The following is a 454,781-nucleotide window of genomic DNA, read 5'->3' as shown; positions in this document are numbered from 1 at the left end:
GGTGCACCGGCGTGCCTGGTCGCGGCCTTCCCCGATCTCTGGGTCAACATCTTCACGGACAGCGCGACCGTGCGCGCCACCAGCCACCAATATTTGTCGACAGTGGCGCCGTTCTACGCCTTCATCGGCCTCGCCTCGACGATGTATTTCTCGTCGCAGGGCGCTGCGAAGGTGATCGGCCCGGTGCTGGCGCAGACCGCGCGGCTGATCTACATCTCGGCTGTCGGCTGGTGGCTGTCGACGCATGATGCCACCGCGCAAAGCTTCTTCTGGCTGGCGGCGAGCTCGATGGTCGTGCTCGGCCTGCTCTCGTGCTCCAGCGTGGTGCTGACACGCTGGGGACCGCGCCAAACCAAACCTGCGATCAGGCCGGCTCTGTCGGCCGCCGCGGACTAGCGGTGCCTGTGGCGGCGATGGCCGCCACCACCGCCGACATTGGCGAGCCGCATCAGTTGCGGAATCATCGCCATCATGTCGCCGCCACCGGCGCCGCCGAGCATGCCCATGATATCGCCGCCGCCGATGCCGCCCATTCCGGCCGGCATGGTGCCGCCTCCACCCATCGGCGCGTAGCCGCCGTAATTGGGCGCGCCGAAACCGCCGCCGAGGTTGCCGGCGCCGAGGCCGCCAATGCCACCGCCGCCCATCATGCCAAGACCACCACCGCCATTCTCCATCATGCGGCTCATCATCGGGCCCATGGTCTGCATCATCATGCCGAAGCGGCGCTTGCCCATCTTGGCCTTCATCATCTCGAGCATCGGCGCCATCTGGGTCATTATGTCCTCGCCGCCGGCACCGCCGCCGCCGAAGAACTGCGCCTTTGCCGGCGCGCTCGAAATCGAAAACATCAGCAGCACGGCGGCCGCCTGGCAGATCACCTTGTCCGCACCTCTCATGGCCTGCTCCTCGCGCGCGTGGCGCCGCCGGGAGAGCGGAGCCAACCGGACGCACGGCGCCATCGTTATTGCGGACGAGGGCTGGGCTCTGTGAGAAAGATCACGCAGCTGCGGCCGGAAACGCGCGGTGTATGGCGGCGACGGCGTCCTTGGTCTGTCCCTGCACATAGGGCGCGAGCTCGTTCGGCAGCATGTCGATGATCCAGACCAGGCGGCATCTCGCCTCGCCCTCGGCGATCACCTGCACCGAGGCGCTGTAATGCTTCAGCCGCTCGTTGTTGATCGCGTAGACCAGCCGCCGCCCGGCATCGTCGCAATCGACCAGCACCTCGCGCGCCACCGATCCGTTGGCGAAGGTGACGATGCGCGTGTCGCCGTCGAGCGTGCAGGCCGTGACGAAGCCCGGCGCCAACCGCCGATGCAGCGCGCCGAAATCGCGCACCGCGTCCCAGACGTCGCGCGCTGGGGCGTTGAGGGGAATGTCGTTGTGGATGGAGGCCATGGTTGAGTCCTTTGATGTAGAGAAGCGAGCGATAGCGCCGTCATCTCAGCTGTCATCGCCCGACTCGATCGGGCGATCCAGTATTCCAGAGGCCGCTGTGATTGAATCGAGGAGCTGCGGCGTACTGGATACCCCGGTCAAGCCGGGGCATGACAGTGTGTGTGTGGTGAGGGCTGCCGCGTTCACACACAGACCGCCTCAACATTGTTGCCATCGGGATCGATCAAAAACGACGCGTAGTAAGTCGGGCTGTAATCCTTGCGCGGGCCGGCGCCGCCATTGTCGCGGCCACCGCTCTTCAAGCCCTCGCTGTGGAATGCCTTGACCGCGTCATGATCCCCCGCGCGAAACGCGATGTGCACGCCATCGGCTTTGCGCCCCTTGTTCAAGTGCAGCCACAGCGCCGGCTCGCCCCTCGGCCCGAAGCCGGCATAACCATCGCCACTCGAGCACAGGACATAACCGAGCGGCGCCAGCACCGCGGTGTAGAAGCGCGTGGCGGCGTCGAGGTCGGCAACGCGCAATCCGATATGATCGTACATGGTCGTCTCCATTGCCAAAGCGCGCCGCAATCGGCGCGCGCCGGAGACGAACCTAGTCAGTTGAGGGCAAGCTGCTCTTGGAGAATCTTGCGCTCTCCCTTCGAGGCCTGGCGGAACTTGGTCGGCGAGACGCCGGCGGCGCGGTGAAAGGTGCGGACGAAGTTGGAGAGATCGCCGAAGCCGACGTCATAGGCGATGTCGGTGACTGCGATGTCGTCGTCAGTCAGCAGCCGCGCCGCATGCCGCAGCCGCGAGCGCACCAAATATTGATGCGGAGTGACGCCGAGCACGGCGGAGAACAGCCGCAGGAAGTGGAAGGGGCTGAGGCCTGCTTGCCGCGCCGCCTGTTCGAGGTCGACCTCGGCATGCGAGTTGGCGTCGATCCAGAGCGCGGCTTCCACGGCGCGGCGGCGATCACGCGCCGTCGGTGTCGTCGGCTTGCGCGCCTTGCCCGACACGACATCGACGAAACGACCGGCGAGGATCTGCCCGACCTCGTCGAGACCGAGGTCGCTGTTGCCATCTGCCGCCGTCTGGGCGAGCTCGCCCAGCACCATCAGCTCGGGCAGCGGTGGCGTCGCGCCAACCTGCCAGACGTCGCGCCGGCCGCCGAGCGCGTCGACCAGATCCTCGCTGAGGAAAAAGGACAGGCAGACGTCGCCGGCGACGTGCTCATGTGTGCAGGTGTATTCCTCGCCTGGCGCGCCGACCAGCATCGAGCCCGCCACCAGCTCGAAGAAGCCGGCGCGGCAATGACAGCCAAAGCTGCCGGCGCGGACATAGGCGATGGAATGGCCGGTGCGGCACTCCGCAAACGGGCTGTCGTCCGGTCCCGCGTCGCAGCGAAACTCGGAGACGGTCATCGAGGGGGTGGTCAGCAGCGTTGTTGCATCCATCCCGCCTATCTAGGTGGAGGGTCTCGGTGGGGCAACGGGCAGCAGGACGTCGAACAGCGTCTTGCTGGCGATCGGATGGGTGCCCTCCAGCGACAGCAGCCGCCGCTTGGAGATTACGCCGCCATAGGGCGAGAGCCGGTCGGTGTAATTGCCGGCCTCCAGCACCCGGTGACAGGGTACGATCAGCATGTAGGGATTTTTCGCGATCGCCTGGGCCACCGAATGCGCCGCGCCGGAGGCGCCCAGCGCCTTGGCGATCTCGTGATAGGTGCGCGTCTCCCCGCGCGGGATGGCGCAGGCCGCCTCGTAGACCCGCCGGTTGAAGCCGGGCACCCCGCTCGCGTCCAGGCTGACCTCGGAAAAATCGGCATCGCTGCCCTGCAGCAAGCTCACGATGCCCTCGATCGCGAACTCGGCGTTCGCGGAAGGCCGCTGCTCGCGTGCCTCGGGATGGATCTGGAAAATCCGGCGGCGGGTGTCGATCTCCCGCGCCTCCGGCAACTGCACGGCGACGACCCCGGTGCTGCTCCAGATGATGCCGCAGCGCCCTATGGTCGTGTCGAATATCGCGTAGCCATGCCCCACCATACACACGCCCCCACGCAACGTACGCTCTCCCCAGACCGCGACCATAACACCGCCACAATCCGCCGCACCCAAAATCTTACCGGAAACTTAAGAAGGGGCGGGCGGGCTGCGCCAAAGCGCTTGGCGAGATGCGCCGTCTCGGCTAATCAGAGCGGGCGCAAGCTGCGCATCCGCGGGCGTAGTTCAATGGTAGAACGGCAGCTTCCCAAGCTGCATACGAGGGTTCGATTCCCTTCGCCCGCTCCATCCTTTAGTTCGGCAGGCTCCGCAGAAATTCCACGATCGCCGCGTTCACCTCCGCCGGCCGTTCCTGCTGCGTCCAGTGTCCGCACCCCGGTAGCATCTTGATCTCGCGTAATTGCGGCACCCATTGCTTCATGTTGGCAACGTGCTCGGCGGCGCCAGGGAAGGCCATGACCATGTCGTAGTCGCCGGCGATGAAGAGCGAGGGCACGACCACCTTGACGGCCTCGAAGGCGCCCATCAGCTCCCAGTTGCGATCGATGTTGCGATAGTAGTTGAGCGGTCCGCGAAACCCACTATGGGCAAATTCGGCGCCGTAATAGTCGAGGTCCGCGCTGCTCAGCCACGACGGCAGCGGCACCTGCACCTTCGGCAGCATGCCGTCCTTGCGAGAGACCATGCCGACACCGGCGGTCCGCCCTTGACGCTCGGCATTGGCGCGGATCACCGCCGCGCCTTCGCCGGAACCGCCATAGAGCATCGCGCCGAGCGTTGCGCGCGTATCCCTTTCGAATTCTGCTTCGGCGACACCCGGCTCCTGGAAATACAGTTGATAGAACTGCGCATCCGCCGTCTGTGGCATTACGCTCGTCGGCCGCACCGGACTGCGTGGTCGATAGGGCACGCTAAGAATGGCGGCGGCGCGGAAGCGGTCGGGCCGTAGGCGCGCCGTGTGCCAGGCGATCGTCGCGCCCCAGTCGTGCCCGACGATGACGGCGTCCTTCGCCTCGAAAGCGTCGAGCACGCCGACGAGGTCGCCGACCATGTGGAGGATCGTGTACTGGTCGATGGCTTCGGGTCGGTCGCTCTTGCCGTAGCCGCGCATGTCAGGGGCGACCGCGTGGAAACCGGCTGCCCCCAGCGCCTCGAGTTGGTGACGCCAGGAGTACCAACCTTCCGGAAAGCCGTGGCAGAGCAGCACCATCGGCCCCTTGCCCTGCTCGGCGACGTTGAGGCTGATGCCGTTGGCCTTGATCGTCCGCTGCGTCGGTTCGCCCATGTCGCCGCCTCCCGGTCATCGTCGTTGGGTCTATCCTAGTCGGCCCTATAGGCTCCGCAAAGTTTCTAATATATTGGCCCCTCGCTTCCGGCACGCACGCATCGCCCAGCTTAAGCTTCTCGCGGCCATGATGGGTGCGGTCCTCGTGTCGGCAATGTTCGGATCAGAGACCAGGACATGCAAAGAAAATGGACCAGCAGAAACTCGATCGCGCGATCGGTCGTCGCTTGAAGACGCTTCGGACGCAGGCCGGCATGACGCTGAATGAGCTTGCCGCGCGCTCCGGCGTCAGCCGGGCCATGATCGGGCGGGTGGAGCGGGCGCAGAGCAGTGCGACGGCTGCGCTGCTGGGAAAACTCTGCGCCGCGCTCGACGTGTCGCTCAGCGACGTCGTCGCGCTGGCCGAAAAGCCGCCGGAGCGGCTGGTGCGGCTCGCCGACCAGCCGCACTGGCGCGATCCCGACAGCGGCTATCGCCGCCGTCACGCGTCGCCCACGGACGCGGCGAGCGGCATCGAGATCATCGTCGTCGATTTGCCGGCCGGTGCGCGGGTGCCATACAGCCCTTGGGGCCGCAATGCCTTCACCCAGCAGCTGCTGATGCTGGAGGGCGCGATCGCCGTGCACATCGACGCCAAGGCGGTTCGCCTGCGCGAAGGCGACTGTCTCGACTTCGACGTGATGCGCGCGGTGATCTTCGAGAACGAGACCAGACAGGACGCGCGCTACGTCATCATCACGCGCCGCGGCGCGTCCTACGGCAAGATGTGAGACCGTGACGATGCAGATCCGCACCGGCGACACCTTTGATCCGCGCGTCATCGCGCTGCTCGATCATCACGTCACGGCGGCGCGGGCGCAGACCGCGCCGGGCAGCGCCCATGCGCTCGATCTCTCCGGACTGCGCGCGCCCGACATCGCGTTCTGGACCGGCTGGGACGGCGAGACGCTGGTCGCCGTCGGTGCGCTGAAGACGCTGTCAGCCGAGCACGGCGAGGTGAAGTCGATGCACACGCTCCAGACCACGCGGCGGCGCGGCTTTGGCGGTGAGATGCTCCGCCACATCATCACAGAAGCCCGCGCGCGCGGCATGGCGCGGCTCAGCCTCGAGACCGGCTCGTGGGACTATTTCAAGCCGGCGCTCGCGCTCTACCGGGCGCATGGCTTTGTCCTCTGCGGCCCGTTCGAGGGCTATGTCGAGGATCCCAACAGCCTGTTCCTGACCCTCGACCTGTCGGCCAGCCGATAGCTCAGGAGCGCGTCTCCTCGATCCTGTCGAGCACGCGCTCGGGGGCGATGTCGCGGCTTGCCTCCTCCAGATCCCGTTTCGAGTCGGGCTGGACATCGAGCCGCTCGGCGATCTGCGTAAGGAGGCGGGCAACCTTGGTCAATTCGTGCTCGGCGAGAAGGCTGATCTGGAGATCGAGATCGGCGCGCTTGTCCGCTGCTGCACTCATGCGGTTCTGCGAGATCAGCACGAATGTCGATAGGAAGATCGCCTCGACCGAAGCAATCATCGCCAGCACCACGAAGCTCTCGTCCCAGGCCGGGATTCCCGGCAGCCAATGCAGATTGGCGATGATCCAGAAGCCGAACACGGCGACATGGAGATAGACGAACGCCATGCTGCCGGTGAACGCCGTGATCGCATCGGCAAGCTTTTCCTGACCCTTGGCAGCGCGCTGCTCCCGGCGGCGGCGCTCGACCAGCGCCTGGATGTTGCGCTCGAGCGTCGGGCTCAATCCCTCGCCCGGATCATGGGTGATATCGTTATGCACAGGGCGGCAACGGCGGACGGGAAAGGCTGTTCCTGGGCTGAGCTGCGGGAAAATGGCTGCCGTCTCTCAAAATGAGTTGCGTACCTCAAAACACCTCTGCTAGCCTTCAGCCATGGCCGAGACGCTCACCACGACCGCGCTGACGCTGAAGGACATCGCCCGCCAGGCCGGCGTCAGCCTCGCGACGGTGGACCGCGTCCTGCACAATCGGCCGGGCGTGCGGCCGGATACGGTCCGGCGCGTCAAGGAGGCGATCGAGCGCAATTCATTCCAGCCGCACGTGGCCGCCGCCGAGCTCGCCCGCGGCCGCGCCCGCCGTTTCGCCTTCGTGATGCCGTCGGGGCCGAACCCGTTCATGCAGCAGATCCAGGACTATCTCGGCGAGATGTCGGGCTGGTTGTCGTCCCGCCGCCTCGGCGTCGAGACCGTCGCGACCGACGTGTTCGATCCGTCCATGCTCGCGGCATCCCTGGAAGGGCTCTCGGACGATTACGACGGTGTCGCCGTGGTGGCGCTGGATCATCCCAGGGTCCGCGCCGCGATCGACGATCTCGTCGATGCCGGCGCCAAGGTCGTGACGCTGGTCTCGGACGTGCCGTCGTCGCGCCGGCACCATTATGTCGGCATCGACAACATTGCTGCGGGGCGGACTGCCGGCGCGCTGGTCGGGCGGCTGGTCGGACAAAAGTCCGGCAAGGTCGCGATCGTCGCGGGCTCGCAGGGCCTGCGCGATCATGCCGAGCGCATTTTTGGCTTCAACCAGGTGATGGCGTCGGAATTCCCCGGCCTCAGCGTGCTGCCGGTGCTCGAAGGGCGCGACGAGGACGCGCGTTCGGAGCAGGTGTTGACGCGGCTGTTGAGCCGGCATGCCGACATCGTGGGTCTTTATAATGCCGGCGCCGGTACGCAAGGCGTCGCCAACGCGTTGAATGAAAAGGCGTTGAGCGATGCCAGTCGCGACAAGCAGGTGGTGTTCGTCGGACACGACCTCACCGCGTTGACGCGTCGGCTGCTGCTGCAGGGCGTGATGCATGCCGCTATCTCGCAGAACCCCGGACACGAAGCGCGCGCCGCGGTGCGCGTGCTGCTCGCGCTCGCCCGTGGCGAGCCGATCTTGCGCGAACAGGAGAAGATCAGGATCGACATCGTGATGCGGGACAATCTGCCTTAGCGGCAGGTGGAATTCAAAACGACCCGTTGCGGATAAGGCGACTTTGAGTTCGCGCACCGCAACAGGCGAAAGGGAGGACGGCGTGTATCTCGGAATCGACATCGGCACATCGGGTGTGAAAGCGGTGCTCGTCAGCGAAGCCGGCGCTGTTGTCGCGACGGCGGCGCGCGAGCTTGCGCTGTCGCATCCGGCGCTGCTGTGGTCCGAGCAGGATCCCGATGCCTGGGTCGATGCGGCGGTCGGCGCGGTCGACGATCTTGCCGCCCGCCATCCGCGCGAGGTCGCACGGGTGCGCGGCATCGGGCTATCCGGCCAGATGCATGGCGCGACGCTGCTGGACGAGGACGGAGCGCCGCTGCGTCCCGCGATCCTCTGGAACGACGGCCGCTCGCACGCCGAATGCGTCGCGCTGGAGCGGCGCTGCCCGTCGCTGCACACGATCGCCGGCAATCTGGCCATGCCCGGCTTCACCGCGCCGAAGCTGCTCTGGGTCGCCAGGCACGAGCCGAAAATCTTCGCGCGGGTCGCAAAGGTGCTGCTGCCGAAGGCCTATGTCCGCTATCGCCTGACCGGCGAGATGGTCGAGGACATGTCGGACGCGGCCGGCACGCTGTGGCTCGACGTCGGTCTGCGCCGCTGGTCGCCCCTGCTGCTGCATGCCACCGGGCTCGATCTCCATCACATGCCACGCCTAGTCGAGGGCAGCGACGTCAGCGCGACGCTCGCGCCGGACTGTGCGCAACGCTGGGGCATGGCAAAGGATGTCGTGATCGCTGGCGGCGCCGGCGATAATGCTGCGAGCGCGATCGGGCTCGGCGCCATCGCGCCGGGCGATGCGTTTCTGTCGCTTGGCACATCCGGCGTGGTGTTCCGCGTCACCGATCGGTTTGCACCGGCGCCGGCCGCGGCGGTCCATGCGTTCTGTCACGCGCTGCCCGGCCGCTGGCATCAGATGGGCGTGATGCTGTCGGCGGCGGCTTCGCTGGCCTGGCTCGCGGGCGTGATGGAGACGCCGGCGCCAGCGCTGCTCGCGCCGCTCGGCGAGCGCGTCGATGGACCGAGTCCGGTCAAATTCCTGCCTTATCTCGACGGCGAGCGCACGCCGCACAACGACGCCGCCGCCAGCGGTGCCTTCGTCGGCCTGCGCGGTGCGACCGGGCGCTCCCAGATCGTTCAGGCGGTGCTCGAAGGCGTCGCCTTCGCCGCGCGCGACAATCTGGCGGCACTGAGCGCGGCGGGCGGGCCGCTTCCCGAGGTTGATCTCGTCGGCGGCGGCTCGCGCTCGCCGCTGTGGGCGCAGATCTGCGCCGATGTGCTCGGCATCCCCGTCCACCGCGTCGAGGAGGGCGAGGTCGGAGCGGCGCTCGGCGCCGCCAGGCTCGGACGGCTCGCCGCCACCGGCGAAGACGCGGCTGCGGTTTGCACCCGTCCGCGGCGGCTCGCGAGCTTTACGCCTCGCGCATCGGTCAGCGCGGCCTATGACGAGGCCTATCGCCGCTGGCGCGAACTTTATCCCGCGTTGAAGGAGTGTGCCTGAGTGACTGCGTCAGTGAAATTCTTCGATACAAGTGTACCTGTCGCCTTCGCCGGCGGAGATGCGGGCAACACGCCTGCCTTCCGCTGGTACGACAAGGACCGCCTCATCCATGGCCGCAGGATGGAAGACCATCTGCGCTTTGCGGTCTGCTACTGGCACTCCTTGTGCTGGCCCGGCGGCGATCCCTTTGGCGGCGAGACGTTAATGCGGCCCTGGCACCACGGCACCGATGCAATGGCGCAGGCGCACGCCAAGGCCGACGTCGCCTTCGAGTTGTTTCGCCTGCTCGACGTGCCCTTCTTCACCTTCCACGACGTCGATGCGGCGCCGGAAGGCAACTCGCTTGGCGAATCCGTTGCCAACCTCAATGCCATCGCCGATCTGTTCGAAGCGAAGATGGCCGCAAGCAAGGTGCGCCTGCTCTGGGGCACCGCCAATTTGTTCACGCATCGCCGCTACATGGCGGGCGCGGCCACCAATCCAGACCCGGAGATATTCACCTATGCCGCCGGCCAGGTCCGCGCCGCGCTGGAGGTGACGCACAGGCTCGGCGGCCAGAACTACGTGCTGTGGGGCGGGCGCGAGGGCTACGAGACGCTGCTCAACACCGATCTCAAGCGCGAGCTCGACCAGCTCGGCCGCTTCGTCTCGCTGGTGGTCGAGCACAAGCACAAGATCGGCTTCAAGGGACCGATCCTGATCGAGCCGAAGCCGAAGGAGCCGACCAAGCACCAATATGATTTCGACGTCGCCACCTGCTACGGCTTCCTCGCGCGTTACGACCTGCTGAAGGACGTCAAGCTCAACATCGAGCAGAACCACGCCATCCTCGCCGGCCACTCCTTCCATCACGAGGTCGCGCTGGCGGAGGCGCTGGGTGTGTTCGGCTCGCTCGACATCAACCGCGGCGACGATCTGCTCGGCTGGGACACCGACCAGTTCGCGATGAACGTGCCCGAGCTCGCCCTGGTGTTCCACGAGCTTCTGAACCGCGGCGGCTTCAGCTCCGGCGGGCTCAATTTCGACGCCAAGATCCGCCGCCAGTCGATCGATCCCGACGATCTGATCCATGCCCATGTCGGCTCGATGGATGCCTGCGCGCGGGCGTTGCTCGCCGCTGCGGACATGCTCGACGCCGGCGTGCTCACTGGGCCGCTCGCGAAACGCTACGAGGGATGGGCCGGGCCTGAAGGCCGCGCCATTCTCGGCGGCCAGCGCTCGCTTGCCGAACTTGCCGACCGCGCGCACGGCCCGGGCTTTGACCCGCAGCCGCGCTCGGGCCGGCAGGAATATCTGGAATCCCTCGTCAACCGCTACGTCTGAGGAAGGCCGCTGATGACAAATGCACAAGCGACACCGGTCCTCGAGCTGGCCGGCATCGGCAAGGAGTTCGGCGCGATCCGCGCGCTGCATGATGTCGACATGCAGGTCCTTCCCGGCGAGGTCGTCGGCCTGATGGGCGACAACGGCGCGGGCAAGTCGACGCTGGTCAAGATCATCGCCGGCAATTTCCGCCCCAGCCACGGCGAAATCCGCTTCGCGGGCAGTGCGGTTCATTTCAACCGGCCTATCGATGCCCGCGGCGTCGGCATCGAGGTGGTCTATCAGGACCTTGCGCTCGCCGACAATCTCACCGCAGCGGCCAACGTCTTTCTCGGCCGCGAGCTGAAGCGCAGGATCGGGCCGTTCGCATTGCTCGACCACAAGGCAATGGCGGCGCGTGCGCTGGAGCTGTTCGGCGAGCTGCGTTCGGAGACGCGCCCCGACGATCTCGTCAAGCAGATGTCGGGCGGCCAGCGCCAGGCGGTTGCGATCGCGCGGACGCGGCTCTCCAACGCGAAGCTGGTGATGATGGACGAGCCGACGGCCGCGATCTCGGTCCGCCAGGTCGAACAGGTGCTCGGCCTGATCCACCGGCTGAAGGAGCAGGGCGTTGCCGTGATGCTGATCTCGCATCGCATGCCCGACGTGTTCGCGGTGTGCGATCGCGTCATCGTCATGCGCCGCGGCGAAAAGCGGGCCGACAAGCCCATCCACCAGACCTCCCCCGAGGAAGTCACCGCCCTGATCACCGGCGCGAAGGAGGCGGCGTGATGGCCATGCCCATGGAATCCCCGATCACCTTCTCGAATGTCGGCAAGATCAGATGGTGGCAGCGCGGCATCTTCGCGTCCCAGACCGGCTATGTCCTGCTCGCGCTGGCAGTGCTGCTGGTAGTCATGCATTTCGCCAGCCCGTACTTCTTCACCGAAGGCAACATGCAGAACGTGGCGAAGAATTTCTCCTTCATCGCCATTGCCACCCTCGGCGTCACCTTCGTGATCATCACCGGCGGCATCGATCTGTCGGTCGGCTCGATGATGTGCTTCTCCGCCATGGTCACCTCGATGGTGATGACCGAGCTGTCGGCGCCCGGCTCGCCGGCGGGATCCCTGTTCGTGCACATGGCGGCCGACGGCAAGACCGTGCTCGCCAATGTCCCTGGCCTGATCCTGGTGGTCTCGCTCCTCGCCGGCCTCGGCGTCGCGCTGCTCGCCGGCCTCGTCAACGGCTTCTGTATCGCGGTGCTCGGCCTGTCGCCGTTCGTCACCACCCTCGGCATGCTCTCGATCGTGCGCGGGCTCGGCTATGTCGTCTCCAACGGACGGGGCAGCTTTCCCGGTGGGCCGGATGCCGGTTATTTCTACGCGCTCACCTCCGGCGACGTGCTCGGCGTGCCCGTGCCATTCATTTATCTGATCGTCCTCGCGCTGGCGATGGCCGTGGTGCTGCACCACAGCTCGTTCGGCCGTCACGTGTTCGCGCTCGGCGGTAACGAGAAGGCGGCCGAACTCACCGGCATCCCGGTCGTGCGGGTGAAGATCGAGGTTTATGTGATCTGCGCGCTCGCCGCAGGCCTCCAGGGCATCATCATCTCGGGCTGGCTCGGATCGGCGCCGGCCAACATGGCGACGTCCTACGAGCTCAACGTGATCGCTGCGGCCGTCATCGGCGGTGCCAATCTCGCCGGCGGCATCGGTGGTCCACTCGGCGCCATCGTCGGCTGCGTGCTGCTCGAGGTGATCCGCAACGGCCTCGTGCTCGCCCAGGTCAGCTCCTACTGGCAGCAGACGCTGGTGGGCGTGATCATCATCCTGGCCGTATTGGTCGACCGCATCCGCTCGCGGATGATCTGAAACGACGTCGTTCCGGGACGGCAACGAAAATGCCGCCTGTCCACTTCCCGGACGATCTTGAGAGGACAGGCGCCAAAGAAGGGTGGAGGAGACGATGAGGAAATTTCTACTTGCCGGCATCGCGGTGGCGATGATGGCTACGCCGGCGTTTGCCGCAAACTACCGGTTCGTGATCGTGCCCAAGGCGATGAACAATCCGTTCTTCGACTTCGCGCGCGACGGCTGCCTGAAGCGTGCCAAGGAGCTCGGCAATATCGAGTGCATCTACAAGGGGCCGGTCGAGCACGAGCCGGCGACGCAGGCCCAGATCATCCAGGACTTCGTCACCCAGAAGGTCGACGGCCTCGCCATCTCGGTTGCCGACGTCGCGGCGATGACCAAGTCGATCGACGCGGCGACCGCGGCCGGCATCCCTGTCATCACCTTCGACGCCGATGCGCCCGGCGCCAAGCGCATCGCCTATATCGGCACCAACAACAAGGAGTTCGGCGTCGCCCTCGGCAAGGAGCTCCTGAAGCTGCGGCCCGACGGCGGCAAATACGCCATGGTTTCGGGTGGTCCCGGCGCCAAGAACCTCGCCGAACGCGTTGACGGCGTGCGCGAGGCGCTGAAGGCCTCGAAATGGACCGAGGTCGCGGGCTCTCCAACGTTCTGCAACGACGATCCCGCGCTGGCGGTTCAGCAGATGACTGACATGCGTACCGCGACGCCCGACCTCGCCGCAATCGTTCCCATCGGCGGCTGGCCGATGTTCGCCCCCGAAGGCTTCAAGGCCTTCGCGTCCAGGTACAAGAAGGATATCGATTCCGGCAAGTTCACGCTTGTCGTGGCCGATACGCTGAAGATGCAGCTCGAGCTGTTGCGCGATGGCTACGCCAATGCGCTGGTCGGCCAGCGTCCGTTCGAGATGGGCGAGAAGGCGATGGACACGCTGCTCGCCATCAAGAAGGGCGAGAAGGTGCCGGAGATCGTTTATACCGGCCTCGATCTCGTGACCAAGGACAACGTTGCGCAGATGTTGAAGTAGGAGCGTCGCCAGCCCCACGCTCCTGCGTGCCTCTCCCGCTTGCGATTTTCGCAAGCGGGAGAGATGATTTTGGCTGTTGCGGAAGAGTGTTGAGGCAATGGGAATGAAAAGGTCGCGGCTCGGCTCTCTCGATGTCACCTCACTCGGCCTCGGTTCCGCCCCGCTCGGCGGATTGTTCACCCCCGTCAGCGATGCCGATGCGGAGGCGACGATCGCCCGCGCGTGGTCGCTCGGAGTCCGCTTCTTCGACACCGCGCCGCTCTACGGCTTCGGCCTCGCGGAGCGACGTCTTGGCGCATTCCTGCGGCAACAACCCCGTGACTCCTACGCGATCTCGACCAAGGTCGGCTGGCTGCTGCGTGCGCCGGATGGCGCTGCCGCCGAGGACGAGCATTACAAGGGCACGTCGCGCGAGCGGCCGGTGTTCGACTTCAGTTATGACGGCGTGATGCGGTCGCTTGAGGAAAGCCTGGCGCGGCTTGGGCTCGACCGCGTCGACGTCCTGCTTGTGCATGATCCCGATGATCATTACGACGACGCCGTCGCCGGCGCCTTTCGCGCGCTCCAGCGCCTGCGTGCGGACGATACCGTCAAGGCGATCGGTGCCGGCATGAACCAGTCGGACATGCTGGTCCGGTTCGCAGAGGCCGTTCCGGTCGACTGCTTCCTGCTCGCCGGCCGCTACACGTTGCTCGACCAGGGCGCGCTGGATGCGCTGTTCCCGCTCTGCGCGGCGAAGAATATCGGCATCCTGCTCGGCGGCATCTACAGCAGCGGCATCCTGGCCAATCCGCACACGGGCGCGAAGTTCAACTATCAGGACGCCGATGCGGCACTCGTCGCCCGTGCACTGGCGCTCGACGAGCTCTGCCGCAAGCACGGCACCGAGCTGAAAGCCGCCGCGCTGCAGTTCTGCACGGCCCATCCGGCAGTCACGGTCGCCGTGATGGGCGCGCGCAATGCCGCGGAAATTGCCGACAACATCACAATGTTGGAGATGGCAGTGCCGGCGGCGTTCTGGCAGGAGCTGCGTGGGCGAAAATTCGTCGATGCCCGCGCGCCATTGCCGGGCGGAGCGTAAGGCATGATCGTCGACGCTCACCAGCATTTCTGGGATCCCGCGCGCGCCGACTATCCCTGGATGGACGCGCCCGAGCTCACGCCGATCCGGCGTGCCTTCGGTCCGGCCGATCTCGCGCCGCTCTTGAAAGCCAACGGCATCGACGCGAGCATCCTGGTGCAGTGCCGCTCCGCCCTGGCGGAGACCGAGGAATTCTTGCGGATCGCGGATGCGACGCCCTCGGTGATTGGCGTCGTCGGCTGGGCTGATCTGACCGACGCTGCACTTGGCGAGACGCTGGACCGGCTGCGCGCTTTGCCCGGCGGCGACAAGCTGGTCGGCATCCGCCACCAGGTCCATGACGAGGCCGATCCGGAGTGGTTGTTGCGCGAGGACGTCCAGCGCGGCCTCACGGCCGTGTTCGCGCACGATCTCGCCTACGATTTCCTGGTCCGCATCCGCGAGCTGCCGGCCGCGATCGCAACCGCGCAAGCGTTCCCGCAGGCGCGCTTCGTGCTCGACCACGCAGCCAAGCCGCCGATTGCCGATGGTGGAAGCGACGAATGGTCCAATGGCATCGCGGCACTCGCGGCGTGCGGCAATGTCTGGTGCAAGGTCTCGGGGCTGGCGACGGAAGCGGTTTGGAGCGACTGGAATGCGGAGCTGCTGTTCCCGTTCGTCGCGCACGCCGCGACATGCTTTGGCGAGGATCGCCTGATCTTCGGCTCGGACTGGCCGGTATGTCTGCTCGCGGGGAGCTATGGTGAGATCAAGGGCGCGCTGGAGGCCTGCCTGATGAAGCTCGGGCCTCAGGTGCGGGAGAAGGCGTTCGGCGTGAACGCGAAGGCTGCGTATCGGTTGCCGTTCGGTTGAAGCCGACAGCGCGCGTGTCGCTCAGTGTTCGTCCCCAAACACCCGATCCAGCGCGGCATCGTACGTCCTCTGCACCAGCTCCGGATGCAGCTTCGCCAGCGTCTCCATCATCACGCCGGAATTGATCTCGAGCACGCGCCAGACGCCGTCAACGTGCACGAGGTCGATCGAGGCGAAGGTGATGCCGATGGCCTTGGCGGCGTCGATGGCGAGCTTTGCGCAGGCTGCGCGAAGGTCGCCGTCCTGCATCAGCACGGGCTTTGCCCCTGCATCGAGATTGTGCCGCCAATCCGAGCCACGCTGCTTGCTGTAGACGACGAGTGGCACATCATCGAGCAGGACCACGCGAACTTCGTCCTCGATCACGGCATAGGGCGAGATCACGAGTCCGGCGCTCATCGAAAAGGCTTCGTCAGCGGCATGATCGAGCTCTGTTTCCGTCGTGACCCTGAAGACGGATCGTCCCGACGTCCCCTCGTTCGGCTTCACCACCACGCCTTGCGGATTGTCGCCAAGCAGCGCCAGCATTGCCTCTCGCCAGCCAACGCCGACAACCTTCTCGCCTAACTTGGGGTTGAGGAACAGGCGATGGGGAATGCAGGGCACGCCCTCGAGCGCCAGCACCTCGGCGGCGGCCGATTTGTCGTTGGCCAGTCGGTGCGCGATGGCGCTGTTGAGGCCGATGTCGTAGCCGAACGCGAAGTGGCGCTGCTCGCCCCGGCGCATCGCGAGCAGCCAGCCATCGGCGCGGACATCGAGCGCGATGCCATGGTTCGCGCAATAGCGCTTGATCGCCTGGACGATGATCCGCTCGCTGCTCGCCATGTGTCTCTGTTGTCTCTGTCGCCAGTCGCAGTCGCCAGTTCCAGTCGCTCTTGGCGCCAAAAGCCGGAAGAATCCGGGAAACGGCGCCAACCCGAGAAAATCAGAGCTATTCTTAATGAAATTCTCGCGAGCGGGGCGGAAATTAAGTGCTGTATTCGGGCCCCGGAGGGAAAAGAAATTGCCCTCCGCATACGCCGGACAGCAGATCCACTAATGATGCGATCATTTCCGCCGCAAATGCCGGTTTGACCGGCATCAATTGCATCCGGAACGAGGTTGATTATTGGTCTCAATGGCGTAGATCACACTCGCGAAATCCTCCGCCATGGCAATGGTGTCCGCTCCGCTTTCAGGGGCCGGGCAACGCTTTTGCCCTAAAACCGCAATTATTCGGAATATCGAAAATCATGAGCGCGTTTTACCGAGAGAAGGTTCTTTCCGTCCAGCACTGGACCGACACCCTGTTCAGCTTTCGCGCAACCCGCGATTCCGGCTTCCGCTTCCAGAACGGCCAGTTCGCGATGATCGGCCTCGAGGTTGAGGGCCGCCCGCTGCTCCGCGCCTACAGCATGGCGAGCGCTAATCACGAGGAAGAGCTCGAGTTCTTCTCGATCAAGGTTCAGGACGGCCCGCTGACGTCGCGTCTCCAGAAGATCAAGGAAGGCGACACCATCCTGGTCGGCCGCAAGGCGACCGGCACGCTGATCACCGACAATCTCATTCCCGGCAAGCGGCTGCTGCTGCTCTCGACCGGCACCGGCCTCGCGCCCTTCGCCAGCCTGATCAAGGATCCCGAGGTTTACGACCAGTTCGACAGCATCGTGCTGGTGCACGGCTGCCGCCAGGTCTCCGAGCTCGCCTATGGCGAGAAGCTCGTCGCCGGTCTTCGCGAGGACGAGCTGTTCGGGGAGTTGCTCGCGGACAAGCTCATCTACTACCCGACCGTGACTCGCGAGCCGTTCAAGAACCGCGGCCGCATCACCGACCTCATCAGCTCCGAGCAGATCTTCAACGACATCGGCCAGGGTCCGCTCGACATCGCGACCGACCGCATCATGATGTGCGGCAGCCCGGCGATGCTCGAAGAGCTGAAACTGATGTTCGAAGGCCGCGACTTCGTCGAGGGCTCAGGCAACAAGCCCGGCCATTTCGTGATCGAAAAGGCGTTCGTCGAGCGGTAGGCCCTCTCGGTCTCGTCCTGGCAAAAGCCAGGACGTTTGCCTGAGTAAAGCGCCTTGACCGGTTAATGCCCGTCCCTTCCGAGCTCTGCTGCACCGCAAAAGCCCGCCCATCGGGCTGATTGATTTGTCCCCGCCGAATTCGCTAGCGTGAAACACGGGCCGCGTCATATCCGTATGACAGGCGCGGGCGTATCGTACCGCCTCATGCTGGCGAGAGGATGGGAATCGTGGCCGACGAGAACAAAACGCAGGAATCGCCCAACCCATCGGCCAAACGCCTGCCGCTGGCGGAAGAGGGGATCATGGAAACCCTGCTGCTGCCATTCTCTCCGCGCTTCATCGTCCTGACGATCTGCGCGGTGGTCACTGCGCTGCTGACCGGCATCGGATTTGCCGATGGCAAGATCTTCGACATTCTGCTGATCCCGATCCTGATCTTCGGCGCGCTGACGGCGCTTGGCATCCGCGACCTCATGCAGAAGGGCCACGCCGTTCTGCGCAACTACCCGATCTCGGCCCATATCCGTTTTTTGCTCGAAGAGATACGCCCGGAGATGCGGCAGTATTTCTTCGAGAGCGAGAAGGACGGCATGCCGTTCTCGCGCGACATCCGTGCGGTGGTCTATCAGCGCGCCAAGATGCAGCTCGACAAGCGTCCGTTCGGTACCCAGGAGGACGTCTACCGCCAGGGTTATGAGTGGATGCATCACTCGGTCTCGCCGAAGACGCATGCCGAGGAGAAATTCCGCGTCACTATCGGCGGCCCGGATTGCGCCAAGCCGTATTCGGCTTCGGTATTCAACATTTCCGCCATGAGTTTTGGCGCGCTCAGCCCGAACGCCGTGCGCGCGCTGAATGCCGGCGCCAAGAAGGGCGGCTTCGCGCACGACACCGGCGAGGGCGGCTTCAGCCCCTATCACGCGGAGATGGGCGGCGACATCATCTGGGAGATCGGTTCGGGCTATTTCGGCTGTCGTCATCTCGACGGCGCCTTCGATCCCGAAGCCTTCGCGCGCGTCGCGACCCAGGACCAGATCAAGATGGTCGAGCTCAAGATCAGCCAGGGCGCCAAGCCCGGTCATGGCGGCGTGCTGCCGGCGGCGAAAGTCTCGGAGGAGATTTCCAAGATCCGCGGGGTCGCCATGGGCGAGGATTGCATCTCGCCGGCCTCGCATCGCGCCTTCTCGACCCCTGTCGGCATGATGAAGTTCATCGGCGAGATGCGAAAGCTCTCCGGCGGCAAGCCGACGGGCTTCAAGCTATGCATCGGTCATCCCTGGGAATTCCTGGCGATCTGCAAGGCGATGATCGAGACCGGCATCTATCCCGACTTCATCGTTGTCGACGGCAACGAGGGTGGCACCGGCGCCGCGCCACTGGAGTTCATGGACCATCTGGGCATGCCGATGCGCGAGGGCGTCAGTTTCGTCCACAACGCGCTGATCGGCATCAACGCGCGCGACCGCATCAAGATCGGCGCCTCCGGCAAGATAGCCACCGCGTTCGACATGGCGCGCGCCATGGCGATCGGCGCGGACTACTGCAATTCGGCGCGCGGCTTCATGTTCTCGCTCGGCTGCATCCAGTCGCTGAGCTGCCACACCGACCGCTGCCCGACCGGCGTCGCGACGCAGGACCCGACGCGGGCCCGCGCGCTCTATGTGCCGCTCAAGATCGACCGCGTGCACAATTATCACCTGGCGACGCTGCACTCGCTGACCGAGCTGATCGCCGCGGCCGGTCTCGAACATCCGCAGCAGCTGCGCCCGATCCACTTCTCCCAGCGCACCTCGACGACGGACGTGAAATCCTTCGCGCAGCTTTATCCGTCGCTGCGTCCGGGCGAACTGCTCGAAGGCACCCAAGACCCACGCTTCCGCGACGCCTGGCGGATGGCACGGACGGAGACGTTCCAGCCGGCGCTGTAGGGCGCCGGTCCACTTGCAGGGCCGCGGCCCCGCGCGCAAAAGCATGGCGAGGGGGGTGCGTTTAACCTTTGGTTCAACTTTGGGTGTAGATTGTTCCCATGGACGAGCGGCGCGACAAGGCAAGGCATCGCGTGCTGAAGGCCGGAACGATCGAGTTCGGCGGCGGCGGCGCGATCGACTGCACTATCCGCAACCTGTCAGATACCGGCGCCGCGCTCGACGTCAGCAGTCCCGTCGGCATCCCCGACCATTTCAGCCTGTTCGTCCAGGCCGACGGAACACATCTCGCCTGCACCGTGATCTGGCGCAAGGAAAAGCGGATCGGGGTGAGGTTCGGGTGAGGGCTGGGACCACACGTGGAGAGTTCAGCACCACCTCACGTCGCCGCTCGCTCACCCCGTCTCTACTTCGCTCCGCCGGCTCGCGAGAATCTTGTCGATCCTCCGCCCGTCGAGATCGACCACCTCGATGTGCCAGTCGCCGAAGTCGAAGGCGTCGCCGACATCAGGCAGCACGTTGAACTGTTGCAGCACGAGGCCGGCGACGGTGTTGTAGCGGTGCGGCGGCAGTTCGATGCCGAGCAGCTCGCCGAATTCGTCGACCGGCATCCAGCCTGAGACCAGCAGCGAATCGTCCGCGCGCTTGACGTAGGCTGGTTCCGGCGGGCCTTCCTCGGAATGGAAGGCACCGACAATGGATTCCAGAATGTCAGCCGTCGTCACGATGCCTTCGAAGGCGCCGTATTCGTCGTAGACGAGGCCGACATGCACCGGTGCAGCCTTCAGGATCGCCAGCACGTCGCGGGCATCGGCCGAGGCGGGAATGCCGGGCGCCTCGCGGACCAGCACGCGCAAATCCGGCGTGCGCTCGTTCATGAAGGCCACCAGCAGGTCCTTGGCTTGAAGCACGCCAATCGGCTTGTCGCGGTCGCCGTCGGACACCGGAAAGCGCGAATGCGGACTCTTGGCGATGGTCGCTTGAATGCTTTCCGGCGTATCGTTCAGGTCGATCTCGTTGACCTCCGTGCGCGGCGTCATAATCGCGCCGACCGGCCGGTCGCCGAGCCGCATCACGCCCGCGATCATCTCCTTTTCACCTGACTCGAGCACGCCTGCGTTTTCGGCTTCGCTGACGAGATGATGGATCTCATCTTCTGACACTTTTTCTTCAGACTTGCCGCCATGGCCGAGCAGCGTGAGGATCAGCTTGCCGGAGAGATCGAGCAGGAAGACCAGCGGCAGCGAGACCTTCGCAAGCACGTGCATCGCGGGTGCAACCCTGACCGCGATGCTCTCGGGGTCGCGCAGCGCCACCTGCTTCGGCACCAGCTCGCCGACGATCAGGGTGGCGTAGGTGATGAGCGTGACGACCAGGCCCACTCCGACGATGTCGGCAATTCCTGCGGACAGGCCGAGCTCGAGCAGCCATTGCGTCAGCCGCTGTCCGAGCGTCGCGCCCGAGAACGCGCCGGAGAGCACGCCGACCAGCGTGATCCCGATCTGCACCGTCGAGAGGAATTTGCCGGGATCGGCCGCGAGCGTCAGCGCCCGCTCGGCGCCGCGGACGCCCTTGGCGGCGAGCATCGACAGCCGGGCCGGGCGCGACGAGACCACGGCCAGCTCGGACATGGACAGCAAGCCGTTGATGACGATCAGGACGACGACGATGGCGAGTTCGGCGGAGAGCATTGATGTTCCGAGGTAAGGGAGTGTGGCGCGGATGGCCGCACAGGTCTTGATATAGGTATTCGAGGAAGAAATGCCGATGATTCTGTCCCATCGGGCATCGCGAAGGAACTTCGGCGACCCCGTCCCCGAAGGCACTCCCCAATACCCCGCGGAACTACGGGCATGCCGTTGCTTAACGGGCTCTTAGCGGCCACCAGCTAGGTTCTCGGCATTTGCAGGAATGTATTCGGGGATCAGAATGCGGATCGGGAAGCTCTTTGCGCTGTCGATGCTGACGGTGACGGTGTTTGCAGTCATCCTTGGCGCCGAGGTGCTGATACCCCAGGCGCGCATCTTCACGAACCGCTCCGATGCGATCAAGACGGTCGAGGCCTTCGGTGCGACCCTGATGGTCAGTCAGCACGTTGCCGGCCTTCGTGCTCCCTACATTTCCCCGATCTTCCAGGAGAATTCTGCGACGCAGGTCCAGATCGAAGCCGCCGCAAAGGCGGCGAAAGCGGTCGATGGCGCGTTCGAGGGGGCAAGGCGCGCCATCATGGTGCTGGATGATTCCGGAGCGATGATCGAAAACCTGGACCGTACTGCGCGGCGGCTCAAGGATATCATCACGGCGGCAGATCGCGCGATGAGCGTGCCCCTGGCGACGCGCGACGGCGCTGTAATCAAGGGCTTCCTTCCAGGCGTTGCCGAGGTCATCGGCAATATCGAGCCGATCATGAACCGGCTTGAAGCCAAGGTCATCAATGCCGATTCCACGCTTGCGGCGCTGTTGAGCCTGGCGCGAACGGCGCAGGATCTGCGCGTCTCGGCCGGCAGCCGCGCCGCCACGCTGTCGCCGGCGCTGAGCGCTCGCCGACCGCTCACGGCGGCCGAATTGTCGCTGATGGATCGGATGCAGGGACGTGTCGAGGCCGACCGCGAGCGCATCGAGGCCGGCATCGACCAGCTCGGAAGCCCGCCCCGGATCGCCACCGCGCTGAAGGCGGCGACGGATTCCTATTTCGGGAAAGCAGCCGCTGCCGTGGACAAGGAGATGCCCGCGGCACGTGGCGACGGCAAGTACGGCATCAATGCCGAAGAGCTGGCCAGCATTATCGTCCCCGCCATCCAGATGTTCTACGGCGTCCGCGATGCCGCGCTGGCGGAAGCTGCCGAGCGCGCCTCGGCCGCGCGCGACGGCGCGCTGGCGATGCTCGCGCTCGCGGGCGTGGCGGTGCTGGCGCTGCTGGGGACACTCGGTGGCGTGACGATGATGTTGCGCAGGCGCGTGGTGACGCCGCTCAGCCGGCTCGCGGACGTGATCGCAACTCTTGCCGCCGGGCAGCACGAGGTCGAGATTCCCGTGACCGGCCGCAATGACGAGATCAGCCAGGTGGCGGGCTCGCTCCAGCACTTCAAGGATTCGCTCTCCGCCAAGAAGGCCGCCGATGAGGCCGCCGCGGTGGAAGCCGAGGCGAAGCTCCGGCGCAGCCAGCGCATGGACCAGATCGCACGCGATTTCGAAGCGTTGATCGGCGACGTCATCAACACCGTGTCGTCGGCATCGTCGGAGCTGGAAGTGTCGGCGGGAACGCTGACGAGCACCGCCGATCAATCGGAAAAGGTCACCGCGACCGTTGCGGCCGCCTCCGAGCAGGCCTCCAGCAACGTGCAGACCGTCGCCGCGGCCGCGGAGGAAATGGCGTCCTCGGTCGACGAGATCAGCCGGCAGGTCCAGGACTCCGCGCGGGTGGCCGGCGAAGCGGTGCAGCAGGCTGCGCGGACCAACGACTATGTCGGCGAACTCGCCAAGGCGGCCGGCCGGATCGGCGACGTGGTCGAGCTCATCAGCCAGATCGCGGGCCAGACCAATCTTCTGGCGCTCAATGCAACGATCGAGGCGGCGCGCGCCGGCGAGGCCGGGCGCGGCTTCGCCGTGGTCGCCTCCGAGGTCAAGGCGCTCGCCGAGCAGACCGCCAAGGCCACCGGCGAGATCAGCCAGCAGATCACGGGAATCCAGAGCGCGACGCAGGATTCCGTCGGCGCCATCAAGTCGATCGGCGACACCATCACCCGCATGTCCGAGATCGCATCGGCGATCGCCTCCGCGGTCGAGCAGCAAGGCGCGGCGACGCGGGAGATTTCCCGCAACGTGCAGCAGGCGGCACGCGGCACCCAACAGGTCTCCGCCAGCATCGTCGACGTGCAGCGCGGCGCGAGCCAGACCGGATCGGCCTCCTCCACCGTGCTCGCGTCAGCGAAGTCGCTGTCCGGCGAGAGCGGCCGCCTCAAGGTCGAGGTCGGGAAGTTCCTGGACGCGATCCGGGCTGCGTAAGTCACGTAGCCGGAAGCGCTCAGAACTCGCCGTGTAGCCGCCCGGAAAATACCGACACCGGGCCGCGATCGGCGTTGTAGGCGGGGTTGACGATCAGCTGGTAGTCGGCAGTGAGGGTGAGACTCTTGTTCAGCGCATAGGCGTAATAGGTTTCGAGGATGCGCTCGCGGCGGTAGTTGAGCGCGCCGTCGCCGATGAGAACACCGAGGCCGCCGGCGGCCAGGAAGTCGCGATAGTCCTGCGAGATGGCATTGATGGCGCCGCCGACGCCGATCACGTCATCGGGCCGGCCCCATTTCGTGCCCTTGATCGAAAGACCTCCAGACAGGCTGCGGTGAATGTCGGTGAAGGCCAGCGTCTCGGTCTTGCCGTCGTTCCAGCTCCAACGGCCGAACAGACCGACATCCTCGGTGATCGCCTGCTCGAGGTTGAGCACGTAGCCATACTTCAGACGGCCGCGCCGGGTCTGCGCGATGTCGAGGTTGAGCGCGGGATTGTCCAGCGTCTCGCGGAAGCTGCCCATGTTGGCGCTGTCGAGCCAGCCTATGGTCCTGAGCTTGCCGGGTTGGCCAAGCAGGGAGAAGCGCGTTTCGAGCTCGAGCACGTACTGGCCGCGCTCGCCGACCCTGGTGTCGAAATGATTCGAATTGGACTCGGCGACCATCAGGAAGTAGCCGCCGCGCAACGCCCACTGCTTCTGATTCAGCTCGGCGGTGACGCCGTAGGTGAGGCCGACCTTGTCGGCGGAATAGTCGAAGGCGCCTGGCGCCCACAGCGACCAGTTCATGAAGTCCTTGCGGGTGTCCTTGGCGTAGGCGTTGCCGTCGAACACGTCGATCACCGGGAATTTGCCGGCCTGCACCGTGAGCCTGGATACGTCGACCTTCTGTCCGAGCTGCAACTGGCCGCTCGCGAGCTCTTCCTGCTCGCCGCCAAAGCCGAATGTCTGGCGCACGAACAGGCGCGATGTGTTGTAGTGCGGATAGGGGAAGTTCGACTTCTGCGCCTCGCCGTTGGGGAAACCGGCCGCGCCGACCGTGTCGTTCAATCCAAATCCCTGCAGCAGTTCGGGATTGTAGTAGACCTCGCCGCCGTCCCACAGCTTTGCGTTCAGGAACAGGCTGTTGCTCCAGGTCGCCTTGGCCTGCCTTGATGGCGAGAGCGAATTCGGCCCGGTGTAGAGGGCGGGGAACGACGGGTAGCCTTGCGGCAGATAAGTGCTCTGGCCGTGGATCTCCCAGCGATCCGATTCGGTGTCGATTAGCGAGCCGATCCCCAAGCTCTTGGGATTGTAGCCCGGCATGCCCGGCCAATCGACCTTGCGGTTGAGGCCGAGCCGGATCGTTTGGAAGTCGAGCGACGACGAATTGTATTGGGCACCTGTGGAGAAGGCGACATTGGCGCCGTCGAAGCGGCTATAGAGATATTCGAGCCGTGCGCTCCAATGCGGCGCAAAGCCGTATTCGATGCCGGCACCCGCGATCCAGCCGGGCCGCGTGTTCAGGATTTTCGGGACTGCTTCGCCTGCGGCCGGCGTGTCGAAATAGCGCTCGCCCATCCATGCAAAGCCGCCGGTGGCGTAGACCAGCCAGGGACCGCTGGTGTAGCCGACGCGGCCGCGCAGGCTCGCAGTGTAGTCCCATTGCTGCGTGACGGTGTTGGCTGGTGTCGCCAGGAAGGACACGATCGAGTTGGACGTGATGTAGTTCGGAAACGAGAAATCGCCTTCGACGCCGACCAGCCAGCCGGAATTGAGCCGGTAATTGTAGCCGGCCTGCACGCCGCCGATCATGCCGCTGAAGACGCCGCTGTCGCTAATGCCTGTGCCTTCGTTCAGCGCGAAGCGCGACGAGCCGAGGCTGTAGCCGGCATGCGCACCGATGTAGAGGCCCGTCCAGTCATAGATAGCTTTCAGCGCCGGTGCCTTCAGCGGCAGATCAGCCGCGCGGCTGCTGGCGGGCAAAGTCAAGACGCCCGTGGCAATCGCCGCGGCCGTTCGCAAATACCTGTAACGGTGACCCCTCAACGTCAAAACGCACGCCCCCAAACGCGAATGTGTCCACTCGCCGCACTATCCCTGCCGATTCGCGGCGACCCTGTCATCAGGCTTAGGTGCTCCCGCGATCGGTCGAGATGATCTCGATCCGGCGCGATTTCTTCCCAAGCCCCTGAGCCTCTGGAAACCTTATTGCGATTAATTCGCAGTAGCAACTAGTGCGGATTGTCGCAGGAGATGGTTCGCACCGCGATGTGACGGGACTGCAACAAATTCCAAGGTCCAAAACGGTTGACCCCGCCCGGGGGGACATCCGGGCGGGGTCGGGGGCACGACACGGGGTGGATGAGGCGCCCGTGTCGGACGCGGGATCCACGTGAGATCGGCCTCAGGGACTCAAATCAGAAGCAGGTACGCACGCGGCCGACGTACTGGCCAAAGGCGTTGTACTGGGCGGCCCAGCCGCAGCGGTGATAGCCGTTGTAATAGGGATCGTTGCTGGCGGCGATCGCGGAGCCGACGACGGCAGCAGTGGCGATGCCCAGGCCGACACCGACGCCCCAGCCGAGCGGCTTGGCTTGCGCCTGCGAGGTGGTGGCCACGACGCTGCCGGTCAGGGTGAGCGCGGTGAGGGCAACTGCGAAAATCTTGGTCTTGATCGACATGTGAAACTCCATCCGGGTTGAGGCGGTCCCTTGTGGCCCGCGTACCGAGTTGGACGGAGGCTCCGCGCGTCCGGTTCGAACTCGGCAAAGGCGGAGCTCGAGTCTGGCTCTTTCCTGAATGATTCCAGAAGGATGAGCGCTAGCCGAGCGGGCCTTTTGCGAGCCTGTTCACGTCGAAGTTATCAACTTCGGCAAGCAGCTCGCAAAAATCGCGGGCGCCCTGGTCGATCAGCTGCTCGCCCTTCGCGGCCACGGCCAGCGTCGCGTTGCCGACGGCGCCGCTTGGGTTGAGATCCTGCGCCTGCCAGGCGAACGGTGCGGGTCGCTGCGTCGACAGCCAGCGATATTGCTGCTCCATCGCGATGCTGCTCGCGGGAAAATCCGCGATCGCATCCATACGCACGCGATCAGGATGGCGCGCCAGCATGATCGAGGTCTCGACCGCGCCGCCGTGAATGCCGTGGCGCACTTCGTCGGCCGGGAACAGCTTGTCCGCGCCCGACAGCCGCGACCACGACGTCGTCACCACGAACAGTTTCCGATGCGCGCGAAGATCCTGCGCGACCAGCATCATGGCCGCGCTGTTGCCGCCATGGCTGGTGACGATGACGAGCTTCTTCACTCCGCGGCGCGCGACGTCCTCGCCAATCGCGGTCCATTTTTTCAACGCGATGTCAGTCGGCAGCGTCTGCGTGCCCGGATAGTCGATATGCTCGGTGGAAATCCCGATCGGTTCAACGGGCAGGAAAGTGGCCGGAGCGCGCTCGGGCAGGAGCTCGCGCACGCGCGCGAGATAGGCGTCCGCGATCAGCACGTCGGTCTCGAGCGGCAGATGCGGGCCGTGCTGCTCGGTCGCGGCCAGCGGCAGCACCGCGATCCAGCGCGAAACCTCCGCGAGGCTGGCATCGGCCCAGCGAATCTCGGTCCAATCGCGGGAAGGCGTCATCAAGGTTTCTTTGCCCGAATTTGTCGCGTAATTTAGGTTATCAGGGGACGCGGGCCAGGCCGGCTCGCGTCCCCGAATGTCTTGCGGTTTTATCGCGTTGCTTGGACATCGGCTAGAAGCGATCGACGGAGTCCCATCATGAGCCCCTCTCATCTGCGGCGAGCCTTAACGGCGGGCCTGATGGCCGCTTTCGTCTCGGTCGTCCCGGCCCGCGCCGAAACCCTGGACAAGGTCATGTTCGGCACCAATTGGGTCGCCGAGGCCGAGCATGGCGGCTTTTTCCAGGCCGTCGCCGATGGCACTTACAAGAAATACGGGCTGGACGTCACCATCGTGCCCGGCGGGCCCAACGAGAACAACCGGATGCTGCTGATCGCCGGCAAGATCGATTTCTTCATGGCCGCGAACACGCTGATGTCGTTCGACGCAGTCGCCAACAACGTCCCGGTCGTCACGATCGCCGCGGTCTTCCAGAAGGATCCGCAGGTGATGCTGACGCAGCCTGATGCCAAGGTCGCCAAGATCGAGGACCTCAAGCCGCTGACGCTGTTCGTCTCCAAGGAGGGCATGACCAGCTATTTCCAGTGGCTGAAGTCCGAATACGGCTTCAGCGAGAAGAACGTTCGCCCCTACAATTTCAATCCGCAGCCCTTCATCGCCAATCCCAAGAGCGCGATGCAGGGTTACGTCACCTCGGAGCCCTTCGCGGTCGAGAAGGCCGCGGGCTTCAAGCCCAACGTGTTGCTGCTCGCCGATTACGGCTTCAACACCTATTCGACCCTGATCGAGAGCCGCCGCGACGTCGTCGAGAAGAAGCCCGACCTGGTGCAGCGCTTCGTCGATGCCTCCATGGTCGGCTGGTACAATTACATCTACCGCGACAATTCAGCGGGCAACGCCATGATCAAGAAGCTCAATCCGGAGATGACGGATGAGCTGCTCGCCTATTCCGTCGCCAAGATGAAGGAATACGGCATCGTCGATTCCGGCGATTCGCTGAAGAACGGCATCGGCGCGATGAGCGACGAGCGCTACACCTCCTTCTTCAACAAGATGGTGAAGGCGGGCGTGGTGAAGGCGGACCTCGATTTCCGCAAATCCTATACGCTGCGCTTCGTCAACAAGGGCGTCGGCGCCGAGCTGCGCCCGAGCAAGCCGTAGCGCAGGGCCGATGTCATCAGTCCAAACGTCGGCGGGGGTCGAGACCGGCCTGACGGCTCTGGCTGTCAGCCTGCGCGGCGTGACGAAGGCCTATGACAACGGCCTGATGGCGCTCGGCCCGCTCGATCTTGCGGTGCGCAAGGGCGAGTTCATCTCGCTGCTGGGGCCGTCAGGTTGCGGCAAGTCGACGGCGCTGCGGCTGATCGCCGAACTCAGCGCGCCGTCGTCAGGAATCGTCCGGCTGGCGCGTCGTGAGGGCACACCGCAGCCAGGTCATGTTCACCCAGGTCATGGCATCGGCTTCGTGTTTCAGGAACCGACCCTGATGCCCTGGACCAGCGTGCGCGAGAATGTGCGGTTGCCGCTGAAGCTCTCAGGCGTTCCGAAGGCGGAATCGCGCGCGCGCGCCGATGAGGCGCTCGCAAGCGTCGGGCTTGCCGATTTTGCCGACGCCTTTCCGCGCGAGCTCTCCGGCGGCATGAAGATGCGGGTGTCGCTGGCGCGCGCGCTCGTCACAGACCCTGATATCCTCCTGATGGATGAGCCGTTCGCGGCGCTCGACGAAATCACGCGCTTCCGCCTCAACGACGATTTGCTCGCGCTGTGGCGCAGGCTCGGCAAGACCGTCATCTTCGTCACGCATTCGGTGTTCGAATCCGTCTATCTGTCGCAGCGCGTGGTGGTCATGACCGCGCGGCCGGGCCGCATCCAGGCCGACTTCCGCATCGAGACGGTCGAGCCGCGTGGCGAGGAGTTTCGCACTTCAGTCGCCTATTCCGATTATTGCCGGAAAGTGTCGGCGGCGCTGGCGCCGTCCTATGCAGGGCAGTCGACGCTATGAACGCGCAAGCTTCCGTCACTGCGAAGCCGTCCGGCGCGCAACGCGCGGTGCGCTTCGCGCTACCGGTCATCGTGTTCGCGGCGGGACTGCTCGCCTGGGAGCTCGTGGTCCGGATCAAGGACATCCCGCCTTACGTGCTGCCGGCGCCCTCGGTCATATTCGCGACACTGATCAAGGATTGGGCGGTGCTGTCGCAATCGCTTGCCTCGACGCTGCTGACCACGCTTGAAGGTTTTGTCGCGGCCAGCGTCGGCGGCATCGCGCTGGCGCTGCTGTTCAACCAGTCCAAATGGGTGGAAGCATCGCTATTCCCCTATGCCGTGGTGCTTCAGGTCACGCCGGTCATCGCGATCGCGCCGCTGCTGCTGATCTATCTGGAGCAGCAGACCGCGGTCGTGGTCTGCGCCTTCATCGTCGCCTTCTTCCCGGTGCTGTCCAATACCACGCTCGGGCTCAATTCGGTCGATCGCAACCTCGCGGGCCTGTTCCAGCTCTATGGCGCCTCGCCACAGCAGACCCTGCGCTATCTCAAGCTGCCGGCGGCGCTGCCTTATATTCTCGGCGGCCTGCGCATTGCCGGCGGCCTGTCGCTGATCGGCGCGGTCGTGGCCGAGATCGCGGCGGGAACGGCCGGCGCCGGCTCCGGGCTCGCCTACAGGATCGCGGAATCCGGCTACCGCTTGAACATACCCCGCATGTTCGCAGCGCTGCTGCTGTTGTCGCTGGCCGGGATTGTCATCTATGGGGTGCTGGCGCTAGTTTCCCACCTCGTTTTACGGCGCTGGCACGAGAGCGCGCTTGGAAAGGACAACTGATGACCACCGGTTCGATTTCGTCCGAGAAGATCGACCTTCTGATTTATGGGCCGGTCCGGCCGATCCTCGAGAACGGGTTTTCCGATCATTTCGTCGTGCACAAGGCGGAGACGCGGGGCGATCTCGAGCGGCTGACGCCGGCGATCCGCGAAAAGATCCGCGGCGTGGCGGTGACCTATCACACCGTGCGCGCCGACCGGGATTCGCTGTCGCAATTGCCCAAGATCGAGATGGTGGCGAGCTTCGGCGTCGGCTACGACCACGTCGACGCCAAATACGCCGCCGAGCACAACATCATCGTCACCAACACGCCCGACGTGCTGACCGAGGAGGTCGCCGACGTCGCGATGGGGCTTCTGATCTCCACGGTGCGCGAGTTCATCAAGGCCGATCGTTATGTGCGCTCCGGTCTCTGGCAGACCCAGAACTATCCGCTCAGCGTCGGCTCGCTGCGCGACCGCAAGGTCGGCATCGTCGGCATGGGCCGGATCGGACAGGCGATCGCGCGCCGGCTCGATGCCTCGCTGGTGCCGGTGGTCTATCACACCCGCAACCCGTCCAAGGACGTCTCCTACAAGCACTACCCCGACCTGATCGAGATGGCGAAGGCGGTGGACACGCTGATGGTGATCGTGCCCGGTGGCGCTGCTACCGAAAAGATGATCAATGCCGAGGTGCTGAAGGCGCTCGGCCCGCGCGGGGTGCTGGTCAACGTTGCGCGCGGCTCGGTGATCGACGAACCGGCGCTGGTCCAGGCGCTCAAGTCCGGCACCATCCTCGCCGCCGGCCTCGACGTGTTCGCGGCCGAGCCGAACGTGCCGGACGAGCTCAAGGCCATGCAGAACGTGGTGCTGCTGCCGCATATCGGCTCGGCCTCGGTGGTGACGCGCAACGCGATGGATCAGCTCGTGGTCGACAATCTCAAGTCCTGGTTCTCAGGCAAGGCGCCGTTGACGCCGGTGGCGGAAACGCCGTTTAGGGGGCGCTGATGAGAGGTCTTCGGGTCCTGGCATCTGCGGCATGCGTTGCCGCGATCGGCATCGCGCAGGCGCAGGATACGACGACCCTGAAGAAGGAGATGCCCGGGCAGTGGGAGCTCTCGACCACCGAGCGCAGCAAGACCTGCGTCGTCACGCTCAAGGCCGACGCCGCGGCGCAAGGCTTCAAGCTCGAGCTGGAGCCGGCCTGCAAGGCCGCGCTGCCTTTCACCAAGGACATCGTCGCCTGGAGCGTCAGGGGTCTCGACATCGTCCGCCTGCAGGATTCGAGCGGTGAGGCCGTGATCGACTTCACCGAGGTCGAGGCCGGCATCTTCGAGGGCCTGCGGCAAGGCGAGGGCGTCTATATTCTGCAAGACCTCGCCGCCGCCCGCTCGATGGCGAAGTCGATGGACCAGATGATCGGCGACTGGTCGATCGTGCGCGGCAACGGCCAGCCTGTCTGCGGGCTGACGCTGACCAACACGGAAGCCGGCCCGGACAATTTCCAGGTCTTCCTCAAGCCGAAATGCGATGCAGCCATCGCGCAGTTCAACCCGACGCAATGGCGGCTCGAGCGCGGCCAGATCATCCTGCTGTCGAAGGCCGGCGAGGCCTGGCAGTTCGAGGCCGACGACAACGCGCAATGGCGGCGCGTCCCCGATACCGCCGATCCCCTGATCATGCTGCGGCAGTAGCGCCGCGACACGCACCTCATCCCGAGGGCCCTCCATGGGCGGGCGCCTCGAAGGATGGCCGCAGGCTAGGTCGTCGGCTTGGGCGGCGGCGCTGTGCCTTGGGCCCACTTCTCCATCTTGCCGAGCACGCCCCAGGCTGTGAGCGCCAGCGAGATCGGCATCGCGAACTGGCCGAGGCCCGGCACCGCCGACACGAGCGTCCCGAGCAACCCGGCAAGGCCTCCCGCATTGGGGCTCGCCGTCACCGACGACAGCAGCGCCGTGATCAGCGAGCCGCCGATGCCGAGCGCAGTCTTCTTGCCGTCGAGCATCTTGCCGATGGTATCGCCGAGCGCGCCATTGACCTGGCCGAGGACGGGCTTGCCGTCCCGGTTGAGCAAGGTGCCGAGCAGGTCGACGACCTGCTTCAACTGGTCGACGGGAGCGGGGCTGGTCGGGGTGAGGGTGACTGGTCCTGGCATGGGGGCTGTCTTGTTGACGAGGGAAAAGAGCCGTTCGAACAGGCTGATCGGATCATTGGTGGCGGGCAGCGTGTTGCCCGATGTCGTCGTTGCCGGGATCACGGCGCCGACCGGCGGCCGCAGCAATTGCGCGAGGTCCTCCAGCCGCTTCATGATCCGGGACATATCGCCGGCAGACCCGGTGGGGCTCGACTGCGCCGCGCGGGTGAGGGCGGCGACCGTGGCGCCGTCGAGAAGTCCAGTATCTCTCAGGCCGTTCTGCTGCTGAAACTGCGAGACCGCGGTTCTGGTCTTCGGTCCGCTGATGCCGTCCTGGGCGAGCGGCGGATTGGCGCCGAGCTTGTTGAGCGCCTGCTGCATGAGGACGATCGTCGACGCCGCGTCATCCTCCGGTTCGGCGCGGCTCGCGAATTGCGGGCTGCCGTCGAGGGTGATCGAGGAATCCAGCGACATCATTGCATGCAGGATCACCGCGGTGCCGAGCTGGGAATCGACGTGGTTCGAATCGAACACGTGATCGCGGACGAATTTGCCGGCCCTCGCCTCGGGCGGGCCATACAGCGTCGAACCGCCATAGAGATAGGGCGAATTGCAGCCCTTGGCGTGATAGCCGAAGCCGTTGAACGCTTCGAGTCGGAACAGAATCCGCGCGATCCCCCAGTCGTGAGCGCCGACAAAATTCTCGATTCTGAAGGCGTCCACGGCGCCGTCCACGAACGTGGCAAACGGACCGCGTCCTTTCGGAACGAGCGTCGTCGCGCGATGGAGCGTTTCCCCGTTGCCGAGATAGGTGTCGAAATCGAAATTGGATTCGCGGTAGTGGCAGAGGGCAGCGAAATACCAGGGCACGCCGGTCAACCGCTCGATCTGCTGATAGGTCGCCTTGCCGTTGATGGCTTTGCGCGCGATCGCGTTCGCGTCGGAGAGGCGCGAAGGCCGGATCTCGAGATTGGCCCAATTACGCTCGTATTCGCTTTTCAGACTCTCGAATGAAATCATTTTCCGCTCCCGCAATGAATGAGTTTTCGCAACTGCGCGTCAGTCGAAATGAACCAGGTGCCGTGATCAGGGCGTGAGGCCAGCGTGATCTCCTGCAAGTCTGGCAGGCCGCCGGGGCGCCGCGTGTGAAGTGGGTTACAACCTCGCCGGGAAAATGAGCGGCAGGACCGGGATCAGGGCGGCGGTCCGCGACGGAACCGGCAGGGCCGCTGCCCCGTTAGCGACGCGAGGCAGTCTGGCCAGGGAGTCCAACATGACCACGCGCGTCCTCGCGATCGGCATCGAACCCGGCAACGCGGACTACAGCGCATTCCCGCAGCTCACGCCGGAGCTCGTGCGCAACTATATCGATGCGCAGCTGCTGCGCCTGCGCGATCTCGGTTACGAGGTCACGAGTTGCCTGATCGATCTCGATGCCGCGGCGGAAGCCGCCGTCACGGCAGCGTTGCGCGAGGAGAATTTCGACTGCATCGTGATCGGCGCGGGGCTGCGCGAGCCTCGGGAGCGCCTGCTGCTGTTCGAGAAGGTGCTCAACCTCGTCCACCGCCTGGCGCCCGACGCCGCGATCTGCTTCAACACCACGCCAGCCGACACCGCCGAGGCCGTGCAGCGCTGGGTCGATGCATGAGATGAAGCGGCCGGCCCGTGCTGCGCATGCGCCATGGTCTGAGCCGCCTTCGATCCGAGCCTCCGACGCCATAGCGTGACGCGCCGGGTCCCGAAATGGTGATTTTTCTGGCCCGAATCCGGCTGTGGCGCTATGACTCGTCTGACCACAGGGGAGGGCGAGCATGCTTCGAGGTCTTCGCATTGGAAGTTTCGCTATCGCGGCATGTCTGACAGTTGTGATGGCGATGCCGGCTCATGAGGCGGCAGCGCAGGACGCTATTGGCGGTGCCATCCTCGGCGGCGTCGGTGGAGCGATCGTGGGGGGCGCCATCGGCGGTGGCCGTGGCGCCGCCATCGGCGCCGTCGTCGGTGCCGGCACGGGCGCTGCGATCGCCTCAGAGGGCGAACGCCGCCGCTCCGGCTATTACGCCTATCAGCGCGGCTGCTACGCGCAGCGCCGGGACGGCTCCTATGTCCCGATCGATCCGCGATATTGCTACTAGATCAGCCGCATCCCGCGCAAACTCGCATGCCCGCTCTTGCCGACGATGATGTGGTCGTGCACGGCGATGCCGAGCGGCTTTGCGATGTCGATGATCGCCTTGGTCATCTGGATGTCGGCCTGCGACGGCGAGGGATCGCCTGAGGGGTGGTTGTGCACCAGGATCAGCGCGGTCGCGGACAATTCCAGCGCGCGCTTGATCACCTCGCGCGGATAGACCGGGGTGTGATCGACGGTGCCGGTCTGCTGCACCTCGTCGGCGATCAGCTGGTTGCGCTTGTCGAGGAACAGCAGGCGAAACTGCTCCTTGTCGGCGAATGCCATGCTGGTGCGGCAATAGTCGATCACCTCGTTCCAGGACGACAGCGCGTTGCGGCTGTTGACCCCGCCCTTGGCGACGCGATGCGCCGCCGCCGCGAGCAGCTTGAGCTGGTGGATCGCGGACTCGCCGACACCGTCCACCTCGCGCAGGCGCGCCACCGGCGCGTGCACGACCTCGGCGAACGAGCCAAAAATTTTGATCAGCGACTTCGCCAGCGGCTTGGTGTCACGCCGCGGCAGCGCCGGAAACAGCGCCATCTCCAGCAGCTCGTAGTCGCTGAGCGCGTCCGCACCCGCGCTGTAGAAGCGCTCGCGCAGCCGTTCGCGATGGCCGAGATAGTGCGGCGCTTCTTCGGGCTTGCTCTTGCCGTGGTCGGGCTTGGCGGGCATCGGCCGCCAGCATTGCCGCGGGCAATCGTTTTTGCAACCGTCAATTGCGGCGGCAAATCCGCTTCACGCCAGCCGGCGAATGCGAACGTCAGCCGCCGGGATCACCCGATCTGCTTCTCGCCGTGCCGCTCCGACAGCGTGAAGATCTCGACACCTGTCGCGGTGACGCCGACGGAGTGCTCGAACTGCGCCGATAGCGAGCGGTCGCGGGTCACGGCGGTCCAGCCGTCGGAGAGGATCTTCACATGCGGCTTGCCGAGATTGATCATCGGCTCGATTGTGAAGAACATGCCGGGCTTGAGCTGCACGCCCTCGCCGGGCCGGCCGATATGGATGATGTTCGGCTCGTCGTGGAACATGCGCCCGAGGCCATGGCCGCAGAAATCGCGCACCACGCTCATGGCTTGCGGCTCGACGAAACTCTGGATGGCGTGGCCGATGTCGCCGGTGGTGGCGCCTGGCTTCACCGCGGCGATGCCGCGCATCATGGCCTCATAGGTCACCTCGATCAGCCGCTCCGCCTTGCGTGCGATCGGGCCGACTGCATACATCCGGCTGGAATCACCGTACCAGCCGTCGACGATGAAGGTGACGTCGATGTTGACGATGTCGCCCTCTTTCAGCGGACGGTCGCCGGGCATGCCGTGGCAGACCACGTGGTTGAGCGAGGTGCAGGTTGAATAGCGGTAGCCGCGATACATCAGCGTCGCCGGATAGGCATTGTTGCTGAACGCGAAGTCGCGGACGAACTGGTCGATGCGGTCGGTCGGAACGCCGGGCCCGACGATGTCGGTGAGCTCGTCGAGGCACTTCGCCACCAGCGCTCCCGCCTTGCGCATGCCGGCAAAGGCGCTTGGTCCATGCAGCTTGATCTGCCCGGTCTTGCGGAGCGAGGTATCGGTAGCTTCGACGTAGCTCATGCGGGCGCAATCTTCTGGGGTGGGCTCGATATCGGCGGAAAGGCTTGATTTCGCGCCCAATTTAATGATTGCGCGCCTTCATGCAAGTCAGGCCTGCCCTGCCTTGCGCCTGAAAGCGGGCCTAATTCGGGACTTCCATGATGGTTTCCACCGGCAGGGCGCCGCCGCGGACGCGGATTTCGCGGACCGGGTAGGGAACCCGGATGCCTTCGCGCTTGAAGGCGTCCCACAGCGCCAGCATCACGTCGCTCTTGACGTTGTCCATGCCGTCGGGGTCGGCAATCCAGAAGGTCAGCGAGAACTTCATCCCGGCTTCGGCGAATTCGGTCAGGATGGAATTCGGCGGCTTGCCCTTCTGCGCGCGCGGGTGAGCGGCCGCGGTCTCGGCGGCGAGCTTGCAGACCAGCCGCGGGTCGGCGTCGTAATTGGTGCCGAAGGCGATCTTCACCAGCGTGTTCTTGTCGGTGTAAGTCCAGTTGACGACCTTCTGCGTCACCAGATCCTCGTTCGGCACCAGGAATTCGCGGCCATCGCCGGCGGCGACGGAAATATAGCGCGTCTTCATCGCGCTGATCCGCCCGGTGTTGTCGCCGATGGTGACGAGATCGCCGGGCTTCACCGATTTGTCGGCGAGCAGGATGATCCCCGAGATGAAATTGGCGACGATCTTCTGCAGGCCGATACCGATGCCAACGCCGACCGCGCCGGAGAACACCGCGAGCGCCGAGAGATCGATGCCGACCGTGCCGAGCGCGATCACGATCGCGACCGCAAGCAGGCCGATGCGGATGATCTTGACCAGCAGCACCTGCACCGATGGCGTCAGATCTGTGGTCGAGTTGATCCGGCTCTCGGCGAAATTGCTGGCGATGTTGGTGAGCCAGAGCGCGATGAGCAGCAGCGCACCCGCCTTGATCACGAGCAACGGCGTCAGCCGCAGGCCGCCGAGCACGATGGCGAAAGAGTCGAGCAGGTCGACCGTCGCATCGAGCTGGCCGAGGATCGAGAGCGCCGCGACGAACCAGGCCGTGATCGACACCAGCTTGACGATGAAGGCGTTGCGCAGCACCGAGGTCAAGAGCCGGATCGCGAGCCAGGCCAGCCCCAGCTTGGCGGCGACCATCAGGAGATAGCTGCGGCTCGGCCAGGTCGCGTGGTACATGACCACGCGGGAGACGATCACGAGCAGGGTGAAAACCGCCGTCGAGGCGCTGGAGACCATCACCCGGACGAAGTGCCGGAGCGGCAGCGGCCAGCGCATTGCCAGCGAGGTCATGTCGACGCGGCTGCGAACGGCGGCTTCCGCGGCATAGGCGATGCCGGCCGCGGCCAGAATGAGCCCGAATTGCAGGTAGAACCAGGGCGAGGAGATTTCCGCCCCGACGCTGCGCGCGGTGGTCTGCACGAACTCCATGAAGTCTTTGAGGTCCATGTCTATCGGTCTCGTCGGGGAGCGGGCGGGAGGCGTTGATTCGAGCGCGCCGGACAATCCCACAAAGGGCGCGGCCGGACCACCGATACACCGCCAAGTGAAGTGCGTTAAGGCCGCAAAATGCGGGCAGATTGCCGCGAGCGGGAGAAAATGGGTTGGCGTGGGAGTCCGCCGACGATAAGGATGCAATTCCAGCGATTTCGTACCCGGAAGGTGGATGGCTTCCCTCGACAGTGTCAGCCTCGCCATATTGCTCGGTGCCGTCCTGGTGTTGGCCGGGATCCTGTCAAGCCTGCTTGCGCTGCGCTTCGGCGCGCCCCTTCTGCTCGTCTTCCTCGCGATCGGCATGCTCGCGGGCGATTCCGGTCCCGGACAGCTGCAGTTCGACGACGTCCGAACCACCTATCTGGTCGGCTCGGTCGCGCTCGCCCTGATTCTGTTCGACGGCGGCTTGCGGACCCGCTTTGCCAGCATCCGCACCGTGCTCGCGCCTTCCATGGTGCTCGCGACCGTCGGCGTGCTGCTGACCTCGCTGATCACGGCGCCGTTCGCGAAATATGCGCTCGACCTCAACTGGACGGAGTCGTTGCTGGTCGGCGCCGTGGTGGCCTCGACTGACGCGGCCGCAGTGTTCCTGCTGGTGCATACCCAGGGCCTGCGCCTGCGCCCGCGCGTCGGCGCGACGCTGGAGGTGGAATCCGGCACCAACGATCCCTTCGCGATCTTCCTGACCCTGATGCTGGTCGAGTACATCTCGCTGGGAACAGGCACGGCCGCGCATGTGCTGATGGAGTTCGCCCAGGAGGCCGTGCTGGGCGCCGTCGTCGGGGTGATCGGCGGGCGTCTGGTCGTCATCGCGCTCAATAAGGTCGCGCTGCCGCAGGGCCTCCATGCGCCGTTTGTCACCACCGCCGCGCTCGTCATCTTCGGCGGCTCGCAGATCATGCATGCCTCAGGCTTCCTCGCGGTCTATCTCGCCGGGATCATCATCGGCAACCGCCCGACCCGCGCGCATAATTCGGTGGTGGCCTTCCTGGACGCCGCGACCTGGCTGGCGCAGATCGTGATGTTCGTCCTGCTCGGCCTGCTGGTCTCGCCGAGCCGGCTCGGCGGCAGCGTGCTGCCGGCGGTCGGGATCGCATTCGTCCTGATGCTGCTGGCGCGGCCGATCGCCGTGTTCGTCTGCCTGGCGCCGTTCCGCTTCAACTGGCGCGAAAAGATCTTCATCGCCTGGACCGGCCTGCGCGGCGCGGTCGCGATCTTCCTGGCCTCGATCCCGATGCTGGTCGGGCTGTCGAAAGCCTATCTCTATTTCGACGTCGCCTTCGTCGTCGTCATCATCTCGCTCCTCCTGCAAGGCTGGACCCTGGGGCCGGCCGCGCGCAAGCTGCACGTGGCGCTGCCGCGCGCCGAACGCGGCCCGCGCCGTGTCGAATTGGACTTGCCCGGCCAGCTCGAGCAGCAGCTCGTCGGCTATCCGGTGCGGTCCAAGAGCCTGTATTTTCGCCGCGGCCTGATCCCGTCCTGGTCGAAGCCGACGCTGGTGATCCGCAAGGAGAACATTTTGACGCCGGCGGAAGCCGAGCCGATCGCGCCCGGCGATTACATCTATCTGCTGGCGCCGCCGGAAAAGGCCGAATCGCTTGACCGCTTCTTCGTCGACATGCAGCCGAGCTCAGCGCCGGACCCGCATCTGCTGGGCGACTTCATGGTCTCCGGCGAGCACACGCTCGCCGAACTCGCGGAGATCTACGGCGTGGAGGTCGGCGAGGACGAGCGCGGGCACACGCTCGCTGATTATTTCGACGTCCATCTCGACCGCGCGCCGAAAGAGGGCGCGGAGCTCGTGCTGGATCCGATCGTGCTCGTGGCGCGCTCCATCTCCGGTGGCCGAGTCAACGTCGTCGGCCTGCGCCTGCCGGAAGACGAGGAAACGCCCGCGCCGCTGACGCGCAGGCAGGTCCTGCGGCGCAAGCTGGCGGATCTGTGGAGCTCGGTGGCTGGGGTTTAACGCCACATCCGCGTTGGCGGTCATTGATGAAGCGCACGTCTGCTTCTTCGTCATCCTGGCCTAGTGCGCAATTGCGCACGGGGGCCAGGATCCATACCCACCGTCAGCTGTTTTGCGAAGGCTGGTGGTGACGATCTGGCCCACCCACTCTCCTCCCTGGGGTAATGGGTCCTGGCTTTCGCCGGACGACGGCGGAGAGCGATGGCGACAACGCTGGAACCGCCCCCAAATCGCCGCAACCGCCGAAGATTTGCGCGCCTTCGTGACCGCTGCTCCCGGAACGCTCCGCGATGCCGCTCGTTCTTAGCGGCGTAAACGCATCCGACAGGAGTAATCCATGCGAAAGCTCATCTTGCCGGCCATCGTCGCGATCGGGCTCGGATCGGCCGCGCCCGCGATGGCCTATGACACCGGCGATCAGATCTCGATGCAGGTCGCGCTCGACGTCGCCACCGACATCGGCGTCATGACCGTCTCGCACACCGAGTTCCTCGGCGACGAATGGCAGATCGAAGGCCGTGATCGCGCCGGCCGCTGGATGGAGGTCGATGTGGACGCGCGATCGGGTGAGGTGCGCAACGTCGATCGCGGCTGGTAGTGGCGGGTCTCGGTAGCGGTGTCGGCGAGGATCACTCGGCCGGCACCGCCACCATCCAATGCCGTGCGATCGCCGCTCGCGGTACGATCCATTACCCCGGGGAGTAGTTTTGCGAACACCGGCAGTTACGTTTTCTTCGCTGGTACGCACACCACCTGCCGCTGATAGATCACGCGGTATGGGTCCTGGCTTTCGCCAGGACGACGGCGGAGGGTGGGCCGGCGGCTTGCCTCATCCGTTGCCTGCTCAACGGACCCCTCACGTCAGCACCTTCACCCCGCCGAACGACGTCACGCGGCCCTGCTTCAGCATCACGATCTGCGTCGCGAGCTGGCGCAGCTCGGCGACGTCGTGGCTGACATAGACCATGGGGACGTTGGCCTCATCGCGCAGCCGCACCAGATAGGGCAGGATCTCCAGCTTGCGGCCCTCGTCGAGCGCGCCGAGCGGCTCGTCGAGCAGCAGCAGGCGCGGCCGCGACAGCAGCGCGCGACCGAGCGCGACGCGCTGGCGCTCGCCGCCGGAGAGCTTTCCGGGGCGGCGACCCTGCAGCGCGCCGATGTCGAGCAGCTCGATGACGCGCTTGTGCTGCGCCGGATCGGGCGCGAGGCGGTTCATCCGCCTGCCATAGTCGAGATTTTGCGCGACGTTGAGATGCGGAAACAGCCGCGCATCCTGGAACACATAGCCGATGCGGCGGCGCCAGGTCGGCACATGAATGCCGGCCGCGCTGTCGTCGACCGTCTCGCCGTCGATCACGATGGTGCCGCGGTCGGGCCGCAGCAGCCCCGCGATCATGTTGACCAGCGAGGTCTTGCCGGCGCCCGACGCTCCGAACAGTCCGATGACGCGGCCTTCGCTCGCGAAGGACGCGGACAGCGAGAACTCGCCGAGCTGCTTTTCGATGTCGACGCGCAGCATGGTCAATTCCCGTGCAGGCGCGCGGTGGCGCGGCGGGCGAACCATTCGGCCGCGATCAGCGCGCCGAGCGCCAGCACGATCGAGACGATCACGAGCCGTCCCGCGGCGGCGTCGCCGTCCGGGGTCTGGATCAGCGAATAGATCGCGGACGAAATCGTCTGGGTCTCTCCGGGAATGTTGGAGACGAAGGTGATGGTCGCGCCGAACTCGCCGATCGCCTTGGCAAAGCCAAGCACCATGCCGGCGAGCACGCCGGGCAGCGCCAAGGGCAGCGTCACCGTGAAGAACACTTTGAAAGGAGTGGCGCCGAGGGTCTCGGCGGCCTGCTCGAGCCGGCGGTCGATCGCCTCGATCGACAACCGCATCGGGCGCACCAGCAGCGGAAACGCCATCAGGCCGCAGGCAAGCGCGGCACCGGTCCAGCGGAAGGCGAATACGATGCCGAGATGGTCCGCCAGGAAAGCGCCGACGAGTCCGCGGCGGCCGAAAGTGAGCAGCAGCAGATAACCCGTGACGACCGGCGGCAGCACCAGCGGCAGATGCACCAGCGCATCGAGCACCGACTTGCCCCAGAAATCACGCCGCGCGAGCAGCCATGCCAGCGCAATGCCGAACGGCGTTGCCACCAGCGTCGCGATCACGGCAACCCTGAGCGAGAGCAGGATCGCCGTCCATTCGGCGGGAGAGATGTCGAGCATCAAAATCGCGGAAGCTAGGTGGCAGAGGTTAAGTTGTCGGGCTGATCAGGAACTTGAAACCGTATTTTTCAAGAATGGTCTTGGCGGCGGTCGAGCGCAGGAAGGCGAGATAGTCGCTGGTCTCGCCCTTTGCCGTCGTCGTCGCAGCGACGGGATAGATGATCGCGGGATGCGAATCCGCCGGGAAGGTGCCGACGATCTTCACGCCGGGCTCGACCTTGGCATCGGTGGAATAGACGATGCCCAGGTTGGCCTCGCCGCGCGCGACCAGCGTCAGCGCGGCACGCACGCTCTCGGCCATCGCGAATTTCGGCTCCGCCGCCTGCCAGGCGCCCAGGCTCGTCAGCGCCGCCTTGGCATATTTCCCAACCGGCACGGACTTGACGTCGCCGGTCGCGATCCTGCCGTCGCCGGCGAGTTTTGCGAGGTCGAACCCCTGCCCGATGGGGACGTTGTCGAGGCTGGAATCCTTCGGCGCAATCAGCACGATGCTGTTGCCGAGCAGATTGACCCGGGTCGGCTCGTTGATAGTCTTCTTGGAGATCGCGTAATCCATCCAGTCGGTGTCGGCGGAGACGAATACATCGGCCGGCGCGCCCTGCTCGATCTGCCTGGCGAGCACGGAGCTTGCGGCATAGCTGACGCTGAACTTGACGCCGGTCCTGGCGGTGTAGGCCGCGTCGACCTCATCGAGCGCGTTCTTCATCGAGGCTGCCGCGAACACGGTGATGGTCTTGTCCTCGGCGGCGACAGGCGAAAGGCTCGCGACCAGAACGAACAAGGCCGAAAAAATCACGGAAAGGCGGAACATCGGAAGCGCTCCATGCGCGCGCTCAGGGCACGCAAGGCGGCGCGCGCAAGACGGCGTTGGTTGAATGAGGCTGCGACCGGCGGAAGCGCTGTTCCGGCAAGCCCGACGGACTTACGGTCCGGCAAGCGATCGCTGGGTCATCATAACAGGGTGGCGGAACAGGTCAAAGGCGACGGTTCGCATAGCGCCAACCAGGAATTCGTCATCCTGGCGGAGAGTTTTACGGCTTCGCATTGCCCGCGTGCAGCACGGCCTTGCACGCCGCCGGCATCTGCGCCAGCGTCATCGGCGGTTTCGGCTTCGGCGGCTCCGGCGGGGGTTTGGGGTGCAGCACGCCGTCGCTGAACCAATAGGCGAGATCGGAGGGCTTGCAGCCTTCGTCCTCGGATTGCGACGGCTGGCCCTCGCAGTCGCTCGCGCCCGCCGGGCAGTGCATGCGGATGTGGAAGTGATAGTCGTGGCCCCACCACGGCCGGATCTTCGACAGCCAGGAACGGTCGCCCTTGGCCTCGCGGCACAGCGCCTTCTTGATCGCGGCATTGACGAAGATGCGCTGCACCGCCGGCTCCTGTGCCGCGTCGCGCAGCACCAGCACATGGCCCGGCGTGAACACCTTCGGATCGATGTCGAGCCGGTCCGGGCGCACCATCATCACCGCCGACATGTCCTCGCGCTCCTCGCGCGAGAGCCGATGGTCGGGCATCGGCGTCAGCCAGATGTCGGCATCGAGGCCGATCTGGTGGCTGGCATGGCCGGACAGCGCCGGCCCGCCGCGCGGCTGGGCGATGTCGCCGACCAGGATGCCCGGCCATCCCGCGTCCTTGTGCGCTCTTGCCGCAAGCCGCTTGATCAGCGCGATCATCGCGGGGTGACCATAGCTGCGGTTGCGCGACAGCCGCATCACCTGCCAATTGTCGCCGTTGAGCGGCATCTGCTCGGCGCCGCCGATGCAGCCCTTCACATAGGAGCCGATGACGTGCGCCGGTCCCTTCGACGGCAGCAGCTTGCGCGCGAACAGCTCCTTGGCGCCGATACTGGGATCGTTCGGATTGGCGAGCGGCGGCAGCGGTTTTGGGTTGACGCTGCCCTTGTCCTGGGCCAGCGCGTCGCCGGCGGCCAGGAGCGTCATGACGAGCAGGAGAGGGGCGAGGTGGCGGGGACTCATGTTGACATTCTTATAGCCCAACACCGCGCCAGGGTTAAGAAACAGTCCTTCCGCTGAAATTTCGTTCAAACGTCGCAGTTCCGCGGCGTCGGCCGGCCGTTTTTAACGACGCGATAACCCTCTCATGCACTGACCAAAATTCGTGCGCGGCACGCGTGCTCACTCCCTTCTGCATGCAATCGCGCGCGATCCCGGAAATGATTCAAGGCGGCGCGCAATTTTGCGCCATCTCGTTCTCCGATGACGACAATGCGATGCGCTTGGAGCGCCCATCGGCACGGCCGCGCCTTGCAAACGGGCAATGAGGGCTGTTTTGTCGAGACTGCCAGACCGTGCGTCCCATCGCCATGCCACCCAAGATTACCTTTTTTTCAGACACTTGCCCCAAGAGTTGCGGGGCTGGGTGCGACTGGGACGAGTGAAGTTGAGTTTGGGGTTTCGAAAGCCGAAAAAGCGAATGGGCAGCGTGCTCGGCGGCCTGCACCCGCGCAAGCCGCGCTTTGCGCGCCCCCCTCATCTTCCGTCCGAACGCGACGAAGTTCTGCGCAGCCGTGCCGAGGCTGAGGCCGCGATCGCGGAAGCGCGCAAATCCCATGAGCGCCTGCGCCAGGCCATCGAGATCCTGCCGCAAGGCATCGTGTTTCTCGACGCCGAGGGCCGCTACGTCCTCTGGAACAAGCAATACGCGGAAATCTACAGCAAGACCGCCGATCTGTTCGAGGAAGGCGCGCGCCTCAAGGACACGCTGCGCATCGGCGTCGCCCGGGGCGACTATCCCGAGGCTGCCGGCCACGAGGAAGAATGGATCGCCGAACGGCTGCAAAAGCTCTATCAGCCCGGCACGCGCCACGAGCAGAAGCTGGCGGACGGCCGCGTCATCCTGATCGACGAGCGGCTGACCGAGGACGGCGGCGTCGTCGGCCTGCGCGTCGACATCACCGAGTTGAAGCAGCGCGAGGCCTCGTTTCGCCTGCTGTTCGACGGCAATCCCGTCCCCATGATCGTCTGCGCGCTGGACGATGAGCGCATCCTCGGCGTCAACGATGCCGCGGTCGCCCATTACGGTTACAGCCGCGCCGAGTTCGAGCGGCTGACGATCCGTTCCCTTCAGGCTTTCGACAGTGAGCCGCCCTGGACCGCCGATGCGGCCGGCGAGGAGCAGGCCGGACGCACCTGGAAGCACGTCAGGGCCGACGGCGCCCTGATCGACCTTGCGATCTATTCGCGCGAACTGATCTATGCCGAGCGGCCCGCGGTGCTGCTCGCGCTGATGGACATCACCGAGCGCAAGCGCGCCGAGGCGCGGCTCGCCTTCATGGCCCAGCATGACGGGCTGACCGGCCTGCCAAACCGCAATCTGCTGCGCCAGCAGGTCGACGAGATGCTGCTGCATACGAGGCGCAGCACCGACAAGGTCGCCCTGCTGATGCTGGGGCTCGACAATTTCAAGGCGGTCAACGACACGCTGGGACACGCGGTCGGCGACAAGCTGCTGCGTGGCGTCGCCAAGCGGCTGCGTTCGACCTTGCGCGAGAACGACGCGCTGGCGCGGCTGAACTCGGACGAGTTCGCCATCGTGCAGAGCGGCCTGACGCGTCCCGAGGATGCGGTGCTGCTGGCCAAGCGCCTGCTCGAAGCCATCGCCGATTCCTATCTGCTCGACGGCCATTCCGTGGTGGTCGGTGCCTCCATCGGCATCGCGATGGCGCCGGGCGACGGCGACGATTCCGAAAAGCTGCTCAAGAGCGCCGACATGGCGCTGTCGCGCGCCAAGATGGATGCGCGCGGATCGTTCGCGTTCTTCGAGGCGGCGCTCGATGCGAAAGCGCAGACCCGCCGCAAGATCGAGGTCGAGCTGCGCGACGCCATTCAGAACGACGTGCTGCGGCCGTACTATCAGCCGCTGATCGACCTCCAGAGCGGCCGCATCACCGGCTTCGAGGCGCTGGTGCGCTGGCCGCATGCCGAGCGCGGCATGGTCTCGCCGGCCGAGTTCATTCCGGTGGCGGAAGAAACCGGGCTGATCAATCCGCTCGGCGGCCTGATGCTGCGCCGGGCCTGTCACGATGCCGCGACCTGGCCGGACGACGTCCGCGTCGCCGTCAACCTGTCGCCGCTCCAGTTCCGCAGCGGCAATCTGCTTTCGGTGGTGATGGATGCGCTGAAGCATTCCGGCCTGCCGCCGCGGCGGCTCGAACTCGAGATCACGGAGACGCTGCTGCTGGAGAAAAGCGCCCAGGTGCTGGCGACGCTGCACGCGCTGCGCGCGCTCGGCGTGCGCATCTCAATGGACGATTTCGGCACCGGCTATTCCAGCCTGAGCTATCTGCGCAGCTTCCCGTTCGACAAGATCAAGATCGACCAGTCCTTCGTGCGCGATCTCGGCGCCAATCGCGAGGCACAGGCGATCATTCGCTCGATCGTCAGCCTCGGCAAAGGCCTCGGCGTCACCATCACCGCCGAAGGCGTCGAGACCGAAGCCGAGCTGAGCTGCCTCCGCACTGAGGGCTGCGACGAAGGCCAGGGCTTTCTGTTCAGCAAGGCCCGGCCGAATGCGCAGATCATCAGCCTGCTCGCCGCGCAGCGCGGCATCGACGGCGTAGGCGAGGACGCCGCGCTGGTGGCCTAGGGTTAAGGTGCTGACCTGTTGTCTTGCGTCTCGAGATGCACAAACCCGGAAATTCAGTGGCCGACAAGTGTTACGGCCTCGGCAGGAGCGGTTTCATGGGACCGCACGAATACAAAACGGGATGCCGCGGGGATCTGTGCGTCGGCGCTGCCATCCTGGCCGATGAGGATAAGTCCCGCGCCGCCATTGGCTACATTCAAGATGACGGGGGCGCCCTGCCAGGTTCTGATTGGCTCCATTCCGATGATGAGAAACTCACCGATCGGCTGGTCGAAATATTGAAGCCTCAGTTGTGGTCCGACTTCTGCAGCCGCCAGGCCGAAACCCAATTGTTTGGCGCGCGCGTAGATGTCTGCCAGCAACGCAGTGTCGGTCCGAAAGCCCAGTTCGGCTGCCGACACCGTGAAAAGCTCTACGCTCGTTGTCGTGGCGCTCACGGTAAACGTCGGCCGCGCGAGAATTTCGCCGGCCGAGTTTCCGATGCCACAACCTGCCGCATCCAAAGCGTTACTGAGGGCGAAGAAGTTTGCAAACGTCCCGATCCTGATCGTCTTCCACGCAGGGACATCGACGGCGGATTTGATTGGGATTTGCGGCCCAGACGGCGCTTGCTTTAGCTTCAGGTGATTCCGCAGGACGTCTCGCGCCGAGCATTGAGCCACGGCCTCGCTCGCAAACAGGAAAGTGCATGCGATGCAGAGGATGGCGACAATGAGAATGCCACCATGGTGCCATCCCGGCGAACGCCCCTGAATGGCATGGCAACTGACTTTCCTGCCAGCTGTTCGGCCCATAACGGACCTCTCTTGCGCAAATCCAACGCGCTAAGAAGAATTCGGAATCATCACTTCCATGTGGTCGGCGCGGTTACAGCGGAAAAGCTGTCGTTCCTGTAGCTATGGAAATTAGTCGGAGAAAATTCACGAAGGTTCAGCGACGAAGACGTCGGAGGGCAACTCAATATAGGTCAGCGTGCGTGCACTTTCGTAACTGCTCGACGTCAGCGGTCCCCTGAAAGGATCATCTTACCGACATCCTCGTAATGCGTGTCGCGCGCCTGGATCTGCTGAGCGATGGCGTGCATGTCGCGAAAGCGGCGCTCGAACGGATTGCTGCGGAATACGGCGGTCGCGCCGGCCATGTGATAGGCGGTGTCGACCACTTTGGCCGACTGGTGGATGGTCCAGGTCGCGGCGAGGCGAACCGAGCCCCGATGTGCCGCGCTGAATTCGCCGGTCGTACAGAGATCGCGCCACATCGCACTTGCCGTCGTATAGAGATAGGCGCGCGCGGCCCGCAGGTCGCCCTCGGTGCGACCGATCAGGCCCTGGACCGCCTGGTTGTCGCGCATGGCGCTTGCCGCCAGCGACTGATGCTTGCCGCGCGCCAGCGCGATCGCGGCATCCAGCGTGGCGCGCGCGACGCCGAGCGACACCGCGGCAAAGCCGAGGCTGAACGTCGAGCCGGTGCCGATCCTGTAAAGTGGACCCTGCTCGCGTAGCGCGGACGGCACGTCACGAAACGCGGTGAAGCGCTCGGGGACGAACAGGTCGGCGACCTCGTAGGAATCGGTGCCGGTGCCGGCGAGCCCGATCGCCTGCCAGACGTCGTGCAGCACGCCGCTCGCGACCGGAAACAGGATGGTGCGCACCTCCGCCGAGCCGTCGGCATTTTTCCGCGGCGCGCCGTCGGCTCCGACGATGCGGACATGCGCGCCGAGCCAGCTCGCCTGCCGCGAGCCGGAGGCAAAATCCCAGCGCGCCGTGACGCGATAGCCGCCTTCGACCGCCCGCGCCTCATGCGCGATCGCGCCCCAGGCGAGGATGCCCGGCGCCGTGTTGAAGATCTCCTGCGCGGTGTCGTGGTCGAGCGAGGCCGCGATCATGGCGCAGACCGTGCATTGGCCGAGGCACCAGGCGGTGGAGGCATCCGCTTTCGCGATCTCCTCCAGCATCTGCATGAAGGCTTCCGGCGGCGCTTCGGCGCCACCAAGGCTCTGCGGCAGCAGCGCGCGATAGAGCCCGTTCTCGATCAGCGCGCCGACGACGGGATCGGTCAGTCGCCGCGTCCGCTCGATCTCGTCGGCTTCGCGCGCGATCAGCGGCGCAATAGCCCGTGCCCGCTCGACGAGGCCAAATCCGGAAGTTGCGTTCATGCGCGTTTCCTCGCCCATTCTACCGTGAGCGGTCAATCGCACGATGGTGATCTATTTGGCGAGGGGGATCAAGTTGGTGTGGCGTCAATCCGGCCATCGCCACGTGAAGTGCGGAATCAGAGATGATCGCGCAAGCTCGAAAGGCTCACGCCGGGCCAAGAAACTATTGGGGCTGCTCGGACATTATCGTTTTCCAGAAGAGCATGATACTGTTCCGAAACAGGCAGCGATTTTGGCCTCCAACCGGCAGCGGCAAATGTCCTCGTCTGATGCTCCGATGAAACGCAGTGACGCAGCCCGCAGAGGGCGGAGACAGACGAAGACCCTATTGCTGATTTTAGCCATCGGATTTCTCGTTTTCGGTGCCGCTGCGGGCACGTTGTATTACGCGCTGCGGCCGATAACGCTTCGGATTGCCGTCGGACCGCCGGGAAGCAACGATCACAAGGTGATCGAGGCGATGACCGAGGCCTTTGCCAACGAAAGCAGGACGGTGAGGTTGTCTCCGATCGCGACCGCCGGAGCGGCCGAAGCTCTCGCTCTGCTCGGTGCCGGCAGGGCCGACCTTGCGGTCGGTCGCGGCGATCTGGAAATGCCGGCCGACGCGCAAACAGTCGTCATCTTGCGCAAGAACTTCGTCGTGCTGTGGTCTTCTTCGGGACCGGCGGGCAAGGGCTCCAAGCGAAAGCCGACGCCGAAAATCAAGGAGATTGCCGATCTCGCGGGGCACAAGGTGGGGGTGATCGGCGCGACCCCGGCGAACGCCGCGTTGCTGAGAGTCATCCTGAGCGCCGCCGGTGTGGAGCCGGACAAGGTCACGGTCACTCAATTCGGCACTGGCCAGCTCGAGGAGCTGGCGCGTGACCCGAGTCTCGACGCCTTCATGGCTGTCGGTCCGCTCGACAGCAAGATAACTGCCGATGCCGTCGCCGCGACCGCCCGGGCGCGTGGCGAGCCGAAATTTCTCGCGATCGACGCATCGGAAGCCATCGCCTTGAAGCACCCGCGTTATGAATCGGAGGAAATTCCGCCAAGCATTTTCAATGCGAATCCAGCCTGGCCGGATGACAAGGTGGAGACCGTCAGTGTCAGCCATTTGATCGTCGCACGGAAAGCCTTGTCCGAAACGACAGTGTCAGCGTTTTACCGCCAGCAATTTGCCCTCCGGCAGGCGATTGCCAGACAGGTGCCTGGCGCTGCGCAAATCACCAAGCCGGACACCGAGAAGGAAGCCGAGCTTCCGGTACATCGGGGAGCGGCGGCCGTGATCGACGGGACCGAGCGGACCTTCCTCGACAGATATGGCGACTATTTCTGGTTTGCGCTCCTGCTTCTCTCCGGCATTGGCTCGGCCGGCGCCTGGCTGCGTCAATATCTGAATCGGGATGAACGCGACGAGAACACTGGCCATCGCAACAGAATTCTGGCGCTGGTTTCCAAGGTGCGCACTGCGGAGTTCGACCACGAACTGCTGGCCATGCAGCAGGAGGTCGACGCCATCATCGTCGAAACACTTGGCTGCTACGACGACGGCGCCATCGAGGAGGAGGAACTGGCAGCCTTCGGCCTGGTGCTCGAACTGTTCGATCATGCCCTCAGCGAGCGGCGCGCAGTGTTGCAAACCCCTCCTTCGAACGTGCTCGCCGCCCGGCGGTAGCGATACCGGTTTTGGTATCCGGGAGTTGCGTTCATGCGCGTTTCGTCGCCCATTCTTGGTGTGAGCGGTAAGGAGGCAATCGTGGTCTATCTGCGGGAAGGATCAAGCTGGTCCTAGCGTCGGTCTCGCCAGCTCGCGCTGACACGGGCGACATCACAGCTCGGGCAAACCCGACGGCGGCCTGCGCGCGTTGGCTGCTTGCTCGAAGGCATACGCCAGACGCAGCAGCTTGTGCTCGCTCCAGGCGCGCCCTGCGAAAGTGACGCCGAGTGGATAGTCGGGCGTGTCTTTGCCGTCGTTTGTCCCCGAGACGAAGCCGCCGGGCACCATGACGCTGGGATAGCCCGCCTTGGCGGCGATTACGGCGCCGTAGGCGCCGGGTAACAGCACCGCGTCGAGCTCGTGCTGGTTCATATAGGCGTCCATGCCGCGCGTCCTGGCGGAGAGCAGGTCCATGACACGTGCAGACTTGTACTCGGGCTCGCTGAGATCGCCCCTGGTCAAGTCAGCGGCGAGGAAGTGGTCCTGTCCGAAACGCAGCGCATTGTCGGCGTTTGCTGCGTTGAAGGCCACGATGTCGGCCATGGTCTTGATGTCAGTGTTGGTCGCCCAATCCCTCAGGTAGAGATTGAGATCGTGCTTCAGCTCGTACAGAAAGACGACCGGCGGCCTTGCGACCGTGCCTTTGTGGGCGCTGAGCGGATTGCGGTTGAGCACAGCCATGGTCGTGCCCGGCCCACCGATCCAGCCAAGTGTGGGCATGCTGGCGCGCACGATGACGGCGCCGAGATCCTCCAGCACCTTGATCACCTCAGCCATCAGCTTGGCCGACTTCGCCGGCAGCTTGCCGTAATAGCAATCGTTCAGCGGGTCAGCGGGGTCGCTCGGCACGCCGATGCGCGCGCCCTTCATCGCGTCGGCGACGAGGCCGGCGGTGTAGTCGGCCGGCCGCCGCTGCTCTTGCGTCGCTGGGTCGAGCGGGTCCTTGGCAGCCAGCACATTCAGCAACATCGCGGCATCGCGCACCGTGCGCGTCATCGGACCGGCGGTGTCCTGGCTGTGCGCAAGCGGCAGGATGCCGGCGCGGCTGATCAGCCCGACGCTCGGTTTCACGGTGAGACGAGGCCGTTCAGGCTGGCGGGGTGCAGCAGCGAGCCCGAGGTTTCGGTACCGATCGAGGCCGCGCACAGTCCGGCCGCCACCGCGACCGCCGAACCCGAGCTTGAGCCCCCTGGGGTCAGAACCGGGATGCCGTGCTCGTCCATCAGCCCTGGTGCGTAGGGGTTCTTCACCTGCCCGCCCAGCGATGAATAGCCCGAGGGCATGTCGATCGCGAGCATGTTGGCGAACTCCGTCAGGTTCGCCTTGCCCAGGATCACCGCGCCGGCGCTCCGCAGCAGCTTGACGATGGTGGCATCATCCCTGGCGCGCGCGCCCTCCAGCGCCAGCGAGCCCGCCGTGGTCGGCTGTTCGTCTCCGGTCGCGATATTGTCCTTGAGTAGGATAGGGACGCCCGCCAGCGGCCGCTGGGCCGACGGCCTCGTGCCGTCGAGCGTGCCGGCGAGCGCATCGGGATTGAGTGCACGGACCGAGTTGAGCTTAGGCCCGTCGCGGTCATAGGCCGCGATGCGCGCGAGATAGAATTCCGCCAGCGCTCTCGCGGTGATCCGTCTGCCGGCCAAGGCATCGATGACGTCGCTCATGGGCGCGTGCGCGAGCATCTGCATGGTCGACGCCGGCGGCTCAGTCAGGCCAGCTCTAGGAAGCTCGGACATTTGCCTTTCCTTGCTCCATTCCATCGCGAGTGCGAGAGGCACTATCGTGGCGGATTTGGCGGGGAGGATCAATGAGGGGCGATGGGTTTCGCAAGCGCCAAGCCCATCTTACGAGCTGCCATCGAGCAATCGCTCCATGACGATCGTGCGTTCGTCACCATGATAGCTGTCGCGCGCCGCCCTGAATCCAAGGCCGGCGTAGAAGGTTTCAGCGGTGATTGAGGAAGAAAGGGTCAGCGAAGGGATGTTGCGCTCGCGTGCGGTACGCTCGATCTCGGCCATCAGCAGCTTGCCGATGCCGCGGGCCTGAACGTGTGGAGCGACGAAGACAGTGCGGACGACGGACCCGTCGAGGCTCGCGGTCCCGACGATGCGGCTGCGGATGGTAGCGACAAAAAGGGTGTGTTGCCCAATGAGCTGCCGCACAGCGTCCGGACTGAAGCCGCGCACGATCCTTTCGATGACCTCGTTCGGATAATCCTTCGCGTTGGCTTCCCGCAGTGCACGCACGATGACCGCGCTGATATGAGCGGCGTCATCTTCAAGTGCGGGACGGATTGTGCATTCCATGGGCCACTCCAGTTCGCGGCGTGAAAAGCACAAAGACCGCTCGCTATTGCAGTCCCAGACCGCTGCAGTACCACGCCATGTCTTCGTGTCTCCAGCCGCGCTTGACGCCTGATTCCTTGCATTCATTGTAGGTCTTGAAGTTAGCTCCGTTTCGGCAGCCTGACGGATAGCTCCCAAAGCCGCCACCCGAGGTGGAACATGCGACCGAACTGGCCGCCGTGGTCGGGGCGACAGTGGCTTTGGGTGCTGCGTTCGCTGATGTGATCGACAAAATCAGCAAGCCCCCTAACGCAAGAACCGACGCTTTCATTGCATTCTCCTGATTGGAACGATGCGTATACTATCTCAGGATGCATTATAGCTGGAGGCGCAACCTGAATGAAAGAGACCCGCGCTGCGGGCGCCCTCTGGTTTTCCATTCAACACCAAACCGGACAGCGTTGGTTCCTCTGAAGGAACGGTCAGGAGCTCAAGGCGTTTGAGGTAGCGAAAGGACACTTGCATGACCGAGTTCGATCCGGCACCGCCGGACAAGAATGCGGAAGATCTCAAGCGTGGCATTCGACGCGACAACGCCAAGGACGACGAGCTGGGCAAGGGCTTGAAGGACAGTTTCCCGGCGTCGGACCCGGTGAGCAGCACCCAGGCGTCCAAGGCAACACCGGACGCATGAAGGAGGGATAGACTATGGGCCTCGCAGCCTATGATATTGTTGGCAGGGACGGTGCCTGGCACGTCGACCACGATGGCGAAATCCGGAACACTTACCAGACCAAGGAAGCCGCTTTCGAGGCGGCTGTGGCCGCGGCATCGCTCGCCATGCGGCAGGGTCATTCCGTCCGGCTAACGGTGCCGGAGAGCGAGAACGCCGTCGGCGCAGAAAATTCGGGCGGATGACCTTCGAGAGCATCCTGGTTCTACACGGCCGCCAGCAAATGGGCGGGCGCAAACGGCTTGCGCAAAAAGGTCGTGTTGGGCGGCAGCGGCGCCATCACCGTCCCGGACATCAGCACGATGTTGAGCCCCGGATGAGCACTGCGAGCGTATTCTGCGAGCTCAAGCCCGGTCATTCTCCCTGCGAGGTTGTGATCGGTGATGAGCGCCCGTAGCTCCGTGCCCGTCGACGCCACGATAAGCTCCGCGGCTTCCGCAGTGGCGCATTCGACGACTTCGAACCCTTCGTCCTTGAGAAGGTCGGACAGAACTTCGCGCTGGAGTGAGTCGTCCTCGACCAGCAGCATGACGAAATTCGACATGCAGTCATTCCCAACTTATCGGATGTTAATGCGCATCCCGGAAGATTGTTCGGTTGTGATGTCTTCGTTCGGCGCTCCTTGCGCCACGGCATGATCAGTCGAACATGTTGCATTCTCCTTGAGGTTTCGACGCAGGCGCCGAAGCGGGGATCGAACAGGAGCGGCAATGGCAATCGTCTTCATCACCGGCAGCACGGACGGTCTAGGCCGCGCAGCTGCCCAGTCTCTGCTCGAACAGGGCCACCAGGTCGTCCTGCACGCACGATCAGCGGAACGTGCGACCGCAATCTCCGAGCTTGAATCGCATTCCGCACGGGTCGTGATCGGCGATCTCAAGAGCGCCGCCCAGACGAGACACGTGGCAGATCAGGTCAACGCAATCGGACGAATGGACGCGGTCATCCACAACGCCGGGGTCTATACCGAGCGCAGCCGCGGCCCGACGCCCGAAGGCCACGCCACCACCCTGGCAATCAACACGCTCGCGCCCTATTTGCTCACCGCCCTGATGAAGCGCCCCGATCGGCTGGTGTATCTCAGCAGCGGACTACATCGCGGCGGAGAGGGATCGTTGAGCGATCTCGACTGGACGAGGCGAACCTGGGATCCGGCCAAGGCGTACGCGGAGAGCAAACTGCACATGGTCGCACTGGCCTTTGCCTTGGCGCGGCGTTGGCCGCAGGTGCTGAGCAACGCCGTCGATCCCGGCTGGGCGCGCACCAAAATGGGCGGTGCCGGCGCGCCGGTCGGCGTGGCCACCGGACAACGGACGCAGACCTGGCTGGCGGCGAGCGATGATCCCGCCGCCCTGGTCAGCGGTCGTTATTGGCATGACCTCCGGCAGCAAGAGCCGGCGCACGAAGCAGTTGATCCCGATTTTCAGGAGCGGCTTCTGGACAGGCTGGGCGAGTTGACGGGAGTGATGCTTCCACCGGCGTAGAAGCAATTCGCCTGAAGCCCACATCTTCCCAAAGCGTCCGGAGGCCGATGCTGCCTCTCATGCGCACGGCATTGCCACGTGCTGCATGATGCCATCATGCCCCTGTTTTGCCCGACGAGTCAAACGAAATTCTGAAAATCAAAAGTTCAATCCGAACAAGCCCCTCGCTACTGTGCATGGGGTTGTTTTCGCTTTTTTTGTTTTCGGTCCCGAAAAGCGCGGACCGGACCTGTCTCGCCGCGCTCGCGGCGGCCTAAAGCCGTCGCCTCAGCTGTCCACCTTCAACGCGGCGATGAAGGCTTCCTGCGGGATGTCGACCTTGCCGAACTGCCGCATCTTCTTCTTGCCTTCCTTCTGCTTCTCCAGAAGTTTGCGCTTACGCGTGATGTCGCCGCCGTAGCACTTTGCGGTGACGTCCTTGCGCAGCGCGCGCACCGTCTCTCGCGCGATCACCTTGCCGCCGATCGCCGCCTGGATCGGGATCTGGAACATGTGCGGCGGGATCAAATCCTTCATCTTCTCAACCATGGCGCGGCCGCGCCCCTCGGCGCGGGTGCGATGCACCAGCATCGAGAGTGCGTCGACCGGCTCGTTGTTGACCAGGATCTGCATCTTGACCAGATCGGCCGGCTTGTAGTCGGTGAGATGATAGTCGAACGAGGCGTAGCCCTTGGAGACCGACTTCAGGCGGTCGTAGAAGTCGAACACGACCTCGTTGAGCGGCAGATCGTATTTCACCATGGCGCGGGAGCCGACATAGGTCAGCTCCTTCTGCGAGCCGCGGCGGTCCTGGCACAGCTTCAGCACGCTGCCGAGATATTCGTCAGGGGTGAGGATCGTGGCCTCGATCCAGGGCTCCTGGATCTCCGCGATCTTGACCACGTCCGGCATGTCCACAGGATTGTGAATCGAGATTTCCTGTCCGTCGGTCAGGCTCATCTTGTAGATCACGCTCGGCGCGGTCGCGATCAGGTTGAGATCGAATTCGCGCGACAGACGCTCCTGGATGATCTCCAGGTGCAACAGCCCGAGGAAGCCGCAGCGGAAGCCGAAGCCGAGTGCGGCCGAGGTCTCCATCTCGTAGGAGAAGCTGGCATCGTTGAGGCGTAGCTTGCCCATCGCCGCGCGCAAGGTCTCGAAGTCGTCGGCGTCGGCGGGGAACAGGCCGCAGAACACCACGGGAATGGCCGGCTTGAAGCCCGCCAGCATCTCGGTGACCGGCTTCTTGTCGTCGGTGATGGTATCGCCGACACGGGTGTCGGCCACTTCCTTGATCGCGGCGGTGATGAAGCCGATCTCGCCGGGGCCGAGCTCGTCGACCTGCGTCATCTTCGGGGTAAAGAAGCCGACGCGCTCGATGTCATAGGCCGCGCCCGTGCCCATCATGCGGACCCGGCTTCCCTTCTTCATGACGCCGTCGACGACGCGGATCAGCACCACCACGCCGAGATAGACGTCGTACCAGCTGTCGACCAGCAACGCCTTCAGCGTCGCCTCGCGGTCGCCCTTCGGCGGCGGCAGGCGGGTGACGATCGCTTCCAGCACGTCGGGCACGCCGAGACCGGTCTTGGCCGAGATCATCACGGACTCGGACGCGTCGATGCCGATGACGTCCTCGATCTGTTGCTTGACCTTCTCCGGCTCTGCGGCGGGAAGATCGACCTTGTTCAGGACCGGAACGATCTCATGCCCCGCATCGAGCGCGTGGTAGACGTTGGCGAGCGTCTGCGCCTCGACGCCCTGGCTGGCGTCGACCACCAGCAGGGAACCCTCGCAGGCCGCCAGCGACCGCGAAACTTCGTAGGCGAAGTCGACATGGCCGGGCGTATCCATCAGGTTGAAGATGTAATCCTTGCCGTCCTTGGCGCGGTAGGCGAGGCGAACCGTCTGCGCCTTGATGGTGATGCCGCGCTCGCGCTCGATGTCCATGGAATCGAGCACCTGCTCCTTGCCCGCCATTTCCCGGTCGGTGAGGCCGCCGGTCATCTGGATCAGGCGGTCGGCCAGCGTCGATTTGCCATGGTCGATATGGGCGACGATGGAGAAATTGCGGATGTTGGAAATGGGGACGGTCGTCATGGGCGCGGGATACCACTCACATCCCCGTGCGGCAACCATATTGCTGTATTTTCAGGGCCTTTGTTCACGCCAAGCTGATTCCACGAAGGCCCGAAACGCGCTACGCAACGCCTGATGTCCAGGCCCATGACGACGACCTCGATCCCGTCTGCCCGAGCGCGCGCGAAGACCCGGGTGAGCTATGCCCGCTTTCGCGCCTGGCTGGTTGCCAGCGCGACCCGCCCCGAGGCGCGCCTCTGGCTGGTGATCCAGCTCGCCATCCTGCATGCGGTGCTCTGGACCTTCATCCTGATCAATCTCAAGGCAGCGCAGGACGTTCACATGGACGTCGCGGAAGCCTGGGGCTGGGGGCAGAAATTCCTCTGGGGCTATGGCAAGCACCCGCCGCTGTCGGGCTGGGTCGCCGGCCTCTGGTTCACAGTGTTCCCGCCGACGGACTGGGCGACCTATGCGCTGGCGATGGCGACCGTCGGCACCGGTATGGTGATCTGCTGGCTCATCGCGCTGCGCGTCGTGGATGCGCGGCGCGCGTTCCTGGTCGTGGTGATGGTCGCGCTCTACCCGATCTTCAATTTCAAGGGTTTCAAGTACAATCCCGACCTGCTCCAGCTCGTCACCTTGCCGCTCCTCGTGCTCGCTTATCTCAATGCGTTCGAGAAGCGGAGCTGGCAGTCCGGAGTGTTGCTCGGCCTTGCCGGCGCGCTGGCGCTGATGACCAAATACTGGGTGCTGACCATGATCGGCGCCATCGGGCTTGCCGCGCTGATCCATCCGGAGCGAATGAGATTCCTGTCGTCGCCGGCACCGTGGGTTGCGATCGCGACGATGGTGGTGGCGATGATCCCGCACATCGTGTGGCTGGCGGACGCGCATTTCGTGCCGCTGACCTATGCCGGCGATACCTACAGCCTCGAGGACAGCGGCCAGGTGCATCAGCTCGTGACCGGCTATGCCCTGCATAATGTCGCGCTGCTGGCATTGCCGGTGGCGCTGGCCGCGCTGGCGATGGCGCTGGTGCCACCTTGGTTCAGGCTGCTCCTGCGTGCGCCCTTGCGCATCGTCACGCGGGACTGGGCGCGCGGCGCGAATTCCAGCGTGAACCTTTCGCAGGCGCGCAACGTCTGGCTCATCCAGATCATCGTCGCGGTCGGCCCCGCGCTCGGCGCGCTGGCCTTCAGCATCTACATGAAGACCGATTGGGGCATCTCGCTGTTCTTCCTGGTGCCCTTGGCGCTGGTCGCGATCCCGGCGTTGCGGGTGCAGAGCGCTGCGCTGTTCAACATTGTCGCGATCTGGCTCGTGCTCAGCGTTGCCACGCTCATTGCCTCGCCCTGGATCGCCGCCCGCGAGATGGCGGCCAATGCCGGCAATACGGCGACTTACGGCGCGCGCTCGGATCTCGCGCGCGAGCTGACGCAGGCCTGGCACGCGCGCTTCGCCTCGCACTGGGCGGTCGTCGCCGGCACCATGGAATCGATCCAGCCGATGGTGTTCTACAGCCCGGATCATCCGGCCGCGTTCACGCCGCTCGAGGCCTGGGGGTCCGGATTGATTTCGCCCGATGACGTCAAGCGATACGGCTTCATCGGCGTGTTCGACCCGGCCGATGGTCGCCTGCCGGCGTTCGAAAAATGGGTGTCCGAAGTTGCGCCGAAGGCCGAGCGCATCGTAATGACGACGCGCCGTTTCACTCACGGCAAAGCCGGTCCGTCGATGAGCTGGAACATCTACATCGCGCCGCCGGGGAATTGATCGAAGCGAATCCGCCTAAATCCCTTCCTCGTTGAATTTGCTTTCAACGAGTTCGGTGATCGCCGCGAGCGCGGCCTCGGCATCATCGCCGGACGCGGCGACCGTGATGGTGGTGCCGGGACCGGCGGCGAGCATCATCAGGCCCATGATCGAGGTGCCGCCGACGGTTTCGCCGCCGCGCGTCACCCAGACCTGCGCGCTGAAACGCTCGACGGCCTGAACGAACTTGGCGGAGGCCCGCGCGTGCAGGCCGCGCTTGTTGATGATCAGGAGGTCCTTGGAGATCGCGCCCGCGGGCACGCCCGTCCCGGCTTGCGGCGCCTCGTCGCTCATTTGCCGGCGAGGACGCGGCTGGCGATGGTGACGTATTTGCGGCCGGCTTCCTGGGCCATCGCGATCGCGTCGGGGAGCGGACGCTCCTCGCGCACCTTGGCGAGCTTCACCAGCATGGGAAGGTTGATGCCCGCGAGCACTTCGACCTTCGGCCGGCTCATGCAGGATATTGCCAAATTGGACGGCGTGCCGCCGAACATGTCGGTGAGGATCGCGACGCCGTCGCCGGAATCGACGCGGTTAACCGCCTCGATAATGTCGCTTCGACAGAGATCGGAATCATCTTCGGCGCCGATCGTGATCGCTTCGATTTGCTTTTGTGGGCCCATGACATGTTCAAGCGCTGCCTTGAATTCGTCGGCAAGGCGCCCGTGGGTCACAAGTACTAGACCAATCATCGGAAAACTCCTCGCGGGCGCTTTTGGTGCACCGCACGAACGCGCCACTTTGACCATCCAGAGCCCCCGCGCAAGAGGGGATGTTGCGTATCTCCCTGAATCTAGACGGATGGATAAGGGGAGCTGCGCCGGTCTATTCGGTCGCGAGTGTGGGGTTCATATGGTTACCATTTCCCTTCAAACAATCGCCTGAAGGGTTAACGGGAGATGAACTCTTGGTAGTGGTCAAGGCCGCGACAACCAGAGGAAGGGGCAAATAGTCGCGGCCGACTGGGATTCGTGGTATTTCGACACCTAAAATGGCTGTTTTCAGGGATTGGGCCGGCGGCAGCCGCTCCGCATCCGCGGCGTCCAGATCGACCACGAGGCCGACGGTCGCATGCTCCACAAAGTCGCAGCGGCGGATTCCCAGCCCCCGGATCTCGATCAGGCCGGCCAGAACCGGGGCGGGGCGGACCTCAATTTCGCGGCCGACTGTCGCCAGATGGACACGGTCATCACCGACCAGAACGGCCGTTTCGAGCACGCCGCTGCGTCCTGCCATGATCAAATCGAAGGCAAGGCGCGACTTGCCGGAGCCCGAGGGCCCGCGGATCAGCACCGCCAGATCTCCAACCTTGACCGCCGAGGCGTGAACGCTGGGGCCACCGTCGCTCATAGCGCCGGCAGCCTCACCACGAAACGCGCGCCGACAACACTGGGCGCGCCGTCCTCGTCCGCCGGGCCGAGGCGGTTCTCCGCCCAGATGCGTCCGCCATGTGCGTCGACGATCTGCTTGGAGATCGACAGGCCAAGGCCGGAGTTCTGGCCAAAGCCCTGATGAGGGCGGTCGGTGTAGAAGCGCTCGAAGATGCGCTCCAGCGCGTCGTCGCGGATTCCGGGGCCGTCGTCGTCGACCACGATCTCGATCTCTCCGCGTACGCGGCGGCAGGTGAGGCGCACCTTGTTGCCGGGCTCGGAGAAGGACTGTGCGTTCGAGAGCAGGTTGGAGACCACTTGTCCTAGCCGCGAATCGTGGCCGGTCACGGCGAAATTGTCGGTCGGGCTGCGGCCCTCGAAACGCATTTCGACCGCGACGTCATGGCCGAGCTTGGTTTCATTGGCGACGGAGACGAGCGTCGTCAGCAGGCGGCGCAGGTCGACCGGAATCGCATCCTGGCGCTGCAGTTCTGCATCGAGACGGCTGGCGTCGGAGATGTCCGAGATCAGCCGGTCGAGCCGCTTGACGTCATGCTCGATCACCTCGAGCAGGCGCGCGCGGCTGTTCTCGTTGCGCGCCAGCGGCAACGTCTCGACCGCGGAGCGCAACGAGGTCAACGGGTTCTTCAATTCGTGCGCGACGTCGGCGGCGAACATCTCGATCGCTTCGATGCGGCTGTAGAGTGCACTGGTCATGTCGCGCAGCGCACCGGAGAGATGGCCGATCTCGTCGCGACGACGGGTGAAGTCGGGAATTTCGACGCGGGTCCTGATCCGGCGGCGGATCAGCTCGGCGCTATCGGCGAGCCGGCGGACCGGACCTGCGATCGTGCTGGCGAGCAGCAGCGACAGCATGATCATGACCGCGGCGGCGACGCCGCCCACTTTGAGGATGGCGAGGCGCTCGGCGGTGACCATCTGGTCGATGTCGTCGCCCTGCGTCGACAGCATCAGCGCGCCATGGATGGCGCGCGAGCGCAGCACGGGGACCGCGACAGAGACGATCACCTCGCCGCGCGCATTGACCCGCACCATCGAGCGCTTCTGGCCCTGGAGCGCGTCGCCGACCTCCGCATAGCCATTGCCGTTCTCGGGGCCGAGCTCGCGATAGAGCGGCAGGTCGCCGCGATTGAGCCAAGTACGGACCGCGACCATGCCGCGTTCGACCATGCCAGGCTTCTCGGCGGACACTGACGGCAGGGGGAAGCGCACCACGGTATCGAGGCTGCGGCTATCGACCAGCAGGCTGCCGTTCGGGTCGTAGATGCGGGCGCGCGTCTTGGTCGGCGAGATCAGCGTGCGCAGCACCGGTGCCACGCGCTCCGGATTGATCGGAAAATCCAGCGGGGAATACTCGTCCGAGCCGCCATAGGTCTCGCCCGGCTTGAGGTCGAGCAACCGGTCGGGGTCGATGGTGATGGCGTTGGTCTGCACCGTCGCGGACGCCGCGATCGCGCCGGCGATGATCTCCGCCTGCACCAGCAGGCTCTGCGCGCGCGCGTCGATCAGGCCGGCGCGGAATTGCGACAGATAGAGGATGCTCGCCACCAGCGCGACCAGGCCGGCGAGGTTGAGCGAGACGATGCGGCGGGTCAGGCTCGAGAAGGACAGCGCGAAGAAGAACTGCCCGGCGCGCTTCAACCAGTTCAGTGGACGCCAGCCCCGCACGGCCAGCTTGTCCTCAGCCAATTGATCCGGAGCGCCGTGGGCGGTGACGTCCTCGGCGTTCTGGTTCTCGTCAGGCTGCGTTCGGTCAAGCAATGCTCACGCCCGCGTTAGGACAGCTCGTGCGAAGGTCCCCGCATCCTAGAGCCATCCCGGTCCCGATGGAATCAGAACCGGCGATGCTCTCGGTCTTTCGTGGAGGCGCGTGCGCCTCAGGCTTCCTTGAAGCGGTAGCCGACGCCGTAGAGCGTCTCGATCATCTCGAACTCGTTGTCGACCACCTTGAACTTCTTGCGCAGCCGCTTGATGTGGCTGTCGATGGTGCGGTCGTCGACATAGACCTGGTCGTCATAGGCGGCGTCCATCAGCGCGTTGCGGCTCTTCACCACGCCGGGCCGGGTCGCGAGCGCCTGCAGGATCAGGAATTCGGTGACGGTCAGCGTCACCGGCTCGTTTTTCCAGGTGCAGGTGTGCCGTTCAGGATCCATGCGCAGCAGGCCGCGGTCGAGCGCCTTGGCGTCGTTCTCCTTCGGCGTGACGGTCGGGTCCTTCGGCGCCGAACGGCGCAGCACCGCCTTGACGCGCTCGACCAGCAGGCGCTGCGAGAACGGTTTGCGGATGAAGTCGTCGGCGCCCATCTTGAGGCCGAACAGCTCGTCGATCTCTTCGTCCTTCGAGGTCAGGAAGATCACCGGCAGGTCGGATTTCTGCCGCAGCCGGCGCAACGTCTCCATGCCGTCCATGCGCGGCATCTTGATGTCGAGGATGGCAAGATCGGGCTGGGTGGTGCGGAAACCGTCGAGCGCTGAGGCGCCGTCGGTATAGGTCATGATGCGATAGCCTTCGGCCTCCAGCGCGATCGAGACGGATGTGAGAATGTTGCGGTCGTCGTCGACCAAAGCGATTGTGGGCATGAGCCTCTGCTTTCTGCTTTCCGTTTGGGTCGTGGCTTGAAAACGGCGAGCAATCCACTGATGCGCCGCATACATGGGTGCCGATGTTGGCATTCGAACCTTGTCACCGAGCAATGCAAGCTAGGCTGAAGTGTGACCGAGTTCCACGAAACACGGCAGATTCGCCGCATCTCGACCCATAACCGGGCCCCGGTTTACCCGAAAAAAGGCCCTCCATGCAACCACCTGACCCGAGAAAGCCGATGCAACCGCCCCCCGACTTCGACTCCGGAAAGCTCGCCAAATCGCTGCTGCGGCGCTCACGGCAGGGGGCCTTGGCGACATTGATGGCCGGCAGCGGCGATCCTTATTGTTCCCTGGTCAATCTGGCGAGCCATCCGGATGGCTCTCCGATCCTGCTGATCTCAGGATTGGCCGTGCACACCAGGAACATCCTGGCCGACAGCCGGGTGTCCTTGATGCTGGACGAGCGGGCGGCGGGCGATCCGCTGGAAGGTGCCCGGATCATGCTGTCCGGCCATGCCGAGCCGGCCGATGCCGACAAGGATCTGCTCCGGCGACGGTATCTCAATGCTCATCCCTCAGCGGGAGCCTTTGTTTCCTTTAAAGATTTCTCTTTCTTTCGGATCCGGCCTACGGGAACCCATCTGGTCGCCGGCTTCGGCCGGATCGTCGACCTCAAGCCGGAGCAATTCCTGACCGACCTCACGGGGGCCGAGGACTTGCTGACGGCGGAGGAGGGCGCGGTGGAGCACATGAATGCCGACCACCGCGAGGCCATGGGCCTCTATGCAACAAAACTGCTCGGTGCTGCCGCGGGCGACTGGCGCTGCACCGGCTGCGACCCGGAGGGCCTCGACATGCAGGACGGCCAGACCGTCTTGCGGCTGGATTTTCCGGATCGGGTGGCTGATGGCACGGCGCTGCGCAAGATGCTGGTTCGCCTCGCCGGCGAAGCGCGCACCAGGATGAACCAGAGCGCAACACATTGAACGCTGCTGCCCATCGCCGCGACCCAAGTTCGTTACCGGTCAGAAGGCGGCGGCGAGAGCGTCATGGCAGAATGGAATAGACGGACGCTGGTTGCAGGTTTGACGCTCGCGATCACCGCATGGCTTGTCACGCCTAGCGTCGCCCAGAAAGGTCTCGCCGCGGAGAGCGCGCGGATCAACACCCTCATGAGCGCCGGCAGATATTCGGAAGCACTGCCTTTGGCGCAAGGTATGGTCGCGAACCTGGAGAAGAGCGACACAGGTCGCGAACTCGCCGCCGCGCTGAACAACCTCGGCCAGGTTCATGCCGGTCAGGGCCACGACGATCTGGCGGAGCCGCTCTACAAGCGCGCCATCATGCTGATGGAAAAGTCGCTCGGTCTCGAAACCCCGTTGATCGGAGCCGAACTGAGCAACCTCGCCGCGCTCTACCAGCGGCAGAGCCGCTACGCCGAGGCTGAGCCGCTGTTCAAGCGCGCGCTCGCCGTTCGCGAGAAGGGATTGTCGCGCGAGCATCCCGATGTCGGCCAGTCACTCAATAATCTCGCCACGCTCTATGTGAAGCAGCAGCACTATGCCGAAGCCGAGCCGCTGTTTCAGCGGGCGCTCGCGATCTACCAGAAGGCTGGCGGCTCCGAGCATCCGGCGGTGGCCACCGTCCTGAACAATCTCGGCCAGGTCTATCGCGATCTCAATCGCGATGCGGACGCGGAAGCGCCGATCAAGCGCTCGCTCGCGATCCGGGAGAAGGTGCTGGGATCGGATCATCCCGACGTCGCCCGCTCGCTGAACAATCTCGCCGGCCTCTACGAGCACCAGCAGCGCTACGGTGACGCCGAGCCGCTCTATCGTCGCGCGCTGGTCATCCGCGAAAATGCACTCGGGCCCGATCATCCCGAGGTCATGACCTCGACCGGCAATCTGGCTTATTTCCTCTACGTGGCCGGGCGCGCCGCGGACTCATTGCCGTTCGCGGAAAGGACTCTTCGGGGCGATCGCGCCCAGTTGCGCATCGTCTTGCCGGTCCTGTTCGCCGCGCGCCAACAAGATCTGCTGTCCGGCGACAAGGCGCTCGACGAGGCCCTCGCCGCGATCCAGCGCGGCACGCAATCCTCCGCCGCATCCGCCGTGAACAAGCTCGCGGTTCGGCTTGCCGCCGGCAGCGACCGGCTCGCCGAGCTGGTGCGCCGGGATCAGGATCTCGCGGCTGAGTCAGAGGCACTCGACAAGGCGATCGTTGCCGCAGTGTCGAAGCAATCCGCGCAGCGCGATCTCGCAACCGAACAGCGCAGCCGCGCGCGGATTGCAATGATTGCCAACGAGCGTGCGGGCTTGCAGAAGACGCTCGCGGTCGAGTTTCCCGACTACGCGTCACTCTCCAATCCGCTGCCGTTGACGGCAAAGGACATCCGGCTGCTGCTGTCGGCCGACGAGGCGATGGTGCTCTATTCCGTCGTCGACAAGCAGAGCTATGTCATCGCGATCACGCGCGAGGGCGTCGACTGGAAGGCCATCCCACTCGGCGCGGATGCGCTGACGCAGAAGGTGACGGCATTCCGCAAGGGACTCGACGTCGGCAAAGCGCGCGACGCCTCCAGCAAATCCGGATTGTTCGATCTGGCGCTCGCCAACGAGCTCCATGTCGCGCTGCTCGGTCCGGTCGAGGCGTTGACAAAGGACAAGCACAGCCTGCTGGTGGTGCCGTCGGCTGCGCTGACCGCATTGCCGTTTCATCTGCTCGTCACGGAGAAGCCGCAGGCTGCGATCCCGGACACGCTCGAAGGCTATCGCGGCGCCGCCTGGCTGCTGCGGCGCCAGGCCGTCTCGGTGCTGCCGTCGGTGGGCAGTCTGAAATCGCTGCGGGCCTTCGCGCGTCGGGATCAAAGCGTGAAGCCGATGACCGGCTTCGGCGATCCCGTGTTCAATCCTGCACTGGAAGGGCCCGCCGAGCGGCGCGCCGCGAACGGCAAGGTCGCCGCGCGCAGCATCGCGACCATCGCCTATAGTGATTTCTGGCGCGGTGCCGGCGTCGATCGCGCGCGGCTTGCGCAGGCGCTGCCGCAACTGCCCGACACCGCCGATGAGTTGAACGCGGTGGCCAGGGATGTCGGGGCTTCCGAGGCCGACATTCATCTCGGCCGCGACGCCAGCGAGACGACGCTCAAGCGTGCAGCGCTTGCTCAATACGGCATCATCTACTTTGCCACCCACGGCCTCGTTGCCGGCGACATCAAGGGACTGGGTGAGCCCTCGCTCGCGCTCTCCATTCCCGATCAGCCCACTGAACTCGACGACGGTCTACTCACCGCGAGTGAAGTCGCTCAGCTCAAGCTCAATGCGGATTGGGTTGTGCTGTCGGCCTGCAACACCATCGCGGGCGACAAGCCCGGCGCCGAGGCCCTGTCGGGACTGGCGCGCTCGTTCTTCTACGCCGGTGCGCGCGCGCTCCTGGTCTCGCATTGGGCCGTGGATTCGGAAGCTGCCACCCGCCTGACCACGATGACTTTCGAGCTGCTCAAAAACGAACCACAAATCGGGCGTGCCGAAGCCTTGCGCCGCGCGATGTTAACCTACGTTGACGACACCTCGTCTCCGCGCAACGCCCATCCTGCGATGTGGGGGCCCTTCGCGCTCATCGGCGAAGGCGCGGTACGATAGGGTGGCCTTGGAATTTTCATCGAGACCGTCTTGGGCATTGTGCGTCGCAATAACCTTGTGGAACGCCGAAACGCGCATTTGGTTGCGCGATCATTGTTGATTTTTTGATGCGACTGCTCAGAGCTGACATGCGCGACGTTTGGCGCGGTCCTTGAATAAACCAAATCCGAAGGGATCAGCTTGGCAACGCCTGCGTTCATCAGTATTAGGTCGTTCCAACCGAGGCCGAACGGCCTGTAATCACGGTGACCGCGGCGGCGCCAAGCATGATCGCGCTGAGTGGGTTCTAGGAGGATTTTTCGTGCAAGAGACGGGCGTGCGCAACGGTGCCTTCGGCGCCGACAAATTCGGCTTAAAGAATCTCAAGCAGGTTCACTGGAACCTCGGTGCGCCGCAACTCTATCAATACGCGCTCTCCGCGGGCGAGGCGGTGCTGTCGGCCGATGGCGCGCTCTGCGCCGACACCGGCGAGTTCACCGGCCGCAGCCCCAAGGACAAATTCACGGTGCGTGACGCCACCACCGACAAGAAGATGTGGTGGGCCGGCAACCAGTCGATCACCGCAGAGCAGTTCGAGACGCTCTACCAGGACTTCCTCAAGCACGCCGAAGGCAAGTCGCTGTTCGCACAGGACCTCTATGGCGGCGCCGATCCGGCTTATCGCATCAAGACCCGCGTCTTCACCGAGCTCGCCTGGCACTCGCTGTTCATCCGCACGCTGCTGATCCGTCCCGAGGCGATCGAGCTCTCGGCGTTCGTGCCCGAGCTCACCATCATCGACATGCCGAGCTTCCGCGCCGATCCGAAGCGCCATGGCTGCAAGTCGGAGAATGTCGTCGCGATCGATTTCGCCCGCAAGATCGTGCTGATCGGCGGGTCTTACTATGCCGGCGAGATGAAGAAGTCGGTCTTCACCACGCTGAACTACTATCTGCCCGAGCGCGGCGTGATGCCGATGCATTGCTCGGCCAATGTCGGCGCCAAGGGCGATGCGGCGATCTTCTTCGGCCTGTCCGGCACCGGCAAGACCACGCTGTCAGCCGATCCGAACCGCACGCTGATCGGCGATGACGAGCACGGCTGGGGCCCGAACGGCGTCTTCAACTTCGAAGGCGGCTGCTACGCCAAGTGCATCAAGCTGTCGCAGGAAGCCGAGCCCGAGATCTATGCCGCCTCGACCCGCTTCGGCGCGGTGCTCGAGAACTGCGTGTTGGACGAAGACACCCGCGTGGTCGATTTCGACGACGGCTCCAAGACCGAGAATACGCGCTCGGCCTATCCGCTCGAGTTCATCCCGAACGCCTCGCGCACCGGCCGCGCACCGCAGCCGAAGAACGTGGTGATGCTCGCCGCCGACGCCTTCGGCGTGCTGCCGCCAATCGCCAAGCTCTCGCCGGCGCAGGCAATGTATCACTTCCTGTCGGGCTACACCGCGAAGGTCGCCGGCACCGAGCGCGGTCTCGGCAATGAGCCGCAGCCGGAATTCTCGACCTGCTTCGGTTCGCCCTTCCTGCCGCTCGACCCCTCCGTCTACGGCAACATGCTGCGCGACCTGATCGCCCAGCACAATGTCGACTGCTGGCTGGTCAACACGGGGTGGACCGGCGGCAAGTACGGCATCGGCTCGCGCATGCCGATCAAGGTGACGCGCGCCCTGCTGACTGCCGCGCTCGACGGCTCGCTTCGCAACGTCGAATTCCGTACCGACAAATATTTCGGCTTCGCGGTCCCGACCGCGCTGCCGGGCGTGCCGAGCGAGATCCTCAACCCGGTCAACACCTGGAAGGACAAGGACGAGTTCGACAAGACCGCCCGCGCCCTGGTCGGCATGTTCCAGAAGAACTTTGCCAAGTTCGAAGCCCAAGTCGACGCCGAGGTCCGCGCCGCAGCACCGGACGTGAAGCTCGCGGCGGAGTAAGCTTGCGTCGTTTGAAATTCGAAAGGGCGGCCGCGAGGCCGCCCTTTTGGTTTTCGAGATGTCTCTCTACCGTCATTGCGAGCGCAGCGAAGCAATCCAGAATCCCTCCGCGGAAACAGTCTGGATTGCTTCGCCGCGCTCGCAATGACGAACTTGCGGAAGCAGCTACGCCTTGAAATACGCGATCTGCGTGCTCGTCGCGAGCAGCCTTCCGTGGGGCGACCACAGCTCGGCGTTCTGGTCGGCGTAGCTCTTGTGCATGATCTTTGAATCTGCGGTCGCCAGCACGCGGGTGATGTCCTCGGCCGCGAGTTCTTCGCTGTCAGTGTGGAAATACGTCGTCAGCGACACCGTGCCGAACGGCACCAGCTCGCGCCGCGCGTGGAAGATGCGGCCGAAGAAGGCGTCCGACATCGACATCAGCGACGGCATGTCCAGCTTGCGCGGCTCGCGATCACTGATCCAGAGCTTTGAGTAAGTGCTGGCGAGTTCGGGCTTGGACGGGCCGATCCGCATCTCGCCCTCGACGAACCGGAATTCATACTGGTTGGCCCAGGACGCCGCGATCTTTGGGAACGGCATCGTCTCTTCGAACGGCTTTGCATCCGGATATTGCGCCACCCTGTGGTCCCAGGACGGCCGGCGTTCGGCGAACACCGCGGTGGCGAGGGTTGCGACCTCGCCGCCGCCTTGCGACAGTTCGACGCTCCAGTGCTGGCTGGAGCGGTTGGCCTTCACCAGTCGCACGTCGAGATCGAACGGCCCCTTGGCGATCGGCGCGCAGTAATTCACGGTGAGCGCCAGCGGATCGCCGGCACGTTCCGGATGCTCGATCAGCGCGCGCAAAATGGTCGCGGCCGTGACGCCGCCGAACGGGCCGACAAAGGCCCAGTAATCGTCGCTGGTGTGTCCCTGCCAGCTCGAGTCACCGGCGGTGACGCGGGTGGCGTCGTCGAAAGGGTGCGGGAGCTTGGCGTGCATTGCTTGATCCGGCGTTCAATGACGGACGTCATATCACGTCCGCCGCCGGCTTGTGCAATTACCTCGTGGGTAACCGATTTCACGCAGCGGAAAATTAGCCGGCGACATCGCGCAGGGTCGGCAGCAGCGGTGTGGTCGGATTGACCGGCACGTTCCAGATCTCCTCGGCATATTCGCGGATGGTGCGGTCGGAGGAGAACCATGCCATGCGCGCGACGTTGAGGATCGAGGCACGCGTCCAGGCCGGCGCCACCTGCCAGCGCGCATCGACGCTACGTTGCGCATCGTAATAGGAATCGAAGTCGGCGCTGACCATGTAATGGTCGAGATAACGCAGCGCGTGCGCGATGGATTCGAAGCGGCCGGGATCGCCGGGCGAGAACTCGCCGGTGCCGATGGCATTGATGGCGCGCTGGAGCTTGAGCGAATTGCGGATCACGTCCGAGGCGTCCAGCCCCTGCTTGCGCCGGATCATCACGTCACCGGCTTCCATGCCGAAGATCGCGATGTTCTCCGCGCCGACATGGTCGCGGATCTCGATGTTAGCGCCGTCGAGCGTGCCGATGGTGAGGGCGCCGTTCAGCGACAGTTTCATGTTGCCGGTGCCGGAGGCTTCCATGCCGGCTGTCGAGATCTGCTCGGAGAGGTCGGCAGCGGGAATGATCACTTCGGCAAGGCTGACATTGTAGTCGGGCAGGAACACGACCTTGAGCTTGCCGCCGATGGCGGGATCGTTGTTGACGACTTCCGCAACATCGTTGATGAGTTTGATGATCAGCTTGGCGTAGCGGTAGCTCGCCGCCGCCTTGCCCGCAAAGATCTTCACCCGCGGCACCCAGTTGCCGTTGGGGTCGTCCTTGATCGACTGGTACAGCGCGACCGTCTCGATGACATTGAGAAGCTGGCGCTTGTATTCGTGGATGCGCTTGATCTGCACGTCGAACAGCGCGTTCGGGTCGACCTTGATGCCGAGCCGCTCGCCGATCAGGCGCGCCAGCGCGGTCTTGTTGTGAAGCTTGACTGCACGGAACTTCTTCTGGAATTCGACGTCGCTGGCGCGGGCCTCGATCAGGCTGAGCTGCGTCGGATCGTCGAGCACGGCATCGCCGCAAGTCTCGCGCAACAGATCGGTCAGCTTCGGATTCGCCAGCATCAGCCAGCGGCGGAAGGTGATGCCGTTGGTCTTGTTGGTGATGCGGCCAGGATAGAGATGGTTGAGGTCGTGGAACACGGTCTCGCGCATCAGGTCCGAATGCATCGCCGAGACGCCGTTGATGCGGTGCGAGCCGACGAAGGCGAGCTGGCCCATGCGCACGCGCCGGCCGCTCCGCTCATCGATCAGCGAGACCGAGGCGCGGAAGTCGATGTCGCCGGGGGCGCGCGCCTCAGCGAGCGCGAGATGCTGCACGTTGATGCGGTAGATGATCTCGAGATGCCGCGGTAACAGCCGTTCGAACAGCTCGACCGGCCAGGTCTCCAGCGCCTCGGGCAGCAGCGTGTGGTTGGTGTAGGACAGCGTGGCGACCGTGATCTTCCAGGCCTCGTCCCAGCGGAAATTGTGGTCGTCGATCAGGATCCGCATCAGCTCGGTGACGGCCAGGCTCGGATGGGTGTCGTTGAGCTGCACCGCGACCTTGCTCGACAGGCTGCGGAGCTGGCCGTCGGAGGCAAGATGCCGCTTGATCAGATCCTGCAGCGAGGCCGAGACGAAGAAATATTCCTGGCGCAGGCGCAGCTCGCGGCCCGCCGGGCTCTCGTCGTTCGGATACAGGAATTTACAGATCGCTTCCGCGCGCGACTGCTCGGCGCTGGCGCTGACATAGTCGCCGGTGTTGAAGGCGTCGAGCTTCAACGGATCGGGCGAGCGCGCCGACCACAGCCGCAGCGCATTGACGTGCTGGCCGCGCCAGCCGACGATCGGCGTGTCATAGGCCATCGCCTGCACGGTCTCGGACGGATGCCAGATCGCGCGATCGCGGCCCTTGTCGTCGACATGCTCGACACCGCCGCCGAAGCGAATGTCATAGATCACCTCGGGCCGCTGCAATTCCCAAGGGTTGCCGAAGCCGAGCCATTCGTCCGGATATTCCTGCTGCCAGCCCTGATTGATGATCTGGCGAAACAGGCCGTAATCATAACGGATGCCGTAGCCGATCGCGGGGATCGACAGTGTCGCCATGCTTTCCATGAAGCAGGCGGCAAGACGGCCCAGACCGCCATTGCCGAGCGCTGCATCCGGCTCGCATTTGCGCAGCTCAGGCAAGGAGACGCCGAGATCGCCGAGCGCGACTTCGAAGATCTTCAGCAGCCCCATATTGTTCAGCGCGTCGCTGAAGAGGCGGCCGATCAGGAATTCGAGCGAGAGATAATAGACGCGCTTGCGCCCTGCATCGTAGCTGTGCTTCTCGGCCGTGAGCCAGCGATGCACGATGCGGTCGCGCAGCGCCAGCGCCGCGGCCTGGTACCAATCGTGTTTGGTCGCCATGCCCGCATCCTTGCCGATGGCAAGGCGCAGCTTCGCCAGGATAGCGCCCTTGATCTCAGCCAGCGCGAGTTCGTCGATGGGCTGGTTGGGGGCGGGAAAATTAGGCTGGAACGATGAATCTTGCAAAGTCGTCACTTCCTGGTCGCGAGAACACTACTGACCCTACGCATCTTGCCTCTGTACCGGAACCATTGCTGGTGCGACCGTGCACTGCGTTGGCGTAAAATTATGCAAGGAACGGGCCGATTTGGGAACCCGGACGCATACGGGGAAACGTGGATTTGGTGCTAGAATGGCGGCCAATTCAGCCATCAGTGTGGAGGAGACGTCCCATGAAAGCTCTGATGAGACCTGTGATGCGACGGCTGATCGAAATCGCCGCGGCCACCTTCCTCGTCGTCTGCATCACGGCGTCCAGCGCCGCCTTCGCCGCCGGCAAGATCGGCCGCAGCGCCGACGGCCTGAGCTGCGCCGTCACGCTTCCGCAAAACGCATCCTCCGCCGCCCGCTGCGCCGCCATCAAGCGCCAATGCGGCGGCAAATTTTACGCAAGCGCGTGCGGGGATAAGTTGATGTCAGCGGCGAATTGAGCAGGGGCTGGTGCAACGAAGAAGGTGTCGTCCTGGCGGAAGCCAGGACCCATTACCCCGCCTGTCAGATGAGGCCTGACCGATCATTCCGGGATTTTCTTCCTCGATCAGCTTGATCTTCCAGTCCCGCTTCCAGAACTTCAGTTGCTTCTCGCGCGCGATAGCTTCCTGGGGAGTCGAGAATGCTTCGACGTGCACAAGGCGGAAGATCTTGTACTTGTGCACGAACTTGGAGCCATGACCCGAGCGGTGCAATTCAAGCCGCGCGCGGATGTCGTTGGTGACGCCGAGATAAATGTCCCGTGATGGCGGCTCGCCAGGATGTAGACGTAGTAGCTGCTTGCGCTCATGGCCTCAGCTCGCAAGGGCAGCGCTGACCGGGGTAATGGGTCCTGGCTTTCGCCAGAACGACGCTCTCAACAAAACACGTTTGCCGTCAGAACAAATTAAGAACACTTTAGCAAGTCTTTGATATATCATTGTGATTCGGCGTGTTGCCGACACCATATCTAGCGTCTGCCAGACTTCGCGAGGACTACATGTCCACCATTGCCTTCGATCAATTTGCCCTCACCAGGATCGCCGATTTCGCGCGCTCGCTGTCGCGGCTGCATCAGGCGGCGCGGCGCCACGCGGTCGACGACGACCAGTTCGACCGCGAGTTCAACGCGGTGTGCCAGTCGATCTGGGGCTACACCATCGACGACGTCAGCGACGATCTGTTTTCGGCGCAGGACCATCTGTTCCTCGACACGCTTGACGAAGCGCATGCGCGCATCTTCGCCGCCGAGCAGGGTTATGATCTCGTCGACGACCAAGGCATGCTCACCGACTGGTGGGGTTTTTGCTGGATGATTTTAGCCGAGAAGCGCGGCCTGCTCACGGCAGACAACCGCGCCGCCGCGCGCGCGGCGATCGAGGAGAAATATCTGGCGGCGCCGAACGTGATCGGCGTGATCATCGGACGGTGACCCATCATCCTCCGTCATTGCGAGGAGCCTCTTGCGACGAAGCAATCCAGAGTGCCTCCACGGAGCCAGACTGGATTGCTTCGCTTCCGCCTTCGCTCTTCGAGCTTCGGCGGACAAGTCGCTCGCAATGACGGCTTGGCTACAGACGAGCCCGAGCTAGTCCAGCCCAGCCCGCTTCGCCGGCTTTTGCGTTTTCGGCACCGTCACGTCGGGGAGCGTCTCGCGCACGATCTCCGCGGCAGGGGCATCCGCCGCCACCGTGTCGGCGCGCACCGGCGCCACCTTCATCTCGCCGAGCCGTGCGCGGACCTGCGCGGTGAGACCGGGATAGGAGGCGACCGGGGTGAAGTCCGCGGCCTGGTCGTTGCCGACGCGGATGCCGGTATAGGCGACGAGACCGTCGCTGGTGGCGATCACGTCGCCGGGCTTTAGCGACGAGTCCAGCGCCAGATCGACCGGAGCAAGGCCGACCGGCTCGCGGCCGTTGCAGGTGCAGTCGGCGCGCAGCGCCTTGCGATAGGCGAACGCGTTCTCGCTATCGGCATAGCGCTCGCCGGTCTGCGACGCCGCGCCGTCGATCGAGGAGCCGAAATAGATCTTGGTGGCGCTTGCAGGACAGAACGCCTGACACATCTGCGCGGGCGAGGTGAGACCGCGCATCAGCGGAAAATATTTGCCGTCGCAGCTGCGCACGCAGAACGCCGGTCCCGAGCCGCCGGCCGCAGCCGAACGTGTCGGCGGCACGTATGGCGGACTTGCGCCGTTCTGCTGGCCGGTGAATGGATCGGCGTAGGAGCTCGGCTGCTGCGGCACCTCACGCTGCGGCCGCTGCTGCTGCTGCATTCCGCCGAAGAAGAAGTCGAACAGGCCTTCGGCCGAAACCGGGGCCGGAGCCGCAACCAGCGGTGCTGCCAATGTGGCGGCTACGAGCATCGCGCGACGCCACCGGCGCGCATGGGACATGACTGTACGCAAACGCTTACTCCACCCGGCGCTACCCAACCGGCCGGGACCATCAGGTCTCAGCACATGATTCACCATAAGGCGGGATGGTAAATGAGCGGTTGAGGGGGGAGGAGCGGCGTCGCCGGACGGGTGGACCTCGTCATGGCCGGGCTTGTCCCGGCCATCCAGGATCTCTGGTGCGGCAAAGACGTGGATGCCCGGTCAAGCCCGGGCACGACGGCGGAAAAAGTCTAGCCGCTCAAGCCTTCAAGAACTCCGACGCCTTGTACAGCGAGCGGAACGGCAGCCCGGCCGCGCCAAAGGTGTCGTCGGCGCCTTCCTCGCGGTCGACCATGGTCAGCACCAGCACCACTTCCGCGCCGGTCTCGCGCACCGCTTCCACGGCCTTCATCGCCGAGCCGCCGGTGGTGGTGACATCCTCGACGATCACGACGCGCTTGCCCTCCAGCGTCTCGCCCCTGGGCAGCCCCTCGATCGCGAGCTTCGCGCCATGCTCCTTCGGCTTCTTGCGCACGAAGAAGGCCGCGATGGGATGGCCCTTGATCCAGGAGATCTGCGCCAGCGCGCCGGCCAGCGGCACCGCGCCCATCTCGAGCCCGCCGATGAAATCGAGCTGGTCGTCCTTCAGCGCCTCATAGGTCAGCTCGGCGAGCAGGGTCGCACCCTCCGGGTCGAGCATGGTCGGCTTGAGGTTGAAGTAGAAGTCGCTCTTGCGGCCCGACGCGAGCGTCACCTCGCCGCGGCCGAAGGAGCGCCGGCGGATGATCTCGAACAGGCGGGCGCGGGAGGCTGATTTAGACACGGCGGGCCCTCGGGAGCATTTTTGGAGGTGGCGGAATTTATCCGCGACGGCCTCGACATTCCAGAGGGGGCTTCCCCCGTCAACAGGGATCGGCCATCCCGGGCGGCCGGTTGTGGGGGTGCAACGTTCTGGGGTAGGTGGATGCCGGATATCTCGGGCAAGAAAACCTGCAAGAAGGCTGGGCAAGGACACGCGACAAATGACCATCGAGCTGCACACCTGGAACACGCCGAACGGCCGCAAGATCTCGGTCGCGCTGGAGGAGATGGGGCTGCCCTACAAGGTGATCCCGGTGAATATCAGCAAGGGCGAACAGATGGCGCCGGAGTTCCTGAAGCTCTCACCCAACAACAAGATCCCCGCGATCGTCGATCCTGATGGCCCGGACGGCAAGCCCGTCAGCATCTTCGAGTCGGGTGCGATCCTGCTGTATCTCGGCGAAAAGACCGGCAAATTTCTGCCGAAATCGCTTTCGGGCCGCATTCCCGTTTATGAATGGTTGATGTGGCAGATGGGCGGTTTCGGGCCGATGCCGGGCCAGGTGCACCATTTCATCGCGCTCGAGAACGAGCAGGACCGCGCCTACGGCCTCAAGCGCTACATGGCCGAGACGCGACGGCTCTACGGCGTCCTCGACCGCCGGCTGGAGTCCCGCGATTTCGTCGCCGGCGAGCTCTCGATCGCCGATTTTGCCCTCCTGGGCTGGGCCTGGCGTCACCCTCGCCACAAGGTTGACCTGGCCGACTTTCCCAACGTCAAGCGCTGGTACGAGGCCCTGATGGCCCGCCCGGCGGTGAAGCGGGGCATGGAGGCGAAGCTGGATTGATCTTTCTCTCCCTCTCCCCGCAAGCGGGGAGAGGGGAAAATCACACCTTCCGCGCTTCCACCGCCATCCGCACCGCAAGCCCGGCCAGCACCGTGCCCATCAGCCAACGCTGGACCAGCATCCAGCTTGGCCGGCTTGCGAGAAACAGCGCGATCGACCCGGCCGCGAGCGCGATCATCGCATTCACGCTGACACTGATCGCGATCTGGATCGCGCCAAGCACCACTGACTGCGCCAGCACGCTGCCGGCGGTGGGATCGATGAACTGCGGCAGCAGCGCGAGGTAAAGCATCGCGATCTTCGGGTTGAGCAGATTGGTGACGAACCCCATCGCGAACAATTTGCGCGGGCTGTCGATCGCAAGCTGCTTCACCTGGAACGGCGAGCGCCCGCCCGGCTTCACTGCCTGCCAGGCCAGCCACAACAGATAACCCGCGCCGGCAAAGCGCAGCGCGTCATAGGCGAAGGGAACGGCGAGCAGCAGCGCCGTGATGCCGAATGCCGCGCACAGCATGTAGAACACGAAGCCGAGCGCCACGCCGCCGAGCGAGACGATGCCCGCCGCAGGCCCTTGCGTGATCGAACGCGAGATCAGGTAGATCATGTTCGGCCCGGGCGTGAGCACGAGGCCGAGGCAGACGAGAGCGAAGCCGAGCAGGGCGGAGGCGTGGGGCATGGCTGAACCGGTGCGGGAGACGGCACGGTTCTAATATGCGTGGCGCAGTGGGGCCATCGCGCAATTGCTCGGAGGACAATTCAGCTTGTGCGTGTGCCTTCGCCGGGGCGGTACCGTCCGATCAATGCGCCTCGTCCCAATTGTTCGCCGCGCGTGCGTCGACATGCAGCGGCACCGAGAGCAGCACGGCCGGGAACGGCGCGTCCTGCATCACGTGCTGCACGACGGGGAGCGTCGCCTCGACCTCCGCATCCGGCACCTCGAAGATCAGTTCGTCATGCACCTGCAGCAGCATCTGCGCAGATAGTTTCTTTCGGACCAAGGCATCCTCCATCCGCGTCATGGCGCGGCGGATGATGTCGGCGGCGGTGCCCTGGAGCCGGGCGTTGATCGCGGCGCGCTCGTTGAAGGCGCGCACCGAGGCGTTCGAAGCCTTGATGTCGGGATAGTACATCTTCCGTCCGAACAGCGTGGTGACGTAGCCGTGGTTCCTGCAGAAGTCGCGGGTCTCGTCCATGTAGGCGCGGATCCCGGGGAAGCGCTCGAAGTATTTCTTGATGTAGGCGGCGGCTTCCTCGCGCGCGATGCCGAGCTGGTTGGCGAGGCCGAACGCCGAAATGCCGTAGATGATGCCGAAATTGATCGCCTTGGCCCGGCGCCGGATTTCGCTCGGCATGCCCTTGATCGGCACGCCGAACATTTCCGATGCCGTCATGGCGTGAATGTCGAGACCGTCGCGAAACGCCTGCTGCAGCACGGGAATGTCGGCGATCTCGGCGAGCAGCCGCAGCTCGATCTGTGAATAGTCGGCGGAGACCAGCTTGTGCCCTGGCGTTGCGATGAAGGCGCGCCGGATCTTGCGCCCGTCCTCAGTGCGCACCGGAATGTTCTGCAAATTCGGCTCGTTCGACGACAGCCGGCCCGTCGTGGTCGCGGCCAGCGCGTAGGTCGTATGGACGCGGTGGGTCTGGGGATTCACGTAGGTCGGCAACGCGTCCGTGTAGGTCGATTTGAGCTTCGAGACCTGGCGCCACTCCAGAATCTTCTTCGGGAGGTCGTGGCCCTGCTCGGCGAGCTCGTCGAGCACCTGAGCGGTGGTCGACCACGCGCCGGTCTTGGTCTTGGTGCCGCCCGACAGTCCCATCTTGCCGAACAGGATGTCGCCGATCTGCTTCGGGCTGCCGACATTGACCGGCTCGCCCGCGATCTGCTGGATCTCGGCTTCGACACGGGCCGCAGTCTGGGCGAAGTCGCCGGAGAGACGCGACAGCACCTGACGATCGATCGAGATGCCGCGCCGCTCCATGCGTGCGAGCACCGCGACCAGCGGGCGTTCCAGCGTCTCGTAGACCGTGGTCATGTGCTCGGCGATGAGGCGCGGCTTCAGCACGCGCCAGACGCGCAAGGTCACGTCGGCGCCTTCCGCCGACAGCGACGCGGCCTTGTCGATCGGCACCTGGTCGAACGTGATCTTGCCCTTGCCGCTGCCGAGCAGCTCGTTGTCTTTGAGCATCGCGTGACCGAACCAGCGCTCGGACAGTTGCTCCAGCGCGTGCGAGCCGCGGCCGGCATCGAGCACGTAGGAGATCAGCTGCGCATCATCGGTGTTGCGCAGTGTGATGCCGTGCTGCGCCAGCATCACCGCGGTGAATTTGACGTCGAAGCCGATCTTGAGAATGCCTGGTGATTCCAGCACCGGCCGCAACGCTTCGATCGCATCAGTGTGCTTGACCTGGTCGGGCGCGAGGCCCGCGTCGAACAGGCCGGCGCCGCCGCCGGACTGCTTGTGCGCCAGCGGCACGTAGCAGGCCTCGTTCGGCGCCAGCGCCAGCGCGATACCGCAGAGGTCGGCCTGCATCGGATCGATCGAGTTTCCCCGGATCTCGACCGCGACATGGCCGGCATCGTGAATGCGCGCGATGAACGCGTTCAATTCCGCGAGCGTCTTGATGGCCTGGTACTTGCTGCGGTCGACCGGAAGCTTGCGCAAAGCCTCTTCCCGCGCGGCGGCGAGCGAAATCGGCGCGCCCTTCGGACTCGCGGCCTTGTCCTCCTTGCGCGCCGAAGGGTTGCGCTGGCCCACCGGAACTTGCGCCGGCGCGCCGGGTCCCGGGGCCGGCACGACGTCCGAAGGCGGCAGCGGCGAGAAGACGCTGGCGCCGCTGGAATAGCCGGGATCTGCATCGACGTTGGCCGGGTCAATCTGCGAGAATTCGGCGACGCGGCGCGTCAGCGTGGAAAACTCCATCGCCTTCAGGAACGCGATCAGCTTGCGCGCATCGGGCTCGTGGACGGCGAGATCATCCAGGGGGACTTCGAGGTCCACCTTGTCGTCGAGCAATACGAGCTGCCGCGAGATGCGCGCCTTCTCAGCGTTCTCGATCAGCGCCTCGCGCCGCTTCGGTTGCTTGATTTCGGTGGCCCGGAACAGCAGTTGCTCGAGATCGCCATATTCGACGATCAGCTGCGCCGCGGTCTTGATGCCGATGCCGGGCACGCCAGGAACGTTATCGGTGGAATCGCCGGCCAGGGCCTGCACTTCCACCACCTTCTCCGGCGGCACGCCAAACTTCTCGATCACCTCGGGGATGCCAATGCGGCGGTCCTTCATGGTGTCGTACATGGTGACGCAGTCGGTGACGAGCTGCATCAGGTCCTTGTCGGAGGACACGATTGTCGCGCTTGCGCCGCGCTCGCAGGCTTGCCGTACATAGGTCGCAATCAAATCGTCGGCCTCGAAGCCCACCTGTTCCAGGCAAGGCAGGTCGAAGGCGCGCACCGCCTCGCGGATCAGCGAAAATTGCGGGATCAGATCGTCCGGGGCCGGCTGCCGGTGTGCCTTGTACTCAGGATAGATCTTGTTGCGGAAGGTGATTTCCGACTTGTCGAAAATGATCGCCAGATGGGTCGGCCGGTTGTCCTCGGGCATCTCGCGCAACAGCTTCCACAGCATGTTGCAGAAGCCGAGCACGGCATTGACCTGCAAGCCGTCGGACTTGCGGTTCATCGGCGGCAGCGCATGGTAGGCGCGGAAGATGTAGCCGGAACCGTCGACCAGGAAGACATGGTCGCCCTTGCCGGCCGCCTTCGCGGCAACGGGCTTGGCAGCAGCTGTCGCAGCAGCGGGCTTGGTTTCGGCGGCCTTGGGCGCGGCAGCCTTGGTGTCAGCTTGGGCGGTGGTCTTTGGGGAGCTCTTGGGCATGGCCGCAATGTATGAATTTTTGCGGGATTTGACAGCCTTGGGAGGTGGATTTTTGGCTTGCGGATGCCGCTATCCCCACTGTCATTTCCCGCATCCCCCGCTGTCATTCCCCGCGACGGCGGGGAATCCAGTACGCTGCGGCTTCTCCGTATACGACTGCTGCCCTCTGGAATACTGGATCCCCGCCTTCGCGGGGATGACAGCAGAGTATCACTCCGCCGCCTGCAACACCGCGCTTGTCTTCTTCGGCGCGATCCAGAACGCATCGGGCCGCTCGAACAGGAAGTTGCCGCCAAGGCGCAGTGCGATCTGCCAGATTGCGAGCGAGCCGATCACGCCGGCGATGGTCACGATCAGCGACACCGCACCGATGTCGGGAATGATGCCCGTGCGCAAGAGCAGCGTCCGTGTCGCCGCCATCGGCAGGAAGAAGGCGAGATAGATCACGATCGAATGCTCGCCGCAGAAGCGGAAGACATTCAGCCATTGCACGCGCGCGAGCAGCGTGCCCATCGTGATGATGGCGCAGGCGCCGGCGAAGCCGAGCACGAGCGATACGATTTTCCATTCGCTGGCGCCGAGCGCAACGAGGCCGGCATTGACCAGCACCCATGTCGCGAGCGCTGTCAGCGCCCATGCGGGATGATTGCGCGCGCGGTCCGACAGCGCGAACACGTAGGGCGCGAACAGATAGCCCGAATAGAAATAGATGAAGCGCGCGCAGAACTCGTCGATCGCGGTCCAGCCGGTCGAAATGCGCGCCGTCTCCAGCGCGGCCGCGACGAGCCATATCGCGGGCTGCGGCATGCGCCGTGTCAGTTTTGTGACGACGAAGAAGATCGGCAGGAGGTAGATGAACCATAGCGTGCCGAACGGCTCGACGAAGGATTCCAGATACAGCAGGCCGGCGTCGCGCCAGCTCGTTTCTGCTGCGAATGCGGGGGCCTTGAAGCCGAACTGGATTGTCACCCAGACGACATAGAAATAGGCGAAATGCACCACTTTGCGGTCGAGATAGCTTCGCCAGTCCCGGTCGATCACCAGTGACAGGAACAGACCCGAAATCAGGAAGAAATCAGGCATCCGGAATGGCTTCGCGAAGGCCACCAAAACATGCATGAAACCGGTCTCGCCGGCGGCAAGCTCGACCCCCAGCACCGAATGCATCATCACGACCATGACGATGCAGATGCCCTTGGCGTAATCGACCCAATCGACGCGCGCAGCAGCCGGGGCCTTGAGTCCCCCAATCGCGGCGATTGTGCCTGATGGTGCCATGGTGTCTCTTTTCGAGGCGTGTTCCGCCAGATCTGTGTGAACGCGGAGCAGTTTGCCGCCTTGCGGCTTACGATTTCTTTACTGGTACAATTGCTGTGCCGTTTTTTGCACGCGGGCTGTTCCCTCACCCCGGGAAAATGCTAAACCGCCGTGGAATTGGGGTTTTGTTAACCAAGCCAAACAGGGTTTTTCATGCGCATTGCTATGATCGGCACGGGCTATGTGGGACTGGTGTCCGGAGCCTGCTTTGCGGATTTCGGCCACGACGTCATCTGCGTCGACAAGGACGAGAAGAAGATCGCGGCCCTTCATCGCGGCGAGATCCCGATCTACGAGCCTGGGCTCGACGAGCTGGTGGCGACCAACGTCAAGGCCAAGCGGCTGGAGTTCACCACCGATTTGTCCAAGCCGGTTGCGGATGCCGATGCTGTCTTCATCGCGGTCGGCACGCCGTCGCGCCGCGGCGACGGCCACGCCGATCTGTCCTATGTCTATGCGGCTGCGAAAGAGATCGCGCAATCGCTGTCCGGCTTCACCGTCGTGGTGACCAAGTCGACCGTTCCGGTCGGCACCGGCGACGAGGTCGAGCGCATCATCGGCGAGACCAATCCCAAAGCCGACGTCGTCGTCGCCTCGAATCCCGAATTCCTGCGCGAGGGCGCGGCGATCCGCGACTTCAAATTCCCCGACCGCATCGTCGTCGGCACCTCCGACGAGCGCGGCCGCAAGGTGATGAGCGATATCTATCGTCCGCTGTCGCTGAACCAGGCGCCGCTGATGTTCACGGAACGCCGCACCGCCGAGATGATCAAATACGCCGCCAACGCCTTCCTCGCGACCAAGATCACCTTCATCAACGAGATCGCGGACCTCTCCGAAAAGGTCGGCGCCAACGTGCAGGAGGTCGCGCGCGGCATTGGCCTGGACAACCGCATCGGCACCAAGTTCCTGCACGCCGGTCCGGGCTTCGGCGGCTCCTGCTTCCCAAAGGACACCAAGGCGCTGATCAAGATCGCGCAGGACTACGACGTGAGCTTGCGCATCGTCGAATCCGTGCTCGCGGTCAACGAGAACCGCAAGCGGGCGATGGCGCGAAAAGTGAGCCAGGCGCTCGGCGGTTCGCTGCGCGGCAAGACCATCGCCGTGCTCGGGCTCACCTTCAAGCCCGACACCGACGACATGCGCGACGCGCCGTCGATCCCGCTGGTGACCGGCCTGATCGACATGGGCGCGAAGGTGAAGGCCTTCGATCCCGTCGGCATGGAGCAGGCGAAGACTGAGCTGCCCAGCATCACTTATTGCGAAGACGCCTATTCCTGCGCGGAAGGCGCCGATGCGATCGTGATCGTCACCGAATGGGTGCAGTTCCGTGCGCTCGACCTCGACCGGCTGAAGGCAACCATGGCACAGCCCGTCATTGTCGACTTGCGCAACATCTACCGCCCCGAGGAGATGGCTGCGGCCGGCTTCGTCTATGAGAGTGTTGGACGGCCGCCGGTGCAGGGCTAGCGATCCGACCTCGCAACGATTCCGTCATGGCCGGGCTTGTCCCGGCCATCCACGTCTGTTTTCTAGTGTGACGACGTGGATGCCCGGCGACTTCCGTGCGAAGACGCGCTTCGCGCTTTTTGCTCGGGCGTGACGAATGGACAGGCCTTGCCCCTCAGTTTCGACACGCCCCTCCCGATCGATGCCGTGCTCGACGACCTCTCGCGCACGCTGGAGGCGCATCATGCCGCCGTGCTGGTGGCCCCTCCTGGCGCCGGCAAGACCACGCGCGTGCCACTGGCGCTGCTCGATGCCCCCTGGGCCAAAGGCAAGAAGATCATCGTGCTGGAGCCGCGGCGCATCGCGGCGCGCGCCAGCGCCGACCGCATGGCCAAATCACTCGGCGAACGCGCCGGCGAGACTGTCGGCTATCGCGTCCGCTTCGGCTCGAAGATCTCGCGCGCGACCCGCATCGAGGTGGTGACGGAGGGCATCTTCACCCGCCAGATTCTCGACGATCCCGAACTGTCGGGCATCGCCGCCGTGCTGTTCGACGAATTCCACGAGCGCTCGCTCGATGCCGACATGGGCCTGGCGCTGGCGCGCGACGCGCAGCTGGGCTTGCGCGAGGATTTGCGCATCCTCGTGATGTCGGCAACGCTCGATGGCGCCCGCGTGGCAAAATTGCTGGGCGAAGCGCCCGTCGTCGAAAGCGAGGGCCGCGCCTTTCCGGTCGAGACGCGCTATCTCGGCCGCAAGGCTGACGCGCCGATCGAGCGGCAGATGGCGGATGCGATCGCCTCGGCGCTGCGGGCCGATGCCGGCTCGGTGCTGGCGTTCCTGCCGGGCGCCGCCGAAATCCGCCGCACCCAGAATTTCCTCGCCGAACGCATACACGATTCCAGCATTGAAATCGTGCCGCTGTTTGGCGCGCTCGACGCCGCCGTGCAGGATCGTGCCATCTCGCCGGCGCCCAAGGGCACGCGCAAGGTGGTGCTGGCGACCTCGATCGCGGAGACCTCGCTCACCATCGAGGGCGTGCGCATCGTGGTCGATTCCGGTCTCGCCCGCGTGCCGCGCTACGAGCCCGACATCGGCTTGACCCGGCTCGAGACCGTGCGCGTCTCCCGCGCGGCGGCGGACCAGCGCCGCGGCCGCGCCGGCCGCACCGAGCCCGGTGTCTGCTACCGGCTCTGGGACGAACCTCAGACAGCCTCGCTAGCGCCCTACACCCAGCCCGAGATCCTCAGCGCCGATCTGTCCTCGCTGGTGCTCGATCTCGCGCAATGGGGCGTCGCCGATCCTGCCGCGCTGTCGTTTCTCGACCCGCCGCCGCAGCCGGCCTGGAAGGAAGCAAAAAGCCTGCTCTCCGAGCTCAACGCGCTCGATGGCGATGGCCGCATCACCGCGGAGGGCAAGAGCCTGCGCGCGCTGGCGCTGCCGCCGCGGCTCGCGCGCATGATCGTGGATTCGCACCGTGCCGGCGAAGGCGAGGCCGCCGCCGAGATCGCGGCCATCATCACCGAGCGCGGGCTCGGCGGCGACAGCGTCGATCTCGAGCACCGGCGCGATCAGTTCCGCCGCGACCGTTCCCCGCGTGCCGCAAGCGCGCGCGACCTCGCCCGGCGCTGGGCTTCGCAGGTGGCGGCGTCAGAGAAGGCGGCGACCGCAGAAGGTGACCTCTCGACCGGCCTGATGCTCGCCTACGCCTTCCCGGATCGCGTCGCGCGCAACCGCGGCAATGGCAGCTTCGTGCTCGCCAACGGCCGGGGTGCTGCGGTGGATCAGACCTCGTCGCTCGCGCGCACGCCTTATATCGCGGTCGGCGAGATGACCGGCACGGCGGCGAGCGGGCGCATTCTGCTCGCGGCGCAAATCTCGCAGGACGAGATCGAGCGGCATTTCGCCGAGCATATCGAATCCGTCGAGGAGATCTCGTTCGATCGCGGCGCGATGGCGCTGCGGGCGCGGCGCAAGCGCGCGCTGCACGCGATCACGCTCTCCGAGGCGACGCTCGCCGTGTCGCCCTCGGGGGACACTGCGCGCATCTTCGCCGACGGGTTGATCGCCGCCGGACTCGACCGGCTGCCCTGGTCGAAGGTAGCCAAACAATGGCGCGATCGCGTGATGTTTTTGCGCAGGGCCGAAGGCGACAGCTGGCCCGATCTCTCGGACGACGGATTGATCGCGCGGCGCGACGATTGGCTGGTGCCGGCGCTCTACGACAAGATCGCGCTGAAGGATATTTCCGCCGGCGATCTCTCCGACGCGTTGATGGCTTTGTTGCCGTGGGAGATGCGCGCGCGGCTCGACCGCGAGGCGCCGACGCATTTCGAGGCCCCGACCGGCAGCGTGCTCGCGATCGACTATGAAGCCGAGCAGGGGCCGACCATCGCGGTGCGGCTGCAGGAATTGTTCGGCCTCAACACCCATCCCTCGATCGCCGCCGGCAAGGTGCCGCTGGTGCTGGAACTGCTGTCGCCGGCGCAGCGCCCGGTGCAGGTGACGCGCGATCTCCCCGGTTTCTGGCGCGGCAGCTACAGTGCCGTGCGGTCCGATTTGCGCGGCCGCTACCCGCGCCATCCCTGGCCGGAAGATCCGGCGAATGCGCTGCCGACCCGGCGGGTCAAGCCGCGCGGGACGTGAGGCGCAAGAAGACCCTCATGGTGGGGAGCGCGGCCCGCCCTTCACGGGCATCCTTCGAGACCCGCTCCTATGGAGCGCTCGTTAATCCAAGCACGGCACCGACCTCTAGCTGCCGCCGGAGTGGGGCTGTTTATCGCGGTAAATGGCGGCTCTGAGTTCGTCAATGAGTTATCATTTATGCGCTGCGGAGGCGCTCCGAACGAGCAAAAGCGTCACAAGCTCTCAGGATGAGGGTCTCACAAAATTGCATTCTGCCCGGAAATCGCTATTTTCCGCGGCCCGGAGGCCCCTTAGATGTCTGTTATCGATCTTGCCGCGAATCCGAGCGATCTGCGTGCGCTCGCCGAACAATCCAACGCCTGGCCGTTCGAGCAGGCGAAGGCCATTGTCGCGCGGCTGAAGAAAAGCCCGAAGGACGAGGTGCTGTTCGAGACCGGCTACGGGCCATCAGGCCTGCCGCATATCGGCACCTTCGGCGAGGTCGCGCGCACCTCGATGGTGCGGCACGCTTTTCATGTGCTGACCGAGAACAAGATCAAGACCCGCCTGCTCGCGTTCTCCGACGACATGGACGGGTTTCGGAAAGTGCCCGACAACGTCCCCAACAAGGAGATGCTGGCCGCGCATCTCGGCAAGCCGCTGACGCGGGTGCCGGATCCGTTCTCCAACGAATACCCGTCGTTCGGGCACCACAACAATGCGCGGCTGCGCGCCTTCCTCGATCATTTCGGCTTCGACTACGAATTCGCGAGCTCGACCGACTATTACACGTCCGGCCGTTTCGACGCGACGCTGCTCAAAATGCTCGCGGCCTACGACAAGGTGATGGCGATCATCCTGCCGACGCTCGGTCCCGACCGCCGCGCGACCTATTCGCCGTTCCTCCCCATCAGCAAGACCACGGGTGTCGTGCTGCAGGTGCCGATGATCCGCCGCGACGTTGCGGCCGGCACGGTGACCTACCTCGATCCCGATACCAACCAGGAAGTCGAGACGCCGGTCACCGGCGGCAACGTCAAGTGCCAATGGAAGGCCGATTGGGCGATGCGCTGGGTCGCGCTCGGCGTCGATTACGAGATGGCCGGCAAGGACCTGATCGACTCGGTCAAACTCTCCGGCGCGATCGCCAGGGCGCTCGGCGCCACGCCGCCGGAGGGCTTCAACTACGAGCTCTTCCTCGATGACAAGGGCCAGAAGATCTCGAAGTCGAAGGGCAATGGGCTGACCATCGACGAATGGCTGCGCTACGCCTCGCCGGAATCGCTGTCGCTGTTCATGTATCGCGAGCCTAAGGCGGCCAAGCGGCTGTATTTCGACGTCATCCCGCGCAATGTCGACGACTACCAGCAGTTCATCGACGGCTTTGCGAAGCAGGACGCCAGGCAGCAGCTCGGCAATCCGGTCTGGCATGTCCACAATGGCCATCCGCCGAAGTTCGACATGCCCGTCACGTTCCAGCTCCTGCTGACGCTGGTGTCGTCGTCGAATGCGGAGAATGCCGAGACACTGTGGGGTTTCATTGGTCGCTACCGACCCGGTGTGAGCCCGCAGACGCATCCCAAGCTCGACGCGATGGTCGGCTATGCCATCAACTATTATCGCGACTTCGTCGCGCCGACGAAGACGTTCCGCGAACCGACCGAGACCGAGCGCGCGGCGCTGCAGGATTTGCGGGATGCATTATCGCAGCTTCCGCAGGACGCCTCGGCCGAGGACATCCAGAACGTCGTCTACGAGATCGGCCGCCGCGAGCCGTTCCTCGACCAGGTCAAGAAGGGCAAGGACGGCCGTCCGGGCGTGACGCTCGACTGGTTCAACATGCTCTACCAGGTGCTGCTCGGCCAGGAAAAGGGCCCGCGCTTCGGCTCCTTTGTCGCGGTGTATGGCGTGCAGAACGCGGTCAACATGATCGACGGCGCGCTGGCGCGGAGTGCGTGAGGGCTACGGAACTGAGTTGTAGGCGCGACCTATCTCCCCGATTCGTCCTGGCGAAAGCCAGGACCCATAGCCACCGCCGGATGTGGTTACGGAGACTCGGAGTGGCCAATTGGTGCCACAACTTCTCCCGGGGTAATGGGTCCTGGCTTTCGCCAGGACGACACCGAGGCCTCACTGGCTTGCCCACACGATCCGCGCGATCCACACCACCTCGCTCGCCGCCATCCTGCGTTCGGCCTGCGTCGCATCGAGCGGCTGCAAATCCAGAGCCTTTGCGGTGCGGCGCTTCAGCGTCGCCACCGTCAGCTCGCCCGCGTTGGTCTTCACCACCACGCGATCGCCTTTGTGGATCGGCGCGCCGGGCGCGACCAGGATGATGTCGCCGTCGCGATAGGCGGGCGCAAGCGCTTCGCCGGACATCTGCAGCGCGAAGCTATGGTTGCCCTCGAAGGCGGGAAGGGCAAATTCGGTCCAGCCCTTGCCGACGGGAAAGCCGGACTCGTCGAAGGCGCCGCTCGCGCCCGCCAGCGCGAAGCCGAGCAGCGGCACCGAACGGCCGCCGCCTGCCTCGTCGCCGACCAGCCTGGCAAAAATGTCGATCGACGAATCTGCCGCCGCCAGCGCTTTCGCGATCGATTCGGTCGAGGGCCAGCGCTCGCGGCCGTCGGAGGTAACGCGCTTGGACTTGTTGAAGGTGGTGGGATCGAGCCCGGCGCGCTTGGCGAGGCCGGACGGCGACAGGCCGGCACGCGCCGCCAGCCGATCCAGCGCGCCCCAGATCTGGTCGTGGGTGAGCATCCTCTGCGCTTTGGCCTGCCTGACCATGGAAGGTCCAGCCCGTCGCAACTCAGGAAAACTATCCTCAAATCAATCGGTTTTCCGTTTTCGGTGCAAGAGGCGGCGTCTAAGTCTTGAGTTCGGCAGGGGTGGCCTTTACGGTCCCGCCCGGGATTTAACGACCCACGAGAGACGAAAATCCCCAGGAGACTCAAAGAGCTGTCTCCCCGGGCAAACAGGGCTGCGTAAGCGGTGGTCAAGATCTACAAAATCTGTCCGGCCTCGGCCTGGCGCGAGGCGGAACGGCAGGGCGTTTATCGCGGCAGCGCGGACGATTCGCGCGACGGATTCATCCATTTCTCGACCGCCGCCCAGGTTCCCGAGACCCTGCAGAAGCATTATGTCGGGCAGCGCGCGCTGTTCCTGGTCGAGGTCGACGGCGATGCGCTCGGCAGCGCGTTGCGCTGGGAGCGCTCGCGCAATGAGGAGCTGTTTCCGCATCTCTATGGCGAGCTCGATCTCGGCGCGGTGATGGCTGTGATGAACCTCAACACGCGCTCCGACGGCGGCCACGATGTTCCGGAGCTTGCCCCGTGATCCGCGCTTTCGACGCTCTCTCGCTGCCGGTGCTGCGTTGGCTCGATCCGGAGGATGCGCATCGCCTCGCGATCCAGGGCCTGCGCTTCCTGCCGCCGGGCAAGCCGCACGCTGACGATCCCAAGCTTGCGGTGCGTGCGTTCGGGCTCAACTTCCCCAATCCGATCGGCATGGCCGCGGGCTTCGACAAGAGCGCCGAAGTGCCGGATGCGCTGCTGCGGCTCGGCTTCGGCTTCGTCGAGATCGGCTCGGTGACGCCGAAGCCGCAAAGCGGCAATCCGCGACCGCGGCTGTTTCGTCTGGAGCGCGACGAGGCCGTGATCAACCGCATGGGCTTCAACAATGACGGCGCGGAGACAGCCCTGCGCCGGCTTGCGGCGCGCGCGCAGCACGGCGGCATCGTCGGCGTCAATGTCGGCGCCAACAAGGATTCGCCCGATCGGGTCAATGATTACGTCAAGCTGATCGAGACCTTTGCGCCGGTCGCGAGCTATTTCACCGTCAACGTCTCCTCGCCGAACACGCCGGGCCTGCGCAATCTGCAGGAAGGCGCGCTGCTCGACGATCTCCTCGCCAGGGTGATCGACGCGCGCCAGCGGGTGCGCGAGAGCGCCGGCGACACGCCGGTGCTGCTCAAGATCGCGCCGGATTTGAGCCTCGCCCAGCTCGACGACGTCGTGCAGGTCGCGCGCTCGCGCCGGGTCGATGGCATGATCGTATCGAACACCACGATCGCGCGGCCGAGTACGCTGCGCGAGGAGATGCGCGCCAAGGAGCAGGGCGGCCTGTCCGGCCGGCCGCTGTTCCGGCTGTCGACGCGGATGGTCGCGGAGACCTATGTGCGCGTCGAGGGCGCATTCCCCCTGATCGGTGTCGGGGGGGTGGACTCGGGCGGCGCCGCGCTGACGAAGATCCGCGCCGGCGCGAGCCTGATCCAGCTCTATTCGTCGCTGGTCTACAAGGGCCTCGGCATCGTCGACGAGATCAAGCGTGACCTCGCCTCGACCCTATTGCGGACGGGGCGGGATTCTCTCTCCGAGATCGTCGGCTCCGACGCCGCCACGCTGACGGCGGAAGACTGGCCGGGGATGTAGGCGGTCTCGTGCCCCGAGCGCAGCGCAGCACGTTAGTGATGCGCTGCTGAACCGGGGCCCACGCTCGCGGCATTCTGGGTCCCGGCTCCGCGCAGCAGCGTTTCACCCTGCAGCGTGTCCGGGACACGAGAGCTACGACCTCGAAAACGTCTTCCTGTACAGCGCCGGATAGCGCGCGGCCTGCAAGCCGCCGCGCGAGACGTAGGAGGCGATCAGCGCGCTCCACAGCCCGGCATTGCCGAACGATTGCAGCGCCCACCATGTGGCGAGGAAGATCGCGAGCGAGGCCAGCATCAGATTGCGCATCTCACGCGCCCAGGTCGCGCCGATATAGATGCCGTCGAAGCCGAAGGCGAACACGCCGGGAATCGGCGCGAGCACGACGAACGGCAGGAATTCCCGCGCGCCGCGACGGACGCTTTCGCTCGCCGTCATGAAATCGATTAAGTTCGGCCCGAATACCGCGAATAGCGCGGACACGACCAGCGCGAAGCCGAGCCCCCATAGCAGCACCAGCCGGGTCGAATCAGCAAATCCCCTGGCGTCGCGTGCGCCGAGCGTACGGCCGCAAAGCTGCTGGGCTGCGTTCGCTAGACCATCGAGAAAGAAGGCGCTGACCAGCAGAAAATTGTTGAGCACGGAATTCGCGGCCAGCGTGACGTCGCCGGCCCGCGCGCCCTTGGCGGTGAAGAACAAGAACACGGCGATCAGCGCCGCGGTACGGATCAGGATGTCGGAATTCACGGCCAGCAGCCGCATCAGCTTGGCCCGGTCGAACAGCTCTGCGTACGGCACCGCGAACCCACCGTCCGCATAGCGGCGGCAGACGATCATGCCGAGGCCGAATCCGGCCGCTTCAGACAGCAGCGCTGCGATCGCAGCACCTGCGATGCCGGTGTCGTAGACCAGCACCAGCAGGATCGTCGCCGCCGCGTTGACGAGATTGATGATGATTTGGAGCGCGAGCGCCGGGTTGGCGCGAGCCTGGCCGACCAGCCAGCCCAGGATAACATAATTGACGAGCGCCAGCGGCGCCGACCAGATCCGGATCACGAAGTAGGTTTTCGCCGCGCGCGTGACGCCTTCGCTGCCGCCCATCAGGTCGAACAGCACGGTGGCCAGCGGCAGTTGCAGCGCGATCAGTGCTACGCCGATCAAGCCGGCGACGATGAAGCCGCGCACCAGGATCGCGGTCAGCTCGCGCGTCTCGCCGGCGCCGAGCGCCTGCGCCGTGAAGGCGAGCGTGCTCATGCGCAGGAAACCGAACAGCCAGAACAGGCAATCGAAGATGACGGACGCGATGGCGACGCCGCCGAGCAGCGCGGCGTCGTCCAGCCGTCCGATCGCGGTGGTCGAGACCACGCCGATCAGTGGCGTGGTGAGGTTGGCGACCATCGCCGGGCCTGCGATGGCGAAGACCTGACGGGAACCGATCTTCAAGTGAACGGGTGCGTGCATGTCAGAACACGAGCACCATGCCGTCTTCGGCGGCGAGATGAGCGATGTCGTCGAGGCGCGACAGCACGTCTTCGCTCATATGGGTGAGCACGAGGCGTTTTGCGCCGATTTCGGGAAGGTGCTGTTCCAAGGTCGTCAGGCTGAGGTGATTCTTGACCACCTTCTCGTACATATAGGCTTCGGCGATGAAAAGGTCGGCGCCATGCGCCAGCGGAATGAGCGTCTCCGTCCATTCGGTATCGGCGCTGTAGGCCAGCGTGCGACCCTCGGCTTCGACGCGATAAGCGAGGAACGGTCCACCGGATTCGCCGTGCACGACGGGATAGGGCGTCACCGTCACCGCGCCGAAGCTTTGGCTCTGCTCGGGCGCGAGCTCGACGACGGACAGCTCGAAGCGCTGTTTCGTCTTCGAGGAGTGCTCGAACAGAGCCTCCTTCACCTCACGCAGCCGCGTCTCGATGCCTTTGGGGCCGGCGATCGTGAGCGGCCGCGTCCGCCGCGAGAATTGTGCGTCGAGCAGGACAAACGGCAGCCCGGCAAAATGGTCGCCGTGGAAATGCGTGATCAGGATGAGATCGATCTCATTGCGGTCGATCTCCAGCCGCTTCAGTGCCGGCAAAGCCGACGCGCCGCAATCGATCAGGAAGTTGGCTTCGCGCCCCGAGACGTGGAAGCAGGTATTGAGCCTGCCGCCGGATCCGAAGGCGTCGCCGCAGCCGACAAAGCGCAATTGCATCGGCCGCCAGCTCCAAATCCTTTACCTGCGTGGCGCGCCGAAAACGCGCATCAGCAGCCAGATCGGAATCACGATGACAGCGCCGAGCAGGAAGTAGCGCCACAGCCAGTTCACGGTATCGAAGCCGAGATCCCACAAACGCTGGAACAGAAGACGAATGCTTAAGATGATATTCCAGGGGTCGAAGCCGATCGCCGCCAGCACGACGCCGACGAGGATCGAGAGCAGCACCAGGCGAAACGCGACCGCCAGCGGCGAGCCGCCGAGAAAGCGGTGCAGGCCGTCACTGCGGCCGGCCGGCAAATCTCTGACGTCGTGGGCCATCTCAAACTCCTCAGGGGATTCGACCTATCATAGGGCAAGGCGGGGACATGGGGAACCTGTGAGGGGGCGTCAATCGGCTTACGGGATTTTAATTCGGGCAAGCACACGCCCGGGGCTTCTTAAGCCTCAACCTCGGCCGCCTCCGCTTTCAGCATCTTTTCCAGCGTTTCCAGCCGGTCGGCCTCCCGCGGCGGCTTGTCCCAGCGCAGCCGGCTGATGCGGGGAAAGCGCATCGCGACGCCGGATTTGTGCCGTGGTGAGCGCTGCAGCCCCTCGAAGGCGACCTCCAGCACCAGCCCCTTGTCTGGCTCGTGCACGACGTGGCGGACGGGGCCGAATTTTTCGGTGGTATTGCGACGCACGAAGCGGTCGATCTGGAGCAGCTCCTCGTCCGTGAAGCCGAAATAGGCTTTTCCGACCGGCACCAGTTCGTCACTGCCCGGCCCTGCGGTCCAAACGCCGAAGGTGTAGTCGGAATAGTAGGACGAGCGCTTGCCGTGGCCGCGCTGCGCATACATCAGCACGGCGTCGATGATGTGCGGATCGCGCTTCCATTTCCACCATTGTCCCTTCGGCCGCCCCGGCAGATAGGGTGCGTCGCGCCGCTTCAGCATCACGCCTTCGACGGCGTCCGCGTCCTCGCCCGCACCAGCGCTGGCGGGATCGGCGCGTGCTGCGGTCAGCGCCTCCCAGCTTGCGAAGGCGACGGTGGGCGACAGATCGATGCGGGGATCGTCGAGCTTACCGATGAAGGTCTCCAGCCGTTCGCGCCGCTCCGCGAAAGGCAGCTCGCGCAAATCGTTCTCGTCGTCGCCGAGCAGATCGTAGGCGCGCAGATGAATCGGAAATTCCTTGATCAGCTTCGGAGACACGACCTTGCGGTTGAGCCGCTGCTGCAGAAAATTGAAACTTTGCACGCGCCCTTCGCGCAGGATCAGAAGCTCGCCGTCGATGGCGCCGGGCAGCCGCAGCGACGGCACGAGGTCCGGAAAGCTCCCGGTGATGTCCTCGCCGGTGCGCGAATAGAGCCGAGCGGTGATGTGGCCGTGCTCGTCGCGGCCGGCCACCGCCTGCACGCGGATGCCGTCCCATTTCCATTCGGCGATGTAGTCGGCGGGATCGAGTGCAGCGAAATCGGTGTCCTCGATCGCATGCGCCAGCATGACAGGACGGAACGGCGCGGGATCGCGATTGACTGGCTTGTCGCCGCGGCCTTCCAGCCAGGCGAACAGGTCGAGATAAGGCGGCGCGAGACCGGGCCAGATCAGCTCGACCTCATGCGGGTCCTTGTCGCCGAGCGCGGCGGCCGCGGTCTTTGCCAGGCGCGCGGAGATGCCGATGCGCAACGCGCCGGTGACGAGCTTCAACAGCGCCCAGCGGCCGGTCTCATCCAATTCGTCGAGCCAGCGCTCGAGCTGCTTCGGCAGCTCGGTCTTGCCGAGGGTGCGCAGGGTGGTGACGACCTCGGTGAGGGTTGGGGGAGGTGGGTTGTTGTGGACACCCACGGCCTTCGGCCACATCAGCGCGATTGTCTCGGAGAGATCGCCTACATAGTCCCAGGATAGGCCGAACAAGACCGGGTCAGTTCGCTGGGCGATAAGATCGCGCAGCAGAGAAGGTTTTGCGTGCTTGAAACTCAGCGCACCGGTCAGCGCGGCCAGCGCGTAGCCGCGATCGGGATCGGCGACCTCGCGAAAATAACTCGTGATCAGCCGCAGCTTGTTGTTGCGGCCGGGTTCGTAGGCGAGGCGGTCGAGAAGTTCGGCGAAGCGGTTCATGCTTCGGCCTCGTCAGCGAGCGGCGTCTCGGTCTCCTCCTCGTCGCCATAGCCGACGAGATCGAGCGGCCGCGACCGCAAACCCTTGCTTTGGCACCAATGCACCAGCGCGTCTTCCTGGCCATGGGTAACCCAGATCTCGCCGGCACCGGTCGCGGCGATCGTGGCGGTGAGGCCGTCCCAATCGGCGTGATCCGAGATCACCAGCGGCAGCTCGATGCCGCGTTGCCGCGCGCGGGCGCGCACCCGCATCCAGCCAGAGGCGAATGCCGTGACGGGATCGGGAAACCGGCGGGTCCAGAGATCGGATGTTGCAGAGGGCGGCGCCAGCGTGATGGTGCCGGCGAGCGCCGCCTTCTTGACGCCCTTCGCCGGCCGCAACTCGCCGAGCTCGATTCCGCGGCTCTGATAGTAATGCGTGATCTTCTCCATCGCGCCATGCAGATAGATCGGCGCGTCGTAACCCGCTTGGCGCAGCAGCGCGATCACGCGCTGCGCCTTGCCAAGCGAATAGGCGCCGACGAGATGCGCGCGCTCCGGAAATAGCGCCACCGACGCCAGCAGCTTCTTGACCTCGTCGGCCGCATCGCCATGGCGAAACACCGGCAGGCCGAACGTTGCCTCGGTGATGAAGACGTCGCAGCGTACGAGCTCGAACGGCGTGCAGGTCGGGTCGGGCGCATCCTTGTAGTCGCCGGAGGCGACGATGCAGGTGTCCTTGCAGGTGACCGCGACCTGCGCCGAACCGAGCACATGGCCGGCCGGGTGAAACTTCGCGCTGACGTCGCCGAGCCGGATCTCCTCGCCATAGTGGATTGCTTGGGTGGAGCCGGCAAAATTCTCGCCATAGCGCAGCCGCATCATGTCCAGCGTTTCCTGCGTCGCCAGCACCGCGCCGTGGCCGGCGCGGGCATGGTCGGAATGGCCGTGGGTGATCACGGCCCGCTCGACCGGCCGGACGGGGTCGATATGGAAGCCGCCCGGCTTACAGCATAGGCCGGCGGCAACTGGCAGCAGGATGTCTTGCGGACGCATGCCTGTTATATAGGTCGCGACCCCGCATCTTCGAGTCATCACCGCTTCGTTCCCTGGTTCCCACAATGCCCCTGCGCTTGTTCCTGACCTCCGGCGATCTCATGGCCGACCGCCGCTTCGAGTTCGCGCGCGACCTCCAGCTCAAGGGCGATCTGGCGGCCGCCGCCGACCTGCTGGAGCAGACCATCGAGATTGCGCCGAATTTCACCTCGGCCTGGTTCACGCTCGGCGAAATCCGCGCGCAACTCGGCGAGCGCGACAAGGCCATTGCGGCCTTTCGCAAATCGCGCGAGTCCGACCCGAGCGATCAGCATGGCGCTCATCTGCATCTGATACGCCTCGGCGATGCGCAATTGTCCGAGATGCCCAAGGCCTATGTGCAGGCCTTGTTCGATCAATACGCCCCGCGCTTCGAGCACGTGCTGATCAACGATCTCGGCTATCGCGCGCCGTCGCTGATCTTCAAGGCGGTGGTGGCTGCCCGCGTCGCCGCGAAGAAGCCCGCCCTGTTCAAGCGCGCCATCGATCTCGGCTGCGGTACGGGGCTCGCGGCCGCCGCCTTCGCCAAACAGGTCGACCAGTTCATCGGCATCGATCTGTCGCCCGGCATGGTCAAGGAGGCGCGAGCCACCGGCCTCTATGCCGAGCTCGAAGTCGCCGACATGATCGAAGGCCTGCGCAGCAGGAGCGAGGCGAGCGCAAACCTCGTCGTCGCTGCCGATGCGTTCGTCTATCTCCCCGATCTCGCACCGGTGCTCGGCGAAGCCAGGCGCGTGCTCGCGCCCGGCGGCGTGCTTGCGTTCACGCTGGAGACCCATGACGGCAGCGGCATCGTTCTCGGCGAAGGCCTGCGCTATGCCCATTCGGCGGAATATGTGCGCGATGCGATGGCGAAGGCCGGCCTCAAGCTCCTCACATTGGAGCAGGCCTCGCCACGCACCGAGAACAACGAACCGGTGGGCGGCCTCGTCGTGGTCGCCGAGAAAACTTGAGTTTAGGCGCTATAAGCGGCGCTTTAAGCGTCATTGCGTCGCAAAGCCGCGACTTCCCACTTGCGAGCCGTGCGGCGATGCCAGCACAATGCGCGCACCAGGGAGAAACAAACAATGACCAGGAATCCATCGCGGCGCGATTTCAGCGCCGCCGCGCTCGCGACCATCGCGGCCTCCACCTTGCCCGCGCCCTATGTCTGGGCCGCGGAGAAGAAATACGATTCCGGCGCCAGCGACACCGAGATCAAGATCGGGCAGACCGTGCCGCATTCCGGCCCCGGCTCGCTCTACGGCGTGCTCGGGCGCGTCGGCGAGGCCTATTTCCAGATGCTGAACGAAAAGGGCGGCATCAACGGACGCAAGGTCAAATTCCTCACCATGGATGATGCCTACAGCGCGCCGAAATGCGTCGAGGCGACGCGGCGCCTGGTCGAGCAGGAGGAGGTGCTCGCGCTCTACGGCTCGCTCGGCACCGCGCCGCAGACCGCCGTGCACAAATACCTCAACTCGAAGGGCGTGCCGCAGTTGCTGCTCAACACCGGCGCGTCGAAGTGGAATAACCCGAAAGAGTTCAAATGGACGATGGCGGGCTTGCCGCTCTATCCGACCGAGGCGCGGATCCTGGCGCGGCACGTCGTCAGCGTGAAGCCGAACGCGAAGGTCGGCATCCTGTACCAGAACGACGATTTCGGCCGCGACTTCCTCGGCCCCTTCAAGAAGGTTCTGGAAGACGCCGGCGGCACCGCCAAGGTGATCATGGAGCAGACCTACGATCTGACCGATCCGACGGTCGATTCCCAGCTCATCAACCTCTCGAAGTCGGGTGCGGACGTCTTCTACAACATCTCCACCGGCAAGGCCTCGTCGCAGTCGATCCGGAAAGTAGCCGAACTCGGCTGGAAGCCGCTGCAGCTGCTGTCGGCCGGCTCGACCGGCCGCTCCATCCTCAATGCCGCGGGCCTCGAGAACGCCGCCGGCATCGTCGCCATCCGCTACAACAAGGAAGTCGGCCTGCCCAAATGGGAGAAGGACCCCGACGTCATGGCGTTCGAGGAGCTGCGCAAGAAGTACACGCCGGCGATCGATCAAGACAACACCATCGCCTTCGCCGGCTACGGCCAGGCCGTCACCATGGGCGAGATCCTGCGCCGCTGCGGCGACGAGCTCACCCGCGCCAACGTGCTGAAGCAGGCTTCCAACCTCAAAGGCTTCCACTCGCCTTATTTCCTCGACGGCGTCACCTACGACTACACGCCTGACGATTACACGCCGATGAAGACGCTCTTCATCTCCACCTTCACCGGCAAGGACTGGGACATCTCCGACAAGCCGATGTCGGAGTAGGGGCTCTCCGCGAATGCGTGGAGCGTTGAATGGGCGGTAGCTTCACGCTCGTCATGCCCGGGACAAGCCCGGCCATGACGCCTGTCGGCGCGTCCTGCCCACCCCCTCGACGAACCCGTCCCCACGGCTTACCTGTGATGCCGTGCCGCCCCGCATCCGCAAAATCCCGGCCGAGCCTGCCGCGCTGTTGCCCGACCGCTTCAAGGCGTGGTTCGCGGCCCGCGGCTGGTCGCCGCGCGCGCATCAATTGGCGCTGCTGGAAAAGGCGCGCGAGGACCGATCCGCATTGCTGATCGCGCCCACCGGCGCCGGCAAGACGCTGGCGGGATTCCTGCCGACGCTGGTGGAGCTGAGCTCCGCGCCCAAAGCTTCGGCGAAATCGGTGATCTCCACCGGCCGCAGTCTGCAACGCACCGGCGGCCTGCACACGCTCTACATCTCGCCGCTCAAGGCGCTCGCGGTCGATATCGCGCGCAACCTCGAGCGTCCCGTCGCCGAGATGGCGCTGCCGATCAAAATCGAGACCCGCACCGGCGACACCCCAACGTCGCGGCGGCAGCGGCAGCGGCGCTATCCGCCGGACATTTTGCTGACGACTCCGGAGCAGCTTGCGCTGCTGCTGTCCTCCGATGATGCGCCGTTTCTGTTTTCCTCCTTGAAGCGCATCGTGCTCGACGAGCTGCATGCGCTGGTGACGTCCAAGCGCGGTGATCTGCTCTCCCTTGGGCTCGCGCGGCTGTGGCGATTGGCGCCGCAGATGCGCGCCATCGGCCTGTCGGCGACCGTGGCCGAGCCTGAATCGCTGGCGCGCTTCCTGGTGCCGCAGCCCGGCGGCAAGGAAGCGGCGGCCGACATCGTCCTTGCCGGCGGCGCCGCACCGCCGCTGGTCGAGATGATGGACACGCGCGAACGCCTGCCCTGGGCCGGCCACAGCGCGCGCCATGCGCTTCCCGAGATCTACGAGCTGATCAAGGCGAACAAGACCACGCTGGTCTTCGTCAATACCCGCAGCCAGGCCGAGATGCTGTTCCAGAACCTCTGGAGCATGAACGACGACAATCTTGCCATCGCGCTGCATCACGGCTCGCTCGACGTCGCCCAGCGCCGCAAGGTCGAGGACGCCATGTCAGCGGGCAGATTGCGCGGCGTGGTCTGTACCTCCTCGCTCGATCTCGGCGTCGACTGGGGCGACGTCGATCTCGTCGTCAATATCGGCGCGCCCAAGGGCTCCTCGCGCCTGATGCAGCGCATCGGCCGCGCCAACCACCGGCTCGACGAAGCCTCGCGCGCGGTGCTGGTGCCCGCGAACCGATTCGAGGTGCTGGAGTGCCGCGTCGCGATCGACGCCATCGCGGAGAATGCGCAGGACACGCCGCCGCTGCGCCTGGGTGCGCTCGATGTGCTGGCCCAGCACGTGCTCGGCTGCGCCTCCGGCGAGCCGTTTTTCTCCGACGAGCTTTACGGTGAGGTGCGCACCGCCGCGCCCTACGCCGATCTCACGCGGCAGGACTTCGACGACGTGGTCGATTTCGTCGCCTCCGGCGGCTACGCGCTGAAGACCTATGAGCGTTTCGCGCGTATCAAGCAGGACAAGGAGGGACGCTGGCGCGTCGCCAATCCCAGGGTGCGGCAGAGCTACCGCATGAATGTCGGCACCATCGTCGAGGACGACATGCTGAAGGTGCGGCTGGTGCGCTCGCGCGGCGGAGGTCAAGGAAAAGCAGGCGGGTCGACCGGCGTGATCGCGCGCGGCGGCAGGCTGCTCGGCGAGATCGAGGAAGCCTTCATCGAGGGTCTCAGCCCGGGCGACACCTTCGTGTTCTCAGGCGAGGTGGTGCGCTACGAAACCCTGGTCGAAGACCAGGTCTATGTCTCGCGCGCCAACGACAAGGACCCGAAAGTGCCGTCCTATATGGGCGGCAAGTTTCCGCTCTCGACCTATCTTGCCGAACGGGTTCGCCGCCTGCTCGATGACGGGCGCGCGTGGGGCGCCTTGCCGGAGCAGGTGCGCGACTGGCTGTCGCTGCAAAAGGACGTCTCGCGCGTTCCGGCGGTGCGCGAGCTGCTGGTCGAGAGTTTTCCCCGCGCCAACAAGCATTACATCGTCTGCTATCCCTTCGAAGGCCGTCTCGCGCATCAGACGCTCGGCATGCTCTTGACGCGCCGGCTGGAGCGCGCCCGCGCCCGGCCGCTCGGTTTCGTCGCCAACGAATATGCGATCGCGGTCTGGGCGCTCGGCGACATGTCCTCCATGATCCGGGACGGCAGGATCGACCTCGACGCGCTGTTCGATCCCGACATGCTCGGCGACGACCTCGAAGCGTGGCTTGCCGAATCCGCGCTGATGAAGCGCACGTTCCGCAATTGCGCGATCATCTCCGGCCTGATTGCGCGGCGGCACACCGGTGAGGAGAAGAGCCGCCGTCAGGTGCTGTTCTCGACCGATCTCGTTTACGACGTCCTGCGCAAGCACCAGGCCGATCACGTGCTGTTGCGCGCCGCCCGCGCCGATGCCGCCACTGGCCTGCTCGATCTGCGCCGCCTCAGCGACATGCTCACCCGCATCCGGGGCCGCATCACGCATCGGGAACTCGACCACGTCTCCCCGCTCGCCGTCCCCGTGATGCTGGAAATCGGCCGCGAGTCAGTCTATGGCGAAGCTGGAGACGAGCTCCTGGCGGAGGCCGCCGACGAGCTCGTCAAAGAAGCGATGGGATAACAGCAGGTTTTGACGTGGGGGCAGGCGCGCTGGTTTCAGGGGATATCGAGGACATGCGCGTTTCGAATGTCAGCATCAGCAGCGTGACCTTCGCGGCCGATCTCTCCGGCGCGCTATTCTGGGAAGAGCAGCGCCTGCTCGTCGTCTCCGACCTGCATCTGGAAAAAGGTTCCAGCTTCGCCATGCGCGGCGTGCTGCTGCCGCCTTACGACACCATCGCGACGCTCAGTCGTCTCGCTGCTGTCATCTCCCGCCATGATCCCCGAATCGTCATCGCGCTCGGCGACAGTTTTCACGATCGCACGGCGCATGGACGGCTGTCGGCGGAGGATCGCGACGCGGTCGCCGCCTTGCAGGCTGGCCGCGACTGGATCTGGATCTCAGGCAATCACGATCCGGCGCTGCCGCGTGATCTCGGCGGCACCGTCGCCGACGAAGTTGCGATCGGTCCGATCACCTTCCGCCACGAGCCGACGGGCGCGAGCGGCGAGATCGCCGGCCATCTGCATCCCAAGGCGCGTGTCTCCGCGCGCGGCCGCTCGATGGAGCGCCGCTGTTTCGCCTGTGACGGCGAGCGTGCCGTGATGCCCGCCTTCGGCGCCTACGCCGGCGGCCTCAGCATCCGCGATGTGGCGTTTGCAAAGATCTTTCCAATGAACGGTTTTGTCGCGCACCTGCTCGGCGACCGCCGCGTCCACGCGATCGCCGCGTCACGGTGCAGCTAAGCCGCTTTCGTCTGCACGTCGTCGCAGAACTCCGCCAGCCGATCTGCCAGCCGCAACGTCGCGGGACTTGCGCCCGGCGCGGCCATCAGCGCCACTTCGGTCCGGTTGATCGGCGCAAAGCCGTCCTTCGCGGTCAGCACGCGGTGGTCGGACTGGATCGCCATCTCCGACAGGATGCTCAAGCCCATGCCGGCCGCAACGGCGGCCTGGATGCCGGCCAGGCTCGATGACGTATAGGACATGTGCCAAATGCGGCCCGCGCTTTCCAGCGCGTGGATAGCGCCGGCGCGGTAGAGGCAACCGAGCGGAAAGCCGATCAACGGCACGGAGGCCACATCGGCGTGGATCGGATGGCTCTTGCTGGTGACCCAGTGCACCTGCTCGGGCCACACCGCAATCGCGCCCTTCGCGCCGGCCTCGCGCTTGAACAGCGCCAGATCGAGTTCGCCGCGATCGAGGTCGCGCGACAGGTTCTTGCTCTGGTCGGCGCGCACATCGAGCCGTAGGCCCGGATGCGAGCGCGAGAAGGCGCCAAGCAGCTTCGCCAGCCGATACGCCGCGAAATCCTCGGGGATGCCGAGCCGGATCGCGCCTTCGCCGTCAGGCTGGCGCAGCACGTCGCGCGCCTCTTCCGCAAGCGACAACAGCCGCCGCGCATAGGACAGCAATCGTTCGCCGGCTTCGGTTGGACGCACGTCCTTCCCGTCACGATGCAGCAGAACCTGGCCGACATCCTCCTCCAGCCGCTTGATCTGCTGGCTGACGGTCGATTGCGTCCGATGGACGCGCTCGCCGGCGCGGGTGAAGCCGCCGGCATCGACCACCGACACGAAGCTGCGCAGGAGCTCCAGATCGAGCATGGCTGCTTCCATTCGAAAATCCACTGGCTGGAAGTTAATCATTTAATTTCCAAATGACAAGCCGGCTCCCTAGATCGAGGGCTCAGGAGAATGCCCCTCATGTCGCTCGCCCCTTCGCTTGCCGTTCCGCGCAGCCGCTTCAACACGCTGCCGCTGGCCATCGGCCTGTTCTGCCTGCTCTGGAGCTACGCCTTCGTCGCCGGCAAGATCGGCGTGACCCATTGCCCGCCGCTGATCCTGCTCGCCGCGCGCTTCTCGCTCGCCGGCATCTTGATCCTCGGTGCCACGCTGGTCCGCGGCGACGACTGGTCGCTGTCCTGGCGCGATGCCGCGATCTTTGCCGTGCTCGGCGTCGCCAACAACGCGCTCTATCTCGGCCTCGGCTACACCGGGCTGCAATCGGTCTCCGCCGGCCTCGGCGGCCTGATCGTGTCGGCCAATCCGGTGTTCACGGCGGGCCTCGCCGCGCTGCTGCTCGGCGAAGGCATGACCTGGCGCAAGGCGAGCGGCCTCCTGCTCGGCATCACCGGCGTGACCTTGATCGTCTGGCACCGCCTGTCGGTCGGCACCGACTCGCTGCACGGCATCGTGTTCACGCTGGCCTCGCTCGCCTCTCTCGTTGCCGGCACCATTTTGTTCAAGCTGCTCGCGCCGAAGGGCTCGCTGTGGGTCGGCAATGGCGTGCAGAATCTTGCTGCCGGCATCGTGCTGACGCCGGTGGCGCTCACCTTCGCCGACGTTCATGCCATCGACTTCACGCCGGGCCTGATCGGCGCCTTCGCCTTCCTCGTGCTCGGCGGCTCGATCCTGGCGTACTGGCTCTGGTTTCATCTCTTGAAAGTGTGTGGCGCGACGGCTGCCAGTGCCTATCATTTCCTGATGCCGCCGCTCGGCATGCTGTTTGCGTATCTCGTGCTCGGCGAGCATGTGGAGGCGCGCGATCTGCTCGGAATCATTCCGGTCGCACTCGGCATCTACCTGGTGACGCGGCCCGCCAAATCCGTCTCGTAAGAGGAGTCCATCATGCCCATTTCCATCACCCTGATCGGCGGTCCCACTGCGCTGATCGAGATCGATGGCTTCCGTTTGCTCACCGATCCGACCTTCGATGACGCGCACACCGCCTATCAGCTGCCGCATGTGAAGCTGGAGAAGACGATCGGCCCTGCGCTCAAGGCCGATGCGATCGGCCCGATCGATGCCGTGCTGCTCAGCCACGACCAGCATTCGGACAATCTCGACAATTCCGGCCGCGACTTTCTCAAACATGTGAAGCGCGTGCTGACCACCGAGGCCGGCGCGCTGCGCCTCGGCGGGCATGTCGAAGGTTTGGCGCCGTGGGGCACGGCGCATCTGAAAGATCGTGACGGCAACTCGCTGACGATTACTGCGACCCCGGCGCGTCACGGGCCGGCCGGCATCGAGCCGCTGTCAGGCGACGTCATCGGCTTCGTGGTGTCGTCGAGCCGGACCGACACCACATCGGTCTACATCAGCGGCGACACCACCTGGTTCGACGGCGTCGCCGAGGTCGCGCGCCGTTTCAAATGCGGCGTGGTGATGCCTTTCGCCGGCGCCGCGCAAACGCGCGGGCCGTTCCATCTGACCATGGACACCAACGACACCATCGAGACCGCGCGCGCCTTCCCCGATGCGATGATCGTGCCGGTTCATACGGAGGGTTGGGCGCATTTCCGCCAGAACAGCGAGGATCTGCGCAAGACCTTCGACGTGCTCGGCTTCGGGACGCGGCTGCGATTGCTCGAGCCCGGCGTGCCGACGGTGGTGCAGGCGCCGTAGCCCCGACTGTCATGCCCCGGCTTGACCGGGCATCCAGTACGCCGCGGCGGTAATTGTGAGAGCGAGTCGCCTAACGCAGGCCTCTGGAATACTGGGTCGCCCGGTCGAGCCGGGCGACGACGAGAGGAGAGAGCGTAGTCTCCTCAATCCTTCCGAAACACGATCGAGGCCATCCATCCCGTCATCAGCGCCATCGCCGCCGTAACCAGCCCGTAGATCAGGCCGTTCTGCCGCGCCGTGGTCGCGACGAACTGCTCGAAGCCGACCTTGACGATCTCGAACGCGGTCTCGGTCTTGCCGATGAACGCGCCGTCGGCAAACAGCTTGATCTCCACCTCATAGGTGCCGATCGGCACCTCCGCCGGCAGTGGAATGCCGGTGCGGAACAGGGTCGGTGTCAGGAACGTCACCGCGCTCGGATCCTCGCGGTAGAGACCGCGCTGGGTGCGCAGGCGGATGAAGGCGGAGCGGAACACGTCGTTCGGCACCACATCGGCATAGTCGCCGCTGACACGCTGGGTCAGCAGCACGTTGTTAAGCCCGATCTGCTGGCGCCGCGCGATCTCGGGCGAGGTGATGACATCGAAGGAGCGGTTGGCAAATAGCGCGAGATAGCTCGGCACCTCCAGGAACTGGCGGTAGTCGGTGTTGATCCAGATCCCGAAGGTGCGCTCCTTGCGCCGCGTCACCATCTCGGCGCGCGGGCCCATCACGGTGACGACGAGATCGTAGCTCTTGCGATCGGCGGGCGTGGAGGCGTCCTTCTCGACCGAGCCGAACAGCACCAGCTCCTCGCCGGAATAATTCGGCGTCACCGTGACGCGATGGTTGGAGACCGACACGATCAGCCGCTCGGCGCGTGCGACGGAGCCGAGCAGCAGAACGAGCAGGACCGCGAGAGCTGTGCGCATCATCCGTTCACCCCCAGCTCGCGGATGGTGAAGAGGTCTTCGGGCCGGATCACCAGCTCGATGGCGAAGCGAACGCCGACCGAGAGGATCAAGAGGCCGAGCAGCAGCCGCAGCTGCTCGCCGCGGATCTTCTGACCGGCGCGTGCGCCGAACTGCGCGCCGGTGACACCGCCGACCATCAGGATCAGCGCCAGCACCGCGTCGACGAGGTGATTGGTCACCGCATGCAGCAGGGTCGCAAACAGCATCGTGACCAGCGTCAGGACCATCGAGGTGCCGATCACCGTCGAGGTCGGCACCCGCAGCAGATAGATCATGATCGGCACCAGGATGAAGCCGCCGCCGATGCCCATGATGGCGCCGATGAAGCCGATCAGGACGCCGATGATCACGACCGGAATGACCGAGAGGTATATCTTGGAACGCTTGAACCGCATCTTCAGCGGCAGGCCATGGATCCAGTTGTGGGTGCGTCGTGGCGGCACCGCGCCGCGCCGGGTCCGCATTAGGGCGCGCAGTCCTTCGGAGAACATCAGGCTGCCGACGGTGGTGAGCAGCACGACGTAGGACAGTGCGATCATCAGATCGAGCTGGCCGAGCGCACGCAGCTGCGTGAAGGTCCACACGCCCAGCGCCGTCCCGGTCACGCCGCCGCATAACAGCACGCTTGCCAGCGCCGGGTCGATCGCGCGTCGCCGCCAATAGGCGAGCGCGCCGGAAAAGGACGAGGCGGCGATGTGGCTCGCGACGGAGGCGACCGCGACCGCCGGCGTGATGCCGATGAAGATCAAAAGCGGCGTCATCAGGAAGCCGCCGCCGATCCCGAACATGCCGGAGACGAAGCCGACCGCCGCGCCCATCGCTAGCACGAGGAAGACATTGACCGGAAGATCGGCGATCGGGAGATAGAGCTGCATCGAGAGACCACGCTTCCCGCGAGACGGATCGATTGCGCGGAATGCTCGCAGGAGGGCAGAACGATTGCCGCGCCCTTCAATAGCGGAATTCGGTGGCCGGCGGGACCAGGAATTTCGGGCGTGGTGAATGGGCTTAGAGAGATCAGATCACGGCTCGCAGCGAACCGAGCATTCCGCCACCTTCTCCGCCGTCATGCCCCGGCTTGACCGGGGCATCCACTACGCCGCAGCTTCTCCGTATCCAACCGACGCCTCTGGAATACTGGGTCGCCCGGTCAAGCCGGGCGACGACAAGAGGAGAAAGCGTACTAAACCGATTAATGCACAGCCGAGGCCGCGCGCTTGGCGGCAACCGGCTTCGGCGCAGGCTTCGCGTTGGCCTGCGGGGCGCTGTCCCAGCCGCCGTTCGGGGCCGCAACATTGACGGCGTCGTCGGGCTGCGGTTCGGCGCTGAAGGTCTGGATCGCGAGCTTGGCGGCGGCGAGCGATTGCGGGTCGAGCCGCTTGGCGACGTCGTCGCGCTTGCCGGCCGCGTCCGCATCGCCCTGGGCGGCGGCGAGCGTGAACCATTTATAGGACTCGGCGAGGTTCTGCTCGACCCCGATGCCGCGGGCATAGAGGATGCCGAGGTTGAACTGGCTGTCGGCGACGCCGCGGTCGGCGGCCTTCCGGAACCACAGTGCCGCGCTCTTGTAATTGGCTCCGCGTCCGCCGCCATCGGCGTCGAGCACCGCGAGATTGTGCATCGCCTTGGCGTTGCCGCGCTCGGCCGCCTGCGTGTAGTAGCGGCGGGCGATGTCGGCGTCCTTCTTCACGCCAAGGCCCTTTTCGTAGAGTGTCCCGAGGCGGAAGGTTGCGGGCACGACGCCGGCCTGCGCCGCACGGTCGTACCATTTGGCGGCTTCGTCGTAATTCGCGGCCACGCCCTTGCCCTCGGCAAAGCGCACGCCGATCTCGTAGGCCGCGGTCGCATCGCCCTTCATCGCGGCGGTGCGCAAGCCGGGGCCACCGATGCCGTCAGGCAGCTTTTCGCTCGGCGGCACCTGGATCATCGCGAGTTTCGCGCGGCTCGTGCCCGACAGCGCGCCGGTGACGTCGCTCGACGCCGCAGGCGGGGTTGGCGCCGCGGTTTGCGGGATTTCGACCGTAGCGGTGCCGCTCGGGCTCGTCACGGACCCCGGCGCGGCATTGTTCTGCGACTGCTTTCCGATCGGCGTCGGCGAGGTCATCGAGGGCGTGACCTGCTCTGGCGCGGCGGGCTTGTTCTCAATGGACGGCAGGGCTCGCGGCGCGGGCTCGCTCGACGTATTCTCCATCGCCTGCGGCGCTGGCGACGAGCTGCTGCCATCGAGCAGGTTCATCGCCATCTTGAAGGTGCCGAGCACGATCACGACCACGCTCGCGCCGACCAGCAGCGAGCGGATCTTCGAGGTGATGGTCGACCCGCCTTCCTGGCCCTTGTCCTTGGCGCGGCCGGCAGACGCCTTGGCGGCCCGGCCGGTTTTCTCGGGTGGCTGCGCGGCGGCGGCTTGCGCTGCGCGGCGCGCGGCAGCGATGAAGCTCGACGACGACACCGGCTCCTTGGGCGCGGCCGGGATTTCGCTGATTGCGCTTTCGGACGCAGCGATGCGCTCGGACGGCGTGGCGACGCGGCCACCCGGCCTTGTGCCCGGCTCGAGCGGATGATCCGGCGGCAGTTCGGGCGCAAGCGCGGCGCGCGTGGGCGCGGTATGCGGCTCCAGGATTTCGCTGATCGCGCGTGGCGGAACCGGCGGTGCCATCGGCATCGGCGGCGGCGCCGCCGGCGCGGCGGCTTGGAATTCGCGCGGCGCGGCGGCGAAGGCGGCGTGCGCCGCCTGCGCGGCGGCTGGATTGGGCAGCTCGGGCTTCGGATCGTATTTCGGGTGCTGCTGTTGCTGCGGCCGCGGCTCGTGCGCCATCGGCGCGGGCGCCATGGGAGCGGCCATCGGCATCGGCATCGGCTGCGCCGCAGGGGCGGGCGGCGCGGTGCGCACATTGCGAAGATCGCCCTCGATCATCGAGAGACGATCGACGACGTGGCCAAGGGCGTTGTGGACGGCCTCCAGCGAATCCTGGGTGGTCCGGTTGGTCTCGGCCTGGCTGAAGCGGATGTCGGAGAGCTCGCGCTTGACGAGATCGACCATGCCGGAATCGGCGGGCGGCGCGGAGTTGCGGCTCTCCGCCAGCGCGGAATAGGTCGCCTGCTGCCGCTCCAGGTGGCGCAGGATGTCGTGCAGCCCGTCCTCGACGCGGCTGAAATTTCCGTTGCGCGGATCGGAGGCGGCCTCGAGCCGCTCCAGCAGATACGAGACCCGCTGTTCAAGATGAGCGAAGGTCGAAGCCGAGTCGTTGCCGACCTGCATGCGATCGAAACGGTCGGACAGGGCGCGGATCGCGCTTTCGAGCTGCTCGCTGCTCTCGGGTGGTTGAGGGCGCTCGCGCGTTTCCAGAGCGGCGGTGAGCGCCGCGATGCGCTGTTCCAGCACCGCAAAACTGTCGCCTTGGCCGGACGCACGGGTGACCTGGTCGACCTTGGACGACAGCAGCTGCACGTCGTCCGAGAGCCGTGCCAGCGCTTCGTTGGAGGCAACGTTGGAGACGATGCCACGCAGCGCCGAGATCGCGCCTTCGAGCTGGCGGACCGTGGAAGGATCGTCATTGGCGCGCAGGATCAGATCGAGCTTGGCGCCGAGATTGCGGATCGCCTCGTCATAGCCGGTGAGCTGCTCGGCCGGCGTCAGCGTGCGGAGCACCTGCTTGATCTCGGACAGCGCGTGCTCGATGCCGGACAGGACCTGACCGTCGGTGCCGTTGGAGCGGGTCTCGTCGATGCGCCGATGCAGCGAGCGGATCTCGTTCTCGATCGATTCGATCGCGCGGCGCGGCATCGCCTCGGTGATGGCGTTGCGGATCTCCGCAAGCTCGCTGCGGAAAGTGTTGATCGCCTGCTCGGTATTGTCAGGGCGCTGCAGCGATTCGATCTGGCTCGTGATCTTGAGCAGATGGCGCTCAAGCGCAGAGAAATCCGGCCCCGGCTGGGGTGGCGGCGGAGCATAGGCAGGCGCGGGCGGCGCCATCGGGGGCGCGTAAGGAGCTGCCGCGGGCGCGATCGGCGGCGCGGCGCGCGGCGGCATCTGCCTGGGCGTAAAGCCGTCGAGCTCGCTCTGCCGTGCGGTGATCTCGGCCACCGCGACGTCGAACGAAGCGGGGCTCAGGGGCGGTGAGTTGCGATAGACCTGTGCGGCCGCGCGCTCGACCGCATCAGCCTGGCGCTGGCGCGTTTCAACGGGGGCCTGTCGCGGTGCCGGAGCCTGCTGCGGCTTTGAGATTTGCGACAGCCTTGCATCGAGCCGCGAGATCGCGTCGTTGAGCTGGCGCGCAACGCCCTGCTCGCGCGAAACGTCTTGTCGCGGAGTATCTTGTCGCGAAGGATCTTGCCGCGGCGCGGGCTTGGAAATCCGCTCGATCTGCTGGGTGATGGCGTCGAGCCGCTGGTGGATGTCGGCAACTTCGCGGCTTTCCTGGCTCGGTACTTGAGTCGGTACCTGGCTCGGGACGTTCTGGGCTTGCGGGCGCTGGTCGTAAAGTCCGCGAAAGTTTGGCGGGGCGGTCTCGCCGAGCGTGGAGTTCAGCCAATCGTTGAGTGACATGCCGGCGCGACGCGCAGCAGCTTCGGCCCGCTCCCGGACGGATGGATCGATGCCGTCAACACTCCACGATACGCGCGAATTCATGACTCTGTCCGGTTCCGACTCCGGCGCCCCATCCGGCGCCTCCAGTCTTCCCTCGCGTGCCGGTTGCAAAGACAATCGGATTTGGCGCGGGTCGTCTGCCTCGAAAACCGACTTTTGTCTGTTACGGTAAATAACGGGTTAAGGAACCCGTTGACGGTGTCTTAAAGTTGGGCGGCGGGGTGCGACACCCACCGCTGTCATGCCCCGCGAAAGCGGGGCATCCAGTACCCGCAGCCTCTCGATTCCAGCCGCGCAGCCTCTGGAATACTGGATCGCCCGCCCCCGTGCGCAATTGCGCACAAGGCGGGCGATGACAGCGGAATAATACGCAACGGCACGTCATGGCGTCTGGCCAGCCCCTCAGCCCTTGCCCTCGCGCTTGCCATCCTCCAGCGGCACCACGGTGCCGCTTGCGCTCATCGCCGACAGGGCCTCGAGCGCCTCTTCGCAGAAATCGGCCACCATCTGCTCGTGCCGGGCGCCGAGCTGAAGCAGCAGCAGGTTACCGAGGTCGAGCACGCCGGACGCCGCCCCTTCCGGGAAGCGCTTCTTCAGGATGCGCTCGTAGTTCTCGTGGCGATCGCGGTGGTGCTCGAGCCGGGCCATCAGGTCGGTGCGCATGGGCTCGAGGCCGATGCTGTCGAGCGCATGCAACCGCACCAGGAGATCGTCCTTGATGGAAGGGGGCGTGCTTGGCCGCGCGGCCCAGTGCCGCAGCGCTGTTCGGCCCTCCGGAGTCAGCGTATAGATCAGTTTATTGGGTTTGCCGGTTTGCACGACCTCGCGGCCCTGGATGTAGCCGCGGTCGCGCAGCTTGGAGAGCTCGCGGTAGATCTGCTGGTGGTCGGCCTTCCAGAAGAAGCCGATCGAGGAATCGAATGTCTTGGCGAGCTCGTAGCCCGTCATCGGACGTTCCGTCAGGCAAGCGAGGATTGCGTCGCCCAAAGCCATGACCCGGTCCTCCTGTTGTCGATCTTAACCAATTGGCTTGACTTTATGCGCATCGGCGCATATGCGTCAATGTGCATATGAGGCGACCCGATAACGAGGGCAAAAACCGCCCCGAAAACCCCAATGGAATCAACCTTCGCGCTACTGTGCATGGGGTTGTTTTCGCGTTTTTTGCCCGAGCCTTTTAGGGAGGCACCTGAATGACCGGCCTCGAGTCCTGGTACGGCTACATGAAGTCGCATGACCGGGCAGCGCTCTGGGACCTGCTCCATCCCGACGCCGTCTTCGAAAGCCCTGTCGTGCACGCGCCGCAGCGCGGCCGCGACATCACCTTCAAATATCTGGCCAGCGCCGAGAAGGTGCTTGGCGGTCCCGGCTTCAGCTATGTCGGTGAATGGAAGAGTGAGAGCGGCGCCGTGCTCGAATTCAAGACCATGATCGACGGCATCGAGATCAACGGCGTCGACATCATCAGCTTCGACGGCGAGGGGCGCATCACGCATTTCAAGGTGATGGTGCGGCCGCTGAAGGCGATCAACATGCTGCATCGCCTGATGGCGGAACAGCTTGCCGCCACTCAATCCTAAGCCAATACCGTCACTTCAAGGCCTGCCGGGAGACCACCATGCCGATCTACAAAGCCCCCGTCGAAGACGTGAACTTCCTGCTCAACGACGTCTTCCAGATCGACCGCTACGACAATCTGACCGGCTTCTCCGACGCGTCGAGCGACGTGCGCGAAGCCATTCTCGGCGAAGCTGCCAAGCTCGCCGAAGAAGTGCTGCAGCCGCTCAATCGCGTGGGCGATCTCGAAGGCTGCAAGCGCGCCGATGACGGTAGCGTCACCACGCCGACGGGATTCAAGGAGGCGTTCAAGCAGGTCGCCGAGGGCGGCTGGCTCGGCCTGTCGGCACCAACCGAGTTCGGCGGCCAGGGTCTGCCGGTGACGCTGAGCCAGGCGGTCAACGAATTCCAGATCTCCGCCAACATGGCGTTCTCGATGTATGGCGGCCTCACCATGGGCGCGACCGCGGCGCTGATCGTCCACGGCACGCCGGAGCAGAAGCAGACCTACGTGCCGAAGATGGTGGCGGGCGAGTGGACCGGCACCATGAACCTGACCGAGCCGCATTGCGGCACCGATCTCGGCATGCTCCGCACCAAGGCGGTGCGGCAGGCCGACGGCAGCTTCAAGATCACGGGCACCAAGATCTTCATCTCGGCCGGCGAGCATGACCTCGCGCCCAACATCATCCACCTCGTGCTTGCCCGCATTGAGGGCGCGCCCGCCGGCATCAAGGGCGTGTCGCTGTTCGTGGTGCCGAAATTCCTGGTCAATGCCGATGGTTCGGTGGGGCAGCGCAACGGCGTGGTCTGCGGCTCGATCGAGCACAAGATGGGCATTCACGGCAATTCCACCTGCGTGATGAACTACGACAACGCCACCGGCTGGCTGATCGGCGAAGAGAACAAGGGCATGCAGGGCATGTTCGTGATGATGAACGAGGCCCGCCTCGGCGTCGCCGTGCAGGGTCTCGCGCAGTCGGAAGTGGCCTATCAGAACGCGGTCGCCTATGCCCGGGATCGCATCCAGGGCCGCTCGCTCACCGGCGCCAAGGCGCCGGACAAGCCGGCCGATCCGATCATCGTCCATCCCGACGTGCGTCGCACGCTGCTGTCGATCCGCGCCTTCAACGAGGCCGCGCGCGCCTTCGTGATGTGGACCGCGCTGAAGAGCGACGTCGCCCATCGCTCCGAGGATCCCAAGGACCGCCAGGCCGCCGACGATCACATGGGCCTGATGACCCCGGTTCTGAAGGGCTTTCTCACCGATTACGGCTTCGCCAACGCGGTGCAGGCGCAGCAGATGTATGGCGGCCACGGCTACATCGCCGAGCAGGGCATGGAGCAGTTCGTGCGCGATGCGCGCATCGCCATGATCTACGAAGGCGCCAACGGCATCCAGGCGCTCGACCTCGTCGGCCGCAAGCTGCCGCGCGACGGCGGCCGCGCCATCATGGCGTTCTTCGGCGAGGTCATGGCCTTCGCCAAGGAGAACGGCGGCGACGAGGCGATGAAGCCCTACATCACTCCGCTCTCGGCCTCGCTCGGCCATCTCCAGCAGGCCACCACCTGGCTGATGCAGAACGCGATGGCCAAGCCCGACAATGCCGGTGCCGCCGCAACCGATTACCTCAATCTCTTCGGCTTCGTCGCGCTCGGCTATATGTGGGCGAAGATGGCGAAGGTGACGCAAGCCAAGATTGCCGAGAGCGGGACGACGCCCTATCTCTCGACCAAGCTCGTTACCGGCCGTTTTTTCATGGAGCGGATGCTGCCGGAGACCGCCGCCAATCTCGCGCGCATCCAGGCCGGCTGCGCCACCATCATGGAACTGCCGGCGGAAGCGTTCTGAAGCCGCTTTCGCTGCGACCGGATCACGACCACAAGATCATCACATCAGGAGGGCGTCATGCCTGAGGCATTCATCTACGACCACGTCCGCACCCCGCGCGGCCGCGGCAAGGCGGACGGCGCGCTGCACGAAGTCACCGCGCTCGCGCTCGCGACCGTGCCGCTCAAGGCGCTCAAGGACCGCAACAACCTGCCCGAAGATTCCGTCGATGACGTCATTCTCGGCGTGGTCGATCCGGTCGGCGAAGCCGGCTCCGACATCGCGCGCTTTGCCGCGCTGAAGGCGGGCTTGGGCGAAGCGGTGCCGGGCGTGCAGATCAGCCGCTTCTGCGCCTCCGGCCTCGATGCCGTGAATTTTGCCGCAGCCCAGGTGATGAGCGGCCAGCACGAGCTCGTGATCGGCGGCGGCGCCGAATCGATGAGCCGCGTCGGCATCGGTGCTTCCGGCGGCGCCTGGCCGATGGACCCGTCGATGGCAGTGCCGGCCTATTTCATGCCGCAGGGTGTCTCGGCCGATCTGATCGCGACCAAATACGGCTTCTCGCGTGACGACGTCGACGCCTATGCGGTGCAGAGCCAGCAGCGTGCGGCGAAGTCCTGGGAAGAAGGCCGCTTTGACAAGTCGGTCGTCCCGGTGAAGGACATCAACGGCCTCACCATCCTCGCCAAGGACGAGCATATGCGTCCTTCGACGACGATGCAGTCGCTGGCGCAGCTGCAGCCGGCGTTCACGATGATGGCGCAGATGGGCGGCTTCGATGGCGTCGCGGTGCAGTCGCATCCGGAAATCGAACGCGTCAATTACGTGCACCACGCCGGCAATTCGTCGGGCATTGTCGATGGTGCCGGCGCCGTTTTGCTCGGCAGCAAGGAAGCCGGCGGCAAGTACGGACTGAAGCCGCGTGCAAGGATCCGCGCATTCGCCAATATCGGCTCGGAGCCCGCGATGATGCTGACCGGCCCGGTTGATGTCACCGAAAAGCTGTTCGCGCGCTCGGGCATGAAGAAGTCGGACATCGACCTGTTCGAGCTCAACGAGGCCTTCGCCTCGGTTGTGCTGCGCTACATCCAGGCCTTCGACATCGACAACGCCAAGATCAACGTCAATGGCGGTGCGATCGCGCTCGGCCATCCGCTCGGCGCGACCGGTGCCATGATCCTCGGGACGGTGCTCGACGAGCTCGAGCGCACCAACAAGGCGACCGCACTGGTGACGCTGTGCATCGGCGGCGGCATGGGCACCGCGACCATCATCGAACGCGTCTAAGGGCAGGGAGCAACCAGCATGGCTTACAAGAACTTCAAGGTTGAGACCGATTCCGACGGCATCGCGCTCGTGACCTGGGACATCCCGGGCCGTTCGATGAACGTGCTCGACGAGACATCGACCAGCGAGCTCGACGCGATCGTCAAGGCGACCACGGCCGACGCCGTGGTGAAGGGGGTCGTCATCACCTCCGCCAAGGAGGCGTTCTGCGCGGGTGCCGATCTTTCCATGCTCGAGGGCATGAATCAGGCCTACGCAAAAGTGTTTGGGGAGCAGGGCGAGACGGCCGCGAACCAGATGCTGTTCGAGCAGAGCCGGCGCTTCTCGCAGGTGCTGCGCTCGATCGAAACCTCCGGCAAGCCGTGGGCGGCGGCGATCAACGGCCTCGCGCTCGGCGGCGGTTTCGAGATTACGCTGTGCTGCCACTATCGCGTGGCGGCGGAGAATCCCAAGACCCGCCTCGGTCTGCCCGAGGTCAAGGTCGGCCTGTTCCCGGGCGCCGGCGGCACGCAGCGCGTGCCGCGCCTGGTGCCGCCGCAGGACGCGATGACGATCCTGCTCAAGGGCGATCCGGTCACGATCGAGAAAGCCAAGGCGCTGAATCTGATCCACGCCATCGTTCCCGCCGCCGACCTCGTCAAGGCGGCAAAGGACTGGATCAAGGGCGGCGGCAAGGCTGTTGCGCCCTGGGACGAGAAGGGCTTCAAGCTGCCGGGCGGTCCGGTGTTCTCCAAGGCCGGCATGATGATGTTCCCGGCCGGCAACGCGATCTATCGCCGCGAGACCTACGACAATTATCCGGCCGCACGCGCGATCATGAGCTGCGTCTACGAGGGCCTGCAGCTGCCGATCGACGCCGCGCTCCGTGTCGAGTCGCGCTACTTCACCTCGGTGCTGCGCTCGAAGGAAGCGGCTGCGATGATCCGCAGCCTGTTCCTGTCGATGCAGGAGCTCAACAAGGGCGCGCGCCGTCCGAAGGATGTGCCGCCGACCAAGGTGAAGAAGATCGCCGTGATCGGCGCCGGCTTCATGGGCGCGAGCGTCGGCTATGTCTCAGCCCGTGCCGGTCTCGACGTCGTCCTGATCGATCGCGACCAGGAGAGCGCCGACAAGGGCAAGGCGCATGCGCAAAAGGTGATCGAGGAGCAGATCAAGAAGGGCCGCGCCAAGCCCGGCGACGCAGAAGCGCTGCTCGCGCGCATCACGGCGACCGCGGACTATTCCGCGCTCAAGGACGTCGATCTCGTCATCGAGGCCGTGTTCGAGGACCGCAAGGTCAAGGCTGATACCTTTGCCAAGGCGCAGGAGCACATGAAGCCGGACGTGATCTTCGCGTCCAACACCTCGACGCTTCCGATCACCTCGCTGGCGGAATCCTTCAAGGACCAAGGCAGGTTCGTCGGCATCCACTTCTTCTCGCCGGTCGAGAAGATGATGCTGGTCGAGATCATCCAGGGCAAGAACACCGGCGATCTCGCGATCGCGACCGCGCTCGACTACGTCCGGCAGATCGGCAAGACGCCGATCGTCGTCAACGACTCCAGAGGCTTCTTCGCCAATCGCTGCGTCGGCCGCTACGTCGCCGAGGGCAACGAGATGTTCCTCGAGGGCGTGCCGCCGGCGATGATCGAGAACTGTGCCAAGATGGCCGGCATGCCGGTCGGCCCGCTCTCGCTGTCGGACGAGGTCGCGCTCGACCTCGGGCTCAAGATCATGAAGGCGACGGAAGCCGACCTCGGCCCCAACGCCATCAATCCCGATCAGAAGAAGCTGATGGTGGAGATGGTCGAGAAGCAGGGCCGTCTGGGCCGCAAGAACAGCAAGGGTTTTTACGATTACCCCGAGAAGGGCAAGGGCCAGAAGAGCCTGTGGCCGGGCTTGTCCGCGCTGCAGCCCAAGCAGCTCGATCCCGATACCCTCGACGTTGAGGAGTTGAAGCAGCGCTTCCTGGTAGTGCAGGCGGTGGAGGCCGCGCGCACCGTTGAGGACCACGTCATCACCGATCCGCGCGAAGCGGATGTCGGCTCGATCCTCGGCTTCGGCTTCGCGCCGTTCACCGGTGGCACGCTGTCCTATATCGACTTCATGGGCCCGAAAAAATTCGTCGAGCTTTGCCACAAGCTGGAAGCGAAATACGGCTCGCGCTTCACCCCGCCGAAGCTCCTTGAGGAGATGGCCGCGAAGGGAGAAACCTTCTACGGCCGCTTCGCTCCGAAGAAGGCGGCGGCGTGATTCTCTGAACCCGTAGCCGGGATAAAAAATGCGAAAGGCCGGATTTTCGATCCGGCCTTTCGCATGTGCGCTCAGGCAGCCTGGATCAGCCCTTCCTTCTTCATCGCTTCCTGCACCTGCGGCCGCGCCGCGACGCGGGTCTTGTACGCGGCAAGGTTCGGCATCGCCGAGAGGTCGAACTTCATCCGGTCGCCCCAGGTCAGCATCGTGAAGAGATAACCGTCGGCCACCGTGAACTGCTTGCCCATGAGGTAGTCGCGGCCGGCGAGCTGGCTGTCGATGTATTTCAGCTTGCCCATGACGCGGTCCTTGAAGAAGGCCTTGGCCTCGTCGTTCAGCGTCGGCGCGAACATCGGGCCGAAGCTCTTGTGGACCTCCGAGGTGAGGAAGTTCAGCCATTCGAGCAGCTTGTAGCGCTCGGCGCTGCCGTGGGCCGGCGCCAGCGCCTTGGCTGAGGCCTGATCGGCGATCATCTGGACAATCACCGGGCCTTCGGTCACGATCTCTCCGCTATCGAGGCCCAGCGCAGGGACCTGGCCCTTGGGGTTCAGCTTCAGATAATCCTCACCGTTTTCGAGCTTCTTGGCCCGAATATCGACCTTGACCAGTTCATAGGGCAGGCCGGCTTCCAGGAGCGCGATATGGGGGGACAGCGAGCACGCACCGGGCGAATAGTACAATTTCATGGAATTTCCTCCTCTTGTTGCTTGGTTCAGGCGAAAGAACGACTACATGCATCTGCTTGAAATAGTCAAGATTGATGCAGGTGCATCGAATAGGGTAAGAGACGGGCGACGAGCTTGAGCGGGACCATGAAACGCAAACCATCGACCGAGGCGACTTCCGCCTGGATCCGCTTGATGCGGGTGCAGAGCCGTGTGCTCAATTGCGTCGAGCAGGACCTGAAGAAGGCCGGCTTCCCGCCGCTCGCATGGTATGACGCGCTGCTCGAACTGTCACGGGCGCCCTCGGGCGAGCTCCGGCCGGTCGAACTCGAACGGCAGATGCTGATCCCGCAATATTCGACATCGCGGCTGATCGACCGCCTGGTCGACGAAGGCCTCGCCTCGCGGCGTGAATGCAAGATCGACAAGCGCGGCCAGTTCGTGGAGATCACGGAAGCCGGCCGCGAATTGCAGAAGCGGATGTGGGGCGCCTATTCGGCCGCGATCGAGAAATATGTCGGTTCGAAGCTGTCCGATGCGGATGCCGTGAAGCTCAGCGGTCTGCTCGACCGTCTGGGCTGCTCGTGCGGCGAGATGAAACTGCCGCCTGCCCACGTCAACGAAACCACGCCGTTGCGATGATCGCGCGGCAAACCAGCTCGTCCGTGCAGCCGGTGGCTGCGCGGACCATCCCTGTCACCCACGCGCGTTCGATCGAAGCGCTTTTGATTAGAGTCTGATATGGCGCGAGACCAGATCGATATGACGCCGCTGCAATCGCGCGACGAACTCGTCGCGTGGTTCGAGGCTGGTTGCAAGGACCCGTCCGAATTCCGCATGGGCACCGAGCACGAGAAGACGCCGTTCACGCTCGAAGGCCACCGTCCGGTGCCCTACGAGGGCGCGCGCGGTATCGGCGCGCTGCTCGAAGGCATGAAACTCCTGCTCGGCTGGGAGCCGATCATGGAGAAGGGCAACATCATCGGCCTCTACGACGTCACCGGCGGCGGCGCGATCTCGCTCGAGCCTGGCGGGCAGTTCGAACTCTCGGGTGCCCCCGTCGAGAACGTGCACCAGACCCAGAGTGAGCTGATGGCGCATCTGGCGCAGGTGCGCGAGATCGCAACGCCGCTCGGCATCGGCTTCCTCGGCCTCGGCATGACGCCGTCCTGGTCGCGCGCCGACATCCCGGTGATGCCCAAGGGCCGCTACAAGATCATGACCAATTACATGCCGAAGGTCGGCCAGTACGGCCTCGACATGATGTACCGGACCTGCACGGTACAGACCAATCTCGACTTCTCCTCCGAAGCGGACATGGTCAAGAAGCTGCGTGTCTCGCTCGCGCTCCAGCCGGCCGCAACCGCCTTGTTCGCCAATTCGCCGTTTACCGAGGGCAAGCCAAACGGCTTTCTCTCCTTCCGGTCCGAGATCTGGCGCGACACCGACAACGCGCGCGCCGGCATGATGCCGTGGGCATTCGAGGACGGCATGGGCTTCGAGCGCTATGTCGACTACGCGCTCGACGTGCCCATGTATTTCGTCAAGCGCGACGAGGACTACATCGACGTCTCGGGCTCCTCGTTCCGCGCCTTCTTCGATGGCCGCAACAACAATTTGCCCGGGGAACGCCCGACGCTGTCGGACTGGGCCAACCATCTTTCGACGATTTTCCCGGAGGTGCGGCTCAAGCGCTATCTCGAGATGCGCGGCTCCGACGGTGGCCCGTGGGGCCGTCTGCCGGCGCTATCGGCGTTCTGGGCCGGGTTGCTCTACGACGATGTGTCGCTGGATGCCGCCTGGGACCTCGTGAAGCACTGGACCGCGCATGAGCGTCAGGCGCTGCGCGACGACGTGCCACGCTTCGGGTTCAAGTCGCGAATCAAGGACCGCTATCTGTTCGAGATCGCCAAGGAGTGCCTCGTTCTGGCGCATGCCGGCTTGCGCCGGCGCGGCCGGATCGACCAGCTTGGCCGCGACGAGACCAGGCATCTGGAGCCGCTCGATCGCATTATCGATTCCGGCCGCACGCCGGCTGAGGAGATGCTCGACAAGTTCAACGGTCCCTGGAACCGCTCGGTGGAACCGGCCTACGCGGAATACGCGTTCTAGACCCAAGGCAAAACGATCGGACTCGGGCCGTTCATCGCCCGTACAGGTTTGCGGCGATCAAATGGCCAGCTGAAAAACCCGAGCGTCGTCAATAACTCGAAAGCTGTTCCGATGGGGAAGGGCCGCCTGGCCGTCATGGCAAGCGTCCTGGCAGGCGTCGTAGCCTGCGCCGCGTTGCTTTCGCTCGTGTTTGCGAGCTGGCCTGCGCGCGCCCAGACGGCGTTCGACCGGCCAGGCGGAGATTATTTCAGCTCTCCGGTCACGTCGGGCGATCCCGAGGATTGCGCGCTGCTGTGCGAGCGCGACCGCCGTTGCCGCTCGTGGAGCTTCAACTATCCTGACATCGAAGGCGGCTCGGCGGTGTGCTGGCTGAAGAACACGGTGCCTGCGCGCGTGCCGGGAAGCTGCTGCATCTCCGGCGTGCGCGGCGCCGGTGTGATCGAGCCGCGTGTCGAAGGCGTGGAGACCTCCATCGACCGCCCCGGCGGCGATTTGCGCAATTTCGAGATGAAGGACGGCGAAGGCGAAGAAGCCTGCAAGGCCGTCTGCACCGCCGACAACAAATGCCGCGCCTTCACCTATGCCCGCCCGGGCTACACGGGACGCGAAGCGCGCTGTTTCCTGAAAAAGGAGATCAAGCCGCCGCGGCGGAAGGCGGGATTCACGTCGGGCGTGGTGAGATAGCTCGGATCATTCCGGCGCAATCACCGTAAGCTCGGGCCACAACGCCCTCCATCTCGCGGCCTTTACCGCGTAATTCGCTGCGGAGAAATTCGGGCTTGGATTGGGGCGTGCAATCAAGCCGGCCACGTCATCGAAGCCGTGCGGCGCATAAACGTCGAAACCGTCGTCCGAGCGCCGCACGCCCACTTGCGTGTTCTGTGTGAGGAAACGGTCGATACCGTCAGTCGAGCACGACAGCGGCGGATAGGGCAGGCCGTGCTTGGCCGGATACCACAGATGCACGCGTGCCTGGTTGCGGGTCTCGATCTTGACGCCGAGATGATCGAGGCGCGCTTGCAGCTTGCGGATCACGACGTCCTCCGCGTCCCAGGAGGTGTCAGGGTCGAAGTAGAAGACGTCGTAATCGGCAATGCCGTAATCGATCGCACGGCCGGTGAGCACGTTCCAAACCGATTGCACGAGACATCCCGAGACCAGCCACGCATCGGGCAGCGCGAGCTGGTGGAGCTCATCGAGAATCGCGACGTTAATCGGGTTCTTTAGCGCCAGCGCGAGGAAGCGGGCCTCATCCATGACAGTCGTCACGCGCTCACGCGTGCATCATAATCCGCTCGCGCCGCCTTCGAAGCCAGCGCGCGCCAACGCCGCCGCAGCAGCGACTCCACGATCGCGCGCTTTGCCTTGGACAGGCGGATCAGCACTATCGGATAATCGGCGTAGTGATCGGTGAAGTAGAAGATTTTTGGCTGGCTCTCGACCAGCATCGCGCGCTCGTCGACCGGGACGTCCGGCATCACCAGGCTGTCGCCATCTTCCTTCAGACGCGCCAGCATCTTCTTGCGCACCTTTAGTGCGGGCGTGCCGTAGGAGGTACCGTCCTCGACCTCCGGCCACGTCAGTGCGAATTTTCTGACGTCGTCGAAGGTCATGAGATCGGTTCAATGCACGGCGGTGAAAAACCGCGCCATGCGAAATCCGGACAGCCAGGTCCACACCGGCTGGCCCCGGATACCGAGATCCCAGGATCCGAGCACGGCGTCTGCGCGGCCGACCAGATTGTCGATCGGCAACATGCCGACGCCGCCGGAGCGCAAGGGCACGCGGCTGTCGGCGGAATTGTCGCGGTTGTCGCCGAGCACGAAGAGATGGCCTGCCGGCACCGTCACTTCCTGCGTGTTGTCGAGCGGACCGTTGTCACGCATCTTGAAGATCAGATGCGAGACGCCGTTCGGCAGCGTCTCGACATAGCGATAGGCGGGTTCGCTGCCGCCATTGTCGTCCTCGGCGGCACCAACGCCGTCCGGCTTCAACTCGGCGGGGCGATCGTTGACGAAGAGCTGGCCCTGGCGCAGCTGGATGCGGTCGCCGGGCAGGCCCACGACGCGCTTGACCCAGGCCTGCGAGCGGTCGCCGGGCCAGCGGAAGACCACGACGTCGCCCTGCTTCGGCGTTTCCGCGAAGACGCGGCCGCTCTCGGGCAGGTTGATCTGGATCGGCAGCGACGAGGTGCCGTAGCCGTAGGGGAATTTCGAGGCGATCAAGGCGTCGCCGATCAACAGCGTCGGCTCCATCGAGCCCGACGGCACGTAGAACGGCTCGGCCAGCGCACCCTTGGCGATGAACACCGCCGCGACGATGCCGGCGAGCTGCACCAGCTGGCCGCCCCAGCCGCTGCTCTTCCGCTTGGTGGTGACAGTTATCTTCTCGACGCTCATCCGCCTGTTCCACCCACCGTAATGCGTTCCATCAACAGCGACGGCTGGCCGACGCCGACCGGCACGCCCTGACCGTTCTTGCCGCAGGTGCCGATGCCGGTATCGAGCGCGAGGTCGTTGCCGATCATGCGGATGCGATGCAGGTCGGTCGGCCCGTTGCCGATCAGCATGGCGCCCTTCAGGGGCGCACCGATCTTGCCGTTCTCGATCTTGTAAGCCTCGGTGCACTGAAACACGTATTTGCCCGAGGTGATATCCACCTGGCCGCCGCCGAAATTCGCGGCGAAGACGCCGTTCTTCACCGACGCGAGGATCTCGGCCGGATCGCGGTCGCCCGCCAGCATGTAGGTGTTGGTCATGCGCGGCATCGGCACGTGGGCATAGCCCTGGCGGCGGCCGTTGCCGGTCGGCTTCATGTTCATCAGGCGGGCGTTCTGACGGTCCTGCATGTAGCCGACCAGGACGCCGTCCTCGATCAGCACGGTGCGGTTGGTCGGCGTTCCCTCATCGTCGATCGACAGCGAGCCGCGGCGCGAGGCAATCGTGCCGTCGTCGACCACGGTCACGCCCTTGGCCGCGACCTGCTGGCCCATCAGGCCGGCAAACGCGGACGTCTTCTTGCGGTTGAAGTCACCTTCGAGGCCATGGCCAACCGCCTCATGCAGCATCACGCCGGGCCAGCCGGCCCCGAGCACGACGTCCATCTCGCCGGCGGGGGCGGGAATCGATTCCAGGTTGACCAGAGCCTCACGCAACGCGCCATCGGCGGCGTCGCGCCAGTTCTTGCTTTCGATGAATTCGGCGTAGCCGGCGCGGCCGCCATAGCCCTTGCTGCCGCTCTCCTGGCGGTCGCCCTGACCGGCGACGACGGAGACGTTGACGCGCACGAGCGGGCGGATGTCGCGATAGCTCTCGCCGTCGGGCCGCAGGATCTCGACCACCTGCCAGGTCGCGCCCAGGCTGACGCTGACCTGCCGCACCCGCGGATCCTTGTCGCGCAGATAAGCGTCGATCTCGGCGAGCAGTTTGACCTTGGTCTCGAAGCCGGGGGCATCGAGCGGATTGTCGTCACTATAAAGCCGCACGTTGGTATGCGCAGGAGGCGCGGCGAAGCTGCCGGAATAACCGCCGCGCACGGCCGCGACCGCGTCCGCAGCGCGAATCAGCGCCGGCAGCGACACGTCGGAGGAATGCGCGTAGCCGACGGCGTCGTCCTTGACGGCGCGCAGGCCAAAACCCTGCGAGGTATCGTAGGTCGCCTGCTTCAGCCGGCCATTGTCGAACATCAGCGCTTCGGTCTGGCTGTATTCCAGGAACAATTCGCCGTCGTCGGCACCGGCAAGCCCGCGCGCGAGCTCGTTGCGAACCTGGTCGCGGTCGAGATTGGCGCGGTCGAGCAGGGAGGTTGTGGCAGGGTTGGTCATGCGTCCGTCCATTATCGGGGGATGTGAGGCAAGATAATGGTTTCCCGGCACTTCCGCGAGGGCGCCAAGTCTCACATTACGGAAACAATAGGATTCGCGGGCCTAACCGCCCTTCGCACTACGGCAGCTTGTCATAGCCCTCGCCGAGCCCGTTCAGGCTGAGCGGGAAGCCGATGCCTTCTTCCGGGGTCTCGAAGATGATGAAGGTCGCGGTCTTGGCAGTGCGGAGCTGGCCGAGCAGCTTGTCGTCCATGACGACCTCGGCGACGCAGCCATTGGGCAGGCAGCGGACAAAGCCGGCACGGCCTACGTCCTGGTTGTCGAGCTTGAGGCCGAGGCCGGAGGGCAGGAGAACGCCGAGGGGGGCGACCACCCGCATCAGGCGGCTCTTCTGGTCGGCGGTCTTGAGAACGATCACGGTCAGGCCGGCGTTGGAGCGGTCTTCGGCCACCACGCTCTGGATCAGGGCGCATTGCTCGGACTGGGCGCCCGGCGGGGTGTCGCAGCGGATCTGCCAGTCGCCATGGACGGAGCGCACCGCGCCCTGCGCATGGGCGAGGCCCGGAAGCGCCAGGACGACGACCGCCGCCAGCAGAGCGGCCAGCATCGTGAGGCTGCCACCCTGGCTTTTAGCCCGCCTTGCCATGGATCTCGAAAACCCCATCGGGTCGGTCCCTCTGCTCGCCTGGGTCGCTCGCGTCAGGCGGACTGATACGGGAATGACGGCGTCTTGAAGGCGATTCGCAAGCAAATTCCACGCCGCCCCGGCCGCAATCGCCCGCACGAATCAGGTTCCTGTGCGGCTGTGCGCCAAGTGCCTACCGCGGGCAATTCCGCTGTCAAGCGGCAGCATCCCGGGAAATGGTATTTTTGTCTGATGTTACTAGGAAATATCTTGCGGGTGATGGCTGACAGACGAGGCTCAAGACTGCATTGCGATAGATCAAGAATTATGGTTTGAGAGGCTTGATTTCGGCGTTCTAGCGATCTGGCCCCAATTCCTCTTAGAGGTATTCTTGCGCGGCGGTTTGTCAGACGGGGGGATCGAATAAAGCGTTTCCCGAAAATAGGGGAATGCACTTGGGGTGATTTCGTTAGGGGAGCGCGAACGGCATGAAGATGTCGATGGGCCCGGTGGGCCGGCACTTGCTGGGATTGGCCGTGGCGGGTCTGACGCTGGCGACGGGCGGTGCGGCATTTGCCGAGCTGGGGCAGCCGGCTGCGTGGGAGTGGACGCTTCAGCAGTCCGGGTCCCCGGTGATGGACAACATCGTCTGGTTCCACAATTTCCTGTTCGTGCTGATCACGCTGATCACGCTGTTCGTTCTGGCGCTGCTCGTGATCGTTGTCGTGAAGTTCAACGCGAGAGCCAATCCGGTGCCGTCGCGGACCACGCACAACACGCTGATCGAGGTGGCGTGGACGCTCGTGCCGGTGTTGATCCTGGTCGGCATTTCGGTGCCGTCGTTCCGCCTCCTGTTCCTCGAGCTCGACGTGCCGAAGGCGGATCTGACCATCAAGGCGACCGGCAAGCAGTGGTACTGGTCCTACGCCTATCCTGATAACGGCAAGTTCGAGTTCGACTCGCTGATGGCCCAGGACAAGCAGCCCCGTCTGCTCGGCGTCGACAATGAGATGGTGGTGCCCGTCAACAAGGTGGTTCGGGTTCAGGTGACCGGGGCCGACGTGATTCATGCCTTTGCGCTGCCGGCCTTCGGCGTCAAGATCGACGCCATTCCGGGCCGGCTCAACGAAACCTGGTTCAAGGCCACCAAGACCGGCATGTTCTACGGCCAGTGCTCGGAATTGTGCGGCAAGGACCACGCCTTCATGCCGATCGCGATCCGTGTGGTGAGCGACCAGGAGTTCGCCTCCTGGGTCGAGACCGCGAAGAAGAAATATGCGAGCGGCGGCACCAGCACCTACGCCTCCACGGCCGGCCCGACGCAGTGAGCGCCGGGCGCAGGGTTCGAGGAAACTGAAAGCGACATAAGGCGGGACCTCCAGAGGTCCGATCGGGACGCAAGGCAGGATTAGAAAATGGCAACGAGCGCAGCGGCACACGGCGATCACGCGCAAGACCACGGACATGACGAGCACGCCCATCCGACCGGATGGCGGCGCTACGTCTATTCGACCAACCACAAGGACATCGGCACGATGTACCTGATCTTCGCGGTCATCGCCGGCGTTATCGGCGCCGCGATGTCGATCGCGATCCGTGCCGAGCTGATGTATCCGGGAGTGCAGATCTTCCACGAAACGCACACCTACAATGTGTTCGTGACCTCCCACGGCCTGATCATGATCTTCTTCATGGTCATGCCCGCGATGATTGGCGGCTTCGGCAACTGGTTCGTGCCGCTCATGATCGGCGCGCCCGACATGGCGTTCCCGCGCATGAACAACATCTCGTTCTGGCTGCTGCCGGCCTCGTTCGCGCTGTTGCTGATGTCGACCTTCGTCGAGGGCGAGCCGGGCGCCAACGGCGTCGGCGCCGGCTGGACCATGTACGCGCCGCTGTCGAGCTCGGGCCATCCGGGCCCGGCGGTGGACTTCGCGATCCTGTCGCTGCATCTGGCGGGCGCTTCCTCGATCCTGGGCGCCATCAATTTCATCACCACGATCTTCAACATGCGCGCGCCGGGCATGACCCTGCACAAGATGCCGCTGTTTGTGTGGTCGATCCTGGTGACGGTGTTCCTGCTGCTGTTGTCGCTGCCGGTGCTCGCCGGTGCGATCACGATGCTGCTCACTGACCGCAATTTCGGCACGACGTTCTTCAATCCGGAAGGCGGCGGCGATCCCGTGCTGTTCCAGCATCTGTTCTGGTTCTTCGGTCACCCCGAAGTGTACATCCTGATCCTGCCCGCCTTCGGCATGGTCAGCCAGATCGTCTCGACCTTCTCGCGCAAGCCCGTGTTCGGCTATCTCGGCATGGCCTACGCCATGGTCGCGATCGGCGGCATCGGCTTCGTGGTGTGGGCGCACCACATGTACACGGTCGGCATGTCCTCGGCGACGCAGGCCTATTTCGTCGCCGCCACGATGGTCATCGCGGTCCCGACCGGCGTGAAGATCTTCTCGTGGATCGCCACGATGTGGGGCGGCTCGATCGAGTTCCGCGCGCCGATGATTTGGGCGGTGGGATTCATCTTCCTGTTCACCGTCGGCGGCGTCACCGGCGTGGTGCTGGCGAATGCCGGCGTCGACCGCGTGCTCCAGGAGACCTACTACGTGGTCGCACACTTCCACTACGTGCTGTCGCTCGGTGCGGTGTTCGGAATCTTCGCCGGCTGGTACTACTGGTTCCCGAAGATGTCGGGCTACATGTACAATGAAGGGCTGGCCAAGGCGCACTTCTGGGTCACCTTCATCGGCGTGAACCTGGTGTTCTTCCCGCAGCACTTCCTCGGTCTGTCGGGCATGCCTCGCCGCTATGTCGATTATCCCGACGCGTTCGCGGGCTGGAACCTGGTCTCGTCGGTCGGCTCCTACATCTCCGGCTTCGGCGTGCTAATCTTCCTCTACTGCGTGATCGACGCCTTTGCGAAGAAGGTGCCGGCTGGCGACAATCCGTGGGGTGCAGGTGCGACCACGCTGGAATGGACGCTGCCCTCGCCGCCGCCCTTCCACCAGTTCGAAGTGCTGCCCCGCGTGCAGTAAGCCAATGCTCGCGGCGCCCGTGACGGGCGCCGCGGCTCGACAACCAAGCGAGTCAGTCTAGTGTCCGTCCTCGACCACAACGCCATCGACATCAATCCCCGCATCTCCGAAGCGGAGGTTGGCGATTACATCGCGCTCCTGAAGCCGCGGGTGATGTCGCTGGTGATCTTCACCGCGCTGGTCGGAATGGCGATGGCGCCCGGGCATTTCCACCCGGTGCTGGCCATCACCTCGCTGCTCTGCATCGCGGTCGGCGCCGGCGCGTCCGGCGCACTCAACATGGCGCTCGAAGGCGACATCGATGCCAAGATGTCGCGCACGGCGAACCGGCCGATTCCGCGCGGCCGCATCACCCGTCCCGAGGCGATGACCTTCGGCATGACGCTCGCCTTCTTCTCGGTGATGACGCTCGGCATCCTGGTCAACTGGATCGCGGGCGCGCTGCTCGCCTTCACCATCTTCTTCTACGTCGTGATCTACACGATCGGCCTGAAGCGCTGGACCGCGCAGAACATCGTGATCGGCGGTGCCGCCGGCGCGCTGCCGCCCGTGGTGGCCTGGGCCGCGGTCACAGGCACGGTCGATGTCGAGCCGCTGCTGCTGTTCGCCATCATCTTCTTCTGGACCCCGCCGCACTTCTGGGCGCTGGCGCTGTTCCGCTCCGACGACTACGCGCGCGCCGGCATTCCGATGCTGCCCAACGTCGCCGGTCCCGACGCGACGCGGCTTCAGATCCTGCTCTATACCATCGTGCTGATCGCGGTCGCGGCTGCGCCTTGGGCGCTCGGCTATTTCGACGCCATCTACGGCATCGTCTCGCTGATCCTCGGCGCCGGCATGCTGGCGTTCGCCATCAACGTTTATATCCGTCGCGAGCGCAGCCAATCGCTGCGGGCGACCCGCAAGCTGTTCGCGTTCTCCATCCTTTATCTGTTCGCGCTGTTTGCGACCTTGCTGGCCGAGGTCGTGTTCCGGGCGCTTGCGCCGATGGTAGGGGGCGCATGATCACAGGGATGGCCGACAAACCCGAGATAGACGGAATCGTCCTCACCGAGGCGCAGAAGAAGAGCCGTCGTCAGCGCTCGATCGCGATCGCACTCGCGCTCGGCGTGCTCGTAGTGCTGTTCTTCGCCGTGACCATGGTCAAGGGGCCGGCCGTGCTCGTCCGGCCGATGTAGGAAACATGGATCAGAAGCCGACCATATCGCGGGATCAGAGCCGGATGGCCACCAAGGGGCGCAGGCCTGCCAGGGGGCTTGGCCGCGACGTGGTGGTCGCCTCGATCTGCGGCGGCGTGGTCGCGCTGATGGTCGGCGCCTCCTACGCGGCGGTGCCGTTCTACAATTGGTTCTGCCGCGCCACCGGCTTCAACGGCACGACCCAGGTCGCGACCTCGGCGCCGGCCAGCGGCCCGATCGCACGCAAGATCGCGGTGCGCTTCGATTCCAACGTCGCGCCCGGCCTGCCCTGGAAGTTCGAGCCCGAGCAGAGCGAGATCGAGGTCAATATCGGCCAGGTCGTGACCGTCTTCTACACGGTGACCAACCAGGCCGCGCGGACCACCGCAGGCCAGGCCGCCTACAATGTCGCGCCGCTGACGGTCGGATCCTATTTCCAGAAGATCAACTGCTTCTGCTTCACCGAGCAGACCATGGCGCCGGGCGAGAAGCGCGAGATGCCGGTCGTATTCTATGTCGATCCGTCGATTGCCGACGACCACGAGAACGACGGTCTCAACACGATCACGCTGTCCTACACGTTCTATCCGGTGAAGGATCCGGTGGTGAAGCCGCTGGCGGCCAGCGAAGACGACAAACGCAAGGGAAATCTCTGATCGCCGGGCTCACGCGCCGGGGTTGGAAATAAGGGGATAAGTGCCTGACAGGCACGGGATTGAGGAGCGAGACCGCAAATGGCAACGGCGCAAACCAAGCATCACGACTACCATCTGGTCGATCCCTCGCCATGGCCCGTCGTCGGCTCCATCTCGGCCTTCATCATGGCGGTCGGCGCGATCACCTGGATGCACCACATGTTCTCGGCTGCGCCGATCATCTTCGGTGTCGGCACCGTCGGTGTGCTCTACACCATGGCGAGCTGGTGGGGCGACGTGATCAGGGAAGCCCAGTACAAGGGCGACCACACCCGCGTCGTGCAGCTGCATCACCGCTACGGCATGATCCTGTTCATCGCCTCGGAGGTGATGTTCTTCGTCGCCTGGTTCTGGGCCTATTTCAACGCGGCGCTATTCCCGGCCGACGCCGTCCACGCTACCCGCGATGCGGTGTTCGGCTGTGGTCTCGGGACCGCGGCCGGCGCCTGCACCGTGCCGGGCACCTGGCCGCCGCACGGCATCGAGACCTTCGATCCCTGGCATCTGCCGCTCCTGAACACCCTGATCCTGCTCACGTCAGGCACCACGGTGACCTGGGCCCACCATGCGTTGCTCGAGAACGATCGCCAGGGCCTGAAATATGGCCTGATCCTCACCGTCGTGCTCGGCGCGCTTTTCACCTGCGTGCAGGCCTATGAGTACAGCCACGCGGCATTCTCCTTCGGCGGCAACGTCTACGGCGCGACCTTCTTCATGGCGACCGGCTTCCACGGTTTCCATGTGCTGGTCGGCACCATCTTCCTGCTGGTGTGTCTGTTCCGCGCCTACGCCGGCCACTTCACGCCGACCCAGCATCTCGGTTTCGAGTTCGCCGCCTGGTACTGGCATTTCGTCGACGTGGTCTGGCTGTTCCTGTTCCTCTGCATCTATGTCTGGGGACACGGCGCCGAGACCATGGCTCACGGCGCGCACTGAGCGGGCTGGCTTCGGATCGAGAAAGGGCGGCCCCGGGCCGCCCTTTTGCTTTTTTGCGCGCAGGGGTTTCGGCAGAAACTGTGATAGACCCTTTTGCCATGAACGAAGCCGCCGATACGTCCGAGCCGCAAGCCACCGTCCTGCAAAGCGCGCTGCGCGGGCTTGCCTGCAAATGCCCGCGCTGCGGCCAGGGCAAGCTCTATGCAGGCTTCCTGACGCTTGCGCCTTGCTGCGAGCGTTGCGGCCTCGACTACGCCTTCATCGATTCCGGTGACGGTCCGGCGATCTTCATCATCATGCTGGCCGGCGCGATCGTCGTCGGCTGCGCGCTCGTCATCGAGGTCAAGTACCAGCCGCCGTACTGGCTGCACGCGGTGCTGTGGCTGCCGCTGATCCTTGCGACTACCCTGCTGCCGTTGCGCGCGATGAAGTCGCTGCTGATCGCACTGCAATTCCACCATAAGGCGGCGCCGGGCCGGCTGGTCGACCGCGCGAAATGAACGAGACCGCGCGCAAGCCCCGCGTGGCCGGCTTCGCGCTGTTCACGCTTTTCCTGACCGCGGTCTGCGTCACGCTCGGCGTCTGGCAATTGCAGCGCCGCATCGCCAAGCACGAGCTGATCGCCGCACTGACCGAGCGCCTCGCGGAGGCACCGGTCGCTCTGCCGCCGCCGGCACGATGGGCCGCGCTAAGTCCCGCGCGCGATGAATTCCGCCGTGTCAGCTTTACCGCGACCTACGCGCCGTTGCCCGATGCGATGGTCTATTCCTCCGGATCCGCCGTGCGTAAGGACGCGTCGGGCCCCGGCACCTGGGCCTTCCTGCCGGCGCGGCTGCCGAGCGGCGAGACGGTGGTGATCGATGCGGGCTTCGTCGAAAACACCATGCAGGATCGCAGCGTCGAGGATCGCGCGGTCAGGAAGCTCGTCACCGGGCAGGCGGTCTCGTTCACCGGCTATCTGCGCTTCCCCGAGGCACCGGGCTGGCTGACCCCGGCGGAGAACCGCGGCAAGCGGCTGTGGTTCGTGCGCGATCACGTGGCGATCGCGAGCGCGCTGGGCTGGGGCGCGGTTGCGCCGTTCTATGTCGACCTCGAGCAGCCGGCGCCCGAGAACGGCATTCCGCGGCCGGGGCCGCTCGATGTCCATCTCAAGGACGATCACCTGCAATACGCCATCACCTGGTTCACCCTTGCAGGCGCCGTGCTCATCGCCTTCGCCGTGTGGGCAAGAGGGCGGCGGCGGGCTGAGCTCCGTAGATCCACTTAGGGAACCCGGTATCGCCCGGGGTTTACCATTCAGCGCACATTCACGAGTGTGGTCCTAAGCCGCCAGTAATTTTCCGCGGCAGACAGGATTGCAGCGTGAGTGATTTCGACCAGATGGGAATTGTCGTCGATTGGGTGGATGCCTGCAGGAAGGGCGACCTCGCGACGCTCCTCGACCTCTATGCGGACGACGCCCAGGTCGAATGCACGTGCAACGGCACGCAGCGCTATCGCGGCCGGAGCGAGCTCGAAGCCTATTGGCAGCCGCGGCTCAGCGCTTTCTCGTCGGCCGGTTTCGGGTTGGAGGAAATCCATCCTGCACCCCACGGCGTCGATCTCGAATATTCCGTCGCCGGCGCGTTGCGCATTCGCGCCTCGTTTTGTTTCAGCCCCGACGGCAAGATCCGCACCACGCTGTGCGAGCCGGCGCGACAGAACGCGCAGCTTGGCTGTGCGTGCTAGAGTTTCCGTTCTGATTAATCAGAGCCGAACACCAGATTCTGTTTTGGCGTTTTCTTCACGCGAACCGGTATCCACTTCGCTCGAAAGCGCTTCAATCGCTGACCGGCGCCTCGCGTGCCGGTTCGGCGGGAAGGCGGCAGCGCACATAGGTTCTGTCGTCCACGCGCAGCAGTGACAGCGATCCGCTGAGTGCGCGCACGCGCTCATGCATGCCGGTCAGGCCGCGGCCGAACAGATTCCCTTCGGGAAAGCCGCCGCCGTCGTCGGAAATCTCGATGACGACCGTCTCGCCGGCGAAGGTCGCCTGCACATGGGCATGGCTGGCGCCGGCATGACGCAGCACGTTGGTCAGCGCCTCCTGAATCACGCGATAGACGGTTTGAGCCAGCGGCCCGTCGATCGCGTTGAGATTCGGATCGACCGTGTCCGTCAGGTCGATAGACGGCGCCTGCTTGCGAAAATTTCGGAGCAGCGTCTGCACACTGGTCTCCAGACCCAATTCCTCGATGTAGAGCGGTCGCAACCGGTCGAGGATGCGGCGGTTGGTCTGCTGGAGCGCCTCGACCGATTGCAACACCTCCTGCGCCGAACTGCTGAGATTTCCCGCCGGGGGCGAGGCATCGACCAATGCGATCGTGCCGACGCGGATGCCGAACAGCAGCGGACCGAGTTCGTCGTGCAGTTCGCGCGCGAGATCGCGCCGCTCGTCGTCCTGGAGCGAGACCAGGCGGTGCAGCAGGTCGCGATTGTCCTGGCTCAACTGCGCCAGCGTTTCGGCCAGCGCATTGGCCTCCTCGCAGCTTTGCCGGATTTCCGGCGGTCCCCCGACCGAGATCGGTGTTGCGTAGTCGCCGCGTCGTAGCCGCGTGAGGCCTGCGCCAAGATCCTGCAGTGGTCGCAGGGCTGATCCCGCAAACACATAGGCGACGATCCCTGTCAGCCCGGTCAGCGCGACGACGAAGCCGGCCAAGGCGAGGAAGCCCACCCAGGTCTCGAACAGCGCTGCGGACAGGTCCGGCACAAACACGATGTCGCCGAAATGCTCGCCGTTGAGGGATACCGGAAATGCGATGTGCAAGTCCGGAATGGAAAGGAGACTGACGAACCATTTTGGTGGGCCATGCGAACCTTGCAGGCCCCTCGACGCAAAGGGAGGAGCAACCGCTCCTGCAGGAAGGAATTGAATATCTGAGGACTCGTCCAGCATCCGGACGAAGTCATCCAGGGTCCTTCGCGGATGGTCGGATGAACGCAGAGCGTTGTTGAGGGCCTCGGCCACGGCTTTGGTCGATCGTTGGGCCGGCTGGTTCTCCTCGGCGAGCTGACCGGTCGTGAAGACGTGCAGCAGGACGCCGCCCATGATCAGCGCCGCCATGAACAGCAGGCCGAGCGGCAGAAACAATTGTGTACTGAAGGACAGCCGTTGCCACATTAGGTCAATTCTAACGCGCATCAGGGGATTTTGCTCTTTCCATTTGTTCCCGTCGGTTTATGAATCGAAAAACTAGAGAGTTACAATGCAAGATACTGCCAAGCCGGCGACCCGCGTCCTGATTGTCGACGACCATCCCGTGGTGTTGTCCGGTTGCCGCACCCTGTTCTCCTCCGACCATTCGATCCGGATCGACGAGGCGACCGACGCCAAATCCGGGCATCGCGCCTATGTCAGCAGGCGGCCCGACGTCACTGTGATCGACATCAGCCTGCCCGACGTCTCCGGCTTTGAACTGATGCGGCGCATTCGCAAGGACGATCCCGACGCCAAGATCATCATGTTCAGCATGAACGATGATCCAGCCTTCGTGGTGCGGGCGGTCGAGCTCGGGGCCCAGGGCTACGTCTCCAAGGGCGACGATCCCCGGATCCTGCTCAAGGCGGTGCGCAAGGTGGTTGCGGGCGACAATTTCATCTCACCGCAGCTCGCGGAAGCCGTGACGTTTTCCGGCGCGGCGATCAAGGCCAATCCTGCCTCGCAGATGACGCCGCGGGAGCTCGAGATTCTTCGCCTGTTGGGGCGAGGCGACAAGATCGTCGAGGTCGCCGAGGCGCTCGGCATCTCCTACAAGACCGTCGCCAACACCACCTCTCTGCTCAAGCAGAAGCTCGGTGCCAAGAACCATTCCGACCTGATCCGGATCGCGGTGGAAATCGGGATGAACTGACGCCTCGGGGCACCGAACCGGCTGCACCAGGATGCTGCCGGTTCGGCGGGCGGACCGGTCTCGCCGCTCAGCCGGGCAATGCTTGGATAGCGCCGACACCATCCGCCGACACAATGAGCGCAGCCGTCGTTCGTTCCCGAACTGTGCTGTCGTTCGGGATATAATGGTAATGCGTGACGCCAAGCTGCTGGCGAACGTTTGCCCGCGCCGAAACGTGTCGGGAAAAACAGGAACATTTTCTCACACATTCCGTTTTGTCCCTTGACGTTATCGTGACAGCCGACGAAAGCTTGCGCGAACAGTTTTTGCGGGTCGGTGACCCCAAGACGCCAAACCGGTCTGCACACAACGACAGACCTTCCAAGAGAGGGCTGCGGCATTGCCGCAGCCCTTTTCGTTGGCAGCGCTTTTCGTTGGCAGCCTTTTTCCTTGGACGGCCCCAGGCGCGAAGCGGTTTCCTGATGCCGCAAAACACTTTATGGTGGCCCAAAGCCTCTGGCTGTTAACAAGTAATTTCGTAAAATCAAAGGCTTGCGGACCGAGTCCAGGCTCGGCCGGCCTTTGGAGGGCAGTTTGACTCGTTATATCTCGACCCGGGGCGAGGCCCCCGAACTCGGCTTCTGCGACGTGATGCTGACCGGGCTCGCTCGCGACGGCGGCCTGTATGTGCCGGCCACCTGGCCGCAACTCTCGCCTGACGCCATCGCCGGCTTTTTCGGGCGTCCCTATTGGGAGGTCGCGGTCGAGGTGATCCGCCCTTTCGTCGCCGGCGAGATCTCGGACGCCGAGCTCGGCCGTATGGCGAACGAGGCCTACGCCACCTTCCGCCATCCGGCGGTGGTGCCGCTGCGCCAGATGGCGCCGCACCAGTTCGTGCTGGAGCTGTTCCACGGCCCGACGCTCGCCTTTAAGGACGTGGCGATGCAGCTGATCTCGCGGCTGATGGACCACGTGCTCGCCCAGCGCGGCCAGCGCACCACCATCGTGGTCGCGACCTCGGGCGACACCGGCGGTGCTGCGGTCGACGCGTTCGCAGGACTCGAAAATGTCGATCTCATCGTGCTGTTCCCGCAAGGCCGCATCTCCGAGGTGCAGCGGCGAATGATGACGACGACGGGCGCGGCCAACGTCCATGCGCTTGCCGTCGAGGGCAATTTCGACGATTGCCAGGCCCTCGTGAAGGCGATGTTCAACAACCATCGCTTCCGCGATGCGACGTCGCTGTCCGGCGTCAATTCCATCAATTGGGCGCGCATCGTCGCCCAAGTGGTCTACTATTTCACCTCCGCCGTTGCCGCCGGTGCACCCGCGCGCGCGGTGGACTTCGTCGTGCCGACCGGCAATTTCGGCGACATCTTCGCCGGCTATGTCGCCAAGCGCATGGGTCTTCCGGTGCGGACCCTGGGCATCGCCGCCAACGTCAACGACATCCTGGCGCGCACGCTGAAGACCGGGATCTACGAGGTGCGCGAGGTCCACGCGACGGCTTCGCCGTCGATGGACATTCAGATCTCCTCGAATTTCGAGCGGCTGCTGTTCGAGGCTGGCGGGCGCGATGCCGCCGGCGTGCGCCGTCTGATGGATTCACTGAAGCAATCGGGACGCTTCGTGCTGCCCGATGCGACGCTGGCCGCGATCCGCGAGGGGTTCGACGCAGGCCGGGCCGACCAGACCGAGACCGCGGCCGCGATCCGCGCCGCCTGGCGCGAGGCCGGCGAGCTGGTCGATCCCCACACCGCGGTCGCGCTTGCGGTCGCCGACCGCGACACCACGGACAGGACGGTTCCCAGCATCGTGCTGTCCACCGCCCATCCGGCCAAATTCCCCGATGCGGTCGAAGCGGCCTGCGGCCAGCGGCCGCAACTGCCGGCCTGGCTCGATGGTCTGATGACCAAATCCGAACACATGAAGGTGATGAAGAACGACCAGACCGAGGTCGAGCGGTTCGTGCTGTCGGTCAGCCGCGCCGCGAAACAGGGAGTTGCCGGATGAGCGTCGAGATTTCCAAGCTTGCGTCCGGCCTCACTGTCGTCACCGACAAGATGCCTCATCTCGAGACCGCGGCGCTCGGCGTCTGGGCCGGCGTCGGCGGGCGCGACGAGAAGCCCAACGAGCACGGCATCTCGCATCTTCTGGAACATATGGCATTCAAGGGCACGACGAAGCGCTCCTCGCGCGAGATCGTCGAGGAGATCGAGGCGGTCGGCGGCGACCTCAATGCCGGCACCTCGACCGAGACCACGTCCTATTATGCGCGGGTGCTGAAGGCCGACGTGCCGCTCGCACTCGACGTGCTCGCCGACATCCTGGCCAATCCCGCCTTCGAGCCCGACGAACTCGAGCGCGAGAAGAACGTCATCGTGCAGGAGATCGGCGCGGCGCAGGACACGCCTGACGACGTCGTGTTCGAGCATCTCAACGAGCTCTGCTATCCCGACCAGCCGATGGGCCGCTCGCTGCTCGGCACTGCGAAGACCTTGCGTGCCTTCAGCCGCGACTCGCTGCGCGACTATCTGTCGACGCACTACCGCGGCCCTGACATGGTGGTGGCGGCCGCCGGCGCGGTCGATCACAAGCAGGTGGTCGCCGAGGTCGAGCAGCGCTTTGCCAGTTTTGAGGGGACAGCGGGTCCCAAGCCGCAACCCGCACAATTCGGCAAGGGCGGCACCAAGGTGGTGCATCGCGAGCTCGAGCAGGCGCATCTGACCTTGGCCCTGGAGGGCGTGCCGCAGACCGATCTGTCGCTGTTCTCGCTCCAGGTCTTTACCAACATCCTCGGCGGCGGGATGTCGTCGCGGCTGTTCCAGGAGGTGCGCGAGAAGCGCGGCCTCTGTTACTCAATCTACTCGTTCCATGCCCCCTATACCGACACCGGCTTCTTCGGCCTCTACACCGGCACCGATCCGGCCGATGCGCCCGAGATGATGGAGGTCGTGGTCGACATCATGAATGATTCGGTCGAGACCCTGACCGAGGTCGAGATCGCGCGGGCCAAGGCGCAAATGAAGGCGGGGCTGCTGATGGCGCTGGAGAGCTGCTCGTCCCGCGCCGAGCAACTCGCCCGGCATGTGCTGGCCTATGGCCGGCCCCAGACCGCCGAGGAGCTGGTGGCCCGGATCGACGCCGTCAGCGTCGAATCGACCCGGGATGCGGCGCGTGCGCTGCTTTCGCGCAGCCGCCCTGCGGTTGTCGCATTGGGCAGTGGCAGGGGTCTGGACACGGCGGTGTCTTTTGCGGAAGGATTGACCCGGGCACGCGCCAAGGCGCGGCTGCATTAGGAGCCGCGCACGGGTTGATCCGCCCCGGGAAGCATCACCATGGCCCTCTTTCGCCTGCCATCCAGTGGACCCGCCGCTCTCGCGCCGCGCGGCAACGGCCTGTTGCTACGCGCGCCTCAGATGTCGGACTTCCTGCAATGGGCCCATCTGCGCGAGTCCAGCCGCGATTACCTGACCCCCTGGGAGCCGATCTGGCCGTCGGATGATCTCACCCGCTCCGGTTTCCGCCGTCGCCTGCGCCGCTATTCCGAGGACATCGCCGCGGACCGGTCCTATCCCTTTCTGATCTTCCGGGAGCTCGACGGCGCCATGGTCGGCGGCATCACGCTCGCCAATGTCCGCCGCGGCATCGTCCAGGCCGGCACCATCGGCTATTGGGTCGGCAAGCCCCACGCCCAGCGCGGCTACATGACGGCCGCGCTGCGGGTGCTGCTGCCGACGCTGTTCGGCGAGCTCAATCTGCACCGGGTCGAGGCCGCCTGCATCCCGACCAATGCGCCCTCGATCCGGGTGCTGGAGAAGTGCGGTTTCTCCCGCGAGGGGCTGGCGCGGCGCTATCTCTGCATCAACGGGGTCTGGCAGGACCATTTGCTGTTCGGCCTGCTGCACGAGGATTTCCGCGGCTGAGCCCGTTGATTGATGCGGCCAAAGTCTCCTTGTTTGCTGCCTTGGGTTCGCCGGTTTTGACGATATAACGGCGCAACCCGGCCGGTGATCGGCCGGGATGTCGTCAGGAGTATGGGTGTTGATGGTGCAGGAGCTTCGGTCATCCCGGAATGCGTTGCGGCGGGGGGCGGCGGTCGCGCTGGCGTTGTCAGTTGCGCTCGTCTCCATCTCGCCGGTCGCGGCGCAGTCGCTGACCGATCGATTCAAGGGCCTGTTCGGCGGCAAGTCGGACGAGCCGGCCCAACCCAAGCCGGCGCCTGCGCCGGGCCAGCCGGCGGCTGATGACGATCTTGATTGCCCGCAAGTCACGGTGCGTGCCGGAGCCTCCACCTACGCGGTCGGTGCCACCGGGAAGCCGGCCGTCGGCAACGAGATCCGCTTCCAGGCCACCATCACCAAGATGGCGCGCGAATGCGCCCGCAATGGCGGCGATATCACGGCCCGGATCGGCATCCAGGGCCGCGTCATTGCCGGACCCGCCGGCGCGCCTGCGAGCGTCGAGGTGCCGCTGCGCGTCGCCGTGGTGCAGGGCGGCGTCGGCGAGAAGGTGATCGCTTCCAAGGCCTACCGGACCACGGTCGGAATGTCGGAGGGCGGCAGCGTGCCGTTCACCTTCGTGGCCGAGGATCTGGTCTACCCGATGCCTTCGGCCAAGGACGCCGATAGCTACATCTTCTATGTCGGCTTCGATCCGCAGGCGCTATCACCCGAGCCGAAGGCGCGGGCGAAGAAGAAGTAACCACGTCAAGATAGTCGTCATGCCCCGCGAAGGCGGGGCATCCAGTACGCCGCGGCTTCTCGATCTATCAGGGCTGTCTCTGGAATACTGGATCGCCCGCCTTCGCGGGCGATGACATCAGATTTGCCGATGCAGTGCCCGACAAACAAAAAAGCCGGCGCTGATCGCGCCGGCTTTTTGATAGGTGAAGGCGATATCCCTCAGTTCAGCTTCTGCCTGACTTCGGTGATGCCCTTGGCGAGCAGATCGTCGGCGACCTGGCCCCTGACCGACTTCGACAGGATCGTGGAGGCGGCCTGGACGGCGGCTTCGGCCGCTGCGGCGCGAACATCGGCCACCGCCTGAGCCTCGGCGAGCGCGATCTTGCCCTCCGCGGTCTTGGTGCGGCGAGCGACGAAATCTTCCACCTTGGCCTTGGCCTCGGTTGCGATGCGCTCGGCTTCGCTCTTCGCGTTGGCGATGATGTCGGCGGCCTCGCGTTCGGCCGAGGCGGTGCGCGCCTTGTAGTCGGCGAGCACCTTGGCGGCTTCCTGCTTGAGGCGCGTCGCGTCGTCGAGCTCGGCCTTGATGCGATCGGCGCGATGGTCGAGCGCAGTCATGGCCTTCTTGAAGACTCCGAGATAGCCGAACACGACCATTAGGATCACGAAGGCGATGGCGACCCAGGTTTCAGGATCGAAGAACATATCGATTAACCCTTCAAGGACGCATCAACGGCGGCATTGACCAATGCCGCGTCCGGAACCACGCCCGTGAGCTGCTGCACGATGGTGCCTGCCGCATCGGCCGCGATGCCGCGGACGTTGCTCATGGCGGTCGCACGGGTCGAGGCGATGGTCTTCTCTGCCTCGGCGAGCTTGGCCGCCAGTTGCTCTTCCAAGGCCTTGCGCTCGGCGTCCGCCTGCGCATTTGCCTTGTCGCGGGATTCGTTGCCGATGGCCTGCGCGCGCGAGCGTGCCGAAGCAAGCTCGTTTTCATAGGCCTTCAGCGCCGCTTCGGACTGGTCCTTCAGCTTCTGCGCTTCGGCGAGGTCGCCCTCGATCTTGTTCTGACGCGCCTCGATCGCACCGCCGACGCGCGGCAGAGCGAGCTTGGACACGATCACGTAAAGCGCGACGAAGAAGATCGCGAGCGACACCAGCTGTGAAGCATAAGTGCCGCTCTCGAACGGCGGAAAACCGCCACCGTGACCGCCTTCGGACCCGGTGTGGGCGCCCGCCGCCGGACTTTTCGCCCCGCCATGACTTTCAGCCATGGAGTACTCCTGTTGCAGTCATGCGCGTCGCCTCGGTTGAAGCGGCGCGAAAAATCGTTCTCAGAGCGGAACGAACAGCAGCAGCAGCGCGATCAGCAGCGAGAAAATGCCGAGCGCTTCGGTCACGGCGAAGCCGAAGATCAGATTGCCGAACTGGCCCTGAGCGGCCGAGGGGTTGCGAACGGCCGCGGCGAGGTAGTTGCCGAAGATCACGCCGACGCCGACGCCCGCGCCGCCCATGCCGATGCATGCGATGCCCGCGCCGATAAGTTTTGCTGCTGCCGGATCCATTTTAGACTCCTTGGAAGAAAGATTGGGTTTTGGGTGGAAATTCCCCGGACCGCTCAGTGTCCCGGATGAATGGCGTCGTTGAGGTAGATGCAGGTCAGGATCGCAAACACATAGGCTTGCAGGAACGCGACCAGAATCTCGAGAGCGTACAGCGCGACCGTGAGCGCCAGCGGCAGCACGCCGCCGACCCAGCCAAGGGCGCCGAGCGAGAAGCCGAGCATGGCGACGAAGCCCGCGAACACCTTCAGCGCGATGTGGCCGGCCAGCATGTTGGCGAACAGACGGACGCTGTGGGAAACCGGCCGCAGGAAGAACGACAGGATCTCGATGAACATCACCAGCGGCAGGATGTAGCCGGGGACCCCGTGGGGCACGAAGATCGAGAAGAATTTCAGGCCGTTCTTGGCAATGCCGTAGATCAGGACCGTGAAGAAGACCAGCAGCGCGAGCGCCGCGGTGACGATCAGATGGCTCGAGATCGTGAAGGTGTAGGGGATAATGCCGACCAGGTTCGAAACGCAGATGAACATGAACAGCGAGAAGATCAGCGGGAAGAACTTCATGCCTTCCGCGCCGGCCGTCGAGCGGATGGTCGAGGCGACGAACTCGTAGGAGATCTCGGCGACCGACTGCAGCCGGCCGGGAACCAGCTGCGTGCCGCTGGCGAGCATCAGGATCGAGATGATCGCGACCGCCACCAGCATGTAGAGCGACGAGTTGGTGAAGGCGATCGTGTGGTTGCCGATATGGCCCAGGGTGAAGAGAGGCTCGATGTTGAACTGGTGGATCGGATCGATTTTCATCAGCGCGGCATCTCTTGGTCTGCCGGGCGATGCCGGCGGGTCTCGGTCTGCCGGTCGGGCCCGGCCCGTACCGGCACGAGCCGGCACGATCATTCCTCTCCTGGTGTGGACCGCCTAAGAACCACCGCGCCTGTTTTGACCCGCGCCTGCCGTTCTCACCACATTCACCACGCCGGCGACGAAGCCCAGCAGCAGGAACACGATGAATCCGAAAGGCGACGTCGACAGCAAGCGGTCGAAACCCCAGCCAATCCCCGCTCCGACAACGACCCCGGCGACCAACTCGGAGGATAACCGAAAACCAAGCGCCATCGCCGAGGCTCTGGCCGCTCTGTCCTCACCGTCACCTGCGGGTTGCTCGGTCTTGACGTGGCGGCCGCGAAATTCGGACAACCGCTGATCAAGATTTCCGAGCCGTTCGGAAAGCGCAGCTTCCTCGGGCGATCTATCGCGATCTCCATTCTCGCCGTGTCCCGTGCCCTGTGTCATGCAACGAAGACCCGAAACGCCGCGGTTGAATGGAAATTACGCCCGCCACCCTCAAAAGCCGCGCGGACCATACTGATGGCCCATAATCAAGTCAAGCCAAGTCACGATTGTGTCCATTCCTGTTATGTATTTGATTTATCTTGCAATATCGGCGCGGGCGGCAGCGCTGCACACAGCGTGACGCCGCACCGCAGCAGGTCTCCGCTGGATCGGCGGATGCCGTCGCCATTTCGCCCGGCTGCCGGGATCAAAGGGGGCGCCGTGATCGTTCATGTCAAAGGCGCGTTTTGGGCGGCGGATCGCCTCGCCGGGGTGTAGAATTGCGAGACGTGCCACCTTTATGAGCGCCATCTTTGGACGTGCTACCGGCGCGTCGTGGCGGAGAACGCGATGAGAGCAGCGAATTCATCCACAGCATCATGGCTGGTGGCGGCGGCGTTCGCCGCGGTGTTGACCATCAGCGGCGGCTGCCTCGCCGCGCAATCCGCGCCCGACAGCGAAAACGGCCGCTACAGCATGACGCCCATCCCCGAGGGGGTGCTGCGGCTCGACAGCCGCACCGGCACGGTGTCGACCTGCACCCGCAGCGGCGCCGGCTGGGCCTGCTACGCGGTGCCCGATGAACGTACCGCGCTCGACGCCGAGATCGGCAGGCTCCAGGCCGAAGTCGAGACGCTGAAGGGACGGCTTGCGGCGGGGCCGACCGTGTCAGGCAAGATCGACGAGGCGCTGCCGAAAACGGATCCGCTCAAGAAGGCGCAGCCGCAAGCACCAAAGGCCGCCGAGGGCGAGCGCAGGATCGAGATCCCGCTGCCGAGCGACCAGGACGTCGATCGCGTGATGTCATTCCTGGAAAGGGCTTGGCGCCGGCTGATCGACATGGCCAACCGCGTGCAGAAGGACGTGTCGGGGAAGATTTAGCGCGTGGCGAGATGCGGTAGGGTGGGCAAGGCCGCGACGCGCCGTGCCCACCATTTTTGTTTTCGTTGCGTGAGTCGGTGGGCACGCTTCGCTTTGCCCACCTACGGCAGCTTTCCGAATTGAGAGAGTGATGATGACATCAGCCAAATCCATCACGCGCTCGGCGCCATCGTCGGTGCAAGCCACCACCATCGCATCGTCGCTGCTGACCGTGCAGACGCCCGGCCGCGGCTTCACCGATCTCACCGCTGAAGCTGCGAAGTTCGTGGCGGAGGCAGGCGCGCGAGACGGCGCGTTGACGCTGTTCGTTCGTCACACCTCCGCATCGCTGACGATCCAGGAGAACGCCGACCCTTCCGTGCTCGTGGATCTCACCACGGCTCTGTCCCGGCTCGCGCCCGAGAACGCCGGCTGGACGCATGATGCCGAGGGACCGGACGACATGCCGGCGCACGTCAAGACAATGCTGACCCAGACTTCGCTTCATGTGCCGGTCCTGAGCGGCAAGCTCGCGCTTGGCACCTGGCAGGCGATCTATCTGATCGAGCATCGCGCCCGCCCGCACCGGCGCGAGGTGGTGCTGCAATTCCTCGGTAGCAATCAGTAGGCCAAAACAAAACCGGCCGCGGAGACCGCGGCCGGTTGGTGTTGATCTCGATCTGCGTCGATCAGGTCGACTTGATATCGACGTCCTTGGTCTCCGGCAGGAAGAACAAGCCGATCACGACGGTAATCGACGCGAAGATGACCGGATACCAGAGGCCCGCATAGATATCGCCCGTCGAGGCCACGATGGCGAAGGCGGTTGCCGGCAGCAGGCCGCCGAACCAGCCGTTACCGATATGGTAGGGCAGCGACATCGAGGTGTAGCGGATGCGGGTCGGGAACAGTTCGACCAGCATCGCGGCGATCGGGCCGTACACCATGGTGACGAAGAGCACCAGGACGAACAGCAATCCGACGACCGCGGCCACCTGCGGACGGAAGATGTCGAACGGATGCGCCATCTTCACGATGCCCGCATCTCCGGCCTTCGGATAGCCGGCTCCCTGCACGGCGGCGAGCACTGCCGGATTGCCGTCCTTGGCGTTGGCGTAGGGAACTTCCTTGCCGTTGACCATCACCTTCACGCCGGAGCCTGCCGCACCTGGCGTGGTCGAGTACTTGACCGACGACTGCGACAGGTAGGCACGTGCCGTGTCGCAAGGCGAGGTGAAGACGCGGGTGCCGACCGGATTGAACAAGTCGCCGCAACCTGCGGGATCTGCCACCACGTCGACCTTGACCGACTCGATCGCCTTTTCCAGCGCCGGGTTGGCATTGGTGGTGATCATCTTGAAGATCGGGAAGAAGGTCAGCGCCGCGATCAGGCAGCCGCCGAGGATGATCGGCTTGCGGCCGATCTTGTCGGAGAGCACGCCGAACACGATGAAGAAGCCGGTCCCGAGCAGAAGCGACCAGGCGATCAGCAGGTTGGCGGTGTAGCCGTCGACCTTGAGGATCGATTGCAGGAAGAACAGCGCGTAGAATTGGCCAGTGTACCAGACCACGCCTTGGCCCATCACGCCGCCAAACAGCGCCAGCAGCACGAGCTTGCCGTTCTGCCAGTTGCCGAAGGCTTCCGTCAGCGGGGCCTTCGAGCTCTTCCCCTCGTCCTTCATCTTCTGGAAGATCGGGGATTCGTTGAGGCGAAGCCGGATCCAGACCGAAACGCCGAGCAGCAGCACGGAGACCAGGAACGGAATGCGCCAGCCCCATGCCGCGAAGTCGGGTTCGCCGAGCGCGGAGCGCGTGAACAGGATCACCAGCAGCGACAGGAACAGGCCGAGCGTCGCCGTGGTCTGGATGAAGGAGGTGTAGTAACCGCGCTTGCCGTTCGGAGCATGCTCCGCGACGTAGGTGGCCGCACCGCCATATTCACCGCCGAGCGCGAGGCCCTGGGCGAGACGCAGCGCGATCAGGATGATCGGGGCCGCGATGCCGATGGTGGCAGCGTTGGGCAGCAGGCCGACGATGAAAGTCGACAGACCCATGATCAGGATGGTGACGAGGAAAGTGTATTTGCGGCCGACGATGTCGCCGACACGGCCGAACACGATCGCGCCGAACGGGCGCACCAGGAAGCCGGCCGCGAAGGCCAGCAGCGCGAAGATGTCGCGGGTTGCCGGCGGATAGGCCGAGAAGAACTGCGCGCCGATGATGCCGGCCAGCGAACCGTAGAGATAGAAATCGTACCACTCGAAGACGGTACCGAGCGAGGAGGCGAGAATGACGAACCGTTCGTCCTTCGTCATCCCTCCCGCGCCTGCTTGAGACACAGCCATTGTCGACATGTTGAGTCGCTCCCCGAAAAATCGTTCCCTCGCGCCCTGGATGTCCGGTCATGCCGGATCAACCCAAGCCTTGCCCCAAGGTAACATTGGCGTGAAACCCGCCCCAATACGACTTTCGGCCTTTCACACTGACGCTCGCCTGACACTGCGAGCCTTCCATCCGGATTAACCCCGTTGCCGCAAAGGGATAATGTCCACTTGCATGCCACGGCTGGTCGGGAAAGAATTGACCAGGGCCCCGCGCCGGCTTACTGGCCCGGTGCGATTGCCAGCAAGAGAACGATGAACGCTCCCTCGACCCATCTCGTCATTGCCGATGACCACCCATTGTTCCGCGACGCGTTGCGGCAGGCGGTGACGGGCGTCCTGAGCTCGGCCAGGATCGACGAGGCTGGATCGTTCGAGGATCTGACCAAGCTTTTGGAACAGACCTCCGACGTCGACCTGATCCTGCTCGACCTGTCGATGCCCGGGATCTCCGGCTTTTCCGGCCTGATCTATCTGCGCGCGCAATATCCGGCCATTCCGGTGGTGATCGTCTCGGCGTCCGACGACAGCGCCACCATCCGCCGCTCGCTCGACTTCGGCGCCTCCGGGTTCATCCCGAAGCGCTTCGGCGTCGACACCTTGCGCGACGCGATCCTCAAGGTAATGGAGGGCGACGTCTGGGTTCCCGCCGACACTGATCTGTCGGCAGTCGCCGACCCCGACATGACGCGCCTGCGCGACCGGCTGGTGACGCTGACGCCGCAGCAGGTCCGGGTTCTGATGATGCTGTCGGAGGGATTGCTCAACAAGCAGATCGCCTATGAGCTCGGCGTCTCCGAGGCCACCATCAAGGCGCATGTCTCGGCGATCCTGCAAAAGCTCGGCGTCGAAAGTCGGACCCAAGCCGTGATCGCCGCCGCGAAAATCGCCGGCGGCCAATGGAAGCAGGGTACCCCGACGGGGTGAGCCTGTAGCGAGCGCCTCTCGCAGCCTGTAGCCCGGATGAGCGAAGCGACATCCGGGACCGCTAGTGCGGCTAGCTAGCGAAAACCCCGGATATCGCTTCGCTCATCCGGGCTACCTGTGTCGCCCCCGTCAATCCGCCGCCGCAAAAATATTCCACTTTACCGAAATTCGGAAATGGCGTATGTGTCGCCCATCCCGGCTCATCCTTGAGGGCGATCTTGTTGTCGTCTTAATTGCGAGCCGGGCTTGCGGTGGACGCGGCAGCGTTCGGGTGCGAGAGGTGTGGGCAGGGCGGATTGCTCTCCGTGAGCCCAAAACTTCGTGCCGACGAGCGGCGCTGCTAGGCTTCGTCTCGTCTGTAAGTTTCCGGCTCGGTCGACAGGGTTGGAAAACTGCGGCGAAATGGCGGGCCGTGCGTACGGCAAAACCGTGTGGTCCTGGCCGTCGTTGCTACGGTCAAGCCCTGGCGAATGCGGCATCTGCGTCAACCGGCGCGGTGTCGGTGACTTTCGCAGGGTGAGGGAGGCCAGAACGAACTCGGCTCCCGGGAGAGCACGGCATAAGCCGTCCAACCATCGCGCAGGGAAGGCCGAGTGATTGGCTACACCTGTATGCTGCTGTGCGGTTTCCTTGCGCTACATTTTCGCGCAGCGGACCGCGGGTGCCAGCCGGCACCCGGTCTTCCCTGCGCCCTCTTGGCTTTGAGGGTGGAATGACCAGGCAAAGCTCGGGCGAAACGCGCCGCGAGGACGCGAAGGCATGTCTGCAAGTTGAACCTGAATTGGAGGATGGCGATGCTGCCCTTTGCTCCGTCATTGCGAGCGTAGCGAAGCGTTCCAGCGTCTTACCGCGGAGAGATTCTGGATTGCTTCGCTGCGCTCGCAATGACGCTTTGAGAGAGTGCGCGCCTCACTCCGCACCAGAGTCCGCGTCACAATGTTTGCAACAACTTCTCGGCAGCCTTGATATCCGCTGTTTCCGAGCCCTGGGCGAAGCCTTCATACGCCAATTGAAGCCACCGCTTCGCTTCCTCGCGCCGGCCGCGTTCGGCAAGGAGACCGGCGAGATCGATCGCGGCCCGCAGCTCCCAGGCCTTGGCACCTTTGCGACGACTCAATGCCAGTGATTGCACGAAATGGGCTTCCGCTTGATCGGCCTCGGGCTGGGCTCTGGCCAAGAGAACCCTGCCCTTCATGCGCAGCAGCTCGGGCATGTACAGATGATCGCCGCTTTGCTCGACGAGGCGGATCGCGTCGTCGAGCAGGCGCGCGCTCCGCTCGATCTGCCCAAGCGTCATCAAGCCCTGAACAAGCGCGATGTTGAACGTCGTGGTGAGCAACTCGTAACCGGCATCGTGGAGCTCACGCAGACACGTCCCGATCGTCTCGACGCCTTCGGCGGCATTGCCGCGCCGGATCGCCAGCTCGCCTTTGACGCCGCGGCCGACCGCAAGATAGGGCCCCATGGAGCGCGATTCGGCATGGGCGATGAAGCGGTCGATGTTCTCTTCCGCGGCATCGAGGTCTCCGCTCCAGAGATCGATCGAGACCGCCCAGATCAACGCAATGCAGAGCGTGATCGGATGGTCCATCTGGGCGGCCTCGACGACCGTCTGCCGGGCCAGTTGCATCGCATCCGCGGGGCGGCCCTGCAACCAAAACTCGCGCGCGAGCGAGATGCCGGCCCGGTTGCGGTGATCGAAGCCATAGACGGTGCTGATCCGTTCCGTGCCCGGCCCATGCCAGGCGGTCTCCAGCATCGTCAACGCGTCGCGATGCTCGCCGGCAAGATGCAAGGAGACACCGAGGAGCGAATGGGCGAGGGCGAGGGAGGCGGCATCGCCGAGTGTCCCGGCGACCGTGAGGCTTTGCTGCGCATAGCCGAGCGCGGCGTCGAACTGTCCCATCCGCTCGTGGAAGATATGCATGCGCCCGAGCAGCTGGAGCTGGTTCGGCGCGTCGCCGCGCGCCTCGGCGATCGCAAGGCTTCGGCTCAACGCGGCACGCGCCGCTTCGCTGCCGCCGCGCGTGAACATCAAGGTCAGTCCGAGCGCGGCCTGGATGTGCATTTCCTCGGCGCCGCCGCGCGAGGAAGGATCGAGCGCAAGCAGCGCCCGTTCAGACCAGCGCCGGCACTCGACCAGCAACGACATCGCGAGAAAGATTGGCGCTGCAGCTGCGGCCAGTGCAATGCCGATGCTGGCATCGCCGTCCGTGCCAAAACACCAGTCCAGCGCCGCGCGCACGTTGTGAAGCGCGGAGAAGTGGATCGCGCGCTCGTCGGCGCTCGGCACCGTGGCCCATGTCGTGCCGGCCTGCTCCAGCCATTGCCGGTAATAGGTCGCGTGGCGGGCGGCGAGCGCCGCGTCATCAGGCTCGATCTCGAGCAGATAGGCGCGCGTCGTGTCGAGCAGACGGTAACGCATCATGGCGCCAATCGGCCGCGCCGCGACCATCGACTTGGCCACCAGGCCGTCGATGGCGTCGAACAGGCGGGAGCGGTCGACGCGTTCGTCCGGCACGATCTCGAGTGCGGCGTCGATAGTGAAGTGACCGGCGAAAACCGCGAGCCTGCGCAGCACGAGACGTTCGATATCGGACAAGAGCCCGTAGCTCCATGCCAGCGTCGCCTGCAACGTCTTCTGTCGCGGCGGCGCCGTGCGCTGGCCCTGCCAGAGCAGATTGAGGCGCTCGTCGAGCAGTGCCGCGGTCTGCTCCAGGCCGTAGGCTTCGACCCGGCCGGCGGCGAGTTCGATTGCCAGCGCCATGCCGTCCAGCTTGCGGCAGATCCCGGCGACGATCGCTGCATTGGCATCGTCGAGCGCGATCTGCGCGCCACCGGCCGTGGCACGTTCGAGGAAGAGTTGAAGTGCGGGATAAGTCTGCGCCGCGGCCGCCGTCAGACCGGGATGGTCGGGCGGAACGGCAAGCGGCGCCAGCCGATACACCTGCTCGCCCTCGACCCGCAGGGCTTCGCGGCTCGTCGCCAGAATGTAGATATTCGGTGCGGCGTGGAAGATCTCGGCGGCCAGCGGGGCCGCGGCTGCGATGACGTGTTCGCAATTGTCGAGGATCAGCAGCGTCCGCTTGTCCCGGAGATGCGCGAGCAGCGCAGGCAGGGGATCGTCGGTTTGCGCCGGCAAGCCCAGCATCAGCAGGATCGAGGTGATCACGAGATCGCGATCGCTCAGCGCGGCAAGATCGACGAAATGTGCGGCGTCGGAGAATGTCGCGAGCAGATCGTGAGCGATGGCAACGGCAACGGCGGTCTTGCCGACACCGCCCGGGCCGACGATCGTGACGAAGCGCGAACGGATGAGCCTGTCGGAGACGGCGGCGACCGCTTCGTCGCGCCCGACCATCCGTTGCAGCCGGTTCGGCAGTTTGACGGGCGGCAATTCCGTTCGCGCTACGGTGCGCCGATCTGCCGGGATATTTACCTGCGAGATCGGCGCCACGAAGCAATAGCCGCGGCCGGAGAGCGTGGTGATGTAGCGGGCACCGTCCTTGCCGTCGCCAAGGGCCTTGCGAAGCGCCGCGACGTGAAAGCGCAGATTGGCGTCCTCGACCGTCATGCCGGGCCACACCAGCGCCATCAGATCATACTTGCTGACGACCTGGTTCGGCCGCGACATCAGTGCGAGCAGCGTGTCGAAGGCCTTTGCACCGAGCGGCAGCGCGACGCCGTCGCGCATGACGAGTCTTTCATGCAGCGTCACAGTGAATGGCCCAAACGAGAGGGTTCCCGTTGTGGTGCCGGCCGGCTCGGTCATGGCGGAATCCTGATCTTTTGGAACGGACCGGATAGCCAGATGATCGCAATCCGGCAAGGCCGTCCCACGCCGCGATCGGACCGCGGATGCAGGTCCTGTGAGGCGCGCGAACCGAGACCTCACAACTTCTCACAAGTCCCAACGGGTGTGTCGCGGCAGCCGCTGCTAGTGAGTTGCGCGATGGCAAGGAGACATTCATGACCCAAGCGGCAAAATTGCTCTACACGGCCCGGACCCGCACCAGTGGCGGGCGGCAGGACGGGATATCGCGCAGTTCCGACGGCCGTCTGGATGTCAAGCTGTCGCCGCCGGGCGGCAACGGCATCGGTATCAATCCCGAGCAATTGTTCGCGGCCGGCTGGTCGGCCTGCTTCGAAGGCGCGATGGAAATCGCGGCCCGCAAGCGGAAAATCGAGCTCCCCAGGAAATGTGCGATCGATGCGGAGATCGACCTCGTGCTCGACGAGGGCGCCTATTCGCTCAGGGCACGCCTCGATGTCAGCCTGCCCGGCCTCGATCGCGAGATCGCGCGCGGCCTCGTCGATGAGGCGCATCAGACCTGTCCCTATTCCAAGGCCGTCCGCGGCAACATCGACGTCACGGTCGCACTGATCTGACGCACCACCTCCAACTATCAGAAAGGTAGCAGCATCATGAAACAGATCATCGATCAGCACCGCCGCCAGTTTTTCGGCATCGCCGCCGGAACTGTCGCCGCCGGCCTCGGCGTGATCGGCCTCGCCCGCGCCGAATCGGAAGCGCCGCGCTCGACCGCGACGAATGCGTCGTTCGGCGCGATCAAGCAGATCGATGCCGGCGTCCTCAACGTCGGCTACGCTGAGGCGGGCCCTGCGAATGGTCCCGTCGCGATCCTGCTGCACGGCTGGCCCTACGACATTCACGCCTTCGTCGACGTCGCCCCGATCCTGGCAAAGGCCGGCTATCGCGTCATCATCCCTTATCTGCGCGGCTACGGCACGACCCACTTCCTCTCCGCCGAAACGCCGCGCAACGGCGAGCCGGCGGCAATGGCCGTCGACATCATCGCACTGATGGACAAGCTCGACATCAAGAAGGCGGTGGTCGCCGGATTCGACTGGGGCGCGCGCACCGCCGACATCATCGCCGCGCTCTGGCCGGAGCGCTGCCGCGCGCTGGTCTCGGTCAGCGGCTATCTGATCTCCAGCCAGGCCGCGGGCAACGCGCCGCTGCCGCCGTCGGCCGAGCTGCAATGGTGGTACCAGTTTTATTTCGCGACCGAGCGCGGCCGCGCCGGATACGAGAAGTACACGCATGATTTTGCAAAACTGATCTGGAAGCTCGCTTCGCCGCAGTGGAAGTTCGACGACGCCACTTTCGAGCGCAGCGCGGCGGCGCTGGACAACAAGGATCACGTCGCGATCACCATCCACAATTACCGCTGGCGGCTCGGACTCGCCCAGGGCGAGGCGAAGTACGAGGAGCTCGAAAAGAAGCTTGCCGCAGCTCCCGTCATCAGCGTCCCGGCGATCACGATGGAAGGCGATGCCAACGGCGCGCCACATCCCGATCCAAGCGCCTATGCCAAGAAATTCTCGGGCCGGTACGACTATCGCCTGATCACCGGGGGCATCGGCCACAATCTGCCGCAGGAAGCACCGCAAGCCTTTGCCAAGGCCGTCATCGACGCCGACGGCGGCGCCTGAGGATTTTGGCAGCGCCTCGGTCCGGCAAGGCCGGACCGAGGCCTGACATGCGAACGCAGTTCAATGAAGCGTCAGCGAAAATGAAATCCGAAAAGTCAAAAGTTCCGTCTTCTACGACGATGATCGTGCTTGCCGTGCTCCTCCTCGTCGTTGTCCTGACCTGCGTGCCCTATCTGGTCACGATCGCTTTCGCGCAGGGCCCGGCGGATGCCTCGCCCATCTTCGGCGTCACTGTGCCGGAGGGCTACAAGCAGTGGGAGCTGATCGCGCCGGCCGAGGAGGCGGCTCCCCTGGACGAGCTGCGTGCCGTCGTCGGCAACAGGACCGCGATCGATGCTTATCAAGACAACAAGCTTCCGTTCCCGGACGGCACAATTCTGGTCAAGCGGGCCTGGAAGCGGAAACAGTCGCCCGAATTTGCGTCCGCGACGATTCCCGGTGAAGCCACCACCGTCCAGGTGATGGTCAAGGATTCCAAAAAATATGCCTCGACCGGCGGCTGGGGATTTGGTCGCTTCATCAACGGCAAGCCGGTCGACGAGGCCCAGCATCGCACCTGCTTCGCGTGCCACGAAGCTCGTGTGAAGAGTCGCGACTACGTGTTTACGAGGCTTGCGCCCTGAGTGCGGAGTTTCACTCCGCAGCCACCATCTGCTGCGTGCGCCACTGGCCGAGCAGGGCGCGCAGCGAAGCCGGCTTGACCGGCTTGTTGAGCACCGCAACCTTTTCGTCGCGCGCAGCCATTTGCACGGCGGGGCTGCGGTCGGCGGTGATCAGGATCGCGGGGATGCCGTCACCGAAGCGGCGGCGGATGTCGCGGATCGCGGCGATGCCGTTGCCGCGGTCGAGATGGTAATCGACCAGCAGGCCGGTCACGCGGCGGCCCGCAGTCTCGATTGCGGCGATCGCGGCCTCGGGATCGGCGACCGCGATCACCTCGGCGTCCCACGCCTTCAGCAGCGTGCGCATGCCGTCGAGGATCGCGGCGTCGTTCTCGATGCAGACGATCAGGGTACCCGAGATCGAGGTCCGTGCGAGCGGCGTCGCACTGGTCACGGCCGCGGTGTGAGTGATCGCCTTCGCCGTCGGCACCGTCACGGAAAACACCGAGCCGCCGCCGACATTGGAATCGATGGCGATGTCGTGCTTGAGCACGCGCGCCAGCCGCTCGACGATCGACAGGCCCAGGCCGAGGCCGCGGGCAATTCGCGCGCCCTGCTCCAGGCGGTGGAATTCCTTGAAGATCTCGCCGCGCTTGACCGTCGGGATACCGACGCCGGTGTCGTAGACGCAGATCTTCAGCGTGGCGCCGCGGCGGCGGCAGCCGACCAGCACGCGCCCGCGTGGAGTATATTTGATCGCGTTGGAGATCAGGTTCTGGAGCAGCCGCCGCAGCAAGAGACGATCCGACTCGACGGGCAGCGAACACGGCACGAACACGAGCGCCAGATTCTTCGCGCGTGCGATCGGCGCGAACTCGATCTCCAGCGAGCGCATCAGATCGGCCATCTTGAAGCTCGAGATCGAGGTCGTCATCGCGCCGGCGTCGAGCCTGGAGATGTCGAGCAGCGCGCCGAGAATTTCCTCGATCGCCTGGAGCGATTCGTCGATGTTCTCGACCAGCCGTGTCTCCTCGCCGCTGTGCTGACGCTCGACCAGGCTCGTGACATAGAGCCGCGCCGCGTTCAGCGGCTGGAGAATGTCGTGGCTTGCGGCAGCGAGAAAGCGGGTCTTGGAGATGCTGGCGTCTTCGGCCGCGCTCTTGGCCAGCGCCAGCTCGGAATTCAGCCGGGTCAGCTCCTCGGTGCGGTCGCGCACCCGCTTTTCCAGCGTCGCATTGGCCCTCTCCAGCGCTTCGGCCGCCTCGAACGTGGGCGTGACGTCGGTGAAGGTAATGACGAAGCCGCCGCCGGGCATGCGGTTGGTCAAGATCTCGATCACCATGTGGCGGTCGGGCAGGCGCTCGAGATAAGGCTCGCCGTCGGTGGTGTAAGCCACCAGCCGGCGCTCCAGCATGGCCTCGCGCTCGATCGGATCGGCCGGCTCGCTCACGCCCATGAATTCCAGGATTTCACGCAATGGCGTGCCGAACTGGATGAAATGCGGAGGAACGTTGAGGAGATCGCCGAACTGCCGGTTGGAGCAGATCAGTTGCAGATCGGCATCGAACACCGCGATGCCCTGGCGCACATGGTTGAGCGCGGTCTGGAGGATCTCGCGGTTGAAATGCAGCGCCGCATGGGAATCGTCGAGCAGTTTTAGCGCAGCCTTGGCGGAGACCGTCCGTTTGCGCAGCAGCAGCGACATTACGAGACGCGAGGAGGCTGCGCCGATCGAGGAGGCGATCAGGTGCTCGGCGTGCTGCAGCAGCTCGAAATCGGCGGGCGCCCCGGACTCCAGCCGCACATTGCGCCGCGCGGATAAGGCCTCGAACGAATGCCGCGCGCGGTCAGGCCCGAGATATTGCGCTACCGTGGTCTGGATGTCCTGCACCGTGACCGTGGTGCGCCAGCGGCGGAAATTCGGGGAAATCGGCGCGAGCGTGTTGGGGACGAACAGATCGGCCTGGACCAGCTCGATCGAAGACGGCCGGCGCGCCAGCGACAGCAGCACGTAGGTGAGGATGTTGAGCGACAGCGACCAGACCACGCCGTGCATCAGCGGCGGCAAATCGGCGCCGAACAACGCCTGCGGCCGCAGCGCCTCGATCCCGAACGGGCCGTGCTGGAGCAGCAGGATGCCCGCCGTCGAGGTATCCATGAAGCTCGGGATGAAGAGCGTGTAGAGCCACACTGCGAAGCCGACCAGCATGCCGCCGATCGCGCCGCGCGCGGTCGCGCGCCGCCACAGCAGTCCACCGAAGAAGCTTGGTGCAAGCTGGGCGATGGCGGCAAAAGACAGCAGGCCGATCGCCGCGAGCTGGGTGTTGCCGAGCGCGCGGTAGTAGAAATAGGCCATCACCATGATGGCGAAGATCGCGAGCCGGCGCGAACGCAACAGGAAGTCGCTGAAATCGGCACCGCCGGTGCGCCCCTCCGGCCGTCGTTGCAGCACCAGGGGCACCACGAGGTCGTTCGAAACCATGATGGAGAGCGCGACGCATTCGACGATCACCATCGCGGTCGCCGCCGACAGCCCGCCGACGAAGACGGCGACGCTGAGCAGATCCGCGCCGCCCTCCATCGGCAGCGCCAGCACGTACATGTCAGGATCGGCGGCGCCGAACGGGAAGCTGACGAGGCCGGCGAGCGCGATCGGGATCACGAACAGATTGATGGCGACGAGATAGAGCGGAAACAGCCAGCGCGCGCGACCGACCTCGGCGTCCGAGGAATTCTCCACTACGCTGACGTGGAACTGGCGCGGCAGCAGCATGATCGCGCACAGCGACAGCAGCGTCATGGTCAGGAAGTTGCCGATCGACGGCGAATAGTTGATGACGCGCACCGCCTCCGGTGTCTTCATCGCGCGCTCGATCAGTTCGTGCGGCGAGAACATCCAGAACGTGACGAAGATGCCCGCAGCGAGGAAGGCGACGAGCTTGATGATGGATTCGGTTGCGACCGCCAGCATCAGGCCGTGCTGGTGCTCGGTGGCGTCCGTCTGCCGCGTGCCGAACAGCACCGCGAAGGCCGCCATCGCCAGCGTCACGATCAGCGCCACGTCGCCGATGATCGGGATGTGGGAGAAGGCCTGGTCTTCGCTCAGGATGGTTTCGAGCGAGGAGGCGACCGCCTTGAGCTGGAGCGCGATGTAGGGCACCGAGCCGATGATGGCGATCAGCGCGACGGTTGCCGCCACTGCCTGGCTCTTGCCGTAGCGCGCGCCGATGAAGTCCGCGATCGAGGTGATGTTGTGGGCCTTCGCGAGCTGGATCACGCGGCGCAGCACGCCGGCTCCGAGTCCGATCATCAGGATCGGGCCGACATAGATCGCGAGGAAGTCGGTGGAGGTGCGGGTGGCGAAGCCGACCGAGCCGAAGAAGGTCCAGGAGGTGCAGTAGATCGCCAGCGACAGCGGATAGATCAGCCCCGAGGCGCGGCCGCGCCCGGCCGGCGAGCGGCGGTCGCCATGGCTCGCCACCAGGAACAGAAAGCCGATATAGCCGAAGGCGGCGGCGATCACGCCCCAATCGTGCAGCATGGCGAGCGTGCTTCTCCCGGGGCGCGCGCTGGCCGCGCCCGATCTCATTTTCCCTGTAAATCTAGCGCGTTGGACGGGTGGAGGCGACAGCGAAATGCCGTGCCACGGCGGGAACCGGAGGTTGTCGTTAAGCGGCTGCCTTAAAGCTGCGCTGCTTCTGGCTCCCCGCAGAGAGTCCCCGCGTGGTACCCCCCTCCCTGACCCTCCCCCACAAGGGGGAGGGAACGGAGAGACCGTCCGCGTTGCAGGAAATTCGAGACCGACCGCTACGCTGTGGGGCTCCCCCGACGTAAGGGAGGCGCAACTCTCTCGCTCCCTTTCCCCCTGTGGGGGAGGGTGGGGAGGGGGAAGCTCCGGGACGGTGAAACTTAGATCGAAAGAGAAGGCGAAGAAGCCTATTCCGCCGCCAGCGACTTCTCGCGGAGCGGCAGACCCAGGCGGTCCCACACCTGCAGCAGGGCTTCGGCGAGTTGATCGATCAGGCCGTCGTCGTGATAGGGCGAGGGCGTGATGCGCAGGCGTTCGGAGCCCTTGGCGACCGTCGGATAGTTGATCGGCTGGATGTAGATGCCGTGCCGTTCGAGCAAGAGGTCGGAAGCCTGCTTGCACTTCTCGGCATCGCCGATGAACAGCGGGACGATGTGGGTGTCGCTCGACATCACCGGCAGGCCGGCGGCGTTGAGGATCGCCTTGACCCGGGCGGCGCGGTCCAGGTGACGCTCGCGCTCCCAGCTTGACGTCTTCAGATGCTTGATCGCGGCGGTCGCGGCCGAGCAGATCGCCGGCGGCAGCGCGGTGGTGAAGATGAAGCCGGGCGCATAGGAGCGCACGGCGTCGATGATCTGACCGTTGGCGGCGATGTAGCCGCCGAGGCAGCCGAACGCCTTGGCAAGCGTGCCTTCGAGAATGTCGATGCGATGCATCACGCCGTCGCGCTCGGCGATGCCGCCGCCGCGCGGGCCGTACATGCCGACGGCGTGGACCTCGTCGACATAGGTCATCGCGCCGTACTTCTCGGCGAGGTCGCAGATCTTGGCGAGCGGGGCGATGTCGCCGTCCATCGAATAAAGACTCTCGCAGGCGATCAGCTTGGGCCGGCTCGGGCCCGCAGCCTTCAACAGCGCTTCGAGATCGGCGAGGTCGTTGTGGCGGAACACGACCCGCTCGCAGCCGGACTGGCGGATGCCCTCGATCATCGAATTGTGGTTGAGCTCGTCGGACAGGATCAGGCAGTTCGGAATGAGCTTTGCGATGGTCGCGATGCCGGTCTGGTTCGAGACGTAGCCGGACGTGAAGAGCAGCGAGGCTTCCTTGCCGTGGAGATCGGCGAGCTCGGCCTCGAGCTGCACCAGCGGATGATGCGTGCCGGCGATGTTGCGGGTGCCGCCGGCGCCGGTGCCGACGCGGGTCGCGGTCTCGACCATCGCGCCCACCACCTTCGGGTGCTGGCCCATGCCGAGATAATCGTTGGAGCACCAGATCACGACGTCGCGCTTGCCCTTGGGCGAGTGCCAGAGCGCATGCGGGAACCGGCCGGCAATGCGCTCGAGATCGGCGAACACGCGGTAGCGCCGCTCGGTGTGGAGACGATCAAGGGCGGAATTGAAAAACTGGGCGTAATCCATCGTCAAACCTGCAGCGGAACCGACCAAAGACCCGCATATCCTTAGAGCTTTTCCAGCTCCAATGTCTATGCGCTATCCCACATTTGGACCTGCGGGGCATTTGGGCAAAATGCCCTATCGTGCGATTTGAAACTTGATCCGGATCAAGTTCGCGCGAGATGCAATGTTGCTCTGCACCATCCGCTGAATTGAAGTCAGCGCTCAGGTCGTCCTGAACTGCAACACGCCGTCCTGCGTCTCGGCCGTCAGCCGGCCCTCGACGATCATGTAATTGACGTGGGCGACCAGTTCGCCGGCAGCGAAACCCATCTGATGTTCGTCCAGAACGTGCTTGTTAAACACCACGGGCACCAGGGCGCGCGAGGTCTGAGGCACCTCGCGGCAGGCTTCCGCGATCAGGCGGCAGCGCTCCTCATGGTGATCGGCGAGCTGCTTGATGCGGGTCTTGAGCCCGTAGAACGGCACGCCGTGGCCAGGCAGCACCAGCACGTCATAGGGGAGAGTCGTGGTGAGGCTGGCGAGCGAGGCCAGATATTCGCCAAGCGAGTTCTGGTCGGGTTCGACCGCCCACACGCTGACGTTCGGCGAGATCTTGCTCAGCACCTGGTCGGCCGAGAGGAACAGCTTGTCGTCGGCGCAGTACAGCATCAACTGGTCGAGTGCGTGACCGCCGCCGGTGATCACCTTGAAGCGGCGCGTGCCGATCACGACGTCCTCGCCATGCGAGATGCGGCGGTAGGACGGCGGCAGCACCGAGACGCGCTTGAGATAGTCCTGACCGCGGCCGAGCAGTTTTTCGGTGAGCGACTCGTCCATGCCGTGGCGGCGGAAGAACAGCCGCTGCGCTTCCTGCCGCTCCTCGGTGCCGCGGTTCTGGTGATAGACCGATTGCAGATATTCGACCTGCGACATCACGAGCGGGCAGTTGAACCGCTCGACGATCCACCCGGCCAGACCGACATGATCGGGATGGGAATGGGTCACGATCAGGCGCGTGATGTTGACGCCCTTCAGCGGCCCGTCGAACAGCTTCGTCCAGGCTTCGATCGTCTCCTCATTGCCGAAGCCGGCATCGATCATGGCATAGCCGTCACCATCGGCGAGCAGGTAGATGTTCACATGGTTGAGGCGGAACGGCAGCTTCAGCCGCGCCCACAACACGCCTGGCTTCACCTCGACGACCTGTTCGGGGCCGGGATGCTGTTCCCAGGGATAGCGCAGGGCGTCGGCGGAGGACTGCACGGTGTCGGTCTTTGCGTTCATCCTACCGGCTTAAACCCGCCCGTCACGGCGCGCCAGCCGAAAAAGAACGCTGGCGCGGCCTGCATAGCGGTCATTCCGGGCTACGGAACGGCGCCTTACGCAGCCCGCATGTTGTTGAGGAACGCGTCGATCTCTCCGCGCAGCATGTCGGCTTCGCGGCGGAGCGCGTCGGAGGCGCCGAGCACTTCGTTCGCCGCTGCGCCGGCTTCCGCCGAAGCCGTGGAGACGCCGACGATGTTGCCGGAAACCTCGCTGGTGCCACCGGCCGCATGCTGGATGTTGCGGGCGATCTCGCGTGTCGCCGCGCCCTGTTCCTCGACGGCGGCGGCGATCGTCGTAGTGACGTCGTTGATCTCGCCGATGATCCGGCCGATGCCCTGGATGGCGCCGACCGCCGACGTCGTCACTGACTGCATGCTGGCGATCTGGCTGCGGATCTCCTCCGTCGCTTTGGCGGTCTGGCTCGCGAGGCTCTTCACCTCGGAGGCGACCACCGCGAAGCCGCGACCGGCTTCGCCCGCGCGCGCCGCCTCGATGGTGGCGTTGAGCGCCAGCAGATTGGTCTGCGAGGCAATGGTCTGGATAAGGTCGACCACGACGCTGATGCGGCTCGCGCTGTCGGCGAGGCTCTGCACCGTGGCATCGGTCGCGCCGGCTTCGTCGACCGCCTTCCTGGCGATCGCGGCCGAGGTCACGACCTGCTTGCTGATCTCCTCGATCGAGGACGAGAGCTGCTCGGTGCCTGATGATACGGTCTGCACGTTGACCGAGGTCTCTTCGGCTGCGGAGGCAACCGCGTTCACCAGCGCATTGGACTGGTCTGCCGTGTTCGACATGCTCTGCGCGGTCGATTGCATCGAATTGGCCGACTGCGCGAGATTGTCGAGCGCGGAACGCACCGTACTCTCGAAGTCTGCAATCTTCGCCTCCATCTGCGCCGCACGCTCGGCCTTGGCGACGCGATCCCTGTCTTGCTCGCTCGCAAGCGCGCGAGCTTCGATCATGCTGTCGCGGAACACCGTCAGCGTTTCCTTCATCGCGCCGATCTCGTCGTTCTGCCGGGAGCGGACGATCTCGGTGTCGAGGTCGCCGGCCGAGAGCAACTGCATGGCGCGTTGAAGCTCGCGAATGCGGCGCAGGATGTTGCGGCCGACATAGAGCCAGACGAACAGCGCCGAGCCGACCAGCGTCAGTGCGCCGAGCGCCAGCATCGCGGTGGTCGCGAGCGAGATCTCCTGCCGCGCCTGGAAGGTCGACGCGTTGGTCTCCTTCTGCACACCCTCGACCAGCTGCTGCACGCTGATGCCGAGGCCGACATTGAGCTTGCGGGTCTCGTCCAGGATGGTCTGGCCGTAGTCGATGGCGTCGAGCTCCTTCTGGCGGATCTTGAACACGCCGGACTTGCCTTCGCCGAAGGCGAACAGCTTTTGCACGGTGTCGCGCACCGCTTGCATCGAGGCCACGTTCGGCAGGTCCTCGAGGTTCGACTTGACACGGTCGCGCGTCGCCTTGAACTCCTTCTCGATCGCCTCCAGCGTATCGCTGTTGCTGGCCGACAGCGCCGCCATCATGTCGGCGGCCATCAGATTGCCGTTGGCGGAGATGGTCGCGACCTGGGAGACGGTGCGGGCGGCTTCGGTGGCATCGTCAGCGGAAACTTCCGCCGCACCGAGGATCGCGTTCAGACGCGTCTGGGCATCCAGCATGGCAGGACCGGCCGCACCGACGAAGGTGAGCTGCGCCTTGCGGAGTGCTTCATATTGCTTGTCATGCAGCGCGCCGGTATCGAGCCGCTCGCGCGCGGCTGACACCAGGCTCTGGGTCGCCTCGTCGATGCTCTTGGCGGTGTCGCGCAACGCGGTTGCGATCTGCTTGTCGGCGCCGAGCTCGATGATCTCGCCAAGCTTGGCCATGGCAAGCTGCTGGATCTCCTGCACCTTCTTGGTGCGTTCGTTCAGCGCCTCGTCGGACGGCGACGCCAGCAGGCCCGGCCCCTGCGCCGCGAGCGTTGCGCTTTGCGATGCGAGTTGAAGGCTTGCGGAAAGGCGCGGGATATCGCGGCCGCTCAGGTCCATCATAGTGCTGCCGAGATGGTTGAAGACGAAGCCGGCGCCGGCCGCGATCACGAGGCCCATGCCCGCGATCACTGCGAAGGCCGTGAACAGGCTGCCGCGCACGCCCCATGTCGGCATTTTGAAACGAGGCCGGATACCACCAAGCAAACGGCCAAGGCCCAGACGGATCGCCATCGAAATTCCCCCACGCATGATCTTTATGTTTTCGCGGCGGAGTATCCTCGGGGCAGGTTAAAAAATCGCAAGTTGCTCAATCGGTTGCGTTCCGTTCCGCACAGCGAAAAAAGAAGGGCCGGCAACGATGCCGGCCCTTCATCATGATAAGGCTTTGATAACCGTTCAGTAGCGCGCGACCGCCGAGTTGGCCCAGTTGAAGCGGTAGTTGACGCCCGCCTTGATGGTGTGGTCGTCGGTGGTGAAGTTGCCGGTTCCCGCCAGCGGGCCCGCGGTGAAGTGGGCGTCGCCGAAATTGTAGTACTGGTACTCGGCCTTGGCTGACCAGTTCGGCGCGAACATGTATTCGAGGCCGGCGCCGACGGTGTAGCCGTTGCGGTGGTCGCCGCTGATGATGAAGCCGGTCGGCACGCCGCCGACGGTCACCTTCTCGTTGTTGTCGGAATAGGCGTAGCCGCCCTTCACGTAGAGCAGGCCCGGACCCCAGGTGTAGCCGACGCGGCCGGTGATCGAGCCGAGACCGCGCTGGTCGTTGGTGTAGGCGACGCCGCCTGGGAACACCGCGCCGACGCTGCCGGAGAGCCAGGAATACTGGCCTTCGACGCCGACAACGAAGTTCGGGTTGAACTGCCAGTCCGCACCGGCCTGCAGACCGCCGAGGAAACGGCCGTTGCCGTTATTGCCGGTGGAGAGGCCGCTGAAATTGTTGTCGCTGGAGAACGCGCCGCCGACATGGCCGCCGATATAGAAGCCGGTCCAGTTGTAAATCGGGCCGGCATAGGCGGGCGCGGGCGCCTTATAATAGTTGCGGTTACCGAGATCGGCACCGACCGCCGGTGCGGCAGCGCCCACTACGAGCAGCGCAACGGTCGCAAACAGAATCTTCTTCATAGTCCAAACTCCAACACTCAGGTCCCCGGCAGTCGCGCTTTCCGCGCCGTCGTTGGTTCTGCAGATAGCTCGCTTTTGACGAAAATGCTGTCACATCCATGGCACAGCGGCAGTCAACGTAACTTATTGGGCTGTAAACGATTTTTGTGCTTAATGTCGGCTTAAGAAGTGCTGAAGGAAAGCTTAACTCGGCGTTATCAGGCTAACTTGCGCGCGCATCTCATTAACCAAGACGGCGCCGCGCCTCATCGCGCATCTGTTCGCGGAATGCAGCGCGCTTTGCGGGCCGGTCTTCCTCGCGCACGTCATGACGATCGAAGACGTCGAACTTCTCCAGGATCGGATAGCGCTCGCTCGCCATCGCGAGCACGCGCAGCACCTTGGTCGCCGACGGTGTCGGGCCGCTCACTTCCCAGCGCCGGATGGTGTCGGCGCCGCCCTTCTCCGGCAATCCGCAAAGCCGGGCCATGTCGGCCGCTGTGAGCTTGCGCTCGAGGACCTCCGAGAGATCGTTGCGGAGTTGCTTCAGTTCGGGACCGGTCATGTCGCCTCAATACGCGAAGTCGATGAGGTGAATGCACTAGCGCTGATTCGGGTCCATCCGAAGGCGAGGCACGCGAGCGGGCGTGCTAGTCGTGCGACCGCTCCCCGGCGCCTCCGCCCGCGCACGGAGTTATGAACGGCTGCCTATGGAAATCCGCGGCTGAATGAACAGATGGCAAGGGGCCCACAGCGAATGAAGGGATCCGCCATGACAAGCATCAAACCCGCCATTGCCGCCCTAGTCACCGTCGGGTTGCTTGCCGCGCCGATCGCGGCTGAGGCCAAGAAGCACCGGTCAAGCCGAGCTTACAGCACCGGCGTGGTGGCTCCGAGCTATGGGAGCGCCGGATCGTTGGCAGCACAGCCCAGAGCGTACGGGTCGAGCGGACAGTCGGTCGGGACGGTCACGGCGCCGTCGGTCGGTACGTATAACTGGCCGTCGGTCGGCGTGACCAACGCAGTCCCGACCTGGAGCAACACCAACCCGCCGGTCAGGTAGGCGCGCCTGTCTGGCGAGCCAATGCCGGTCACCTGTGACGGTCGCAAGGCCAAAGAAGATGATAAAGTGCGACCAGCAATGATCATGGCGGTGGACCAGACATTGCGGATCGTTCAGGGAGAGCCCGTCCGATCCTAAATTCCCCGCCCGGCCTGTTGGCCGATCACGCAGCGCCACCCGGCGAGGCGCTCGGCCGGATGCTGGTTCATCCATTCGGCGAGTTGCGGCGCGCCCATCAGGCAAGATTGCATCGAGACGTCGGCGAAGTCGGATGTGGTGACGGTCTGCTCATGACAGTTCGCCGGAGAGGCGAGGTTGCAGAGCACGGCGATGATTTTGATCACGCGAGGTTGCCCCCGTCGCTGCGACGTGCGGCGGCTCCGCCTGATCTCTCGCTCATCGGATCAGTCGGCGGGAAGATGCTGTCGTAGATCGCGCGCGCTTCCTGGATGAGGCGAATGCGCTCGCGCTCGGATTTCGAGACAAACTGAATAATCTGGCCCATGTCGGCTCCAATTAGATCTTCAATCCACCATCACATGATGGAAATCATTTCATGCGCATGTGGGGTGCCGGCTTCGGCTTTGCAGCCATGCGGGCGGTCACGAGGGATAAAAAGCCCGTGAGTATTCCATTCCTGAGGTGGAACGGGGTACCTTCAGCGATGCACCGATCTCACGGCGCATCTGTTCGGCGGGGACCGCTTCGTAACATCGTGATGAAGAGTTGAGCCCACGGGATGATGGCACTGCGGCACATTTTCTCGCGCGTGGAGTTGTAAGATCACTCAGTGCACGGGCGCCTCGAGGAACGGCATTGCGATTGAGAGACAGCGCCCGAAAGGACCAGCCATGACAAGAACAAAACGCACCATTGCTGCACTTATTGCTCTCGGATTGGCCGCCGCGCCACTTGCTGTAAACGCACAAACATCGGGGACGGGTACACCAGGCAGCACGAGCGGACGCACCGGAGCGCCGGTTCAGCAAGGGACCATCGGAAGTTCCGGGCAGACCGTCGGGACCGTGACGGCGCCGTCGATCGGAACGTCCAACCAGCCCTCCGTCGGCGTAACAAACTCAGTCCCCACCTGGAACAACACGAATCCTCGAACGAAGTAGAAACCGCGGTCGGCTGACTTACGCCGGCGCGCGCTCTCTCTGCCCCGGGACTGCTGCGAGCAATTCGCGTGTATAGGCATGCTCGGGCGCGGCGAACAGCTGCGCGGTCGGCTTCAGCTCGACGATGACGCCGCGCTGCATCACGGCGATGCGGTCACAGAGTTGCGCTGCGACTCGCAGGTCGTGGGTGATGAACAGCATCGAGAGGCCGAGGCGGGCCTTGAGGTCTTCGAGCAGCCTTAGGACCTGCGCCTGCACGGAGACGTCGAGCGCGGAGACGGCCTCGTCCGCGACGATGATCTCGGGCTCGAGCGCGAGCGCGCGCGCAATGCCGATGCGCTGGCGCTGGCCGCCGGAGAATTCATGCGGATAGCGTTCGAGCGCGCCGGCATCGAGCCCGACCATCTTGAGGAGATCGCGGGCGCGGTCGAACGCCACTTTCGGATCGGTGCCGGCCGCGATCGGGCCGTCGGCGATGATATGACCGACCTTGCGGCGCGGATTGAGCGAAGCGAACGGATCCTGGAAGATCATCTGGATGCGAGGGCGCTCGGCGCGTAGCGCCTTGCCCGCGAGCTTTGTGAGATCGGTCTCGCCGATCCGCACGGTGCCGCGGTCGGCCTCGATCAGCCGCATCACAAGGCGGGCCACCGACGATTTGCCAGAACCGGATTCGCCGACCAGGCCGAGCGTCTCGCCTTTGAGGATGTTGAAATTAACCCCGCGCGCGGCATCGACGCGGCGGTCCTCGCGAAACCAGCCGCCCGAGGTGACGTAGGTCTTGTCCAGTCCGATCACCTCGACCGCCTTGGCCTGGTCGTCCAGGGGGCTGCGGGCGGGTGGGTCCATCGAGGGCACGGCGGCGAGCAGCGCCTTGGTGTAGTCGTGTTGCGGCGCGTTGAAGACCGCCGAGGCGGGGCCTTCCTCGACCACCTTGCCATGGCGCAACACCACGACTTGGTCGGCGATGTCGGCGACCACGCCGAAATCATGGGTGATGAACATCACCGCCATGTTGCGATTGCGCTGGAGGTTGCGGATCAGTTTCAGGATCTGCGCTTGCGTGGTGACGTCGAGCGCGGTGGTCGGCTCGTCCGCAACCAGCACCGCCGGTTCGAGCGCGAGCGCCATCGCGATCATGGCGCGCTGGCGCTGGCCGCCGGAGAGCTGGTGCGGATAGGCGCGCACGATGCGCTCGGGGTCGGGGAGGCCGACTTCGCGCGCCAGCGATAGCGCCTTTGCGCGCCGCTCCCTCGGCGTGAGCAGCCCGTGCGCCTCGAACATCTCCGCCATCTGGTCGCCGATCCGCATCAACGGATTGAGCGCGGTCATCGGTTCCTGAAAAATCATCGCAAGCCGGCGGCCGCGCAGATCGCGCCAGCATTCGTCGTCGAGTTTGAGCAGGTCGCGTCCTTCGAACTGGATCTCGCCGGAGGTGACGGTGACCGTGTCCGGCAACAGGCCCATCAGCGCATGCGCGCACATCGACTTGCCGGAGCCGGATTCGCCGACCACGCAAACGATCTTGCCGGGCCGCAAATCGAGCGAGATGCCGTCGACCGCGAAGGGACGCTCGGCGCCCTTGGGCAATGCGATCCGCAGATTCTTGACGGAGACGGCGGGCGGTGCGGTCATGATCAGCGGCCCTCCCGCGACAGCCGCGGATTGAGCGCGTCGTTGAGGCCTTCGCCGATCAAATTGAGCCCGAGCACCGAGATCAGGATCGCGACGCCGGGAAACACGGTGATCCACCAGGCCTGGCGGATCACGGTGCGGCCGGCACCGACCATGTAGCCCCAGGAGATCAGATTGGGATCGCCGAGGCCGAGGAACGCCAGCGAGGATTCCAGCAGGATCGCGGTCGCCACCATCAGCGAAGCCAGCACGATCACCGGCGACAGCGTGTTCGGCAGGATTTCGCGCAGGATGATCCAGGTGTTGCTCTGGCCCGTGACCACCGCGGCCTGGACGTACTCCCGCGTGCGCAACGACAGCACCTCGCCGCGGACGAGGCGCGCGACCGGCGGCCAGCTTACCAGCGCGATCGAGGCGACGATCGAATAGATCGAGGGCTGCAGGATCGCGACCAGGACGATCGCGAGCGCAAAGCTCGGAATGGTTTGGAAGAACTCGGTGAAACGCATCAGGGCGTCGTCGACCCTGCCGCCGAAATAGCCGGCCATGGCGCCGATCGGAACGCCGACGACCAGCGCCACCAGGGTGGAGACCATGCCGACGAGCAGCGAGACGCGTGCGCCGAAGATCATGCCGGCGAACACGTCGCGGCCGAGTGCATCGGTGCCGAGCGGCACGGTCGCGAGCGTGAACGGCGGCAGGAACGGCCGCTGCACCATGCGCCAGGGCGAGTTCGGGAACAGCATCGGACCGAACAAGGCGACTGAGATCGCAAGGAGCAGGATGATGAGCCCGATGACGCCGCTCGGGCTCCTCAACATCGATTTCCAGAACTGTTTCATGTGGTGAATTCGATGCGCGGGTCGACCAGGCGATAGACCAGGTCGGTAATGAGGTTGAAGATCAGGACCATGGCGGAGCAGATCACGAAGACCCCGAGCAGCAGATTGTAGTCGCGCTGGAGCAGGGCGTCGTACATCAGGCGTCCGATGCCGGGCCAGGCGAACACGGTCTCGGTGATGACGGCGCCGCCGATCAGGGTGCCGGAGTGGACGCCGGCGAGCGTCACGACGGGGAGCAGCGCATTGCGCAGGACGTGGCGACGCTGGATCACGGCGTCGGACAGGCCTTTGGCGCGCGCGGTCTTGACGAAGTCGAGACGCTTCACCTCCAGCATCGAGGCGCGCGTCATGCGGGTGTAGGTCGCCATGAAGAACAGGCCGAGCGTCATCGCCGGCATGATCAGGTGCCTTGCGACGTCGACCACATGGGCAGGGCCGGAAAGGTTGGCGCCGACGGTCTCGTAGCCGAAGCTCGGCAGCCAATCCATGGTGACCGAAAACAGCAGGATGCCCATCAGCGCCACCCAGAAGATCGGCATTGCGTAGAATATCAGGGCGAAGACGGTGATCGCGGTGTCGAGAAAGGTTCCGGCAAAGCGCGCGGCGAAGGTGCCGAAGAGAACGCCGAGCACGAGCGAGATCGCAAACGCCGTCAGCGTCAGCAGCAATGTCGCGGGCAGCCGCTCGCCGATCAGCTTCGCGACCGGTGCCTGCTGGCGGAAGGAGAAGCCGAGGTCGAGGGTAGCAATGCCCTTGACGTAGATGAAGAGCTGCTCGGGCATCGGCTTGTCCAGGCCGAACTTCTCCCTGAGCTGCTGGACGAAGATCTGGTCGCTGGCGCCGGCCTCGCCCGCCATCACGACGGCGGGATCGCCGGGCGCGAGCCGGATCAGGAAGAAATTGAGGACGACGATCGCAAGCAGGACGATCACGCCCTTCGCGACACGCTGAGCGACAAAGGAGAGCATCTAGAGGATCATATCGGTGATGTGACCTGGAGCGACAGAGATGGAGCGATCCCCTCTCCCCGCGAGCGGGGAGAGGTGACGGCGGCAGCTCTCACTTGTCCAGCCATGCATCCTTGAAGCCGTCGTTGACTCCGATCCCGGTGGTGATCAGGTTCTTGACCTTGCAGCGCATGATGGTCGGGAATTGCAGCTCGAGCATCCAGGCCACCGGCACGTCCTCGACCAGGATCTTCTGCGCCTTCTCGTAGATCTCCTTGCGCTTGGAGTCCGGCGTTGCCACCGCGCCCTCGGCGAACAGCTTGTCGATCTCAGCGTTGGAGTAACCCTCGACGTTGTTGAACACCTGGCCCTTGGCAATCGCGCTGGAGACGTAATTGCGGCCGACGCCGAGCGCGGGGTCGCCGTACTGGTAGAGGTAGGTGAAGGCGATGTCGTAGTCCCAGTCGCCGATCTTCTGGTTGCCGCCGGCGACGTCGGTGGCGATGGTCTCGATGTTCATGCCGACGTCCTGGAGGTTCTGCTTCACGGCTTCACCCCAGCGCTGCCAGGTCTCGCCATAGGCGAGCGGCAGAAGGCGGATCTTCTCGCCCTTGTAGCCGGCTTCCTTCAGCAGCGCCTTGGCCTTGGCGGGATCGTAAGGGTATTTCGGCACGTCGTCGGTGTAGTATTTGATGGTCGAGGCCGACGGGCCGGTTGCGACCTTGCCGAGCCCGTTCCAGATCACGTCCTTGGCGAACTCGCGGTCGATCGCAAACATGACCGCCTGCCGCACCCGCTTGTCGGCGAGCGGACCCTGCCGGTTGTTGAGCCACAGCCAGGCCAGCGGCGAGAAGAACTCCCAGCCGGCGCCGGTGACGCAGGTGTCCTTCAGCTTGGAGAGCCGGGGCACGTCGAAATTCTCGACCGAGCCGCCGGGCAGCACGTCGACCTTGCCGGTCTCATACGCCACCGAGCGCGCCGCGGCATCGGGAATGATCTGCCAGTAGATCTCGTCGAGATAGGGCTTGCCCTTCTCGTAATAGTTCGGGTTCTTGACCAGGCGGATGAAGGAGCCTTTCTGCCATTCCTTGAACATGAAGGGGCCGGTGCCGACTGGGGCGTTGTTGTAGGGATTGGTCTTCCAGTCGGTGCTTTCATAGAGATGCTTCGGCACCATCGGCATCGAGCCGACCTCGAAGATGCCCAGGAACGGACCGAACGGCTGCTTCAGCGTGAACACCACCGTGTAGTCGTCGGGGGCCTCGACCTTGTCGACCTGCGCGAGGTTGTTGCGAGCGCGCGCATGCGTCTGTTTCAGCATCTCGAGCGAGAACAGCACGTCGGCGGCGGTGAAGGGCTTGCCGTCATGCCAGGTCACGCCCTTCCTGAGCTTGAATGTGTAGGTTTTTGCGTCCTCGCTGACGCTCCAGCTCTCGGCGAGCTCCGGCTGCGGTTCGAGCTTGGGGCTGTAGCGAAGCAGGCCTTCGAAAATGTTGCCCGACACCATCTGCACCGGGCCGTTCTGGACCATCGCCAGCATCAGGCCGGGCGGCTCGGGCTGAATCACGGCATTGATCGCTCCACCCGCCTTCGGCTCTTGCGCCAGCGCGGGGGCCGCGAGGCCGCAAGCCAGGAGGACACCAAGCAACACTCGTTTTGACATGTCGTATCTTTCTCAAGCGAGACCAGCCGCAAACGCTTCGCACGTCGTGGCGCGCAAAGCTACGGCCGGCCCATCCCAGTCCCCATCCGGGATCGAGGCTCACACGGTCTCATTCGGCGCCGCAAGATGAAAGTCTCGACAATGTTCGCACAAAAAATGTACAGCGCGTCCTGTTATGGTGTTTGGCGGCCAAGCCGGCGCCGCCGCGCCGCGCGATCCGTCCATCTGCGCCGCAAGCGCGACGCGGACCCGGCGTGAGGATCGTCTAGCGCAAGCCCGCCCGCCGGAATCCTTCCAGATAGTGCTCGCGGTCGGCCTCATTGGCCCATGGCAATTGCGTCGAAATCCAGTGCAGCGAGATGTTGGGCTGGGTGCGGCGGAGCTCGCCCAGCGCCATCTCCCCAAGCACGCCGTCTCCGGTCATGCCGGCAGAAACCGCGAGCACGCGGTAGGCGCCGGTGAGATCGCCGCGATGGCGGATTGCCTCGCGCGCGAGCGCGATGGCCTCGGCATAGCGCCGCTCGGTGAAGCGGGCATAGCCGGCGATGCCGTGATAGATCGCCAGGGATGGATCGCGCGGCGACAGCCGCATTGCCCTCTGCGCTGCCTCGAATGAATCCTTCGGCCGCCCGGCATAGGACAGCGCCAGTGCGTAATAGCCCTGCGCCAGCGAGAAGTTCGGATTGAGTGCGAGCGCCTGCTCGAACTCGGACAGTGCGTCCGCGAGTCTTCGCGTCGAGAAGTAGACGCTGCCGAGCGCGGCGTGCGCCCAGGCATCCTCATGGTCGCAGCGCACCGCGGCGAGCGCGGCGGCTTCCGCCGCTGGCGCCACCATGGCAAGCTCGGCCCAGCCGAGATGCACGCCGAACATGTGGTTCGCCGCGAGCACCGACAGCGCCTGGCCGTAGTTCGGGTCGATCCCCACCGCGCGTTCCAGCAGCGCCCGTGCGGTCTCGTGATCCCGCCGCGTCACGCGCCAGTAATGCGACAGCGCCCGCATCAGGAGATCCCAGGCATCCAGGCTCGCGGGGGGCTTGCGATGGGCGCGAAAACTTTCCGCCGCATGGATCTGCGGCTCGATCGCCGCAGCGATCGCATTCGTGATCTCGTCCTGCACGGCGAACACGTCGACCAGCTCGCGGTCGTAGCGCTCGGCCCAGAGATGGCTGCCCGTCGTGGCGTCGTTGAGCTGCGCGGTGATGCGCACCCGGTTGTCCGACTTGCGCACGCTGCCTTCGACGACGTAGCGGACGCCCAGTTCCTCGGCAATCTGCCGGATGTGGACCGCGCGCCCCTTGTAGGTAAAGGACGAGTTGCGGGCGATCACCATGAACCAGCGCTGCTTCGACAGCGCGGTGAGGATGTCCTCGCTGATGCCGTCGCCGAAATAGTCCTGTGCGGGATCGCCGCTCATGTTCTCGAAAGCGAGCACCGCGACCGCCGGACGGTCCGTCAGGATGCGCGGCAGGGCAGCGACGGGCTGCGCGGGCGCAGTCGTGGCTGCCACTTCTTCCCGGACTTCGCCGACGAAACGAAAACCCTTGCGCGGAATGGTCTTGATCAGCCGCTGGCTTGCGCCATCGTCGCCGAGCGCCTTGCGGGCGGCGTTGATCCGGCTGTTCAGGGCGGAATCCGAGATGATCCGATCGCTCCAGATCTGGCTGATCAGGTCATCCTTGCTGACCACACGCGTGCGCTGCGCCACCAGATAGAGCAGGAGATCGAACACCTGCGGCTGCAACGGCACAGCGGCTCCGCTGCAAGTGAGTTCCCGCAGGTCGCCGTCGAGCACGTTGTTTTCAAAGCAAAATCGCACGTTTTTGTCGTCTCAAGCAAAAATCAAAGTCGTCTCAGGCGAAAATCAACCGTCCGCGAAAGTCTTGGGACCTCCGGTGCGGCATGGTGCAGCGACCAATGAAGTGCCGGCGTTTTGGCACAACGGAGCTGTTTATGACCCAAATTGATCATCAGGTTCATCCTATCGGCCCGGTTGCGGGCTCACGCATTTTCAAGTTCATCGCCTTTCTGTACGGAATTGCGGCGTATCTCGTGTTTTTCATCACCATTCTCTACGCCATCGGTTTCGTCATGGGGCTGGTGGTGCCGAAGACCATCGATACCGGGACCGACACGCCCGTGGCCGAGGCCATCATCATCAATCTGCTCCTGATGGCCCTGTTTGCGGTCCAGCACAGCGTAATGGCGCGCCGGCAATTCAAGGCCTGGTGGACGCAGTACGTCCCCAAGCCGGTCGAGCGCAGCACCTATGTGCTGTTTGCGAGCCTGTCATTGCTCCTCCTGTTCTGGCAGTGGCGTCCGCTGCCCAGGGTCGTATGGGACGTCGCGAACCCGGATCTTGCTGTGACGATCGTCACGCTGTCGCTGGTGGGCTGGGTCCTGGTGTTCACCTCGACATTCATCATCAATCACTTCGAGTTGTTCGGCTTGCATCAGGTGACCAATCATCTCGTCGGCAAGGAGGCGTCGCCGCCGCGTTTCAAGACGCCGCTGCTCTACAAATTCGTCCGTCATCCGATCTATCTCGGCTTCATCATCGCGTTCTGGGCGGCGCCGGTCATGACCGCGGGCCATCTGCTGTTCGCCGCCGTGACCACGGCCTACATCTTCGTCGGCATCGCGCTGGAGGAGCACGACCTCATCGATCTCTTCGGCGACGAGTACCGGCAGTACAAACAACGGGTGTCGATGCTTATTCCCTGGCGCAAGTCGGTATAGCTTGCGCGTCGTTCCGTCGCGTCCCCCGAAAGGAGGACGCGCGGCGGCGCCGAGGCGCGTATCGGAGCTTGCCGGACGCAACCTTCAACGTTTCTCGGGGTGAATCCCCCTCATCCCGACGCTATCAGTGCGAGCAAAGCTCGCTGCGACCCCCGCATTCGTTTCTTGCCGAGTTATCGGCAAACAGGAGCGGGGAGAGGAATCTGAACAATCATCAACGGAGACGACCTAATGAAACATGTTGGAAACTGCTTCTGTGGCGCAGTCACGATCGAGGTCACAGGCGCGCCGGAGGCGATGGGCTATTGCCATTGCAGCTCGTGCCGCTCGTGGTCGGCCGGTCCGGTGAACGCCTTCAGCCTGTGGAAGCCCGAAGCCGTGCGCATCAGCGAAGGTGCAGAGAATGTCGAGACCTTTGCGAAGACGCCGCTCAGCCAGCGCAAATATTGCAAGAAGTGCGGCGGTCATCTCATGACCAACCATCCGCCGCTCGGCCTGATCGACGTCTTCACTGCCACCATCCCCACCCTCGCGTTTGCACCAGGCGTCCACGTCAATTACGCCGAGACGGTGCTGCCAATGCGCGACGGACTGCCCAAGCTCAAGGATTTCCCGGCCGAATTCGGCGGCAGCGGCGAGATGATGCAGGAGTAGCGGCGCCCTTCTCCTCTCCCGCAAGCGGGAGACGAGAAATTAGCTACCTCATCCCCGCGCGCCGCAATCCCTCGAGATAATGCTCGCGATCCTCGTCCCGCAGCATCGGCAGCTCGCGTGTGATCCAGGCCAGCGAGATGCCGGGCTGGGCGCGGCGCAAGCCTTCCAAGGCGGAAGCCGCGCGCGCGGAATCCCCTGACATACCGGCGGCGGCCGTCAGCACGCGATGCGCGCCGACGAAATCGGCGCGCTGCCGCATCGACTCGCGCGCCATCTGTGCGGCGCCTTCGTAATCGCGGCCGATGAACCGGGCATAGGCCGCGACGCCGCAATAGATTGCTGCGAGCGGGTCGCGCGGGCTCAGCCGCAGCGCGCGGCGCGCCGCGACATCGCCGTTCTGCCATCGTCCCGCGTAGCACAGCGTCACGCCATAGAAGGCGTGCGCCATCGCAAAGTTCGGATTGAGGTTCAGCGCCAGTTCGAACTCCGCCAGCGCGTCGTCGAAGCGGCGGCGGAATAGATAAGCATACGCCAGACCATGATGAGCCCAGGCATCTTCGCGATCGGCCTCCACCGCCGCGAGCGCGGCGCGCTCGGCGACCGGCACGGTCGGGGCCATGTCGGACCAGCCCATATGCGCGCCGAAGATGTGGCTGGTTGCGAGCAGGCCGAGTGCCTTGCCATAGGCGGGATCGAGCGCGACGGCCTCTTCGAGCAGTCCTTGCGCGGCGGCATTGTCCTCGCGGGTGATGCGCCAGTAATGCGACAATGCGCGCATCACAAGGTCCCAGGCATCCAGGCTTCCCGGCGGCTTCTGCTGGGCGCGAAAACTCTCGGCGGTATAGAGCTGCGGCTCGATCGCGGCGACGATCGCCTCGGTGATCTCGTCCTGCACCGCGAAGATGTCGGCAAGCTCGCGGTCGTAGCGTTCGGCCCAGAGATGGCTGCCGGTCGAGACGTCGTTGAGCTGCGCGGAGATACGCACGCGATCGCCGCTCCGCCGCACGCTGCCTTCGAGCACGTAGCGCACGCCGAGCTCGCGCGCGACCTCGTTCATGTGCACCGCGCGGCCCTTGTAGACGAAGGAGGAGTTGCGCGCGATGACGAAGAACCAGCGCAGCTTCGACAGCGCGGTGATGATGTCCTCGCTGATTCCGTCCGAGAAATAATCCTGCTCCCGGTCGCCGCTCATGTTGGTGAAGGGCAGCACCGCGATCGCGGGGCGGTCCGGTAGCGGCAGCGGGGCCCGTAGAAGCTTCGCTTCGAAATCGGATTCCGGCGCGGTTGCCCCACGCTTGGTTTCGACGTCGCCGACGAAACGAAAACCCTTGCGTGAGATGGTGCGGATCAGCGCCTGGCTCGCGCCGCTGTCTCCGACCGCCTTGCGTGCCGCATTGATCCGGCTGGTCAGCGTGGATTCGGAGACGCTGCGCCCGTGCCAGATCTTGTCGATCAGCTCGTCCTTGCTGACCACCCGATCGCGGTTCTCCATGAGGTGGACGACGAGATCGAAGACCTGCGGCTCCACGGCAACGGGAACCTGCTCGCGGCTCAGCTCGCGCAAGTCGGTATCGAGCAGGTGATCCCGGAACAGAAACTGCACGTCGAAAACTCAGACCTCAAGGCAACATCGGGCAATAATGAAAGCAAAACGGATTTCGGCTGATGTCTGTGAGTCCGCCGAGGGGCCTGCCCGGTTCACCACGATCGCGTGATGGCAGGCATGCAGTTTACGGGGAGGAATGCAACCTGGATTAGAATAAAGCCGTTTCGGCCGGATTGTCGCGATTTCCTCACGTCGTTGCGAGCAATCCAGCCTGCCGCCGCGGAGCCAGCGTGGATTGCTTCGTCGCAAGGGCTCCTCGCAATGACGGTGTTGAGGCAATGGCGTGCGGCAGCTGCCGACGTTGTCCTGGCCTTCGCGACGGCATCGAATGTGTGACGAATAGTGAATGTCCATTGCCGAACAGTTCCGTGTGCGTAAGCTGCCCTCACACAAAACACCAACCACGAAGAAACGCTCATGCCCGCTTTTCATGCGTCGACCACCGTGCTCGATTCCATGCTGTTCCGCGATGCCTTCGGCACGCCGCAGATGCGGGAGGTGTTTTCCGATATCGCGACGGTCGCGCGCTATGCCGAGGTCGAGGTGGCACTGGCGAAGGCGGAAGCGAGATGCGGAGTGATTCCGCAGGACGCGGCCGATCAGATCGCCGCGCGGACCGACGTTGCCGCGCTGGATTTCGACCTGTTGCGGCAGGAGACCGATGTCGTCGGCTATCCGATCCTGCCGCTGGTGCATCAGATGGTGAAGCAATGCGGCGATGCCGGCCGCTATGTGCATTGGGGTGCGACCACGCAGGACATCATGGACACCGCCGTGGTGTTGCAACTGCGCGCAGGGCTTGAGATCGTCGAACGGGACATCGCGGGCTTGCGCAAGATCCTCGCCGATCTATCGAGGCGCTACCGCGACACGCCGATGGCGGGCCGCACCCATCTCCAGCAGGCGCTGCCGGTCACCTTCGGCTACAAGACCGCGATCTGGCTCGCGATGTTCGACCGCCACGCCGAGCGGATCAGTGAGTTGAAGCCGCGCGTCCTGGTCGGTCAGTTCGCCGGTGCCGCCGGCACGCTGGCCTCGCTCGGCGACAAGGGGTTCGAGGTGCAGGAAGCGCTCTGCGCCGAACTGAGGCTCGGCGTCCCCGCTTCGACCTGGCACGTCGCACGCGACGGTTTTGCCGAGGCCGTGAATTTCCTGGCGCTGGTCACCGGCTCGCTCGGCAAGATCGCGCTCGACATCATGATCATGGCCTCGACCGAATTCGCCGAGGTCTATGAGCCCTTTGTCAAGGGACGCGGCGCTTCCTCGACCATGCCGCAGAAGCGCAACCCGATCTCCTCGGAACTCATGCTCGCGGCGTCCAAGGCGGTGCGCCAGCATGCCGGCCTCATGCTGGATGCCATGGTGCAGGATTTCGAGCGCGCCACCGGGCCCTGGCACGCCGAATGGATGGCGATCCCCGAGAGCTTCGTGCTGACCGCCGGCGCGTTGCACCAGGCGAAATTCGCGCTCGCCGGCCTCATCGTGGATGAAAGCAAGATGAACGAGAATCTCGCCGTCAGCCGCGGTCTGATCGTGGCCGAAGCCGTCATGATGGGGCTTGCGCCGCAGATCGGACGGCAGGAGGCCCATGACGTGGTCTATGATGCCTGCCGGCTCGCCAATGAGAAAGGTCTTACGCTGGCGGACGCGCTGTCTTCCGACGCCCGCGTCTCTGTCAGAATCGACCGTGCCACGATCGAGGCGCTGACATCACCGAAAAATTACCTCGGCCTTGCTCCCGCCATGGTCGACCGGGTGCTGAAATCGGCAACGCGTTGAAAACCAAAATGCGCGAAACTGCGTATCTTTGGGGTGTCGCAAGGCACTCGCGCACTTGTGTCTCGCGATGCTAGACTTAAATTGAGCAAGAGACGTTCGGCAGAGGACCCGGCATGACTGATCAACGCAACACCTCCACTCCCATCGATCCCGTGAAGCTCGACCGGCTGGCCGAGGTGGCGGTGAAGGTGGGCCTGGGCTTGCGGCCGGGCCAGGATCTGCTCTTGACGGCACCTGCGATCGCGTTGCCGCTGGTGCGGCGGATTGCCGTGCATGCCTACAAGGCCGGCGCCGGCATCGTGACGCCCATTCTCTCCGACGAAGAGATGACGCTGGCGCGCTACCGCCACGGCCACGACGACAGCTTCGATCGCGCCGCCAACTGGCTCTACGAGGGCATGGCCAAGGCGTTCTCCAACAACACCGCCCGTCTCGCCATCGTCGGCGACAATCCGATGCTGCTGTCGGGCGAAGATGCTTCCAAGGTCGCGCGCGCCAGCAAGGCCAATTCCATGGCCTATCAGCCGGCGCTGGAAAAGATCGTCAATTTCGATACCAACTGGAACATCATTGCGTATCCAAGCCCATCCTGGGCAAAGCAAGTCTTTCCGAACGATCCTGAAGAGGTCGCGATCGGCAAGCTCGCGGACGCTATCTTCGCGGCGTCCCGCGTCGATCGCGACGACGCGCCGGCCAATTGGGCGAGCCACAATGCGGTGCTGCGCGAGCGCACCAACTGGCTCAACGGCCAGCGTTTCCGCGCGCTCCAGTACTCGGGACCGGGCACTGACCTCACCATCGGGCTCGCCGACGGCCATGAATGGGAAGGCGGCGCTTCGCTCTCCAAGAACGGCATCAGCTGCAACGCCAATATCCCGACCGAAGAGGTCTTCACCACGCCGCATTGCCGGCGCGTCTACGGCCATGTCGTGAGCTCGAAGCCGCTGTCCTACCAGGGCACGCTGATCGACAACATCGCGGTGCGTTTCGAGGACGGCAGGATCGTCGATGCGAAGGCTTCGCGCGGCGAGGAGGTACTGAACAAGGTGCTCGATACCGACGAGGGCGCGCGCCGTCTCGGCGAGGTGGCCCTGGTGCCGCATTCCTCGCCGATCTCGCAGAGCGGACTGTTGTTCTACAACACGCTGTTCGACGAGAACGCTGCCTCGCACATCGCGCTTGGCCAGTGCTACTCGAAGTGCTTCGTCAATGGCGCGCAGCTCACGCCGCAGCAGATCGCCGCGCAAGGCGGCAACCAGAGCCTGATCCATATCGACTGGATGATCGGCTCGGCCGAGACCGACATCGACGGCATTCTCGCCGACGGCAGCAAAGTGCCGGTGTTTCGCAAGGGCGAATGGGCGAAGTAACTACGCCGCCGGGTTGCGCAGCATCGGGCTGTTGTCGATGCTGAAGCGGTTGAACAACGTCGTGAACGGGCTGCCGTCGGTGGCCCGCACGACGGCGTCGGAGGCCGCCACCGCATCGTAGAGCGCACCGACCGGATCATTCGCCTCGGGCAGGTCGAGGCCCCTGCGGATTTGCTCGCGGGCCTCGTTGACGTCGTCCTCGTCGTCGAGTGTCGCCTCGAGCGCATCCGCCGCCCGCCGCATCTCATGGAGGTCACTGCCGATCTGCCGAGGGCTTTCGATGCCGCCAACGGTGAACCAGGGCTCCTCTTCGGTTGCGAAGGAGACATCGAGGCTGCCGAGCCAGGCGACGACCTCGCCGTGAGCTTTGAGAACCTCCGGGGGGAGGGGCATCGGCAGGGCTCCTTCAGACGCTTCGCGCACTTTGTCGCACCCCGGAAAAGAAGGGTTCATGTGCGCGAAATTGCAGGGAAATTGCGACGTTAACCGTTTCGCGTCTGCAACTTGCGGCTGATTGTCGGGCCCTCCGTAAGAAAGAATTAAAAATCGGCTACTAGCGTTCCCGCCATCTTTGAACAATCCGGGCCGAGATCCGGGCAGGTCATATTTTATCCCCCGAGGAAACAGATGTCGCGCACATTGATTGAAAACAGTCATTGCAATGTAGATCTCGAGCTCCGGCCGATCGAGCCGTCCTGGATTATCGAAGGCAATCCGGTGTCGCGCTCGCACATCCTGTCCACCAGCGCCGACGGCACCGCTTCGACCATCATCTGGGCCTGCACCGAAGGGCGCTTCAACTGGTACTACGATATCGACGAGACGATCATGATCATGGAAGGATCGATCGTGCTCGAAAGCGACGGCATGCCGCCGAAGCGCTACGGCCCGGGCGACGTCATCTTCTTCCGCGACGGCGCACATGCCAAATGGCATGTCGAAGGCCACGTCAAGAAGATCGCCTTCTGCCGCAAGACCAATCCCGTGATGATCGGCTTCCTGATCCGCGTCGTCAACAAGCTCAAGAAGATCTTCGTCGCCACCGGCGAGCGCCGTCCGGCCTCGCTGATGGGCGCAAATTAGAGTTCAAACAGTTCAAGGACGCTTCCCAGCGGTCACGACGGAACAGGGGCCGGGATCAACATCCCGGCCCCTGTTCTCGTCATGGTGCCAATCCCTTTAAGGCAAATCGAGCCGGTAGAAATTGCTCGCGGTCTGCGAGAACAACGCCGTCTTCTCGGTCTCGCTCAGGGGCGCCGCGATACGCTTGAACGTGTTGAAGATCACCTGGTAGCTGCACTGGCCCTTGTCCGGCGGGAAGTTGCTCTCGAACATCGCGCGCTCGGGTCCAAACGCCTCGATGCAGGTTTCGATGTAAGGCCGCCACGCCGCGGCAAGCTCCTTGGATGATGGCGGACTCGCGCGCAAATGGAAGTCGTAGCCGAGCAGGCACATCGCGAGCCCGCCGAGCTTCACCACCACGTTCTCGCATTTGGCGATCTCCCGGATCGAGGCGCGCCATTGCGGAAACACCTCCTCGCGTCGCCCGGCAAAGCGGCCGATTCCGGCCGGGCCGCCGCAATGGTCGAGCACGATCCTGGTGTCGGGAAATGCGCGGGCGAGCTCGGTCAGCTCGCCGATTTGCGGATGGAACAGCCAGGCGTCGAAGCTCAGGTTGAGCGGCGCGAGGCAGGCAAAGCCCTTGCGGAAGGTCGGGTCCTGCAGCAATCCCTGCGGCCGGCTCGCATACATGCCGGCGACAGCAGGATCCTGGTCCCAGGCCGAGGAATGCCGGATGCCGCGGAAGCGACCGTTGCCCGCCGCGATCTCGGCCTCCAACACCGGTTGTGCGGCATCGCCGAGCAGCAGATTGACGTGGCTGACGATGCCGGCGCAAATCGCGGCCTTGCCGTAACCGCCGCTGGCGCTCATCGCGGCGACGCCATTGGCGAACTCGACTTCGCCAACCGGCCGGAACGCTTCGGGCCCGTGCGCGCGATACATCGAGCGGCAATCGACATAGACGGTGGCGATGACGTTGTGGCCGGAGGCGATATCGGCCGCCATCTGCTCGATCAGATAGCGGTGCCCGCGATTCCAGAGATGGTGATGGGGATCGACGATCGGCCGTGAGGGATCGATGATCTCCTCCTGATGCAGCGCGAGCCAGTCCTCGCGCGGCTCGACGAATAGCCCGCTCGTGTTGGCGGGCAAACCGCTTGCAGCCATCGGCGTGCGCTCCCTTGATGTATGCTTCTTGTTTTGGGGAGCCTAGCACCTCGTCCTCGCATGCACCAACGCGCGTTGCGCAATCGCGCCCGTCATCGCGGTACAGCGGCGCCGGCGTCAACCCTTGCGCCGCTTCGCCCTCACATCGACCACCAGCCGCCAATCGGTTGCGGTGGCCGGCTTGACCTCGCCGAGCCAGTGGAAGAAATCCTCGGTGACTTCCGTAAAACTCCAGCGCGTCAGGTCGCCGGCTTCGGTCGTGCCTTCCTGCACGATGTCGGCATCGCGTGGACGGCCGATCTGCTGGCGGAATATGCAGCGGCCGGGATCGAACCAGGAAATCCGCCAGGCATCGATGGTCGGATCGTAGACCCGCAGCGTCGTGCCGTACCAATTGCCGGCGATCGGCAAGGCCGGGCTGCCGGCCGGGCGCGGAATGATCCAGACGTCTTGCACGGCGCGGCCCTCCAGCACCCAGCCGAAATGGATTTCGCCGGGCGCGGTGTGTTTCGTTCCATCGGGTCCATGGGCGGTGATCTCGGCGTCCCAATCGCCGACGAAGCGGCCATAAAGCTGGAGTGCCGCCGCGTGCTGGGGGTTCGGTCCGTCCGCGTGCAATAATCTCGCAAAGTCGGTCATGTCGATCTCCCTTTGCGGGAGATCAGCACGACCGGCCGGCAGCCGACTTGGAGAAAATTGCGTCACACCCCGTCGAGGATGATCACCGTCGGCTTCGACGGCAACGCATCTCGGGACATCCGGAAACTTCGTTCCATGCGCCGGTCGATCTCGAACTGCTGGCCGATGCGTTGCATGAAATCGTCGAGCGGGGTGGCGAAGCGGTGCATCGGCAGCACCACCGAGGCGCGCAGCCGCTTGGTGATCTCGGAGACGCCGTCGAGCGACATGGTGTAGGTGCCGTCGATCGGCACCATCACGATGTCAAGCCGCCCGATCTGGGCGAAGTGGCTGTCATCGAGCTTGTGGTGAAGATGGCCGAGATGGCCGATGCAGAGGCCCGCCACCTCGAAGATGAAGATGGAGTTGCCGTCACGGATCATATCGGCGCCGGCATCGTCGCCGAAATAGCGACGGATGTCGGTCGTGACGTTGCGGATGAAGGTGTCGCCGATGCGCTCCGACACGATGGCCGGCTTGCCGTCCTCGCCCCAGCCATGCAGCACACGAGGAATGCGCTTGTCGGGATATAAAGAGTAGTGCGTGCTGTGGGCCCGGTTCATGGTGACGACATCGGGCAGCCGGCCCACCTGGTAGGCCCCGCTATAGTCGGTGGCGATGCGTAAGCCGCCGGGCGTGTCGATGAAATAGGTGGAATGGCCGGCATAGGTGATCTCGACCTCGGGCGCAGCCGCCGCCTGCCTGAACGCGACCGACATGAGGCGCGGCGCAGCATTCGCCATCGCCAAGCATTCGCTGCGCTGCGACTGCTGGGCGGTGGCAGGTGAGAGGAATGCGCCGAACAGCGCCAGAGCCGCCGAAACCAGTCGCCGCATGAATCCATCCCCGATGACTTCAGGGGAAAGTCTAGCTTGCAATGCAGCGCGTGGCCAACAGTGCGCGATCAATAGCGCGTCAGTGTCGCACCGTCACGCCCGCCCTATGATTCGCGCCTTTACTACTCCCGCCGCGGGCTGAACTTCCAGGTGAGGGCGACGAGGCTCGCGGTGATCAGGCTGCTGACGAGGCCGACGATGGGCAGCGTGAGCACCAGCGCGGCGCTGGCAGCCCAGCCGATCGAGGAGAACGCCTCGGCAAAGGTCGCAAGCCGCGACGAGGTCTGGCGGCGGCGGAATTGGCTGCGCCGGGCTTGCACCCGGAACCAGAGCTGGATTGCGGTGGCGGAGGCCGCACTGACGATGACCGCACCGGCGCTGACCGCGGCCTGGAACGCCGAGGCGAAAGCGAGCGCCGCGATCAGCGGGCAGAAGATGACGCCGATCGCGATCAGCACCACCTCTATCTTGGCGCGGATGACGCTGGACGGCGGCAATGGCGCGGTCGCAACCAGGTCGGGCGCGTCCTCGCCCGAGAGCGTCAGCCAGGCAAGCCCGCCGGCGAGTTGTCCCGCCGCCATGACGATGACCGGCGTGATCAGCGTCAGCGCCGCGGAGCTGTCGGCAAAGTTGCGCCAGAGCAGCAATGCCGGCGGCACCAGATAGAGCAGCTGCATCAGCGTCTGCGAGATCAGCCAGGGATCGCGCCAGAGCAGCGAAAATTCCTTGCGCCGTAGGGCATGCTGCCGCGATCCGCCGCGGAACGGGCGCTCCTTCGCGCTGCGACGGCCGGACGCGCCATAGGCGGCGGCATCGATCGCCGTGTCCGCAAAGCGGCCCGAGAAGATCGCCATGACGCCTCCGAGCAGCATGAGGCCGAGCGCCAGGAGCAGCAGCAGCGCTTCGGCGTCCCCCATCGCCGCCCGCGCCGGCCACCACCAGATGCTGTCGGCATCGGGCGCGTAAGCGGCCAAGCTACCCGAGGTCAGGATGGTGAAGCGCGACAGCGTGCCGTAGGACATGATCGCCGCCACCTGGAGCGCGATCACGAAGCCGGCGCCGATGATGGCGGCGAGGATCTGGGCGACGAACCGTGTCCGCGCCGGACCGATCAGGCGGAACAGCAGGATGGTGACGGCGATCGCGATCGCTGCGGCCGACAGGCCCATCGCGACGACGACGCCGAACGCTGCAAGCCAGCGCGCGCCGCCCCCGAACACCAGCACGTCGATGAAGGGTGTCGAGAACAGCAGCGCCATCACCGTGATGGCGAGCGCGATCGCGGCGATGCGCACCGAGAACAGATTGGCCAGCGTCGCGGGTGAGGACATGATGAGGTCGAGATCGGCGCGTGCGTAGAACACCCGCGTCACCGATTCGATCGCCTGTGACAGCATCAGCGTCCAGGCGAGAAAAATTGTCGCCGAAATCACGATCAGCGAGGATTTGTCGAGCGGCAATTGCAGGTCGGCGAAGCGGCCGATCACCGCCCAGGCCGGGACGTGCAGCAGCGCCGCGAAGAACAGCAGGCCGATCACCGCGGCACGCGTTCGATTGCGCCGCCCGCCGGTCATCATGGCAAGCCATTCGCGCCAGGCGAGCCGGAGCTCGTGGCGGGCGAACCAGGACAGCGCGGTGGCCGAGCTCATGCGGCTTCCTGGAGGGTCACCAGCGCGATGAAGAGATCTTCCAGGCTGGTATCGGCGTGCCCGTTTTGCTGCCGGAGCTCAGTCAGCGTGCCCTCGGCAACCAGGCGGCCGGCTGCGATCACGCCGATGCGGTCGGCCATGCGTTCGGCGACCTCGAGGATATGCGTGGTCATGATGACGGTGCAGCCGGCGCGGACGCGCTCGCTCAGGAGTCCCTTGACATGGCGGGCGGAGACGGCGTCCAGTCCCGTCAGCGGCTCGTCGAGGATGATGAGGCGGGGATCGTGCACCAGGGCGCCGGCGAGGGCGACCTTCTGGCGCATGCCCTTGGAAAAGCCCTCGCAGCGTTCGTGCCGGTGCAGCTCGAGCCCGAGCGAGTTCAGGAGCTCCGTGGCGACCGGTTCCGAGGCCGATGGTGCGATGCCCCACAGACCGGCTACGAACTCGAGATATTCGAGCGGCGTGAGCTTGTCATAGATCATGGGCTCGTCGGAGACCCACGCCATCACCTGCTTGGCGGCGACGGAGTTTTGGAGCGCATCGATGCCGAAGATGGAGACCGAGCCGGCATCGGGCCGCAAAAGGCCTGCAACCATGCGCAAAGTGGTGGTCTTGCCGGCGCCGTTGGGGCCGACCAGCGCATAGAATTCGCCGGCATGGATGGTGAGATCGAGGTTATCGACCGCCAGACGGTCAAAACACTTCGTTAACCCCATGACTTCGAGCGCCGAGTCGTCCCGCTTCATCACGGCCACACCTTGCGGTTTTGCATCGCTCGCGACCATGCCCCGAAGATGTTTCGGCACCGTGAATCGCGCTGCCGCAAATTCCGTCATCCGGATTGGACTAATGGCAAGTCACCGTTTGTTGACAGCGCCTGGCGGTTCAGGCTGAATTGGTGAAGGGACGAATGGCGCGAACGCAGCGAAACGACTGCGTAGCGACTGAACACAAGATGCGGCAAGGCGGTCAGGAAGAACCGCCGGTTGTATCGGGAGGATGCGCGACGATGCTGGATTTCGTTCAGCAGCTGGTCAGCGGTGTTGCGCTCGGCTGCGTCTACGGCCTGATCGCGCTCGGCTTCGTGCTTGTCTACAAGGCCACCGAGGTCGTCAATTTCGCCCAAGGCGATTTGATGATGCTGGGCGGCTTCTTTGCCTTCACCTTCATCGGCATGATGGGGCTGAACTACTGGATCGGCTTTGCCGGTGCGGTGGCGGCGATGGCGCTGTTCGGCATGCTGGCCGAGCGCGTGGTGGTGCGGCCGATCCTCGGCTATCCGCAATTCTCCATCATCATGGCCACCATCGGGCTCGGCTATTTCCTGCGCTCGATCGCAGGCATGATCTGGGGGACCGATGATCTGAAGATCGAGACGCCGTTTAGCCAGGGCGTGCTGCGCATCGGCTCGCTGGTGCTCGCCTACGACAAGCTCTCGGTGATCGCGGCGACCATGATCCTGTGCACGCTGCTCTATCTGTTCTTCAACAAGACCACGCTCGGCACTGCGATGCGTGCCAGCTCCGAGAACATGCTCGCGGCCTATTACATGGGCATTCCGGTCAAGCGCGTGGTGTCGATCGTCTGGGCGATCAGCGCGGCGGTCGCGACCTGCGCCGGCGTGCTGCTGGCGCCGATCACCTTCATCCATTCCAATGTCGGCCTCGTGCTCGGCCTCAAGGCGTTTCCGGCCGCCGTGCTCGGCGGCTTCGGCTCGATCCCCGGCGCCGTGGTCGGCGGCGTCCTGATCGGCGTCATCGAGAGCATGGCGGGCTTCTATCTGGCCGAGGGCTGGAAGGACGTCGCGCCCTACATCGTGCTGCTCGCCGTGCTCTTGCTCAAGCCCGAAGGCCTGTTCGGCCTTCACGTCCGCAAGAAGGTCTGAACGCATGCGCTTCCTGTTCAAGACCGACTACGAGGACGACATCAGGCTGTTTCCGCATTCGGGCTATTACGTCTCATACGGTCTCCTGCTGGCCGTGCTGCTGATCGCGCCCTATGTGCTCTCCAGCTATCTGATGAGCCAGCTCGTCTTCGTCTGCATCTATGCGACCGTCGGCGTGGCGCTGCTGATCCTGACCGGTTTCACCGGGCAGGCCTCGCTCGGGCACGCGGCGTTCCTCGCGATCGGCGCCTACACGGCGGCGTACTTGCAGACGTACAACGTGCCGTTCCCGGTCTACTTCCTCGCCGCAGGCCTTCTGTCCGGTTGCATTGGCGCGTTGGTCGGCTTTCCCGCGCTGCGGCTCCAGGGCATCTACCTCGTCATCGCCACTATCTCCTTCGCCTTGATCGTCGAGGAGATCCTGGCGCGTTGGGAGAGCGTGACCCACGGCAACGAGGGCATGCGGGTGAAGACGCTGTCGCTGCTCGGCGTTGCGGTGCCGCGCGACAGCCCCACTTTCTATTTCCTCTGCCTCGCCGTGCTGGTGCTGACCATCGTCGGTACGCTCAATCTGCTGCGTTCGCCCACCGGGCGCGCCTTCGTCGCGATCCGCGACAGCGAGACCGCTGCGCGCAGCATGGGCGTCAATGTCGCGCTGTACAAGGTGAAGTCCTTTGCGATCTCCGCGGCGATCACCGGCTTCGCCGGCGTGTTGTTTGCGCACAAGCTCTCCTTCATCTCGCCGGAGATGTTCACGCTCCAACTCTCGATCGAGTTCATCATCGTAATCCTGATCGGCGGCACCTTCAGCCTGCACGGCGCGGTGCTGGGGGCAATCTTCATCGTGATGATCGATCCGTTCCTGACCTACCTCAAGGACGACATGCCCGGCATCATCGCCGGCATTGCAGCGACCTTCGGAGCGGGCACGCAAGCCGCAGCCAATGTCCAGTCCAAGGTCGCGGCCTTTGCCTCGCTCAACGGCCTGAAAGGCGCGATCTACGGCATCATCATCGTATTGTTCGTGCTATTCGAGCCGCTCGGGCTTTACGGCCGCTGGCTCAAGATCAAACTCTTCTTCCAGCTGTTCCCGCTCTACAAGCGCGCCACCTTCAAGCGGCAGAAGATCTACGTGAAGTCGGAGCGCAACCGATGAGCTATTTTCGCGCCGAGAACTTGTCCCTGCATTTCGGTGGGCTGAAGGCCGTCGATGCGGTGTCGTTCGCGGTCGAGAAGGGCGAGATCCTCTCGATCATCGGGCCCAACGGTGCCGGCAAGAGCTCGATTTTCAACCTGATTTCGCGGATCTACCGCCCGACCTCGGGTCGCATCTTCTTCGAGGACCAGGACATCACGGAGCAGCCGCCCCACGACATCGCAAGGCTCGGCATCGCCCGCACGTTCCAGAACATCGAACTGTTCGAGAATGCGACGGTGTTGTCGAACCTGTTGGTCGGCCGCCACCGGCATTCGACCACGCAGCTTTGGCAGGAGCTGTTGTTCCTGCCGGGCGTGCGCGCCGACGAGAAGGTGCATCGCCGCAGGGTCGAACAGGTCATCGAATTCCTCGATCTCGAGCCCTACCGCGACAAGCTGATCTCGGGTCTGCCTTACGGCGTGCGCAAGGTGATCGAGCTGGCGCGCGCGCTGTGCTCGGAGCCGAAGCTGATCCTGCTCGACGAGCCGTCCTCCGGCCTCAACGTGGAGGAGACCGACGACATGTCGTTCTGGATCCGCGACCTGAAGAGCGAGCTCGGCGTCACCGTGCTCATGGTCGAGCACGACATGTCGCTGGTCAACCGCGTCTCCGACCGCGTCATCGCCCTGAACTACGGCCGGGTGCTGGCGATGGGCTCGCCCGCCGAAGTGCAACAGCACCCCGATGTCGTTGCCGCCTATCTGGGAGCCTGACGCGATGGATGCCGTGGTAACACCAGACATCATCCTGAAACTCTCCAACATCGAGAGCTATTACGGGCCGATCATGGCGATCCGCGGCATCTCGCTCGAAGTGCCGCGCGGCCGCATCGTCACGCTGCTGGGCGCCAACGGGGCCGGCAAGACGACGGTGCTGAAGACGATCTCGGGCATTCTCGATCCGCAGAAGGGCGCCATCGAGTTCATGGGCAAGTCGATTCAACGCATGGAGGCGGACAGGATCGTGCGGCTGGGCCTCAGCCACGTGCCGGAGGGACGCGAGGTGTTCCCGTTCCTGTCCGTGCGCGAGAACCTGATGATGGGGGCCTATCCGCGCAAGGATCGTAACGGCGTTGCGGACGATCTGGAGCGCGTCTACGGCTATTTCCCGCGGCTGAAGGAGCGCATCAACCAGCCGGCCGGACAGCTCTCCGGCGGCGAGCAGCAGATGCTCGCGATCGGCCGCGCGCTGATGAACCGGCCGACTCTGTTGCTGCTCGACGAGCCCTCGCTCGGGCTGTCGCCGATCCTGGTGAAGGAAATCTTCGCGATCATCCGTCGCGTCAATGAGGAGCAGGGCATGTCGATCCTGCTGGTCGAGCAGAACGCCAAGGTGGCGCTGGAGACGGCGCATTATGGCTATGTACTGGAGATCGGCCGGATCGTGATGAACGACAGCTGCGACCGCTTGATGCATTCGAAGGACATCCAGGAATTCTATCTTGGCGCCAAGGAAGCGGGCGCACGAGGCGAGCGGCGCTGGAAAAAGAAGAAGACTTGGCGTTAGAGGAAGACGTTAGGGGAAGACTTGGCGTTAAGGGAAGACTTGGCGTTAGAAAAAGCCTTAAATACCAATGCCCATCCGCCAATATAGACCGCCGGCAAGGCAGGCAGCGGAGGGGAACGCGACAGGGAGGAGACGTGCATGGCCCGACCGGCGGTGCTGACGGTCGCTGACACGATCGCGAAAAGCTTTTTGCGCGCCGCGGAGACGCGGGGCGACAGGCCGGCTATACGCGAGAAGAAATTCGGGATCTGGCAGCCGACCAGCTGGCGCGAATGGCTGGAGATCTCGAAGGAGGTCGCCTACGCGCTGCATGCCATCGGCGTCAGGCCCGGCGACGTTGCTTCCATCATCGCCAACGCCGTGCCGGAATGGGTCCATGTCGACATGGGCATTCTGTGCGCCGGCGGCGTCTCTTCCGGGATCTATCCGACCGATGCCTCATCCCAGGTCGAATATCTCGTCAACGATTCCCGGACGAAGGTGATCTTCGCCGAGGACGAGGAGCAACTCGACAAGATCCTGGCCTGTCGCGCACGCTGCCCGTCTCTGCGAAGGATCATCGTGTTCGACATGGAGGGCCTCAGCGGCTTCTCCGATGAGATGGTGATGTCGCTCGACGAGTTTCGCGCGCTCGGGCGCAACCACATGGCCGGCCGCGAGGCGCTGTGGCAGGAGATGGTCGACAGTCGTAGCGCAAGCGATCTCGCGGTCCTCGTCTATACATCCGGCACCACGGGTCCGCCCAAGGGCGCCATGCACGCCAACCGTAGCGTCACGCACCAGATGCGGCACGCCAACGATTTCATTCCGGCGCGCGAGAACGAGGACCGGCTGATCTTCCTGCCGCTTTGCCACGTCGCCGAACGGATCGGCGGCTATTACATCTCGGTCGCGCTTGGCTCGGTGATGAATTTTGCCGAGAGTCCGGAGACTGTGCCGGACAATCTGCGCGAGGTGCAGCCGACCATCTTCCTCGCGGTGCCGCGGATCTGGGAGAAATTCTATTCCGCGATCACCATCGCGCTGAAGGATGCGACGCCGTTGCAGCAATGGGTCTACCGCCGCGCCATCGACATCGGCTATCGCATGGTCGATTGCAGGATTGAAGGCAAGCCGCCGCCGCTGCCGTTGCGCCTCGCCAACGGCATCGCTTACCGGCTCGTCTTCCGCAACATCCGACGCATGATCGGGCTCGACCGTTGCCGCATCGCCTTCACCGGCGCGGCGCCAATCGCGCCGGAGCTGATCCGCTGGTATCTCGCGCTCGGCATCGACATTCACGAGGTCTACGGCCAGACCGAGAATTGCGGGGTCGCCACCATGATGCCGGCGGAGCGGATCAAGCTCGGCTCGGTAGGCAAGGCGGTTTCCTGGGGCGAAGTCGCGCTGTCACCCGAGGGGGAAATCCTGATCAGGGGCGACTTCCTGTTCATGGGCTACCTGAACCAGCCGGAGAGGACAGCCGAGACCATCGACCATCGCGGTTGGCTGCATACCGGCGACGTCGGCACCATCGACAATGAGGGCTTCGTCCGCATCACCGACCGGATGAAGGACATCATCATCACCTCGGGCGGCAAGAACGTCACGCCGTCCGAGATCGAGAATCAGCTGAAATTCTCGCCCTACATCTCGGATTCCGTGGTGATCGGCGACAAGCGGCCATACCTCACCTGCCTCGTGATGATCGACCAGGAGAATGTCGAGAAATTCGCGCAGGACCACGACATCCCCTTCACCAATTATGCCAGCCTGTGCCGCGCGGCGGAGATCCAGGACCTGATCTGGCGCGAAATCGAAACGGTCAATGCCAATTTCGCCCGCGTCGAGACCATCAAGAGATTCTATCTGATCGAACGCCAGCTCACCCCGGAGGACGAAGAGCTGACGCCAACCATGAAGCTGAAGCGCGGCTTCGTGAACAAGCGTTATGCCGCCGAGATCGACGCGATGTATCCGGCGCGGGCGGTGGCTTGAACAATCTTGTTTGAATAACAGGGAAGGAGTGAAGGCCCCACCCTTCGCATCATAAGGGCCCCAAGGAGAGGAGACTTCAATGTCGAGATCGTTGAAAACGTTCGGCTTTGCGGCAGGCGCGGTGGTGCTCACCTGTCTGCCTGCCGCGGCGCAGACCAAGGTCACCAATGAGGGCATCTCGGCCTCCGAGATCGTCATCGGCACCCATCAGGATCTGTCGGGGCCGATCAAGGGCTGGGGTGTGCCAGTCTCGAACGGCATGAAGATGGCGGTCGAGGAGATCAACGCCGCCGGCGGCGTCCAGGGGCGAAAGATTCGGCTTGTCGTCGAGGACAGCGGCTACGATCCGAAGAAGGCCGTGCTCGCGTCGCAGAAGTTGATCGAGCGCGACAAGATCTTCGCGATGGTGGGGCCAATGGGCTCGCCGACCGTGCTGGCGGCGCAGGATATCCTGCTCGACGCCGGCGTGCTTCAGCTCTTCCCGCTGACGGCGGCGGAGTTCACGTTCAAGTTCGATCCCGCCAAGCCGCAGGAGCGGCTGAAGTTCAACAATCTGCTGCCCTATGTCGAGAGTACGCGGGCGGCGCTGAAATACATGATGGAGTGGAAGAACTTCAAGAAACCCTGCATCATGCATCAGGACGACGAGTACGGGAAGAACGTGCTCGACGGCTTCAACCAGCAGCTTACTGCCATGAAGGTGCAGCCGGCCTCGATCACGAGCTACAAGCGCGGTGCCTCCGACTTCAGCGCGCAGATCGCCAAGATGAAGTCCGACAGCTGCGACCTCGTTGTGCTCGGCGCTGTGCTCCGTGAGCCCATCGGCGCGATGACGGAAGCCAAGAAGCTCGGCTGGGAGGTCACCTTTCTCGGCGCGACGCCGACCAACGTGATGGAGGTGCCCATGCTCGGCAAGGAGGCGGTCGAAGGCCTCTATGCTGCGTCCGGATTCGAGATTCCCTACGAGGATACCGCAAAGGGCAAGGTGAAGGACTGGCTGGTCAACTACAAGAAGATGTTCAGCACCGATGCCAACACGCAGGCCATCATTGGCTACAATGCGGTGATGACGTTCGCGTTTTACGCCAACAAGGCGGGCAAGGATCTGACCGGCCAGAAGATGCTGGACGCGCTGGAATCGGGCGACAAGTTCCTCGACATCTTCAACTCGCCGCCGACCAAATTCTCCAAGACCGACCACCTCGCCAACACCATCACCCAGGTGCAGCAGGTCAAGGGCGGCCGCTGGGTTCTGGTGAAGGACAATCTGATGTTTTGATTTCTTCGCCTCTTCCCGCATGCGGGGAGAGGCGGGAATTTGCGCAGCAAATCCGGGTGAGGGGGCTCTCCCAAGAGTCTAACTGTCACCGGATTCGCTGAAGCAGCCGCTCACCCCACCCCTCTCCCTGCGAAGAGCGGGAGAGGGAGAGCACACAGCCCTACGATCCTCCACCCGCGGTGCCTGAATTCACCGGGGCCAGTTCGTCTTCCCGGCAGCGCCAGCCATCGGCGGCTTTGACAAATGCAAACGTGCGCTGGATCCGCAGGCGGCGTGTGACGTTGAAGGCGTCCGTGGAGCGCTCCTTGTTGCCGACGCCGGGCTGCGGACGACCCGTTCTGGCATCCCAGCAGGTGCCCGTACAGGTCGTGGCGATCTTGCTGCAGGTGGCGAAGGGCGCCAGCACGGCCATCTCGATCTCGCCCGTGACCTGCGCCTCCTCCTCGCCCACCTGGCTGTCGAGTGCGTAGACGCGGTTGATGCGGAGGAAGTTGCCGCAGGAATTGGCCGCGTGGATTCGCGCGGCGCAGAAATCGACGGCATCGGTGTCGGGCGAGTGGGCTGCGACCTGCCGGCCGAACACCTTCTTCGGATCGCCTTTCGCCGTGCCAATCTCGTCAGCCTTGTGCTTCAGATAGCCGGCGAGACAGTCCTCCGCGGACTCGAGCTCCCCGAGCGGCACGTTCTCCTTGCCAACCAGATTGCATTTGCGATCGCGCTCCCGCGTCCACCGGCCGTATTCGGCGAAGGCAAAGCGCGCCGCGGTCGGATCGAGCTTGCCGATCAGGCCGAGAACCTGGCTGTTCAACTCAGTCTCGGCCAGCGCCAGCGACGGGTCCGCACAGATCAGCGCGCCGGCGGCGGTGTTGGCGGCGAGACAGTCGAAATCCGGATCGCGTACGATCGCTGCGCGCTCATCGGTCACCTTGAGAAGACATGCCTTCACCCGGTCGAAATCTTCGGCGCGGATCGCGGTCTGGCCGACGATGCCGCAACCGAGATTGCGCTGGCGGATCCAGATCGCGTTCTCCTCGATCCCAGGCAGGCGATCGGGCAGGCGGGCAAGCCGCGCCTCGATTCCCGTGCTCAGCTTCTCGGCGGCGGCGGCAAGCTCGGCATCACCGCAGAACAATTGATTGCCGGGATCGCGGATCTGCTGGCAGTTGTTCTTGGCAAACAGCGGCAGCCTGTCGGCGACGGAGCGGTCGGACGGGCTGGATTGCGCGAAGCCTGGAGCCGCCGGCAAGGCCAGCAGCGCAAGCATAGTCAGCACGATGAACCGCATTCCAGTCGCCCCCGCATAGCCGCGGGCATGCTAGCGTCCCGAATCGCGCGGCGAAATGACTTTGTGGGGTAAGCGTACTTTATACCGGGCTACAACAAGATCAACGCGCCTCGGCGGCGATCATCGAGAACCGCACGGGCTCGTCGACATATTTCAACACGGCCGACTGGTAGAGCACGAACAGCGGCTGGTAGCTACGTGCAGCGTCGTCCTCGACCATTGCCATGCGACGGTTGTCGAGCATCAGCCAGTGGCCGTCGAGCCGTGCAGCGGCAATCGCATGCTCTTCGCCGGCCCTGAGGTCGCGCACCACGACGATGCGGAGATCTTCGGCGGCAATGCCCGCGAGCTTAAGAGCGGCGAGCTTGGCAATGGCATAGTCCTCGCAATCCCCGGCGCCACGCGCGAAGGTCGCGAGCGGCGAGCTCCAGACGTCCTCAGAACCGTCATCGGCGGCGCGGATGCCGAGGTTGATGGCGCGATTGGTTTCGCCCAGCCGGGCGCGGCCGTCACGGCTGCGGGCCTGGTCGACGATCGCGAGCAGTTTCAGCGCAGCGGGCGAAGCGCAATTGTTCCGGTCGCCGTCGCACAGCGCGAGCTGCACCATGTCATCGTCGAGCCTGGACCTCAGCGCGAGCCATTTCTCTTGCAGGCTGCCGGCTGAGATGGCGAAGGCGAACACGCCGAACGGCTCGGCGGATTTGCGCACGAGGACGCCGGCTCCCGGCGATAGTAGCGTGCCAGCGCGAAGCTCGGCGGCCGATCCGAGTAGGATCAATCCGCACAGCACAAGGATAGCGCGCCAAGCGCGCGAACGAGCAGCGGTCTCCATCTGACATCCCCTTCCGGCTTCGCCAGGTCCCCCTCGACCTGCACGTGCCGGGCTTTGTTGCTTTCGCGGAGATAGTGCGAGGCGGGCGGTTTTGTTCTGCTTAACGCGCCCGGCTGGGGTCCCAAAACCGGGCAACAGGCTGAAACGGGCCTGCTCATATTGCGTAAAATTTTACGATTCGCCGGCTAGGAGGGCGGCGGTTGCCGCGAAGAGGGACCAATTGCAGGCAGAAGTTGTCGTGGAACTGATTCTGCGCCTTATGGCTAACGGCTGGCTATTTCGCGAGTTCTGTTAGCTGGATCACAGATTTGGCCCCGTATTTGCCGCAGGGTGGTGCGGGGCACCACGAACAAAAGATGACAGAAGTATCTATTGCCAGATTTCTGCAATAGAATACATGAGGTTACTGAAAATGAGCGAAAATAAGCGCTACTTTACTTATGAGTATTTGAAAGATTACTTTGGCTTCCCTGCAGGTGCCCAGCCGTCCGAGAGCATCGACCGCTTGGTGATGCGAAATCACACAAGCAATAGGTGGTTTCGCTAAGGACTTGGTAATGATATGCAAGTTTAGGCGAGCGATACTTACTTAGATTTTAACTCCTTTTTTGGTGCCCGGATTGAATTACGCTGGCAAATTTGACGCCGCGATTTCCTTGGACGGCTTGGGTTCCCGATCGCCCGCCGATGGCCATGTCGATTCCTTTACTGCGAAGGCACACGGCCACGTGCCCGATGGCGCATTCGTGGTTCCCGACCCGAACCTGATCTTCAACGGCGATTTCAAGCGCGCCGGTCTCGATCTCGTGCTGTCCCATGATGGGCACGATTTCGTCGTTCACGATTATTTCAGGGGCGACAAGCGCGCGGCGATCGCCTCGCCCGACGGCGCGCACCTCACCGGCGACGTCGTCAACGCACTCACCGGCCATGTGCAATACGCGCAGGCCGCCTCAGGCATTGCCGCCGCGCAGGTCATCGGCCACGTCACCAAGCTCTCCGGCAGCGCGACCGCGGTCCGTAACGGCGTCTCCGTCATCCTGAACAATGGCGACAACGTCGAGAAGGGCGACGTGGTCTCGACCGGCGGCGACTCGACGCTCGGCATTACGTTCATCGACGGCACGGTGTTCGGCCTGTCCTCCAATGCGCGGATGGTGCTGAACGATATGGTCTACGACCCCAACGGGTCGAACAATTCCTCTCTGCTCAGTCTGGTCGCAGGCACCATCACTTTCGTTGCCGGTGAGACCGCTAAGCACGGCGACATGAAGGTCGACACGCCGGTCGCCACCATGGGCATCCGCGGTACGGCGGTGCTGAGCCAGATCAACTTCGTCGTTCCCGCTGGCGGCGGCGATCCGCAGCCGCAGGCAAGCTTCCAGGTGCTGGTCGAGCCGAACGGCACGACGGGCTCCTACATCCTGTTCGACAAGGTCACGCTGCTGCCGATCGCGACGGTCAACCAGGCCGGCCAGATGATCCAGATCAGCGGCGGCAACGTCTCGATCTCCAATGCGCTGATGTCGCCGGACATCCAGAAGCTGATCACGGACGTGTTCACGCTGAAGTTCACGGACAACAACAGCAACACCAAGCTGACCCAGAACTTCACCGACTCGATCACGCAGACCGGCAACATTGTCTTCATCAAGACGGATACCGGTGCCACCGCGACCGCGACCTTTACGCATCTCCCTGAGCCGGGATCGCAGGGGACCGGCCATAATCCGTCGACCAGCACCCGCATTCCCGGCCCGCCCGTTCGTCAAAGCCTCGATCTCAACGGCAATGTGAAGACGGCGTTCGAGATGATCGAGCGCGCGGGCACGACCGGCGACACAACTCATTACGATACCATCTCCGGTCGCATCACCTTCGTCGATCAAAACCTGGCCGATCTGCCGACGGTGAGCATAGACCTCGGCGATGCGCCGAACTTTGTCTACAAGAACGCCGGCCAGCAGGATGTCACCGGCGCGCTCTCTGCACTCCAGAAGCAGGACATCGCGGCAACGCAGATCCAGCTCAGCGTGGCCGCAGCCGCCGGTAACAACAACAACGGCTCGGCGGTCTGGACCTACACGATTCCCGACCACGTCTTCGACTTCCTCGCGGCGGGCGAAACGTTGACGCTGACCTACAAGGTCCGCGTCAACAATAATTTCTCGGTCAATCCCGAAACGTCGACCATCGACATCACCATCACGATCACCGGCACCAACGACAAGCCGGTGATCACCACCAGCGTTCCGACCATCATCTTCGAAGGCGGCACCAGCGTGCCGGGTGGCCCGCTCACCAGCGATGTTCCCACGTCGGGCACGCTGAGCTTCGACGACGTCGATCTCACCGACAAGCATACGGTGTCGGTGGCGTTGACCAGCGCGACCCTGCCTGACGGCACCGTTCCGCCGGGGCCGCTTGCGGCGTTCCAGAGCGCGATGTCGGTCGCGATCGCGGCGGGCGCCGATAGCACCGGAGACGGCACCGGCACCATCAACTGGTCGCTGGCTGACCTGCCGGTCTATCTCGCCGACTTCATCCCCAAGGGTGAGGTGCTGACGCTGGTTTACACCGTAACGCTCAAGGACGCGCAAGGCGCCACCTCGCAGCAGACCATCACCGTCACGATCACCGGCACCGACGCTCCCGCCGTGGTGTGGATCGCGACCGATAAGCCCGGTGCTCCCTCCGGCGGCTTCTGGAAGGATGCGGCCAACTGGGCAACCGGCACGGTCCCGACCATCAATGACGACGTCATCGTCATCACCGACCAGCTGCATGGGCTGACGCCGTCCTATCCGGTGACGATCGACACGGCAGCCTACGCCAAGTCGATCACGATGAACGACTACGACACCGCGGTCGGCCACAAGGCGCCGGAAGTCATCAACAAGAGTGCGTTGACGATTGCGGGCGAGATCAGCCTCAAGGCCGATTCGAAGCTCACCAATTTCACGGCAAGCACGATCTCGGTTGGTGGCAAGGCTGAGTTCCTGGACAGCAGCGTCCTCACCAATGCCGGCTACCTGACGCTCAAGGGCGGCGGCGATTTCGCCAACGGCACCACAATCACCAATTCCGGCACGATCGAGCTGTTCGGCGGCACGCTGAAGACGCTCGCCGGAATTAACAATGCCGGCGGCACGCTGAAGGCCGATGCCGGCACGACGCTGATCGTCGACACCGCCACCATCAGCGGCGGCACGGTCACCATCGCCGGCACGCTGGAACTCGACGGCAGCAGCGTCCTCAAGAACGGCACGCTGAACAATTCAGGGGCGGTCAACATCAAGGGCACGGCGGATTTCGCCCACGAGACCGTCGCAAACACATCCGGCGGCACGATCAAGGTGCTGGCGAATGGCTGGCTGACGATCGACCAGGGCTCCGGCGTCGCCAACACCGGCAACGTCACGGTGGACGCCACCGGCAAGCTGACGGTCAACGGCGCCACGATCAGCGGCACCGGCACGGTCACCGGCAACGGTGAGATTGATCTCACCGGCGCTGCCGTGCTGAGCGGCGGCATCCTAAAGAACAACGCGGCCTTCAAGGTCAGCGGCAGCGGCAACGCGCTGGACCACGAAACGATCACGAATGCGACGACCGGCACGATCGAAGTGCTAGCGAACGGCGCGCTGACGATCGACCAGGGCTCGACGGTTGCGAATGTCGGCAACGTCACGGTCGATGCCAACGGCAAGCTGACGGTGAACGGGGCGACGATCAACGGCACCGGCACGGTCACCAGCAATGGCGAGATCGATCTGACCGGCGGCGCGGTTCTGAGCGGCGGCATCCTGAACAACAATGCGGCCTTCAAGGTCAGCGGCACCGGTAATGCGCTGGACCATGAGACGATCACGAATGCGAGCACCGGCACGATCGAGGTGCTGGCGAACGGCACGCTGACGATCGACCAGGGCTCGACGGTCGCGAATGCCGGTAACGTCACGATCGATGCCAACGGCAAGCTGACAGTTAACGGCGCCACGATCAGCGGTACCGGGACTGTCACGGGCAATGGCGAGATCGATTTGACCGGCGCTGCGGTGCTGAGCGGCGGCATCCTGAACAACAACGCGGTCTTTAAGGTCAGCGGCACGGGTAACGCGCTAGACCATGGAACAATCACGAACGCGAGCACCGGCACGATCGAAGTGCTGGCGAACGGCGCGCTGACGATCGACCAGGGCTCGACGGTCGCGAATGCCGGTAACGTCACGGTCGATGCCAACGGCAAGCTGACGGTCAACGGGGCGACGATCAACGGCACCGGCACGGTCACCGGCAATGGCGAGATCGATTTGACCGGCGCTGCGGTGCTGAGCGGCGGCATCCTGAACAACAACGCGGCGTTGAAGGTCAGCGGCAGCGGCAACGCGCTGGACCACGAAACGATCACGAATGCGACGACCGGCACGATCGAAGTGCTAGCGAACGGCGCGCTGACGATCGACCAGGGCTCGACGGTTGCGAATGCCGGCAACGTCACGGTCGATGCCGACGGCAAGCTGACGGTTAACGGCGCGACGATCAGCGGTGGTACGATCAACGGTCTCGGCACGATCGATGTCACCGGCGCCAGCAAGATCGATCAATCGGCGACGCTAAGCACCACTGCCGTGACGGTCGAGAGCGGCGTCATCCTGACGCTGGATGACGTGATAGTTGCGGGCACCGCAATCGCCAATCATGGCACGGTCAAGGTCGATGCAGGCAGCAAGCTGACATTGAACGGTGCGAGCCTGACAGGCGGCGCGCTCACCGTTTCGGGCACGCTGAATTCGACCGGCACAACTGCGATTACCGACGCCAACATCTCGAACAACTATCTGATCGAGGCAACCCTGGGCGCGTTGACGCTGCTGGCGACGACCTCCGCAAGCTCGATCGCGAATGGCGGCATCCTCAGGGCCAATGGCGCCGAGCTCGACATCAACGGCGAAGCCATCGCAAACACCGGCACGCTGGCGGCGATCAATCACGGGACACTGAAGCTGATCGGGATGACGGTGACCGACACCGGCAGCGGTAGTGTCTCGGTCGAGTCCGGCTCGACACTCGATCTTCAGGGCGCGACCATCGACGGCGGCACGGTGACGATTGCCGGTACGCTGGAATCGACCGGCACCAGCGCCATCGACAATGCCGACATTACCAACACCGGCACGATCACGGTCACCAGCGGCACGCTGACGATCGACCTCCATGCCATCGCCAATCATAGCCTGATCGAGGCTGTGACCGGCGGCAAGCTGAAGTTGGCAACCACCACCGTCGCCGATGCCGGCGGCACGATTTCGGTGGACGGGACCTCGAAGCTCTATCTGACCGACGTCACGATCAACGGCGGCAGCCTGAGCAATGCCGGCAATCTCTACAGCGTTTCCGGCGCCAACACGATCTCGGCCAGTGTCATCAACACAGGCACCATCGAAGTGCAGACCGGCACGCTCAATCTGTCCGGCGGCCTCAGCGGCATCGGCACGCTGATCATCGACGATGGCGCGACGCTGGAGCTCGCGGGGGCGACGGCACAGATCATTACTTTTGCCGGCGGCGCCGACACGCTTCGGCTCGACAAGGTCGCCGGCCACAGCTTTATCGGCACCATCGCCGGCCAGTCGACGAAGGATGGCACGTTCACCGTCACCGGCGCGGCCGACATCACGACATCGAGTGGCGACGCGCTCGATTTCACGGCGTCGGGGGGCACGCAGGCCAAGCCTGGCAACATCGTTCTCACGCCGACGGGGACGCTGACGGGCGCGGCCAATGGCGTCGTCGCGACTCAAAACGGCAACGGTGACATCTCGCTGACCGCGACCGGCGACATCAAGGGGCTTGCCGGCAACGGCATTACGCTGCGCAACAGCGCGACGGGCTCCGGCGATATCACGGTCAACAACCTCAGCAAGGCAACTGGCACCGGCGCGAGCTCGGTCGGCGTCCTCGTCGAGAATCTAAACGGCGCCAATGCCGGCGACATCTCGATTACCCAGCTAGGCGGGACCGTGGGCGGCGCCTATGGCATCGATGCGCTGACACAAGGTAACGGCGATACCACCATCGACGCCGGCGGCGTGATCACGGGCAGCTCCATCTATGGCATCCGGTCGCGCAGCTATGGTGCCGGCAACCAGACCGTCACGACCGATGCTAACAGCGTCGTCACTTCGGGCAGCTCTGGTATCGTCGCCGTCAATCGCGCGGTCTTGCTCGGCGGAGCCGCCGACAGCACCATCACCGTCAACGCCTATGGCGCGATCAATTCGGGCAGCAGCCTGAACCTTGGCGGCAATCCGCCGGCGGGCATCGAGGCTGGCTACACTGGCGCCACGAACGGCACCAATGCCGACAGCGGCGTCAACGGCACGGTGATCATCAACAACCACGCCAACATCACCGCCGCAGCCGGTCACGGCATCAATGCCTATAATTACGGGAATGGCGATGTCACGGTGAACAGCTTTGCCGGCACGACGATCGCCGTCGCCGGCACCGAGAGCATCGGCATCAACGCCGCGGCCTTGAGCGGCGGCACCGGCGACGTGACGATCACGCTCGGCGAGAACGTCACGATCTCGGGCGCGACCAGCTACGGCATCAGGGCCTACAGCATTGACCAGGGCGACATCAGCGTCACCCTCGCCAAGGGCGACAGCATCACGTCCGGCAGCTCGGGCATCGTGGCCGTCAACTTTGCGACGGCGATCGCAAGCAGCGTGGACAGCACGATCTCCGTCGTGGCGCATGGCACCATCCATTCCGGCACCACGCTGAACAACGACGGCACCACGCCGGGTGCGATCATCGCCGGCTACAAGGCCGGCGGCAACGGCACGTTCTCGAATGCGGTCAATGGCGACGTCACCGTCGAGAGCGACGCGAAGATCACCGCGGATGCGGGCTACGGTATCGAGGCGTTCACATGGGGCGTCGGTGACGTCACGGTCACCACGGGCCTGCTGTCGTCGATCACCGCTACTGCGGGCACCGCGATCGGCGCCTTCAGCCATGGTGGCGGCGACGTATCCGTCACCAATGACGGCTCGGCCACCGGCACGGTTGGCTTGTCCGCTGTGGCGGCGGGCGCGGGCGACGTCACCATCATCAATCACGGTAATATCACCGGCACGAGCCTCGCCGGCATCAGCGTCACGCAGAACGACGCCGACGCGGCGGGCGATCCGGTCGCGACCGGATCGACGCACATCACCAACTCCGGCTCGGTGGTCGGTGCTGCCGGCCATGCTGCGATCTTCATCCAGGAGAATGTGACCGGCTCGGCGACGATCGACAATTCCGGCACGATCGGGCCCGCCATCGCCTCCACCGTGACCTCGACGACTTATGCCATCGTCGAGACAGGCGGTCCCGTCACGATCAACAACACCGGCCACATCAACGGCAATATCGCGGTAGCCCACGCCACGTTCAACAACAATGCGGGCGGCACCTGGACCGTCGCCGGCAGCGGCGTGTTCGGCAACGCGTCCTCGATCGTCAACCATGGCGCGATCGACCTGTACGGTGCCTCGCTTTCCGGGACCGGGCTGAACATCAGCAATTATACCGACATCGATAGCTGGGGCACGGCGTCGATCTCGGGCGCCATCGCCAATACCGGCGCCATCGAGGTCCATGACGGGGTCCTGACGCTGTTCGGCTCGCTGTCGGGCACGGGCTCGGTCACCGTCGATGTCGGTGCGCACCTGATCCTCGAAGGCACGGTCGCGCAGACGATCCACCTCGCCGGCAACGGCGCGGGCCTTCAGATCGATACGGACACGTTCGGCGGCTCGATCGCCGACTTGTCCGTGAACGACACGATCGAACTGTCGACGATAAATTGGGGCACCGGAACCAGCGCCGTCTACGTGCCCAATGCCGCAGATCCCGCGAGCGGCGGCGTGCTCACGGTCACCGGCAACGATGGCAAGACCATCGACCTGACCCTCGTCGGCGACTATCGCAATGCGCACTTCGCGGGCAGCAACGATGGTGGTCACACGCTGATCACGATGCATGCGACCGACGACGCGCCGGCGTTCGACACGGCGACCGCGACGTTGAGCGCCAGTTTTTCAGAGCAAGAGAACGCCACCGGCTCCGGTAATTCCGACCCGGTACCCGCCGCGGCCGGCTCGATCCACTTCACTGACATCGACCTGACCGACCGGCCGACCGCGGCGATCACCCACCAGACTGCGACATGGCTGGCTGCTGACCAAAACACGGAATTGAATCTGACCTCGGGTCAGGCCTCGGCGCTCGAGCAGGCGTTGTCGATTCTCGGGACCGGGAAGAACAACGGCACGGTCGATTGGAGCTATTCGATCGTCGACAGCACGCTCGACTTCCTCGGCGAGGGACAGACCGCGACGGTGGTGTCGACCATCACGCTCGACGACCACCAGGGCCAGACGACGACTGCCGACGTCACCATCACGATCGCCGGCAAGAACGATGCGCCGACGCTGGCGTCGGTGACCAAGGGCGGGCTCGTGGACACGGCGGCGAACGACAGTTTCTCGGAAATCACGGGAACGCTGGCCGGGACCGACGTCGACAGCGGCGAGACGGCGGGGCTGACCTACGTCGTGCTGGATTCGACGAGCCACGCCGTGACAACGGTGGTTGGTCACTACGGCACGCTGACCGTCAATGCCAATGGCACCTACAGCTATGTCCCCAACGCGGCGGCGATCAACGCACTGTCGGAAGGCGACTATACGGATACGTTCACCATCCAGACCAAGGACGCGCACGACGCCGTCGGCACGGCGGTGTTCAAGGTCAACGTGACCGGTGCCAACGATGCGCCGACACTGTCCGCGGTCACGACGGGGCCGCTGGTGGACACGGCCGGCGCCGACACCTTCTCGAATCTCACCGGGACGCTGCACGGGGCCGATGCCGACACGGGCGATACCGCGACGCTGAAATACGCGGTGCTGGATGCGACCAGCCACGCCGTGACGACGGTTGCAGGTCATTATGGTTCGTTGACGGTCAACGAGGATGGCACCCACAGCTACGTTCCCGACGCAGCCGCGATCAACGCGCTCTCGGAAGGCAATTATACGGACACCTTCACTGTCCAGACCAAGGACACGGAAGGCGCAACCGCCGAGGCGACGTTCACGGTGGACGTCACCGGCGCGAACGAGGCGCCCGCGAACGAGGCGCCTGTCATCAACATCGACAAGGTCAGCGTCTCGCAGGAAGGCGACCAGGTCTTCGTTCACGGCCTCTCGGTCAGCGACGTCGATGCCGTCGCCGACGAAACGTTCCACCTTACAGCGGCGGCGGATTCGGGCACTTATGTGGACCCCGCATCGACGTCCGACACATTGGATATTGTCGACTCGGCGCTCAACTACCTCACCTACACCGAGCCTAGCCGGGGCGCTCCGGGGACGGACAAGGTCGCAATCACCGTGACCGACGGTCACGGGGCAACCGACACGGCCAATTTGATCTTCAACCTGAGTGAACAGGGCCCGGTGACCCTGGCTAGCACAGAACACAAGGACGTTCTCTTCGGCACCGGCTATCAGGATCAGTTCGTGTTCGCGGCCAATTCGAACCACGATGTGATTATGAATTTCAGCTCTGGCACGGACAGGATCGACCTGTCGAGCGTCGTCACGGCTTCCGACACCCAGGCCTGGCTGGACCTGCACGCGACCCCTTGGGGGCTGGACACCCTGATCACGATCAACGCTTCGGACACCATCCTTCTGAAGGGTGTCGCCCACCTCCAGGCGAGCGACTTCATCGTCCATGCCTGATTGCTGCATGATGGGCCGCGATCGTCGGCAGGCCCGATCCACGCTGCCGTTCACCGCCAAAGCGTGATATCCAGCCACCATGAAACGTCTCAAGATCCTGCGGCGGTGGTTTGCGCGCAAGTTCGGGTTTGCGCGGCTGATGTGCCTTGCGCTGCTGGTCGTATTTGCCGGCGCTCGGCTCTGGGATCCGCCTCCGATCCAGGAACTGCGGCTGCGCACCTTCGACATGTTTCAATTGATCGATCCGCGCCACAAGACGGCGCGGCCGGTCACCATCGTTGACATCGACGACAAGAGCCTCGCCAAGCTCGGCCAATGGCCGTGGCCGCGCACGCGGATCGCCGACCTGATCCAGAACCTCACCAGTCACGGCGCGGTCGCAATCGGCTTCGACGTCGTGTTCTCGGAGGCCGACCGGCTCAATCCGGATCTGGTCGCGAGCGACATGCGCTACCTCGACGACGCCACCCGCGCCAAGCTGCGCGAGCTGCCGAGCAACGACCAGATCCTCTCCGAAGCGATCAAGCGCTCGCGCGTGATCCTGGGCGAGACCGGGCAGCGGGCGATTTCGTCCGAGGTCGACAAGTCGCTGCCCTTCACTGGCGTCGCAACGGTCGGCGAGGAGGGCGCTGAGCGCTTCCTGTTCGAATTTCCCGGGCTGTTGCGCAACGTGCCCGAGATCGAGAAGGTCGCGGCCGGCCGCGGCCTGTTCTCGATCAAGACCGAGCGCGACGGCCTGATCCGGCGCGTGCCAATGATCATGCGCGCCCAAGGCATGGTCATGCCCTCGCTCAGCCTCGAGATTTTGCGTGTCGTCACGGGCACGCCGACCTTGCTGGTTCGGACCGACAAGACCGGCGTGCGGGCCGTGCGTCTCAAGGGCGTGGAGATCCCAACCGACAGGAACGGTCAGCTCTGGGTGCATTACGCTCGCCAGGATCCCTCGATCTACGTCTCGGCCGCCGACGTGCTCGACAATACGGTGCCGCCTAACAAGATCGCCGGCAAGCTGGTGCTGATCGGCACCTCGGCGGTTGGGCTCAACGACATCAAGACCACGCCGGTGTCCTCGACCATGCCCGGCGTCGAGATCCACGCCCAGGTGCTGGAGAGCGTGCTGAGCGGCGCGGTGATCTCCCAGCCGAACTATGCGCTCGGCGTCGAGCTGCTCGCCGCGCTCGTCATCGGCTTGCTCGTCATCATCTTCACGCCGAACCTCGGACCAGTTCGCCTCGTGCTTGCCGGCGCGACCTTCGCCGCTATCCTGATCGGAGTGTCCTGGTTCTTCTATGCGCAGCACCGCTATCTCATCGACTTCACTTATCCGCTGCTCTCGACCACCGCGATCTATCTGACGCTAATCTTCGCCAGCTTCGTGCGCGAGCAGCGCCAGCGCGTGCAGATCCGCGGCATGTTCGCGCAATACATGTCGCCGGTGCTGGTCGAGCAACTCGCGCAGTCACCGGAAAAACTCGTCCTCGGCGGCGAGGAGCGCGAAATGACGATCATGTTCTCCGACGTGCGCGGCTTCACCACCATATCGGAAACCTACAAGCACGATCCGCAGGGCCTGATCGCGCTGATGAACCGCTTCCTGACTCCGCTGACCGACGTGATCATCGATCAGAAGGGCTATATCGACAAATATATGGGCGACGCCATCATGGCGTTCTGGAACGCGCCGCTCGACGATGCCGAGCACGAGGTCAACGCCTGTGAGGCCGCGATCCAGATGTTGGAGAAGATCGACGCGGTGAACAAGGACCGCGAGCAGGAGGCCATTGATGGCGGTCACGTCTACATCCCGCTCAATGTCGGTATCGGTCTCAACACCGGCATCGGCGTGGTCGGCAACATGGGCTCCGACCTGAAGAAGAACTATTCGGTGCTCGGCGACAGCGTGAACCTGGCCTCGCGCCTGGAAGGCCAGTCGAAGGAATACGGCTTTCCGATCATCGTTGGCTCCCGCACCGCACTCGCGGCCAAGGACGAGTTCGCGATTCTCGAGCTCGACTTCATCATGGTCAAGGGCAAAACCGAGCCGGAAGTGATCTACGCCATCGCCGGCCGCGCGGACGTGATGCATTCGGGCGCCTTCCAGCGCCTGCGCAACGTCACCATCGAAATGCTCGCCTGCTATCGCAGCCGCGACTGGCAGGGCGCGCTGGACGCGATCGACCGCGGCCGCAGGAGCGAGGATGCCGACACGCTGGAAAAGCTGTTCAAGCTCTATGAAGTGCGCATCAAGGAATTCCAGGTCAATCCACCGCCGGAAGGTTGGACCGGGGCCTATGCGCTGCTGACGAAATAAGGGAGGCGCTTGCTAGCGGCTAAACCCTCGGTGTCGTCCCGGCGCAGGCCGGGACCCATACTCCGCAGCAGAAGCTGTACGCCAGATCGGAGTTGGCTGTCGTTGCCGAATTCAACTCGGTGGTTATGGGTCCCGGCTACGCCGGGACGACAGCGGTGTTCGACGCCGCAGGCCGTCGCCTTAATAAGAGGTGTCGTCCTGGCTTTCGCCAGGACGACAGTGGTGTTTGCGGAAGCGGGGTGCCGACCTTGAGCCTCACTCCGCCCCGATCGTCGTGAGATCCTGGAACCAGTGCTGCGCCTGCACGAACTGCTTGACCTTGGGCGACAGCGCATGCGGGTTGGTGTCGTGCACCACCCATACCAGCGTGGCGTCGTCGACGATCAGCGCGTGCGCCTGCGCCAGCAGCTCGTCCTGCTTGGCGCTGTCGAAGGTCTGCTTGGCCTCGTCGATCAGCGCGTCGACCTTCGGGTTTTTGTAGCCGCCCCAGTTGACGCCGACCGGCGCGATCTGGCTCGAATGGAAGAAGCGGACGATGGCGTAGAGCGGGTCAGAGGTGACATAGGCGATGTTGTTGGCGGTGATGCCGGCGTTCATCTCGTCGGCCGCGCCCTTGCGCCAATGCGTATAGAGTGTCTCGAGCTCGACGACCTTGAAATCGATGTCGATGCCGATCTCCTTGAAGCTCTGCTGCAAAAATTCGTTCATCGGCAGCGACAGCATCTGGCCGGTGCCGCCCTGTGCGATGATGAAGGTCGCTTTCAGCGGCTTCGCCTTGGAGTAGCCGGCTTCCTCGACCAGCTTCTTGGCGGCTGCGACATCGTATTTCAGATCGAAGCTCGGCTTGCCGAACCAGGGGCTCGACGGATCGACCTGTCCCTTGGCGGGTTTCGCAAGGCCATTCATCAGGCCCACCACGGCTTCACGATCGATCGCGAGGTTCAGCGCCTTGCGCAGGCGGATGTCGGTCCAGGGCGAACCCGGCAGCACGCTCAGATGATAATTCCAGACATGCGGCGTAACGTTGTCGACGAGCTTCATGCCGGCGGCCTTGAGCTGCGGCACAGCATCCGGCGCCGGCGTCTCGATCAGATCGACCTGCCCGGCCAGCAGCGCATTGGTGCGCGTCAGCGCTTCCGGCATCGGCACCAGCACGAGCTTGTCGACCTTGGGAATACGCTTCTTGTTCCAATAATCCGGATTCTTCGTGAGCTCGGCGAGTTCGCGCGGCACCAGTTTTGTCAGTTTGAACGGGCCGGTCCCCGAAGGCTGGCTCGCGAACTTGTCCCAGTCCTTACCGAGCTTCTCGTATTGCGCCGGGCTGGAGACCAGGAACCACAGCATCTGATAGGGAAAGAAGGAATCGATCGTCTTGGTGGTGATCTCCACCGTGAAGTCGTCGATCTTGGCGTAGCTCGCGACCGAAGGCAGGCGGGTCTTGACCTGCGCACTCTGGCGCTTGTCGAATTGCGGCGCCTTGTCATTGAGCACCTTGTCCAGATTCCAGATCACGGCGTCGGCATCGAACTCGCTGCCATCGTGAAACTTCACGCCCTTGCGCAAGGTGAAGCGCCATTTGGTCTTGTTCTCGGCATCGACCCTCCACTCGGTGGCCAATCCGGGCACCAGCTTTCCCGGCCGGTCGGCGACGTCCATCTCCCACGCCACGAGCGGATCGTAGATGGTGTAGGCCGTGAACTGATAGGCGCCCGCGCCGCGATCGGGCTGGCCGGTCGTCAGCGGGATGTCCGCCATCGAGATGCCGTAGCGCAGCACCGTTTCGGCGCCCGCCGGAATCGCGGACAACGCCAGTGCAAGCACGGCGAAACAGGTCGATAGTCGGATACGCATGGGCCAAAGCTCCAAGGAAGACTTCAAGGACAATCGGAGCCAAACCTGCAATCTTGATGCCAGAATAGGCAGCGAGGTGCTTTCGCCGACGTGTCATCACAAGGACTTGTCGTCGCAGGGGCAATTTGCAGAATAAGTTTCCCCATTGGCATAGGCATTGCATACGATTGCATCAAAATTAGTCATCGAAGCCGGAAAAGGATTGAGTCAATGTTGATCAAGAAAAACAAGACCCGCGCGGCGCTGATCGCGTTGCTGGCGCTCAGTAGCGCGGCTGCGTGGCCGCGCGCGGCCACTGCCGAAACCGTGCTGCGCATCGCCATGACGGCTGCCGATATTCCGCGCACGCTGGGCCAGCCCGATCAGGGCTTTGAAGGCAACCGCTTCACCGGCCTCACCATGTATGACGCGCTCACCGGCTGGGACCTTTCCTCGGCCGACAAGGCGAGCGTGGTGATCCCCGGCCTTGCTACCGAGTGGAAGGTCGACGATGCCGACAAGACCAAATGGACTTTCAAGCTGCGGCCGGGCGTCACCTTCCATGACGGCTCGCCGTTCAATGCGGACGCCGTGGTGTGGAATGTCGAGAAGGTGCTGAAGCAGGACGCGCCGCAATTCGACGCCAGCCAGGTCGGTGTCACGGCCTCGCGCATGCCGACGCTGGCATCAGCGAAGAAGGTCGACGACATGACGGTCGAGCTCACCACCAAGGAGCCCGACAGCTTCCTGCCGATCAACCTCACCAATCTCTTCATGGCGAGCCCGGCGAAGTGGCAGGCCTTCTACGACAAGGCGGAGGGCGCCGACGCCAAGGCCAAGTCGCAGGCCGCATGGACCGCGTTTGCCAAGGACGCCGCGGGCACCGGCCCGTGGAAGATGGCGGGCTTCACCCCGCGCGAGCGGCTGGAGCTGGTCAAGAATGCGAGCTACTGGAACAAGGACCGCGTGCCCAAGGTCGACAAGATGGTGCTGTTGCCGATGCCGGAGGCCAACGCGCGCACCGCGGCGCTGCTTTCCGGGCAGGTCGATTGGGTCGAGGCGCCGGCGCCGGACGCGTTGCCCGAGCTCAAGCAGCGCGGCTTCAAGCTCTACGCCAACGAGCAGCCGCACGTCTGGCCGTGGCAGTTCTCGCGCGTCGAGGGCTCGCCCTGGAACGACATCCGCGTGCGCAAGGCCGCGAACCTCTGCGTCGATCGCGAAGGCCTCAAGGACGGCCTGCTCGCGGGGCTGATGGTGCCTGCGACCGGCACGTTCGAGGTCGGCCATCCCTGGCGCGGCAAACCGACCTTCGAGATCAAGTACGACAAGGCTGCTGCACAGAAGCTGATGCAGGAGGCCGGATTCGGCCCGAACAAGAAGCTGACGGTGAAGACCCAGACGTCTGCGTCCGGCTCGGGCCAGATGCAGCCGTTGCCGATGAACGAATATATCCAGCAGGCGCTGGCCGAATGCTATTTCGACGTGCAGCTCGATGTCATCGAGTGGAATACGCTGTTCACCAACTGGCGCCGCGGCGCCAAGGATCCCAGTGCCAACGGCTCGAACGCGACCAACGTCACCTATGCGGCGATGGACCCGTTCTTCGCGCTGGTGCGCTTCCTGCAATCGGGCATGGCGCCGCCGGTCTCGAACAATTGGGGTTTCATCAACAATCCCAAATTCGACGAGCTGGTGAAGAAGGCGCGGCAGACCTTCGATCCCGCCGCGCGTGACGCCGCGCTCGCCGAACTGCACGCGGCCTCCGTCGATGACGCGGCCTTCCTCTATGTCGCCCACGACGTCGGTCCCCGCGCCATCAGCCCGAAGGTGACAGGCGTCGTGCAGCCAAAGAGCTGGTTCATCGACTTCTCACTGGTGTCGATGCAATAGTTCGCGCCTCATACGCAGTGCACCCTCTCCCCTTGCGGGAGAGGGTGGCTTCGCGCAAGCGAAGCCGGGTGAGGGATCTCTTTCCGCGGATGACCCTCTCTCTTTTTCGTTAACACTGCATCCGGGGTTAGAGCCCTCATCCGGCGCTTTGCGCCACCTTCTCCCACAAGGGGAGAAGGGAAGAAAAGAAACAACGTGCTCGCCTATATCGCCAGACGCATCGTCTACGTCATCCCGATCGTCATCAGCGTCGCGCTGGTGTGTTTTCTGCTCGTGCACATCACGCCGGGCGATCCGCTCGTCGCGGTGCTCCCCGCAGACGCCTCGCAGGAGCTCGCCGCGCAGCTCCGGACAGCCTATGGTTTCGACCGCCCGCTGCCGGTGCAGTTCGGGCTTTGGCTGCTCCGCGCGCTTCATGGCGATCTCGGCAATTCCATCGCCACGGGCCGTCCGGTGCTCGCCGAGGTCATGCGCGCGGTCAGCAACACGGTCACGCTGGCGATTGCGGCGGCGATCATCGGCTTCACCATGGGCATCCTGCTCGGCCTGATCGCCGGCTATTTCCGCGAGACCTGGATCGACAAGCTGGCGACCTCCTTTGCCATCGCCGGCGTTTCGGTGCCGCATTACTGGCTTGGCATGGTGCTCGTCATCATCTTCTCGGTCCAGCTGAACTGGCTGCCCGCTGTCGGCGCCGGACCCGGCGGCTCGGCCGCCTGGGCCTGGGACTGGGCGCATTTGCAATATCTCGTGCTGCCAGCGATCACGACCTCGGTGATCCCGATGGGCATCGTCACTCGCACGGTGCGCGCGCTGACCGGCGACATTCTCAGCCAGGACTTCGTCGAGGCGCTGCGTGCAAAAGGCCTGCATGAGCGCGGCGTGTTCCGCCACGTCATCAAGAACGCCGCCCCCACCGCGCTCGCGGTGATGGGACTTCAGCTCGGTTACATGCTCGGCGGCTCGATCCTGATCGAGACGGTGTTCTCCTGGCCGGGCTCGGGCTTCCTGCTCAACTCCGCGATTTTCCAGCGCGACCTGCCGCTGCTGCAGGGCACGATCCTGATCCTGGCGCTGTTCTTCGTCTTCCTCAATCTGATGGTCGACATCGCGCAAGCCGCGATCGACCCGCGCATCAAACGGGGCTAGCGATGAGCGAGCTTCCGTTGTCCGTCACCAGCGATACGGCGCTTCAGTCCGCGCCCGCGACCAAGGCGCGCGGCTATTGGGCGACCGTCGGCCGTCGTATCCGGCGTGACAAGGTCAGCATGGTCTGCGCGCTGGTGCTGCTGCTGATCTTCCTCTCCGCGATCGTTGCGCCGTGGCTCGGTCTGGAAGATCCCTACAAGGGCTCGATGATCCGCCGCCTTCGGCACATTGGCACATCCGGCTACCCGCTCGGCACCGACGAACTCGGCCGCGACATGCTGGCGCGGTTGATCTATGGCGGCCGGCTGTCGCTTCTCATCGGCATTTTGCCGGTGATCCTCGCCTTCTGCATCGGCACCTCGCTCGGCCTCGTTGCCGGCTATGTCGGCGGCAAGCTCAACACTGCGATCATGCGCACGATCGACGTGTTCTACGCGTTTCCGTCCGTGCTGCTGGCGATCGCGATCTCGGGCGCGCTGGGCGCGGGCATCCTCAATTCCATCGTGTCGTTGACCGTCGTGTTCGTGCCGCAGATCACCCGCGTCGCCGAAAGCGTCACGACGGGCGTGCGCAACATGGACTTCGTCGACGCCGCGCGCGCCTCGGGCGCGGGACCGTTCACCATCATGCGCGTTCATATCCTCGGCAATGTGCTCGGTTCGATCTTCGTCTACGCGACCAGCCTGATCTCGGTCTCGATGATCCTCGCGGCAGGCCTGTCGTTCCTCGGCCTCGGCACCAAACCGCCGGAGCCGGAATGGGGCCTGATGTTGAATACCTTGCGGACCGCGATCTATGTCAACCCCTGGGTCGCCGCGCTCCCCGGTGCAATGATCTTCGCGGTCTCGATCTGCTTCAACCTGCTCTCGGACGGCCTGCGCAGCGCCATGGACATCAGGAACTAGCCATGAGCGAAACCAACCTCTCCGTCGCAATGCTGGAGCCGATCGAAGACCTCGGCGGCGTCGCCCAGCCGCTGCTCCAGGTCAACGGCCTCACCAAGCATTTCCCGGTTCGTGGCGGCCTGTTCGCCGCAAAGCGCACCGTGCGGGCGGTCGATAATGTCTCGTTCACCGTCGCCAAGGGCGAGACCGTCGGCATCGTCGGCGAGTCCGGTTGCGGCAAGTCGACCACCGCGCGGCTGCTCATGCATCTGATGCCGCGCGACACCGGCGACATCATCTATGACGGCATGAGCGTCGGCCAGTCGCTCTCCTTGCGCGAGCTGCGCCGCGGCATGCAGATGGTGTTCCAGGATTCCTACGCTTCGCTCAACCCGCGCCTGACCATCGAGGACTCGATCGCCTTCGGCCCAAAGGTGCACGGCATGGCCGACGGCGCCGCGCGCGCGCTGGCGCGCGAGCTGCTGGGCAAAGTGGGCCTGGTTCCTGCAAACTTTGCCAACCGCTACCCGCATGAGATCTCCGGCGGCCAGCGCCAGCGCGTCAACATCGCGCGTGCGCTGGCCCTGTCGCCGCGGCTGGTGATTCTCGATGAAGCCGTCTCCGCGCTCGACAAGTCGGTCGAGGCGCAGGTGCTCAATTTGCTTGCCGATCTCAAGAGTGAGTTCGGCCTGACCTATCTCTTCATCAGTCACGACCTCAACGTCGTGCGCTATATCAGCGATCGCGTGCTGGTGATGTATCTCGGCGAGGTCGTCGAGCTCGGCCCGGTCGACCAGGTCTGGGACCAACCGGCGCATCCCTATACGCGCGCACTTCTTGCCGCGATGCCGTCCTCGGATCCGGACCGCCGCACCGAGACGCCGCCGATCACGGGCGATCCGCCCAATCCGATCGATCCACCCTCGGGCTGCCGCTTCCACACCCGTTGCCCGTTTGCGGAGCCGCTCTGCGCAAATGCGACACCAAAACTCACCGCGCTCGATAGAATGGGCCACGAGGCCGCGTGCTACATGGCGATCCCGGGTTCAGGCCATAGCCGCGCGCCGAAGGAGGAAACCGCATGAGACCGACGACAAAAGAGATCAAGGCGACGGCACAGGTCGCCGGCGTTCCCGTCGACGACGAGATCGCGACGCGCATCTCCAATTCCATCGGACCGGCCTTCGAGGGCTTTGCGGCCATTGCCGGCACGTTGCCGTTCGATCTCGAGCCCGCGCTTTATCCGATCGCGCAGACTGCCAAGGTCTCGAAATGAGCACCGAGCCCGCATTGATGACGCTCACCGAGGTCGCGCGCGCGATCGCGATGAAGCAGGTGTCCTCGCATGAGGTGACGCGTGCGCTGCTGCATCGCATCGCGCAGTGGCAGCCGCACCTCAACGCCTTCATGTCGATCGAGGCAGAGGCAGCGCTGAAGGCCGCCGATGCCGCCGACGCCGAACTCGCCAAGGGGGAAGTCCGCGGTCCGCTGCACGGTGTGCCGCTCGCGCACAAGGATATGTATTACGACGCAGGTCACGTCGCGACCTGCGGCTCGTTGATCCGCCGCGACTTCGTTCCGACCGTCACCTCCACCGCCTTGCAGCGGCTGAAGGACGCCGGCCAGGTTCGCCTCGGCACGTTGCATCTCGCCGAATTCGCCTATGGCCCGACTGGCCATAACGCCCATTACGGCCCGGTTCGCAATCCCTGGAACGTTGCGCACATCACCGGCGGCTCGTCGTCGGGCTCGGGCTCGGCGGTCGCGGCGCGACTGACCTATGCGGCGCTCGGCTCCGACACCGGCGGCTCGATCCGCGTGCCCGCGCATTTCTGCGGCGTCACGGGATTGAAGACCACCGTCGGCCGGGTCAGCCGCGCCGGCGCGATGCCGCTGTCGCAGTCGCTCGACACGGTCGGCCCGCTCGCCCGCACCGCCGAGGATTGCGCGCTGCTGCTGGCGCTGATGGCCGGCCCTGATCCCGAGGATTCGACCTGCAGTCATGAGCCGCTGTCTGACTATGTCGGCGCGACCAAGGGCTCGCTGAAGGGCCTCAAGGTCGGCGTCCCCTCGTCCTTCTATGTCGATGATCTCGACGGCGAGGTCGCGCGCGTGCTGGACGAGACCGTTGCGGTGCTCAAGCGTGAGGGCGCCGACATCGTCACGGTCGAGCTGCCCGATCAGCGGCAATTGTCCTCGGCAAGCCAGCTCGTGCTCGCAGCCGAAGCCGCCGCCTTCCACAAGCGCTGGATGATTGAGCGGCCGCAGGATTATGGTCCGCAGGTGTTGATGCGGCTCCAGAACGGCCTCGCGGTCCCCGCCATCACCTATCTCGAGGCGATGCGCTGGCGCGGACCTGCGCTCGCCGCGCACAACGCTGCCACATCGGGCGTCGACGCGATGATCGCGCCGGCGTCCCCCGTGCCGGCGCCAACGATCGAGGAGAGCGACGTTGGCGGCGGGCCGAATGCGCCGGCGCTGTTGCAGCGGCTGACGCTGTTCACCCGTCCGGTGAATTACCTCGGCCTGCCGTCGCTCACGGTGCCCTCGGGCTTCACCAAAAGCGGTCTTCCGATCGGCATGCAGCTGATCGGCCGCTCGTTCGATGAAGCGACCTTGCTCACCATCGGCGCCGCGTTCCAGCGCGCCACCGACTACCACGAAAGGCTGCCGAAACTTCCGTCATGACAAAGCTCGTCGAGATCTCAGGCCTTAACATCCGCTTCACCGGGGAGCGCACGGTCTATGCCGTGAACGATCTCAGTCTCTCGCTCGGCGACGGCGAGGTGCTGGGCCTGCTCGGAGAGTCCGGCTCGGGCAAGAGCGTGACCTTGCGCGCGCTGATGCGCCTGTTGCCGAAGAAGCGCACGCAGATCACGGGCAAGGTCAACGTCATGGGCCGCGACGTGCTCGCCATGAACGACGAGCAGCTGTCGTCGTTCCGCGGCCAAACCGTGTCGATGATCTTTCAGGAGCCGGCGCTGGCGCTCGATCCGGTCTACACCATCGGCGCGCAGATCGCCGAAAGCGTGGTGCGTCACGAAGGCAAGTCGTATGCGGAGGGCAGGGCGCGCGCACTCGAAATGCTCGAGGTCGTGCGCATTCCTTCCGCAAAACGGCGGCTCGATGCCTATCCGCATGAGATGTCCGGCGGCATGCGTCAGCGCGCGATGATCGCGCTGGCGCTCGCGTGTCGTCCCAAGATATTGCTCGCGGACGAGCCGACCACGGCGCTCGATGCCACCGTGCAGATCCAGATCCTGCTGCTGTTGCGCGAGCTGCAGCGCGAGTTCGGCATGTCCGTCATCTTCGTCACCCATGACATCGGGGTCGCCATCGAGATCTGCGACCGGGTCGCGGTGATGTATGCCGGCCAGATCGTGGAGCAGGGCACGCTTCGCGACATCGTCCGCTCGCCGGTGCATCCCTACGCCAGGGGCCTGCTCGCCTCGACCGTCCACGGGGCCAAGCGGGGACAGCGGCTCGAGACCATCCCCGGCACCCCGCCGTCGCTGGGCGAGCGGCCGCACAACTGCTCCTTTGCGCCCCGCTGCGCCGCTGCCCAGCCGCGCTGCCTGGAGCAATTGCCTGGGAATGTGGAGGTCGGGCCGGGCCGGGCAGCACGGTGCGTGCTGGCGGAGCCGGTCACCGTGCTGTCATGATATTTGGACCGCCAGCGGGGAACGGGGGAACAGCATTCAGACCTCGTTCATCCCGGTTCCGCTTCCATGGAACCGTTCACGGAGAGGGACCTCATTTATGTACATTTCGAATGAAGGCTTGCTTGTCATCCTGTTCGTCGGCCTCGTCGCTGGTTGGCTGGCCGGCAAGGTGGTGCGCGGAACCGGGTTCGGCATCATCGGCGATATCGTGGTCGGCATCGCCGGCGCGCTGGTGGCAAGCTTCCTGTTTCCGAAGCTCGGCATTCACATCGGCACCGGGCTGATATCGGAGATCATCTATTCCGCCATCGGCGCGGTCATCCTGCTGCTGGTGGTGCGGCTGGTCCGCGGCGGCGGCCGGTTCTAATGGCGCCCGGGTTCAATTGATCGAACTTTTGACCTCTCCCCGCCCGGGGAGAGGTGACATGTCTGCAAGAAAAAGCCGCAAGATCGTGAGATTCCGGACTTGCGTGCAAGGTCGGTCGGGGGTGATGTGGGCCATAGGGGTCCCGGGTGTTCGACTGCGTTGAGCGATGAGCGCAAACGCGATGTTAATCCGGGTCAATTACTCCTGAATTTGCCTTTGAAATCAGGGACTTTGGCCCCTACCCGAAAGAGATCAGACTGATGGCAGCCGTTCCCGGCGTCCGCCGCTCAGAGCTCGGTGATGCGCTGCGCGCCTGTCGCACGGCGTTTGTCGGCGTCGGCTTGATGAGCTGCATGATCAACCTGCTCTATCTGACCGGGTCGATCTTCATGCTGGAGGTCTACGACCGGGTGCTGCCGAGCCGCAGTATTCCGACCCTGGTCGGCCTGATCGTCCTCGCCGGTTTCCTCTACATGGCGCAGGGCGTGCTGGACATGATCCGCAACCGGATCTTGGGCCGGGTCGGTACCGCCCTGGACGAAGCCTTGAACAAGCGGGTGTTCGACACCATCGTGCGCCTGCCGCTGCTGGTTGGCAGCCGCAACGAGGGGCTTCAGCCGCTGCGGGATCTCGACAATGTCCGTTCCTTCCTCGGCGGCATGGGACCGAGCGCGTTCTTCGACCTGCCCTGGCTGCCGCTCTATCTCGCCATCTGCTTCGCCTTCCACGTCATGATCGGCGTCACCGCGCTGGTCGGAGCCGTCATCCTGGTCGGGTTGACGCTGGTCACCGAGTTCATGTCCCGCCAGCCGGCGCGCGAGGCGATGGGGCTCGCCGCCCAGCGCAACGATCTCGCCCAGGCCAGCCGCCGCAATGCCGAAGTCATGGTGTCGATGGGCATGGCCGGCCGGATGAACGCGCGCTGGAGCGAGGCCAACGAAAAATATCTCGACGGCAACCAGCGTGCGAGCGACGTCGCCGGCGGTCTCGGCGCGGTCGCAAAAGTGCTGCGCATGATGCTGCAATCGGCCGTGCTCGCGGTCGGCGCCTATCTCGTCATCCACCAGGAGGCGACCGCCGGCATCATCATCGCCGGCTCGATCCTCTCGGCACGCGCGCTCGCGCCGGTCGACCTCGCGATCGCGCACTGGAAATCCTTTGTCGCGGCACGCCAGAGCTGGCATCGTCTGACCCGCCTTCTCGAGCAGATGCCGGCGCAGACGATGCCGACCCAGTTGCAGGCGCCCACCAGCCGCCTCTCGGTCGAAGGTATCGCCATGGTGCCGCCGGGCGACCAGCGCCTCATCGTGCAAGACATCACCTTTGCGCTCGAAGCCGGCAATGGCCTCGGCGTGATCGGACCGAGCGGCTCCGGCAAGTCGTCGCTGATCCGCGCGCTGGTCGGCGTCTGGCAGCCGGTCCGCGGCAAGGTGCGGCTCGACGGCGCGGCGCTCGACCAGTGGTCGTCGGACATGCTTGGCCGCCACATCGGCTATCTGCCGCAGGACGTCGAATTGTTCGGCGGCACCATCGCGCAGAACATCAGCCGCTTCGATCCCGAGGCCACGTCTGACGGCATCATCGCCGCCGCCAAGGAAGCCGGCGTGCACGAGATGATCATCAAGATGCGCGAGGGCTACAACACCCAGGTCGGCGAGCAGGGCACGGCGCTCTCCGCGGGCCAGGCGCAGCGCGTGGCGCTGGCGCGCGCGCTCTATGGCAACCCCTTCCTGATCGTGCTCGACGAGCCCAATTCCAATCTCGATACCGAAGGCGACGAGGCGCTGACCCGCGCCATCCGCGCGACGCGCGAGCGCGGCGCCATCGTCATCGTAGTGGCGCACCGTCCGATCGGCGTGGAAGCGGTTGACCAGATCCTGGTGCTGCGCGACGGCCGCATGCAGGCCTTCGGGCCGAAGGAACAGGTGCTCGCCCAGGTGCTCCAGCCGCGCGTGACGCCGCCGGCGCCGATCAAGATCGTCAGCGAAGGCGGAGCCAAGGCATGAGCACGATGGCGCTCGGCGGCGCGAAGCCTGCCGCGAAGAGGACCGTACGGCAGTCGATCCGGTTTCACCTGATGCTCGGGCTTGGGATCGTGCTGGTCCTCCTGGTCGGCCTCGGCGGCTGGGCTTCGACGGTGCAGATTTCGGGCGCGCTGATCGCGCCGGGTCAGATCGTCGTCGAGTCCAATGTCAAAAAGGTGCAGCATCCGACCGGCGGCGTGGTCGGCGAGGTGCGTGCGCGCGATGGCGACGTGGTCAAGGCCGGCGACATCGTGGTGCGGCTCGACGACACCGTCACCAAGGCGAATCTCGCCATCGTCACCAAGAATCTCGACGCGGCGCAGGCGCGTGCGGCGCGGCTCCAGGCCGAGCAGCGCGGAATCGACAGGATCGACTACCCGCAAGCGTTGCTCGATCGCGGCAACGATCCCGACGTCAAGGCGCTGCTCTCCGCCGAAACCAAGCTGTTCGACGTCCGCGTCAACGGACGCGCCGGCCAGAAGGCGCAGCTGCGCGAGCGCATCCAGCAGCTCAATGAAGAGATCGAGGGCCTCTCCGCGCAGGAGCGAGCCAAGGACAGGGAAATCTCGCTGGTGCAGCAGGAGCTCGTGGGGGTCCGCGATCTCTATGACAAGCACCTGGTGCAGATCTCCCGTCTGACCACGCTCGAACGCGACAGCGCCCGCCTCAACGGCGAGCGCGCGCAATACATCGCCTCGCGGGCGCAGGCCAAGGGCAAGATCACCGAGACCGAGCTCCAGATCATCCAGGTCGACAAAGACATGGTCAGCGAGGTCTCCAAGGATCTGCGCGAGACCAACGACAAGATCGGCGAAATGATCGAGCGCAAGGTCGCCGCCGAGGACCAGCTTCGCCGCGTCGACATTCGCGCGCCGCAGGACGGCATGGTGCTGCAATCGACCGTGCATACCGTTGGTGGCGTCATCACCGCCGGCGACGCCCTCATGCTGATCGTGCCGCAGGCCGACGATCTCCAGGTCGAAGCCAAGGTCAATCCGGTCGATATCGACAAGCTCCAGATCGGCCAGAAGACGCTGCTGCGCCTGTCCGCCTTCAACCAGCGCACCACGCCGGAGCTCAACGGCGTCGTCAGCCGCGTCTCGCCCGACGTCACCACCGATCAGCGCACCGGCCAGAGCTACTACACCATCCGCGTCTCGCTGTCCGCGGAGGAGGTCGCCAAGCTCGGGGACTCCAGGCTGATCCCCGGCATGCCCGCGGAAGCGTTCGTCCAGACCGGTGATCGCACCATGCTGTCCTACCTGATGAAGCCGCTGCACGACCAGTTCATGCGGGCGTTCCGGGAGAAGTGACGCGCGAAAGCGCGTCATCCTATCCGTCATTGCGAGCGATGACGGCGAGGCGTCATTCTTGCTATAGTTCGATTCAGCCCCAGCAACCCGGCGTCGAACAATGCAATCTCCACCTACCATCGCCACCGAATCCTATTCCGACGCTGGCCTCGCCGTCGCCCGCCTCGAAGAGATCTACGAGCGCAACACGAAGTTCCTGCGTGACCGGTTCGAAGCTTACGTCAACGGCGAGTTAATCACGACGCGGGTGCGAGCCTTCTACCCCTTCGTCCGTATCACCACTGCGACGCATGCGCGGCTGGATTCGCGGCTCGCCTACGGCTTCGTCGCGCGGCCCGGTGTGCACGAGACCAGCGTCACGCGGCCGGATCTGTTCCGGACCTATCTCACAGAGCAGATCGGACTGTTGATCCAGAACCACGGCGTCCCGGTCGAAATCGGCGAGTCCAGCGAACCGATCCCCGTTCACTTCGCCTATCGCCGCGACATCAACATCGAGGCCGCCATCACCACCAGCGAGAATTCGCCGGTGACGCGGTCGCTGCGCGATGCGTTCGACGTGCCTGATCTGGCCACCATGGACGATGCCATCGCCGACGGCACTTTCGAACTTCAGCCCGGCGCGCCCGAACCGCTGTCCCTGTTTCGGGCAGCCCGCGTCGACTACTCGCTGCGCCGGCTCTACCACTACACGGGTACGGATCCAGAGTATTTCCAGAACTTCGTGATCTTCACCAACTACCAGTTCTATGTCGACGCCTTCGCGCAGCTTTGCCAGCAGCGGCTTCAGGCTGGCGAGGCGGGCCTCGATGCCTTCGTCGCTCCAGGCAATGTGATCACGCGCAGCGGCGGCGCGACGACGGGCGTTGCGCCCGCGCGCACGCCGCAGATGCCTGCCTTCCACCTGGCCGCGCCCGGCTATCGTGGTATCACCCTGATCAACATCGGCACCGGTCCGTCGAACGCGCGCAACGTCACCGACCATGTTGCCGTGCTGCGGCCCCATGCCTGGCTGATGCTCGGCCATTGCGCGGGCCTGCGCAACACGCAGCGGCTCGGCGACTACGTGCTCGCCCATGGCTATGTGCGCGAGGACCATGTGCTCGATCGTGAGTTGCCGCTTTGGGTGCCGATCCCGGCGCTCGCGGAGATGCAGGTGGCGCTCGAGGAGGCGGTCGAGGACGTCACCGGGCTCGAAGGATTCGAGCTCAAGCGCCTGATGCGCACCGGCACCGTCGCGAGCGTCGACAACCGCAATTGGGAGATCAGCGGGCCCGATGTCATTCGCCGCTTGTCGCAATCGCGCGCGGTTGCGCTCGACATGGAATCGGCCGCGATTGCCGCCAACGGCTACCGCTTTCGCGTCCCTTACGGCACGCTGCTGTGCGTCTCCGACAAGCCTCTCCACGGCGAGATCAAGCTCGCAGGCATGGCCAGCGAATTCTACCGTCGCCGCGTCGGCCAGCATCTCGAGATCGGCTTAAAGGCGCTGGAACGGCTCAAGCAGCAGGAATCCGAGCGACTGCATTCCCGCAAGCTCCGCAGTTTCGCCGAAGTTGCATTTCAGTAGGCCATGGATTGCCTTTGCTGCTGACAAGCAGCGGGATTTTCGGCATTTTCGGCGCGGGGGTCGACCGGGACGAATTGATGCCACTCATGCGCGACAGGATCATTGGCCATGATCTCGAACGGCTCGCCTTTCGCTTCACCATGCTGAACGACGGCGAGGTCGTGCAGTGCCAGATCAGCGACGCCGCCATGGACGAGCTTGCGGGCATGCAAGGCACCGAAAGCAGCGCGCGGCAGGCCCAGTTCCTGTCGCTGCGCGAGACCATCGAGCGGCTCGCCTCAGACCTCTACGACGAGGCGCCGCGGGTCAGGGGCCATGTGGTGCGGATCTTCACGCGACATTTGCAGCGATAGTGCCGCTCCAGCCTCCGCCGTCATGCTCCAGGACAGTTCATCAGTTGGTCAAGATTTGGTCTTGCCGGGCTTACCTTCCCGCCGGCAGCCATTTCGACGAGCGTCAATTCCTCTAAAGCATTCGCTAACCAAGCAACCGTTTCGCGGCAATCTTAAGACCTGCGAAACCAGACGTTATCCAGCTATGAATTGATGGCCCGTAGAGGTTGGGTCACGAAATGGAGCCTCACGAGTGATCGCGTGACAAAAGACATTGTTGGAATCGACGCGATCCGCGGGCCCGGTCATGACGTCAATCCGAACAAGACGCAGCCAGAGAGTTGGCGGCTTGCAATCGCCGTCGCGATCGGATGTGGACTTGTCGGCCTTGCGCTCCGCTACGTTGCCCGGGAACACGCGACCGATGACGCCATTCAGCATCTGATCCCCTGGTATGTCTTTGCTCGCGATCACGGAGTCGCCGGGCTGGCCGAAGCCTTTACCAACTACACGCCGTTCTACAGCTACCTCCTGCTGATTGCCGCCCGATTTGATTGGCTAGGCGAGCCACTTTCCCTCGTGAAAGCGATCTCGGCAGTATTCGAGTTGGGCTGCGCGATCACTGTGGCCCAGATCGTCTGGCGAGCGACAAAGCTGCCGTTGCGAGCTTCCCTGGCCTTCTGCGCTGTCTGGCTTGCACCGACGGTGATCTTCAACGGCGCGGTGTGGGCGGAGAGTGATTCGATCTGGACGTACTTCACGCTGGTTTCCATCGCGCTGTTCATGCGGGACCGAAGTGGCGTTGCGTCATTTGCGATGGCATTTTCGGTGAAGGCTCAGGGCGTGTTCCTGGGACCCTTCGTGCTCGGCATGATTCTGCGCCGCAGGATCCACCCGGCATGGCTCGCCACCGTTCCCGGGATCTATGTGGTTCTCGCCATTCCGGTTCTGGTCGCCGGTAGATCTTTGGCCTCCGTGTTCGCGGTCTATCTGGACCAAGCTCACACCTTCAATCGCCTCACCATGAACGCAGCGAACATCTGGGTGCTGGCTGGCGGACTGCCGTACGCGATCGGAGTCGCCGTCGGCATGGTGCTCGCGGCCGCGAGCGGGCTCGCCTTGTCGATCTTCATCGCGCGCTCTCGACGGGCGGGGCCGGAGTTTATTCTGCTCGTCGCCTGTGTATCGCTCATGCTCATGCCGTATCTGCTCCCGAAGATGCACGAGCGGTACTTCTACGCGTTCGAGCTTGCGTCGATCGCGCTGGCCTGCCTCAATCCGCGCTATGTGCCCTTCGCGGTGATTGCTCAGGTCGACGGCGTGTTATCCTATCTCGCGTTCGAAAACGGAATCGTCCTGGGCGTGCTGCCGGCGGCACTCTGCAACAGCCTTCTCGTGTACTACCTCGTGCATGATCTTTGGCGCGGCGAACGTGGATTTCGCTTTCCGAAGCTTGCTTGGCTCGGCTTCATCGCGTCGACCGCGGGATTGTTCTCCTATCTGGTCATCGAAGGGCCCGGTTTGAACATATCGCCCCTGTACCTGCTCGCCACGGGTCTCGTGACAGCTGCGGCGCTGCTGCTCCTGAAAGAGTCGCGTGGCGACTTGGCCGGCCCGGACCAGTTGCCTTAATCCTGGGCGACCCGCGTCATCGAGCCATCAGCTGTCAAACATGATCACGCTGCGCAGCGTCTTGCCGGCCTTCATGTTGGCAAACCCTTCGTTGATCTCGGAGAGCTTCAGCTTGGCCGAGATCCAGTCTTCCAGATGCAGCCGGCCGCGCAGGTAGAAATCCACCAGCCGCGGCATGTCGACGCGAAAATGGTTCGAGCCCATCGATGAGCCCTGGATCCTGCGCTCGCGCAGGAAGTCGAAGCCGTGCAGCTCGATCTTCTGGCCGAACGGAATCATGCCGACGATGGTGGCCGTGCCGCCCGAGGCGAGCATGCCGAAGGCCTGCTCCGCGGTCTCCTTGCGGCCGAGCACCTCGAAGGAATGATGCACGCCGCCATTGGTGAGATCGCGCACCTGCTTCACGACGTCGCCGTCTGCCGGATTAATGATGTCGGTGGCGCCCAGCTTGGTCGCGAGCTGGAGCTTGGCCGGGTTGGTGTCGATGGCAATGATGCGGCCGGCGCCCGCGATCTGCGCGCCGTTGATCGCGGCCATGCCGACACCGCCGCAGCCGATCACGGCCACGGTCTCGCCGGCCGTCACCTTCGCCGTGTTCACGACCGCGCCGTAGCCGGTGATGACGCCGCAGCCGATCAGCGCGGCCAGATCGAGCGGCATCTCCTTGCGGATTTTGACGATCGCGTTCTCGTGCACCAGCATCTGCTCGGCGAAGGACGAGAGGTTGAGGAACTGATGCAGCTTCTCGGAGCGAGCCCATTGCATCCGATTGGACACCCCCGGCAGCAATTTCACCGTGGTGTCGGTGCAGAGCACCGTGCGGCCCGTGGTGCAGTTGTCGCAGGTGCCGCAGAATACCGAAAGACAGGTGACGACATGATCACCGGGCTTCACATAGGTGACGTCGGAGCCGACCTGCTCGACGACACCGGCCGACTCGTGCCCGAGCACCGCGGGCAGCGGATGCGGATAAAGGCCTTCCATGAAGTGCAGATCGGAGTGGCAGAGACCTGCGACCGAGGTCCGGATCAGGACCTCGCGCGGGCCGGGCTTCGGCAGGCTGACATCCTCGATGACTAGGGGCTTGTTGACTTCATGGAGGACGGCCGCCTTCATCGAGCACTCCCTATCGCTTTTTTTGCTTCGAACGTGGGTGCAGCCTACGCTGCCAGGACCAGTTCGCCAACCTCGCTCATGCTGCCTGCACGATCGCCGAGCAGCAGCGCCGCGATCTTCTGCTGCACGGCATTTTCCGTCAGCCGGAACGGATCGCTCGGCGACACCCGGTGATCGATCACCAGCCGCGACAACAACAGCCTGCGCGCATCGCCCCGCATGTCGTGAATACGATGCGCCTCCCAGGCGAGCGCGACGGCACCGGCGACATGATAGAGCAGGCTGGTGGCGCGGCGCGCATCGGCCTCATTGTCGGCCTTTCCCGCGACCTCGCGTGCGAAGCCCACCGCACGATCGGTGAGCGTGTGCAGCCGGTCGCGCCAGGCCTGCGGCACCGAGGGGCTGTCATCGAGGCGAGCATGCAGATCGGCGGCCAGCGCGGATTCGGCGCCGTGGCGGCCGACCGCACGCCTCAGCGCATCGATCGCGACGATGTTGCCGGTGCCTTCCCAGACCGAACCGAGATGCGCGTCGCGGAGCAGGCGGGCGGTCGCGAATTCCTCGATATAGCCGATGCCGCCGCGCATCTCGAGCGCATCGCCACAGACCTTTCGCGCATCGCGGGTGGCGCGGAATTTCAAGGTCGGCGTCAGGATGCGCAGCAGTGCGGCCGCATCCTGGCTGCCGGCCTCGGCGCGGTCGAGCGCGTCCGCAGTGAGAAAGCTCATCGACAACGCCTGCTCGACCGGCAGCATGATCTTCAGCATCTGGCGCCGACCTAGCGGCAGGTCGATGATGCGGTTGCCGAACACCACGCGGTTTTTCGCCACCGTCATCGCGTCATGGTAGGCCCGCCGCATCAGCGCGGTGGATTTGACGCCATTTGAGAGCCGCGACGAGTTCACCATCTCGGCCATCTGCACGAAGCCGCGGTCGAGCTTGCCGACCGCGTAGGCGATCGCGCCTTCGAGCTTGATTTCACCCGAGGCCATCGAGCGCGTGCCGAGCTTGTCCTTCAGACGCACGATCCGGTAGTGGTTCTGCGAGCCGTCGTCGAGGAAGCGCGGCATCAGAAACAGGCCGACTCCGCGCGTGCCGGGGCCGGCACCTTCGGGGCGCGCCAGCAGCATCACGATCTTTGCGTCGGCGTTCGAGCAGAACCATTTTTCGCCGGTGAGGCGCCAATGGTCGCCTTCCTGCACGGCCGTCGTGGTCAGCGTGCCGACATCGGAGCCGCCTTCCTTCTCGGTCATGAACTGGCCGCCCTGGGTCAGCTTGCTCATGTCGGTCTGGGTTAGTCCGTCGAGATATTTCGCCTTCAGCGCCTCGCTGCCGAAATTCGCGAGCAGCTTGGCGCAGCCGTCGGTGACGTTGATCGGGCAACCCATGCCGAATTCGGTCTGGTTGAACAGGAAGGTGAAGGCGTGCTTGGCGACGACAGGATATTTGTCCGGCCAGCCCATGATGCCCTTGCGGATCGAGAGCGCGTGGATGCCGAACTCGCCGAAGGCGGCCTTCTCCAGCTCGCGATAGGCCGGGTGGTATTCGATCCACTGCACGTCGCGACCGAACTTGTCGCGCTGGTGCAGCACCGGTGTGTGCCGGTCGGCGAGCCGCGCGCATTCATCGAGCACGCCGCCGGCGAGTTCGCCCAGCCGATCGAGATGCGGCTCGATGTGGCGGAATAGCGTCTCCGGTAGATGAATGCGCAGGAGATCGGTGAGTGCCTGATCGGCGCGGTAGAAATTCATGCCGGTGGTATCGGGAGCCAGCAGTCCGGATGATGCGGCCGCGACCTGTTTTGGCTGCGCGGGGGCCGGCTGTCGCATGATCGTCCTCTTCGTTTCCGCCTTGCGGTCATTTTGCGCTGATTTGGCGCTTGCCGCTTGGGATGATGTCGATCATGCTCCAGTCGCGAAAGCGGATAAAGCCGCAAATTGTCAGGGAGGCATGATCGCCGTGAGGGCGCAATTCGCTCTGCGGAATTGTGATCGTCCCGGCTGGTTGTCCGCGCGGACCGTGCATAGATCAGCGGCTTCCCGTCTTCGAGAGATCACGCCATGGAACACCCGAAATACAAGATCGCCCTCATCGTCGGCGCCGGCGAAGGCCTGAGCGCCTCGCTGGCGCGGTTGTTGTCCGCCCAGGGCATCCGCGTCGCGCTGGCCGCGCGAAAAATCGAGAAGCTCGGCGCGCTCTGCAGCGAGACCGGCGCCAAGGCCTATGCCTGCAACGCCACCGAGCCTGATGCGGTCGAACGCCTGTTTGGCCTGGTCGAACGCGAGATCGGCATGCCCGACGTGGTCGTCTACAACGCCAGCGGCCGCGCGCGCGGGCCGTTCGTCGATCTCGTTCCGGCCGACGTGGCGAACGCCATTGCGGTCAGTGCCTATGGCGGCTTCCTGGTGGCGCAGCAAGCGGCCAGGCGCATGCTGCCGAACCAGCACGGCGCGATCCTGTTCACCGGCGCTTCGGCAAGCGTCAAGGGCTATGCGCAGTCCGCGCCGTTCGCGATGGGCAAGTTCGCACTGCGCGGGCTCGCGCAGAGCATGGCGCGCGAATTGTCGCCGCAAGGCATCCATGTCGCCCATTTCGTGATCGATGGCGGCATCAGGAGCGCAGCGCGCACGGAAGCGCCGGAGAAGCCGGATTCAATGCTCGATCCCGATGCCATCGCGGAGAGCTACTGGAACGTGTTGCAGCAGCCGCGCAGCGCCTGGAGCTGGGAGCTGGAGCTGCGGCCCTGGGTGGAGAAGTTTTGAGGCAAGCTGCCGTAGGGTGGGCAAAGGCGCATAGCGCCGTGCCCACTATCAACGACGAAACAGCAATTGGTGGGCACGCTTCGCTTTGCCCATCCTACAAGGGCGGGAATCATGTCCACGGAAACCACCATCGATACCGGCACCAGTGAACTCCTCTGCGTGATCCGCGATCGCGTCGCATTGATCACGCTGAACCGGCCCGAGGCGCGCAACTCGCTGTCGGACGCGCTGACCCCGGCGCTGCGTACGATGATCCGCTCCTGCGGCGAGAACCCCGATGTCGGCGCGCTGCTGATCACCGGCGCCGGCGAAGCGTTCTGCGCCGGCGGCAACGTCAAGGGCATGGGCGCGCATCGCGACCCGAAGAAGCTGGAGATGTCCTTTGACGACAAGGTCGCCGATCTCCAGGAGCGGCAGCGCCTGCTCACCGGCGCGCTGGTGTCGGTGCGCAAGCCGACCATCGCGGCGCTGCCGGGGCCGGCGGTCGGCGCGGGGCTCGCCATCGCCATGGCCTGCGATATCCGCATTGCCGCGCAATCGGCCTTCGTGGCCACCGGCTATGCGCGCATCGCGCTGTCCGGCGACTATGGCATCGCGTGGCTGTTGACGCGCCTCGTCGGCACCGCGCGGGCGCGCGAGCTGCTGTTCACCGGCGATCGGGTCGATGCTGCCAGGTGCGAGGCCATCGGCCTCGTCAACCGCGTGGTGCCCGATGACAAATTGCAGGCGGAGGCCTTTGCACTGGCAAAATCCCTCGCTGAAGGTCCGCGCCTCGCGTTGCGCTACATGAAGGACAATCTCGACGAGGCCCTGCTGTTCGACTTCGAGACCGCGCGCGACCACGAGGCCGAACGTCTGGTTCGCCTGACCACGACCGCCGATCACAAGGAAGCGGTGCAGGCCTTCATCGAGAAACGCAAGGCGGTGTTCACGGGGAAGTAGCGGCGAAAAAAATGCCCGGCTCTGGTTTTCGCCAGGCCGGGCTCGAGTGGTGTCAGGCCGAGGCTGAGGGGCTATCGGCCCGACGGGAAAGAGCGACGAGGCGCCAGCTCGCGCAGGGAATGTCTTTCGGTGCGACGGAGATCTCCTTGTCGAAGCGCACTAGCTTCCAGTCGTCCGGATGGTTGACGAAGGCGAAGTCCGATTTACGCGCGACCGAGATCATGGCGGCGTTGGAGCGCAGCGTGTCGCCGAACATGTGGTCGGCGCCGAGCGCGGCCGCGCGGCATTCAAGATTCTTCATCAGCACGGTGGCGATGCCGTGGCCCTGCCAGGGGTCGGCAACCGACAGACCGAATTCAAGCGTCGCGGTTTCGGCATGCAGCGCATAGCGCGCTTCGGCGACGATGGTCTCGAAGCCGTCGACCATCATGGTCGCCACCACGGTAAAACGTTCGCGCTCGCCGATTTGAAGGAATTCGTGCAGCAGGCCCTGCGGCAGTTCGCTGATCGCGCCGAAGAAGCGGTTGTATCGGGACCGCGTCGAGAGCGAGCGAAAATAGTGCTGGAGCTCCTCGGTGTCGCGCGGCTCGACGAAACGAACGCGCAGCGCCTCGCCGTGTCGCGTGCGCAGCGTGTCCGAATATTGCTTCAGATCTTCCAGGCGAAGGGTGCTCATGATACGCGCCCCCAAGGGGACCAAAGGGGAAAGGGACCGCCGGCGCCCCACAGTCAGGCGGCGCCGGCCTGGCGGCCAATCAGGCCCGCCAGAAGGGTTTGTCGGCCTCGTAGGCGACATCGCTCCAGGACAGTCCGACGTCCTGAAGGTCGCGCGCGGACCAGTTGGTGAGCTCACGCCGGGTCCGGTAACGCTCGTGCCAGACGTGAAGGGTCTCGCCGATCTGGTGGATCAGCCCTGGTGCATGATGATTTGTCATCGAATTCTGGGTCAAAGTAGACATTGTCAGCTCCTGGAGCTAAGTTGACCGCTAATATCTGCTTGCGGGTGCGTTGCGACAAACGACAATTTGTACTCTTTCGCATGAAATAACGTCATGTATCCTGCTGCCAGATGACTGCCAGATTGCCCTCCCTGAATGGATTGCGGGCCTTTGAGGCCGCCGCGCGCCATCTCAGCTTCACGCTGGCGGCGTCCGAGCTGAACGTGACCCAGACCGCGATCAGCCATCAGATCCGCAGGCTCGAGGAGGAGCTCGGCATCCGCCTGTTCGTCCGGCAGAACCGCGCGCTGGCGCTGACGGCCGAGGCGCGCGACTATCTGCCGGGCGTCCGCGCCGCCTTCAACGACCTCCGGCTTGCCACCGATCGGCTGCTGCGCAAGGACGATGACAAGGTGCTGACGGTCTCGACGCTGGCTTCGCTCGCCGCAAAATGGCTGCTGCCGCGGCTGACCGATTTCCAGGAGCACCATCCCGGCATCGACGTCCGTATCACGACCTCCACCAGCCTCGTCGACTTCCAGCGCGACAATGTCGATGCCGCGATCCGCTACGGGCGCGGCCAGTGGCCGGGCTTGCGCGCCGACTGGCTGATGGCGGACGAGCTGTTTCCGGTCTGCAGCCCGTCTCTGCTGCGTGGCGACAAGCCGTTGCGCTGTCCCGAGGACCTCAAGAGCCACATGCTGCTGCACACCTCCAACGCCAACAGCGACGACTGGCGGCTGTGGTTGACGGCGGCGGGTCTGCCGGCCGACATCGCCAGGCAGCCCGGCATCACCTTCGACATGATCTTCATGACCATCCAGGCCGCGATCGACGGCATCGGCGTGGCGATGGGGCGGACCTCCTATGTCCAGGACGACATCGCCAAGGGGCGACTAGTGGTCCCCTTCAAGATCGCGCTGCCGGCCGATGCCGGCTTCTACCTGGTCGCGCCGGAGGGGCGCCGCGAAGCGCCGAAGCTCGCCGCATTCCGTGAGTGGATGATCGCGGCAACGCGGAATAAGGCCTGAAATCGTGCCGGCGCATGTCCGCGCAACCTGCTTCTCGCTACAGCTCCACCACGACGTAGTCGCTCTCGATCTTCACGGGTATCGTCTCGGCGACATACGGCCCCTTCACCACGCTTGCACCCGGCTCGACATGGGCCGGGTAGGCCTTCACGCGGAAGCGGCGAGGGTCGCAGTAGGACTGGCCGGTGCGGATGTCGAACTCCCAGCCATGCCAGGGGCAGCGAATGATCTCGCCGAGCTTGGTATATTCGATCTCGCCCGGATCCTTCGATTGCGCGAGCCCGATCAAGGGTCCCTCGCACAGCGCAGCGCCCTGATGCGGGCAGCGGTTCATCAGGCCGAAATATTCACCCTTGATGTTGAAAATTGCGATCGGCCGTCCGTCGATCTCCAGAAATTTTCGCGTGCCGGGCGGAAGCTCGTCGACCGCGGCAATCACATGCCGCGCCATCAACTGATCCCGTACAGCTTCTTCGCATTGCCGAGATAGAAGGCCTCGCGGTCGTCGTCGCTGACGCCCGCGGGCAGCACGCGCGACGGCTCGTCGTAATCCCAGTGCGGATAGTCGGTCGCGAACAGTAGCCGGTCCCAGCCGATCCACTTGATGACATCGAACAGATCCTCGCGCCGCTCCGGATCCTCCATCGGCTGCGTCGTCCACCACACCTGCTCGCGGATATATTCGGACGGCGGCCGCTTGACATGCGGCACCTCGCTGCGCAGGCGCTGCCAGACTTTGTCGAGCCGCCATGCTAGCGACGGCGCCCAGCCGAAGCCGGCCTCGATCATCACCATCTTCAACTTCGGGAAGCGCTCGAACACGCCCTCCAGCACGAGGCTTGCGAGCGCCGATTGCTGGCACTGCGAGTGGCCGACCATCTCCTCGATGTAATAGGAGGGCCAGCCCGACGGCGTGATGGGGTTGCCGCCGAAGCCGAAGGCGTGGACGCCGACGGGAAGGCCGGCCTCTTCCGCAGCCTGATAGATAGGCCAGTAGCGACGCTGGCCGAGCGGCTCGACATTGCGGCTGAGCAGCAGCACCTGCACGAAATTCTTGTCGCCGGCACGCTCGCGGATTTCCGCGGCGGCTGACAGCCCGTCCTCATTGCCGACGACGATGGACGCCTTCAGCCGCTTGTCCTTGCTGGTCCATTTGTCGATCTGCCAGTCGTTGATCGCCGAGCACAAGGCCGCCGAGAGCTCGTGATTGCGGATGCCTTGCCCGGTGTTGAGCGGATTGAGCACACCGAGCTGCACGTTGTTGGGATCGAGCAGCTGCTTCTGCATGAAGGACAGCGAGGAGCCCTGCGGCCCGCCTTCCGGCGGATAGGCGTCGCGGCGCGAGGCGTTGGGCTGGGCCTTCGGATAGGGCGGGCCTTCCATCATGCCCTGATAGGCATGGACGCCGTACACTTCGAGATGATGCTGCCAGCGTTTGGCCAGGTAGGGATAGAGCTCGGCGCGGGTCGCGCGTGCCGGATGGATGTCGCAGTCCGCGATCGCGGTTTTGACGGCCAGTGGGGAAGCGGCTTCGGAGCTTTCGCGGAACTGAATATTCATCGCCTTGCCTCCTTTGGCAGCGGCTAAGTCAGGCGGGGATAGGTCGCATGCGGATTATCGATCATGATCTTGCGCACGAGATCGGGGGTGAGACCTGCGGGCAGCGCCTCCTGGCCGTCGAACTGCCAGTGCGGATAGTCGGTGGAGAATACGACCAATTCGTCGGACTGCATATGATCAAACAGGCGAATTAATGTCGCCTCATCCGGCGGTGCATCGAATGGCTGCAACGAGAAGCGGATGTTGCTGCGCACAATGTCCAGCGGCGCGCGATCAACCCACGGCGTCTCCATCCGCACCCCACGCCAGAACTTGTGCAGGCGCCATAGAAATGGGGAGATCCAGGACACCCCGGATTCAAGCATCACCATCTTCAGCCGCGGATATTTGACGAACACGCCCTCGACGATCAGGCTGGTGAGCTGGGTCTGGAACGCCTGGGCCTGACCGGCATAATCCTCGATGTGGTAGGAACCCCAGCCCACGGCGGTCGGCGGATTGTGATAGGCGGAACCGGCATGAATGCCGATCGGTAATTCCAGCCGTTCAGCCGCCTCGTAGATCGGCCAGAGCGCGCGCTTGCCGAGCGGCGCATCGCCCATCACGAGCATCAGCACCTGCACGAAGCGGCGGTCCGTCGCACAGCGCTCGATCTCGGCGACGGCCTTCTCGACGCTTTGGGTGGGGATCACGATCGAGCCGCGCAGCCGCGGATCGCGATCGAGCCATTCCTTCACGAGCCAGTCGTTCAGCGCGCGGCAGAAGGCGGCCTGCAGATCCTCTGAAAACACCATCTGCACGCCGTAGAGCGGATTGCAGATGGCGTGCGAGAGCTGGAAGGGATCGAGCACATGGCGCTGCATGTCCGCCAGGCTTTCACCCGGCTTGCCGCTTTCGGGGCGCCAGTCGGGCCGCGCCGTGATCGGCGAGTTCTGCGGGTAGGATTGCGAGATGAGATCGACCATGCCGCGCGTCGTCACCTGATCGCGCCAATAGTCGTTCAGGTACGGCAGCAGGCTGGTCAGATGCGGCACGGCCGGATGCACATCGCAATCCACCCCGCCGGCGATCAGGGACGCCATGACGTGTCCTTCACGTTTCCTCGTCGCGTCTTTCCCGCGGGCAGAGCTTGGCCGCTCCGCCCTTTGGCCGCCATTCAAGCAGGCCTGCCCGTTGGCTGCAACTCGGCCAACGGCGCTGTCATATGCTAGAAAGGCCGAGCTCGGTTGCGAAGCAATAAGGGGTCAAGGAATGAAAGAGCTCGTCGGCATTGCGGAACAGGTCGCAGCGAAGCTGATCGCGCGCAAACAGACCATTGCTGTTGCGGAATCCTCGACCGGCGGCCTGATCTCGGCCAGCCTTCTCGCGGTGCCCGGCGCGTCCGCTTATTTCCTCGGCGGCGCCGTGGTCTACACCCGCGATGCCAGGCGCGTGCTGATGGATATTTCGGACGAAGGAATGAAGGGCTTTCGTTCCTCGTCGGAGCCCTACGCCCAACTGCTGGCCGAGCAGATGCGCGGCCGTTTCAACTGCGATTGGGGCCTATCCGAGACCGGCGCGTCCGGTCCCACCGGCAATCGCTACGGCGATGCGGCGGGCCACAGCTGCATGGCGGTCGCCGGGCCCGCAGTCGAGGTGATGACGCTTGAGACGGGCAGCAACGGCCGCTTGGCCAACATGCAGACCTTTGCAGCGACAGCGCTGAAATTGCTGCTGAAGAATCTGGAGCGGTGACCTCGCGGCCTCCCGAATATCTGGCTGTGCCGGAGAATGTGTGGTGTGACTCGCTCTTTACCGCGACACGTGCGCCGACACCGCCAGCCACGTCCCGTTCGTCTTCGCCCAGCAATCGGTATAGCGCCCGGTGGCCTGCTGGCCGCCCGCATTGGTGTAGCTCGTTGCCGCGTGGATGATGGCGAAATCGCCCATCATGCGGATGATGACCTCGTGCGCCCTGAGGTTTCGGATCGCAATCGGCCGCGCCGTCTGCTTCAGGAAGGCCTCGCGATCAACCAGCGTCTTGTCGGGATTGGAGCAGTAGAACTCCGGCGCCAAAATCTCGTCGAAGCGCTTGACGTCGCAATTCTGCACCGAGGCCACATAGTCGCGGTTGAGTGCGGTGAGCTGTTCGAGGTCGTTGCTCATGGGGTTTCTCTCAGTCATTGAACAAGGGCGGCGGCACGAACCCGCCGAACTCGCGTTCGATCAGCTCGGCGAGCTTCAACGGCGTGCGGTCCTCGAGGAAGGGCCCGATGATTTGCACGCCGACCGGCAGGCCACCCTTCGACAGACCGAGCGGAACAGCCGTTGCCGGCAGGCCCGTCAGCGTGGCGATGCCGGGCCACGCAAGCTGGTCCGGATAGGCGTGGTCCTTGCCATCGATATTGATTCGGCGCTTTTCCTGCTCCGGCGAATGATCATGCGGATAGGCCGGCGTGGGCATGATCGGACAGATCACCGCATCGAATGTCTTGAACAATTGCCGCCATTGCGCGCGCAGGCCGGCGCGGGCGCCCTCGTCGAACACCCAGGCCTGATGCGTGCTGGTGATACCACGCAGCCGTTCGGCAGCGAGGCTCTTGTCGTCGGGTGAGAGCTGCGCTGCACCGGCACGCGCGCCCGCGAGATTGTCCGGCGGAAGGAAGGCGCCGAGAAAACCCATCAGCATGCGCATGTAGAGGCGGGAGGAATTCGTGAAGTCGGGAAATAGCGGACTTTCGCGCGTTATGCTCGCGCCTGCGCCCGCCAATTGTTTCGCCAGCTTCTCGATCGCGCTGCGAATGTCGGCATTGGCAGGCAGCAGCGGATGGCTGTCGATCGCCAGCACGCGGAAATCCTTCAGCGCGCGGTGTCGCGCCTCCGGCAGCGCGAGCTTGTATCCGATGCCCAGGTCCAACGGATCGGGGCCTGCCATCACGTCCAGGAGCAAGGGCAGGTCGACTGCGCTCCGCGCCATCGGACCGATCACCGCCATATCGCGCTCCATCGGGATGGCTGGAAAGGGCGGCGGCGTGTGGCCACGCGTTGGACAGAGATTGTAGGTCGGCTTATGCGCATAGACCCCGCAATGGAAGGCGGGCACGCGCAACGAGCCGCCGATGTCGGACCCAAGCGAGAGTGGTCCGTAGCCTGCCGCGAGCGCCGCAGACGAGCCGCCCGACGAGCCACCCGGCGTGCGGCCGAGATCGAACGGATTGTTCGTCGTGCCGTAGATCTCGTTGTAGCTCTGCCAATCCGCCAAGCCCACGGGGACGTTGGTCTTGCCGAGGATGACGCCACCGGCCTCCTTGACCCGGGCGATCGACAGCGCGTCCTCCGCCGGCTTGAAATCTTTCTGCGGCGTCCAGCCCCAGGTCGTGGGCAGGCCGGCGATGTTGTAGGATTCTTTCACAGTGATGGGGAGACCGAGCAGCGGCTTTCGCTCGCCGCGCGCCAATGCGGCGTCTGCCTCGCGTGCGGCGTCCAGCGCACGGTCGAAATCCCGGAAGCAGATCGCGTTGACCTTGCTGTCGTGCCGTTCGATGCGGTCGATCGCATCCTGCGTGAGCTCGACCGCGGAAACCTTCTTGGCCGTCAGTGCCGCCGACAGCTCGACCGCGCTCTTGAAGCTCCATTCGGATTTGGCCATCCCGCATCTCCTGTTCTTAGCGTGGAACAATGATGCGCAGTTTGGCCCAGCACCGCAACCGCCGTTTGATCGCGATTGACATCTGAGCAAGACGGAACGCGGTGAGCCAAGCAACCACTCGCAGTCATCGCCCGGCTTGACCGGGCGATCCAGTATTCCACCGGCGCCGATTGGACACGGACAGGTCGCGGCGTGCTGGATGCCCGGTCAAGCCGGGGCATGAAGGCGTCCTACGCCGCTCCGATCAATATCCCCACCGCCAGCACGATCGCGCCGCCGAGCACGATCTGGAACACGGCCTGGAGGAACGGCGTGTCCATGTAGCGCGCGCGGATGAAGGCGATCGCCCACAATTCGAAGAACACGACAATTCCGGCGATTCCCGTCGCGATCCAGAATGCGTTGGCCCAGCTATCGGGCACGAGATAGGGCAGGGTGTGCCCAAGCCCGCCGAGCGTCGTCATCAAGCCGCAGGTGAGACCGCGCAGCCAGGGCGAACCACGCCCGGTCAGCGAGCCGTCGTCGGACAGCGCTTCCGCAAAGCCCATGCTGATGCCGGCACCGATCGAGGCGGCGAGGCCGACCAGAAATGTTTGCCAATTCTGATGCGTGGCGAAGGCAGCCGCAAACAGCGGCGCCAGCGTCGAGACGGAGCCGTCCATCAGGCCGGCGAGACCTGGCTGCACATATTGCAGCACGAACATGCGCCGGTTGGTGCGGTCTTCCTCGGCGCGCACGTCTGAACTCAGGATCCGGTCCGTCAGCTTCGCCGCCACCTCTTCGTGGCCCTTCTCGGCCTCGGCCAGATCGCCGAGCAGGCGGCGCACGCCGACATCCTGCGCCTGTTCAGCGGCCTTCACGTAAAAGCGCTCGGCCTGCAATTCCATTGTCTCGACCTCCTTGCGGATGGTGTCGAGCGACAGGTTTTTGGTGAGCCAGACCGGACGGCGGCGCAGGAAGCCTTTGACGTCCTCGCGGCGGATCGGGGGCAAATGCGGACCGAAGCGCTGCTCGTACATTTCCAGCAGCATGTGGCGATGGCCGCGCTCTTCCTCGGCCATCTGTTCGAAGATCTTGGCGGAGTCCGGATAGCGCTCCTTCAAGTCTTCGGCGAAGCTCATGTAGATGCGGCTGTCCTCCTCCTCGGAGGAGATTGCGACCGCAAGCACCTCGCGCTCGGTCAGATCGGCAAAATTCTTCACGGCGGCCCTGTCTGATTAGTTTAGAATAATTCTAAACTATATAGGGCGCTTGGGTTCCCGGGTCAAACCACGCCGCGGCTCTTCGCCAGGAAATCGAGCAGCAGGCGGCTCACCTCGGCCGGCTGCTCCTGCTGCACCCAGTGACCGGCGCCATCGACGAGGTGGCAGCCCAGCAGCTTCGTGCAGGCCCGCGCCTGCATGGCCTCGAATACGCCGGGACGCTGATAGGTGCCCCAATCCTGCTTGCCCGAGATGAAGCAGGAGGGGATGTCGATGTTGCGGCCGGCCAGCAATTGGAACTGGCTGTTGAATGCGCCCGATGTGCCGCAGCGGTACCATTGCAGGCCGCCCTGGAATCCAGTGCGGCCATATTCGGCGCCGTAGTAGCCGAGCTCGCGGTCGGGCAGCCATTGATTGGCGGCGATTGCGGCCTGCGAGGGCATCTCCTTCGCGACCGTCTCGGCCATGGTCTCGTTCAGGTCCATCACATAATAGGTCGGCAGCTTCGCAAGCTCGTTCGCCGACCAGGATTTCAGCGGATATGGCTTGTTGTCGGTCCAGTCCGCGCTCTTGTGATGATAGTAGGCGCGCAGGAAATCATGCACGCCCTGTGGCGCGCGGTGCATGTCGGCATTGGCCGGGCGTGTCGCATAGTACCATTGATAATGCTTGCGTGGACGCGGCAAGGCGGCGAGCTCGCGATGCACGGGGTCTTCGGCCGCTGGCTTTACCGGCGTGTCGACCGTGTTGAACGGCAGCGGCGGCGCTCCGCCGAATGGCGCGCTCATCATCGTCACCGAACGAAATACGTCGGGCCGCATCAGCGCGCACCAGGCCGCGACTGGGCTGCCGAAATCATGTCCGACCACGTCGACTTGCCTGTAGCCGAACGCCGACACCAGCCCGAGCGCATCCCGCACCAGGTTGAAGAGCGAAAAGGGCGCGAGATCGCCGTCATACTCCGCGCTCCATCCCGTCGTCCGGCCATAGCCGCGCTGGTCCGGCGCGATCACGTGATAGCCAGCCGAGCTCAGCGCCGGCATCACCTTTCGCCAGGAGAAGGCAAGCTCGGGAAAGCCGTGCAGCAGCAGGGTGCAGGGCCGCCCCTTGGTCTCGAAGCCGGCCTCCAGCACATGCATGCGCAGGCCGTTGATATCGTCGACATAGCGTGAGCGGATGCCGGCGGGGAGCGGGATGTCGGGGAGCATTGTCATTTGCTTTCTCCACACGGGTGGAATCGTAAGGTGGGCAAAGGCGCGCTTCGCGCGCCGTGCCCACCATCATTCTACAACGCGTTTGGCATGGTGGGCACGCTTCGCTTTGCCCACCCTACGATTGCGCCATTCGACTACACCGCCGCGCATACGAAGCCACTGCCCTTGCGCCGGATATTCCCAACGGACGGCGAGGGGAAATGCGCGGTGCAGCACAACGTGTCGGTATCGCAATAGCGTTCCAGGAAGCTGCGGCGCGTCGTTGCCGCCTTGGCCTGATCGAGGTCGAACTTGACCGACAGCTCCGGATAGAGCGTCTGCAACGGCGAGTGCATGAGGTCGCCGGAGAACACGGCGTCATCCCTGCCGTGGCCCATCGTGATGGCGATATGGCCCGGCGTGTGGCCCGGCGTCGGCAGAATACGAACGTGGTCGCCGATCTGGTGATCGTTGCCGACAAGCTCGTGGCGTTTGGCCTCGACCACCGGCAGCACGCTGTCGGCGAAGGGCGGCACCTCCGCCTTCGCGTTCTGCTCGGTCCAATGATCGAACTCCTGCTTGGCGAAGACGTAGCGCGCTTTCGGGAAGGTCGGCACCCAGCGGCCGTTCTCCAGACGCGTGTTCCAGCCGACGTGATCGACATGCAGATGCGTGCACATCACGAAGTCGATGTCGTGAGGCGAGAATCCGGCAGCGTTGAGTCCGCGCAGATAGGTGTCGTCGGTCTTCATGTTCCATTTCGGGCGCTGCGGCCGCGGCTTGTCGTTGCCGATGCAGCTGTCGACCAGAATGGTGTGGTGCGGCGTCTTGATCACATAGGACTGGAAGCACAGCATCAATGTGTCGCTGTCATCCAGGGCTTTCGCCTCCCTCATCCACGCGCGGTTCTCGGCCAGCAGCTCCGGTGTCAGCCCCGGCAACATCTCCAGCGCCGGGACGAACGAGGTTTCCTGCTCGATGATGCGATGGATGGTGAGATCGCCGACCGCGTATTTCAGGCTCATGCTCGCTTCCTTGCACTCAGCGTGCGTCACGCACGGACGGAATGACGATGTTGGAGAGGACGTCGATCGCGGCCAGCCCTTCCTTCGGCTGGCCGTATTGGGCAGCGGTGGTCATCATGACGAGGTCAAGCTCAGGCACGATGAAAATGCGTTGTCCGCCCCAGCCGAAGGCGCCAACCCATTTGATTTCCATCCCGCCGGCCAGCGAGCGGCCCATCCACCATTGATAGCCGTAGAACAGCGTGCCGCCGAAATAGCCGATCGCCTGGAAGCGCGGCGCGATCGATTGTGCAATCCAATCGGCCGAGACGATTTGTTGGCCGTTCCACTGGCCGCGATCGAGCACGAGCTGGCCGAGCTTGGCGGCATCTCGCGGACGCAAGCGCAGGCCGGCGGCCGCCGCGATCTTGCCGTTCTTCGGGTAGGCCTTCCACTCGAAATCGGTGATCCCGAGCGGCTGGAACAGCACCTCGCGCGCAAACGTCTCTAGCGGCTTGCCCGAGACGCGTTCGAGGATGTTGCCGAGCAGTTCAGTCCCGCCGCCATTATAGGTCCAGAGTACATCCGGCGGTGCGGCGATCGGTCTTGCGAGCACATAGCTGATCGGATCGGCTTCAAAGGTGAGATGCGGCTCGTCGTTGTTCGGATCGGTCCATGCTCGCGCCTCGTCCCATTTCATTCCCGAGGACATCGTCAGCAGATGGCGCAGCGTGATGGCCTCCCAGCCCGCTTGCTTCACCGCCTGATGATCGGGGAAGAACTTGAGCACAGGCTCGTCGACGCCTTCGATCAGCTTGCGATCGATCGCGATGCCGACGAGCATCGAAACGATGCTCTTCGATGCCGAACGGATGTCGTGCTTCGTCGTCGCGGTGAATTCGCGCTGGCCTTCCGGTTGTCCCCAGGGTTGGTCGTAGCCGGCGAAGTATTGCTCGAAGACGAGCTTGCCGTGGCGCGCGACGACAACCGAATGGACCGAAGTCGCGCGTCGCCCGAGTCGGGCGGCGATGCCGCAAAGTTGCGCGCCGTCCATGCCGACGCTGTCGGGCGACGCAGTCATCCAGCCGTCGTCGGTTGACGATGGCGGTTCGCAGGCGAGGTTTCGCTGTCCAGGCACCATGCCGTCGGCTTGCACGGAAGTGGTTGAGACGGTCAACGCGAGCATGAGGCTCGCGCCGAGAATGCCGAGGCGGGGGAAGCGATCGAGCATCATCCTTCTCCCCGCCGTCGCGATACTACGCCGCTGGCGGCACTGAGATCTTCACGGAGGGCCGCTCCAGCATTTTCTGGTGGAACGCGTCGAGCTTCGGATAGGCCTTGCGCCAGCCGCAATCGGCGAAGCGGAAGTCGGCATAGCCGAGCACGCAGACGAGGCCGATCTGCGAGATGTCGAACGGACCGTTGAGGACATCGGGCATGTTCTCGAAGCGCGCCATGCCGGTCCAGGCCCGGTTCCAATGGTCGTCCGACCACGCCTGCCATTGCAGGCCCTGCGGCCGCACCATCTTCTCGTAGCGGCACAGCAGCATGGAATCGAGCATGCCGTTGATCAGGGAATGATTGGTCTTGGCCTTCCAGCGCCGCGGACCGTAATCGGGGATCAGGCTGCCGCCGGCCATCTCATTGAGATATTCGACGATGACATACGAGTCCAGGATGACGTCGCCGTCATTGGTGATCAGCACCGGCAGCTTTTTCAGCGGCGTGATGCGTGAATAGTCCTCGTTGGCCGTGCCGGGCGCGACGCTCGCCGGCGTGAGTTCGATCTTGTCGATCAGCCCGAGCTCGATCGCGGCGATGCGCACCTTGCGGGCAAAGGGCGAGGCGGGGGAGAAGGTGAGCTTCATGGGACAATTCCCTGCGATCGGTCTTGAGCAAATGGTGTCTCGTCCGTCATGGCCGGGCTTGACCCGGCCATCCACGCGCGTCCGCGTGGATAGACTGTGAGACGTGGATGCCCGGGACAAGCCCGGGCATGACGACGAGTGTGCGCTGGCCGCGGCTTACGCCGCGACGATCTCCTGGCGCTGCTCGCCGAGGCCCTCGATGCCGAGCGTGATGACGTCGCCGACATTGAGGAAGGTCGGCGGCTTCATGCCGAGGCCGACGCCGGGCGGGGTGCCTGTCGTGATGATGTCGCCCGGCAGCAGCGTCATGAACTGCGAGACATAGGAGATGCACTTGGCCATCGAGAAGATCATGGTCTTGGTCGAGCCGGTCTGACGGCGCTGGCCGTTCACGTCGAGCCACATCGGCAGGTTCTGCACGTCCTTGATCTCGTCCTTGGTGGCGAGCCAGGGACCGAGCGGGCCGAACGTGTCGTGCGACTTGCCCTTGGTCCACTGACCCAGGCGCTCGATCTGGAAGGCGCGCTCGGAGACGTCGTTGCAGACGCAGTAGCCGGCGACGTGGTTGAGCGCGTCGGCTTCCGAAACGTATTTTGCGCGCGTGCCGATGATCGCGGCGATCTCGACCTCCCAGTCGAGCTTGGTCGAGCCGCGCGGCTTCTCGATGGCGTCGTTCGGGCCGGACAGCGAGGTGTTGGCCTTCATGAAAATGATCGGCTCGCTCGGAATTTCCGCGCCGGTCTCCTTGGCGTGGTCGCTGTAGTTGAGGCCGATCGCCACGAATTTCGACATGCCGATAACGGGGGCGCCGAACCGCGGCTTGCCGGAGACGGCGGGCAGCGAGGCCGGATCGAGCGCCGCCAGCTTCTTCAGGCTCTCGGGCGAATAGGCCTCGCCGGTCAGGTCCTTCACATGCGCCGACAGGTCCCGCAACTGGCCGGATTTGTCGAACAGGCCGGGCTTTTCCGCACCCTTCTCGCCATAACGAACAAGCTTCATTCTCGTTTCTCCCTGGAATTGACCGATCGGTTAAACAGCTTCATGGAACAGGGCGGCGGGAAATTCAACCGCTCAAAGAGGGCGCATTGCAGCCCTCTCGATTCGGGAGGTTCGTCCGGGGCACGAGACTAGGCCAGCGCCTCGAACCTGAATGCGTCCCCAACCCGCTTGATGTGCCCGGCCGAAAAGTGCCCGCCGATCACCAGCGTCGGGGTGTCGGCAAACCGGCCGAACAATTCGCGCCGCGTCGCGGCAGATTGGCTCTGATCGGAATCCGCGGTCGAGGACCAGCCGAGATGCGCCATCTGGCAGGGATGATGGGCGACGTCGCCCGTCAGCAGTCCCTGCTCGCCGTCCGACCGGATCAGAACGCTCATATGCCCGGGGCTGTGGCCGGGGGTTGGGATCATGCTGATCTCCTCGCTGAGCCGGTGGTCGCTCGCGACCAACTCCGCCCGGCCGGCATCGACGATCGGCTTCACGGAATCGCCAAACACGGCCTGCTTGTCCGGCTCGGTGGAGTGGTCGCGCCAGTGCTCGTATTCGGTCTTGCCGAAGACGTAGCGCGCGTTGGGGAAGCTCGGCACCCATTTGCCGTCGACCCATTTCGTGTTCCAGCCGACATGATCGACATGAAGATGCGTGCACAGCACGGTATCGATGCTGTCGGGCGGAAAGCCCGCCGCAATCATCGTCTCCAGGAATGGTGTGGTGCGATTGTTCCAGGTCGGGACGTTGCGGCCCTGCTTGTCGTTGCCAAGTCCGGTATCGACCACGATGCGGCGCGAAGGAGTTTCGAGCACCAGCGAATGGATCGACATTTTCAGCCGGCCTTCTTCCGTGGCGAAATGCGGGATCAGCCAGGGCAGCTTCCGGATTTCATCGTTGGTTGCTGCCGGGAGGATGAAGCGGGTTGAACCCACCGTCTCCATCTCGACGAGTTTGGTGATCTTGACCCTGCCGACTTTCCACTGCATCCGGCGCATCCCCATGTTCTTGTTTGATGTTCTTGCTTTGCGGGGGAACATGCGCAGTTTCGCCCTCAGGCGCAATGGATCATCTGACGCCGTGCGGCGTTATCGCGGGAACCCAGGGAAAGACAAAGGGCCAGCCATGCCAGAGCTTGCGATTTCCGCGGAGAAGGTCGCCTTCATCATCGAAAAGGCGCGTGAATTCGACGTCAAGCAGGCGGATTCCGATCCGGATTCCGGCTCGAATGCGACTGATGACGATGCGGTCGACGTCCTCGAGGATGACGGCTCCGATCCGGTCGTCAACGAACTCGGAAGTTTCATCGTGGCCATGAACGAGGACGAGCAGATCGATCTCGTCGCGCTGACCTGGCTCGGCCGCGGCGACGGCACGATCGACGATTGGGACGATTTGCGCGCACGCGCCGTGGAGGCACGCGCGGAGTATCGCAGTCCCCGGCGCGAGACGGCGCATTATCTGCTCGGTGAGCCGATGCTGGGCGATCTGCTCGCCGACGGGCTCGATGAATTCGGCGTCGACTGGACCGACGGAGACCTGGTGGCCGATTCATCCGCTCCAAGCCAGCGGGACGAAGACGAGATCACCAAGCAGCGGTGATTCCGGCCGATATCAGCGCGCGCAGTCGACCACCACGGTGCCGAGCTTGTCGCCTTTCTCGACGGCGACATGGGCCTGCGCCGTCTCCGACAGCGCAAACTGCGCCGCGACATTGTGGATTCGCGGCCCCGCTGCCAGCCATTTCGAGATGTCGGCCTGCGCCGCCGCAAGCAGCGCCGGCGGCAGCGCGAACAAGACGAGCGAGCGGAGCGTGATGCACTTCTCCATCAGCTCGCGCATCGGCACGGTCGGCGTGCGGTTGCCGTTCGTGGCGTAGACCGCGATTGTCGAATTCATGGCCATCAACTTCAGGGTCGTCGCGATGTTGCCGCCGAAATCGACATCGACCAATTGGTCGACCCCGCGTCCGCCGGTGAAGGCCATGGCCTTGGCAACGACATCTTCGTCCCTGTAATTGACCACGAGATCGGCACCGGCTTGTCGCGCATGCTCGCCTTTTATCGCCGAGCTGACGGTCGCGATCACCTGCGCGCCGCCCCATTTCGCGAGTTGCACGGCGTAATGTCCGACTGCACCCGCGCCGCCGGTGACCAGCACCGACTTGCCGACGATCGGCCCGTCCGCAAACAGGGAGCACCACGCCGTCATTGCGGGAATGCCCAGCGTCGCGCCTTCCGCAAAAGAGAGATTGTCCGGCAACGGCGTCACCAGATGCTCGGCAAGCGCGATATATTCGGCCGCGGTGCCAAAGGCGCGGCCGTTACGCTGGCCGTTGAACAGCCAGACCCTGTCGCCGATCTTGAACCGCGTCGCGCCATCGCCGATCTGGTCGATAAAGCCCGCGCCATCGCTGTTCGGAATGACGCGCGAAAATTCCTTGGCGCGATAGCCGCCCCCGCGCCGGCCGACATCGGCCGGATTGACGCCGGAGGCTTCCAGGCGAATACGAACTTCGCCTGGACCTGCGACCGGCGTGGCCATCTCACCATAGGTGAGGACGTCCGCCGCCGGTCCTGTCTCCTCGTACCAGACCGCCCTCACAGCGTTCCCGGGAAGGCACCGCCATCGAGCAGAAGGTTCTGCCCGGTGATGAAGCCGGCCTTGGCGCCGCACAGGAATGCGCAGGCATAGCCGAACTCCTCGGGATCGCCGAAGCGGCCCGCGGGATTGAGCTTGGCGCGCTCGGCCAGAACCTGGTCCGGCGTGATGCCGCGCTTCTCGGATTCCCCCTTCGCGGTGCTGCGCAGGCGATCGGTCTCAAACGGGCCCGGCAGCAGGCCGTTGATGGTGACGTTGTTGATCACGGTCTTGCGCGACAGGCCGGCAATGAATCCGGTGAGGCCGGCGCGCGCGCCGTTGGAGAGACCGAGGATGTCGATCGGCGCCTTCACCGCCGCTGAGGTGATGTTGACGATGCGGCCGAACTTGCGGGCCATCATGCCGTCCACCGTCGACTTGATCAGCTCGATCGGGGTCAGCATGTTGGCATCGATCGCCTTAATCCAGTCGTCGCGGGTCCAGTTGCGGAAATCGCCGGGCGGAGGTCCGCCGGCATTGTTGATCAGGATGTCCGGCTCGGGGCAGGCCTTGAGCACGGCCTCGCGGCCCGCCGGCGTCGTGATGTCGCCGACGATCTCGGTGACGGTCACATCAGGATAGGCTTTGCGGATGTCGTCGGCCGTCTTCTTCAGGGCCTCGGCGCCGCGCGCGGTCAGCGTGACGTGAACGCCGGCCTCGGCCAGCGAGATGGCGCAGGCGCGTCCGAGGCCTTTGCTGGATGCGCAGACGATGGCGCGGCGGCCTTTGATCCCAAGATCCACTGTTTCACTCCCGTAATGTCAGGCAGGTTTTTAGAGCCGCTATTCTAGCCAACCTTGGCGCCGCTGATAAGGGATTGGCTCGCATCATAATGCATGCACGCTTGTGCGGCGATGCAAATGCGCCTCATCAGATGCGCCGCTCCTGCTTGAGACGGTCGATCGCGGAGGCCGCCTCCGGCGGCAGCGACTTGAAGCCCATCTGGCCGACCGTCGAGAACAGCGGCCGCAGATGCGAACCGGCGAGGAACGGCGGCTGCCGGTTGGCCGGCACGATCTGGTCGAACACCAGCACCAAGGTGGTGGCGACGAGGCCGACCCTGATGGCGCCGAGCGCGGCGCCGCCGAGGCGGTCGCCGATGCCGGCGTCGCGTATCGTGTCGCTCAGCGCCAGCCGGCCGAGATGTCCAAACAGCATGCCGACCACCACGAAGATGCCGAAGAACCAGATCCAGTTCTGCAGCAGCGGCGCATTCGGATTGCCCGCGACCTGCGGGACGATCAGCGGCATCAGCGCAACCGCGATGGGGGCGGCGAGGAGATAGGCCAGGATCGTCATGGCGCTGCCGAGCAGGCCGGTCCTGAAACCGAAGCCGATCGCGATGGCGAGCGCCGCATAGACGGCGAGATCGAAACTGTTCATGCGCGGGAGCCTGCCATGGAACGAGTGAACGCAGAACCGATCATTCCGGTTTCAGATCGTTAAAATCGTCTGTATTGATGGCCAAAACCGATGACCCCAAAGCTCAGGGACGCGCCCAATGTCAGACCTATTCGACGTCAGTCGAGAAACCATCCTCGTCACAGGTGCGAGCCAGGGCTTGGGGCGGCAATTTGCCCGGGTGTTGGCGGCACATGGCGCGGCCGTCGCGCTCGCGGCGCGGCAGACCGACAAGCTGAAGAGCCTGGAAGACGAGATCCGCGGCAAGGGCGGCCGCGCCGCCGCCGTCGCGCTCGACGTCACCGACATCGCATCGATCGCCAGGGCCCTCGATGCCACGGAAGCCGCGCTCGGCCCGGTCACGGTGCTGATCAACAATGCTGGCATCGCGATCGAAAAGCTCGCGACCGAGCAGACCGAGGCCGATTGGGACGCGGTGATGGGCGCCAATCTCAAGGGCGCCTATTTCCTCGCGACCGAGATCGCGCGCCGCATGATCGCGAGCAAGCAGGCAGGCAACATCGTCAACATCGCCTCCGTGCTCGGCACCGGCGTGCTGAAGGCGGTGTCGCCTTACGCGATCTCCAAGGCCGGCATCATCCAGGCGACCAAAGCGATGGCGCTGGAGCTTGCGGGGCAGAACATCCGCGTCAACGCGCTGGCACCCGGCTACATCGACACCGAGATGAACCACGCGTTCTGGGCGACGCCGCCGGGCGAGCGCCTGACCAAGCGCATTCCCCAGCGCCGCATCGGCGCCGAGTCCGATCTCGACGGCGCGATCCTGCTGCTGGCCTCGAAGGCCTCGCGGTACATGACGGGCAGTGTGGTGACGGTGGACGGCGGGTTCTTGCTGAATTGAGAAGCTGCTATCGTCCCGGCCCCCCATGCGCAATTGCGCACTAGGCCGGGACGACGAGGTAGAGTCACCGCATCTCGCCCCTGATCATATCCGCCGCCTTCTCGCCGATCATGATCGCCGGCGCATTGGTGTTGCCGCCGATCAGTGTCGGCATGATCGAGGCGTCGACGACGCGCAGACCTTCCACGCCGTGCACCTTCAGCGCCGGATCGACCACGGCCATCGCGTCGGTGCCCATCTTGCAGGTGCCGACGGGGTGATAGACGGTGTCGACACGCGCGCGCAGGATGGCGCGGATATCGTCGTCCGTTCTCACATCGGACGTGAACATGTCCTTCTTCTGCAACGCGCGCATCGCGGGCGTCTCCATCAGCCTTCGCGTCGTCTTGAAGCCCGCGACCATCGTCTCGAGATCCTCCGCCTCGCCCAAGAAATTCGGATCGATCAGCGGCGCTGCCAGCGGATCGGCGCTTTTCAGCCAGACGCTGCCACGGCTCTTCGGCCGCAACAGGCAGACATGGCACGAGAAGCCCGCCTCCTTGTGCTTCTTGCGGCCGTGGTCGTCGAGCGTCGCGATGATGAAGTGCAGCTGGATGTCGGGCACATCGAGGTCGGCCCGGGTCTTCAGGAAGCCGCCACACTCGGCGAAATTGGTGGTCATCAGGCCGCGCCGCTCCCGGCGGTATCGTTGGATGGCGCGGAGCAGGGATGGTAGCCGGCCGAGCGACGAATGGACGAAGTGTGGATAGTCGGAGGCGTAGACGAACACGAAATCCGGATGATCCTGCAGATTGCGTCCTACGCCCGGCAAATGATGCACGACGTCGATCCCGTGGGCGGCAAGCGCCTTGCCGTCGCCTATGCCCGACAGCATCAGCAATTGCGGTGACTGGAAGGCGCCGGAGGCGAGGATCACCTCGCGACGGGCGCGTAGCTTCTTTGTCTGCTTGCCCTGGACATATTCGATGCCGACCGCGCGCCCACTTTCGAACAGGATGCGCGTGGCATGCGCCTGCGTCTCGACACGCAGATTGGCGCGCTTGTCCGTGTGGGGATGCAGATAGGCGCGCGCCGCGCTCCAGCGCTCACCATTGTGCTGGGTCACCTGGTAGCTGCCGAGCCCTTCGTGATCCTCTTCATTGAAGTCCTCGCGGATGCGGAACTGCGCCTCGCGGGCCGCCTGATGGAAGATGTCGTGGATCGGATTGTCCGCGCGCAGTCTGTTGACATGCAACGGGCCGCCCTTGCCATGATACGCGCCGTCAAAATCGGCGTTGTTTTCCGAGCGCTTGAAATAGGGCAGCACGTCCGCGTACGACCAGCCGGCATTGCCGAGCGAGGCCCAGTGGTCGTAGTCCCATTTGTTGCCGCGGATATAGACCATGGCGTTGATCGCGGAGGACCCGCCGAGCCCCTTGCCGCGCGGTTGATAGCCGATACGGCCGTTCAATCCCTTCTGCGGCACGGTATCGAAGCCCCAGTTCGCCGCCTTGTATGGCAAAGCCAGTCCGAACGGCGTGGTGATCCGCCAATTGTCGTTCCGACCGCCGGCATCGAGCAGCGCCACGGATGTCCCCGCATCCTCCGACAGCCGCCCCGCCACCGCGCAGCCGCCGGAGCCCGCGCCCACGACGACGAAATCGAATGTGTCAGTCACTGATGTTTCCCTCTGCATTCATTCTTTCTGTCATTGCGAGCGCAGCGAAGTAATCCGGACTTTTGCCGCGGAGGGATTCTGGATTGCTTCGCTGCGCTCGCAATGACAGGTGCTGAAACCTACGACATGAACCGCATCATCTTCTCCAGCCGCGCGATCTTGCCGCCATAGGGCGGATAGAGGTCGGCGAGGCGGTTGAATTTCGAGCGATAGAACACCGGCTTCAGCTTGCTGAACGTGCGAAAACCCCATTCGCCATGATAGACGCCGGTGCCGGACGCGCCGACACCGCCCATCGGCTGGTTGATTTGCGCGAAATGGAACAGGCAGTCGTTGACGGTGACGCCGCCGGAGACGGTGCGCGCCAGCACCTCGTCGCGCGCAATGCGGTCCTTGCCGAACCAGTACAGCGCCAGCGGCCGGTCGCGGGCGTTGACGAAGGCGATGGCGTCGGCCGGGTCGCGATAGCCGAGCACGGGGAGCACGGGGCCGAAAATCTCCTCCTGCATGGCCGCCATGTCTTCGCTCGCGCCCACGATCAGCGTCGGCGGGAATTTGCGGTGCGCCTTCCAGCTAGGATCGTCCGGCTTCGCCGGCTGCAGGATCTTTGCGCCGCGACGTGCCGCATCGGAGACGAGATTTTCCAGCCGCGCATAATGCCGGTCGGAGATCACGGAGGTGTAGTCCTTGTTGGCGGGATCGGTGCCGAACATGCGTCGCATCTGCGCGCGCACTTTTTCGGCGAAGGCCTGCAACGCGCGCTCGGGCACCAGCACATAGTCCGGCGCGATGCAGGTCTGCCCGGCATTGAGCAGCTTGCCGTAGGCGATGCGCTCGGCGGCCTCTTCGAGGTCGGCCGAGGCGTCGATGATAACAGGCGACTTGCCGCCGAGCTCGAGCGTGACGGGCGTCAGGTTACGCCCCGCGGCCTCCGCCACCAGCCGCCCCACCCGGGTCGAGCCGGTGAACACGAGATGATCGAACGGCAGATGCGCGAAGGCCTTTGCGACCTCGTCTTCGACGCCGGTGACGAGCAATTCCGCAGCGTCGAATCGCGCGGCGACCGTCTCCTTCAGCAGCGCTGAGAAATGCGGCACGAGCTCGCTCGGCTTGATGATGACGCGGTTGCCGGCGGCGAGCGCGCCGATGGCGGGCGCGAGCGTCAGCTGCAGCGGATAATTCCAGGGCGCGATGACGCCGACGACGCCGAGCGGCTGCGGCATCAGCCGGTTGCGCGCGGGCAGGAATTGCAGCGCCGTCGAAACGCGCTGCGGCGCCATCCAGCTCTTGAGGTGCTTGGTGGCATGACGGATCTCGGAGAACACCATCATGGTCTCGGCGATATTGGTCTCGACCGCGCAGCGGTGACCGAAATCGGCCGAGATCGCCTGCCGGAAGCGCTCCTCGTTGTCGGCGACGACAGTGCGCAACCGCGCCAGCCGGTCGAGCCGCTCGGCGAGGCCAGGCGCCGGCTCGGCCCGCGACCGCTCGACCATGGCATGGAAGGCGTCTTCGAGGCCCCGAAGCGGGGCGCTCGGCGGGGGGCGATCTGAGGGGCGATCCAAGGCGTGGTCCATGGCGTTCTCCCCCATTAAGTGGCGTTTCCGCCTGGTTTTGTTGCCGCAAGCTGGCCCCTTGTGGAACTTCTGGCAAGGGCCGGCCAAATAGGCCGCAAATTCGTCCACCGCGCTGTCATAAAGTCGAAAAAAACGTTCTCGCAGCCCTTTCCAAAGGCACCCCGGGTTGGTACATACCGCCTGCACCCAACGGGCTTTGCCCGGGGTTGCCTTCCAAGGAAGCCTTCGGGACGGACGAAGCAAGCCACGCGAACAGCGCCGGCCCTTCATTCACCGTCCCCGGCGCTTTCACGAAGGCAAAGCAACGGTTAACGCGGGGTGGAGCAGCCCGGTAGCTCGTCAGGCTCATAACCTGAAGGTCATAGGTTCAAATCCTATCCCCGCAACCAAGTTCGGACCTTACCGGTCCCGATCCGAAAATGGCCCGCTTCACGCGGGCCATTTTTGTTTTGGCCGCGCTCCGGTGGAAACGTCGGTCGCACCTTGCGCAAGAGTGGGGGAACGGCTCACTCCGGATAGCTAAGGATCATTTTCAGCAGTTTCGGAAACCGCGCATTGATGTCCTCCTCGCGCAGGACATTGCGGTGCTGGACGCCTTGCTTTGAGGTCCGGATCAGGCCGGCCTCGCGCAGGATGCGAAAATGGTTCGACAGGGTCGACTTCGCCATGTCAGGGCAGGGCGCCGCCTCGGTGCACGACATGCAATCACTCTGTGCGGCCAGGCTTTTGACGATCCGCAGCCGCATAGGGTCCGCGAGCGCTCCCAGCACCCCAGCCAGTGAAATCTCGCTCCGCGATGGGTGAACGAACTGCACCATGCACAAAATATAGCACCTCCCTTGAACTCATTCAATAGTTCACTAGTATTGAACTATTGAATATCGGCGTCGCGCCGGATGATGGAGAATGTGATGACCAAGAGACTCGAAGGAAAAGTTGCGCTCGTGACCGGCGCATCCAAAGGCATCGGTGCCGAAATCGCTGCGCGGCTCGCGGCCGAGGGCGCGGCGGTCGCCGTCAACTACAGCTCCAGCGAGCAGGCCGCCGACCGCGTCGTCGCCGCCATTGTCGCCAAGGGTGGCAAAGCCGTCGCGGTCCACGGCAATCTGGCCGATGCCAAGGACGTGAAAAGCGTAGTCGCGGATACCGTGAAGGCGCTCGGTGCGATCGACATCCTCGTCAACAACGCGGGCGTTTACGAGTTCGCGCCGCTCGAGGCCATCACGCCGGAGCATTTCCACAAGCAGTTCGATCTCAATGTGCTGGGCCTCCTCCTGGTCTCAGGAGAGGCGGCGCGGCACTTCAACGCCAATGGCGGAAGCATCATCAACATCAGCTCCGCGGCGTCGACCCTCGCGCCGCCGAACGGCGCCGTCTACTCCGCCACCAAAGCATCGGTGGATGCGATCTCCGCCGTGCTGGGCAAGGAACTGGCGCCGCGCAAGATCCGCGTCAACGCCGTCAATCCCGGCATGATCGTCACCGAGGGGGTCGTGTCCGCCGGCCTGCACGAGGGCGACATGCGAAACTGGATCGAATCCACCACTCCGCTTGGCCGAGTCGGCAAGGTCGAGGAGATCGCTGCCGCGGTGGCCTTCTTCGCTTCGGACGACGCATCCTACGTCACGGGCGAGACGCTTCACGTCGCCGGCGGCCTTCGCTGAATTTGTTGGTTTACAGAAGGAAATGGCACGCCTTGCGCGCGCCATTTTTTGTTTTGGGGCGTCCTCGATCATGCATGTCCTGCTTGGCTGAGCTTGGGTTCGTTCGGACCATGCCGAAGCGCGTCCCGTCGCCGTCGGTGGAGCTGCCAAGCGTAAGCGCGATCAGCCCAGAGCATGCCATCCGGGAAGGAACCCAGGATGGCGCCGGGCGTCAACACGAGGACACCGGGCCCGTCCGGTGCTCGCTTGTTGGCTTGCCGTCGTTCGGAAGGAGAGGGCCAATGCAGTTCGAGGATTTCGACGCCGCCGATGTTCAGGCGGACGAGGCCCGGATCTTCATCCGTCGGGCCGGTTCGGGGCCGGCCGTTCTCCTGTTGCACGGATTTCCGCAGACGCATCTGATGTGGCGAGACGTTGCGCCGTTGCTCGCGCAAAACTTCACCGTGGTCTGCGCCGATCTTCGCGGATATGGCCGGAGCGATTGTCCTCCCTCCAGTCCGGACCATGCGCCATATGCAAAACGAGCAATGGCAAACGACATGGTGTCCGTCATGACGAAACTCGGCTTCGACCGTTTCTCGGTCGCGGGCCATGATCGTGGCGGCCGTGTCGCCTTTCGGCTCGCGCTTGATCACCGCGAACGCGTGCAGCGGCTTGCCGTCCTGGATGTCGTTCCTATTGCCGACGCCTGGGAGCGCGCCGACAAGAACCTGACGGTCGGCTATTGGCCGTGGTCGTTGCTTGCGCAGCCTGAACCTCTTCCCGAGCGGTTATTGTCGGCAGCCCCCGACGCCATCATCGACAATGCGCTGCATGGCTGGGGGTCTTCGGCCGGCAGCTTCAGTCCGGCGGTGCGAGCAGCCTATATCGACGCGTTGAGCGATGAGGCGCATGTTCACGCGATCTGCGAGGAATATCGTGCGGCCGCGACACTCGATCACGCGCACGATGTGGCGGACCGTCGTTCCGGCCGCCGAATTGACTGCCCTGTGCTCGTGCTCTGGAGCGGTCGCGGCCCCCTCAACGCGTGGTATGCGAGCGAGGGCGGCCCCTTGGGGCTCTGGCGGGCGTGGGCAGATGACATCGACGGAAAGCCGCTTGATGGCGGGCACTTCTTCCCGGAGGAGCTTCCGCAGCAGACTGCGTACGAGCTGAACCGGTTTTTTGGAGGCGGTGGATAGGACCAGCGTCTTGGCAGTGCTGCTTCCTTCGACAGCACGGTCTTGGCAAGCGCGAGGGCTGCCCCCTTGGGGCGAACGGCGATCGGAAGCAAACATTACGCCCGCGCCAGTCGCGCGGGCGTGATGCGTCTTGCGTACTACAGAATGCGTCAGGATCTGTGCGGACAGACCATCGTCAGATTGAGCAGCGTCGGCTTGTCCGAGCCCTTCTTGTAGTCCCACTCCAGCCGGATCTCGTGCCGGTGCGCGAAAGCGTCGCTGGCTTCGTGGGTGATGATCTTCGTCTTCATCGGGATTGGCGGCTCGGAGTTGAAGCATTTCCGGACGCAGGCATCGAGCAGATCGCATCGCGTCAGCGGAATGACGCCCGGCTCATCCCTGGACAGGGGGACTGTGTTCGGCTGGGTGCTGAGGTCGACGCGGGCCCGGCCCTTTTCCTTGTGCCAGTACTTGGCGCTGCCCTGCGGCCAGTTCGATGCCGGGTTCAGAATCAAATGGTACTGGCCGTATTCCAAGGTCGGCAGGTCGATGTCCTCGGACTCCTTGAGCTTCGCGACGCTCTTCTTCATGTTCGCCAAAGGATAGTAATTGCTATTCATCAAGTCTCGAAATGCCTTGCCGCTATATACCAGTCCGGCCATCGCCTCTTTCCTTCATATGTCTGTTTGTCAAAATCTCTGGTGCGGTGGCCGAAAATACGCGTCACGCTACGGCCGATCACGCTGTTTGTTGTGCGCCCTCAACGCTACCACTCAGGAATGTATTTCGTCCAGAGAGCCTCCATCCCGTAACGTCGCCTATGTCGCAAGCCCAATTGCCATGCACTTTCCTATAGGTATTGTTGGGTCGAACGCCTCGCGGGGATTGGGGTGAGGCTGCCGAGGCAGTGGTTGAAGGCGCTGGAATGCATTGCTTCGCTTGTCAGTCGGCGATTGGTCCGGGCGACCGCTGGTGCTCCAAATGCGGAGCGGCGGTGCGCCAGCCCGTCGACCCCGACAGCGAACGACGCTTTGTGACGATTCTGCGTGCCGACGTCGTCGATTCCACAGGTCTTGTTGCCGAACTGGAGCCGGAGGCGGCGGTGTCGCGCCTCGAGCCTGCTCTTGCGGCGATGAGAGGCGCGGTGCGCCAGTTCGGCGGCATCGTCAGCAAGGAGTTGGGTGACGGGTTGGCCGCCGTCTTCGGCGCCCCGATCGCCGACGACAACCACGCGCCCTTAGCCTGCCACGCGGCCATCGAGCTGGTCCGGCGTGTTGGCAGTCTGGGCGATCCAGGACTTCAAGTCCGGGTCGGCCTGCACTCGGGTCATGTGGTGGCCTACATGGTCGCGAGCGAATTTTCCAAGGTCTACGAGATCGGCGGCGCAGCCCAGCACCTCGCGGCTCGGCTGGAGACGGCAGCCGAGGCGAACCAGATCTATGTCTCCGAAGCCTGCCAGGAGCTGGCGGACGGACACGTCCGCTTTGAATTCCTTGGCCGCAAGGCGCTCCGTGGTTTCGGCGAGCCCCTGCCTGTCTACCGGGTGATGGGTGCGAGTGATCTGTCGAGCTGGCGGGTCCGACGTGCGCGGAGCGTTTCCAGATTCGTCGACCGCACGACGGAGCGGGCGTTGTTGTGGCGCGCTGCGGATAGGGTTGCTGCCGGCCGGCAGACGGTTCTGCTGATGGGTGACGCCGGCATTGGCAAGTCTCGGCTTGCGCATGAATTCGCGCAGGACCTCCGGGCTGGCGGCTGGCGGCTGATCGATGTCGAGTGCAGCCCAAATCTCCAGGGTGCGCCGTACAGCGCGCTCAAGCGCCTGTTGCTCTCGATCCTCGATACGTCAGCAAGAGATCAGACCAAGACGGATGATCCCAGAGACGAATTGCCGGTGGTGCAACAGCGGGCTCTCGACGCGATCCTGGATTTGCCGGTTTCCGATCCGCAATGGGATGAATTGGAGCCTCACGCGCGCGGTCGTGCGATTTCAGACGCAAGCTGTGCGATCGTCGAGAGCGTCGCCCGTCGTCAGCGTACGATCCTTTTGATTGAGGACCTGCACTGGATGGATCGGGCCAGCGATGCGGTCGTCGCGACCCTTTCGGGGCTGCAATGCCCTGATTTGCTTGTGCTGCTGACGACGCGGCCCAATGGAATGCCGGTGTGGATCGCGAGCTGCCGCGCGGAAATCGTGGCGATGCGGCCTCTCGATGACAATTCGGGGCTGGCCATGCTCGCGGACATGCTTGGTCCCGCCACGACCAACGAAGACCTGAAGAATCGGATCATCTCTCATACGGCCAACGTTCCGCTGTTCATCGAGGAGGTCTGCCGCAGTCTGAAGGACAGCGGCATGCTTCTTGGCCAGTGGGGCGACCTTTCCCTTGCGCGTCCTGTGGACGAACTCGGCATCCCCAGCAGCATTCAGGGTGTGATCGCGGCGCGGCTGGATCGTGTGTCACGACAGGAACGATCGCTTCTCCAGATCGCCGCGGCGCTTGGACCCCGGGCCGACCAGGCCACACTGCGAAGAGTAGCGGCCGTGCCGGAAGACGTCCTGCAGGATTGCCTCACCGCGCTCGACCGGGCCGAGCTGCTCGTCAGGATCGACAGTGAGTTGGAGGATTCGCTCGAGTTCCGGCACGAGATGGTCAGGCAGGTGACCTACGATTCGATGGTCGAGAAGGTGCGGGAAAGCATCCATGCCAGCATTCTGGCGGCTCTCGAGACCGACGAGGCGTGGACCGACGGTCCGGATACGCTCTGCTATCACGCGACCCGAGCGAAGGATTGGCGGAAGGCTTTTCAGCATGGCAGGAGCGCGGCTCGAAAATGTCTGGTGCGCTCGGCCTTTGCCGAAGCGGTCGATTATTTCGAGATCGCGATGGGTTCTCTCGACAAGATCCCGGTGACGCACGCGCGCGAAACGGACGCCATCGACCTGCGGATGGAGGCGCGGTTGGCCTTTGCCGGGTCGGGGCGTGTCGCCGAAGCCCTGGATTTGGGGAGCGAGGCCGAACGGCGAGCCGATGCGATTGGCGATATTGAACGCAAGGTCGCGGCCATGACCATGAGAGCGGGTGCCCAGAATTTCTATGGAACGCCGGTCGAAGCCGTCGCGATCGGAGAAGATGTGGTGCATCTGGCGGAAAGCTCAGGAAATCCCGCTTGGCGTAATCTCGCGCAATACAGTCTCGGGCAGGCCTATTTTCTTTCCGGCCGCTACGATCGCGCCGAGAAGATGCTGGCCACCGCCCGCGTCCATCTTGCGGGTCTGACCGCGAGTGCTCCGATCGGCACGACCCCACGATCTTTGCTCCTGCTTTGCTGCATGATGAACAGCGTCACTCACACGGTGATGGGCCAGATCGATGCCGCCGAGCAGCTTCAGCAGCAGGCCGGCGCGATCGCGGAGGAGACCGGCCGCCCCTACGACCGCGTCGCCGCGGCCTATAGCGGCGGCTGGCTGATGCTCGGCCGCGGCGAGCCGGCGGCGGCCGCGGCCATTCTCGAGGATGGTTTTGTCCTGGCGCAGAAGCACGGCATCCGGCTGTTCGTGCCGGTGCTCGCCTGCCACCTCGGCATGGCCTATCTGGAGCAGGGGCTGTTCGACCGCGCGCGCGGCATGCTGACGGAGGCGCGTGAGGAGGCGAAGGCGGTCGGCTATACCTCGGCGGTGCTGCGCAGCTCGATCTACCTGGCGCTCGCCACCCACCGTCTCGGCGACGTACAGGCCGCGCAGAACATGCTGCGCGAAGCGCGCAACACCGCGCGGCAACAGGGGTTCTCCGGGCTGGAGGCGGAGGCCCTGTTCGGCGAGGCCGTGGTGACGCCGCCGTCGGATGCGGAGGCCAAGGCGGCGATCCTGAGCGCCCTGCGCGCGACCATCGCGATCGCCACCGAGAGCGGCGCGCTGCCGCTGCGGCACAAAGCCGAGGCGATGCTCAACGAGATGCAGGCGACGGGTGACGAGCTCAGCTGACGGCAGCGGCGGCCGGGCCGCTATCGGGGCCGAAATCTGCCCGACGCGTCAAATAAATTAAGCAGGGCCCGCAATGGGTTAGCTACTGTGCATGGGGTTGTTTTTGGCGTTTTTTGAAGAGGCCCCCATGGTGCAGTGCGGAGGACGGCACGCTTGTGCGGCCCCGCTCCGATGACTATGCCCTTGCACGCGCAGCAAGGTCGGCTACCGTCGGCCCTGGCCACACGGCCAGGCGACTTTTGATTTCAATTTTTTAGCATCCGATTTTCCGGCGCCGCGACGGCGCGACGCCCACCGAACGAGGCGGGGCCATGATCACACGGGACCAGTCAGCGCTGCTCGCGCCGGTCGAGCGGGATTTGCGGCTCGATCTTTTCCGCGGCATCGGTCTGTGGATGATCTTCCTCGACCACATTCCGCACGACATCGTGGCCTGGCTGACCTTGCGCAATTACGGCTTCAGCGACGCCGCCGAATTCTTCGTCTTCATCTCCGGTTATCTGGTCGGCTGGATCTACGGGCCGATCGTCGCGGGCGGCTGGTTTCTCGCCGCGCTGAAGAGGCTGTGGCGGCGCGCGGTCGAGATGTATGTCGCCCACATCATGCTGTTCCTGCTGTTCACGGCGCAGATCGCCCGCACCGCGCGCCGCTTCGACAATCCGATGTACGAGCACGAGTTCAACGTGTTCAATTTCCTGTCGCATCCGGACGAGCTGATCGGGCAGGCGATCCTCCTGAAGTACAAGCCGGTCAATCTCGACGTGCTGCCGCTCTACATCACGCTGGTGTTCGCCTCGCCTTTCATCGTGTGGTGCCTGGTGCGCCGGCCGAACCTGACGCTCGCCGCATCCGTGGTGCTCTACGTGCTGGCGCGCTGGTTCGACTGGAACGTCGCCTCCTATCCGCCCGGCACGCACTGGTACTTCAACCCGTTCTGCTGGCAGCTGATGTTCGTGTTCGCAGCCTGGTGCGGCATCGGCCAGATCGACAAGATCGCGAGATGGGTGTGGTCCAGGGCGGCGATGGCGCTGGCCGCGGCCTGGCTCGCCTTCGCGCTGCTGATCGTGATGACCTGGCACGTCCCCGTGCTCGAAGCGTTGATCCCGAAATGGATGATCAAGGCGATTTACCCGATCGACAAGACCGATCTCGATATGCTGCGCTTCACGCATTTCCTGGCGCTGGCGATCTGGGTGACGCACCTCATCTCCCGCAAATGGCGGACCCTGCACGGGGCCTGGCTGCGCCCCGTGATTCTCTGCGGTCAGCATTCGCTGCCGATCTTCTGCCTCGGCGTCTTCCTGTCGTTCTCGGCGCACTGGATCCTGACGCAATACACCAAGGGGGTCTGGGAGCAGCTCGCGGTCTCCGTCGTCGGCATCGTCATCATGATCGCAGCCGCCTGGCTGCTCGACCGGACGGAACGGGTGCCGAACCTGTTCGTGAAGGTGACGGAGATCGAGGAGGCCGACACCGTCCTGGAAAGCGCGCCTGCGGACAGGTCTGCCGTGGCGCCCGCGGGTCGTTGAGTATCGCCGGCCTGCATTTTCGCGGAGAGATCCAACGGAGAGGTTTATGTCCAGACTTGTGTTGACGATCGCCGGCGCCCTCCTGCTCCTGATCTCGGGTTCATCGGCGCAAGCGCCCTCGCCGGAGGCGATGAGCGCGGCGCGCAAGCTCGTGGTCACCTTGAAGATCGCGGATCAGTATCGCGCGCTGTTGCCGCAGCTCCTGCTCAAGCTGAGGCCCGTGGTCGCGCAGGACAGGCCGGAGATCGAGCGCGACTATGACGCGGTGACGGCGCCCGGCTCCGAGATCTACACCCCGGCCCTCACCTCAATGATCGACCAGGTCGCCGCTCTCTATGCGCAGAGCTTCAGCATTGACGAGCTGCGCCAGATCGAGGCTTTCTATGTCCAGCCAGCCGGGAAGAAGCTTCTGGAGAAGTCGGATGCGCTGGCGCAGGCCAGCGCGCAGATCGGTCAGGACGTCGGTCAGAAGACGGCCGACGAGTTGAAGCAGCGCCTCATCGAGGCGCTGCGACAGAAGGGGCACAAGCTCTGAGCCTGTACCGACAGCGCTAGCGAACCTATGCCTTGTCCGTCCTGTTGGCTCACTTCACAAGAGGGCAGCCGCCGTCCTTCAGGGGCCGGAAGGCCTGGTCGGCAGGGACTTCGGCGAGCAGCTTGTAATAGTCCCACGGGCCTTTGGACTCCTCGGGCTTCTTCACCTGGAACAGATACATGCTGTGCACCATGCGGCCGTCTTCGCGTAAGCTGCCGTTGTCGGTGAAGGCATCCTTCACCGGCAGCTCGCGCATCTTGGCCATCACGGTCTTGGTGTCCCTTGTGCCAGCGGCCTGCACCGCCTTCAGGTAGTGCAGCGTCGCGCTGTAGGTCGCCGCCTGGTTCATCGTTGGCATGCGCTTGACGCGCTCCATGAAACGCTTGCCGAAAGCGCGGGTCTTCTCGTTGAGGTCCCAGTAATAGGCCTCGGTGATGATCAGTCCCTGCGCGAGCTTCAGCCCTAAGCTGTGCACGTCGGAGATGAACATCACGATCGCAGCCAGGTTCTGGCCGCCGGCGACGATGCCGAACTCACCGGCCTGCTTGATCGCATTGATGGTGTCGCCACCGCCGTTCGCCAGCCCGATGATCTTGGACTTCGAGGCCTGGGCCTGCAGCAGGAATGAGGAGAAGTCCGCGGTGTTGAGCGGATGCTTGACGCTGCCGAGCACCTTTCCGCCGGCCGCCTTCACCACGTCGGAGGTGTCGCGCTCGACTGAATGACCGAACACGTAGTCCGCCGTGAGGAAGAACCAGCTATCGCCGCCGTTCTTGACGATGGCGCTGCCGACCGTGTGCGCGTTGGCGTAGGTGTCGTAGGTCCAGTGCGCGGTGTAGGGCGAGCAGGACTTTCCGGTAATGTCGGAGCTTGCCGCATCCGTCACGATCATGATCTTCTCATACTGCTTCGACAGCTCCATCACTGCAAGCGCAGTGGCCGAGGTCGGCAGGTCGATGATCATGTCGACGCCCTCGGTCTCCCACCACTTTCGCGCGATGGTGGAGGCGACATCGGGCTTGTTCAGCACGTCGGCGCTGACCATGTCGATCGGCTTGCCGAACATCTGCCCGCCGAAATCTTCGATCGCCATTTTGGTGGCCTCGACATTCCCCTGGCCTCCGATGTCGGAATAGACTGAGGAGAAGTCGGAGAGCACGCCGATCTTGAGCGGTGCCTGCTGGGCGAGAGACGGGCTGATTAGAAACGCAGTCAATCCGGCCGCTAGGGTAGCACGAATAATCCGGCACATGGCATTTCCCCCTAAGTTTTATCGTTGATGCACGAGGCTAGATTTGCCTCCCTGAAGCGTCAACTCTTGCGTAACGGCGCCGCGCTCGCTGGGTGATTTGACGCGGCCGGTCCCGCCGACTACGCTTTTGCAAAGACGAGAACCGTGTGATGCCATGGCCTGACCTGTGCTGGGCGGCCCTCACGCAAAGAGAAAATTCAGGGGAATGGAAATGACCGGCGATATCGCAGCCACCATCTCGAAGGCCCGCGAGCATTCCATCGGCGACCTCCTGCGCCGTGCGGCGGGCCGCGATCCGGGCAAGCTCGCGGTGAGCTGCGGCAATGTGAGCTGGACCTTTGCCGAGATGGACGCGATCTGCAATCGGCTCGGCCGTGGCCTGCTTGGCCTCGGCGTGAAAAAGGGTGACCGCCTCGCCGTGCTCTCGCGCAATTCGCATGCCTTTGCGGCGCTCCGGTTCGCAGTGGCCCGGATCGGCGCGGTGCTGGTGCCGATCAACTTCATGCTCAATCCGGACGAGATCAATTTCATCCTGAAGAGCTCCGGCGCAAAGCTGCTCGCGGCCGGCCCTGATTTCGTCGAGTCCGCGCGCGCGGCCAGCGCCCGGGATTGCGCGGTCGAGAAGATGATCTGGCTGCCGGGTGAGGATCCCGCCACGGCGCCAGCGGGCCTCACCACCTTCGCCGATCTGCTCGATGCCAACGGCTCGTACCTTGAGGCCTTCGTCGACAGCCGCGATCTCGCGCAGATCGTCTACACCAGCGGCACGGAGTCGCTGCCCAAGGGCGCGATGCTGACCCATGAAGCCGTGATGTGGCAGTATGTCAGCTGCATCATCGACGGCGGCATGAGCGTGGACGACAAATTCCTGCACGCCCTTCCGCTCTATCATTGCGCGCAGCTCGACGTGTTCCTGGGGCCGCAAATCTATCTCGGCGCCTCCGGCGTGATCACGGGCAAGCCTGCGGCCGACAACATTCTCTCATTGATCCAGACGCACAAGATCACGTCGTTCTTCGCGCCGCCGACGATCTGGATCGCGATGCTGCGCTCGCCCAATTTCGACAAGACGGATTTGTCCACCTTGCAGAAAGGCTATTACGGCGCCTCGATCATGCCGGTGGAGGTGCTGCTCGAGCTCCAGCGCCGCCTGCCCAGCGTGAAGTTCTGGAATTTCTACGGCCAGACCGAGATCGCGCCGCTCGCGACCGTGCTGGGTCCTGCGGACCAGCTGCGCAAGGCCGGCTCGGCCGGCAAGCCCGTGCTCAATGTCGAGACCCGCGTGGTCAATACGTCAATGGAGGATGTGAAGGTCGGCGAAGTCGGCGAGATCGTGCACCGCTCACCGCATCTGCTCTCCGGCTATTACAACGATCCGGTCAAGACGGCGGCGGCGTTCTCCGGCGGCTGGTTTCACTCCGGCGATCTCGCCACTGTCGATGAAGAGGGCCACATCACCGTGGTCGATCGCGTCAAGGACATGATCAAGACCGGTGGCGAGAACGTGGCGAGCCGCGAGGTCGAGGAGATGGTCTACCGCATCCCCGCCGTGTCCGAGGTGGCGGTGGTAGGCCTGCCCGATCCGCGCTGGATCGAGGCGGTGACTGCGATCGTCGTGGTCAAGAGCGGGGAGAAGCTCGACGAGGAGTCCGTCATCAAGCATTGCGCCGGCCAGATGGCGCATTTCAAGGTGCCCAAGCGCGTCATCTTCGTCGATGCCCTGCCCAAGAACCCGAGCGGCAAGCTGCTCAAGCGCGAGCTACGCCAGCGCTTCGTCGGCGGCGAGACGCTCGACAAGGCGATCCAGAAGAATTTTGGCACGTGAAGCTCGCGCCTCAATACTTCTTCACGTGGGCGCCGAACGCGAACCACAGCGCCATGGAGGCGAGGCCGAAACCGCCGAGCAGCAGGAATGTCGGGCCGTAGCCGATCCATTGCGCGATCCAGCCGCCAAGCGCGGGACTGAGGCTCGCGCCGATGCCCTGCACGGTGATCACGGCACCCTGGCCGAGATTGATGCGGCCGGTGCCGTTGAGCGAGCGCGCGACCATGCCGGGGACGGCAACCGTCTGGAGTCCGGTGCCCAGGCCGTCGAGCACCTGCATCGGTACGACGCCCCACCATCCCGTGACGAAGAAGGCGAGCACGCCGCGGATGGGCAGGAACATGAAGGAGACAAGAATGATGGGCCAGTAGTTGCGCTTGCTCGCCGCCTTCATTGCGATCAGCGACGTGATGACCATGACGCCTTGTGCGATCACCACGATGGTCGCGACGAAGCTCGGGCCGTTGGCCTGGCCCTCGGCGACCGCCGCCAGGCCATAGAGCGGAACGATGGCGGCATTGCCGAGATGAAACAGCGCGAGCGCCAGTGCCAGCACCAGCAGCGCGCGGTGCTTGAGCAGCATCGTAAACGCGTCCGGCGCGCTGTCGGGATCGTCCTCCTTGCTGCCGCGCGCGGCGCGATCATCGATCGCCTTGGCCGGAATCATCATCACACAGGCGATCGCGATGGCACCGAATATTGCCGCCAGCACGAACACGGAGACATAGCCGAACTTGTAACCGAGATAGCCCGACAGCGCGGCGCCCACCATGTTGCCGGCATGGTTGAACGCCTGGTTGCGGCCGTTGAGCGCGTTGAAGCCCTTCTGCTTGGCGATGCCAAGCGTAATGCCGGTTACCGCCGGCACGATTGCGGCGCTCGCCAGCGATTGTGCGACCTGCGAGAACGTCACCGCCCAGAAATTCTGCGAGATCAGGATGATCGCGGACGCGAGCACTACGCAGATGCCGGGAATCACGACCCACATCCGCTTGTTGCGGCTGGCGTCGATGAAGCCGCCGATCGGCGTCGTGACCAGCATGCCCGCGACGTTCCCGATCGTCATCGCGGTGCCGATCAGCCCGGTCGCCCAGCCGCGCTCCTGGAGGAAGACGCCGACAAAAGGGCCGATGCCCGACTGCATGTCGGCCATGAAGAAGTTGAGAGCGAACAGGGGCCAGATACGAGACGAGGAGGGGGACCGCGATGTCATCGATGCCAAAACGTGGTCTCAGCCGGGATACGGCGGGTGGGACATGATCCTTTCAGCCAATCGTTCTGGCGCGGACGAGGCATTAACGAGTGCTGATCGGGTTGGTTCCAGGCGTGCGCAGGGGCGGGCCTTGCAGTCACGGCCAGCAATTCCTTATTGACGTTGGATTGTCTCTGTTGGGAGTACGGCATGCCTCTCTGGACCTGCGAAACTTGCGGCGCGCAATTTCCGGATGACGAAAATCCGCCCGCGGCCTGTCAGATTTGTGAGGACGAGCGGCAATACGTCGGTTGGAAGGGCCAGACTTTCCTCACGCGCGAGGCGCTCTCGGAACGTCACTGCCTGGCCTGGCGCGACGATCTCGGCTTGACCGGCATCGCGCTCGAGCCAAGTTTTGCGATCGGCCAGCGGGCGCTGCTGGTGCCGCTCGCGGACGGCTGGCTGATGTGGGACTGCGTACCGCTGGCGACGCCGGAGGCGATCGCGCATATGCGGTCGCTCGGCGGGTTGAAGGCGATTGCGATCTCGCATCCGCATTACTATGGCGCGCTCGCCGACTGGAGCGAGGCGTTCGGCGGGGTGCCTGTCTATCTGCACGCCGATGATCGCCAATGGGTGACGCGTCCGCATGCGTCGATCGTGCACTGGACCGGCGAAAACCATCGCATCTCCGACGATGTGCTGCTCCTGCGCACCGGTGGTCACTTCGCCGGCGCCACCATGCTGCACCATGCGAGGGGAGCGGACGGCAAGGGCGCGCTGCTCACCGGCGATATCGCGCAGGTGACGATGGATCGCCGCTTCATCAGCTTCATGTACTCCTATCCGAACTACATGCCACTCAATGCCGCCGCAGTGCGACGGATTGCGGCTGCCGTCGAACCGCTGGCCTTCGATCGCATCTACGGCGCTTGGTGGGACCGCAACATCGCCGCAGGCGCCAAGGCCGCCTTCGCGGCCTCTGTCGCGCGCTATCTGGCCGCCATCGCCTGAGCCGGCTCGCGACCGGATTTATCTTGCTGATTCACAATAAATGGACTATAAGTACAGTATTAAGCGTGACGCGACGATGCGTCTGCGGGACCGGCATGATCGATGCATCGCTGTGTCCGCGGCGCGCTTGCCGCGTGAGCGGGAGTTCGGTCCATGACGGCAGGGCGCGACTACGAGATCTTCGAGGCCGGCGACGTCACGCTCCGGTCCGGGGACGTCGTCCCTTCGCTCAAGCTCGCCTACAAGACCTACGGCACGCTCGGTCCGGACAAGGACAATGTCATTCTCTATCCGACCTCGTTCAGCGCGCAGCACACCGACACCGAGTGGCTGATCGGCCCCGACGGCGTGCTCGACCCCACGCGCTACTTCATCGTGATTCCGAACCTGCTCGGCAACGGCCTGTCGTCCTCGCCGTCGAATACCGCCGCGCCGTTCCCGATCGTGAGCTATCACGATGCCATCGCGGTCCAGCATCGGCTGCTCACCGAGCGGTTCGGCATCGCGAAGCTAGCCTTGGTCTATGGCTGGTCGATGGGCGGCATGCAGGCCTATCACTGGGCGGCGCTGCATCCCGATATGGTCGAACGGGCGGCCGTCGTCTGCGGCAGTGCCCGTTGCGCGCCCTATAATTACGTCTTCCTGGAAAGTGTGAAGGCCGCGCTGACCGCCGATCCCGCCTTCCGTGACGGCCGCTTCGCCGAGAAGCCCGTCGCAGGCTATCGCGCCATGGGGCGAGTCTACGCGGGTTGGGCGATGTCGCACGGTTTCTATCGCGACGAGATCTGGCGCGAAGCAGGCTTCACCTCGTTGGACGACTATCTCGTCCGTGCATGGGACGCGGCGTTTGCCCGGCGCGATGCCAACGATCTCCTGGCGCAGATCGAGATCTGGCAGAAGGGCGATATCAGTCGCTGCGCCACATTCAACGGCGATTTCGATCGCGCGCTCGGTGCGATCACGGCCCACATGCTGCTGATGCCCGGTGCGACCGACCGCTATTTCGACGTCCGCGACAACGAGGACGAACTCGGCCGGCTGGTCAATGCGCGCTCTGCGGTGCTGCATCCGATCCCGTCGCTGCACGGCCATCGCGCCGGCAACCCCGTTAACAATCCGCGCGATCGGGCCTTCATCGAGGCCGAGATCGCGGAGCTTCTCGGCAAGTAGGGCAGGCATCCGATCATGAGTGACGCAACCGTTTCAGACTCCGGCCATCGGCTGAAGCCGCTGGCGCCGGCGATGCTGCGTGAACTGTCGGTGCGGTCCAACCTCAGGGGCGCCGTGCAGAGCCTCGGTCATTACGGCGTGATCCTGCTGGTCGGCGCGCTGATCTGGATGGTCGCCTCACGCCATGGCGTCCTCTGGGCGCTGCCGCTGATGGCTGTGCAGGGCTATCTTGTCGCCTTCCTGTTCATGGCCGTGCACGAGACGGCGCACAAGACCGCGTTCAAAAGTCGCGGTCTCAACCTCGTGGTCGGCTATCTCTCGGGCTTCATCATCGGCTTGCCCTACGAATATTATTGCCTGTTTCACTGGGACCATCACCGCTACACCCAAGACCCCGAGAGGGACCCGGAGCTCGTCGTCGGCGTGAAGCCGAAATCCGACACGCAGCTCGCGCTCGCCTATAGCGGCGTGCTTCAGGTCGCCGGCCGCCTGTGGCTGATGCTCGGCCATGCCGTCACCGGCAAGGTCGTCGTGCCATGGATCCCCGAGAACAGGCGCGCCATCATCGTCACCGAGGCGCGCGCCTATGTCGCGCTCTATGCGCTGCTGCTCGTGCTGTCGTTGTGGTTCTCGTCGGCGCTGCTGCTCTGGGTCTGGATCGTGCCGTTGATCATTGGGCAGTTCTTCCTGCGTCCCTATCTCTACGCCGAGCACACCGGTTGCGAGCGTACCCGCAGCGCATTCCAGAACACCCGCACCACCTACACCGGCGCGATCGTCAAATGGATCGCGTGGAACATGCCCTACCATGTCGAGCATCACGCCTATCCCTCGATTCCGTTCCATGCACTGCCGAAGCTGAACGGGATCGTCGACGGCGAAATCGTCCATCGTGGCCGCGGCTACATCCGGACGACGCGCGAGACCTGGGCCTGGTTTCGGCGACATAGACAGGCTGGTTAGCGGAAGAAAAATCGACGCGCAAAGCCCCGATCGCGGTGCGATCGGGGCTTTGTCGTGAATGCGGGATATCAGTAGATCCCGTATGCGCAGACGTTCACGACGCGGACGCGCAGGCCGTGGCGGGTCTGGACGACGCGCTCCTGATAGCAATTGTTGACGCCGCTGTTGACGTAGACCCCGCCAAAGCCCCAGCCGTGACCCCAGTGATGGTGGAAGCCGTGGGCCGACGCGGCGGTGGGGGCGAGAGCGGCAACGCCGAGCGAGCCGGCGGCGATCAGACCAAGTGCAAGCTTACGAAACATTTTCATTCTCCAGTTTGGCGTAAGGGCCGTTGTTGTGTCCCTGCATCTCGGTCGAGCCGAAACGCGAATGCGTTCATGCAGCGCGGGGAGAATCGTGTTTCAGGAGTGTTTCGTCGGTCGCGGCGCGTCGCGCCGCCGTCCTGTTTTCCGCGCCGCGCGATAGCGCACAGCCATCGCCTCTGTCAGCTCGGCCATCTTCTCGCGCAGGTCGGCCGGCTCCAGCACTTCGGCCTCGGGCCCGAGCCGCAACAATTCGGCGGCGGCATGCCATGACGTCTTGCCGGTCGGCACTCTGGCAATGCGCCAGCCGTCCGCATCCGCGGTCTCTTCGAGCTGCGTACGCGCCCTGACGTAAGGCTGGCTCAGGGCATCGAGCAGTCTCACGCCGAAGGGCGACAGCCGAACGATCGCGACATTGGGATGCATCTCGGCCTCAAGACGCAGCGTTGCATCCCGCCAATAGCCGGCGAGATCGAAACCGGCGGGCCGCTCACACCGATCGTCGAGCGCGGTGCAGTCGAGCACGCGCGCGACGCGATAGGTCCGCACGCTGCCGTCGACCAGACCTGCGAGATACCAGCTGCCCCCTTTCAGCACGAGACCGAGCGGCGCGACGCGACGCTGCTTCTCGGCGCGCCAGCTCTGGTAGCGGATCTTGATCAGTGTCCCGCGCAGGGTCGCGGCGGCGATCGTGCGCAGATGCTTCGGTTCTTCCGCCTCGCCGAACCAGCCCGGCGCGTCGAGGTGAAAGCGCTCCTGCATCCGTCCGGCGTCTTCGCGCAAATTGGCGGGCAGCGCGGCCATCAGCTTGTTCTGTGCGGCGATCATCGCCGCATCCAGCCCGAACGCCGCCGCTGGGCCCGGCAATCCCCCCAGAAACAGCGCTTCCGCCTCGCTCTGCGACAGACCGTTCAGCCGCACGCGATAGCCGTCGAGCAGGCGATAGCCGCCCTCCGCCCCGCGGTCGGCATAGACGGGGACGCCGGACGCCGCGAGCGCGTCGATGTCGCGGTAGATCGTGCGCACCGAGACTTCGCAGGCCTGCGCGAGCTCGGGCGCGGTGACCTGCCCCTTGGCCTGGAGGGTGGTGAGGATCGACAGCATCCGGCTCGCGCGCATGATTCCTTAAACCATACCTGACACAGGATGTCAGGTATGGTCCGCTACAACGCCATCGCCAGCCGGCAGATGGAGACCGCTATGACCGATCCGAACCGCATCACGCTGTATTATTCGCCGCAAACCCGGGCCACCGGCACGCGGGTGCTGTTGGAGGAACTGGGAGCGCCTTATGATCTTCGTGTCCTCAACATGAAGGCCGGCGAGCAGCGCCAGCCGGCCTATCTCGCCGTCAACCCGCTCGGCAAGGTGCCGGCGATCCACCACCGCAACGCGCTGGTGACCGAGCAGGTCGCGATCACCATCTATCTAGCCGATTTGTTTCCGCAGGCGGGGCTGACACCCGCGCTGAACGATCCGCTGCGCGGCCCGTATCTGCGCTGGATCGCCTATTACGGCGCCTCGTTCGAGCCGGCCCTGATCGACAAGTTCATGCAGCGCGAGCCGGCACCGATCACGCAATCGCCGTATGCCGACTATGACATCATGCTCGGCGCGCTCGAGGCGCAGCTGTCGAAGGGCCCGTATCTGCTCGGCGAGCGCATGACGGGCGCCGACGTGCTGTGGGGCGTCGCGTTCAGCTGGACCATGATGTTCGGCATTGTGCCGAAAAAGGACGTGTTCGTCCGCTATGCCGAACGCATGACCTCGCGGCCCGCGTTCCAGCGCATCAAAGCAGCGGACGCTGAGATGGCGGCGCAGCATGCTGCGGCGGCTGGCGGTTGAATGAACCGGGGTTGCAGATGACGAAGCCGGTGCACACGACCAACTGCTTCAACACCTTCATCCAGGTTGCTGAAGATTGTCCTGCGCGTACCGGCGAAGAGCCGCCGCTGCGCGCGGGAAAGCCGACGGTGGCGTGCCTGCAATACGGGATGATCGCCAAGGCGCCTTACAAATACACGTCCGACGACGTGATCTTCGCGACCTCTGCGTCGGGACGCGAACTCGCCGTGAAGGCGACGAAAACGGAGAAGCAGGCGGCCCGCGAAGCGTTCTTTTCCCGAGGGCAGGCGTGCATGAGGGCGTCGAGCCTGGGCAAGCGCTTCGGCTGGGGCGTTCATGCCGATAGCAAGGGCCGGATCGCGATCTATCCCATCGAGAGCAAACACTACAAGGCGCTTGCCCGCGATCCCAGGCTCACGCAGGTGCGCGCGATGCGGTCGAAGCGGGCTTGATCAGAATTTCGGCGGTCGCTTCTCCGCGAACGCCTTGATGCCTTCCTTGATCTCGTCGCCGCGCATGCTGTCGCGGTGGCGCTGATCGGCGGCTTGCGCGTCCAATTCGCCGCGGGCGAATTCGTTGATGGCGCGCTTCATGCCGCGCATCGCCTGCGGCGCGTTGCCGGCGAGGATCGCAGCGAGCCTGTCGACCTCCTCGTCCAGAAACTCCAACGCCACCATGTCGGTGAGATAGCCGATCCGCAGCATCTCCGGCGCGCTGATCTTTTGCGCGGTCAGGAACAGTTTTTTTGCATTGTCGACGCCGAGCCGCGTCACGTAACGCTTGATGCCGCTGCTGTAGTAATGCAGCCCGAGCCGTGCCGCGGGCATGAACATCTCGGCGGTATCGACGCCGATGCGGAAGTCGCAGGCAAGCGCGAGGTCGGTCGCGCCGCCATAGACGCCGCCGTTGAGCCGGCAGATCGTGGGGACGCCGAGATCCTCCAGCCGGTTGACGACCACCTCGAACGCCGATCCCGCGCTCTGCTGCTCGTTCGCACTGACCGCGCGCTCGGCAACGGAATTGAGGTCATAGCCCGCGGAGAAGGCGCGCCCCGTGCCGGTCAGCACCAGCACGCGGATAGCAGGATCGGCCTCGACCCGGTCGAACAGTTTGACCAGTTCGCCGAGATCCTCGGCCTGGAGCCGGTTGAGATGTTTGGGCCGGTTGAGGCGGATGGTGGCGCGTGCGCCAACGAGTTCGAGCACCGGGCCAGTGGCTGCGTCGGCTGTGTCCGACATTCTTGTCTCCATTTATTTGCTTGTCGCCATTTATTTGTTTTCGAGCGTGCGCCGCTTCGCCTCGGCATCGATGGTCTCGGCGAGATCGGGATGCCGCGCCATCAGCACGCGGAAGTCGACGAGGTCGAGCACAAGAAGCCGCGACACCTTGGTGGTCGAGACGTTGGCGCCGCGCAAATTGTTGCCGAGCAAGGCCATCTCGCCGAAGAAGGCGCCATCGCCGAGCCGCACCTTCTTGCCGGGCAGGTCGACCTCGACCTCGCCGGCGGCGATGAAATACATGCAGTCGCCCTGCGCACCCTTGCGGATGATCATGGTGCGCGCCGGCAGCTCCATGGTGCGCAGCATGTGGGTGACGTCGGCGATGGCGGCCGGTCCAAGCGCTGCAAAGAACGGCACCTTGCTGACGGATTCCCAGGTCTTGAGGAAATTGTCGCGCCGGGTCTCCGCGGCAAAGCCGGTCGCCAAAATACCGGTCCAGAGGCCGAACACACCGAGGCCGGAGATCATCACCAGCGCCGCCACCATGCGGCCCAGCGGCGTCACCGGCACCACGTCGCCATAGCCCGTCGTCGTCAGGGTTGCGACGGCCCACCACAGCGCGGCCGGCACGCTGCCGAACGTCTGCGGCTGCACGTCCCGCTCCAGGAAATATTCGGCAACCGAGGCCAGGAAGACCACCATCAGGAAGATCACGAGCACGCTGACCAGCGGCCCCGATTCCAGCACCAGCACGCGGCGGAGCTGCCGCAGGCCGGGAATGCCCGGCACCACCTTCAGCACCCAGAGCACGCTGAGCAGCCACGCCGTCCTGGGCTCGATCCCGAGAATCAGCGCGGCCGGCACGGCCAACGCACCGACCGCGTCGACCAGCCCGGCGGAGGAGGACATGTAGAGTGCAAGGCGCCCCTGTCGCGTCATATGGCGCAGCCGGACCACCCATTCGTATACGAAGTACACGAGACAGGTCCAAAGCAGGGCGTCCACCCAGCGATGTGCCGTCTCATAGGCCGGGTTGACCGTCAGGAGCACCATGGCAAGCACGCCGACGGCGACGGCCACATAGGCCGCCCTGGTCATGTTGCGGCCGGCCGTGGCGGCCGCGAACTGGGCCAGAGCGGAGATCAGCGGCTTGGACATGCGGGCAGGCGGCTCAGTTTCGTCTTTGCGGTCCCCGGCTGGAACCTCGCTGCCAAAGTGCCTGCCCGGCTCGAGGCCGTCAACGACGGTCCGCCGGACCACGCGCCGCTACTTGAAATGCGGCGGTTCGTCGTAGCCGCGACGGCTGCTGAAGAACAGCAGCACCATCAAGCCGATGCCGACAAGAACGGAAAAACCGGCCCCCAGCGCCAGCGCCACGTAGCCTTCCGTCGGGATCGGCTCGCCCTCGACCGCCATCGCGGAATAAACGAAATAGCCAACCGCGGCCAACATTCCCAGCAGGAAGATGATGAGGAGTGCACGCATGGCGCGGTCTCCGGTTGATCCGAGAACAAACGGTTGTGGACAGGGACGGTTCCCGGCCTAGGGCCCCCGGTCGCTCGCAGACGTGCCGGCAAGGCGTCGCCGTAGGTCCTCAAATTGATAGGTCAGGCACTCTGAGCTGTCTTCACGACCACGACATTGCTCTCGTCGTGCTGGGAAGGGGCCACATCCTGAGCGGCCTTCTCGCCCGCGCCCGCATGGCGCTTGAGATAGTCGCGGCGCATGCCGATCTCGTCGCGGACGAATTCGTAGCCGAGCTTGAAGGTGTCGAGCCCGTCGGTACTGATCGTGCCGTCTCTGAGGCCGATGACGGCGCCGCGTAAAATGCCTTCCAGCTCGTCCTGGAGACATTCGAGCTGGTCGAGCGAATGCGCATGTTCGATCCGCTCGCCGATGTCGAGGATGGCGGTGGCCAGCTCGCTGGCCTTCTCCGGCGCGATCCGGGTGATCTTGGCGTAGATCGCGGCGAAGATCGAGCCGATGACGCTGAGCGCGGCAGCGCCGAGATACATCAGGTCGCTGTACTTATCCATGAACGACTTGGTGTCGTCGTTGATGTAGTCGGCCGCCCCTTGATGCGCCATCACGAAGGCGTCCTTCTCGACGGAGGCGGGCTCGATCCTAGTGGCAAAGCCGCTGTCGAGCCCGAGCGCGGACTTGTTCTCGTAGACGGTGCGCGCGAGCTCCCCGGCCGCCGTCGGCGACATCCTGGATTGGGCGACCAGCAACCATTCGAGCCCGATCGTGTCGAGATCGTCGCCGGGAATTTCCGGCGATGCAGACAGCGTGCCCGCCGTCAGCGTCTCGCTGGAAATGCCGGGGATCTTGCGCGCCAGCGCTTTCGCCTCGTCGATCGCGTTCAGCGTGAAGCCGCCGCGCCTGGCGACCTGCTCATACGCCTTGTCCCGCACCGCCCGCGAGGCGTGGACGATGGCGACGACTGCGCCAAAGCCGCTCGCCGGCGCGAGCAGCTTGTCGAGCGTAGCGCCCTGTGGCGCCATCTGGATCCTCTCCGCGTCCGCACCCTCCGGAACGTCGAGGATACCGCGGACGAAGACGAGCGCGGAGTCGTTGTCGGCGACGACGGCGACCTTCTTCTTCTTCAGCTCGGCGAGCGACTTGATCTTCTTGTTTCCGGGCCCGAGCAGCAGCACGATATCGTGCTCGAGGATCGCGAGCGTGCGTGCCCGCAGCGGCACCTTGGCGTCGGTGCGCAGCACCGCGAGGTCGGCCTGCTTGTGGTCGAACCGGGCGATCGCCTTGGCGTTGTCGGCGTTGTTGACGATCTTGATCCGGAAGCGCGAGGCGTTGTTCTTCAGGACGGCGGCGAGCTTGGCTGCGAACAGCGCCTCGTCGCTGTTGGCGGCGCCGACGGCAAAGGTCAGCGTCTCCGAATTGTGCACCAGCATGCGGCCGCCCCAGACGGTGGCAAGCGACAACAGCAGGGTCAGCACGACGTAGAGGAAGACCTGCTGCTGATTGGTCTTGATCACCTTGGGTCGCCGGGGCGGTGGCTCGATCGGCGATGAGGTCGGGCCCTCAGTACTCATGGCAGCACTCTGGCCTTATGCTTCCGGTGGCGGGCGGCTTGCGGATGTGATCGCTGCGGTCGCCCTGTAATTCGTAAACGTCTGAAAAAAGAACGATATTCTCTACTGACGATGGTAGCGCGCAGGCCGCGGAATGCAAATTCCGAGCCGAAGGTAACCTTACTCAACTCGGCCCCGGCGATTGGTCATCCTATCACCAGTTAGCCACAGTTGGCGATTTTCCGGTTCCCCCCGGCTGCATTCCGCCGCGGGAGGTGTCATAAATCGCAAGTCCCGGCGATTTGACCGGTCCAGGAAGAGATTGCGCTGAACGCTCCAATTCTTCTTGTCACGTCAACGAGGGCGCCTTGTCGTTTCCACCCCTGTCATCGGCGGTTCCGGTCGAAGCCCTCATTGGTTGGATGTTGCTGCTGACGTTCAAGCACATCATCGCCGATTTCGTCCTCCAGACCGCCTGGATGGCGCACGGCAAGGACCAGAAGCACGGCTGGGCCCTGCCGCTCCTGGTGCACTGCCTGGTTCACCTTGCGGTTGCGCTGCCGCTGATCCTGATCGTGGCGCCGAAATTCTGGTTTGTGGCGCTGATCGACTTCGTCATCCACATCACGATCGACCGCGCCAAGGGCCTCGTCTCAGCCAATTTCGGTGTCGATCTTGCGCATCCCTGGTTCTGGACCCTGATCGGTGTCGACCAGGCCCTGCACCATCTGACTGGCTTCGGCCTCTCCATCTTCATGGCGGCGAACTGACCGCTGGCGGCCTCGGCGCGTAGGTGGTCGTCCATCGGCATCCACAAGAGGTCGTTCATGCCCGGGCTTGTCCCGGGCATCCACGTTCTTCGCGCCTCTCGGCTTTCCGTGGATGGCCGGGACAAGCCCGGCCATGACGCGTGGAGGCGTTCGCGCCTGACTCATCGGCTCAGATAGCGCGGCTGGATCCCCGCCCAGCCCATTGATTCGCGGCCCACGCGCAAGGACCCCCGGGTGACTACCGGGCAGCGTGGTTAACCTTTCATTAGAGAATTGCACTGCATCTTCCCAGACGAGGGAGAACTGCAATGTTTTCAAGCCGCGATACCTTTGAAGGCGATTCGTGCCCGGTCCGCGACGAACTCCTTGGCGAGATGTACCGCGCCAGCGAGAGTGGCCTGCCGAGGCTGGTTGAAAGTGTTTCCCCTGACGCGCGCGCCAGGCTGGCGCTGTTCTGCTATCGCCGCAGCCATCTGCACTCGCTGGCGGTCGCGATCGCTGGCAGCTGTAACGAGCGCGACCTGATCGAGAACGGCGGCCGTGTCGGTTCGACGCTCTACGCGCTTGCGCGCGAAGGCGCGGCGAAATCCTCGCCGTCGCTGTCGGGTGGCCGCAAGCCGATCACGCTGTCGACCAAGCCGCTCTCGGTGCTCGCGCCGCTGGACGACGAGATCGACGACGAGATCAGCGAAGCCGTCCCGGCCTAAAGCGCGCTCGATCGCGCTCTAGTTCTCTATTGGCGCATGATCTCGGCGGAAAACCGCTGCACACTTTTCCGGATCATGCGCCGGCGGCCTCTATCACCGGCAGCCCGAATTTCCGTCGCGCCATAGCGCATTCGGCATCGCCAGGCAAGCAGGTGCGGCACACGTCCGGTCGCACTGCGTAGATGCCGCACGCCGTCGCTTGTCCGATCTCTCCCTGCAACGCCGAACAGCGATCGCCTTCGCAGCGCATGCCGGACTGACGGTCGTTGACGAGCGCTTCGGGAATCGCGGCAAGCTCCTCGTCGCTCTCGATCGAGAAGCGCGGCCAGTTCGCCGAATAGCCGCAGCAGGCGCCGCAACTCTGGCAACAGCTCGACAGGTCGATGGGGGCGTTCTCATCCATCGTCACGTGTCCTTTGGCGGGCCCCAGACCAGGCTCTGGCGCCATTTCGCGCGCAGCACGTCGCGCCTTTCAGGATATCTCTCGTCGGGATAGCTCGCGTCGACCACGCGGTCGGTGCGGAAGCTGCGGAAGTCGCCGCGCAGCTCGCACCAGGCCGCGAGCAGGCGCACGGCTTCGAGATAGCCGATCGAAATCGGCCAGATCATGCGCTCGCTGGCGCGGCCCTGCTCGTCGCGATAGCGCAGCATGATCTTCTTGCCTTCGTGGATCTGGGTGCGCGTGCGAGCCATGTCCAGGCGGTCCGGCTCCCTGTTCCAGCTCGGCCGGGCCCGGCTTGCCGGCTCCAGCACGAACGGACGCAGGCGCTCAGGGACAGTGTCGGCGATCTTGGCCATCAGATCTTCAGCCGCACGCGCCAGCGCGGGATCGGCATGGCCGGCGACCCATTGCGCGCCCAGCACCGCCGCCTCGATTTCGTCGGGTGTCAGCATCAAAGGCGGCAGGTCAAAACCCTTTTCCAGGATGTAGCCCATGCCGGCTTCACCACGGATCGGCACGCGCTGGCCGATCAGCGTGGCGATGTCGCGATAGATTGTGCGCTTCGAGGTCTCGAGCTCGGCCGCGATAGCGTCCGCCGTCAGCGGCCTACGCGTGCGCCTCAGCACCTGGATGATTTGAAACAGCCGGTCGGCGCGTCTCATGACGGATCTCTTGTCGGTGGTTTTTCAGAAGGCGGCGCGTGGCTGCTGACAGGATGTTGGCAGCAGGGGAGTTCTATACCGGGACAACACGTCGACTGAAGAGGATTTGTCCATGATCATTCCAACTCATTTCGGCCCGGCCGCTGCGCTGTGGCGGACCCCGCCTTTACAGGTCCAGCCTTTGCAAGTCCCGCGTTTGCAAGCCCGAGCTTGGTACGCATGGGCGTTCGGCCGCCTCGTATCCCTCGATCTCATGGTCCTCGACCTCCGCCTTGCGCTCGCGACCATGGTGGCTCGCTTCCTGGTCCAGGCCGCGGACGCGCTGGTCCGTCATGTCATGGCCCGCGCCTGGCGGGGGGCCCGTTTCGCAGAAGATATTACGGCTGCTGCCACCATGGTGGCAGCAGCCCGCGGTTAAGTTCCCTCAACTCTTTCGGTCGTTTCAGGAGAGCCTTCATGATCACGCTTTACGGCTTTGGCGCCGGCTTCGGCCTGCCGGAAATCAGCCCCTTCGTCACCAAGACGGAGGTGCAGCTCAAGATGGCGGGATTGCCCTACCGGAAGGAGCGGGCGATGCCACCCGCATCACCCAAGGGGCAGCTGCCCTTCATCGACGATGGCGGCGAGGCGGTGGCCGATTCCACTTTCATCCGCGCCCATATCGAGCGCCGCTACGGCTTCGATTTCGACGCCGGTCTGTCGCTCGTCGAGCGCGCGCAGGCCTGGGCATTCGAACGCATGATCGAGCATCACGTTTATTTTGCGCTGGTCGGGGCGCGCTGGGTCGATCCGGTCAACTTCGCCAAGGGGCCTGCGCATTTCTTCGACGGCGCGCCGGAGCACAATCGCGAGAAGTTGCGCGAGGACGCGCAATTCCGTGTCGCCGAGAACTACCTGCTCTCCGGACTCGGCCGCCACGCGCCCGATGACGACGTCGATCTCGCCGTGCGCTCGCTGTTTGCGCTCTCGGTGCAGCTCGGCGACAAGTCCTATCTGATGGGCAACAAGCCCTGCGGCGTCGATGCCACCGCCTTCGGTGCACTCGCCGGGATCCTGACGCCGTTCTTCGAATCCGCACTGCGCCGTCGCGCCGAAGGATTTCCGAACCTCACCGCTTATGTCGACCGGATGATGGACAGTTACTATCCGGAGTTCGCCTGGACCCCGCTGCGGCAGGCGGCTTGAGGCCTGGAATGAGACTCATCTAGGGCCCCGAGAAAGGTGTGTCCCCTCCCCACAAGGGAGGAGGGAACTCAGAGAGCGGTGCTGTTGTTCAAACGCGATCCGGCATTACGCTCGCTGCAAACAAAAAGAGCCGGCCCATCGGGCCGGCTCTCGTCGTCTCAATCCTGCCGCTGCGTCTATTTCACCAGCGTGTACTTGCCGTTCTTCACCGTGAGCAGGATGCGCGAGCGCTCGTCGAGGCCGTAGCGATCCTTTTCGGTGAAATTGTAGACGCCTTGGCTCGCCGCAAGCTCCTTCTCCGACAGCAGCGCCTGGCGAATCGCCTCGCGGAATTCCGGCGTGCCTGGCTTCGCCGTCTTGAGTGCCGCCGGGATGATGCGCTTGAGAATCTCGAAGGCGTCGTAAGAGTGACCGGCGAACTGGCTGCGGCTGTTCGGGCCGTACTTGGCTTCATAGGCCGAGTTGAGCGCGAGGCCCGGCTTCTTGGTGGCGGCTTCGTCCGGCTGGTCCTCGGGATCCATGACGGGACCAGAGGCCATCAGCACGCCTTCCGCAGCTTTGCCGGCGATGCGGATGAAGTCCATACTGGCGGCGCCATGGGTCTGGTAGATCAGGCCCTGATAGCCACGCTCGCGTAGCTCGGTCTGCGGCAGCGCGGCCGCGGTGCCGGAAGCGCCGACCAGAATGGCATCGGGATTCGCCGCCACGAGCTTCAGCACCTGTCCGGTCACCGACGTGTCGGGGCGAGCGAAGCGCTCCTCGTCGGCGATGGTTATGCCCATCGGCACGGCCTGCGCCTTCAAATCGTTGAACCAGAGGTCGCCATAGGAGTCGGAATAGCCGATATAACCGACGGTCTTCACACCCTTCGACTTCATGTGGTCGTACAGCACCTTGCCCACGATCGGGATCGGCTGCGGCATCGCCACCGACCACTTCATGCGCTCCGGCGTAATCGGGAACGGCGCCAGGCCGAAATGCGGAATGCCGGCTTCGTTGGCGACGTTGGACACCGCGATGGTCGGCGGCGTCAGCGCCGAGCCCATGATGATGTCGGCCTTGGATTCGGTCACGAAGCGGCGGGCGTTGGTGGTCGCGGTGGTCGGATCGCCGCCGTCGTCGAGTACGATCACCTTCAGCGGCACGCCGCCGATCTCCTTCGGCACGAACTCCAGCGCATTGCGCTCGGGAATGCCCAGCGCTGCGCCCGGGCCGGTCGTGGTGGTGGTGATGCCGATGGTGACCTCGGCGGTCTGAGCCAGCGCGGGCACGGCCGGCAGCGCAAGCGCAGCCGCGGTGACGGCGGCGGTCAGGTAAAAGCGTTTCATCTATTCCTCCCTTTATGTGTTTCTTTGAAAGCAGAAATCGGGGGGTAATTCAGCCCCCTCTTTTGGTGATGTGGCGATTTAGCTCCGGGCCTCGCTCCCCGTGAATTTGGCTACCATTTCCGCAGGAAACGGTGCCGATTTCAGTTTGTCGGGGTTAACGGGGTCGCGCCCGACCAGGACACGGGTCTCGAAACCCTCGATCGCCAGCGCCTCGCCCTTGAAGACGCTGTGCTTCACCTCGAAACTCGAGCGCTTGATGCTCTCGATCTTGGTTTCGATGGTGATCCAGTCGCCATAAGTCGAGGGGATGTAGAACTTGGCGCGTGTATCGACCATGGGAATGCCCACCAGGCCGTATTTCTTGACCAGGTCCTGCTTGGAGAAGCCGGCGACTTCGAACAGGGTCGACGTCGAATCGTCGAACATCGCGAAATAACGCGGGTAATAGACGATGTTGGCGGGGTCGCAGTCACCCCACTGGATCTGGACGTCGCGCCGGTTCACGAACATATGCCGCGCCCTATTTCGGCGCCATGCGCAGCGAGCCGTCGAGGCGCACCACTTCGCCGTTGAGGTAGGAATTCTCGACCATGTGCAGGGCGAGCGCCGCGAACTCGTCGGCGTGGCCGAGCCGGCGCGGGAACGGGATCGCGGCGGCGAGCGAGTCCTGGGCTTCCTGCGGCAGGTTGGCGAGCAGCGGCGTGAGGAACAGGCCGGGCGCGATCGTCAGCACGCGGACGCCGAACTGCGCCAGCTCGCGCGCGATCGGCAGCGTCATGCCGACGATGCCGCCCTTGGAGGCCGAATAGGCCGATTGCCCGATCTGGCCGTCATAAGCGGCAACGGATGCCGTGTTGATGATGACGCCGCGCTCGCCGGTTGCCTGCGGCTCGAGCTTGGACATCTCGTTCGCGGCAAGGCGGAGCATGTTGAAGGTGCCGATCAAATTGACCTTGATCACCTTGTCGAAATCGGCGAGCGCCATCGGGCCGTCGCGGCCGACGACGCGCTTGGCAACGCCGATGCCGGCGCAATTGACCAGCACGCGCGCGGGTCCATGGGACTTGGTCGCTTGGGCGATCGCAGCCTCAGCGGAAGCCGCATCGGAGATGTCGCAAGCCACAGCCACGCCCTTGATCTCGGCGGCGACAGTTTCGGCGAGCTTGGCATTGAGGTCGCACACCGCGACCCTGGCGCCCTGCGCCGCCAGCTTACGCGCGGTCGCCGCGCCCAGTCCCGACGCGCCGCCCGTGACGATGACAGCCTGATCCTTCAACAACATGGCGTTCTCCCTGGTGCGACGTTTTCTTACCCGACCGATATCACACGGTCCGATGGATTGGCAGCGTAGAGCTCCTCGATCAGCAGGCTGCGATGCTCGAGCACCGCGCGCTGGTTGATCGAGCCCTTGTCGGTGACCTCGCCCTTGTCGATCGAGAGTGGCGTGTCCAAGAGGATCGCGCGCGTGATCCGCGTCGAGGATCCCGTGGCCGCGCTGAGAAAGCGGGTCAGCCGTTCGCGAAATGCCTCGCGCACCAGCCGGTCGCGGGTCGCGACGACGAGATCGTCGGTCGGCAGCGTCGGGTTGATCAGCCGGCAGCCGTCGAGATCGAGCACGACGAGCGCGGAGATCTCGTCTCGGTTGATGCCGGCGATGACGACGTCGCGCACCAGCGGCGCGCAAGCCGCGACGAAGCGCGCGCGCAATGGGCCGACGCTGACCCAGGTGCCGCTGCCGAGCTTGAAATCCTCACCGATGCGGCCGTCGAAATCGAAGCCGGCATTGAGATCATCGGGATCGACGGGCTTGAGGGCATCGCCGAGCTTGTAGAAGCCTTCTTCGTCGAACGAATTTGCGGTGATGTCGGGCTGGCGCCAGTAGCCGGGCATCACGTTCGGCCCCTTGCAACGAACTTCCATCTTGCCGTTGTTCGGCACCAGCTTGGCGTCATTGCCGGATACGGGAAGCCCGACATGGCCGGAGCGGCTGGTGCGCGGGTTGACCGACATGAAGAACGGCGCGGTCTCGGTTGCACCGAGGCCGGTCAGCATCGGTACGCGGTAGCCTTTTTCCTTCACCGCGAGCTCGTCGAGGCTGTTCCAGACGAACGGCGACAGGGCCGCGCCCGAGAAGAACATCGCGTGCAGCCGGTCGAAGAATTTTGCGCGCAGCCCTTGGTCGTCGCGCAGATAAGGCAGCAGCGACTCGTAGCCCTTGGGCACGTTGAAATAGACCGTCGGCGAAATCTCCTGGAGATTGCGCACGGTCTCCTCGATGCCTCCCGGCACCGGCTTGCCGGCGTCGAGATACATCGAGCCGCCATTGTAAAGCGTCAGCCCGATGTTGTGGTTGCCGCCAAAAGTGTGATTCCAGGGCAGCCAGTCGATGATGACGGGCGGCTCGTCCTTGAGGAAGGCGAGCGTCTCGCGCAGCATCACCTGGTTGGCGCAGATCATGCGCTGGGTGTTGATGACCGCCTTGGGGTTGCCGGTCGAGCCCGAGGTCAGCAGGAATTTCGCGATGGTGTCGGGGCCGATCTTGCCGTGGACCTCGTCCAGATCGCCGCGGATCGGCGTTGCCATGAGGTCGGCGAGCAAGGTGACGTCGCGGCCCGGCACGCGACCGTAGGACGCGGCGATGTCGGTGCCGAGCGAGACGTTGGCCGCGAGCGCGTCGGCGAACTTTTCGGCGTCCTCGGCAAAGACGAGGCCGGGCGTCAGCAGCTTCATCAGGTAGGAGAGCTTGCCGTAATCCTTCGATACCAGCGAATAGGCGGGCGACACCGGGCAGAACGGAATGCCGGCATAGAACGCGCCGAACGCGAGCAATGCGTGGTCGATCGAATTGCCGGAGAGGATGACGACCGGCCGCTCCGCCGACAGCCCGCGCGCAATGAGCCCTGAGGCGATGTGCCGGCTCGCGGCGAGCAGCTCGGCGTAGCTGATCTTGCGCCAGCCGCGGCCACCTTCGCGCTCGGCCATGAAGACGCGATCGGGCGTCGCGCTCGCCCAGTGATGCAGGCGGTCGGTGATGCGGGCCGGATAATCGCCGAGCGGCTGTTTGGGCCGCAGATAAATCGTGCCGTCGTCGCGCCGCTCGATATTGACGACGGGATCGCCGAACGAAATGGGCCGCAGCGGGGAAGTGCTCGCGCCGCGCTCCATGCTGGAAGAGGACGGCTGCGCGCTCATGATTTCGGCTTCACCTTTGCGGTCTTGTGTTCGAGGAACTCGCGGATCCTGCGTTTTGCCTCTTTGTCGCTCTGCGCCACCGTCGCCATCAGCGATTCCATCAACAGGCCGGTCTGCGGATTGGCCTCCGCGATCATCGGCAGCGCCTGGAGCACGGCGAAGTTGGTCAGCGGCGCGTTGGAGGCGACCTTGGTCGCAAGCTCCATCGCCTTGCCGAGCCCGTTGCCGGCTTCCGTGACATATTGCGCAAAGCCGTAGGAGGTGCCTTCGGTCGCGGAATAGACGCGGCCGGTCAGCATCATGTCCATCATCCTGGCGACGCCGATCAGGCGCGGCAGGCGCACCGAACCGCCGCCACCGACGAAGATGCCGCGCTGCCCCTCCGGCAGCGCGAAATAGGTCGAGGGTTCGGCGACACGGATATGCGCCGCGCAGGCGAGCTCCAGCCCGCCTCCGATCACGGCGCCCCTGAGCGCGGCGATCACAGGCACGCGGCTGTACTGGATGCGGTCGAACACCCGGTGCCACATCTGGGAATGGAGAAGGCCGCCACTGGCATCATGGTCGGTCAGTTCGGAGAGGTCGAGACCGCTGGAAAAATGGTCGCCGATGCCGTGGATGACGACGGCGCCGATATCCTCGGGCAGGGCCGCAAAACACTCGCCGATCTCCAGGATGATGCCGTCGTTGAGCGCATTGCGCTTGGCCGGCCGATTGAGGCCGACGGTCAAAACCCGGTCCGCCCGCTCGATCTTCAAAAGCCCGGAGGCGCCCGCGTCAGCGGTCTCGGCGTTTCCCTGTGTCATTTGCGTCCTTGTCAGAATAGTTATGTTGTATAACGAATTCAGGGGGAGTCAACAAGGGAAGTCCCGCCGTTGCGCTTCGAAGCCTCCTTCGAAACGGGAAAACGTCAGCCAATTGGGCGCCGCATTCGGCGCAATACGTGGAGCGCCTCAGGCTGCGTCGGTCATCAGCTTCTTCGCGGCCTGAGCAAGCAGGCCCGATCGCGTGTAGCCGTGGGCCTCGGCGTATTTGTCAATTTGCTCCAGGACATCACCCGGCAAGGTGACATTGACGCGCACGACCTTCGGCAGATCGTCCTTCATCGAGACCAGAATGGCGACGCCCGAGCGGTTCTCGGGCTTGGACATGATATCTTCGAGTGAGGAAGGCTCTGGGATCGGTTCGCCGTCCTCCGCCATCCCCTCGAGGTGAAGCGCCAGCGCTTCCTCGGCCATGTCGCGTGCCTCGTCGAGCGTGGTTCCTGCGGTCACGAGGCCGGGCAGATCGGGAAACGACACGCCGAAATCGCTGTCGGCGTCCTTATGGATAAGACCAATGTAGTGGCGCATGGCGCTTACCTCAGCTTCAGGCCGGATTGCTTTTCAATACTCTTCAGTGTTCCGAGAGGGACGTCCCGCTTCGGATGAGGGACCGTGACCCGGCCCTGCTTCGCGGGGTGCTTGAACTGGACGTGGCTGCCCTTCTGAGCCACTTGGACCCAGCCATCTCTTTGAAGGACCGAGATAATTTCCAGGTCATTCATGATGTGTATTTATACACATTTGCCCATGCTCGTCAATGAACTCACATCACCTGATGCACGTCGATCACGACGCGGTCCGCATGCCGGGCTGCTGAACCGACAAAAATGTGCTGCATCAGCCAGCGGTATTTCTCATGCCCGGTCTCGAACTTCGGCACGGTGCGGAAATAGATCAGTTTGGGATCCACCGGCTCGCCGCGCTTGAGCTTTTGCAACAGCTCGACCGGGCCGAAGCGCATGCCCTTGTTCTCGACATAGACGGTGGCGCCGTCATCGGTTTGGAACGCGTACTTCGCTTCGAGATCAATCAGCTCATTCGGGCGGATGGTCTGGAAGTCCGCGCCGAACGGCAGCACCTTGCCGGTGATCGCACCCGTCACCTCGCCGCCGACGATCGGGATGATGCGGCGAATGCCGATACCGGTCTCGCCGGCGGTGACGACGTCGCCGATGCGTGCGGTGACGGTAAAGACGTATTTGGTCTCGAGGGTAGGGGCCGTCATCGGTCACCTTTCTGTATTGAACTAGCGCCGCTGTCCTTCCTTCTCCCTTGTGGGAGAAGGTGGCGCGAAGCGCCGGATGAGGGGTATGCCTCTCCAAACTCAGATCAGCGCTTGAGGAAATATACCCCTCACCCGTCTCGCCGCTTTGCGGCGAGCCACCCTCTCCCACAAGGGGAGAGGGAAAAGACAGCTCGCCGCTTTACCACCTCGTCAATGCGCCATCATCCGCGTCGGCAGCCATGTCGCCAGCAGCGGGAAGGCGATCAGGATCACCAGGCGCACCAGGTCTGTCGCCACGAACGGAATCACGCCCTTGAAGATGGTGGAGAAGGAAACGTCCTTCACCACGCTCTTGATGACAAAGACGTTCATGCCCACCGGCGGATGGATCAGGCCGAGCTCGACCGTCATGACGATGATGACGCCGAACCAGATCGGGTCGAAACCGAGATGCATGATCACGGGGAAGATGATCGGCACGGTGAGGATGATCATCGCCATGGCGTCCATCAGGCAGCCGAGCACGAGATACATCACCATGATCAGCGCCAGCACGCCGTAGGGGCCGAGACCGAGGCCGGTGAGGAATTCCGTCACCTTTTGCGGGGTCTGCGTCACCGTGAGGAAATAGCCGAAGATCAAGGCGCCGATCAGCACGGTGAACACGGCGGCGGCCGTGCGCGTCGCCTGGAGCAGCGACGCCAGAATCTTCTCGCGGTCGAGCCGGCCGGTCGCCACGCCGATGATGAAGGCGCCGGCGGCGCCGACGCCGCCCGCTTCCGTCGGCGTGAAGCGCGGCAAATAGGGCAGGCCGTAAAGGCCGCCGATCACGAACACGAACAGCAGCACCGGCGCCCAGATGTCCTTCAGGCCGGCGAAGCGCTCGCGCCACGGCAGCTCCTTGCCCTTGGGCAGGAAGTCGGGCCGGAAATAACCGATCAGGAAGATCGTGATCATGTACATGGTCATCGCGAGGATGCCCGGGATGATGCCGGCGATGAACAGCTTGCCGATGTCCTGCTCGGTGATGATGCCGTAGACGGCGAGCACGGTGGAGGGCGGCAGCATCGCACCCAGCGTGCCGCCGGCCGCGATCACGCCGGTGGCAAACGACTGCGGATAGCCGAAGCGGCGCATCTCGGGGTAAGCGACCGCGGAGAAGGTCGCGGCGGTCGCGACCGAGGAGCCGCAGATCGCGGCAAAGCCGCCGCAGGCGCCGACGGTGGCGATGCCGAGTCCGCCGCGCAAATGGCCGACAAAGCCGTTGGCGGCGCGGAACAGCTCGCGACTCATGCCGGAATTGCTGACGAACGAGCCCATCAGCAGAAACATCGGAATGACGCCGAAGGTGTAGTCGGTCACCGTGCGCATCGAGGTCTGGCCGACCAGCTTCAGCGCCGGCGTGGCGCCGACGAGATAGGAAAAGCCGGAGACGCCGACGAGGCCCATGGCCATGCCGACCGGCACGCGCAGCAGCATCAGGGCGAACAGGGAAACGAAGCCGATTACGGCGACGGCATCGGTGCTCATGATTACTCCGTCGCCTTCAGCTTGGGGTCGTGCATCTCTTCGGGATGGAAGATCAACCGGTAGGTGCGGATCGCGATCAGCAGCACGGCCGAGACGTCGCCGATCCAGGCGATCGCGAAGAACGGCCAGGTCGGCATGTGCATGTCGAAGGTCTGGACGTTGTCGTTGTAGGTGCCGCGCACCTTGTCGAACAGCGTCCAGGTCTGCACCGTCACGACGAACAGCAGCACCAGGGTCGCGAACACGTCGATCCAGCGCTGGTAGCGCGGCCCGACATTGCCCCAGACGAGGTCGACGGTGATGTGGGTGCCGCGATAGGAGGTCGCGGCGATGCCCCAGAAGATCAGGATGCCGAGCAGCATGCGGCCGATGTCGAAACTATCGGGGATCGAATAGTTCAGCGTGTTGCGAAGCAACACCGACAGGAAGATGTCGAGCGCGACGATGCCGACGAAAGCCGCTGCAATCCATTCGATCGAATCGATAATACGATCCATCCAGCTGCGCTTCATGGGTGCCATCCTCGGGCGGGAGAGGGAGAGGACGCGCGATGCGCTCCTCGCGTCTCGACCCGCGTGCAGAACAACGGCGGCGAGATGCATCCCGCCGCCGCATGTGTTTCGACGAAGAACTACTCCGCCAGCGCGTTGTACTTCTTCAGCGAGGCCTTCAGCTCGCTAAGCGCCGCGTCCGGATCCACGCCGGTCTTCTTCGCGCCGTCACTCCAGGTCTTCACCAGCGGCTCGGCGGCCTTCTTCCAGGCCGCGGTCTGCTCGGGCGTCAGCTTGTAGACCTCGTGACCGGACTCCGCCTTGACCTTGTCGATGCCGGCATCCTCGAACTTGCCCCAGTGCTCGCCGACCACGCCTGCCATTTCGACCGTGCAATTCTTGTCGATCGCGGCCTTCTGCTTGTCGGACATCGCATTGTACTTGTCCTTGTTCATGACGAACACGAAGGTCGTGGTGTAGAGCGGCGCCTCCATGTCGTATTTGGTCACCTTGTCGATGCCGAACAGCACCAGCGAGCCCCAGGGGAAGGTGACGCCATCGGCGACGCCGCGCTCGATGATGTCGCGCACTTCGGGCGCGGAGGATTGCACATTGGTGCCGCCGAGCGAGGTGACGAAGTTCGCCATGGTGGCGTGGGCGGGGCGGATCTTCAGGCCCTTCACGTCCTCCGGCATCACGATCTTCTTGGTGCGGGAATGGAAGGAGGAGGGCGAGTGGACGAAGGCGAGGCAGTATTTGACGTCCTTCATCTCCTTCTCGGCGTATTTGCGGTACCAGGCGTCGAGCCCCATCGAGCCGCCCTTGGCATCCGAGATCAGGAATGGCAATTCGCCAGCGCCGATGATCGGGAAACGGCCGGGCTGGTAGCCGGGATTGACATAGGTGACGTCGGCGATGCCGTCGCGCGCCATGTCGTAATGGTCGAACGCCTTGCCCATCTGCTGGGCCGGAAACACCTTGCCCTTGATGGTGCCGCCGGAATCCTTCTCGACCGCAGCAGCCCAGTCCTCCAGCGATTTCTGTAGTGGATGCGAGGCCGGCACCCAGTGCGAGATCTTCAAATCGAAGGTCTTGTCCTGCGCGAACGCAGGGCTCACGCTTGCTGCCAGCAGCAACGCCAGACAGGCTTTCCTCATCACGCGTCTCTCCCTCTTTTGACGGCGGGCTTCGATGGCCCGGTCTCGTTAATTAACATGTTATCTAGTTGGCCGGCGCGTTCAAGCCGGAACTGGCGCGACGTGCCGCCGCGCACTCCCTTTTGCCCAACCGTTATATGATATAATTATCGTGCGCGGACGGCAGCGACAAGCGAGCCACGCCGAAAGCCTACAGGATCGGGAGGAGCAAGTATTGCGGACAAAAGTCGCAATCATCGGGGCGGGGCCGGCAGGATTGTTGCTTGGGCAACTGCTGCATCATTATGGCATCGACAATGTCATTCTGGAGCGGCAGAGCCCGGACTATGTGCTCGGCCGCATCCGTGCCGGACTGCTGGAGGAGGGAACAGTTGCGCTGCTCGACCAGATCGGCGCCGGCGCACGGGCGCATGCCGAAGGGCTGGTGCATGAAGGGATCGAACTCACCTTCTCGGGGCGCCGCCACCGCATCGACATGAAGGCTGCGACCGGCAAGACGGTCATGATCTACGGCCAGACCGAGGTCACGCTCGATCTGATGAATGCGCGCACGGCCGCCGGCCTCACCTCGGTCTACGAGGCCAAGGACGTGCAGCCGCAGGATTTCGACGGCGGTCACCCGCGCGTAACCTACGTGAAAGATGGCGTCACCCACACCATCGATTGCGATTTCATCGCCGGTTGCGACGGGTTTCACGGCGTCAGCCGCGCCAGCGTTCCGGCTTCGGCCATCGAGGAGTTCGAGCGCATCTATCCGTTCGGCTGGCTGGGCATCCTCTCCGAGACGCCGCCGGTCAGCCACGAGCTGATCTATTCCAACCACGCCCGTGGCTTTGCGCTCTGCACCATGCGTTCGACCAGGCGCAGCCGTTACTATGTGCAGTGCGCGCTCGACGACCACGTCGACCAATGGCCGGACGACCGTTTCTGGGACGAGCTCAAGCGCCGGCTCGACCAGGACGCCGCCGACAGCTTGGTCACGGGCCCCTCGATTGAGAAGAGCATTGCGCCGCTGCGCAGCTTCGTCGCCGAGCCGATGCGCTTCGGCAGGATGTTCCTGTGCGGTGACGCCGCCCATATCGTGCCGCCGACCGGCGCCAAGGGGCTGAACCTGGCCGCGAGCGACGCGCATTATCTGTCGAGTGCGTTTCGCGAGTTCTACGACGAAAAATCCAGCGCCGGCATTGATGCCTATTCGGCGAAGGCGCTGGCGCGGGTCTGGAAGGCCGTGCGCTTCTCCTGGTGGATGACCTCGATGCTGCACAAATTCCCCGACACCGGCACCATCGGCGCGCGCATCCAGCTCGCCGAGCTCGACTATGTCACGCAGTCGCAGGCCGCGATGACCTCGCTGTCGGAGAATTACGTGGGGCTGCCGTTTTAGGGCGCGCCGTCATGCCTCGCGAAAGCGGGGCATCCAGTACGCCGCGGCCTCTCCGTATCACGTCACCGTCTCTGGAATACTGGATCACCCGCTTTCGCGGGTGATGACAGGGATAGCGGGGCGACGGCGCCACTCCTTTCAAACACCCGCGCAAATTCCGTTTAAAACTTTGTAGGTGGTGCATCTGTCCCGTCTGCCGCGTTCAATGGCGGGAGCCACCAACGCGAGACGGACATGACCAGCACCGACATTCCCGCCGGCTTCGAGCCGCACTTTCGCAAAGCCCCGCTCACCGATCCTTGGGAGCCGCTTTACTCCAGGAAGACCGACAACGGCGTCACCGTGGGATTGCGGCTGGCGAAACCGCACACCAACGCGCGCGGGCTGATCCATGGCGGCCTGATCGCGGCGCTGGCCGATGCCGCCATGGGCTACAGCTGCGCGCAGGCGACGGGCTGGACGACCTCGTTGGTCACGATCTCGCTGTCGGTCGACTATGTCGGCGCCGGCGAGATCGGCCAATGGCTCGCGGTCGAGGGTGAGGCGATCAAGACCGGCAGCACGATCTGTTTCGCGCAGTGCCTCGCGAAGGCCGACGGCGCCGTGATCGCCCGCGCCAGCGGCACCTTTCGCGTAGTGCCGAAGAAGGGGTGAGGGCGTCACCCGAATTTCCACTCCGCGGTCTCCACCACGAGATCGACGAAGGCACGCACCTTGGCGGAGAGCAGGCGCGAGGTCGGGTAGACGATGTGGATCGGCAACGCCGGCTGCTCGTATTTCGCCAACACGATTCTGAGCCGCCCGCGCCGCAGGCCCTCGGCAGCCTGATAGGCCAGCACCCGGGTCACGCCGCCGCCCGCCTCGGCATATTGCAGGGCGGCGTCGGCGCTGTTGCTGGCGAAGCGTGGATTCGGCGCCACCTCGATGTCGCGGCCGTCCTGCACGAAGCGCCAGTTCGCGGATGGACCGAAGGCGATGGTCTGGTGCCCGAGCAATGCCTCCGGCGTCTTCGGCTCGCCATGGCGCTTGAGATAGCCAGGTGTCGCCACCACGATCCGCCGCATCTCGCCGACCTGGCGCGCGACGAGGGAGGAGTCGGCGAGATGGCCGATCCGCACCGCGACGTCGACGGCATCTTCCACGAGATTGACCAGGTTGTCCGACAGCCGCAATTCGCAGGCGACCTCGGGATAGCGCTTGAGGTAGGCGATCATGACAGGCCCGACATGGAGCCGGCCAAAGCCGACCGGCGCCGACACCACCAGCCGCCCGCTCGGTCGGTTGCGCTCCTCCCGTGCCGAGCCGTCGGCCTCCTCGACATCGGCGAGGATGCGACGCGCGCGCTCGAGATAGCGCGTGCCGACGTCGGTCAGGGTCACTTGACGGGTGGTCCGCTGCAACAGCCGCGCGCCAAGATGCTCCTCCAGCGCCGCGATCAGCCGCGTCACCGCGGAGGGGGACAGCCGCAGTTTTCGTGCCGCCGGCGCGAAGCCGCGCAGGTCGGCGACGGTGACGAAAACATGCATGGCTTCGAGGCGATCCATGGCATTATTGCATATAACGCAACGATGAAGTGTCAAGCGGGATGATTGTTTTAGCCGGCGGGAGGTCCATTTTGGATGGCGAAGACGCAGGGATGCGCCGGGATTTCAGGAGATGTTCCGATGACGGCAACTCACACCTACGCCAGCGACGTGGCGTTCACGCCGGCGGTGAAGTCGATCCAGACCCGAAAGGGATCACGCGAAGGCTATGCCCATGCCGAGCAGCGCGGCTGGCGCACCGAGGTCGATGAGAACCTCGCGGCGTTCCTGGCCGACGCCAACAGCTTTTATCTCGCCACGGCATCGGCCGACGGCCAGCCCTACATCCAGCATCGTGGCGGCCCGAAGGGCTTCTTGAAGGTGCTGGACAAGCAGACGCTGGCTTTCACGGACTACGCCGGCAATCGGCAATACATCACGCAGGGAAACCTGTCTGAAAATCCCAAGGCCTACATCTTCGTGATGGACTACGCCCATCGCCGCCGGGTGAAGATCTGGGGCGAAGCGCGGGTGGTCGAGGACGACGAGGCGCTGACGACATCGCTGATGCCGAAAGGCTATCGCGCCCGGCCCGAGCAGGTGATCCTGTTCAAGATCGAAGCGTGGGACACGAACTGCCCGCAGCACATCCCGCAGAAGTTCGACGCTGGCGATGTGGCAGCGGCGCTGGCGGCAAGGGATGCGAAAATCGCGGAGCTGGAGGCGGAGGTGGCGGCGCTGAAGGGGGAGAAGGGGGCAAGCTAGGCCACGATCTTCGTCTCTCCCTGAATCCTCCGATGTCATGCCCCGCGAAGGCGGGGCATCCAGTACGCCGCGGCGCCTCGGTTCAAGCACAGCGGTCTTTGGAATACTGGATCGTCCGCCCCTGTGCGCAATTGCGCACTAGGCGGACGATGACAGATGAGTTTGAGGAAGCGTCTCGAAACTACAACACACTCGCGCCTTCGTGCTGGAAGCCGAGATAGCTCGCCGCCACGCGCTCATTCGCCGCGATGTCGCTGGCCTTGCCGCTGAGCACGAACTCGCCGAGCTCCATGACATAGGCCTGATCCGCGATCTTCAATGCCGCCTGCGCGTTCTGCTCGACCAGCAGCACGGAGACGCCGGCGGCGCGCAGTTCGGTGACGATGCGGAAAATGTCGGCGACGATGATCGGGGCGAGGCCGAGGCTCGGCTCGTCCAGCATCAGGAGCTTGGGCTCGCCCATCAGTGCGCGGCCCATTGCGAGCATCTGCTGCTCGCCGCCGGAGAGCGTGCCGGCGAGCTGCTTGCGCCGCTCCTTGAGCCGCGGAAACAGCGTGTAGACCCGCTCCATCGAGGCTTTCGCCTTGCTTCTCTCGATGCGGAAGGCCCCTAACTCGAGATTGTCCTCGACATTCATGGTCACGAACAATTCGCGGTGCTCGGGAACGAGGCCAAGCCCCATGGCGACGCGGTCCTCGATGTCGAGCCGCGACAGATCCTGACCTGCGAATGAAACGCGCCCCTTCAGCGGCAAGATGCCAATGATGGCGGAGAGCAGCGTGGTCTTGCCGGCGCCGTTGGCACCGACGATGGTGACGATCTGGTTCTGGCCGACTTCGAGCGAGACCGAGCGCACGGCCTCGACCTTGCCATAGGCGACATGGGCGTCGGCGACGGACAACAGCGCGCTCATGCCGCCACTCCGAGATAGGCCTTGATCACTTCGGGATTGGTCTTGATCGTGGCCGGCGTTCCTTCCGCGATCTTGGTGCCGAAATCGAGCACCACGATGCGGTCGGCGAGGTTCATGACGAAGCCCATGTCGTGCTCGACCAGCAGCACGCTCATGCCGCCGTCGCGCAGCTCGCGCAGCAGCGCCGCGAGCCGCTCCTTCTCCATGTGGCGCAGGCCGGCGGCCGGCTCGTCGAGCAGCAGCAGCATCGGATCGACGCACAACGCACGGGCGATCTCGACGATCCGTTGCTGTCCCAGTGAGAGCGAGCCTGCGAGCTGATGTATCTGCTCGCCAAGTCCGACCCGCTCGATCTGGCGGGCGGCTTCGGCGAGCAGCTTTGCCTCATCAGTGCGGTCGAGCCGCAGCATCGAGGAGATCGGCCCCGAATGGCCGCGCAGATGGGCACCGATCGCGACGTTTTCCAGCACGGTCATATCAGGCACCAGCTTGACGTGCTGGAAGGTGCGGGAGATGCCGAGCTTGACGATCTCCTGCGGCGGCGCCCTGTCGACCTTGTTGCCGAGCACGGAGATCGAGCCCGAGCTGGCCGACAGCACGCCGGTGATCAGGTTGAAGGTGGTGCTCTTGCCGGCGCCGTTGGGGCCGATCAGCGCGACGATCTCGCGAGCCTGGACGTCGAAGGAGACGTTGTTCACCGCGACCACGCCGCCAAATTGTTTCCGCGCCTTCTCGACCTGGAGCAGGACGCTGGATTGGCCGGGGGAGCGGGTGCGCTGCTCCAATTTCAGCGAAGTGTCCGGCTTTTTGCCACCGGTAGCCTGGGGCAGGAACGACATCAGCCAGGGCCAGACGCCGCCGGGGGCGAGCTGGAGCAACGCCACCAGCATGATGCCGAACACGATGGTTTCAACCTGGCCCGAGCCGGGCAGGATCAACGGCAGGTAGCTCTGCAGCACTTCCTTCAGGACCACGACCAGCGCCGCGCCCAGGACGCCGCCCCAGACATAGCCGGCGCCGCCGACCACGGCGATGAAGAGATACTCGATGCCCGCCTGCGCGCCGAACGGCGTCGGGTTCACCGCGCGCTGAAGATGGGCGTAGAGCCAGCCGGAGAGGCCGGCGAGCACGGCGGCATGGATGAACACCAGCATTTTCGCCCGCGGGGTGTGCACGCCGAACGCCTCGGCCGCGACATGGCCGCGCCGGAGCGCGCGGATGGCGCGGCCGGTGCGGGAGTCCAGCAGGTTCATCGTGAGCAACGCCGAGAGGATCACGGCAACCCAGATCGCGTAGTAGATCGAGCCGGGCGAGAGCATTTTGAACGAGCCGATCGACAGCGGCGGGATCGCCGAGATGCCGTCGTTTCTTCCCAAAAATTCCAGCTTGCTGAAGAGATAGAACAAGCCGAGTCCCCAGGCGAGCGTGCCGAGCGGCAGATAATGGCCGGAGAGACGGACCGTGACGAGGCCGAGCAGCACCGCCAGCAATCCGCTGACCAGCAGCGACAGTGGTAGCGTCAGCCAGGGCGACATGCCGTAGGTTGTCGACAGCACCGCGGTGGTGTAGGCGCCGAAGCCGACGAAGGCCGCTTGTCCAAACGAGGTCAGGCCGCCGACGCCGGTCAGCAGCACGAGGCCCATCGCGACCAGGGCCGCGAGGCCGATATTGTCGAGCAGCACGATCCAGAATGGGGGCATGCCCGGAACAAACGGGATCGCCGCCATGATCAGCGCGAAGATGAGGATGGGGAGCCGGCTCTGCATCTTGGCGTCAGTCCTTCTCTTCCTCGACCGCAGGCGCCGCGAGCGAGCGCAGCAGCAGCACGGGAATCAAGAGCATGAAAACGATCACCTCCTTGTAGTTGGAGGCATAGAAGGACGAGAACGCCTCGACGATGCCGACGACCAGCGCCGCGACGGCGGTGAGGGGGTAGCTGACAAGCCCGCCGATGATCGCGGCGACAAAGCCCTTCAGGCCGATCAGGAAGCCCGAGTCGTAATACAGCGTCGTGATAGGCACGATCATGATGCCCGACAGTGCGCCGATGACGGACGCCAGCAGGAAGGCGATCTGCCCGGATAGCGTGGTGCGGATGCCGACGAGCCGGGCACCGAGCCGGTTCACAGCGGTCGCGCGCAGCGCCTTGCCGTAAAGTGTCAACCCAAAGAACAGCCACAGCCCGACGATGAAGGCGATGGTAATGCCATAGACCGTGATGCTCTGGCCGGTGAAGCGCAGCGCACCGCTGGTGAAGGAGCCGGACAGCACGGCAGGTCCGCGCTGGCCTTCGGCGCCGAAGAACAAAAGGCCCAAACCCTGAAGCGCGAGGTGAACGCCCACCGAGGCGATCAACAGCACCAGCACGGAGGTGTGCGCCAGCGGCTGGAATGCGATGCGGTAGAGAAACAGGCCGATCATCGCCACGATCACCAGCGACAGTGCGATGCAGACCGCAACCGGCGGCTTCTGAGCGGCGTAGTAGACGGTCAGCGCCAGCACGATGGCCGGCAGCACGATATTGGTGATGACGCTGCGCAGCACCAGGCGTCCGTGCAGCGCCTTGCGCGCGGCGAACAGGTCGAACACGAAGGCGCCAATGCCCAGGGCGAGCGCGAGTTTCGCCGTACCCGGCATCTGGCCCGCGGCCAGCGAGGCATAGGTCAGCGCGCCATAGGTGACGAATTCGCCTTGGGGAATGAGGATGACGCGGGTGACGGCGAACACCAGCACCAGCGCCAGGCCGAGCAGCGCATAGATCGCGCCATTGGTGATGCCGTCCTGCAGCAGGAACAGCATGATGGTGGTATTCAAGACCGGACGCTCCCCTCAAAGATTCAGGACCGGTCCCCTGATTGTGGTGGACGGTCCGCTCACAGCCATTGAACAGCGCTGACGATATTTGATATGGTCCATAACAATTATCAAATATAACATCAAGAGTGGCGAACGATCCTCCCGAACTTAACGGGATTGCGAGCATGAGGCGATGACCGTTTCCAAAACCGCTGAAAAGTCCTCTGAAAAACCCGCCGAGACCGCCAAGGGCCGCAAGGACGCGGCCGACGGGCCCGGCGAAGCCCTCCAGCTCGGCGAGCTCTCGGAGCAGCTCGGCTATGTCCTGAAGCGGGCACAGCTCAAGGTGTTCGAGAACTTCCTGCGCTGCATGGCCTCGCTCCAGCTCACGCCGGCGCAGTTCTCCGTGCTGCTGCTGGTCGAGAAAAACCCCGGCCGTAACCAGACCGAGATCGCCTCCACCCTCGGCATCCTGCGCCCGAATTTCGTGGCGATGCTCGACAATCTCGAGAGCCGCGACCTTTGCGCGCGGATCCGCTCCACCAACGACCGCCGCTCGCACATCTTGGTGCTGACCGACAAGGGCAAGGCCGTGCTGGCCCGCGCCAAGAAGCTCGTCGCCACCAAGCACGAGGCCCGGCTGAACGAGCTGCTCGGGCCGTCCAACCGCGAAGCCCTGCTCGGGATGCTCTCGAAGATCGCCAACGAGTTTTGACGGTTGATTGCCCGGCGACCGGGCATCAAACCCGGAAGCGCGGGCGGGCTGGCGGCGGTTATGCCGCAGAGCGAACCGGTCGGGCATGGCAGGTGTTTTCGCGGACAGGAAATGGCGCTCGATTTCCTCGGCGGGCAACGGAGGGCTGAACAAATAGCCCTGCATTTCCGTGCAGCCCTCCGCTGCGATCCGGTCCCGTTGCTCCTGCTCTCCACCCCCTCCGCCGTCGTCGTCATGCCCATCCCGCGCGCCAGTGCCGCCACCGCCCGCACGATGCTGAGGGATGCCGCATTGTTTTCCACGCCGCTGACGAAAGACCGGTCGATCTTGATCTTGTCGAAGGGGAAGCATTGCAGATAGGTCAGTGACGAATAGCCGGTGACGAAATCGTCCATGGCGACCTTGATGCCCAGCGCCCGGAGCTGGTGCAGCGTCGTCAGCGTTCCGTTCCTGTCCTGCAGAAACACGCTTTCCGTGATCTCGATCTCCAGCCGCCGCGGATCGAGGCCGGAGGCCGCCAGCGCGCCGACGATCACCTCCGTCAGGCCCGGCTGGCGGAATTGCACCGCCGAGATGTTGACGGCGACGTGCAGATGGTCCGGCCATCGGCTTGCAGTGGCACAGGCCTGCCGGATCACCCATTCGCCGATCGGCACGATCAGGCCGATCTCTTCCGCAAGCGGGATAAAGCTGTTGGGCGCGACCAGTCCGCGCCGGGGATGTCGCCAGCGGATCAAGGCTTCGAAGCCGCTGATCTCGCCGCCGTCGGTCTTCACGACCGGCTGGTAGTGCAGTTCGAACTGGCCGGCGGCAAGGCCGTTGCGCAGGTCCTGCTCCAGCGCGCGACGGCTTTGCGCCTCTTCGCCCATGGCCGGTTCGAAGAAGCAGTGCATGCCGCGGCCGTCGCTTTTCGCGCGATACAGGGCCAGATCGGCATTGTGCAGGAGTTGCTCGGGCGTCGAGCCGTCGCCAGGCGCAATCGCGATCCCGATGCTCGCGCCCGCAATGGTCTGGTGTCCGTCGAGCCCGAACGGAGCACTCAGCGTCCTGACAACGTCGCGCGCCAGCAGGTCCGCCTCGCTCGAATCGGAAATCGGCGTCTGGAGGATCACGAATTCATCGCCACCCATGCGCGCGACCGTATCGCTGTCGCGCGCGAACTGCTTGAGGCGGCGGTTGACATCCTGCAGCAGGATGTCGCCGGCCTGGTGGCCCAGGGTGTCGTTGACGGCCTTGAACTTGTCGAGATCGACGTGGTGGATCGCGAACATCCCGCCCTGTTCGAGCGCCTGCTTGAGGCGCTGGCCGAGCAGGGCGCGATTGGCGAGGTCCGTCAGCGCGTCGTGGTGCGCCATATGCGCGATCTGCAATTCCGCTTTGCGCTGCTCGGTGATGTCTTCGTGGGTCGCGACCCACCTGAGATCGGGCATCGGTCGGTGCCTGATCTTGAAGGTTCGCCCGTTCTGCATCTCGACGATGCTGTCCATGGCCTCGGCTGACATGGCGACATCGGTCCGCCATTTGGCGTATTCCTCCCGCGTCATCGCCGGCACGCTGCCGACCTCGTAGCGTAGGTCGAGGATCTCCTGGAGCGGCGTGCCCGGACGAACGCGGTCGGGCGGCAGGCCGTACATCTCGATAAAGTGCGTGTTGCAGACCACCAGCCGATGGTCGGCGCTGAAGAAGCAGAGTCCGTGCGACATGTTGTTGATCGCGATGTCGAACTGGAAGTTGCGCTCCTGCAACCGCCGACTGAGCTCTTCGCGCTCTGTAATGTCCTCGTGCGTCGCCATGCCGCCGCCGTCGGGCAGGGGATGAATGGTGTAGGCGATGATTCGTCCGTCGGCGAATTGCTGGACCGTCTGCTCACTGACGACCGAACCCTCGGTGCGGGCACGGACATAGGCGCCGGCTTCTCCGCCGATGCTCAGGCCCAGTTTGAGCCGATGCTCGATCAGGTCCTTGATCGGCGTGCCCGGGTGCACCTGGTCGGGCGAGAGCGCGTACATCTCGCGGTAGATCAGCCCGACAATTCGCCCAATTTCGGGACATGTTCCTGAAACTGCGGCGAACGCGAGGTTAAGGGCGGCGATGCCGCGCCCTGGAAAAGAGGACACCGACGAGAATTCAGAGATCGTTAACCATGTCGTCCCGCCGAACGCGCGCGGCGCCGGCGGGATGGCGATGCCGCCGTGTCAGTCGACGAGGATTACCCTGATGTCGTTCACATTGGTCAGCGTAGGCCCCGGCAGCAACAGATCGCCCGTCGCCTCGAAGAACGTGGTCGCGTCGTTGTTGTCGAGATAGGCCTGCGGCTGCAGCCCCTGCGCCGCCATCTTCGCGAACGTCGCCGCGTCGATCAGCGCGCCGGCGGGATCAGTGGGATTGCCGGCACCGCCATCGGCGCCGTCGGTGTCGCCGGCGAGCGCGGAGATGTCAGGCGTGTCCTTCAAGAGGCCGGCGAGCGCCAGCGCATATTCCTGGTTCGGCCCGCCGCGGCCATTGCCGCGCACGGTGACCGTGAGCTCGCCGCCGGAGAGGATCGCGACCCGCTTGCCCTGCGCGCGGGCCTGAAGCGCCAGCCTGGCGTGATCGGCGGCAACGTCGCGGGCCTCCCCTTCGAGGTCGGCGCCGAGATCGATCGTCTCGTAACCGGCCTCATGCGCGAGTTTGACCGCAGCGTCGAGCGATTGCTTCGGACGTGCGATCAATTCGAAATGCGCGCGCGCGAAGGCGGCATCACCGGGCTTGCAGCTCTCGTTGGCGGGGTCGTCCAGCGCGCGGCGGACGGCATCGTCGATGTCGAGCTTGTACCTGGCGACGATGGCGCGCGCATCATTGAGCGTGGTCGGATCGGGCACGGTCGGACCGGAGGCGATTGCGGAGGGATCGTCATGCGGCACGTCGGAAATCGCAAGCGTCACGATCTCGGCGGCATTTTTGCCGGCGCGCGCCAGCCGCCCGCCCTTGATCCGCGACAGATGCTTGCGCACGACATTCATCTCGCCGATCGGCGCGCCGGAGCGGAGCAGCGCCTTGTTGACCGCCTGCTTCTGCCCGAAGCTGATGCCGTTGACGGGCGCGATCCAGTTCGCCGAGCCGCCGCCGGTGAGCAGCACCAAGAGCAGATCGTCCGGCCCGGCCTCGGCCGCGAGCGCCAGCGTGTCGGCCGCGCCCTTCAGGCCGGCTTCGTCGGGCACGGGATGACCGGCCTCGACCACGCGGATGCGGCGCGTCGGCACGCCGTAGCCGTGACGCGTGGTGGCGATGCCGACGAGGCGTTCCGGTGCGAGCCCGAGCGTGTCGAGATAATGCCGCTCGGCGGCGGCGGCCATCGCGGCCGCGCCCTTGCCGGCGGCGAGACAGATCACGCGTCCCTTTGGCGCGGGCCGCAGGTGCGGCGCCAGAATTGTGCTCGGATGAGCGGCGGCAACGGCGGCGTCGTAGAGCGCGCGGAGCAGGGGGCGTCGGTCGGTCATGACGAAGGGCCTTGAGCGAACAGGAAAGACTGGCGGCGAACGCGCCGCTCACCTGCCTACCGCATCATGCGCCAAAGCGTAAGCCGGCTTTGCCATCATTCGATTGTGCAATCGCGTGATCATAATCGCCGCGCAAGCAAAAACCCCCTGCGATGGTTCGCAGGGGGTTTCCGTCGTCGCGTCCTTGATGGGGCTAACCGCCGACGTCGGCGCTGATCACGTCTCCGAACAGCTCAAACTTCTCGCCTTTGAACTTCTCGAGTTGAAGCTGGCTGATCGGCGCGAAATCGGTCGGCGAGGTGTTGATCTTCACGCCCGGCAGCAGGGCCTCGGTGCGGAAGTCCTTCAGATTCGCCGCTTGCTTCATGACGTTCTCGCGCGTGAGATCGTCACCGCACTGCTTCAAGACCTGAACCAGGGTCTGGGCCACGGCATAGCCGACGATCGTGCCCTTATCGAGCTTGTCGCCCTCGGGGAAGTATTTGGTCATGAAGGCGAGAAAGTCCTTCATGCCGGCATCATTGGCCCACTGCGGATCCGATACGTCCTTCAGATAATCGGCCGAGATGATGTCCTGGCCGTTCTCGAAGCCGGCAGGCTTCATCACGCTGCCGACGGAGGCAGAGACGTTGTTGAGGAAGTGCAGCGGCTTCCAGCCGATCTCGGCGTTCTTCTTGATCGCCTGGGCTGCGAATTTCGGCGTCGTGATGTTCATGAAGACGTCGGCGCCGGTCGACTTCAGCTTGACGATGTGGTTGTCGATGGTCGGTTCGGAGGTCTCGTAGCTCTCCTCCACGACGATCATCGACGCGGCTTTGGCGCCGAGGCCGTCCTTCAGGCCCTTGAGATAATCCTTGCCGTAATCATCGTTCTGGAACAGCACGGCGATCTTGGCGTCGGGCTTGTTCTTCAGCAGCCACTTCGCGTAGATCTGCGTCTCGCTCTGGTAGTTGGGCTGCCACCCCATGGTCCAGGGGAAGTTCTGCGGATCGTTCCACTTGGTGGCGCCGGTGGCGACGAAGAGCTGCGGCAGCTTCTTCGAGTTCATGTATTTGTGGATCGCCGAGTTCGGCGGCGTGCCGAGCGAGTTGAAGATGAACAGCACCTCGTCGCTCTCGACCAGCTTGCGCGCCTGCTCCACCGTTTTCGGCGGCGAGTAGGCGTCGTCGTAGCTGATGAAGTTGATCTTGCGACCGTTGATGCCGCCTTCGTCGTTGATCTTCTTGAAATAGGCGGCTTCGGTCCGTCCGATGATGCCGTAGGCGGAGGCCGGTCCGCTGTAAGGCATGATGTTGCCGACCTTGATCTCGGTATCGGTCGCGCCGGTGTCGTATTTCTTCTGGGCCGATGCAGTGGAGGCCGAGGCCGCAATGAGCGCGAGCGCCAGTGACGCGGCCGCAAGTTTGCCGGTGACAGCGGGCATTCCTATCTCCCTATTTTCTTGGTGTGTGTGCGTCCCTTTTCTTGTGTTGCCTGTTTTTGGTGACGCAGCCGCAATTCAATACGATTTACCTGATGCCTACAACAGAAAGCCCCTGCGGCGGGGTCGCGGAGGCTGCTTCTTTAGTAGTCAGGGGCGGCCGCGCGCTCGTGTGCGACTGCGAGAAGAGACATCCGCTTGAGTTGATGAACCGATCAGGAGCGAGTTTGAGTTGCGCGGCTTCAGTGGTCGAGCTCGCTCGAGATCACGTCCCCGAACAGCTCCCACTTCTTGCCCTTGAAGCGCATCATCTGGAGCTGCTCGATCGGGGCGAAATCGTCGGCTGCGGTGTTGATCTTGATGCCTGGCAACAGCGTGTCGGGCTGGAAATCCTTCAAGGAGGCGGCCTGCTTCATGACGTTGTCGCGGGTGAGGTCGTCGCCGCACATTTGCAGCACCTTCACCATGGTCTGCGCGGCGGCATAGCCGAACACCACGCCGGCATCGAGCTTGTTGGCCTTGGGATCGTATTTGGCGAGGAAGTTGTAGAATTTCTTCATGCCGTCATCGGCATTCCATTGCGGGTCGGAGGCGTCCTTGGTGTAGCTCGCCGACAGGATCCCTTGCGAGATCTCGAGCCCCGCCGGCTCGAGTACGCCGCCGACCGAGGCCGAGACGTTGGAGATGATGTGGACCGGATGCCAGCTGATCTCGGCCGCCTTCTTGATCGCCTGCGCTGCAAATTTCGGTGTGGTGATGCTGACGAAGATGTCGGCGCCCGAGGCCTTCAATTTCACAACGTGCTCGTCGATTGCCGGCTCCGACGTGTCGTAACCATCTTCCAGCACGATCATCGAGGCCTTGGGTCCAAGGCCTTCTTTCAGCCCTTTCAGGTAGTCCTTGCCGAAATCGTCGTTCTGATAGAGCACGCCGATCTTGCCGTCCGGCTTCTCCTTCATGATGTACTTGGCGTAGATGCGCGCCTCGCTGGCGTAGCTCGGCTGCCAGCCCATGGTCCAGGCATATTGCTTCGGATCGTTCCACTTCGAGGCGCCGCTCGCCACGAACAATTGCGGCACCTTCTTCTCGTTCATGTATTTGCGGATGGCACCGTTGGTGGAGGTGCCGAGCGAGCCGAAGATCAGCAGCACCCCGTCGCTCTCGACCAGCTTGCGGGCCTGCTCCACCGTCTTCGGCGGCGAATAGCCGTCGTCGTAGGAGATGAATTTGATCTTGCGGCCGCCGATGCCGCCCTCGGCATTGATCTTGTTGAAATAGGCTTCCTCGGCCTTGCCGATCGCCGCATAGGCGGAGGCCGGGCCGCTATAGGGCATGATGTTGCCGATCTTGATCTCGGTATCGGAAGCGCCGCTGTCGTATTTCTTCTGCGCCAAGACCGGGCCGCTCATCGCAGTGCACAACGCGAATGCGGCCAGAACGCCCGCAACCTGAAATCGAACGGCAGTCATCTTTCTCCACCCGGAACGGATCGCCGCCGCATTGAACAAGATTGATGCGGGACGTCAACAAAAAGCCCCCGCGATCGTTCGCGGGGGCTTCTCGATGTGTCGACTATAGCGTCAGAGCGTCACTCCGTGGCGATGTCGCCGCTGATGATCTCGCCGAAGAGTTCCCACTTCTCGCCCTTGAAACGCTGCATCTGGAGCTGGGCGATCGGGGCGAAGTCGGTTGGGCTGGTGTTGATCTTGACGCCGGGCAGCAGGGTGTCCGGTGCGAAATCCTTCAACGAGGCCGCCTGCTTCATGATGTTGGCCCGGGTCAGATCGTCGCCGCACATCTCCAGGACCTTGGCCAGCGTCGACGCCGCGCCGTAGCCGTAGACCATGCTGGTGTCGGACTTGTCGGCACCCGGCATGTACTTGTCGACGAACTCGTTCCACTTCTTCATGCCGGGGTCGTTGGCCCACTGCGGGTCCGTGGAGTCCTTGGCATAGGCCGCCGACAGCACGCCCTGCGAGGCCTCGAAGCCGGCCGGCTTCATCACGCTGCCGACCGAGATCGACACGTTGGTGAGGATCTGCAGCGGCTTCCAGCTCAGCTCGGCGGTCTTCTTGATGGTCTGGGCCGCGAACTTCGGCGTCGCGTAGATCAGCAGGACGTCGGGATTGGCCGCCTTGATCTTGACGATGTGACCGTCGATCGAGGGTTCGGACACCTCGTAGCTTTCTTCCATGATGATCATGGACGCGCCCTTGGCGCCCAGGCCGTCCTTGGTGCCCTTGAGGTAGTCTTTGCCGAAATCGTCGTTCTGATAGAGGATCGCGATCTTGGCGTCCGGCTTTTCCTTCAACAGCCATTTCGCGTAGATCTGCGCTTCGCTCTGGTAGGACGGCTGCCAGCCCATGGTCCAGGGGAAGTTCTTCGGGTCATTCCACTTGGTGGCGCCGGTGGCGACGAACAGCTGCGGGATCTTCTTGGCGTTGAGGTATTTCTGGATCGCGCTGTTCGAGGGCGTGCCGAGCGGGTTGAACACGACGATCACCTCGTCGCTCTCGACCAGCTTGCGGACCTGCTCGACGGCCTTCGGCGGCGAATAGCCGTCGTCATAGGTGACGAAGTTGATCTTGCGGCCGTTGATGCCGCCCTTGTCGTTGATCATCTTGAAGTAGGCTTCTTCGGTCTTGCCGATGATGCCATAGGCCGAGGCCGGACCGCTATACGGCATGATGTTGCCGATCTTGATCTCGGTATCGGACGCGCCGGTGTCATATTTTTTCTGGGCGAATGCGGCGCCGGAGGTGAGAGTGATGACCGCCGTTGCCGTCACCAGCGCAGCGGTTCGCAGTGTTCTTTCAAAAAACAATTCGGGTCTCCTTAGCTTAATCAACGGGTTGTCAGTTCTTTCTGAGCCGGCCGACGAGTTGCTGGCCCATGATCGCAATCTGCCTCGCGCCGTGCGGCACGAGGTAGATGACGGCGAACAGGAGTACGCCGAACACCGCGCCGGAGAGGCCCTTGGAGATGCCCTCCGCCATGTTCGGCACGAAAATGATGAAGGCGGCGCCGACGAACGAGCCGGGCAGCCAGCCGACGCCACCGACGACCATGCCGAGGAACAGCGAGATCGCCAGCGTGATCGTGTAGCTGTCGGGCGCGACGAACTGCACGGCGATGGCGCCAAGCGAGCCGGCAACGCCGGTGATGCCGGCGGACACGCCGAAGGCCAGCGTCTTGTACAGTGCGACGTTGACGCCCATCGAGGAGGCCGCGATCTCGTTGTCGCGGATCGCCATGAAGGCGCGGCCCGACCGGGAGCGCAGCAGGTTGACCGAGAAGATGTAGATCGCGAGCACGACGGCGAGCGAGAAGTAGTAGAGCCAGGTGTCCTGCGACATAGGCAGCCCGAACGGCGCGTCGGGCTTGGTGACGACGAGGCCCTGCACGCCGCCGGTCCAGTGCTCGAGGAAGTTCAGCTTCAGCAGCTGCGGCATCGCGGTGGCAAGCGCAAAGGTCGCGAGCGCGAGATAGACGCCCGACAGCCGCAGCGCCGGCTTGCCGAACAGGTAGCCGAATGCGAAGCAGACCGCGGCGGAAATCGGAATTGTCAGCGCATAGTTGACGTTGAAGTACTCCATCAGCACCGCCGACGTATAAGCGCCCACGGCGTAGAAGGCGCTCTGGCCGAGCGAGAACTGGCCGGAGCCGCCCGTCAGGATGTTCAAGGCCAGCACCGCGAGCCCGTAGATCAGGAGCATCGTCATCTGGAAGATGATGAAGTTCTTGACGAACACCGGCACGATCAACAGCACCGCCAGCACCAACAGAGAGGTGCCCGTGCCCAGCGTCATCGCCCGCTTCGGAACCGCCTCGACGGCCGGGGCTTCCGTGACGACGTCTTCTGCAGCGCTCATGATCAAACTCGCTTGACGATTTGCCGGCCGAACAGGCCAGCGGGTTTGACGACCAGGACGGAAATGATCAGCGCGAGCGCGATCGGAAGCTTCAGCTCGTTGCCGACGCCGGGAATGTAGGTGCCGGCGAGGTTCTCGAAGACGCCGACCAGGAAGCCGCCGACCACGGCGCCGAACGGGCTGGTCAGTCCGCCGAGCACCGCCGCGGCGAAGCCGTAGATCAGCACGCCGCCCATCATATTGGGCTCGAGGAACACGACCGGTGCGATCAGCATGCCGGCGATCGCACCGATCGCGGACGCCATGCCCCAGCCGAGCGCGATCATCCAGCTCGTGTTGATGCCGACCAGTCGGGCCGATTCAGGCACGGAGGCGGCCGCGCGCATGGCGAGGCCGATCTTGGTGTACTGGAAGAAGAAGTAGAGGCCGAGCAGCAGCAGCACGGTGACGCCGATCATGCCGGCCTGGTGGGTCGAGATCAGCTGGCTGCCGAGGAAGGGCGAGGAGCCGAACGGGGTCGGATACTGCTTAATGGTGAAGTCCCAGATCAGGCCGGCCGAGGAGTTGATGATCGCGAACAGCGCGATAAAGCCGGCGACGTTGGTCAGCACCGGCGCCTTGGCGAGCGGCTTGAACAGGATGCGCTCGATCGCGATGCCGCCGACAAAGGACAATGCCAGCGTGATCACGAAGGCAGCCCAATATGGGATGCCCCATTGCATCAGCTGCCAGGAGATGAAGGTCGAGAACATCGCCATCTCACCCTGGGCGAAGTTGAGATGGTCGATCGCCTGATAGATCATGACCACGGCGAGCGCCATGCAGGCGTAGATCGCGCCCGTGGCGATGCCGGCCAGCACTTGGTTGGTGAACAGCTCCATCGTGCCGGCTCCTCAGTAACCCAGGTAGGATTTGCGGATTTCTTCGTTGTTCGCGATGTCCTTGGCGTTGCCCGACATCACGATGCGCCCGGTCTCGATCACATAGGCCTGGTCGGCGAGCTCCAGCGCGAGCTGGGCGTTCTGCTCGACCACCAGGATCGACACCTTGTCCTCGCGGTTGATCTTGCCGAGGATGCCGAACAGGTCGCGCACCACCAGCGGCGCCAGGCCGAACGAAGGCTCGTCCAGCAGCATCAGCCGCGGCCGCAGCATAAGGGCGCGGGCGACCGCCAGCATCTGCTGCTCGCCGCCCGAGAGCGTGCCGGCCTGCTGCGTGTGCCGCTGCTTCAGCACCGGGAAATGCGCATACATGCGCTCGATGTCGGAGACGATGCCGGCGCTGTCCTTGCGGGTGATCGCGCCGAGCTGGAGGTTTTCCTCCACCGTCATGGTGGTGAAGGTGCCGCGGCCCTGCGGCACATGGGCGATGCCGAACCGCACGATGCTCTCGGTGGAGCGGTTGTTCAGCGGCTTGCCGTCGAACTCGATGCCGCCGGTTGAGCGCACCATGTTGCAGATCGCGCGCAGCGTGGTGGTCTTGCCGGCGCCGTTGGCCCCCAGCAACGTGGTCAGCGATCCCTCGCTGAGCGAGAAGGACAGACCGTGGAGGGCCTGGACCTGGCCGTAATAAGCGCGCAGGTCCTTGACGTTGAGCAGCGTCGTCATTGGTCCTTGCTCCCGAGATAGGCCTTGATGACGTCGGGATCCGCCTGCACCTGGGCGGGCGTGCCTTCCGCGAGCTTCTTGCCGAAATTCAGCGCGACGACGTGGTCGGCGATCGACATCACGAGGCCCATGTGATGCTCGACCAGCAGCACGGTCATGTGGCGTTCGTCGCGGATGCGGCGGATGAGGTCGCCGAGCACGTGGACTTCCTCGTGGTTGAGGCCGCCGGCGGGCTCGTCGAGCAGCAGGATCTTCGGATCGGCAGCGAGCGCGCGCGCCAGCTCGACGCGCTTCTGCGTGCCGAACGGCAGGCCCGACACGACGGTGTGGGCGACGTCCTCGAGGTCGAGATAGGCGAGGATCTCGTGCACCTTCTTGTTGACGTCGCTCTCGCTGCGGCGAACCCAGGCCAGCCGCAGCGAGTCGCTGATGATGTCGCTGGAGGTGCGGGCATGGGTGCCGACGCGGACATTGTCCACCACCGACAAATTCGGAAACAGCGCCACGTTCTGGAAGGTGCGGCCGATGCCGATCTCCGCGATCCGGTGCGGCGGGCGCGTCAGGATGCTCGCGCCCTCCATCAGGATGTCGCCGGACGACGGCTGGTAGAGCCGCGAGAGGCAGTTGAAGAGCGTGGTCTTGCCGGCGCCGTTGGGGCCGATCAAGCCGAGGATCTGGCCCTTGTGCATGTCAAAGGACACGCCATTGAGCGCGACGATGCCGCCGAACACGACGCTGACGTCGCGAACCGCGAGCAGGGGCGATGTCCCCTGCGCGAGCTGTGCCTGCGTCATCTCGTCTCGCCCACTGTGTTCAGTGAGCGAAGGGGCGATGTGAACCGCTCCCGATGATGACAAAGGCTATCTGATCCCCTCGGCCACACGCGCAACTTTCCCTCCTGATTTCAGCTTTTTGCTGACGTCTTTTTTGGAATGCGGCATCAGACCCCCGAGTGCCGCTTCGATGTTCCTTACCATCGCAAGCAGACGCGGTCCAATGTCGTTGATCAAACGCTCTTCCGTGAAGCGGAATGCGGGCGCGCCGCAATTGAATGCGTAAGGACCGGTTCCGTCGTTGAGTCTGAGCGCGACGCCGGCGGCGCCGATGTCGTCGTGCCAGTCGCCGACCGAAATCGCAAATCCATATTTCGCGACCGTCTCGCCGGAGCGTTCCAACCCGTCGCGCATCTTGGGCCAGCGGCTGCCGTAATGTTCGCGCAAGACACGAGACAGTTCAGCGCGATTGTCTTCGTCGAGTGCCCAGAAATAGGCGCGGCCCATCGCGCTGGTTGCAATCGGCACGCGGGAGCCGACGTCCAGTTGAACGCCAACCGTCTCGCTGCCACGGCTCTGCCCGAAATAGATCATGCTGTGCCGGTCGCGGCCGCCGATGGCGACGGCGCCGCCGGTCGCACGCATCATTTCCTCGCGAAACGGCTCGGACAAATGCCGAACGCCGAGATTGGACAACGCGGCGTAGCCGAGCGCCATCGCGGCCGGCGCAAGCTGATATTTCTCGAAGCGGGGAACCGGCGTCAGATAGCCGAGCTTGGTCAAGGTATAGGTCAGCCGCGAAACGGTCGGTTTGGGCAAATTGGTGCGGGCCGCGATTTCCTGATTGCCAAGAAGTCCGTCGCTGGGCTGGAATGCGCGCAATACGTCAAGTCCGCGGGAAAGCGCGACGACGAAATTCCGATCGGTCGCTGTCTTCTTTCCTGTACGCTTCATCCCTGATCTGCTTCTTGCGCGGAGTCGTTGACAAGCCACGTGCTTCAAAATAACCCTGCCGTCAAGATGCGGAATTAAATTCTGCAGTGCGAAATTGAACAAAGTTACCCCACCAAGGAGGGACACCGTGAGCGAAGTGGTCAAGCTTGAGCGTCATGACGAAGTCGGGATCGTCACGGTCGACAGCCCTCCGGTCAACGCGCTGAGCGCCGCGGTTCGTGGCGGAATTCTGGAGTGCATCAAGGCCGCGGTCGCCGATCCCGCCATCAAGGGCATCGTGCTGACCTGTGCCGGCCGCACCTTCATCGCGGGCGCCGACATCACCGAATTCGGCAAGCCGCCGAAGCCGCCCGCCCTTAACGACGTGCTTTCCGAGATCGAGAATTCACCGAAGCCGGTCGTGGCCGCGATCCACGGCACCGCGCTCGGCGGTGGCCTCGAGGTCGCGCTCGCCTGTCATTTCCGCGTCGCGGTGAAGGAAGCCAAGCTCGGCCTCCCCGAGGTGAAGCTCGGCCTGCTGCCGGGCGCCGGCGGCACCCAGCGCCTGCCGCGCGCGGTTGGACCGGAGCTCGCGGTCAAGATGATCGTCGGCGGTGATCCGATCGGAGCGGCGGAAGCGCTGAAGAACGGTCTGATCGAGGAGATCGTCGAGGGTCCGGCCGCCGGTGGCGAAGCCTTCGTACGAAAGCTGCTGGCTGAAAAGCGTCCGCTGCGCCGCCTGCGTGACGACGACTCCAAGATCGCGGCGGCCAAGGCCGACCGCTCGATCTTCACCAATGCGGTCGCCGCCATGACCAAGAAGTCGCGCGGCCTGGAAGCGCCGTTCGCGGCGGCCGACGCCGTCGGCTACGCCATCGACCTGCCGTTCGACGAAGGTCTGAAGAAGGAGCGCGAGGGCTTCCTGAAGCTCGTCGCCAGCGATCAGTCCAAGGCGCAGCGTTATGCCTTCTTCGCGGAGCGCGAGGCCAGCAAGATCGCCGGCGTTCCTGAAGGGACCAAGCCGCGGCCCGTGAACCGCGTCGCCATCCTCGGCGCCGGCACGATGGGCGGTGGCATCGCGATGTCCTTTGCCAATGCCGGCATTCCCGTCACCTTGATCGAGACAGGCGAGGAGCAGCTCAAGCGCGGCATGGGCATCATGCAGAAGAACTGGGAAGCGACCGCGGCACGGGGCGGCATCCCGGCGGATGCGCCCGCGAAGCGCATGGCGCTGATCAACGGCGTCGTGGGCATCGAGAACGTCGGCGACGCCGACCTCGTCATCGAAGCCGTGTTCGAGACCATGGCAGTGAAAAAGGAAGTGTTCGGCAAGCTCGACCAGTACGTCAAGCCGGGCGCCGTGCTCGCCTCCAACACCTCCTACCTGAACATCGACGAGATCGCGAAGTCGACCAAGCGTCCGCAGGACGTGCTCGGCATGCACTTCTTCTCTCCCGCCAACGTCATGAAATTGTGCGAGATCGTGCGCGCCGACAAGACCGCGCCGGATGCCCTTGTGACGGCGGTCTCGATCGCGCGCAAAATCGCAAAAGTGCCGGCCGTGGTCGGCGTCTGCGACGGCTTTGTCGGCAACCGCATGCTGGCCCAGCGCGGCAAGCAGTCCGAGAAACTGCTGTTCGAAGGCGCGCTTCCGCAGCAGGTCGACGCCGTCGTGACGAAGTTCGGCATGCCGATGGGGCCGTTCGCGATGGGTGACCTCGCCGGCCTCGACATCGGCTGGCGCTCGCGCAAGGACCGCGGCATCAAGTCGGAGATCGCGGATGCGCTCTGCGAAGCCGGACGCTTCGGCCAGAAGACCGGCAAGGGCTATTACAAATACGAAGCCGGCTCCCGTTCGGCGCTGCCCGATCCCGAAGTCGAGAAGCTGATCGACGAGACGCTGCTTCGTTTGGGCCGCAAGAAGCGCGTCGTCAGCGACGATGAGATCCTCGAGCGCATGATGTACCCGATGATCAACGAGGGCGCGAAGATCCTGGAAGAGGGCATTGCCGCGCGCCCGTCCGATATCGACGTGGTCTGGCTCTATGGCTATGGCTGGCCGATCTACCGCGGCGGCCCGATGTTCTGGGCCGACACCGTCGGCCTCAAGCACATCGCCGATCGGCTCTCCTTCTACGCCAAGGAGACCAACGATCCGAGCCTCGAGCCCGCGCCGCTGCTGAAGAAGCTCGCGGCCGAAGGCAAGACCTTCGCCTCGCTCGCGGCGGGCTCGAAAGCGGCGTGATTGGATTGGCGGTGGCTGTGATGTCTCGTCCCGGGCAACGCTCTCTCCGTTCCCTCCCCCCTTGTGGGGGAGGGTCAGGGACGGGGGCAGCCCCGGGCGCCGGCGTTTGTGGCCACCTCCTTCCCCAACCTTTCCCCACAAGGGGGAAGGGAGCCGGTCCGCTTGTGCCCACCTCACACGGCATCGTCGCGGCCGCCTTGCAGAGTAACGACCCCTAATGACCCATCCCGGCGAACAGTTTTATCCCGAGGGCGTGCGCTGGGACGACACCATCGTCCAGGGCACGCTGCCTGATCTGCTGGCAAAAGCCGCCGCCGAGTACGGCCCGCGCACCGCGCTGGAATTCCGCGACCATCCGATTACCTACAGCGAACTCGCCGCGATGGCTGAGCGCGCAGCCGCCGCCTTCCTGCGCGCCGGCTACGGCAAGAACAGTTCGGTCGCGCTGTTCCTCGGCAATACGCCGGACCATCCCGTCAATTTCTTCGGCGCGCTGAAGGCCGGCGCCCGCGTCGCGCATCTCTCACCGCTCGACGGCGAGATCGCGCTGACGCACAAGGTCTCCGATTCCGGTTCGCGCCTGCTCGTCACCTCTAACCTGGCGGCGTTGCTGCCGACCGCGCTGAAATTCCTGGAGAAGGGCCTGATCGACCGCCTGGTGGTCTGCGAGGACGATAGTTGGGGTAAGGTCGGCACGCCGCAGGCTGCGATCCCCAGCGATCCCCGCATCGTCACCTTCAAGGCCTTTGTCGAGGGCGCCACCGCGCCGGCAGAGTGGCCGCAAGTGAGCGCCGACGACATCGCGCTGCTGCAATATACCGGTGGCACCACCGGCTTGCCCAAAGGCGCGATGCTGACCCACGGCAATCTCACCTCGGCCGTGTCGATCTACGACGTCTGGGGCAAGCCGTCGCGCGCGACGCGTGGCGACGTCGTCGAGCGCGTGATCTGCGTGCTGCCGCTGTTCCACATCTATGCGCTCACCGTCGTGCTGCTGTCCTCGCTCAGGCGCGGCAATCTGATCTCGCTGCATCAGCGTTTTGACGTCGAAGCGGTGATGCGCGACATCGAAATCAAGCGCGCAACCTACTTTCCCGGCGTGCCGACGATGTGGATCGCGATCGCAGCCCTTCCCGATCTCGACAAGCGCGATTTCTCCTCGCTGGCGACGATCGGCTCCGGGGGAGCGCCGCTGCCGGTGGAGATCGCGAGTTTCTTCGAGCGCAAAGTCGGCAAGAAGCTCCGCAGCGGCTGGGGCATGACCGAGACCTGCTCGCCCGGCACCGGCCATCCGCCTACAGGTCCCGATAAGCCCGGCTCGATCGGCCTGATGCTGCCCGGCATCGAGCTCGACGTCGTTTCCCTGGACGATCCCACGAAGGTGCTGCCGCCGGGCGAAGTCGGCGAGATTCGCATCAAGGGCCCGAACGTCACCAAAGGCTACTGGAATAAGCCCGAAGGATCCGCGGAGGCCTTCGTCGACGGCCGCTTCCTCACCGGCGACATCGGCTATGTCGATACCGACGGCTATTTCTTCCTGGTCGACCGCAAGAAGGACATGATCATCTCCGGCGGCTTCAACGTCTATCCGCAGATGATCGAGCAGGCGATCTATACCATACCAGGCGTGCACGAGGTGATCGTGCTCGGTATTCCCGACCAGTACCGCGGCGAGGCCGCCAAAGCCTTCATCAAGCTGAAGACGGACGCAAAGCCGTTCTCGCTCGACGAGCTGCGCGCTCAGCTCGCCGGCAAGCTCGGCAAGCACGAATTGCCGGCGGAGGTCGAATTCGTCCACGATCTGCCGCGCACGCCGGTCGGAAAGCTGTCGCGCCACGAATTGCGCCAGCGGCAGAAACCGTCACAATCCGCCCAACTTGCCACCCGACTTGCATCAGGAGATCGCGCTTGACCGACGCCGTCATCGTTTCCATCGCCCGCACCCCGATCGGGAAGGCCTATCGCGGCGCGCTCAACGCCACCGAGGGCGCAACGCTGCTCGGCCACGCCATCGGCGAGGCCGTCGCGCGCGCCAAGATCGACCCCAAGGAGGTCGAGGACGTCGTGATGGGCGCAGCACTCCAGCAGGGCGCGACCGGCGGCAACATCGCGCGCAAGGCGCTGCTCCGTGCCGGTCTCCCCGTCACCGTCGCCGGCACCACTATCGACCGGCAATGCGCCTCGGGCCTGCAGGCGATCGCGCTCGCCGCGCGTTCGGTGATCTTCGACGGTGTCGAGATCGCGGTCGGCGGTGGCGGCGAGTCCATCTCGCTGGTGCAGAACGACAAGATGAACGGCTTCCACGCGCAGGACCCGGCGCTGCTCGAGATCAAGGGCGAGGTCTACATGCCCATGATCGACACCGCCGAGATCGTCGCCAAGCGCTACGGCATCTCGCGCGAAAAGCAGGACGAATATTCGCTGGAGAGCCAGCGCCGCACCGCCGCGGCGCAGCAGGGCGGAAAGTTCAAGGATGAGCTCGCGCCGATCACCACCAGGATGGCGGTGACCGACAAGGCCACCGGTGCAGTCTCGTTCAAGGACGTCACGCTGTCGCAGGACGAGGGCCCGCGCCCCGAGACCACCGCAGAAGGCCTCGCCGGCCTCAAGGCCGTCCGTGGCGAGGGATTTTCGGTCACCGCCGGCAATGCCAGCCAGCTTTCGGACGGCGCCAGCGCGAGCGTGATCATGAGCGACAAGGAAGCGGCAAAGCGCGGGCTGAACCCGCTCGGCATCTTCCGCGGCTTCGTCTCCGCCGGCTGCGAGCCGGACGAGATGGGCATCGGCCCGGTATTCGCCGTGCCGCGCCTGCTCAAGCGTCATGGCCTGACCGTCGACGACATCGGCCTGTGGGAGCTGAACGAAGCTTTCGCGGTGCAGGTGCTGTATTGCCGCGACAAGCTCGGCATCGACCCCGACAAGATCAATGTCGACGGCGGCGCGATCGCGGTGGGCCATCCCTACGGCATGTCGGGCGCGCGCCTCACCGGCCACGCTCTGATTGAAGGCCGCCGCCGCAAGGCGAAGTACGCGGTCGTCACCATGTGCGTCGGCGGCGGCATGGGCGCGGCGGGGCTTTTCGAGGTGTTGCAGTAGCCGTCGTCCAGTAACCGTCGTCCCGGCGAAAGCCGGGACCCATACTCCGCAGCAGGAGTGTGGCACGCGAACAACAATGGCCTTCGCAAACCAACGAAGGCCGGTGGTTATGGGTCCCGGCCTTCGCCGGGACGACACATTCACAGGAGGATCCGATGGATCTCGCATTCACGAAAGAAGAGCAGGCGTTTCGCGAGGAAGTGCGGTCATTCTTCCGCGACAACGTGCCGCCGGATACGCGGCGCAAGCTGGTCGAGGGCCGCCACCTCTCGAAGGACGAGATGGTGACGTGGTGGCGCATCCTCAACAAGAAGGGCTGGGGCGTCAGCCACTGGCCCAAGCAATATGGCGGCACCGGCTGGACCTCCGTGCAGCACTATATCTTCAACGAGGAGCTGCAGTCCTATCCGGCGCCGCAGCCGCTCGCCTTCGGCGTCAGCATGGTGGGTCCCGTCATCTACACCTTCGGCAATGAAGAGCAGAAGAAGCAGTATCTGCCGCGCATCGCCAATGTCGACGACTGGTGGTGCCAGGGCTTCTCCGAGCCCGGCTCCGGCTCCGACCTCGCCTCGCTGAAGACGAAGGCCGAGCGCAAGGGCGACAAGTGGATCATCAACGGCCAGAAGACCTGGACCACGCTCGCCCAGCACGCCGACATGATCTTCTGCCTCTGCCGCACCGACCCGTCCGCCAAGAAGCAGATGGGCATCTCCTTCATCGTGTTCTCGATGAAGTCGAAGGGCGTCACGGTGCGCCCGATCCAGACCATCGACGGCGGCGCCGAGGTCAACGAGGTGTTCTTCGACGACGTCGAAGTGCCCATCGAGAACCTGATCGGCGAGGAGAACAAGGGCTGGGATTACGCGAAATTCCTGCTCGGCAATGAGCGCACCGGCATCGCGCGGGTCGGCGTCTCCAAGGAGCGGCTCCGCCGCATCCGCGATCTCGCCTCCAAGGTCGAATCCGGCGGCAAGCCGATCATTCAGGACGCGGCCTTCCGCGACAAGCTCGCGGCCTGCGAGATCGAGCTCAAGGCGCTCGAACTCACCCAGCTCCGCGTCGTCGCCGACGAAGGCAAGCACGGCAAGGGCAAGCCCAATCCGGCTTCCTCCGTGCTGAAGATCAAGGGCTCCGAGATCCAGCAGACCACCACCGAGCTGCTGATGGAGGTGATCGGCCCGTTCGCGGCACCCTATGACGTGCACGGCGACGACGGCTCGAACGAAGCCATGGACTGGACCGCCCAGATCGCGCCGAGCTATTTCAACAACCGCAAGGTCTCGATCTACGGCGGCTCCAACGAGATCCAGCGCAACATCATCGCCAAGGCGGTGCTGGGGCTGTGATCGTACACCATCAACACGCACTCACCGTCATGGCCGGGCCTGACCCGGCCATCCACGCCTAGCGCCACGAAAGAACGTGGATGCCCGGCATAAGGCCGGGCATGACGAAATCGATACCGGAGAGCAAAGAACATGGATTTTGATCTGAACGAGGAGCAGCGGCTTCTCAAGGAAAGCATCGACGGCCTCTTGACCGATTCCTACGATTTCGAGAGCCGCAAGAAGTACATGAAGGAGAAGGGCGGCTGGAGCAAAGCGGTCTGGGGCAAGCTCGCCGAGCAGGGCCTGCTCGGTCTGCCCTTCGCGGAGGCCGATGGCGGCTTCGGCGGCGGCGGCGTCGAGACCATGATCGTGATGGAGGCGCTCGGCAAGGCACTGGTGCTCGAGCCTTACCTCGCAACCGTCGTGATCGGCGGCGGCTTCCTGCGCCATGCGGGCAGCGATGCGCAGAAGGCCGCGCATGTGCCCGGCATCGTAGACGGCAGCAAGACGCTCGCCTTTGCCCAGCTCGAGAAGAACTCGCGCTACGATCTCTTCGACGTCACCACGACGGCGAAGAAGAAGGGCGACGGTTGGGTCATCGACGGCGAGAAGTTCGTCGTGCTCAACGGCGAGAACGCAGATACCCTCATCGTCACCGCGCGCACCAGGGGCGAGCGCCGCGACAAGAGCGGCATCGGCGTGTTCCTGGTGCCGGCCGACGCCAAGGGCGTCGCCAAGAAGTCGTACCCGACCCAGGACGGCCTGCACGCCGCCGACATCACCTTCACCGGCGTCGAAATCGGTGCCGATGCGGCGCTCGGCAATCCCGACGACTCGCTCGCGCTGATCGAGCGTGTGGTCGACGAAGCTCGCATCGCGCTCTGCGCCGAAGCGGTCGGCCTGATGGACGAATCGCTCAAGACCACGGTCGAGTACATCAAGACGCGCAAGCAGTTCGGGGTGCCGATCGGCTCGTTCCAGTCGCTGCAGCACCGCGCCTCCGACATGTTCGTCGCGACCGAGCAGGCGCGATCGATGTCGATGTTCGCGACCATGGCTGCTGATTTCGAGGACGCCAAGGAGCGCAGCAATGCCGTTGCCGCGGCCAAGGTGCAGATCGGCAAGTCGCTGAAGTTCGTGGGACAGCAGGCGATCCAGCTCCACGGCGGCATCGGCATGACCATGGAGGCGAAGATCGGCCATTACTTCAAGCGCCTGACCATGATCGAGAACTCGTTCGGCGACACCGACTACCACCAGCGCCGCGTGGCGGACGGTGGCGGGTTGATCTAAGGACGGTAGCTGTCATCCCCCGCGAAAGCGGGGATCCAGTACGCCGCGGCCCCTTGGTTCGAGTCTCGCCGTCTCTGGAATACTGGATCGCCCGGTCAAGCCGGGCGATGTCGTCTGAACAAGTGGCCTCAACGGAGCCCAACAACAATGAAAAACACCCCGTTCGATCTCACCGGCAAGGTCGCCGTGGTCACCGGCTCCAGCCGTGGCATCGGCCGCTCCTCCGCCGAGCTGCTCGCAAAGCTCGGCGCCAAAGTCGTGGTCTCCTCGCGCAAGGCCGATGCCTGCAAGGCAGTCGCCGACGGCATCAAGGCGGCCGGCGGCGAGGCCACCGTCATCCCCTGCAACATCGCGCGCAAGCAGGAGGTCGAGGCGCTGATCGCGGGCACGATCAAGCATTACGGCAAGATCGACATCCTCGTCTGCAACGCCGCGGTCAACCCGTATTACGGCCCGCTGCTCGACATCACCGACGAGGCCTTCGACAAGATCATGGGCTCGAACGTCAAGAGCAACATCTGGCTCTCCGCGCTTGCGATCCCGCAGATGGCCGACCGCGGCAACGGCTCAGTCGTCATCATCTCCTCGATCGGCGGCTTGCGCGGTTCGACCGTGATCGGCGCCTACGGCATTTCAAAGGCCGCCGACTTCGCGCTATGCCGTTCGCTCGCCGGCGAATGGGGCCCGAAAGGCGTCCGCGTCAACTGCATCGCGCCCGGCCTCGTCAAGACCGACTTCGCTCGCGCGCTGTGGGAAGATGAAGCGAATCTGAAGCGCCGCACCGCCACCACCCCGCTTCGCCGCATCGGCGAACCCGACGAAATCGCAGGCGCAGTGGCCTACCTCGCCTCCGACGCGTCGAGCTTCATGACGGGACAAACGATCGTCATCGACGGCGGCGTGACCACGGCGGCGCCGTAACTTCTGCTTACTTGCAATTGTACGCCGGGCGCGCTTCACTTATCCTCCGCTAGAGGGGGAGGGTCGCTTCGTGTTGCCCAGAGCGCAACGCGAGGCGGAGGGGGGTGAAGCCGCAAAGGCGGTATCGCTTGCGTCGACGAGACGGCTGCTGCTCAGAATTCGAAGCGCCAACTTCGCGGATAGTCTGTCACCCCGCCCCGGTTCGCGTTCCGCTTCGCTGCATGCGAGCCCACCCTGCCCTCCAGGGGAGGGTGGGAGGACAGCCGTCTTGACCTTCCCGCCCTAATCCGCTCCCTTTGGCGAAACACAATAGCCCTCACCGGACAACGCCGGGAAAACGCCAAAGAAACCCCAAGGTTTGCTTCCATGTCTTTCGTCCTCGCCATCGACCAGGGCACCACCTCCTCGCGCGCGATCGTGTTTCGCGGCGACATTTCCATTGCGGCGAAGGCGCAGGCCGAGTTTCCGCAGCATTTCCCTGCCTCGGGTTGGGTCGAGCACGAGCCCGAGGACATCTGGACCTCGACCGTGACGGTCTGCCGCGACGCGATCGCGCAGGCCGGCATCGGCGCAAAGGACATCGCCGCGATCGGCATCACCAACCAGCGCGAGACCACCGTGGTGTGGGACCGCGCCACCGGGCAGGCCGTGCACCGCGCCATCGTCTGGCAGGACCGCCGCACCGCCGACATCTGCGCCAAGTTGAAAGCCGACGGCCGCGAGCCCGTGATCTCGCAGAAGACCGGCCTGATCATCGACCCCTATTTCTCCGGCACCAAGGTCGCCTGGATTCTCGACCACGTCCCCGGCGCACGGGCGCGCGCCGCGCGCGGCGAATTGATGTTCGGCACCGTCGATTGCTATCTGCTTTGGCGTCTCACCGGCGGCAAGGTCCACGCCACCGACGCCACCAACGCCTCGCGCACGCTGCTGTTCAACATCCACACCGGCCAGTGGGACGACGAGCTCTTGGAGATCATCGGCGTGCCGCGCTCGATGCTGCCCGAGGTGAAGGATTCCTCCGCCCGTTTCGGCGAGAGCACGCCGGATTTGTTCGGCGGCGCGATTGCGATCTCCGGCATCGCCGGCGACCAGCAGGCCGCGACCATCGGCCAGGCCTGCTTCCGCCCGGGGATGATGAAGTCGACCTACGGCACCGGCTGCTTCGCCCTGCTCAACACCGGCACCACGCCGGTGGCCTCGAAGAACAAGCTGCTCACCACCATCGCCTACCAGCTCGGCGGAAAGCGCACCTACGCGCTCGAAGGCTCGATCTTCGTCGCAGGTTCGGCAGTGCAGTGGCTGCGCGACGGCCTCGGCATCATCAAGCATGCCGCCGAGACCGGACCTCTTGCCGATCAGTCGGACTCCATGCAGAGCGTCTATCTCGTCCCGGCCTTCGTCGGCATGGGCGCGCCGTACTGGAATCCGCGCGTGCGCGGCGCCCTGTTCGGCCTCACCCGCAACACCGGCCCGGCCGAGCTTGCCCACGCCGCCCTGGAAAGCGTCTGCTACCAGACCTTTGATCTCTGGGCCGCAATGCGCGCCGACTGGCCGAGCTCGGAGGTGGCAAGCGTCGTGCTCCGCGTCGATGGCGGCATGACCGCATCCGACTGGACCATGCAGCGCCTCGCCGACCTGCTCGATGCGCCGGTCGATCGCCCCGTGATCCAGGAGACGACGGCACTGGGCGCCGCCTATCTTGCCGGCCTCCAGGCTGGCGTCTATCCCGAGCCGACCAAATTCGCCGACAACTGGCGCCTCGAGCACCGCTTCAAGCCCAACATGAGCCAGGCGACGCGCGAGCGGAAGCTCGCGGGATGGACAAGGGCGGTGAAGGGCGTGCTCGCGAGCGACGAGGGCGAATAACGGACGCGCACGACGCGCCAAACAACAACAAACGGGAGAAACGACAATGAACACGGATCACAACCGGGTCGTCCAAAAGCTCTGCGGTGCCGCGATCTGCGCCGCGCTGCTCACCTCGACCGCCATTGCGCGTGAGAAGCCGGATCCGCTCGGAAGCGCGCGTCAGGTCAAGACCGACGTCGCCGGTCTCAATGCTCCCGCGCAGATTCTGGTCGATGTCTGGGGCATCCCCCACATCTATGCAGACAATGAGCACGACCTGTTTTTCCTGCAGGGCTTCAACGCCGCGCGCGACCGGCTCTGGCAGATCGATCTCTGGCGCAAGCGCGGACTTGGTCTGCTGGCTAAGGATTTCGGCCCGGCCTATGCCGAACAGGACAAGGCGCTGCGGCTCTTTCTCTATCGCGGCGATATGAATGCGGAATGGGCGGCTTACGGCCCCAAGGGGAGGACCTATGCGGAGGCATTCGTCGCCGGGGTCAACGCCTATGTCGCCGATGTGCGCGCGGGCAAGCGCCCGCTGCCGATCGAATTCAGGATCGCCGGTACCAGGCCGGATCCGTGGACGGCGGACGACATCGTCCGCATCCGCAGCCACGGCCTGACGCGCAATGTCGCCTCCGAGGTCAAGCGCTCGTTGGTCGCCTGTGCGGCCGGCCTCGATGCCGATCGGTTTCGCGTCAAGCTCGAGCCGGCCTGGACGACGAAGATTCCCGATGGTCTCGATCCCTGCAGCGTGCCGAAGGCGGTGCTGGCGCCTTACGATCTGGCAACGCGTCCGGTCGCCTTTGCCGCGCCGAAAGATCGCCAGGCCGCACTCGCGCACGATCCCGACAAGTACCTCACCGAGGCCGACCAGCAACGCGACACCATCGGCTCCAACAATTGGGTGATCGCGGCGTCGCGGACCGCGACGGGACGGCCGATCTTCGCCAACGATCCGCATCGCGAGCACAGCGTGCCGTCGCTGCGCTACATCGTCGGCCTCAATGCGCCCGGCCTCTCCGTGATCGGTGCGGGCGAGCCGGCGCTGCCCGGCATCTCAATCGGCCACAACGGCACCATCGCCTTCGGTCTCACCATCTTCAACGTCGACCAGGAAGACCTCTACGTCTACGAGCTCAATCCGGAGAATCCCAACCAGTACCGCTATGGCACTGGCTGGGAGGACATGCGCATCGTCCACGAGAAAGAGCAGGTGAAAGGCGAGAGCGATCGCGATCTCGAGCTGAAATTCACCCGGCATGGTCCGGTGATCTATGTCGATGACCCCAACAAGCGCGCCTTCGCCGTGCGCTCGATCTGGTTCGAGCCCGGCACCTCGGCCTATTTCGGCTCCTCCGACTACATGACCGCGAAGGACTGGAACGGATTCCTCGGCGCAATGCGGCGCTGGGGCGCGCCGTCGGAGAATCAGGTCTATGCGGACACCAAGGGCAATATCGGCTGGGTCGCCGCCGGCAAGACGCCGCGGCGCGCCAACTATGATGGCCTGATGCCGGTGCCCGGCGACGGCCGCTACGAATGGCAGGGTTTTCTCTCGCTCGACGAACTGCCCAAGGCCTATCAGCCCAAGCAGGGCTTTCTCGCCACCGCCAACCAGATGAACCTGCCGGCGGATTATCCCGTCAGCGAGCGCAAGGTCGGCTTCGAATGGGCGGACAGTGCGCGCTGGCAGCGTATCACCGAGGTCCTGAAGGCCAACAGCAAGGTGACGCTGGCCGATGCCATGGATCTGCAGAACGACGACACCACGATGCTGGGCCGGCGGCTGGTCAAGCTGTTGCAGCCGCTCACTTCGGACGATGCCAACGTGAAGAAGGGCCTCGAACTGCTCAAGCCGTGGAATGCCCGTGATGCCGCCGACAGTGCCGCTGCTGCGGTGTTCGAGGTCTGGATCGCCAATCATCTTGGACCGGTACTGTTGAAGACCACGGCGCCCAAGGCCGCCGACCTGATCGCGCCCGAGGCGTCGAGCATTTCGGCGCTTGTTGCCTTCTTGGAATCTCCAGACGCGTCGTTTGGCTCCGATCCCGCCGCCGCGCGCGACCAGATCCTGCGCGACAGCCTCGGCGCCGCGGTGGCCGATGTCACAGCCAAGCTCGGGGCCGATTCCTCAACCTGGCGCTGGGGCCGCCTGCACGTCGCAAAATTCGACCATGCTCTGATGCCGCTGGCCGACAAGGCGACGGCCGCTCAGCTCTCGGTCGGTCCGCTGGCCTACGGCGGCGCCGCCAACGTGCCGCGCGCGGCCACCTATCGCCGCACCGATTATCAGCTGTTCGCCGGCGCATCGTTCCGCATGGTGCTCGACGTCGGCAATTGGGATGCGAGCCGCACCATCAACACACCGGGCCAGTCGGGCGATCCCTTCAGCGGCCATTATCGCGACCTCGCGCCGCTCTGGGCGACCGGCCAGTATGTGCCGCTGCTCTACAGCCGCGCCGCGGTCGAGGCTGCGACGGCGGAGGCGATCACGCTGACGCCGAGATGAATGAGGCGTCTCCACAAACTCCGCCGTCGTCCTGGCGAAGGCCGGGACGACCCCGAATGTGTGGCCGGCGTTCAGCTTCAAAGGGATGCATCCCATGATCCTCCCCGACGGCTATTCCGACATCCCCGCCGGCAAGATCGCAGCCGTCGTCACTCATCTTGAGATGACCGCGCGTCCGGCGCTGCGTGACGATCCCCCCGGCGCCCGGACCCTGCGCAAGGTCGATACCCCCGCGCTTCATTGGTATCGCGACCTCCATCGCCGCGTCGGCGAGGAGTGGCTGTGGTTTTCGCGGGCGCGCATGAACGACGCCGAGCTCGCCGCAATCATCCATGCACCGGGCGTCGAGGTCTATACGCTTGTCGTGGACGGCAACGATGAAGGCCTGCTGGAGCTCGACTTTCGCGAGGCCGGCCAGTGCGAGCTGGTGTATTTCGGCGTCACCGCAAAACTGATCGGCAGTGGTGCCGCCCGCTTCACGATGAACCATGCACTTGAAATCGCATGGTCACGCGATCTGTCCCGCGTCTGGGTGCACACCTGCACCTTCGATCATCCGTCGGCCGTTGCGTTCTATCAGCGCTCCGGCTTCCGCCCGTTCCGCCGCCAGATCGAGGTCGCCGACGACCCGCGGCTCGATGGTACGCTGCCCCCGACGGCGGCGAGGCATGTGCCGATCATCGGATAGTGCCGAGCTGCCTCCTTCCCGTCATTGCGAGGAGCCCTTGCGACGAAGCAATCCAGTCTGTTTCCGCCGAGAGATACTGGATTGCTTCGCTGCGCTCGCAATGACGGAGCGTGGCGCCGTCGTCGCCTTTCATTCGGGCTACGCGCTCCCGATCATGCGAAGCTCGCTAGCTGTTGAAGTTGACTGCCGTCGTGTTGGCGCCACAAACCAGCACCGCGACCCGCTCGCCGGGTGAGGGACGATAGCGGCCGGAGAGCAAGGCGGCAAATGCGGCTGCGCCGCCGGGCTCGGCCACCAGGCGCAGGCTCGACCACAAGGCCGCCTGCGCCTGCCTGATCGCGTCGTCGGCGACCAGGACGACTCGCTCGACATGGGCCCGCGCAATCGGAAACATCAATTGTCCGACGCGGCGCGGGGCGAGACTATCGGCGGCGATGCCGCCCGCCGGCGCATCGATCGGCGCGCCCGCCGCGAAGGCGGCGTGAAGCGTTGGCGATTGCTCCGGCTCGACCGCGACGATGCGCGTCCTGCCGGCACTCCAGGCCGCCATGCCACCGATCAGGCCGCCGCCGCCGACTGCCACCAGCACCGTGTCGATGCCCGCTGCATCTTGCTCCAGCTCCATGCCGACGCTGCCCTGACCGAGCAGGGTCTCGACCTGGTCGTAAGCATGCACCGCCATGGCGCCGGTCTGCGCGACATGGGCTTCGCTGGCGGCGAGCGCGTCGGCATAGCGGCTGCCCGCAATCACGAGTTTCGCGCCATAGCCTCTGATCCGCTCGGCCTTGGCCGGCGAGGTGATGTCGGGCACGAAGATCGTGGCGGGAACGCCGAGCCGCTGCGCAGCATAAGCCACTGCCGCGCCGTGATTGCCGCCCGATGCGGCGACGACACCGGCTTCCGGCACCTGCCGCAACAGCAGGTTGGCGAAGGCACCCCGCGCCTTGAACGATCCGGAATGCTGCAGCATCTCAAGCTTGAAAATGACGGGCGATGCCAGCAGGCCAAAATCGGCGAGATCGGCCTCAACCAGCGGCGTGCGCCGTATGTGCGGACGGATGACGGCCTCGGTCGCCGCGATCCGCTCCCGATTGATGTCCATTGTTGCTGTCATGATGCCGTCCTTGATAACGCATCCGGCAGCCGCTGTCGCGGCGCCGTTGCATCCAACGCAATGCTCCACTTCCATGATTTTGCTTGCGCCACTGCGGCCTTGCCGTGGAAACTGATCGGCCCTGCCTCGTCCAAAAGCCAGAGAAGAGCGCAAAACCATGTTCCTGATCGGCCAATATGATTCCCCCTTCGTCCGCCGCGTCGCGATTGCGCTGCGGCTTTACGGCCTCGCCTTCGAGCACAGGCCGTGGTCGACCTTCGGCGACGCCGACAAGATCGCGCCCTATAATCCGCTGCGCCGCGTGCCGACGCTGGTGCTCGACGACGGCGAGGCGCTGATCGAGAGCACGTTCATCCTCGATTATCTCGACGAGCTCGCCGGGCCGGAGAAGGCGATGCTGCCGCGCTCCGGCGCCGAGCGCCGGCATCACTTGCGCATCTGCGCGCTCGCGTCCGGCCTCGGCGACAAGGCCGTGAGCCTGCTCTACGAACGCGTGCTGCGGAAGGAGCAGCTTACGCTATGGGTCGAGCGCTGCCAGGCGCAGATCGCGGACGTGCTGAAAGCGCTGGAGGCCGAGCGCGCCAAGGTGACCACGCCGTACTGGCTGGGTGACCGCATCGGCCACGCCGATATTGTGGTCGCCTGCGTCGTCCGCTTCACCCGCGAGGCCCATCCGCTTCTGTTCGAGCCGTCGCTCTATCCGGCGCTGTCGGCGCACGCCCACGCTTGCGAGGCGCTGGCGCCATTCAAGGAGATCGTGCAACCGCTGTCACCGCCGAAAGGGTGATCGCCGCTACGCGAACCCGACCTTGATCAGGATCGTCAGGAACAGGCCGCCGACGACCGCGCAGACCGCGGCACCGATCAGCGGCCCCAGCGCGCCTCCCCGGCTTGCAGGCTCCAGCACGGCTTGTCCGGGCTGGTCCGGATCGTAATAGACTTGGACGCTCTTCCCAGGCCGATATTTCGCCGCGGCCTCTTCGGCGACCTCGCGCAGGCCGGAGATCATGGTGCCGTTCCAATCGACTTCGGTGCCGATGAAGTCGCGCTTGCCAACCCTGTAGGCGTAGCGCAGGTCGACCTGATAGCGGTGGACGAGCTTTGAAGTCGTCGGTCGATTGTCGTGCTCGGTCTTCTCTTCGATGATTTCCTCGATCACGTCGCAATGGGTGACCCTGCCCGACGCGGTCGGCCAGCGCAGGCTGGCGCTCGCCCGCCGGCGCGTCCGGACATAATCGGCGGCGAGGAACACCCCGCCCACGAGCACGATGATCGGCACCGCGAACGCGAACAGCGGGACGCCCTTGTCGGCGTAGAGCACGTGGCCCGCGAACGAATGCGCGGTCAGGGTGGCGGCGATGACGCCGAACACCATTGTGAACGCCACCAGGGCCGCGACGTTCTGCGCGGCGGCAGGCTCCAGCAGCGCCTCTGTCGGTTGCTTCGGATCGACATGGACCTCGACATGGGCGCCGACCGGATAGCGTCCGGTCAGTTTTGCGGCCAGGACCCTCGTCGTGATGACGGTGCCGCCGACAAAGATCTTGTCGCCTTCCAGCTCCTGGCCGCCGGCCTGATAGCGATAGCGGATGATGGGCTTGGCGTCGTTCCGATCGTCCGAGGAATGCGCCGTCGGCTGGTCGACTTGGGAGACCGTGATGATGCCCTCCACCTTGTCCCAGCTCCGCGCCGCCACCATCCGGCCCCGCATGCGGATCAGATTGAACAGCGTCAATCCAAACAGCATCACGGCGATGCCGGCGGCAATCTGTGTCCACATCAATTGTTGGGCGTTCAGCATCCGATTCCCCTGCGCTTCGGCGGCGACCGCCATTGGTCGCGGCGAACGCGCTTAGCGTTCGATGCTGTGCGTTGCCCCAGCACATGCCAGGCATAGCTTCACCAATGTCGTCCTGGCGAAAGCCAGGACCCATTGCCCCAGCGGGTCATTTGGCGAAGATTGGTCGTTCGGTATTGCCTGCGATGGCCAGCAATGGATCATCCGGTATGGATGGCTTTCGCCAGGACGACAGCGAACGTGTGGCACGCGCCGTGATGGTGACTGGCGAGGGAGTATCAAACGGGCACGGTCGGCGATGATGGAATGTTACAGGTGTTTTGCCCGACGCCGCAAGCAATTTCGGTAATATCGAAAAATTATTCGGTGACACCGCAAAAATTATCGAGCTTTTTCAACCCCATGCCTACTGTGCATGGGGTTGATTTCTCGTTTTCTGTTTGGAGGGCGCCTAACCCGCGCCCGCGCGCTTCTTCTGCCAGACCAGGTGCACCGCGCAGGTGCAGCCCGGCGGATGCGACGCAAGCTCCTTCGACGTCTCGTCGTTCGCCGGCGTTGCCGTGAACGCCGCCTTGTCGCTCGCACCCTCTCGCGTCGGGATGTAGTTCAGAATCGGCGCGAGCCAGCGCTCGGTCTCGGCGACGCTCATGCCCTTGCGCGCAGCATAATCCTCGACCTGATCGCGCTCGATCTTGCCGACTCCGAAATAATAGCTCTCTGGATTGGCGAGATAGAGCCCCGACACGGAGGAGCCCGGCCACATCGCATAGCTCTCGGTCAGCTTCACGCCGGCGGTGTTCTCGGCATCGAGCAGCTCGAACAGCGTGGCCTTCTCGGTGTGATCGGGTTGCGCGGGATAGCCGGGGGCGGGACGGATGCCCTGATACTTTTCGAGGATCAACTCGTCGGTCGAGAGCGCCTCGTCCGGCGCATAGGCCCAGAACTCGCGGCGGACGCGGGCATGCATGCGCTCGGCGAAGGCTTCGGCCAGGCGGTCGGCCAGCGCCTTGCACAGGATCGACGAGTAGTCGTCATTGGCCATCTTGAACCGGTCGGCGACCACATCCTCGCCGATGCCGGCGGTGACGACGAAGCCGCCGACATAATCGGGCACGCCGGTGTTGGCGGGCGCGACGAAGTCGGACAGCGCCGCGTTGAAACGGCCCTCGCGCTTCTCGAGCTGCTGGCGCAGCGTGTGCAGCGTCGCGATCGTCCTGGTCCGGCTCTCGTCGGCATAGAGCACGATGTCGTCGCCCTGCGCATTGGCCGGCCAGAAGCCGACGGTGGCGCGCGCGCGGAACCATTTCTCCTTGACGATCAGGTCGAGCATCTTGCGCGCGTCGTCGTAGAGCGAGCGCGCGACTTCGCCGACCTTGGCGTCGTCGAGGATGGCAGGGAAGCGCCCGGCGAGCTCCCAGGTCTGGAAGAACGGCGTCCAGTCGATATAGGGCACCAGCTCGGCGAGATCGTAGTCGTCAAAGTTTCGGGTGCCGAGGAAGGTCGGCTTCACCGGCTTGTTCGCGGTGAAGTCGACCGGCACGCGGTTGGCACGGGCGGTCGCCAGCTTCAGCCGCTTCTTGTCGGCCTGGGCGCGCATATGGGCGTCCGAGATCTTTGCGTATTCGGCGCGGACTTCGGCGGCATAGGCCTCGCGCCTCTCGGGCGACAGCAGCGCCGACGCAACACCGACGGCGCGGCTGGCGTCGTTGACATGCACCACGGGGCCTGCGCGATAGCTCGGGTCGATCTTCACCGCCGTATGCACGCGGCTCGTGGTGGCGCCACCGATCAAGAGCGGCAGCTTGAGGCCTTCGCGCTGCAACTCTGCGGCGAAGAACGCCATCTCGTCGAGCGAGGGTGTGATCAGGCCGGACAGCCCGACGATGTCGGCCTTCTCCGCCTTCACCGTCTCGACGATCTTGGCCGCGGGCACCATCACGCCGAGGTCGATGACCTCGTAATTGTTGCACTGGAGCACGATGCCGACGATGTTCTTGCCGATGTCGTGGACGTCGCCCTTGACGGTCGCGAGCACGATCTTGCCGGCGGACGAGGAGCCTTCCGTGCCGATGCCGTTGGCGAGATTGCGTGCCTTCTCCTCCTCCATGAACGGCATCAGCCAGGCGACAGCCTGCTTCATCACGCGGGCCGACTTCACCACCTGCGGCAGGAACATCTTGCCGTCGCCGAAGAGATCGCCGACCACGTTCATGCCGGCCATCAGCGGTCCCTCGATCACGTCGAGTGGCCGCGTCGAGGCCTTGCGGGCCTCTTCGGTATCCTGCTCGATGAATTCGGTGATGCCGTGCACCAGCGAATGTGACAGCCGCTTCGCCACCGGCCATTCGCGCCAGGCGAGATCGGCTTCCTTGGTCTGAGTCTTGTTGCCGCGGAATCTTTCCGCAAGCGCCAGCAGACGCTCGGACGCACCGGGGTCGCGGTTGAGGATGACGTCCTCGCACACCTGGCGCAATTCGGGATCGATATCGTCATAGACGATCATCTGCCCGGCATTGACGATGCCCATGTCCATGCCGGCCTTGATGGCGTGATACAGGAACACCGAGTGCATGGCCTCGCGCACCGGCTCGTTGCCGCGGAACGAGAACGACAAATTGGACACACCACCAGAAATGTGCGCGCCCGGCAGATTCTTGCGGATCCAGCGCGTCGCCTCGATGAAGTCGACGCCGTAATTGTTGTGCTCCTCGATGCCGGTTGCGATCGCGAAAATATTGGGATCGAAGATGATGTCGTCCGGCGGGAAGCCGACGCGGTTCACCAGGATGTCGTAGGCGCGCTTGCAGATCTCGGTCTTGCGGGCGAACGTGTCGGCCTGGCCGACCTCGTCGAACGCCATCACCACGACGGCCGCGCCGTGACGGCGGGCGATCTTGGCCTCGTGAATGAATTTGTCCTCGCCTTCCTTCATCGAGATCGAGTTGACGACCGGCTTGCCCTGCACGCATTTCAGGCCGGCCTCGATCACGGAGAATTTCGAGCTGTCGACCATTACGGGGACGCGGGCAATGTCGGGCTCGGCGGCGACAAGGTTGAGGAAGGTCACCATCGCGGCTTCCGAGTCCAGAAGACCCTCGTCCATGTTGACGTCGATGATCTGCGCGCCGTTCTCGACCTGGTCGCGCGCGACCTGCAGCGCGGCGGTGTAGTCGCCGGCGGTGACCAGCTTGCGGAAGCGGGCGGAGCCGGTGACGTTGGTGCGCTCGCCGACGTTCACGAAGGGAATGGCGTCGGTCAGGATGAACGGCTCGAGGCCGGAGAGCCGCAAGCGAGGTTCGATCTCCGGCACGATGCGCGGCTTGTGCGGCGCGACCGCAGCCGCAATCGCCGCGATATGGTCCGGCGTGGTGCCGCAGCAACCGCCGACGATGTTGACGAGGCCATCGCGCGCGAACTCGCCGACCAGGCGGGCCATGTATTCCGGGGTCTCCTCATACTGGCCGAACTCGTTGGGCAGGCCGGCATTGGGATAGGCGCAAACAAGCGTGTCGGCGACGCGGCCGATATCGGCGATATGCGCGCGCAGATCTTCCGCGCCGAGCGCGCAGTTGAAGCCGATGGTGACGGGCTTGGCGTGCTGGACCGAATGCCAGAACGCTTCCGGCAACTGGCCGGACAGCAGGCGGCCGGACTTGTCGGTGATGGTGCCCGACACCATCACGGGCATGTCGATGCCACGTTCTTCCGTGATCTCGGCGATCGCGTACAGCGCCGCCTTGGCGTTCAGCGTGTCGAAGATGGTCTCGACCAGCAGCAGATCGACGCCGCCGTCGAGCATGCCGTTGATCTGCTCGCCATAGGATTTGCGCAGGTCGTCGAACGTGACGGCGCGGTAGCCGGGATTGGACACGTCGGGCGAGATCGAGGCGGTGCGGTTGGTCGGTCCGATGGCGCCGGCGACGAAGCGCGGCTTGCCGTCCTCGGCCTCGACGCGGCGTGCGGCGTTGCCGGCGAGGCGGGCGCCTTCTCGCGCCATCTCGTAGACGATGTCGGCGAGATCGTAATCGGCCTGGGCAATCGAGGTCGTGGAGAAGGTGTTGGTCGCGACGATGTCGGCGCCGGCGCGCAAGTAAGCGGCGTGGATGTCCTCGATCGCCTGCGGTTGGGTCAGGATCAAGAGGTCGTTGTTGCCGCGCAAATCGCGATGGAAGTTCTTGAATCGCTCGCCGCGGAAGGCGGCCTCGTCGAACTGGAGATTCTGGATCATCGTGCCCATGGCGCCGTCGAGCACGAGAATGCGCTCGCGCGCGGCGTTGAGCAGGGTGGTTCGCTTGGGAGAGGTGGATACGGTCATGCTGTCTTAAGCCGCCTTCTGCGCGCTCTTGGCGCGGATGCCGAGCAAATGGCTGATCGCGAACACGAGATCGGCGCGGTTCATGGTGTAGAAATGGAAGGTGTCGACGCCGTGCTTCGCCAGCTTCTGCACCTGGCCGGCCGCGACGGTCGCCGCCACCAGCTTGCGGGTCTCGGCGTCTTCGTCGAGCCCCTCGAATTTCGCGGCGAACCAGTCCGGCACGGAGGTGCCGGCGCGGGTGACGAAATTGCGAGCCTGCTTGAAATTATGCATGGGCATGATGCCCGGCACGATCGGGATGTTGATCCCGCGCGCGCGCACGCGGTCGAGATAGCGGAAATAGAGGTCGTTATCGAAGAACACCTGCGTGATCGCGCGGGTCGCACCTGCATCGACCTTGGCCTGCAGCGTGTCGATGTCATCGTCGAAGTCGCGCGCCTCGGGATGCTTCTCAGGGTACGCCGAGACCGACACCTCGATATCGCCGTGCCGCTTCTTGATGCCGGCGACGAGGTCGGCGGAGCTCTGGTAGCCATCGGGATGGCTAGAATAGGCCGTGCCAATGCCGCCCGGGGGATCGCCGCGCAGGCCGACGATGTGGCGGACGCCGACCTCGTGATAGCGGTCGACGATCTCGTCGATCTCCCCGCGGGAGGCGCCGACGCAGGTCAGATGCGCGGCCGGCAGCAGCGCGGTTTCTTTCAGGATGCGCGAGATGGTCGCGTGGGTCCGCTCACGGGTCGAGCCGCCGGCGCCATAGGTCACCGAGACGAATTTCGGGTCGAGCGGGGCCAGCCGGTTGATGGTGTCCCAGAGATTGCGCTCCATATCTTCGGTCTTGGGCGGAAAGAACTCGAAGGAAATCGCAGGCCGCTTCAGGTACCCGTCTTGCCCGCCGGTGTGGGCAGGCATTGTCGCGTCAGTCATGGGCACCACTCACTCTCCAAGGGCGCGCCGGGTCGTTGGCGGCCGGCGGTCAGGTCTAGATTGCGAAAGGCCAAGATAAGCCAAAGCGGCCGCATCCGACAGCCCATCGGTAATGGGAAGTGGCCCACTTTGGCGGTGTTGGCATAAAATATTCGGTGATTTAGAATCGAAGTGGGAAGCTCGGTTTGGTATAAAAAGATAAATATATCAGCCAAGTAGGGAGAACTTGCGGATTAACTGGCGCAATATATTTAGTGGGCAATATGAAACTCATGTTGCCAGATTGATCATTGTCCCAACGCCGCGGCGCGGGTCCGGAGCGCGCGGGCCCTGGCCTGCACGTCAGATCTGCGCGCCCTCCCATTGCCGCCGCGCTGCCCTCCACTACGTTAGCGCGCCATGATCCCGCTCTCAGTCCTCGACCTCTCCGTCGTCACCACCGGCACAAAGCCCGCCGCGGCGCTGCGCAACAGCATCGACCTGGCGCGCCATGTCGATGGGCTCGGCTATGTCCGCTATTGGCTCGCCGAGCATCACAACCTCGCCTCCGTCGCGAGCCCGGCGCCCGACGTGATGATCGGGCAGATCGCGGCGGTGACCAAGCACATCCGCGTCGGCTCCGGTGGCGTGATGCTGCCCAATCACGCGCCGCTGGTCGTGGCCGAGCGCTTCAAGATGCTGGAGGCGCTGTTTCCGGGCCGCATCGATCTCGGCCTCGGCCGCGCCCCTGGCACCGACGGCGCCACGGCCTATGCGCTGCGCAGCCGGCTCGACCGTCGCGAAGGCGACGATTTCCTCGAGCGGCTGCACGAATTGATCCTGTGGCAGACCCGGGAATTCCCCTCGGGCCATCCCTATCACAACGTCGTTGCGATGCCCGACGATACGCCGTTGCCGCCGATCTGGCTGCTCGGCTCCAGCGATTATTCGTCGGAGCTCGCCGCGCAAATCGGCATGGGGTTCGCATTCGCCCATCATTTTGCGTCCCACGATGCGATCGATGCGATGGTGCATTATCGCAATCGTTTTCAGCCCTCGGCCTGGAGTGCGAGCCCGCGCGCGATCCTCGCGGTCGCCGTCATTGCGGCCGACACGGATGACGAAGCCGAAAAGCTCGCCGCGTCTTTCGACCTCAACCGCCTGCGCCGGGACCGCGGCCAGTATCTTCCGTTGCCGAGCGTCGAAGAGGCGCTGGCCTATCCCTATACCGACTCGGAGCGCGCCTCGATGCGGCGCAACCGTTCCCGTCTGTTCGTCGGCAGCCGGGCAACCGTGCAGAAGACGCTGCAGCCGTTGATCGATGCGAGCAAGCCGGACGAGTTGATGGTGATTACCGCCGTGTACGATCACGGGGCACGAAAGAAATCATATTCGCTGCTGGCGGAGGCGTTCGGGCTTAAGGCGGTCGGATAAGGCTCTGGTGCTCCGGCTCGCGCTCCGCGCGTCCGGGACACGAATCTATTCCATCGTCGCGCGGAACGGGTGCCCCGGATACACGCCAACGATGCGGAATTCGCGTGAGAAGAATTTCAGCTCCTCGATCGCGAAAGCGAGGCCCTTGTCCTCGGGGTGGCCGTCGACGTCGGCATAAAACTGCGTGGCGAAGAAATTGCCGTCGACCATATAGCTCTCGAGCTTGGTCATGTTGACGCCGTTGGTGGCAAAGCCACCGAGCGCCTTGTAGAGCGCGGCGGGCAAATTGCGCACCCGGAACACAAAAGTCGTGACCAACGGACCGGAGCCCTGTGCGGCCCATTTCGGTTCGCGCGCGAGCACCACGAAGCGCGTGGTGTTGTGGGCCTCGTCCTCGATGTCCTCCGCGAGGATGTCGAGGCCGTAGATCTGCGCGGCGAGGCGCGAGGCGATCGCGGCGACGGACTTGTCGTTACGCTCGGAAATGTCGCGGGCGCTGCCGGCGGTGTCGGCGTGCACGATTGGCTTGATGCCAAGCTTGCGAATGATGCGCCGGCATTGGCCGAGCGCGTGCACGTGGCTCTCGACGCTCTTGATGTCCTCGAGCCTGGTCCCCTTCACCGCCATCAGCTGATGCCGGACCGGCAGAAACCATTCGCCGATGATGAAGAGGCCGGAGGCCGGCAGCAAATGATGGATGTCGGCGACGCGGCCTGCGACCGAATTCTCGATCGGAATCATGCCGAGATCGGCTTCGCCCGACGAGATCGCCGACAAGGCGTCCTCGAAGGTGGCGCAGGGCATCGGCTCGGCGTCGGGATAGGCCTCGACGATGGCGATGTGCGAATTGGCCCCAGGCTCGCCCTGGAATGCGATTTTCAGCTTGCTCATGCTCGGCCTTGTAACAGCGGCTCAGGATTTGGAAAGGATGCTGCGGGCGGTTTCCAGGTCCGCCGGCGTGTCGACCCCGCGGGGCACGGTATCGACAATGGTGAAGTCGATGCGCATTCCGGCCTCGAGCGCCCGGAGCTGCTCGAGCTTCTCCTGCAATTCCAGCGGCGACGGCGGAAGCCGGACGTAGCGCTCCAGCGCGGCACGGCGATAGGCATAGAGACCGATATGGTGGTAGCGCGGTCCGTCGCCGGTCGGCGCGGTTGCGCGGGTGAAATAAAGTGCGCGCATGCGTCTGCCGCCGAGCGAGGTTCCGATCGCCTTCACGACGCTCGGCGCGAGGTCCTCCTCCTCGGTGTGGATCTGCGACGCCAGCGTTGCGATATCCACGGCGGGGTCTTGCAGCGGCGGCAACACCTCGCGGATGTTGTCGATCGTGATGGTCGGGAAATCGCCCTGCAGATTGACCACGATCTCGGCTTTGCCGTCCGGATCGAGCTTCTGCATGGCCTCGTGGATTCGGTCGGAGCCGGACGGATGCTCCGGGCGGGTCATCACGGCCTCGCCACCATGGGCGGTCACGACGGATGCGATCTCCGCGGTGTCGGTTGCGACCGCGACCCGGCCTATCCCGGCCGCTTCGGCACGGCGCATCACGTGCACGATCATCGGCTGCCCCGCGATATCGGCTAGCGGCTTGCCGGGCAGGCGGGTGGCGGCCATGCGGGCCGGAATCAGCACCAGGATGCGGGGATCGATCATCGGTTCAAGGGCCTGGAAACGGGGCGTTTTCCGCGCCGGGAAATGGGGTGGGGACGGGGGTGAAGCCCGCTCGCTTATACGGGTTGCCAGACCCCGGGCAAACCGATATCTCAATGGCAAAACTCGGGGAAACAGTAAGGAACGTTGATTCCCCGAGGCTCGTCCTGGCGGCCGCACTGGGCCGCTCGATCCTTCTTGCGGTGTGGGGCCTGGCCGGAAATGGACTCTTTCGAACTGAACAAGATTCTCGGTGCCGTGCTCGGCACCTGTCTCCTTCTGCTGGTGACGAGCTTCACCGCCAGTGCGCTGTTCTCGCCCAAGATGCCGGAGAAGCCGGGCTTCGAGATCGCCGTGAAGGAAGACGCCGGCCATGGCAAGGAAGGCGGCGCTGCCGCGGCTGCCGAGCCGATCGAAAAGCTGCTCCAGACCGCCTCGGTCGAGAAGGGCGCCGCCGCTGCCAAGAAGTGCGGCGCTTGCCACACCTTCGAGAAGGGCGGCCCGAACCGTGTCGGTCCGAACCTCTATGGCGTCGTCGGCGACCATGTTGGCGAGGGCCGCGGCGGCTTCAACTTCTCGGCCGCGATGAAGGCCAAGGGCGGCACCTGGGACTTCGATGCGCTCAACAAGTTCATCGCGAATCCCAAGGCAGCTGTCCCGGGCACCGCGATGGGCTTTGCTGGCATCCCGAAGGATAGCGAGCGTGCCGACGTGATCGCTTACCTGAACAGTCTCTCCGACAGCCCGAAGCCGCTGCCGACCGCGGCGAAGTAAGGCCTATCGACTTCGATCTTAGTACGCGGCCAGGCTGAAAAGCCTGGCCGTTTGCTTATCCGGGCCTCGCGGCGTTGTTATCGGGGCGTTTGGCCGCAGCGATCGGCCAGCTGGCCCTCCAAGATGAGGAAAAAGCAACATATTCCGTCGAAACCTCGCCTATATTGGGAACTTAAAGGAGTAGCCTCCTTCAAGACAGGAATGTTGATTTGGCCCTTACCCGACGCGATCTCCTGCTCACCGGCACTGCTGCCGCAACGCTCCCCGCCCTTGGTTCCGTAGGGGGCCTTTCCGGCGTCGGCGTGGCACACGCGCAATCCGCCAACGAGCCCACCTGGCGGCACGCGCTGTCGCTGTTCGGACAGATCAAATACCCGGCGGATTTCAAGCGCTTCGACTACGTCAATCCGGAAGCGCCCAAGGGCGGCGTCGCGCGCCAGATCGCCGTCGGCACATTCGACAATTTCAACATCGTCGTCTCCGGTGTGAAGGGGCAAGTCGCCGGTGCCGTGGCGTTCATCTACGAATCCCTCACGACGGCCTCGCTTGACGAAGTCTCGACCGAGTACGGCGCGCTGGCCGAGGCCGTCAGCCATCCGGATGATTTCTCCTTCGTGACTTACCGCTTGCGGCCGCAAGCCAAATGGCACGACGGCAAGCCGGTAACCGCGGATGACGTGATCTTCTCGCTCGATTCCTTCAAGAAGCACCACCCGCAGTACTCGGCCTATTACAGCCATGTGACGAAAGCCGAGAAGGTCGGCGAGCGCGAGGTAAAATTCGTGTTCGACGCGCCGGGCAACCGCGAACTGCCGCAGATCGTCGGGCAGCTCACGGTCCTGCCGAAGCATTGGTGGGAGGGCACGGATGCGCAGGGCCGCAAGCGCGATGTCTCCGCCACCACGCTTGAAGTGCCTCTAGGTTCCGGCCCCTATCGGGTCAAGGAATTCGTTGCCGGGCGGTCGATCGCGCTGGAGCGCGTCAAGGATTACTGGGGGCGCGACCTCGCCGCCAATGTGGGCCGCAATAATTTCGACGAGCTGCGCTATGAGTATTTCCGCGACGCCACCGTGGCGATTGAGGCATTCAAGGCCGATCAGGTCGATTGGCGCACCGAGAACAGCGCGAAGAACTGGGCGACAGCCTACGATTTCCCGGCCGTCACCGAAAAACGCGTGATCCTCGAGGAGTTCGCCAATCGCAGCTCGGGCGTCATGCAGGCCTTCGTGCCGAACCTGCGCCGCGCCAAGTTTAAGGATACGCGCGTGCGACGCGCGCTCAATTACGCGTTCGACTTTGAGGAGATGAACAAGCAGATCTTCTACGGCCAGTACAAGCGCATCAGCAGTTATTTCGACGGCATCGATGAGCTGATGGCGACCGGGTTGCCGCAGGGCAAGGAGCTCGAGATCCTCGAGACAGTCCGCGCCGAGGTCCCGCCCGAAGTCTTCACCACGGCCTACACGAACCCGGTCGGCGGCAGTCCGGAAGCCGTTCGCGACAATCTGCGCGAGGCGCTGCGCCTGTTCAAGGAAGCTGGCTACGAGGTGCGCGAGCGCAAGCTGATCGACGTCAAGACCGGCGCCCAGTTCTCCCTTGAATTGCTGAACTCGGATCCAAGCTTCGAGCGGATCACGCTGTTCTACAAGCCGTCGCTGGAACGGCTCGGCATTGCTGTCAGCGTGCGGACGGTGGATCCCACTCAGTACGAGAACAGGACGCGCGAGTGGGATTTCGACATCGTCACTAACTCCTGGGGCGAGTCGCAGTCGCCGGGTAACGAGCAGCGCGAATTCTGGTCCTCGAAGACGGCTGACATCGCCGGTTCACGCAACATCACCGGCATCAAGAATCCGGCGGTCGACAAGCTGATCGAGCGGGTGATCTACGCCAAGGGTCGCGACGATCTCGTCGCGGCAACCAAGGCACTCGACCGCGTGCTGCTGTGGAATCACTACGTCGTACCGCAGTGGACTTATACGAAGGTGCGCACCGCGCGCTGGGATCGGTTCGGCCGGCCGGCGGAATTACCCAAATACGGTCAGTCCGGCTTCCCGTTCATTTGGTGGTACGACGCGGACAAGGCGGCGCGGATCGCAAAGAAGTCGTGAAGGGCATTTCTCGCATGGCGCAGCTTTCACGCCGGCATGTGCTGGCCTTGGGTGCCGGTGGCGCGTTCAGCGCCGCCTGGCTCCGGGGCGCGACAGCGTCCGAGATGCCTGCAGAGGCCCACGGCATGTCGGCCTTCGGCGACCTCAAATATCCCGCCGACTTCCATCACTTCGACTACGTCAATGTCGACGCGCCGAAGGGCGGCACCTTCTCGCTTATCCCGTCGGTGCGCGCGTACAACCAGTCCTACCAGACCTTCAACTCGCTCAATGCCTTCATCCTCAAAGGCGATGGCGCGCAGGGCATGGACATGACTTTTGCGCCGCTGATGGTGCGAGCCAATGACGAACCGGACGGGATGTACGGGCTTGCCGCCAGGTCTGTAAATATATCGGCAGACAGGCTGGTCTATCGCTTCACCATGCGGCCAGAGGCGAAATTCCATGACGGCACCAAGCTTACCGCTCACGACGCGGCGTTTTCGCTGACGTCGCTGAAGGCCAAGGGGCATCCGCTGATCATCGTGCAGATGCGCGACATGGTCAGCGCGGAAGCCGTTGACGATGCGACGCTGGTCGTCACCTTTGCCAAGGGACGCGCGCGTGACGTGCCGCTCTATGTGGCGAGTCTGCCGATCTTCTCGAAAGCATATTATGCCTCTCGCGCTTTCGACGAAACATCGCTCGATATCCCGTTGGGCTCGGGCCCGTACAAGGTCGGCAAGTTCGAGGTCAACCGCTACATCGAATACGAACGCGTCAAGGATTGGTGGGCTGCCGACCTGCCCCCCTGTCGTGGCAGCTACAATTTCGACGTCGTGCGCTACGAATTCTACCGCGACCGCGATGTCGCTTTTGAAGGTTTCACCGGCAAGAACTATCTCTACCGCGAAGAGTTCACCGCTCGTATCTGGGCGACCCGCTATGACTTCCCCGCGGTCAAGGAGGGTCGCGTCAAGATGGAGGTCGTGCCCGACGACACGCCGTCCGGCGCGCAAGGATGGTTCATCAACACGCGGCGCGAAAAATTCAGGGATCCTCGCGTGCGTGAGGCACTGATCGACGCCTTCGACTTCGAGTGGACCAACAAGACCATCATGTACGGTGCTTATGCCCGCACGGTATCGCCATTTCAGAACTCGGACCTCATGGCGAGCGATGGGCCTCCGCCGCCGGAAGAGCTGAAGCTGCTGGAGCCGTTTCGCGGCCAGGTTCCGGACGAGGTGTTCGCCGCACCGTTCACGCCGCCCGTCTCCGACGGCTCCGGGCAGGATCGCAGCCTGTTGCGCAGGGCGCAGCGATTGCTGAGCGAGGCCGGCCTGCCGATCAAGGACGGCAAGAGGATGCTGCCGAACGGCGAGATCTTCAGGATCGAATTTCTGTTGGACGAGCCTTCGTTCCAGCCGCACCATGGGCCCTACATCAAGAATCTCGCGACGCTTGGCATCGAAGCGAGCGTGCGCCTCGTCGACGCCGTGCAATACAAGGTACGCCAGGAAGATTTCGACTTCGATATGACGACCCAGCGCTTCAGCATGTCGGCAACGCCGGGCGACGCCATGCGCTCGTTCTTCTCGTCGCAGGTCGCGGCAACGAAGGGCTCGTACAATCTTGCGGGCGTCGCCAATCCGGCCATCGATGCCATGATCGAGAAGATCATGGCGGCCGACAGCCGCGAGGAATTGACCGTCGCCTGCCGCGCCTTCGATCGCCTGTTCCGCGCCGGCCGTTATTGGGTGCCGCACTGGTTCAACAAGACGCACCGGCTTGCTTATTGGGACCAATTCGGTCATCCGCAGAAGCCGCCGCGTTATGCCAACGGCGTCGGCGCTCCCGACATCTGGTGGTACGATGGCGGCAAGGCCGCCAGGCTCGAGCAGGCGAAGCAGCCATGAGCGCCTACATCGCCCGCCGCATCCTGCTGATGATCCCGACCTTGCTCGGGATCCTCTTCGTCTCCTTCATCGTCGTGCAGTTCGCGCCGGGCGGCCCGGTCGAGCGCGTGATCGCGCAGCTCTCGGGCGCGGACACCGGCGGGACCTCGCGCATTTCGGGCGGCGGCGACTTTGCGCAGCGCGCCCCGGGGCAGTTGGGGGCCGGCGGCGACGCCATCAACTCGAAGTATCGCGGCGCGCAAGGCCTCGATCCCGATTTCATCAAGAAGCTGGAAGTGCAGTTCGGCTTCGACAAGCCGGCGCCGGAGCGCTTCGCGCTGATGGTCTGGAATTTCGCCCGCTTCGATTTCGGCAAGAGCTATTTTCGCGACGTCAGCGTCCTGCAGCTCGTCAAGGAGAAGTTGCCGGTCTCGATCTCGCTCGGCATCTGGCTGACGCTGCTGACCTACCTGATCTCGATTCCGCTCGGCATCCGTAAGGCGGTCAGGGACGGGACGCGCTTCGACACCTGGACGTCGAGCGTGCTCGTACTTGGCTACGCGATTCCCGGCTTTCTATTCGCGATCCTCCTGATCATCCTGTTTGCCGGCGGTTCGTTCTTCAACTGGTTCCCGCTGCGCGGACTGACGTCAGACGGCTGGTCGCAGTTTCCGTGGTATTGGAAGATCATCGATTACTTCTGGCATTTGACGCTGCCGCTGATCGCTATGGGGCTCGGTGCGTTCACCACCATGACGTTCCTGACCAAGAACTCGTTTCTGGACGAGATCCGCAAACAATACGTGATGACCGCGCGCGCGAAGGGCTGCAGCGAGAATCGGGTGCTTTACGGTCACGTCTTTCGCAACGCGATGCTGATCGTCATCGCCGGCTTTCCCTCGACCTTCATTCACGCCTTCTTCTCGGGCTCGCTTCTGATCGAGACCATCTTCTCGCTGGACGGACTGGGACTGCTCAGTTTCGAGAGCGTTCTCAACCGCGATTACCCCGTGGTGTTCGGCACGCTCTTCATCTTTTCGCTCGTCGGCCTCGTGATCAACCTGATCTCTGACCTGACCTATATGTGGATCGATCCGCGAATCGATTTCGAGGCGCGGGAGGTCTGATGACGCTGGCCGCCCCCACCACGCCGATCGAAACCACTGCGAAGTCACCGCTCGGCAGTGCCGTGCCGATCACGCGCAAACCGTTCGTGCCGTCGCCGCTCAACAGGCGCCGCTGGCAGAATTTCAAGGCGAACCGGCGCGGCTATTGGTCGTTCTGGATCTTCCTGATCCTATTTGTGGTGTCGCTGTTCGCCGAGCTGATGGCCAATGATCGGCCGTTCCTGATCAAATATGACGGCCACCTTTATTGGCCGTCCGTCGTCACCTATTCGGAAACCACTTTCGGCGGCGACTTCGAAACCGCGGCCGACTATCGCGATCCCTATTTGCAGAAGCTGATCAGGGACAAGGGCGGCAGCATCGTCTGGCCGCTGATCCGCTATTCCTACGACACCCACAATCTCGATCTGCCGACGCCGGCGCCGTCGCGGCCGACCTGGATGTTGACGGAAGCGCAGTGCAAGCCCGTCGTCGAGAAGAAAGGCCTCAAGAGCTGCCGCGATCTCGAATACAACTGGCTCGGCACCGACGATCAGGGCCGCGACGTGGTGGCGCGGCTGATCTACGGCTTCCGCATCTCAGTGCTGTTCGGCCTCTGCCTGACCATCGTCTCCTCCATCGTCGGCATCGCGGCCGGCGCGGTGCAGGGCTATTTCGGCGGCTGGATCGACCTGTTGTTCCAGCGTTTCATCGAGATATGGACTGCGATCCCTTCGCTCTATCTGCTGCTGATCTTGTCGTCGGTGCTGGTGCCCGGCTTCTTCGTGCTTCTCGGCATCCTGTTGTTATTTTCCTGGGTGTCGCTGGTCGGACTCGTGCGCGCGGAATTCCTGCGCGGGCGCAATTTCGAGTATATCCAGGCGGCGCGGGCGCTCGGCGTGTCGAACAAGGTCATCATGTTCCGGCATCTGTTGCCGAACGCGATGGTCGCGACGATGACGTTCCTGCCGTTCATCGTGTCGAGTTCGGTGATGACGCTGACGGCGCTCGATTTCCTGGGGTTCGGACTGCCGCCCGGCTCGCCGTCGCTCGGCGAGTTGCTGTCGCAGGGCAAGTCCAACGTGCAGGCGCCGTGGCTCGGTTTTTCCGGCTTCTTCTCGGTCGCGATCATGCTGTCGCTTTTGATCTTCATCGGCGAGGCCGTGCGCGACGCATTCGATCCGCGCAAGACGTTCAGGTAAGCCAATGGACGCGATCAACCAGCCTTTGCTCAGCGTGCGCGACCTCTCGGTGGCCTTCCACCAGGGGGGCGCCACCACGCTCGCGGTCGACAAGGTCTCGTTCCAGATCAAGCGCGGCGAGTGCCTGGCGCTGGTCGGCGAGTCCGGCTCCGGCAAGTCGGTCAGCGCGCTCTCGATTCTCAAGCTCTTGCCCTATCCAAATGCCTCGCATCCCTCGGGCAGCATCCACTTCAAGGGCCAGGAACTGATCGACCGGTCGGAGCAGGAGATGCGGGAGATTCGCGGCAGCGACATCTCGATCATCTTCCAGGAGCCGATGACCTCGCTCAACCCGCTGCATACGATCGAGGCGCAGATCGGCGAGATCATTCAGCTGCACAATCCGACCAGCAATGCCGAGGCGCGCAGGCGGACGCTGGAATTGCTCACGCAGGTCGGCATTCCCGAGCCTGAAACGCGGCTGAAGAGCTATCCGCACCAGCTCTCCGGCGGCCAGCGCCAGCGCGTGATGATCGCGATGGCGCTCGCCAACGAGCCGGACCTCCTGATCGCGGACGAGCCGACCACGGCGCTCGACGTTACCGTGCAGGCGCAGATCCTGACGCTGCTCGCAGAGATCCGCGGCCGGCTCGGCATGAGCTTGCTCTTCATCACCCACGATCTCGGCATCGTGCGCCGCATCGCCGACCAGGTCTGCGTCATGAAGGGGGGCGAGATCGTCGAGCAGGGGCCGGTCGAGCACGTCTTCAAGACCCCGAAGCATCCCTATACGCGCGACCTGCTCGCCGCGGAGCCGAAGCCGGATCCGGCGCCGCCGCAGCCGGATGCCCCGGTGGTGATGTCAGCCCACGACCTGAAGGTCTGGTTCCCGATCAAGCGGGGGCTGATGCGCAAGACGGTCGGCCACATCAAGGCGGTCGACGGCGTCAGCATCGCCGTGCGCAAGGGCGAGACGCTCGGCGTTGTCGGCGAGTCCGGCTCGGGCAAGACCACGCTGGGGCTCGCATTGCTGCGGCTGATCTCCTCGAACGGACGCATTGTGTTCCTGGGAAAAGATATCCAGGGCCTGCGCTTCAAGGAGATGCGGCCGTTCCGGCGCGACATGCAGATCGTGTTCCAGGATCCGTTCGGCTCGCTCAGCCCGCGCATGTCGGTCGCCGACATCGTCGCCGAAGGCCTCACCGTGCATCAGCCGCAGCTCTCGCGAGGCGAGCGGGAGGAGCGCGTCGTCAAGGCGCTCGAGGACGTCGGACTGAAACCGGATACTCGCCACCGTTATCCGCATGAATTCTCCGGCGGCCAGCGCCAGCGCATCAGCATCGCGCGGGCGGTGGTGCTGGAGCCGGATTTCGTCGTCCTGGACGAGCCGACCAGTGCGCTCGACATGCTGATTCAGGCGCAGATGGTCGATCTGCTGCGTGAATTGCAGCGCCGGCGCGATCTCACTTACATGTTCATCTCGCACGATCTGCGCGTCGTCGCCTCGCTCGCCAGCCATCTGATCGTGATGCGTGGCGGCAAGGTGGTCGAGGAAGGCCAGGCCGCCGAGCTCTTCAAGAACCCGAAGACGGGTTACACGCGCGCGCTGTTTGCGGCGGCGTTCCGGCTGGAGACGGCGGAGAACGGGTCCGCGGCGACGTAGCCTCCGTCAGAGCCGCTTGATCGCGGCGACCTCGCTGCCGGCTTGCTTGATCCTTGCGATTGCCGGCTCGATCGGCTCGATCACCGTTGCCATGTGATGCGCATTGGCGTGAACCATGGTGCTGCCATCGCGGACGATGGCGACATGACCTTTCCAGAAAATGAGATCGCCGCGCAGCAAGCTGCTTTGCTCATGGGGCTCCAGCGCGCGGCCGAGGCCGGCCTGCTGCATGTCGCTGTCGCGCGGGCAGCCGATGCCCGCCGATGTCAGCGACATCTGGACCAGGCCGGAGCAATCGACGCCAAGGCTGCTCTTGCCACCCCAGAGATAGGGCGTGCCGACGAAACGCTCGGCGACTGCGACGAAATCCGGCTCGCGATGACCAAGCGGGGCGAGATGGGCCTTCGGCAGATAGTGTCCGTCGCGTGTCACGGCGAAGCTGCCGTCCTCGCGTGCAACCGCGATCTTCGATCCCATCACCAGCGTGTCTGCTGGCGGCAGCTTGATCGAGGGACCGGGGAAGGCAAAGGTTCGTAAAGCACTGACCATATGGGTCGGCGCGGCCGCGGGCTTCACGAGCGCTGCGTCCGGCAGCCAGCCCACATAGCCGTCACCTGAAAGTTGACCCCATGCCCAGCCTTCGCCGTTGCGGTCGTAAACCGTGACGCCCTCGCCGCGCAACGCTTGTGTCATTAGCATCGCGTTCGACGACGGCTGCTCGCGCACGGGCGCGATCGCCGCGATGATCTCGAATTCCTCGCCCGTGACGAAACGATCCGCCTGCACCTTGCTTTCGAGGTATTTCGCGGCGATGTCGCCGCGCGACGGTGTCAGCCTTGGATCGTATCTTGGATCGTGACTTGGATCGTGGCTTAGGTCGTGTTCTGGATCACGCATAGCGCTCGCTCAGCAATGTGTAGATCGCGCGCGCGGCCTGGCACTCGCCGCCCTCGGGGCGTGCGGGCTTCGCCGACGGCGTCCAGCCGTAGATGTCGACATGCAGCCAGCTCCTGGCATGCTCGACGAAGCGTTGCAGGAACATCGCGCAAATGATCGAGCCGGCAAAGCCGCCTGATGGTGCGTTGGTGATAGTGGCGGTCTTGGAGTCCAGCCACGCATCGTAAGGCGGCCACAGTGGCATGCGCCACAACGGATCGTTCTCCCTCGCCGCGCATCGTGCGACGTCAGCGGCAAGCGTCTCATCATTGGTGTAAAAGGGCGGTAAATCCGGCCCCAGCGCGACGCGTGCCGCTCCCGTCAACGTGCCGAGATCGATCAGCAGGTCCGGCTTTTCCTCGTCCGCAAGCGCCAGCGCGTCGGCGAGCACCAGCCGCCCCTCTGCGTCCGTATTGCCGATCTCGACCGTGATGCCCTTGCGCGAGGTGAAGATGTCGAGCGGGCGGAAGGCATTGCCCGCGACCGCGTTCTCCACGGCCGGAATCAGCACGCGCAGTCGCACCTTCAGCTTCGCATCCATCACCATGCGCGCCAGCGCCAGCACGTTGGCGGCGCCGCCCATGTCCTTCTTCATGATCAGCATGCCGCTCGGAGGCTTCAAGTCGAGCCCGCCGGTGTCAAAGCAGACGCCCTTGCCGACCAGCGTCACCTTGGGATGAGCCGGGTCGCCCCAGCCAATGTCGATCAGCCGCGGCGCGCGGCTAGATGCCATGCCGACGGCGTGGATCAGTGGAAAATTCGTCTTTAAGTCGTCACCGATGGTGCAGGCAAAGCTTGCGCCGAATTCGGCGGCGAGATCCTGCGCGGCTGCGGCCAGCTCCTCCGGCCCCATGTCGTTGGCCGGCGTGTTGATGAGGTCGCGCGCCAGCATTGCGGCGTCCGCCATGCGGTTGATGTCAGTCGCGTCGACGCCGTCGGGGGGAACGAGGCTGACCTCGGGGCGATCGGCCTTGCGGTACCGGGCGAAGCGGTAGCTGCCGAGCGCGAAGGCGAGTGCGGCGAGCCGTGCATCGTGCGGTGCATTGGCGAAGCGATAGATGCCCGGCGGCAGCAGGCCGGGCAGGGCGCCCGGTCGGAACAGGTCGCGCGATTTTGCACCCTCGCCCTCGAGCCCGAACAGCACTTGCGCGATCGCGCCATCGGGCGCGGGCAGCGCGAGATAGCCGCCCGGCTTTGCGGTAAAGGCGCTCGCAGTGGCGAACTGGCGTTGCGCCGCCGGTAGCCCCTCGGCGACCTGATCCCAGCTCGACTTGGTGACGAAGGTGATCGGGATGGCGGTAGGCGACGTCTCGAAGACAGAAGGCATTGGCGGGTCCGGATCGTCAGATCGAGCGGGTCATACGAACGGACGAGATTTCGCAGAGTTTTGCCGCCGCCGCAATCAGCTTTGCTGCCACCGTTCGGCGGTCCGCTACTCGCAGCAAAGGGGCCATGCTAGGTTCCGGCAACGGCCGTCAGGTGTGCAGATCTCCGGCGGCCGACGACAAAGCCGGCCGGGAGGAAATGCAATGGAATTTGTGTGGAGCGTGGTCACATTCATCGGGCAGGCGGTCGAGGCGATTTTTGGCTATGTCGAGCATCATCATTGGATATTCGCGTTCCTTGCCGGCGGTTACGTCTTCTATCTCCACGACCGCTCCGTTCACGCGCGGTTCGATGCATTGGACAAGCGCATCGATGAAATTCGCAAGAGGCTCGCTATCGAATATTGATCGGGTGAGCGAAACCACGGGCGAGCCCCGTCTCATGCCGAGGACACGATCCACGCGAGCGGCCGCAGGGCTTTACTAGCGCTGCGGTTGTGGCATTATTGCCCAATATTTTAGATTGTGTCGTACGGTTCTGCACGGAGTGCAACAACAGGGGATGGGGTCAATTCTTACCCGGCTCATCATGGCCCGGGCTGATTGATACCGGACTGAACCTGATCGTCGAAGGCATTTCTCTCATCGTTTGCGCGGCGCGGCATTCGCAAATAAGCGACGCAAAATGGATAGATCGTTCGTCATCGTACAGATTTCCGACCTGCATCTGGACGGGTCTGGTCGACTGCTTGCGACCATCGAGACGCTCAATGCCGCAATTCGCGAGAGGATGGCGGACTTCGCGGATGTTCCCGATCGCATCCTGCTGATCACCGGCGATATCGTGGACGACCCGACGCCGCCTGCGCTCGACGAAGCGCTCGCCGTCATTGCGTCCTTCCGGCAGACCGGGCTGTTACCGACATTCAGGCAATTGCCGGCAATCACGACGTCAAGCGCCCGAGCCGGCGTGCAGGCCGCCACGACGTATATGATTACCTGCATTTGCCGCGAACCTCGAAGAGCGTCTACTACCGTCAGGCCGGTCTCGATCTGGTGCTGCTGGATTCCAATCGCGCGAGCCTCACGACGCTCGCGAGCGGCAATGTCGACCAGAGTGCCTATAACGCCATGGTTTCGGATGCCGCGCGGCTGAGCGCCGAGCTCGCGGGCAGCCTCGGGTCTGGCGGCCGCGCCGATTATGCCGAGCCGGTGGAAAACCTCGTACGTGTGCTGGCGCTGCATCATCATCCACTGCCGCAGGCGACCGGAGAAGGAAAGCGGTTTCTCGGCGTGCCTGACGAGCCGCTGATGTATCTCGCCGCGCCCGCGACCTTCCTCGAGGCGGCGACATCGCTCAACGTCGATCTGGTTCTGCACGGACACCGGCATGTCGAGGGGCTGACGCGCTATTCGATTCCCAATCCGCGCACCACGTCGAACGAGAGCGATGAAGCATTCTGGCGCACGATCTACGTCCTGTCCTGTCCGTCATCGACCGGGCAGGCCGGTGACGACGCCGGCTTCAACGTCATTCATTTCGGCCCGATGTCCGACCCGATGTCCCATGGCGGCCGCACAGAGTATCACTTCGCGATCACCCGCTACTCACGTCCGCGCAAGGATGGTGTCTTCAGGCCGCTCGATTCCAACCTGCCGCACGGCGTCGTCAGACTGCCGGCCGGACGGGATTTTTCCCGAGATCCGGCCGTCCAATCGGGCATCGAGATCGACGCATGCACCACGCTGAAACGGAATCAGGTCGCAGCATTCGCGCGCCGGCTCCTGCTGCGCCGCGCCTTCTATGCCGACGACGAGGTGGATTGGGCCAATTTGCTCCACGTCTATCTCCTGACCTCTCATGTCTGGGCCGATCTGGAAAGCAAGTTCTCGAGATCCGCACGCAAGCATGATGTCGAGGCCGCGGTGACGTCACTACTGCGCCGACTGATCGAGCAATCTGCAAATGTGCTCGGCATCGACGACGTTCAGCTCGACGAGCTCCGCGCGAGGCGTCTGGTCAATCGTGACGATCTTCGACGCGAATTGCCGAGGGTCGTGCGTCCGGGCATCGATGTCGAGATCGAGACGCGGCAACGACTGCAATTGCTGCGGGACCTGAACGAGCAGGCGAAGGCGCTCGGCCTCGATGCGGGTCTCGGCGGCGAGGTGCCGCCGCAGGCGCCGCAGTGACGGGCTCGGGCCGGGAGCATTAACCGGCCGTTAGGGTTAACAGTCTATTGCTGGCGCGTTCGGCTCGATCAATCGGCTCGAGAGTCAAAGCGTCATGCGTCAACGGTTCAGTCGTGAACGGTTAAGTCTTGCCCGGCTTCTTGCGTCCACCTCGCTGGTCGCAGCGGTGGCCATGGGCCTCGGCGGCTGCACGGCGGTGTCGAAACTCTCCGACGTCACGGGCTCGGTCGGGCCGCGGGCGGAAGCCGCTCCCACCGATCCCGCGCGCGCTGCTGAAGTCTATGGCGAGCGCTATCGTGCCAATCCCAAGGACGCCGACGCGGCGCTCGCCTACGGCCAGGCCCTGCGCGCCAACGGCCAGCGCGCCCAGGCTGCCGCCGTGCTCGAGCAGGCGACCATCGCCAATCCCGGCAACAAGGCGCTGATGGCCCAATACGGCCGCGCGCTCTCCGACAACGGCAATTTCCAGCAAGCCTTCGACGTGCTGTCGAAGGCGCATTCGCCCGATAACCCGGATTGGCGCCTGCTCTCGGTGCAGGGTACCGCGCTCGATCAGATGGGGCGTCACGAGGAAGCGCGCTCCTACTATGCGAGTGCGCTCAAGATCGCGCCTGGCGATCCCGGCGTGCTCTCCAATCTCGGCCTGTCCTACATGTTGTCGAGAGACCTGCCGAAGGCCGAAGACGCGCTGCGCCAAGCCTATGCCTCGCCGCACGCAAGCGCGCGGGTGCGGCAGAATCTCGGTCTTGTCGTCGGTCTCCAGGGCCGCTTCGCCGAAGCCGAGACTATTGTGAAGGCGGACCTGCCGCCGGACCAGGCTACGGCTAATGTCGCCTATCTCAAGGAAATGTTGACCCGCAGCGACGTCCGGCGTGGTGCGCCGAAGCGGACGCCGGTCGCCTCGCTCGGCCTGCCCGACTGATCAGACGTGATCTTCCGATCTTGATCTTCCAATCTTGAACGCATCCTCGGACCGTACGCGGTCCACGTCTAAGGTCATTGCATCTCGGTGACCTTGATGCCAGTCGGTCCAAGGATGACGACGAACAGCACCGGCAGGAAGAACAGGATCATCGGTACCGTCAGCTTCGGCGGCAGTGCCGCGGCCTTTTTCTCGGCTTCGTTCATGCGCATGTCGCGGTTTTCCTGCGCCATCACCCGTAAGGATTGGCCGAGCGGGGTGCCGTAACGCTCCGCCTGCTGGAGCGCGAGACATACCGACTTGACGCCCTCGAGCCCGGTGCGCCGCGCGAGGTTCTCGTAGGCGACCTTGCGATCCTGCAAATACGACAGCTCGGCCGTGGTCAGGGTGAACTCCTCCGATAGCGCGATCGACTGGCCCACGATTTCGACCGCGACCTTCCGGAACGCCATCTCGACCGACATGCCGGATTCGATGCAGATCAGGAGCAGGTCGAGCGCATCGGGAAAGGCGCGCTTGATCGAGAGTTGGCGCTTGGAGATCGCGTTCCTGAGGAACAGCATCGGCGCCTGGAGTCCGAGATAGGCTGCACCGACGCAGATGCCGATCTTGATCGGCATGGACTGCTGCATATGCGCGATCAGGAACACGTAGACGACCGAACCGACGAACAGCACGATCGGGGCAACCAGGCGGGCAAACAGGAAGGTGATATAGGGCGCCTGGCCTCGATAGCCGGCCATGATGAGCTTGTCCCGCGCAGCTTCCTGCGCGAGCCATTTGGTCAGGTTGAAGTCATCGACGACCTTCGAGACGAGCTGCTTCGGCGTCTGGCGCAGCGAGACTTTTTCACTCTTGTGGAGGCGCTCGCGCTCGCGCTGCCGGATGCGCTCACGTTCGTTCGCCACCGCCTTCATGCGCTTGGAAAGGCCCTCGCCGGCGAACAGCGGCATCACCAGCGTATAGACGGTGGCGCTGGCGGCAATGGCCGCCAGCAGCATCGTCATGAAGTGGACGTCGTGAAGTTTCGCAACGAGGAACTCTACCATAAGACACCATCAGAAGTCGAAATTGATCATCTTCTTCATCACCATGATGCCGATCGACATCCAGACAACACAGCCGACCAGCATGAGCTGGCCGGTGGGATGAGTCCAAAGCATCGAGATGTATCCTGGCGTTGTGAGGTAGACGAGGAACATCACGATCGGCGGCAGCGAGCCGATGATGCCGGCCGAGGCCTTGGCTTCCATCGACATCGCCTGGATCTTCTCTTTCATCTTCTTGCGGTCGCGCAGCACCTTGGAAAGGTTGCCGAGCGCTTCGGAGAGGTTGCCGCCCGATTTCTGCTGGATGGAGATGACGATGCCGAAGAAATTGGCCTCGGGCAGCGGCATGCGATCGTAGAGCCGCGTGCAGGCCTCGCCGAGCGGCATGCCGATCGCCTGCGTCTCGATGATGGACAGAAACTCGGAGCGCAGCGGCTCTGGCGCGTCGGCGGCGACCACCTTGATCGATTCGAACAGCGGCAGGCCCGCCTTGATGCCGCGGACGATGACGTCGACGGCATCGGGCAAGGCGGCCAGGAACTTGTTTTCACGGCGCTTCTTCAGGAAGCCGAGCGCCCAGCGGGGCAGACCGAGGCCGCCGGCAAACGCGAAGCCGGCGGCACCGAGCAGGCCGCCGCCGATGAACAAGGCGACTGCGAACAGCACGCCCGCCACGACGGCGGACACGATCCAGAATTTCTGCGGCGCCCAATCGAGGCCGGCCTGCGACAGGCGGACACTGAGCGGTACGCTCTTCTCCTGCTGGCGCCGCGCCTCGAGATCCTTGAGCGAGGTTTCGACCTGCTCGCGGCGCGAGCGCTGCGTCTTCTCGGCGGCGCGGGCCGTGGGCGCCTCGGCCCGCGAGATCGAGGCGCGGCGGCTCTCGGCCTTCCGTTCCCCGGACAGCATTGGATAAAGGAAGACCCAGGCGAGGCCGCCGACGGTGGCGGTGGCAAGGAAGGCGAGGGCAAGGACTTGCATGTTCATGGCTGCGTTGACCTGCTCACGTCGTGGGCGCCACTTCCGCCGCGTCGAGCGCCGCGGCAAGGCGCTTCTCTTCGCCGTAATAGCGGGCGCGTTCCCAGAATTTCGGGCGGCCGATTCCGGTCGACCGGTGCCGGCCGATGATCTTGCCGTTGGCGTCCTCGCCGACCATGTCGTAGAGGAACACGTCCTGGGTGATGATGGTGTCGCCTTCCATGCCCATCACTTCGGTGATGTGGGTGATGCGGCGTGAACCGTCGCGCAGGCGCGCGGCCTGGACGATGACGTCGATCGAGGCGCAGATCATCTCGCGGATGGTGCGTGAAGGCAGGGAGAAGCCGCCCATCGTGATCATGGATTCGCAGCGCGATAGCGCCTCGCGCGGATTGTTGGCGTGCAGCGTGCCCATCGAGCCGTCATGGCCGGTGTTCATGGCCTGGAGCAGGTCGAACGCCTCGGGTCCGCGGACTTCGCCGACGATGATGCGCTCGGGACGCATACGCAGGCAGTTGCGCACCAGCTCGCGCATGGTGACCTGGCCCTCGCCCTCGATGTTGGGCGGGCGGGTTTCCAGTCGCACCACGTGCGGCTGCTGGAGCTGGAGTTCGGCGGCGTCCTCGCAGGTGATGACGCGCTCGTCGTGCTCGATGTAGTTGGTCAGGCAGTTGAGCAACGTGGTCTTGCCCGAGCCGGTACCGCCGGAGATCAGCACGTTGCAGCGGACGCGGCCGATGATCTGGAGGATTTCCGCGCCTTCCGGCGAGATTGCGCCGAACTTGACGAGCTGATCGAGCGTCAGCTTGTCCTTCTTGAACTTGCGGATCGTGAGCGTGGGGCCGTCGATTGACAGCGGGGGCACGATGGCGTTGACGCGGGAGCCGTCGGCCAGGCGGGCGTCGCAGATCGGCGAGGATTCGTCGACGCGCCGGCCGACCTGGCTGACGATACGCTGGCAGATGTTGAGGAGCTGCTGATTGTCGCGGAAGCGGATACCGGTGCGTTGGATCTTGCCGGCGACCTCGATGTAGACGGTGTCGGCGCCGTTGACCATAATGTCGGCGATGTCGTCGCGCGACAACAGCGGCTCCAGCGGACCGTAGCCGAGGACGTCGTTGCAGATGTCGTCGAGCAGCTCTTCCTGCTCGGCGATCGACATCACGATGTTCTTGATCGCGATGATCTCGTTGACGATGTCCCGGATTTCCTCGCGCGCGGACTCCGAATCGAGCTTGGCAAGCTGGGCGAGGTCGATGGCCTCGATCAGCGCGCCGAAGATGGTCGCCTTGACCTCGTAATAATTGTCCGAGCGGCGGGCTTCCATGGTCGGCGCAGGCTTCGCCGGGGCGAGCGGCGGCGAGGAGATTGCCGGCGGCGGCGGCACGCGCGACATGGCGGGCGCCGAAGCCTGGGCAGGCTCTGGCGACACGGCACCGGGCTTCGGGGCCCGGGCGTCGGCGTCTGTTCCGCTACGCTTACCGAACACTTAAAAACTCCATGCGGCGACCTATTTTCCCCGCAACTTGTCAATCAGGGGTGAAAGCAGGGACGACTTTTGCTTCTTCGTTTCGCTGCGGCCGGTCAGGCGCTGGGCGATCTGAAGGAACATCTCGATCGACTTATGGTTGGCCGAGATCTCCGCGATCATCTGGCCGTTATTGGCCGCCGAGCCGAAGATCTGCGGCTCGAACGGAATCGAGACGACCGGCTGGCTCTCGATCGCCTTGGCGAACTCCGCCGCGGCGATTTCGGGCCGTTTCGGCACGCCGACCTGGTTCAGGCAGTAGAGCGGCGGCCGGTCGTTGGGGCGCGCGGCCTTCAGGAGATCGAACAGGTTCTTGGTGTTGCGCAAATTGGCGAGGTCGGGCGCCGCCACGATCAGGATGTCGTCCGCTCCGATCAGGGCGCGTTTCGTCCAGCCCGACCATTGGTGCGGAACGTCGAGGACGATGCAGGGCATCGTGGAGCGCAACGTGTCGAACACGGAATCGAAGGCGTCGGCGCCGAAATCGTAGACCCGGTCGAGCGTCGCCGGCGCCGCCAGCAGACTGAGGTGGTCGGTGCATTTCGACAGAAGGCGGTCGACGAAGGCGGTGTCGACGCGATCGGGTGAGAATACGGCGTCGGCAATGCCCTGCGGTGGATCCTGGTTGTAGTCGAGTCCGGCCGTGCCGAAGGCGAGGTCGAGGTCGGCGACGACCGCGTCCATCGCGAGATCGCGGGCGATCGCCCAGGCGACATTGTGGGAGATGGTTGATGCGCCGACGCCGCCCTTGGCCCCGACCACGGCGATAATGCGGCCGACGGCCTTGGCTTCCGGCGCCGAGAACAGGTTGCAGATCGAGCGCACGACGTCGATCGCGCCGACCGGCGCGAGCACGTAGTCGCTGACGCCGCGGCGGACCAGCTCGCGGTAGAGCGTGACGTCGTTGATGCGGCCGATCACGACCACGCGGGTGCCGGCATCGCAGACGGTCGCGAGATGGTCGAGCCCGCCCAGGAGGTCGTTGCGGCCGTCGCTTTCGAGCACGATCACGTTCGGCGTGGGGGCCGAGCGGTAGGCTTCCACCGCAGCCGCCATTCCGCCCATCTGGATCTTCAGATGGGCCTTGCCGAGACGGCGATCTTCACCGGCTGACTGCACGGCGGCCGCCGTTTCCACGGTCTCGCAGAAAGCCTGGACGGAAACGCGGGGCGCCGGCGCAATATGCTCCTCGACCGGTGGGAGCGATGCCTCGGACTGATCTTCTTGGGGCTGGCGAGCGTAGCTGATCATCTGCCGGTGTCGCTGAGTTTGGCCTTGTCGGCCTCAGGATAGGCGACCGCCGTCGGCATTCCCTTGCGATACTTCTCGAACGCGGCGGTCCGCCGCGGCGTGTAGGACGGCGTTTCGGGCCGCGGCTGCTCGAGATCCGACGGATTGTCGACCATCGCTGCGAGGTTGCGCTGATAGGCGCAGCCGTAATTGTAGTAGTCCTTGTTCTCGAACCAGCTCTTGTTCTTCATCGAAGGGCCGATATCTTCCGGCCACAGGCCGCAGGGACCCGCGACTGCGGCGATCTTGGAATAGGTGAGCCGGATCGGCGGCAGGAATCGCTTGTCGTCCGGCGTGTAAGAGCGGGCGTTGATGCCGCGCGGCGGAACGCCCGCCGCCGACAGCATTGCCTGGATTTCGCGCATGGTGTCCGCGACCGGACGCGCGTTGGGCGTGCCGGACGGTACGTCGATCCGGATCGCGCCGGTGCCTTCGTGCATCCAGGCCGACGCGACGCCCATCACGTCGGCGCGCTGGGCGGCGGTCAAGCCGCCGCGGGCATGGCCGACGAAGACGACGATGGAACGATTCTGCTCCTCGATCGCGATCGGATGGCGCTGCTTGTAGTCGTCGGGAATGGAGGCCGTGACCGCTTCGTCATGCTGGCAGCCGCCTAGGGCGAGCGCCATGCCGACGAGCGCGCCGCCGAGGTGGATGGCGCGCCTGCGAATCTGGGGTGGTCTAGTGATCTTCATGAAGTCCCCGTTCCGCCTCAGTCGGTGATGAAGCCGTAGGTGCCGCGGTAGTTCTTGGCCGGTTCGGTCCGGCCGGGCACGCCGTAGATCCGGTTGATGTTGCCGAGCAGTTCGGCCTGCGGATCAGCCGGTGCGGAGAAGCCATCATCCGGCCGCGACAGGTCCTTTTGCGCAACTGCGCGAACGATGTAGGGCGTCACGATCACGACCAGCTCGGTCGCGTTGTTGACGAAGTCGCGGCTACGGAACAGCGTGCCGAGGACCGGGAGCTGCATCAGACCTGGCAGTCCGCTGACCGCTTGCTTGGTCTGCTGCTGGATCAGGCCAGCCATCGCCATCGCGCCGCCTGAGGGAATTTCCAGCGAGGTTTCTGCGCGGCGGGTCTTGATCGAGGGCACCGTGAGCGAGTTGACCGAGGTCGAGGTCACGGCCTGGGACAGCGTGATCGCGTTTTCGTTCGAGAGCTCGGACACCTCGGTCATTACCCGCAGGCTGATCTTGCCCTCCGTGAGAACGACGGGGGTGAAGTTGAGCGAGATGCCGAACTTCTTGAAGCTGATCTGGGTGGTACAGACGTGCGTGGTGGGGTCGCACGCATAGCCCGCAGGCACCGGAAATTCACCGCCGGCAATGAACGTTGCCGATTCACCGGAGATCGCGGTCAGGTTCGGTTCGGCCAGCGTCCGGATCACGCCCGCGGTCTCCATCGCACGCAGCGTGGCCTGCACCGACGGGGCCGCGCCGAACTTCGTGGTCAGGTTATTGCCGTCGACGAGGTTGTGGCCGAGAGCCGTGAACGGATTGGAGTTGCTGAAGCTGACGACCGAGGTGCCGTAGCTGAGGTTGGCGGTGAGGTCGATTCCGAGCTGCTTCACGATGCTGCGCTGCACTTCCGCGACCGTCACCTTGAGCATGACCTGATCGCGGCCGCGGACCACGATCGAGTTCACGACCTTCTCGGGGCCGCCGGCGAGGCGCACTGCGAGGTCGTTGGCCTGCTGGGCTTCGGCTGGATTCGCGGCCGAGCCGGTCAAGATGATGCCGTCGCCTAGCCCGTCGATCTGGATGTCTGAGTTCGGCAGGACCTGCTTCAGCGCGGCCCGCACGCCGTTGAGGTCGCGCTTGACCGCGATGTCATAGGCCGCGATCTGCTGGCCGGCGGAATCGAAGAACACGATGTTGGTCTGCCCGATCGAGGCGCCAATGATGTAGGCACGCTGCGCCGAGCGGACGACCGCGTTGGCGATCTTCGGATCGGCGACAAGCACGTCCTTGATGTCGCGCGGAAGGTCGATCACGATCGACTTGCCGATGCCGAGCGAGAGGAATCGCGCGTTCATCTGACCGTCGGCCGCAGCCTGCGCCACAGGGCGATAGTCGGCGGCGACCACAGGGGTCAGCACCGGGTTGAGCGCGAGCGCGACGGCGGCCGAAAACGACAGGGCGCGGACCACCGGGGTTCGCATCGTCGCCAAATTTGCCCTGCATTTCATGTCGACAGTCCTCATCGTGCCTTCGCCGTCGAGCTTGGGATACCGTACCGAATGATCGAAATGCCCTCGCGCTTCTGTGCGGAGTCATCGAGCGTGATCTCGCTCAGCTTGACATCGACGATGCTGCGCAGCGCCAGCGACAGCGTGCCGCTCTGGCGTGCGGAGGAGAGCGTCGCAGTCTGCGCAGGATTGAGTTCGAGAGTGACGGTCTTGCCGACCACCGCGTTCTGGCCGTCCTTCTCCTTGGGAGCCTGGTCGATGGCCAGGACGCGGATATTGGCCAGGATGATCTCGGACGTGACGACATCGGGAGCGCCGCTGCTCTGGTCCGGGTTCTTGAGACGGCGCGTCAAAAGCACGTCGACGCGGTCGTTGGGCAGGATGAAGCCGCCTGCGCCGGTTTCCGGCGAGATCTCGGTCGAGATCGCCCGCATGCCGGTGGGCAGGATTGCCGCCATGAAGCCGGAGCCTTCGGCCTTGACCAGCTTCTGGTCCCGGATCGGCTCGCCCTGGATGAAGGGAGATCGTGCGATCGAGCCGGTGACCTGGGTTACCCCCTCGGGGCGCTCGTTGCGGCGGATGAAGGTGGCGCTGGCGGTCGCGGACGGCCAGGTCTGCCATTGCACGTCTTCCGGCTTGACGGTCTGGCCGAGGCCGATGTCGTTTTTCGCGACCAGGACGTCGACGGTGGGAAGCTGCGCGACCGGAGCCGGAGGCGGTGCAGAATTGTCCGAGCCGCTCGCCAGATACGCGGCGACACCGCCGGCGCAGATGGCGACCGTCAGGACGACAATGCGTGCCCTATTCATACGCTTCACTTTCCAACAAACGCCGCGACGCTGACGCCGCCGTAATCGGCAGTTGACCAGCTATTCGTCAAAGCATGGTTAATGAGGCGTATCTAAATCGCCTTAACGCCGGGTTTACCCGATGCGTTCAGCGCAATGCGAGGTGAGCGAGGTCGATCGCCTTCACCCATTCGGTCTCCGGGTAGACCATCAGCGCGCTCAGTGCGAGCGCGATGCCGTAGGGAATGCCGCTGTCCTTGGCGTGCAGCCGCGCGAGCCAGGTCTGGCCAGCGAGCCCGTAAGGCAGCGGCCACTGCCGGAACTGGAGCAGGAGCAGCGTCAGCGCCCCGCCGAACAGCGAGGCGTAGAGCAGGAAGTTCATCAGCTGTGCGAACCCGAACCAAAGCGCGACGGAGGCCGCCACCTTGGCATCGCCGCCACCGACCCAGCCCATCGCAAAACAGGTGAAGGCCACGACCAGGACGAGCGCGCCGGCGCCGACATGGCCCAGCATCTCGTAAGGTGCCATGCCACCGGCGAGAGCGAGCGCGAAAAAGCCGGCGACCAGCGCCAGCGATACGCGGTTGGAGATCGTCATCGTGAAGAGATCGCTTGCGGCGGCAAACGCCATCAGGGCCGGGAAGAGCAGAAGGCGCGCAAGGTCGAGGATCATGGGCTGCGTCTTGAGGCCTGGGTGTGCCGCGGAGCTGGCGTCGCCGGATTCTAGCCGGCAGTGCTAAACAAACCGAAAACGGCGGCGGCGGTCTTGAGGGGTAGAACCAGCCGAAGGCGTGCTCACCAGAGGGAGGCGATGCGTGCGGCGAGCGCGACGGTCGCAAGCAGCAGGGCCAGGCAGACCCAGTAAGCCGGCGAGCCGGTCTGCGCCGCCTCGGCCGCGTTCGCCGCGACCACGGCATCGGTTCTGTACTTGCTCAACGCCACTGGAACTCGCCGTCTGAAAAACAAAGGCCCCGGAAATCCGGGGCTTTTGCAGTCGTTCGTCGATCGCCTACTTCAGCGAGCTGCTGATCGAGGTGAACTTGGCGTTCAGCGTGGTGCCGAGATTGTTGACGACGGTGATGATGGCCAGCGCGATGCCGGCGGCAATCAGACCGTATTCGATGGCGGTGGCGCCGGATTCATCTTTCGCGAAACGCGCAATCAGGTTCTTCATGAACAAAACTCCATCTGGGGTGGGATCGCCTCGTTCGGCGGTGTGCTTGACGCAACGACCATGAGATCCGAGCTCTTTCGGGAGAGTTAATTCGATCGGGCAAACGCGCTTGCCGCTGGCCAGAGTGAATTTCGCCTTAAGGCAGCCAGCTGCAATTCGTTCCGGTTCCGGATGTGCAGCAAGCGCAGCACCGGCTTCACCCTCCCTTAAATTTGGGGGAGTACGCGTAGGCGGGACCAGCAATTCGCAAGAGAGGCGACAATGTCGAGCCTGCCCATGGAAATCGCCCTGATGCTTGGCGAGACCATCGCGAAGGTGATCCCCGCGACCTTCGCGCTCGCGGTGGTCTTCACCGTGCTCGAGCATGTCTGGGCCTGCAATCCCGGCGTGCCGTGGTGGCGCAAGCGCGAGATCGTCACGGACATCTGCTACTGGTTTATCGTTCCGGTGTTCGCACGTGTCATGCGGATCGGCCTTCTGATCGTCGGTGCGAGCTTCGTCTTCAACATCCATGATGCCGACGGGCTCATCGCCTTCTACGACAATGGCCACGGCCCGCTGGCGCTATTGCCGCTCTGGGTCCAGGCCATGCTGTTCCTGGTGCTGTCCGATTTCATGCTGTACTGGCTGCACCGGTTGTTCCACGGCGGTGGGTTCTGGAAGTACCACGCGATCCACCACTCCTCGGAGGAGATCAGCTGGATTTCTGCGGCCCGCTTCCATCCCGTCAATCTCGTGCTCGGTACCATCGCGGTCGACGTCGTGCTGCTGATGGCCGGCATTTCGCCGAACGCCATGGTCTGGCTCGCCCCGTTCACGACCTTCCATTCGGCCTTCGTGCACGCCAACCTGAACTGGACCTTCGGGCCGTTCAAATATGTGTTGGCGACGCCGGTGTTCCACCGTTGGCACCACACCGCGCTAGCAGAGGGCGGCGACACCAATTTTGCCGGCACGTTCCCGATCTGGGACTTGCTGTTCGGCACTTTCCGCATGCCCGAGGGGCAACTGCCGCAGGATTACGGCAAGGATGAAGCCACCATGCCGAAGGAAATCGGAGGGCAGCTTGCCTATCCGTTCCGCCGCTAGGTTCTCGAGAGCCGCGAACGCCAGTCCGTTCAAACAATAGTCCGCGAGTTTGCGGAACGTTCACGAATTGAGGGCAGGTTAGCCGGGTCGGGCACCGGCTCGGCTGTTATCTGATCGCTTCTGCCGGTTTGTGACGTCCCGGGGGTAAGAGTATGCGTAAACAACTGCTGCGCCGTCATGCGCGCGTCTGTCTTCTGGTTGCGACAGCGGTGCTGGCATCGCCGGCTGCCGTCATTGCCGAGTCCGCCGATACCATCGCCGTCAATGTCGACCAGGCCAAGCTGGTGCGGCTGCCTGGCAAGGTGGCAACCATCGTGGTCGGCAATCCCCTGATCGCCGACGTCACGCTCCAGCCCGGCGGCATGATCGTCGTCACCGGAAAGGGCTATGGCGCCACCAATTTCATCGCGCTCGACCGCGGCGGCGAGATCCTGGTCGACCGCCAGGTCCAGGTCGAAGGTCCGAGCGACCGGCTCGTTACCGTCTATCGCGGGATCGAACGCGAGTCCTACAGCTGCGCGCCGCTTTGCCAGCGCCGCGTGACGCTCGGCGACAGCGACACCTACTTCAACAGCACGATGAGCCAGGCCGGTTCGTTGAGCAGCTCGGCGAGCGGCAGTGCCGGTGCGGGCGCCAAGACGAACTGACTAAGGCGAACTGAGCAAGACGAACCAAGTAAGACCAACCAGCAAGTTTGATTGGCGGATTTGGGGGCAAGGATCGTCCCCGCCCGCCGCACGCGCGCGAGTTTCTCTTTCCGTGTCCTCGTCTCCCTGGTCCGGGTCGTTCGCGGTTAACGCGCTCTTAACGGCCCGGGCCGCCGGGTGCGGATCGCCTGAAACACTTAAACAATCAGTTTCCGCTATTGAACATGGCAGATGATTGCTGCTGCTGGGGAATTTGATGCCTTCGCCTGCACCTACGAGATTCACGCTCCTCGCCACGTTGCGCCGGTTTCGTGGCAGCCGCCGCGGCTCCGCAGCCGTCGAGTTCGCGCTCGTTGCGCCGATGTTCTTTGCGTTGCTGTTCGCCATCATCGAGTCGGCGCTGATGTTCCTGGCGAGCCAGGTGCTCGAGAGTGCCTCGCAAAATTCTGCGCGCGTGTTGCTGACCGGGCAGGCGCAATCCGGCACGCTCACGGCCTGCGCGGTCTCCGGCGTCAGCACACCCTGCTCGCAAACGACGTTCAAGGCTTACGTCTGCAGCCAGATCCCGGCGCTGTTTGATTGCACCAAGCTCTACGTCGACGTCGTGAGTACAAACTCGTTCGGAGCGCTGAGCCTCACCAATTATGGTGATTCCTGCAGCTTCAATCCAACCGGCGTGCAGTACAGTGCCGGGGCCGCCAACCAGGTCGTCGTGGTGCGGCTGTTCTATCAGTGGCCGCTCTTCGTCACTGGCCTTGGCTTCAACATGGGCTGCAACAACAAGCGGCTGCTGATTGCGACCGCGGCCTTCAAGAATGAACCCTTCTGAGACAGATGGATCCGAGCGGACAGATGCAGGCGATTGCGAATATCTGGAGGAATGCCCGTAGCTCCGTGCGCGACTTCGTCGCCGACACGCGTGCGATCGCGGCGACCGAGTTCGCGGTCATCGTGCCGCTGATGCTGGTGATGTTCTTCGGGACCGTCGAATTTTCATCGGCCGTGGCGATCAATCGCAAAGTCACAATGATTGCACGGACTCTGTCCGATTTGACGTCGCAGTCGACATCGGTCGACGATGGCGACATGCAGGACACGTTCACGGCAAGCATATCGATGATCATGCCGTACGACGCTACGCTCGTGAACGGCACGGTCCTTCAGATCTATATCGACTCAAGCAAGGTCGCCAAGATTCAATGGAGCAAGTCCGCCACCATTGCCAACGGTGCGACGCAGGCCACGCTGACGGCTCCGCCCCCGACTCTGGTAGCTGGCACCACGGTCACCTCGATGATTCCGCCATCGCTCTTGATCGCGTCGACCTACCTTATCTTCAGTCAGGCGAGTTACGTCTACACGCCTTCTGTCAAATTCGTCCTGAAGACGGGCATCACGCTGAGCGATGTCTCCTACACGCGGCCGCGCCAGGTCACCTGCGTTCCTTACACGGGTGTAAAGTCGCCGTGCTGAAATACGAGAGCAGATCCTGGAATAAAAAAAGGCCGGGCATCGCGCCCGGCCTTTTCATTGATTGGTTCGCTCGAGCCGATCGGGGCCCGTAAGCGGTAGGCTCAGCCGGCGGAGCGGAGGTTGTCGGCTGCCGACTTGCCGGAACGGCGGTCGGCGACGATCTCGTAGGAGATCTTCTGACCTTCGCGCAGCGTGCCGAGGCCTGCACGCTCCACAGCGCTGATGTGAACGAACACGTCCTGGCCGCCATCGTCGGGCTGGATGAAGCCGAAGCCTTTGGTCGCGTTAAACCACTTCACGGTTCCCATGCTCATGGGGGTAGTCCCTTCTCAGATAACACAATGTCAGAGCCCGCTTGCGCGGACAGGTTAGATCGAATTTTTGGAAGGGTCGTCAGCGTGTCTGAACCGGCTGTACCGGTGGATGCTAATGTCGTCCGGCCGAAAATCGATTAAGTCATTTTATTGGAAACAGACACCCAAAACAATGCTGACGTGCACGATTTTTTGATCCGCCGTGATGGTCACGGCGGATCAGCATACACGTCGGAATTACAGGTCCGCGCTCGCGCGCTGGGCCCCCGCTAGCGGCGGCGGAACTGGCCGCCGCGCTGTCCGGGACGCGGAGGTCCGCCCATCCCGCTCGGACGTTCGTCCTTGTGGCGGAAAATCAGCCGGCCCTTTTCGAGGTCATAGGGCGACATCTCTACCGTCACGCGGTCGCCCGCCAGAGTCTTGATGCGGTTCTTCTTCATCTTGCCGGCGGTGTAGGCGACGATCTCGTGTCCGGCGTCGAGCTGCACGCGGTAGCGCGCGTCGGGGAGGATTTCGGTGACCAGTCCTTCGAACTGGATCAGCTCTTCCTTAGCCATGAATTTCTCCAGGTCGTGGACGGCTAGTGCGAATGGGGTTTGCGGTTCGGTTGGCCGTTCGGCCGACTCTCGCGGCGCAAAAAGGCAACGCCTTGTATCCCATCAGACGCCCCGGCGCTATGCGCGGAACGCTGTTCCGGACGGGCGTTTGGCGAAGAATGCGCCTTGCCTCCGGAGCGGCTGCGAGGAGCTGCCTTCGGGCCACTGCCGGGCCTTCCGTCGCCCTGCTTGGCGGCACTGTGGTGGCGCCCGTCCGCATGCCTTTCGTCGGCACGGCGACCGTCAGCGTGGCGTCCCTCACCATGCCTTGCGCCTTGCGGACGCTGGCCCGGGCGGCCCGGCCGACCCTGTCGTTGCTGCTGCGGGGGAGGGCCCGCATCGCGGCGGCCGGCGTCGGTGCGGCGATCCTCACGCGGCAGCGCCACTTTGATCAGCCGCTCGATGTCGCGGAGATAGGCGAGTTCCTCGCCGCCTGCGACCAGCGAGATCGCGGTGCCCTCGGCACCCGCGCGCGCGGTGCGGCCGATGCGGTGCACATAGGTCTCCGGCACGTTGGGCAGATCGAAATTGATGACGTGGGTGATGCCGTCGACATCGATGCCGCGGGCGGCGATATCGGTGGCGACCAGGGTACGGATCTCGCCGGTGCGGAACAGAGCGAGTGTCCGTTCGCGGTGGTTCTGCGACTTGTTGCCGTGGATGGCGCTGGCGGGGATGCCGGCCTTCTCGAGCGTCTTCACCACCTTGTCCGCGCCGTGTTTGGTGCGGGTGAAAACCAGCGCGCGGTTGACCTGCTCCTGCTTCAACAGCTGGGCGAGGAACGCCGGCTTGGCGGAGAAGTCGACCTGGATGATGCGCTGCTGGATGCGCTCCACGGTCGAGGAGACCGGGGTCACCGCGACGCGGGCGGGGTCGCGCAGCATGGCGTCGGCCAGCTCGGCGATGTCCTTCGGCATGGTGGCCGAGAAGAACAGCGTCTGCCGCTTGATCGGCAGCTTGGCGACGATTTTGCGGATGTCGTTGATGAAGCCCATGTCGAGCATGCGGTCGGCCTCGTCGAGCACGAGGAATTCGACGCTGCCAAGCTTCAGTCCGTTGCTCTGCACGAGGTCGAGCAAACGGCCGGGGGTGGCGACCAGCACCTCGACGCCCTGCATCAGCGAGCGGACCTGACGGCCCATCGGCACGCCGCCGATGGCGAGCGTCGAGGACAGGCGGATGTGACGGCCATAGGCGTTGAAACTGTCGAGGATCTGGCCGGACAGTTCGCGGGTCGGCGACAGCACCAGGACGCGGGTCGTCTTCGGCTGCGGCTTGATGCGATTCTCGAGCAGGCGGTGCAGGATCGGCAGCGCGAAGGACGCGGTCTTGCCGGTTCCGGTTTGGGCGATGCCGACGACGTCGCGGCCGGTCAGCGCGGTCGGAATTGTCTGGGCTTGGATGGGGGTGGGGGTGACGTAGTTCTCTTCGGTGAGAGCACGGGCGATGGGCTCGGCGAGGCCGAAATCCTGAAACGAAGTCAAAAGATGGGTTCTTTCCATGTCAAAAGCGGGCGCCCGGCGCATTCGGCGCGGCGCGCGCAAAAGGGTGTCGAGTGGGACACCTGCGTGTTTGGGGTGTCGGATGGCTTGATGGGATGGGGCAAGCCAGACGCCCGTAAGGGCTTAAGAACACGCGGCTCGCAACGGTCTCCTGATTCGCAAGAGACCTCGACCTCATATGGAACATTGAGGCGGCGCTTTCAAGGCACGCCCCACAGAAACGGCGATCGCGGTGCAGAAATAGTTATGCCGGAAATTTAGCCAGAGCGACAAATTTGCTCAGAAAATAACCTGCCTGCCGCATTCGCATACATTAGAATTGCTCAATGTTTAGGCGGCGCGGCCTGTGCGATACTTCGTTTTCTGTCAATTTCACCAGCAAAAACAATCGGTTGAAGGGTGTCTAATCCATGGCACAGTTCTTGCGAATCCGTTAATCGCAGGCGGCCGTTGGGGCCGTTTCGCAGCGTTTTTCACGTCTGCGTCAGGGAGATGAGACACTCATGCATAGCAAATCCACTCACGATATAGCGGCGCCATTTAGCCGCCGTGGCGTTCTCGCCGCGACCGCCGGACTGATGCTTGGTCTGGCTTCCATTTCTGGTGCGAAAGCCGCGGACGACACCATCAAGGTCGGCGTGCTTCACTCCCTCTCCGGCACCATGGCCATCAGCGAAACCACGCTGAAGGACACCATCCTCTTCCTGATCGACGAGCAGAACAAGAAGGGCGGCGTCAACGGCAAGAAGCTCGAAGCCGTGGTCGTCGATCCCGCTTCGAACTGGCCGCTGTTCGCCGAGAAGGCGCGCGAGCTGATCACCAAGGACAAGGTCTCGGTCGTGTTCGGCTGCTGGACCTCGGTGTCACGGAAGTCGGTGCTCCCGGTGTTCAAGGAGCTGAACAGCATCCTGTTCTACCCCGTGCAGTACGAGGGCGAGGAGAGCGAGCGCAACGTGTTCTACACCGGCGCCGCGCCGAACCAGCAGGCGATCCCCGCCGTCGACTATCTGATGAAGGACGAGAAGGTGAAGCGCTGGGTGCTCGCAGGCACCGACTACGTCTATCCGCGCACCACCAACAAGATCCTGGAAGCCTACCTGAAGTCCAAGGGTGTCGCCCAGGAAGACATCATGATCAACTACACGCCGTTCGGTCATTCCGACTGGCAGACGATCGTGGCCGACATCAAAAAGTTCGGCTCGGCCGGCAAGAAGACCGCTGTGGTCTCGACCATCAACGGCGACGCCAACGTTCCTTTCTACAAGGAGCTCGGCAACCAGGGCATCAAGGCGAAGGACATCCCGGTCGTCGCGTTCTCGGTGGGTGAGGAAGAACTCGCCGGCATCGACACCAAGCCGCTGCTCGGCCATCTCGCCGCCTGGAACTATTTCCAGTCGATCAAGTCGCCGGAGAACGAGAAGTTCATCAAGGCGTGGCAGACCTACACCAAGAATCCGAAGCGCGTGACCAACGATCCGATGGAAGCGCACGTGATCGGCTTCGACATGTGGATCAAGGCGGTCGAGAAGGTGAAGTCGACCGATCCGGACAAGGTGATCGATGCGCTCCCCGGCATCGAAGCCAAGAACCTGACCGGCGGCACCTCCAAGATGCTTCCGAACCATCACATCACCAAGCCGGTGTTCATTGGCGAAATCAAAGCCAACGGCCAGTTCGACGTGGTGTGGAAGACCCCGGGTCTTGTCGCGGGCGACGCCTGGTCGAAGGAGCTCGACGGCTCCAAGGACCTGGTCGGCGACTGGGTCGGCAAGAAGTGCGGTAACTTCAACACCAAGACCAACAAGTGCCTCGGTTCGGGCTCCTGATCCGGATCTGACGCTCCATTGCACGATCGGAGAGGGCGGCGATCCCGCCGCCTTCTCCACCCTTTTCTGCCGGGGTCTTTCACAGTGCCAGCCAATTTGTCCGCCCGCCTCTGTTCGCTCCTGCTCTCGTTCTTCCTGATCGCGTTCGCACTGCCGGCCTTGGCCGGCCCGTTCGAAGATGCGGTCGCCAAATTCGCCAACGACGATTATTCCGACACGGAAGAGGCGATCGGCGTGGTCGCGGGCAGCGGCAATACCCTTGCCTTTCCGATCATCAGCGCGCTTCAGGACGGCCGGCTCATGGCCGACCCTGATAGCAAGAAGGTTTACGTCACCGGCACCGACGGCAAGTCGATCGATGCCGCGACCGGTCAGGCCGTGGCCAGCGTGCCCGACAGTGCGAGCGCGGTCCGCCTCAACAACCGCCTTCGCCGCAGCGTCGATGCGGCGATCGGCAGCCTGACGCTGCAGTCACCCGACATCGGAGCGCGGCTCCAGGCCGCGCAATCCGTCTTCAAGTCGCATGAGGAGACGTCGCTCGAAGCGGTCGATGGCGCGCTCGCCAAGGAAACCAACCGATCCGTCAAGGCTGCGCTGGGCGACGCCCGCGCGGCGATCCTGTTGTTCAAGCCGGATGCCACCGAGCTCGAGAAGCTCGAAGCCGTTGCCACCATCAAGGCGCGCGGCGACCAGGAGGCGATGGCGCTGCTGACCGGCATGGGCGACCAGCCGGCCTCGGTGACCAAGGCTGCCGCGAGCGCAATCGGCTCGATCCAAAGTTCGCTCGCGGTCTGGTCGATGGTGCAGAATGCCTGGTACGGCCTCTCGCTCGGTTCGGTGCTGCTGCTTGCTGCGATCGGGCTTGCCATCACGTTCGGCGTGATGGGCGTCATCAACATGGCCCATGGCGAGATGGTGATGATCGGGGCCTACACCACCTTCGTGGTGCAGGAGGTGATCCGTACCCGCTATCCCGTCCTGTTCGACTATTCGCTGCTGATCGCCGTGCCGCTCGCCTTCCTGGTGGCCGGCGCGCTCGGCGTCGTGATCGAGCGCAGCATCATCCGCTTTCTCTATGGCCGTCCGCTGGAGACGCTGCTGGCGACCTGGGGCCTGTCGCTGGTGCTGCAGCAGGCCGTGCGCACCATGTTCGGCCCGACCAACCGCGAGGTCGGCAACCCCTCCTGGATGAGCGGCGCGTTTGAGATCGGCCAGATCACGGTCACCTATAACCGGCTCTGGATCCTTGTCTTCACGCTCGCGGTGTTCGTCATTCTGCTCGCGATGCTGCGCTACACGGCACTCGGGCTCGAGATGCGCGCGGTGACACAGAACCGGCGCATGGCGGCTTCGATGGGCATCGCCACTTCGCGGGTCGACGCGCTGACTTTTGGTCTCGGCTCGGGCATTGCGGGCATCGCCGGCGTGGCGCTGTCGCAGATCGACAATGTCAGCCCCAATCTCGGCCAGAGCTACATCATCGACAGCTTCATGGTCGTGGTGTTCGGTGGCGTCGGCAATCTCTGGGGCACGCTGGTCGGCGCCTTCACGCTCGGCATCGCCAACAAATTCCTGGAGCCGGTCGCCGGCGCCGTGCTCGGCAAGATCGCCATCCTCGTTCTCATCATCCTGTTCATTCAAAAACGGCCGCGCGGCCTGTTCGCGCTCAAGGGCCGCGCGGTGGAAGCATGACCCCTCACATGCTGACGCGATCGCTGGACCGCGGCGCGACCATCTTCCTTGCCATCGTCGTGGCCTGCGGCATCCTCATCCCGCTCTCCAACCTGCTGCTGCCCGCAGGTTCGTTCCTGCAAGTGCCGACCTATCTCGTCGCGCTCTGGGGCAAATATGTCTGCTACGCGATCCTGGCGCTCTCGATCGACCTGATCTGGGGCTATTGCGGCATCCTCTCGCTCGGTCACGGTGCCTTCTTCGCGCTCGGCGGCTACGCGATGGGCATGTACCTGATGCGGCAGATCGGCAGCCGCGGCGTCTACGGCAATCCGATCCTGCCGGACTTCATGGTGTTCCTGAACTATTCGAAGCTGCCCTGGTACTGGTACGGCTTTGACATGTTCTGGTTTGCCGCGCTGATGGTGCTGATCGTGCCGGGCCTGCTCGCCTTTTCCTTCGGCTGGCTCGCCTTCCGCTCGCGCGTCACTGGCGTGTATCTGTCAATCATCACCCAGGCGATGACCTATGCACTGCTGCTCGCCTTTTTCCGCAACGATTTCGGCTTCGGCGGCAACAACGGCATGACCGACTTCAAGGACATCTTGGGCTTCAACGTGCAGGCCGAGGGCACGCGTGCTGCGCTGTTCGCGCTGAGCTGCCTGGCGCTGATCGCCGGCTTTCTGATCTGCCGCGCCATCGTCTCGTCCAAGCTCGGCAAGGTGCTGATCGCCGTGCGCGATGCGGAATCGCGCACGCGCTTCCTCGGCTACCGGGTCGAATCCTACAAGCTGTTCGTGTTCACAGTGTCGGCCTGCATGGCCGGCGTCGCCGGCGCGCTCTATGTGCCGCAGGTCGGCATCATCAACCCGAGCGAATTCGCGCCGGGCAATTCGATCGAGGCCGTGATCTGGGTCGCGGTCGGCGGCCGCGGTACGCTGGTCGGCGCCGCGCTCGGCGCCGTCGTCGTCAACTACGCAAAGACGTTCTTCACCTCCGGCATGCTCGCGCCCTACTGGCTGTTCATGCTGGGTGCCATGTTCATCCTGGTAACGTTGCTGCTGCCTAAGGGCATCGTCGGCACTTTCAACGCCTGGTGGGACTCGTCGAAGGAAAGGCGCGACGCCGCGACCATTGCGAGCGCCGCGGCCGAAGACGGCGTCACCCAACCCAAAATGGCGGAGGAGGCGCAATGAACGTCATGGACACCCGCGCGACCTCCGCAATGCTGTATCTCGACGGTGTGCACGTCTCGTTCGACGGCTTCCACGCCATCAACAACCTCTCGTTGACGCTCGAGCCCGGCGAGATGCGCGCCATCATCGGCCCGAACGGCGCCGGCAAGACCACGATGATGGACATCATCACCGGAAAGACCAAGCCCGACGAAGGCACCGTGCTGTTCGACGGAGTCACCGATCTGACGCGACTGGACGAGACCCGCATCGCCGAGCTCGGCATCGGCCGTAAATTCCAGAAGCCGACCGTGTTCGAGAGCCAGACCGTGCAGGACAATTTGCTGCTCGCGCTCAATGTCGACCACAGCGTCAAGGGTACGCTGTTCTGGCGCGGCAGCCGGGCGGAGGCCGAGCAGATCGACAAGGTGCTGGAGACGATCCGCCTCACCGATGCCCGCAACCGTCTCGCCGGCAGCCTCAGCCACGGCCAGAAGCAGTGGCTCGAGATCGGCATGCTGCTCGCCCAGGATCCGAAACTACTGCTCGTCGACGAGCCCGTCGCCGGCATGACCGACGTCGAGACGCATCTCACCGCCGAGCTGCTCAAGGAAATCAACAAGACCCACACCGTGATGGTGGTCGAGCACGACATGACATTCGTGCGCGAGCTCGGCGTCAAGGTCACTTGCTTGCACGAGGGTACCGTGCTCGCGGAAGGCACCATCGACCAGGTCTCGTCCAACGAGCGGGTCATCGAAGTTTATCTGGGGCGCTGAGCGATGCTTGAGGTCAAGGACATCAACCTGTTCTACGGCGCGGCGCAGGCACTACGCGGCGTGTCGATTGCGGCCGAGCCCGGCAAGGTCACCTGCGTGCTCGGGCGCAACGGCGTCGGCAAGACCTCGCTCCTGCGTGCCATGGTCGGGCAGTACCCGATCTCCTCGGGCGCCATCGTGCTCGACGGCAACGATATCACGGGCCTGAAACCCTATGAGCGCGCGCGCAAGGGTATCGGCTTCGTGCCGCAGGGGCGCGAGATATTTCCGCTTCTGACGGTCGAGGAGAATCTCAAGACCGGCTTCGGGCCGCTCAGGCGCGAGGACAAGCACATTCCGGACGACGTGTACTCCCTGTTTCCGGTGCTGCAATCCATGCTCGGACGGCGCGGCGGCGATCTCTCCGGCGGCCAGCAGCAACAGCTCGCGATCGGGCGCGCGCTGGTGATGCGGCCGAAGTTGCTGCTGCTCGACGAGCCGACCGAGGGCATCCAGCCCTCGATCATCAAGGACATCGGCCGTGCCATCTCGTACCTGCGCAATCTCGGCAACATCGCCATCGTGCTGGTCGAACAATATCTCGACTTTGCCTGCGAACTCGGCGACAGTTTTGCGGTGATGGATCGCGGCGCGGTGAAGTTCACCTGCGACCGCTCCAATCTCGACGCGAGCGAAATCAGCCGCCAGATGGCGCTGTAGGCCATTCTGCCGCGACCGGCTGGGGGGCGGATGCGCAGCGACGTTCTAACGGCATCTTCGGTGTTCGACGCCAACCGTGCCCGCGGCGCGGTGCGCTTCGACGTCCACGCGCGCGACGGTGTGACACGTCGCGGGATATTGCATGAGTCCGGCTCCCTGCGCGTGCGCTTCCCTTCGCCGGAGGACGAGGGGCTCTCCGGCGTGTTCGTCAACACGGCCGGTGGTGTCGCCGGCGGCGATCGCTTCGACATCGAGATCGCTGCCGCAGATGGTTCGAAGCTGACGCTGACGACGGCGGCCGCGGAAAAGGTCTATCGCGCGCCAGGGCAGGCGGCGGAGCTCAATATAGCGCTGAAGGTTGCCGCAGGCGCACATCTCGGCTGGCTGCCGCAGGAGACGATCCTGTTCGACCGCGCGCGCGTGCGTCGTCGCTTCGACATAGACCTCGATGCGGCTGCCTCGCTCCTGCTGTGCGAGATCGTGGTGTTCGGCCGTACCGCGATGGGCGAACGGATGGAGCAGGGTGAGTTCGTCGATCGCTGGCGGCTGCGTCGCGGCGGCAAGCTAGTGTTCGCCGAGACCGTCAGGCTCGACGGCAATATTGGCGCAAAGCTTGCGCGATCGGCGGTGGCCAGGGGCGGCGCTGCGATTGGCACGGCGCTGATCGTGCCCGGCGACGAGGCCCTGATCGAGCGCATCCGCGAGGCCTCGGAATCCTTCGCCAGCGAGGTCGGGATATCCGCCTGGAATGGCTTTGCAATGGCGCGGTTCTGTGCCCAAGATGCGGCGCGTCTGCGCGCAGACATGATGACCGTGCTGGCGCGCACCGGCGCGGCGCTGCCGCGGCTCTGGTTGAATTGACGAAGTGAACGGAAGAGATTTCGTATGAACCTGTCTCCTCGCGAAAAGGACAAGCTTCTGATCTCGATGGCGGCGATCGTGGCCCGCCGCCGGCTGGATCGCGGCGTCAAGCTCAACCATCCGGAGGCGATCGCGCTCATCTCCGATTTCATCCTCGAAGGCGCGCGGGATGGCCGCACCGTCGCCGAGTTGATGCAATCGGGTGCGCAGGTTCTCACCCGCGACCAGGTGATGCCGGGCATTCCCGAGATGATCCACGACATCCAGGTCGAGGCGACGTTTCCGGACGGGACCAAGCTCGTCACTGTGCACGAGCCGATCAGGTAGGAGCGAGAGCATGATCCCCGGCGAACTCTTCATCCAGGACGGCGAGATCGAGCTCAACGCCGGCCGCAAGACGGTGACGCTGACGGTCGCCAACACCGGCGACCGCCCGATCCAGGTCGGCTCGCACTACCATTTCTTCGAGACCAACCCGGCCCTGAAGTTCGACCGCAAGAAGGCCCGCGGCATGCGCCTCGACATCGCCGCCGGCACCGCGGTCCGCTTCGAGCCCGGCCAGACCCGCGACGTCCAACTCGTCGCGGTGGCCGGCAAGAAGACCATCTACGGCTTCCGCGGCGACGTGATGGGGAAGCTGTGAATTCCACAGGAACGAGCGTGGCGCGGCATGGTTGAGGCGAAAACGGAGGACTTTGCCATGCTGTCACCTGTCCGCCTCGTCTCCGAAGCCGCCGAACTCGCCGCGCGCCGTCACAACGGCATGGCGCGCAAGGGCCGCGGTCATGAGCCTTACATCAACCACCTCGCCGAGGTCGCGAACCTGCTTGCGACCGCGACCGACGGCGCCGACGCCGAACTGGTTGCAGCCGGCTGGCTGCATGATGCGATCGAGGACACCGACACCATGCGCGAGGAGCTCGCGCAAAAATTCTCCGACCGTGTCGCGTCGCTTGTCGACGAGTGCACCGACGATATGAGCCTGTCGAAGCCGGAGCGGCGGCGGCGTCAGGTGCTCGACGCACCGAAAAAATCGGCTGGCGCCAGGCTGATCAAGATCGCCGACAAGATCAGCAATATCGGCGCGCGCGTACATTCGGATCCGACGGCCGAGGAACGTGACGATCTCGTCGATTATACCGACTGGGCCGAACAGGTTGTCGCTGGTTGCCGCGGCGGTAACTCTTGGCTCGATACGACCTTCGACGACATGGTGCTCACAGCGAGAACCTCTCTGTGAGCACCGATCCAGAATTCAAACGCAAACGGGGCTTGTGATGTCCGTCAAAATAAAGCGTTCCGTCTATGCCGACATGTTCGGCCCGACCACCGGCGACAAGGTGCGGCTGGCCGACACGGATCTCATCATCGAGGTCGAGAAGGACTTCACCAGCTACGGCGAGGAAGTGAAGTTCGGCGGCGGCAAGGTGATCCGCGACGGCATGGGCCAGTCGCAGGTCACCAACAAGCAGGGCGCGGCCGACACAGTCATCACTAATGCGCTGATCGTCGATCACTGGGGCATCGTGAAGGCCGACGTCGCGATCAAGGACGGCATGATCGCCGGCATCGGCAAGGCCGGCAATCCCGACATCCAGCCCGGTGTCACCATCATCATCGGCCCCGGCACGGACGTGATCGCGGGTGAAGGCAAGATCCTCACCGCGGGCGGCTTCGACAGCCACATCCATTTCATCTGTCCGCAGCAGATCGAGCACGCGCTGATGTCGGGCGTCACCTCGATGCTAGGGGGCGGCACCGGCCCCTCGCACGGCACGTTCGCCACCACCTGCACGCCGGGGCCGTGGCACATGGGGCGGATGATCCAATCGTTCGACGCATTCCCGGTCAATCTCGGCGTCTCCGGCAAGGGCAACGCCTCGCGGTCCGCCGCGCTGGTCGAGATGATCAAGGCCGGCGCCTGTGCGCTGAAGCTGCACGAAGACTGGGGCACCACGCCTGCCGCGATCGACAATTGCCTGTCGGTCGCCGACGACTACGACATCCAGGTGATGATCCACACCGACACGCTCAACGAATCCGGCTTCGTCGAGGATACGATCAAGGCGTTCAAAGGCCGCACCATCCACGCCTTCCACACCGAGGGCGCCGGCGGCGGTCACGCCCCCGATATCATCAAGGTCGCAGGGCTGAAGAACGTGCTGCCGTCCTCGACCAACCCGACGCGGCCCTTCACGCGCAACACCATCGACGAGCATCTGGACATGCTGATGGTGTGCCACCACCTCGATCCCTCGATCGCGGAAGACCTGGCGTTCGCCGAAAGCCGCATTCGCAAGGAGACCATCGCGGCCGAGGACATCCTGCATGATCTCGGCGCGCTCTCGATGATCTCCTCGGACTCCCAGGCCATGGGCCGCCTCGGCGAGGTCATCATCCGGACCTGGCAGACCGCCGACAAGATGAAGAAGCAGCGCGGTTCGCTGCCGCAGGACAAGGGCAAGGACAACGACAATTTCCGCGTCAAGCGCTACATCGCCAAATACACGATCAATCCCGCGATCGCCCATGGCGTTTCGAAGCTGATCGGCTCGGTGGAGAAGGGCAAGCTCGCCGATCTCGTGCTGTGGTCGCCGGCCTTCTTCGGCGTCAAGCCGGATTGCGTCGTCAAGGGCGGCATGATCGTCGCCGCTCCCATGGGCGATCCCAACGCCTCGATCCCGACCCCGCAACCGGTGCATTATCAGCCAATGTTCGGCGCCTTCGGCAAGGCGCGCACCGCGTCCTCGGTGGTGTTCACCTCGAAGGCCGCCATCACCGGCGGCCTCGCGCGTAAGCTCGGCATCGACAAGAAGCTCTATGCGGTCCAGAACACCCGCGGAAAAATCTCGAAGAAAAGCATGATCCACAACGACGCCACGCCCAATATCGAGGTCGATCCTGAGACCTATGAGGTCCGCGCCGACGGCGAGCTTTTGACCTGCGCCCCCGCCGAGGTGCTGCCGATGGCGCAGCGATATTTCATGTACTGAAATAGCGCCTCAACGCATGTCCCAGGACCATGTCCTGGTCGCATATCCGGGAGCGGCTTTTCCGGGTTTTGCGTTCGATCCCGCCTGGTCTAAGGTCCCGCCCGGTATCTGAAGCCCAGAAGAAAAGCCGGGAGGATTTCTCGTGATCTACGTCGTCGCCACCTTGACCATCAAGCCTGAAACGCGCGCCGAATTCATTGCAGCCGCCACCGCCTGCATCAAGGAGACGCGGAAAGAGCCCGGTAATATCGCCTATGATCTGCATGAGAGCGTCACCGATCCCGCCAAGATGGTGTTCGTCGAGCAGTGGGAGAATGCCGAGGCGCTGGTGCCGCATCGCGCCATGGAGCACATGAAGACGTTCGGCCGCGTCGCGGTGAAGTGTTTTACGGCGCCGCCGAAGATCGAAGTGATCACGCCCGAGAAGGTCGAGACACGGTAACGGGGTAAACGCGCATGATCCGGGCGACGCAGGTCAGGGGACAACACCGCTTCGCGGAAGCGCCGGCGGATACGGTCGTGCTCGATTTCGACGATCGACACCGCCGCCGCATGGCAATGACGGGGACGCGGGGGCTCGAGTTCCTGCTCGACCTGGAGAATGCCGTCGCACTGCGCGGCGGCGATGCGCTGGTGTTGGAGGACGGCCGGCTGGTCGAGGTGGTCGCCGCGCCCGAACCGCTGCTCGAGATTCGCGGCCACGATCCGCACCACCTTATTCGTGTCGGCTGGCATCTCGGCAACCGCCATCTGCCAACGCAGATCATGGCCAAGGGCCTGCGCATCCGCCGCGACCACGTCATCGAAGCCATGGTGAAGGGCCTCGGCGCGCGCGTGATCGAGATCGAGGCGCCGTTCGATCCCGAAGGCGGCGCCTATGCGGATGCCGGACATGCGCATGGACACGACGACCCCGCGCATCACCATCATGGCCACGATGATCATCACGGTCATGATCACCATCATGATCATGCCGCACATGGCGACGGTCACGATCACCATCACCACCACGACGAGCATTGCGATCACCCCGACCATCACCACGGCCACAAGCATGCTCATGACCACAAATGAGCCGGTCGCGGCCCGCGACCTCGCGGAGCGCGAGGCGGCGGCGCTGTACCGGTTGATGACCTGGCTGTCGCCGGCGTTTCCCGTCGGGGGCTTTTCCTACTCCAGCGGCATCGAATGGGCGGTCGAAGCCGGTGACATCAACGACACCGCGTCGGTGGCGGACTGGCTCGATGCGATGCTTCGCGATGGCTCGGGCTTCTGCGATGCGACGTTTCTGGTCCACGCCTATCGCGCTACTGAAGCGGGCGAGGGCGACACCTTAAGCGATATCGCCGAGCTCGCCGCGGCCTTCGTGCCGTCGCGCGAGCGGCAGCTGGAGACGACCTCGCAGGGCCGTGCCTTCATCGACATCGCTCGCGCCGCGTGGGATGCCGACGGGCTGGATGCGATGGTTACGGCATGCCGCACGCCATTGGTGTATCCCGTTGCCGTTGGCGTGGTCGCTGCGATGCACGGCGTGCCGCTGGCGCCGACGCTGCACGCCTTCCTGCATGCGCTGGTCTCGAACTGGATTTCCGCGGCCAGCCGGCTCATTCCGCTCGGCCAGACCGACAGCCAGCGCGTGCTGGTGAGGCTGGAAGCCGCGGTTGCCGCGACGGCGAATCGTGCGCTGAATGCGACATTGGACGATGTCGGCGGCGCGACGTTCCGCGCCGACCTCGCCAGCCTGCGGCACGAGACGCAATATACGCGGCTGTTCAGATCTTGAGCGGGTTCGTCGCTTTCACTGTCGTCCTGGCGAAAGCCAGGACCCATAACCACGAGTGCGCGTGGCTATGCACAGATGTGGCTGCAGCGTGCCGTGACAATCGGATTCAGTGGTAACGGGTCCTGGCTTTCGCCAGGACGACGATAGGAAAAAAAGCAATGGCTACATCTCACGGCCCCTTGCGTGTCGGCATCGGCGGTCCGGTCGGATCGGGCAAGACCGCGCTGATGGACCTGCTCTGCAAGACCATGCGCGAGCGCTACGACATCGCCGCGATCACCAACGACATCTACACCAAATGGGATGCGGAATTCCTGGTACGCTCGGGCTCGCTGACGCCGGATCGCATTGCCGGGGTCGAGACCGGCGGCTGCCCGCACACCGCGATCCGCGAGGACGCCTCGATGAATCTCGCCGCGGTGGCGGATATGCGCGCCAAGTTTCCCGGGCTCGATCTCGTGCTGATCGAATCCGGCGGTGATAACCTCGCTGCCACTTTTTCCCCGGAGCTCGCCGATCTCACCATTTACGTCATCGACGTGGCGGCCGGCGACAAGATCCCGTCCAAGGGCGGCCCCGGCATCACCCGGTCCGACCTCCTTGTCATCAACAAGATCGACTTGGCGCCCCATGTCGGCGCCTCCCTGGAAAAGATGGAGACCGACGCCAGGCGGATGCGCGGCGAGCGGCCGTTCGTCATGACCAACCTGAAGATGAGCCAGGGGCTGGACCGCATCATCGGCTTCATTGAGGCCAAAGGCGGCTTGAAACGGGCCGGCTGACCGGCGCGACGACCTAACGCAGGCGTTTGTCCCCGTTAACACCGTGGGCAGAGCCGTGTCCGCGGAACAAATTTCGGTCACGGCAATTGATTACCTCCGGTGCCCGGAGCAAATCCAACTCGGCCGGACCATCGGCGGGCCGATTTAAGCTTCTCAGGCGACCAAGTTGCGTACCGATGCCTCCTCCTTCATTATCTCGGCGATTGGGGTTCACCCTGTTTCGGCACGTGCCCGTTCGAGCGGCGTCCATATGCTCCGTATTTATTGCCGACCTCCTGCTTTCGCCTGAGTAGTCGCGTGGTCCGGCTGGGTTTCATCATCGGCTTCATTGCTCTTCTCGGAGCCTTGCTCTCCGGGCTTGCGGCTTATCGCGTCCACGACCAGGAGTTGGCGCTGGACCGGATCGCGCTGGCGCGCGCGATCGATGTCCATGCGAGCCTGGTCCAGGACCGGCTCACCGAGCGCGAACTGCTCGCGCGGGTTGCCTCCGGCCTGTTCCGGGCGCCGTCGGTGCTCAAGCCCAACATGCTCGAGCCGCTGCGCTCGGCCATCTACGCCTTCAAGACCGATTTCGTGGTGGCGGGCTGGGTCGCCCGCCTGAAGCCGAACGAGCTTGCCGCAGCACAAGCCGCGATCGCGAGCGCCGGCTTCCCCAATCCGCGAATCCGCAGCTATGACGACAAGCCGATCGATCCGGCAGGTGTCACCCAGCCGATCGATGTGCTGATGGATCTCGAGCCGCGCAGCAACGAGACCAAGGGGCTGCCCGGCCGCAGCTACGACCAGGATCAGGTGCGCGGCGCCATGCTGGCGCGCGCCAGAGTGGAGAAGAGGTCGGTTGCCTCAGAACCGGTTGCCCTCCTGCGTGGCGACGGGTCGATCGGCATCATTGTGGCGGCTCCCGTCATCCCCGAGGGCGCGACGGAGCCGGCGGGCTTCATCACGTTTTCCTATGAGCTCTCTTCCCTGATGCTGACCAACGACGACATGTCGTTGTTCGCGGTTGCGCTGAAGGATCCGCGCCGGCAGGGTGGCGAGTTGGTCGCCAACGATCAAGGCGTGGTCTCGGCCCGCCCGACGGCGGCCGATGGGCCGGCGCCGTCGGCGACGCGCACGGTGAGCTTCGGTGGTCGCGACTGGCAGCTCGGCTATTACGCCAAGACCAATTCGGCGCGCCGCGCCGAGCAGACTGCGATCATCGTGGCGGCGATCGGCCTTGCGATCACCGCGATGGTGTGCGGCCTGTTCGGCTATGTCGCCTACAACAATTTGCGGCTCAGCCGGGAAATCCAGGTCAGAATCGGCTTCGAGCGCCGGCTGACGGCTGTCATCGACGAGCTCAACCATCGGGTCAAAAACATCCTGGCGGTGATCCAGTCGATCGTGACCCGCACGCTGCGCCATGGCTCCGACATCGATGTCGCGCGCGAGCTCCTGATCGGCCGCATCCACGCCATGTCCAACGTCGTCTCGCTGCTCAGCGAGAGCCAGTGGCAGGGTGTCAAGCTGAAGGGCCTGTTCGAGGCGCGCGCCATCCCGCATGCCGACCGCATCGCCGTCACCGGTCCTGATATCGCAGTCAGCGCGCGCGCGGCGCAGAGTCTGTCGCTGCTGTTCTTCGAGCTCGCCTCGCACTCCGACGAGGGCCTGTCGCTTGTCGGCAAGCATCCGCACATCACTGCCAATTGGACGGTGACGAACGAGGGGTCCGGCGAGGTCTTCTATTTCCGCTGGGAGGAGTTCAACACCAGCGAAGCGACGCGCCGCCCCGATTCCGACTTCGGCCTGATCCTGCTCGACCGCGTCGCGCCCGAGGCGCTCGGCGGCACCGCCAAGCGCTATTTCACCGACGTCTCCTATGTCTACGAGCTGACCGCGCCGATGGAGACGGTCGAGGACATGACCGAGCGCGACCGCACCGACAAGCTGTCAGCACCGATCCGGCCTGCGCGGTAATTCGAGGCTAGCTCTTCGGCCGCAGCACGAGGTCAACCAGGGTCCGCGCGTAGGCCGGCGTGATCGGCGCGATGCCGAAGACGTAGCGGTAGAACAGGCTGCCATAGATCGCGTCGTAGAGATCCTGGGGCGGTGCTTCCGCCAGAATGCTGCCGTCGTTCTGGCCCGCGGCGATCATCTCGATCAGCGCGTCGCGGCGGAATTGCAGGTAGCGGGCGTAGAACAGCTCCGCCGAGCCGGTCTTGGAGATGCATTCGGAGATGACGGCGAGCTGGACCTTGCCGAACTCGCCCTGGAGGGCTTCGGCATAGGCGGCGGCATGGCGGCGTGCGCGCGCGGCGGGGCTGCCCGAGCTTGCATGCGGCAGCGGCAGCATCTGCGCGGCATGGTGAAGAAAGGCGTCGATCAGCAAGGCTTCGCGCGACGGCCACCATTTGTAGATCGTCATCTTGGAGACGCTGGAGTGGCGCGCGATCGCGTCAATGGTGGTGGCGGCAAGGCCGGTAGTGGCCATCAGCGCATAGGCGCTTTGGAGAATGGCGTTGGTGGTCTCGATCGACCTTGGCCGGCCGCGCCGGGGCGCGCCGTCGGCTCCCTCACCCCCGCCATTCGCCATCACCACGCCCGGCCTCCCCATGCAATCCGCTGCCGCTCCGCATAGCCCAGCCTTAATGGCCGGCCTAGGGGAATCGGAAGGTGCCGGGTTAGGCCTGTTGCCGCAAGGCCGCGGGCAGGTCCTGCCGCTTCGACCAGGCGATGTAATATGCGACCGCGGCCATCGCCGCGAAGCCGGCCAGGCTCACGGCAATCTGCATCACCACCAAATTGGCGCCGGTGATCAGGATGAGATGGCCGGCAAACGACAGGAACACGCCGACGCAGAACACCGCGAGCCATTCCTCGCCGCATCTGATCACCGCCTGAAGCGGCTTCAGTCGCAGGCCGGGATGATCGGCCGGGACGAGATATGTCGCGAGGAAAGCGAGCGCGAGGAAGTGGACCACGCGATAGGGGGCGAGGTCTTCCTTGTCGGTCGGCGTGATGGTGTTGAGCACGATATCCGGCAAATAGGCCGCTAGCGTCGGCGAGTGTCGCATCAGCGTGATTGCCATCGCGAATACGAGATAGGCGCCTGCGAGCACGCGCAGCCAGGACAGGCCATGCAGCGCGCGGCCCGACGTGCCGGTCACGGCAAACCAGCCGCCCAGCACCATCAGCATCTGCCAGCAGAACGGGTTGAAGGTCCACTCCTGGTCCGGATAAACCCGGAAATTCCAGCCGAACCAGCGCGCCGCAACGTACAGCGCGACCGACGCCGCCAGCGTCAGGTTCGGACGCCGCAACAGCCCCCACAGCGCGAGTGGAAGGAGGGCCATCAGCGGGATCATCAGCTGAAGAAGATCGAGGTTCAGCGGCTCTTCCTGAAGCACCAGTCCGCGTATCAGGATCCGCAGCGGATGCTCGATGATGCCCGAGATGTTGTATTCGTTGATGATCTCGGGCGCCATCGATTGCGAGGCGACATAGGCGATGGCGTCGATGTAGATCACGAACAGGACGACATAGGCGGCGTAGAGCCGCCACATGCGCTGGAAGATGCGCGTCGCCGCGACGACGTAGCCGCGCTCCAGGGCGATCTTGCCGTGAATGATGGCCATGCCATAGCCGGCCACGAACACGAACAAGTCTGCGGCGCCGCTGAAGCCGAAATTGCGCAGCGTCAGCAAATTGACGACGTTGTTCGGGATGTGGTCGACGAAAACCGACCAGTTGGCGATACCGAGCGTCAAATAGAGCCGGGGGTCGTGTTGAAATGCGGCGAGGTTCGCCTGGACGGACGGTTTCATCGAAAAAATGGCTTTTGGAATCAGGGGCGCTGCTTTTAGCGGCAACCGCCTGCCTATCCGAGTAGCGTTTGCGTGATGGCGCAGGCAAACGGCGCGAAATTGGCGCGGGGCCGCCGGTGCCGATTGGATAGGCGCGTTCGCGGGACCCGTGACGAAATTTTCTAACCCGGTAGCTGCTACTCGGCAGGCTCAGCCGAGGCCTCGTCGGGTACGCCGGCGCGGCTCACCATGAGTCCGAGGGCGACGCCGCCGATCGCCAGGATCGGCAACAGCCGCTTGATCCCGATGGCGCGAACGATCTGGAGACCGGTGGCGAGCAGCATGGGGTCCACGAGCATGCTCGAGGCCGCCGATTTCGTGGCGCGCTCGGCCGCGATATGAGCTTGCTTGCGCAGCTGCCGTTTGTAGACCCAATAGCTCACCGCCGCGGTGAGGGTCAGCAGAAAGAAAATGCCCGCACCGGCGAGGCAGGCCTGCACCGGACCATATTTGTTGAGCACCGAAATGAATGCCGCCGCGCACAGGAAGCACGTGGTGATGAAGAGTGCGAACGCCGCGCCTGCTGCCAGCGAGGTCAGCCGCACAGTGGTGCCGGTGGATGCGCTGATCCCGTCGATGATGCGCTGAAACATGGTCTTGCTCCTCAGATCCCCACAAGCCGGCACCGGCGGCGCCGCTGCGCCACCGTCTCGATACCCGTTCGCGATCTCAGCGACGCCAGACCGCGCCGATCAGGAAGCCGATGCCGAGCGCAAGCCCGACGGTCGCGAGCGGCCGCTGCGTGATCGCGTCCTCCAGCGTCTCCTCGATCGAGCCGTAGGCCTCCTGTGCCGCGCCCATCATCGCGCTGCCGCGTTCCGACATGTCGTCGATCGCGGAATCCACGTTTTCGCGCGCTTGGCTATAGCCGCGGCGGGCTTGCTTGCTGGAGGAGTTGGCAAAAGTATTGAGCGCGTCGGTGATCTGATCAGTGAGGGCGGCGATATCGCTTTTCACGGCTGCTACATCCTTCTCGAGGCGTTCTCTGGTGGCTTTGTCGGTCCAGTCTCTCATCCCGGCTTCGGCATTGGTGGTGGACATCAGGGGCTCCGGGCTGTTGACGGTTGAGACAGCCGGGAAACGTTTCGTCGTGGTGTAAGTTCCGTTCACGGAAACCGGTCAGTCCTGCGGGAGCTGCGGCGAATCCTCAGGCAACAGATGCTCCTTCAGGATCAGGGCGACGATCAGCAGCGGCGACGACAGGAACGCGCCCATCGGGCCCCACAGCCAGGTCCAGAACGCCAGCGCCAGCAGCACCGCGAGCGCATTGAGCGCCAGCCGCCGGCCGATGATGGTCGGCGTGACGAAATGTCCCTCCAGGAAGGTGATGCCGCCAAAGGCGAGCGCCGCCATCAGGCCGCCGCTGACGGTCGGGAAGGTGACCAGCCCCACCACGACCAGAATGGCGAACATGGCCACCGGTCCGATGATCGGAATGAAATTGAGGGTGGCCGCCAGCGCGCCGAGGCCAGCCGGATTGGGCATTCCGGTGAGGGCGCAGACGATTCCGGCGGCGACGCCGACGCCGACGTTGATCAGGGTCACAGTCAAAAGGTAGTTGCCGAGATGGACCTCGATCTCGTTGAGGATGCGAAGCGTGCGCAGCCGTGCGTCATGATCGCTGAAGGTCATGATCATTGCCCGTCGCAGGTCGCGCCAGCTGGCGATGAACAGGATCAGGGTGACGAAGAACAGCAGGAATTCGGTAAAGGTCGGTGACAGGAATTCAATCGTCGGCTGCACCCACTCGAATTTCGGCATCTGGAAGCTTGGCAATCCCTCCGAGCCGCCGAGCATTGTCTGCAGCTCTCGCCACAGCGCCAGCGGCCGGTCGAACACGTGGACCTTGTCTTTCAACTGCGCGCCGAGTTCGGGCAGGCGCGAGGTCCATTCCATCGCCGGCGAGGCGATCAGCGCGACGATGAAGCCGACCACGGCGGTCACCGCGAACACGATCAAGACGGCGGCAAGCCCGCGCGGCACTTTCCGGTACTCCAGAAAGGTCGCTGCCGGCGAGAGCATCGTGCCGGTGACGAACGCCATCACGACAGGCAGAAAGAACGCCTTTCCGATATAGAGCACCGCGACGATCGCGATGAGGAGGAGTCCGGCGAGCGAGAAGGCGACGAGTTCGGTGCGGCGGATCACCGGCGGGAGTTCGCCGTGGCTCTCGGGAAGCGGAGTGCCTTCGCCATTGCCGGGAGTCATACGTTCACTGGGAAGGACGCGCACAATACCTCTCCGGCACGGAGACTTCGGCCCTCGCGCCCATGACCAGGAGGAGAACGTCCTCGCGCCCTGCGGGTTCCATCGCGGCTTCGTGAAGAAGCGCTCGCTTGACTGTGACGTCGCTGCTGCATCCCGCCGCGGAACTTGTAGCGGTTGGACCGCGTTGAACAAACCAGCGCATCACCCTGATGCAGGCATCCACACGGGGCAGCACATGACGAAGTTCTCTGCAGTCCGACGCCGCCTATCGCCGCGCCGCATCACCGCTTTTGCCTTCGCAACCGCTTTGCTGGCAGTGCCGTTCGGCGCCGCAAGCGCACAGACGCTGGGCTACACCTATCCGCAAGATCAGGCTTACCCGCAGGACCAGGGCTATTCGCAGGGTTATGCGAGCCCAAGCTATGCGAACCAGGGCTATGCCAACCAAGGCTATGCAAGCCAGAACGCGCAGGCGCCCGACGAGGATGCCGCGCTGCCAGATCGCCTGCGCAGGCAGATCGTCAGCTTCGACCGCAGCGAGCCAGCCGGTACCATCGTCATCGATACCAACAATACTTATCTTTACTACGTGCTCGGCCAGGGCCGCGCGATCCGTTATGGCGTCGGCGTCGGGCGCGAGGGCTTCACCTGGTCGGGCGTGCAGAGCGTCAGCCGCAAGGCGGAATGGCCGGACTGGCATCCGCCGGCTGAGATGATCGCGCGCCAACCCTATCTGCCCCGCTTCGTCGCTGGCGGCCCCGGCAATCCGCTCGGCGCGCGTGCGATGTATCTGGGTTCGAGCGAATACCGCATCCATGGCACCAACGATCCCACCACGATCGGCAAGTTCGTCTCGTCCGGCTGCATCCGCATGACCAATGAGGACGTCACCGACCTGTTTGGCCGCGTCAATGTCGGCGCCAAGGTGGTCGTGCTGCCGAAGAACGCGCCGCTGATGGCGAAAGGCAGTGATTCCGTGCGCAAGCGCCCAGCCGTGACCGCGCTGCCCTCAGGCCGGCAGGCGCTGAACATTTCGAATTCGGCCGTGAACTAAGGGTCGAGTGAGGTCACATGAAGAGACGTTCGATCGGCAAACTCGCCGGGGGCGCGGCGGCGTTCGTCGCCATTGCCTCCTTCGGCCTCGCGCTGACGCCATCCGCCCATGCGGAGGACTTTTTCTCGGCGCTGTTCGGCGGCTTCCGCGGACGGCCGGCGCCCGAGATTCGCATGCCTTTCCAGACCGATGACACGCCGCGCTACGACCCGCCGCGCCAGCGGGCCTCCTACGGTGGCGGCACGGCCTATTGCGTGCGCGGCTGCGACGGACGTTATTTCCCGGCGCAGGGAAACGATTCCGAGAGCAAGGCGCAATCCTGCAAGAGCTTCTGCCCGGCCTCGGAGACCTCGCTGGTCTATGGCGGCAACATCGACGACGCGACGACGGATAAGGGGAAATCCTATTCCGACCTGCCTAACGCGTTCCGCTATCGCAATGAGATTGTCGCAGGCTGTACCTGCAACGGCAAGGATCCGGTCGGGCTCGCTCAGGTCAAGGTCGACGACGATCCCACCTTGCGCAAGGGCGACATCGTCGCGGGCGCGGACGGCCTGGTGGTCGCCAGCCGCAATGCCAACGACCGCCGCGGCGTCGCGATGAATTTCTCGCCGCTGCCCGAGTCGGTTCGCGCAAGATTCCGCCAGGTGCCGGTGGTGGCGAAGGAATAGGCCTCAACGTCGTCCTGGCATTCGCCAGGACGACACCAAGAGTGTGGGCTATACCGCCCGGATCTTGCCGAGGAAGTCGCTGACGTCATGGCCGAGCTGGCGGCTCTGGCTCTCCAGCATCTCGGAGGCGTGTTTCACGTTGTCGGCGGCAGCGGCAGCAGCGTCTGCATCGGATTTGACGCCGGTGATGTTGTCCGAGACGTTCTTGGTGCCCTGCGCCGCAAACTGGGTGCTGCGGGTGATCTCTTGGGTGGCCGCTCCCTGCTCCTGCACGGCGGCGGCGATTGCGGTCGCGACCTCGTTCACTTCGCCGATGATGCCGCCGATGGTCTGGATGGCGCTGATGGCGTCGGCCGCGACCTTCTGGATGTCGGCGATCTGCTCGGAGATCTCCTCGGTCGCCTTCGCCGTCTGGCTCGCCAGCGACTTCACCTCGGAGGCGACCACGGCAAAGCCGCGACCGGCCTCGCCGGCGCGGGCCGCCTCGATCGTGGCGTTAAGCGCGAGCAAATTGGTCTGCTGCGCAATGGTGTTGATCAGGCCGACGACCTCGCCGATGCGGCCGGCCGACTTTTGAAGTCCCTGCACCGTGCCGTCGGTCTCGCGCGCCTGGGTCACGGCGCGGCTGGCGATGCCCGCGGCATGCGCGGCCTGCTGACTGATGTCGTTGATCGAGGCGCTCAGCTCTTCGGCGGCGGCGGCGACGCTGTCGACGCTCATGGAGGCGTCATTGGAGGCCTTGCCGGCGATCTGCACGCGGTCGTTGGTCTGCCGCGACACCGCGGAGAGATCGCCCGAGGTCTTGCGCATCTCGCCAGAGGCTTCGCTCAATTCGCCGAGCGTTTTGCGCACCGCGCCCTCGAACTCGCCGACATAGGTCTCGACCGCGCGCTGGCGCGCGGAGGCGCCCGCATTGCGTTCGCGCTCCTGCGCCTCGATCGTGAGCTTGTCGTTGGCCTGCTGCTTGAAGGTCTCCAGCGCGCCGGCAAGCGCGCCGATCTCGTCGTTGCGGTCGAGATAGCCGCTATCGACGGCAAGGTCGCCGCCGGCGACCTTCAGCATGGCGTCCCGGATGGTGTTGAGCGGAGTGATGACGCGGCGGCTGACCAGCATGATCGCGCCGACGGCAAGCCCCACGGCGAGCGCCAGCAGCGTAAGCTGCACGATCAGTGCGCGCTGTGCGGCGCCGCGCTGCTCCTGCGTGTGGATCTTGGCAGCATCGAGCGCACCTTCTGCCACTGTGACGGCGCTCGCCATACGGGCGACCGTGAGCGGGCTCCATTGGTTCGCCGTCATCTCGGGCTTCTCACCCTTGACCAGCGCGTCCGTGAGACGGTCGCGCAAGGCCAGATATTGCGGCTCGAAATACGAGGTCTTGGCGGAGGCCATCGCGGAGGCGAGCCCCGACGGCAACTGCATGCCGGACGTCGACAGCTCCAGCGCCTTCCACATCGCGCTCGTGCCGCCGACATGTTGGGTATAGGCGTAGCGGCCCTCCGTCGTGATCTTGCCGGCGGCCAGCCCGGTCGAGACGATCAGCGATGCTTCGCCTGCGGTGTTGCGGAGCAGCCAGGCGTTCTGCTTGATCGACAGCAGCTGGTCGATCGCGGCGTCCAGGTGATTGACCGTGGCGGCCAACGTGTTCGAGAGCTTGTCGAGCGTGTCGAGCAGGCCCTGCGTTGTCTCCATATATTCCTTGGGCAGACCGGCGCGGCGTTGGTCCTTCGGCTTGGCTACATCCTCCCAGAACTGCTTCTGCTCCTCGATCAGCAGCTTGTAGAGGCGCGCAAGCTCCGGTACCAGCGTGCCTGATTGCGGAAAGTCCATGGCCGGCAGCAGCTCGATCGCGCGCGCCATGGCGGGCATTTGGGCATCGCGCAGCGCGCGCAGATATTTCTCGATCTCGCCGTCCATCGGCTCGGTCGCATTCAGGAGGCGGACCGTGGTCGAGCGGTCGGTGCGCAGATTGTGCATCGCCTTGAACAGATCGGCGGACGTGTCGGCGATCTGCGAGATGCGGTTGGCGGTCTTCAGGCGATCCCAGGACTCGTAGGCGGTGAGCGAGAGCGCGATCGCCACGCAGATCGACGTGATCGCGATCACCGCCTTCAGCAGCGCGGATACGGTCAGACGATTCAGCATCGAAGTCCCCAATTCCCAATACAAAGTTCGTAAAGGCGCCCCGGCAACAGCAGAAAAAGGGGCCCGTCAGACAAGGCAATCGCATGCCGTTTGCGGCTCAGGGCCCAAACGGTTTCCGCATCTGAAAGGAAAAGGGTAAAGTTTTCAGCAGGCCGGCTGATCGTAGAAGTACGTATTTACTAGAAGTTGCAAAGGGTTGCGTCGATGGAACCAAGCCACGAGCTGCGCGTTAGGAGACTGTCAGCAATTTTGCCTAAAGGGGGGTCCTAGCGATGCTGGTCGGCGTACTCGTCACCTTTCTCGTCGTCATTCTCGTACTTTACCTCATCAACATGCTGCCGATGGACGGCCGCGCCAAGCAGATCGCGCGCGTCGTCGTCATCATCATCGGCATCGTCTCGCTGCTGAAATATCTGGCAGTGTTTTAGCCGGGCGCTTAGCTAGCGCAACGAAAAAGCCCCGGCGCGAGCCGGGGCTTTTGGTGTTCTAGTCGGGTCGGCAGGCCGCCTTGTCAGCCAGGCGTTGTCAGCCAAGTACTTTGGCCTCGCGGCGGCGGGCGGTGAGGATGTATTCGGTGTAGCCGTTCGGCTGCTCGCGTCCCTTGAAGATGAGGTCGCTGGCCGCCTTGAAGGCTGTGCCGTCGAAGGCGGGCGCCATCGGCTTGTAGATGGGATCGCCCGCATTCTGCTTGTCGACGACCACCGCCATGCGCTTGAGCGATTCCATCACCTGCGCCTCGGTGATCACGCCCTGATGCAGCCAGTTGGCGAGGTGCTGGCTGGAGATGCGCAAGGTGGCACGGTCTTCCATCAGGCCGACGTCGTGGATGTCAGGCACCTTCGAGCAGCCGACGCCCTGGTCGATCCAGCGCACGACATAGCCCAGAATGCCCTGGCAGTTGTTGTCGATCTCCTGCTTGACGTCGTCGGGCGCCCAGTTCGACTTCGACACGGGGATGGTGAGGATGTCTTCGAGCTTTGCCCGTGGGCCGCCCTTGGCGAGCTCCTGCTGGCGCGCGGTGACGTTGACCTGGTGGTAGTGCAGCGCGTGCAGCGTCGCGGCGGTCGGCGAGGGCACCCAGGCGGTGGTAGCACCGGCCTGCGGATGGGCGAGCTTCTGCGCCAGCATGTCCGCCATCTTGTCCGGCGCGGCCCACATGCCCTTGCCGATCTGGGCATGGCCGGGCAGGCCACAGGTCAGGCCCATATCGACGTTCCAGTCCTCATAGGACTTGATCCAGGGCTGCGCCTTCATCTCGTTCTTGCGGATCATCGGACCCGCCTCCATCGAGGTGTGGATCTCGTCGCCGGTGCGGTCGAGGAAGCCGGTGTTGATGAACATGATGCGCTTGGAGGCGCGCTGAATGCAGGCCTTGAGGTTGACGGTGGTGCGCCGCTCCTCGTCCATGATGCCGACCTTGAGCGTGTTCTCGGGCAGCGACAGCATCTTCTCGACGCGGTCGAAGATCTCGCAGGTCAGCGACACCTCGTCGGGGCCGTGCATCTTCGGCTTGACGATATAGGCCGAGCCGGTGCGGCTGTTCTTGACCTTGGAGTTGCCTTTCAGATCATGGACAGCAAGAAGCCCGGAGACGGCGGCGTCGAGCAAGCCTTCCGGAATCTCCTCGCCCTTGTCGTTCAGCACCGCGTCGGTGAACATGTGGTGACCGCAATTGCGCATCAGCAGCAGGCTGCGGCCGTGCAATTTCACTTCGCCTTTGCCGTCAGGCATCTTGTAGCTGCGGTCGGCATTGAGCGAGCGCGTCAGCGTTTTGCCGCCCTTCTCGAAATCGGCCGACAGCGTGCCGTTCATCAGGCCGAGCGTGTTGCGATAGACCAGCACCTTGTCCTCGGCATCGACGGCAGCGACCGAGTCTTCCATGTCGAGAATGGTTGAGACCGCGGACTCCATGACCATGTCCGCGACGCCGGCCGGATCGTCCTTGCCGATCGCGCTGGTGCGGTCGATTTTCACCTCGACATGCAGGCCGTTGTTGGCGAGCAGCACCGCGCTTGGTGCGGCTGCATCGCCCTGGAAGCCTGCGAATTGCGCGGCGTTCTTCAGCGCGGTGGCGTTGCCGCTCTTCAGCTTCACCGCGAGCTGGCCCGCGACCACGCTATAGGCGGTGACGTCGGTGTGACTGCCGGTCGCCAGCGGCACGGCGGCATCGAGGAAGGCTTTCGCTTTTGCGATCACCTTGTCGCCGCGCGCCTTGTTGTAGCCCTTGCCGCTCTCGGATGGATCGTGCGGGATCGCGTCGGTGCCGTAGAAGGCGTCATAGAGCGAGCCCCAGCGCGCATTCGCCGCGTTCAGCGCATAGCGTGCGTTGGTCAGCGGCACGACGAGCTGCGGGCCGCAGATCTTGCCGATCTCCTCGTCCACATTGGCGGTCTCGACCTTCTGCGTCGCCGGCTCCGGGAGGAGATAGCCGATCTCCTTCAGGAAGGCGGTATAGGCGTTGAGGTCGAACGCCTTGCCCTTGTTGGCCCGGTGCCAGTCGTCGATCTTGGCCTGCAACGTGTCGCGCACCGCCAGCAGCGCGCGGTTCTTCGGCCCCAGCTCCTTGATGATGGCGGCGAGCCCGGCCCAGAACGCATCCGGCGCGATCCCCGTTTTCGGGGCCGCTTCCTTGGCGATGAAATCGAACAGGACGGGAGCGATCTTCAGTCCGTGGGCGTCGACGCGTTTCATGATGGGCTTTCTTGTTGGAAATGGCTGTTTTTGGCTGCTTTTGACCCGACAGCAGCAAAATGCGCTCCAAGGAGCGGCTTTCGGGGTCTTATTAGCCCCAAAATCGGGGCCGTGAGAAGGCCCCCAATTGTCAAAATGTCAAGGCGAGGTGGGCGGCCCACGCACGGTGTCATTCCCCGCGAAGGCGGGGAAATCCAGTACGCCGCGGCCTCTCGCCTGAATCACTGCTGTCGGTGGAATGCTGGGTCGCCCGGTCAAGCCGGGCGACGACAGCGGAGCAGCAGCCCGGCTTCAAATATTCGCGGCGAGGTCCACGAGTTCGTCGAACAGCACGCCGGTCGTCTTGAGCATCTGTTCGATCTCGTCCGCCGCCTCGGCGACCGTCCGCGTCGAGGTGTCGATCACGAGCTCGGCGGCCTCGGGCCGCTCGTAGTCGGTGCCGATACCGGTGAACGACGCGAGCGTGCCGGCGCGGGCCTTCTTGTAGTGGCCCTTGGGGTCGCGCTCCTCGCAAATTTCCGCCGGCGTCGCGACGTAGATCTCGCGGAACGACGTGTCGGCGATGCGGCGCGCGGTGGCGCGGTCCTCGCGGGCGGGCGAGACGGCGGCGACAATGGCGATGTGGCCGTTACGGGCGAGATGCGTCGCGACTTCGGCGAGGCGGCGGATGTTCTCGCTGCGATCGGCGGCCGAGAAGCCGAGATCGCTGTTGAGCCCGGCACGCAGCGTGTCGCCGTCGAGCAGGATCGGTGAGCCGCCATTGCTGAACAACCGCCGCTCCAGCGCCTTGGCTAGAGTCGACTTGCCGGAGGCGGGGAGGCCGGTGAGCCAGACCACGGCGCCGTTGTGACGATAGCGCGCGGAGCGTTCGTCGGGCCGCAGCGCGGATTCCACCGGCACGATGTCGACGGGCAGGGCACGCTGCCCGGCATCGACCGACAGCACGAGACCGCCGCCGGCGATGCGCCCGGACACCTCGATCACGAGACGGCCGGTGCGGGGATTTTCCGTGTAGGGATCGGTGGCAATCGGATTCGAAAGGGAAATGTCGATCTCGCCGACATGGTTGCGGCCGATTGCCTTGTTCTCGACGCTCGACAGCTCACCGGGATCGACCGCCTTCTCGATGGCGACGACGGTGGCGCGGCTTTCCTTCGGTCCGCAGCGAACCAGGAGCTGGTCGCCCTTGGCCAGCGGCTTGTCGTGCAGCCAGAAGATCCGCGCGCGCAGCCGTCGTGTCTCGCGCGGGGCGCTGTTCGTATGCGCGATAATGTCGCCGCGCTCGAGGAACAGCTCGCGGTCGAGCGTGATGCCGACCGAGCGGCCCGCACCCTGGCGGCCTGCGACCGGCGTCACCGGCCAGCTCTCGACCGTCTTGATTCTGGCGATCTTGCCGGCGGGCATGATCACGATTTCGTCGCCGGCGATGAGGCTGCCGGATTCGATCCGGCCCGCCACGATGCGGCGGTCGTCGAACTTGTAGATCGCCTGCACCGGCAGCCGCAGCGCCAGCGCCTCCAGCGGCCGCGCCGGTTCGAGCCTGTCAAGCGCCTCGACCACGGTCGGACCCTTGTACCAGCCGATGCGGTCGGTGCGCTCAGCGACGCCGTCGCCGTCGCGGGCGGAAATCGGGATCACGGCCGTGGGCTTCACACCGAGGCCTTGCAGATGCGCCGAGATCTCGTCGCTGATCTCCTTGAAGCGCGCTGCGGAGAAGTCGACGCGGTCCATCTTGTTGACGACGACCGCGACCTGCTTCACGCCGAGCAGATGCAGGAGATAGCCGTGCCGCCTCGTCTGGTCGCGCACGCCTTCGAGCGCGTCGATGATCAGCACCGCGCCGTCGGCCTGCGAGGCGCCGGTGATCATGTTGCGCAGGAATTCGGCGTGGCCGGGCGCGTCGATCAGTACGATGTCGCGCGAATTGGTGCGGAAGCGGATCTGCGTGGTGTCGATGGTGATGCCCTGGTCGCGCTCGGTCTGGAGCGCGTCGAGCAGGAACGACCATTCGAACGGCATGCCGCGCCGCGCGCTGACGGCCTTGAGCATGTCGAGCTTGCCGTCGGGCAGGCTGCCGGTCTCGTGCAGCAGGCGGCCGACCAGCGTCGACTTGCCGTGGTCGACATGGCCGACGATGACGATGCGGACCTGCGGACGCGTGGTGCCGTTCGGGGTCGCGGGCGATGCGGGGGTGACGATCATGTTCATACGACGCTCGCGTCCTTGATCAGAGATAGCCGGCGACGCGCAGGCGCTCGAAAGCGTCCTCGGTCTCGTGGTCGAGCGCGCGGCCGGAACGTTCCGGCACCTTGGTCTGCTCGAGTTCGATCAGGATCTCGTCGATAGTCGACGCGTTTGAGGCGACCGGATTGGTGATGTCCTGATCGCCCAGCGAGCGATAGCGCTTGCCGTTTTGCGACAGATACAGCGGGATGATCGGGATGTTCTCGCGCTTGGTGTAGGCCCAGATGTCGGACTCGGTCCAATGCAGGATCGGATGGATGCGCAAATGCGCGCCCTGCGGCGGCGACGCATTGAAATGATCCCAGAACTCCGGCGGCTGGTCGCGCACGTCCCAATTACCCTCCAAGCCGCGCGGCGAGAACACGCGCTCCTTGGCGCGCGTCGCCTCCTCATCGCGGCGAATGCCGGCGATCAGACCGTCGAAACCGTATTTGGCGAGCGCCATCTTGAGGCCCTCGGTCTTGCGCGCGGCGGAACGGGCGGCGGGCGGCAGCGTTGGGTCGACGGCATCAATCGGCGGGCAGGGCTCGACGCGCAGATCGAGATCCCATTCCTTGCCGTAGTGATCGCGGAAGCGATACATCTCCGGAAACTTCTTGCCGGTGTCGACATGGAGGGCCGGGAACGGCAGACGGCCGAAGAATGCCTTGCGCGCCAGCCAGATCATGACATTGGAGTCCTTGCCGAGCGACCACAGCAGGGCGATCTTCTTGAGGCGGCCGAAGGCTTCGCGGAAGATGTAGATGCTCTGGGCCTCGAGCTGGTCGAGATGGTCCATGCTCGGGGCAAGGTCAGAAGAAAATTCTTGCGCGGGCACGCGCTCGGCGAGAGCGGGGCTGCTCAGCCCGCCAGCAGTGGAATTGTCCTTGAGAAGATGCATCTCTGCCACTTTGCGTTTGGAGGCGAAAATTCTATAGTTGCGGTGCAAGAGAGAAGAAAAAATTTTCTCTTTGCGCGCCTGAAACGACACATATATAGAAAATAATTCCAGTCAACCCCCGCATGTGGGGTAAGCGAGTATCGTATGCGGTTCTTGCCCGTGTTCCTCGATCTCAAGGCCGGTCCGGTGGTCCTCATCGGTGCGGGTGAGCTTTTGCGCGCCAAGCTGCGCGTGCTGGCCGCTGCCGGTGCGCGCATTCGCGTGCATGCGATCGATGGCAATCACGACCTGGGTCTGAGCTCCGAGGACGCGGCGCGTATCGACATCTCGGCCACCGATCCGCTGACCGCCGATCTCTCGGGAATCATCGCGGTGGTTTGCGCCGGCGCTGGCGATGTCGGCGTGGCGATGTCGGTCCGCGCCAAGGCGCTCGGCCTGCCGGTCAATGTCATGGACGATCTCGAGCATTCGAGCTTCATCTTTCCGGCGATCGTCGATCGCGGCGATGTCGTGGTCGCCGTCGGCACTGGCGGCACGTCGCCGGTGGTGGCGCGGCGCGTGCGCGAGAAGATCGAGGCGCTGCTGCCGGCGCGCATCGGCGAGCTCGCCGAGTTCATCGGCGGCTTCCGCAAATCCATCAACGAACGTATTGCCGAGTTTCCGTTGCGTCGCCGCTTCTGGGAGCGCGTCATCGACGGCCCGATCGGTGCCGCCGTATTGGCCGGCCGCAAAGGCGAGGCGGACGCAGCGCTCAAGGCGATTTCAGATCCATCCGCGTTCGCGCGGGCCGACAAGCCGGAAGGATCCGTCGCGCTGGTCGGCGCCGGGCCTGGCGATCCGGATTTGCTCACCATCAAGGCGTTGCGCGCGCTCCAGGATGCCGACATCGTCTTCCATGACGAGCTGGTCTCGCCTGAAATTCTCGACCGCATCCGCCGTGACACCACGCGCGTGCCGGTCGGCCGCCGCGTCGGCAAGCCCGGCATCGGGCAGGACGCCATCAACAAGCGCATGATCGAGGCCGCGCAATCCGGCCAGCGTGTGGTGCGGCTGAAGGGCGGCGATCCCTTCGTGTTCGGCCGCGGCGGCGAAGAAGTCGAAGCACTTCGTGCCGCCGGCGTTGCCTATTCGATCGTTCCCGGCATCACCGCAGGTCTCGGCGGCGCCGCCGATTTCGAGGTGCCGCTCACCTATCGTCACGAAGCAACGCGCATCACCTTCCTCACCGCGCACAAGGCGCGCGACGCAGAAGTCGTGGACTGGTCGACGCTGACCGACGCCAGGATGACCGTCGTGGTCTACATGGGCATGACGGCTGCGCCGGCCATACGCGCCGGCCTCTTGGCCGCCGGCCGTTCGCCGGAGACGCCGGTCGGCGTATTCGCCCGCGTCACGCGTCCCGATGCGCAAGGCGAGATCGGCACGCTGCGCGATCTGCCCGAACTGGTCCGCCGGACCAACGGCGGTCCCGCCATTCTCATCATCGGCGATGTGGTCCGGCATGCCGGCTCGCTTCGCCGCCAAACCCCAAAGCAAATCATCTCTGACCTATTGGATGCAGCCGAATGACCTCCCCGCTTGAACAGAAGAAGATCAAGATCGCCGGCCCCTCGGTCGTGACCGCCAACCGCACCTGGGACGGCATCGTGGTTTACCGCACCGCCGACAAGAGCTGGTCCGCGGACCTGTCGGAAGCCGCGATCGTGCGCAACTCCGACGAGGCGAAGGCGTTGCTTGCGGAATCCGTTGCCGATGACGTCGGCGCGATCGGCCCCTATATCGCGCCGGTACAGGTCGGTGCAGACGGCAAGGTCGAACCCGGAAATCTGCGCGAACAGATCCGCCGCACCGGCGTGACCATCGGACAGCCGGTTCAGGTTTAAGGCGCTTTCTTATGTATGCTTACGATGAAATCGACCGCACGCTCGTGAACGAGCGCGTCTCGGAATTCCGCGACCAGGTGAAGCGCCGCCTCTCCGGCGAGCTCACCGAGGACGAGTTCAAGATCCTGCGGCTGCAGAACGGCGTCTATCTGCAACTGCACGCCTACATGTTCCGCGTCGCGATCCCCTACGGGACGCTGGCGTCGAACCAGCTGCGGGCGCTCGCCCACGTCGCGCGCAAATACGACCGTGGCTATGGCCATTTCACGACGCGGCAGAACATCCAGTTCAACTGGATCAAGCTCGCCGAATTGCCGGATGCGCTGGCCGATCTCGCCGAGGTCGGCATCCATGCGATGCAGACCTCCGGCAACAACATGCGCAACGTCACCTCGGATCAGTGGGCCGGCGTCGCGCCCGGCGAGATCGAGGATCCCCGCATCTGGTCGGAGCTGATCCGCCAGCACACCACGTTGCATCCGGAATTCTCGTTCCTGCCGCGCAAGTTCAAGATCGCGATCAGCGCGTCGGACCACGACCGGGCCGCGATCAAGATCCACGACATCGGGCTGAAGCTGATCAAGAACGAGAAGGGCGAGACCGGCTTTGAGGTGCTGGTCGGTGGCGGGCTCGGACGCACGCCGTTCATCGGCAAGACCATCAAGCATTTCGTCCACGGCCGCGACATTCTCAGCTACATCGAGGCGATTCTGCGCGTCTACAACCAGTACGGCCGCCGCGACAACATCTACAAGGCGCGCATCAAGATCCTGGTGCACGAGCTCGGCATCGAGAAGTTCTCGCGCGAGGTCGAGGAGGAGTGGCAGCACATCCGCAACTCCTCGCTCCAGATCGACGACGAGGTGGTCGAGGACATCCGCTCGCGCTTCACCTATCCTGCCTACGAGAAGCTGCCGCACATGCCGGACGAGCTGCGCCAGGCCGCGGCCGATCCCGATTTCGAGGCATGGCGCAAGAACTCGGTGGCCCCGCACAAGGCCCAGGGCTATTCCATCGTCACGATCTCGCTGAAGCCGATCGGCGCGCCTCCGGGCGATGCCACCGCCGAGCAGATGGATGCGCTCGCCGATCTCGCCGACGAATACTCCTTCGGTGAGATCCGCGTCGGCCACGAGCAGAACCTCGCTCTGCCGCATGTCGCCAAGCGTGACTTGCCGGCGCTGTGGAAGGCGCTCGACAAGCTCGGGCTGGCGACGCCGAACGTCAATCTGATCACTGACATCATCGCCTGCCCGGGTCTCGACTATTGCTCGCTGGCCAATGCGCGCTCGATCCCGATCGCGCAGGAACTGACGCGGCGCTTCGCCAATCATGAGCTGGCCAATCTGATCGGCCGGTTGCACATCAACATCTCCGGCTGCATCAACGCCTGCGGCCATCACCATGTCGGTCATATCGGCATTCTCGGCGTCGAGAAGAACGGCGAGGAGGTCTACCAGATCACCATCGGCGGGCGCGCCGACGAGAGTGCCGCACTCGGCAATCTGATCGGCCCCGGCGTCAAGTTCGACGAGGTCGCCGACGTCGTCGAGGACATCGTGGAAGCCTATCTGGCGCTGCGCGAGCGGCCCGAAGAGCTGTTCATGGACACCGTAAAACGCCTCGGCGTCGAACCCTTCAAGGAGCGCGTTTATGCCACTCGTTAACGGCGGAAAGATCGCCGACGACAGCTTCGTCAAGCTCGCCGTCGACACGCCGCTGCCCGAGGGCGGCGACATTCTGGTGCCGGCCGAGCGTTTCGTCGGCGAGGCGGATGCGTTGCTCAAGCGGACCGGCAAGGTCGGTGTGATCTGGCCGAACAATCGCGACATCGCCGAGCTGGTGCCCTATCTCGGCAAGATTGCCGTCGTCGCGCTGGTGTTCCCAACCTTCCGCGACGGACGCGCCTACAGCCAGGCGCGGCTGCTGCGCGAGCGTTACAATTACCGCGGCGAGTTGCGTGCGACGGGCCAGATCCTGCGGGACCAGTTCGTGTTCATGCTGCGCGCTGGCTTCGATTCCTTCGACGTCAAGAAGCAGGCCGACGCGGAAGCGTTCATGCAGACCGCGAAGCGCTATTCGGTCTTCTACCAGCCCACCGGCGATGGCCGCATCACGGCGCTGCACCGGCGCATGCAGCTGCGTCATTCCGAGGGTGTCGGCACGTGAACGCAATCGCGTCTCCAATTTCGGCAATCTCCGCCTCGGCGCTGCCCTCGGCGGAGGACCTCGATCGCGCCTTGCGCGATGCCTCGCCCGCCGAAATCATCGCCGCTGCGCTGAAGACGGTCGGGCGCGACAAGCTTGCGCTGGTGTCGTCCTTCGGTACGGAATCGGCGACGCTGCTCAAGGTGATGGCGGATGTCGATCCGGCGATCCCGGTGATCTTCCTCGACACCGGCTGGCTGTTCGAGGAGACGCTGGCCTATCGTGATACGCTGATCGCGACGCTGGGCCTGAAGGACGTCCGCTCGATCAAGCCTGCCGAGGAGACGCTGTCGCGCGAAGATCCCGACCGCGACCTCTGGTTTTCCGATCCCGACGCTTGCTGCCGTATCCGCAAGGTCGAGCCGCTGGCGCGGGCGCTGAAACCGTTCGATGCATGGCTCAACGGCCGCAAGCGCTTCCAGGGCAACTCGCGCGCCGACATCCCGGTGGTCGAGGACGACGGTACGCGGTTGAAGTTCAATCCCTTCGCCAATGTCTCGCGTGAGGAACTCGAGGCGATTTTCGCCCGCGCCAAATTGCCGCGTCATCCCCTGGTCGCGTCGGGATTTCTATCGGTTGGGTGTATGCCTTGCACGAGCAGAACGGCCGAAGGCGAGGATGAGCGTGCCGGTCGCTGGCGTGGCCGGGCCAAGACGGAATGCGGCATCCACACGATGAAGACTTCGTAGCAAAGTTACGCTGCCCGGCTACGAACAAGAAAATCCGGTTCCGTTGACTTAAGCGCGTTTCGCCCCGAGTTATGCCTGCCATCGATGACGCCGACGTCATTGATGTGAATGGAGATGGACATGATGCGTCGTATCGTTCCGCTCGCGGCAGGACTGCTCGTGACAGGCTTGTTGGCAAGCGCGGCTCTTGCCGCTGACATCACTCTGCTGAACGTCTCGTACGATCCGACGCGCGAGCTCTATGTCGAGTTCAACAAGGCGTTCGCGAGTGCCTATCAGAAGGAAACCGGCAAGAGCGTCGAGATCAAGCAGTCGCATGGGGGCAGCGGTTCGCAGGCGCGCGCCGTGATCGACGGATTGCAGGCCGACGTGGTGACGCTTGCGCTCGCCTACGACATCGACGCCATCGCGGGCAAAGGCCTCACGACGGCCGACTGGCAGAAACGGTTGCCGCAAAACTCGTCGCCCTATACCTCGACCATTGTGTTCCTGGTCCGCAAGGGCAATCCCAAGGCCATCAAGGACTGGGACGATCTGCTCAAGCTCGGCGTCGCCGTGATCACGCCGAACCCGAAGACGTCAGGCGGCGCGCGCTGGAATTATCTGGCCGCCTGGGGCTTTGCGCAGAAGAAATACGGCTCGGCGGACAAGGCCAAGGATTTCATCGGAAAGCTCTATCAGCAGGTGCCGGTGCTCGACACCGGTGCGCGCGGCGCGACCGTGACCTTCGTCGAGCGCGGCGTCGGCGACGTGCTGCTCGCCTGGGAAAACGAGGCGTACCTGGCGCTCAAGGAATTCGGTCCGGAGAAATTCGAGATCGTGGCGCCGCCGCTCTCGATCTTGGCGGAACCGCCGGTGACGATCGTCGATAAGGTTGCCGATAAAAAAGGCACCCGTAGTGTCGCCGATGCCTACCTGCAATATTGGTACACCAAGGAAGGTCAGGAAATCGCGGCGCGCAACTTCTATCGTCCGCGCGATCCCGAGATCGCCAAAAAACATGAAAACTCCTTCGCGAAGGTCGAGCTGTTCACGATCGACGAACTTTTCGGCGGCTGGACCAAGGCGCAGAGGGAACATTTTGCCGACGGCGGCGTCTTCGATCAGATCTACAAGAACTGATCGGGCGCTGTCGGCGGGGCTTAAACAGGGGGCCTGGTGAGCGCAATCGCAGCACGACGCCGGACATTGCCGGGCTTCGGTCTCACCATGGGGCTGACGCTATCCTGGCTGTCGATCATCATCCTGATTCCGCTCGCCGGCCTGTTCCTGAAATCGCTCGAGCTGAGTCCCGAGCAGTTTTGGAACATCCTCTCCAGCCGCCGCACCCTGAATGCGTTGCGCGTGTCCTTCGGACTCGCCTTCGCAGCCGCCTGCGTCAATCTGGTGATGGGCAGCATCATCGTCTGGGCGCTGGTGCGCTACCGCTTCCCCGGTCGGCGGCTGTTCGATGCCATCGTCGACGTGCCGTTCGCGCTACCTACGGCGGTTGCCGGCGTCGCGCTGACCGCGTTGTTCGCCGAGAAGGGCTGGCTCGGCGCGCCGCTTGCGGCGGCCGGCATCAAGGTGGCGTTCACGCCGGTCGGCATCTTCGTCGCCATGATCTTCATCGGTATCCCGTTCGTGGTGCGCACGGTGCAGCCGGTGCTCCAGGATCTCGACCCAGAGATCGAGGAGGCCGCGGGCAGCCTTGGCGCGAGCCGCTGGCAGACCATCATTCGCGTGATCCTGCCCTCGCTCGGTCCGGCGCTGCTCACCGGACTCGCGCTCGCCTTCGCGCGTGCGGTCGGCGAATACGGCTCGGTGATCTTCATCGCCGGCAATCTGCCCAACGTCTCCGAGATCGCGCCGCTGCTGATCGTGATCCGGCTCTCCGAATTCCGCTATGCCGATGCGACCGCCATCGCGGTTGTCATGCTGGTCGTGTCCTTCGTCATTATCTTCGCGGTCAACCGGCTCCAGCGCTGGGCGCAGAGCCGGATTCCGGTGCGGTGAGGACGGGGCCATGACGATGCAGATCGCAGATTCCGTCCCACTCCCGGCCTCCGACGCCAAGGCACGCGCGTACGCAGCCGCCGCGCGGAACAACCTTCGCACCGAACCGCGCGCGGTCCGCATCGGCATCATCGCGCTGGCGATGACCTTTCTATCAGTCTTCGTCGTGTTGCCGCTGGTCGTGGTGTTCGCGCAGGCCTTCTCGAAGGGAATTGGCGCTTATTTCGCCGCGCTGACCGACCCGGAGGCGCTGTCCGCGATCAAGTTGACGCTGTTGGTTGCTGCAATTTCCGTCGGCCTCAATCTCGTCTTCGGCCTGGTCGCGGCTTGGGCGATTGCAAAATTCGAATTCTCGGGCAAGACCTTCCTGATCACGCTGATCGATTTGCCGTTCTCGGTCAGCCCGGTGATTTCGGGCCTCGTCTTCGTGCTGCTGTTCGGCGCGCAGGGCTATTTCGGCGGCTGGCTGCGCGATCACGACATCCAGATCCTGTTCGCGGTGCCGGGCATCGCGCTTGCGACCACCTTCGTGACCTTCCCCTTCGTGGCGCGGGCGTTGATCCCGCTGATGCAGGAGCAGGGCACGCAGGAGGAGGAGGCCGCGATCTCGCTCGGCGCCTCGGGCCTGCAGACCTTCTTCCGCGTCACGCTGCCCAATATCAAATGGGGCGTGCTGTACGGCGTCCTGCTCTGCAACGCGCGCGCGATGGGCGAGTTTGGCGCGGTCTCCGTCGTTTCGGGCCATATCCGCGGCGAGACCAACACGATGCCGCTCCTGGTCGAGATTCTCTACAATGAATATCAGTTCGTCGCGGCGTTCGCGATCGCCTCGCTGCTCGCGATGCTGGCGCTGATCACGCTGGTCGCGAAAACCGTTCTCGAAAATCATCTCGACGAAGGACATGACGCAAGTGAGCATTGAAGTCAGGAATCTCGTCAAGAAGTTCGGCAGCTTCGCAGCCCTCGACGGCGTCGATCTCAAGGTCAATGACGGCGAGCTGCTCGCGCTGCTCGGTCCATCCGGCTCGGGTAAGACAACGCTGCTGCGGATCATTGCCGGGCTCGATTGGCCCGATTCCGGTGAGGTGTCTTTCAACGGCGAGGATGCGTTGGCGCAGGGCGCGCGCGAGCGGCACGTCGGATTCGTATTCCAGCACTACGCGCTCTTCCGCCACATGACGGTGTTCGAGAACGTCGCCTTTGGCCTCCGCGTGCAGCCGCGCGCGATCCGCAAGGACGAAGCGACCATCCGTGCGCGCGTCAGGGAGCTGCTCGATCTCGTGCAGCTGGACTGGCTCGCCGACCGCTATCCGAGCCAGCTCTCCGGCGGCCAGCGCCAGCGCATCGCGCTGGCCCGCGCGCTCGCGATCGAGCCGCGTATCCTGCTGCTCGACGAGCCCTTCGGCGCGCTTGATGCCAAGGTGCGCAAGGAGCTGCGTAAATGGCTGCGCTCGCTGCACCACGAGATCAACGTCACCTCGATCTTCGTCACCCATGACCAGGAGGAGGCGCTCGAAGTCGCCAACCGCGTCGTGGTGATGGACAAGGGCAAGATCGAGCAGATCGGCTCGCCCGATGACGTCTATGAGAGCCCGGCGACCGCCTTCGTCCACAGCTTCATCGGCGAATCCATCGAGCTTCCGGTCCTGATCGCCGACGGCGTCATCAGGCTCGGCGACCGGCCGCTTCAGCTCGCTGCAGACGGGCTTGCGCCTGGCGCGTCAAGACTGTTCGTGCGGCGACACGACATGCTGGTCGGCCCGCCCGGCAGCGGTGCCTTCGAGGGCGCCGTGCGGCACGTCCGGAATTTCGGTCCCGTGCAGCGGGCCGAGGTGGCATTATCAGGCGGAGAGACCATCGAGATCGACGCTCCGCGGGACAGGGAACTGCGCGCCGGCGACACGATCGGCCTGGAGCCCCGCCGCTACCGGATATTTGGGGGCGCCTGAGCGGGGTCAACCGGTCAATTTTTCCTCAATATTCACCTTTCAGCCACGGTTGGTATGCAACAACGGCGCCTGATTTGGGGGCTCCTGTTCATGCGCGTCGCGGCCGCGATATCAATCCTTTTGCTGCTCGCCGGCTGCGCCGGCAACGAAGCACCGGTCCAGCAGCCCTCGATGTATGCCGATATGGCTGTCCCGGGCGCAAAGCTCGACGCGCAGGCCGCAGCGATCATGATCTCGCAATACCGCCAGAACAACGGGCTCGGCACCGTCGTGATCGACCCCGAACTGATGCGGCTTGCCGAATCCCAATCGCAGGCGATGGCGGCGGCCAACAAGATGGACCATGACGTCCGCGCGCCGCTGGCCAAGCGCCTCAGCGCCGGCGGCTATCCGGCGACCGTTGCGGTCGAGAACGTCTCGGCCGGCTATCATACGCTGGCGGAAGCGTTTTCCGGCTGGCGCGACTCGCCCCCGCACCGCGCCAACATGCTCAAGAGCGGTGTCACAAAATTAGGCATCGCGGCGGGCTATGCTCCCGGCACCAAATACAAGGTGTTCTGGACCATGATCCTGGCCTCGACGGACGCCCGATAAGCCAGACTTGATCCCGGGATACATTGACGCCGCGGCAGACTGTCGCCACGGTCGCTCGCCATCTGCTAGTGTTCCCGCATGACCGATCATAGTCCAGAAGTCGCAACAATCCCCGCAAACGCGCAACGTGTCCTGGTCCTCCAGGGCGGCGGCGCGCTCGGCTCCTATCAGGCCGGCGCCTATCAATCGCTCTGCCATGCCGGCTTCGAGCCGGAATGGGTCGCCGGCATCTCGATCGGCGCGATCAACGCCGCGATCATCGCCGGCAATGAAGGGCAGACGCGCGTCAAGCGGCTCAAGGAATTCTGGGAGATGGTCTCCGCGCCGGTGCCGTGGAAGCCGATCGGCAAGAGCGACCACAGCCGCGAACTGTTCAACTCGACCAGCGCCGCATTGATCGCGACCTTCGGCGTGCCCGGCTTCTTCACGCCGCGCATCCCGCCGGCGCCGCTCTGGCCGCCCGGCAGCCCGCAGGCCGAGAGCTATTACGACACCGCCCCGCTGAAGAAGACGCTGGAGCGTCTGGTCGATTTCGACCGCATCAACGATCTGAAGACGCGGCTGTCGGTCGGTGCAGTCGGCGTTACCTCCGGCAACTTCAAATATTTCGACAATTTCGAGTTCAGGAAGCTCGGCAAGAAAATCGGACCCGAGCACATCATGGCCTCCGGCGCGCTGCCGCCCGGCTTTCCGTCCATCGTGATCGACGGCGAGCATTATTGGGACGGCGGCATTGCCTCCAACACGCCGCTCGACTACGTGCTGGACGCCGAGACCGACCGCGATCTCCTGATCTTCCAGATCGACCTGTTCAGCGCCCGCGGCGATCTGCCGACCTCGCTACTCGAGGCGACCGAGCGCGAGAAGGACATCCGCTTCTCGAGCCGCACGCGGATGAACACCGACAAGAACAAGCAGGTGCACAACGCCCGCAGGGCCGTGCGCGACCTGATTTCCAAATTGCCCGATTATCTCAAGAACGACCCTTCCGTGGAATTCCTTGCCAAGGTATCGCGCGAAAGCACCGTGACTGTGGTGCACCTGATCTACCGCAGCAAGAACTACGAATCCTCGTCCAAGGATTACGATTTCTCGCATGTCGCCATGGTCGAGCATTGGGAAGCCGGCGTGCGTGACGTGCATCTGTCGATGCGCCACAAGGATTGGCTCGAGCGGCCGCAATCCGGCGAGACCATGGTGACCTACGATCTCACGGGGGACGTCACTGCGCCCCCGCCAAGAAGGAGCGAATAATATGGGTAGTCTGTCAGGCAAGAACGCCGTCGTGACCGGGTCGACCAGCGGCATCGGACTTGCCTATGCGCGCGCCTTCGCCGCCGCCGGCGCCAATGTCGTCATCAACGGGTTCGGCTCGCCGGAGGACATCGAGAAGGAGCGCGCCAAGATCGAGTCCGATTTCGGCGTGAAGGCGGTCTATTCGCCGGCCGACATGACCAAGCCGGCCGAGATCGCCGGGATGGTCGCGCTCGGCGAGAAGAGCTTTGGTTCGGTCGATATTCTCGTCAACAATGCGGGCATCCAGTTCGTCTCGCCGATCGAGGAATTCCCGCCGGAGAAATGGGATCAGATCATCGCGATCAACCTGTCCTCGGCGTTCCATGCCATTCGCGCCGCCGTCCCGGGCATGAAGAAGAAGGGCTGGGGCCGCATCATCAATACCGCTTCCGCGCATTCGCTGGTCGCCTCGCCTTTCAAGTCGGCCTATGTCTCGGCCAAGCACGGCATCGCCGGCCTGACCAAGACCGTGGCGCTCGAGGTCGCGACCAGCAAGATCACCTGCAACTGCATCAGCCCCGGCTATGTCTGGACGCCGCTGGTGGAGAAGCAGATCCCCGACACCATGAAGGCCCGTAACCTCACGCGCGACCAGGTCATCAACGACGTGCTGCTCGACGCGCAGCCGACCAAGGAGTTCGTCACCTCCGAGCAGGTCGCAGCCCTCGCGCTGTTCCTGTGCGGCGACGATGCCGCGCAGATCACCGGCACGAATCTGTCGATCGACGGCGGCTGGACCGCGGAGTAGACCGCGATCGCTGGCGAATGGCGGAGCCGAGCTCCGCCATTTTCGTTCAGTGCGTCCAGGCCAGCGCCGTCTCGAATGCCGAGGACAGGTGCAGCTCCGCGAACATGATCTTGCCGGCGACCACGAACAGCACGCTGGCGAGTGTGAGGCGCAGCACCGTCTCGGGCACGCGCGTCGCGCTAAAGCTGCCGACGACGATGCCGGGCAGCGAGCCCAACAGCAGCACGCCCATCAGCGCCCAATCCACGTCGCCAAGCGCCCAGTGCCCCATTCCGGCGATCAGCGTCAGCGGGACCGCATGGGCGATGTCGGACCCGACGATGGTCGCCACCGGCAGGCGCGGATAGAGCAGCAGCAGAACGGTGACGCCGACCGCGCCGGCGCCGACCGATGAAATCGAGACCAGCACACCGAGCACGATCCCGGTGACGACCGTCGCGATCGCCGTGGCGCGGTCATCGACCTGCTCCAGGCGCCGGCGATAGCGCTCCATGATCGATCTGCGGAAGATCAGCGAGGTCGCAGTCAGCAGCAGCGCGAAGCAGAGCACGAGGTTGACGAGATTGCGCTCGGAATCGCTCTTGAGGTCGAGCTTCCAGAGCACCAGCAGCGTCAGCGCGCTCGCCGGAAGGCTGCCGCAGGCGAGCCGCAGCACCGCCGGCCAGTGCACGCTGCGCGACCAGCCATGCACCACGCTGCCGCCGGTCTTGGTGGCGGCAGCATAGAGCAGGTCGGTGCCGACCGCGGTCGATGGATGAATCCCGAACAGCAGGATCAGCAGCGGCGTCATCAGCGAACCGCCGCCGACGCCGGTCATCCCGACCAGCAGGCCGACGCCGAAACCAGAGGCGACGTAGAGTGGATCGATCATGTCCAGGGAATCTTAGGTTTATCTCGTCAGTTGGGCAATACGACGTAGAATAAACTTTCCCTGCGGTGCAACCGCTTGGGCCAAATAAGAAAAATCGTGCTGTGCCCTTGGCAATAAATAGGTGTTTCGCGTTGTTCCCGGGCATGCTTCGAAGCAGCCGTTCCCCGAGAGCAGCACGCGAAGGCAGTCGGAAGTCTATTTCCCAAACGCCAGCACGTGCAGGCCGAGCCGCTGTCGCACGATCCAGAACAGCAGCACCGTCTCGAAACTGAGCGAGATCGAGGTCGCGGCCGCCGCGCCATGGCCGCCGAAGCGCGGCACCAACGCGATGCAGAGCACCAGGTTCATCGCAAAGGCCAGCGCATAGGCCAGCGCGCAGATCTTCTGCTGGCCGAGCATGTTGAGCAGCCGTTCGACCGGGCCGATCGCGGCACGGACCACGAGGCCAATCGCGGCGACGAACATGATGTCGTAGCCGATCACGAATTGCGGCCCGAACAGCCAGAGCAGGGGCTTGCCGAGCGCGAGCAGCACGATGGTCGCCGCCAGCGACGGCCAGAACGTCCAGTTGATGGCATGCGCCACGTAAGCCGACAGCCGCGCCTTGTCGCCAGCCGCGTTGTATTCGGCGAAGCGATGCGCGGTCGTCGCCGACATCGCGTAGTGGATGAAGGAGACCAGCGCCAGCGTCTTCACCACGGCGAAATAGACGCCGACCTCGTCGGAGGGGCGGAATTGCTGAAGCACCAGCACGTCGGTATAGGACAGCAGCAAATAGAAGCTTTCGACCAGCAGGATCGGCAGCGACACGGCGAGCCAGCCGCCGACGTCGTAGGCCTTGGGGCCCGCCTCGATGTGATCGGCGAGCTTGCGGTTCAGCACCACCATCTGCCCGGTCATCGCGATCCACACCGCGCCCGCGCTCGCGATCATCGCGGCAACCGCGCCGAGATGATAGCCGAGCAGGAAGGCGCAGGCCGTGATGCCGATGATCAGGGTCTGGCGGATGATGAATTGCGGCATCAGGCCGAGCTGCATCCAGTCATGCGAACGGGCGATGCCGTCCTGGGTGTTGGCGACGACGAAAGCGGGCAGCGTCATGCAGCCGATGTAGAGCGGCAGCACTTCGGCGGGATCGATCCAGGGCGAGAGCAATTTGACGATGCCCGCGAGGCCGAGCGAGACCAGCGTGGAGGCGCAAAAGGTCAGCCAGCGGCTGCCCGAGAGAAAGCCGCGCAGCAGCGCATGCTCGCCACGGCTGCGGTATTCCGGAATGATCTTTTGCGCGGAGGCCGAGATGCCAAAGTCCATCATGCTGCCGAGCAGCAGCACCCAGGTCCAGACATAGACATAGACGCCGTAGTCCGACGTCCCCATCCAGCGCGCGAGCAGGACCTGCGAGAAATATGCAAGGCCGGCGCTGATCACGCGGATGAGGAAGATGGTGCCTGCGAGCCGCCGCGTCAGCGACGCTTCGCTCGACCCGCCCGTCAATGTGTCGCGCAGCCGCGCGATGAGGCCGGCAGGTCCGGTCGTTGCGGGTTCTGCATCCATCACGGCCAATTCGAAGGATCCCCGAGGCGCACACGAATGCTGCGGCAGACTTGCCGCAGTAGCCCTGGGGATTAGCAACCATTCGTTAAGATTCGGTTGGATCAAAGATGTCGTCCGGGCGAACGCCAGGACGACCACTCACTCCAGATTGGTATTGAACTCGTACGACTTCTCCGGTCCGACCAGCGTGAACTTCAGCGCTGCGCCGCCGGGCTGGGCGCCCGGCGGCAGGCCGTCGAGTTCGAAAGAAAATCGCTTCACGCCCGGTGGGCTGGGCTCGACCGGCGCCGGGATGGGCAGCGCCCAATCGGGCGTCGGACCTTCCACGAACAGACTGACGGTGCGCGCATCCGGAACGACCACGTCGACCACCACATTCTTGGGCCCATCACGCTTGACGTCGCGGATGGTGAGCGGATTGGGATCGCCGATGGCGGCAGGTTTGGGCACGGTGTCGAGCGCTGCACGCAAATTGGCGTCCTCGGTCGAGGCGACGCTGTTGAAGCCAAGCTCGGCGCGGGCCTCGACGGGAATGCAAAGCTTTTCGCACACCGCATAATTGATCTCGGCGCGCAACGTCACCGGCTTGTCGGCCGCCTTGGCGATGATGCGCAGGGGCAGCACGATCTGGTCGTGATAGCCGATCGAATGGCCGCCCGCGCCGTCGTCGAATTTCTGCGGGGCCGGCCACATCACCGTCACCGCTTCGACATTGTCGGATTTCGAGAAATCGAAGCGCGGCGGAACGCCGGAATCGCCCGGCATGCGCCAATAGGTTTTCCAGCCGGGCTGGATCTGGAAGGCCATACCGCCGAGCAGGACGGCGCCGCTGCGCGATCCTGCCAGCAACCGCACCGCGGAATGTCCGTCGCGCTGCCACGGCGATGCGTCGTCGGCATGGGCCGCAAGCGCCAGCGAGGACGCGAGCAGGGTTGTCGCGACGCCAATCGCCGCACGCCGGGGAACTCTTGTCAGCATGGTACGTCTTTACAGGGTCGCCCGGCGGCAAACCATTGAATTGCTTGTGATGGATGCACTTGAATCAAGTCCCTGAAAGCCTTGATTTGACAGCGGCCCGGCCCGACATCAGGATAGGAATTGAAACCGGAGTGCTTCACCGATGGCTCCCACAGGCAAGAGGACGGGCGAAAGCACCCGCAAGCCAGCCCCCGCGCTCCCGAGTTCGGCGGGCTACCTCGACGGCCAGCTGTTGATCGCCATGCCCGTGATGGGCGACGAGCGCTTCGAGCGCTCGGTGATCTATCTCTGCGCCCACTCCGCCGAAGGCGCGATGGGCATCATCGTCAACCATCCGGCCGGCAGCATCGACTTCCCCGAGCTGTTGCAGCAGCTCGGCATCATCAACAAGGGCGAGCACATTAAGCTGCCGGAGAATGCCGAAAGCATGAAGGTGCTGCGCGGCGGTCCGGTCGATACCGGCCGCGGCTTCGTGCTGCATTCCAGCGATTTCTACATCGAGAATGCGACGCTCCGGATCGACGACGGCGTCTGCCTCACCGCGACCGTCGACATCCTGCGCGCGATCGCCAACGGCTCCGGCCCCAAGCACGCCATCCTGGCGCTCGGCTATGCCGGCTGGGCGCCGGGCCAGCTCGAGACCGAAATCCAGAGCAATGGCTGGCTGCATTGCGACGCGGATTCGGATTTGATCTTCGGCGGCGACGTCGACGAAAAATACGGACGCGCGCTGCGTAAGATCGGCATCGATCCCGGCATGCTCTCGAACGAGGCGGGGCACGCGTAGCGCCTCAGTGTCGTCCTGGCGAAGGTCAGGACCCATTACCCCAGGCTGCAATTGTTGAAGCAGGCTGGCAACCACCAGCCTTCGCCGAACTGGACATCGGTGGTAATGGGTCCTGGATCGGCGCTGCTTCGCTCGCTGGTCCAGGACGACTGGAGAACTACTCCGCCGCCTGCTGCTGCACCGTTGGCTCCGTGCCCGCCACCGTCGCGCGGCGCATGTCACGGGGCTGCGACTGGTCGTAGCGGCGGACGCGGTGCATGGTCTGGCGGTTGTCCCACATCACGAGGTCATGCAGCTTCCATTTGTGGACGTAGACGAACTCGCTTTGTGTGGCGTGCTCGTTGAGATCGCGCAGCAGCAGCCTTCCCTCGGGGACGCTCATGCCGACAATCTTGCCGGCATGCGATGAGAGATAGAGCGACTTGCGGCGATGGACCGGGTGGGTGCGCACGAGACGTTGCATCACCGGCTTGAACATCTCCTTCTCCTCGTCGGTGTATTCTGTGAAGCCCAGCGATCCCCGCGAATACATCAGCGAGTGCTCGCAGACGAGATCCTCGATCTCCGCCTTGGTCTCGTCGTCGAGCGCGTCATAGGCCGCCCGCATGTCGGCGAATTCGGTATTGCCGCCCTTCGGGTTGAGCACGCGGGCCGACAGCAGCGAGAATTTTGCCGGGATAGGGCGGAACGAGCTGTCGGAATGCCACAGGCAATTGCCGAGGTTGAACAGGTGCGCGCGGCTGTCCTTTGCCAGCGGCTTGCCGTCCTTGCCGAGATTGGAAACGTCGTTCAGGCCCGATTGGAGCCGGTAGTCCTTCTCCTTCGTGACCGTGCCGCCACGCGCGTCCTCGCGCTGGCCGAAGTTTAGCGCAAAGGCCATCTGCTGTTCGTCGGTGATGTCCTGGTCGTGGAACACCAGCACTGCATATTTGTCCATGGCGGCTTCGATCTCGCGCGCCTCGGCCTCGGTGAGAGGTTGCCGCAGGTCGAGGCCCGAGACCTCGCCGACAAAATGTTTGTGAAGCTGCCGGATGGCGATCGTCATGACGTTTCTCCCGCGAACCGCGAGCGGTTGGTCCCGCTCTGTCGAGGAAAAAGTTACTCCCGTAACAAGCGATGTCAACGCTGGGCGCGCATAGCTGCCCGTAGCCCGGATGGAGCGAAGCGTAATCCGGGGAGTCTTCCCGCGAGGTGAGAACCCCGGATTGCGCTGCGCTCCATCCAGGCTACGCACCTTTGGTGCCGCTCACGCGTTGCGCGCCATCAGGCCGCCGTCGACAGGGATGACCGCGCCGGTGAGGAAGGACGCTGCCGGCAGGCACAGGCTCAGCGTCATGTGCGCGACCTCTTCGGGATCACCGTAGCGGCCGAGTGCCGTGCGGCGCTTGGCGTAGATGGTCTTGTGCTCTTCCGAGATCCGGTCGGTGATGGCGGTGCGGATCGGCCCCGGGCAAATGCAGTTGACGGTGATGCCCTCGCGGCCAAGCTCCACCGCGAGCGAGCGGGTGAGGCTGGCGACGCCGCCCTTCGCCGCCGAATAGGGGCCGTGCAATGCGGTGGCGCCGAGCGCCTCGGTCGAGGCGATGTTGACGATGCGCGGGCTCTTCGACTTGCGCAAGTGAGGCAGCGCGGCGCGGATGATGCGCGGATGCGCCGTCAGCATCACCGCGAGGCCCTTGGCCCAGGCTTCCTCATAGGCGTCGTCGTCGATCGCGACGCGCACGGAGATGCCGGCATTGTTGACGATGATGTCGAGTCCACCGAAATGTGCAGCGACGTCGCCGACCACGCGCTTGATCTTATCGCCGTCGGCAACGTCGAGCTTCCAGGCTTTCGCGGCGCCGCCGCTTGCCACGATCTCCTTCGCGACGGCCAGCGCGCCCTGCTCGTCATAATCGGTGACGGCAACGTTCGCGCCCTCAGTGGCAAACACGCGCGCCGTCGCGCGTCCCATGCCGCTGGCCGCGCCGGTAACGAGAACGGTCAGGCCCTTCACGGACCGGCTGAGTTGTTTGAAATCGGCCATGCTGTTTCCTCTGAGCCCTGCTTGTTCTTGTTGTGATTGACAAGGCTGTCATCGATCCGCAGACAGGTCAAACAAGCAAGACAATGAGGGAGGCCAGCGATGACGAACGAGCTCGATTTCTCAGGCAAGCAGGTGCTGGTTGTCGGCGGATCCAGCGGCATCGGCAACGGCATTGCGCAAGCCTTTCGCGTCAGGGGCGCGCAAGTTGCGGTCTGCGGCACGCGTGCTCACGCGAAGGAATATTCGCAAGCTGAAGGCTCGGATCTCACCGGTCTTTCCTATGCGCAGCTCGACGTCGGCAATGCCGGAGCGGTCGAAGCGTTCAAGCCGTCGTTCGATCGGCTCGATATCCTGGTGCTCGCACAGGGCGCGGTGCTCTATCGCCGCGGCGAGTTCGAGATGGCGGGCTTTCGCAAGGTCGTCGAGGTCAATTTGATGAGCCTGATGGCCTGCGCCACGCGCTTCCATCCCATGTTGCGGGACGCGCGGGGATCGCTGATTATGGTGTCCTCGACCGCGGCCTATCATTCCACCATGGGCAATCCCGCTTACAACGCGTCGAAGACCGGCGCGGTCGGACTAACGCGGACGCTGGGCGAGGCCTGGGCCGAAGATGACATCCGCGTCAACGGCATCGCGCCCGGTCTGGTCGACACCAAGATGACGAAGGTGACGACCGACAATCCCAAGCGGCTCGAAGGTGCACTTTCACGCATTCCGCTGCGGCGATTGGGCACCCCGGCTGACATGGCGGGCGCGGCGCTGTTCCTGGCATCGCCGCTGTCGTCCTACATCATCGGCCAGACATTGGTCGTCGACGGCGGGCTGATTCTCTGAGTCCAATTTCAAGTCAGATGGAACTGCGCCGCTCCTGATCGGTTACTTGGGCTGACCCCCGAGGAGGAGCATCATGGATAAGGATCGGATTGTCGGATCGGCCAAGGAATTCGCCGGACGCGCGGAAGGCGCTATCGGAGATTTGGCTAGCGATACGCAGACACAGACGTCCGGCAAGGCACGCGAAGCTGCCGGCAGTGTGCAGAATCTTTACGGCCAGGCCAAGGATGCCGTACGTGACGCCACGGACACCGCGGCAAGCTATGCCAAGGACGCCTACGACAAGCCGGCCGAAACCTTGCGTGACGGCTCGCAGGCGATTGCCCAGAAGGTGCAGGACAACCCGATGGGCGCGCTGCTGGTCGCCGGCGGCATCGGCTTTGCACTTGCACTGCTGATGGCGCGGCCTTCGCGCCGCCCGCCGCCGCGCTGGCGCTACTAGGCTAAAGCCAACGTGCGATAAGCATCAGGGCCCCGGACGCAGCGCGGCGCGTACGCCGCGCTGCCGAGCCGGGGCCCGTTCTTTTTGTGACTGTCGGACGAGCTGGGTCCCGGCTCTGCGCAGCAGCGTTTCCCGCTGCAGCGCGTCCGGGACACGAGAGCTCAGCTTAGAAAATTATCGGAACACTTCCGCCGATCGCCCGACGTTGCCAGGCGGACGCGGGATCGCAGGGTTGGGATTCGGATTGCGCGGCGCCGGCGCCAATTGACGCGGCGGGGGCGGCGGCGAGCCAAAGCCGAAGAAATCGCGCATCGATGGCGCTGCCTGTGCCGGTTGCTGCGGCGCCGGTGGCTTCTTCGGCGCAAGCTTTGGCGGGGCGATCGCCGCGGCCGCACCCGGCGTACCGCCATCGGGTGTCGTCGTGGTGGCGACCGGCGTATCGCCCTTGGCCTGCTCGCGGCCGACTTCGCGGCGCGGCCAGGCATAATCGTCGGCGCGGCCGGCGGGCGCAGCCAGTGGCTCGCCCTTCACCATCGTCTTCGCAGCCAGCGCATCGACGGCGGCAGGACGTGAGCCCGGCCCACCCAGCAATTGATCGGTCGAGATCGAGGCCGCAACCAGCGGCACGATCGGGCCGGCCAGCGGCCGCGGCGCGGGCTTGCCGGGTTCGGCACTGGTGTCGGGGGTCGCCGGTTCGCTCGGCAGCGCGATCGGGCCGGAGCGCCCGGCGAGCAGGCGGGTGATCTCGCGCTCGACATAGTGGGCGAGCTTGCGCGCGCCGGGTTTCGTGAAATAGACGCCGTCACCGCTGCGGAGCTGACGGATCTGGCCTTCGAAGTCCGGGCCCTTCTGCAAGAAGCGGCCGGCTTCGTCGACAAAGCCGTCCCAGACGTCGACATAGGTGATGCCGGCCTTGGCCGCGCCTTCGCGATAGAGCGAATCCAGGAACAGCATGTCCGCGGTGCCCTTGGGGCCACGGATGGCGGGCAGGCCGACCCAGAGCACCGGCACGCCCTTGGACTTGAGGACGTTGGCGAGCTCCTCGATCTTCTTGCCGTAGAGCTCGACCCAGCGCTCGTCGCGGAATTCGTAGAGGCCGTTCGGGTTGCGCGCGGTCTTCTCGGGCGCGGCGACCGCCGGTGCGTCAGCGTTGTCGGCATCATCCTGCGGCAGGTCGGCATCGGCCGGCTTGTCATCCGGCTTCGCGGCGATGTCGCCGGGCTTGGCATCGCCAGGCTTGGCCGGTGGTTTGCCGCGCGCGCCCTTGTCGTTCTTCTTGTCCTTGTCCGTCGCCTTGTCCGATTTATCGGGTGCTGCCGCCTCGCGGATCGCGATGCGGTCGTTGAGGCCGAGCATCACCACGATCACGTCGGGCTTCTCGGTCTCGAGAATGCCTTTCGCAGCAGCGGTCCAGTCCGAGGGCTCGCCCTTGGGCTGGTACTTGATCAGGCCCGACGTGGTCTTGTGCTTGCGGATCACGCCCATGTCGGGCTGCTCGGTGTAAGCGTCCTCCAGGCCGTAGGCGAGCCAGTCAGCCATGGCGTCGCCGATCACCAGCACGTTCCTGTCGGGAATGGTGTCGCGCTTGGCCGGCGCCGGCGCGCGCGAAAAATCCTGGCGCGGCGCTTGCGGCTGTTGCTGCTGGAACGGCGCGAAGAAGTCGCCGCCGAACCATCCGCCGCCTCCGCCTCCGCCGTTGCGCGGCGGCGGCGGAGCCGAGCGCTGCGGCGGGCCGCCGAAGCCGGGGAAGTTGAAGAACTGCGCCGAGGCGGGTCCCGCGACCGACACCAGAATCGCAAGCGCCGTCCCCAGCGCGATCAGCGGGCCAGTCTCGGTCAGCACCTTGAACAGGGACTTCTTCGACATGCGATCTCGGCACGTGCAATAGGGATCAGGACAGGCCCGATATAATAACGGAATCGGGCGCCAAACGGGCAGATTCTCTTTCAGATTCTCTTCAGATCCTTGAGATTCTGGGCCCAGATTCTCGGCCCAGAATTATTGGCCCATACACGGCGAACCGCCGCCCCGGTCAAGACTGCCGGCCAAAATCCCTGTTCAGGGTTACTTTCGGCGCGATTTTATTGCCCGCGCAGCCGATTCAGCGCGTCAGAGGAGGCAAATCCGTCCGCGGGGACCCCGATCGAGGCCTGGAAGTTGCGCAGGGCTTCCCGGGTCTGGCCGCCGAACTGGCCGTCCGGGGTGCCCTTGTAGAAGCCGCGCTGGGCCAGCAGCTGCTGGAGTTCCAGCCGCTCGGTCCGGGACAGCTCCCGTTCCTGCCGCGGCCAGGGCTGAACGAACGGCTGGCCGCCGCGGAGGCGATCGGCGAAATGGCCAATCGCCAGCGCATAGGCCTCGGCCGGGTTGTACTTCATGATGACCCGGAAGTTCTGCAGCATCAGGAAGCCGGGCCCTTGGGCACCGGCCGGCGCCAGCAGATAGGCCTTCTCGGCTGGATGCGGGAAGGGCTGGTTGGTCGGGCGCTTGAGGCCGAGCTTCTCCCACTGCGCTACCGTCATCGCCTTGGCGCGGTCGGCCAGCATGTAGTTGAAGCCTTGGGGCACCACGACCTCGTAGCCCCAGGTCTGGCCGGCCTGCCAGCCGTCCTTCTTCAGATTGTTGGCGGTCGACGCAATCAGGTCGGAGGGATTGTCGACGACGTCACGCCGGCCGTCGCCGTCGCCGTCCACGGCAAAGCGCTTGAACGCGGTCGGCATGAACTGGGTCGGGCCGAAGGCGCCGGCCCAGGAGCCGCGCAATTGTTCGGGCCTGAGATCGCCGCGGTTGAGGATCTCCAGCGCGGAGAGGAATTCGTCCTTGAAGTAAGCCTGGCGGCGGCCAATGCAGGCGAGCGTCGCGGTCGATTGCAGCACGCTGCGGTCGCCCATCTGCGTCGAGTAGTTGGACTCGATGCCCCAGATCGAGGCGATGACATAACGATCGACGCCGGTGGCTTTTTCGGTGGCCTCGAACTGCGCCTTGTATTTGGCCAGGACCTCGCGGCCCTTGGCGAGGCGGTTGTCGTTCACGAGGATGTCGAGATAATCCCAAATCGACTTGGTGAACTCGGGCTGCGAATCCATCAGGTCCATGATGCGCAGATCGGGCGCGAGGCCTGCCGTGAAGCGCTGGAAATTTTCCTGCGTGATGTTGCGCCGTGCGGCATCGGGCCACATGCCTGCGACGCAATTGTTGAAGTTACCCGCGGCCTCTCGGATCGCGGCGGCTGTCATCAGCGGATGCCCGGAGGCGCCATCCTCGCCGGTCCAAGGTTGAACTCCCGTTTGAGCGCCGCTGGGCCCGGGCGCTGCTGGCGAAGGCGCCTGGTTCGGGCCGGAGAAAATACCGCCGAACAGATTGGACAAACCGTTCTGAGCCTGCGCGCTGGCGGGAAGTGGGAACAGCAGGGCGGTCGCAATCATCGTCGCACCGGTCACGGACCCGCCCCGTTTTGCCAGCCCTGCCATTGATTGCATCATGTCCACACCTGTCCGGCCAAAATCCGCCCTCAGGAGGCCTGGTTACGGTTGCCAACAGCTTAACAAAGGTGAAATTTTGATGGTGGCCTTTTTCTTAACTCTGTGAGGATGAGGCCCCACATCCGCCTTTGTTGGCGGCTGCAAACAAGCTAGCAAGATGCCATTGCTCCCTTCACGTGTTCCTCAGGTATTCGATCAATCCCATGAAAATCCGCAAAGCCGTATTTCCCGTTGCCGGCCTCGGCACCCGCGTCCTGCCCGCCACCAAGGCGATGCCGAAGGAAATGCTGACGATCGTCGACAAGCCGCTGATCCAGTACGTCTATGACGAGGCGAGGGAAGCCGGCATCGAGCACTTCATCTTTGTCACCGGCCGCAACAAAAGTGTCATCGAAGATCATTTCGACCGGATGTTCGAGCTCGATGCGACGCTGGCCGCGCGCGGCAAGAAGACCGAGCAGGACGTTCTGGCGCAGAACCAGCCGGAGGCCGGCGCCGTCAGCTTCACCCGCCAGCAGGCGCCGCTCGGCCTCGGTCACGCGGTCTGGTGCGCGCGCGATATCGTCGGCAACGAGCCGTTCGCGGTCGTGCTGCCGGACGAGCTCGTGCTCAATTCGCCCGGCTGCCTGAAGCAGATGATCGACACCGCCAGCAAGCTCGGCGAAAAATCCAATGTCATCGCGGTCGAGGCGGTGCCCGACCATCTGACCCATCAATACGGCATCTGCGGCGTCGGCAAACGCACCGGCAAGATGTTCGAGGTCGACGGCATGGTCGAGAAGCCGGCCAAGGGCACCGCGCCCTCCAACCTCTCGATCACCGGCCGCTACATCCTGCAGCCGGAGATCTTCAAGATCCTGGAGACCCAGGAGCGCGGCGCCGGCGGAGAGATCCAACTCACCGATGCCATGATCGGCCTCGCCAGATCGCAAAGCTTCTACGGCGTCGAGTTCGAGGGCGAGCGCCATGATTGCGGCTCCAAGCCCGGCTTCCTCCGCGCCAACATCGCCTACGGCCTGAAGCGGCCGGAGCTGCGTGACGGGCTCATTGCGGAAATGAAGAAGTATTTGGGGCAGTAGCGCTCCGCTCGTCATTGCGAGGAGCGAAGCGACGAAGCAATCCAGGCTGTCTTCGCGGAGACAGTCTGGATTGCTTCGCTTCGCTCGCAATGACGGAACGAAACCCTCACGCCACCAGCGACAGCTTCGGCAAGCTTGCGACCACCGACTGGTTGCGGCCGCCGGCTTTTGCGGCGTAGAGCGCCTTGTCGGCGGCGGCGACCAGGATCGGCCAGTCCATGCCGGTGGTGGGAACGAGGCTCGCGATGCCGCAGGACACCGTCGAGCTCGTGTGGTCGTCGGACCATCCCTGCACCTTGGCGCGGATCTTCTCGGCCACCAGGAGGGCGTCCGTGACCGAGGTGCCCGGCAGCAGCACGGCGAATTCCTCACCGCCATAGCGCGCGGCGCAGTCGCCGGCGCGGCTCACCGAATCGGAAATGCAGATGGCGATGCCGACCAGCACCTGGTCGCCGGCCTGATGGCCGAACGTGTCGTTGTAGGCCTTGAAGTGATCGGCATCGATCATCAACAGCGCGATCGGCGTCTGCTGCCGCATCGCGCGGCGCCATTCGACGTCGATCACCTGGTCGAACTTGCGGCGGTTCTTCAGGCCGGTGAGCGCGTCGGTCGTCGCCATCTCCTCGAGCTTGCGCTCGGCCTCGGCGCGCCGGCCGATCTCGCGCGCGAGCACCAGCGTCGATGCCAGCATGAACAGGCTGAGCGCCACGACCACGGCGCCGATGCGGTAGGCTTCCCTCTGCCAGAGCTCGAACACGGTGTTCAGTGGCTTACCTGCCACCACGAATAGCGGGCTGGTCCCACCGCTGCGGACATAGAGCCGCGGCGTGCCGTCGATCGGCCCCTGTCCGGCGAATGCGCTGCCGACCTTCAGATTTTCGGCCTTCCAGACCGGCCGGTCGGCCAGATTCGTGCCGATCACGTCGAGATCAAACGGCCGCCGCATCATGACAGTACGGTCGCGCCTGAGCACGGTGATGGTATCGTCGGGATCGAGGCTCAGCCGCTCGAACAATTCGTGGAAATAGCTGAAGCGGATCGATCCGGCGACGACGCCGAGAAAGCCGCCGTCGGTATCGCTGATGCGCCGGCTCAGCACGATCGAATAAGCGCCGCGGAACAGCATGGGACGGCTGATGAAGAGCCCGGCTTGCGGATTGTCCCGATGGGCCTTGAAGTAATCCTCGTCGCCCCGGTTCACGACAACGGGATCGAGCGTCGAGGCGTCAATGGTCAACCGGCCGTCGGCGTCGAACACCTGGATCGCGCCGAAATGCCTCGCCGTGGTCGAATGGTCGAACAGGATGAGGTGACGGATCGGCTTCGAGACCGTGGCGATTTCCGGCAGCAGCATGTTGCTGGCGACCGCCTTAAGGGCCAGATCGTAGATCTCGATGTTGCGGCTGACGTCGGACTCGATGGTCGTCGCCAGGTTTTCCAGCGTCTGGCGGGCGAGCGCCTCCTCGCCTCGGCGCATGTCCAGCATGACGTTGACGCAAATGGCGGAAAAGCCGATCACCGTCACCACGGACGAGATGATCAGCAGCTTCGCCGAAAGCCGCCATGGCCGCCGGGCCGTGACGTCGCGCCATCGAGACAACATCGTTTGCTCCCGACACCAGTGAATGCGCCCGAAAGCTTGAGTAGTGTTTAAGCCGGGACGGCGCTGCCGGAATGAGTTAAAAATTGGTTTCCGCGGCTCACGTTTTTGGGCAAAGCGGAGCTTCGACCAGCGAAGAGGACAGCGGTGAACGACTACGACGCGTTGCGCGATTATCTGATGCGGCAGAAGCAGGCGGAATTCGTGCTGACCTATGAACAGATCGAAGAGATTATCGGCGCGGCCCTGCCGCGCGCGGCGAATCGTGCCTCATGGTGGGACAGCCTGCGCAGCCCGGATATCCAGATGCCGCAACGCGAAGCCTGCCTCGCCGCGGGTTTCAAGGCGATGCGGATGCCGGACGGTGCGAGCGTGCGGTTCACCAAGCTGAAGAGTGACCGGCGCAGGCCTGGGTGAGGCGAAGGGAAGCTAGCTCGCCGCTTCCAGGCGCACTTCCGTGAGCAGGCGCGTCGCGGCGTCGGCATCCATGGGTTCGCCAAAGGCGAACCCTTGCGCGTATTCGCAGCCCATCTGGTAGAGCTCGACCGCGTCGGAATCGGTCTCGGCACCTTCGGCGACCACGTCCATGCCGAGGTCGTGCGCGAGCGCGATGATGGACTTCAGGATCACCGGGCGGGTGCCGCGGTTGGTGGTGCGCACGAAGGACTGGTCGATCTTGATGGTGTCGAACGGGAAGCGCTGCAGATAGGCCAGCGACGAATGGCCGGTGCCGAAATCGTCGAGCGACAGCCCGGTGCCGAGTTCGCGGATGCGCGTCAGCATCTGCGCCGCGTGCTCCGGATTCTCCATCACCAGCGATTCCGTCAATTCCAGCTTCAGCGTGCCGCGCGCGACCGAGGAGCGCGACAGCACGGTGCGGATGTCGTGGATCAGATCGTGGCGCAGCAATTGGCGCGAGGAGACGTTGACCGATGCGAAGATCGGCTCGCGCGAGCGCATCGCGCGCTGCCAGATCGAGAGCTGCTTGGCGGTCTGGTCGAGCACGAACATGCCGAGGTCGATGATCAGGCCGGTCTCTTCCGCGATGGTGATGAATTCCGAGGGCGCCATGCGTCCGAGCTTGGGATGATCCCAGCGCACCAGCGCCTCGAAGCCGGCGACCGAACGGTCTTCAAGCCGCACGATCGGCTGGTACAGGATCGTGAGCTCCTGCCGCTCGATGGCGCGGCGCAGTTCGCTCTCCAGCGTCAGCCGGTCGGTTTTTCGCGCGCGCATCGCGGACTTGTAGACGTCGATGCGGTCGCCGCCGATGCGCTTGGAGTGATACATCGCGAGCTCGGCGTCCTTGATGATCTCGTCCGTGAGCTGAACTTGCGGATCGGACAGGGCGAGGCCGATCGAGGCCGTGAGAAAGATCTCGCGTTCGTTGAAGGCGATCGGCGCGCGGATGGTCTTGCGGATGGTCTCGGCGAAGGCGGTGATGCGGGCGGGGTCCTGCTCCGAGAGCAGGATCAAGCCGAACTGGTCGCCGGCGAGCCGCGCCAGCGTATCCTGCGGCTTCAGGATGCGGGTGAGGCGGCGGGCCAGCGTCAGCAGGATGGAATCGCCGACCGCGATGCCGACGGAATCGTTGACCTGCTTGAAGCGGTCGAGGTCGATCACCATCAGCGTCGGCCGCAGCGTCGGCATGGTCTTGGCGAAATGCGCGACGGCGCCGAGCCGGTCCATGAACAGCTTGCGGTTGGGCAGACCGGTGAGATTGTCATGCACCGAATCGTGCAGCAGGCGCTCCTCGGCGTTGCGCAGCTCGGTGACGTCGGTGAGGGTGCCGACCACGCGCGAGACCTCGCCGTCGGAGCCGACCACCGGGCGCGCCTTCAGCGCGAACCACATGAAGTGACCGTCCGGCGTGCGCAGGCGGAAATCCTGCACCAGGCGGCCGCGGCGCTGGTCGAGCACGCTGTCGAGCGCGGCGCGGAAACGGTCCTGGTCGAGCGGGTGCAGCACTTCGAGCCAGGAGGCGGCCGGGCCTTCCAGCGTGCCGCGCTTGAGGCCGAGCAGGGCCTCGGTCTCAGGGCTGGTAAAGACCTTGTCGGCGGACACGTCCCAGTCCCAGATCAAATCGCCGGAACCGGCCAGCGCCAACGCGCGGCGCTCGATGTCGGAGACGACGCCGGTGGTGGCGCCGCCGCCCGCGAACGCATGCTGCATCACCGTGAAGCCGATCAGCATCACGATCAGCACGAGGCCGCCGAGCAGGGCAGGGCCGACGATGTCGTTGGTGACGGAGCCTGCGACCGTCATGCCGGCCGCGACCACCCAGACCACCAGCAGGAACCAGGTCGGGATCAGCAGCACCGCGCGGTCGAAGCCGTGGGTGGAGAGATAGACGATCAGCGCGAAGCCGGCGAAGGCAATCAGCACCAGCGAGATGCGCGCGATGCCGGAGGCCACCGCAGGGTCGAACAGGGCCAGCGCAACGAGAGAGCCCAGGAACGCGAGCCAGCCCACCGTGATGTGCGAATAGCGCACGTGCCATCGACTGAGATTGAGATAGGCGAACAGGAACACCAGCAGCGTCGCCGCCAGGATCGCCTCACCCGCCGCGCGCCAGATGCGCTCGGCGTTGTTCGACATGTCGAGCACCTTGCCCCAGAAGCCGAAATCGACGCCGATATAGACCAGCACCGCCCAGGCCAGCGCCGCGGCGGCCGGGAACATGATGCTGCCCTTGACCACGAACAGGATGGTCAGCACCAGCGCCAGCAAGCCGGAGATGCCGATCACGATGCCCTGGTACAGCGTGAATGAGTTGACCTTGTCCTTGTAGGATTCCGGCTCCCACAGATAGAGCTGCGGCAGCTTGTCGGTGCGCAGCTCCGCGACGAAGGTGACGACGGCGCCGGGATCGAGCGTGACGCGGAAGACGTCGGCGGTCGGGCTCTCCTGTCGCTCCGGCCGGTCGCCGGTCGAGGGCGTGATGGTCGCGATGCGCGACAGCCCGAGGTCGGGCCACAGCAGCCCCGAGGAGACGATACGGTAATGCGGGGCGACGATCAGGCGGTCGAGCTGGTCGTCGGTGTTGTTGGCGAGCGCGAACACCACCCAGTTCTGGCCGCCTTCGCGGGCGCGCACCTCGATGCGGCGGACGATGCCGTCGGTGCCGGGCGCGGTCGAGACCTGGATGCGGTCGGCGTCGCTGCGCTGATGCTCGAGCACACCGGTGAGGTCGATCGCGGGCGCGTCACCGCGGACGCTGACAGCGTCCAGCGCGCGCGCCGGGAATGCGCAGACGAGAATCATGAGGCCCAGCGCTATGGGCGCGAGGCACCTGATCAGACGCAAGGTCAGTTCTCCGCGTTCGACGCAAACTCTTCGGTGCAGGCTCTTCGGTGCACGGCGTTTTCCGAACGGAACAAGGTGGTTCGGTGCGTCGCGATAGATGCCACGAAAGCGAGGAAAATCAAAGGGTTTCCGGCTTGCCCTGTGGGCCGTTGGCCTAGACCTCCAACACAATTTTGCCAATATGTGCCGAGGTTTCCATCCGCCGGTGCGCGTCGGATGCTTTTTCCAGCGGGAAAGTGCTGTCCATCAGCGGCTTGACGCGGCCTTCGCGCAACAGCGGCATCACTTTCGCCTCGATCGCGGCCACCATCGCCGCCTTGTCCGCATTACTACGGGGGCGCAGCGTCGAGCCGGTATGGGTCAGGCGCTTCACCATCACCTTGGCGATGTTGACGGTGACCTTGGGCCCGTTGAGGGTCGCGATCTGCACGATGCGGCCGTCGAGCGCTGCGGCGTCATAGTTGCGATCGACATAGTCGCCGGCGACCATGTCGAGGATCAGATTGGCGCCGGCATTGTTGGTCTCCGCCTTGACCACGGCGACGAAGTCTTCGGTCTTGTAGTTGATGGCACGATCCGCGCCGAGCTTGAGGCAGGCATCGATCTTGTCCTGCGATCCCACGGTGACGATCACCTTGGCGCCGAAAGCTTTTGCGAGCTGGATCGCCATGGTGCCGATGCCGGAAGAGCCGCCGTGGATCAGCAGCGTCTCGCCGGCCTTCAGGGCGCCGCGCTCGAACACATTGTGCCAGACCGTCATCAGTGTTTCCGGCAGTGCGCCGGCTTCCTTGATCGACAGCGACGGCGGCACGCTCATCGCCTGACCGTCCTGCGCGATGCAGTACTGCGCATAACCGCCACCGGCGACCAGCGACATCACCTTGTCGCCGATCTTGTGCCGCTTGGCGTTGCTGCCGACGGCCACCACTTCGCCGGCGATTTCGAGGCCGGGCAGGTCGCTGGCGCCGGGGGGCGGCGGATAGGCGCCGGAGCGCTGCGCGACATCGGGCCGGTTGACGCCGGCGGCCTGCACCTTGACCAGGATCTCGTCGGGGCCGGGCTGCGGCAGCGCCCGTTGTTCCGGCACCAGCACCTCCGGTCCGCCGGGTTTCGAGATGGCGACCACGGTCATTTGCGCGGGCAGCTTGTCCATGATGTGTCCTTGAGCAAAGGTGCGGGATGGAACGAGGCCATTGCTTAGCCAGCGCGGTGCAGGCTGGCAACCGCCTCAGCCGCTTGTGAGGCGAACGCAGGAGGAACCAGGATGGCGATGGAAGACGACGACCGCCCGCGCAAGCAGATCAGCCATGACATCGGACAGGATCTCTCAGTCTTGTCGGTGGAGGAACTGACCGACCGCATCGCGCTGCTCAAGGGCGAGATCGCAAGATTGGAAGAAGCCGCAACAAAGAAGCGCGCCTCGCGTGATGCTGCCAACAGCGTTTTTAAGTCGTAGCGAATTGGAAGAGGAGCGCCAGCTACTTCCACGGCGTCATGGCCGGGCATAGCCGTCCGAAGGACGGCGTCGCTTCCGCTCGCCTATGTCCCGGCCATCCACGTTCTTGATCTTTCGCCGAAGGAGAGGACGTGGAAGCCCGGGCATGAGGGGCAGTTTGTTCCGCGGGCCCACTCGGCCACTGACCGACATGGCTAACGAACCCTCAAGATAATCGCTCGTTTACTCCACATTAAGCTTTCGAGTTTATGACTGGGAACTGTCCTCGTTTGGACACCGAGTGGCTCCTGTCCACTCTGTTTGACGCCTCCCTGTTATCAACTTTCAAAGCCGCCGGTTTTCCGGCGGCTCTTTTTTTGCGCCCAGCTCCGCCTTTTTGCGTCTCGCCGCGGTTGAATTCCGGGCAAAGACCCGCGGAAACCATATCCGCGCTTGTCACTGGACTCGGCGTCTCGCCCGCGCAATGATTTGTTCATCATAAGCCGGTGCCAAAGCCGGGCAGTCAGACAGTTGCGTAAGGGGCGTTAACCATGGAACGTTTGCAAGCCGAAGGCGCTCTCGTTCAACTCAGCGAGCGGTTCACCAATTCTGCGGCGTTCGGCGTCCTGTTCCGCGAGGGCATGGACTTGGTCGAGGAGACCGCCGCCTATCTCGATGGCGCCGGCCGCACCGAGGCCAAGGCGCTCGATCGTGCCGTCAGCCTCACCTATGCGACCGAGAGCATGCGTCTGACCACCCGCCTGATGCAGCTCGCCTCGTGGCTGCTGCTGCACCGCGCCGTGAAGGAAGGCGAGATGACGCTGGGCCAGGCCAATCGCGAAAAGACCAAGGTCAAGCTCTCCGCCGCCGATCCCGGCTCAACCGACACCATCGAGAAGCTGCCGTCGCAGCTCCAGGACCTGATCCATCGCTCGATGAGCCTTCAGACCCGCGTGCGCCGCCTGGACAACACCATCCACACCCCGCCGGTCGATCATTCCTCGATCGGCAACCCGCTGGTGCCGCATCTCAACGCGTTGAAGGCGGCGTTCGAGCGGTAAGCTCCCGTCATCGCGACGAGCGCCCCCAAAACAAAAAACGCCTCCGGCTCTCCGGGGGCGTTTTCGTCTCCAGCCTCGAGGGGCCGGATCAATCCTTTTTGAGAAAGCCCGAAAACTTCTTCTGGAAGCGCGAGACGCGGCCGCCGCGATCCAGCAGCTGCGCGTTGCCGCCGGTCCAGGCCGGGTGCGACTTGGGGTCGATGTCGAGGTTCAGCGTGTCGCCTTCCTTGCCCCAGGTGGAGCGGGTCAGGTACTCGGTTCCGTCGGTCATCACGACCTTAATCGTATGATAGTTCGGGTGAATTTCGGCTTTCATGGCAATTCCTCGGCGCCCCGGCGCCTCACTTGAGTGGCTATCGAATGACGGATTTGGCGGGGTCTATACCCCACGGGCCCCTGTAAAACAAGCCATTGCAAGCCTTTTGAGGGCCTTAGCGGGCCGGGCTGCCCCCTAAGGGACTTCCCGGATTTGCCACTCCCGCTCGCCCGGCCTATTTGGGACGGACCACCTTCTCTTTGTCTTTTGGTCGGATCTCATGAGCGCAGTAGAACGGCTTGAAACCGGGCCCGCGGAAGCCCCGTCGATCGAGGCCGACCTGATCGAGGCGCCGGCGAAGAGCCGCGCGAAGCTGCGGCCGCTGTTGGCGCTCGCGCCCTATGTCGCCCGCTATCGCGGCCGGGCGGCGCTGGCCTTTGTCGCGCTGACGATCGCGGCGCTGACCACCCTGCTGGTGCCGGTCGCGGTGCGCAGGATGATCGATTTCGGCCTGACGCCTGAGGGCATCGAGCTGATCAACAGCTACTTCTCGGTGATGATCGCCGTCGTCGCCGTGCTCGCGCTGGCGAGTGCCGCGCGCTACTACCTCGTAATGACGATCGGCGAGCGCATCGTCGCCGATCTCAGGCGCGACGTCTTCGCCCATCTGCTCTCGCTGTCGCCGGCCTTCTTCGATTCCGCGCGCAGCGGCGAGCTGGTGTCGCGCCTCACCGCCGACACCACGCAGATCAAATCCTCCGTTGGCGCCTCGGTCTCGATCGCGCTGCGCAATCTGATGATGTTCTTCGGTGCCGCGGCGATGATGGTGATCACCAGCCCGCGTCTGTCGGGATTCGTGCTGCTGGCGATTCCCCTGATCGTGCTGCCGCTGGTCGCCTTCGGGCGCTGGGTGCGGCGGCTGTCGCGCAACGCGCAGGACACGCTGGCCGAGGCCTCCGCCTATGCGAGCGAGCTGGTCGGTGCGATCCGTACCGTGCAGGCCTATACCAGCGAGAGCCTCGCCGAGAGGCGCTTCGGCGGCGAGGTCGAGCAGGCCTATGAAGCCGCGCGCACCTCCACGCAGGCGCGTGCCGTGCTCACCGCCATCATCATCTTCATCGTGTTCGCAAGCGTGGTCGCGATCCTCTGGATCGGTTCGCACGACGTGCTGACCGGCACCATCACGCCGGGCCGGCTCGGCCAGTTCGTGCTCTATGCGGCCTTCGCCGCGGCCGGCCTCGGCCAGCTCAGCGAAGTCTGGGGCGAGATCTCGGCGGCATCAGGCGCTGCCGAGCGCCTGTTCGAGATCCTGCATGTGCAGCCCGACATCACCGCGCCCGCGTCGCCGCGCGCGCTGCCGGTGCCGGCGCGCGGCGAAGTCGGCTTCGACCAGGTCAGCTTCGCCTATCCGGCGCGGCGCGACGTCAATGTGCTCGATGCCGTGTCGTTCGCCGTGCGTCCCGGCGAGAAGGTCGCGATCGTCGGTCCGTCCGGTGCCGGCAAGAGCACGATCTTTCATCTCTTGTTGCGCTTCTACGATCCGCGCAGCGGCGCGATCTCGCTCGACGGCGTGCCGGTCAAATCCGCCGATCCCCGTGAATTCCGTTCGCGCATTGCGCTGGTGCCGCAGGAATCCAACGTGTTCGCGGCCAGTGCCCGCGACAACATCCGCTTCGGCCGGCCCGATGCCACCGATGCCGAGGTCGAGCGCGCGGCCGAGCTGGCGCACGCCGCCGAGTTCATCCGCCGCCTGCCCGAAGGTTTCGACACCCCGCTCGGCGAGCGCGGCGTGACGCTGTCCGGCGGCCAGCGCCAGCGCATCGCGATTGCGCGCGCGATCCTGCGCGATGCGCCGCTGCTGCTTCTGGACGAAGCCACCTCCGCGCTCGATGCCGAAAGCGAGACGTTGGTGCAGACCGCGCTGGAAGAGCTGATGCGCCACCGCACCACGCTCGTCATCGCGCACCGCCTCGCAACCGTCTTGTCGTGCGACCGCATCCTGGTGATGGACCAGGGCCGGATCGTCGAGCAGGGCACGCATCCGGAGCTCGTCGCTGCGAACGGGCTCTATGCCAGGCTGGCGAGGTTGCAGTTCGAGGGGGCGTGAGGCGAGGTAGTCTGGACTGCCGCTTCATTCAGGCTGTCATCCCCCGCGCAGGCGGGCGATCCAGTACTCCGAGACGGAAGTGATCAAGCGATAAGCCGCGGCGTACTGGATTCCCCGCCTCCGCGGGGAATGACAGCGGAGCTTTTGGCGAGAGCGTCGCACCACGTGGTCTCCCTTCGTAGCCGGGTCGATAGCGGACATTTGTCGATCTGATCGGCTGCGCGATTCGAATCGGCCACATCGTAAGGTGATCGATGGAAGCGGCGCTGCTGGCTGTCGCAGAACATGGGCGTCGTCGTTTTGATGAGTTTCGGAATGCTCGTCGTTGGCTTCCGGAATTTCGGACAGCGTTGGCGCGCCCGGAGGGAGTGGACGGCCGCGGCTGCTGAAGCTAGGGTTCGGGCCGACCCAGGAGACGCCAAATGCCTTATTCGACAGCCGACCAGACCCGAGGCGAGCGCAACGGCAAGCTTGTCGCCGACGTCTTCTGCGCGCTCTTGCTTGCTACCTTTTCCGTGGTCTTCTTCGGTTGGCTCGGCGGTCTGGCCGCCTTCATTGTCGTCGAAAGTTGCCTGCTCGCAATCGATTGGGTGGTTCCTAGCAAGAACGATGCGGCAGGCGTTGTTCGTTGAGCTGACGGAGTGGACGGTGTTGTGAATGATTGTTCTGATCGGTCCGGTACTGTTCATCCTCCTCATCCTGTTCGCTATTCGACAGCAGATGCGCGGCCTTGCGGGGTGGAAAGCGGCGCTGCTTGTTGTCGCTGGTAGCGGCGTCATCGTTGTGCTGAGTTTCGGATTGCCCATCGTGGGCTTCCGGAATTTCGGATAGGGCAGCCCGCGCCCCTGAGCCGAGTGGATGAACCTTGCAGTTCCCCCGGATGTGGCGCCTAATCAGGTATCGCCGGCCAAAGGCTCGTCCGTAGGCGTCGGTGCCTGAGAGATGATTTGTGCTCCCGCCTCAATGGGAGTGCGCCTCATGGCCCCGCCATTCAGCAAGGAAACCCACGAACTTTTGGAGCGGGCGCAGCGAGCGATCGATGAGTCGATCCGGCTTCGCGAAGACAGCCAACGCGCGATCCGCCAAGCCGAAAGCTGGCAGTTCGAGCTTGAACTCCGCTTGAGCCGAGAGCGCACCGCGGCGAGTTGACGGCAGCACTGCTTATCAGCACTTCGGCGACAGCGCCGGCACGTTCGGCCATGGCCAGTTCTTCCAGCTCCCGTCCTCATCAACGCAGGCCGATGGCCCAAGGCCATTCGTCGGAGCACTCGTCGTCTTGACCGGCGTGGCGAGGTGCTGGTCGACATAGCTCGTCGAAACATATCCGGCGACGATGACGCCGAGCAGGACCGAAGACCCCTTGGCCAGATCGCTCAATTTCATCGGTCATCTCCATCCGCTTGCCGGCGCAACTTGCGGGCACAACGACTAGCTGACGTCCTGGGATCCCGACGTGACGGCCGTCACGCGTCCAGAATCAAGATCGCCAGAATCTAAGGTTGCCAAATCATCTTCAGCACCGGACGTCCCGAGGTCGGGTTCACCTCGTCGCCGGCATGCGCGAAGCCTTTGCGCTCGTAGAAGCGGATGGCGCGGCTGTTGTCCTTGTTGACAAGCAGCGTCACGCCCGCCGGTGACAGGCGCTTGGCCTCATCCACCAGCAGCCGCGCCGCGTCCGAGCCCCAGTGCGCGGGATCGACCACGAGCTGGTCGAGATAACCGTCGCCGTCGATGGTGACGAAGCCGGTCAGCGCGCCGTCCTGCTCCGCGACCACGATCGAAGCCTTCGGCACCAGCTCCTTGCGCCAGCGCTCGCGCCACCAGTCCAGGCGGGCCGCGAAGTCGATCTGCGGATAGGCCTGCTGCCAGGTGCGATGCCACAGGTCAATCGAGGCGGCCTCGTCCTCGGGACGGTAACGGCGGAGGTGGAGGGCGCTCACTACCGCTCCGTCAGCTTCAGCTCGATGCGGCGGTTGCGCTTGTAGGCTTCCTCGGTGTTGGCCGTGTCGAGCGGCTGGAATTCGCCGAAGCCGGCGGCGACCAGGCGCTGGGCCGGCACGCCGAGCGAGATCAGGTACTGCACCACGGAGATCGAGCGCGCGGCCGAGAGGTCCCAGTTCGACTTGAAGTTCGGACCGTTGACCGGGCGCACGTCGGTATGGCCGTCGACACGCAGCACCCAGGGGATCTCGTTCGGGATTTTCTTGTCGAGATCGATCAGCGCGGTTGCGAGCGTGTCGAGCTCGGCGCGGCCTTCGGGCAGCAGCACCGCCTGTCCGGTGTCGAAGAACACTTCGGACTGGAATACGAAGCGATCGCCGACGATGCGGATGTCGGGGCGGTTGCCGAGGATGGCGCGCAGGCGGCCGAAGAATTCCGAGCGATAGCGCGACAATTCCTGCACGCGCTGCGCCAGGGCGACATTCAGGCGAGAGCCCAGGTCGGCGATGCGATTTTGCGATTCCTTGTCGCGCTTCTCGCTAACGTCGAGCGCCTCTTCCAGCGCGGCCAATTGCCGCCGCAGCGCGCTGATCTGCTGGTTCAGCACCTCGATCTGCGCCAGCGCCCGGGCCGAAACCGCCTTCTCGGAATCCAGCGCCTTGCCGAGCTCGGAGGACTTGCCCTGCGCATCGTTGCCGGCCGCGGCGAGCCCCTCATAGAGGCCCTTGATGCGGTCGCGCTCGCTCTCGGCCGAAGCGAGGCCGGCTTTCAGCGACGAGACCTGGTCGTCGAGCGTGAGCTTGCCGAGCTTCTCCAGCGACAGTAATTCGTTGAGCTGCGCGATCTTGGCGTTGAGCTGCTCCAGCGCCTTGTCCTTGCCGGTGACCTCCTGCGACAGGAAGAACTGCACGACCAGGAACACCGACAGCAGGAACACGATCGACAGCACCAGCGTCGACAGCGCGTCGACGAAGCCGGGCCAGTAGTTGAAGGAGGTATCGCCGCGGCGACCGCGCGCCAGTGCCATGTCGCTAACCCTTCTCGGGCTGACGCGCGATGCGCTCCAGCAGGCGCCGGATCTCGCGGTTCTGCTCGCCCTGGCCGTCGGCCCATTCGCGGATCATCTGCTGCTCGGTCCGCATATGCGAGACCAGCGCCTGAATGGCTTCGGCGAGGCTCGCCATCGCCGCGGTGGTGCCGCGGCTGCCGCTACCCTCCTCGAGCACGGAGCGTAAGCGCTCGACGACGGCCTGAAGCTCGCCGCTGGCAATGCCACCGCCAGTGCCGGCAACAGAGACCTCGCCGCTGCCATACTCGCGCACGGTGGTGGCAAGCCAGTCTTCGAGGTCGGTGTAGAAACGGTTCTGCGCCTGGCTCGATTGCAGGTCGAGGAAGCCCAGGATCAGCGAGCCGGCGAGGCCGAACAGCGAGCTCGAGAACGAGATGCCCATGCCGCCGAGCGGGGCGGCCAGCCCCTCTTTCAGCGTGTCGAACAGGGCCCCGGAATCGCCGCCGACCTTGAGCCCGTCGATCACCTTGCCGACCGAGCCGACCGTCTCGATCAAGCCCCAGAACGTGCCGAGCAGGCCGAGGAAGACCAGCAGCCCGGTCATGTAGCGGGAGATGTCGCGGGCCTCGTCGAGGCGGGTCGCGATCGAATCGAGCAGGTGCCGCATGGTGGTCTGGGTGATCGACATCCGCCCGGTGCGCTCGCCGCCGAGGATCATCGCCATCGGCGCCAGCAGCTTGGGGTGGCGGGCGGGCGCAAGGCCGGGATCGGCGATGCGGAAATTGTTGACCCAGGAGACTTCGGGATACAGCCGGATCACCTGGCGGAAGGCCAGGATGATGCCGATGAACAGCACGCCGCCGATCAGGGCATTGAGGCCGGGATTGGCGAAGAAGGCCTGGATGATCTGCTTATAGAGCACCACGCCCACCAGGGTGCAGAGCACCAGGAAGACCAGCATCCGCACCAGGAAGACGCTGGGCGAGGATAGCTTGGTGTATTCGATGTCGAGGGAGGAGCGGGGCGAGGCGCCTGGCGGCATGGCCGGTATCATCCGTTAACTTGCTTGCGGCGCGCACTATGGCACAGCGCCAGCCCAAAAAAAGCGCCGGATGCGCCGATTTCGGGGAGAGCTGGGGAACCCAAAGCTGAAACCGGGCTTTGGTAAGGACGTACTTTGCAAATCGTCGGCATTCCACAGGTTCAAGTCGCACTTTTCCCCTGGCGCCAAAACCCGCCGCCCAAGACGGAGTCGTCTCATGAGCGTCGTGTCCGCGATCATCGGGACTGCCGAACGGGTGCCGTTGCCTGATGTCGTGATCCGCGCGGCGATCCAGCGCCTGTGCTCGCGCACGGTGACGCGCCTGTCCGCGCTGGGCGGGGCGGACGATGCCGCCTTCGCCGGGCGGATGATGCTGCGGCCGATCGCCGAGGACGCGGATGCCGAGCACGACGAGGTGCCCGCTTCGTTCTTTGCGAAGGTGCTCGGCCCCAACCGCAAATACTCCTGCTGCTTCTACAAGACCGACGCGACCACCTTGCGGGAGGCCGAGGAGGAGGCGCTGCGTCAGACCGCCGAGCATGCCGCTCTCGCCGATGGTCAGACCATCCTCGAACTCGGCTGCGGCTGGGGCTCGCTGTCGCTGTGGATGGCGCGGCAGTTTCCGCACGCCAAGGTGACGGCGGTGTCGAGCTCGCAGGCGCAGCGCGCCCATATCGAGGAAGAGGCGCGGCTGCGCGGTCTTCTTAATCTGCGGGTGGTCTGCGCGGACATCAACGTGTTCGCGCCCGACGGGCAATTCGACCGCATCGTGTCGGTCGAAATGTTCGAGCATGTGATGAACTGGCGCAAGCTGATGACGCGCTTGCGATCATGGCTCGCGCCGGAGGGGCGGTTCTTCATGCACATCGTCGCCCATCGCTCCGGCTCTCACCTGTTCGACCGGGCCGATCGCGACGACTGGATCGCGCAGCGCGTCTCCACGGGCGGGCTGATGCCGAGCCATCACCTCGTCAGGCAATTCGACGATATTTTCACAGTCGAGAAGGAATGGTGCTGGAGCGGCACGCACTATCAGCGCACCGCCAACGACTGGCTCGCCAATTTCGACGCGCATCGCTGTTTCATCGAAGCGGCCTTGCGCAACATCCATGGCGAGGAGACCGCCCAGCGAATGCGACGCTGGCGCTGGTTCTTTCTCGCGACCTCGGGCCTGTTCGGCTATGCCGACGGAACCGAGTGGGGCGTCAGCCACTACCGCATGAAGGCGGCGGGGTAATTGCGGTCTTCTGACGCAGCACGCGGTGATGGAACCGGACTCACAATCGGGTGAGACGCGAAAAACGCCGTGAACTCAGCACCCTAGGCCGTGTGACATTGGGCCGCCCGCAAGGTGCGTTGCGTCGCAGCACGTCCGCTCTATTTTGACCGCATCAGCCGCGTGCCATGGCCCAGAACGGGCCTCGCGCCGAGCGGGATCGGTTTCAACAATATCGGGGCACCCCATTTCATGTCAGGACTTCGCGCGCGATCGGCATGCGTTGCAATGATGCTCGCGGCCTTTACGCCGCTGTTGGCGGGCTGCGACGAATCCAGCTCCGCCATTTCAGCCGCCCAGCCCAACGACCCCGACGTCAGCATCGTCATCGTCAAGCCGCAGCCGCGTGCCGTGGTGCGCGAGCTGCCGGGCCGCATTGCGCCGACGCGCGTCTCCGACGTGCGGCCGCGCGTGTCCGGCATCGTGGTCGAGCGCCTGTTCCGGCAGGGCAGCGAGGTGAAGGCCGGCGATCCACTGTATCGGATCGATCCGCGTCCGTTCGAGGTCGAGGTGATGGCCAACGAGGCTGCGGTCGCCAAGGCCGAGGCCGCGTTGATGCAGTCCCAGCAGCAGGCGCGCCGCATCGCCACGCTCACCAGCCAGCGCGCCGCGCCCGAAGCCGAGAACGAGAAGGCGATCGCGGCCGAGCGCCAGGCCCATGCCGAGGTCGAGGGCCGCAAGGCCGATCTCGCGCGCGCAAAGCTCAATCTCGACTATGCCACCGTACGCGCGCCGATCGACGGCGTCGTCGGTGCCGCCCTGGTCAGCGAGGGCGCGCTCGCGGTCCAGAACGAGACCAATCTGGCCACCATTCAGCAGCTCGATCCGATCTATGCGGATTTCACCCAGTCGGTGAACGAGCTCAACCAGCTCCGCCGCGCCTTCGAGAGCGGTGACCTCGAGCGCATCGCGCCCGACGCCGCCAAGGTGCATCTCGTGCTCGACGACAACACCCTCTACTCGCTCGACGGCAAGTTGCTGTTTTCGGATGCCAAGGTCGACGCCAATACCGGTCAGGTGACCTTGCGTGGTGAGTTCCGCAATCCGAAGCGCGAGCTGCTGCCGGGCATGTATGTCCGCGTCCGCATCGACCAGGGTCTCGATAGCGATGCGATCGCCGTGCCGCAGCAGGCGATTCAGCGCAATGGCGGCGGCGGCAGCGAGGTGTTCGTCGTCAAGGACGACAATCGCATCTCGGTGCAGCCGGTGCGCACCGGTTCGGTGCAGGACGGCATCTGGTTCGTCACCGACGGCCTGAAGGCTGGCGACAAGGTCGTGGTCGAAGGCTTCCAGAAGTTCGCCGCCGGCGACAAGGTCAAGCCGCAATCCTGGTCGGAAGCGGATGCGACCGCCGACAACCGGCACGCCCAGAAGCTGATGCGGTAATAGACCATGGCGAGCTTCTTCATCGACAGGCCGATCTTCGCCTGGGTCGTCGCGCTGTTCATCTGTCTGGTCGGCGCAATTTCGATTCCGCTGTTGCCGATCGCGCAGTACCCGATCATCGCGCCGCCCTCGATCTCGATCTCGACCAGCTATCCCGGTGCCTCGCCCGAGAACCTCTACAACAGCGTCACGCGGCTGATCGAGGAGGAGCTCAACGGCGCCTCCGGCATCCTCAATTTCGAATCGACCAGCGACTCGCTCGGCCAGGTCGAGATCATCGCCAATTTCGTGCCGGGCACCGATACCAGCGCCGCCTCGGTCGAGGTGCAGAACCGCATCAAGCGCGTCGAGGCGCGGCTGCCGCGCGCGGTGATCCAGCAGGGCATTCTGATCGAGGAAGCCTCCAGCGCGGTGCTCCAGATCATCACGCTGAACTCGACCGACGGCAGCCTGGATGAGGTCGGCCTGGGCGACTTCATGATCCGTAACGTGCTGGGCGAGATCCGCCGCATCCCCGGCGTCGGCCGCGCCACGCTGTATTCGACGGAACGTAGCCTGCGCGTCTGGGTCGACCCGGCAAAGCTGGTCGGCTATGGCCTGACCGCCGACGACGTCAACAAGGCCATTGCCGCGCAGAACGCGCAGGTCGCTTCGGGCAGCATCGGCGCCGAGCCGTCGACCTCGACCCAGCGCACCTCCGCGCTGGTGCTGGTCAAGGGCCAGCTCTCGTCCCCGGATGAATTCGGTACCATCATCCTGCGCGCCAATGCCGACGGGTCGACCGTGCGGCTGCGCGATGTCGCGCGGATCGAGGTCGGCGGCCTCAGCTACCAGTTCAACACCCGTCTCGATGGCAAGCCGACCGCCGGTCTTTCCGTGCTGATGTCGCCGACCGGCAATGCGCTGGCGACCGCGAGCGCCGTCGAAGAGAAGATGAAGGAGCTGTCTCGCTTCTTCCCGGCCAATATCGGCTACGAGATTCCATACAACATCACGCCCGTGGTCGAGGCCTCGATCAAGAAGGTGTTGTCGACGCTGGTCGAAGCCATCGTGCTGGTGTTCGTGGTGATGTTCCTGTTCCTGCAGAACATCCGCTACACCATCATTCCGACCATCGTGGTGCCGGTGGCGCTGCTGGGCGCCTGTACCACGCTGCTGCTCGCCGGCTATTCCATCAACATGCTCTCGATGTTCGGCATGGTGCTCGCCGTCGGCATCCTCGTCGACGATGCCATCGTCGTAGTCGAGAACGTCGAGCGCATCATGGCCGAGGAGGGGCTGCCGCCCAAGGAAGCGACGCGGAAAGCGATGTCGCAGATCACCGGCGCCATCATCGGCATCACGCTGGTCTTGATGGCCGTGTTCGTGCCGATGGCGTTCTTCCCGGGCTCGGTCGGCATCATCTACCGCCAGTTCTCCGTGACCATGGTCGCCGCGATCGGCTTCTCGGCCTTCCTCGCGCTGTCGCTGACGCCGGCACTGTGTGCGACGCTGCTCAAGCCCGTCGCGGCCGGTCATGGGCATGCCAAGAAGGGCGTGTTCGGCTGGTTCAACCGCATGCTCGACGGCAGCAAGGAGGGATATTCCCGCACCGTCGGCTTCTCGCTGAAGCGCACCGGCCGCTTGATGCTGGTCTATGTCGCGCTGCTCGCCGGCCTGTCCTGGGCCTTCGTCAATCTGCCCGGCGGCTTCCTGCCCGTCGACGACCAGGGCTTCGTCACCACCGACGTGCAGACGCCGTCGGACTCGTCCTACGGCCGAACCGAGGCGGTGATCGAGAAAGTGGAAAAATACCTGGCGCAGCGTCCGGGCGTCGACAACGTCACCTTCCTCACCGGCTTCAGCTTCTCCGGCCAGGGCATGAACACCGCGCAGGCCTTCATCACCCTGAAGGACTGGTCGGAACGCGGGCCGAAGGATTCTGCGGCCGCGATCGTCGCCGACATCAACCGCGATTTGTCGTCGTCGATCCGCGACGCAAAAATCTCCGCGCTGCAGCCGCCGCCAATCGACAATCTCGGCAACTCCTCGGGCTTCTCGTTCCGTCTCCAGGACCGCGGCCAGAAGGGTTATCCGGCCTTGATGCGCGCCGCCGATCAGTTGATCGCGGAGGCCAATGCGAGCGCTGTGCTGCAGAAGGTCTATGTCGAGGGCCTGCCCGAGGCCGGCGTGGTCAATCTCGTGATCGACCGCGAAAAGGCGGGCGCCTTCGGCGTCACCTTCGAGGACATCAACAATACGATCTCGACCAATCTCGGCTCGAACTACATCAACGACTTCCCGAACCGCGGCCGCATGCAGCGTGTCGTGGTGCAGGCCGATGCCCGCGACCGCATGCGGACCGAGGACATCCTCAACTACAACGTCAAGAACAGCCGCGGCCAGCTCGTGCCATTCTCGTCCTTTACCACCGTGGAATGGGCGCGCGGACCGACGCAGATCGCCGGCTTCAATTATTATCCGGCGGTGCGCATCTCGGGCGAGGCGAAACCCGGCTTCACCTCGGGCGATGCCATCGCCGAGATGGAACGGCTTGCCGGCAAGCTGCCGCGCGGCTTCGGCTATGAATGGACCGGACAGTCGCTCCAGGAGAAGCTGTCGGGCTCGCAGGCGCCGTTCCTGCTCGGGCTCTCGGTATTCGTGGTGTTCCTGTGCCTGGCCGCGCTCTACGAGAGCTGGACCATTCCGCTCGCGGTGCTGCTCACCGTGCCGCTCGGCATCGTCGGCGCCGTGGTCGCAGCGATGCTGCGCGGCCTGCCCAACGACGTCTATTTCACCGTCGGCCTGATCACCATCATTGGCCTTGCGGCCAAGGACGCGATCCTGATCATCGAGTTCGCCAAGGATCTTCGAAAAGAAGGCAAGCCGCTGGTGGACGCCACCATCGAGGCCTGCCGCCTGCGCTTCCGCCCGATCCTGATGACCGGCCTTGCCTTCATCTGCGGCGTGCTGCCGATGGCCATCGCCCATGGCGCCGGCGGCGCCAGCCAGCAGGCGCTCGGCAGTGTCGTGATGGGCGGCATGATCGCGGTAGTGATCCTGGCGCTGCTGATGGTGCCGGTGTTCTTCGTCTCGGTGCAGCGCGTGCTGGGCGGGGATCGGGAGAAGGCGGCGAAGCAGGGCGAGATGTACGGGCCGCCGGCGCCGGCCGAGCTGTAAGGTGAGGTGTCATGCCCCGCGCAGGCGGGGCATGCCGTACCGCGCGGCCTTTCCGTATCCGAGCGGCGTCTCTGGAATACTGGATCATCCGCCTTCGCGGATGATGACCGTCGGGTTTGCGCTGGTGAGAGTCGGCCATTGAACGCCGGATCGGTCGGCTTGATTTCTCGGAGGCCTCAATCCAGACTGCACCCCTGGATTGAAACATCGTATTCGCACCTTACTGCGAATGCGGAGATAGCCCGCCGATTGAGAGCATGTGATGCGTCCGACCGTCATTGCGATCTCGAACTATCGCTCCATTCGGCGGCTCTCCATACCCATCCATCCACTGTCGGTGTTCGTCGGCGAAAATGGAGTCGGCAAGTCCAATCTCTACAAGTCCTTGTCGCTGTTGCGCGACGCGGCGACCGGTCAGATCACCCGCACGATCGCCGATGAAGGCGGTTTGAATTCGGTCTGCTGGTCCGGCATACGCAAGCGAGGCGAAGACGGGCGGCTGCGGCTGTCGGCGACATTCGACGGCATGAGATATTCCATCGAGCTCGGATTTCCCAGCCCGCTTCAGGCGGCGTTTTCCGGCGAGCCGATGATCAAGGCTGAAACGATCGAAACGACGCGCGGCAAACGCACGGTCAAGCTGATGGAGCGGATCAATTCGCTCATCAGCGTCCGCGGCGAGAGTGGCGCCTGGAACGCTCACAAGGATGCGGTGCTGCCGTCAGAGACCGCGCTTGCGGCTTTTTCCGATGGCAAGCAATGCCCGGAAATCGACCTGATCAGAAATGCAATGCTGGGCTGGCGATTCTATCATGACTTTCGCACTGATCCGGCGTCACCGATACGAAAGCCTTGTCTGGCGATCGCAACGCCCTCGCTCAGCGCCGATGGCATCGATCTGGCTGCCACCCTGGCGACCCTCTATGTCATTCGGGAAGACGCCGACGACCTGCAGGACGCGATCCAGGATGCATTCCCGGGTGCCGAACTCCGCGCATGGGAAGAAAATGGCAGGTGTGAATTCGATCTGCAATTGCCGGATATGCCGCGGCCGTTCAGGGCTCATGAACTATCCGACGGGACGCTGAAATACATCTGCCTGCTCGCGGTATTCATGGGCTATCGGCTGCCGCCGTTCATTGCGCTGAACGAACCCGAGACCAGCCTGCATCCGTCGCTGCTTGCGCCGCTGGCCCGGCTCATCGCCAAAGCATCGCGCCGCGCCGACATCTGGATTGTCACCCATTCGGAACAGTTGATGGACGCACTGCGAAGCGAGAGTTCGGTCCCGCTCCGCCGGGTGATCAAGTCGAAAGGCGCCACGGCGATCGAGGGCCTGACCATCGGCGGTGAATATCGCGACGACGAAGCCGACGAGGACGATGAGGACGACGATTCCTAACCGTCGTCGATCGAGCCGTCGTGCTGCTGCGGCCTACTTCCGCAAGATCTTCACCAATTCCCCGTGCACGTATTCATTCCCGCACACGACATTGCCTGTCACCAGCGCGTCGCCCGGCGTATCGATGTCGGTGATCGTTCCGCCCGCCTCGCGCAGCATGATCAGACCCGCCGCGATGTCCCAGGATTGCAAATTGCGCTCCCAGTAGCCGTCGAGGCGGCCGGCGGCGACGAAGGCCAAGTCGAGCGAGGCGGCGCCGAAGCGGCGCAGGCCGGCGACGCGCTCCTGCATCGCGGTCATCTCGCGACGGAATTCCTCGTGGTCGCCGCGGCCGATATGAGGCAGGCCGCAGGCCACCACGCATTCGTTGAGCTGACGGCGGCCGGCCACGCGCAGCCGCTGGTCGTTGAGGAAGGCGCCCTTGCCGCGCTCGGCGATGTAGAGCTCGTCATTGGCGGGATTGTAGATCACGCCGGCGATGATCGTGCCCTCGCGCGAAAGCCCGATCGAGATCGCGAATTGCGGGATGCCGTGCAGGAAGTTGGTGGTGCCGTCGAGCGGATCGACGATCCAGGTGTGGCTCTTGTCGGAGCCCTCGCGCGTTCCGCCTTCCTCGCCGATGAAGCCGTAGCCGGGCCGCGCCTTGGCGAGGTCCTGGTAGAGGATCTCCTCGGCGCGCTTGTCGGCCAGCGAGACGAAATTCGCCGGTCCCTTCAGCGAGACCTGGAGATGCTCGATCTCGCCGAGATCGCGCTTGAGGCTGCGGCCGGCGCGGCGCGCGGCCTTGACCATGACGTTGATAGTTGCGGAATACAGCATGAGCTTCCGGTCTTGATCGGGGGAAATGGCGCGAAATCGCGCCTGTTTGAGGGATGGGGTGCCCTGCGGGGGCCTCAACGTCAAGTCATTTGGCCCCGAGCCATTTCCTGGCGGCGGCCTCGGCCTTGGCCCGGTCCTCGGCCGGCAAATCGGACAATTGCTTGTCCAGCTCCGGATCGCCCTTGCCGGAGGTCTTGGCCACCAGATGCCATTTGAAGCCCTCGACCTTGTCCACGGCCGTGCCCATGCCGTTGATCAGCACCCAGGCCAGCCGGTTCTGCGCGATCGCGCTGCCCTGGCGGGACGCCTTGCGGAGCAGGGCGACGGCCGCCGGCTGGTTCTTCGGCGTGCCTGTGCCGTTGAACAGCGCAATGGCGTATTCGACCTCGGCATCGACATTGTCGGTCAGCGTGGCGACCTGGAGCAGACGCACCGCCCGTTCCAAATCCTTCGGCACGCCAGTGCCTTCCTTGTAGAAGGTCGCGAGCGCGTATTGCGCCTCGGGCAGGCCGGCATCAGCCGCCTGGCGCAGCAGCTCGGCGGAGCGCTTGACGTCCTGCGGCAGGGTCTGGCCGTCGAGATAGAGCAGCGCGAGATTATAGGCCGCCTTGGGTTCGCCGAGCTTGGCGGCGGACGCCATCAGCTTGACCGCCTCATTTTTGTCGACCGGACCGCCGCGGCCGGTCATCCTGAGCATGGCGAGCGCGAACATCGCTTCGCGGTCGCCGGCGTCGGAGGCGCGCTTGTACCATTGCAGCGCCTTGGTGTAGTCGCGTCGGATGCCCATGGCGTTGGAATAGAGCTCACCCAGCATGGTCATCGCTTTGGCATCGCCGGTTTCGGCACGGGCCGTGGCGAGTTCGAAGGCGGTCTTGTACTGGCCGCGCTGATAGGCGCCGTACACCAGATCGACGTTGGGGTTGTCGGTCGGCGGCGCCGGAATCACGGTCGCGGCCGGAGCAGGCTTTGGGGACGCGGAAGGTTTGGGGGAGGCTGAAGGTTTGGGTGCCGGCGGCGCTTCCTTCTTCTTGGTGATGGTGTGCGGCGTGGCCTTCGGCTTGTCTTTGGTTTTCTCGGCCGAAGCGCCCGGCGTTGCCACCGGCGGCGTGATCTGGAGCTGCGCGGCCGCGGGCGCCGTCAGCAGCAGCGTGGCCAGCATGATGATGCGCGGGAGCTTCATGTCGGGCGCTAGCCGTGCTCCTGGTCTGCAAGCGCAGTCGCATGAGCCTTCTTGATCGCAGCGTCGGCCTCGATCAGCGCAGCCTTGGGTCCGCGCGGATCGGCCCAGATGAAGTCGCCCACCAGCACGAAATCGGCGCCGCTGGCGGCGAATTCGTGGGCCTCCTCCAGCGAGATGGCAAAGCCGACGCAGGGCGGTTCGAACAGCTCGGCCCACCAGTCCAGCCGCTCAGCGATCGCTTGCGACGACGGCCGCTGGCCCTTTGCGTCGGGTTCGCCGAACAGCACGTAATCCGCGCCAATCTCGCCCGCATCCATCGAATGGTGCCGCGTCATCAGCCCGCCAACGCCCGCGATGCGATCGGGCTTCAGCGATGGCAGCGCCTCTTTCAGCGCGGCGATGCCGGGCAGATGCGCGCCGTCGGCGCCGCCGCGTGCGACGAGCTCAGGATGGCCATCGACAAGCAGCGCCGCGCCCGCTTTCTGAGCCGGCGGCGCCAAGGCCTTGATCCGCGAGATCATGGTGCGCTGATCGGTCTGCTTCAGCCGCAGCAGCACGGCCGCGACATCGGCGGCGGCGAGCAGGCCGGGCAGCTCGGCCAGGAGCGAAGCGGGATCGTCGACGACAGGCGTCGCGAGATAAAGGCGCGGCGCCGGGCGCGGCGGAGGAGATTTGTTCGACAAGATCTAGGCCGCTTTCTGTTCCAGGCTGCTTTGCCATTCGCCTTTGCAGGCGAGGCCATTCATGCGCGCGCGGTGACTGAATGCGCTTTGTCCGGCCGCGACGTTTTCGGCCTTGCCCGACCAGGCCTTCTGCGGCGCGGCCTGGAGTGCGCGACCATAGGAGAAGGTCAGGCCCCAGGGCAGCGGGCCGAGCTTGTGCATGGCGTTGAGATGCGCCGTTGCCTCTTCATCCGATTGGCCGCCGGAGAGGAAGGCGATGCCGGGCACCGCCGCGGGCACGCACGCCCTGAGCAGCCGTATCGTCTTCTCCGCGACCTCCTCGACGCAAGCCTGCTTCGCGCACTTCTTGCCGGAGATGGCCATGTTCGGCTTCAGCACCATGCCCTCGAGCGCGACGCGCTGCACGCGCAATTCCTGAAACGTCTTGTTGAGCACACGGCTCGTCACCTCATAGCAGCGATCGATGTCGTGATCGCCGTCCATCAGCACTTCGGGTTCGACGATCGGCACGATCTGCGCGGCCTGGCACAGCGCTGCGTAGCGCGCCAGCGCGTGGGCGTTGACGCTGATCGCAGTCATGGAAGGGATGCCACTGCCGATGTCGATCACCGCGCGCCATTTGGCGAAACGTGCGCCGCGCTCGTGATATTTCTTCAGCCGTTCGGCGAGCTTGTCGAGCCCGACGGTGACGAGCTCGCCCGGACACATCGGCAGGGCTTGGGTGCCTTCGTCGACCTTGATCCCGGGGATGGCGCCGCTGCTCTCGATCAGCTTGACCAGGGGCGTGCCGTCCTTCGCGTTCTGCCAGATCGTCTCGTCATAGAGGATGACGCCGGAGATGTAGCGGCTCATGGCTTCGTTCGAGCGGAACAGCATCTCGCGATAGTCGCGGCGGTTCTCTTCGGTCGATTCCACGCCGATCGCGTCGAAACGCTTCTTGATGGTGCCGGAGGATTCGTCGGCGGCAAGGATGCCCTTGCCGGGCGCGACCAGGGCGGTCGCGATCCTGTTCAGCTCAGTCAGATTCATCGAGATGTCCTCCCAAAACGATTCTGCCCTTGCCGGTGAAAATAGACCGTTCTCGGGCAAATGCCGAGTTAACGTTCGTCGCAGGGTAAGGGCTGGGGCAGCGTTGGGCCGGCCGGGCGACTCTTCACCTCGCCCTGCTTGCGGGGAGAAGTCGGATCGCCCTTGCGATCCGGGTGAGGGGGGTACAGGTCCCGCAGTCATCTCATCTGCCGAGAGAGCCCCTCACCCCAACCCTCTCCCCGCGAAGCGCGGGGAGAGGGGAGGATAGAGCAGCTTACGCCACCTTCGGGGCGAGCTCGCCCTTGGCGTAGCGCTTGGCCATCTCGGCCGTGGTCAGCACCTTCTTGATCTTGGAGGCTTGGCCCGCGGTATTGAATTCCTGGAGCCGCTGCTTGCACAGCTTGGTCATCGCTTCCATCGCGGGCTTCAGGTACTTGCGCGGGTCGAACTCTTCCGGATTGTCCTTGAGCACTTTCCGGATCTGGCCGGTCATCGCCATGCGGTTGTCGGTATCGATGTTGATCTTGCGCACGCCGTTCTTGATGCCGCGCTGGATCTCGGCAACGGGCACGCCCCAGGTCGGCTTCATCTTGCCGCCATAGGCGTTGATGATGTCCTGGAGGTCCTGCGGCACCGAGGAGGAGCCGTGCATGACGAGATGCATGTTCGGCAGCTTGCGGTGGATCTCCTCGATCACGTTCATGGCGAGGATGTCGCCGTCGGGCTTGCGGGTGAATTTGTAGGCACCGTGGGACGTCCCCATCGCGATCGCCAGCGCGTCGACCTGGGTCTCCTGGACGAACTTCACGGCTTCATCCGGATTGGTCAGGAGTTGGTCGTGGCTGAGCTTGCCCTCGGCGCCGTGGCCGTCTTCCTTGTCGCCCATGCCGGTCTCGAGCGAGCCGAGCACGCCAAGCTCGCCCTCGACCGAGATGCCGCCGAGATGGGCCATGTCGGTTACGGTCTTGGTGACGCCGACATTGTAGCCCCAGTCACCGGGGGTCTTGCCGTCGGCCTTGAGCGAGCCGTCCATCATCACCGAGGTGAAGCCGGCCTGGATCGCGGTCATGCAGGTGGCCGGCTCGTTGCCGTGGTCGAGATGCACGCAGACCGGGATGTGCGGGTAGATCTCGGTCACCGCGTCCATCATGTGCTTGAGCATGACGTCGTTGGCGTAGGAGCGCGCACCGCGCGAGGCCTGGATGATGACGGGCGCGTCGACCTGGTTGGCCGCGTCCATGATCGCCAGCGCCTGCTCCATGTTGTTGATGTTGAAGGCCGGGACGCCGTAATCGTTCTCCGCCGCATGGTCGAGCAATTGACGCAACGTGATCCGAGCCATCTGTGTTTTTCTCCCGTTTGGGCCTGCAAGGCCACTGCTTGAAGGCGGCTGACGACTTGCCGACCGATTACTTGGTGCGCAGAACTTCGACGCCGGGCAGGGGCTTGCCTTCCATCCATTCAAGAAATGCGCCACCGGCGGTCGAGACATAGGTGAACTGACCGGCCACATGGGCCTGGTTGAGGGCCGCCACGGTGTCGCCGCCGCCCGCGATCGAGACCAGCTTCTTGGCCTTGGTGCGCTCGGCGGCATGCTTGGCGGCGGACATCGTGCCGCGGTCGAACGGCTGCATCTCGAACGCACCAAGCGGTCCGTTCCAGACCAGCGTCGCCGCATCGTCGATGGCGGCATGGACACGTGCGATCGACTGCGGACCGACGTCGAGGATCATGCCGTCGGCCGGGATCGCGTCGAGGCCATAGGCGTGCGACGGCGCGTTGGCCGCGAAATGATAGGCGACGGTAGCGTCGACCGGCAGGATGATGGCGCAGTTGGCGGCTTCGGCCTTTTCCATGATGCGCAACGCGGTCGCGGCGAGATCCTTCTCGGCCAGCGACTTGCCGATGCCGACGCCCTGGGCGTGCAGGAAGGTGTTGGCCATGCCGCCGCCGATCACCAGCGCGTCGACCTTGGTCACGAGGTTTTCGAGCAGGTCGATCTTGGTCGAGACCTTGGCGCCGCCGATGATAGCGATGACAGGCTTGGTCGGTGAGCCCAGCGCCTTCTCCAGCGCGACCAATTCGGCCTGCATGGTGCGGCCGGCATAGGCGGGCAGCTTGTGGCCGAGGCCTTCGGTCGAGGCGTGGGCGCGGTGCGCGGCCGAGAACGCGTCATTGACCCAGATGTCGCCGAGTTTTGCGAGCTCCGCGACAAAGGCCGGATCGTTCTTCTCTTCCTCTTTGTGGAAGCGGGTGTTTTCGAGACAGAGGATGTCACCGTCCTTCAAGCCGGCAACGGCCTTGACCGCGGGCTCGCCGATGCAGTCGTCGGCGAAGGCGACGGTCTTCTTCACGACCTTCGACAGCGCCTCGGCCACGGGCTTGAGCGAGTCCTTGGCATCGCGCCCTTTCGGTCGGCCGAAATGCGCGAGCAGGATGACCTTGCCCCCCTTGTCGGAGATTTCGGTGATGGTCGGCGCGACGCGCTCGAGCCGGGTCGCGTCGCTGACGCGGCCGTTCTCCATGGGCACGTTGAGGTCAACACGCAGCAGCACGCGCTTGCCCTTCACATCGACGTCGTCGAGGGTACGGAATTTGTTCGTCATCGGAGGCCCTTGTCCCGGGCGCACTGCGGCGCGTAGTGCCGCCGTGCAGAACCGGGACCCAAATTGCGGCGAGTCCCGCGGTTAGATGGGTCCCGGATCTGCGAAGCAGCGTTTCACGCTGCATCGCGTCCGGGACACGAGAGTGGAGTTAGATCACCTTCGACATCGCGACGGCGGTGTCCGCCATGCGATTCGAGAAGCCCCACTCATTATCGTACCAGGACATCACGCGCACCAGCGTGCCGTTCTGCACCTTGGTCTGGTCCATGTGGAACGTCGAGGAGTGCGGGTCGTGGTTGAAGTCGATCGAGACGTTCGGCGCGGTGGTGTAGCCGAGGATGCCCTTGAGCTGCTGCTCGGAGGCACGCTTCATCGCCTCGTTGATTTCCTTCGGATCGGTGGCGCGCTTGGCGACGATCTTGAGATCGACGACCGAGACGTTCGGGGTCGGCACGCGGATCGCGACGCCATCGAGCTTGCCCTTCAGTTCCGGCAGCACGAGGCCGATCGCCTTGGCGGCGCCGGTCGAGGTCGGGATCATCGACATCGCAGCCGCGCGGCCGCGATAGAGATCCTTGTGCATGGTGTCGAGAGTCGGCTGGTCGCCGGTATAGGCGTGGATCGTGGTCATGAAGCCGGTCTCGATGCCGACGAGGTCGTTCAGCACCTTAGCGATCGGCGCAAGACAGTTGGTGGTGCAGGAGCCGTTGGAGACGACCAGATGTTCCCGGGTCAGCGTGTCGTGGTTGACGCCGTAGACGATGGTGGCGTCGGCGCCGTCGGCGGGCGCAGAAACGAGAACGCGCTTGGCGCCGGCAGTCAGATGCGCGGAGGCCTTGTCCTTCGAGGTGAAGATGCCGGTGCATTCCATCGCGATGTCGATGCCGAGATCTTTCCAGGGCAGCTTCGAGGGATCGCGCTCGGCGGTCACCTTGATCTTGTTGCCGCCGAGGCTGATCGTGTCGCCATCGACGGTCACGGTGCCGGGGAAGCGGCCATGGACGCTGTCGAAGCGAAGCAGATGGGCGTTGGTCTCGACCGGGCCGAGGTCGTTGATGCCGACGACCTCGATGTCCTTGCGGCCGGACTCGGCGATGGCCCGCAGGATGTTGCGGCCGATACGGCCAAAACCGTTGATTCCGACGCGGACTACCATGTTTCGTCTCCTTCAATGACCGTTGTCATCCCGCACAACGCGCTAGCGCGCCTGCGAGGGTTTTTTTAGGGCGGACGCCCGGTTCGGCCGGGCGGGGCTTGATCATATGGGACGTTAGGTAGTCCTTTTTTTCGGCAATCTCAACTCTCAGGAAACGCGTTTCAGAACGGCGTTAACCGCGGCCTCGGCGGTAATGCCAAAGTGCTGGAATACCTTGTTGAGAGGGGCGCTGGCGCCGAAGGAGTGCATGCCGATAAACTCGCCATCCTGGCCGATCACGGCGTCCCAGCCCCAGCGCACGGCGGCCTCGATTGCGACCTTGATGGGGGCATTGCCGATGATCTCGTCGCGGCGCTCCTTTGGTTGCGCTAGCAGGAGCTCGAGCGAGGGAACCGAAACCACCCGGGTCGGAATGCCGCGCTCGGCGAGCTGCTTCTGGGCGGCCACGGCCATCTCCACTTCGGAGCCCGAGGCGAACAGCGTCGCCTTGGCTTCGCCCTGGGCGGCCACCAGCTCGTAGGCACCGAACCGGCAGGGGCTCTCGTTCGGTGCGGTGGTGCGCAGTTGCGGCAGGTTCTGACGGGTCAGCGCCAAGACTGTCGGGCCGTCGATGCGGTTGAGCGCGAGCTCCCAGCACTCGGCAACCTCGATGGAATCGCACGGACGGAACACGCGCATGTTGGGAATGGCGCGAAGTGCTGAGAGATGCTCGACCGGCTGGTGGGTCGGGCCGTCTTCGCCGAGGCCGATGGAATCGTGGGTCATGACATAAACGACCCCGGTCCCCATCAATGCGGCGAGCCGCATCGCGGGCCGCGCATAATCGGTGAACACCAGGAAGGTCGCGCCGTTCGGCGCAAAACCACCGTGCAGGAAGATGCCGTTCATCGCCGCGCACATGCCGTGCTCGCGGATGCCGTAATGGATGAAGCGGCCCTTCGGCGTCTTGGCCGAGAACGCGGTTGCGGACTTCGCCTTGTTGTTGTTGGAGCCGGTGAGGTCGGCCGAGCCCGCCAGAAATTCCATCGGCATCGCGCCGGCAATCACTTCGATCACGGCTTCGGAGGATTTGCGGGTCGCCGCATTCATCGGCTTTTCCAGCAGCTCCTTCTTGTAGGCGCGCACCGCCTTCGCGAGCGCGGCCGGGCGCTCGTGGCGCAGGCGACGCTCGAACTCGGCGCGCTTGCGGCTGCCGAGTTCACCGAGCCTTGCTTCCCATTCCTGTCGTGCCGCCGCGCCGCGGCTGCCGGCCGCGCGCCAGGCCTTGAGCACGTCGTCGGGCACCGAGAACGGCTCCAGCGAAATGCCGAGATTTTCCTTGGCGGCCTTGAGCTCGTCGGCGCCGAGCGCTTCGCCGTGCACCTTGTTGGTGCCGGCCTTATGCGGGGCGCCGAAGCCGATGGTGGTGCGGCAGGCGATCAGCGTCGGCTTGTTTGATTTCTGCGCGCGCGTGATCGCGGCGGCGATTGCGGCCTGGTCGTGGCCGTCGATCTTTTCGGCGGCCCAGCCCGCCGACTTGAACCGCTTCACCTGGTCGACGGAGTCGGAAAGCGAGGTCGGACCGTCGATCGAAATGCCGTTGTCGTCATAGAGCACGATCAGCTTGTTGAGCTTCCAGTGCCCGGCCAACGCGATCGCTTCCTGCGACACGCCTTCCATCAAATCGCCGTCGGAAGCGATCACATAGGTATGGTGATCGACAATCTTCTTGCCGAACTCGGCGGCGAGCATCTTCTCGGCGAGCGCCATGCCGACGGCGGTGGAAATGCCCTGGCCGAGCGGACCGGTGGTGGTCTCGATGCCCTTGGTGTGGCCGTGCTCGGGATGTCCCGGCGTCAGCGATCCCAACTGGCGAAAGTTCTTGAGCTGGTCGATCGTCATCTCGGGGCTGCCGATCAGATACAGCAGCGAATAGATCAGCATCGAGCCGTGCCCGGCCGAGAGCACGAAGCGGTCGCGGTCCGGCCAGTCCAGCGCGGCGACGTCGAATTTCAGGAATTGCGTGAACAGCACGGTCGCCATGTCGGCGGCGCCCATCGGCAGGCCCGGATGACCCGATTTCGCCTTCTCGACGCCGTCCATGGCAAGGCCGCGGATCGCATTGGCCATACGGTTGTGATCGACCTGCGTCATGTCTGAAAATCCGTCTGAAATGAGGCGCTTGTGGCTGGATTTGGCCGCGCCGGAAGGAGCCTTTCGGCCGCTGGGGTCGCGGCTGGGATAGCATCTCGGTTCCGACAGGCCAAGGCAATCAAACGCCGGTTTGGCCGCAAAAGTTGCTTAGCAGTGCATAGGTTTCGCGGCGGCGTTGCGATTCCCTAGCTTGCCACGTAAATTTCTGCTTCTAACCGCTTGCCGAACCGAGTCTTTTGCCGGACGGCAAGCCCCAGGAAAAGCCCAAAGGAAAACTCCAAGGGCAAGGCCACAGGTTCCGCCGCTGACTGCATGAACGATCGCGTATCCAACAGCTCTGCCATGACCGAGTCCTCGGCCGTCGAGATCGAGATCGCGACCCGCAGGCTCATGGCGGCGCTCGACTCGCTCGAAAGCGCGGTGGAGCGGCGGCGCGATGCCGATCGCGACGAGAACGAGCTCGCGGCGCGGATTCAGGCGCTCGGCGCGGACCGCTCGCGGCTTGCCGATGAGCTCGACGGCGCGCTGGTGAAAGCACGCAAGCTCGAGCGCTCCAGCCGCGAGATCTCCGATCGGCTGGATTCCGCGATCGTCACGATACGCTCGGTGCTCGATACCGGAGAGGACGGATGAGCCACATCAACGTCACCATCAACGGCCGGCAATACCGCATGGCCTGCGAGGAGGGCCAGGAGGTGCGGCTGCTCAAGCTCGCCGAAAGCCTGGAGACGCGGATTCAGTCGCTGCGCGGAAAGTTCGGCGAGATCGGTGATGCCAGGCTCACCGTGATGGCGGCGCTGACCGTCTGCGACGAACTGGTCGATGCCGGCAACCGCATCCGGACCATGGAGCAGGAGCTGACCGAACTGCGGGATTTCCGCAACGCCGCCGTCGAGCGCGCCCGGTTGACCCAGACCGCGGTCGTGAACGCACTGAACTCTGCCGCCGAGCGCATCGAGAAGTCGACCCAGGTCCTGAACCGCACCGTCGGCAACGGGATCGCCATCGGCTGACCCTTCACCGGGCTGGCGATTCGTCAGCATCGTTGTTACATTGCCCAAGCGGGGCTGCGACGCGCGTCAGGAGCCATTATCCCCGGGGCCTTATCGATCCTTTAGGGAACTGTCCCTGGCCGGGCCCGTGGGCTCGGACATATGGTGCCCACCTACTTTCGTAGGGAACTCCGGGATCGAGTGCTTCAACGGCGTTCGCGGCTTCGCACTTTTGTTTTTCTTCCTTCTGGTTCGTGCCTGTCGAAATTGCGTCCCCGACACGCTCGCGGTTTGATTTCGGTGTCATGCCCCGCGCAGGCGGGGCATCCAGTACGCCGCGCTGTCGAGGTTTTTGCATTGGCGTCTCTGGAATACTGGATCACCCGCCCCAGTGCGCAAGGGCGCACAAGGCGGGTGATGACGGCGGAGCAAGGCTCAGCCTTCGGAGCAAGCGCGCATGACCAACACCAAAGCCGAACTCCGTGCCAAAGCCCTCGCGGCGCGCGATGCGCTGAGCGAAAAGAAACGCATCGCCGCCGCCGCCAAGCTCGCCAAGCGCGGGCTGCCATTCCAGCTTCTGCCTGGCAGCATCGTATCGGGCTATTCGCCGATCCGCAGCGAGATCGATCCGATGCCGCTGCTGAAGAAGCTCGCCGAGCAGGGCGCCAGGCTCGCGCTGCCTTGCGTCACCGCGCGCGGCCAGGCGCTGATCTTCCGCATCTTCCATCCGAACGATCGCCTGATGCTCGGCCCGCTCGGCATTCCCGAGCCGTCGCCTGGGGCCGCTGAAGTCATTCCCGACATCATGCTGACGCCGCTCGCTGCCTTCGATCGTCTCGGCCATCGCATCGGCTATGGCGCGGGGCACTACGACCACACCTTCGCGCATCTGCGAAAAACCAAGACCATCGTCGGCATCGGGCTCGCTTTTGCAGCGCAGGAGATCAAGGCGGTTCCGGCACTAGCCCACGACGTGGCGCTGGATTATGTGCTAACGGAATCGGACGTATTCGATTTCCGGAGTTCTGAAGTTGCGCATTCTCTTCGTGGGTGATGTCGTCGGCCGTGCCGGGCGCAATGCCATCGCCGAATATCTGCCCGGCATGGTCAAAGACTGGTCGCTCGATTTCGTCGTCGTCAACGGCGAGAATTCCGCCGGCGGCTTCGGCATCACGGAAGCGATCTATCAGGAGTTTCTCGACGCCGGCGCCGACGCGGTGACGCTCGGCAATCACTCCTGGGATCAGCGCGAAGCCCTAGTGTTCATCGAGCGCGCGGAGCGTCTGGTGCGGCCGGCGAACTATCCGCGCGGGACGCCCGGCCGTGGCGCCGCGTTGGTCGAGACCAAGAACGGCAAGCACGCGCTCGTCGTCAACGCGCTCGGCCGCGTCTTCATGACCCCGTTCGACGATCCCTTCGCGGCCCTCGAGCGCGAGCTCGGCGCCTGCCCGCTCGGTATTGCCGCGGACGCCATCGTCGTCGACTTCCATTGCGAGGCGACCAGCGAGAAGCAGGGCATCGGCTTCTTCTGCGACGGCCGCGCCAGCCTCGTCGTCGGCACCCACACCCATGTGCCGACCGCCGACCACCAGATCCTGTCGGGCGGCACCGCCTACATGACCGATGCCGGCATGACCGGCGACTACGATTCCATCATCGGCATGCAGAAGGAAGAACCACTGCGCAGGTTCACCTCCGGAATCCCCTCAGGCCGCTTCGAGCCGGCAGCGGGTGCTGCGACGCTCAGCGGCGTTGCGGTCGAGACGGATGACGCGACGGGGCTTGCGCTCCGTATTGCGCCGGTGCGCGCCGGCGGCAGGCTGGAGCCGACGACGCCGAAATTCTGGCTGAGCTGAATTGCAGCGGCAGATCCCGCTGCACCTTCTCCCCTTGTGGGAGAAGGTGGCGCGAAGCGCCGGATGAGGGGTCGCTTCCGCGAATTCAAATGCGAGTTGGACGCGTGGAGACAACCCCTTACCCGGCTTCGCTTCGCGAAGCCACCCTCTCCTGCAAGGGGAGAGGGTGCAGCGTCAGTCGGCGCGAGTATTACTCCGCCGTCTGCTCCCGCAACTCCGCAACATCCTTCGCCGTCAGCTTCGAGCCCTTTGCGCCGAACCGCGCTGTCACGTAGTTCGCCACCGCCGCGATCTCGTCGTCGCTATAGGCGTTGCCGAACGCCGGCATCGACAGCGCGCCGTCCGGCGTGTCGCGCTTGGTGCCCGACAGCACGATTTGCGCGACGTTGGTGGCGGCGGGGTCGTTGACGGCCCAGGTGCCGGTCAGCGTCGCCATCGGCGAGACCGGGCTTTCGCCGCTCCAGCCATGGCAACTGGCGCAGGCGCTGGCGAACACCATTTTGCCGCGCGCATCCGCCGTGACGCCGTCCTTGTGCGAGGCGGGTGCGACGGGCGCGGTGATTGCGGGCAAGTCGGGCGAGGGCTGCGGCGGCACGCTGCGCAGATAAGCGACGATGCTGCTTATGTCCTCAGGCGCGAACTGGCTAAAGCTGTGGTCGACCGCTTCGCCCATCGGACCCGAGGCCGAGCCGTGGCCCGGCGCATGGCCGAGCGACAGATAGGAGACCAGGTCCTCGTCGCTCCAATTGCCGAGGCCGGTGGCCTTGTCGGAGGAGATGTTGAAGGCGCGCCACCCCGCCGTGATCGCGCCTGCAAATTTCTTGCGGTTGTCCAGCGCAAAGCCGAGATTGCGCGGCGTGTGGCATTCGCCGCAATGCGCCAGCGCCTCCACGAGATAGGCGCCGCGATTCCACTGCGGGCTCTTCGACGTATCGGGCGCAAAGCGCGTGTCCGGATTGAACACGGCCGACCAGACAATCATCGCCCAGCGCTGGTTGAAAGGGAAGGACAGCGTGTTCTCCGGCGGCTTCGCGCGCACCGCAGGCAGGCTGAACAGATAGGCCTTCACCGCCAGCACGTCGTCGTCGGTCATGTAGGTGTAGGACGTGTAGGGCATCGCCGGATAGAGCCGGGCGCCGTCATGGCGCTTGCCGCGCTGGACGGCGTTGAGAAAATCCTGGTCGCTGTAATTGCCGATGCCGGTGTCCGTGTCCGGCGTAATGTTGGTGGAATAGAGCGTGCCGAACGGCAGCTTGAAGCCGAGCCCGCCGGAATAGTCCGTCTCGCCGGGCTTGGTGTGGCAAACCATGCAGTCGGCCGCCTTCGCCAGGTATTCGCCGCGTTCGACCATGCCAGCCTTCTCGAGCTTTGCCGGCACGCCGGCCGGCTTGCCGGCACGGTAATCCGCCAGCGCCACCTTGGTGCCGCCGGCGAAGTCGAGCGGGCCGGGCCCGCGGATGATCCAGACGCCGAGCGCCACGACGACAATGGCGATCACGACGATGCCAGTGAGGATACGCATCTTGCCGCTCATGCCTTTTTCCCCGCAGCCAGCAGTTTCCGATCGATCGGCAGGCGCCGCAGCGCCACGCCGGTTGCTGCGTAAATGGCGTTGCGCAGCGCCGGCGGGCCGGCGTTGACGCCGGCCTCGCCGATGCCGCCGGGCGCTTCGCCGCTCTTGACGACGACGACCTCGATCTTCGGTGTCTCATTGATGCGCATCATGCGGTAGTCGTGGAAGTTCGACTGCTGCACGCGGCCCTTCTCGATGGTGATCTCGCCATAGAGTGCGGCGGTGAGGCCGAACACCAGGCCGCCTTCGATCTGCGCCTTCACCGTGTCGGGGTTGACCGCGATGCCGGTGTCGACCACCGAGACGATACGGCGGAGCACGATCTCGCCGATATCGTCGATCTCCGCTTCCACCACGGTGGCGAGGAAGCTTGCAAACGACGGCTGGACGCAGACGCCGCGGCCGACGCGCGGTGGCAGCGGTTGGCCCCAGCCGGATTTCTCGGCGGCAAGATTGAGCACCGCGAGCATGCGCGGATTCTTCGTCAGCATCGAGCGGCGGAATTCGACCGGATCCTTGCCGGCCTTGCGCGCGAGCTCGTCCATCGCGCATTCGACCGCGAACACGTTGTTGTTCGGACCGACGCCGCGCCAGAAGCCGGTGGGCACCGCCGGCGGTTCGGCGCGGACATATTCGACATGGAAGTTGGTGAAGTCGTAGGGTGCATCCACGGCGGCATCGACCGCGTCGATGTCGATACCCTTCTGGAACGCCGGCGGCAGCCAGCGCGCCAGCACGGCGGAACCGGCGACCTTGTACTTCCAGGCCGCGACCTTGCCGTCGACCAGCGACGCCGTGACCTGGTCGCGATAGACCGGACGGTAGACGTCGTGCTGGATGTCCTCCTCACGGGTCCATATCACCTTGACGGGATAGTCGACCTGCTTTGCGATCTTCACGGCGGCCACCACCATATCCGGCTCGAGCTTGCGGCCGAAGCCGCCACCGAGCAGATGCTGGTTGACAATCACCTTGTCGACCGGGAGGCCCGCAGCCTTCGCCGCCTCCGACTGCACGCGCGTCATGATCTGCGTGCCGGTCCAGATCTCGCAGGCATCCGGCCTGACGTGAACGGTGGCGTTGATCGGCTCCATCGAGGCATGCGCAAGGAACGGCAGTTCGAAGCTTGCCTCGAACCTGTCGCCGCTGGCGAGCCCCTTGGCGATGTCGCCGACCGATTTCGCGACCACGCCGTCCTTCTCGCTGGCGGCGCGCAGATGCTGCCAGACGTCCTTTGTGCTGAGCTTCGCGTTCGGTCCCTCGTTCCACTCGATCTTGAGCGCATCGAGGCCCTTCTTTGCGGCCCACATGTGATCGCCGATCACCGCGACCGCATCCTCGAGCACCACGACCTTGCGTACGCCCGCAATTTTGACCGCCGCGCTGTCGTCGACCTTGCCGACCTTGCCGCCAAAGACCGGGCAATTGGCGATCGCGGCGATCTTCATGCCGGGCAGGATCGCGTCGATGCCGTAGACGACCTTGCCATTGACCTTGTCCGGCGTGTCGAGCCGCTTCAGCGGCTGGCCGATGATGACGAAGTCCTTGGGGTCCTTCACCCGGACGTCCTTCGGCGGCGTTTGGCCCTGTGCGGCCAGTGCCAGTTCGCCATAGCCGAGCTTGCGGCCGCTTGCGGCATGCACGACCTCGCCTTTCGATGTCGTGCAGCTTGCCGGCTCGACCTGCCATTGCGCCGCTGCGGCCTGCACCAGCATCGCCTTCGCGCTGGCGCCGGCGGCGCGCAACGGATTCCACCAGGCGCGGATCGAGGTCGAACCACCCGTGGCCTGCAGGCCGAACGCCGGATTGGCGTAGAGCTTGTCGTTGGGCGGCGCGTGCAGCACCGCAACCTTTGCCCAATCCGCGTCGAGCTCTTCGGCCAGGATCATCGCAATCGAGGTATAGACCCCCTGGCCCATCTCGACTTGCGGCATCAGGAGCACGGTGCGGCCGGTGTCTTCGACCCGGATGAAGGCGTTCGGCGCGAATTTGCCGTCGGTCGTGTCCTTCTGCTCCGGCTCGTTGACGGCGGCGCGGAGCGGCAGATGGAAGGCGAGCAGGAAGCCGGTGGCGAGACCGCCGGTCAGAACCGCACGGCGGGAGACGTCAGGAAGAGTCTTGTCGGTGATCATGGCGGACCTCACGACTGACGGCCGGAGGCGGCCTGCTTGATGGCCTCGCGGATGCGCACATAGGTGCCGCAGCGGCAGATGTGGCCGGCCATCGCGGCGTCGATGTCGGAATCGTCAGGGCTGGGCGTTGCCGCCAGCAGTGCCGCGGCCGACATGATCTGGCCGGACTGGCAGTAGCCGCACTGGATCACTTCGGCATCGAGCCAGGCCTTCTGCACCTTTGCGCCCGCTGGCGTGCTGCCGACATGCTCGATCGTGGTGATGGCGCGGTTCGCGACCGCGCTGACCGGCAAGACGCAGGAGCGGACTGCCTTGCCGTCGACGTGCACGGTGCAGGCGCCGCACTGCGCGATGCCGCAGCCGAACTTGGTGCCGGTCATCCCAAGGACGTCGCGCAGCACCCACAGCAGCGGCATTTCAGGCGGCGCGTCGAACGACTTCGTTTCGCCGTTAATGGTGAGAACAGTTGCCATATGCATCCCCTTGCTCGCTCGATCGCTTGCGGCGATCTAGTCAGCGAATTTGCGCGCACAATAATCATATCGATGCGAAACGATGAAGCGTCGACATGTGCGGCAATGCATTTTTGCGCAGTGAGCGCGTCAGGCCATGACGTTCACGAATTTGTGCGGCGATCACTGCAGTAATTTTGGGCTAATTGATATGATAGTCGTCATTTTCTGACGCATTTTGCTCACAAGCGTCATTGATGGCCACAGATGATCGTGCGAATGCGCAAAATCATGCGATGACGAAACTCGTGCGATTATGGAAGTCGATCGACGGCGCGGACTTCTGACGCCATCAATTGCAGCGACTCATTGTTGTGCCCTCTCCCCTTGTGGGAGAGGGCAGCGAGGCCGGTAGACGCAGGCTCATTCGGGTGAGGGGTCCGTCTCCGCGTACGGGCGCCGTTTTGGATCAAGCGACAAAGGGAAGCCTGATCGCGAACGAGGCACCGCCATGCTCCCGATTGCTCGCTGATATGAACCCGTTGTGTGCTTCGATAATGGTGCGCGCAATGGACAAGCCCATGCCCATGCCTTCCGCTTTACTGCTGTAAAACGGCTCGAAAACCTGTTTCAATTTGTCTTCTGGAATGCCGGGTCCGCGATCTGACACGGATAGCTCGGCGAATTGCTCGACGCGCGCAGTCCGGATGCTGATAGTGCGGCTTTCGTGAGACGTGTCCTTCATAGCCTCGACCCCGTTCAGCACAAGGTTCAAAATGACTTGTTGAAGCTGAATGCGATCGCCCAGGATCGGTAGCGCATCTGGCGTGATCACGTTGACCATTTCGAATTTTCGGCTGACGGTTAGCGCCGAAAGAAATCTGACCGTCTCTTGCACAACCTCATTGAGGTCCAGTTGCTTCAATTCGAACGGCGCCTTCTTTAGGAGGCTGCGCATCCTGCGAATGACCTCGGTGGCACGCCGGTCATCCTGTAAAATATCGTTCACAATTTCCCTGAGTTCAACGACATCGGAAAGTGCAGCGATATCGGGACGCTGCGATTGCAGGATCGCGGCTGCGGTTTCGGCGTTCGTCAGAATAGACCCAAGCGGCTGGTTGATCTCGTGAGCAATCGAGGCGGTCAGTTCGCCAGCGGTCGCGAAGCGATTAACGTGGGCCAGTTCAGTCATGCGCTGTCGCGACTGTACTTCGGCGAATTGACGACGGCGATGCTCACGTAGCAGGATAGCAATAAGCCCGGCTTGTATGAGAAAAACCGCGACGACGGATGCGATCAGCCATAAATACCGTTCCCACACCGATGGCTCGCGGAAGTAGACCGTGCTGCCGGGCGGCAGGTGGCTGTCGCTGATCCCGAACCGCTGCATTTGCCGCCAATCGAACCTTGGCAGCTCGAATTGGCTGGGTGCGACCTTTACGTCGCCAGCTTTTTCACCGTTTAGAATACGGATTGCCGCCGCGGCTGCGATAGTCATGCCCTTCTCGATCGAATGCATAGAGCCGCCGACAATCGAGCCATCAAAAAATCCGTCAAGATAGGAAAAGATGGGAGCATCGGCGGCAGCCGAGAGCCTGTGCAAGGCGGCAGTGCCCTCATGTGTAACACCCGCCGCATCAACGCTCATCAGATGCCAGAAGATGGCGCTGTGAGGTGGAAGATGTGCCGCGTCTTTCAGGATATCTTCAAATGACAGCTTGTTATACCATCGTAGTTCAACCCGCCCGCTGAACGGTGCGAGTTCTCGCTCCAATACCCCTTGCCAAAATGTTTCATTGGGCGAAGCCCCATTCACGACGGCGATCACTTTCGTGTCGGGCAACACCTTCAGAATAGTTTCGATGGCGGCAGGAAAATTATGAGCCGCAGCGGCCACGGTGTCATACTCGGTCAGCTTGTCGTATTGGACCCGTCGCGCCTCGACGGAAGTAAACATCATTGGTGTCTTGGGGAAAAGCTGAGCGCGATACCGCTGCACAAACTCGGCAGCTGGCGCACCGAGGGCGACAATGAGGTCGGGAGGTTTGGCCCCGTACAATGCTTGGAGGTAACCGATAAAGGGTGCGAGCGCCTTGTCGTCGTCCACACGGGCGCTTAGCAGCGAGTGGTCCTGAAAGTCGATTGGGACTTTCGATTGCTTGATCATTTGAGGGCGAAGAAACTCAGCGAAATCGGTCCACGGTTTGAAGCGGAGGCCGAATGATTGCAGCATCAAAACGCGCTTGGGCTCAGGATCAGCCGCCCGACCCGGCCCCAGTGTTGCCAGCAACAATGCGACGACCAGCGGGGCGGCGAAGGTCCGCCTGCAAAAGGATCGCCAGGATAGTGAGAACAGGCAAAACCGCATTGCCATCCTAGTCCCCTCGGTCCCGGAGCCTAATGGCACGGCCGAATGTTTAACAGGCCGAAAAACGGCTGTCGGCGGCTTGGCCGGGGAGGGCGATCAGGACTGGACCCAGCGGCAGCGGACCGCAACGATTCCGGGGAAAATGAATTCCAGCCGAAATCTTGGTTTTACTGCACGCGCTAACGGTGGCTGAAAGTTGAAGCTCGGGGTTCGCCCGAGCTTCAACAGGAGCAAGCCATGCGAAGCCCGAAGCCGTTCACCGTCTATCAGCCGGTCCCGGCTAAAGCCCGAAGCCGCTCTTCACCGTTCACGCCTATTCGCTCGATCAGGCGCGGACTTGAGCGCGAGACGATGGAAGTCGCGGTCGACGGGTTAATAGGCGCAAATATAGTTTCCGTAAGCATCGTAGCAACTGCGGCGGTACGCAGCAGTGCCAACGGCAGCCGCGCCTACCGCTGCCGCTCCTACACCGTAGCCCCGATAGCCGTAGCCGCGATAGCCGCCCCGATAGCCGTAGCCACGGTAGCCTGCGCCGCGCACCGCAACAGCGCCGCCGCCTCGCGGTCCTCGAACTGCGACCGCACCGCCGCGATAACCGCCGCCACCCCGATAGGCACCTCCGCCGCGCCGAGCCTCGGCATCATCGGGGATCAAGCAGGCGGTGAGCAAAACGAAAGCGGCAAGAGAAGCAAGAATGAAGCGGAGCATGACAGAAACCCTTCCATGAATTCCTTAAGCCCCGCTCGCGAGATTGCGGCTCTCTCCGCGCAGGAGCTTGATGTAGATCAATCGAACCCGCGCACTGCGGCGACTACGCTGTGTTCTGCCGCACCTGAGAAGGGGATGAGCCTCAGTTGCGCAAGTTCCAAGAGAGAGGTCCGCCATGCATCCGAGCAAGCATCTTTCGATCAGGTCAGCGACTGTTGCCGGGATTGCTGCCAGCGCCCTGTTGGGCCTTGCAGGTCTCACGCTCAATCCAGGCCCAGCCAATGCGGTCGTGTATTGCCAATACACTGCCTACCCAGCGGGTTGCGTTGCTCGGGCAGGCGTCGTGCTCAGGCCCCGCCCGGTGGCGCGCGCCGCAGTCCGTCATAACGCCGGCGGCAATGCGAATGGTGGCGTCAATCGTGTCGGAGCCAGGCGGTAAAGGCCGGTTTCGCAAGCCAGGAAGAAGCCGCCATCGCTTCGTCCCGGTGGCGGCTTTGCTTTGTTTGGGGATAGGCCACCGTACCGACGGGGCGGCTTTAGGCATGAAACACACTTGGTACGTCACTTTTGAAGTGCCGCTGGATGGCACACTGTCAAGACGGCGACATCCGCGGCTAACCAACACGTTTGAAAGCGAAGCAGCAGCCAAGGATTTTGCGCGAACCAAATTCAACGACGGACTGATCGTCAGTGCAGGGACTGTCATCCCTCACTTTCCGAGAGTGTCGATCCCATCGGCCGAAATCCCAACGTGGCTCGAAGCACCGAACCAAGTTGATCCAGATCAATAACTAGGCCACCGACGCTGGTGACATGCTCTAAGGGGCAGCAACCGGGAGCCTGACCATGAATGAACGTTCGGAGCCGAAACAGGTCTGTCGTCGCAACGCACTAACCTTCCTTGGATACGCAGGGGTGTTTGGGCTTGTGGTTTCGTCCTCAATTTTGGCGGCCTCAGAGGCTGTTGCTCAAACCACTGCGCCAGCCGCCGCGCCTACCACGCCGCCAGCGGACGCGCCGAAGTCAGGCACAGAACGCCGCCAGGAGCGGCGCAGCGGGCGAACAGAGCGCCGCCAGGAACGCCGCACGGGACGCACAGAGCGGCGCCAAGAGAGGCGTACGGGACGCGACGAGCGACGGGACGCTCGCGACGGCACCCCGGCCGCCACGACGACCACCGAGCAAAAGAAGTAGTCCGTTCATTGCCAAGCACAGCCCCAAGCGTAGGCCCGGAAGGCCGTACAGCGCGCGGCCAGCGCCGTCTACGGAAAGCGGGGCGGGGCTATCGAAATCGGCTTCTCTCGCGAGGGGAGAAGAGGAGGGGATGGAGATTTCGGAATAATAGCAGTATACGCCTGTTTTGCCCGACGGCGCAGGCGCTTCAGAGGCGCCTGGATCGACGGATTCATCTGGCGCTTAAGCCGTTGATTCTACTCGCCCCGGCTACTGTGCATGGGGTTGTTCTCGAGGTTTTTGATTCAGGGAGGCCATGCGCCCCCGCCGCAAGCGCGTCGCGACGACCCTCAGCTCTGCCGAAAGCCCATCCGGAAGGCGCCCCAGTGCTTGCCGCGGATCATGATCGGCGAGGACAGGTCCTTCATCAGCACGAACTGCCCGCCGCCCATGTCGCGGCGATAGGTCTGCAGCAGGAACGGCTTGGTGTTGGCCGCGGCCTTCTGCACCGCGCGATCGGTGAACAGGCGGCGGTTGCGGCAATTGGCGTTATTCCAGACCGGGTCCTTGCCCTGCGGCAGGCGGTAGTTCGGGTTGTGCGTCGGCAGATAGCCGCCCTTGGCCCAGGCGACGCAGAACACGATGCGGGGATCGGATTTCTGGATCGGGTCCTGGATCGCGGGCAGCACGCGGTCTGTGAAGTCGACATAGTTGGTGTTGTACTGCTTGGGATCGGTGCCGGGGATTTCCCGATAGTTCTCGTCCATGAACTGGTCGAGCGTGATCTCGCCGCGGCCGATGGCGGCTTCGAACTCGTCCGAGATCCGCTTTGCGGTCTCGACGACAATTCGGATCAGCGGCGCATCCGATGTCTCGACGCCGCTGTCGGCGATCAGCGCGATCAGCCCTTCCGACGTGTCGAGCAGTTTGGTCACGCGCTGATCAGCGTTCTTGAGATCGCGTGAGGAGAGATCGACGCCCTTGGCGAGTTCGTTGAGCTCGCTGATGACGGTGTCGCAGTGTCCGAGGTTGGAGGTTGCCGCGCGCGTGACGCTGCCGATCTCCGCTTCCACCGAGGCGAAGCCCTGCTGAACCCGCGAGATGATGCCGGAGATCCGCTGGGCGCCTTCGCCGGCCGTCTTCGCGCGCTGCGAGGCATCGCTGCTCTCGCCGATCAGACCTTCGATCTGGCCGTCGAGATCGCGCACGGTGTCGGAGATCTGGTGCGTGGCCTGGCGGGTGGCTTCCGCGAGGTTCTTGACCTCGCTTGCCACCACCGCGAAGCCGCGGCCGGCATTGCCGGCGCGTGCCGCCTCGATGGTGGCATTGAGCGCGAGCAGATTGGTCTGCTTCGCGATCGCCTCGATCGAGCCGGACACTTTTGCCACTTGTGCCAGCGCGGAGCCGACGGCGCTCAAGCGCGCCTCGATCCGCTCCACCGCTGCAACGAGCTCGGAGATGTGGCTCACCGCGGCATCGACTGCGCCGCGCGACTGCGCGATCTCGCCGACCGCCGCTGACGTGGTCGTTTGCACCGCCTGTGACGCATTGGCGATGTCGTGATTGGCCGACACCATCGTTTCGGCAGTTTCCTGGAGGTGGTGGAAACGTTCCGACTGGTTCGCGACGCGGCTTGCGACTTCCTGGACGTTGCCGGCGATGTCAGCCAGTTCCACGCCGAGGCCGCCGATGCGGTCGGCGAGCTGATCGATCAGCCGTTCGGAAAGTGTTCGGTTGGAGCCGGTGTCCAGTACTGCAAGTTGTACGACGGACATGTCTTGAGAGTCCTCCAGTCAGAGCCATTCGCCGGCTCTCCGCGGCATTCCCATTCCAATATCGATCTTAGGAGGTGATTCGCGCTTTGGCGTCTTGCCTGAGCGCGCACTAGAGCTTGTAGGCCGTCCTGAATCCGCCCCAGTGCCGGCCTTGCACGCGGATCGGAACGTCGATCTCGCGCATCATCACCGTATTTCCGTTGCCCATGTCGCGTGCATAGCTCTGCACCAGATACGAGCGCAGGTTGCGCGCGGCAGCCAACCCCGCCGGATCGTTGAACATCCGCCGTTTGCGGCTGTTGGCCGTGTTCCAGGCGGCATCACCCGGCCGCTGCGGATGCGAATAGATCCTGTTGTGCACCGGCAGGAAGCCGTTGCGATCGACCATGGCGCAGAATGCCATGCGCGGGTCCTTCGCCAGAAAGGCTTCCTGGAACGCCGGCAGCGCGCGGTCGGCCCAGTCCAGATATCTGGTGCGGTACTGCTGCGGATTGGTTCCGGCGATTTCGGCATAATCGGTGTCGAAGAGGTCGTCGATCTTCACCTCGCCGCGGGCAACCGCCTGCTCGAAGATCGCGGTCAGCGCGTTACCCGCCTCCATGGCGCGGGTGACAAACTCCGTGTTCTCCTCGTGGATCGACCACAGCCTGTCCTCGATCTTCTCGCGGAGCTCGTCATTGGGACTAACGAATTGCGCGCGGGCACCGGCCTTGGATTGCTCGACCACGCGCAGGCGGCAGGCGCCGACGCCTTCGAGGGTGCCTTCGACCATGGCTTGCGATGCAAGGCGGCCCGCGTCCGCGCCGCCGATCAGCACGCCGTCCATCGCTATCTCGTAGACCGGCAGCACGCCGCGGGCGGTTTTTAGCTTGAGATGGCAGGGCAGCCGCTCGGTCTTGCGGCGGTCATCGTGCTCGCTCTGGCGCAGCAGCACGGCGCAGCGCGATTTCAGTTTCTGTGCGAAGGCGGTCACGGCCTTGCCTGCGCTGGCGACGCTCTCGCCGTGGCTCTCGGCCGCCTTGGTCGCAGCATCGATCTCGGCTGCGCTTTCGCCGACCGAGATGATGAACTGCGACGCGCTGGTCGCGTTGCCGGAGACTTCGCTGGTGGTGGCGTTCTGTTCGGCGACCGCGCCGTTGACGGTCTCGAACACCGGGCGGATGGCCTCAATCGCCTGCGAGATGCGGTGCACCGCATCCGCGGAGCCGGCGGCGTCGCGCTGCAGCGCGTCGATCTTCTTGGTGATTTCCTCCGTCGCGCCCTGGGTCTGCACCGCGAGTGCCTTGACCTCGGTGGCGACGACCGCAAAGCCTCTTCCCGCGGCGCCCGCGCGCGCGGCCTCGATGGTCGAGTTGAGCGCGAGCAGCGTCGTCTGCCGCGCGATCTGTGCGATCAGATTGACCACGTTGCCGATGGCGGCCGAGGATTCGCGCAAGCGATCGACATTGGCGCGGGCTTCCTGTGCCGCGGCGCTGGCCTCGTCGGCGAGCTTGCCGGCCTCGCGAACCTGCGCCCCGATGCCCAGCGCCGACTGGGTGAATTTGTCGGCGGCATGGGCGAAGGTGGAGGCATTCGATTGCGCGGCGTTGGTCCGGCCGGTCAGGGCGTCGGTGCGGTCGCGGATGGCGGCAAGTGTCGTGGCGGTCGCCTCGGCGCCGCCGGCCACCGAATTGGCGGCGCGCTCGAGCTGGCGAATCATGGCGCCCAGTTCGAGTTCCAGCAGTTCCAGGATTTCCTTGGCCGAATCGCTTTCGACGGCCGCGGCAGGCTCGGAATGGGCCGCCGGCTGCGCAGCCTGCGGGGCAGCCGCAGGTGCAGCCATGTCCGGCAGACGCTTCCGAAATAGTCCGAATGCCATCAGGTCTCTCTTGTCGCGGGACGGTCGGAGGCTATTTTCGCAGGCTGGAATGAAATCAGGGTTAACGATGCCTGACATCTAGGCACGGGCCCGTACGGTGTTACCTTAAAGTCGTAGAGCCTCTTTCTTTCCAAGGGGGTGGCGGCCTATAAGGCCGCGCTTCCCACGCTCACCTTGGCGCACGAGTCCCTAGAGAAGATCACGCATGGCCGGACATTCCCAATTCAAGAACATCATGCACCGCAAGGGGCGGCAGGATGCCCAGAAGTCGAAACTGTTCGGCAAGCTGGCACGGGAAATCACCGTCGCGGCCAAGCTGGGGACGCCCGACCCCAACATGAACCCGCGCCTGCGTGCCGCCATCACCGCGGCGCGCCAGGAGAACATGCCGAAGGACAATATCGAGCGCGCCGTCAAGAAGGCGCTCGGCAGCGACAGCGAGAATTATGACGAGATCCGCTACGAGGGTTACGGCCCAGGCGGCGTTGCCGTCATCGTCGAGGCGCTGACCGACAATCGCAACCGCGCGGCTTCCGACATCCGCTCCTTCTTCACCAAGTCCGGCGGCAATCTCGGTGAAACCGGCTCGGTCTCCTTCATGTTCGACCGAACCGGCATCGTCGAATACGACCGCAGCATCGCCTCCGACGATGCGGTGCTGGATGCCGCGATCGAGGCCGGCGCCGACGACGTGATCTCGAGCGAAGGCGGCCACGAGATCTACGCCTCGACCGAAGGCTATCGCGACGTCGCCAAGGCGCTGGAGGCCAAGTTCGGCGAGCCGCGCAAGGCCGCGCTGATCTGGAAGCCGCAGAACACGGTCGCAGTCGACGACGAGACGGGCGAGAAGCTGCTCAAGCTGATGGACCTGCTCAACGAGCACGACGACGTCCAGCACGTCTACGCCAATTTCGAGGTGTCGGACGCGCTGCTGGCGAAGATGGGCGGGTAGGGGGGCACTTCCCCTGTTACTTCCGTTCTGTTTCTGTTTCCCCCACGGCGGCCAGCCGCTATCACTGGCTCATGACGACGCTCCCGATTCGTGGCCCCGTTCGCATCATCGGCATCGACCCTGGCCTGCGCCGCACCGGCTGGGGCGTGATCGAGGCCGAGGGCAACCGCCTGATCTACGTCGCCTGCGGCTCGGTGGAGCCGCCGGACGATTTGCCGCTGGCGAGCCGGCTGCTCGCGATCCATGAGGGGCTGGCCGCCGTCCTGTCCAGTCACAAGCCGATGGAAGCCGCGGTCGAGCAGACTTTCGTCAATAAGGACGGCGTCGCGACGCTGAAGCTCGGCCAGGCCCGCGGCGTCGCCATGCTCGCGCCTGCGATGTTCGGCATCAGTGTTGCCGAATACGCGCCGAACCAGGTGAAGAAGACGGTGGTCGGCGCCGGCCACGCCGACAAGCAGCAGATCGCGATGATGCTCAAGATTTTGCTGCCGAAGGCCGATCCGCCGTCCGCGGACGCCGCCGACGCGCTCGCCATCGCCATCACCCATGCCCATCATCGCCAGAGCACCGCGCTGCGGCTGAAGGTGGCAGGCTTATGATCGGCAAGCTCAAGGGCCTGATCGATTCCTACGGCGAGGATTTCGTCATCCTCGACGTCGGCGGGGTCGGTTATCAGGTGCATTGCTCGACGCGCACGCTGCAGCATCTGCCCTCGCCGGGCGAGGCCGCCGTGCTGTCGATCGAGACCTATGTTCGCGAGGATCAGATCAAGCTGTTCGGCTTCCGCAGCGACCAGGAGCGCGAATGGTTTCGCCTGCTTCAGACCGTGCAGGGCGTCGGCGCCAAGGTCGCGCTCGCTGTGCTCGGCACGCTTGGGCCGTCCGACCTCGCCAACGCGATCGCGTTGCGCGACAAGGCTGCAGTGGCGCGCACGCCGGGTGTCGGCCCCAAAGTCGCAGAGCGCATCGTCACCGAGTTGAAGGACAAGGCGCCGGCCTTTGCCAATGTCGATCCGGCGGTCGTGCACCTCGCCGGCGCCGTCGACGACCAGCGCGCGCCACGGCCCGTGACGGACGCGATCTCCGCGCTGGTCAATCTCGGCTACGGCCAGC

409 protein-coding genes, 2 tRNA genes, 1 other RNA gene and 2 pseudogenes (2 of these 414 cut by a window edge) are annotated in these 454,781 nt (G+C 64.4%); 208 read left to right on the top strand and 206 right to left on the bottom strand.

Annotation, left to right across the window (positions count from 1 at the left end):
* A protein-coding gene (locus tag ACFQX9_RS32670) for an MATE family efflux transporter (protein WP_085349691.1) crosses the window boundary here: on the top strand, positions 1–396 show its final stretch. The gene continues 1,050 nt to the left of window position 1, outside the view; the window shows 396 of its 1,446 coding nt (coding positions 1,051–1,446); its start codon lies beyond the left edge, outside the window; it ends in the stop codon at positions 394–396.
* On the opposite strand, the gene ACFQX9_RS32665 is transcribed toward ACFQX9_RS32670, so the two are convergent.
* The 5 genes from ACFQX9_RS32665 to ACFQX9_RS32645 all read right to left on the bottom strand — a co-directional run bounded on the left by ACFQX9_RS32665 (position 393) and on the right by ACFQX9_RS32645 (position 3,427).
* Positions 393–899 carry a hypothetical protein gene (locus ACFQX9_RS32665; protein ID WP_026233082.1) on the bottom strand — a complete coding sequence of 169 codons (507 nt, stop codon included), beginning with the start codon at positions 897–899 and terminating at the stop codon, positions 393–395. The genes ACFQX9_RS32670 and ACFQX9_RS32665 overlap by 4 nt on opposite strands.
* A 100-nt stretch (positions 900–999) precedes the next feature.
* Complete coding sequence (locus ACFQX9_RS32660; protein ID WP_085349693.1) at positions 1,000–1,401, bottom strand: SRPBCC family protein; 402 nt, start codon at positions 1,399–1,401, stop codon at positions 1,000–1,002.
* Between the two features lie 182 nt (positions 1,402–1,583).
* Positions 1,584–1,943, bottom strand: a complete 360-nt coding sequence (locus ACFQX9_RS32655; RefSeq protein WP_368508869.1) for a VOC family protein — start codon at positions 1,941–1,943, stop codon at positions 1,584–1,586.
* A gap of 56 nt (positions 1,944–1,999) precedes the next feature.
* Positions 2,000–2,839, bottom strand: a complete 840-nt coding sequence (locus ACFQX9_RS32650) for a helix-turn-helix transcriptional regulator (RefSeq protein ID WP_247475103.1) — start codon at positions 2,837–2,839, stop codon at positions 2,000–2,002.
* Between the two features lie 9 nt (positions 2,840–2,848).
* The gene (locus ACFQX9_RS32645; protein ID WP_018456084.1) at positions 2,849–3,427 is read right to left on the bottom strand and encodes a methylated-DNA--[protein]-cysteine S-methyltransferase; all 579 of its coding nucleotides are present in this window, start codon (positions 3,425–3,427) and stop codon (positions 2,849–2,851) included.
* Positions 3,428–3,599: 172 nt separating this feature from the next.
* Between ACFQX9_RS32645 and ACFQX9_RS32640 the strand changes: the two genes are divergently transcribed.
* Positions 3,600–3,673, top strand: a tRNA-Gly gene (locus ACFQX9_RS32640).
* A 4-nt stretch (positions 3,674–3,677) separates the two neighbouring features.
* On the opposite strand, the gene ACFQX9_RS32635 is transcribed toward ACFQX9_RS32640, so the two are convergent.
* Entirely contained in the window at positions 3,678–4,670 is a 993-nt protein-coding gene (locus tag ACFQX9_RS32635; protein ID WP_377791553.1) for an alpha/beta fold hydrolase, read from the bottom strand.
* 188 nt (positions 4,671–4,858) lie between these two features.
* Between ACFQX9_RS32635 and ACFQX9_RS32630 the strand changes: the two genes are divergently transcribed.
* Positions 4,859–5,440: a helix-turn-helix domain-containing protein gene (locus ACFQX9_RS32630; protein ID WP_085349696.1), complete on the top strand. Its 582-nt coding sequence runs from the start codon at positions 4,859–4,861 to the stop codon at positions 5,438–5,440.
* A 10-nt stretch (positions 5,441–5,450) separates the two neighbouring features.
* Complete coding sequence (locus ACFQX9_RS32625; RefSeq protein ID WP_247474064.1) at positions 5,451–5,918, top strand: GNAT family N-acetyltransferase; 468 nt, start codon at positions 5,451–5,453, stop codon at positions 5,916–5,918.
* Position 5,919: 1 nt separating this feature from the next.
* On the opposite strand, the gene ACFQX9_RS32620 is transcribed toward ACFQX9_RS32625, so the two are convergent.
* Positions 5,920–6,447, bottom strand: coding sequence for a DUF1003 domain-containing protein (locus ACFQX9_RS32620; RefSeq protein ID WP_018460104.1), 528 nt, complete (start codon positions 6,445–6,447; stop codon positions 5,920–5,922).
* 112 nt (positions 6,448–6,559) lie between these two features.
* Here ACFQX9_RS32620 and ACFQX9_RS32615 point away from each other — a divergent pair, with 112 nt between their 5' ends.
* The 8 genes from ACFQX9_RS32615 to ACFQX9_RS32580 all read left to right on the top strand — a co-directional run bounded on the left by ACFQX9_RS32615 (position 6,560) and on the right by ACFQX9_RS32580 (position 15,291).
* Positions 6,560–7,618, top strand: coding sequence for a LacI family DNA-binding transcriptional regulator (locus tag ACFQX9_RS32615; protein ID WP_377791552.1), 1,059 nt, complete (start codon positions 6,560–6,562; stop codon positions 7,616–7,618).
* A gap of 82 nt (positions 7,619–7,700) precedes the next feature.
* A complete protein-coding gene (gene xylB / locus ACFQX9_RS32610) occupies positions 7,701–9,155 on the top strand; it encodes a xylulokinase (protein WP_377791551.1) in 1,455 nt (484 codons plus the stop codon).
* The gene (gene xylA / locus ACFQX9_RS32605; RefSeq protein WP_377791550.1) at positions 9,156–10,478 is read left to right on the top strand and encodes a xylose isomerase; all 1,323 of its coding nucleotides are present in this window, start codon (positions 9,156–9,158) and stop codon (positions 10,476–10,478) included.
* 12 nt (positions 10,479–10,490) lie between these two features.
* Positions 10,491–11,249, top strand: a complete 759-nt coding sequence (locus ACFQX9_RS32600) for an ATP-binding cassette domain-containing protein (protein ID WP_247368716.1) — start codon at positions 10,491–10,493, stop codon at positions 11,247–11,249.
* Positions 11,249–12,331, top strand: a complete 1,083-nt coding sequence (locus ACFQX9_RS32595) for an ABC transporter permease (protein WP_377791549.1) — start codon at positions 11,249–11,251, stop codon at positions 12,329–12,331. Before ACFQX9_RS32600 ends, ACFQX9_RS32595 begins: the two co-directional genes overlap by 1 nt.
* Before the next feature lie 94 nt (positions 12,332–12,425).
* Positions 12,426–13,358 carry a sugar-binding protein gene (locus ACFQX9_RS32590; RefSeq protein WP_377791548.1) on the top strand — a complete coding sequence of 311 codons (933 nt, stop codon included), beginning with the start codon at positions 12,426–12,428 and terminating at the stop codon, positions 13,356–13,358.
* A 103-nt stretch (positions 13,359–13,461) separates the two neighbouring features.
* Positions 13,462–14,439, top strand: a complete 978-nt coding sequence (locus ACFQX9_RS32585; RefSeq protein ID WP_377791547.1) for an aldo/keto reductase — start codon at positions 13,462–13,464, stop codon at positions 14,437–14,439.
* A 3-nt stretch (positions 14,440–14,442) separates the two neighbouring features.
* Positions 14,443–15,291 (top strand): amidohydrolase, encoded by an 849-nt coding sequence (locus ACFQX9_RS32580; RefSeq protein ID WP_085349706.1) that lies wholly within the window; start codon positions 14,443–14,445, stop codon positions 15,289–15,291.
* 21 nt (positions 15,292–15,312) lie between these two features.
* Here the strand turns inward: ACFQX9_RS32580 and ACFQX9_RS32575 are convergent, their stop codons facing one another.
* Complete coding sequence (locus tag ACFQX9_RS32575; RefSeq protein ID WP_377791546.1) at positions 15,313–16,116, bottom strand: RimK family alpha-L-glutamate ligase; 804 nt, start codon at positions 16,114–16,116, stop codon at positions 15,313–15,315.
* A gap of 407 nt (positions 16,117–16,523) precedes the next feature.
* On the opposite strand from ACFQX9_RS32575, the gene ACFQX9_RS32570 reads away from it, so the two are divergent.
* The 3 genes from ACFQX9_RS32570 (at position 16,524) to ACFQX9_RS32560 (ending at position 19,566) form a co-directional block, all read left to right on the top strand.
* Complete coding sequence (locus tag ACFQX9_RS32570; protein ID WP_018460095.1) at positions 16,524–17,297, top strand: ferredoxin--NADP reductase; 774 nt, start codon at positions 16,524–16,526, stop codon at positions 17,295–17,297.
* 218 nt (positions 17,298–17,515) lie between these two features.
* On the top strand, positions 17,516–19,225 hold the full coding sequence (locus ACFQX9_RS32565) for an FMN-binding glutamate synthase family protein (RefSeq protein ID WP_198959235.1): 1,710 nt from the start codon (positions 17,516–17,518) through the stop codon (positions 19,223–19,225).
* A gap of 98 nt (positions 19,226–19,323) precedes the next feature.
* On the top strand, positions 19,324–19,566 hold the full coding sequence (locus ACFQX9_RS32560) for a PilZ domain-containing protein (RefSeq protein ID WP_007597823.1): 243 nt from the start codon (positions 19,324–19,326) through the stop codon (positions 19,564–19,566).
* A 51-nt stretch (positions 19,567–19,617) separates the two neighbouring features.
* Here ACFQX9_RS32560 and ACFQX9_RS32555 read toward each other — a convergent pair whose 3' ends face one another.
* The gene (locus tag ACFQX9_RS32555; RefSeq protein ID WP_085349708.1) at positions 19,618–20,913 is read right to left on the bottom strand and encodes a hemolysin family protein; all 1,296 of its coding nucleotides are present in this window, start codon (positions 20,911–20,913) and stop codon (positions 19,618–19,620) included.
* A gap of 238 nt (positions 20,914–21,151) precedes the next feature.
* On the opposite strand from ACFQX9_RS32555, the gene ACFQX9_RS32550 reads away from it, so the two are divergent.
* Positions 21,152–23,227: a methyl-accepting chemotaxis protein gene (locus ACFQX9_RS32550; RefSeq protein ID WP_377791545.1), complete on the top strand. Its 2,076-nt coding sequence runs from the start codon at positions 21,152–21,154 to the stop codon at positions 23,225–23,227.
* Between the two features lie 19 nt (positions 23,228–23,246).
* Here ACFQX9_RS32550 and ACFQX9_RS32545 read toward each other — a convergent pair whose 3' ends face one another.
* The 3 genes from ACFQX9_RS32545 to ACFQX9_RS32535 all read right to left on the bottom strand — a co-directional run bounded on the left by ACFQX9_RS32545 (position 23,247) and on the right by ACFQX9_RS32535 (position 26,834).
* The gene (locus ACFQX9_RS32545; protein ID WP_377791605.1) at positions 23,247–25,229 is read right to left on the bottom strand and encodes a carbohydrate porin; all 1,983 of its coding nucleotides are present in this window, start codon (positions 25,227–25,229) and stop codon (positions 23,247–23,249) included.
* 395 nt (positions 25,230–25,624) lie between these two features.
* Positions 25,625–25,888: a hypothetical protein gene (locus ACFQX9_RS32540; RefSeq protein WP_007597808.1), complete on the bottom strand. Its 264-nt coding sequence runs from the start codon at positions 25,886–25,888 to the stop codon at positions 25,625–25,627.
* A gap of 139 nt (positions 25,889–26,027) precedes the next feature.
* A complete protein-coding gene (locus ACFQX9_RS32535; RefSeq protein WP_377791544.1) occupies positions 26,028–26,834 on the bottom strand; it encodes a creatininase family protein in 807 nt (268 codons plus the stop codon).
* Positions 26,835–26,972: 138 nt separating this feature from the next.
* Here ACFQX9_RS32535 and ACFQX9_RS32530 point away from each other — a divergent pair, with 138 nt between their 5' ends.
* The 5 genes from ACFQX9_RS32530 to ACFQX9_RS32510 are packed head-to-tail and all read left to right on the top strand — an operon-like array spanning position 26,973 to position 31,326.
* Positions 26,973–27,995 (top strand): ABC transporter substrate-binding protein, encoded by a 1,023-nt coding sequence (locus tag ACFQX9_RS32530; RefSeq protein ID WP_026233942.1) that lies wholly within the window; start codon positions 26,973–26,975, stop codon positions 27,993–27,995.
* A 10-nt stretch (positions 27,996–28,005) separates the two neighbouring features.
* Positions 28,006–28,836, top strand: a complete 831-nt coding sequence (locus tag ACFQX9_RS32525; RefSeq protein WP_377791543.1) for an ABC transporter ATP-binding protein — start codon at positions 28,006–28,008, stop codon at positions 28,834–28,836.
* Positions 28,833–29,651, top strand: coding sequence for an ABC transporter permease (locus tag ACFQX9_RS32520; RefSeq protein ID WP_377791542.1), 819 nt, complete (start codon positions 28,833–28,835; stop codon positions 29,649–29,651). The genes ACFQX9_RS32525 and ACFQX9_RS32520 overlap by 4 nt, the downstream gene beginning before the upstream one ends.
* The gene (locus ACFQX9_RS32515) at positions 29,651–30,640 is read left to right on the top strand and encodes a 2-hydroxyacid dehydrogenase (protein WP_247368732.1); all 990 of its coding nucleotides are present in this window, start codon (positions 29,651–29,653) and stop codon (positions 30,638–30,640) included. The genes ACFQX9_RS32520 and ACFQX9_RS32515 overlap by 1 nt, the downstream gene beginning before the upstream one ends.
* On the top strand, positions 30,640–31,326 hold the full coding sequence (locus ACFQX9_RS32510; RefSeq protein ID WP_377791541.1) for an AprI/Inh family metalloprotease inhibitor: 687 nt from the start codon (positions 30,640–30,642) through the stop codon (positions 31,324–31,326). Before ACFQX9_RS32515 ends, ACFQX9_RS32510 begins: the two co-directional genes overlap by 1 nt.
* A 65-nt stretch (positions 31,327–31,391) precedes the next feature.
* Here the strand turns inward: ACFQX9_RS32510 and ACFQX9_RS32505 are convergent, their stop codons facing one another.
* Positions 31,392–32,786 (bottom strand): peptidoglycan-binding protein, encoded by a 1,395-nt coding sequence (locus ACFQX9_RS32505; protein ID WP_377791540.1) that lies wholly within the window; start codon positions 32,784–32,786, stop codon positions 31,392–31,394.
* Positions 32,787–33,039: 253 nt separating this feature from the next.
* Between ACFQX9_RS32505 and ACFQX9_RS32500 the strand changes: the two genes are divergently transcribed.
* On the top strand, positions 33,040–33,414 hold the full coding sequence (locus ACFQX9_RS32500) for a hypothetical protein (protein WP_204513176.1): 375 nt from the start codon (positions 33,040–33,042) through the stop codon (positions 33,412–33,414).
* A gap of 163 nt (positions 33,415–33,577) precedes the next feature.
* Entirely contained in the window at positions 33,578–33,898 is a 321-nt protein-coding gene (locus ACFQX9_RS32495) for a glycine zipper domain-containing protein (protein ID WP_377791539.1), read from the top strand.
* Here ACFQX9_RS32495 and radC read toward each other — a convergent pair.
* The 3 genes from radC to ACFQX9_RS32480 form a co-directional block, all read right to left on the bottom strand.
* Complete coding sequence (gene radC, locus ACFQX9_RS32490) at positions 33,895–34,608, bottom strand: DNA repair protein RadC (protein WP_377791538.1); 714 nt, start codon at positions 34,606–34,608, stop codon at positions 33,895–33,897. The two genes, ACFQX9_RS32495 and radC, sit on opposite strands and share 4 nt — an antisense overlap.
* 101 nt (positions 34,609–34,709) lie before the next feature.
* Positions 34,710–35,528 carry a type I methionyl aminopeptidase gene (map, locus tag ACFQX9_RS32485; RefSeq protein WP_018460078.1) on the bottom strand — a complete coding sequence of 273 codons (819 nt, stop codon included), beginning with the start codon at positions 35,526–35,528 and terminating at the stop codon, positions 34,710–34,712.
* Positions 35,529–35,649: 121 nt separating this feature from the next.
* Positions 35,650–36,966: a mechanosensitive ion channel family protein gene (locus tag ACFQX9_RS32480; RefSeq protein ID WP_026233939.1), complete on the bottom strand. Its 1,317-nt coding sequence runs from the start codon at positions 36,964–36,966 to the stop codon at positions 35,650–35,652.
* 211 nt (positions 36,967–37,177) lie between these two features.
* Between ACFQX9_RS32480 and ACFQX9_RS32475 the strand changes: the two genes are divergently transcribed.
* Positions 37,178–38,971 (top strand): potassium/proton antiporter, encoded by a 1,794-nt coding sequence (locus tag ACFQX9_RS32475; protein ID WP_018460076.1) that lies wholly within the window; start codon positions 37,178–37,180, stop codon positions 38,969–38,971.
* A gap of 337 nt (positions 38,972–39,308) precedes the next feature.
* Positions 39,309–39,569, top strand: coding sequence for a PepSY domain-containing protein (locus ACFQX9_RS32470; protein WP_085352012.1), 261 nt, complete (start codon positions 39,309–39,311; stop codon positions 39,567–39,569).
* 258 nt (positions 39,570–39,827) lie between these two features.
* Here ACFQX9_RS32470 and modC read toward each other — a convergent pair whose 3' ends face one another.
* From modC to mepA, 4 genes are all read right to left on the bottom strand, one after another.
* Positions 39,828–40,490 carry a molybdenum ABC transporter ATP-binding protein gene (gene modC / locus ACFQX9_RS32465; RefSeq protein WP_085352011.1) on the bottom strand — a complete coding sequence of 221 codons (663 nt, stop codon included), beginning with the start codon at positions 40,488–40,490 and terminating at the stop codon, positions 39,828–39,830.
* Positions 40,491–40,492: 2 nt separating this feature from the next.
* Positions 40,493–41,188 carry a molybdate ABC transporter permease subunit gene (gene modB, locus ACFQX9_RS32460; RefSeq protein ID WP_354064030.1) on the bottom strand — a complete coding sequence of 232 codons (696 nt, stop codon included), beginning with the start codon at positions 41,186–41,188 and terminating at the stop codon, positions 40,493–40,495.
* A 28-nt stretch (positions 41,189–41,216) separates the two neighbouring features.
* Positions 41,217–41,999, bottom strand: coding sequence for a molybdate ABC transporter substrate-binding protein (gene modA, locus ACFQX9_RS32455; RefSeq protein ID WP_085358550.1), 783 nt, complete (start codon positions 41,997–41,999; stop codon positions 41,217–41,219).
* 220 nt (positions 42,000–42,219) lie between these two features.
* Positions 42,220–43,164, bottom strand: a complete 945-nt coding sequence (gene mepA, locus ACFQX9_RS32450) for a penicillin-insensitive murein endopeptidase (protein ID WP_085358626.1) — start codon at positions 43,162–43,164, stop codon at positions 42,220–42,222.
* 457 nt (positions 43,165–43,621) lie between these two features.
* On the opposite strand from mepA, the gene ACFQX9_RS32445 reads away from it, so the two are divergent.
* The gene (locus ACFQX9_RS32445; protein ID WP_377791537.1) at positions 43,622–45,793 is read left to right on the top strand and encodes a putative bifunctional diguanylate cyclase/phosphodiesterase; all 2,172 of its coding nucleotides are present in this window, start codon (positions 43,622–43,624) and stop codon (positions 45,791–45,793) included.
* Between the two features lie 53 nt (positions 45,794–45,846).
* Here the strand turns inward: ACFQX9_RS32445 and ACFQX9_RS32440 are convergent, their stop codons facing one another.
* Together ACFQX9_RS32440 and ACFQX9_RS32435 are read right to left on the bottom strand one after the other, a co-directional pair.
* Positions 45,847–46,587 (bottom strand): hypothetical protein, encoded by a 741-nt coding sequence (locus ACFQX9_RS32440; RefSeq protein WP_377791536.1) that lies wholly within the window; start codon positions 46,585–46,587, stop codon positions 45,847–45,849.
* A gap of 206 nt (positions 46,588–46,793) precedes the next feature.
* Positions 46,794–47,948 (bottom strand): acyl-CoA dehydrogenase family protein, encoded by a 1,155-nt coding sequence (locus ACFQX9_RS32435; RefSeq protein ID WP_377791535.1) that lies wholly within the window; start codon positions 47,946–47,948, stop codon positions 46,794–46,796.
* A gap of 256 nt (positions 47,949–48,204) precedes the next feature.
* On the opposite strand from ACFQX9_RS32435, the gene ACFQX9_RS32430 reads away from it, so the two are divergent.
* Positions 48,205–49,605, top strand: a complete 1,401-nt coding sequence (locus tag ACFQX9_RS32430) for a TAXI family TRAP transporter solute-binding subunit (protein WP_377791604.1) — start codon at positions 48,205–48,207, stop codon at positions 49,603–49,605.
* Positions 49,606–49,758: 153 nt separating this feature from the next.
* Here ACFQX9_RS32430 and ACFQX9_RS32425 read toward each other — a convergent pair whose 3' ends face one another.
* From ACFQX9_RS32425 to ACFQX9_RS32415, 3 genes are all read right to left on the bottom strand, one after another.
* Entirely contained in the window at positions 49,759–50,718 is a 960-nt protein-coding gene (locus tag ACFQX9_RS32425; protein ID WP_377791534.1) for an amidase family protein, read from the bottom strand.
* Positions 50,715–51,380: an amidase family protein gene (locus ACFQX9_RS32420; RefSeq protein ID WP_377791533.1), complete on the bottom strand. Its 666-nt coding sequence runs from the start codon at positions 51,378–51,380 to the stop codon at positions 50,715–50,717. Before ACFQX9_RS32420 ends, ACFQX9_RS32425 begins: the two co-directional genes overlap by 4 nt.
* A gap of 108 nt (positions 51,381–51,488) precedes the next feature.
* Complete coding sequence (locus tag ACFQX9_RS32415; protein ID WP_377791532.1) at positions 51,489–51,950, bottom strand: GNAT family N-acetyltransferase; 462 nt, start codon at positions 51,948–51,950, stop codon at positions 51,489–51,491.
* Positions 51,951–52,452: 502 nt separating this feature from the next.
* On the opposite strand from ACFQX9_RS32415, the gene ACFQX9_RS32410 reads away from it, so the two are divergent.
* Entirely contained in the window at positions 52,453–52,623 is a 171-nt protein-coding gene (locus ACFQX9_RS32410; RefSeq protein ID WP_377791531.1) for a hypothetical protein, read from the top strand.
* 14 nt (positions 52,624–52,637) lie between these two features.
* Entirely contained in the window at positions 52,638–52,847 is a 210-nt protein-coding gene (locus tag ACFQX9_RS32405; RefSeq protein ID WP_027514367.1) for a hypothetical protein, read from the top strand.
* A 20-nt stretch (positions 52,848–52,867) separates the two neighbouring features.
* Here ACFQX9_RS32405 and ACFQX9_RS32400 read toward each other — a convergent pair whose 3' ends face one another.
* Positions 52,868–53,191 carry a response regulator gene (locus ACFQX9_RS32400; RefSeq protein WP_245288562.1) on the bottom strand — a complete coding sequence of 108 codons (324 nt, stop codon included), beginning with the start codon at positions 53,189–53,191 and terminating at the stop codon, positions 52,868–52,870.
* Between the two features lie 181 nt (positions 53,192–53,372).
* Between ACFQX9_RS32400 and ACFQX9_RS32395 the strand changes: the two genes are divergently transcribed.
* Entirely contained in the window at positions 53,373–54,146 is a 774-nt protein-coding gene (locus tag ACFQX9_RS32395) for an SDR family NAD(P)-dependent oxidoreductase (RefSeq protein WP_085358556.1), read from the top strand.
* 267 nt (positions 54,147–54,413) lie between these two features.
* Here ACFQX9_RS32395 and lepA read toward each other — a convergent pair whose 3' ends face one another.
* Positions 54,414–56,225 carry a translation elongation factor 4 gene (gene lepA, locus ACFQX9_RS32390; RefSeq protein ID WP_018460061.1) on the bottom strand — a complete coding sequence of 604 codons (1,812 nt, stop codon included), beginning with the start codon at positions 56,223–56,225 and terminating at the stop codon, positions 54,414–54,416.
* Between the two features lie 126 nt (positions 56,226–56,351).
* Here lepA and ACFQX9_RS32385 point away from each other — a divergent pair, with 126 nt between their 5' ends.
* Positions 56,352–57,977, top strand: a complete 1,626-nt coding sequence (locus ACFQX9_RS32385) for a glycosyltransferase family 39 protein (protein WP_026233935.1) — start codon at positions 56,352–56,354, stop codon at positions 57,975–57,977.
* 15 nt (positions 57,978–57,992) lie between these two features.
* On the opposite strand, the gene ACFQX9_RS32380 is transcribed toward ACFQX9_RS32385, so the two are convergent.
* The 5 genes from ACFQX9_RS32380 to ACFQX9_RS32360 all read right to left on the bottom strand — a co-directional run bounded on the left by ACFQX9_RS32380 (position 57,993) and on the right by ACFQX9_RS32360 (position 61,986).
* Entirely contained in the window at positions 57,993–58,310 is a 318-nt protein-coding gene (locus tag ACFQX9_RS32380; protein WP_018460059.1) for an HPr family phosphocarrier protein, read from the bottom strand.
* Positions 58,307–58,708 carry a PTS sugar transporter subunit IIA gene (locus ACFQX9_RS32375; protein ID WP_007597752.1) on the bottom strand — a complete coding sequence of 134 codons (402 nt, stop codon included), beginning with the start codon at positions 58,706–58,708 and terminating at the stop codon, positions 58,307–58,309. Before ACFQX9_RS32375 ends, ACFQX9_RS32380 begins: the two co-directional genes overlap by 4 nt.
* A 133-nt stretch (positions 58,709–58,841) precedes the next feature.
* Positions 58,842–59,366 carry an HPr kinase/phosphorylase gene (locus ACFQX9_RS32370; protein ID WP_018460057.1) on the bottom strand — a complete coding sequence of 175 codons (525 nt, stop codon included), beginning with the start codon at positions 59,364–59,366 and terminating at the stop codon, positions 58,842–58,844.
* A complete protein-coding gene (locus ACFQX9_RS32365; RefSeq protein WP_018460056.1) occupies positions 59,363–61,168 on the bottom strand; it encodes a sensor histidine kinase in 1,806 nt (601 codons plus the stop codon). Before ACFQX9_RS32365 ends, ACFQX9_RS32370 begins: the two co-directional genes overlap by 4 nt.
* 116 nt (positions 61,169–61,284) lie before the next feature.
* Complete coding sequence (locus ACFQX9_RS32360) at positions 61,285–61,986, bottom strand: response regulator transcription factor (protein WP_007597749.1); 702 nt, start codon at positions 61,984–61,986, stop codon at positions 61,285–61,287.
* 242 nt (positions 61,987–62,228) lie between these two features.
* On the opposite strand from ACFQX9_RS32360, the gene ACFQX9_RS32355 reads away from it, so the two are divergent.
* From ACFQX9_RS32355 to ACFQX9_RS32345, 3 genes are all read left to right on the top strand, one after another.
* Entirely contained in the window at positions 62,229–62,978 is a 750-nt protein-coding gene (locus ACFQX9_RS32355) for a HugZ family protein (RefSeq protein ID WP_377791529.1), read from the top strand.
* 63 nt (positions 62,979–63,041) lie between these two features.
* Positions 63,042–65,636 carry a tetratricopeptide repeat protein gene (locus ACFQX9_RS32350; RefSeq protein WP_377791528.1) on the top strand — a complete coding sequence of 865 codons (2,595 nt, stop codon included), beginning with the start codon at positions 63,042–63,044 and terminating at the stop codon, positions 65,634–65,636.
* Positions 65,637–65,937: 301 nt separating this feature from the next.
* The gene (locus tag ACFQX9_RS32345) at positions 65,938–67,554 is read left to right on the top strand and encodes a phosphoenolpyruvate carboxykinase (RefSeq protein WP_377791527.1); all 1,617 of its coding nucleotides are present in this window, start codon (positions 65,938–65,940) and stop codon (positions 67,552–67,554) included.
* Positions 67,555–67,719: 165 nt separating this feature from the next.
* Here the strand turns inward: ACFQX9_RS32345 and ACFQX9_RS32340 are convergent, their stop codons facing one another.
* Positions 67,720–68,535, bottom strand: a complete 816-nt coding sequence (locus tag ACFQX9_RS32340; protein WP_085352000.1) for an acyl-CoA thioesterase II — start codon at positions 68,533–68,535, stop codon at positions 67,720–67,722.
* A 94-nt stretch (positions 68,536–68,629) separates the two neighbouring features.
* Positions 68,630–71,146 (bottom strand): glycogen/starch/alpha-glucan phosphorylase, encoded by a 2,517-nt coding sequence (locus ACFQX9_RS32335; RefSeq protein WP_377791526.1) that lies wholly within the window; start codon positions 71,144–71,146, stop codon positions 68,630–68,632.
* 230 nt (positions 71,147–71,376) lie between these two features.
* Here ACFQX9_RS32335 and ACFQX9_RS32330 point away from each other — a divergent pair, with 230 nt between their 5' ends.
* Positions 71,377–71,610 (top strand): hypothetical protein, encoded by a 234-nt coding sequence (locus tag ACFQX9_RS32330; RefSeq protein ID WP_231189520.1) that lies wholly within the window; start codon positions 71,377–71,379, stop codon positions 71,608–71,610.
* Positions 71,611–71,700: 90 nt separating this feature from the next.
* Here the strand turns inward: ACFQX9_RS32330 and ACFQX9_RS32325 are convergent.
* A pseudogene (locus ACFQX9_RS32325) lies at positions 71,701–71,960 on the bottom strand (GIY-YIG nuclease family protein); the annotation flags it as partial.
* A gap of 189 nt (positions 71,961–72,149) precedes the next feature.
* Here ACFQX9_RS32325 and ACFQX9_RS32320 point away from each other — a divergent pair.
* Positions 72,150–72,581, top strand: a complete 432-nt coding sequence (locus ACFQX9_RS32320) for a hypothetical protein (RefSeq protein ID WP_018460048.1) — start codon at positions 72,150–72,152, stop codon at positions 72,579–72,581.
* A gap of 156 nt (positions 72,582–72,737) precedes the next feature.
* Here ACFQX9_RS32320 and ACFQX9_RS32315 read toward each other — a convergent pair whose 3' ends face one another.
* Both ACFQX9_RS32315 and pyrE read right to left on the bottom strand, forming a co-directional pair.
* Positions 72,738–73,514, bottom strand: coding sequence for a DUF2865 domain-containing protein (locus tag ACFQX9_RS32315; protein WP_083926594.1), 777 nt, complete (start codon positions 73,512–73,514; stop codon positions 72,738–72,740).
* A gap of 271 nt (positions 73,515–73,785) precedes the next feature.
* Entirely contained in the window at positions 73,786–74,349 is a 564-nt protein-coding gene (gene pyrE, locus ACFQX9_RS32310) for an orotate phosphoribosyltransferase (protein WP_018460046.1), read from the bottom strand.
* Between the two features lie 199 nt (positions 74,350–74,548).
* Between pyrE and ACFQX9_RS32305 the strand changes: the two genes are divergently transcribed.
* Entirely contained in the window at positions 74,549–75,175 is a 627-nt protein-coding gene (locus ACFQX9_RS32305; protein ID WP_377791525.1) for a glutathione S-transferase family protein, read from the top strand.
* A 40-nt stretch (positions 75,176–75,215) separates the two neighbouring features.
* Here ACFQX9_RS32305 and ACFQX9_RS32300 read toward each other — a convergent pair whose 3' ends face one another.
* The 3 genes from ACFQX9_RS32300 to ACFQX9_RS32290 form a co-directional block, all read right to left on the bottom strand.
* Positions 75,216–75,851 (bottom strand): LysE family translocator, encoded by a 636-nt coding sequence (locus tag ACFQX9_RS32300; protein WP_085351997.1) that lies wholly within the window; start codon positions 75,849–75,851, stop codon positions 75,216–75,218.
* Positions 75,852–75,972: 121 nt separating this feature from the next.
* Complete coding sequence (gene polA, locus ACFQX9_RS32295) at positions 75,973–79,053, bottom strand: DNA polymerase I (protein WP_377791524.1); 3,081 nt, start codon at positions 79,051–79,053, stop codon at positions 75,973–75,975.
* 210 nt (positions 79,054–79,263) lie between these two features.
* Positions 79,264–80,331: an acyltransferase family protein gene (locus ACFQX9_RS32290; protein WP_377791523.1), complete on the bottom strand. Its 1,068-nt coding sequence runs from the start codon at positions 80,329–80,331 to the stop codon at positions 79,264–79,266.
* A gap of 192 nt (positions 80,332–80,523) precedes the next feature.
* Between ACFQX9_RS32290 and ACFQX9_RS32285 the strand changes: the two genes are divergently transcribed.
* The 3 genes from ACFQX9_RS32285 (at position 80,524) to ACFQX9_RS32275 (ending at position 86,403) form a co-directional block, all read left to right on the top strand.
* Complete coding sequence (locus tag ACFQX9_RS32285) at positions 80,524–81,840, top strand: UDP-glucose/GDP-mannose dehydrogenase family protein (protein ID WP_018460041.1); 1,317 nt, start codon at positions 80,524–80,526, stop codon at positions 81,838–81,840.
* A 147-nt stretch (positions 81,841–81,987) separates the two neighbouring features.
* Positions 81,988–84,465, top strand: a complete 2,478-nt coding sequence (gene hrpB, locus ACFQX9_RS32280) for an ATP-dependent helicase HrpB (protein ID WP_204513191.1) — start codon at positions 81,988–81,990, stop codon at positions 84,463–84,465.
* A 294-nt stretch (positions 84,466–84,759) separates the two neighbouring features.
* Complete coding sequence (locus ACFQX9_RS32275) at positions 84,760–86,403, top strand: lysine--tRNA ligase (protein ID WP_018460039.1); 1,644 nt, start codon at positions 84,760–84,762, stop codon at positions 86,401–86,403.
* 171 nt (positions 86,404–86,574) lie between these two features.
* Here ACFQX9_RS32275 and ACFQX9_RS32270 read toward each other — a convergent pair whose 3' ends face one another.
* A complete protein-coding gene (locus ACFQX9_RS32270; protein WP_018460038.1) occupies positions 86,575–87,228 on the bottom strand; it encodes a helix-turn-helix transcriptional regulator in 654 nt (217 codons plus the stop codon).
* A gap of 204 nt (positions 87,229–87,432) precedes the next feature.
* Between ACFQX9_RS32270 and ACFQX9_RS32265 the strand changes: the two genes are divergently transcribed.
* Together ACFQX9_RS32265 and ACFQX9_RS32260 are read left to right on the top strand one after the other, a co-directional pair.
* Positions 87,433–87,777: a DUF952 domain-containing protein gene (locus ACFQX9_RS32265; protein WP_018460037.1), complete on the top strand. Its 345-nt coding sequence runs from the start codon at positions 87,433–87,435 to the stop codon at positions 87,775–87,777.
* Positions 87,774–88,871, top strand: a complete 1,098-nt coding sequence (locus tag ACFQX9_RS32260) for a quinone-dependent dihydroorotate dehydrogenase (RefSeq protein WP_018460036.1) — start codon at positions 87,774–87,776, stop codon at positions 88,869–88,871. Before ACFQX9_RS32265 ends, ACFQX9_RS32260 begins: the two co-directional genes overlap by 4 nt.
* A 132-nt stretch (positions 88,872–89,003) precedes the next feature.
* Here ACFQX9_RS32260 and ACFQX9_RS32255 read toward each other — a convergent pair whose 3' ends face one another.
* From ACFQX9_RS32255 to ACFQX9_RS32235, 5 genes are all read right to left on the bottom strand, one after another.
* Positions 89,004–90,329: an MATE family efflux transporter gene (locus ACFQX9_RS32255; protein ID WP_204513193.1), complete on the bottom strand. Its 1,326-nt coding sequence runs from the start codon at positions 90,327–90,329 to the stop codon at positions 89,004–89,006.
* Between the two features lies 1 nt (position 90,330).
* On the bottom strand, positions 90,331–91,065 hold the full coding sequence (locus ACFQX9_RS32250; protein ID WP_377791522.1) for an MBL fold metallo-hydrolase: 735 nt from the start codon (positions 91,063–91,065) through the stop codon (positions 90,331–90,333).
* Positions 91,066–91,086: 21 nt separating this feature from the next.
* Positions 91,087–91,389: a DUF6460 domain-containing protein gene (locus ACFQX9_RS32245; protein ID WP_018460033.1), complete on the bottom strand. Its 303-nt coding sequence runs from the start codon at positions 91,387–91,389 to the stop codon at positions 91,087–91,089.
* Positions 91,390–91,508: 119 nt separating this feature from the next.
* The gene (locus ACFQX9_RS32240) at positions 91,509–93,167 is read right to left on the bottom strand and encodes an ATP-dependent DNA ligase (RefSeq protein ID WP_018460032.1); all 1,659 of its coding nucleotides are present in this window, start codon (positions 93,165–93,167) and stop codon (positions 91,509–91,511) included.
* The gene (locus ACFQX9_RS32235) at positions 93,164–94,201 is read right to left on the bottom strand and encodes a ligase-associated DNA damage response exonuclease (RefSeq protein ID WP_018460031.1); all 1,038 of its coding nucleotides are present in this window, start codon (positions 94,199–94,201) and stop codon (positions 93,164–93,166) included. Before ACFQX9_RS32235 ends, ACFQX9_RS32240 begins: the two co-directional genes overlap by 4 nt.
* A gap of 65 nt (positions 94,202–94,266) precedes the next feature.
* Here ACFQX9_RS32235 and ACFQX9_RS32230 point away from each other — a divergent pair, with 65 nt between their 5' ends.
* The 4 genes from ACFQX9_RS32230 (at position 94,267) to pdeM (ending at position 99,981) form a co-directional block, all read left to right on the top strand.
* Positions 94,267–95,193, top strand: a complete 927-nt coding sequence (locus ACFQX9_RS32230) for a methyltransferase domain-containing protein (RefSeq protein ID WP_018460030.1) — start codon at positions 94,267–94,269, stop codon at positions 95,191–95,193.
* Positions 95,194–95,307: 114 nt separating this feature from the next.
* Positions 95,308–96,537, top strand: coding sequence for an ABC transporter substrate-binding protein (locus ACFQX9_RS32225; protein WP_085384950.1), 1,230 nt, complete (start codon positions 95,308–95,310; stop codon positions 96,535–96,537).
* A 142-nt stretch (positions 96,538–96,679) separates the two neighbouring features.
* Positions 96,680–99,256, top strand: coding sequence for a ligase-associated DNA damage response DEXH box helicase (locus ACFQX9_RS32220; RefSeq protein WP_377791521.1), 2,577 nt, complete (start codon positions 96,680–96,682; stop codon positions 99,254–99,256).
* A 53-nt stretch (positions 99,257–99,309) separates the two neighbouring features.
* Positions 99,310–99,981, top strand: a complete 672-nt coding sequence (gene pdeM, locus ACFQX9_RS32215; protein WP_018460027.1) for a ligase-associated DNA damage response endonuclease PdeM — start codon at positions 99,310–99,312, stop codon at positions 99,979–99,981.
* On the opposite strand, the gene ACFQX9_RS32210 is transcribed toward pdeM, so the two are convergent.
* Entirely contained in the window at positions 99,978–100,841 is an 864-nt protein-coding gene (locus tag ACFQX9_RS32210) for a LysR family transcriptional regulator (protein ID WP_377791602.1), read from the bottom strand. The two genes, pdeM and ACFQX9_RS32210, sit on opposite strands and share 4 nt — an antisense overlap.
* Before the next feature lie 99 nt (positions 100,842–100,940).
* On the opposite strand from ACFQX9_RS32210, the gene ACFQX9_RS32205 reads away from it, so the two are divergent.
* The gene (locus ACFQX9_RS32205; protein ID WP_377791520.1) at positions 100,941–101,852 is read left to right on the top strand and encodes a DMT family transporter; all 912 of its coding nucleotides are present in this window, start codon (positions 100,941–100,943) and stop codon (positions 101,850–101,852) included.
* 12 nt (positions 101,853–101,864) lie between these two features.
* Complete coding sequence (locus tag ACFQX9_RS32200) at positions 101,865–102,641, top strand: MBL fold metallo-hydrolase (protein ID WP_377791519.1); 777 nt, start codon at positions 101,865–101,867, stop codon at positions 102,639–102,641.
* A gap of 143 nt (positions 102,642–102,784) precedes the next feature.
* Here ACFQX9_RS32200 and ACFQX9_RS32195 read toward each other — a convergent pair whose 3' ends face one another.
* The 4 genes from ACFQX9_RS32195 to ACFQX9_RS32180 all read right to left on the bottom strand — a co-directional run bounded on the left by ACFQX9_RS32195 (position 102,785) and on the right by ACFQX9_RS32180 (position 109,175).
* A complete protein-coding gene (locus ACFQX9_RS32195; protein ID WP_018460023.1) occupies positions 102,785–103,555 on the bottom strand; it encodes a TIGR02186 family protein in 771 nt (256 codons plus the stop codon).
* Positions 103,552–104,469, bottom strand: coding sequence for a sulfite exporter TauE/SafE family protein (locus ACFQX9_RS32190; protein ID WP_018460022.1), 918 nt, complete (start codon positions 104,467–104,469; stop codon positions 103,552–103,554). The genes ACFQX9_RS32195 and ACFQX9_RS32190 overlap by 4 nt, the downstream gene beginning before the upstream one ends.
* A gap of 317 nt (positions 104,470–104,786) precedes the next feature.
* Positions 104,787–108,224 (bottom strand): hypothetical protein, encoded by a 3,438-nt coding sequence (locus ACFQX9_RS32185; RefSeq protein WP_377791518.1) that lies wholly within the window; start codon positions 108,222–108,224, stop codon positions 104,787–104,789.
* 360 nt (positions 108,225–108,584) lie between these two features.
* The gene (locus tag ACFQX9_RS32180; protein ID WP_018460020.1) at positions 108,585–109,175 is read right to left on the bottom strand and encodes a PadR family transcriptional regulator; all 591 of its coding nucleotides are present in this window, start codon (positions 109,173–109,175) and stop codon (positions 108,585–108,587) included.
* Positions 109,176–109,375: 200 nt separating this feature from the next.
* Here ACFQX9_RS32180 and ACFQX9_RS32175 point away from each other — a divergent pair, with 200 nt between their 5' ends.
* Genes ACFQX9_RS32175 through ACFQX9_RS32160 form a run of 4 tightly spaced genes read left to right on the top strand, consistent with a single transcriptional unit; the run spans position 109,376 to position 115,089 of the window.
* On the top strand, positions 109,376–109,762 hold the full coding sequence (locus ACFQX9_RS32175) for a nuclear transport factor 2 family protein (RefSeq protein WP_018460019.1): 387 nt from the start codon (positions 109,376–109,378) through the stop codon (positions 109,760–109,762).
* 38 nt (positions 109,763–109,800) lie between these two features.
* Complete coding sequence (locus ACFQX9_RS32170) at positions 109,801–111,591, top strand: acyl-CoA dehydrogenase C-terminal domain-containing protein (protein ID WP_377791517.1); 1,791 nt, start codon at positions 109,801–109,803, stop codon at positions 111,589–111,591.
* A 57-nt stretch (positions 111,592–111,648) separates the two neighbouring features.
* Entirely contained in the window at positions 111,649–112,857 is a 1,209-nt protein-coding gene (locus tag ACFQX9_RS32165) for an acetyl-CoA C-acetyltransferase (RefSeq protein ID WP_018460017.1), read from the top strand.
* An 18-nt stretch (positions 112,858–112,875) separates the two neighbouring features.
* A complete protein-coding gene (locus tag ACFQX9_RS32160; RefSeq protein ID WP_085351979.1) occupies positions 112,876–115,089 on the top strand; it encodes an FAD-dependent oxidoreductase in 2,214 nt (737 codons plus the stop codon).
* 71 nt (positions 115,090–115,160) lie between these two features.
* Here ACFQX9_RS32160 and gstA read toward each other — a convergent pair whose 3' ends face one another.
* Positions 115,161–115,775 (bottom strand): glutathione transferase GstA, encoded by a 615-nt coding sequence (gstA, locus tag ACFQX9_RS32155; protein ID WP_018460015.1) that lies wholly within the window; start codon positions 115,773–115,775, stop codon positions 115,161–115,163.
* Between the two features lie 126 nt (positions 115,776–115,901).
* Here gstA and ACFQX9_RS32150 point away from each other — a divergent pair, with 126 nt between their 5' ends.
* From ACFQX9_RS32150 to ACFQX9_RS32140, 3 genes are all read left to right on the top strand, one after another.
* The gene (locus ACFQX9_RS32150; RefSeq protein ID WP_007599417.1) at positions 115,902–116,396 is read left to right on the top strand and encodes a MarR family winged helix-turn-helix transcriptional regulator; all 495 of its coding nucleotides are present in this window, start codon (positions 115,902–115,904) and stop codon (positions 116,394–116,396) included.
* A 99-nt stretch (positions 116,397–116,495) separates the two neighbouring features.
* Positions 116,496–117,866, top strand: coding sequence for a glutamate--cysteine ligase (locus ACFQX9_RS32145; protein WP_018460014.1), 1,371 nt, complete (start codon positions 116,496–116,498; stop codon positions 117,864–117,866).
* Between the two features lie 111 nt (positions 117,867–117,977).
* Positions 117,978–118,550: a PAN domain-containing protein gene (locus ACFQX9_RS32140; RefSeq protein ID WP_018460013.1), complete on the top strand. Its 573-nt coding sequence runs from the start codon at positions 117,978–117,980 to the stop codon at positions 118,548–118,550.
* A gap of 6 nt (positions 118,551–118,556) precedes the next feature.
* Here the strand turns inward: ACFQX9_RS32140 and ACFQX9_RS32135 are convergent, their stop codons facing one another.
* The 5 genes from ACFQX9_RS32135 to ACFQX9_RS32115 form a co-directional block, all read right to left on the bottom strand.
* Positions 118,557–119,123: a nucleotidyltransferase family protein gene (locus ACFQX9_RS32135; protein ID WP_085351978.1), complete on the bottom strand. Its 567-nt coding sequence runs from the start codon at positions 119,121–119,123 to the stop codon at positions 118,557–118,559.
* Between the two features lie 8 nt (positions 119,124–119,131).
* Entirely contained in the window at positions 119,132–119,479 is a 348-nt protein-coding gene (locus ACFQX9_RS32130) for an MmcQ/YjbR family DNA-binding protein (protein WP_018460011.1), read from the bottom strand.
* Between the two features lie 9 nt (positions 119,480–119,488).
* Entirely contained in the window at positions 119,489–120,265 is a 777-nt protein-coding gene (gene lepB, locus ACFQX9_RS32125; RefSeq protein ID WP_018460010.1) for a signal peptidase I, read from the bottom strand.
* A complete protein-coding gene (tldD, locus tag ACFQX9_RS32120) occupies positions 120,262–121,689 on the bottom strand; it encodes a metalloprotease TldD (protein ID WP_026233924.1) in 1,428 nt (475 codons plus the stop codon). The genes lepB and tldD overlap by 4 nt, the downstream gene beginning before the upstream one ends.
* Positions 121,690–121,807: 118 nt before the next feature.
* Complete coding sequence (locus ACFQX9_RS32115; RefSeq protein WP_204513202.1) at positions 121,808–122,353, bottom strand: invasion associated locus B family protein; 546 nt, start codon at positions 122,351–122,353, stop codon at positions 121,808–121,810.
* Positions 122,354–122,802: 449 nt separating this feature from the next.
* On the opposite strand from ACFQX9_RS32115, the gene coxB reads away from it, so the two are divergent.
* From coxB to ACFQX9_RS32070, 9 genes are all read left to right on the top strand, one after another.
* Positions 122,803–123,642 (top strand): cytochrome c oxidase subunit II, encoded by an 840-nt coding sequence (gene coxB, locus ACFQX9_RS32110; RefSeq protein ID WP_018460007.1) that lies wholly within the window; start codon positions 122,803–122,805, stop codon positions 123,640–123,642.
* Between the two features lie 87 nt (positions 123,643–123,729).
* Entirely contained in the window at positions 123,730–125,355 is a 1,626-nt protein-coding gene (ctaD, locus tag ACFQX9_RS32105; protein WP_007605061.1) for a cytochrome c oxidase subunit I, read from the top strand.
* 60 nt (positions 125,356–125,415) lie between these two features.
* Positions 125,416–126,360, top strand: coding sequence for a heme o synthase (locus ACFQX9_RS32100; protein WP_377791516.1), 945 nt, complete (start codon positions 125,416–125,418; stop codon positions 126,358–126,360).
* Positions 126,357–126,533 (top strand): hypothetical protein, encoded by a 177-nt coding sequence (locus tag ACFQX9_RS32095; RefSeq protein ID WP_026233922.1) that lies wholly within the window; start codon positions 126,357–126,359, stop codon positions 126,531–126,533. Before ACFQX9_RS32100 ends, ACFQX9_RS32095 begins: the two co-directional genes overlap by 4 nt.
* 5 nt (positions 126,534–126,538) lie before the next feature.
* Entirely contained in the window at positions 126,539–127,189 is a 651-nt protein-coding gene (locus ACFQX9_RS32090; protein WP_377791515.1) for a cytochrome c oxidase assembly protein, read from the top strand.
* 78 nt (positions 127,190–127,267) lie between these two features.
* Positions 127,268–128,164 carry a cytochrome c oxidase subunit 3 gene (locus ACFQX9_RS32085; RefSeq protein WP_085351973.1) on the top strand — a complete coding sequence of 299 codons (897 nt, stop codon included), beginning with the start codon at positions 127,268–127,270 and terminating at the stop codon, positions 128,162–128,164.
* 98 nt (positions 128,165–128,262) lie between these two features.
* Positions 128,263–128,664 carry a DUF983 domain-containing protein gene (locus ACFQX9_RS32080; protein WP_018460002.1) on the top strand — a complete coding sequence of 134 codons (402 nt, stop codon included), beginning with the start codon at positions 128,263–128,265 and terminating at the stop codon, positions 128,662–128,664.
* Positions 128,661–129,431: an SURF1 family protein gene (locus ACFQX9_RS32075; protein ID WP_377791514.1), complete on the top strand. Its 771-nt coding sequence runs from the start codon at positions 128,661–128,663 to the stop codon at positions 129,429–129,431. Before ACFQX9_RS32080 ends, ACFQX9_RS32075 begins: the two co-directional genes overlap by 4 nt.
* 95 nt (positions 129,432–129,526) lie before the next feature.
* Positions 129,527–129,892: a nuclear transport factor 2 family protein gene (locus ACFQX9_RS32070; protein WP_026233921.1), complete on the top strand. Its 366-nt coding sequence runs from the start codon at positions 129,527–129,529 to the stop codon at positions 129,890–129,892.
* Between the two features lie 91 nt (positions 129,893–129,983).
* Here the strand turns inward: ACFQX9_RS32070 and ACFQX9_RS32065 are convergent, their stop codons facing one another.
* Positions 129,984–131,324 carry a histidine kinase gene (locus ACFQX9_RS32065; protein ID WP_377791513.1) on the bottom strand — a complete coding sequence of 447 codons (1,341 nt, stop codon included), beginning with the start codon at positions 131,322–131,324 and terminating at the stop codon, positions 129,984–129,986.
* A gap of 85 nt (positions 131,325–131,409) precedes the next feature.
* Here ACFQX9_RS32065 and ACFQX9_RS32060 point away from each other — a divergent pair, with 85 nt between their 5' ends.
* The 5 genes from ACFQX9_RS32060 to ACFQX9_RS32040 all read left to right on the top strand — a co-directional run bounded on the left by ACFQX9_RS32060 (position 131,410) and on the right by ACFQX9_RS32040 (position 136,737).
* Positions 131,410–132,054 carry a response regulator transcription factor gene (locus ACFQX9_RS32060; RefSeq protein WP_018459998.1) on the top strand — a complete coding sequence of 215 codons (645 nt, stop codon included), beginning with the start codon at positions 131,410–131,412 and terminating at the stop codon, positions 132,052–132,054.
* A 573-nt stretch (positions 132,055–132,627) separates the two neighbouring features.
* Positions 132,628–134,046, top strand: a complete 1,419-nt coding sequence (thrC, locus tag ACFQX9_RS32055) for a threonine synthase (RefSeq protein WP_377791511.1) — start codon at positions 132,628–132,630, stop codon at positions 134,044–134,046.
* Positions 134,043–135,332 (top strand): pitrilysin family protein, encoded by a 1,290-nt coding sequence (locus tag ACFQX9_RS32050; protein ID WP_007599446.1) that lies wholly within the window; start codon positions 134,043–134,045, stop codon positions 135,330–135,332. Before thrC ends, ACFQX9_RS32050 begins: the two co-directional genes overlap by 4 nt.
* 39 nt (positions 135,333–135,371) lie before the next feature.
* Positions 135,372–135,959: a GNAT family N-acetyltransferase gene (locus ACFQX9_RS32045; RefSeq protein WP_007599447.1), complete on the top strand. Its 588-nt coding sequence runs from the start codon at positions 135,372–135,374 to the stop codon at positions 135,957–135,959.
* 121 nt (positions 135,960–136,080) lie between these two features.
* A complete protein-coding gene (locus tag ACFQX9_RS32040) occupies positions 136,081–136,737 on the top strand; it encodes a hypothetical protein (protein WP_018459996.1) in 657 nt (218 codons plus the stop codon).
* A 200-nt stretch (positions 136,738–136,937) separates the two neighbouring features.
* Here ACFQX9_RS32040 and ACFQX9_RS32035 read toward each other — a convergent pair whose 3' ends face one another.
* The 5 genes from ACFQX9_RS32035 to ACFQX9_RS32015 all read right to left on the bottom strand — a co-directional run bounded on the left by ACFQX9_RS32035 (position 136,938) and on the right by ACFQX9_RS32015 (position 139,575).
* On the bottom strand, positions 136,938–137,423 hold the full coding sequence (locus ACFQX9_RS32035) for a F0F1 ATP synthase subunit B (protein ID WP_018459995.1): 486 nt from the start codon (positions 137,421–137,423) through the stop codon (positions 136,938–136,940).
* Positions 137,424–137,428: 5 nt separating this feature from the next.
* Entirely contained in the window at positions 137,429–137,992 is a 564-nt protein-coding gene (locus ACFQX9_RS32030; protein WP_018459994.1) for a F0F1 ATP synthase subunit B', read from the bottom strand.
* 60 nt (positions 137,993–138,052) lie between these two features.
* Complete coding sequence (locus tag ACFQX9_RS32025; protein ID WP_007599451.1) at positions 138,053–138,283, bottom strand: F0F1 ATP synthase subunit C; 231 nt, start codon at positions 138,281–138,283, stop codon at positions 138,053–138,055.
* A gap of 53 nt (positions 138,284–138,336) precedes the next feature.
* Positions 138,337–139,086, bottom strand: a complete 750-nt coding sequence (locus ACFQX9_RS32020; protein WP_018459993.1) for a F0F1 ATP synthase subunit A — start codon at positions 139,084–139,086, stop codon at positions 138,337–138,339.
* A gap of 114 nt (positions 139,087–139,200) precedes the next feature.
* Complete coding sequence (locus ACFQX9_RS32015) at positions 139,201–139,575, bottom strand: AtpZ/AtpI family protein (protein WP_018459992.1); 375 nt, start codon at positions 139,573–139,575, stop codon at positions 139,201–139,203.
* Between the two features lie 390 nt (positions 139,576–139,965).
* Between ACFQX9_RS32015 and ACFQX9_RS32010 the strand changes: the two genes are divergently transcribed.
* Together ACFQX9_RS32010 and ACFQX9_RS32005 are read left to right on the top strand one after the other, a co-directional pair.
* Positions 139,966–140,496 carry a hypothetical protein gene (locus tag ACFQX9_RS32010; RefSeq protein ID WP_085357799.1) on the top strand — a complete coding sequence of 177 codons (531 nt, stop codon included), beginning with the start codon at positions 139,966–139,968 and terminating at the stop codon, positions 140,494–140,496.
* Between the two features lie 133 nt (positions 140,497–140,629).
* Complete coding sequence (locus ACFQX9_RS32005; protein ID WP_026233919.1) at positions 140,630–141,103, top strand: secondary thiamine-phosphate synthase enzyme YjbQ; 474 nt, start codon at positions 140,630–140,632, stop codon at positions 141,101–141,103.
* Between the two features lie 61 nt (positions 141,104–141,164).
* On the opposite strand, the gene ACFQX9_RS32000 is transcribed toward ACFQX9_RS32005, so the two are convergent.
* On the bottom strand, positions 141,165–142,790 hold the full coding sequence (locus ACFQX9_RS32000; RefSeq protein WP_018459988.1) for an MFS transporter: 1,626 nt from the start codon (positions 142,788–142,790) through the stop codon (positions 141,165–141,167).
* A 321-nt stretch (positions 142,791–143,111) separates the two neighbouring features.
* On the opposite strand from ACFQX9_RS32000, the gene ACFQX9_RS31995 reads away from it, so the two are divergent.
* Positions 143,112–143,783: a response regulator transcription factor gene (locus tag ACFQX9_RS31995; RefSeq protein ID WP_204513207.1), complete on the top strand. Its 672-nt coding sequence runs from the start codon at positions 143,112–143,114 to the stop codon at positions 143,781–143,783.
* A gap of 931 nt (positions 143,784–144,714) precedes the next feature.
* Here ACFQX9_RS31995 and ACFQX9_RS31990 read toward each other — a convergent pair.
* Positions 144,715–147,555 (bottom strand): ATP-binding protein, encoded by a 2,841-nt coding sequence (locus ACFQX9_RS31990; protein ID WP_377791510.1) that lies wholly within the window; start codon positions 147,553–147,555, stop codon positions 144,715–144,717.
* Between the two features lie 197 nt (positions 147,556–147,752).
* Between ACFQX9_RS31990 and ACFQX9_RS31985 the strand changes: the two genes are divergently transcribed.
* The 3 genes from ACFQX9_RS31985 (at position 147,753) to ACFQX9_RS31975 (ending at position 149,863) form a co-directional block, all read left to right on the top strand.
* The gene (locus tag ACFQX9_RS31985) at positions 147,753–148,172 is read left to right on the top strand and encodes an organic hydroperoxide resistance protein (protein ID WP_085348237.1); all 420 of its coding nucleotides are present in this window, start codon (positions 147,753–147,755) and stop codon (positions 148,170–148,172) included.
* A gap of 36 nt (positions 148,173–148,208) precedes the next feature.
* Complete coding sequence (locus ACFQX9_RS31980) at positions 148,209–149,240, top strand: alpha/beta fold hydrolase (RefSeq protein ID WP_377791509.1); 1,032 nt, start codon at positions 148,209–148,211, stop codon at positions 149,238–149,240.
* 119 nt (positions 149,241–149,359) lie between these two features.
* A complete protein-coding gene (locus tag ACFQX9_RS31975) occupies positions 149,360–149,863 on the top strand; it encodes a cytochrome P460 family protein (protein ID WP_085348235.1) in 504 nt (167 codons plus the stop codon).
* A gap of 10 nt (positions 149,864–149,873) precedes the next feature.
* On the opposite strand, the gene ACFQX9_RS31970 is transcribed toward ACFQX9_RS31975, so the two are convergent.
* The 6 genes from ACFQX9_RS31970 to ACFQX9_RS31945 all read right to left on the bottom strand — a co-directional run bounded on the left by ACFQX9_RS31970 (position 149,874) and on the right by ACFQX9_RS31945 (position 159,955).
* Positions 149,874–153,383 (bottom strand): hybrid sensor histidine kinase/response regulator, encoded by a 3,510-nt coding sequence (locus ACFQX9_RS31970; RefSeq protein WP_085348234.1) that lies wholly within the window; start codon positions 153,381–153,383, stop codon positions 149,874–149,876.
* 395 nt (positions 153,384–153,778) lie between these two features.
* Positions 153,779–155,008 (bottom strand): 5-aminolevulinate synthase, encoded by a 1,230-nt coding sequence (gene hemA, locus ACFQX9_RS31965; protein ID WP_377791508.1) that lies wholly within the window; start codon positions 155,006–155,008, stop codon positions 153,779–153,781.
* Positions 155,009–155,209: 201 nt separating this feature from the next.
* A complete protein-coding gene (locus ACFQX9_RS31960) occupies positions 155,210–156,271 on the bottom strand; it encodes an MBL fold metallo-hydrolase (RefSeq protein ID WP_377791507.1) in 1,062 nt (353 codons plus the stop codon).
* A gap of 95 nt (positions 156,272–156,366) precedes the next feature.
* Entirely contained in the window at positions 156,367–158,520 is a 2,154-nt protein-coding gene (locus tag ACFQX9_RS31955; RefSeq protein ID WP_377791506.1) for a methyl-accepting chemotaxis protein, read from the bottom strand.
* A 165-nt stretch (positions 158,521–158,685) separates the two neighbouring features.
* Positions 158,686–159,411 (bottom strand): outer membrane protein, encoded by a 726-nt coding sequence (locus ACFQX9_RS31950; protein ID WP_377791505.1) that lies wholly within the window; start codon positions 159,409–159,411, stop codon positions 158,686–158,688.
* 223 nt (positions 159,412–159,634) lie between these two features.
* Entirely contained in the window at positions 159,635–159,955 is a 321-nt protein-coding gene (locus ACFQX9_RS31945) for a hypothetical protein (protein WP_027570057.1), read from the bottom strand.
* Positions 159,956–160,162: 207 nt separating this feature from the next.
* Between ACFQX9_RS31945 and ACFQX9_RS31940 the strand changes: the two genes are divergently transcribed.
* Positions 160,163–160,453: a hypothetical protein gene (locus tag ACFQX9_RS31940; protein ID WP_018458165.1), complete on the top strand. Its 291-nt coding sequence runs from the start codon at positions 160,163–160,165 to the stop codon at positions 160,451–160,453.
* Between the two features lie 134 nt (positions 160,454–160,587).
* Here the strand turns inward: ACFQX9_RS31940 and ACFQX9_RS31935 are convergent, their stop codons facing one another.
* The gene (locus tag ACFQX9_RS31935; protein ID WP_007605116.1) at positions 160,588–160,797 is read right to left on the bottom strand and encodes a hypothetical protein; all 210 of its coding nucleotides are present in this window, start codon (positions 160,795–160,797) and stop codon (positions 160,588–160,590) included.
* Positions 160,794–160,958 carry a hypothetical protein gene (locus ACFQX9_RS31930; protein WP_018458166.1) on the bottom strand — a complete coding sequence of 55 codons (165 nt, stop codon included), beginning with the start codon at positions 160,956–160,958 and terminating at the stop codon, positions 160,794–160,796. Before ACFQX9_RS31930 ends, ACFQX9_RS31935 begins: the two co-directional genes overlap by 4 nt.
* 346 nt (positions 160,959–161,304) lie before the next feature.
* Here ACFQX9_RS31930 and ACFQX9_RS31925 point away from each other — a divergent pair, with 346 nt between their 5' ends.
* Positions 161,305–161,574, top strand: coding sequence for a hypothetical protein (locus ACFQX9_RS31925; protein WP_083926507.1), 270 nt, complete (start codon positions 161,305–161,307; stop codon positions 161,572–161,574).
* A gap of 18 nt (positions 161,575–161,592) precedes the next feature.
* Here the strand turns inward: ACFQX9_RS31925 and ACFQX9_RS31920 are convergent, their stop codons facing one another.
* The 5 genes from ACFQX9_RS31920 to ACFQX9_RS31900 form a co-directional block, all read right to left on the bottom strand.
* Positions 161,593–163,209: an ABC transporter ATP-binding protein gene (locus ACFQX9_RS31920; protein WP_198959234.1), complete on the bottom strand. Its 1,617-nt coding sequence runs from the start codon at positions 163,207–163,209 to the stop codon at positions 161,593–161,595.
* A 2-nt stretch (positions 163,210–163,211) separates the two neighbouring features.
* Positions 163,212–164,051, bottom strand: a complete 840-nt coding sequence (locus ACFQX9_RS31915) for an ABC transporter permease (RefSeq protein ID WP_018458168.1) — start codon at positions 164,049–164,051, stop codon at positions 163,212–163,214.
* On the bottom strand, positions 164,048–165,019 hold the full coding sequence (locus tag ACFQX9_RS31910) for an ABC transporter permease (protein ID WP_085358053.1): 972 nt from the start codon (positions 165,017–165,019) through the stop codon (positions 164,048–164,050). The genes ACFQX9_RS31915 and ACFQX9_RS31910 overlap by 4 nt, the downstream gene beginning before the upstream one ends.
* A 91-nt stretch (positions 165,020–165,110) precedes the next feature.
* The gene (locus tag ACFQX9_RS31905) at positions 165,111–166,661 is read right to left on the bottom strand and encodes an ABC transporter substrate-binding protein (protein WP_085358051.1); all 1,551 of its coding nucleotides are present in this window, start codon (positions 166,659–166,661) and stop codon (positions 165,111–165,113) included.
* Between the two features lie 265 nt (positions 166,662–166,926).
* The gene (locus tag ACFQX9_RS31900) at positions 166,927–168,477 is read right to left on the bottom strand and encodes a winged helix-turn-helix domain-containing protein (RefSeq protein WP_377791504.1); all 1,551 of its coding nucleotides are present in this window, start codon (positions 168,475–168,477) and stop codon (positions 166,927–166,929) included.
* A 134-nt stretch (positions 168,478–168,611) separates the two neighbouring features.
* On the opposite strand from ACFQX9_RS31900, the gene mddA reads away from it, so the two are divergent.
* Positions 168,612–169,397 (top strand): methanethiol S-methyltransferase, encoded by a 786-nt coding sequence (gene mddA, locus ACFQX9_RS31895; protein WP_085358049.1) that lies wholly within the window; start codon positions 168,612–168,614, stop codon positions 169,395–169,397.
* Positions 169,398–169,628: 231 nt separating this feature from the next.
* Positions 169,629–170,051 (top strand): GFA family protein, encoded by a 423-nt coding sequence (locus ACFQX9_RS31890; RefSeq protein ID WP_085358047.1) that lies wholly within the window; start codon positions 169,629–169,631, stop codon positions 170,049–170,051.
* 43 nt (positions 170,052–170,094) lie between these two features.
* Here ACFQX9_RS31890 and ACFQX9_RS31885 read toward each other — a convergent pair whose 3' ends face one another.
* Positions 170,095–171,654 (bottom strand): winged helix-turn-helix domain-containing protein, encoded by a 1,560-nt coding sequence (locus tag ACFQX9_RS31885; RefSeq protein ID WP_018458174.1) that lies wholly within the window; start codon positions 171,652–171,654, stop codon positions 170,095–170,097.
* 420 nt (positions 171,655–172,074) lie between these two features.
* Between ACFQX9_RS31885 and pcaB the strand changes: the two genes are divergently transcribed.
* Positions 172,075–173,436 carry a 3-carboxy-cis,cis-muconate cycloisomerase gene (gene pcaB / locus ACFQX9_RS31880; protein ID WP_085358045.1) on the top strand — a complete coding sequence of 454 codons (1,362 nt, stop codon included), beginning with the start codon at positions 172,075–172,077 and terminating at the stop codon, positions 173,434–173,436.
* A 113-nt stretch (positions 173,437–173,549) separates the two neighbouring features.
* Positions 173,550–174,806 carry an aminopeptidase gene (locus ACFQX9_RS31875; RefSeq protein ID WP_085383885.1) on the top strand — a complete coding sequence of 419 codons (1,257 nt, stop codon included), beginning with the start codon at positions 173,550–173,552 and terminating at the stop codon, positions 174,804–174,806.
* Here the strand turns inward: ACFQX9_RS31875 and ACFQX9_RS31870 are convergent, their stop codons facing one another.
* Entirely contained in the window at positions 174,807–175,199 is a 393-nt protein-coding gene (locus ACFQX9_RS31870; protein WP_377791503.1) for a hypothetical protein, read from the bottom strand. It abuts the gene before it with no gap.
* 234 nt (positions 175,200–175,433) lie between these two features.
* Here ACFQX9_RS31870 and ACFQX9_RS31865 point away from each other — a divergent pair, with 234 nt between their 5' ends.
* Positions 175,434–175,889, top strand: coding sequence for a cupin domain-containing protein (locus ACFQX9_RS31865; RefSeq protein ID WP_085383886.1), 456 nt, complete (start codon positions 175,434–175,436; stop codon positions 175,887–175,889).
* A 96-nt stretch (positions 175,890–175,985) separates the two neighbouring features.
* On the opposite strand, the gene ACFQX9_RS31860 is transcribed toward ACFQX9_RS31865, so the two are convergent.
* The 5 genes from ACFQX9_RS31860 to ACFQX9_RS31840 all read right to left on the bottom strand — a co-directional run bounded on the left by ACFQX9_RS31860 (position 175,986) and on the right by ACFQX9_RS31840 (position 180,944).
* Complete coding sequence (locus ACFQX9_RS31860) at positions 175,986–177,035, bottom strand: amidohydrolase (RefSeq protein ID WP_085349295.1); 1,050 nt, start codon at positions 177,033–177,035, stop codon at positions 175,986–175,988.
* Between the two features lie 117 nt (positions 177,036–177,152).
* Positions 177,153–177,674 carry a hypothetical protein gene (locus ACFQX9_RS31855; protein ID WP_018458181.1) on the bottom strand — a complete coding sequence of 174 codons (522 nt, stop codon included), beginning with the start codon at positions 177,672–177,674 and terminating at the stop codon, positions 177,153–177,155.
* A gap of 62 nt (positions 177,675–177,736) precedes the next feature.
* The gene (locus tag ACFQX9_RS31850; protein ID WP_085358033.1) at positions 177,737–178,549 is read right to left on the bottom strand and encodes an MBL fold metallo-hydrolase; all 813 of its coding nucleotides are present in this window, start codon (positions 178,547–178,549) and stop codon (positions 177,737–177,739) included.
* A gap of 122 nt (positions 178,550–178,671) precedes the next feature.
* The gene (locus ACFQX9_RS31845; RefSeq protein ID WP_204513221.1) at positions 178,672–180,198 is read right to left on the bottom strand and encodes a permease; all 1,527 of its coding nucleotides are present in this window, start codon (positions 180,196–180,198) and stop codon (positions 178,672–178,674) included.
* Positions 180,195–180,944: an ABC transporter ATP-binding protein gene (locus ACFQX9_RS31840; RefSeq protein ID WP_377791502.1), complete on the bottom strand. Its 750-nt coding sequence runs from the start codon at positions 180,942–180,944 to the stop codon at positions 180,195–180,197. The genes ACFQX9_RS31845 and ACFQX9_RS31840 overlap by 4 nt, the downstream gene beginning before the upstream one ends.
* Before the next feature lie 263 nt (positions 180,945–181,207).
* On the opposite strand from ACFQX9_RS31840, the gene ACFQX9_RS31835 reads away from it, so the two are divergent.
* The 6 genes from ACFQX9_RS31835 to ACFQX9_RS31810 all read left to right on the top strand — a co-directional run bounded on the left by ACFQX9_RS31835 (position 181,208) and on the right by ACFQX9_RS31810 (position 188,043).
* The gene (locus tag ACFQX9_RS31835) at positions 181,208–182,083 is read left to right on the top strand and encodes a branched-chain amino acid ABC transporter permease (protein ID WP_106941710.1); all 876 of its coding nucleotides are present in this window, start codon (positions 181,208–181,210) and stop codon (positions 182,081–182,083) included.
* A gap of 4 nt (positions 182,084–182,087) precedes the next feature.
* Positions 182,088–183,239, top strand: coding sequence for a branched-chain amino acid ABC transporter permease (locus tag ACFQX9_RS31830; protein ID WP_018458186.1), 1,152 nt, complete (start codon positions 182,088–182,090; stop codon positions 183,237–183,239).
* Complete coding sequence (locus tag ACFQX9_RS31825) at positions 183,236–183,994, top strand: ABC transporter ATP-binding protein (RefSeq protein WP_018458187.1); 759 nt, start codon at positions 183,236–183,238, stop codon at positions 183,992–183,994. Before ACFQX9_RS31830 ends, ACFQX9_RS31825 begins: the two co-directional genes overlap by 4 nt.
* Before the next feature lie 4 nt (positions 183,995–183,998).
* Positions 183,999–184,787, top strand: a complete 789-nt coding sequence (locus ACFQX9_RS31820) for an ABC transporter ATP-binding protein (protein WP_204513223.1) — start codon at positions 183,999–184,001, stop codon at positions 184,785–184,787.
* Between the two features lie 138 nt (positions 184,788–184,925).
* On the top strand, positions 184,926–186,764 hold the full coding sequence (locus ACFQX9_RS31815) for a long-chain fatty acid--CoA ligase (protein WP_204513224.1): 1,839 nt from the start codon (positions 184,926–184,928) through the stop codon (positions 186,762–186,764).
* A gap of 79 nt (positions 186,765–186,843) precedes the next feature.
* Positions 186,844–188,043, top strand: coding sequence for an ABC transporter substrate-binding protein (locus tag ACFQX9_RS31810; protein ID WP_026233521.1), 1,200 nt, complete (start codon positions 186,844–186,846; stop codon positions 188,041–188,043).
* Positions 188,044–188,203: 160 nt separating this feature from the next.
* On the opposite strand, the gene ACFQX9_RS31805 is transcribed toward ACFQX9_RS31810, so the two are convergent.
* Together ACFQX9_RS31805 and ACFQX9_RS31800 are read right to left on the bottom strand one after the other, a co-directional pair.
* Positions 188,204–189,328: a lysozyme inhibitor LprI family protein gene (locus ACFQX9_RS31805; protein ID WP_377791501.1), complete on the bottom strand. Its 1,125-nt coding sequence runs from the start codon at positions 189,326–189,328 to the stop codon at positions 188,204–188,206.
* Positions 189,329–189,428: 100 nt separating this feature from the next.
* Entirely contained in the window at positions 189,429–190,160 is a 732-nt protein-coding gene (locus ACFQX9_RS31800) for a transglutaminase-like cysteine peptidase (RefSeq protein WP_204513225.1), read from the bottom strand.
* Positions 190,161–190,888: 728 nt separating this feature from the next.
* Here ACFQX9_RS31800 and ACFQX9_RS31795 point away from each other — a divergent pair.
* Positions 190,889–199,966, top strand: a complete 9,078-nt coding sequence (locus tag ACFQX9_RS31795) for a VCBS domain-containing protein (protein ID WP_377791500.1) — start codon at positions 190,889–190,891, stop codon at positions 199,964–199,966.
* A gap of 79 nt (positions 199,967–200,045) precedes the next feature.
* Entirely contained in the window at positions 200,046–202,277 is a 2,232-nt protein-coding gene (locus ACFQX9_RS31790; protein WP_377791499.1) for a CHASE2 domain-containing protein, read from the top strand.
* A gap of 255 nt (positions 202,278–202,532) precedes the next feature.
* Here the strand turns inward: ACFQX9_RS31790 and ACFQX9_RS31785 are convergent, their stop codons facing one another.
* Complete coding sequence (locus ACFQX9_RS31785; protein ID WP_085349304.1) at positions 202,533–204,128, bottom strand: ABC transporter substrate-binding protein; 1,596 nt, start codon at positions 204,126–204,128, stop codon at positions 202,533–202,535.
* 210 nt (positions 204,129–204,338) lie between these two features.
* Between ACFQX9_RS31785 and ACFQX9_RS31780 the strand changes: the two genes are divergently transcribed.
* From ACFQX9_RS31780 to ACFQX9_RS31720, 13 genes are all read left to right on the top strand, one after another.
* Positions 204,339–205,997 carry an ABC transporter substrate-binding protein gene (locus tag ACFQX9_RS31780; RefSeq protein ID WP_204513227.1) on the top strand — a complete coding sequence of 553 codons (1,659 nt, stop codon included), beginning with the start codon at positions 204,339–204,341 and terminating at the stop codon, positions 205,995–205,997.
* Between the two features lie 195 nt (positions 205,998–206,192).
* Positions 206,193–207,146 (top strand): ABC transporter permease, encoded by a 954-nt coding sequence (locus tag ACFQX9_RS31775; protein WP_085349306.1) that lies wholly within the window; start codon positions 206,193–206,195, stop codon positions 207,144–207,146.
* Between the two features lie 2 nt (positions 207,147–207,148).
* Positions 207,149–208,051 (top strand): ABC transporter permease, encoded by a 903-nt coding sequence (locus ACFQX9_RS31770; RefSeq protein WP_085358023.1) that lies wholly within the window; start codon positions 207,149–207,151, stop codon positions 208,049–208,051.
* Positions 208,052–208,053: 2 nt separating this feature from the next.
* Positions 208,054–209,115, top strand: a complete 1,062-nt coding sequence (locus tag ACFQX9_RS31765) for an ABC transporter ATP-binding protein (protein WP_085383889.1) — start codon at positions 208,054–208,056, stop codon at positions 209,113–209,115.
* Positions 209,112–209,306 carry a hypothetical protein gene (locus ACFQX9_RS31760; protein ID WP_018457593.1) on the top strand — a complete coding sequence of 65 codons (195 nt, stop codon included), beginning with the start codon at positions 209,112–209,114 and terminating at the stop codon, positions 209,304–209,306. Before ACFQX9_RS31765 ends, ACFQX9_RS31760 begins: the two co-directional genes overlap by 4 nt.
* Positions 209,303–210,718, top strand: a complete 1,416-nt coding sequence (locus ACFQX9_RS31755) for an amidase (protein ID WP_377791498.1) — start codon at positions 209,303–209,305, stop codon at positions 210,716–210,718. Before ACFQX9_RS31760 ends, ACFQX9_RS31755 begins: the two co-directional genes overlap by 4 nt.
* Positions 210,715–211,692, top strand: a complete 978-nt coding sequence (locus tag ACFQX9_RS31750; RefSeq protein WP_377791497.1) for an ABC transporter ATP-binding protein — start codon at positions 210,715–210,717, stop codon at positions 211,690–211,692. Before ACFQX9_RS31755 ends, ACFQX9_RS31750 begins: the two co-directional genes overlap by 4 nt.
* A 97-nt stretch (positions 211,693–211,789) precedes the next feature.
* The gene (locus tag ACFQX9_RS31745; RefSeq protein ID WP_007605178.1) at positions 211,790–212,059 is read left to right on the top strand and encodes a GlsB/YeaQ/YmgE family stress response membrane protein; all 270 of its coding nucleotides are present in this window, start codon (positions 211,790–211,792) and stop codon (positions 212,057–212,059) included.
* A gap of 260 nt (positions 212,060–212,319) precedes the next feature.
* The gene (locus tag ACFQX9_RS31740) at positions 212,320–214,065 is read left to right on the top strand and encodes a type I secretion system permease/ATPase (RefSeq protein ID WP_377791496.1); all 1,746 of its coding nucleotides are present in this window, start codon (positions 212,320–212,322) and stop codon (positions 214,063–214,065) included.
* Entirely contained in the window at positions 214,062–215,396 is a 1,335-nt protein-coding gene (locus ACFQX9_RS31735; RefSeq protein ID WP_085354331.1) for an HlyD family type I secretion periplasmic adaptor subunit, read from the top strand. The genes ACFQX9_RS31740 and ACFQX9_RS31735 overlap by 4 nt, the downstream gene beginning before the upstream one ends.
* A gap of 100 nt (positions 215,397–215,496) precedes the next feature.
* Positions 215,497–216,966, top strand: coding sequence for an AMP nucleosidase (locus ACFQX9_RS31730; RefSeq protein WP_204513229.1), 1,470 nt, complete (start codon positions 215,497–215,499; stop codon positions 216,964–216,966).
* A gap of 77 nt (positions 216,967–217,043) precedes the next feature.
* Entirely contained in the window at positions 217,044–217,319 is a 276-nt protein-coding gene (locus ACFQX9_RS31725; protein ID WP_026233404.1) for a DUF1488 family protein, read from the top strand.
* A gap of 240 nt (positions 217,320–217,559) precedes the next feature.
* On the top strand, positions 217,560–218,930 hold the full coding sequence (locus tag ACFQX9_RS31720) for a hypothetical protein (RefSeq protein WP_377791495.1): 1,371 nt from the start codon (positions 217,560–217,562) through the stop codon (positions 218,928–218,930).
* A gap of 27 nt (positions 218,931–218,957) precedes the next feature.
* Here ACFQX9_RS31720 and ACFQX9_RS31715 read toward each other — a convergent pair whose 3' ends face one another.
* Together ACFQX9_RS31715 and ACFQX9_RS31710 are read right to left on the bottom strand one after the other, a co-directional pair.
* Complete coding sequence (locus tag ACFQX9_RS31715; RefSeq protein WP_027515339.1) at positions 218,958–220,046, bottom strand: Zn-dependent alcohol dehydrogenase; 1,089 nt, start codon at positions 220,044–220,046, stop codon at positions 218,958–218,960.
* A 44-nt stretch (positions 220,047–220,090) separates the two neighbouring features.
* Positions 220,091–221,875 (bottom strand): acyl-CoA dehydrogenase family protein, encoded by a 1,785-nt coding sequence (locus ACFQX9_RS31710; RefSeq protein ID WP_377791494.1) that lies wholly within the window; start codon positions 221,873–221,875, stop codon positions 220,091–220,093.
* Positions 221,876–222,106: 231 nt separating this feature from the next.
* On the opposite strand from ACFQX9_RS31710, the gene ACFQX9_RS31705 reads away from it, so the two are divergent.
* Together ACFQX9_RS31705 and ACFQX9_RS31700 are read left to right on the top strand one after the other, a co-directional pair.
* Positions 222,107–222,808 (top strand): SDR family NAD(P)-dependent oxidoreductase, encoded by a 702-nt coding sequence (locus ACFQX9_RS31705; RefSeq protein ID WP_018457582.1) that lies wholly within the window; start codon positions 222,107–222,109, stop codon positions 222,806–222,808.
* 111 nt (positions 222,809–222,919) lie between these two features.
* Complete coding sequence (locus ACFQX9_RS31700) at positions 222,920–223,750, top strand: enoyl-CoA hydratase (protein ID WP_085349315.1); 831 nt, start codon at positions 222,920–222,922, stop codon at positions 223,748–223,750.
* A gap of 52 nt (positions 223,751–223,802) precedes the next feature.
* Here the strand turns inward: ACFQX9_RS31700 and ACFQX9_RS31695 are convergent, their stop codons facing one another.
* Both ACFQX9_RS31695 and ACFQX9_RS31690 read right to left on the bottom strand, forming a co-directional pair.
* On the bottom strand, positions 223,803–224,426 hold the full coding sequence (locus ACFQX9_RS31695) for a GNAT family N-acetyltransferase (RefSeq protein ID WP_377791493.1): 624 nt from the start codon (positions 224,424–224,426) through the stop codon (positions 223,803–223,805).
* Between the two features lie 79 nt (positions 224,427–224,505).
* Entirely contained in the window at positions 224,506–224,709 is a 204-nt protein-coding gene (locus ACFQX9_RS31690; protein ID WP_007599575.1) for a DUF1127 domain-containing protein, read from the bottom strand.
* Between the two features lie 110 nt (positions 224,710–224,819).
* On the opposite strand from ACFQX9_RS31690, the gene ACFQX9_RS31685 reads away from it, so the two are divergent.
* Entirely contained in the window at positions 224,820–225,719 is a 900-nt protein-coding gene (locus ACFQX9_RS31685; protein ID WP_026233402.1) for a transcriptional regulator GcvA, read from the top strand.
* 37 nt (positions 225,720–225,756) lie between these two features.
* Here ACFQX9_RS31685 and ACFQX9_RS31680 read toward each other — a convergent pair whose 3' ends face one another.
* Genes ACFQX9_RS31680 through ACFQX9_RS31670 form a run of 3 tightly spaced genes read right to left on the bottom strand, consistent with a single transcriptional unit; the run spans position 225,757 to position 228,361 of the window.
* Positions 225,757–226,170, bottom strand: a complete 414-nt coding sequence (locus ACFQX9_RS31680) for a Rieske (2Fe-2S) protein (protein WP_018457577.1) — start codon at positions 226,168–226,170, stop codon at positions 225,757–225,759.
* Complete coding sequence (locus ACFQX9_RS31675) at positions 226,170–227,279, bottom strand: amidohydrolase family protein (protein ID WP_018457576.1); 1,110 nt, start codon at positions 227,277–227,279, stop codon at positions 226,170–226,172. The genes ACFQX9_RS31680 and ACFQX9_RS31675 overlap by 1 nt, the downstream gene beginning before the upstream one ends.
* Positions 227,280–227,302: 23 nt before the next feature.
* On the bottom strand, positions 227,303–228,361 hold the full coding sequence (locus tag ACFQX9_RS31670) for an amidohydrolase family protein (RefSeq protein WP_377791492.1): 1,059 nt from the start codon (positions 228,359–228,361) through the stop codon (positions 227,303–227,305).
* A 169-nt stretch (positions 228,362–228,530) separates the two neighbouring features.
* Between ACFQX9_RS31670 and ACFQX9_RS31665 the strand changes: the two genes are divergently transcribed.
* The gene (locus ACFQX9_RS31665) at positions 228,531–229,013 is read left to right on the top strand and encodes a CinA family protein (protein WP_377791491.1); all 483 of its coding nucleotides are present in this window, start codon (positions 228,531–228,533) and stop codon (positions 229,011–229,013) included.
* 57 nt (positions 229,014–229,070) lie between these two features.
* On the opposite strand, the gene ACFQX9_RS31660 is transcribed toward ACFQX9_RS31665, so the two are convergent.
* The 9 genes from ACFQX9_RS31660 to ACFQX9_RS31620 form a co-directional block, all read right to left on the bottom strand.
* Entirely contained in the window at positions 229,071–229,424 is a 354-nt protein-coding gene (locus ACFQX9_RS31660; RefSeq protein ID WP_377791490.1) for a nuclear transport factor 2 family protein, read from the bottom strand.
* Between the two features lie 10 nt (positions 229,425–229,434).
* Complete coding sequence (locus ACFQX9_RS31655) at positions 229,435–230,907, bottom strand: amidase (protein ID WP_377791489.1); 1,473 nt, start codon at positions 230,905–230,907, stop codon at positions 229,435–229,437.
* A 230-nt stretch (positions 230,908–231,137) separates the two neighbouring features.
* Positions 231,138–232,109 (bottom strand): iron exporter MbfA, encoded by a 972-nt coding sequence (gene mbfA / locus ACFQX9_RS31650; RefSeq protein ID WP_018457571.1) that lies wholly within the window; start codon positions 232,107–232,109, stop codon positions 231,138–231,140.
* A gap of 62 nt (positions 232,110–232,171) precedes the next feature.
* Positions 232,172–233,323: an alpha/beta fold hydrolase gene (locus tag ACFQX9_RS31645; RefSeq protein WP_377791488.1), complete on the bottom strand. Its 1,152-nt coding sequence runs from the start codon at positions 233,321–233,323 to the stop codon at positions 232,172–232,174.
* A 134-nt stretch (positions 233,324–233,457) separates the two neighbouring features.
* Positions 233,458–234,327, bottom strand: a complete 870-nt coding sequence (locus tag ACFQX9_RS31640; protein ID WP_085361661.1) for an MBL fold metallo-hydrolase — start codon at positions 234,325–234,327, stop codon at positions 233,458–233,460.
* Positions 234,328–234,343: 16 nt separating this feature from the next.
* Positions 234,344–235,540, bottom strand: a complete 1,197-nt coding sequence (locus ACFQX9_RS31635; protein WP_377791486.1) for a serine hydrolase domain-containing protein — start codon at positions 235,538–235,540, stop codon at positions 234,344–234,346.
* 22 nt (positions 235,541–235,562) lie between these two features.
* Complete coding sequence (locus ACFQX9_RS31630) at positions 235,563–236,174, bottom strand: glutathione S-transferase family protein (RefSeq protein ID WP_018457568.1); 612 nt, start codon at positions 236,172–236,174, stop codon at positions 235,563–235,565.
* A 156-nt stretch (positions 236,175–236,330) separates the two neighbouring features.
* Positions 236,331–237,173, bottom strand: a complete 843-nt coding sequence (locus ACFQX9_RS31625; protein ID WP_377791484.1) for a fumarylacetoacetate hydrolase family protein — start codon at positions 237,171–237,173, stop codon at positions 236,331–236,333.
* A gap of 128 nt (positions 237,174–237,301) precedes the next feature.
* Positions 237,302–238,150 (bottom strand): MBL fold metallo-hydrolase, encoded by an 849-nt coding sequence (locus tag ACFQX9_RS31620; RefSeq protein WP_377791483.1) that lies wholly within the window; start codon positions 238,148–238,150, stop codon positions 237,302–237,304.
* A 136-nt stretch (positions 238,151–238,286) separates the two neighbouring features.
* On the opposite strand from ACFQX9_RS31620, the gene ACFQX9_RS31615 reads away from it, so the two are divergent.
* Positions 238,287–238,763, top strand: a complete 477-nt coding sequence (locus tag ACFQX9_RS31615; protein ID WP_018457565.1) for a DUF3775 domain-containing protein — start codon at positions 238,287–238,289, stop codon at positions 238,761–238,763.
* A 12-nt stretch (positions 238,764–238,775) separates the two neighbouring features.
* Here the strand turns inward: ACFQX9_RS31615 and ACFQX9_RS31610 are convergent, their stop codons facing one another.
* The 3 genes from ACFQX9_RS31610 to ACFQX9_RS31600 all read right to left on the bottom strand — a co-directional run bounded on the left by ACFQX9_RS31610 (position 238,776) and on the right by ACFQX9_RS31600 (position 241,184).
* Positions 238,776–239,765: an NADPH:quinone reductase gene (locus ACFQX9_RS31610; RefSeq protein WP_018457564.1), complete on the bottom strand. Its 990-nt coding sequence runs from the start codon at positions 239,763–239,765 to the stop codon at positions 238,776–238,778.
* Positions 239,762–240,544 (bottom strand): SDR family oxidoreductase, encoded by a 783-nt coding sequence (locus ACFQX9_RS31605; protein ID WP_007605221.1) that lies wholly within the window; start codon positions 240,542–240,544, stop codon positions 239,762–239,764. Before ACFQX9_RS31605 ends, ACFQX9_RS31610 begins: the two co-directional genes overlap by 4 nt.
* Positions 240,545–240,671: 127 nt before the next feature.
* A complete protein-coding gene (locus ACFQX9_RS31600; protein ID WP_018457563.1) occupies positions 240,672–241,184 on the bottom strand; it encodes a CvpA family protein in 513 nt (170 codons plus the stop codon).
* Between the two features lie 118 nt (positions 241,185–241,302).
* Between ACFQX9_RS31600 and ACFQX9_RS31595 the strand changes: the two genes are divergently transcribed.
* Complete coding sequence (locus ACFQX9_RS31595) at positions 241,303–242,064, top strand: SDR family oxidoreductase (protein WP_026233399.1); 762 nt, start codon at positions 241,303–241,305, stop codon at positions 242,062–242,064.
* A gap of 64 nt (positions 242,065–242,128) precedes the next feature.
* Here the strand turns inward: ACFQX9_RS31595 and ACFQX9_RS31590 are convergent, their stop codons facing one another.
* Positions 242,129–243,721, bottom strand: a complete 1,593-nt coding sequence (locus ACFQX9_RS31590; protein ID WP_377791482.1) for a GMC family oxidoreductase — start codon at positions 243,719–243,721, stop codon at positions 242,129–242,131.
* Between the two features lie 119 nt (positions 243,722–243,840).
* A complete protein-coding gene (locus tag ACFQX9_RS31585) occupies positions 243,841–245,298 on the bottom strand; it encodes a coniferyl aldehyde dehydrogenase (protein WP_377791481.1) in 1,458 nt (485 codons plus the stop codon).
* A gap of 312 nt (positions 245,299–245,610) precedes the next feature.
* On the opposite strand from ACFQX9_RS31585, the gene ACFQX9_RS31580 reads away from it, so the two are divergent.
* Positions 245,611–245,687, top strand: a tRNA-Met gene (locus tag ACFQX9_RS31580).
* Positions 245,688–245,804: 117 nt separating this feature from the next.
* On the opposite strand, the gene ACFQX9_RS31575 is transcribed toward ACFQX9_RS31580, so the two are convergent.
* The gene (locus ACFQX9_RS31575) at positions 245,805–246,116 is read right to left on the bottom strand and encodes a helix-turn-helix transcriptional regulator (protein ID WP_026233807.1); all 312 of its coding nucleotides are present in this window, start codon (positions 246,114–246,116) and stop codon (positions 245,805–245,807) included.
* Positions 246,117–246,209: 93 nt separating this feature from the next.
* Between ACFQX9_RS31575 and ACFQX9_RS31570 the strand changes: the two genes are divergently transcribed.
* Together ACFQX9_RS31570 and ACFQX9_RS31565 are read left to right on the top strand one after the other, a co-directional pair.
* Positions 246,210–246,962 carry an SDR family NAD(P)-dependent oxidoreductase gene (locus ACFQX9_RS31570; RefSeq protein ID WP_377791480.1) on the top strand — a complete coding sequence of 251 codons (753 nt, stop codon included), beginning with the start codon at positions 246,210–246,212 and terminating at the stop codon, positions 246,960–246,962.
* 281 nt (positions 246,963–247,243) lie between these two features.
* Complete coding sequence (locus ACFQX9_RS31565; protein ID WP_018459437.1) at positions 247,244–248,143, top strand: alpha/beta fold hydrolase; 900 nt, start codon at positions 247,244–247,246, stop codon at positions 248,141–248,143.
* A 149-nt stretch (positions 248,144–248,292) separates the two neighbouring features.
* Here the strand turns inward: ACFQX9_RS31565 and ACFQX9_RS31560 are convergent, their stop codons facing one another.
* Positions 248,293–248,784, bottom strand: a complete 492-nt coding sequence (locus ACFQX9_RS31560) for a hypothetical protein (protein ID WP_018459438.1) — start codon at positions 248,782–248,784, stop codon at positions 248,293–248,295.
* 263 nt (positions 248,785–249,047) lie between these two features.
* Between ACFQX9_RS31560 and ACFQX9_RS31555 the strand changes: the two genes are divergently transcribed.
* From ACFQX9_RS31555 to ACFQX9_RS31545, 3 genes are all read left to right on the top strand, one after another.
* Complete coding sequence (locus tag ACFQX9_RS31555) at positions 249,048–252,104, top strand: ATP-binding protein (RefSeq protein ID WP_377791479.1); 3,057 nt, start codon at positions 249,048–249,050, stop codon at positions 252,102–252,104.
* 311 nt (positions 252,105–252,415) lie between these two features.
* A complete protein-coding gene (locus ACFQX9_RS31550; RefSeq protein WP_377791478.1) occupies positions 252,416–253,633 on the top strand; it encodes an OpgC domain-containing protein in 1,218 nt (405 codons plus the stop codon).
* Positions 253,634–253,679: 46 nt separating this feature from the next.
* Positions 253,680–254,168 (top strand): DUF2059 domain-containing protein, encoded by a 489-nt coding sequence (locus ACFQX9_RS31545; protein WP_204513244.1) that lies wholly within the window; start codon positions 253,680–253,682, stop codon positions 254,166–254,168.
* Between the two features lie 49 nt (positions 254,169–254,217).
* On the opposite strand, the gene ACFQX9_RS31540 is transcribed toward ACFQX9_RS31545, so the two are convergent.
* Entirely contained in the window at positions 254,218–255,420 is a 1,203-nt protein-coding gene (locus tag ACFQX9_RS31540; RefSeq protein ID WP_204513245.1) for an ABC transporter substrate-binding protein, read from the bottom strand.
* A 211-nt stretch (positions 255,421–255,631) separates the two neighbouring features.
* Between ACFQX9_RS31540 and ACFQX9_RS31535 the strand changes: the two genes are divergently transcribed.
* On the top strand, positions 255,632–257,245 hold the full coding sequence (locus ACFQX9_RS31535) for an acyl-CoA synthetase (RefSeq protein WP_085351829.1): 1,614 nt from the start codon (positions 255,632–255,634) through the stop codon (positions 257,243–257,245).
* Positions 257,246–257,255: 10 nt separating this feature from the next.
* Here ACFQX9_RS31535 and ACFQX9_RS31530 read toward each other — a convergent pair whose 3' ends face one another.
* A complete protein-coding gene (locus tag ACFQX9_RS31530) occupies positions 257,256–258,458 on the bottom strand; it encodes an MFS transporter (protein WP_377791477.1) in 1,203 nt (400 codons plus the stop codon).
* 189 nt (positions 258,459–258,647) lie between these two features.
* Between ACFQX9_RS31530 and ACFQX9_RS31525 the strand changes: the two genes are divergently transcribed.
* From ACFQX9_RS31525 to ACFQX9_RS31515, 3 genes are all read left to right on the top strand, one after another.
* Positions 258,648–259,451 carry an MBL fold metallo-hydrolase gene (locus ACFQX9_RS31525; RefSeq protein ID WP_085351684.1) on the top strand — a complete coding sequence of 268 codons (804 nt, stop codon included), beginning with the start codon at positions 258,648–258,650 and terminating at the stop codon, positions 259,449–259,451.
* Positions 259,452–259,604: 153 nt separating this feature from the next.
* The gene (locus ACFQX9_RS31520) at positions 259,605–260,621 is read left to right on the top strand and encodes an alpha/beta fold hydrolase (protein WP_085351685.1); all 1,017 of its coding nucleotides are present in this window, start codon (positions 259,605–259,607) and stop codon (positions 260,619–260,621) included.
* A gap of 15 nt (positions 260,622–260,636) precedes the next feature.
* Positions 260,637–261,584, top strand: coding sequence for a fatty acid desaturase (locus tag ACFQX9_RS31515; RefSeq protein WP_085351686.1), 948 nt, complete (start codon positions 260,637–260,639; stop codon positions 261,582–261,584).
* Between the two features lie 68 nt (positions 261,585–261,652).
* Here the strand turns inward: ACFQX9_RS31515 and ACFQX9_RS31510 are convergent, their stop codons facing one another.
* Positions 261,653–261,886, bottom strand: coding sequence for a hypothetical protein (locus tag ACFQX9_RS31510; RefSeq protein WP_018459448.1), 234 nt, complete (start codon positions 261,884–261,886; stop codon positions 261,653–261,655).
* Between the two features lie 99 nt (positions 261,887–261,985).
* Positions 261,986–263,005 (bottom strand): helix-turn-helix transcriptional regulator, encoded by a 1,020-nt coding sequence (locus ACFQX9_RS31505; protein ID WP_377791476.1) that lies wholly within the window; start codon positions 263,003–263,005, stop codon positions 261,986–261,988.
* An 81-nt stretch (positions 263,006–263,086) separates the two neighbouring features.
* On the opposite strand from ACFQX9_RS31505, the gene ACFQX9_RS31500 reads away from it, so the two are divergent.
* Entirely contained in the window at positions 263,087–263,731 is a 645-nt protein-coding gene (locus tag ACFQX9_RS31500) for a glutathione S-transferase family protein (RefSeq protein WP_377791601.1), read from the top strand.
* 17 nt (positions 263,732–263,748) lie between these two features.
* A complete protein-coding gene (locus tag ACFQX9_RS31495) occupies positions 263,749–264,183 on the top strand; it encodes a DUF6157 family protein (RefSeq protein ID WP_018459450.1) in 435 nt (144 codons plus the stop codon).
* On the opposite strand, the gene ACFQX9_RS31490 is transcribed toward ACFQX9_RS31495, so the two are convergent.
* The 4 genes from ACFQX9_RS31490 to ACFQX9_RS31475 form a co-directional block, all read right to left on the bottom strand.
* Positions 264,184–264,969, bottom strand: a complete 786-nt coding sequence (locus ACFQX9_RS31490; RefSeq protein WP_018459451.1) for an enoyl-CoA hydratase/isomerase family protein — start codon at positions 264,967–264,969, stop codon at positions 264,184–264,186. It abuts the gene before it with no gap.
* Between the two features lie 30 nt (positions 264,970–264,999).
* Positions 265,000–266,109, bottom strand: a complete 1,110-nt coding sequence (locus ACFQX9_RS31485) for a cyclic nucleotide-gated ion channel (RefSeq protein WP_026233815.1) — start codon at positions 266,107–266,109, stop codon at positions 265,000–265,002.
* Positions 266,110–266,217: 108 nt separating this feature from the next.
* Positions 266,218–266,436 carry a hypothetical protein gene (locus ACFQX9_RS31480; RefSeq protein ID WP_018459453.1) on the bottom strand — a complete coding sequence of 73 codons (219 nt, stop codon included), beginning with the start codon at positions 266,434–266,436 and terminating at the stop codon, positions 266,218–266,220.
* A 122-nt stretch (positions 266,437–266,558) separates the two neighbouring features.
* On the bottom strand, positions 266,559–268,004 hold the full coding sequence (locus ACFQX9_RS31475; protein WP_377791475.1) for a TAXI family TRAP transporter solute-binding subunit: 1,446 nt from the start codon (positions 268,002–268,004) through the stop codon (positions 266,559–266,561).
* Between the two features lie 401 nt (positions 268,005–268,405).
* Here ACFQX9_RS31475 and ACFQX9_RS31470 point away from each other — a divergent pair, with 401 nt between their 5' ends.
* Both ACFQX9_RS31470 and ACFQX9_RS31465 read left to right on the top strand, forming a co-directional pair.
* Positions 268,406–268,753 (top strand): DUF3307 domain-containing protein, encoded by a 348-nt coding sequence (locus tag ACFQX9_RS31470; RefSeq protein ID WP_018458457.1) that lies wholly within the window; start codon positions 268,406–268,408, stop codon positions 268,751–268,753.
* A 308-nt stretch (positions 268,754–269,061) separates the two neighbouring features.
* Positions 269,062–269,460 (top strand): hypothetical protein, encoded by a 399-nt coding sequence (locus ACFQX9_RS31465; RefSeq protein WP_007599645.1) that lies wholly within the window; start codon positions 269,062–269,064, stop codon positions 269,458–269,460.
* A 73-nt stretch (positions 269,461–269,533) separates the two neighbouring features.
* Here the strand turns inward: ACFQX9_RS31465 and ACFQX9_RS31460 are convergent, their stop codons facing one another.
* Both ACFQX9_RS31460 and ACFQX9_RS31455 read right to left on the bottom strand, forming a co-directional pair.
* On the bottom strand, positions 269,534–269,863 hold the full coding sequence (locus ACFQX9_RS31460; protein ID WP_377791474.1) for a YkgJ family cysteine cluster protein: 330 nt from the start codon (positions 269,861–269,863) through the stop codon (positions 269,534–269,536).
* A 2-nt stretch (positions 269,864–269,865) separates the two neighbouring features.
* On the bottom strand, positions 269,866–270,564 hold the full coding sequence (locus ACFQX9_RS31455) for a helix-turn-helix transcriptional regulator (RefSeq protein WP_377791473.1): 699 nt from the start codon (positions 270,562–270,564) through the stop codon (positions 269,866–269,868).
* A gap of 112 nt (positions 270,565–270,676) precedes the next feature.
* Here ACFQX9_RS31455 and ACFQX9_RS31450 point away from each other — a divergent pair, with 112 nt between their 5' ends.
* Positions 270,677–270,982, top strand: coding sequence for a hypothetical protein (locus ACFQX9_RS31450; protein ID WP_247294194.1), 306 nt, complete (start codon positions 270,677–270,679; stop codon positions 270,980–270,982).
* Between the two features lie 38 nt (positions 270,983–271,020).
* Positions 271,021–271,749 (top strand): glutathione S-transferase family protein, encoded by a 729-nt coding sequence (locus tag ACFQX9_RS31445; RefSeq protein ID WP_018458461.1) that lies wholly within the window; start codon positions 271,021–271,023, stop codon positions 271,747–271,749.
* Between the two features lie 176 nt (positions 271,750–271,925).
* On the opposite strand, the gene ACFQX9_RS31440 is transcribed toward ACFQX9_RS31445, so the two are convergent.
* The 11 genes from ACFQX9_RS31440 to ACFQX9_RS31390 form a co-directional block, all read right to left on the bottom strand.
* Entirely contained in the window at positions 271,926–273,077 is a 1,152-nt protein-coding gene (locus ACFQX9_RS31440) for an ABC transporter substrate-binding protein (protein ID WP_204513256.1), read from the bottom strand.
* 78 nt (positions 273,078–273,155) lie between these two features.
* Positions 273,156–273,587 (bottom strand): thioesterase family protein, encoded by a 432-nt coding sequence (locus ACFQX9_RS31435; RefSeq protein ID WP_018458463.1) that lies wholly within the window; start codon positions 273,585–273,587, stop codon positions 273,156–273,158.
* A 10-nt stretch (positions 273,588–273,597) separates the two neighbouring features.
* Positions 273,598–274,359 (bottom strand): SDR family NAD(P)-dependent oxidoreductase, encoded by a 762-nt coding sequence (locus ACFQX9_RS31430; protein ID WP_377791472.1) that lies wholly within the window; start codon positions 274,357–274,359, stop codon positions 273,598–273,600.
* A 26-nt stretch (positions 274,360–274,385) separates the two neighbouring features.
* Positions 274,386–276,269: a feruloyl-CoA synthase gene (locus tag ACFQX9_RS31425; protein WP_368508820.1), complete on the bottom strand. Its 1,884-nt coding sequence runs from the start codon at positions 276,267–276,269 to the stop codon at positions 274,386–274,388.
* Positions 276,266–277,075 carry a crotonase/enoyl-CoA hydratase family protein gene (locus tag ACFQX9_RS31420; RefSeq protein WP_085361644.1) on the bottom strand — a complete coding sequence of 270 codons (810 nt, stop codon included), beginning with the start codon at positions 277,073–277,075 and terminating at the stop codon, positions 276,266–276,268. The genes ACFQX9_RS31425 and ACFQX9_RS31420 overlap by 4 nt, the downstream gene beginning before the upstream one ends.
* 147 nt (positions 277,076–277,222) lie before the next feature.
* Positions 277,223–277,621 carry a type II toxin-antitoxin system HicB family antitoxin gene (locus ACFQX9_RS31415; RefSeq protein ID WP_085351700.1) on the bottom strand — a complete coding sequence of 133 codons (399 nt, stop codon included), beginning with the start codon at positions 277,619–277,621 and terminating at the stop codon, positions 277,223–277,225.
* A 5-nt stretch (positions 277,622–277,626) separates the two neighbouring features.
* On the bottom strand, positions 277,627–277,815 hold the full coding sequence (locus tag ACFQX9_RS31410; protein WP_085351701.1) for a type II toxin-antitoxin system HicA family toxin: 189 nt from the start codon (positions 277,813–277,815) through the stop codon (positions 277,627–277,629).
* 41 nt (positions 277,816–277,856) lie between these two features.
* The gene (locus tag ACFQX9_RS31405; protein ID WP_377791471.1) at positions 277,857–278,318 is read right to left on the bottom strand and encodes a DUF3237 domain-containing protein; all 462 of its coding nucleotides are present in this window, start codon (positions 278,316–278,318) and stop codon (positions 277,857–277,859) included.
* 210 nt (positions 278,319–278,528) lie between these two features.
* Positions 278,529–279,848 carry a TRAP transporter large permease gene (locus ACFQX9_RS31400; RefSeq protein ID WP_018458468.1) on the bottom strand — a complete coding sequence of 440 codons (1,320 nt, stop codon included), beginning with the start codon at positions 279,846–279,848 and terminating at the stop codon, positions 278,529–278,531.
* A 2-nt stretch (positions 279,849–279,850) separates the two neighbouring features.
* Positions 279,851–280,360 carry a TRAP transporter small permease gene (locus ACFQX9_RS31395; protein WP_018458469.1) on the bottom strand — a complete coding sequence of 170 codons (510 nt, stop codon included), beginning with the start codon at positions 280,358–280,360 and terminating at the stop codon, positions 279,851–279,853.
* A 119-nt stretch (positions 280,361–280,479) separates the two neighbouring features.
* Positions 280,480–281,496, bottom strand: a complete 1,017-nt coding sequence (locus tag ACFQX9_RS31390; RefSeq protein WP_018458470.1) for a TRAP transporter substrate-binding protein — start codon at positions 281,494–281,496, stop codon at positions 280,480–280,482.
* A 214-nt stretch (positions 281,497–281,710) separates the two neighbouring features.
* Between ACFQX9_RS31390 and pobA the strand changes: the two genes are divergently transcribed.
* Together pobA and ACFQX9_RS31380 are read left to right on the top strand one after the other, a co-directional pair.
* On the top strand, positions 281,711–282,880 hold the full coding sequence (pobA, locus tag ACFQX9_RS31385) for a 4-hydroxybenzoate 3-monooxygenase (RefSeq protein WP_026233588.1): 1,170 nt from the start codon (positions 281,711–281,713) through the stop codon (positions 282,878–282,880).
* Between the two features lie 234 nt (positions 282,881–283,114).
* Positions 283,115–283,534: a PaaI family thioesterase gene (locus ACFQX9_RS31380; RefSeq protein WP_018458472.1), complete on the top strand. Its 420-nt coding sequence runs from the start codon at positions 283,115–283,117 to the stop codon at positions 283,532–283,534.
* Positions 283,535–283,539: 5 nt separating this feature from the next.
* Here ACFQX9_RS31380 and ACFQX9_RS31375 read toward each other — a convergent pair whose 3' ends face one another.
* Positions 283,540–284,424, bottom strand: a complete 885-nt coding sequence (locus ACFQX9_RS31375) for a LysR family transcriptional regulator (protein ID WP_018458473.1) — start codon at positions 284,422–284,424, stop codon at positions 283,540–283,542.
* A gap of 120 nt (positions 284,425–284,544) precedes the next feature.
* On the opposite strand from ACFQX9_RS31375, the gene ACFQX9_RS31370 reads away from it, so the two are divergent.
* Positions 284,545–285,168 carry a pyridoxamine 5'-phosphate oxidase family protein gene (locus ACFQX9_RS31370; RefSeq protein WP_085361639.1) on the top strand — a complete coding sequence of 208 codons (624 nt, stop codon included), beginning with the start codon at positions 284,545–284,547 and terminating at the stop codon, positions 285,166–285,168.
* Between the two features lie 181 nt (positions 285,169–285,349).
* Here ACFQX9_RS31370 and ACFQX9_RS31365 read toward each other — a convergent pair whose 3' ends face one another.
* From ACFQX9_RS31365 to ACFQX9_RS31355, 3 genes are read right to left on the bottom strand one after another with little or no spacing between them, the layout of a single operon-like run.
* Complete coding sequence (locus ACFQX9_RS31365; RefSeq protein ID WP_027570159.1) at positions 285,350–286,081, bottom strand: ABC transporter ATP-binding protein; 732 nt, start codon at positions 286,079–286,081, stop codon at positions 285,350–285,352.
* Positions 286,078–287,847 (bottom strand): ATP-binding cassette domain-containing protein, encoded by a 1,770-nt coding sequence (locus ACFQX9_RS31360; protein ID WP_377791470.1) that lies wholly within the window; start codon positions 287,845–287,847, stop codon positions 286,078–286,080. Before ACFQX9_RS31360 ends, ACFQX9_RS31365 begins: the two co-directional genes overlap by 4 nt.
* 7 nt (positions 287,848–287,854) lie before the next feature.
* Positions 287,855–288,895: a branched-chain amino acid ABC transporter permease gene (locus ACFQX9_RS31355; protein ID WP_377791469.1), complete on the bottom strand. Its 1,041-nt coding sequence runs from the start codon at positions 288,893–288,895 to the stop codon at positions 287,855–287,857.
* A 175-nt stretch (positions 288,896–289,070) separates the two neighbouring features.
* On the opposite strand from ACFQX9_RS31355, the gene ACFQX9_RS31350 reads away from it, so the two are divergent.
* Complete coding sequence (locus ACFQX9_RS31350) at positions 289,071–289,592, top strand: MarR family winged helix-turn-helix transcriptional regulator (protein ID WP_007605305.1); 522 nt, start codon at positions 289,071–289,073, stop codon at positions 289,590–289,592.
* A gap of 263 nt (positions 289,593–289,855) precedes the next feature.
* Here the strand turns inward: ACFQX9_RS31350 and ACFQX9_RS31345 are convergent.
* The 10 genes and pseudogenes from ACFQX9_RS31345 to ACFQX9_RS31300 all read right to left on the bottom strand — a co-directional run.
* Positions 289,856–291,601 (bottom strand): annotated as a pseudogene (locus ACFQX9_RS31345) (putative bifunctional diguanylate cyclase/phosphodiesterase); the annotation flags it as partial.
* Between the two features lie 186 nt (positions 291,602–291,787).
* On the bottom strand, positions 291,788–293,071 hold the full coding sequence (locus ACFQX9_RS31340; protein WP_377791468.1) for a glycerate kinase: 1,284 nt from the start codon (positions 293,069–293,071) through the stop codon (positions 291,788–291,790).
* A 193-nt stretch (positions 293,072–293,264) separates the two neighbouring features.
* The gene (locus ACFQX9_RS31335) at positions 293,265–294,494 is read right to left on the bottom strand and encodes an ABC transporter substrate-binding protein (protein WP_377791467.1); all 1,230 of its coding nucleotides are present in this window, start codon (positions 294,492–294,494) and stop codon (positions 293,265–293,267) included.
* 239 nt (positions 294,495–294,733) lie between these two features.
* Positions 294,734–295,960, bottom strand: a complete 1,227-nt coding sequence (locus ACFQX9_RS31330; protein WP_085351709.1) for an ABC transporter substrate-binding protein — start codon at positions 295,958–295,960, stop codon at positions 294,734–294,736.
* Between the two features lie 119 nt (positions 295,961–296,079).
* Positions 296,080–297,315, bottom strand: coding sequence for an ABC transporter substrate-binding protein (locus ACFQX9_RS31325; RefSeq protein ID WP_026233592.1), 1,236 nt, complete (start codon positions 297,313–297,315; stop codon positions 296,080–296,082).
* A gap of 31 nt (positions 297,316–297,346) precedes the next feature.
* Complete coding sequence (locus ACFQX9_RS31320) at positions 297,347–298,363, bottom strand: branched-chain amino acid ABC transporter permease (protein ID WP_026233593.1); 1,017 nt, start codon at positions 298,361–298,363, stop codon at positions 297,347–297,349.
* 2 nt (positions 298,364–298,365) lie between these two features.
* On the bottom strand, positions 298,366–299,244 hold the full coding sequence (locus tag ACFQX9_RS31315) for a branched-chain amino acid ABC transporter permease (RefSeq protein ID WP_007599708.1): 879 nt from the start codon (positions 299,242–299,244) through the stop codon (positions 298,366–298,368).
* Between the two features lie 12 nt (positions 299,245–299,256).
* The gene (locus ACFQX9_RS31310) at positions 299,257–299,970 is read right to left on the bottom strand and encodes an ABC transporter ATP-binding protein (RefSeq protein ID WP_007599709.1); all 714 of its coding nucleotides are present in this window, start codon (positions 299,968–299,970) and stop codon (positions 299,257–299,259) included.
* Positions 299,967–300,764, bottom strand: a complete 798-nt coding sequence (locus ACFQX9_RS31305) for an ABC transporter ATP-binding protein (RefSeq protein WP_377791466.1) — start codon at positions 300,762–300,764, stop codon at positions 299,967–299,969. The genes ACFQX9_RS31310 and ACFQX9_RS31305 overlap by 4 nt, the downstream gene beginning before the upstream one ends.
* Positions 300,765–300,830: 66 nt before the next feature.
* On the bottom strand, positions 300,831–301,697 hold the full coding sequence (locus tag ACFQX9_RS31300) for an IclR family transcriptional regulator (RefSeq protein ID WP_018458483.1): 867 nt from the start codon (positions 301,695–301,697) through the stop codon (positions 300,831–300,833).
* Between the two features lie 127 nt (positions 301,698–301,824).
* Between ACFQX9_RS31300 and ACFQX9_RS31295 the strand changes: the two genes are divergently transcribed.
* From ACFQX9_RS31295 to ACFQX9_RS31255, 9 genes are all read left to right on the top strand, one after another.
* Positions 301,825–303,921: a 3-hydroxyacyl-CoA dehydrogenase NAD-binding domain-containing protein gene (locus tag ACFQX9_RS31295; RefSeq protein WP_247294167.1), complete on the top strand. Its 2,097-nt coding sequence runs from the start codon at positions 301,825–301,827 to the stop codon at positions 303,919–303,921.
* Between the two features lie 217 nt (positions 303,922–304,138).
* Positions 304,139–305,833 (top strand): dicarboxylate--CoA ligase PimA, encoded by a 1,695-nt coding sequence (gene pimA / locus ACFQX9_RS31290; protein WP_377791465.1) that lies wholly within the window; start codon positions 304,139–304,141, stop codon positions 305,831–305,833.
* Positions 305,830–307,017 carry an acetyl-CoA C-acyltransferase gene (locus ACFQX9_RS31285; protein ID WP_377791464.1) on the top strand — a complete coding sequence of 396 codons (1,188 nt, stop codon included), beginning with the start codon at positions 305,830–305,832 and terminating at the stop codon, positions 307,015–307,017. The genes pimA and ACFQX9_RS31285 overlap by 4 nt, the downstream gene beginning before the upstream one ends.
* Positions 307,018–307,172: 155 nt before the next feature.
* A complete protein-coding gene (pimC, locus tag ACFQX9_RS31280) occupies positions 307,173–308,363 on the top strand; it encodes a pimeloyl-CoA dehydrogenase large subunit (RefSeq protein ID WP_018454712.1) in 1,191 nt (396 codons plus the stop codon).
* Positions 308,364–308,495: 132 nt separating this feature from the next.
* Positions 308,496–309,638 (top strand): pimeloyl-CoA dehydrogenase small subunit, encoded by a 1,143-nt coding sequence (pimD, locus tag ACFQX9_RS31275; RefSeq protein ID WP_085351715.1) that lies wholly within the window; start codon positions 308,496–308,498, stop codon positions 309,636–309,638.
* Positions 309,639–309,785: 147 nt separating this feature from the next.
* Positions 309,786–310,559 (top strand): SDR family NAD(P)-dependent oxidoreductase, encoded by a 774-nt coding sequence (locus tag ACFQX9_RS31270; RefSeq protein WP_085351716.1) that lies wholly within the window; start codon positions 309,786–309,788, stop codon positions 310,557–310,559.
* Between the two features lie 366 nt (positions 310,560–310,925).
* Positions 310,926–312,428 carry a glycerol kinase GlpK gene (glpK, locus tag ACFQX9_RS31265; protein ID WP_377791463.1) on the top strand — a complete coding sequence of 501 codons (1,503 nt, stop codon included), beginning with the start codon at positions 310,926–310,928 and terminating at the stop codon, positions 312,426–312,428.
* 46 nt (positions 312,429–312,474) lie between these two features.
* Positions 312,475–314,922 (top strand): penicillin acylase family protein, encoded by a 2,448-nt coding sequence (locus tag ACFQX9_RS31260; RefSeq protein WP_377791462.1) that lies wholly within the window; start codon positions 312,475–312,477, stop codon positions 314,920–314,922.
* A gap of 94 nt (positions 314,923–315,016) precedes the next feature.
* Positions 315,017–315,610, top strand: coding sequence for a GNAT family N-acetyltransferase (locus tag ACFQX9_RS31255; protein ID WP_377791461.1), 594 nt, complete (start codon positions 315,017–315,019; stop codon positions 315,608–315,610).
* Between the two features lie 166 nt (positions 315,611–315,776).
* Here ACFQX9_RS31255 and ACFQX9_RS31250 read toward each other — a convergent pair whose 3' ends face one another.
* Positions 315,777–316,724 carry a threonine/serine dehydratase gene (locus ACFQX9_RS31250; RefSeq protein WP_166517687.1) on the bottom strand — a complete coding sequence of 316 codons (948 nt, stop codon included), beginning with the start codon at positions 316,722–316,724 and terminating at the stop codon, positions 315,777–315,779.
* A gap of 157 nt (positions 316,725–316,881) precedes the next feature.
* Here ACFQX9_RS31250 and ACFQX9_RS31245 point away from each other — a divergent pair, with 157 nt between their 5' ends.
* On the top strand, positions 316,882–317,511 hold the full coding sequence (locus ACFQX9_RS31245) for a glutathione S-transferase family protein (protein WP_377791459.1): 630 nt from the start codon (positions 316,882–316,884) through the stop codon (positions 317,509–317,511).
* A gap of 6 nt (positions 317,512–317,517) precedes the next feature.
* On the opposite strand, the gene ACFQX9_RS31240 is transcribed toward ACFQX9_RS31245, so the two are convergent.
* The 3 genes from ACFQX9_RS31240 to metF form a co-directional block, all read right to left on the bottom strand.
* Positions 317,518–318,525, bottom strand: coding sequence for a DUF3592 domain-containing protein (locus ACFQX9_RS31240; protein WP_377791458.1), 1,008 nt, complete (start codon positions 318,523–318,525; stop codon positions 317,518–317,520).
* A gap of 448 nt (positions 318,526–318,973) precedes the next feature.
* Positions 318,974–322,837, bottom strand: coding sequence for a methionine synthase (gene metH, locus ACFQX9_RS31235; protein ID WP_377791457.1), 3,864 nt, complete (start codon positions 322,835–322,837; stop codon positions 318,974–318,976).
* Between the two features lie 6 nt (positions 322,838–322,843).
* Entirely contained in the window at positions 322,844–323,764 is a 921-nt protein-coding gene (metF, locus tag ACFQX9_RS31230) for a methylenetetrahydrofolate reductase [NAD(P)H] (protein ID WP_204513271.1), read from the bottom strand.
* A gap of 399 nt (positions 323,765–324,163) precedes the next feature.
* Between metF and ACFQX9_RS31225 the strand changes: the two genes are divergently transcribed.
* The gene (locus tag ACFQX9_RS31225; RefSeq protein ID WP_085351722.1) at positions 324,164–325,177 is read left to right on the top strand and encodes an LLM class flavin-dependent oxidoreductase; all 1,014 of its coding nucleotides are present in this window, start codon (positions 324,164–324,166) and stop codon (positions 325,175–325,177) included.
* A 45-nt stretch (positions 325,178–325,222) separates the two neighbouring features.
* On the opposite strand, the gene ACFQX9_RS31220 is transcribed toward ACFQX9_RS31225, so the two are convergent.
* Positions 325,223–326,068, bottom strand: coding sequence for a prephenate dehydratase (locus ACFQX9_RS31220; protein ID WP_085351723.1), 846 nt, complete (start codon positions 326,066–326,068; stop codon positions 325,223–325,225).
* 21 nt (positions 326,069–326,089) lie between these two features.
* Positions 326,090–326,830: a 3-deoxy-manno-octulosonate cytidylyltransferase gene (locus ACFQX9_RS31215; RefSeq protein ID WP_018454699.1), complete on the bottom strand. Its 741-nt coding sequence runs from the start codon at positions 326,828–326,830 to the stop codon at positions 326,090–326,092.
* 219 nt (positions 326,831–327,049) lie between these two features.
* On the opposite strand from ACFQX9_RS31215, the gene ACFQX9_RS31210 reads away from it, so the two are divergent.
* From ACFQX9_RS31210 to ACFQX9_RS31185, 6 genes are all read left to right on the top strand, one after another.
* Positions 327,050–327,601 (top strand): c-type cytochrome, encoded by a 552-nt coding sequence (locus ACFQX9_RS31210; RefSeq protein ID WP_377791456.1) that lies wholly within the window; start codon positions 327,050–327,052, stop codon positions 327,599–327,601.
* 209 nt (positions 327,602–327,810) lie between these two features.
* The gene (locus tag ACFQX9_RS31205; RefSeq protein WP_377791455.1) at positions 327,811–329,712 is read left to right on the top strand and encodes an extracellular solute-binding protein; all 1,902 of its coding nucleotides are present in this window, start codon (positions 327,811–327,813) and stop codon (positions 329,710–329,712) included.
* Between the two features lie 14 nt (positions 329,713–329,726).
* Positions 329,727–331,607, top strand: coding sequence for an extracellular solute-binding protein (locus ACFQX9_RS31200; RefSeq protein ID WP_085361625.1), 1,881 nt, complete (start codon positions 329,727–329,729; stop codon positions 331,605–331,607).
* The gene (locus ACFQX9_RS31195) at positions 331,604–332,713 is read left to right on the top strand and encodes a microcin C ABC transporter permease YejB (protein ID WP_018454695.1); all 1,110 of its coding nucleotides are present in this window, start codon (positions 331,604–331,606) and stop codon (positions 332,711–332,713) included. Before ACFQX9_RS31200 ends, ACFQX9_RS31195 begins: the two co-directional genes overlap by 4 nt.
* Positions 332,713–333,894 carry an ABC transporter permease gene (locus ACFQX9_RS31190; protein ID WP_377791454.1) on the top strand — a complete coding sequence of 394 codons (1,182 nt, stop codon included), beginning with the start codon at positions 332,713–332,715 and terminating at the stop codon, positions 333,892–333,894. Before ACFQX9_RS31195 ends, ACFQX9_RS31190 begins: the two co-directional genes overlap by 1 nt.
* Before the next feature lie 4 nt (positions 333,895–333,898).
* Positions 333,899–335,536 (top strand): ABC transporter ATP-binding protein, encoded by a 1,638-nt coding sequence (locus tag ACFQX9_RS31185; protein WP_377791453.1) that lies wholly within the window; start codon positions 333,899–333,901, stop codon positions 335,534–335,536.
* A gap of 6 nt (positions 335,537–335,542) precedes the next feature.
* Here ACFQX9_RS31185 and ACFQX9_RS31180 read toward each other — a convergent pair whose 3' ends face one another.
* On the bottom strand, positions 335,543–336,433 hold the full coding sequence (locus tag ACFQX9_RS31180; RefSeq protein ID WP_377791452.1) for a C40 family peptidase: 891 nt from the start codon (positions 336,431–336,433) through the stop codon (positions 335,543–335,545).
* Positions 336,426–337,799: a leucyl aminopeptidase family protein gene (locus ACFQX9_RS31175; protein ID WP_377791451.1), complete on the bottom strand. Its 1,374-nt coding sequence runs from the start codon at positions 337,797–337,799 to the stop codon at positions 336,426–336,428. The genes ACFQX9_RS31180 and ACFQX9_RS31175 overlap by 8 nt, the downstream gene beginning before the upstream one ends.
* Before the next feature lie 202 nt (positions 337,800–338,001).
* Between ACFQX9_RS31175 and ACFQX9_RS31170 the strand changes: the two genes are divergently transcribed.
* The 3 genes from ACFQX9_RS31170 to ACFQX9_RS31160 all read left to right on the top strand — a co-directional run bounded on the left by ACFQX9_RS31170 (position 338,002) and on the right by ACFQX9_RS31160 (position 340,912).
* Positions 338,002–338,205 (top strand): hypothetical protein, encoded by a 204-nt coding sequence (locus ACFQX9_RS31170; RefSeq protein WP_018454690.1) that lies wholly within the window; start codon positions 338,002–338,004, stop codon positions 338,203–338,205.
* Positions 338,206–338,802: 597 nt separating this feature from the next.
* On the top strand, positions 338,803–339,990 hold the full coding sequence (locus ACFQX9_RS31165; protein ID WP_377791450.1) for a metallophosphoesterase family protein: 1,188 nt from the start codon (positions 338,803–338,805) through the stop codon (positions 339,988–339,990).
* A 94-nt stretch (positions 339,991–340,084) separates the two neighbouring features.
* Complete coding sequence (locus ACFQX9_RS31160; protein ID WP_377791449.1) at positions 340,085–340,912, top strand: tetratricopeptide repeat protein; 828 nt, start codon at positions 340,085–340,087, stop codon at positions 340,910–340,912.
* Positions 340,913–340,986: 74 nt separating this feature from the next.
* Here the strand turns inward: ACFQX9_RS31160 and ACFQX9_RS31155 are convergent, their stop codons facing one another.
* From ACFQX9_RS31155 to ACFQX9_RS31110, 10 genes are all read right to left on the bottom strand, one after another.
* Positions 340,987–341,961 carry a type II secretion system F family protein gene (locus tag ACFQX9_RS31155; protein WP_018454686.1) on the bottom strand — a complete coding sequence of 325 codons (975 nt, stop codon included), beginning with the start codon at positions 341,959–341,961 and terminating at the stop codon, positions 340,987–340,989.
* Positions 341,962–341,970: 9 nt separating this feature from the next.
* Entirely contained in the window at positions 341,971–342,948 is a 978-nt protein-coding gene (locus tag ACFQX9_RS31150) for a type II secretion system F family protein (protein WP_026232794.1), read from the bottom strand.
* A 16-nt stretch (positions 342,949–342,964) separates the two neighbouring features.
* Positions 342,965–344,428, bottom strand: a complete 1,464-nt coding sequence (locus ACFQX9_RS31145; RefSeq protein WP_026232793.1) for a CpaF family protein — start codon at positions 344,426–344,428, stop codon at positions 342,965–342,967.
* Positions 344,429–344,449: 21 nt separating this feature from the next.
* Positions 344,450–345,718: an AAA family ATPase gene (locus ACFQX9_RS31140; RefSeq protein ID WP_018454683.1), complete on the bottom strand. Its 1,269-nt coding sequence runs from the start codon at positions 345,716–345,718 to the stop codon at positions 344,450–344,452.
* Positions 345,715–346,452, bottom strand: coding sequence for a CpaD family pilus assembly protein (locus tag ACFQX9_RS31135; RefSeq protein WP_018454682.1), 738 nt, complete (start codon positions 346,450–346,452; stop codon positions 345,715–345,717). The genes ACFQX9_RS31140 and ACFQX9_RS31135 overlap by 4 nt, the downstream gene beginning before the upstream one ends.
* Before the next feature lie 17 nt (positions 346,453–346,469).
* The gene (locus tag ACFQX9_RS31130) at positions 346,470–347,945 is read right to left on the bottom strand and encodes a type II and III secretion system protein family protein (protein WP_026232792.1); all 1,476 of its coding nucleotides are present in this window, start codon (positions 347,943–347,945) and stop codon (positions 346,470–346,472) included.
* An 11-nt stretch (positions 347,946–347,956) separates the two neighbouring features.
* Entirely contained in the window at positions 347,957–348,754 is a 798-nt protein-coding gene (gene cpaB / locus ACFQX9_RS31125) for a Flp pilus assembly protein CpaB (RefSeq protein WP_018454680.1), read from the bottom strand.
* A gap of 127 nt (positions 348,755–348,881) precedes the next feature.
* A complete protein-coding gene (locus ACFQX9_RS31120) occupies positions 348,882–349,406 on the bottom strand; it encodes a prepilin peptidase (protein ID WP_018454679.1) in 525 nt (174 codons plus the stop codon).
* 122 nt (positions 349,407–349,528) lie between these two features.
* Complete coding sequence (locus tag ACFQX9_RS31115; RefSeq protein ID WP_162496356.1) at positions 349,529–349,669, bottom strand: hypothetical protein; 141 nt, start codon at positions 349,667–349,669, stop codon at positions 349,529–349,531.
* Positions 349,670–349,742: 73 nt separating this feature from the next.
* Positions 349,743–349,907, bottom strand: coding sequence for a Flp family type IVb pilin (locus tag ACFQX9_RS31110; RefSeq protein WP_007599783.1), 165 nt, complete (start codon positions 349,905–349,907; stop codon positions 349,743–349,745).
* Positions 349,908–350,168: 261 nt separating this feature from the next.
* Between ACFQX9_RS31110 and ACFQX9_RS31105 the strand changes: the two genes are divergently transcribed.
* From ACFQX9_RS31105 to ACFQX9_RS31090, 4 genes are all read left to right on the top strand, one after another.
* Positions 350,169–350,996, top strand: a complete 828-nt coding sequence (locus tag ACFQX9_RS31105; RefSeq protein WP_085351734.1) for a sterol desaturase family protein — start codon at positions 350,169–350,171, stop codon at positions 350,994–350,996.
* Positions 350,997–351,148: 152 nt separating this feature from the next.
* A complete protein-coding gene (locus tag ACFQX9_RS31100) occupies positions 351,149–351,643 on the top strand; it encodes a pilus assembly protein N-terminal domain-containing protein (RefSeq protein WP_018454676.1) in 495 nt (164 codons plus the stop codon).
* A 256-nt stretch (positions 351,644–351,899) separates the two neighbouring features.
* Positions 351,900–352,472, top strand: a complete 573-nt coding sequence (locus ACFQX9_RS31095; protein ID WP_085351837.1) for a TadE/TadG family type IV pilus assembly protein — start codon at positions 351,900–351,902, stop codon at positions 352,470–352,472.
* A 23-nt stretch (positions 352,473–352,495) separates the two neighbouring features.
* Positions 352,496–353,116, top strand: coding sequence for a TadE/TadG family type IV pilus assembly protein (locus ACFQX9_RS31090; protein ID WP_240550528.1), 621 nt, complete (start codon positions 352,496–352,498; stop codon positions 353,114–353,116).
* A gap of 101 nt (positions 353,117–353,217) precedes the next feature.
* On the opposite strand, the gene ACFQX9_RS31085 is transcribed toward ACFQX9_RS31090, so the two are convergent.
* From ACFQX9_RS31085 to ACFQX9_RS31075, 3 genes are all read right to left on the bottom strand, one after another.
* Positions 353,218–353,430: a cold-shock protein gene (locus tag ACFQX9_RS31085; RefSeq protein WP_007599788.1), complete on the bottom strand. Its 213-nt coding sequence runs from the start codon at positions 353,428–353,430 to the stop codon at positions 353,218–353,220.
* 269 nt (positions 353,431–353,699) lie between these two features.
* On the bottom strand, positions 353,700–353,987 hold the full coding sequence (infA, locus tag ACFQX9_RS31080) for a translation initiation factor IF-1 (RefSeq protein ID WP_007599789.1): 288 nt from the start codon (positions 353,985–353,987) through the stop codon (positions 353,700–353,702).
* 23 nt (positions 353,988–354,010) lie between these two features.
* A complete protein-coding gene (locus tag ACFQX9_RS31075; protein WP_051112971.1) occupies positions 354,011–355,552 on the bottom strand; it encodes a DEAD/DEAH box helicase in 1,542 nt (513 codons plus the stop codon).
* A 479-nt stretch (positions 355,553–356,031) separates the two neighbouring features.
* Between ACFQX9_RS31075 and urtA the strand changes: the two genes are divergently transcribed.
* The 15 genes from urtA (at position 356,032) to ACFQX9_RS31000 (ending at position 370,053) form a co-directional block, all read left to right on the top strand.
* Entirely contained in the window at positions 356,032–357,354 is a 1,323-nt protein-coding gene (urtA, locus tag ACFQX9_RS31070; RefSeq protein ID WP_026232789.1) for an urea ABC transporter substrate-binding protein, read from the top strand.
* Positions 357,355–357,438: 84 nt separating this feature from the next.
* Positions 357,439–359,046, top strand: coding sequence for an urea ABC transporter permease subunit UrtB (urtB, locus tag ACFQX9_RS31065; protein WP_085351737.1), 1,608 nt, complete (start codon positions 357,439–357,441; stop codon positions 359,044–359,046).
* Positions 359,043–360,221 (top strand): urea ABC transporter permease subunit UrtC, encoded by a 1,179-nt coding sequence (gene urtC / locus ACFQX9_RS31060; protein WP_026232788.1) that lies wholly within the window; start codon positions 359,043–359,045, stop codon positions 360,219–360,221. Before urtB ends, urtC begins: the two co-directional genes overlap by 4 nt.
* Entirely contained in the window at positions 360,218–360,979 is a 762-nt protein-coding gene (urtD, locus tag ACFQX9_RS31055) for an urea ABC transporter ATP-binding protein UrtD (RefSeq protein ID WP_018454669.1), read from the top strand. Before urtC ends, urtD begins: the two co-directional genes overlap by 4 nt.
* Positions 360,980–360,982: 3 nt before the next feature.
* A complete protein-coding gene (urtE, locus tag ACFQX9_RS31050) occupies positions 360,983–361,678 on the top strand; it encodes an urea ABC transporter ATP-binding subunit UrtE (RefSeq protein ID WP_007599806.1) in 696 nt (231 codons plus the stop codon).
* Positions 361,679–361,708: 30 nt separating this feature from the next.
* Positions 361,709–362,539: an urease accessory protein UreD gene (locus ACFQX9_RS31045; protein WP_377791448.1), complete on the top strand. Its 831-nt coding sequence runs from the start codon at positions 361,709–361,711 to the stop codon at positions 362,537–362,539.
* Between the two features lie 24 nt (positions 362,540–362,563).
* Positions 362,564–362,866, top strand: coding sequence for an urease subunit gamma (locus tag ACFQX9_RS31040; RefSeq protein ID WP_018454667.1), 303 nt, complete (start codon positions 362,564–362,566; stop codon positions 362,864–362,866).
* 10 nt (positions 362,867–362,876) lie between these two features.
* Positions 362,877–363,182, top strand: a complete 306-nt coding sequence (locus tag ACFQX9_RS31035; protein ID WP_007599812.1) for an urease subunit beta — start codon at positions 362,877–362,879, stop codon at positions 363,180–363,182.
* A 57-nt stretch (positions 363,183–363,239) separates the two neighbouring features.
* Complete coding sequence (locus ACFQX9_RS31030) at positions 363,240–363,779, top strand: HD domain-containing protein (protein ID WP_377791447.1); 540 nt, start codon at positions 363,240–363,242, stop codon at positions 363,777–363,779.
* Between the two features lie 37 nt (positions 363,780–363,816).
* Entirely contained in the window at positions 363,817–365,532 is a 1,716-nt protein-coding gene (ureC, locus tag ACFQX9_RS31025) for an urease subunit alpha (protein ID WP_377791446.1), read from the top strand.
* A 142-nt stretch (positions 365,533–365,674) separates the two neighbouring features.
* Entirely contained in the window at positions 365,675–365,974 is a 300-nt protein-coding gene (locus ACFQX9_RS31020; RefSeq protein ID WP_007599815.1) for a putative quinol monooxygenase, read from the top strand.
* Positions 365,975–365,988: 14 nt separating this feature from the next.
* Positions 365,989–366,606, top strand: coding sequence for an urease accessory protein UreE (locus ACFQX9_RS31015; protein WP_377791445.1), 618 nt, complete (start codon positions 365,989–365,991; stop codon positions 366,604–366,606).
* The gene (locus tag ACFQX9_RS31010; protein ID WP_377791600.1) at positions 366,587–367,315 is read left to right on the top strand and encodes an urease accessory protein UreF; all 729 of its coding nucleotides are present in this window, start codon (positions 366,587–366,589) and stop codon (positions 367,313–367,315) included. The genes ACFQX9_RS31015 and ACFQX9_RS31010 overlap by 20 nt, the downstream gene beginning before the upstream one ends.
* Before the next feature lie 158 nt (positions 367,316–367,473).
* A complete protein-coding gene (gene ureG, locus ACFQX9_RS31005; RefSeq protein ID WP_377791444.1) occupies positions 367,474–368,097 on the top strand; it encodes an urease accessory protein UreG in 624 nt (207 codons plus the stop codon).
* Positions 368,098–368,394: 297 nt separating this feature from the next.
* On the top strand, positions 368,395–370,053 hold the full coding sequence (locus tag ACFQX9_RS31000; protein ID WP_377791443.1) for an HWE histidine kinase domain-containing protein: 1,659 nt from the start codon (positions 368,395–368,397) through the stop codon (positions 370,051–370,053).
* Between the two features lie 7 nt (positions 370,054–370,060).
* Here the strand turns inward: ACFQX9_RS31000 and ACFQX9_RS30995 are convergent, their stop codons facing one another.
* The 5 genes from ACFQX9_RS30995 to ACFQX9_RS30975 form a co-directional block, all read right to left on the bottom strand.
* A complete protein-coding gene (locus tag ACFQX9_RS30995) occupies positions 370,061–370,690 on the bottom strand; it encodes a TetR/AcrR family transcriptional regulator (protein ID WP_377791442.1) in 630 nt (209 codons plus the stop codon).
* Between the two features lie 67 nt (positions 370,691–370,757).
* Entirely contained in the window at positions 370,758–371,900 is a 1,143-nt protein-coding gene (locus ACFQX9_RS30990) for an OpgC domain-containing protein (protein ID WP_377791441.1), read from the bottom strand.
* 176 nt (positions 371,901–372,076) lie between these two features.
* Positions 372,077–372,532: a hypothetical protein gene (locus tag ACFQX9_RS30985; protein ID WP_377791440.1), complete on the bottom strand. Its 456-nt coding sequence runs from the start codon at positions 372,530–372,532 to the stop codon at positions 372,077–372,079.
* A gap of 76 nt (positions 372,533–372,608) precedes the next feature.
* A complete protein-coding gene (locus tag ACFQX9_RS30980; RefSeq protein WP_026232783.1) occupies positions 372,609–372,980 on the bottom strand; it encodes a YqjD family protein in 372 nt (123 codons plus the stop codon).
* A gap of 78 nt (positions 372,981–373,058) precedes the next feature.
* Positions 373,059–374,171, bottom strand: a complete 1,113-nt coding sequence (locus ACFQX9_RS30975) for an AI-2E family transporter (RefSeq protein ID WP_377791439.1) — start codon at positions 374,169–374,171, stop codon at positions 373,059–373,061.
* Between the two features lie 211 nt (positions 374,172–374,382).
* On the opposite strand from ACFQX9_RS30975, the gene ACFQX9_RS30970 reads away from it, so the two are divergent.
* On the top strand, positions 374,383–375,201 hold the full coding sequence (locus tag ACFQX9_RS30970; protein WP_377791438.1) for a L,D-transpeptidase: 819 nt from the start codon (positions 374,383–374,385) through the stop codon (positions 375,199–375,201).
* A gap of 17 nt (positions 375,202–375,218) precedes the next feature.
* Positions 375,219–375,872 carry a DUF2865 domain-containing protein gene (locus ACFQX9_RS30965; RefSeq protein WP_204513290.1) on the top strand — a complete coding sequence of 218 codons (654 nt, stop codon included), beginning with the start codon at positions 375,219–375,221 and terminating at the stop codon, positions 375,870–375,872.
* Positions 375,873–375,920: 48 nt separating this feature from the next.
* On the opposite strand, the gene ACFQX9_RS30960 is transcribed toward ACFQX9_RS30965, so the two are convergent.
* Entirely contained in the window at positions 375,921–378,014 is a 2,094-nt protein-coding gene (locus tag ACFQX9_RS30960) for a methyl-accepting chemotaxis protein (protein ID WP_377791437.1), read from the bottom strand.
* Positions 378,015–378,286: 272 nt separating this feature from the next.
* On the opposite strand from ACFQX9_RS30960, the gene ACFQX9_RS30955 reads away from it, so the two are divergent.
* Complete coding sequence (locus tag ACFQX9_RS30955) at positions 378,287–378,442, top strand: Thivi_2564 family membrane protein (protein ID WP_007599832.1); 156 nt, start codon at positions 378,287–378,289, stop codon at positions 378,440–378,442.
* A 97-nt stretch (positions 378,443–378,539) separates the two neighbouring features.
* Here the strand turns inward: ACFQX9_RS30955 and ACFQX9_RS30950 are convergent, their stop codons facing one another.
* The 3 genes from ACFQX9_RS30950 to cysD form a co-directional block, all read right to left on the bottom strand.
* Positions 378,540–380,705, bottom strand: a complete 2,166-nt coding sequence (locus tag ACFQX9_RS30950) for a malate synthase G (RefSeq protein ID WP_377791436.1) — start codon at positions 380,703–380,705, stop codon at positions 378,540–378,542.
* Between the two features lie 291 nt (positions 380,706–380,996).
* Positions 380,997–382,913: an adenylyl-sulfate kinase gene (gene cysC / locus ACFQX9_RS30945; RefSeq protein ID WP_085351745.1), complete on the bottom strand. Its 1,917-nt coding sequence runs from the start codon at positions 382,911–382,913 to the stop codon at positions 380,997–380,999.
* A 19-nt stretch (positions 382,914–382,932) separates the two neighbouring features.
* The gene (gene cysD / locus ACFQX9_RS30940; RefSeq protein ID WP_026232781.1) at positions 382,933–383,727 is read right to left on the bottom strand and encodes a sulfate adenylyltransferase subunit CysD; all 795 of its coding nucleotides are present in this window, start codon (positions 383,725–383,727) and stop codon (positions 382,933–382,935) included.
* A 246-nt stretch (positions 383,728–383,973) separates the two neighbouring features.
* On the opposite strand from cysD, the gene cysG reads away from it, so the two are divergent.
* From cysG to ACFQX9_RS30880, 12 genes are all read left to right on the top strand, one after another.
* Positions 383,974–385,398, top strand: coding sequence for a siroheme synthase CysG (gene cysG, locus ACFQX9_RS30935; RefSeq protein ID WP_377791435.1), 1,425 nt, complete (start codon positions 383,974–383,976; stop codon positions 385,396–385,398).
* Positions 385,395–385,712, top strand: coding sequence for a DUF2849 domain-containing protein (locus tag ACFQX9_RS30930; protein ID WP_085351747.1), 318 nt, complete (start codon positions 385,395–385,397; stop codon positions 385,710–385,712). The genes cysG and ACFQX9_RS30930 overlap by 4 nt, the downstream gene beginning before the upstream one ends.
* Positions 385,713–385,723: 11 nt before the next feature.
* Positions 385,724–387,379, top strand: a complete 1,656-nt coding sequence (locus ACFQX9_RS30925) for a nitrite/sulfite reductase (RefSeq protein ID WP_085351748.1) — start codon at positions 385,724–385,726, stop codon at positions 387,377–387,379.
* The gene (locus ACFQX9_RS30920) at positions 387,366–387,881 is read left to right on the top strand and encodes a DUF934 domain-containing protein (protein ID WP_018454648.1); all 516 of its coding nucleotides are present in this window, start codon (positions 387,366–387,368) and stop codon (positions 387,879–387,881) included. The genes ACFQX9_RS30925 and ACFQX9_RS30920 overlap by 14 nt, the downstream gene beginning before the upstream one ends.
* Complete coding sequence (locus ACFQX9_RS30915; RefSeq protein WP_085351749.1) at positions 387,878–388,609, top strand: phosphoadenylyl-sulfate reductase; 732 nt, start codon at positions 387,878–387,880, stop codon at positions 388,607–388,609. Before ACFQX9_RS30920 ends, ACFQX9_RS30915 begins: the two co-directional genes overlap by 4 nt.
* A gap of 108 nt (positions 388,610–388,717) precedes the next feature.
* Positions 388,718–389,731, top strand: coding sequence for a sulfate ABC transporter substrate-binding protein (locus ACFQX9_RS30910; RefSeq protein ID WP_018454646.1), 1,014 nt, complete (start codon positions 388,718–388,720; stop codon positions 389,729–389,731).
* An 87-nt stretch (positions 389,732–389,818) separates the two neighbouring features.
* Positions 389,819–390,604, top strand: a complete 786-nt coding sequence (cysT, locus tag ACFQX9_RS30905; RefSeq protein ID WP_231190982.1) for a sulfate ABC transporter permease subunit CysT — start codon at positions 389,819–389,821, stop codon at positions 390,602–390,604.
* 10 nt (positions 390,605–390,614) lie between these two features.
* On the top strand, positions 390,615–391,526 hold the full coding sequence (gene cysW, locus ACFQX9_RS30900; RefSeq protein ID WP_085351751.1) for a sulfate ABC transporter permease subunit CysW: 912 nt from the start codon (positions 390,615–390,617) through the stop codon (positions 391,524–391,526).
* On the top strand, positions 391,516–392,553 hold the full coding sequence (locus ACFQX9_RS30895; protein WP_377791434.1) for a sulfate/molybdate ABC transporter ATP-binding protein: 1,038 nt from the start codon (positions 391,516–391,518) through the stop codon (positions 392,551–392,553). The genes cysW and ACFQX9_RS30895 overlap by 11 nt, the downstream gene beginning before the upstream one ends.
* Before the next feature lie 90 nt (positions 392,554–392,643).
* Positions 392,644–393,147 (top strand): CAP domain-containing protein, encoded by a 504-nt coding sequence (locus tag ACFQX9_RS30890; protein WP_085351841.1) that lies wholly within the window; start codon positions 392,644–392,646, stop codon positions 393,145–393,147.
* Positions 393,148–393,225: 78 nt separating this feature from the next.
* Positions 393,226–394,401, top strand: coding sequence for a DUF3734 domain-containing protein (locus tag ACFQX9_RS30885; protein ID WP_204513296.1), 1,176 nt, complete (start codon positions 393,226–393,228; stop codon positions 394,399–394,401).
* 1 nt (position 394,402) lies between these two features.
* Entirely contained in the window at positions 394,403–395,191 is a 789-nt protein-coding gene (locus ACFQX9_RS30880) for a 3-hydroxybutyrate dehydrogenase (protein ID WP_018454640.1), read from the top strand.
* A 46-nt stretch (positions 395,192–395,237) separates the two neighbouring features.
* Here ACFQX9_RS30880 and ACFQX9_RS30875 read toward each other — a convergent pair whose 3' ends face one another.
* The 3 genes from ACFQX9_RS30875 to ACFQX9_RS30865 form a co-directional block, all read right to left on the bottom strand.
* The gene (locus ACFQX9_RS30875; protein WP_018454639.1) at positions 395,238–396,062 is read right to left on the bottom strand and encodes a sulfite exporter TauE/SafE family protein; all 825 of its coding nucleotides are present in this window, start codon (positions 396,060–396,062) and stop codon (positions 395,238–395,240) included.
* Between the two features lie 195 nt (positions 396,063–396,257).
* Positions 396,258–397,616 carry an oligosaccharide flippase family protein gene (locus tag ACFQX9_RS30870; RefSeq protein WP_377791433.1) on the bottom strand — a complete coding sequence of 453 codons (1,359 nt, stop codon included), beginning with the start codon at positions 397,614–397,616 and terminating at the stop codon, positions 396,258–396,260.
* 138 nt (positions 397,617–397,754) lie between these two features.
* A complete protein-coding gene (locus tag ACFQX9_RS30865; RefSeq protein WP_377791432.1) occupies positions 397,755–398,594 on the bottom strand; it encodes a protein-disulfide reductase DsbD domain-containing protein in 840 nt (279 codons plus the stop codon).
* Positions 398,595–398,736: 142 nt separating this feature from the next.
* Between ACFQX9_RS30865 and ACFQX9_RS30860 the strand changes: the two genes are divergently transcribed.
* Positions 398,737–399,381: a YqgE/AlgH family protein gene (locus ACFQX9_RS30860; RefSeq protein ID WP_377791431.1), complete on the top strand. Its 645-nt coding sequence runs from the start codon at positions 398,737–398,739 to the stop codon at positions 399,379–399,381.
* A 157-nt stretch (positions 399,382–399,538) separates the two neighbouring features.
* Here the strand turns inward: ACFQX9_RS30860 and ACFQX9_RS30855 are convergent, their stop codons facing one another.
* Positions 399,539–400,426, bottom strand: a complete 888-nt coding sequence (locus ACFQX9_RS30855; RefSeq protein WP_018454635.1) for a TauD/TfdA family dioxygenase — start codon at positions 400,424–400,426, stop codon at positions 399,539–399,541.
* Between the two features lie 201 nt (positions 400,427–400,627).
* Positions 400,628–401,407 (bottom strand): SDR family NAD(P)-dependent oxidoreductase, encoded by a 780-nt coding sequence (locus tag ACFQX9_RS30850; RefSeq protein WP_018454634.1) that lies wholly within the window; start codon positions 401,405–401,407, stop codon positions 400,628–400,630.
* A gap of 99 nt (positions 401,408–401,506) precedes the next feature.
* On the opposite strand from ACFQX9_RS30850, the gene ACFQX9_RS30845 reads away from it, so the two are divergent.
* Together ACFQX9_RS30845 and ACFQX9_RS30840 are read left to right on the top strand one after the other, a co-directional pair.
* Entirely contained in the window at positions 401,507–402,244 is a 738-nt protein-coding gene (locus ACFQX9_RS30845) for an SDR family NAD(P)-dependent oxidoreductase (RefSeq protein WP_018454633.1), read from the top strand.
* A 73-nt stretch (positions 402,245–402,317) separates the two neighbouring features.
* Positions 402,318–402,686, top strand: a complete 369-nt coding sequence (locus ACFQX9_RS30840; protein ID WP_377791429.1) for a CsbD family protein — start codon at positions 402,318–402,320, stop codon at positions 402,684–402,686.
* A gap of 174 nt (positions 402,687–402,860) precedes the next feature.
* Here the strand turns inward: ACFQX9_RS30840 and ACFQX9_RS30835 are convergent, their stop codons facing one another.
* Positions 402,861–404,552 (bottom strand): SGNH family hydrolase, encoded by a 1,692-nt coding sequence (locus ACFQX9_RS30835; protein WP_377791428.1) that lies wholly within the window; start codon positions 404,550–404,552, stop codon positions 402,861–402,863.
* Between the two features lie 215 nt (positions 404,553–404,767).
* Positions 404,768–406,165 (bottom strand): lytic murein transglycosylase, encoded by a 1,398-nt coding sequence (locus ACFQX9_RS30830; RefSeq protein ID WP_204513300.1) that lies wholly within the window; start codon positions 406,163–406,165, stop codon positions 404,768–404,770.
* Positions 406,166–406,368: 203 nt separating this feature from the next.
* On the opposite strand from ACFQX9_RS30830, the gene ACFQX9_RS30825 reads away from it, so the two are divergent.
* Positions 406,369–407,244 carry a UTP--glucose-1-phosphate uridylyltransferase gene (locus tag ACFQX9_RS30825; RefSeq protein ID WP_026232775.1) on the top strand — a complete coding sequence of 292 codons (876 nt, stop codon included), beginning with the start codon at positions 406,369–406,371 and terminating at the stop codon, positions 407,242–407,244.
* Positions 407,245–407,350: 106 nt separating this feature from the next.
* On the opposite strand, the gene ACFQX9_RS30820 is transcribed toward ACFQX9_RS30825, so the two are convergent.
* Positions 407,351–408,847 (bottom strand): sensor domain-containing diguanylate cyclase, encoded by a 1,497-nt coding sequence (locus ACFQX9_RS30820; protein WP_085351759.1) that lies wholly within the window; start codon positions 408,845–408,847, stop codon positions 407,351–407,353.
* A gap of 144 nt (positions 408,848–408,991) precedes the next feature.
* Here ACFQX9_RS30820 and ACFQX9_RS30815 point away from each other — a divergent pair, with 144 nt between their 5' ends.
* Positions 408,992–409,261 (top strand): hypothetical protein, encoded by a 270-nt coding sequence (locus ACFQX9_RS30815; protein ID WP_018454627.1) that lies wholly within the window; start codon positions 408,992–408,994, stop codon positions 409,259–409,261.
* A 12-nt stretch (positions 409,262–409,273) separates the two neighbouring features.
* Here the strand turns inward: ACFQX9_RS30815 and ACFQX9_RS30810 are convergent, their stop codons facing one another.
* The gene (locus ACFQX9_RS30810; protein ID WP_377791427.1) at positions 409,274–412,150 is read right to left on the bottom strand and encodes an EAL domain-containing protein; all 2,877 of its coding nucleotides are present in this window, start codon (positions 412,148–412,150) and stop codon (positions 409,274–409,276) included.
* 154 nt (positions 412,151–412,304) lie between these two features.
* Entirely contained in the window at positions 412,305–413,303 is a 999-nt protein-coding gene (locus ACFQX9_RS30805) for an NAD(P)H-quinone oxidoreductase (protein ID WP_018454625.1), read from the bottom strand.
* A 111-nt stretch (positions 413,304–413,414) separates the two neighbouring features.
* Here ACFQX9_RS30805 and ACFQX9_RS30800 point away from each other — a divergent pair, with 111 nt between their 5' ends.
* Together ACFQX9_RS30800 and ACFQX9_RS30795 are read left to right on the top strand one after the other, a co-directional pair.
* Positions 413,415–413,606 carry a DUF1192 domain-containing protein gene (locus ACFQX9_RS30800; protein ID WP_377791426.1) on the top strand — a complete coding sequence of 64 codons (192 nt, stop codon included), beginning with the start codon at positions 413,415–413,417 and terminating at the stop codon, positions 413,604–413,606.
* 530 nt (positions 413,607–414,136) lie between these two features.
* Positions 414,137–414,646: a DUF1465 family protein gene (locus ACFQX9_RS30795; protein WP_018454623.1), complete on the top strand. Its 510-nt coding sequence runs from the start codon at positions 414,137–414,139 to the stop codon at positions 414,644–414,646.
* 88 nt (positions 414,647–414,734) lie between these two features.
* Here ACFQX9_RS30795 and rpmE read toward each other — a convergent pair whose 3' ends face one another.
* Complete coding sequence (gene rpmE, locus ACFQX9_RS30790) at positions 414,735–414,962, bottom strand: 50S ribosomal protein L31 (protein WP_018454622.1); 228 nt, start codon at positions 414,960–414,962, stop codon at positions 414,735–414,737.
* A gap of 220 nt (positions 414,963–415,182) precedes the next feature.
* On the opposite strand from rpmE, the gene ACFQX9_RS30785 reads away from it, so the two are divergent.
* The 4 genes from ACFQX9_RS30785 to ACFQX9_RS30770 all read left to right on the top strand — a co-directional run bounded on the left by ACFQX9_RS30785 (position 415,183) and on the right by ACFQX9_RS30770 (position 418,158).
* Positions 415,183–417,009, top strand: a complete 1,827-nt coding sequence (locus tag ACFQX9_RS30785) for an ABC transporter ATP-binding protein/permease (protein WP_377791425.1) — start codon at positions 415,183–415,185, stop codon at positions 417,007–417,009.
* 422 nt (positions 417,010–417,431) lie between these two features.
* Positions 417,432–417,641, top strand: coding sequence for a hypothetical protein (locus ACFQX9_RS30780; protein WP_018454620.1), 210 nt, complete (start codon positions 417,432–417,434; stop codon positions 417,639–417,641).
* A gap of 25 nt (positions 417,642–417,666) precedes the next feature.
* The gene (locus tag ACFQX9_RS30775) at positions 417,667–417,840 is read left to right on the top strand and encodes a hypothetical protein (RefSeq protein ID WP_018454619.1); all 174 of its coding nucleotides are present in this window, start codon (positions 417,667–417,669) and stop codon (positions 417,838–417,840) included.
* Positions 417,841–417,987: 147 nt separating this feature from the next.
* Positions 417,988–418,158, top strand: a complete 171-nt coding sequence (locus ACFQX9_RS30770; RefSeq protein ID WP_157642917.1) for a hypothetical protein — start codon at positions 417,988–417,990, stop codon at positions 418,156–418,158.
* A gap of 15 nt (positions 418,159–418,173) precedes the next feature.
* Here the strand turns inward: ACFQX9_RS30770 and ACFQX9_RS30765 are convergent, their stop codons facing one another.
* The 4 genes from ACFQX9_RS30765 to ACFQX9_RS30750 form a co-directional block, all read right to left on the bottom strand.
* Positions 418,174–418,392, bottom strand: coding sequence for a hypothetical protein (locus ACFQX9_RS30765; protein WP_018454617.1), 219 nt, complete (start codon positions 418,390–418,392; stop codon positions 418,174–418,176).
* Positions 418,393–418,502: 110 nt separating this feature from the next.
* Positions 418,503–418,949, bottom strand: coding sequence for a GNAT family N-acetyltransferase (locus ACFQX9_RS30760; protein ID WP_018454616.1), 447 nt, complete (start codon positions 418,947–418,949; stop codon positions 418,503–418,505).
* On the bottom strand, positions 418,949–419,977 hold the full coding sequence (locus tag ACFQX9_RS30755; RefSeq protein WP_018454615.1) for a peptidoglycan -binding protein: 1,029 nt from the start codon (positions 419,975–419,977) through the stop codon (positions 418,949–418,951). Before ACFQX9_RS30755 ends, ACFQX9_RS30760 begins: the two co-directional genes overlap by 1 nt.
* Positions 419,978–419,981: 4 nt before the next feature.
* Entirely contained in the window at positions 419,982–421,001 is a 1,020-nt protein-coding gene (locus ACFQX9_RS30750) for a flagellar motor protein MotA (protein ID WP_166517684.1), read from the bottom strand.
* A gap of 217 nt (positions 421,002–421,218) precedes the next feature.
* On the opposite strand from ACFQX9_RS30750, the gene ACFQX9_RS30745 reads away from it, so the two are divergent.
* The 4 genes from ACFQX9_RS30745 to ACFQX9_RS30730 all read left to right on the top strand — a co-directional run bounded on the left by ACFQX9_RS30745 (position 421,219) and on the right by ACFQX9_RS30730 (position 428,224).
* Complete coding sequence (locus ACFQX9_RS30745; protein WP_247294142.1) at positions 421,219–422,238, top strand: cyclopropane-fatty-acyl-phospholipid synthase family protein; 1,020 nt, start codon at positions 421,219–421,221, stop codon at positions 422,236–422,238.
* 231 nt (positions 422,239–422,469) lie between these two features.
* Positions 422,470–423,663, top strand: coding sequence for an efflux RND transporter periplasmic adaptor subunit (locus ACFQX9_RS30740; RefSeq protein ID WP_085351844.1), 1,194 nt, complete (start codon positions 422,470–422,472; stop codon positions 423,661–423,663).
* A gap of 6 nt (positions 423,664–423,669) precedes the next feature.
* Positions 423,670–426,822 carry an efflux RND transporter permease subunit gene (locus ACFQX9_RS30735; protein ID WP_018454611.1) on the top strand — a complete coding sequence of 1,051 codons (3,153 nt, stop codon included), beginning with the start codon at positions 423,670–423,672 and terminating at the stop codon, positions 426,820–426,822.
* A gap of 262 nt (positions 426,823–427,084) precedes the next feature.
* Complete coding sequence (locus ACFQX9_RS30730) at positions 427,085–428,224, top strand: AAA family ATPase (RefSeq protein WP_377791424.1); 1,140 nt, start codon at positions 427,085–427,087, stop codon at positions 428,222–428,224.
* A 33-nt stretch (positions 428,225–428,257) separates the two neighbouring features.
* On the opposite strand, the gene ACFQX9_RS30725 is transcribed toward ACFQX9_RS30730, so the two are convergent.
* From ACFQX9_RS30725 to ACFQX9_RS30685, 9 genes are all read right to left on the bottom strand, one after another.
* Entirely contained in the window at positions 428,258–429,043 is a 786-nt protein-coding gene (locus tag ACFQX9_RS30725; RefSeq protein WP_018454609.1) for an inositol monophosphatase family protein, read from the bottom strand.
* A gap of 85 nt (positions 429,044–429,128) precedes the next feature.
* Complete coding sequence (locus ACFQX9_RS30720) at positions 429,129–430,223, bottom strand: tetratricopeptide repeat protein (protein WP_018454608.1); 1,095 nt, start codon at positions 430,221–430,223, stop codon at positions 429,129–429,131.
* Between the two features lie 8 nt (positions 430,224–430,231).
* Entirely contained in the window at positions 430,232–430,906 is a 675-nt protein-coding gene (locus tag ACFQX9_RS30715) for a thiamine phosphate synthase (protein WP_377791423.1), read from the bottom strand.
* A gap of 3 nt (positions 430,907–430,909) precedes the next feature.
* A complete protein-coding gene (locus ACFQX9_RS30710; RefSeq protein ID WP_204513310.1) occupies positions 430,910–431,935 on the bottom strand; it encodes a class I fructose-bisphosphate aldolase in 1,026 nt (341 codons plus the stop codon).
* 274 nt (positions 431,936–432,209) lie between these two features.
* Positions 432,210–433,277 carry a class II fructose-bisphosphate aldolase gene (gene fba, locus ACFQX9_RS30705; RefSeq protein WP_007599942.1) on the bottom strand — a complete coding sequence of 356 codons (1,068 nt, stop codon included), beginning with the start codon at positions 433,275–433,277 and terminating at the stop codon, positions 432,210–432,212.
* 67 nt (positions 433,278–433,344) lie between these two features.
* Entirely contained in the window at positions 433,345–434,541 is a 1,197-nt protein-coding gene (locus ACFQX9_RS30700) for a phosphoglycerate kinase (protein ID WP_085361602.1), read from the bottom strand.
* 148 nt (positions 434,542–434,689) lie between these two features.
* Complete coding sequence (gene gap / locus ACFQX9_RS30695; protein WP_085361601.1) at positions 434,690–435,697, bottom strand: type I glyceraldehyde-3-phosphate dehydrogenase; 1,008 nt, start codon at positions 435,695–435,697, stop codon at positions 434,690–434,692.
* 147 nt (positions 435,698–435,844) lie between these two features.
* Positions 435,845–437,830: a transketolase gene (tkt, locus tag ACFQX9_RS30690; protein ID WP_085351770.1), complete on the bottom strand. Its 1,986-nt coding sequence runs from the start codon at positions 437,828–437,830 to the stop codon at positions 435,845–435,847.
* Positions 437,831–438,015: 185 nt separating this feature from the next.
* Positions 438,016–438,174 (bottom strand): hypothetical protein, encoded by a 159-nt coding sequence (locus ACFQX9_RS30685; protein WP_018454601.1) that lies wholly within the window; start codon positions 438,172–438,174, stop codon positions 438,016–438,018.
* Between ACFQX9_RS30685 and ACFQX9_RS30680 the strand changes: the two genes are divergently transcribed.
* From ACFQX9_RS30680 to ACFQX9_RS30660, 5 genes are all read left to right on the top strand, one after another.
* Positions 438,143–438,463 carry a DUF4164 domain-containing protein gene (locus ACFQX9_RS30680; protein WP_026232773.1) on the top strand — a complete coding sequence of 107 codons (321 nt, stop codon included), beginning with the start codon at positions 438,143–438,145 and terminating at the stop codon, positions 438,461–438,463. The genes ACFQX9_RS30685 and ACFQX9_RS30680 overlap by 32 nt on opposite strands.
* Positions 438,460–438,843 (top strand): cell division protein ZapA, encoded by a 384-nt coding sequence (locus ACFQX9_RS30675; RefSeq protein WP_007599950.1) that lies wholly within the window; start codon positions 438,460–438,462, stop codon positions 438,841–438,843. Before ACFQX9_RS30680 ends, ACFQX9_RS30675 begins: the two co-directional genes overlap by 4 nt.
* 48 nt (positions 438,844–438,891) lie before the next feature.
* A non-coding RNA gene (ssrS, locus tag ACFQX9_RS30670) (6S RNA) lies at positions 438,892–439,051 on the top strand.
* Between the two features lie 228 nt (positions 439,052–439,279).
* Positions 439,280–439,876: a 5-formyltetrahydrofolate cyclo-ligase gene (locus ACFQX9_RS30665; protein WP_018454600.1), complete on the top strand. Its 597-nt coding sequence runs from the start codon at positions 439,280–439,282 to the stop codon at positions 439,874–439,876.
* On the top strand, positions 439,854–440,678 hold the full coding sequence (locus ACFQX9_RS30660; protein WP_166517682.1) for a TIGR00282 family metallophosphoesterase: 825 nt from the start codon (positions 439,854–439,856) through the stop codon (positions 440,676–440,678). The genes ACFQX9_RS30665 and ACFQX9_RS30660 overlap by 23 nt, the downstream gene beginning before the upstream one ends.
* Positions 440,679–440,868: 190 nt before the next feature.
* On the opposite strand, the gene ACFQX9_RS30655 is transcribed toward ACFQX9_RS30660, so the two are convergent.
* The 4 genes from ACFQX9_RS30655 to ACFQX9_RS30640 all read right to left on the bottom strand — a co-directional run bounded on the left by ACFQX9_RS30655 (position 440,869) and on the right by ACFQX9_RS30640 (position 447,209).
* Positions 440,869–442,212, bottom strand: a complete 1,344-nt coding sequence (locus ACFQX9_RS30655; RefSeq protein ID WP_377791421.1) for a c-type cytochrome — start codon at positions 442,210–442,212, stop codon at positions 440,869–440,871.
* Positions 442,209–444,383, bottom strand: coding sequence for a molybdopterin cofactor-binding domain-containing protein (locus ACFQX9_RS30650; protein WP_377791420.1), 2,175 nt, complete (start codon positions 444,381–444,383; stop codon positions 442,209–442,211). Before ACFQX9_RS30650 ends, ACFQX9_RS30655 begins: the two co-directional genes overlap by 4 nt.
* A gap of 8 nt (positions 444,384–444,391) precedes the next feature.
* Complete coding sequence (locus tag ACFQX9_RS30645) at positions 444,392–444,856, bottom strand: (2Fe-2S)-binding protein (protein ID WP_377791419.1); 465 nt, start codon at positions 444,854–444,856, stop codon at positions 444,392–444,394.
* A 448-nt stretch (positions 444,857–445,304) separates the two neighbouring features.
* A complete protein-coding gene (locus ACFQX9_RS30640) occupies positions 445,305–447,209 on the bottom strand; it encodes an ATP-binding protein (protein WP_377791418.1) in 1,905 nt (634 codons plus the stop codon).
* An 877-nt stretch (positions 447,210–448,086) separates the two neighbouring features.
* Between ACFQX9_RS30640 and ACFQX9_RS30635 the strand changes: the two genes are divergently transcribed.
* Entirely contained in the window at positions 448,087–448,350 is a 264-nt protein-coding gene (locus tag ACFQX9_RS30635) for a hypothetical protein (protein WP_083926371.1), read from the top strand.
* Positions 448,316–448,702, top strand: a complete 387-nt coding sequence (locus ACFQX9_RS30630) for a hypothetical protein (RefSeq protein WP_377791607.1) — start codon at positions 448,316–448,318, stop codon at positions 448,700–448,702. Before ACFQX9_RS30635 ends, ACFQX9_RS30630 begins: the two co-directional genes overlap by 35 nt.
* Before the next feature lie 732 nt (positions 448,703–449,434).
* On the opposite strand, the gene ACFQX9_RS30625 is transcribed toward ACFQX9_RS30630, so the two are convergent.
* Both ACFQX9_RS30625 and ACFQX9_RS30620 read right to left on the bottom strand, forming a co-directional pair.
* The gene (locus ACFQX9_RS30625; protein WP_377791417.1) at positions 449,435–450,859 is read right to left on the bottom strand and encodes a methyl-accepting chemotaxis protein; all 1,425 of its coding nucleotides are present in this window, start codon (positions 450,857–450,859) and stop codon (positions 449,435–449,437) included.
* Between the two features lie 109 nt (positions 450,860–450,968).
* Positions 450,969–452,717 carry a methyl-accepting chemotaxis protein gene (locus tag ACFQX9_RS30620; RefSeq protein ID WP_377791416.1) on the bottom strand — a complete coding sequence of 583 codons (1,749 nt, stop codon included), beginning with the start codon at positions 452,715–452,717 and terminating at the stop codon, positions 450,969–450,971.
* Positions 452,718–452,922: 205 nt separating this feature from the next.
* Here ACFQX9_RS30620 and ACFQX9_RS30615 point away from each other — a divergent pair, with 205 nt between their 5' ends.
* The 3 genes from ACFQX9_RS30615 to ruvA all read left to right on the top strand — a co-directional run.
* Positions 452,923–453,669: a YebC/PmpR family DNA-binding transcriptional regulator gene (locus tag ACFQX9_RS30615; protein ID WP_085361596.1), complete on the top strand. Its 747-nt coding sequence runs from the start codon at positions 452,923–452,925 to the stop codon at positions 453,667–453,669.
* Between the two features lie 71 nt (positions 453,670–453,740).
* Positions 453,741–454,268: a crossover junction endodeoxyribonuclease RuvC gene (gene ruvC / locus ACFQX9_RS30610; protein WP_018454591.1), complete on the top strand. Its 528-nt coding sequence runs from the start codon at positions 453,741–453,743 to the stop codon at positions 454,266–454,268.
* On the top strand, positions 454,265–454,781 hold the 5' portion of the coding sequence (gene ruvA / locus ACFQX9_RS30605) for a Holliday junction branch migration protein RuvA (RefSeq protein ID WP_377791415.1). The gene runs 101 nt beyond the window's last position; only the first 517 of its 618 coding nucleotides appear in the window; it begins with the start codon at positions 454,265–454,267; the stop codon falls past the right edge of the window. The genes ruvC and ruvA overlap by 4 nt, the downstream gene beginning before the upstream one ends.

Origin of the sequence: Bradyrhizobium sp. GCM10028915, from assembly GCF_042666195.1 — a bacterium.
Lineage (GTDB): Bacteria > Pseudomonadota > Alphaproteobacteria > Rhizobiales > Xanthobacteraceae > Bradyrhizobium > Bradyrhizobium canariense_D.
This window is presented reverse-complemented; position numbering and strand designations above follow the sequence as displayed.

Bases quoted from the DNA above. Each gene is read 5' to 3' on its own strand.
- ACFQX9_RS32665 (WP_026233082.1), bottom strand. From the start codon at position 899: ATGAGAGGTGCGGACAAGGTGATCTGCCAGGCGGCCGCCGTGCTGCTG.
- ACFQX9_RS32660 (WP_085349693.1), bottom strand. From the start codon at position 1,401: ATGGCCTCCATCCACAACGACATTCCCCTCAACGCCCCAGCGCGCGAC.
- ACFQX9_RS32655 (WP_368508869.1), bottom strand. From the start codon at position 1,943: ATGTACGATCATATCGGATTGCGCGTTGCCGACCTCGACGCCGCCACG.
- ACFQX9_RS32650 (WP_247475103.1), bottom strand. From the start codon at position 2,839: ATGGATGCAACAACGCTGCTGACCACCCCCTCGATGACCGTCTCCGAG.
- ACFQX9_RS32645 (WP_018456084.1), bottom strand. From the start codon at position 3,427: ATGGTGGGGCATGGCTACGCGATATTCGACACGACCATAGGGCGCTGC.
- ACFQX9_RS32635 (WP_377791553.1), bottom strand. From the start codon at position 4,670: ATGGGCGAACCGACGCAGCGGACGATCAAGGCCAACGGCATCAGCCTC.
- ACFQX9_RS32630 (WP_085349696.1), top strand. From the start codon at position 4,859: ATGGACCAGCAGAAACTCGATCGCGCGATCGGTCGTCGCTTGAAGACG.
- ACFQX9_RS32625 (WP_247474064.1), top strand. From the start codon at position 5,451: ATGCAGATCCGCACCGGCGACACCTTTGATCCGCGCGTCATCGCGCTG.
- ACFQX9_RS32615 (WP_377791552.1), top strand. From the start codon at position 6,560: ATGGCCGAGACGCTCACCACGACCGCGCTGACGCTGAAGGACATCGCC.
- ACFQX9_RS32600 (WP_247368716.1), top strand. From the start codon at position 10,491: ATGACAAATGCACAAGCGACACCGGTCCTCGAGCTGGCCGGCATCGGC.
- ACFQX9_RS32595 (WP_377791549.1), top strand. From the start codon at position 11,249: ATGGCCATGCCCATGGAATCCCCGATCACCTTCTCGAATGTCGGCAAG.
- ACFQX9_RS32590 (WP_377791548.1), top strand. From the start codon at position 12,426: ATGAGGAAATTTCTACTTGCCGGCATCGCGGTGGCGATGATGGCTACG.
- ACFQX9_RS32585 (WP_377791547.1), top strand. From the start codon at position 13,462: ATGAAAAGGTCGCGGCTCGGCTCTCTCGATGTCACCTCACTCGGCCTC.
- ACFQX9_RS32580 (WP_085349706.1), top strand. From the start codon at position 14,443: ATGATCGTCGACGCTCACCAGCATTTCTGGGATCCCGCGCGCGCCGAC.
- ACFQX9_RS32575 (WP_377791546.1), bottom strand. From the start codon at position 16,116: ATGGCGAGCAGCGAGCGGATCATCGTCCAGGCGATCAAGCGCTATTGC.
- ACFQX9_RS32570 (WP_018460095.1), top strand. From the start codon at position 16,524: ATGAGCGCGTTTTACCGAGAGAAGGTTCTTTCCGTCCAGCACTGGACC.
- ACFQX9_RS32565 (WP_198959235.1), top strand. From the start codon at position 17,516: ATGGGAATCGTGGCCGACGAGAACAAAACGCAGGAATCGCCCAACCCA.
- ACFQX9_RS32560 (WP_007597823.1), top strand. From the start codon at position 19,324: ATGGACGAGCGGCGCGACAAGGCAAGGCATCGCGTGCTGAAGGCCGGA.
- ACFQX9_RS32555 (WP_085349708.1), bottom strand. From the start codon at position 20,913: ATGCTCTCCGCCGAACTCGCCATCGTCGTCGTCCTGATCGTCATCAAC.
- ACFQX9_RS32550 (WP_377791545.1), top strand. From the start codon at position 21,152: ATGCGGATCGGGAAGCTCTTTGCGCTGTCGATGCTGACGGTGACGGTG.
- ACFQX9_RS32540 (WP_007597808.1), bottom strand. From the start codon at position 25,888: ATGTCGATCAAGACCAAGATTTTCGCAGTTGCCCTCACCGCGCTCACC.
- ACFQX9_RS32535 (WP_377791544.1), bottom strand. From the start codon at position 26,834: ATGACGCCTTCCCGCGATTGGACCGAGATTCGCTGGGCCGATGCCAGC.
- ACFQX9_RS32530 (WP_026233942.1), top strand. From the start codon at position 26,973: ATGAGCCCCTCTCATCTGCGGCGAGCCTTAACGGCGGGCCTGATGGCC.
- ACFQX9_RS32525 (WP_377791543.1), top strand. From the start codon at position 28,006: ATGTCATCAGTCCAAACGTCGGCGGGGGTCGAGACCGGCCTGACGGCT.
- ACFQX9_RS32520 (WP_377791542.1), top strand. From the start codon at position 28,833: ATGAACGCGCAAGCTTCCGTCACTGCGAAGCCGTCCGGCGCGCAACGC.
- ACFQX9_RS32515 (WP_247368732.1), top strand. From the start codon at position 29,651: ATGACCACCGGTTCGATTTCGTCCGAGAAGATCGACCTTCTGATTTAT.
- ACFQX9_RS32510 (WP_377791541.1), top strand. From the start codon at position 30,640: ATGAGAGGTCTTCGGGTCCTGGCATCTGCGGCATGCGTTGCCGCGATC.
- ACFQX9_RS32505 (WP_377791540.1), bottom strand. From the start codon at position 32,786: ATGATTTCATTCGAGAGTCTGAAAAGCGAATACGAGCGTAATTGGGCC.
- ACFQX9_RS32500 (WP_204513176.1), top strand. From the start codon at position 33,040: ATGACCACGCGCGTCCTCGCGATCGGCATCGAACCCGGCAACGCGGAC.
- ACFQX9_RS32495 (WP_377791539.1), top strand. From the start codon at position 33,578: ATGCTTCGAGGTCTTCGCATTGGAAGTTTCGCTATCGCGGCATGTCTG.
- radC (WP_377791538.1), bottom strand. From the start codon at position 34,608: ATGCCCGCCAAGCCCGACCACGGCAAGAGCAAGCCCGAAGAAGCGCCG.
- map (WP_018460078.1), bottom strand. From the start codon at position 35,528: ATGAGCTACGTCGAAGCTACCGATACCTCGCTCCGCAAGACCGGGCAG.
- ACFQX9_RS32475 (WP_018460076.1), top strand. From the start codon at position 37,178: ATGGCTTCCCTCGACAGTGTCAGCCTCGCCATATTGCTCGGTGCCGTC.
- ACFQX9_RS32470 (WP_085352012.1), top strand. From the start codon at position 39,309: ATGCGAAAGCTCATCTTGCCGGCCATCGTCGCGATCGGGCTCGGATCG.
- modC (WP_085352011.1), bottom strand. From the start codon at position 40,490: ATGCTGCGCGTCGACATCGAAAAGCAGCTCGGCGAGTTCTCGCTGTCC.
- modB (WP_354064030.1), bottom strand. From the start codon at position 41,188: ATGCTCGACATCTCTCCCGCCGAATGGACGGCGATCCTGCTCTCGCTC.
- modA (WP_085358550.1), bottom strand. From the start codon at position 41,999: ATGTTCCGCCTTTCCGTGATTTTTTCGGCCTTGTTCGTTCTGGTCGCG.
- mepA (WP_085358626.1), bottom strand. From the start codon at position 43,164: ATGAGTCCCCGCCACCTCGCCCCTCTCCTGCTCGTCATGACGCTCCTG.
- ACFQX9_RS32445 (WP_377791537.1), top strand. From the start codon at position 43,622: ATGGGCAGCGTGCTCGGCGGCCTGCACCCGCGCAAGCCGCGCTTTGCG.
- ACFQX9_RS32440 (WP_377791536.1), bottom strand. From the start codon at position 46,587: ATGGGCCGAACAGCTGGCAGGAAAGTCAGTTGCCATGCCATTCAGGGG.
- ACFQX9_RS32435 (WP_377791535.1), bottom strand. From the start codon at position 47,948: ATGAACGCAACTTCCGGATTTGGCCTCGTCGAGCGGGCACGGGCTATT.
- ACFQX9_RS32430 (WP_377791604.1), top strand. From the start codon at position 48,205: ATGTCCTCGTCTGATGCTCCGATGAAACGCAGTGACGCAGCCCGCAGA.
- ACFQX9_RS32420 (WP_377791533.1), bottom strand. From the start codon at position 51,380: ATGTCCGAGCTTCCTAGAGCTGGCCTGACTGAGCCGCCGGCGTCGACC.
- ACFQX9_RS32415 (WP_377791532.1), bottom strand. From the start codon at position 51,950: ATGGAATGCACAATCCGTCCCGCACTTGAAGATGACGCCGCTCATATC.
- ACFQX9_RS32410 (WP_377791531.1), top strand. From the start codon at position 52,453: ATGACCGAGTTCGATCCGGCACCGCCGGACAAGAATGCGGAAGATCTC.
- ACFQX9_RS32405 (WP_027514367.1), top strand. From the start codon at position 52,638: ATGGGCCTCGCAGCCTATGATATTGTTGGCAGGGACGGTGCCTGGCAC.
- ACFQX9_RS32400 (WP_245288562.1), bottom strand. From the start codon at position 53,191: ATGCTGCTGGTCGAGGACGACTCACTCCAGCGCGAAGTTCTGTCCGAC.
- ACFQX9_RS32395 (WP_085358556.1), top strand. From the start codon at position 53,373: ATGGCAATCGTCTTCATCACCGGCAGCACGGACGGTCTAGGCCGCGCA.
- lepA (WP_018460061.1), bottom strand. From the start codon at position 56,225: ATGACGACCGTCCCCATTTCCAACATCCGCAATTTCTCCATCGTCGCC.
- ACFQX9_RS32385 (WP_026233935.1), top strand. From the start codon at position 56,352: ATGACGACGACCTCGATCCCGTCTGCCCGAGCGCGCGCGAAGACCCGG.
- ACFQX9_RS32380 (WP_018460059.1), bottom strand. From the start codon at position 58,310: ATGAGCGACGAGGCGCCGCAAGCCGGGACGGGCGTGCCCGCGGGCGCG.
- ACFQX9_RS32375 (WP_007597752.1), bottom strand. From the start codon at position 58,708: ATGATTGGTCTAGTACTTGTGACCCACGGGCGCCTTGCCGACGAATTC.
- ACFQX9_RS32370 (WP_018460057.1), bottom strand. From the start codon at position 59,366: ATGAGCGACGGTGGCCCCAGCGTTCACGCCTCGGCGGTCAAGGTTGGA.
- ACFQX9_RS32360 (WP_007597749.1), bottom strand. From the start codon at position 61,986: ATGCCCACAATCGCTTTGGTCGACGACGACCGCAACATTCTCACATCC.
- ACFQX9_RS32355 (WP_377791529.1), top strand. From the start codon at position 62,229: ATGCAACCGCCCCCCGACTTCGACTCCGGAAAGCTCGCCAAATCGCTG.
- ACFQX9_RS32350 (WP_377791528.1), top strand. From the start codon at position 63,042: ATGGCAGAATGGAATAGACGGACGCTGGTTGCAGGTTTGACGCTCGCG.
- ACFQX9_RS32340 (WP_085352000.1), bottom strand. From the start codon at position 68,535: ATGCACGCCAAGCTCCCGCACCCTTTCGACGACGCCACCCGCGTCACC.
- ACFQX9_RS32330 (WP_231189520.1), top strand. From the start codon at position 71,377: ATGCGACGGCTGATCGAAATCGCCGCGGCCACCTTCCTCGTCGTCTGC.
- ACFQX9_RS32320 (WP_018460048.1), top strand. From the start codon at position 72,150: ATGTCCACCATTGCCTTCGATCAATTTGCCCTCACCAGGATCGCCGAT.
- ACFQX9_RS32315 (WP_083926594.1), bottom strand. From the start codon at position 73,514: ATGCTCGTAGCCGCCACATTGGCAGCACCGCTGGTTGCGGCTCCGGCC.
- ACFQX9_RS32305 (WP_377791525.1), top strand. From the start codon at position 74,549: ATGACCATCGAGCTGCACACCTGGAACACGCCGAACGGCCGCAAGATC.
- ACFQX9_RS32300 (WP_085351997.1), bottom strand. From the start codon at position 75,851: ATGCCCCACGCCTCCGCCCTGCTCGGCTTCGCTCTCGTCTGCCTCGGC.
- polA (WP_377791524.1), bottom strand. From the start codon at position 79,053: ATGCCCAAGAGCTCCCCAAAGACCACCGCCCAAGCTGACACCAAGGCT.
- ACFQX9_RS32290 (WP_377791523.1), bottom strand. From the start codon at position 80,331: ATGGCACCATCAGGCACAATCGCCGCGATTGGGGGACTCAAGGCCCCG.
- ACFQX9_RS32285 (WP_018460041.1), top strand. From the start codon at position 80,524: ATGCGCATTGCTATGATCGGCACGGGCTATGTGGGACTGGTGTCCGGA.
- ACFQX9_RS32275 (WP_018460039.1), top strand. From the start codon at position 84,760: ATGTCTGTTATCGATCTTGCCGCGAATCCGAGCGATCTGCGTGCGCTC.
- ACFQX9_RS32270 (WP_018460038.1), bottom strand. From the start codon at position 87,228: ATGGTCAGGCAGGCCAAAGCGCAGAGGATGCTCACCCACGACCAGATC.
- ACFQX9_RS32255 (WP_204513193.1), bottom strand. From the start codon at position 90,329: ATGCACGCACCCGTTCACTTGAAGATCGGTTCCCGTCAGGTCTTCGCC.
- ACFQX9_RS32250 (WP_377791522.1), bottom strand. From the start codon at position 91,065: ATGCAATTGCGCTTTGTCGGCTGCGGCGACGCCTTCGGATCCGGCGGC.
- ACFQX9_RS32245 (WP_018460033.1), bottom strand. From the start codon at position 91,389: ATGGCCCACGACGTCAGAGATTTGCCGGCCGGCCGCAGTGACGGCCTG.
- ACFQX9_RS32240 (WP_018460032.1), bottom strand. From the start codon at position 93,167: ATGAACCGCTTCGCCGAACTTCTCGACCGCCTCGCCTACGAACCCGGC.
- ACFQX9_RS32235 (WP_018460031.1), bottom strand. From the start codon at position 94,201: ATGCGTCCGCAAGACATCCTGCTGCCAGTTGCCGCCGGCCTATGCTGT.
- ACFQX9_RS32230 (WP_018460030.1), top strand. From the start codon at position 94,267: ATGCCCCTGCGCTTGTTCCTGACCTCCGGCGATCTCATGGCCGACCGC.
- ACFQX9_RS32225 (WP_085384950.1), top strand. From the start codon at position 95,308: ATGACCAGGAATCCATCGCGGCGCGATTTCAGCGCCGCCGCGCTCGCG.
- pdeM (WP_018460027.1), top strand. From the start codon at position 99,310: ATGCGCGTTTCGAATGTCAGCATCAGCAGCGTGACCTTCGCGGCCGAT.
- ACFQX9_RS32210 (WP_377791602.1), bottom strand. From the start codon at position 100,841: ATGCTCGATCTGGAGCTCCTGCGCAGCTTCGTGTCGGTGGTCGATGCC.
- ACFQX9_RS32205 (WP_377791520.1), top strand. From the start codon at position 100,941: ATGTCGCTCGCCCCTTCGCTTGCCGTTCCGCGCAGCCGCTTCAACACG.
- ACFQX9_RS32200 (WP_377791519.1), top strand. From the start codon at position 101,865: ATGCCCATTTCCATCACCCTGATCGGCGGTCCCACTGCGCTGATCGAG.
- ACFQX9_RS32195 (WP_018460023.1), bottom strand. From the start codon at position 103,555: ATGATGCGCACAGCTCTCGCGGTCCTGCTCGTTCTGCTGCTCGGCTCC.
- ACFQX9_RS32190 (WP_018460022.1), bottom strand. From the start codon at position 104,469: ATGCAGCTCTATCTCCCGATCGCCGATCTTCCGGTCAATGTCTTCCTC.
- ACFQX9_RS32185 (WP_377791518.1), bottom strand. From the start codon at position 108,224: ATGAATTCGCGCGTATCGTGGAGTGTTGACGGCATCGATCCATCCGTC.
- ACFQX9_RS32180 (WP_018460020.1), bottom strand. From the start codon at position 109,175: ATGGCTTTGGGCGACGCAATCCTCGCTTGCCTGACGGAACGTCCGATG.
- ACFQX9_RS32175 (WP_018460019.1), top strand. From the start codon at position 109,376: ATGACCGGCCTCGAGTCCTGGTACGGCTACATGAAGTCGCATGACCGG.
- ACFQX9_RS32170 (WP_377791517.1), top strand. From the start codon at position 109,801: ATGCCGATCTACAAAGCCCCCGTCGAAGACGTGAACTTCCTGCTCAAC.
- ACFQX9_RS32165 (WP_018460017.1), top strand. From the start codon at position 111,649: ATGCCTGAGGCATTCATCTACGACCACGTCCGCACCCCGCGCGGCCGC.
- ACFQX9_RS32160 (WP_085351979.1), top strand. From the start codon at position 112,876: ATGGCTTACAAGAACTTCAAGGTTGAGACCGATTCCGACGGCATCGCG.
- gstA (WP_018460015.1), bottom strand. From the start codon at position 115,775: ATGAAATTGTACTATTCGCCCGGTGCGTGCTCGCTGTCCCCCCATATC.
- ACFQX9_RS32150 (WP_007599417.1), top strand. From the start codon at position 115,902: ATGAAACGCAAACCATCGACCGAGGCGACTTCCGCCTGGATCCGCTTG.
- ACFQX9_RS32145 (WP_018460014.1), top strand. From the start codon at position 116,496: ATGGCGCGAGACCAGATCGATATGACGCCGCTGCAATCGCGCGACGAA.
- ACFQX9_RS32140 (WP_018460013.1), top strand. From the start codon at position 117,978: ATGGGGAAGGGCCGCCTGGCCGTCATGGCAAGCGTCCTGGCAGGCGTC.
- ACFQX9_RS32135 (WP_085351978.1), bottom strand. From the start codon at position 119,123: ATGGATGAGGCCCGCTTCCTCGCGCTGGCGCTAAAGAACCCGATTAAC.
- ACFQX9_RS32130 (WP_018460011.1), bottom strand. From the start codon at position 119,479: ATGACCTTCGACGACGTCAGAAAATTCGCACTGACGTGGCCGGAGGTC.
- lepB (WP_018460010.1), bottom strand. From the start codon at position 120,265: ATGAGCGTCGAGAAGATAACTGTCACCACCAAGCGGAAGAGCAGCGGC.
- tldD (WP_026233924.1), bottom strand. From the start codon at position 121,689: ATGACCAACCCTGCCACAACCTCCCTGCTCGACCGCGCCAATCTCGAC.
- ACFQX9_RS32115 (WP_204513202.1), bottom strand. From the start codon at position 122,353: ATGGGGTTTTCGAGATCCATGGCAAGGCGGGCTAAAAGCCAGGGTGGC.
- coxB (WP_018460007.1), top strand. From the start codon at position 122,803: ATGAAGATGTCGATGGGCCCGGTGGGCCGGCACTTGCTGGGATTGGCC.
- ctaD (WP_007605061.1), top strand. From the start codon at position 123,730: ATGGCAACGAGCGCAGCGGCACACGGCGATCACGCGCAAGACCACGGA.
- ACFQX9_RS32095 (WP_026233922.1), top strand. From the start codon at position 126,357: ATGATCACAGGGATGGCCGACAAACCCGAGATAGACGGAATCGTCCTC.
- ACFQX9_RS32090 (WP_377791515.1), top strand. From the start codon at position 126,539: ATGGATCAGAAGCCGACCATATCGCGGGATCAGAGCCGGATGGCCACC.
- ACFQX9_RS32085 (WP_085351973.1), top strand. From the start codon at position 127,268: ATGGCAACGGCGCAAACCAAGCATCACGACTACCATCTGGTCGATCCC.
- ACFQX9_RS32080 (WP_018460002.1), top strand. From the start codon at position 128,263: ATGAACGAAGCCGCCGATACGTCCGAGCCGCAAGCCACCGTCCTGCAA.
- ACFQX9_RS32075 (WP_377791514.1), top strand. From the start codon at position 128,661: ATGAACGAGACCGCGCGCAAGCCCCGCGTGGCCGGCTTCGCGCTGTTC.
- ACFQX9_RS32065 (WP_377791513.1), bottom strand. From the start codon at position 131,324: ATGTGGCAACGGCTGTCCTTCAGTACACAATTGTTTCTGCCGCTCGGC.
- ACFQX9_RS32060 (WP_018459998.1), top strand. From the start codon at position 131,410: ATGCAAGATACTGCCAAGCCGGCGACCCGCGTCCTGATTGTCGACGAC.
- ACFQX9_RS32050 (WP_007599446.1), top strand. From the start codon at position 134,043: ATGAGCGTCGAGATTTCCAAGCTTGCGTCCGGCCTCACTGTCGTCACC.
- ACFQX9_RS32045 (WP_007599447.1), top strand. From the start codon at position 135,372: ATGGCCCTCTTTCGCCTGCCATCCAGTGGACCCGCCGCTCTCGCGCCG.
- ACFQX9_RS32040 (WP_018459996.1), top strand. From the start codon at position 136,081: ATGGTGCAGGAGCTTCGGTCATCCCGGAATGCGTTGCGGCGGGGGGCG.
- ACFQX9_RS32035 (WP_018459995.1), bottom strand. From the start codon at position 137,423: ATGTTCTTCGATCCTGAAACCTGGGTCGCCATCGCCTTCGTGATCCTA.
- ACFQX9_RS32030 (WP_018459994.1), bottom strand. From the start codon at position 137,992: ATGGCTGAAAGTCATGGCGGGGCGAAAAGTCCGGCGGCGGGCGCCCAC.
- ACFQX9_RS32025 (WP_007599451.1), bottom strand. From the start codon at position 138,283: ATGGATCCGGCAGCAGCAAAACTTATCGGCGCGGGCATCGCATGCATC.
- ACFQX9_RS32020 (WP_018459993.1), bottom strand. From the start codon at position 139,086: ATGAAAATCGATCCGATCCACCAGTTCAACATCGAGCCTCTCTTCACC.
- ACFQX9_RS32015 (WP_018459992.1), bottom strand. From the start codon at position 139,575: ATGACACAGGGCACGGGACACGGCGAGAATGGAGATCGCGATAGATCG.
- ACFQX9_RS32010 (WP_085357799.1), top strand. From the start codon at position 139,966: ATGAGAGCAGCGAATTCATCCACAGCATCATGGCTGGTGGCGGCGGCG.
- ACFQX9_RS32005 (WP_026233919.1), top strand. From the start codon at position 140,630: ATGACATCAGCCAAATCCATCACGCGCTCGGCGCCATCGTCGGTGCAA.
- ACFQX9_RS32000 (WP_018459988.1), bottom strand. From the start codon at position 142,790: ATGACGAAGGACGAACGGTTCGTCATTCTCGCCTCCTCGCTCGGTACC.
- ACFQX9_RS31995 (WP_204513207.1), top strand. From the start codon at position 143,112: ATGAACGCTCCCTCGACCCATCTCGTCATTGCCGATGACCACCCATTG.
- ACFQX9_RS31990 (WP_377791510.1), bottom strand. From the start codon at position 147,555: ATGACCGAGCCGGCCGGCACCACAACGGGAACCCTCTCGTTTGGGCCA.
- ACFQX9_RS31985 (WP_085348237.1), top strand. From the start codon at position 147,753: ATGACCCAAGCGGCAAAATTGCTCTACACGGCCCGGACCCGCACCAGT.
- ACFQX9_RS31980 (WP_377791509.1), top strand. From the start codon at position 148,209: ATGAAACAGATCATCGATCAGCACCGCCGCCAGTTTTTCGGCATCGCC.
- ACFQX9_RS31975 (WP_085348235.1), top strand. From the start codon at position 149,360: ATGATCGTGCTTGCCGTGCTCCTCCTCGTCGTTGTCCTGACCTGCGTG.
- ACFQX9_RS31970 (WP_085348234.1), bottom strand. From the start codon at position 153,383: ATGCTGCACGATTGGGGCGTGATCGCCGCCGCCTTCGGCTATATCGGC.
- hemA (WP_377791508.1), bottom strand. From the start codon at position 155,008: ATGGATTACGCCCAGTTTTTCAATTCCGCCCTTGATCGTCTCCACACC.
- ACFQX9_RS31960 (WP_377791507.1), bottom strand. From the start codon at position 156,271: ATGAACGCAAAGACCGACACCGTGCAGTCCTCCGCCGACGCCCTGCGC.
- ACFQX9_RS31955 (WP_377791506.1), bottom strand. From the start codon at position 158,520: ATGGCGATCCGTCTGGGCCTTGGCCGTTTGCTTGGTGGTATCCGGCCT.
- ACFQX9_RS31950 (WP_377791505.1), bottom strand. From the start codon at position 159,411: ATGAAGAAGATTCTGTTTGCGACCGTTGCGCTGCTCGTAGTGGGCGCT.
- ACFQX9_RS31945 (WP_027570057.1), bottom strand. From the start codon at position 159,955: ATGACCGGTCCCGAACTGAAGCAACTCCGCAACGATCTCTCGGAGGTC.
- ACFQX9_RS31940 (WP_018458165.1), top strand. From the start codon at position 160,163: ATGACAAGCATCAAACCCGCCATTGCCGCCCTAGTCACCGTCGGGTTG.
- ACFQX9_RS31930 (WP_018458166.1), bottom strand. From the start codon at position 160,958: ATGGGCCAGATTATTCAGTTTGTCTCGAAATCCGAGCGCGAGCGCATT.
- ACFQX9_RS31925 (WP_083926507.1), top strand. From the start codon at position 161,305: ATGACAAGAACAAAACGCACCATTGCTGCACTTATTGCTCTCGGATTG.
- ACFQX9_RS31920 (WP_198959234.1), bottom strand. From the start codon at position 163,209: ATGACCGCACCGCCCGCCGTCTCCGTCAAGAATCTGCGGATCGCATTG.
- ACFQX9_RS31915 (WP_018458168.1), bottom strand. From the start codon at position 164,051: ATGAAACAGTTCTGGAAATCGATGTTGAGGAGCCCGAGCGGCGTCATC.
- ACFQX9_RS31910 (WP_085358053.1), bottom strand. From the start codon at position 165,019: ATGCTCTCCTTTGTCGCTCAGCGTGTCGCGAAGGGCGTGATCGTCCTG.
- ACFQX9_RS31905 (WP_085358051.1), bottom strand. From the start codon at position 166,661: ATGTCAAAACGAGTGTTGCTTGGTGTCCTCCTGGCTTGCGGCCTCGCG.
- mddA (WP_085358049.1), top strand. From the start codon at position 168,612: ATGACCCAAATTGATCATCAGGTTCATCCTATCGGCCCGGTTGCGGGC.
- ACFQX9_RS31890 (WP_085358047.1), top strand. From the start codon at position 169,629: ATGAAACATGTTGGAAACTGCTTCTGTGGCGCAGTCACGATCGAGGTC.
- pcaB (WP_085358045.1), top strand. From the start codon at position 172,075: ATGCCCGCTTTTCATGCGTCGACCACCGTGCTCGATTCCATGCTGTTC.
- ACFQX9_RS31875 (WP_085383885.1), top strand. From the start codon at position 173,550: ATGACTGATCAACGCAACACCTCCACTCCCATCGATCCCGTGAAGCTC.
- ACFQX9_RS31870 (WP_377791503.1), bottom strand. From the start codon at position 175,199: ATGCCCCTCCCCCCGGAGGTTCTCAAAGCTCACGGCGAGGTCGTCGCC.
- ACFQX9_RS31865 (WP_085383886.1), top strand. From the start codon at position 175,434: ATGTCGCGCACATTGATTGAAAACAGTCATTGCAATGTAGATCTCGAG.
- ACFQX9_RS31860 (WP_085349295.1), bottom strand. From the start codon at position 177,035: ATGGCTGCAAGCGGTTTGCCCGCCAACACGAGCGGGCTATTCGTCGAG.
- ACFQX9_RS31855 (WP_018458181.1), bottom strand. From the start codon at position 177,674: ATGACCGACTTTGCGAGATTATTGCACGCGGACGGACCGAACCCCCAG.
- ACFQX9_RS31850 (WP_085358033.1), bottom strand. From the start codon at position 178,549: ATGCGGCGACTGGTTTCGGCGGCTCTGGCGCTGTTCGGCGCATTCCTC.
- ACFQX9_RS31845 (WP_204513221.1), bottom strand. From the start codon at position 180,198: ATGAGCTCGGCCACCGCGCTGTCCTGGTTCGCCCGCCACGAGCTCCGG.
- ACFQX9_RS31840 (WP_377791502.1), bottom strand. From the start codon at position 180,944: ATGAAGCGGGACGACTCGGCGCTCGAAGTCATGGGGTTAACGAAGTGT.
- ACFQX9_RS31835 (WP_106941710.1), top strand. From the start codon at position 181,208: ATGCTGGATTTCGTTCAGCAGCTGGTCAGCGGTGTTGCGCTCGGCTGC.
- ACFQX9_RS31830 (WP_018458186.1), top strand. From the start codon at position 182,088: ATGCGCTTCCTGTTCAAGACCGACTACGAGGACGACATCAGGCTGTTT.
- ACFQX9_RS31825 (WP_018458187.1), top strand. From the start codon at position 183,236: ATGAGCTATTTTCGCGCCGAGAACTTGTCCCTGCATTTCGGTGGGCTG.
- ACFQX9_RS31820 (WP_204513223.1), top strand. From the start codon at position 183,999: ATGGATGCCGTGGTAACACCAGACATCATCCTGAAACTCTCCAACATC.
- ACFQX9_RS31815 (WP_204513224.1), top strand. From the start codon at position 184,926: ATGGCCCGACCGGCGGTGCTGACGGTCGCTGACACGATCGCGAAAAGC.
- ACFQX9_RS31810 (WP_026233521.1), top strand. From the start codon at position 186,844: ATGTCGAGATCGTTGAAAACGTTCGGCTTTGCGGCAGGCGCGGTGGTG.
- ACFQX9_RS31805 (WP_377791501.1), bottom strand. From the start codon at position 189,328: ATGCGGTTCATCGTGCTGACTATGCTTGCGCTGCTGGCCTTGCCGGCG.
- ACFQX9_RS31800 (WP_204513225.1), bottom strand. From the start codon at position 190,160: ATGGAGACCGCTGCTCGTTCGCGCGCTTGGCGCGCTATCCTTGTGCTG.
- ACFQX9_RS31790 (WP_377791499.1), top strand. From the start codon at position 200,046: ATGAAACGTCTCAAGATCCTGCGGCGGTGGTTTGCGCGCAAGTTCGGG.
- ACFQX9_RS31785 (WP_085349304.1), bottom strand. From the start codon at position 204,128: ATGCGTATCCGACTATCGACCTGTTTCGCCGTGCTTGCACTGGCGTTG.
- ACFQX9_RS31780 (WP_204513227.1), top strand. From the start codon at position 204,339: ATGTTGATCAAGAAAAACAAGACCCGCGCGGCGCTGATCGCGTTGCTG.
- ACFQX9_RS31770 (WP_085358023.1), top strand. From the start codon at position 207,149: ATGAGCGAGCTTCCGTTGTCCGTCACCAGCGATACGGCGCTTCAGTCC.
- ACFQX9_RS31765 (WP_085383889.1), top strand. From the start codon at position 208,054: ATGAGCGAAACCAACCTCTCCGTCGCAATGCTGGAGCCGATCGAAGAC.
- ACFQX9_RS31760 (WP_018457593.1), top strand. From the start codon at position 209,112: ATGAGACCGACGACAAAAGAGATCAAGGCGACGGCACAGGTCGCCGGC.
- ACFQX9_RS31755 (WP_377791498.1), top strand. From the start codon at position 209,303: ATGAGCACCGAGCCCGCATTGATGACGCTCACCGAGGTCGCGCGCGCG.
- ACFQX9_RS31750 (WP_377791497.1), top strand. From the start codon at position 210,715: ATGACAAAGCTCGTCGAGATCTCAGGCCTTAACATCCGCTTCACCGGG.
- ACFQX9_RS31745 (WP_007605178.1), top strand. From the start codon at position 211,790: ATGTACATTTCGAATGAAGGCTTGCTTGTCATCCTGTTCGTCGGCCTC.
- ACFQX9_RS31740 (WP_377791496.1), top strand. From the start codon at position 212,320: ATGGCAGCCGTTCCCGGCGTCCGCCGCTCAGAGCTCGGTGATGCGCTG.
- ACFQX9_RS31735 (WP_085354331.1), top strand. From the start codon at position 214,062: ATGAGCACGATGGCGCTCGGCGGCGCGAAGCCTGCCGCGAAGAGGACC.
- ACFQX9_RS31730 (WP_204513229.1), top strand. From the start codon at position 215,497: ATGCAATCTCCACCTACCATCGCCACCGAATCCTATTCCGACGCTGGC.
- ACFQX9_RS31725 (WP_026233404.1), top strand. From the start codon at position 217,044: ATGCCACTCATGCGCGACAGGATCATTGGCCATGATCTCGAACGGCTC.
- ACFQX9_RS31715 (WP_027515339.1), bottom strand. From the start codon at position 220,046: ATGAAGGCGGCCGTCCTCCATGAAGTCAACAAGCCCCTAGTCATCGAG.
- ACFQX9_RS31710 (WP_377791494.1), bottom strand. From the start codon at position 221,875: ATGCGACAGCCGGCCCCCGCGCAGCCAAAACAGGTCGCGGCCGCATCA.
- ACFQX9_RS31705 (WP_018457582.1), top strand. From the start codon at position 222,107: ATGGAACACCCGAAATACAAGATCGCCCTCATCGTCGGCGCCGGCGAA.
- ACFQX9_RS31700 (WP_085349315.1), top strand. From the start codon at position 222,920: ATGTCCACGGAAACCACCATCGATACCGGCACCAGTGAACTCCTCTGC.
- ACFQX9_RS31695 (WP_377791493.1), bottom strand. From the start codon at position 224,426: ATGAGCACCCTTCGCCTGGAAGATCTGAAGCAATATTCGGACACGCTG.
- ACFQX9_RS31690 (WP_007599575.1), bottom strand. From the start codon at position 224,709: ATGTCTACTTTGACCCAGAATTCGATGACAAATCATCATGCACCAGGG.
- ACFQX9_RS31685 (WP_026233402.1), top strand. From the start codon at position 224,820: ATGACTGCCAGATTGCCCTCCCTGAATGGATTGCGGGCCTTTGAGGCC.
- ACFQX9_RS31680 (WP_018457577.1), bottom strand. From the start codon at position 226,170: ATGGCGCGGCATGTGATTGCCGCGGTCGACGAGCTTCCGCCCGGCACG.
- ACFQX9_RS31675 (WP_018457576.1), bottom strand. From the start codon at position 227,279: ATGAATATTCAGTTCCGCGAAAGCTCCGAAGCCGCTTCCCCACTGGCC.
- ACFQX9_RS31670 (WP_377791492.1), bottom strand. From the start codon at position 228,361: ATGGCGTCCCTGATCGCCGGCGGGGTGGATTGCGATGTGCATCCGGCC.
- ACFQX9_RS31665 (WP_377791491.1), top strand. From the start codon at position 228,531: ATGAAAGAGCTCGTCGGCATTGCGGAACAGGTCGCAGCGAAGCTGATC.
- ACFQX9_RS31660 (WP_377791490.1), bottom strand. From the start codon at position 229,424: ATGAGCAACGACCTCGAACAGCTCACCGCACTCAACCGCGACTATGTG.
- ACFQX9_RS31655 (WP_377791489.1), bottom strand. From the start codon at position 230,907: ATGGCCAAATCCGAATGGAGCTTCAAGAGCGCGGTCGAGCTGTCGGCG.
- ACFQX9_RS31645 (WP_377791488.1), bottom strand. From the start codon at position 233,323: ATGACAATGCTCCCCGACATCCCGCTCCCCGCCGGCATCCGCTCACGC.
- ACFQX9_RS31640 (WP_085361661.1), bottom strand. From the start codon at position 234,327: ATGAGCCTGAAATACGCGGTCGGCGATCTCACCATCCATCGCATCATC.
- ACFQX9_RS31635 (WP_377791486.1), bottom strand. From the start codon at position 235,540: ATGATGCTCGATCGCTTCCCCCGCCTCGGCATTCTCGGCGCGAGCCTC.
- ACFQX9_RS31630 (WP_018457568.1), bottom strand. From the start codon at position 236,174: ATGAAGCTCACCTTCTCCCCCGCCTCGCCCTTTGCCCGCAAGGTGCGC.
- ACFQX9_RS31625 (WP_377791484.1), bottom strand. From the start codon at position 237,173: ATGAAGCTTGTTCGTTATGGCGAGAAGGGTGCGGAAAAGCCCGGCCTG.
- ACFQX9_RS31620 (WP_377791483.1), bottom strand. From the start codon at position 238,150: ATGCAGTGGAAAGTCGGCAGGGTCAAGATCACCAAACTCGTCGAGATG.
- ACFQX9_RS31615 (WP_018457565.1), top strand. From the start codon at position 238,287: ATGCCAGAGCTTGCGATTTCCGCGGAGAAGGTCGCCTTCATCATCGAA.
- ACFQX9_RS31600 (WP_018457563.1), bottom strand. From the start codon at position 241,184: ATGAACAGTTTCGATCTCGCCGTCTATGCGGCGCTCGCCATCGCGATC.
- ACFQX9_RS31595 (WP_026233399.1), top strand. From the start codon at position 241,303: ATGTCAGACCTATTCGACGTCAGTCGAGAAACCATCCTCGTCACAGGT.
- ACFQX9_RS31585 (WP_377791481.1), bottom strand. From the start codon at position 245,298: ATGGACCACGCCTTGGATCGCCCCTCAGATCGCCCCCCGCCGAGCGCC.
- ACFQX9_RS31575 (WP_026233807.1), bottom strand. From the start codon at position 246,116: ATGGTGCAGTTCGTTCACCCATCGCGGAGCGAGATTTCACTGGCTGGG.
- ACFQX9_RS31570 (WP_377791480.1), top strand. From the start codon at position 246,210: ATGACCAAGAGACTCGAAGGAAAAGTTGCGCTCGTGACCGGCGCATCC.
- ACFQX9_RS31565 (WP_018459437.1), top strand. From the start codon at position 247,244: ATGCAGTTCGAGGATTTCGACGCCGCCGATGTTCAGGCGGACGAGGCC.
- ACFQX9_RS31560 (WP_018459438.1), bottom strand. From the start codon at position 248,784: ATGGCCGGACTGGTATATAGCGGCAAGGCATTTCGAGACTTGATGAAT.
- ACFQX9_RS31555 (WP_377791479.1), top strand. From the start codon at position 249,048: ATGCATTGCTTCGCTTGTCAGTCGGCGATTGGTCCGGGCGACCGCTGG.
- ACFQX9_RS31550 (WP_377791478.1), top strand. From the start codon at position 252,416: ATGATCACACGGGACCAGTCAGCGCTGCTCGCGCCGGTCGAGCGGGAT.
- ACFQX9_RS31545 (WP_204513244.1), top strand. From the start codon at position 253,680: ATGTCCAGACTTGTGTTGACGATCGCCGGCGCCCTCCTGCTCCTGATC.
- ACFQX9_RS31540 (WP_204513245.1), bottom strand. From the start codon at position 255,420: ATGTGCCGGATTATTCGTGCTACCCTAGCGGCCGGATTGACTGCGTTT.
- ACFQX9_RS31535 (WP_085351829.1), top strand. From the start codon at position 255,632: ATGACCGGCGATATCGCAGCCACCATCTCGAAGGCCCGCGAGCATTCC.
- ACFQX9_RS31530 (WP_377791477.1), bottom strand. From the start codon at position 258,458: ATGACATCGCGGTCCCCCTCCTCGTCTCGTATCTGGCCCCTGTTCGCT.
- ACFQX9_RS31525 (WP_085351684.1), top strand. From the start codon at position 258,648: ATGCCTCTCTGGACCTGCGAAACTTGCGGCGCGCAATTTCCGGATGAC.
- ACFQX9_RS31520 (WP_085351685.1), top strand. From the start codon at position 259,605: ATGACGGCAGGGCGCGACTACGAGATCTTCGAGGCCGGCGACGTCACG.
- ACFQX9_RS31515 (WP_085351686.1), top strand. From the start codon at position 260,637: ATGAGTGACGCAACCGTTTCAGACTCCGGCCATCGGCTGAAGCCGCTG.
- ACFQX9_RS31510 (WP_018459448.1), bottom strand. From the start codon at position 261,886: ATGTTTCGTAAGCTTGCACTTGGTCTGATCGCCGCCGGCTCGCTCGGC.
- ACFQX9_RS31505 (WP_377791476.1), bottom strand. From the start codon at position 263,005: ATGCGCGCGAGCCGGATGCTGTCGATCCTCACCACCCTCCAGGCCAAG.
- ACFQX9_RS31500 (WP_377791601.1), top strand. From the start codon at position 263,087: ATGACCGATCCGAACCGCATCACGCTGTATTATTCGCCGCAAACCCGG.
- ACFQX9_RS31495 (WP_018459450.1), top strand. From the start codon at position 263,749: ATGACGAAGCCGGTGCACACGACCAACTGCTTCAACACCTTCATCCAG.
- ACFQX9_RS31490 (WP_018459451.1), bottom strand. From the start codon at position 264,969: ATGTCGGACACAGCCGACGCAGCCACTGGCCCGGTGCTCGAACTCGTT.
- ACFQX9_RS31485 (WP_026233815.1), bottom strand. From the start codon at position 266,109: ATGTCCAAGCCGCTGATCTCCGCTCTGGCCCAGTTCGCGGCCGCCACG.
- ACFQX9_RS31480 (WP_018459453.1), bottom strand. From the start codon at position 266,436: ATGCGTGCACTCCTCATCATCTTCCTGCTGGGAATGTTGGCCGCGGTT.
- ACFQX9_RS31475 (WP_377791475.1), bottom strand. From the start codon at position 268,004: ATGAGTACTGAGGGCCCGACCTCATCGCCGATCGAGCCACCGCCCCGG.
- ACFQX9_RS31470 (WP_018458457.1), top strand. From the start codon at position 268,406: ATGTTGCTGCTGACGTTCAAGCACATCATCGCCGATTTCGTCCTCCAG.
- ACFQX9_RS31465 (WP_007599645.1), top strand. From the start codon at position 269,062: ATGTTTTCAAGCCGCGATACCTTTGAAGGCGATTCGTGCCCGGTCCGC.
- ACFQX9_RS31460 (WP_377791474.1), bottom strand. From the start codon at position 269,863: ATGGATGAGAACGCCCCCATCGACCTGTCGAGCTGTTGCCAGAGTTGC.
- ACFQX9_RS31455 (WP_377791473.1), bottom strand. From the start codon at position 270,564: ATGAGACGCGCCGACCGGCTGTTTCAAATCATCCAGGTGCTGAGGCGC.
- ACFQX9_RS31450 (WP_247294194.1), top strand. From the start codon at position 270,677: ATGATCATTCCAACTCATTTCGGCCCGGCCGCTGCGCTGTGGCGGACC.
- ACFQX9_RS31445 (WP_018458461.1), top strand. From the start codon at position 271,021: ATGATCACGCTTTACGGCTTTGGCGCCGGCTTCGGCCTGCCGGAAATC.
- ACFQX9_RS31440 (WP_204513256.1), bottom strand. From the start codon at position 273,077: ATGAAACGCTTTTACCTGACCGCCGCCGTCACCGCGGCTGCGCTTGCG.
- ACFQX9_RS31435 (WP_018458463.1), bottom strand. From the start codon at position 273,587: ATGTTCGTGAACCGGCGCGACGTCCAGATCCAGTGGGGTGACTGCGAC.
- ACFQX9_RS31430 (WP_377791472.1), bottom strand. From the start codon at position 274,359: ATGTTGTTGAAGGATCAGGCTGTCATCGTCACGGGCGGCGCGTCGGGA.
- ACFQX9_RS31425 (WP_368508820.1), bottom strand. From the start codon at position 276,269: ATGAGCGCGCAGCCGTCCTCTTCCAGCATGGAGCGCGGCGCGAGCACT.
- ACFQX9_RS31420 (WP_085361644.1), bottom strand. From the start codon at position 277,075: ATGACACAGGGAAACGCCGAGACCGCTGACGCGGGCGCCTCCGGGCTT.
- ACFQX9_RS31415 (WP_085351700.1), bottom strand. From the start codon at position 277,621: ATGCGCCACTACATTGGTCTTATCCATAAGGACGCCGACAGCGATTTC.
- ACFQX9_RS31410 (WP_085351701.1), bottom strand. From the start codon at position 277,815: ATGAATGACCTGGAAATTATCTCGGTCCTTCAAAGAGATGGCTGGGTC.
- ACFQX9_RS31405 (WP_377791471.1), bottom strand. From the start codon at position 278,318: ATGACGGCCCCTACCCTCGAGACCAAATACGTCTTTACCGTCACCGCA.
- ACFQX9_RS31400 (WP_018458468.1), bottom strand. From the start codon at position 279,848: ATGAGCACCGATGCCGTCGCCGTAATCGGCTTCGTTTCCCTGTTCGCC.
- ACFQX9_RS31395 (WP_018458469.1), bottom strand. From the start codon at position 280,360: ATGAAGCGCAGCTGGATGGATCGTATTATCGATTCGATCGAATGGATT.
- ACFQX9_RS31390 (WP_018458470.1), bottom strand. From the start codon at position 281,496: ATGAGGAAAGCCTGTCTGGCGTTGCTGCTGGCAGCAAGCGTGAGCCCT.
- ACFQX9_RS31380 (WP_018458472.1), top strand. From the start codon at position 283,115: ATGACCAGCACCGACATTCCCGCCGGCTTCGAGCCGCACTTTCGCAAA.
- ACFQX9_RS31375 (WP_018458473.1), bottom strand. From the start codon at position 284,424: ATGGATCGCCTCGAAGCCATGCATGTTTTCGTCACCGTCGCCGACCTG.
- ACFQX9_RS31370 (WP_085361639.1), top strand. From the start codon at position 284,545: ATGACGGCAACTCACACCTACGCCAGCGACGTGGCGTTCACGCCGGCG.
- ACFQX9_RS31365 (WP_027570159.1), bottom strand. From the start codon at position 286,081: ATGAGCGCGCTGTTGTCCGTCGCCGACGCCCATGTCGCCTATGGCAAG.
- ACFQX9_RS31360 (WP_377791470.1), bottom strand. From the start codon at position 287,847: ATGCAGAGCCGGCTCCCCATCCTCATCTTCGCGCTGATCATGGCGGCG.
- ACFQX9_RS31350 (WP_007605305.1), top strand. From the start codon at position 289,071: ATGACCGTTTCCAAAACCGCTGAAAAGTCCTCTGAAAAACCCGCCGAG.
- ACFQX9_RS31340 (WP_377791468.1), bottom strand. From the start codon at position 293,071: ATGACCGACCGACGCCCCCTGCTCCGCGCGCTCTACGACGCCGCCGTT.
- ACFQX9_RS31335 (WP_377791467.1), bottom strand. From the start codon at position 294,494: ATGCCCGCTGTCACCGGCAAACTTGCGGCCGCGTCACTGGCGCTCGCG.
- ACFQX9_RS31330 (WP_085351709.1), bottom strand. From the start codon at position 295,960: ATGACTGCCGTTCGATTTCAGGTTGCGGGCGTTCTGGCCGCATTCGCG.
- ACFQX9_RS31320 (WP_026233593.1), bottom strand. From the start codon at position 298,363: ATGAGCGCTGCAGAAGACGTCGTCACGGAAGCCCCGGCCGTCGAGGCG.
- ACFQX9_RS31315 (WP_007599708.1), bottom strand. From the start codon at position 299,244: ATGGAGCTGTTCACCAACCAAGTGCTGGCCGGCATCGCCACGGGCGCG.
- ACFQX9_RS31310 (WP_007599709.1), bottom strand. From the start codon at position 299,970: ATGACGACGCTGCTCAACGTCAAGGACCTGCGCGCTTATTACGGCCAG.
- ACFQX9_RS31305 (WP_377791466.1), bottom strand. From the start codon at position 300,764: ATGACGCAGGCACAGCTCGCGCAGGGGACATCGCCCCTGCTCGCGGTT.
- ACFQX9_RS31300 (WP_018458483.1), bottom strand. From the start codon at position 301,697: ATGAAGCGTACAGGAAAGAAGACAGCGACCGATCGGAATTTCGTCGTC.
- pimA (WP_377791465.1), top strand. From the start codon at position 304,139: ATGACCCATCCCGGCGAACAGTTTTATCCCGAGGGCGTGCGCTGGGAC.
- pimC (WP_018454712.1), top strand. From the start codon at position 307,173: ATGGATCTCGCATTCACGAAAGAAGAGCAGGCGTTTCGCGAGGAAGTG.
- pimD (WP_085351715.1), top strand. From the start codon at position 308,496: ATGGATTTTGATCTGAACGAGGAGCAGCGGCTTCTCAAGGAAAGCATC.
- ACFQX9_RS31270 (WP_085351716.1), top strand. From the start codon at position 309,786: ATGAAAAACACCCCGTTCGATCTCACCGGCAAGGTCGCCGTGGTCACC.
- glpK (WP_377791463.1), top strand. From the start codon at position 310,926: ATGTCTTTCGTCCTCGCCATCGACCAGGGCACCACCTCCTCGCGCGCG.
- ACFQX9_RS31260 (WP_377791462.1), top strand. From the start codon at position 312,475: ATGAACACGGATCACAACCGGGTCGTCCAAAAGCTCTGCGGTGCCGCG.
- ACFQX9_RS31255 (WP_377791461.1), top strand. From the start codon at position 315,017: ATGATCCTCCCCGACGGCTATTCCGACATCCCCGCCGGCAAGATCGCA.
- ACFQX9_RS31250 (WP_166517687.1), bottom strand. From the start codon at position 316,724: ATGACAGCAACAATGGACATCAATCGGGAGCGGATCGCGGCGACCGAG.
- ACFQX9_RS31245 (WP_377791459.1), top strand. From the start codon at position 316,882: ATGTTCCTGATCGGCCAATATGATTCCCCCTTCGTCCGCCGCGTCGCG.
- ACFQX9_RS31240 (WP_377791458.1), bottom strand. From the start codon at position 318,525: ATGCTGAACGCCCAACAATTGATGTGGACACAGATTGCCGCCGGCATC.
- metH (WP_377791457.1), bottom strand. From the start codon at position 322,837: ATGACCGTATCCACCTCTCCCAAGCGAACCACCCTGCTCAACGCCGCG.
- metF (WP_204513271.1), bottom strand. From the start codon at position 323,764: ATGACTGACGCGACAATGCCTGCCCACACCGGCGGGCAAGACGGGTAC.
- ACFQX9_RS31225 (WP_085351722.1), top strand. From the start codon at position 324,164: ATGATCCCGCTCTCAGTCCTCGACCTCTCCGTCGTCACCACCGGCACA.
- ACFQX9_RS31220 (WP_085351723.1), bottom strand. From the start codon at position 326,068: ATGAGCAAGCTGAAAATCGCATTCCAGGGCGAGCCTGGGGCCAATTCG.
- ACFQX9_RS31215 (WP_018454699.1), bottom strand. From the start codon at position 326,830: ATGATCGATCCCCGCATCCTGGTGCTGATTCCGGCCCGCATGGCCGCC.
- ACFQX9_RS31210 (WP_377791456.1), top strand. From the start codon at position 327,050: ATGGACTCTTTCGAACTGAACAAGATTCTCGGTGCCGTGCTCGGCACC.
- ACFQX9_RS31200 (WP_085361625.1), top strand. From the start codon at position 329,727: ATGGCGCAGCTTTCACGCCGGCATGTGCTGGCCTTGGGTGCCGGTGGC.
- ACFQX9_RS31195 (WP_018454695.1), top strand. From the start codon at position 331,604: ATGAGCGCCTACATCGCCCGCCGCATCCTGCTGATGATCCCGACCTTG.
- ACFQX9_RS31190 (WP_377791454.1), top strand. From the start codon at position 332,713: ATGACGCTGGCCGCCCCCACCACGCCGATCGAAACCACTGCGAAGTCA.
- ACFQX9_RS31185 (WP_377791453.1), top strand. From the start codon at position 333,899: ATGGACGCGATCAACCAGCCTTTGCTCAGCGTGCGCGACCTCTCGGTG.
- ACFQX9_RS31180 (WP_377791452.1), bottom strand. From the start codon at position 336,433: ATGCGTGATCCAGAACACGACCTAAGCCACGATCCAAGTCACGATCCA.
- ACFQX9_RS31175 (WP_377791451.1), bottom strand. From the start codon at position 337,799: ATGCCTTCTGTCTTCGAGACGTCGCCTACCGCCATCCCGATCACCTTC.
- ACFQX9_RS31170 (WP_018454690.1), top strand. From the start codon at position 338,002: ATGGAATTTGTGTGGAGCGTGGTCACATTCATCGGGCAGGCGGTCGAG.
- ACFQX9_RS31160 (WP_377791449.1), top strand. From the start codon at position 340,085: ATGCGTCAACGGTTCAGTCGTGAACGGTTAAGTCTTGCCCGGCTTCTT.
- ACFQX9_RS31155 (WP_018454686.1), bottom strand. From the start codon at position 341,961: ATGGTAGAGTTCCTCGTTGCGAAACTTCACGACGTCCACTTCATGACG.
- ACFQX9_RS31150 (WP_026232794.1), bottom strand. From the start codon at position 342,948: ATGAACATGCAAGTCCTTGCCCTCGCCTTCCTTGCCACCGCCACCGTC.
- ACFQX9_RS31140 (WP_018454683.1), bottom strand. From the start codon at position 345,718: ATGATCAGCTACGCTCGCCAGCCCCAAGAAGATCAGTCCGAGGCATCG.
- ACFQX9_RS31135 (WP_018454682.1), bottom strand. From the start codon at position 346,452: ATGAAGATCACTAGACCACCCCAGATTCGCAGGCGCGCCATCCACCTC.
- ACFQX9_RS31130 (WP_026232792.1), bottom strand. From the start codon at position 347,945: ATGAAATGCAGGGCAAATTTGGCGACGATGCGAACCCCGGTGGTCCGC.
- cpaB (WP_018454680.1), bottom strand. From the start codon at position 348,754: ATGAATAGGGCACGCATTGTCGTCCTGACGGTCGCCATCTGCGCCGGC.
- ACFQX9_RS31120 (WP_018454679.1), bottom strand. From the start codon at position 349,406: ATGATCCTCGACCTTGCGCGCCTTCTGCTCTTCCCGGCCCTGATGGCG.
- ACFQX9_RS31110 (WP_007599783.1), bottom strand. From the start codon at position 349,907: ATGAAGAACCTGATTGCGCGTTTCGCGAAAGATGAATCCGGCGCCACC.
- ACFQX9_RS31105 (WP_085351734.1), top strand. From the start codon at position 350,169: ATGTCGAGCCTGCCCATGGAAATCGCCCTGATGCTTGGCGAGACCATC.
- ACFQX9_RS31100 (WP_018454676.1), top strand. From the start codon at position 351,149: ATGCGTAAACAACTGCTGCGCCGTCATGCGCGCGTCTGTCTTCTGGTT.
- ACFQX9_RS31095 (WP_085351837.1), top strand. From the start codon at position 351,900: ATGCCTTCGCCTGCACCTACGAGATTCACGCTCCTCGCCACGTTGCGC.
- ACFQX9_RS31090 (WP_240550528.1), top strand. From the start codon at position 352,496: ATGCAGGCGATTGCGAATATCTGGAGGAATGCCCGTAGCTCCGTGCGC.
- ACFQX9_RS31085 (WP_007599788.1), bottom strand. From the start codon at position 353,430: ATGAGCATGGGAACCGTGAAGTGGTTTAACGCGACCAAAGGCTTCGGC.
- infA (WP_007599789.1), bottom strand. From the start codon at position 353,987: ATGGCTAAGGAAGAGCTGATCCAGTTCGAAGGACTGGTCACCGAAATC.
- ACFQX9_RS31075 (WP_051112971.1), bottom strand. From the start codon at position 355,552: ATGCGCCGGGCGCCCGCTTTTGACATGGAAAGAACCCATCTTTTGACT.
- urtA (WP_026232789.1), top strand. From the start codon at position 356,032: ATGCATAGCAAATCCACTCACGATATAGCGGCGCCATTTAGCCGCCGT.
- urtC (WP_026232788.1), top strand. From the start codon at position 359,043: ATGACCCCTCACATGCTGACGCGATCGCTGGACCGCGGCGCGACCATC.
- urtD (WP_018454669.1), top strand. From the start codon at position 360,218: ATGAACGTCATGGACACCCGCGCGACCTCCGCAATGCTGTATCTCGAC.
- urtE (WP_007599806.1), top strand. From the start codon at position 360,983: ATGCTTGAGGTCAAGGACATCAACCTGTTCTACGGCGCGGCGCAGGCA.
- ACFQX9_RS31045 (WP_377791448.1), top strand. From the start codon at position 361,709: ATGCGCAGCGACGTTCTAACGGCATCTTCGGTGTTCGACGCCAACCGT.
- ACFQX9_RS31040 (WP_018454667.1), top strand. From the start codon at position 362,564: ATGAACCTGTCTCCTCGCGAAAAGGACAAGCTTCTGATCTCGATGGCG.
- ACFQX9_RS31035 (WP_007599812.1), top strand. From the start codon at position 362,877: ATGATCCCCGGCGAACTCTTCATCCAGGACGGCGAGATCGAGCTCAAC.
- ACFQX9_RS31030 (WP_377791447.1), top strand. From the start codon at position 363,240: ATGCTGTCACCTGTCCGCCTCGTCTCCGAAGCCGCCGAACTCGCCGCG.
- ureC (WP_377791446.1), top strand. From the start codon at position 363,817: ATGTCCGTCAAAATAAAGCGTTCCGTCTATGCCGACATGTTCGGCCCG.
- ACFQX9_RS31015 (WP_377791445.1), top strand. From the start codon at position 365,989: ATGATCCGGGCGACGCAGGTCAGGGGACAACACCGCTTCGCGGAAGCG.
- ACFQX9_RS31010 (WP_377791600.1), top strand. From the start codon at position 366,587: ATGCTCATGACCACAAATGAGCCGGTCGCGGCCCGCGACCTCGCGGAG.
- ureG (WP_377791444.1), top strand. From the start codon at position 367,474: ATGGCTACATCTCACGGCCCCTTGCGTGTCGGCATCGGCGGTCCGGTC.
- ACFQX9_RS30995 (WP_377791442.1), bottom strand. From the start codon at position 370,690: ATGGGGAGGCCGGGCGTGGTGATGGCGAATGGCGGGGGTGAGGGAGCC.
- ACFQX9_RS30990 (WP_377791441.1), bottom strand. From the start codon at position 371,900: ATGAAACCGTCCGTCCAGGCGAACCTCGCCGCATTTCAACACGACCCC.
- ACFQX9_RS30985 (WP_377791440.1), bottom strand. From the start codon at position 372,532: ATGTTTCAGCGCATCATCGACGGGATCAGCGCATCCACCGGCACCACT.
- ACFQX9_RS30980 (WP_026232783.1), bottom strand. From the start codon at position 372,980: ATGTCCACCACCAATGCCGAAGCCGGGATGAGAGACTGGACCGACAAA.
- ACFQX9_RS30970 (WP_377791438.1), top strand. From the start codon at position 374,383: ATGACGAAGTTCTCTGCAGTCCGACGCCGCCTATCGCCGCGCCGCATC.
- ACFQX9_RS30965 (WP_204513290.1), top strand. From the start codon at position 375,219: ATGAAGAGACGTTCGATCGGCAAACTCGCCGGGGGCGCGGCGGCGTTC.
- ACFQX9_RS30960 (WP_377791437.1), bottom strand. From the start codon at position 378,014: ATGCTGAATCGTCTGACCGTATCCGCGCTGCTGAAGGCGGTGATCGCG.
- ACFQX9_RS30955 (WP_007599832.1), top strand. From the start codon at position 378,287: ATGCTGGTCGGCGTACTCGTCACCTTTCTCGTCGTCATTCTCGTACTT.
- ACFQX9_RS30950 (WP_377791436.1), bottom strand. From the start codon at position 380,705: ATGAAACGCGTCGACGCCCACGGACTGAAGATCGCTCCCGTCCTGTTC.
- cysC (WP_085351745.1), bottom strand. From the start codon at position 382,913: ATGAACATGATCGTCACCCCCGCATCGCCCGCGACCCCGAACGGCACC.
- cysD (WP_026232781.1), bottom strand. From the start codon at position 383,727: ATGGACCATCTCGACCAGCTCGAGGCCCAGAGCATCTACATCTTCCGC.
- cysG (WP_377791435.1), top strand. From the start codon at position 383,974: ATGCGGTTCTTGCCCGTGTTCCTCGATCTCAAGGCCGGTCCGGTGGTC.
- ACFQX9_RS30930 (WP_085351747.1), top strand. From the start codon at position 385,395: ATGACCTCCCCGCTTGAACAGAAGAAGATCAAGATCGCCGGCCCCTCG.
- ACFQX9_RS30925 (WP_085351748.1), top strand. From the start codon at position 385,724: ATGTATGCTTACGATGAAATCGACCGCACGCTCGTGAACGAGCGCGTC.
- ACFQX9_RS30920 (WP_018454648.1), top strand. From the start codon at position 387,366: ATGCCACTCGTTAACGGCGGAAAGATCGCCGACGACAGCTTCGTCAAG.
- ACFQX9_RS30910 (WP_018454646.1), top strand. From the start codon at position 388,718: ATGGAGATGGACATGATGCGTCGTATCGTTCCGCTCGCGGCAGGACTG.
- cysT (WP_231190982.1), top strand. From the start codon at position 389,819: ATGGGGCTGACGCTATCCTGGCTGTCGATCATCATCCTGATTCCGCTC.
- cysW (WP_085351751.1), top strand. From the start codon at position 390,615: ATGACGATGCAGATCGCAGATTCCGTCCCACTCCCGGCCTCCGACGCC.
- ACFQX9_RS30890 (WP_085351841.1), top strand. From the start codon at position 392,644: ATGCGCGTCGCGGCCGCGATATCAATCCTTTTGCTGCTCGCCGGCTGC.
- ACFQX9_RS30885 (WP_204513296.1), top strand. From the start codon at position 393,226: ATGACCGATCATAGTCCAGAAGTCGCAACAATCCCCGCAAACGCGCAA.
- ACFQX9_RS30880 (WP_018454640.1), top strand. From the start codon at position 394,403: ATGGGTAGTCTGTCAGGCAAGAACGCCGTCGTGACCGGGTCGACCAGC.
- ACFQX9_RS30875 (WP_018454639.1), bottom strand. From the start codon at position 396,062: ATGATCGATCCACTCTACGTCGCCTCTGGTTTCGGCGTCGGCCTGCTG.
- ACFQX9_RS30870 (WP_377791433.1), bottom strand. From the start codon at position 397,616: ATGGATGCAGAACCCGCAACGACCGGACCTGCCGGCCTCATCGCGCGG.
- ACFQX9_RS30865 (WP_377791432.1), bottom strand. From the start codon at position 398,594: ATGCTGACAAGAGTTCCCCGGCGTGCGGCGATTGGCGTCGCGACAACC.
- ACFQX9_RS30860 (WP_377791431.1), top strand. From the start codon at position 398,737: ATGGCTCCCACAGGCAAGAGGACGGGCGAAAGCACCCGCAAGCCAGCC.
- ACFQX9_RS30855 (WP_018454635.1), bottom strand. From the start codon at position 400,426: ATGACGATCGCCATCCGGCAGCTTCACAAACATTTTGTCGGCGAGGTC.
- ACFQX9_RS30850 (WP_018454634.1), bottom strand. From the start codon at position 401,407: ATGGCCGATTTCAAACAACTCAGCCGGTCCGTGAAGGGCCTGACCGTT.
- ACFQX9_RS30845 (WP_018454633.1), top strand. From the start codon at position 401,507: ATGACGAACGAGCTCGATTTCTCAGGCAAGCAGGTGCTGGTTGTCGGC.
- ACFQX9_RS30840 (WP_377791429.1), top strand. From the start codon at position 402,318: ATGGATAAGGATCGGATTGTCGGATCGGCCAAGGAATTCGCCGGACGC.
- ACFQX9_RS30835 (WP_377791428.1), bottom strand. From the start codon at position 404,552: ATGTCGAAGAAGTCCCTGTTCAAGGTGCTGACCGAGACTGGCCCGCTG.
- ACFQX9_RS30830 (WP_204513300.1), bottom strand. From the start codon at position 406,165: ATGATGCAATCAATGGCAGGGCTGGCAAAACGGGGCGGGTCCGTGACC.
- ACFQX9_RS30825 (WP_026232775.1), top strand. From the start codon at position 406,369: ATGAAAATCCGCAAAGCCGTATTTCCCGTTGCCGGCCTCGGCACCCGC.
- ACFQX9_RS30820 (WP_085351759.1), bottom strand. From the start codon at position 408,847: ATGTTGTCTCGATGGCGCGACGTCACGGCCCGGCGGCCATGGCGGCTT.
- ACFQX9_RS30805 (WP_018454625.1), bottom strand. From the start codon at position 413,303: ATGGACAAGCTGCCCGCGCAAATGACCGTGGTCGCCATCTCGAAACCC.
- ACFQX9_RS30800 (WP_377791426.1), top strand. From the start codon at position 413,415: ATGGCGATGGAAGACGACGACCGCCCGCGCAAGCAGATCAGCCATGAC.
- ACFQX9_RS30795 (WP_018454623.1), top strand. From the start codon at position 414,137: ATGGAACGTTTGCAAGCCGAAGGCGCTCTCGTTCAACTCAGCGAGCGG.
- rpmE (WP_018454622.1), bottom strand. From the start codon at position 414,962: ATGAAAGCCGAAATTCACCCGAACTATCATACGATTAAGGTCGTGATG.
- ACFQX9_RS30785 (WP_377791425.1), top strand. From the start codon at position 415,183: ATGAGCGCAGTAGAACGGCTTGAAACCGGGCCCGCGGAAGCCCCGTCG.
- ACFQX9_RS30780 (WP_018454620.1), top strand. From the start codon at position 417,432: ATGCCTTATTCGACAGCCGACCAGACCCGAGGCGAGCGCAACGGCAAG.
- ACFQX9_RS30775 (WP_018454619.1), top strand. From the start codon at position 417,667: ATGATTGTTCTGATCGGTCCGGTACTGTTCATCCTCCTCATCCTGTTC.
- ACFQX9_RS30770 (WP_157642917.1), top strand. From the start codon at position 417,988: ATGGCCCCGCCATTCAGCAAGGAAACCCACGAACTTTTGGAGCGGGCG.
- ACFQX9_RS30765 (WP_018454617.1), bottom strand. From the start codon at position 418,392: ATGAAATTGAGCGATCTGGCCAAGGGGTCTTCGGTCCTGCTCGGCGTC.
- ACFQX9_RS30755 (WP_018454615.1), bottom strand. From the start codon at position 419,977: ATGGCACTGGCGCGCGGTCGCCGCGGCGATACCTCCTTCAACTACTGG.
- ACFQX9_RS30750 (WP_166517684.1), bottom strand. From the start codon at position 421,001: ATGCCGCCAGGCGCCTCGCCCCGCTCCTCCCTCGACATCGAATACACC.
- ACFQX9_RS30745 (WP_247294142.1), top strand. From the start codon at position 421,219: ATGAGCGTCGTGTCCGCGATCATCGGGACTGCCGAACGGGTGCCGTTG.
- ACFQX9_RS30740 (WP_085351844.1), top strand. From the start codon at position 422,470: ATGTCAGGACTTCGCGCGCGATCGGCATGCGTTGCAATGATGCTCGCG.
- ACFQX9_RS30735 (WP_018454611.1), top strand. From the start codon at position 423,670: ATGGCGAGCTTCTTCATCGACAGGCCGATCTTCGCCTGGGTCGTCGCG.
- ACFQX9_RS30730 (WP_377791424.1), top strand. From the start codon at position 427,085: ATGCGTCCGACCGTCATTGCGATCTCGAACTATCGCTCCATTCGGCGG.
- ACFQX9_RS30725 (WP_018454609.1), bottom strand. From the start codon at position 429,043: ATGCTGTATTCCGCAACTATCAACGTCATGGTCAAGGCCGCGCGCCGC.
- ACFQX9_RS30720 (WP_018454608.1), bottom strand. From the start codon at position 430,223: ATGAAGCTCCCGCGCATCATCATGCTGGCCACGCTGCTGCTGACGGCG.
- ACFQX9_RS30710 (WP_204513310.1), bottom strand. From the start codon at position 431,935: ATGAATCTGACTGAGCTGAACAGGATCGCGACCGCCCTGGTCGCGCCC.
- fba (WP_007599942.1), bottom strand. From the start codon at position 433,277: ATGGCTCGGATCACGTTGCGTCAATTGCTCGACCATGCGGCGGAGAAC.
- ACFQX9_RS30700 (WP_085361602.1), bottom strand. From the start codon at position 434,541: ATGACGAACAAATTCCGTACCCTCGACGACGTCGATGTGAAGGGCAAG.
- gap (WP_085361601.1), bottom strand. From the start codon at position 435,697: ATGGTAGTCCGCGTCGGAATCAACGGTTTTGGCCGTATCGGCCGCAAC.
- tkt (WP_085351770.1), bottom strand. From the start codon at position 437,830: ATGACGCAGGTCGATCACAACCGTATGGCCAATGCGATCCGCGGCCTT.
- ACFQX9_RS30680 (WP_026232773.1), top strand. From the start codon at position 438,143: ATGAACGATCGCGTATCCAACAGCTCTGCCATGACCGAGTCCTCGGCC.
- ACFQX9_RS30685 (WP_018454601.1), bottom strand. From the start codon at position 438,174: ATGGCAGAGCTGTTGGATACGCGATCGTTCATGCAGTCAGCGGCGGAA.
- ACFQX9_RS30675 (WP_007599950.1), top strand. From the start codon at position 438,460: ATGAGCCACATCAACGTCACCATCAACGGCCGGCAATACCGCATGGCC.
- ACFQX9_RS30665 (WP_018454600.1), top strand. From the start codon at position 439,280: ATGACCAACACCAAAGCCGAACTCCGTGCCAAAGCCCTCGCGGCGCGC.
- ACFQX9_RS30655 (WP_377791421.1), bottom strand. From the start codon at position 442,212: ATGAGCGGCAAGATGCGTATCCTCACTGGCATCGTCGTGATCGCCATT.
- ACFQX9_RS30650 (WP_377791420.1), bottom strand. From the start codon at position 444,383: ATGATCACCGACAAGACTCTTCCTGACGTCTCCCGCCGTGCGGTTCTG.
- ACFQX9_RS30645 (WP_377791419.1), bottom strand. From the start codon at position 444,856: ATGGCAACTGTTCTCACCATTAACGGCGAAACGAAGTCGTTCGACGCG.
- ACFQX9_RS30640 (WP_377791418.1), bottom strand. From the start codon at position 447,209: ATGGCAATGCGGTTTTGCCTGTTCTCACTATCCTGGCGATCCTTTTGC.
- ACFQX9_RS30635 (WP_083926371.1), top strand. From the start codon at position 448,087: ATGCATCCGAGCAAGCATCTTTCGATCAGGTCAGCGACTGTTGCCGGG.
- ACFQX9_RS30630 (WP_377791607.1), top strand. From the start codon at position 448,316: ATGGTGGCGTCAATCGTGTCGGAGCCAGGCGGTAAAGGCCGGTTTCGC.
- ACFQX9_RS30625 (WP_377791417.1), bottom strand. From the start codon at position 450,859: ATGTCCGTCGTACAACTTGCAGTACTGGACACCGGCTCCAACCGAACA.
- ACFQX9_RS30620 (WP_377791416.1), bottom strand. From the start codon at position 452,717: ATGGCATTCGGACTATTTCGGAAGCGTCTGCCGGACATGGCTGCACCT.
- ACFQX9_RS30615 (WP_085361596.1), top strand. From the start codon at position 452,923: ATGGCCGGACATTCCCAATTCAAGAACATCATGCACCGCAAGGGGCGG.
- ruvC (WP_018454591.1), top strand. From the start codon at position 453,741: ATGACGACGCTCCCGATTCGTGGCCCCGTTCGCATCATCGGCATCGAC.